This is a genomic window from Sphingopyxis sp. 550A (assembly GCF_053569535.1).
On the sequence record NZ_CM131615.1, the window covers coordinates 3,193,505 to 3,634,090 of the forward strand.

Consider the following 440,586-nt stretch of genomic DNA (forward strand, 5'->3'; position numbering starts at 1 on the left):
CGCAGGCCTCGGTTCGACCGCGGCTTCGCCTTCGGCGGCGGCCGCGGACGCGAGCGGAAGAGCCAGAGCGGCGAGAGCGGCCAGATAACGCATCGATGATTTTCCCCTGTTGCCGAAGACGAGCGGCAAGCGATACCCGCTCGGCTATCCGATGCAAAGGTTGCGGACGGAAACCGCTTCACCCTCAACCGGCCAGGGCCGTTCATCGCGAATTGGTCACAAAACACGGCGAATAGCGCCGATATGGCAGCGATTGAGGCACTCCAACCCGGATTCGTGGCGAATCCGCGACGAAGCGAATGCAAAAATTAACGAATCACTGGCAGAGTGTCTTGACTTGGGAATTTTTGGGGCAAAACGTGGCGTTTCTGGGAATCGCCAGCCGGAGGGGCTGAAAACATGGCATCGACGTTCGGACCGCGCCTCTGGCGCCGATCGACTGCAAGCGTACCGCCGGCACGCAGCCTGGGTCGCCGCATGACCGTCCACGCCGCCGCCGCCCTCATCGCCTTTGCCGCCTTGCAGATATGGCTCGTAACCAGCGCAGTCGCCGCCGGAGCGCCGTCGGCGCTGATCGCGGTGGCTCTCGTCATGCTCCTCGCGCTCGCCGTCCCGATCGCGCGGATGACCGAACGCCATTGGTATCATCTCAGTCGCCAGGCGCTGGCGAGCTGGGGATTGCACGCGCGTTTCCGCCGCGACGTCCGCCGCCTGTGGGCCGCGGCGCTGACGCTGCCCTTTCTGTGGGTCAGCGGCGCGATGGCCGCCACCGACGCCATCGCTGCAATCGCGCGCTAATCCTTTCCTTTCTCGTCATCCCGGCGAAGGCCGGGATTTCACCCTATCGCTATAACTCACCGGCGAGATCCCGGCCTTCGCCGGGATGACGGAGGTATTGAATCCGACATAGATTTTGACGCTGGCCCGCGCGCCGTATAGGGCGCGGACATGCTGACCGTTTCCGAAGCCCTGGATCGCGCGCAGATGCTCTGCGACGCCGCGACGAAAGCCGGCGCCGACGCCGCCGACGCGCTCTATTACTGCAACGCCGCCACCTCGGTCTCGATGCGCCTCGGTGCGCTCGAGGATGTCGAGCGGTCCGAAGGACAGGACATTTCGCTCCGCGTCTTCGTCGGCCAGCGCAGCGCCAGCGTGTCGACCGCCGACATGGATGCAGGCGAACTCGCCAAACTGGTCGAACGCTGCGTCGCGATGGCGCGCGAGGCGCCGGAAGATCCCTATGCCGGCCTCGCGCCCGAGGACCGGCTGTTCAAGGGGCCGGTGCCCGATTTCGATCTCGACGACGGCAGCGAAGCCGATCCGCAGGCGCTGCGCGAAGCAGCCCTCGCGGTCGAGGAAGCGGCGCGCGCGGTTGCAGGCGTCACCAACAGCGAGGGCGGCAGCGCCAGCCACAGCCGCACCCGCTTCGCGCTCGCGACCAGCCACGGCTTCACCGGCGGCTATGGATCGAGCGGGCACAGCCTGTCGGCCAGCGTCATCGCGGGCGAAGGCGCGGGCATGCAGCGCGACTATGGCTGGCACAGCGCGCACCACCTGTCCGACCTCGAAAGCGTCGAAGCGATCGGCACGCGTGCGGGCACCCGCGCGGTCGCGCGGCTCAATCCCGGCAAGGCGCCGGTCGGCAAGGTGCCGGTGCTGCTCGATCCGCGCGTCAGCGGCGGCATCGTCGGCCATCTTCTCTCCGCGATTGCCGGGCCTGCGGTCGCGCGCGGCACCAGCTTCCTGCTCGGCAAGGAAGACCAGCCGCTTTTCGACAGCGCCATCGTCATCCGCGACGATCCGCACCGGCCGCGCGGCCTGCGCAGTCGCGCCTTCGACGGCGAGGGCCTGCCGACCGCGCCGCGCGACATCGTGACCGGGGGCAAGATCACCGGTTGGCTGCTCGACACGGCGTCGGCGAAACAGCTCGGCCTCCAGCCCACCGGCCATGCCAGCCGCGGCGGCGGCGCGGCGGGCGTGACGGCAAGCAACCTCCACCTCGCGGCGGGACCGCAGAGCCCCGAAGCGCTGATGGCCGACATCAAGGAGGGCGTCTATCTGACCGAGCTGATCGGCCAGGGTGTCAATCCCGTTACCGGCGACTATAGTCGCGGCGCGTCGGGCTTCCTGATCCGTGACGGCCGGATCGCCGGGCCGATCGCCGAGTTCACCGTCGCGGGCAATCTGGTCGACATGTTCGCCGCACTCATTCCCGCCAACGACCTCGAATTTCGCCACGCGGTCAACGCGCCGACGCTCCGTATCGACGGCATGACCGTCGCGAGCGCCTAGGCCTTCCGCCATGCCCGGCCATAACCTCGAAGCCGTGATCGCCGCGACCCGCGAGGTCGGCGACATGGCGATGGCGCGCTGGCGCGGCGAGGGCAAGGCGGTCAGCGTCTGGAACAAGTCGCACGACAATCCGGTCAGCGACGTCGACCTGGCGGTCGATGCGCGGCTGAAGGCGGTGCTCGGCGCGATCGAGCCGCGCGCCGGCTGGCTGTCCGAAGAGACCGCCGACAATGAAGACCGCCTGGCGTGCCGCGCGATGTGGTGCGTCGATCCGATCGACGGCACGCGCGATTTCATCCGCGGCCGCCCCGGCTGGTGCGTGTCGGTCGCGCTCGTCGTCGACGGTGCGCCCGAACTCGGCGTTCTCTATGCCCCCGCGCTCGACGAATTATGGGTCGCGCAAAAGGGGCACGGCGCGACACTCAACGGCGAGACGTTGCGCGCGAGCCGCCGGATGCTCTTCGACGGATCGCGCGTCCCCGCCGACAGCCTGCCCAAGATCGACCGCGACCTGATCATGGTCACCAAGCCGAACAGCATCGCGTTGCGCATGGCGCTCGTCGCCGACGACCGCGCCGACCTCGTCGCGACGCTGCGCTGGGGGTTCGAATGGGACGTCGCCGCCGCGGCGCTGATCGCGACCGAAGCGGGCGCGGTCGTCACCGATGCCTTTGGCGAACCGCTGGCGTTCAACACCCCGCGCGCGCAGGCCTTCGGCGTCATCGCCTGCGCCCCCGGAATCCACCGCGCCGTCGTCGGCCGCCTGCACGACCGCGCGGTGGCGTTGACGTCGTAATCGGCGCTTTCCTACTTTGTCCATCAATGCCAGTATCGATTCAACGCCGCGTCAAAGAGCGCTTAAGGCAACAAAGGATACAGTTTCGAACGCCCCGTCCGTATCCTTTGTAGCTTTAGGGGCGAGCCATCGCCCTTCGGCCCACCGCAAAGCCGGGCACATTGCTTGACTTTCGGCCCGACTCACCTTAGTTGCGCATGCATTCCGACAGCCTGACCGGACGGCGAAACGCGGCTAGCGTATTCGTGGTCCGTTTTTTGCGTTGGAAATCAGACGCTTTGAGATAGGACTCGGCTGCCAGCGAGTCCTGTGGAGCAGGAGAAAGAACAGCATGGCACGTATCGCGGGCGTCAACCTGCCCACCAACAAGCGCGTTATCATCGCGCTCACCTATATCCACGGCATCGGCCGCAAGACCGCCGTCGACATCGCCGACAAGCTGGGCATCGACCACAGCCGTCGCATCCAGGATCTTTCGGACGCCGAAATCCTCCAGATCCGCGAAACGCTCGACGCCGACCATACGGTCGAGGGTGACCTTCGCCGCAACACGGCGATGAACATCAAGCGCCTGATGGACCTCGCCTGCTATCGCGGCCTGCGTCATCGCAAGGGCCTTCCCGTCCGCGGCCAGCGCACGCACACCAATGCGCGCACCCGCAAGGGCAAGGCGAAGCCGATCGCTGGCAAGAAGAAGTAAGCCGGTTTTTCCGCGCCGGTGGCCGCCCTTCGACGGCTGCGCCCCGGCCCGCTTCAGGATTTAGGACAGGATTTCAACATGGCTCGTGAACCGCAGCGCCTTCGTCGGCGCGAACGCAAGAATATCTCGTCGGGTGTGGCCCACGTCAACGCGACCTTCAACAACACGATGATCACCATCACCGACGCGCAGGGCAACGCGATTGCATGGTCGAGCGCCGGCATGATGGGTTTCAAGGGCAGCCGCAAGTCGACTCCCTATGCGGCGCAGGTCTGCGCCGAAGATGCGGGCAAGAAGGCCGCCGAGCACGGCGTCCGCACCCTCGAAGTCGAGGTCAAGGGCCCCGGTGCCGGTCGTGAATCGGCACTCCGCGCCCTTCAGGCGGTCGGCTTCCACATCACGTCGATCCGCGACGTGACGCCGATCCCGCACAATGGTGTCCGCCCGGCCAAGCGCCGCCGCGTCTGACGCCTTTTCGGGCGCGCCCCGCCGGGGCCCGCCCGCACCAAATCTCTCGCTGGATGGGTAGCCGACCCCTGCCCGTCCCGCCCAAAGCAAAGGGAAGTCCATGACTGTCAATATCCGGAACTGGCAGGAATTGAAGAAGCCCAGCAACCTGGAAATCAAGGCCGGCGGCGACGGCAAGCGCAAGGCGACCTTCGTCGCCGAACCGCTTGAGCGTGGTTTCGGCCTGACGCTCGGCAACGCGCTGCGCCGCGTTCTGCTCTCGTCGCTCCAGGGTGCGGCCATCACGTCGATCAAGATCGAGAACGTCCTGCACGAATTCTCGAGCCTCGCCGGCGTGCGCGAGGATGTCACCGACATCGTCCTCAACGTCAAGCAGATCGCGCTCAAGATGGAAGGCGAAGGCCCGAAGCGGCTGCAGCTTTCGGCCACTGGTCCCGCGACCGTCAAGGCCGGCGACATCATGGTGTCGGGCGACATCAAGGTGATGAACCCGAACCATGTCATCTGCCACCTCGACGACGGCGCGACGCTGAACATGGAACTCGTCGCCGACACCGGCAAGGGCTATGTCCCCGCGACCGCCAACCGCCCGGCCGACGCGCCGATCGGCCTGATCCCGGTCGACTCGCTCTTCTCGCCCGTCCGTCAGGTCGCCTACAAGGTCGACAATGCGCGCATCGGCCAGGAACTTGACTTCGACAAGCTGAGCCTGACCGTCGAAACCGACGGCACGGTGACCCCGGAAGACGCCGTCGCTTACGCCGCGCGCATCCTCCAGGACCAGCTGCAGGTCTTCGTCCACTTCGAGGAAGCGATGAACGACAGCGGCATGATCGGCATGGCGGCGCCGTCGACCACCGCCGACGAGTCCGACGTCAACCAGCTCAACCGCTTCCTTCTCAAAAAGGTCGACGAGCTCGAACTGTCGGTCCGCAGCGCCAACTGCCTCAAGAACGACAACATCATCTACATCGGCGATCTGGTCCAGAAGACCGAAGCCGAAATGCTCCGCACCCCGAACTTCGGCCGCAAGTCCCTGAACGAAATCAAGGAAGTGCTGTCGTCGATGGGTCTGCGCCTCGGCATGGACATCCCCGGCTGGCCGCCGGAGAATATCGAGGAAATGGCCAAGAAGCTGGAGCAGGAACTGCTTGGGTAACAGCACGTCGCCCCCGCGAAAGCGGGGGCCGCTTGCTACCTTGCGCTATGCTTCCAGCGGCCCCCCGCCTTTGCGGGGGCGACGGGGCGGGGAAAGGGTTGCCCCTTGATCGACCTGGCTTGGGGTACCTTGAACGGCCCCTCTGACAAACGAAGGACTATATCATGCGTCATAAATCGGGTGGCCGGAAGCTTCAGCGCACGAGCGCGCATCGCACGGCCCTGTTCCGCAACATGTCGGCCTCGCTCATCAAGCATGAGCAGATCACGACGACCGTCGCCAAGGCGAAGGAACTGCGCCCCTATATCGAAAAGCTGGTCACGCTCGCGAAGCGCGGCGGTCTGGCCAATCGCCGTCTGGCGATGAGCCGCCTGATGGACGATACGCAGCTCGTGAAGCTGTTCGACGTCCTCGCCGAGCGCTACAAGGACCGCAACGGCGGCTACACCCGCATCATCAAGGCCGGCATCCGCGCCTCGGACGCGGCGCCGATCGCGATCATCGAATTCGTCGACCGCGACGTCGATGCCAAGGGCCAGGATTCGGGCCCGGTGTTCAGCGACGAGGAACTGGAAGACGCGTAAGACGCGGCTTTCCAGCGACACAAGATCAAGGGCGGCGTCCGAAAGGATGGCCGCCCTTTTCTTTTGGGTCGAAGGCAAGGCTGCATTGGGTTGGGGAGCGGACGTTTCGCCTTTAATCCGCAGGCGCGGGTTTTGGCGTGCCGTCCGGGAAACGCCACCCGTCACCAATCTCCCGCTGAACATACTCGACGGACGGCTGCCATCCTTCGTCAGCCTCGATCTTGCCAATGCATCCCCAGCAATCGCCTCCGCAGTCCCCCGACATGGGGTCGTCCACAATATCGAGCGGTCGCACACAAAGCGTGCATTTTCCCAATGTTCGCTCCTCTATTCTCGATCCTGACGATTCCGCCTGCAAGCAAATAGCATTTACCAAACGTCCGCAACCGGTCGAGACCGGCCATTCCCGAAAAAAGCCGCCGCTTGACATTACATCCCTTTCATCAGATATTTCTGTTATGACAGAAATTATCGAATACGAGTCGAAACTATCTCCCGCCGCGACCGAGTTCATTCTCCATTGGGGCAATCTCGGCAGCCAATGGGGCGTCAACCGGTCGGTGGCGCAGATTCATGCACTGCTCTTCGTCAGCGACCGCGCGCTGCATGCCGAGGAGATCGCCGATCTGCTCGGGCTCGCGCGCTCGAACGTCTCCAATTCGATCAAGGAGTTGCTTGGTTGGCGATTGATCGAGCGCGTGCCGTTGCTCGGCGATCGGCGCGACCATTTCGCCGCCGAAAAGGACATATGGGAAATGGTCACCCGCATCGCAGCGGGCCGCAAGGCGCGCGAGGTCGACCCCGCCGAGGCCGCGCTGAAAGCCTGCGTCGCGCGCGCCGCGACCGACCCCGACCTTAGCATCGACGCGAAAGCCCGGCTTGGCGAGATGCTCGATTTCGTGACGGTGATGAGCCGCTGGCACGATGAGATGCTGCAGGTACCCAAACCCGCGCTGATGCGGCTGATCAAGCTCGGTGCCGGGGTGACGAAGCTGATCAACTGGCGGCCCGGCAAGAGCAGAAACGCCGGCTAGGAGGCGGAAGATGGGCAGGTTCGAAAGAAAGCCGGAGACGGGTGTCCTCGTTCATGTGACACCGCGGGATCCCGATGACGCGCTCACCGATTATCGCTTCCGCCGCCTCGTTCCACCGCGCGATTGGGACGCACTCCCCACAGACGTCCGCCGCCGTTTCTCCAAGCGCCTCGCGGGCCAGCGCGTCGCGACTTACAGCGGCGAGATCGTCTGGACGCGGCTCTCCCGCATCGGATGGACCTTCGCGCAGCTTTGCCGCCTGATCGGAGCACCGCTGCCGGTGAATGCGAGCGGTCCGGCGCCCGCCGCGGTGATGGTGAGCGAAGACAAGGCCAGCGGCGGACAAATCTGGACGCGCATCTATGGCCGCGCACGCCGCTATCCGCAGGTCATTCACAGCGCCAAGCGCTTCGCGGGCGTGACCGGGCTCGAGGAGCATATCGGCGGCGGCTTCGGCATGGCGCTGACCGTCCGCGCCGAGGCGGAGGCGCTGGTCTTCGTGTCCGATCATTATTTCTGGCAAGCCAAAGGCTTGCGCTTCCACCTGCCGCGCTGGCTGGCGCCGGGCGAAACGGTTGCGACGCACCGGCACCTCGCGCCCGGACGCTTCGCTTTCGACCTTCGGGTCACGCACTCTCTGTTCGGCGAACTGCTGAGCCAGCACGCGCTGTTCCGCGATGGCTGACGGTCCGATCATCCTCTTCGACGCCGAATGCTTCCTCTGCTCGGCCAATGCCCGGTTCGTGCTGCGCCACGACAGCAGGAAGCTCTTCACGCTCGCGTCGATCCAGGGTGCGGCCGGCGCCGCGATCGCCGGGACGCACGGGCTCGATCCGCGCGACCCGACCAGCCTGCTCGTGGTCGATGGTACGGCGGTGCGCCGCGACAGCGAAGCCATCCTCTTCATCTACGAAAATCTCGACTGGCCTTGGCGGATGGCGGCAATCTTCCGCCTCGTCCCGTCCTCGCTGCGCGACCCGCTCTATCGCTGGGTCGCGCGCAACCGCTACCGCCTGTTCGGCAAGCACGCGACCTGCTGGGTCGCGCCGCCCGAATATCGCAGCCGCATCCTGCCATGAACGGACGTGCCATGAAAATATTAATCCTAGGCGGCTATGGCGTGTTCGGCGGCCGCCTTGCCGAGCTTCTTGGCGACCGCCCCGACCTCGACCTCCTGATCTGCGGCCGCGACCGCCAGCGCGCCGAGGCCTTCTGCACCGGCTATCGCGGACAGGCGCGCGCGTTCCCTGTCACGCTCGATCGGCGCGCGATCGGCGCAGCGCTCGCGGCACACACACCCGACCTCGTCGTCGATGCTTCGGGGCCGTTTCAGGATTATGGTGCCGATCGCTATCGGGTCGTCGAGGCGTGTATCGCGGCGGGCGTCGACTATCTCGATTTCGCCGACGCCGCCGATTTCGTGTTCGGCATCGCCCGCTTCGACGCGGCAGCGAAAGCCGCGGGCATCTTCGCCATCTCGGGCGTCAGCAGCTTCCCCGCGCTGACCGCCGCCGTCCTGCGCGAGATGGCGAAGACGATGGACATTCGCACGCTTGAGGGCGGCATCGCCCCCTCGCCCTTCGCGGGCATCGGCCTCAACGTCATGCGCGCGGTGGTCGGCTATGCCGGTGCGCCGGTGAAGCTGCGCCGCGGCGGCAAGGACGGCTTCGGCACCGGCCTGGCCGAGAGCCTGCGCTTCACCGTTGCGGTGCCGGGGCGACTGCCGCTCCGCAACATCCATTTCTCGCTCGTCGACGTTCCCGATTTGCAGGTGCTGCCGCCCGCCCATCCCGGATTGACCGACATCTGGATGGGGGCGGGGCCGGTGCCCGAAATCCTGCACCGCATCCTCAACCTGCTCGCGAAGGCGCGCGCAACCTTCCGCCTGCCATCGCTCGCACCCTTTTCGCGGCTCTTCTACGCGGTCCTCAACCGGATGAAGTTCGGCGAGCACCGCGGCGGCATGTTCCTGCGCGCGCGCGGCCTGGCCGACGGCCGCGCAGTCGAGCGAAGCTGGCACCTGCTCGCCGAGGGCGACGACGGCCCCTATATTCCGTCGATGGCAGTCGAAGCGATCGTCCGCAAGCTGCTCACGGGCGAACGCCCCCACGCCGGCGCGCGCTCGGCGATCGAGGCGCTGACCCTCACCGATTATGACGCGCTGTTCGCCAGTCGCTCGATCCACACGGGCTTCCGCGAAGAGCAGCCCGGCGCGCCGATCTACCGGCGGATATTGGGAACCGCCTTCGACCAGCTTCCGCCGCGCGTTCGCGCGTTGCACGACAGCACAGCGCTGCGCGCATGGAGCGGCGAGGCAAGCGTCGAGCGCGGGCGCGGGCTGCTCGCGCGGATCGCCGCCGCGATTATGGGCTTTCCAAAGGCCGCCGACGTGGTGCCGGTCACTGTCACCTTCACCCCCGAGGGCAGCAGCGAACGCTGGACGCGCGATTTCGGCGGCAAGAGTTTTTCATCGCTGCAATCGGCGGGCACGGGGCGGAACGACTATCTGCTCGTCGAGCGCTTCGGCCCCGCGGCCTTTGCGATGGCGCTGGTGATCGATGGCGACCGGCTGCGCCTCGTCCCGCGGCGCTGGACGCTCTTCGGTCTGCCGATGCCGCGCGCGCTGACGCCCGGCGGGCCGAGCTTCGAGACGGAGATCGACGGCAAATTCCATTTCAACGTCGAGATCAGGTTGCCGCTCGCTGGCCGGGTCGTCGCCTATCGCGGGGTGCTGGAGCCGGTGCCGGTCCCGTGACAACAAATCCATTTGCATCGCCCGCGAGCCTCATTCATCGCCGGGCTCGTCCAGAAAAGCGCGGGGGTGGACTTTCAATATGGCCGCGATCTTTCCCATCGATTCGATGGTCGGGTTTCCCTCGCCCCTTTCGATCCGCCCCAGATGCCGCATGGCGATCCCGGCCTCGCCGGCAAGTTGCTCCTGAGACAGACCGCGGGCGACCCTCAAGCGCTTGATATTGCTACCGACTAGACGAGACCACCCCATGCCGCAAAGAGGAGGCATTGCCATCGGATCGTCTAGGACATATATGTCCTATCAATAGAAACTGGCTGCAACGCCTTTTTCGGACCAACGGGCTTGATCGGCGCAAACATGGATCATTTCGTCAACGGCCCCAAGGAAAGCTTCGGCGCCCGTTTGCGGCGGCTGCGCATCGCCAAGGGAATCAGCCAGCACGACATCGCCGTCGCGCTCGACGTGTCGGCACCGGCGGTCTGCGGCTGGGAGCTCGGCCGCGCGCGACCCCGGATGCGCCGTATGCATAAGCTGGCCGACTTGCTGGGGGTATCGACCGGCGAGTTGCTGGGCATCGAACCGCGCGGGCTCCATGAAGAACTCGAACGGAGCCGCCGCGAAATCGCCCACATGGTTGGCACGACTCCCAACAAGGTCCGGATTCTCATCGAGCTTTGATCCTCAATGCCGCGCACCAAATCCGCTTGCCCCGCCCTTTTCCATCCTTACAGTGCGGCGCACGAATATTACTCCGACGATGAGGATCGCCTTGCCATGCCCCGTACCCCTTTTCGCGCGCCGCTGGCGCTGGCCCTGCTGATGACCGCCCCCGGAGCCGCCCACGCAGCCGATGCCGCGTCCGCCGCCGCACCCGCACCAGCGCTGGTCTATCCGGCGACCGTGCGCGGCGACACGGTCGATCCGCAGTTCGGCGTCGATGTCGCCGACCCCTATCGCTGGCTGGAGGATGATGTCCGTGTCGACCCCAAGGTCGCCGCGTGGGTCGCGGCCGAAAACAAGGTCACCGATGCCTATCTGGCAACGCTGCCGGGGCGCGAGAGCTTCAAGGAGCGGATGACCGAGCTCTATAATTACGAACGCTTCGGCCTGCCGCGCAAGGCGGGAACGCGCTATTTCTACAGCCGCAACGACGGGCTGCAACCGCAGTCGGTGCTGTTCGTCCGCGACGGGCTGAAAGGCGAGGGCCGGGTGCTGATCGATCCCAACGGCTGGGCGAAGGACGGCGCCACCGCGCTCGCCGAATGGGAGCCGTCGGAGGACGGCACGCACCTGCTCTATTCGGTGCAGGACGGCGGCACCGACTGGCGCATCGTCCGCGTCAAGGACGTCGCGACCGGCGAGGATACCGGCGATGAGATTCGCTGGGTGAAATTCTCGGGACTCGCCTGGGCGAAGGACGGCAGCGGCTTTTATTATTCGCGCTTCCCCGAACCGAAGGAGGGCGAGGCCTTTCAATCGCTCAACGAAAATCATGCGGTCTATTTCCACCGACTCGGCACCACGCAGAGCGCCGACACGCTGATCCACGCAACCCCCGACAAGCCGAAGCTGAACAACAGCGCTCAAGTGACCGACGACGGCAAATATCTGCTCGTCACCGGGTCCGAGGGCACCGACGAACGCTATGCGCTGACTCTCTATCCGATCGGCAAGAAAGGGGCGGGCAAGCCGATCACCCTCGTCGACGACTATGCGAACAATTGGGAATATGTCGCCAACGAAGGAACGCGCTTCACCTTCCTGACCAACAAGGACGCGCCGCGTCAGCGGCTCGTGTCGCTCGATATCCGCAAACCCGGCGAACTGACCGAGTTGGTCGCGCAGAATGAGGCGACGTTGGTCGGCGCCTCGCGCGTCGGCGATCGCATCATCCTGTCCTATCTCGGCGATGCGAAGTCGGAGGCCGAGATGGTCGGACTCGACGGCAGGCCGATCTCGGCCATCCACCTCGCCGATATCGGGTCGGCGGCGGGCTTTGGCGGCAATCCGAAGGACCCCGAAACCTTCTATGCCTTTTCGAGCTTTGCGACCCCGACGACGATCTATCGCCTCGATACCGTCACCGGGAAGAGCGAAATATTCGCGGCGCCCAAGCTGACCTTCGACCCCAAGGAATTCTCGGTCGAGCAGCGCTTCTACAAGTCGAAAGACGGCACCGAGGTGCCGATGTTCGTCGTCATGAAAAAGGGCCTCGACCGATCGAAGGGATCACCGACCCTGCTCTATGGCTATGGCGGCTTCAACGTATCGATGACCCCCGGTTTCTCCCCCACCAAGCTCGCGTGGATGGACGCGGGCGGAGTCTATGTCGTCGCGAATCTGCGCGGCGGCGGCGAATATGGCAAGGCGTGGCACGACGCCGGCCGCCTCGACAAGAAGCAGAATGTCTTCGACGATTTCATCGCCGCGGGCGAATATCTGATCAGCGAAGGGATCACCGGCAAAGGCCAGCTCGCGATCGAGGGCGGGTCGAACGGCGGCCTGCTGATCGGTGCGGTCACCAACCAGCGCCCCGACCTGTTCGCCGCGGCGCTGCCCGCCGTCGGGGTGATGGACATGCTGCGCTTCGACCGCTTCACCGCGGGGCGCTACTGGGTCGACGATTATGGCTATCCGTCGAAGGAAGCCGATTTCCGCAACCTCCTGGCCTATTCGCCCTATCACAATATCAAGGGCGGCACGGCCTATCCGGCGATCCTCGTCACCACCGCCGACACCGACGACCGCGTCGTGCCGGGCCACAGCTTCAAATATACCGCCGCGTTGCAGCACGCGGACATCGGTCCCAAACCGCACCTGATCCGCATCGAGACGCGCGCGGGGCACGGATCGGGCAAGCCGACCGACAAGATCATCGCCGAAGCGGCCGACAAATACGCCTTTGCCGCGAAATGGACCGGATTGGCGGTCGAATGAACCGGGGCGGCGGCTGGTCAGCCGCCGCCGCCAAGCTCGCTTATTTGGGAGGCAGGCGGTCGCGGATCTCGCCCAGCCGGTCGTTGATGCTGAAGATCACCATGTAGATCTCGATGACGATGCGCCAGACCAGCGCACCGAAGGCGAGCGCGATGATCGACAGGATCAGCGTGCCGAGACCGGTGGCCGCCGAATAGGACATCATCGAGATGGCGCCGATAATCGACATGAGGCAGGCCAGCGCGATACCGATCAGCCCCAGCCAATAGACGATCTTCAGCACCGTCGGTGCGACCATCTTGTCGAACTTGAAAAGATCACCGATTTCAAAACCGTTCATTATCTTCTCCCCTACTCCGACACCGGCATCGCGGCCCCTGCCCCGATGCCCCAATCCAAGCTTGCATGTTTTCCGCCGAATAGGAAGCCCGGGGCGACATCGGGGAATGTCGTTGCAAAACGCCCCTCGCACCCCGACATAGGCGGCATCATGTCCTATGCCCTGTCGTTCACCGCCACCGATCCCGCCGCACTCTGGGCCGAGGCCGCCGACGCCGCCGCCGCTCTCGTCGCCGGCGAGCCCGACGGCATCGCGAACATGGCGAATGTCGCGGCGCTGGTCTGGCAGGCGATTCCCGATCTCAACTGGGCGGGTTTCTATCGCTTCGACGGCACCGAGCTCGTTCTCGGCCCCTTTCAGGGCAAGGCCGCATGCATCCGCATCGCGCTCGACAAGGGCGTCTGCGGCGCCGCCGCGCGGCTTCGCGAGACCCAACGCGTCGAGGATGTCTTCGCCTTTCCCGGCCATATCGCCTGCGACGCCGACAGCCGCAGCGAGCTCGTCGTGCCGATCGTCGCGGACGGCCGGCTGATCGGCGTGCTCGACCTCGACAGTCCGCACCCGTCGCGCTTCACCGCCGAGGATCAGGTGGGGGCCGAGGCGCTGGTCGCACGGATCGCGCCCGCGCTCGCTCCCTGACCCAAATTGGGACGCCAAACTCAGGGTTAACGGATTCGCGAAAATCGGCCCGGTTTGCTAACAGGCTGTTAACCAATCGCTTGTCGCCGCCGTTGCGGATCGACGGCCGGGGTAGCAGGGAGTTTGGCATGCGGACGATTTTGCTTCTGGGCATTGCGGCGGGAACGCTGCTGCTTGCAGGTCACGCGAACAGCGCCGAACCCGCCGCCAACGATACCAGGCTCGACTACGGCAGCCCGGCAGCGCCCGACGCGCGCGTCTATACCGGCTATCCCGATCGCGTCCCGAGCGAGGTCGACTATCGCCAGGTGAGCGGCACTTATGATGCCGAGGGTCGCTGGACCGGCACGTGGAACGGTACCTATGAAGCGCCCGATGGCCGCCGCTACGACGGCAGCTATGAAGGGACGGTCGAAGGCCGTCCGGGCGCGGGCTATCCGCCGCCGCCCGAATATGATCCCTATTATGACGGTCCTTACGCGGGCGGTTACGATCCGCAGGATGCGGAGATGGCAAGGCGCTGCGGCCGGGGCGGCACGGTGACCGGGGCGGTCGTCGGCGGCGTCGTGGGGGGCGTCGTCGGCAACCGCGTCGCCGGGCGCGGCGACCGCACTGCGGGAACGCTGATCGGCGGCGGGCTCGGCGCGCTGGCCGGTGCCGCGGTCGGGGGCGAAGCCGACAGGAAGAAATGCGACGAATGGTGGGCGGGCCGTGGCCGGCACCATCACGGCTATCCGGGCGGTTATTATCCCGGCGGCCCTTATCAGGGCGGTTATGCCCAGAGCTATGGCTATGGCGGCTATGGTTATTACACTCCGGGCGTCGTCGTCACGACGATCATCCCCGGCGCGCCGGTCGTGACCGAGCGGGTCGAGACCAGCACCCGCACCTATTATGAGACCGTGCCGGTGCGCAAACGCACGGTCGCCAAGCGCAAGTGGAAGCCGCGGCCCAAGCCGCGCTGCGCCTGCTGATTGCCCGGACAGGTCTGGTCGACTCATCTGGTCCCGGAAGGCCCGTCGTCCCTCGGGACGGCGGGCCTTTCGATTCGTCGTACGCCGAAACCGGTTCAGCGCCGCGAAAGCATGAGGCGCCTAAAGCGACCTGATTGCGGGCCGGATCGTCCTGACCCCGCACGTGGGAGTGTCCCTCGATGCGTAAGTTCACCAGCTTCGCCACCGCGACGGCGATCGTTCTGACTTCGGTGGCCGCGGTTCCCGCCGAAGCACGCGGCCGCTATGGTCACGGTGGCTGGGGCTATCGCGACCGCGATCATATCAGCACGGGCGAAGTGATCGGCGGCCTGCTGGTCCTCGGTACCATCGCCGCCGTGATTGGCGCCGCGAGCAAGGACAAGACCCAGCCGCGCGACCGCGACTATCCCTATGAGCCGCCCTATCGCGAGCCGCGCCAGGATGCGCCGAACTACGAATCGCAGGGCAATGACGACGGCGGCGCCTATGGCAGCGGCACCACCGAGGTTCGCCCCTATGGCGACGGCGAAGCCGAAGCGCGGGCGTCCGATGCGTGCAGCTGGGCGGTCGAGGGCGAGATGGGCGACGACGCCCGCGTCGACAGCATCACCGGCACCGAGCCGAACAATGGCGGCTGGTATGTCACCGGCACCGCCTCACGGCTGGGCGGCGAAGTGAAGAGCTTCGGCTGCAGCTATAGGAACGGGCGGGTCGTCGACGTCAGCTTCGGCTGAGGAACCGCTTGTTATCGCAAAAAGGCCCTTCGCGTCCGCGAGGGGCCTTTCCTTTATGAACCCCGGTAAAACCAAGGCTGAACCGCAGATAAGCGAGAGGTTCAGGGCCGTGTCACCGCCGACTCGCTACAATGGCTCCAACAGGCTGCACGGGTGCCGCCTGCGCTCATTGGAGACCGAACCATGGCTATGAAAACTTCCTTCACCAGGGCCGCGATGGGTGCGGCCACCGCCGGCGCGATGCTGGTCAGCGCCGCGCCCGCCGCGGCACGCGACCGCTATGATCGCGACGGGATCGGCGCGGGCGAGATCATCGCGGGCGCCGTCGTGCTCGGCGGTCTCGCCGCAATCCTGTCGGCGTCCGACAATGACCGTTACGATCGCTATGACGATCGCTATCGCGGCCGCTACGACGATCCGCGCTACGGCTATGGCTATGACTATAACCGCTATGGCAACAGCCGCAGCGCGGTCAGCCAGTGCGTGCGCGCGGTCGAGCGCGGCACCAGCCGCTACGGCCGCACCGACGTCACCCAGGTGACGAGCATCGACCGCAAGCGCGACGGCTACAAGGTCAAGGGCCGCGTCGTCGTCCGCGACGGCTATGGCGGCCGCTGGGGCCGCGGCGGTTCTTACGACAAGGGCAAGTTCAGCTGCGACATCCGCTATGGCCGCGTCGTCGATATCGATTATTCTGGCCTGCGGTAAGAACCGGTCAAAGCCCCTCCTCCAAAGAGGAGGGGCTTTTCTTTGACGGCGTGGCGGCGCATTAAACCCCATGCTTCGCCACTCCCTCGCAGCCGCGCTGCTTCTCGCCACCCCAACCATCGCCGTCGCCAGCGACGAAATCCCCGCCGCCGATCCGGCGCGGCTGAAGATGCTGGTCGAAAAGCTCGTCTCGTTCGGCACGCGCCATACGCTGTCGTCGACAACCGATCCAAAACGCGGCATCGGCGCGGCGCGCAACTGGGGCGCCGCCGAATTCGCGCGGCTGTCGAAAGCGTGCGGCGGCTGCCTCACTGTCGACCGCATCAGCGATCGGATCGAGGGACCGCGCGCGCCCGACGGCGTCATCGTCGAGGATGTGCTGGCGATTCAAAAGGGCAGCGACCCCGATCGCGTCATCATGATCGCCGGTCATATCGACAGCCGCGTGACCGACGTCATGAACATCACCGCCGATGCGCCCGGCGCCAACGACGACGGGTCGGGCACCGCGCTGGTGCTGGAGGTCGCGCGCCTGCTGTCGCAGCACAAGCATCGCGCGACGATCGTCTATGCGCTGCTGTCGGGCGAGGAGCAGGGCCTGTGGGGCGGCAAGCTCCTCGCGCGCCATGCCAGGGAAAAGGGGTGGCAGGTCGTCGCGATGCTCAACAACGACATCGTCGGCAACACCCGCGGCACCGACGGCACGGTCGTCGACAACCGCGTCCGCGTGTTCAGCGAAGGCATTCGCGCATCGGAGGATCTGGCGGCGCAGCTCGCGCGGCGCGGGATCGGCGGCGAGGACGACGGTGCGTCGCGCGCGCTTGCCAAGGCGGCGGTGCGCGCTGCCGAACGTCATCCCGCGATCGGGCTCGAGGTGCTCGCGGTGCGGCGCCCCGACCGCTTCCGCCGCGGCGGTGATCACTTGCCGTCGCTCGAACTCGGCTATCCGGCGATCCGCTTCACCGTCGGGATCGAGAATTACGACCGGCAGCATCAGGATCTGCGGACCGAGAACGGCCGCACCTACGGCGACACTGTCGACGCGATGGACTTTCCCTATCTTGCCCGCGTCACCGCGCTCAACGCCGCGCTTGTCACCGAGCTGGCCGATGCCCCGCCCGCGCCGACGCAGGTCGGGATCGACGGCGCGCTCAGTTCCGACACGATGGTGCGCTGGACGCCGGTCGACGGCGCCGCCGCCTATCGCGTCTATTGGCGCCGCGCCGACCGCCGCGACTGGTCCGATTCCCGGCTCGTTCCGGCGACGTCGGGAACCGAGCTCAATCTGCCCGGAGTCGTCGTCGACGATAATTTCTTTGGGGTTTCCGCGCTTTCGGAGGACGGCAGCGAAAGCATCGTAACCTTCGGCGGGCTTCCGCTCGTCCCATAAGGATCAAACACGCTATACGAAAATTTACCTTCCTGCGCTAAGAAGCGGCAGGGACCAAAAGAACCGGCTCGCGTGGGGGTAGCCGGAGATGATGGGTCGCACCATGCCAAGTCCTGAGGCCACCGCCTCACCCACTCCGACCGAAAAGCGCCAGCCGCGCCAATCGCGGCTGGTAAAGGCGACGCTCAGCTGCAAGCGGCTCGGCGCCTTCGACGTCACGATCCGCAACGTCTCCGAAACCGGGCTCGGCGGCCAGGGTCCGCATGTCCTGCAGATCGGCGAGCGCATGACGGTGCTGCTGTCGGGCCATGAAGCGATGGCGGGCACGGTCCGCTGGGTCGCGGGCAAGCGCTTCGGCATCGAAACTGATCGGCCGATCGAAACCGCCAGCCTGCGCGCGGCGCACGGCGACGAGTTGCGCACCGCGGACAGCACCGCCGATTTCCAGATCGTCCCCGCGCCCAAGCTCGATACCTGGCGCCCGGGACTGACGCAGGTGAGCCGGCTGCCCGGACATTATGGGCGGAAGCGATAGGACATCGACGACCGCCGTGGAGTGGCGAGCGGACGTTGGCTAACTATCCTCGTCATCCCGGCGAAGGCCGGGATCTCACCCTATCGCCATGACGCACCGGCTAGATCCCGGCCTTCGCCGGGATGACAGGGAGAGGCCGATAACCGCCGCCACTACGCCAAACGAAAAACCGGCGCGGATCGCTCCGCGCCGGCTCTCGGGTATAACTCGCGTCGGAGCTATGACTGGTGCGTCAGGCGACCCGGCGCACTTCGTTGCCGTCGTCGTCGATGTCGCGCAGCACATAACCGCGGCCCCAGACCGTCTCGATGTAATTTTCGCCGCCGCAGGCCAACGCAAGCTTCTTGCGCAGCTTGCAGATGAAGACGTCGATGATCTTGAGTTCGGGCTCGTCCATGCCGCCGTAAAGGTGGTTCAGGAACATTTCCTTGGTCAGCGTCGTGCCCTTGCGGAGCGAAAGCAGCTCCAGCATCTGATATTCCTTGCCGGTCAGATGGACGCGGACGCTGTCGACCTCGACTGTCTTGGTATCGAGGTTGACCGCCAGCTTGCCGGTCTTGATGACGCTCTGGCTGTGGCCCTTCGAGCGGCGGACGACCGCGTGGATGCGGGCAACCAGCTCGTCGCGATGAAAGGGCTTGGTGACATAATCGTCGGCGCCGAAGCCGAACGAGCGCACCTTCGAATCCATTTCCGAAATGCCCGACAGGATCAGCACCGGCGTCTGCACCTTCGCCGTGCGGAGCTTCTTGAGCACGTCATAGCCGTGCATGTCGGGCAGGTTCAGGTCGAGCAGAATGATGTCGTAATCATAGAGCTTGCCCAGATCGAGGCCTTCCTCGCCCAGATCGGTCGTATAGACGTTGAAGCCTTCGGTGGTGAGCATCGTGTCGATCGCCTTGGCGGTCGTCGGCTCGTCCTCGATCAGCAGTACGCGCATTGGGCACCCCTTGATTCTGTTCCCACGATGATCCCGCGACCCGTCCGCGCAACCCTCGCTGGATGTCGCCGACGCGCCCCTGTTGCAGGACTGCCGGAACATTAACCATGAAACCAATGAAGGGAAAAGGTTAATTTTGATTTAACCCGCGGAAATCCACGAGTCGCGATGGGTGCCATACCGCCGCTCCGGCTCTTTCATCCCTCGCGCTGCGCCAGAAATCGCTCGTGCGCGCCGGTGCAGGACGGCTTCAGCGTCTCGACGAGATAGTCCGAAAGCGCGCGCACGCGCGCCGGCCGCAAGCGCGACGGCGGCGACAGCAGGTGGAGATGCGCCTGCGGCAGCGACCAGTCGGTGAGGATCGGCACCACCGCCCCCGACGCCAGTTCCTCGGCCGCGATGAAGTCGGGCAGCACCGCGATCCCGCCGCCCGCGACGACGAGCGGCACCGCGATGTCGCCGTTGTTCGCGAACAAAGGACCGGTCGGCAGCACCGTCGCCTCCTCGCCCTTGCGGTGGAAATGGAGCGGCGTCGCGCGCTGGCGATGGCCGTAACCGATCAGTCGGTGCCCAGCGAGGTCGAGCGGGTGCTTCGGCACCCCATGTTTTTCGAGATAGGCGGGGCTCGCGATCACCGAGGCCGCGACCGGTGCGATCGTGCGCGCGAGCAGGCTTGAGTCCGCAAGCGGCGAAATCCGCAAGGTCAGGTCGATCCCCTCGGCGACCGGATCGTTGCGCGCATCGCTGAGCAGCACCTCGATCTCGACCGCCGGATGCCGGTCGAGGAAGGCGGCGAGCGGCGGGCCAAGCACCTTGATCCCGAAGCTCATCGGCGCCGCAAGGCGGATCGGACCCGCAAGGTCGAGCCGGTCGCCGCGCGCCGCCTCGGTCGCCGCGGTCGCCGCCGCGACCATCGCGCGCGCCTCGTCGATCAGTCCCGTTCCCGCGGTCGACAGCGTCACGACGCGCGAACTGCGGTGGAGCAAGGTGATGCCCAGTGACGCCTCGAGCCGCGTCACCGCTTTCGACACGCTTGCTTTCGACAGGCCGAGCGCGGCCGCGGCGGCGGTGAAGCTGCCGCCGTCGGCGACCGCGACGAAACAGGCCCAGCCTTCATAATCGGGAAGCGCCATATATTTCCCCTATCCAACATCGTCATTATGGAAACAATGGTTTTCCATCTACGCTATTTTAGAAACGATCCAAGCGCCTATCTTGTCCTCAACAGATGAGCGCCGCCGGGCACGCAGCTCCGGGGCGCCAAGAGAAAGGACAAGCCCGATGATCGACATTCGCAAATTCGACACGCTGGGGCACGCCGACCATGGTTGGCTCGACGCCCGTCATCATTTTTCGTTCGCCAACTATTATGACGAAAGCCGTATGGGCTGGGGCGCGCTGCGCGTCTGGAACGACGACGCCATCGCGGCACAGGCGGGTTTTCCCCCGCATCCGCACCGCGACATGGAAATCATCACCTATGTTCGCAGCGGCGCGATCACCCACCGCGACTCCATGGGCAACACCGGCCGCACCGCGGCGGGCGACGTCCAGGTGATGAGCGCCGGCACCGGCGTGACGCACAGCGAGTTCAACCTCGAGGATGAGGAAACGACGCTGTTCCAGATCTGGATCATGCCCGACCGGAACGGCGGCAATCCCGGCTGGGGCGCGCGCCAGTTTCCCAAGGCCGACCGTTCGGGTCAGTTCGTGACGCTGGCGAGCGGAATCGAGGGCGATGAAGCGCTGCCGATCCGTGCCAATGCCCGCGTGGCGGCGGCAACGGTCAATGCCGGCGAGCGTGTGTCCTACGACCTCGAAGACGGGCGTCACGCCTATCTGGTCGCCGCCAAGGGCCGCATCCGCGTCAATGGTACTGACGCCGATCCCCGCGACGGCATCGCGCTTCGCGATGTCGGAAAGATCGAGGTCGAGGCGCTCGACGACGCCGAACTGGTGCTGGTCGACAGCCTCTGAGCCTCTCCCCAGGGCCGCCGCCGTCCCCCTCCCTCCCCGGCGGCGGCCCACCCCTTCTTCCTCCGCATCCAAGGAGCCCGACATGAGCCACATTCTTCGCATCGACGCCAGCGCCCGCAACGCCGGGTCGACCACTCGCGCGCTTGCCGACCAGCTCGAACGCCGTCTGGTCGAACAAAGCTATGGCGCCACCGTCACCCGCCGCGACCTCAACGTCGCGCCGCCCGCCTTCCTGAACGAGAACTGGGTCGGCGCCAATTTCACCGACGAGGCCGAGCGCAGCGACGAGCAGCGGGCCCTGCTCGCCGCCTCGGAAGAGATGATCGCCGAGATCGAGGCCGCCGACACGATCGTCATCACCGCGCCGATCTATAATTTCTCCATTCCCGCCGCGCTCAAGGCCTGGATCGATCAGGTGACGCGGGCGCGCCGCACCTTCCGCTATACCGATGCCGGTCCCGAAGGTCTGCTCACCGGCAAGCGCGCTTATATCGTCTTCGCCTCGGGCGGCGTTCCGCTCGGCAGCCAGGTCGATTTCGCGAGCGGCTACCTCAAGCATATCCTCGGCTTCATCGGCATCACCGACGTGACGATCGTCGCTGCCGACGGCCACCAGCGCGACGGCGAGGCGATCGCCCGCGCCGCCCAGGCGATCGACGGGTTGCAGCAGGCGGCCTGATCGCTCTCCCCCGGGCCGCCGCCCTTCCCCCTTCCCCCGGCGGCGGCCCACCCCCTTCCCCATTCACCAACGAAAGGACGACATGATGGCAAAGGTTCTGGTGCTCTATTATTCGAGCTATGGTCATATCGAGCAGATGGCCGACGCGGTGGCCGAGGGCGCGCGCGCCGCGGGCGCCGAAGTCGATATCCGCCGCGTCGCCGAAACCGCGCCGGCGGCCGTGGTGCAGGCGGCGGGCTTCAAGACCGACACCGCGCACCCGCTGCTGAGCGATCCGAACGAGCTGGCGAATTACGACGCGATCGTCGTCGGCACCCCGACGCGCTTCGGCCGCATGGCGAGCCAGATGGCGAGCTTCTGGGACACCGCCGGCGGCGTCTGGGCGCAGGGCAAGCTCAATGGCAAGGTCGGCGCCGCCTTCACCTCGACCGCCTCGCAACACGGCGGACAGGAAACGACGCTTTTTTCGGTTCTGACCAACCTGCTTCACTTCGGGCTGACGATCGTCGGGCTCGACTATGGCTATGCGGGCCAGATGGGCGTCGATGAGGTGAAGGGCGGCGCCCCCTATGGCGCGACGACGATCGCGGACGGCGACGGATCGCGCCAGCCGAGCGAGGCCGACCTCGGCGGCGCGCGCTATCTGGGCGAGCGCGTCGCGCGGACCGCGGCGAAGCTGATCGCCTGATCCGATGCGCCGTCTCCCGAGCCTTTTCGTTTCGCACGGCTCGCCGATGATGGCGCTCGAGCCCAGCCCGGCGCGGACCTTCCTCGCCGGGCTGGGTGCCGACCTGCCGCGGCCGCGCGCGATCCTCGTCGTGTCGGCACATCACGACGCGGCGTTCGAGGGCGGCCGCGCGACCGTCACCGCTTCGCCCGCGCCGCCGACCATCCACGATTTCAGGGGCTTTCCCGACGAACTGTTCGCGATGCGCTATCCCGCGCCGGGCGATCCGGCGCTGGCCGAACGCGTCATCGCGCTCGTCGCCGGACATGGCCTGACCGTCACCGGCGATCCCGAACGCGGGCTCGACCATGGCGCCTGGGTGCCGCTGTCGCTGATCTACCCCGCCGCCGACGTTCCGGTCGTCCAGCTTTCGATCGCCTCATACGCCTCGCCCGAATGGCATTATGCGCTCGGACAGGCGCTCGCGCCCTTGCGCGACGAGGGCGTGCTGATCGTCGGTTCGGGGAGCATCACGCACAATCTGCGCGCCTATTTCACCACCCGCCCGCCGATCGACGCCGCCGCGCCGGCGTGGGTGAGCGATTTTACCGACTGGATCGCGGATCGTCTGGCCGCGGGCGCGATCGACGATGTGCTTCACGCGATCGAACGCGCGCCGCACGGCCGTGACAATCATCCGACGCCCGATCATATCCTGCCGCTGTTCGTCGCGATGGGCGCGGGCGCCGAAGCGGACGGCCTCGCGGCGAAGCGTCTCCACGACAGCGTGACCTATGCCGTGCTCGCTATGGACTCCTACGCCTTCGGCAGCAGCAAGCTCGCATCGCCATAGCTGTAGAAGCGATAGCCGCTCGCGATCGCGTGGGCATAGGCGGCCTGCATCGTCTCCAGCCCCATCAACGCGCTGACCAGCATGAAGAGGGTCGAGCGCGGCAGGTGGAAATTGGTCATCAACCCGTCGATCGCCTTGAAGCGGTAGCCGGGGGTGATGAAGATCGCGGTGTCGCCTTCGAACGGGGCGATGCAGTCCGCGTCCTGCGCCGCGCTTTCGAGCAAGCGGAGGCTGGTGGTGCCGACCGCGATCACCCGGCCGCCCCCGGCGCGCACCGCGTTAAGCCGGTCGGCGGTCGTGGTGTCGATCCGGCCCCATTCGGCGTGCATGACATGATCGTCGGTATCGTCGGCCTTCACCGGCAGGAAGGTTCCGGCGCCGACGTGCAGGGTCAGCGTCTCGGTCGCGATCCCCGCCGCATCCAGTGCGGCCAGAAGTTCGGGGGTGAAATGCAGCGCCGCCGTGGGGGCCGCAACGGCGCCGTCCTTCTCGGCGAACATCGTCTGATAATCGCTGCGGTCGGCGTCGTCGGTCGCGCGCTTGCCCGCGATATAGGGCGGCAGCGGCATCGTGCCCGCGCGTTCGAGCAGCAGCTCGACCGGCTCGTCGCCGGCGAAAGCGAGGATGAAGCTGCCGTCGGCGAGACGCTGCTCGGCGACCGCCTCGACCCCTGAACCGAAATCGACCGTCTCGCCGGGGCGCAGCCGCTTCGCGTTGCGGATGAAAGCCTGCCACCGGCGGAGATCGATGCGCTTGTGGAGCGTCGCGCCGATCCTGGCGTCGCCGCGTCTCCCTTCGAGTTGCGCGGGGATGACGCGAGTATCGTTGAACACGAGGCAGTCGCCCGCGCGCAGAAGGGAAGGCAGGTCGCGAACGCCCCTGTCGCTTATCGAGTCCCCTTGGACGACGAGCATCCGTGCCGCGTCGCGCGGGCGCGCGGGGCGGAGCGCGATGCGCTCGGGCGGCAGATCGAAATCAAAGGCGTCGACGCGCATGGCTGTTCGCGCGTCCCTTGGCGTTTACTGCTTGATCGGGGCGTTGAGCTCGTCGACCGAGACCGCGGGCGGCGCCACCGGCTGATCCTCGACCAGCGCCGAGGCGGGCGGCATCGGCTTGTTGTCGGCGGCGACCGACATCTGGACGATGCGCGACATCACCGCGGGCGGCTCGCCCTTATGCACCGCATCGACATATTGCATTCCCGACACGACGCGACCGAAGGCGGTGTAGCGATGGTCGAGGCTGAAGCGCGGCTGGAGCATGATGAAGAACTGGCTGTTCGCGCTGTCGGGATTTTCGGCGCGCGCCATCGACAGCGTACCGCGCAGGTGCGGCGTATCGTTGAACTCGGCCTTGAGGTCGGGAAGCTGCGAGCCGCCCTGCCCGGTCGCGGTCGGGTCGCCCGTCTGCGCCATGAAGCCGTCGATCACGCGGTGGAACTTGATCCCGTTGTAGAAACCGGCGCGCGTCAGTTGCTTCAACCGCTCGACATGGTTCGGCGCAACATTGGGATAGAGCTGGACGACGACACGCCCGCCCGTCGAAAGGTCGAGGTCGAGCATATATTCGGGGTTGCCGATATATTGGTCGGGGGTCATCGCCGGGACTGCGGGCGCGGCCTCAGCCGCAGGCGCCGCTTCGTCCGCCGCGGGAGCAGGCGCCGGAGTCTCGACCGGCGGCGCGGGCTCGGCCGGTGCGGGCGCGGGCGGCGGGGCTTCGCTGCCCTGTGGCGCGGGGGCCGGAGGCACCTCCTGTGCGGCGGCCGACGCCGCCAGGCCGATCGCCATCGCCGTCAGGATCAGGGGGCGGAAGGAAAGTTTCATGCTGGATCGGCCTCTTGTCGAATCTGAATATGCGCCCCGCTGGCCGCGACCTAGCGGGAAAAAGCTGAACGCTCAATGATTGGGATGACGCGCCGGATCAGGCTTCGCCCTGGCGAAGGCCGCGTTCGTCGATCCGCGATACCACCGCATCGCGCACCGCGGGGGTCACGAACTTGCGGATATCGCCGCCGAAGATCGCGATTTCCTTGACGAGGCGCGAGGCGATCGGCTGCAAGCCGACGTCGGCCATCAGGAACACCGTCTCGATGCGGTCGTTGAGTTGCTGGTTCATCCCCGCCATCTGATATTCATATTCGAAATCGGCGACCGCGCGCAGCCCGCGCACGATGACGCTCGCGCCCTCGCGCTGGGCGAAATCCATCAGTAGCGCGTTGAAGCCCACAACGCGGATGTCGCCGTCGATCGACGCGACCTCGGCCCTCACCATGGCGATGCGCTCGTCGTCGTCGAACAAAGGCGATTTGGTGATGTTCGTCGTCACCCCGATCACCAGCCGGTCGACGAGCTTCGCCCCGCGCCGGATGATGTCCATATGGCCGAGCGTGATCGGATCGAACGTCCCCGGATAAACCCCCACCCGCATCAATGATCCCTTTCCACCACATAGCGCGCGATCGCGCGCAGCAGCGCCGCCTCTTCGCCGAAACCGGCGAGATGCGCAATCGCCTGATCGACGAGCAGCCGCGCCTGCTCGCGCGCGCGGTCAAGCCCCATCAGCGTGACGAAGGTCGCCTTGCCCGCTGCGTCATCCTTGTGCAGCGCCTTGCCCGCCAGCGCCTCGTCGCCCTCGACGTCCAATATGTCGTCGGCGATCTGGAAGGCGAGCCCGATGTCGCGGGCATAGCCGCGCAGCGGCCGGCGCCCCTCGGCCGGAACGCGCGCGAGGATCGCCCCCGCCTCGACCGAAAAGCCGATCAACGCGCCGGTCTTGAGCTGCTGGAGCCGGGTGACGGTCGGCAGGTCGAAATCGGCGGTCTCGGCGACCAGATCCATCATCTGCCCGCCCGCCATGCCCGACGGCCCCGCGGCGCGCGCGAGTTCGCAGCAGAGCTCGGCGCGCACGAACGGGTCTCCGTGCGTCGCGGGGTCGCACAGCCATTCGAAGGCGAGCGCGTGGAGCGAATCGCCCGCGAGCACCGCGGTCGCCTCGTCATAGGCGCGGTGAACCGTCGGCTTGCCGCGGCGCATGTCGTCATCGTCCATGCACGGCAGATCGTCGTGGATCAGCGAATAGACGTGCATCGCCTCGACCGCCGCGCCGACACGCAGGCCAAGCGCGCGATCGACGTGGAACAGGTCGCCCGCCGCGCGGACGAGCAAGGGGCGGAGCCGCTTGCCGCCCGCGATCGCGGCGTGGCGCATCGCTTCGTACAGGCGCGCGCGCGGATCGGCGGGGATGGCGAGCAGCCGGTCGAACAACGCATCGATCCCGGCGGCGACCTCCTCCTGCGCGGCGGGCAGCAGATGCGCCACCTGGGTCGTATCGCCGTCGGCGAGAGCCACCCGGCTCAGCTTTCGCCGAAGGGCGTGGTTCCCGCCGGCTGGCCGTCGGCGCCCAGGCTGACCTGTTCGATCCGCGCCTGCGCCGCGGCGAGCCGCGCCTCGCAATGCTGGCGCAGCGCATGGCCGCGTTCATAGAGCGCGACCGATTCCTCGAGGCTGACGTCGCCGCTTTCGAGCCGGCGGACGATGGTTTCGAGCTCGCCCATCGCGGCCTCGAACGACAGGGCGGAAATCTGCGGTGCGGGGGTGTCCGTCATGCGTCTGCTTTGGCCCCTTCGGCCCCCCGCGGTCAAGTGCGGTGACGCTTGACGCCGCCGTCTGCTACGATAGCATCGCCTGCATGTTCATCGGCCATTTCGCCCCTGCCCTCATCGCCGCCACGCGGCCGAAGGCGGCCGGGCTCGGCACCCTGTTCGTCGCCGCACAGCTCGTCGACATCGGTTTCGCCGCGCTGCTGATCCCGGGGGTCGAGGCGATGCGGATCGTTCCCGGCATCACCGCGATGAACCCGATGGACCTTCATCACATGCCCTATACGCACAGCCTGCTCGGTACCGCGCTCTGGGCCGCGGCGTTCGGTCTGCTCGTCTGGTTCGGCACCAGGCGGCGCGAGGCCGCGATCGGCGCGGCGATCATCGTCCTCTCGCACTGGTTTCTCGACCTGATCGTCCATATCCCCGACCTCACCCTGTTCGGCGCGCCGCCGAAGCTCGGGCTCGGCCTCTGGAACCATCCGCTAGCCGAAATGCCGCTGGAAATCCTGCTGACCTTCGGCGCGCTGCTTTATTATGCGCGGCGCACCGCGGCGCCCTCGGCTTCTATCCGGCTCTGGGTGCTCGCCGGACTGCTCGCGCTGGTGCAGGCGATCGACTGGTTCGGATCGAAGGAGCCGGTCTATTCGATCTCGATCCCGGCCACGATGCTCGCCGCCTATGCCGTGCTGGCAGGCGTGGCATGGTGGGCGGGCGCGAACCGGCGGCCTATCATCGCCCCATCCCGGGCATAAAAGCCATCAAGGGTCTGTTCCTATCGCGCGCGCGCGGCTAAAGGCGCGCCATGACTCAGACAGCAGCCGCGCCCGCCTCCGTCATCACCCCCGAGATCGTCGCCGACCACGGCCTTTCTCCGCAAGAATATGAGCGCGTCCTCGCCGCGCTCGGGCGCGAGCCGAACCTCGTCGAACTCGGCATCTTCTCGGTCATGTGGTCCGAGCATTGCAGCTATAAAAGCTCGCGCATCCACCTGAAGAAACTGCCGACCGAGGCGCCGTGGGTGATCTGCGGCCCCGGCGAGAATGCCGGCGTCATCGACATCGGCACCGGCCCGGACGGCGAGAAACTCGCGGCGATCTTCAAGATGGAGAGCCACAATCACCCGTCGTACATCGAACCCTATCAGGGCGCGGCGACCGGGGTCGGCGGCATCCTCCGCGACGTGTTCACGATGGGCGCGCGGCCGGTCGCGAACCTCAACGCGCTGCGCTTCGGCCGTCCCGACCATCCGAAGATGAAGCACCTCATCTCGGGCGTCGTCCACGGCATCGGCGGCTACGGCAATTGCGTCGGCGTGCCGACGGTCGGCGGCGAGGTCAATTTCCACACGGCCTATGACGGCAATATCCTCGTCAACGCGATGACCGTCGGCGTCGCCGAGCAGGACAGGATCTTCTATTCGGCCGCGAGCGGCGTCGGCAATCCGATCGTCTATGTCGGATCGAAAACCGGCCGCGACGGCATTCACGGCGCGACGATGGCGTCGGCCGACTTCGGCGAGGATGCCGAGGAAAAGCGCCCGACGGTGCAGGTCGGCGATCCCTTCACCGAAAAATTGCTGATCGAGGCGTGCCTCGAACTGATGGCGTCGGACGCGATCGTCGCGATTCAGGACATGGGCGCCGCAGGGCTCACCTCCTCCTCGGTCGAGATGGCGTCGAAGGGCGGCGTCGGCCTCCACCTCAAGATGGACGACGTGCCGCAGCGCGAAACGGGGATGACGGCTTATGAGATGATGCTGTCGGAATCGCAGGAACGCATGTTGATGGTCCTGAAGCCCGGCCGCGAGGATTTCGCCGCCGCGATCTTCCACAAATGGGAACTCGACTTCGCGGTCATCGGCACGGTCACCGACACCGGCCGCATGGTACTGGAGCATAAGGGCGAGATCGTCTGCGACATCCCGCTCGCCCCGCTCGCCGACGACGCGCCGCTCTACGACCGCCCGCACGCCCCGACGCCGAAGGCCGCGCCGCTGGCGAACGTGCCCGAAACCAAGGACGTCGCCGCCGACCTCAAGACGCTGATGGGCACCCCCGACATCGCCAGCCGCCGCTGGATCTGGGAGCAGTATGACAGCCAGGTCGGCGCCGACACGGTGCAGACCGGCGGCGACGCGGCGCTCGTCCGCATCCATGGCACGGGCCGCGCGCTCGCGATGAGCACCGACTGCACCCCGCGCTATTGCTATGCCGACCCGGTCGAGGGCGGCAAACAGGCGGTCGCCGAGACGTGGCGCAACATCACCGCGGTCGGCGCGACCCCGCTCGCGATCACCAACTGCCTCAATTTCGCCAATCCGCAGCGGCCCGAGATCATGGGGCAGATCGTGGGCTGCCTCAACGGCATGGGCCAGGCGTGCCGCGCGCTCGACTATCCGATCGTGTCGGGCAACGTCAGCCTCTACAATGAGTCCAAGGCGACCGGCGGCGGCAGCGCAATTCTGCCCACCCCCGCGATCGGCGGCGTCGGCGTCATCGACGACCTGTCGAAGGCGGTAGGCATCGGCTTCAAGCGCACCGGCGACATCGTGCTCGCGGTCGGCGAGCGCATGGGCCATCTCGGCCAGTCGGTGTGGCTGCGCGAGATCCTCGGCCGCGAGGAAGGCCCGCCGCCGCCCGTCGACCTGAAGGCCGAGAAGCGCACCGGCGACTTCATCCGCCACGCGATCAATGCGGGCTGGATCACCGCCTGTCACGACGTATCCGACGGCGGCGTCGCGGTGACGCTGGCCGAAATGGCGCTGAAGTCGGACATCGGCGTGCTGGTCAGCGAGGAACAGCCGTTCGGCATCGCCGAGAGCTTCTTCGGCGAGGATCAGGGGCTGTATCTGGTGACCGTGTGCGACACCTGCCTGGCCGATTTCCTCGACGCCGCGAACCGCGCCGACGTGCCGGTCGACCCGCTCGGCCGCACGATCAAGGACCGTATCGTCTTCGAGCTGCCCGACAGCGACTTTTCGGTGACGCTCGCCGAGCTCCGCGAAGCGCATGAGGGGTTTTTCCCGGCGCTCATGGGGGACGACGCCGCGCTGGCGTGAGCGCCGCGGCATTTGCTCCGTTCGTCATTGCGAGCGTAGCGAAGCAATCCAGAGTGGCGTATGCATGCTCCGGATTGCTTCGCTACCCTCGCAGTGACGATAGGTGATTTGGTCGGAGGTCAGTGGTCCATGAGCATCCATGTCGGAGTCGGCGGCTGGACCTACGAGCCGTGGCGCGGAACCTTCTACCCGCCGAAGCATCCGCAAAAGCGCGAGCTCGAATATGCCGGCCAGCATCTGACAGGCATCGAGATCAACGGCACTTATTATGGCAGCCAGAAACCCGAAAGTTTCGCAAGCTGGGCGGCCGCGGTGCCCGACGGTTTCAAATTCAGCGTCAAGGCGTCGCGCTTCACGACCAACCGGCGGGTGCTCGCTGACGGCGCCCCCTCGATCGAGAAATTCCTGACGCAAGGGCTGACGCGGCTCGGCGACCGGCTGGGGCCGATCCACTGGCAGTTCATGGCGACGAAAAAATTCGATCGCGACGATTTCGCGGGCTTCCTCGATCTGCTGCCCGACACGCAGGACGGCCTGCCGCTGCGTCACGCGATCGAGGTGCGCCACGAGAGCTTCCGCGATCCGGCCTTCGTCGATCTGCTGCGCGACCGGAACATGGCGCTGGTCTATGCCGACAGCGACGAATTTCCGTGCATCGACGAGCAGACGGCGAACTTCAGCTATGCGCGGCTGCAGCGGTCGCACGAGGATGTCGACACCGGCTATGACAGCACCGCGCTCGACCATTGGGCGAGCCGTGCCCGCGACTGGGCGGAGGGCGGTCGCGACGTCTATATCTTCTTCATCGCGGGAGCGAAATTAAGAAACCCAGCCGCAGCGATGGCGCTAATAGATCGGTTGAAAGCGAGTACGGAATGACAGCCGAAGGAAAGCCAGAAGCGAAAAGGCCGTCGCGGAAACGCGCCGATGATATCAAGCAGTTTCGCTGCAAGAACCTAATCGCCGTTATCGAGGATCCGCAGAACCCGCGGAATATCGGAACGGTCATTCGAAACGTGAATGCCTTGGGCGTTGAGAAGGTCTATGTCGTCGATCCTCGAGGCGTCTTGTCCGACGACTGGCATGAACTGCGTGAGGAGCCGAAGCTCGCTAAGCTATCGGTGTCTGCGGTGAAATGGACTTTCGTAAAGCGGTTTAACAGCACCGAAGACTGTCTCGCTCACCTCGAAAAGAACCGATTCGTTTCGATCGTCACATCCCCTCACGTGAAAGGTAAGACCAACATATTCCTTCACGAAGGCGATTTTGCTGAACATGCAAAACTCGCCGTCTGGTTTGGCAATGAGACGAGAGGAATTAGCGATCTTGCTATCGAGCGTAGCGAGATGTGCGTGAGCATTCCGATGTTCGGAATGATTGAGAGCCTCAACCTCGGAACCAGCTCGGGAATCGTGTTGTACGAGATCGCGAAGCAAAGGCGCGAGTATCAAAGCAAATACAGGTTGAGGGATCGAAGAGGAAAACGGCAGACCGTCCTCCCGACGGTGATGACGCCCTCCCCTTAATGTGGGTGTAACTCTGCATAGACTTACCGCGGGGGCGAAGGCGCGCAATCCGGCTGCCGCACAGACGCTGATCGCAAAGCTGTAAGCCATTCCCTCCCCATGGCTCCGCCAAGGGGAGGATCTGGATCAGGCCGCGGCGGGCTGTGCCGCGAGGAAGTTGTACGGGTCGATGCCGCGGTTGCGATAGGCGCGGTGCGCTTCGTGATAGAGCGTCGGCTCGCCGATCCCCAACCGCGCACGCGCGGCGTCGAGCGGTTCGGCGAGCAGCGAGCGGATGTCCTGCTCGATGATCGCCTTGGCGACCTTGCCGTTGCGCTGGCCCTGGCGGATCGCGCCCATCACCGGCGCGTCGCTCTTGATGCTCCGCTTCACTTCATAACCGCCGGCATAGGCGATGAAGAAATTGCCGTAATTACCCGTCTGGCCATAGGTGAAACCGAGGACGCACTGTTCGCCGAGCGCGTCGCGGCCATAGCCGGTCAGGATGTGGAACAGGTCGTGCGTGTCGCGCAGGCGGTTGGCATACCATTGGAGCTGGTCGTCGAACTGCGGCCGGCCCATCTTCTCGCTCTCGGCGACGAGCCCCGCGGCCGACAGGCCTTCGCGGCGCATGAAGGTGACATAGGCGTGCCCCACGCTTCCCTCGGGCAACTCGTCGATCCAGCCATGGTCGTCGAGCAGGTCGGGGAGATAGGGTTCGCTTTCCATCAAACGCTTGCCGAGGTCGCTTGTCACAAAGGCGCGAGCGTCGTCGACGAAGCCCTTGCGCGGCAGATTCTCGAAGATGTGAAAGACCTGTTCGGTGTCTTCCTTGTCCTTGATCAGCTTGCGGAAGTGCGACAGCGCCTTCAGCGGGCGAAACTTCGCGGGGACACGGTCGGGATGGGAGAAGATGGTCGGGGTCATGGGGCTCTCTCGCGAATCATCTGATAGGACGCAGATAGCATTACTGACATATATGTCAATAGTAGCTTAACGGGCTGGACGCCCCTGCCCTCGCACCGTAACAGGCGCATAATACAGCGAGGCCCCCTCATGAGCGAAGACGGCAGAACGGAAACCGCACGGCTGGTCACGCTCGACGCCGTGCGCGGCTTTGCCGTGATGGGCATATTGGCGATGAACATCGTCGCCTTCGCCATGCCTGAAATGGCCTATGTCTCGCCGCGCGCCTATGGCGGCGACACGGCAGCGGACGTTGCGGCGTGGGGGCTGTCCTTCCTGTTCATCGACGGCAAGATGCGCGGGCTCTTTTCGATCCTGTTCGGAGCGAGCATGCTCCTCGTCGTCGACCGCGCCGAAAAGTTCGGGCAAAACGCCGCATCGGTGCACTATCGCCGCATGATCTGGCTCGCGATCTTCGGTCTCTGCCATTTCTTCTTCATCTGGTGGGGCGACATATTGTTCCTCTATGCCGCGGTCGGCAGCATCGCCTTCCTGTTTCGCAACTGGGAACCGCGGCGTCTGATACGATGGGCAGTGGGGCTGTTCACGCTGGGCATCCTGCTGATGACTCTGCTGTTCGGCGGCCAGCTCTTCGCGGCATCGTCGATCGACGATCCCGCCGCGCCGCCGTCGCTGGTCGAAGCAGAGCAGACCGTCCGCGACGAATATGCGAAGATCGACGGCGAAGTGCAGCGCGAACTGATATTGTATCGCAGCGGCTATCTCCCGATTCTCGGACACCGGCTGGACGATGCCGCCGATCCGTTTTCGATGGTCCTGATCAACCTGCTCGAAACGCTGCCGCTGATGATGATCGGCATGGCGCTGTTCCGCAACGGCTTCCTGACCGGGGCGTGGGAAGCGCACGCTTATCGCCGCGTCGCGTGGCGATGGCTGCCGCCGGGATTGCTGCTGACCATGCTCGTCTGCTGGCTGATGGAACGGGCGGAATTCGACTATCTCTTCTCGCTCACTGCGTTCCTTACCTGGGCGCAGCCGGGGCGCCTCATGATGACGATCGGCTATGTGGCGATGCTCGTCCTGCTGATCCGGCGTCACGCCGACGCCCCCTGGATCGGGCGCGTCGCGGCGGCGGGACAGGCTGCCTTTTCCAACTACATAGGCACCAGCATCGTGATGACGACGATCTTCTACGGCTATGGGCTGGGGCTGTTCGGATGGGTCGAGCGTGCGCCGCTCTATCTGTTCGTGATCGCCGCATGGGCGGTCATGCTGCTGTGGTCGAAGCCGTGGCTCGAGCGCTTTCGCTACGGCCCGCTCGAATGGCTATGGCGCAGCCTTGCGCGCGGCGCGATGCAGCCGATGCGACGGCGCTCCGCGGGTTAGGAAAGCCGTGTTCCCCGCGAAGGCGGGAGTCCATCTCCTGCCGGTTCAAGATGGCGCAGTCCGGTGATGGGCCCCCGCCTTCGCGGGGGAACAAGGGCTTACTCGGATGGGAATCAATAGCCGACGGCGCGGCCGAAACCCGCGGGCTTGCGCTGGACGAGCGGATTCGCCTCACGCTCGAGCGCCGCAAGCGTTTCCTCGAACAGCGCGCGCAAATTGACGACGCGCGGCAGATATTCCTCGGGGCTGACCTGCGCTTCGACGCAGTGGCGCGCGAACATCTCGATATCCTCGGTGAGCGCGCCGAGCCGCTCGGCGCCGAACTGACGCGCCTCGCTCTTCAGCGTGTGCGCGGGCATCACGAGGCCGCGCGCGTCGCGGGCACGCATCGCCTCTTCGATCGCGGCGACCGACTTGGTGCCGTCCTCGCGAAAATAGCCCAGAATGCGCACGAAGGCCGCGCCCAACTGGGTGCGGGTCGCGCGGAATTCATCCCAATCGACCAGGATCTCGTCCAATGCCCTGTCCCTCGGTGTTCAAATCGGTCCTTGGTCCCGATTGCCGCCATGCCCGAAGTCGGTAAAAAAGCCGTTACGATGGCTCGGAGGTGCGACGAAAGCCGCCCCATATCGGGTCAGTCGCGGCGGACGCGCCAGCCCCCTTCGGCTCCATCCGCCAGCGTCCAGCCCTGCTCGCCCGCCAGTGCGGCGACTTCGCGCCCCGCCTGTGGATCGTCGGCGAGCAACAGCACGTCCGCCGCCTCGCGCATCGCGCGCGCGAGCCGCAGCGCCGGCCACGGGCAGCGCATGCCGCGCGCGTCGACGACAAGTGCCGTCGGCGCTGCACCGGCCTCACTCGTCATAGGGGTTGCGCGTGTTGCGGAAATTGAGGCGGATCGGCACGCCCTGAAACCCCAGCTCCTTGCGCATCCCGTTCATCAGATAGCGCTGGTAGCTCGCGGGAAGCGCGTCGGTGCGGCTGCCGAAGACGACGAAGGTCGGCGGCCGCGTCCGCGCCTGCGTCATATAGCGCAGCTTGATCCGCTTGCCGCCGGGCGCCGGAGGCGGATTGGCCTCGACCGCGCGCTCGAACCAGCGGTTGAGCTTCGCCGTCGAGACGCGGTTGGTCCAGATCGCGCGCTGTTCGAAAGCGACGCGCACCAGCGTGTCGATTCCCTTGCCCGTCGCGCCCGAAATGCTGAGCACCGGCACGCCCTTGATCTGTGACAGCCCGTCGTCGAGCGCCGCGCGTACGCCGTTGAACAGCGACGAGGGATCTTCGGCGACGTCCCATTTATTGAGCGCGACGATCAGCGCGCGGCCTTCGTCGAGCACCCGGTCGGCGATGCGCAGATCCTGCGCCTCGAGCCCCTTGGTGGCGTCGAGCAGCAGCACGACGACTTCGGCGAAATCGACCGCGTGCATCGCGTCGGCGACCGACAATTTTTCGAGCTTGTCCTGCACCTTCGCGCGCTTGCGCATCCCGGCGGTGTCGAAAAGCTGGATCGGCTGGACCTCGCCGTCCTTTTCCCATTGCCAGTCGACGCGGATCGAATCGCGGGTGATCCCCGCCTCGGGCCCGGTGATCAGCCGGTCCTCGCCGATCATGCGGTTGATCAGCGTCGACTTGCCGGCGTTCGGCCGCCCGACGATCGCGAGCTTGAGCGGGCCGAGCGGTTCCTCGTCGCCCGCTTCGGTGTCGGCTGCTTCCTCCGCGGCCTCCATGAAGGGTTCGACGATCGGGCGCAGCGCGTCGAACAGGTCGACCACGCCCTCGCCATGCTCGGCGCTGAGCGCGATCGGACTGTCGAAGCCGAGCGCATAGGATTCCATCAGGCCGGTTTCGCCCTGCTTCCCCTCGGCCTTGTTGACGACGAGAATGATCGGCGTGTCTTCGCTGCGCAGCCAGCGCGCGATTTCCTCGTCGAGCGGCGTGACCCCGGCGCGGCCGTCGATCATGAACAGCGCCGCGTCGGCCTCGCGCACCGCTTTCTCGGTCTGGACGCGCATCCGGCCGGGCAGCGTCGCGGCGTCCTGATCCTCGAACCCCGCAGTATCGACGATCAGAAATTCGAGGCCGAGCAGCTTCGCATCGCCCTCGCGCCGGTCGCGCGTCACCCCCGGCTGGTCGTCGACGAGCGCGAGGCGCTTGCCGACGAGCCGGTTGAACAGCGTCGATTTGCCGACATTGGGCCGGCCGACAATGGCGATCGTCGCGGATCGCGCCATGGCTTGGTTCCTATCTCATCCGGGCCACCCCGGCCCGGACGCCTCAGCGCCAGGCCGTGATGGTGCCGTCGTCTGCCAGAATATACAAAATATTGTTCGCGACCACCGGCGCCTGCGACAGCGACGTCTTGAACTCCGTCGTCGCGAGGGTCGAGCCGTCGGTCGGTGAAAATTCGACGAGATGGCCTTCGCTGTTCACTGCGATCAACCGCCCGCCCGCCAGGATCGGCCCGGTCCAGCGAATCGGATCCTTCTTCTTCTTTTCGGTCTCGACCCGGAAGCGCGCGAGTTGCTGGAGCCAGCGCACCTTTCCGCTGCCGCGCGCGACGCAGAGCAGCTTGGCGTCGTCGGTCATCGCATAGACCCACTCGCCGACCACATAGGGCGTCGAGATGCCCGCGATCGAGATTTCCCAGGTGCGCTGGCCGGTGAGGAGCTCGTAGCTCGCCATGCGGCCGCCTTGGCCGAGCGCGAAGACGCGGCCGCGGTCAATCACCGGATCGGCGTCGACATCGGACAGCGTCGAGACCGACAGCGCCATCGAGGTGCGCGCAAGCGCATCTTCCCAGAGGTCGCGGCCGTTCTCGTAACGATAGGCCTGAACCTCGCCCGACGAAAAGCCCGCGACGATCGTGCCCTGTCCCGCCGCCGGCGAAGCGGCGCCGAAGACGCTGCCCGGTTCGAGCGACGCGGTCGCCTGCCACTCCACCGCGCCATTGGCCTGGTTCAGCGCGAAAATCTGATTGTCCTGACTGATCACATAGACGCCGCCGAAGGCGATCGTCGGTGCGCCGCGCAGCGGCCCGGCGGGCTTCGCCTTCCAGAGCACGTTGCCGTCGGCGACGTTGAGCGCCGCGACATCGCCCGATCCACTGGTCGCATAGACGACATCGCCGTCGACCCCTGCACCGCCGCCGAACAGCGAATCGCGATAATCCTTCGACGTGCTGCCGATCGACGTGCTCCACAGCTTGGCGCCCGTATCGGCCGCATAGGCGGTGACGACCGCGTCGGTATCGACGACGAACAAACGGTTGTCGGCAATTACCGGCGAGGAAGCGAGTCGCTGCTTCTTGGTGCTGCCTGCGATATGCGCTTCCCACAATTTGGCGCGCGCGGCGGCGAGCGCGGGGTGGCCCATCGATTTCGACGCATTGCCGCCCGACTGCGCCCAATTCGCGTTGACCGCCGGTTCGGGCAGCACGACCGCGACCGCCTCGATCGCCGGATCGACCTTGATGCTGTTGTCGTTCGACAGAATCGACACGCGCTGGCCGACCGTCGGCGTCTTTGGCCCACCGTTGCCCTTGAATGCGCCGCAGCCGGCAAGCGGCAAGGCGAGCAGCGCCGCGCCCATCACAAAATAGCGTTTCCGCATGTTACTTGGCTTCCTCATTTTTCGCGGCCGCCGCTGCGCCCGGCGTGCCTTTCTGGTCCCCGGCGGCCGGAGCCGCATTGGCTGCGCTTGCGGCGGCGCGCGCGCCCTCCACTTCCGCCTTCAGGCTTTCCGCTGCACGGTCGGCGACGGCATCGACGCCCAGCATTCCCGCCATCTGGACGCTGCGCGATTGCAGCGTCTTGGCGACATCGGGCAGCTTCGCAATCCGGCCGTATAGCTGGCCGGCCTGATCATATTTTCCCTGGCTGTAATAAGCCGCGGCGCTGAGCTCGGCAGCGCTCGCGAACCAGCTCGACGCCGGATCCTTGGCATCGACGATCGGTTTCAGTCGCGCGATGATCGCCTCGGGCTTCAGCGTGTCATATTCGAGCGCGGTCTGGCGAATCAGCGCCATATCGCGCAGCGACCGGTCGAGCTTGGTGTCGGCCGCGACCTTGGCGATCAGCGCGGCCGCCGCCTTGAGGTCGCCGCTCTTCGCCTTCAGGTTCGACTGTTCGATCAGCGCCGCGGCGCGATAGGCGGGATTGCCTTCGCCTTCGAGCGCCTTGAGTTCGGCGGTCGCCGCGGTCGGCTGCCCTGCATTGACCTTGTCGAACGCGGCGATCAGCGCCTCGGCCTTTTCGCCGCGCGCGATTTCCTGCCGGTGCCCCCAATAGAGATAGCCGCCGAACGCGAGCAGCGCGGCGACCGCCCCGCCGAGAATCCAGCGCCCATAGCGCTGCATGATAGTGTCGAACTGATCCTTGCGGACGGCCTCATCGACTTCCTGCAAAAACGCGTCGTTGCTGTTCGTCGGGCTCAGCGCCAATCAAACCTCCATCACATCTCATTGGCCCCGGACCATATCAGCCGGCCGGCCGCTTCCTTAGCGACGGCACCGGAAAAGGCCAAGCGATTCACTTGCGCGCGTTGCCGGCCTTCACCCTGCGTAGATCTGATCGGCTGTCGGAAATGAACGCGCCCTGACTTCCTCGGCATAATCCTGAACCGCACCGCTGACGACGCCCGCCATATCCTGGTAGCGCTTGACGAATTTGGGCACGCGTTCGAACATGCCGAGCATGTCGTCGGTCACCAGCACCTGGCCGTCGCATTGTGCCGAAGCACCGATGCCGATCGTCGGGCAATCGACCTTGTTCGTGATCTCGATTGCGATCGATTCGAGCACGCCCTCGATCACGATGGAAAAGGCGCCCGCCTGCGCGACCGCGACCGCATCCTCGACGATCGAGCGCGCTTCCGCATCGCTCTTGCCGCGCACGCCATAGCCGCCGAGAATGTTCACCGCCTGCGGCGTCAGCCCGACATGACCCATCACCGGAATGCCGCGCTGGGTGAGAAATTCGATCGTCGGCGCGAGCACCTTGCCGCCCTCGACCTTCACCGCCGCGGCGCCGGTTTCCTTGAGCAGGCGCGCGGCGTTGTTGAACGCCTGTTCGGGGCTGCCTTCATAGCTGCCGAAGGGCATGTCGACGATCACCGCGGCATGATAGCTGCCGCGCACCACCGCAGCGCCGTGGAGCGCCATCATGTCCATCGTCACCCCGACGGTGTGGGGCAAGCCATAGATCACCTGCGCGAGCGAATCGCCGACGAGCAGCATGTCGCAGTGCGGATCGAGAAGCTGGGCCATGCGGACGGTGTAGGCCGTCAGCATCACGATCGGCTCGCCGCCCTTGCGCTGGCGGATGCGCGGTACCGTCAGGCGTTTCATCGGCTGCGGCGTCGGGTTGGCGCGGCTGGTGGAAGTGTCGAGGGTGAGGGTTTTGGGGAGCGTGGACATGGCGCGGGGGTCTAGCCCGTCCCATCGCCGAGCGAAAGATCGAACTCGGCCTGCATCGCCTGATTGTAAAATTACCTTGACTCAATGTTCGATATTTTTAACTTTACGTCATTAATAGCGAACATATGGAGAGTCGTTCGATGACATTTCGCGAGAAAATCGACTGGCTGACGATCGGCGCGATCGTCCTCGCCTTCGGGGGCTATGCCATCGCCTTTCCCTGGGGCCTCAGCGGCGTTCCCGCGCTGGCGGCACAGGGCGGTCTGCTGATCCTGGTCGCGATCGCGATGACGCTCGTGCTGACCCTTGCCGCCGTCGTGTTGGCGATCCGCCGCCCGCGCGACGCCAATGCCCCCGCCGACGAACGCGACCGGAGCATCACCCGCCGCGCCGCAACGCGCGCCTATTACGTGCTGATCGTCGGCGCGGCCTGCTGCTTTGCGCTTGGATATTGGACCGCCGATCTGGCGACGGTCCTCAACGGCCTGCTCGCCGCGATCGTCGCCGCCGAACTGGTCCGGCTGGCAAGCCAGGTCAGTGCCTATCGGAGCGGCGAATGACGCCCGCCCGCCCCGCACCGTCCGGAACCCGGCGACGCGAAACGCAGGAAACGACAATGACCTATAATGAAAAAAAGGCCTGGCTGACGCTAGTCGCGATGCTGCTGGCCTATGGCCTTTACTTCGGGCTGATCCTGGCGGGCCATCCCGCGGGGCGCGAGCGTTTCGCGATGCTGTGGCTGTTCGGGTCGATCGCCGCGACACAGGCGGCGATCGTGATCATCGGCCATGTCTGGCTGGCAATCGAGGCACGCAAGCTGCCCCACTCGCGTGTCGACGAGCGCGACCGCGCGATCGCCGCGCGCGGCACGCGGGTCGGCTATTATGTCCTGTTGACCGGAACGATCATCGTCGGGGTCGTCATGCCCTTCACCGATCCGCCGATGCACATCGTCAACAGCGCGCTGTTCGCGATCGTGGTCGCCGAAACGGTCGGATTGCTGGTGGTGGTGACGAGCTATCGGAGGGGCTGGCATGGCTAAGCCTCCCTTCAGCAACGACATCCGCACCCTGCGCTTCCTGGCGGGCGAGATGACCCAGGGCGAACTGGGCGACCATGTCGGGGTAACCCGGCAGACGATCGCGGCGATCGAACAGGGCAAATATTCGCCGTCGCTCGAAGTCGCCTTCCGCATCGCGCACGTCTTCGACAAGCCGCTCGAGGCCGTGTTTCGGTGGGAGGGGGATTGACCCGGGAGCCCGCTGTGGGGTGGTGAGCGGACGCTCCCCATCTTCGTCATTCCCGCGAAAGCGGGAACCCAGAGTGGGGTCAGCCGACGCACGCTCTGGGTTCCCGCTTTCGCGGGAATGACGAAGATAAGAAATGCTACGCGCGACTTTCAGACTCTCGTCATCCCGGACTTGATCCGGGATCCATTCTCTCACCGCCGGGTGAATGTATCCCGGATCAAGTCCGGGATGACGATGTAAGATAGGTCGGCTTCCGGTCGAAACCCACCCTGACGAGGCTCACCCCCGTCCGGCGTCGTTCAACGCCGCAATCTGCTCGCTGGTCAGCACCAGCGCCTCACTTCCCAATATCTCGTCGAGCTGGCCGACACTCGTCGCGCTCGCGATTGGCGCGGTGACGCCGGGCTGCGCCGCGACCCAGGCGAGCGCGATCTGCGACAGCGTCGCGCCGGTCTCGCCCGCGATGCGATCCATCACCGCCAGCATCGCCGGCCCCTTGCCCTCCAGATAGGCCTTGGCGCGCGCGCCGCGCGGGCTTTTGCCGAGGTCGTCGGCGCTGCGGTATTTTCCCGACAAATAGCCCGACGCGAGGCTGAAATAGGTGATGACCCCCATATCCTCGTCGACGCAGAGCGTCTGGAGCGACCCTTCATATTGCGCGCGGTCGAGCAGGTTGAGCTCGGGCTGCACGACGGTGAACCGCGGCAGACCCAGTTCGTCGGCCGTGCGCAGCGCTTCGCCCAGCCGCTCGGCGCTATAGTTGGACGCGCCGATCGCGCGCACCGTCCCCGCGTCGACCAGTTCGGCAAACGCGCCGAGTACCTCGCCCAGCGGCACGTCGGGGTCGTCCTTGTGCGCGAAATAGAGGTCGATGGTGTCGACGCCGAGCCGGTCGAGCGAACCCTGCACGGCCTCGCGGATGAGGTCGGGTTTCAGGCCGCCGGGCATCATCCCGACCTTGGTCGCGACCAGCACCTTGTCGCGCGCGCCGCGCGCCTTCAGCCACTGGCCCATCATGGTTTCGGACTCGCCGCCCTTGTGCGCCGGCACCCACGCCGAATAGACGTCGGCGGTGTCGATCATCCCGCCGCCGCGTTCGACGAAGCGGTCGAGGATCGCGAAACTCGCGGCGCGGTCGGCGGTCATGCCGAAAACATTGCCGCCGAGCACGAAAGGCCGGATCGACAGGCCGCTTTTGCCGAGCGCGCGTTCGGTCATTGGGGAACTCCTTCCTTCACTGCCGGCACCGCTTCGCGCGGATTGTCGCTGAACAGCCCGTCGATGCCGGTCCTCAGATAGGTCTTGATCTCGGCCGCCAGATCGCCATGCCCCGCCGGATTGAGCCCGCCCTTGTCGGCGAGCGGCAGGAAATAATTCTCGCGGCGAAAGGTCCAGGGATGGACCTTGAGCCCCGCGGCATGGGCGTCGCGTACCAGCACGGTCGGATCGCCGAGCGTTCCAATCGCCCCGCGCGGGATAACCATGTCCTTGTTCGGCCCGATGCCGTCGGCATAGGCCGCAACCGCTTTCAGCCCCGCCGGGGTCGCCATCATCGCATAGGTCGCTTTCGGATCGTCGGCGGGGCCGCCCTCACCGTCCATGAGCTGGATCAGCGGCAGGTCGCTCTTCGCCCGGATCGCCTTGAGATTACCGACCTCGAAGCTCTGGATGAAGACCGGCGCGGTGCGGCCGCGATAGCCGTATTTTTCGAGGATCGCGAGCAGGGGCGCCTCGTGCGGCAGGCCGATCGACGCGAAATAGCTCGGATGTTTGGTCTCGGGATAGACGCCCACCGGATGATCGCGGCCCTTGTTTGCCGCGACCAGCAGGTCGAGGATTTCGGCGAAGGTCGGGATCTCATACTGGCCGTCATGCGCGGTGCCGCGCAGCCGAGGAATGCGTTCCTTCGCGCGCAGCGTCTTCAATTCGGCAAGGGTGAAATCCTCGGTGAACCAGCCCGTGACCTCCTTGCCGTCGATCCGCTTGGTCGCCCTGCGGCCCGCAAACTCGGGATGGCCGGCGACGTCGGTGGTCTCCGAAATCTCATTCTCGTGCCGCGCGACGAGCACGCCGTCCTTGGTCAGCACCAGGTCGGGTTCGATGAAATCGGCGCCCTGCTCGATCGCGAGGCGGTAGCTTGCCAGCGTATGCTCGGGCCGCTCGCCCGAGGCGCCGCGATGGGCGATGACAATCGGCGGCTTGCCGTCGAGGGTGGGCTGGGCGGCCATCGGCTCAGCGCCGCAGCCCGAGAGCGCCAGCAGCATCAGCGCGGCGCGCCACCCCTTCATGCCGCAAAGCGCTGCTGCCAGTCATCGGCCGAAAACCCTATGCTGAACGCGCCGTCGGCATCGACCAGCGGGCGCCGGATCATCGCCGGCTGCTCGAGCATCAGCGCCTTGGCCTTCACGGCGTCGAGTCCCTCTTTCTCCGCATCGGGCAATTTGCGAAAGGTCGTGCCGCTTTTGTTGAGCAGCTTTTCCCAGCCGAGCGTATCGATCCAGCCCTGAAGCTGCGCGGCATCGAGGCCGTCCTTGCGATAGTCGTGAAAGCGATGGGCGACGCCATGCTCGTCGAGCCAGCGCCGCGCCTTTTTCACCGTGTCGCAGTTACTGATTCCGAATATGGTCAACGTCATTTTCTTTTCCTTCGAAACCACAGCCTAACTGAGCGCGGCAGGAAATAGGCGCAGCCCAACATGCTGGCACCGGCTATCACCAATACGCAATTCGTCGCGAAGGAGCTCTCAGAAATGAGCGCGTGCAAGTTGGAGCCAGCTAACAACACGCAAACGAAGGCAGCAAGTGAAACTGCTGATCCCATGTGGATCGTCTGACGCGTCACGCTTGGCGCTCCGAAGCGGCCCACGTTTCTACGTGCCTTCCATATAACTCGCAGTTGGGAATGCCGTAGAGGGTCAGGGTCATGAATCTTGGTCGCTCTGCCGATTGGGAGGAAAGGCGGCGACCCTAGGGCAGGGGCGGCCGGTCGGCAATGCGGGCGTTGGCGCTTGCCAATTTTCCGCGCAGCGCGCGCGCGAAGCCTTCATGGAGCGCGGCGGCGACGTCGGGCTGGGCGGCGAGATAGGCGCGCAATCCCGCCGCTGGGATGAACCACAGCCGCGAATTGCAGGTCAGCACGACCGTGCCGGTCGCGTGGGCGCCGTCGAGCACCGTCGCCTCGCCGATCAGCGCGCCGTCGGCGACCGCGCCGACGTCCTGACCGTCGCGGCGGACCGCCGCCGCACCCTCAGCGAGATAGAAGAGGCAGGGCGCCGCCTCATTTTCGCGGATCAGCACCTCACCGCGCCGCGCCGAAATCCAGTGACCATGGTCGATCAGCGCGCGCGCCGCCGCGGGGCCCAGTCCGTCGAAATGGCGCTCGCGCAACAATTGCTCCTCGGCCGAGAAGCGGACCTTGCTCGCGCGCAGCCACAGCCGCGCGATCAGGCCGAGATTGACGAGCAATATGGCAAGGATGAGCAAGGTATAGCCCGTTCCGTGCCAGCCAAGGATGGCGACGGGCAGCGCGAGCAGCGCCGCGATCGCCAGCCCGAGCCGGACATGATCGACCCGCGCGACGAGGCTTGCCGCCAGCAGCACGACAAGCGCCCCATATCCAAACCAGGCCGGATCGAAACCGGTCATAGGCAGCCTTTTCGCATCGAGGCCCTAACCGGGCCACCAGCAGCATGGCGTTATCGCCAACCCCATAACGTTACCGATTACCCAACACCTTGACCGCGACGACCCACGCAGCCCGGTTGTTGCAATAATTTATCAGTTTTTATCGATCGAGAAAAGCATAGGTGCGTAAAAGCCACCAAAATGCTAATTTTCTCTTCCCAAGGGTATGCGCGCATTGCGTCGGCGGCGCATTCACGCCATGGCGGCCCGCGATTCGACGCAGAATGAAGACAAGAGATATGACGCAATCATGGCAACCGCAGAGCTGGCGCACGCACGAAGCGCGGCAGCTTCCCACCTATCAGGACGCCGCCGCGCTGGCGGCTGCCGAAAAGGAGCTGTCGAGCTATCCGCCGCTGGTCTTTGCCGGCGAGGCGCGTGACCTGACCGCCGAACTCGGCCGCGTGGCGGAAGGCAAGGCCTTCCTGCTCCAGGGCGGCGACTGCGCCGAAAGCTTTGCCGAATTCCATCCGAACAACATTCGCGACACCTTCCGCGTCCTGCTCCAGATGGCCGTCGTGCTGACCTTCGCATCGAAAATGCCGGTGGTGAAGCTCGGCCGCATGGCGGGCCAGTTCGCCAAGCCGCGCTCGGCCGACATGGAAGATGTGGATGGCGTCGAACTGCCCAGCTATCGCGGCGACATCATCAACGACATCGGTTTCGAGGCGGCGGGCCGCGAGCCCGACCCGGCGCGGATGATCAAGGCGTATAACCAGTCAGCGGCGACGCTCAATCTGCTGCGCGCCTTCGCGAACGGCGGCTACGCGAATCTGCATCAGGTCAACGCTTGGACGCATGACTTCATGGACCGCAGCCCGTGGGCGAAGAAATATCAGGAAACCGCGGGGCGGATTTCCGAAGCCCTCGCCTTCATGGAAGCGTGTGGGGTCACGCCCGAGACGGTGCCGCAGATCAAGGGCACCAGCTTCTACACCAGCCACGAGGCGCTGCTGCTCCCCTATGAGCAGGCGCTGACACGGCAGGACAGCCTGACCGGCGGCTGGTACGACACCTCGGGCCATTTCCTGTGGGTCGGCGACCGCACCCGCTTCGAGGGGTCGGCGCATATTGAATATCTGCGCGGCATCGGCAATCCGGTCGGCATGAAATGCGGGCCAAGCCTCGAGCCCGACGTGCTGCTGCGCCTGCTCGACACGCTGAACCCCAATCATGTGCCGGGGCGGATGACGCTGATCACCCGCTACGGCCACGACAAGATCGAGGCGCATCTGCCGAAGCTGGTGCGCGCGGTGAAGGAATCGGGGCATCCGGTCGTCTGGTCGTGCGACCCGATGCACGGCAACGTCATCAAGACCTCGACCGGCTACAAGACGCGGCCCTTCGAGCGCATCCTCGCCGAGGTGCGCGGCTTCTTCGCCGTGCACCGCGCCGAGGGCACGCATGGCGGCGGCATCCATATCGAGATGACCGGCCAGAACGTCACCGAATGCACCGGCGGCGCGATGGACGTGACCCAGATGGACCTCGCCGACCGCTATCACACGCACTGCGACCCGCGGCTCAATGCGGGGCAGTCGCTGGAACTGGCGTTCCTGCTGGCGGAAATGCTCAATCAGGAAATGTCGGACCGGGCGAAGCAGGCGGCGTAAGCCGCCTCTCCCATCGTCATTGCGAGCGCAGCGAAGCAATCCAGAGCCTGCGTAAACCGCTCTGGATTGCTTCGCTGCGCTCGCAATGACGAAAGAATTATTTCCCCGGCCAGCGCTGCGTATCAGCGAAGGCGCGGCCCAGTGCGACGTGCAGGTCGGCGTCCTCGGCCGCGCCGCCAAGCGGCACCTTGTCCGAAAATTCGTCGGCCGGCTCGTGATAGTCGCTGCCGAGGAATTTTTCGAGCAGCGCCATGTCCGAAAAGCTGCCGCCGACCATCAGCGAGGTCACGCCCCTGGCGCCGAGCGCCCAGCCGTCCTGCCGCTGGATGAAGGGATCGGCCTCGCCGTCGTCGTCGATCCTGCGGCCGAGTTTCTCCGCGACCGCGCGCACCACCGCGTCATAGGCGGGCTTGCCGCGGCCGATCGTCGCGACCGGGGTGCCGCGCGGCGAGATGGCTATGGTGTCGATGTTGAGCGCGACGGTGATGTCGGAAAGCGGCACGACCGGATGGTCGGCGAACCAGTGCGCGCCGAGCAGCCCCTTCTCCTCCGAGGTCGTCGCCATGAAATAGATGTCGCGGTCGGGCCGCGCCCCGCCGGCGAGCCGCTTCGCCACCGCGATCAGCACCGCGATCCCGCTCGCATTGTCGACCGCGCCGTTGCAGATGCGGTCTTTCGGATCGTCGGGGGCGCAGATGCCGAGATGGTCCCAGTGGCCGAGGAACAGCACCGCCTTGCCGTCGGGCTTCGCGCCGGGCAGCTTGGCGATGATATTGTTGCTCTCATAAGCGCGCACGGTCGCGGTCGCGGCGATCGTCGCGGTCGCGGACAGCACGGCGCCCTTGTAGTCCGCCGCCTTCGCCGCCGCGCCGAGCGCGGCGCCGTCCCGCCCCGCCCGCTTGAACAGGGCGTCGGCGGCTTCGGGCGACAGGAAGCCGGTGACCGGCGCGCCCGGCTTCGCCGACGCCAGCCGCGTCGTCTTGCCGCCCACCGCCTCGCGAAGCTGTCCCCAGGGCACGGCGTCGGTCGCGATGACGAGTACCCCCGCCGCGCCCGCATCGGCGAGCATCTGCCGCCGTTCGCGATAGCGCGGCAAATCCTTGCCGAAGGGCGCAGCGTCGAACAGCATGATCGCGAGCTTGCCTTTGACGTCCGCGTTCACCTTGCCCGCGCCATCGATGCCATAGCCGACGAAGACGACCGGCACGTCCGCCAGCGACAGCGATGCGTCGCGACCGGTCAGGACGATGCCGTTATCACCGAACGCAAGATCGCTGCCGCCGACCTTGAACGTCGCGGCTGCGCCGGTCGCCTGCGTCTCGATCAGCGGCACCCCCTGGAGCCAGGGCGTCGCGCTGCCCGGAACGGGTTCGAGCCCCGCCTTCGCCCATTCGCCGACGATATAGGCGATGGTGCGATCCTCCCCCTCGGTGCCGGGCCCGCGCCCCTCGAAGGCATCGCTGGAAAGAATGCGGATATGGTCCGCGAGTTCGGCCTCGGTGACCGGCGCATCGGCCTCCTTCGCGTAACTTGCGGGCGCGACGGCGATCAGGGCGGCGGCCGCGATAGCGGCGCGGAATGGGAGGATTTTCATGGGCTCGCCGCATGGCATGGCCGGATTGAGCAGGCAAGGCGCGTTCGTCGAACGACGGACGGCGGGCGCAACAGTGCTGGATTGGATTCGGACAGAGGCGCAGAGAACGCAGAGGATCGAAACTTTTTGTTCACGCGGAGACGCGGAGGCGCGGAGAAATGGCGATTGCCGCAAAGCGGCCTTTTCCTGAGGTCTAGCGTTACAAACGAAAGTTCGAGAAAGGGAGGGGCCTGTCGGCCCAATCATCTCCGCGCCTCCGCGTCTCCGCGTGAACAAAAATCTTTACGCTCTCTGCACTTCCGCGCGAATTGATTTACTGGCGTTCCAGCAGCGCGCGGGCGGCGGCGACGTGCATGTCCTCGATCATCCGTCCCTCGTGCCGCTGCGCGCCGCCGGTCGCAGCCGCGACCAGCGCCTCGGCCGCAGCGATCTCGCGCGGCGAGGGGGCGAAGGCAGTATTGCACGGGTCGACCTGCGACGGGTGGATCAGTGTCTTGCCGTCGAAGCCGAGCCGTCGCCCCTCGGCCGCTTCCGCTGCGAAGCCCGCCGCATCGTCGATGGCGTTATAGACGCCGTCGAAGCACCAGACGCCGCCCGCGCGTGCCGCGAGCACGATCGCCTGAATCGCATGGCTCATCGCGCCGCGGTCCATGCCATCAGGCAGCTTCAGTTCGTGCGCAAGGTCGTTGAGCCCCGCGATCAGCCCGTGCGTCGCGGGATCGGCGGCGATAGCGCGCGCCGCATAGATGGCGGCCGGGGTCTCGATCATCGCCAGCAGCGGCACGCCGAGCGGGCGCGCCGGGTCGAGATCCGACGGCGCGTCGACCTTCGGCAGCACCACGGCATCGAGCGCCAGCCCGGCGACAGCGGCGAGGTCGTCGGCCTGATGCTCGCTGCCCGTTCCGTTGATCCGCACCGCGACGCGCTTGCCGGGAAAGCCCGCCGCGACCGCCGCGCGCATCGCGTCGCGTGCCTCGGCCTTGCGGTCGGCCGGGACCGCATCCTCGAGGTCGATGATCAGCATGTCGGCGGCGAGCCCGCGCGCCTTTTCAAGCGCGCGGGCGTTCGAGCCGGGAACATAGAGAAGCGAGCGGGGGGCGAAGTCGGTCATGCGCTTTTCTGTGGCGCAGCCGCCGCATTGCCGCAATAAGGAGATGATGCTTTTGTGAGAGAGGGGACGATCGATGGAATTCGCGCTTGCGCTGGTGGTGCTGGCCCTGGTGTTCCTGGTCTGGGCGCTGACACCGGTCCGGCAGGGCTATGCCTATACGATCGAACGCTTCGGCCGCTACACCCATACCGCTCAGCCGGGGCTCAACTTCATCATGCCGATCTTCGACCGCGTCGGGCGCAAGGTGAACATGATGGAGCAAGTGCTCGACATTCCGGGGCAGGAGATCATCACCAAGGACAACGCGATGGTCGCGGTCGACGGCGTCGTCTTCTTCCAGGTCCTCGACGCCGCCAAGGCGGCCTATGAGGTCAGCGACCTCTATCTCGCGATCATGAACCTGACGACGACGAACCTGCGCACGGTGATGGGGTCGATGGACCTCGACGAGACGCTGTCGAAGCGCGACGAGATCAACACCCGGCTGCTGCATGTCGTCGACGATGCGACGACGCCGTGGGGGGTCAAGATCACCCGCGTCGAGATCAAGGACATCCGACCGCCCGCCGACATTTCGAACGCGATGGCGCGGCAGATGAAGGCCGAGCGCGAAAAGCGCGCCAACATCCTCGAGGCCGAAGGGATGCGCGCCTCGGAAATCCTGCGCGCCGAGGGCGAGAAGCAGGGCCAGATCCTGCAGGCCGAGGGCCGCCGTGAAGCCGCTTTCCGCGACGCCGAGGCACGCGAGCGCGAAGCCGAGGCCGAAGCCAAGGCGACGCAGATGGTGTCCGACGCGATCGCCGGCGGCAATGCGCAGGCGATCAACTACTTCATCGCGCAGAAATATGTCGAGGCGGTGAGCCAGTTCGCGACGAGCCCGAACGCCAAGACGATCCTCTTCCCGGTCGAGGCGACGCAGCTCATCGGCACGCTCGGCGGGATCGGCGAGCTCGCCAAGGACGCGCTCGAACGCAAGGGGGCTTGAGATGGCGGACTGGCTGGCGAACATGGAACCGCACTGGGCGTGGCTCTCGCTCGGCGTGCTGCTCGCCGCGGCCGAGATCGTCGCGCCCGGCTTCTTCCTGATCTGGCTCGGCGCCGCAGCGATCGTCACCGGCGTCTTTGCCTGGATCGTTCCCGGCGTCGCCGACAGCGTTCCGGCGCAGCTCGGCATCTTCGCGGTACTGTCGTTCATTGCCCTCTATAGCGCGCGGCGCTGGCTGAAGGCGAACCCGATCACCACCGCCGACCCCAACCTCAACCAGCGCGCGGTGCGGCTGGTTGGCGAGGTGCTGACGGTAACCAAGGCGATCGAGGACGGCCGCGGCCGCGCCAAGGTCGGCGACGGCGAATGGCCGGTGCACGGCCCCGACGCCGCAGAAGGCAGCAAGGTCCGCGTCGTCAGCGCCGACGGCGGCGTGCTGGTGGTCGAAGCAGCCTGATCATCAATCGTCATCCCGGCGAAGGCCGGGATGACGGCGTCTCATCCCCCCTTGGGCCGCGAATAGATCGCCACCGCATGGCCCAGCGCATCGCTCTCGCCGATGCGACGAAAGCCCAGCTTCGCCGCCACCCGCTCCGATGCGACATGGCCGGGGTCGATGATGCAGCGCACTTCCTTCGCATCGAGGTTCGCGTCGGCCCAGCCGAGCGCCGCGGTCATCGCCTCGGTCGCATAGCCCGCCCCCCAATGATCGGCGTCGAACGCCCAGCCCGCCTCAGGACAATCCTCAAGTTCTGCGATGCCACGGCAGAAGTAACTGAGCCCACCCATGCCGACCAGCGCGTCGCTCGCCTTGTCGGCGAACACCCAATAGCCGAAGCCCATCACCGGCCACAGCCCCGCCGAGCTCAGAAACTTGCCCCAGCTCACGTCGGGCGCGCGCGGCTCGCCGCCAATGAAGCGGGTCACCCGTGCGTCGGCCCACATCGCGATATGGACGTCCTTGTCGGCGAAGCGCGTCGGGCGGAGGCGGAGGCGGTCGGTCTCGATGAGCGGCGGCGATGTGATCATCGCGCCGACATGCCGGGCACGCCGACGCGGGTCAATCGGCGGCGTCAATCGGGAACGAGGAAATGGTCGAACAGATCGTGCAGCACCGCGGTGCCGTCGACCTGCCGCTTCGCGCGCAGTACCGCGAGCGTATCGACCCGCGCGAGCATGTCGGCGTGCTTCAGCACGACCTGATAATCCGGCCGGTCGGTGAAGCCGTGGAACAGCAGCAGGGAATCGGGCTTGCCATGGATGATCGCCTGCAACAGGCAGGCGACGCGAAAGCGCCCGTCGATCAGCACCGCGTCGGGGCTGGCCGAAAGCTGGCGCCACACACTGACATGGTAGCGCGGCCAATCCCGCATCCGGCCGCGCTCGGCGGGATAGCCCCGATCGCCGATCGCCCCGATATCGGCATGGAAAGGCGTAAAATCGACCGCCGCGCGGGCGAGGTTCGCGCCGACCTCGGCCAGCCAGCCGGCATCGCCGTCGACGCAGACGATCTTCTGCGCTTGCCGCGCCGCGACGAGCGTGCTGTTGCCGCAGCCGAACTGGAGCAGCGAGGCGCGGCCCGCAAGCTGCAGCTCAAGTTGCACGGCCTCCGCCGCCGTCATCGGTTGCATGACACCCCCTTCCCCACCAGCCAAGGGATATGGGAGAGCGGCGGGCGCGTCCAGTTCCGGGCTGCACTCTCCCTTCCCCTTCCCCTCTTTTCGTCATTCCCGCGCAGGCGGGAATGACGAAGGAATTTGACGCGACCGATGCGCCCCGCAAAGGCAGGCCCGGAGGGGACAGAAAAGCCGCTCTGGGATCCCCGCCTTCGCGGGGATTCAACTAGGCCGCCGCCAATTCGGGCGTCGACGAATGCGCGGCCATCAGCGCGTCGGCATAATCGCCTTCATATTTCCTGATCAGCGCTCGGTCGTCATGGTTCCACGGGTGGAAGCCCGGCATGAAATAGGAAAGCCACGGCAGGAAGCTGCGGCGGAGGATGCCGGGCGAACCGAGCAAATACCACCAGATGCGCGCCGTCACGCGCCAGCCGGTGAGCCCGTCCTGCTTCAGCAGCGCCTTCATCCCCTTGACGCGGCGCGGCCAGAAGCGGCTGGTGACAAGCAGCATCATCAGCGACTTCGCTTTCCACCGCTTCCAGCGGCTCCAGTCCTTCGTCGCGTGGAGCCAGGTGTCGTAGGCGACGCCCTTATGCTCGATCTCCTCGATCGCGTGCCATTTCCACAGGGCGCCCCATTCGGGCTCGGCACCCGCATACATTTTCGGGTCCTTCAGCATCACCGCCGCCATCATCGCGGTATAATGCTCGAGCGCGATCGTCGCCATCAGGTTAACGATCGGCGGGCGCGTCTTGATGAGGTCGAGGACGTGGCTGACGTCGGCGTCGAGCTCGCTGAGGTCGTAGCCCGCTTCGGCCGCCTTCCGGTTGAAGACGACATGCTCGCGGCTGTGGATCACCTCCTGCTGGGTGAAGGCGCGGATCTCGCGCGCGAGCTTGTCGGGAACGCCGTCGCGGTGCGCTTTCACCGCCTCGATGAACATCGCCTCGCCGCGCGGGAAGGTGACCGACAGCGCGGTATGAAAGGCCGAGGCGATCGGATCGCCGTTCAGCCACCAGCGCCCCTGCCGGTCGTCGCGGCCGAAGCGCATGTCGCGCGGAGTAATCGACAGATCGTCAGGGGTCGGAGAGCGGGAAAGGCTGGACATATGGTCTTCACCGTCGAAAAGAGGTTGCGGGACGTGGGGACGTCCCATGGGGCATGGTTTTAAAGGTTACTTACAGTGGTGTCAATATCAAGAAAGCGGCTGAGCCCGGAGGAGAGCCGGTCGGCCGCGCTGGAAGCGGCCCGCGAAATCCTGATCGAAAGCGGTCCGCAGGCGGTGACGCTGAAAGCCGTCGCGGCGCGCGTCGACCGCACCCATGCGAACCTGCTCCACCATTTCGGCAGCGCCGCGGGGCTGCAACAGGCGCTGATCGAGAAGATGGCGGCCTTCATCACCACGACGATCCGCGAGGCGGTGTTCCGCCAGCGCGCGAGCGAACAGAACCCGCGCGAGGTTGTCGACCTTGCCTTCGACGCGTTCGACACCGGCGGCGCGGGGGCGCTCGCGAGCTGGATGATCCTGTCGGGCAATGAAAATGCGCTCGACCCGATATTGAAGGCGATCCACGACCTGGTCGAGGAACTGCGCGAGGATCATAGCGAGGAGGAAGCGCCGATCGAGGACGAGACGATGCAGCTCGTGCTGATGGCGCTCGGCGACGCGCTGTTCGGCGGTCCACTGTCGCGCGCCCTCGGCGTCCCGCGCAGCCGCGCGCGCGAGATCGCGCTCGAATCGATGCTGTCGCACGGGATCGGGCGGCGGGGGTGATACTCTAATTCCGTTCGCATCGAGCGAAGTCGAGATGCCATAAGCTTGGCGCTATCCCGATGGGTGTCTCGACTTCGCTCGACACGAACGGGAATATTCCTGCGGGAATGAGGTGCATTTTGCACTCTTTCCCCCTAAAGGCGCCCGATGCATTTCCTCGACCAGGCCAAGATTTTCATCAAATCGGGCGACGGCGGCCCCGGCGCCGTGTCGTTCCGGCGCGAGAAATATATCGAATATGGCGGCCCCGACGGCGGCAACGGCGGCAAGGGCGGCGACGTCGTATTCGAGGCGGTCGCGGGCCTCAACACGCTGATCGATTTCCGCTATACCCAGCATTTCAAGGCGAAGCGCGGCACCCCCGGCGCCGGGCGCGACCGCACCGGCGCGGGCGGCCCCGACCTCGTCATCCAGGTGCCGGTCGGCACCCAGATCCTGGCCGACGACGACGAGCGCAGCCTGCTCGCCGATTTGACCAAAGAGGGCGAGCGCCTCCATTTCCTGCGCGGCGGCGACGGCGGGCGCGGCAATGCGAGCTACAAGACCTCGACCAACCGCGCACCGCGCCAGCACGGCCCCGGCTGGCCGGGCGAGGAAATGTGGGTGTGGCTGCGGCTGAAACTGCTCGCCGACGCGGGGCTCGTCGGCCTGCCCAACGCCGGCAAGTCGACCTTCATCAACGCGGTGACCAACGCGCAGGCGAAGGTCGGCGCCTATGCCTTCACGACGCTGCGCCCGCAGCTCGGCGTCGTCAGTCACAAAGGGCAGGAGTTCGTCATTGCCGACATCCCCGGCCTGATCGAGGGCGCCGCCGAGGGCGCCGGGGTTGGCGACCGCTTCCTGGGACATATCGAGCGCTGCCGCGTGCTGCTGCATCTGGTCGACGCAAACGACGCGGATGTCGCGACCAGCTATCGCATCGTCCGCGACGAGCTGGAGGCCTATGGTGCCGACCTGATCGACAAGCCGGTGATCGTCGCGCTCAACAAGGTCGACACGCTCGACGACGAACTGATCGCCGCTCTTTCGGCCGAACTTGCGGAAGCAAGCGGCCATCCGGTGATGGCACTGTCGGGCGCCAGCGGCGCGGGCATCGGCGCAGTGCTCGACAAATTGCTGGAGGCCATCGGCCATCCCGAACCCGGCGAGGATGAGAGCGAAGACGCTGGCGGCGACTGGTCGCCGATCTGAGTTCGGGAACGGTCGAAAGCCGAAGTTCCATATCTCATAATGTCGTCATTCCCGCGAAAGCGGGAACCCGGAGCGCGCGTCGGCTGACCCAGCACTGGGTTCCCGCTTTCGCGGGAATGACGAAGGTGAAGGGGAAGACAACTTCCCACCCCTGAATCGCCATTGCGTCTGACAGGACATTCGCATTGGCGTGAGGCCGTCTCCGCGCTATCGGCAGCGCCATGACCCTGTTCCCTCCCGCCTCCTGCCCGCGCCTGATCGTCAAGATCGGATCGGCGCTGCTCGTCGACCCGGACGGCGCGGTGCGGCGCGCGTGGCTGGCGGGGATTGCCGCCGACATCGCCGAGCGGACGAAGGCGGGCCAGCAGATCGCGGTCGTTTCGTCGGGCGCGATCGCGCTCGGCGCGCGGCGGCTCGGGCTCGCCAAGGGCGGGCGCGCCAGTCTGGAGGATGCGCAGGCGGCGGCGGCGACCGGACAGATCGCGCTGAGCCAGGTCTGGGCCGAGGTGCTCGGCGCCGAGGGGCTGACCGCGGCGCAGATGCTCGTGACGCTCGACGACCTCGAACATCGCCGCCGTTATCTCAACGCCGCGGCGACGCTCGACCGGCTGCTCGGGCTCGGCGTGGTACCGATCATCAACGAGAATGACAGCGTCGCGACCGAGGAAATCCGCTTCGGCGACAACGACCGGCTCGCCTCGAGGGTCGCGCAGGCGGCGAGCGCGGGCGGCGTGATTCTGCTGTCCGACATCGACGGGCTCTATGACCGCAACCCCGCCCTCCCCGGCGCCAATCACGTCGCGCGCGTCGAGCGGATCGACGGCGCGATCGAAGCGATGGCCGACACCGGATCGGCATCGGGCATGGGATCGGGCGGCATGGTGTCGAAGATCGCGGCGGCGCGCATCGCCAATGCGGCGGGCGCGCACCTCGCCATCGCGTCGGGGCGGATCGAACGGCCGCTTTCGACCGACGCGCGCCACACGATCTTCGTCGCCGAAAAGGGTGCGAGCGCGCGCAAGGCCTGGCTCGCGGGCGGGCTTACCGCCAAGGGCCGCCTGACGATCGACGCCGGGGCGGTGAAGGCGCTGCGCGGCGGCGCAAGCTTGCTCGCCGCGGGGGTTACCGCCGCGACCGGCGCTTTCGTGCGCGGCGATATCCTCGACATCGCCGGGCCCGACGGACGCATCGTCGCGCGCGGGCTGTCCGAATATCCGGTCGCCGACGCGACCGCGATCCTCGGCCTCGGCCGCGACGCGCAGGAGGCGACGCTCGGTTATGCCCCGCGCGCCGCGATGGTGCACCGCGACCATATGGTGCTGCTGTGACGGCGCCGGTGCTGGCGATGACCGGAGCGACCGGTTTCGTCGGCAAGGCGGCGCTGCGGCAGGCGGTCGCCGCGGGCTGGCACGTCCGCGCCCTCACCCGCCGCCCGCAGGAAGCGCGGGACGGCGTCACCTGGATCGCGGGCGCGCTCGACCGACCCGAAGCGCTCGCCGACATGGCGGCGGGCAGCGATGCCGTGATGCATATCGCCGGCGTCGTGAACGTGCCGACGCGTGCCGATTTCGAAACGGGGAATGCGACCGCGACCGCGAATGTCGTCGCGGCGGCGCGCGGTGCGGGGGTGCGGCGCTTCGTCCATGTTTCGTCGCTCGCAGCGCGCGAGCCCGGCCTCTCCAACTATGGCTGGTCGAAGGAACGCGCTGAAAAGGTCGTCGAAGACAGCGGGCTCGACTGGACGATCGTGCGCCCGCCTGCGGTGTTCGGCCCCGGCGACACCGAGATGCTCGACCTGTTCCGCATGGCGCGGCGCGGCATCGCACTTGTCCCGCCGGGGCGGATGTCGGCAATTTATGTCGAGGAGCTGGCGCGCCTGCTCGTCGCGCTCGTCGCCGACCGCGCGATGAGTGTCGGGCAGGTTTATGAACCCGACGACGGCCGGGCAGGCGGCTGGACCCACGGCGACTTCGCGCGCGCGGTCGGCGAGGCCGTGGGGCGGACGCACGTTCGGGCGCTGCCGGTTCCGGGCACGCTGCTCAAGACCGCCGGACGGCTCGACCCGCTGGTGCGCCGCAAGGCCGCGAAGCTGACGCTCGACCGCGCGCGCTATATCGCGCATCCCGACTGGGTGGCGGCCGAGGGTGCGCGACCGCCTGCGATGCTGTGGAAACCGGCGCTCGATACCAAGGATGCGCTGGCGGAAACGGTGCGCTGGTATCGCAGCGAGGGGTGGTTATAGAGTTCGTCATTGCGAGAAGCGAAGCGACGAAGCAATCTCCAGCTATCGTCGAGGCTGGAGATTGCTTCGCTTCGCTCGCAATGACGACCTTGACGTGAAGTCGTTCGCCCCCTCCCCGTCTCCCGCCCGTCGAAGCGTGCATTGCCAAGGGCGAGGCGTATCCCTAGGTTTGCGGACATGACCGACACCACCGCCACGCCTCCCACCGACCCCGCCGGCCCCTGGGCCATCCCCGTTCGCCGGCCGCTTCCGGGCGACGGCAAGCCTGGCACCAGCTTTCCGCGCAAGGTCTGGCACCTGCTCGTGGCGATCAAGGACGGGCTGGCGCTGATCTTCCTGCTGCTGTTCTTCGTGGCGCTCTTCGCGCTGCTCGCGGGGCGCCCCAATGCGTCGCTGCCGGTCAGCGAGGGCGCGCTCGTCGTCGATTTCGACGGCGTCGTCACCGAACAGCCCTCCGACGTCGATCCGCTGGCGGCGCTGTCGGGCGGCGCGCAGCTCAAGGAATTGCGCACCCGCGACATCGTCCACGCGCTCGAAACCGCGGCCACCGACAAGCGCGTCACGTCGGTGGTGCTCGACCTCGACCGCTTCCTCGGCGGCGGGCAGGTGTCGCTCGCCGAGATCGGCACGGCGGTCGACAAGGTGCGCGCGGCGAAGAAGCCGGTGCTCGCCTTCGCCACCGCCTATACCACCGACAGCTATCAGGTCGCGGCCCATGCGAGCGAAATCTGGTCGGATGCGATCGGCGGCGTGGCGATCGCCGGACCGGGCGGATCGCGCCTGTATTACAAGGGGTTGATGGACAAGCTCGGCATCACCGCGCACATCTATCGCGTCGGCACCTTCAAGAGCGCGGTCGAACCCTATCTGCGCAGCGACCAGTCGCCCGAGGCGAAGGAGGCCGACCGCGCCTATGCCGGCGTCCTGTGGGAAAACTGGCTGACCGACGTCAGGAAAGCGCGGCCGAAGGCCAGGATCGACGCCTTCATCGCCGACACCGCGGGCGCGGTGAAGGCGGCGGGCAACGATCTGTCGAAGGCAGGAGTCGAGGCCGGGCTGATCGACAAGGTCGGCAGCCGCATGGCATTCAGCGAACGCGTCGCCGAGATCAGCGGCGTCTATGACGACAGCCGCCCGTGGGAATATAACGCGATCCCGCTCGAGAATTGGGTCGCGGCCAATCCGCCGGAAGAGAAAGGCGTGGCGATCGCCGTCGTCCCCGTCGTCGGCGAGATCGTCGACGGCGAGACGGGCGGCGGCTCGGCGGGCGGCGACACGATCGCCGAGCATATTCTCGACGCCGTCGCCGACAGCGGCACCAGGGCGATCGTGCTGCGCGTCGATTCGCCCGGCGGGTCGGTGCTCGCGTCGGAACAGATCCGCCAGGCGCTGCTCCAGGCCAAGGCGAAGAAGCTGCCCGTCATCGTCTCGATGGCGAATGTCGCGGCATCGGGCGGCTATTGGGTGTCGACCCCCGCCGACCGCATCTTCGCCGAACCCGAGACGATCACCGGCTCGATCGGCGTGTTCGGCATCATCCCCAGCTTCGATCAGGCGCTAGCCAAGATCGGGGTCAATGCCGACGGCATCGCGACGACGCCGTTGTCGGGCCAGCCCGACGTGTTCGGCGGCGTCAACGACGAGTTCAACGCGCTGGCGCAAGCGAGCGTCGAGGATATCTACGCGCGCTTCACCGGACTCGTCGCCAAGAGCCGCAAGCAGCCGATCGAGAAGATTCGCGAGATCGCCGAAGGCCGCGTCTGGGCCGGCGGCACCGCGCGCCAGATCGGCCTTGTCGACCAGTTCGGCGGCCTGCCCGATGCGCTCGCCGCGGCGGCGAAGATGGCGAAGATCGACGGTGCCTATCACGCCAAATATTATGAGGAAGAGCCGAGCGAATTTTCCAAGATGCTCGCCAGCCTGACCGGCGCAGAACAGGATCAGCAGGCGATGGCGCCCCGCGGTTGGTTCGGCATCGCGGCGATGAACCGCCAACTCACCGAGCGGCGGCTGGCGCAGGATCTGACATTGCTCACCCAGTCGGGGTCGGTGCAGGCAAGCTGCCTCGACTGCCGCGCCTTCCTGCCCGCGGTGCCGCGCGCGCCGGAAGCGAAAGGGTGGCTGGCGGCGCTGGCATTGCTGCTGAAGTAGTCTCTCCCCTCCCGCAGGCGGGAGGGGTTAGGGATGGGCAGCGACGTTGCAATGACCCACCCCGCTGCGACTAGCGAGCAAGCTCGCAAGTCTCGCTGCCCCTCCCGCTTGCGGGAGGGGAGGAATCAAGCCGCGACCGCCACGCCCCGCGCATGGTCGGCAATCGCCCCCGTCAGCGTATCGACGAGCGCGAGCGGCAGGTCGTGGCCCATGCCGGGGATCGTCAGCAGCCGTGCGCCCGCGATATGCGCGGCGGTGTCGCGCCCGCCCTCGATCGGCACGAGCGGATCGGCCTCGCCATGGATCACCAACGTCGGCGCCGTGACCGCCTTCAGCATCGCGCGGCGGTCGCCGTCGGCGACGATCGCCGCCATCTGGCGCGCGACGCCCTGCGGATACCAGCCGCGCTCGTAATCGCCGCGAACACGGCGCTGGAGCCGCTCTTCCTCGGCGGGATAGCCGGGACTGCCGATCACGCGCGCAGCGTTCACCGAATAGGCGATCATCGCTTCGGCATCGCCGCTCATCGGCCGGCCCGCAAGGACGCGCATCGCCTCCTTCTGCGCGCGCGGCAGGCGCGGATTGCCCGTGGTCGACATGATCGAGGTCAGCGACAGCACCCGCCCGGGATAGCGCGCCGCCATATGCTGAACGATCATCCCACCCATCGACGCGCCGACGATATGCGCGCGCTCGATGCCGAGATGGTCAAGCAGCGCCATGCCGTCGGCCGCCATGTCGGCGAGCGTATAGGCGCTGCGCACCGGCAGCCGCAGCGCCGCCTTGACGAACATCCATTTGAGGTTGGGAACGCCCGCGGCGTCGAAGCGCGTCGACAGGCCGACGTCGCGATTGTCGTAGCGGATGACGCGAAAGCCGTGCGCGACGAGCGCGTCGACGAACTCGTCGGGCCAGAGGGTGAGTTGTCCCCCGAGCCCCATCACGAGCAGGATCGGCGGCGCATCCTTCGGCCCCTTGTCCTCATAGGTGATGTCGATGCCGTTCGCCGTCGCTTGTGCCGTGGTCATGCCGTCTCCCATATCTTTCCCTCCACCATGCAGCGAAGCGCGGTGGGGTCAAGCCGGGACGGAAAGTCAGGCGAGACGGCGGAGCAAGCGGCGCGCGCGCCCGACGCTATGGCGGCGCCTCAAAAGGCGCGCCACGGTCCATGCGATCAGCGGCAACAGGAAGATGATCAGCGACAGCCCGACGATCCAGCGGCCGGTCGCCGCCGGATCGCCGCACGCGGTCGCGCAATCGGGCGCCTCGACTCCGGCGCCGAACGAGATCAGCAATGTCATCAAGATGGAAATGGTCCCCACGGCGCGCCTCTCCGCGCGCCCGCATCCTTAGCGGATCGATGTTAAGCCGGCGTTGCGGCTCGCTTAGGCCGCTGTTTACCGCGATTCGCGGGGGCCCTTATAGGCCGGGAGCGCCAATGACCAGCGAATTGCCGCGCCGCGCAGCATGAAGCCGGCGCCCGCGCCCGCGATCGCCGCCACCGCCGTCCCGAGGCCAAGCCACAGCAGGACGAGATAGAGGCCCGATGCGAGCGCCGCCGCGGTGACATAGATTTCGGGCCGCATGATGATCGACGGCACCCCCGCCAATATGTCGCGGATCGTGCCGCCGACGCAGCCGGTGATCACCCCCATCATCAGCGCCGGCACCGGCGGCACGCCCCAGGCAAGCGCTTTCGCGGTGCCGAACACCGCATAGGCGGCGAGCCCCACCGCGTCGGCCCATTCGAGCAGATGGCCCTGCCACCAGCGTTCGGGCGTCGCCCAGACGGTGAGCGCGATCGCGATGCACACCGCAGCGATCGCGCCATCCTGCACCCAAAAGACCGGCGCGCCGATCAGCAGATCGCGCACGCTGCCGCCGCCGACGCCCGTCACCAACGCAAAGAAGCAGGCGGTGACCAAGGTCTGACGCAACCGCACCGCCATCAGCGCGCCCGACAGCGCGAACACGCCGATCCCCGCGAGATCGAGCAGACGGATGAGGGTCTGGGTGTCCATGATGCGAGGCGCTATCATTGCGGGCGGGGCGGCACAATGGGAAGGCGGGTGGCGCGCCGACGACCGCACAACCCCGTTCCCCCGCGAAGGCGGGGGTCCATCTCCGGTCGGCGCCATTCCGAACCGGCAGAAGATGGGCCCCCGCCTTCGCGGGGGAACAGGGCTGCTTTACGCCTCGCCGCGATCAAATATGGATCGGTTTACCCGTCACCGCCATCGCCGCTTCCTTGATCGCCTCACTGTGCGTCGGGTGGGCGTGGCAGGTGTAGGCGATGTCTTCGGACGTCGCGCCGAATTCCATCGCCTGCGCGGCCTGCGCGATCATCGTGCCCGCGACGCTGGCGATGATCCAGACGCCGAGCACGCGATCGGTCTTGGCATCGGCGATCACCTTCACAAAGCCGTCGGGCTCGTGGTTGGTCTTGGCGCGGCTGTTCGCGAGCATCGGGAATTTGCCGACCTTGACCTCACCGCGCTCCTTCGCGGCTTCCTCGGTCAGGCCGACGCCGGCGATCTCGGGCCAGGTGTAGACGACCGATGGGATGACATCGTGGTTCACGATGCCGGTCTGCCCCGCGATATTCTCGGCGCAGGCGATGCCTTCGTCCTCGGCCTTGTGCGCGAGCATCGGGCCGGGGATGACGTCGCCGATCGCCCAGATGCCGGGAACGTTCGTGCGGAAATCATGGTCGGTCTCGATCTGGCCGCGCTTGTTGACCGCGAGCCCCGCCTTGTCGAGTGCGAGCCCATCGGTGTTGGGCTTGCGGCCGATCGACACCAGCACGACGTCGGCTTCGAGCGTCTCGGCCGCGCCGCCCGCCGCGGGTTCGAGCGTCAGCACCGCCTTCTTGTTCTTCACCTCGGCCCCCGTGACCTTGGTCTTGAGCTTGAACTCGATGCCCTGCTTCTTGAAGATCCTGTTCGCTTCCTTGCGGACATCGCCGTCCATGCCGGGCAGGATCTGGTCGAGAAACTCGACGCAGGTGACCTTCGCGCCAAGGCGGCGCCACACGCTGCCGAGTTCGAGCCCGATCACGCCGCCACCGATCACGACCATATGGCCCGGCACCTTGGCGAGTTCGAGCGCACCGGTCGAATCGACGATCACGCCCTTGGCATTGTCGACCTCGACACCCGGAAGCGGGGTCACCGACGAGCCGGTGGCGATGATGATATTCTTCGCGCGCACGCTCTTGCCCGCCACGTCGACGGTGTCGGCCGACGTGAACTTGGCATAGCCCTTCAACCAGTCGATCTTGTTCTTCTTGAACAGGAACTCGATACCGCCGGTCAGGCCCTTGACCGCATCCTTGCGCTGGCCGTGCATCGTGCCGAGGTCGAGTTCGGGCTTCACCTTGATGCCCATCGCCGCCATCGCGCCGCCGGCCGCGGCCTCATAATATTCCGACGCATGGAGCATCGCCTTCGACGGGATGCAGCCGACGTTGAGGCAGGTGCCGCCGAGCGTCTCGCGCCCTTCGGCGCAGGCGGTCTTCAGGCCCAGCTGCGCCGCGCGGATAGCCGCGACATAACCGCCGGGGCCGGCACCGATGACAAGAACGTCGTAGTCGTAATCAGCCATGATTCACTCCATTCGTCATCCCAGCGAAAGCTGGGATCGCTGGCGTCGATAGCGGCGCCAGGGGGATAGCGGCCCCAGCTTTCGCTAGGGCGACGGAACCTACAGATCGATCAGCAGCCGCGTCGGATCCTCGATCGCTTCCTTGATCGTCTTGAGGAAGGTCACCGCCTCGCGGCCGTCGACCAGCCGGTGATCATAGCTGAGCGCGAGATACATCATCGGACGGATCACGATCTCGCCATTGCGGACGACCGGGCGGTCCTCGATGCGATGGAGGCCGAGCACCGCCGACTGCGGCGGGTTGATGATCGGGGTCGACATCAGGCCGCCGAACACGCCGCCGTTCGAGATGGTGAAGGTGCCGCCGGTCATGTCGTCCATCGTCAGCGTGCCGTCCTTGGCACGCTTGCCGAGGTCGGCGATCGCTTTCTCGATGTCGGCGAAGGACAGGCTGTCCGCGTTGCGGACGATCGGCACGACGAGCCCGTTCGGCGCGCTGACCGCGACCGAGACGTCGAGATAGTCGTGGTAGACGATCTCGTCGCCGTCGATCCGCGCGTTGACCGCCGGAATATCGTGCGCCGCGAGCGCGACCGCCTTGGTGAAGAAGCTCATGAAGCCCAGGCGGACGCCATGCTTCTTCTCGAAGCTCTCGCGATATCTGTCGCGCGTCGCGATCACCGCCGACATGTCGCAGTCGTTGAAGGTGGTGAGCATCGCCGCGGTATCCTGCGCCGACTTCAGCCGCTTGGCGATCGTCTGGCGCATCCGCGTCATCTTGACGCGCTCTTCGCGGCGGCCCGGCGTTCCGCTCGCGGCGGGGGCTGGGGCGGGCGCCGCGGGTGCCGGCGAAGCTTCGGGCGCGGCGTTGGCGGCGGCGAGCACATCTTCCTTGGTCAGGCGGCCGTCCTTGCCGCTGCCCTTGATCTTCGTCGGGTCGACGCCATGCTCGAGCACGAGACGGCGCACCGCGGGCGACAGCGTTGGGACGCCGTCGCCGCTTTCCTCGGCCGGCGCCGGGGCAGTCGCCGCGGCGGGCGGCGGGGCGGCGGCTTCCTTGGCGGCGGGCGCGGGTGCCGCACCCTTGGCATTCCCTGCCTCGATCGTCGCGATCACCGCGCCGACATTGACCGTTTCGCCGACCGCGACGACCTGCTGGCCCATCACCCCGGCAACCGGCGACGGCACTTCGACCGCTACCTTGTCGGTTTCGAGGCTGGCGATCGGCTCGTCGACCGCGACGGGATCGCCCGGCTGCTTCAGCCATTCGCCGATCGTCGCTTCGGTGACGCTTTCGCCCAGCGTGGGAACTTTGACTTCGGTGCTCATCGCTTTTTCTCTTTCCGTGCCCCTGCGAAGGCAGGGGCCCATCATCAAACGGTGGGAGATGGGCCCCTGCCTTCGCAGGGGCACACCCTTATAATCCTAAGCCTTATTCTTCGTCCGGCGGATTTCGGCGCGGACCGACAGGCCGAGCGCATCGGCGACGAGCGCCGCCTGCTCGGTCTGGTGGCGGCTCATCAGCCCGGTCGCGGGCGAGGCGGCGGCGGCACGGCCGGCATAGCGCGCGCGCATCCCCTTGTGCCCCGCCTCCTTGAGCGATTCCTCGATCAGCGGCTCGACGAAGAACCAGGCGCCGTTGTTGCGCGGTTCCTCCTGCGCCCAGACGACCTCTTCGAGATTCTTCATCCGCTTCAGGCGGACGGCGAGCGCCTCGCCGGGGAAGGGATAGATCTGCTCGATGCGGACCACGGTCGTGTCGGTCAGTCCCGCCGCGTCGCGCGCTTCCATCAGATCATAGCCGACCTTGCCCGAACAGAGCACGACGCGCTTGACCTTCGCGTCCTCGGGCGGGGTGCGGTCCGACATGATGCGGCGGAAATGCGCGTCGCCGATGAAATCGCTGCGCTGTGATACCGCCAGTTTGTGGCGGAGCAGCGACTTGGGCGTCATGATGATCAGCGGCTTGCGGAACGAGCGCAGCATCTGGCGGCGCAGGACGTGGAAATAGTTCGACGGGGTCGAAATATTGCACACCTGGATATTGTCGCCCGCGCAAAGCTGCAGGAAGCGTTCGAGGCGTGCCGAGCTATGCTCGGGGCCCTGTCCTTCATAGCCGTGCGGGAGGAGCAGCACGAGGCCGTTGGCGCGCAGCCACTTCGCTTCGCCCGCGGCGATGAACTGGTCGATCATGATCTGCGCGCCGTTGGCGAAGTCGCCGAACTGCGCTTCCCACAGCACGAGGCTCTTCGGATCGGCCATGGCATAGCCATATTCGAAGCCGAGCACGCCATATTCGGACAGCGGGCTGTCGAGCACCTCGAAGCGGCCGTGCGGGACGGTCGTCAGCGGAACATATTTATGCTCGTCCTTCTGGTCGACCCAGACGGCATGACGCTGGCTGAAGGTGCCGCGCCCCGAATCCTGGCCCGACAGGCGCACCTGATAGCCTTCGCTGAGCAGCGTCCCGAACGCGAGTTGTTCGGCAGTCGCCCAGTCGAATACTTCGCTATCGCTCTTGTCGGCAAACATCGCGGCGCGCGCGTCGATGACGCGGCGCAGCGTCTTGTGAACCTCCAGGTCGGCGGGGATCGTCGTCAGCGTGCGGCCGATCGCGTCGAACAGCTTTTCCGAAACGCCGGTCGCAATGTTGCGGCGCGCTCCTTCCGGATCGGTCGGCGCATAAAGGCCCGACCAGCGGCCGGCGAACCAGTCGGCCTTGTTCGGCTTGTAGCTTTTCGCACCCTCGAACTCCTCTTCGAGATGCGCGACAAACTCGGCGCGGTGCTTGTCGGCCCAGCCGGCGTCGATCACGCCCTCACCCTCCAGCTTCGTGGCGCAAAGCTGCGACACCGGCGGATGCTGGCGGATGCGCGCGTACATCAGCGGCTGGGTGAACGAGGGCTCGTCGCCTTCGTTGTGGCCGAAGCGGCGATAGCACCACATGTCGATCACGACGTCACGCTTGAAGCGCTGGCGGAAATCGATCGCCAGCTTGCAGGCAAAGGTCACCGCCTCGGGATCGTCGCCGTTGACGTGCAGGATCGGCGCCATCACGCCCTTGGCAACGTCCGACGGATAGGGCGACGAGCGCGCGAATTGCGGGCTGGTCGTAAAGCCGATCTGGTTGTTGACGATGAAGTGAATGCAGCCGCCGGTATTATAGCCGCGGATACCCGAGAAGCCGAGGCATTCCCAGACGATTCCCTGCCCCGCAAAGGCCGCGTCGCCGTGGATCAGCACGGGCAGCACCTGCTCATGCTTGCCGAGGTCATCGCGCACGACCTGCTGCGCGCGCGTCTTGCCGAGCACGACCGGATCGACCGCCTCGAGGTGCGAGGGGTTGGGGACGAGCGACATATGGACCGAGATGCCGTCGAATTCGCGGTCGGTCGAGGTGCCGAGGTGATATTTGACGTCGCCCGAACCGCCGACATCGTCGGGGTTGGCGCTGCCGCCCGAAAATTCGTGGAAGATCACCTTGTACGGCTTCGCCATGACGTTCGCGAGCATGTTGAGGCGCCCGCGATGCGCCATGCCGTAGATGATTTCCTTCACCCCGTACTGGCCGCCATATTTGATGATCGATTCCATCGCCGGGATCATCGATTCGCCGCCGTCGAGACCGAAGCGCTTGGTGCCGACATATTTGCGCGCGAGGAATTTTTCCCATTCCTCGGCCTCGATCACCTTGTTCAGGATGGCGCGTTTGCCCTCGACCGAAAATTCGATGATCTTGTCGGCGCCTTCCATCCGCTCCTGCAGGAACTGGCGCTCGACGATGTCGGCGATGTGCATATATTCGAGGCCGACCGCGCCGCAATAATTGGCCTGAAGGATCGCCACGATCTCCCGCACCGTCGCCTTTTCGAGGCCGAGCGTGCCGCCGAGCCAGACCAGCCGGTCGAGCGCCGCGCCGGTAAAGCCATGATATTCGGGGGTGAGGTCGCCGGGGAGTTCGCGCGTGCTGAGGCCGAGCGGGTCGAGCTTCGCGGCAAGGTGGCCGCGGACGCGATAGGTACGGATCAGCATCATCGCGCGGATCGAATCGTCGGCCGCGCGCTCAACTTCGGCATTCGACAGCGGCGCGCCGGCCTTGGCCGCGGCCGCCTTCACCGCGACCTGCATCTGCTGCGGGTCGAGCGCGGCGGTCAGGTCGTCGCTGTCGATCGGCGGCCAGTTCTTCGGCGCCCAGCTCGGGCCGGCCTGCGGTTCGTCGATGTCGAAGCTTTGTCGTTCGAGGTTCATCTGCTTTTCCACGGGGAGGAAGGAATGGGTATTCTTCATATAGGAACGAAAGCCCGCCGGCGAAGGATGCCGGCGGGCCGTTCGATCAGACGCGTTCCTTGAGCACCTCGGCGAGCGTGGTGCCCAGCTCCGACGGGCTTGCCGACACGGCGATGCCCGCTGCCTCCATCGCCGCGATCTTGCTTTCGGCGTCGCCCTTGCCGCCCGACACGATCGCGCCGGCGTGGCCCATGCGGCGGCCCGGAGGCGCGGTGCGGCCCGCGATGAAGCCGGCCATCGGCTTTTTGCGGCCGCGCTTCGCTTCGTCGATCAGGAACTGCGCCGCCTGTTCCTCGGCGTCGCCGCCGATCTCGCCGATCATGATGATCGACTTGGTCGCTTCGTCCGCGAGGAAGAGTTCGAGAACGTCGATGAAGTTGGTGCCGTTGACGGGGTCGCCGCCGATGCCGACCGCGGTCGTCTGGCCAAGGCCAACGTTCGAGGTCTGGAACACCGCCTCATAGGTCAGCGTGCCCGAGCGCGAGACGACGCCGACGCTGCCCTTCTTGAAGATCGAACCCGGCATGATGCCGATCTTGCATTCGTCGGGGGTCAGCACGCCGGGGCAGTTCGGGCCGATCAGGCGCGACTTCGAGCCCGAGAGCGCGCGCTTCACCTTGACCATGTCGAGCACCGGAATGCCTTCGGTGATGCAGACGATCAGTTCCATCTCGGCATCGATCGCCTCGAGGATCGAGTCGGCGGCGAACGGCGGCGGAACATAGATGCAGCTCGCGGTCGCGCCGGTCGCGGCCTTGGCTTCCTCGACCGTGTTGAAGTTCGGCAGGCCGATATGCGTCGTGCCGCCCTTGCCCGGCGTCACGCCGCCGACCATCTTGGTGCCGTAGGCGAGCGCCTGCTCGGTGTGGAAGGTGCCGGTGGCACCGGTCATCCCCTGGGTGATGACTTTCGTATTCTTGTCGATCAGGATGGACATATTTCAATAAACTCCATGACGGCCCACGAATTGGTTGGGCACTCTCAATCTTCGATCAGAACTATATGAACGGGATAGTCGAAGCCGCATGACGGCGCACGCGGCATCCGACTCAAGGCTTTTCCTCCACTTTTAGCGATCGGGCCTGCGGCTTCGCCGTCAATTGCTTGGCAGTCGAAGCATCGAACGTCACGATTTCCGCCATTCCCATCGAAGCCACGTCTTCAATTCTGATTTCAAAGCCGTCCGAATAGAAGGGCATGCTCGCCGCGACGAAAGCTCCAGGCGGTGGCGATACCGAACCGCCATTGGCGTGCGCAGAAACACCACGAAACGCGGTCGACGCATTCCAGCGGTGCGAAAAAACGCCGCACCGCCGAACCACACCGCCCACAGGCTGCGCATATTCGGCGAAGACAAGATAGGATCGCTCGCCGGACGCCGGGGCATAGGCCTTCAGGTCCGAAGAATAGTCGTATCGATCCTTCACTTGCCGAGGCATTTCCTGGGGATCAACGGCCTTCCAATCGGAAGGCAGACTCACCTGCCCCTCCGTACAGGCCTGCCAGAAAAAATCGGCAAGACCTGACGGTTGATCGAGCTGCGTCGCCGCCAAAAAGAGAAAGGCCGCCGACAACATCACGCCAGCGAGGAATCCAGCGCCTTGCACGCGTCGAGCAGTTCCTTGACCGCATCGACCGAGACCTGCAGGCCCGCCTTGTCGGCGCCATCGAGTTCGATCTCGACGATCTTCTCGACGCCGCCCGCGCCGATCTGCACCGGCACGCCGACGTACAGGCCGTCGACGCCATATTCGCCATCGACATAGGCGGCGCAGGGCAGGATGCGCTTCTGGTCGCCGAGATAGGCTTCGGCCATCGCGATGCCACTCGCGGCCGGGGCGTAGAAGGCCGATCCGGTACCGAGGAGCGCGACGATTTCGCCGCCGCCGCCGCGGGTGCGCTTGACGATCGCGTCGATCTTTTCCTGCGTCGACAGGCCCATCTTGACGAGGTCGGGAACGGGGATGCCGTTGATCGTCGAATAGCGGACGACGGGAACCATCGTGTCGCCGTGGCCGCCGAGCACGAAGGTGTTCACGTCCTTCACCGACACCGCGAACTCGTCGGCGATGAAGTGGCTGAAGCGCGCCGAATCGAGCACACCGGCCATGCCGACGACCTTGTTGTGCGGGAGGCCCGAGAACTCACGGAGAGCCCAGACCATCGCGTCGAGCGGGTTGGTGATGCAGATGACGAAGGCGTCGGGGGCGTTCGCCTTGATGCCTTCACCCACGGCCTTCATCACCTTGAGGTTGATGCCGAGCAGGTCGTCGCGGCTCATCCCCGGCTTGCGGGCGACACCGGCGGTGACGATGATGACGTCGGCGCCGGCGATGTCCTTATAGTCGTTGGTGCCGGTGATCTTCGCGTCGAAACCCGCGATCGGGCCGACCTGCGACAGATCGAGCGCCTTGCCCTGCGGCACGCCTTCGACGACGTCGAACAGGACGACGTCGCCGAGTTCCTTCTGCGCGGCGAGCAGCGCCAGCGTTCCGCCGATATTTCCGGCTCCGATCAATGCGATCTTCTTGCGTCCCATGGCGCGCGGCACTCCCTTCCTGGCAAGCCCGGCAAAGGTTCACGAACCGGCGGGGGCACGGGCTCTACACCCCGGTCCGGTTCCAAGACTGGCGACGCCCCTACGCCGATTCCCCTAAGGAAACAACCGCCAAAAGGACGAAATTCCTCCTTTTTTTGCAAATGGTTCGCAATAACAATAAAGCGGGAGCGGGGGGCTCCGCCCCTCTATATGCAAGTCTATTGTGACGCGAAGATCATGCGTCGGCATCGTCCTGGCCGTGGCCGAGCGCCAGATAATCGTCGGACTGCATTTCAGAGAGGCGGCTCGCGGTGCGCTCGAACTCGAAGGCGCCGTCGCCCGCCACATAAAGCGCGTCGGGCTCGGCGGCCGCGCTCGCGAGCAGCTTGACCTTATATTCGTAGAGCGCGTCGATCAGCGTCACGAAGCGCGCCGCCTCGTTGCGATTCTCAGGCCCCATGCGCGGGATGCCGACGAGGATAACGGCGTGGAAATGACGCGCGACCGCCAGATAGTCCGCCGCCCCGCGCGCTTCGCCGCACAGGCGCTTGAACGAAAAGACCGCAACGCCCTTGAGCGCCTTGGGAACATGCAGGAGGCGCCCGCCGCCGACGTCGAGATCGAGCGTCGGGACATGCGCGCGGTCCTCGGGCGGATAATCGGTGAGGCGGAAGAAGGCGGCCGACAGCGCTGCGCTCGCCGCATCGTCGGCGGGGACGAACCAGCGCTTGCCGTCGCCGAGCCGATGGCGGCGGTAATCGGTCGGGCCGTTGAGGCTCATCACATCGAGCTTCGCCTCGACGAGCGCGATGAAGGGCAGGAAATGCTCGCGGTTGAGCCCGTCCTTGTAGAGGTCGGACGGCGGCCGGTTCGAGGTCGCGACGACGGTGACGCCGCGGTCGATCAGCGCGGTGAACAGGCGCGAGAGGATCATCGCGTCGGCGCTGTTGTTGACGACCATCTCGTCGAAGGCGAGGCAGCGGATATTCTCGACCAGCGCCGCGGCGACCTGCGGGATCGGGTCGCCGCTCTCGGTCTTGCGCACCTCGCGCATCCGCGCGTGAACCTCCTGCATGAAGGCGTGGAAATGGACGCGCCGCTTCCGCTGAATGCGGAGCTGGTCGTAGAAAAGGTCCATCAGCATCGACTTGCCACGCCCGACCGCACCCCAGAGGTAGACGCCGCGCGGCGCCTCCGGCTTGCGGCCCGCGATGCGCCAGAGCAGGCTGCCGCGCGGCGGCGACGCCTCAAGTTCCTCCTGCAAACGGTTCAGCCGCTGGGCGGCGGCGCGCTGTTCGGGGTCGGGCCTGAGTTCGTCGGCCGCGACGAGCGCGTCATAAGCGGCGAGGACGTTATCCATAAATAGGGACAGTCCCTATTTTTCTCTCCAACTGGAGAAGCATGGACCGCTTGCCCGAAAAATAGGGACTGTCCCTATTTATGAGTCCGCCCATCGTCATTTCCGGCTCGCCTTGCGGATCGTCCCGGCGAAGGTCAGCACGATATGCTCGTCTCCCTCGCCCTGCACGACCAGTCCGCGCAGGAAGATCAAACGCCCGGTCTCGCGCACCAGCTCGACGATAGCGTCGAGCGGCTCGCCGACGCGCCCCGCGCCGACGAACTGGGTCGAGAGGTCGAGCGTCACCGAATGCCCGGCCTCGAGCGATCCGAACTGGTGCGACGCCGCGAACAGCGCGACGTCGACGAGCGCCAGGCTGACCGCGCCATGGACATTGTCGCCGAGATTGCTGTGCCGGCGTTCGGGGTGCATCCGCACCCGGGCGCAAGGGCGGCCGTCCCCGGTCGGGTTTTCGCTGCGCACCGACAGCGGCTCGATGAACGCGTTGAAGCGGTCCTTGTCCTTGAGATTCCAGCTTATCCAGCCGTCCGTCAGTTCCTCGGCGCTGAAATTCTCGCGCCGCTTCGGCTCCTCGATCCCGTCATTCATGCCGTGCAATATCCGTCCAGTTTCCCCGAGCGTACCAGCTCGCCATAATAATCGGCCATCGCCTTCGCGCGCGCCGTGTCGCCCGCGATCCACTTCGCGGCACCCGTCAGCCAGCCGGTCGAACAGCCCTCAAGCGCGCTCGTGCCCCGCGCGCAAGCGATAAAGTCGGAAAAGGCGCGATGCCAGATAGCGAAATCGGCGATCGGCATGATCGGACCGTGGCCCGGAACGACCTGCTCGGCACCCGAAGCCGCGACGCCGTCGAGCGCCTTCAGCCAGCCTTCGGGGCAGGCGGTATCGAGAAACGGAACCGGCACCGTCACGAGGTCGCCGACGATCGCGCGCTTTTCCGCCGCGTCATAGATCCAGAGGTCGCGTTCGGTCACGGCGTTGCGCGCGACCCGCAGCGACAGCGGCCGCCCTGCGATGGTCATATCGCGGGATTCATCGACGATGATATCGGGCCGCAGTTGGGCGCCGCGCCCGATCGTGGCGAGATCGCCCTCGACATCGGCGAGCGCGCTCGCAGGGACCGCGCCGTCGGCGAGCGCCTTGCGCGAGGATTCGGCGCTTTTGGCGAGGAAGCCGGTCAGCGCGCCGTCGATCGCCGATGTGCCATAGACCTTGATATCCGGAAACGCGGCCTTGAGCGCCGGATTGCCACTGACATGGTCGAGATGCCAGTGCGTGTTGACGATCGCGACAGGCGACATGCCGATCCCGCTCAGTCCCTGCCTGATCGCCGCCAGATGCTCGGAGTGCCGCCCCGTGTCGATCACGAAGGCGCCCTCGGGCCCGTAGAGGATCAGGCTGTTACCATCAGGCGAGCGGCCGGGCGGGAAAGCTCCGCCGATCAGGAAGGTCGCACCGCCGATGCCATGCGCGTAGGTGCGCGGCGGCGGAACGGTTTCGACAGCGGGTTTTGCGGCGCAGCCGGCCAGCCCCAGCGCGACCAGCGCTGGCAGCCAGCGCGGCATCAGACCTGACGCTCGGCCTCGAGCTTCTTGATCTCGGCAATCGCGCGCGCCGGGCTGAGGCCCTTGGGGCAGGCGTTGGCGCAGTTCATGATCGTGTGGCAGCGATAGAGGCGGAAGGGGTCTTCCAGTTCGTCGAGGCGTTCGCCGGTATATTCGTCGCGGCTGTCGGCGAGCCAGCGATAGGCCTGGAGCAGGATCGCCGGGCCGAGGAACTTGTCGCTGTTCCACCAATAGCTGGGGCAGCTCGTCGAGCAGCAGGCGCAGAGGATGCACTCGTAGAGGCCGTCGAGCTTTTCTCGCTCTTCGGGCGACTGGAGACGCTCCTTGCCGCTCGGCGTTGTCGTCTTGGTTTTCAGCCACGGCTCGATCGACGCATATTGGGCATAGAAATGCGTGAAGTCGGGGACGAGGTCCTTGATGACTTCCATATGCGGCAGCGGGGTGATCTGGATATCGCCCTTCAGATCCTCGATCGCGGTGGTGCAGGCGAGGCCGTTCTTGCCGTTCATGTTCATCGAGCAACTGCCGCAGATGCCCTCGCGGCACGAGCGGCGGAAGGTCAGCGTGCTGTCCTGCTCGCCCTTCATCTTGATCAGCGCGTCGAGCACCATCGGGCCGCATGTGTCGAGATCGATCTCGAACGTGTCGAAATGCGGGTTCTGGCCGCTGTCGGGGCTATAGCGATAGACCTTGAACGTCTTGACGTTCGTCGCCCCCTCGGCCTTGTGGACCGTGCCGCCCTTTTGGATACGGCTGTTCTTGGGCAGGCGGAATTCGGCCATGTCGCAGGTTCCCCTATATGCAATCGGGGCCCGACTAGACCCGATTGGCGGAGTCGGCAAGAGGGTGAGACGCGAAAGCCGCTGGCGGGGCGGCGCGCTTGCCGCTAGGGGCGCGAGCGATGAGCGAAGAGACCGCCCAACCCGCCGTCACCAGCCGCAGCGTCGCGAAGGGGCTCGGCACGACCGTGCTCGCGCGGCTCGGCGCGGTGGTCGAGATCGTCGCGCAGCCGCTTTACGTCCTGATGTTCGGGCTCGCGGGGTACGGCCTCTATGCGGTGCTGTGGGCGACGGTGAATCTGCTCGAGAACATCTTCGACATGGGGATGACGAGCGCGATGCAGCGCACCGTGCCGCAGTCGGCGAGCGACGCCGAGGCCGCCGGCGCGCTGCGCACCGCGATGCTGTTCGGGGTTGGACCCTGCCTGATCGTCGCCGCGCTGATCGCGATTTTCGCCGCCGAACTCGCGCCGTTCCTCAACGTCGCCGATCACGACCGGCCGCTCGTCGTGCCCGCGATCCGCCTGTTCGTCTGGGCGCTGCCGCTCTGGGCCTTCGTCGAGATTTCGACCTCGGCGATGCGCGCGCGGATGGTGTTCGGCGCCGAAATTCGCCTGCGGATCGTCTGGGAGCAGATCATGCGGCTGGTGTTCGCGGGGCTGTTCTTCGCGGGCGGGCTCGGGCTCAAGGGGCTGTTCATCGCGCATCTCTGCTCGCTCGGCATCACCGCCATCCTCTGCGTCCGCCTGCTCGCCCGCTATTATAATTTCGCCGATCTGCTGCGCGGCGGGCGCGGCGGCGCGGTCGAGCGCAATACCTTCTGGGCCGGATTGTCGATCCTGCCGTCGAACATCATCGCGCGGCTGTTCGGCGACGCGCCGGCGCTGATCCTCAACCTGCTGCTGCCCGGCGCGGCGGGCGCGGCGGCGGCGGGACTGTTCACGATCGCGCGCAAGCTGTCGAGCGTCGTCCAGCTCGTCCGCATCGCCTTCGTCTATGTGATGGCGCCGCTCGCGGCGAGCGCCGAGCGCGAGGACCGCGCGCAGGTCGCCGACATCTACGCCTATGCGACGCGGCTGATCTCCGCCATCGCCCTCCCCCTTGCGGCGGTGCTCGCAGCGGGGAGTTCGTCGCTGCTCGGGCTGTTCGGCCATCAGGCGCATGTCGCGCAGGGCGCGGTGATCATCCTGCTCTTCGCGCGCGCGCTCGAGGCGGTGCTTGGCATCTCGCAGCCGGTGCTTCAGGTCGTCGCGGCCTTCCGTCACCAGCTCACCGCCGCGATCCTGGGCGTCGTCGTCGCGCTCGCGTCGGGCTGGCTGATCCTCGGCCATCTCGACGCGCTGACCGGAGTCACGCTGGCGATGTCGATCGGGCTGGTCGTGATGGCGGGCATTCCGATGGTGCAACTGGCGATGGGCGAGCGGCTGCATCCCTTCGACCAGCGCTTCCCGAAGGTCGCGCTTCGCGGCCTGCTGGTCACGCTCGCGGCGGGAGCGCTCGCACTGCTCGTCAGCCGCCTGCCCGACGCGGCGGCGCTGCCGCTGATCACCGTCATCGCGGCGGGCGCGATCTGGTCGTCGCTGCGCTTCGCGCTGCCCCACGCCGACCGGGCATCGCTCGGCAAGACAGCGCGGAAGCTGCGGCTGGTTTAGCCTCCTCCTTTCGTTATGCCGGACTTGATCCGGCATCCATAATCACGATCGTTGCATGGACTCCGGATCAAGTCCGGGGTGACGAAGAAGGAACTGGTCTTATTTTGGCCGCAAAATTTGCTAGAGGGGGCGACTGATTTTTCGCCGCGAAGGGTTTGACCTCCCGCGGCCAACAGGCGGAACTCGATGTACCAGCAAGAACTCGCCCGCAGCGGCAAGCGCCTCTTCTTCATTCGCGGCACCTATATCTACATCACCATCGCGATCTCGGTGCTGATCGCCTGGTGCAGCAAGGATTGGGGTCCGTTCAACAGCGCGGCCGGCGACTGCGCCTGGTTCTGGCTGTCGCTCGGCGTCGCCAGCGCGGGCGCGATCGTCCGCGTCTTCACCAGCGGCTGGGCCGCGCTCGGCACCTCGGGCCGCGCCAAGGTCGCCGCCGAAGCGAGCGAACTCAACACCACCGGCCCCTACAGCCTGGTCCGCAACCCGCTTTATGTCGGGCGCATCCTCAATTTCACCGGCCTCGCGATGCTGTCGGGAAGCTGGGTGTTCGGGGCGATCGTCTTTCTGCTTGGCGTCCTGATCTACGAGCGCATCTCGATCTATGAGGAAGAATTCCTCCGCGAGAAGTTCGGCGCGGCGCATGCCGAATGGGCGAAGGACGTCCCCGCCCTCCTCCCGCGCCTTCACGGCTGGGTGAAGCCCAAATATCCCTTCTGGTGGAAGCGGATGATCTGGCGCGAGCAGAACAAGCTGTTCCTGCTCGCGACAACCGTCTTCCTGACCTGGTTCGCGCGAATGGACTTCAACTTCGACGCGCTGACCCCGGCCCAGTGGAACTGGGTCTATGCCTTCGGCGCGCTCGTCGTCGTCCGCTTCTTCATCGGCGGGCTGAAGATGATCGGCTTCTTCAAGGAACTGAGCTGATCCGATGGGGGAGCGGAAAGCTCCCCCCGGCGAGCGGGCGGAGCGGCTCGCTCCCCTGATCGCAGTCGTCGGCAGCGACGGGTCGGGCAAGTCGACCCTGTCGGCCGACCTGCTCACGCATGTGCAAAAGACGCGCACGGCCGAGAGCGGCTATCTCGGCCTCGGCTCGGGCGAGCAGGGTCGGCGCATCGGGCGCTGGCCGATCGTCGGCCCACCGCTCCACCGCTTCCTCGACGGCATCGCCGACAAGCTGCGCGAGCCGGGTGAGCCGATCCCCGGCAGGCTCGCGGCGCGCTACGCGCTGAACAAGTCGAAGAAACGCCGCGCGAAGTTCGAGCAGCTTCTGGAGCGCCGCCGCGCTGGCGTGACGATCGTCACCGACCGTTATCCGCAGATCGAGGTGCCGGGCCTCCACGACGGCCCGATCCTCGCCGGGCGCGCGACCGGCCCGCGCCTTGCCGCGATGCAGGCCGAGGAGCGCGCGCTCTATGCCGAGATGGCGGCCTATGTCCCGACGCTCGTCATCCGGCTCCACGTCGATGTCGATACGGTAATGGCGCGCAAACCCGACCATGACCGCGCGCTGATCACGCGCAAGGTCGAGACGGTGCCGCTGCTGGCGTTCCACGGCGCGCCGATCGTCGATATCGACGCGACGATTCCCTATGAGGAAGAGCTGGCGCTGGCGATCGCGGCGGTGGACAGGGCGTTGGCGGCTACGTCCTAGTTTTTTTCCGTGTGTCCCCGCGAAGGCGGGGACCCATCTCCCGCCGGTTCGAAATAGCGCCGATCGGTGATGGGCACCCGCCTGCGCGGGTGCACGCAGCTTTGGTTATTGACGGTGGACCGCCATGATTTTCTCGATCAGCAGGATGTCGGCGGGCTTGTCGGCGTCGATGCAGGCCTCACCCTCGGACATCGGCACGACCTTTGCCTTGAGCCCGAAGCGCAGCCCGGCGCGTGCGATGCCCTGCTGGATCGTGAACAACCGCAGCAACGCACCCGCCAGCAACCATGGCCCGAACGCCGCGATGATCTTCAGCCCCTTCTTGCGGTCGCGCTCGATACGGCCCCAGAAATCGAGCAGCGGCAACACCCGCCGTCCGCGCAGGCGGAACAGGTTCGCGCCCGACCACCAGCCGCCGCGAAACTTAAGCCAGGTTCGTTGCGATTCGGGATAGCGCGCGAGCAGCACCCGCCGCTCGACCATCGCGACCGCGACATCGCTGTCCTCGGCGCCCGCCAGAAATTCGGCGATCATCGCCGGAGTGAGCAGGACATTGTCGGCGGTCGTCACCAGCACCGGCGCGTCGCCCTCCGGGAGCGCGGCGGCGAGCGATGCGCTGATCCCCTGCCCCGAGTTCGCGAAACAAAGGTCGGCGAGGCCTGCCAGCCCTGGCTCGGCGGCCAGTTCGGCGCTGTTCTGCGCCAGCACGGTGATCGGCCCGACACCCGGCGCGGCGCGGAGCGCGCGCACGACATGGACGAGCATCGGCGTGCCGGCGATCGGGAGCAGCGCCTTGGTCGAAACCCCGGTGCCCGAAAGCAGCGGGTCTGGTCCGGGGCGGCTCCCGGCCATGACGATGGCGGGGATGGGCGCGGGAATACGCGCATTCATCGCCCCGCCTCCCCGGCTGCGGCAACCCGCCGGCCGGTCACGCCGCGCAGGAAGTCGCTCGCCTCGTCGAGCACCGGCCCGCGCGAACGGAAGGGCGCCGACAGCGCCATGACGATGCCGGTGTGCCCGATGCCGGGATAGAGGCGCAGCGTCGCCGAACCGCCCGCCTTCTCGATCGCGGCGGCGAGGTACTGGCTGTTGCGCGGGCGCACCGTCGCATCTTCGTCGCCGCTCGCCAGCCACAGGGGCGGGGCATCGCCGCGCGCATAGGCGATGGGCTGCGTCTTCTCCGCCGGCTTCACCTTGCCCATCGCCTTTTCGGCAAGTCCGCCCTTTTCCATCGGCAGGAAATCATAGGGACCGGCCAGCCCCGCGACGCCGCGCAGGATCGCCGGATCGCTCTTCGCCGCGCGCAGCCAGGTCGGATCGAGCGCGAGCATCACCGCGTTATAGGCGCCCGCCGAATGGCCCATCAGCGCGATGCGGTCGGGATCGCCCGCAAGGCCATCGATATAGCGATGCGTCCAGGCGACCGCCGCGGCGCTGTCTTCCAGGAAATCGGGCCAATGCGCCTTGGGCGTCAGGCGATAGTCGGGAATGACGACGACGAAACCCTTCTGCGCGAGCGCGCGGCCGACGAAGCCATAGCTCGCGCGCTCGCCGCTGTTCCAGCCGCCGCCATAGAAGAAGACGATCACCGGCAGCCGGTCGCCCTGCTGCGCATGGTCGGGCGCCCAGATGTCGAGCGTCTGCCGCGGACCGTTGCCATAGGGTTGCCCCGCGAGCAGCAGCCGCGCGCCGCCGCCCGAGCCGAGCAGCTTGTCGGCCATGTCGAGCGATTTCGCGCCGCCCGCGACCACCGCCTTCGCGCCGCCACCGAAGAAAAGCAGCAGGAGCACCGCCACGATGAGGAATTTGATCAAACGCCGTCCCTTGACTTCGCGCCCCGCAGGCCCGCGCCCTACAGGGGTGGAGGGCGGGGAACAAGCGGCTGCGGCATAATCCGCAACAAAGCCGCCGTGTCCCCGCCCTTCGACTGCCCGCAGGGCGGGCGCTCAGGATAAACTTCCGCCGAAGGCGGAAGGCGGGGACCCATCTCCGTCCGGTTCAAAGCGGCGCCGACGGAAGATGGACTCCCGCCTTCGCGGGAGAACGCCGGTTTTGGACTGGGTGCGGCACCTTTACCCATCTGGCGCGTAGAAAGGCCCATGACCAGCGCCTTCTCCCGCCCCGCCCTGATCTGCAACAGCCAGAGCGGTAGCCACGATCCCACGATCCGCGAGGCCATCGAAGAGGCCTGCCGGGCGGCGGGCAAACCAATCGCCGCGACCTTCGCCTTGCCCGACGAGGAGATTCCCGACGCCGCGGCTCTCCGCGCAAAGGACATCGACCTGCTGCTCGTGTGGACCGGCGACGGCACGATCAACGCCGCCGCGACGAAGGCCGCGGGCTGGGACGGCGCGATCCTGCCGCTGCCCGGCGGGACGCTGAACCTGCTCTCCAAGGCGCTGCACGGCGACCGGCCCGCGCCCGAAATCCTGGCCGACGCGCTCGGCGGCAGGGTGCGGCGGCGGCCGGTCCCGATCGTCCGGTCGGAGAGCGGCACCGCCTTCATCACCATCGTCGCGGGGCCCGCGACGCGCTGGGCCGAGGTGCGCGAGACGATGCGGCAGGACGGGATCGTCGAGGCGAGCCGCGCCGCGCCCGACGCGCTGGAGACGATGCTGAATGCGCCGGGGGTCCGCGTCGCGGGGCAGGACAAGACCTATCCCGCGATCATTCTGACCCCCACCGAGACCGGCCTTCGCGCCGACGGCATATTGACCGAAGGCAGCATGGACGTGCTCCGCCACGGCCTCGCCTGGCTCGGCGGCGATTTCCGCGACGGCCCGAGCGAGGAGATCGGGGCCGGCGAGACGATCATCCTCGAAAGTGACGCGCCGATCAGCCTCGAATATGACGGCGAACTCGCCGAGATGCCGTCGCCCGCGCGCTTCGCGCTGGGGATGAGCGCGGTCGATTTCGCCGCGACGGCATGACCCGGCTGTTCCACGCCAGCGACCTGCATTTCGGGCTGGAGGATCCCGCTGCGCTCGGCTGGTTCGCCGATTGCGTGCGGCGCGAGGCGCCGGCGGCGGTGCTGATCACCGGCGACCTGACGATGCGCGCGCGGTCGCATGAATTCGCTGCTGCCTGCGACTGGATCGGCGCGCTCGACGTGCCGGTGACGGTCGAGGTCGGCAATCACGACCTGCCCTATTTCAACCCGTTCGCGCGCTTCTTTCGTCCCTATGCACGGATTCGCCGGATCGAACGGCTCGTCGAGCGCGAGCTCGACCTGACCGAGGTCGCGGTCGTGCCGCTCAAGACCACCGCGCGCGCGCAGGCACGGCTCGACTGGTCGAAAGGCTGGGTGACCCGTGCGGCGCTGGCGAGGACGCTCGCCGCGATCGACGCCTTGCCCAGGGCGACCGCCACCCTCGTCACCGCGCATCATCCGCTCGTCGAAGCGGGAACGAAAGGCCGCGCCCTGACCCGCGGCGGCGAGGCGGCGCTGACCGCGCTCGCCAGTCGCGGGGTCGCCGCGGTGCTCACCGGCCATGTCCATGACGCCTTCGACCTCATGAAGCAGACTCCCGAGGGCCCGATCCGCATGATCGGCGCGGGCACGCTGTCGAAGCGCATCCGGTCGACCCCGCCGAGCTTCAACGAGCTCACGCTTGCGGACGGCCGGATCGACGTCCGCGTCCGCAACCTCGCGCATGTCCCGACCCCCGCGATGCAGATCGACGATGTCCCGCCCGACGCGCTGCCGCCGCGCGAGCCCGGCGAGCCGGTCGCCCCCGTCGGCGCGGTGCCACCGGTCGATCCACCGGTGCATTGACGCAGCGCCGCTTCCCGTTAGGTTGCAAGAAAAAACGGGATGAGGAACGATGCTGACAAAAGGCGATGATTTTCCGGTGCATCAGACCAGCGAGCCGATCGCGTTCGCGGGCACCGACCGCAACTTCTACGACCGCTATTTTTTCAACGGCTATAGCCCGGATGGCGCGATTTTCTTCGCCGCGGCGATGGGATTCTATCCGCAGCTCGGCATCGTCGACGCAAGTTTCTGCGTCATCGTCGATGGCGTGCAGCACAATCTGCGCGCCAGCCGCCGCTCGGGCGGCGAGCGGCTCGACCTGTCGGTCGGCCCGATTGCGATCAGCATCGACGCGCCGCTGGAGGCGATGACGCTGCGCATCGCGCCGAACGAGGGGCCGCTGGCCGCCGAACTCACCTTCACCGGCCGCCATTTCCCGATCGAGGAGCCGCGCTTCATCCGCCGCAACGGCACCCGCCTGTTCATGGACTATACGCGGCTGACCCAGAACGGGCGCTGGTCGGGCTGGCTGGCGGTCGAGGGCCGACGAATCGCGGTCGATAGTGCATGGACCGGCACCCGCGACCGGAGCTGGGGTGTCCGTCCGGTCGGTGCCAGCGAGCCGCAGCCGCCCCCGGAAGGCAATTTCAACCAGTTCTTCTGGCTCTGGACGCCGTGCAACTTCGGCGATCGCTCGCTCTTTTTCCACAGCAACGACGACGGCGCGGGCAATCCGTGGAACCGCCACGCGGTGATCGTCGGCGATGCCTCGAGCAAGGGGGGCACCGAACAGCATTTCGACGCCGCGACCTTCGCCGCCGACTGGCAACCGGGATCGCGGCGAATCGCCCGCATGACCGCCGACCTCGGCAGCGGCCGATCGCTGACGCTGACCCCGACCGGCCCGGTCTTCGCGATGAGCGGGCTCGGCTACACCCACCCCGTCTGGGGCCATGGCCTCGACCATGGCGCAGAACTTGCCGTCGCGCACGACAGTCTGTCCGAAGCCGAACGCGGCTGGGGCAATCCGCTCGCGATGCATATCCAGGCGCTCGTCACCGCCGAACTCACGGGCGGCGGCGGCACGCATCGCGGCGCCGGGGTGCTCGAACAATTGTTCGTCGGCCCGCACGCGCCCACCGGCCTCACCGGCCTGATGGACCCCGCCGCATGAGCTTTCCGACGACGCCGGAGGCGATGAGCCCGGGCTGGCTGGCGGAAAGACTGGGACAGAGCGCCGACGCGCTCCGCGGCTTCAGCGTCGCCAAGGTCGGCACCGGCCAGATGTGCGACAGCTTCCGCCTGACGCTCGATTGGGCGGACGGCATCGACGCTCCCGCCACCGTCGTCGCCAAATGCCCGAGCCATGACGAGGCGAGCCGCAACATCGCCAAACTCACCGGCACTTACGTCAAGGAAGTGAGCTGGTATCGCGAGCTCGCGGCGGGGAGCGGGGTCGCGGCGCCGCACTGTTACCACGCCGAGATCGCCGACGACGACGTCGATTTCGTGCTGATCCTCTCCGACCTCGCCCCTGCGCGGCAGGGCGATCAGCTCGCCGGGCTCGGGATCGACGGCCTCGCGCCGTGCATCGACGCCGCCGCCGGGCTGCACGCGCTGCTCTGGAACGATCCGCGACTCGATACGCTGCCGTGGCTCGCGCGCGACAACAGCGAAGTCGTGCGCGCGCTTTTCCCGCAATTCTACGCCGGGTTTCGCGAACGCTACGCCGAGCGCCTCGCGCCCGAAGTGCTCGATCTCGGCGCGGGGATCGTCGAACGGATCGATGCCTATCTCGCACGCCAGAGCGCGGCGCGGACGATCGTTCACGGCGACCTCCGGATCGACAATATCCTGTTCGCGCCGGACGGCGCGCGCTGCTGGCTCGTCGACTGGCAGACACTGGGGCGCGGCAGCGGCGCGAGCGATCTCGCCTATCTGATCGGCACCAGCATCGCCGACCCCGCCGAGCGCGCCGCCGCCGACCGCCCCGCCTTCGACCAATGGCTCGCGGCGCTGCGCCGGCATGGCATCGCCCCCGACGAGGCGGGGCTGTGGGACGATTATCGCGTTGGCGCTCTCAGCGGCTATTTCATGGCGGTCTTCGCGTCGATGAGCGTCGAGCGCACTGCGCGCGGAGACGAAATGTTCGCGGTGATGGCCGAACGCCCCGCGCGACAGGCGCTGATGCTGGGGAGTCTGGACCTGATATGAGCCGGACCTGCGGCCTCACGGTCCATGTCGACGACAAGATGCAGTCGAACTACAGCTATCACCTGACCGCGCCGGCGGGCGAGGATTTCGATCCCGCTTTCGAACCCCGGTTCACCCCGCGCGAAATGCTCGAAATGGGGGTTTTCGAAGGCAAATATTGCAACGATTGCATCGGCGAACTGCCCGCGCGCTGGTTCGAGAATGCGAAAATCGCCGATATCGCCGACGAGCAGCTCAACTATTTCGGGATAAGGAGCCGCCAGCCGTTATCGGTCTGGCGCGAAAAAGGCTGGATATATGGGCCCGACCCGCGCGGCTGGTTCCAATGGTATTGCCGCTATTTCCTCGGCCGGCGGCTGCCCGAGATCGACCCGATCCAGATCGGGCGCTGGCGCGGCTTTGCACGCCATGCCGGGCAGATTCGCGCCAATTGCGAGCCCGGCGATATTTTCTGCCGCCCGCGCCAGCGCCAGGCGCTGCTGCAATGGGCTTATGATCCGTTCGTCTGACGCGAAAAAGGGCGGCCCGTCGCCGGACCGCCCCCTTCTTCCTTCCCCTTTCGATCAGAAGTGGAAGGTCACCGTGCCGCGATAGCTCTGGTACGAGACATCCTTGCGCGCGATGGTCGTCTCGGCACCGACCGACAGGTCGATATTGCCGGTCGAGACCGTCAGCCCGCCGCCAAGCTCGAACCAGTCCTTGTCGCCGCCGGCCAGTCCGAAAATCGCGTTCGGCCCGGGGCCGCCTACGAAGGTCGCGCCGAACGACGCCGGCGCATCCATGAATTCATGGACATAGTCGGCGCGCAGGTGCGGCTTGAAGCTCGCGCCGGGCTTGCCCGACAGCGCGAGGCCGGCGCGGGCCTGAACGCTATTGAACGAACTGCGGTCGATGTGCAGCGCCGGACCGCCGCCATTCTCCTTGATGTCGGAGAAGCCGATATGGCTTGCGCGCAGACCCGCGCGCGGGCCGAACTCGACCGCGCCGAGATCGAAATCCTTGCCCAGCGTGACCTCGCCGGTGAAGACAAGCGAGCTGTCGGCTCCGGTCAGGGTGAAGGGCGTGCCGACCAGGTCGGCGATCCGCTTCGTCTTCGAATCGAAGGCGCCCGCGCTGAGCTGCGTCGCGAGCTCGACCCCGCCGCCAAGCTGGGTCTTGCCATAAAGCGTGCCCTGAATCAGCGTGCCGCTCGCGGTCTGTCCCGCCACCGCGGCATTGCCGTCGATGTCGGTGTAACTCAGCGACAGGCCGATCACGCTGCTGTCGTTGAGCGCGGTTTCCAGGCCGCCGGCAATATAAAAGCCGTCGAACTGGTCGCGGCCACCCAAGGGCATCGCGGTCGCCATCGGACGACTGTCGCCGTCGAGATAGCCGCCGGCCAGAAAGCCGCTGACCGTCTCGGGCAGACGGCCTTCCTGCACCGTCACTTCGCCTCCGGCGTCGGTGCGGACCTGATCGGCGCCCATCGCGTTCATGTTGAGCGCCGCGAGTTGCACCGGCCGGCCGATCATCGCCAACCGGCCGCCCATGTCGCCGGCATCGATGCTGGCGAGGCGATCACGGTAGAAGCGCGACATATTGTCGGCCGCCACCGTCGCGAGCGAGCTGCGCAGCGTTTCGGTGCGCGGCGCCCAGCTGTCGAGCGTCGCCTGGATCGTCGCCGCACCCTGCAGGTCGAGCGCGCCATAGACGCCCGCCAGAGCGGCGTTGCCGCGCGACTGGTCGAGCAGCTGGGCATAGGCGCCCTGCACCGGCGAGTTCGCGGTCACGACATCGGCATAGAGACCGGCCTCGATCTCCACCTCGACCGAATTGGCGGTGTAAGTGAAGACTGGCGACAGGATCGCGCTAATCGACTGCGAGGCCGAGAAGGTGCCGTCGATGCCGCCCTCGGCGGTCAGGATCGTATAGGTGTCGCCGTCGCGGACCACATATCCGTCCGCCGGGCTGAACAGCACCGCGCCATCGAGCGCGGCGATGCCGTCGGTGCTCTCGGTCGCGTTGACGACGATCCGGTCGGACGCGCCATTGGCGCCGAGGTTGACGAAATAGCCGTTCCCCGCACCCAGGATGACGTTCCCGTTGAAGGTCAGCGTTCCCGTCGTGCTGCCGCTGCCGGGCGCTATGGCCCCCGCCGCGCTGGTAAAGAAGGGCGTGTTGATCGTCCCATTGCCCGTCAGGCCACCCGTCACGATGATATAGTCGCCCAGCGTCGACAGGGTGCCATTGACGGTCATGAAGCCGCCGAACTGGCTGACGTTGATCAGGCTGGTCAGCGAGGCGCCCGAATTGATCACCAGGCTCGCATCCTGGTTCTGCAGCGTGAAACGGTCGATCGTCGCGTCGCTGCTCAGCGTCGTTGTGCCCGCTGCCGACAGCGTCACGTCGAAATAGCGCGGAGCAACCGAATTGGGTGCGTCGCCGTCATCATTGTCCGGCACGAAATCGCTCGCGCCGGGAAGACCGCTGAGCAGCGTTGGGGTCGGCAAAGCCTCTGCCGCCACCGCAGCACTATTGTCGGCCGAACCGCCATTCGCGCCACCGGCGGCCGCCGGGCTGCTGCCGCCATCGACGCCGTCGAGCGAGAATTTCACGACCGCCTTGCCGTTGGTCGCGCCGCCCGGCGATGCCGCGACATTGGTCAGCGTCACCGGATCATTATCCTCGCCGCCGATCGGTCGCTGGTCGACATATTCCTCGCCGGTCGACACGTCATAGCAGTCGGAGAAGCCGCCCGATTCGAAGCAGGCCTGGCCAAAGCCCGGCTGGTCGCTATTGCCCGCGCCGGGTTCGGTGGGGATGCCGTTGGTCGGCTGCCCCCCGGTCAGGACATAATAGTTGGGATCAAGGTTCGTGACCCAGTGCGTCGAATCTTCCCACGCGCCATCGCCTGCCTTGGCCGACACATAATGATAGGGGTTGTTCGCCGCGATCCAGTCCCAATAGAGATAGAGCGGCTGATAGAAGCTGGCGGTGCCATAGCCGTTCGGCGGCTGGCCGTCGAAGAAGGCGGTATAGCCGCCCGACAGCACGCCGATCACCAGCGGATTGGAAAATTCCTGATCGAGGATCAGCGGGCCGCCCGAATCGCCGCTCGCGGTTATACCTTCATTTTCGACCGCATTGTCGCGCCATGCATTGAAATCGAATGGACCTTCGGCCGGGGTGCCGCGCGCCGGATCGTCGAAATCGATCCAATAGAGATTTTGCGGCAGGCCTTCGGTATAACCGTCCGACGTCTTCAGGCCATAGAATTGAAAGAGTTCAAAATCGTCGAGCGACGCGAGCGCGCCGACGATATTGTTGGCGATGCGGCGGCGATAGTCGATGCCGCCGGTCGACCCCGTCGCCGCCGACCCGTTGTTGCCATAGCCCTGAATCTGGACATGATAGCCCGTTCCATCGGCACCGATCGTGCCGGGGTCGGGCAGCGGCGAAAACAGCAGCGCCCAGGTCGGGATCGCCCCCGCCGGCGTATCGAGCGACGCCGTCGCGACGTCGCCATACAGATATCCGCCGGAATCGGGCTCGGTCGACAGGGGATTATAGGCGACATAATTGACGTTATAGAGCGCGTCGTCGGTATTGGTCTGATAACCGTTCAGCCAATGGCCGAACGCGCTGTTGCCGGGCGCATTGTTGTTGCTGGAAAAACCGAAGGCGATCGGCTTGCCGCCATTCGCCGCGCCATAAGCGTTCGCCGGATCATCGTTGACGCAGTGCGCGGCGAACAGCACGGTCCGCGGATTGATCAGCGTGCCGGTGCACAGGCCGATAAAGCCGTTCTGCTGGTCGATGATCATCTGCCCGATGCCGGTGACGTCGTCGGGATCGAGCGCGGTGCCCGGCGTGCCCGGATTGGAAATGACGATCTGGGGATCGGGCGCGACGTCGGGCAGGAAGTTCGCGATCGGCACATCACCCTGCGCGGCGCGTTCGACGGCGGACGGATCGATCGGCCCATAACCGTCGGCGGCCAGCGCCGGCACGACTTGCATCAGGCCCGCCGCGCAAACCGATGCGAGCAGGGTTCCGCGGCGCACGCGCCGCGAGAAATCAAATTTATTCATATACTACCCCCGTAGTGTGACGGCGCCTCGTCCGGGTCGGGGAGTCGGCGACAGGGGGTCAGCTTAACCGCGCGAAAAAATTACACAATGTCCGGCGAAGCTCCGCTCACCCTTTTGCGACGGACCGTTTTTCGAGCGACGCCCGCGAAAAAGGGCGGCCCGCACGCGGACCGCCCCTTTCTTTCCACCGAAGCGGAGGAAGTTTTAGCGCTTCGATAACTTAAACTATGAATTAGTCCATTGAATTATCTAGATTAAATAAAATTAACGCCGATCTGCTGCATATCTGTTGCGGTCGATTCATAGCTAAGTCATTCAAATTGCTATTAAATTGAGCAAGCATAAATACGATATGAGATTCTACGAATTTGCCACCACCAAACCCAAGAAACCGAGCAAACCACTGACACCTGAGCAATCGGTTGTCGCCGCCCGCAAGCGCGATGTGGATCAGGCCAAGCAGGCTTTGGATCGAACGAAAGATCAGCAGAAGCGGCGCAGGGAATTCGAGAAGGCGATCAAGGCGTCCTATATCTTCAAACTGCAAAACCGCTGATCGCAGATCATTCCATAAACACCATCCTCAAGCCATTTACTATGTAGATAATTCCTGACGCCTTGGCTTGGCCTGTAACACGGCAGACAAGCGCCAAGGGCCGCACCAATCTTGTCACGCGGCGTTGCCGCTCGTCGTCTGAGATCGGAAATTCAATCCCGAAGGGCTGAGCAATGGACGCGGAAGGAAGCATCGCCAGATGCGCGCCTTCGCGGCTAATTGCTATCTCGCGCCAAGGGCCGAAAGGCCATTGGGGAGAGATATTGATGTCTGCATCTACTGGCCTTGCTCAGACCGCGCTCCTCGCAAGTCCAGAAAACGCCGACGCCGCTACCCCATCCAGTTCGCTTCGCTCCGCTCACGACTGGATGGATTGCTCTGCGTCGGTTTTCGGCTTTTCGTTCATCTGGCAGGCGTAACGAAAATCATCTTATAATATAATATTATCGTTACATTACATCAGCCTGCCGCGTTACTCCGTACCCAGAACGCCCCATTTTCAGACGCAACGCATAAATAGAAATGGGCGGCGAGCTTTTCCGTGCTTTTGTCAGATAATGTTCTGTTCGCCGCCCCAACCGGAACATCGGATCGGGTAGAGCGCGGAAAAACAAGGCCCAGACAAAGGGCAGTCAGACACGGAAAACGAAGGAGAACATTTATCGGATGAAAACACGAATATACTATGTTTCTGCGCCCGCAGGATCGGGCAAAACACATCGGCTGGAACAATATGCGGCCACGATGGCGAGCAGCGGAAAACGCAAAATCCTCATCGCGCAGCCGACCAAGGAATTGATCCAGCAGACAGCGAATCGGATCAGCAATCTTTATCCCGGCGTTGCCGTCCACACCATCTATTCCAACTCATCGGGCGATAGCGTGCTGCCACGTATCGAACGCCACATGGCCCATGCGGAGCGAGCTAAAGGGCAAGTGCTGCTCATCACGCATGAAGCGATCAAACGCCTGCCGCCCGCGCACCGCATTCATTGGGACTTGATCGTCGACGAAATCCCCGCCGTGTTCGGCTGTATTCCGCTCAAGATCGTGGATACCCACTGCTACCTCACCGATCATCTGGCGCTGGAAGACCTCGCCGCCGGGATCAGCGCGGTAAAAATTGCGGACGGGCATGAGGCCGATGTCGAAGCCCTCAAACGCAATGACAGCGACGATGAACTGCTGGAACATTTCCAGCGCATCGCCACTCATCTTCTCGATGACAATCGCACCGTCATGGTCGAAACCGCAGCCTATCTGGATTTGATCGAGGGCCGAAAGACCATCGGGGAGGTCAATTTCTTCTCCCTGCTGCGTTCGGAGTTCGTGGCAGATTTTGAGTCCGTCACCTTCATGGGCGCCAATGCGCTCGAAACCGAATTGTTCGTTCTATGGGGTGCGCTGGACGATGTGGAATTTCGGCAGCATCCCATCTTGTCCAAGGGGCTTCGCTATGACCGGCATCAGAATGGCAATCGCCTGACCATCCACTATCTGTTCGAGCAACAATGGTCGATCAGCCGCTCACTAAAAGTGGGGAACGAGGCAGGGCTAACGCTGCTGGAAAATGTCGGCCATTATATCGGGAGATTTTTCAGCGGTCAGCGCTTCCTATGGGTTGCCAACAAGTCGGCCGACATGCGGATGTTCGACCAGAATGATCGCTTGCCGCCTGTCAGCCACGGACTGAACAAGCCGCATTTTATGAACTGCCATGCCGTCGCCAGCACCATCGCGCTTGTCCATGACAACGCCAGTGCAAAATTCCTGGGGATGCTGGGACTGACCAAGCAGCAAATCCGCACCATCATTTGCTACCAAAGCGAATATCAGGCCTGTCCGCCGTCAGCACCAATGGCGCATATTTGAGGTTGTGATTTAAGGAGGATTTGGGCTTCGTCGTAGTGACGAAGGAACGAAGATGAAGCCCAAATCCTCCTTGAAAAAATCGGCGCCGAAGGCCCCAGCTGAGCGGGTGGTGAAGGACATACGGCGTGCGACGCGCCGGCACTTCTCTGCAGAGGACAAAATCAGGATCGTGCTGGAGGGGCTGCGCGGCGAAGACAGCATCGCCGAGCTGTGCCGCAAGGAAGGCATCGCCCAGAGCCTGTATTACACCTGGTCGAAGGAGTTCATGGAAGCGGGCAAGCGTCGTCTGGCCGGCGATACCGCCCGAGCTGCGACCACCGGCGAGGTGCACGACCTGCGCCGCGAAGCCCGTGCCCTGAAGGAATGCGTGGCCGACCTGACGCTGGAAAACCGTCTGCTCAAAAAAAGCATGATCGCGGATGGGGGCGACGAAGAATGAGGTATCCCGCATCTGAGAAGCTCGAGATCATCAGGATCGTCGAGCAGTCGCATCTGCCCGCCAAGCGGACGCTGGACCAGCTCGGCATCCCCCGCCGGACCTTCTATCGATGGTATGACCGCTACCTCGAAGGCGGGCCGGAGGCGCTGGAGGATCGGCCATCGGCGCCGAGCCGGGTGTGGAATCGCATCGGCAACGATATCCGGGACCAGATCGTCGAGATGGCGCTGGAGACGACCGAGCTATCCCCTCGCGAACTGGCGGTGCGGTTCACCGACGAGAGGCGCTACTTCGTGTCGGAAGCCACGGTTTACCGCCTGCTCAAGGCCCATGATCTGATCACCAGTCCGGCCTATGTCGTGGTCAAGGCCGCCGATGCGTTCCACACCAAGACCACCCGACCGAACGAGATGTGGCAGACCGATTTTACCTACTTCAAGATCATCGGGTGGGGCTGGCTGTACCTGTCAACCGTGCTCGACGACTTCTCACGCTACATCATTGCCTGGAAGCTGTGCACCACCATGCGGGCCGAGGACGTCACCGACACGCTGGACCTCGCCCTGGCGGCTTCCGGATGTGACAGCGCCACGGTGCTGCACAAACCCCGACTGCTCAGCGACAACGGCCCGAGCTACATCGCTGGGGAACTGGCCGAATATATCGAGGCCAACAAGATGACCCATGTCCGCGGTGCCCCGATGCATCCGCAGACCCAGGGCAAGATCGAGCGCTGGCACCAGACCCTCAAAAACCGCATCCTGCTCGAAAACTACTTCCTGCCTGGCGAACTTGAAGCCCAGATCGAGGCCTTCATCGACCATTATAATCACCGCCGATACCACGAGAGCCTCGGCAACGTGACGCCTGCTGACGCCTACTTCGGCAGGGCACCCGCCATCATCAAACAGCGCGAAAGGATCAAACGACAGACTATCGAATATCGGCGCTTGCAGCACCGAAAGCTCGCCGCCTAATATCAATCCCAAGACGAGGCCCGCTCTCCGCTAATTTACGCCACGAGTTGCGCCAAATGTTCTGACGACGGACACGAGCCAGAAAGAGCGGGTTTTGCCCGCTCTTTTTTTTCTGACTGTTCCAACCAACCACCCGCGATAATGCGACTGCCCGAGATGGACTATTCCCACTAGTAGTGGGGCGCGCGATCAGAGCTTCTGAGCGCAGGAGCGTGGAGGCTGCTGTCAGACAGCTACGCAGGGGCAAATTGCCTTCGTCGGGCAGGAGAGCGCAATTCAGGCAGCGTCCTTGGTAGCTTGAGCATCGAGCACCTGCTGGACAAGCGTATCCCAATCCAGTCCCCCACCCTGGGCCTTCTGACGCAGCCAGGTCATTGCCCGCACAAGCTCGGCTGCGGAATGTCCATCCAGCTTCGTAATCGCATCCGCGCGCTCCTGCGGGATGACGTGGCTGTAATGCTTGCGGATTTGCTCGTAGGACGTGCCCATATTCAGGGCCAAATCCTCATAGCTGACACCAGCCTTCAACCGTTCCGTCGCGTAGGTATGGCGGAAGCTGTATATCGTGCGATTATGACCGTCCGGCCCCTTGAGCAGTCCCGCGTCGCTCAGCAGCTTTTTCAAGCTGACGTGCGGTTCCCAGCCTTCCGGCCAGACCAAATCCTCGTCGGCCCCACGTTCCGGCAGATAGATGAATATATCGGGCTGGCTGATCGCTGTGCGCGTGCCGGTCTTGGTATCGGCGGGGACGGTTATTTCCGCCTTCCCGTCCCTTAACCGCTTGACGCCTTTCCATGTCAGCGTTTCCATCTCGCGGCGACGAAGACCCGTCAGGTAATAGCACCAGATTAAACGGCGCAGCAGAGCGCGCTGGGTGTTATGCAGACGGTGGCGTCCGCCATGCTGCCAACTCTCCATGTAGCCGCCCAGCTCATACCATTCATCTGAGGTGAACCCGTATCGCCGCTGTCGATCTGGATCACTTTTGATGACATGGGCTTTCATCGCCCCCAAAGGCCGGATGAGCTTTTCACGTTCCGCCCAATTCAGGGCTTGCTTGAACAGGCCAAATTCAATCTGCAACGTCTTCTTCGACGGCCGCACCGCGCAATTTTTGGGGCGATCACCCCGCTCGACCCAGTAATCCCGCCGCCATTCCACATAACCTTCCGCGATCTGCGCGGTGATCTGGTCGAGATTGCGGTTGCCGACATAGGACTTGAGATACAGGCGTCCCGTGCCTTCATGCAGGCGATAACGTTCCGGCGATAATCGCCGCTTCGCGTAGGGCAGCCATTTATTGTCCCAGAAATCCGAGAACTTCAGTGTCTTCAACGGAAGGTCTTGGTCAACGCGGACGAGCAGCTTGCGGTAAATCTCCTTCGCCTTGTGCTCTGCCACTGCGCGGTCTTCCGTCTCCAATGACCGCATTGCGCGCTGGCGATGGCCGAATTGAAAATTCGCATACCAGAGGCCGCTTTTCACGTCATCGCGCTGGAACACGGTGACTTTGCCGCCCTCTATCTTGAAAGCATTGATTCTCTTCACTTTTCTCGTTCCAAACCTGTTGCACATGGGGCGCGATCTGTTGCACGACCTGTTGCACGCAGGGATTGAAGTCGAGTTAAAGAAGGGCAGAAAACCGTGCTCTCAGACGGCCTGCTGCAAATCTGTTGCACATGAAAAAAGCGGGGACAAGCCCCGCTTTTTCCTTGATATAGTTGGGCTTTTTCAAGCCCAGCAGTAAGGCTCGCCTTAGCGCTTCGAGAACTGGAAGCTGCGGCGGGCCTTCGCCTTGCCGTACTTCTTGCGCTCGACCGCGCGGCTGTCGCGGGTCAGGAAGCCGGCCGCCTTGACCGGGCTGCGCAGCGCCGGTTCGAAGCGGGTCAGCGCCTGCGCGATACCGTGCAGCACGGCACCCGCCTGGCCCGACAGGCCGCCACCCTTGACGGTCGCGACGACGTCATACTGACCGACGCGCTCGGTCAGGCCGAACGGCTGGTTGATGACGAGGCGCAGCGTCGGACGCGCGAAATAGACTTCCTGGTCGCGGCCGTTGACGGTGATCTTGCCCGTGCCGGGCTTGACCCACACGCGGGCGACGGCGTCCTTGCGGCGGCCGGTCGCATAGGCGCGGCCCTGCTTGTCGACGATCTTTTCGCGCAGCGGCGCGGTCGGCGTTGCGGGGGCGACGGTGGCGCCTTCAACCGCGCCGGCGAGATCCTTGAGATCGGTCATGGTCTGTTCGTCGGCCATTATGCACCCACCTTGTTCTTGCGGTTCATCGACGCGATGTCGATCACTTCGGGGCTCTGCCCTTCATGCGGATGCTCGGCGCCGGCGAAGATGCGCAGGTTGCGCATCTGCTGGCGGCCGAGCGGGCCGCGCGGGATCATCCGCTCGACGGCCTTTTCGAGCACGCGCTCGGGGAAGCGGCCTTCGAGCACCTTCTGCGGGCTGGTTTCCTTGATGCCGCCGGCATAGCCGGTGTGCTTGTAATAGCGCTTGTCGGCCATCTTGTTGCCGGTGAACGCCACCTTCTCCGCATTGATGACGATGACATTGTCACCGCAATCGACGTGCGGGGTGAAGCTCGGCTTGTGCTTGCCGCGCAGGATATTGGCGATGATCGACGCAACGCGGCCCACGACGAGACCGTCGGCGTCGATCAGCACCCATTTCTTCTCGACCGTCCCGGCGTTCGCCGACTGGGTCGTCTTGGTCAGCGCCTTCATGGCACGCTCCTTGACAGATATGGACCGGAGCGCGAGCCGCCCCGAAATAATGACGCCGCCTGTCCCGAAGGAACGAAGCGGCGCTTCGGAGCGGGCCAATGCCGCCGAAAGCACGAAAAGTCAACTCTGCAGCGGCTTTGCTGACGGGTATCAAGATACCCTATCGCCGATCGTCCGTATCGAGCGCCCGGATGCGCTCCTCGACCAGCCTGCGTTCGCCGGGCTCCGCGGCGGCGATCCAGGTGCGGCGGCGTTCGCTCGTGACGAGCCCGGTCGCGGTGTCGATCGTCCACGCCACGTCGGTTTCGATCGGCCGCTTCGCGCCCGCTCCTACCTCGATCACGGCCTTTTCGAATTTCGTCGCCGTGCGCACGTTGCCCTGCTGCGTGACGGCCGCGCCCTCCTCGATCGCCGGATTCGCCGCTGCGACGAGGGCGCGAATATCCGCCGTCGCGAGCTTTTCGCGCTCGGCCGGCGGCAACGCCGCCAGCAGGCCCGCCATCTGATTCGCTTCGCTCCGCGTGGCGGCCGCGCCCATGTCCTGCACCCGGCCGAGCACCCGCTGCCAGAGCGCATCGGGATCAACGAGGGTGATACGGTTGCCATCGGGCGCGATCAGATAGGTGATCGGCTGATCGACGAGCGGGCGCAGCATCCCGGTCACCGCCCGCGCGACGTCAGGCGCCGCGTCGGATTCGATCGCGCGCAGCGTCGCCACCAGTTGCACGCCGCGCCCTACCCGGCTCCATTGGAGGTCATAGACGAGCGTATAGCTTGCCATCGAACCGTCGCGCGCCAGCCGCCGCGTGGTGACGCGATAGACCATCGGCCGATCGATCGGCGGAGCGAACAACGCGGGCGCGGCCACAGGGGTCGCCGCCGGCGACGGCGCGGGAGGCAGAGGCTGCGCCGCCAGCAGCAGCAGCGCCGGGCCGATCATGCCGCCGGACGGCCCAGCCGGTGCAGCGATGCCGCCGTCACCGCGACGAGGATCGCGCCCGTCACCTGGTGTAGCGCCGCGATCTCCATCGACACGCCGGTCACCACCGTCAGGATACCGAGCGTCATCTGCGCCGCGACGACGAGGAGCAGGAGCTTCGGCTCGATCCGCGCGCCGCGCCGCGCAAGCGTCCACGCCAGCCACAGCAGCGCGGCGGCCGCGACCCACGACCACCAGCGATGGAGGAAATGGATCAGGAAGGGATCGTTGGTGAAGGCGAACCAGGCGCCGCGCGACCAGTCGATCCCGTCGGGCACGAAGCGGCCGTTCATCGACGGCCAGGTGCTCGCGACATAGCCGGCGTTAAGCCCCGCGACCCACGCGCCAAGCAGCAACTGGAAGAAAAGGATCGCGAACAGCAGGATCGCTGTCCCGGTCAGCCGCGCCCGGGGCGCCGCCGGATCGCGCGCCATCAGCGCGAAGTCGCGCGCCGTCCAGACGAGCGCGACGAGCAGGAACAGCGCGGTAAGCAGATGAGTCGCGAGCCGGAAATGGCTGACGTCGGTGCGGTCGACGAGGCCCGAGGCGACCATCCACCAGCCGATCGCGCCCTGCAGCCCGACGAGCGCCACCAGCCCGGCGAGCCGCCAGCCATAGCCCGCGGGGATAGCGCGCCGCCAGCCATAATAGGCCAGCGGCACGAGCAGCGCGAAACCGACGAGCCGACCGAGGATGCGGTGCAGCCATTCCCAGAAGAAGATGCCCTTGAACGCCGCGAGCGACATGCCGAGATTGATCTCCTGATATTCCGGGATCTGCTTGTATTTCTCGAACTCGGCCTGCCATGCGGCATCGCTGAGCGGCGGCAGCACTCCCGACACCGGCTTCCATTCGGTGATCGACAGGCCCGATTCGGTGAGGCGGGTGATGCCGCCGACCGCGACGATCGCGATCACGAGCAAGGCCACGATCCAGAGCCAGCGAGCGAGTGTTGCGGGGCGGGGATGGGGGTGCGACATGGCCGCCCTATCGGCGCTTGCCGGGCGATAGGCAAGAGGGGCGAAGGCGGCGGTGACGCTGTTTGAAAAGCGCGACGGAATTTTCCTTCCTCGTCACCCCGGACTTGATCCGGGGTCCCGCTCGATGACGGTGACAAGCGGGACCCCGGATCAAGTCCGGGGTGACGAGGAGGATAATCGAGACTTCCAACGCCGAGCGCGCAGCGAAATTCATGGCCGCGACAGGCGGCGCTTGATAAGCGGCGGCGATGCGGTCGCTGTCTCTCGTCGTCCCGATCCTGCTCGGCTTCCTGCTGGCGACGCCGCTGCGCGCGGCGGTCGCCCAGCCGTCACCTTACACCGAGCTTGCAACGCTCGAAGCGCGCGTCGCGGCCATCGGCTTTCGCCTGACCACCGCGAATGCCGCCTGGTGTCCCGCGGTGCAGCCGCAGTTCGGATGGATCTGGGGCGACCCGCGCCTCTACGACGAAGCACACCGCGCCGAAGCGCTCGCCGCCTATCGTGCGGCCGATGTCGACGCGCCCTATATCGCGGCGATCGCGCCGGGATCGCCCGGCGATCGCGCCGGACTGCACGTTGGCGCGCCGGTGCTGACAATCAACGGCATCGCCGTTCCGGCGGGCGAAAGCGCCGACCCCTTCGCGCGCATCGCCGCAGTCGAGACGCTGCTTGCAGCGCTGCCGCCGCGCGGCATGGTGGAGATTTCGGGCGCGGCGGGCACGAAGACCGCAGTCGCCCCCGTCACCGGCTGCGCAAGCGATTTCCGCGTCGATGCGCGCGACCGGCCCGAGGGTGCCGCCGATGGCCGACTGGTCGTGATCAGCGGTGGCCTGGTCCAATTCGCGACCAATGACGATGAACTCGCCGCCGCGGTCGCGCACGAGCTCGCGCACAATATCCTCCGTCACCGCGCGCGCCTCGATGCCGCGGGGGTCGATCGCGGGCTCGGCAAACAGTTCGGGCGCAGCGCCCGGCTGTTCAAGCAGACCGAGGTCGAGGCCGATCGGCTGTCGGCGTGGCTGCTCGCGGGCGCGGGTTATGATCCGCACGCCGCGATCCGTTTCTGGACCCGCTTCGGCCAGCGCGCGGGACGCCCTTTGTTCCAGGCCGGCACCCATCCCCGCTGGCGCGATCGGGTCGCGTCGATCGAGGCCGAAGTGCAAGCGATCGAGGCCGCGCGTGCCGCCGGGCGGCCGCTCGAGCCGCCGTTGATCGCCGACCCGCCTCCCTTGGAATAGGGCTGTCGCCACCCTATTTAAACGGCATTCCTCTTCCCCGACTAAGGAGCATGCCATGACGAGTGACACCGCAATTCTGGCCGGCGGCTGCTTCTGGTGCACCGAAGCCGTGTTCCAGTCGCTCGACGGCGTCGCGGGCGTCGAAAGCGGCTATATCGGCGGCACGCTCGCCAACCCGACCTACAAGCAGGTGTGCGGCGGCGACACCGGCCATGCCGAGGCGATCCGCATCCGCTACGACCCGGCAGTGATTTCCTATGGCGACCTGCTCGACGTCTTCTTCGCGACGCACGACCCGACGCAGCTCAATCGCCAGGGCAACGACATCGGCACCCAGTATCGCAGCGCTATCTTCCCGCTGAACGAAGCACAGGAAGCCGCGGCGCGCGACGGTATCGCGCGCGCTGCCGCCGATCGGCCCGCTCCTGTCGTCACGACGATCGAGCCCGCGTTGACCTGGTATCCTGCCGAGGATTATCATCAGGCCTATTGGGAAGGCGAAGGCCAGCGCAATCCCTATTGTATCGCGTCGATTCCCCCCAAGCTCGCCAAATTGCGCAAAGGCTTTGCCGAGCGCGTGCGCGCGGACGGATAGTCGGGCAGCGCGTGGCAACACACCGACTGTTGCATTATGGCCGCATGACGTCACTTTTCCTTGACTTTGCGGCACTTTAAACTAGCGGACACCCCCGCGCCGGGGCAGGATGCCTGCGCGCGCTTGGGGGTCGCTTCACGGTGCTGGTTTCGCTTCTTCTGATCGGATCGTCGCTCACGACACCGCAGATGGCGGTTCAGGCCGCCAGCCAGACGATCGTCGAAAACAGCGCCGAAGGCATCACCAACGGTGTCAACCGCATTCTCGGCGGCATCATCAGCTATGCGCGCTGGCCGGCGGCTGCGTCCCCCGCACCGCGTGACCTGTGCCTCGTCGGTGCGCCGCGCCTCACAGGCCGCATCGCGCCTATCGTTCCGGGCGGGCAGGCGGTCACGGTGCGCCGCACCACGGCAGCAGGGGCGACCAGCGGCGGCTGCGACATCATCTTTCTCGGTCATATGCCTATTGCCGATCGCCAGCGCCTGATCGGCTGGGTGCGCGGCCGTCCGGTGCTGACGATCACCGACGACGACCCGGATTGCAGCTTCGGCGCCATGTTCTGCCTGAGCGGCCGCACGTCGAAGATCAGCTTTTCGGTCAATCTCGACGCCATCGGCCGCGGTCCGCTGCGCATCGATCCGCGCGTGCTGAAAATCGGCAGCGACGACGGAACGGCCCGATGACCGCCCGCCCGCCCGACCGCGAAGGCGCGCGAACGACGCTGCAAAAGCTGCTGTCGCGCTTTCATTTCGGCATCACCCTCTTCGCCGTCGCCTTGTCGGGAATCACGATCCTGCTGGCCGGGATCACGACGCTGCGCAGCTATGCCGACCATAATATCGAACTCGCGGCGCGGCTCGGCGCCTATGGCGCCGAACCCGCACTGGTGTTCAACGATCCGCAGGCGGCGCGCGAGGGGCTCGAACCGCTGATGCGGCTTCCCGGCATCGCGCGGCTCCGGCTTCTCGACGATCGCGGGCGCCCGCTCTACCAATGGACGTCCCCGCTGGGCGACCCGGCGCCGCTCCTGACCCGTCTTTTTTTTCCGCGCCCCTTCGCGGCCACGGTCCAGCGCAACGGATCGGTGATCGGACACATCGAGGTCTGGGGCGACAGCTCGACACTGATCGACTATGTCCGCATCGGCGCCCTCGCCGGCCTCGGCTGCCTGCTCGTCACCGCATTGGGCACGATCATCCTCGCGCGCCGTTTCGAATATGAACTGGTGAAGCCGCTGGGCGAGATCGCCACCGTGGCCCACGACGTCCGCCTCCACCGCCGCTTCGACAAACGCGTCCAGTCGCTGGGGATCGTCGAGCTCGACCGGCTGGGCGGCGACATCAACGCGCTGCTCGACGAATTGCAGGGCTGGCAGGGCACGATGGAAAGCGAGAAGGCGCTGCTCGCGCACCGCGCCTCGCACGACATGCTGACCGCGATGCCCAATCGCGCCGCCTTCGACGAGCAGTTGCGACAGCGGATTCAGACCGCCCAAGCAAAGAACCGACGCTTCGCCCTGCTGTTCATCGATGCCGACAATTTCAAGGCGGCGAACGACAATCACGGCCATGCGGCGGGCGACGCGGTGCTGGTCGCGCTGTCGGAGCGGATCAAGGACACGCTGCGCAAGGAGGATTTCGCGGCGCGGATCGGCGGCGACGAGTTCATCGTCATCATCGACCCGCTCGACGACGCGATCGATCCCGGCGAACTCGCCGATCGCATCCGCACCGGCGCGTCGCAGCCGATCGCGCTGCCCGGCGACCAGCACTACCGGCTGAGCATCAGCATCGGCGCGGCCGTCTATCCCGACGACGGCACCGATGCGCGAACCCTGCTGACCGCTGCCGACGCCGCCATGTACGCCGACAAACTCGTCAAGCGCCCCACTTGAAGCGGAGAGATATCGTGACCCACCCCCTGCCCCTTTCGCTCCGGCAGCTTTTCCTGATCCCGCTTCTGGCGCTGCTCGCGGCGTGCCAGAGCGTGCCACCGCCAGCCAAGGGGTTCAGTCCCGAACAGGTCGCCGCGCTCCAGGCCGAAGGCTTTGTCGAAACCGGCGACGACTGGATGCTCACCATCAACGAACGGCTGCTTTTCGGCGTCAACGAGAGCGCCCTGAAGTCCGAGCAGGTCGAGCGGCTGGGCGAACTCGCGCGCCACCTCGTCGCGGTCGGCATCCCGACGGCGCGCATCGAAGGCCACACCGATTCGACCGGCGCCGCCGCCTACAACCAGGCCCTGTCGGAAGCGCGCGCGCAAAGCGTCGCGGCGCCGCTGCAGGCGAACGGCATGCGCTTCACCGCCGATCAGATCATCGGCCGCGGCGAGACGATCCCGCTTTCGTCCAACGCCACGCCCGAGGGCCGGCAGGACAATCGCCGCGTCGTGCTGATCGTCTCGCCCGCCGAATGACCGGCGGCGCTTCTTTTCCTGTTCATAAAAGCCGGCTAAGCCCGCGCGCATGAAACCGATCCGCAAAGCCGTCTTTCCCGTCGCCGGCCTCGGCACCCGCTTCCTTCCCGCCACCAAGGCGATCCCGAAGGAGATGCTGCCGGTGGTCGACCGGCCGCTGATCCAATATGCCGTCGACGAAGCGCGCGAGGCGGGGATCGAGCAGATGATCTTCGTCACCGGGCGCGGCAAGAGCGCGATCGAGGATCATTTCGACATCGCCTTCGAGCTCGAAAAGACGATGTCGGAGCGCGGCAAGGATCTGTCGGTGCTCGCCCCGACGCGGCTCGGCCCCGGCAATTGCGCCTATGTCCGCCAGCAGGAGCCGATGGGGCTCGGCCATGCCATATGGTGCGCGCGCGACATCGTCGGCGACGAGCCTTTCGCCATCTTCCTCCCCGACGAATTCATGCACGGTTCGCCGGGCTGCATGAAACAGATGGTCGATGCCTATGCCCGCGTCGGCGGCAATCTGATTTCGGTGCTCGAGGTGCCGCGCGAGCAAGTCTCCAGCTATGGCGTTATTGCGCCGGGCAAGGCCGACGGCGCGCTGACCGAGGTCACCGGCCTCGTCGAAAAGCCTCCCGTCGACAAGGCACCGTCGAATCTGATCATCTCGGGCCGCTACATCCTCCAGCCGGAGGTGATGCGCGTGCTCGAACATCAGGAAAAGGGTGCGGGCGGCGAGATCCAGCTCACCGATGCGATGGCGGCGATGATCAACCAGCAGCCGTTCCACGCGGTAACCTTCGACGGCGCGCGCTACGACTGCGGATCCAAAGCCGGCTATATTCAGGCCAATCTGGCGGTTGCACTCGAACGGTCCGACATGGCGGACGAGGTCCGCGCCTTCGCAATCGACCTTCTGAAATAGAACCGGCGGAGCGACGCTCCGCCGGTCCGCCCCCTTATTCGCCCTCGATATTGGGCTTGGGAAAGCTGTCGGCGCCCAGCGTCTTGTAGAGCCAGCCACCGACGGCCCCGCCGATCAGCGGCGCCACCCAGAAGAGCCAGAGCTGCTGGAACGCGAGACCGCCGACGACGAGCGCCGGACCGGTGCTGCGCGCCGGGTTGACCGAGGTGTTGGTGACCGGGATCGAGATGAGGTGGATCAGCGTCAGCGCGAGGCCGATCGCGATCGGCGCAAAGCCCGCGGGCGCGCGCCCGTCGGTCGACCCCATGATGATCCACACGAAGAAGGCGGTCAGCACCATCTCGATGATCAGCGCCGACCAGACATCATAATGGCCGGGCGACCCGTCACCGAAGCCGTTCGCCGCCAGCCCCTTCGCGATGTCGTAGCTCGGGCTGCCCTGCGCGACATAATAGAGCAGGAAGGCCGCGACGATCGCGCCGAGCACCTGCGCGACGACATAGAGCGGGATATCGCGCGCCGCGAAACGCCCGCCTGCCCACAGGCCGACCGTCACCGCCGGATTGAGGTGGCAGCCCGAAATATGGCCGATCGCATAGGCCATGGTGAGCACCGTCAAGCCGAAGGCCAGCGCGACGCCGAGAAAGCCGATACCAAGGTCGGGAAAACCGGCCGCGAGAACCGCGCTGCCGCAACCGCCGAAGACGAGCCAGAATGTGCCGATGAACTCGGCCAGACCCTTTTGCATGTTCGTCATAGGACCCTCCTGCCGCCCGGCGGGCATGACGCCGCCGGCGCGCACGGACCCTAGCACAGCCGAAAGGGTCGGCAAGTCTTTGTAAACCATATGTCCCGTGGCGGGATTCATCGGATAGCAGCCATGCGATCAGCCGTCCCGACCGCCGCCTCCTTCCATCGCAATATTCTGTTCAGCCGGGCGCGCCTATGCGACAAGACGGTACCGGTGAGGAGAAGAATATGCGGGCCCTGATCATCGCGGCGCTGGCCGCTCCTGCGCTCGCGGGTTGCGTGAGCACCGTCAAGTCGGTCGTCACCGCGCCGGTCAAGGCCGTCGGGCAAGTCGCCGACTGGTCGACGACGAGCCAGGACGAAGCCGACCGCAACCGCGGCCGCGCGATGCGCGCGCGCGAGGAAAGGCTGGGCAAGCTGACGCGCCAGCGCGACAAGGCGGCGGAGAAGTGCCGCAGCGGTCAGGAAAATCAATGCCAGCGCGCCGAGGTGCTCGACCACGAGATCGAAGCGGTGATGGCCGAACAGATTTAATGCCCATTCGTCATTGCGAGCGAAGCGAAGCAATCCAGGGCGGTTTACGCCACTCTGGATTGCTTCGCTTCGCTCGCAATGACGACTCTCTCATGTGTGCCCTGATCAGCGCACCCGCCGCCCCGTCCACACGACCCGGCCGACCAGCCGCACCGCCGTCATCGGCAGATCGTCCCAGCTCCGATATTGCGGGTTGTCGCTGATCACCGAAATCCGTCCCGGCCCCGGCGCACGCGCGACGCGCTTCACCATCAGCACATCGTCCATACGCAGGACATAGATGCCGTCACGCAGCCGCGCCGCGGCATCGCCGCCGTCGACCAATATATCGTCGCCATCGTTCAGCGTCGGCGCCATCGAATCGCCCTCGACCCGAATGATGCTGAGCGCGCGCGGATCGGCGCCGAGATCGCGCAGCCATTTGGGATCGAAGGCGACCTGCCCCTCGACGGGTTCGCCGTCGATGCTGGCGCCCGGCCCCGCCGATGCGCCGATCGCGAGCTTGGGCACCAGCACCATGTCGCCCCCGCGCGGCCGGGCGGGCGTGGCGACGCGCCGCTCGGGCCCGCCGAGCAGGGCTTCGGACACGCCGAGATAGGCGGCGATGCGCGCGCGATCCTCCTCGGCCAGCCGCCGCGGCGTGCCACGCTTGATATATTGCTGGATATAGGCGGGATTGCGCCCGATGCGCGCCGATAGCTGGGCATAGTCGATGCCTCTCTCGGTCAGGAGCCGGTCGAGTGCCGCGCGGGGATCGAGGTCGAATATGGTCAAGCGAGTGATCCTTCCTATTTCATCCATAGCGATAGGAATTTTCCTAGACAAGTAGGAAATCACCTATCAAATAGGAAATATCCTATTGATCGAGTCGTCCGATCTTGGGGACAAAGGAGGATGGAATGGAGCGCAGCCTGCTGCAACGGATCGAGCGTTTTCTCAGCGAATCGCGCATGCCGCCGAGCGTTTTCGGCCGGGCCGCGGCCCATGATCCGCGGCTGGTCAGCGATTTGCGCGGCGGCCGCGAACCGGGCCGCCGGCTGATCTGTCGAGTGGAACATTTCATGAACAAATGGCGCGCCGATCGTCACGCGGGTCAGGTCGCGCCGTGCGGCGACCGCCGCCGCGCGGGAGAGCGCCGATGATGCGCTGGTCGCCCTCCGCCCCGGCCCGGCCCGGTTGCCCGCACCGCCGCCTGGCCCGGCTGCTCGCCATCGAACTGGGCAGCGGCGTCACGATCGGCGCATCGACGCTGCGTCCCTGGGCCAGCGCCAATTTCATCGGCGCGCGCCACCTCTTTCCCTGCACGGGAGACCGGCCGACGAAAGCGCTTCAGGACAGGCTGACGACGGCCGAATGGCGGCTACCCGGCCATATCGTCGCCGACGTCGCAGTTGATCCCGGCGAAGGCACGGCCTTCACCATCGAGATATTGACCGTCGAGGATTAGGGTCAGCCCGCCTGACGGTTCATCCGCTGAAGCGTGCTGAGCGCCGCCTCGAGCGCAAAGTCGATTTCGCCTTCGCTGTCGGCATCGGGTACCGCTCCCGGCACTGGAATGGCCGGCACCGCGACCGCTTCGGGGCGGCGGCGCGCGAGCCCCGCCTCGAAGCGCGCGACCATCGCGCCGAGCGAATTATCGGCAGGGTCGGGCAGGACGGGGCCGGCGCGGTCGACCGGTTGCAGCCATGGTTCGGCGCCGGGTTCATCGATCTCGATCGGTGCGAGATCGGCGAGAATCAGTTCGTCCTCTTGGACTTCATCGAGAACCCCGGGGACCGGTTCAGGGACGGCGTCTTCACCGGGCGCACCAATCGGCCCCAGCCCCTGCGCCGGAAGGTCGCGGCCGGCGCGGATCGGCGGACGCGGCGGGTCGTCGGGGTGCAGGTCGGCGCGGCGGCGGCGAACCGGCGCCTCGCCGTCGGCATCGTCATCCACGACCTCGTTCCGCCGCAACCGCCGTCCGAGTGCGGCGAGCCCCGATTGCTCGGGCTCGGCGATGAGCAGCGCGATGAAGGCCGCGATCAAGGCGGCGACGGCCGCCATGCCGAACGCCAGCATGAGCCGCGCGGCATTGCCGACGGGCGGCACGAAGAAATCGGACAGACGATCGAGGTAGAGGTTCCAGCTGATTCCCGCGACCCAGGCCATCGGCATCACCGCGGCGAACAAAAAGGTCAGCGCGGCGGCGCCAATCACTGCGGGTACGGCCGGGCCCAGCGCGCGCAGCACCGCAAGGGTCCGGCTGGTTTTCGGCGCTTCGTTCTCGTCGTCCATATCGTTCCCGAATCTCGTCACGCGGCGGCGCTGAGCAGGCGGTGGTAAACCGGCTCGTAACGCAAAATGTTTGACGACCAGTTACGATGCGTCTCGACGAAGATACGCGCCGTCCGCCGTCTTTCGTCCCACAGGTCGCGCCGTTCGAGCAGGTCCGACAGCGCCACGGCGATCGCCGCCGGATCGTCGGGCGCGAACAGCGTCCCCGTCACCCCATCCTCGATCAGTTCGCGGTGCCCGCCGACGTCGGACGCGGCGACGAGCTTGCCCTGCGCCATCGCCTCGAGCGGTTTCAGCGGCGTGACGAGATCGGTGAGCCGCATCTTCTTGCGCGGATAGGCGAGGATGTCGATCAGCGAATAGTAAAGCTCGACCGCTTCGTGCGGAACGCGGCCGACGAAATGGATCCGGTCGGCTACCGGCGACGCGGCCGCCTGCACCTTCAGCGCCGCCTCCATCGGCCCCCCGCCGACAAGCAGCAGCCGCGCACCCGGCTGCGCGGCGACGAGCGCGGGCATCGCGGCGATCAGATCGTCGATCCCCTCATAGTCATAGAAGCTGCCGATGAAGCCGATCACCGCGTCGCTCGCGGCGATACCGAGCGTCGCCGCCAGCCCCTGCTCGCGCGGCAGCGGGCTGCCGAACAGGTCGAGGTCGACGCCGTTGGGCGACACGATGATCTTTTCCGGGTCGACGCCCCGAGCGATCAGGTCGCCGCGCAGCCCTTCGCAGATCACCGCGACCGCATCCGCCGACTTGACCGCATGGCTTTCAAGCATCCGCGTCAGCCGATAGCGCGCGCTTCCCTCGCGCCCGGTGCCGTTGCCGACCGCCGCATCCTCCCAGAAAGCGCGGATTTCATAGAGGACCGGAATGCCGAGCCGCTTGCCCGCGCGCAGCGCCGCGAGACCGTCGAGCACCGGCGAATGCGCGTGGAGCAGGTCCGGCTTCCAGTCCCGCGCCAGCGCTTCGGTGCGCGCCGCCAGCGCCGCGATCTCGCGCCATTCGCGGATCGGCGAGCGGACGGGCGCGATCGGCGGCGTGCGATAAAAGGTCAGCCCGTCGACGGTCTCGACATCCGCGCCGGGGTTCGGATGCCGCACCCCGGTGACCCCCGCGACCTCCCAGCCCTTCGCGATCTGCGCCTTCATCAGCGCGCGCGTGCGAAAGGTGTAGCCGCTGTGCGCGGGCAGGCTATGATCGAGGACGTGAAGAATGCGGGGCATATGGGTCATGGGGTCAGTGCTTTGACATATAAGCCTTAACGCGGCGTCAACCCCAATAGCATAGGGCCCATACCGATATGGTCGATAATTTCTCCATTGGCTTGACGCACGTCCTGATCGCGATCGCGCTGTGGCGCCTGCTGCATCGCGACGACCTCGATCACGAGGTGAGTCCGCGCCGGCTGTGGCAACAGCGCCGCGATGCAGAGACCGAGGCCGAAGCCGCGGCGATGGAGACGCGCGGCGATGCGTGACATTGCCTTCGTCGCCTTTCTCTTTGCCTTCATCGGGCTCGGCTTTCGCAAGCCGTTCCTGTTCGTCCTCTGCTTCTGCTACATCGACATCGTCGCGCCGCAGCGGCTGAGCTATTTCCTCATCAACTCCATCCCGATCTCGCTGATCGTCTTCGGGCTCGCGATGGCGGGCTGGCTCGTCGTCGACGACAAGCGCGACACACGGTGGTCGGGACGGCAATTCCTGCTGATCGTGCTACTTTTCTATTGCTGGATGACGACGATCAGTGCCGACTTCCCGGTCGAGGCGGCGGAGAAGTGGAGCTGGGTCTGGAAAGCCCTCGTCTGGGCGATCTTCCTGCCCTTGACGCTGCGCACCAAGCTTCGCATCGAGGCCCTGATCCTGATCATGCTGCTGTCGGCCGCCGCCATCGCGATCGCGGGCGGGATCAAGACGCTCGCGGGCGGCGGCGGCTATGGTCAGCTTCAGTTGCTGCTCCCCGAGAATTTCGGCCTTTACGAAGGGTCGATCATGTCGGCGGTCGGCATCGCGATCATCCCGCTGATCCTCTGGTATCGCCGGCATGGCACGATCTTCCCGCCCGACTGGCGCGTCTCGGCCTTCTGCTTCGCGCTCGTCTTTGCGTGCGCGCTGCTGCCGATCGGCACGCAGGCGCGCACCGGACTCGTTTGCCTCGTCATTCTCGCGATTCTGTCGCTGCGCGCGGTTCAGCACCGCTTTCTCTATATCGCGGGCGCCGCCTTGCTGACCGTCACCGCCGTCCCCTTCCTGCCGCAAAGCTTCACCGCGCGGATGGAAACGATCCGCGATCACCAGGCGGACGAATCGGCATCGACACGCGTCGCGGTATGGGCGTGGACATGGGAATATGCGAAGGACCACCCCTTCGGCGGCGGCTTCGCGGCCTATATCCAGAATCATATCCGCGTCAAAAAGGCGCCGGGCACCTATGACCCGAACAGGCCGCTGGCCGACGAACCGTCGGTCTATGAGGATCAGTCGCGCGCCTATCATTCCAGCTATTTCGAGATGCTGGGCGAACAGGGTTATCCGGGGCTCGCGCTCTGGCTTCTGATCCACGGCATCAGCATCGTGCAGCTCGAACGGCTGCGGCGGCGCTATGGCAAGACGCGCCGCGCCGAGGAGCAGTGGATTGCCCCGCTCGCGACCGCGCTCCAGCACGGCCATATCACCTATATGATCGCTTCGCTGTTCGTCGGCATCGCCTTCCAGCCCTTCATCTACATGATGCTCGCGCTCGAAATGGGTCTGTCGACCTATGTCCGGCGGCGCGAGAAGGAAGCGGGATGGCGCCCGCTGATCGCGCGTCCGGCCCGGGTTCCCGCACGGCCCAGCCTTCCCGGGACGCCCTGATACGGGAACCATCGGCGGCCCCGGCGCGCTATTACCGCATGTCCGCCGCGCGCCTGATCCATGTCGACGATAGTCTGCCGGGACAGCATCTCTTTCAATATGAGGATGACGGCACGCTCTGCGCGGTCGCGCGCAAGGCCTATGTCCATCCCGCCATGCTCGCGGCGCAGGAACGCGGCGATTTTGTCGCGGCCGCGGGTCCGCTGCCGCGCGCGACCAGATATCTTTCGCGTTACGAACGCGGCTTTCTATCCTATCTCGAACGCGCGCCCGGCGCGGCAGCGTTGCTTCGTTCCGCCTGATCCGCCAAGAGGATGATGTGACCCTTACGCTTCTCGCCGCCGCCCAGACCGCTGCCACGCAACCCGCTGCCGCAGGGCCGGCCGCCACAGCGGCCGATCCGCTGGGCGACCTGCGCCACTATTGGGACGCCAGCGTTGCCTGGGTGAACAGCCACTGGCTGCAGATCGGCATCGCAATCGGCGTCGGGCTGGTCATCTACGCGCTGCTGACGATGGCCCGGCGCTTCGCGCTCAAGCTTGCGCAGTCGGCCGATGCCGACATGAGCTTCACGCACATCGCCGGGCGCGTCCTGCACAAGACCAAGTCGACGGTGCTCGCGATCGTCGCGATCCGCCTCGTTGCGGGCTATGCGCAGCCGCCGGCGGTGATCCTGCAGCTCATCCAGTTCGTCTTCACGATCGCGGTCGTGATGCAGGTCGCGATCTGGGCGCGCGAGATCGTGCTCGGCCTGATCCAGCGTCGCGCCGCCGACGGACATAATGAAACGCTCAGCAACGCGATGGGGATCATCCGGCTGCTGATCAGCGTCGCGCTGTTCGCGATCGCTGCGATCGTCATCCTCGACAATATGGGGGTCAACGTCACCGGGCTGGTCGCGGGCCTCGGCATCGGCGGCATCGCGATCGGCCTCGCCGCGCAAGGCATCTTCTCCGACCTCTTCGCTTCGCTGTCGATCATCTTCGACCGGCCGTTCCGGGTCGGCGAGACGATCAAATATGATACGAGCACCGCGACGGTCGAGCGCATCGGCCTCAAGAGCACCCGGCTGCGCTCGGTGAACGGCGAGCTTCTGGTCATCTCCAACACCAATCTGCTCAGCAAGGAGATCACCAATTTCGCGCATCTCCACCGGCGGCGGGTGAGCTTCGTCCTCAACATCATCTATCAGACGAGCCCCGACATGCTTCGCGCGCTTCCCGCATTGCTGGAAGAACAGGTGAAGGCGGCAGGGCATGAGTTCATCCGATCGAGCTTCGTGACCTTCAGCGCGTCGAGCCTCGACTTCGAACTTTTGTTCGACGTGTTCAGCGATCAATATGACGAGGTGGCGGCGGCGCGCACCGATGTCGCGATCCGCCTGTTCGAAGCGCTCTCGGCCGCCGGATACGACTTCGCCTATCCGACCCAGACGACCTTCACCGCCGCGCCCGACGGCACGATGATCATGCCCTATCCCGAGTCCCCGAAGCCCCGGGCAAGCGCCGCGAAGCCCGCCAAGCCGGACTGACGTTACGGCACCGTAGCGCAAAGTCCTTCGCTCTTGTGCAATGCGGCAAGACGGGCCTAGAACGCGCCCCGAACCAACAATCGAGGGGAATGCGAATGGCTACCATCACGCCGCAGGAACTGCAGACCAAGGTCGGCGAACATCTCGGCACGTCCGACTGGGTGCTCGTCGATCAGGAGATGATCAACAAGTTCGCCGATGCGACGGGCGACCACCAGTTCATCCATGTCGATGCGGAAAAGGCAAAGCTGACCCCGTTCGGCGGCACGATCGCCCACGGCTTCCTGACGCTGTCGCTGATCCCGATGCTCGGCGCGAGCACTGACGGGCCGAAGGTCGGCGGCGTCAAGATGGGCGTCAACTACGGCGGCAACAAGGTCCGCTTCCTCGCCCCCGTCCGTTCGGGCAAGCGCGTGCGCAGCCATGTCAAGCTGCTCGAGCTCGACGAGAAGCGCCCCGGTCAGTGGCAGCAGACCAACGAGATCAGCATCGAGATCGAGGGCGAGGACAAGCCCGCGCTGATCGCCGAATGGATTACGCAATTCTTCGTCTGAACGGAAATATCCGGCTGACCTCCCCCGAAAAGATAATCGGAACCAAGCAGAAGGACTCCTATCATGCGTGACGCCGTCATCGTTTCTACCGCCCGCACCCCGCTGACCAAAGCGGCGCGCGGCTCGTTCAACAACACCACTTCGCCGACGCTCGGCGCCTACTCGGTCGCCGCCGCGGTCGAGCGCGCCGGGGTCGAGGGGGGCCAGATCGACGACGTCATCTTCGGCGCCGCGATGCAGCAGGGGTCGCAGACCTCGAACGTCGCGCGGCTGATCGGCCTGCGCGCCGGCCTGCCCGTCACCGTCCCCGGCATGTCGATCGACCGCCAATGCTCGTCGGGTCTGATGACGATCGCGACCGCCGCGAAGCAGATCATCGTCGACCGCCAGGACATCGTCGTCGCGGGCGGCGTCGAAAGCATTTCGAAGGTCAGCGGCAGCGGCAAGGTCTTCTTCGAGGCCGACCAGGAACTTCTGGCGATGCACAAGGACATCTACATGCCGATGATCGGCACCGCGGAGGTCGTCGCGAAGCGCTACAACATCAGCCGCGAGGCGCAGGACGAATATTCGCTCCAGTCGCAGCAGCGCACCGCCGCCGCGCAGGCCGCGGGCAAGTTCGCCGACGAGATCGTCCCCTGCAAGGCGACGATGGCGGTCGTCGACAAGGAGACCAAGGAAGTCTCCTACAAGGAGGTCGTCGCCGACAAGGATGAGTGCAATCGCCCCGACACGACGCTCGAAGGGCTCGCCAGCCTCAAGCCGGTGATGGGCGAAGGCCACACGATCACCGCGGGCAACGCCAGCCAGCTCTCGGACGGCTCGTCGGCGTGCGTCGTAATGGAAGCCAAGCTCGCCGAGAAGCGCGGCCTGACCCCGCTCGGCCGCTATGTCGGCATGGCGGTCGCGGGCACCGAGCCCGACGAGATGGGCATCGGCCCGGTCTTCGCGATCCCGAAGCTGCTCGAACGCTTCGAGCTCAAGATGGACGACATCGGCCTCTGGGAACTCAATGAGGCGTTCGCGGTGCAGGTGCTCTATTGCCGCGACAAGCTCGGCATTCCGAACGAGCTGCTCAACGTCAACGGCGGCTCGATCTCGATCGGCCACCCCTTCGGCATGACCGGCGCGCGCTGCGTCGGCCACGCGCTGATCGAGGGCAAGCGCCGCGGCGTCAAATATGCCGTCGTCACCATGTGCATCGGCGGCGGCCAGGGCGCAGCGGGCCTGTTCGAGGTCTTCTGATTTGCGCCTGAACGCTCCGCGTATCGAGCCGGTCGACTTGGGCCGGCTCGATGCCGATCAGCGAGCCGCGCTCGAACCCTTCCTTGCCACCAATGGCGGCAAGGTGGGGGGCGGTCGGGTGCTCAACATCTTCCGCACCCTCGCGCACGCGCCCAAGGCGCTCACCGCTTTCCTGGGTTGGGGCGGTTATATATTGTCGCGGCGCAACGCGCTGTCGGAGCGCGACCGCGAACTCGTCATCCTGCGCACCGGCTACAACTGCCGCTCGGGCTACGAATGGACGCAGCACAAGCGCATCGGTCTGGGCTGCGACCTGTCCGAGGCCGAGATCGAGCGGATCAAGGTCGGCCCCGATGCGGAGGGCTGGAGCGACCTCGACCGCGCGATGCTGCGCGCGACCGACGAACTGACCGGGCAGCATTTCGTGACCGACGCGACCTGGGCCGCGCTCGCGCCGCTCGGTGACAAGGGCCGCATGGACCTCGTCTTCACTGTCGGCCAATACACCCAGGTTTCGATGATTTTGAACAGCTTCGGCATCCAGGTCGAAGAAGGCTGGGAGGTCGACCCCGACCTCAAGGCCTGAAAAGGGAGAATGGATATGAGTGCCATCGGCGTGATCGCGACGCTGCGCGTGCAGCCCGGCAAGGAAGCCGATTTCGAGGCGGCCTTCGCCGAACTCGCCGCCGCGGTGAATGCCGACGAACCCGGCAACAGCTTCTACCGCCTGTTCCGCACCGACGAGACCGGAACCTACAAGGTTCTCGAATGCTATGACGACGCCGCGGCGGTCGAGGCGCACCGCGCATCGACCCATTTCCGCGAGATCGGCGCCCGCTTCGGTCCCTGGCTCGCCGGTGCGCCCGATATCGAGCGCCTTGCCGCAGCCTGACCGTTCGCGCCTATTTCACCCGGTTGAACAGGTTCGTGCGCATTCCGGGCGTGCCGTCCTTGGTGAAAAAGACGACCGTTTCGGTCATCGTCTTTCCATCGGGCGACACCGTATAGGTGCGCATCGATCCCGGCACCCCGCCGAGCGCGAGCGCGGTGACCATCACATTCGGCTCGGGCATTCGCGTCGCGACGGTGTCGGCCTCCAGATTGCCCTCGACATGGACGGGTTTGCCGTCGGGCGCCCAGGTCGACTTCGCCCGGACCATCTTCCCGTCGGGCAGCGTCACGTCGACCAGCGTCCGCCATTGGCCCGCGCCCGCGTCGCTATAGGTGATCGTGACGCTCTTCGGCCGCGCCTCGGGCGGGATCGGCAGCTTCGCGACATCGACCGCCCAGGTGCCGATCAGCGGCGAAACCGCGGCATCCTCGGCCAGCGCAGGAACGACCTGCATCGCGCCGGCGATGAACAGGATGGGAAAGAGCGCTTTCATCGAACCTCTCCAAGTCATTTCATACCGTTGCCTTTTATCCGGCACTGTCCATCCGTCAATCGACGTCGGCAATCTCCCCCGCCCGGTCGCCGAGCAGATAGCGCGGCCCCGCGCCGCGTTGCGCCGCCTTGTCGCCGCGGTTGTAGAGACCGCATTTCTTGAGCGACAGGCAGCCGCAGCCGATGCACTGGTCGAGCAGTTCGCGCGTCCGCATCAGGCCCTCGATCCGCGCGTCTATGCGCGCGCGCAGCCCGGTGCTGATCCGCGTCCAGTCGGCGGCATTGGGCGTGCGCCCGGCCGGCAGCCCCGCGAGTTCGGCCGCGATCTCCTCGAGGCTGAGCCCCATCTGCTGCGCGATCAGGATGAAGGAGACGCGGCGGATGTCGGCGCGCAGGAACCGCCGCTGCCCGCCGCCCGAGCGCAGCGCCGCGAGCAGCCCCTTCGCTTCGTAAAAGCGGATCGCCGACACCGCGACCCCGGTGCGCGCCGCGAGTTCGCCGATCGCGATCAGGTCGGTGCGATGCATTGCCTTTCTCCTGTTCCGTCATTGTGAGCGAAACGAAGCAATGACGATTGCCTCTTGATCTAAACCTGACTTGAGCTTTCATAACGGCCGCGTCAATCCGAATCAGGAGCCTTTTCGTGACGCATCCCTTCATCGAGCATGTGAATCTCACCGTCAGCGATCCCGATCGCACCGCGGGCATCCTGTCGGCGATCTTCGGCTGGCACGAGCGCTGGCGCGGCCCGGCGCGCGATGGCGGCCGCACGATCCACCTCGGCAGCGATGCCGCCTATGTCGCGCTCTATACCGGCCCCGACGGCGAACATGCCGGCACGCGCTACCCGAAGGGCGAACCGCTCAACCATGTCGGGGTGCAGGTCGACGATCTCGACACGATCGAGATGCGCGTGAAGGCGGTTGGCCTCGTCCCGTTCAGCCACGGCGATTACGAGCCCGGCCGGCGCTTCTATTTCCTCGATCCCGACGGCATCGAATATGAAGTCGTCAGCTATTCGGAGCCGCGCCGGCGCTGAGCGGAGCAACATCCAGGCTGCCCGAGCGTTGATCGGGTATCGGGGGGACGACAAGGAGTCTCGACCGATGAGCGACGATATCAGGAAAGCCTTCTGGAAGCCGCTCGACGCCAGCCCCTATGTGATGGTCGGCATGACCGGCGAACGCGAGCACCATATCCCGATGAACGCGCAGCTCGACAAGGATGCGAACAGCGCCTGGTGGTTCTTCACCGCCACCGACAACCGGCTCGCCGCGGGCGGCCCGGCGATGGCGCAATTCGCGTCAAAGGGACATGACCTCTTCGCCTGCATTTCGGGCACGCTGCGCCGCGAGGAGGATCGCGCGGTGCTCGACCGGCTGTGGAACAACGGCATCGCCGCCTGGTATCCGGGCGGCAAAGGCAATCCCAAGCTCGTCCTGCTGCGCTTCGACCTCGAAGATGCCGAAATCTGGACCGCCGATCCGGGGATCAAGGGGCTGTTCAAGCTCGCCACCGGCATGACGATGAAAGGCGGCGACCTCGGCAAGCACGCCGAGGTGACGCTTTAGGACGCGTTCGCCGCCCGCTCGCGCGCCTCGATCGCGATGTCGATCAGCGCCGACAGCACGCGCCGCGCCGCGGCGATGTCGTCGGCGCTGACGCGCATCGCGAGCTTCGCGTCGACCGCATCGCGCGCCTTGCCTTGCACCGCCGCCGCATGCGCGCCGCGCTCGGTCAGCCGCAGCACGAACCGTCGCCGGTCCGCAGGATCGACCTGCCGCTCCAGATAGCCGCGCATCACCAGCGTATCGACAAGCTGTCCCGCCGCCTGCTTCGAGATGCGCAGATCCTGGATCAGCGCGCTCAGCGGCACATCCTCGGCCCCGAGCGCGAGGCCGCCGATCACATAGAGCCCATTGGCGGGAATATCGTCGAACCCCGCGCGGTCGAGCGCCCGGCGCATGGCGCCGCCATAGGTGGTGCGGGCGTGGCGCAGCAGCGCGGGCATGACGATGTCGTGGTGGCGGGGGGTGTTGGCGTCGATCATGGCACGCCTATATAGTCTATATTCAGGATAGTCAACATGTTTTACTATCCTGAATATAGACTATATAGGCGTGTTTTACCTTCCTTCCTGTTCCCCCGCGAAGGCGGGAGTCCATCTCCTGCCCCCTCGGGATTCAACCTGCGCTGCGGGAAAACGACGGCATGGGAGATGGACCCCCGCCTTCGCGGGGGAACAGCTATGAATTGGGGGCAGGACAATAGCCATTCGCGACTACACCGGCGGCGCGACCCGTCCTTCGCGAAACTCGAACCCGCCCTCGCGATCGCGCGCGAGCAGCGCGGGGCCGTCGAGATCGACCCAGCGCGCGCGCTGCGCGAGGACGAAGGCGGGCGCGATCGCCAGGCTGGTGCAGAGCATGCAACCGACCATGATCGACAGCCCCGCCGCGTCGGCGGCATCCGCAAGTCGCAACGCCTCGGTGAGCCCGCCGGCCTTGTCGAGCTTGATGTTCACCCCGTCGTAAAAAGGCCCGATGCGCGCGACATCGGCGGCGGTGTGGCAGCTTTCGTCGGCAACGAAGGGAAGCGGCGCATAGACCCCGTCGAGCAGCGCGTCGGACCCGACCGGCACCGGCTGTTCGATCATCTCGACCCCCATGTCGGCGAGCGCCTCGACCTCGCCGAGCAGATCGACCTGCCCCCAGCTTTCATTGGCGTCGACGATCAGCCGCGCGTTCGGCGCCCCCTTGCGCACTCCCGCGACGCGAAGCCGGTCGTCCTCGCCGGTCAGCTTGATCTTGAGCAGACGATAGCCGTCGGCTTCGGCGGTCGCGGCGGCTTCGGCCATCGCACCCGGCGTGCCGAGCGAAATGGTGAAAGCGGTGACGCGCGCGGTCGGCGCGCCATCGCACCCGGCAAGCTGCCAGAGCCGGAGGCCGCGCTGCTTCGCCTCCAGATCCCACAGCGCGCAGTCGAGCGCGTTGCGCGCCGCCCCCGGCGCCATGATCTCCTGAATCGCGCCGCGTGCCTCGGCGGCGCCCAATCCCGCGACAAGCGATGCCGCCTGCAGGATTTGGTCGCGACACCCCGCCGCATCCTCGCCCAGATAATAGACCGGCGTTCCCTCGCCGCGCCCGACAACGCCGCCCTCCTCGACTTCCGCGACGACGACATCGACATGCGTCTTCGCGCCGCGGCTGATCACGAACGCCCCCGCCACCGGCCAACGCTCGACGCGCACGCTTTTCAGGTGGATAGCCATGCGGGGAGGCTAGGCCAGATCGTCAGGACCGGCAAATCCCTTTCGGCCAAAGCGCTGCCCCTCCGGCATGGACCGGAACGATACGGCCGGTTTGGGGTGGGGAGCGGCCGTTTTAGGGCAACGCATGTTTCCCCTCCCGCAAGCGGGAGGGGCAGCGAGACTTACGAACTTTGTTCGTTAGTCGCAGCGGGGTGGGCAGATGCAACGTCGCTGCCCACCCCCAGCCCCTCCCGCCTGCGGGAGGGGAGAGGAGCGGCCGCAATCGGTCGAAAACCGCCGCCGCCTTACCCGCCGTGCGCGCGAATCCATGTCTCGACCACCGGTGCAATCTCGTCGCGCCATTTGCGGCCGTTGAAGATCCCGTAATGGCCGACCCCCTTCGCCATCAGATATTTCTTCTTGTCCGCGGGCAGCGCCTTGGCGAGCGTCAGCGCCGCCTTGGTCTGGCCGATCCCCGAAATGTCGTCGCGCTCGCCCTCGATCGCCAGAATCGCGATATCCTCGATCTTCGTCAGGTCGACCGGCTTGCCGCGATGGAGCATCTCGCCCTTGGGCAGCAGGTGGCGCTGGAACACGACATCGACCGTCTGGAGATAGAATTCGGCGGTCATGTCGCACACCGCGCGATATTCGTCATAGAATTCCTTGGTCTTGTCGGCGCTCTCGCCGTCGCCGTCGACCAGATGCTTGAACATCTCCCAATGGCTCATCATGTGATTGCCGAGGTTCATCGACATGAAACCGGCAAGCTGGAGGAATCCCGGATAGACGCGGCGCCCGGCGCCCGGATACCAGGCCGGGACGGTCGCGATGACATTCTCCTGAAACCAGGCATAGGGCCGCGTCGTCGCATGCTGGTTCACTGCGGTCGGCGCCTTGCGCGTATCGATCGGCCCGCCCATCATCGTCAGCGTCTTCGGCCGGCACTTGTGCTTCCCGGCCGCCATCACCGCGGCCGCGGCGAGGCTGGGCACCGACGGCTGGCACACCGCGAGCATATGCGCGTCCGGCCCGATATGCTCGAGCCACGCGATCAGATAGTCGACATAGTCGTCGAGGTCGAATTTGCCCGCCTCCAGCGGCACGTTGCGCGCGTCGCGCCAGTCGGTGATCCACACGTCATGGTCGGGCAGCATCCGCTCGACGGTGCCGCGCAGCAAGGTGGCATAATGGCCCGACATCGGCGCGACGATCAGCAGCTTCGGCTTCCCCGCGCTGCCGCGATGCTTGAAATGCTTGAGCTGGCCAAAGGGTTTGCGCGCCTCGATCGCTTCGGCGACGCGCACCGTCTCGCCGTCGACGACGGTCTCGTACAACTCGAACCCGGGCTTCCCGCGCGGCGCGGCGGCGTGCGCAAACACCTCGAGCGCCGAGGCGAACATCGGACTGCCGCCGAAATAGCCGAGCGGATTGGCGGGATGCTGAATCGCCTGCGCTCCGGCGGTCGCCAGCGCGCTGGCTCCCGCGAGCCAGCTCTTCTGCATGTCAAAGGCGTGATACAGCATGTTCGATGGGCCCCTTGCGTGTCGTCGGGCGCTCGTCCGGCACCCCGATTGCTGAGCAGTCTAGGCAATCATCGCCATTGTGCAATGCATCAAAAGCGTTGCAGTCTCGGTTCATCGATAATATTCTGGGACAGCAGGGCGCCGCTACGCCCTTTCGGAGTGCATATGTCTGAGATTGCGGGCAACCGCTAACATCCCGGCGAAAGGGATGATGCAAACGCCGCTGGCCGATGGGCCGGCGCGCCTTTTGTTGCTCGAAAATTCCGGACACTCCCATGAACATTTCGAAATCGGAACAGCGCATGCTGCACGTGCTGGCGCAGGGCGGCACGATTCGCCACCGGCGCGACGAAGACGGCCGGCTGATCGAGGCGCTCTGTTTCACGCGCGACGGCCATATCCTCGAAAGCGGCGGTCTCGCGCTCTTCCAGCGCCTCCGCCGCCGCGGCTTCATCGCCTCGCACGGCGGAGCGCCGTATCGGATCACGCAGGCGGGCCTGCGTGCGGTGCGAGCGCAGCTCGACAACCGCTAGCGATAGCCGGGGAGCGCGGGCCGGCACCCGCGCTCCCCCCTTTGCCTGTCTCCGCTTCAAAGCGCTTGAAGCAGGACATCATTTTGCGGCGTTGAGCGGCGTCGACGCGGCTGCTAGGGCGATCCGCGATGGCGACCAAATCAGACCAACCCGCCCCGGCCCGTCGCAAGCTGTCCAGCCTGCGCATGGTCTGGCACCATGCCAGCCGCTATCCGCTGCAATTGCTGATCGCGGCGGTGGCACTCGGCGTCGCCGCGCTCGCGACGCTCGCCATTCCCTATCAGTTCAAGGCGATGATCGATTCGGGCTTCGTCGCCGGCGGCGGCGATGTCGCCCCGCATTTCCGCGTCTTCTACGGCATCGTGCTGCTTCTCGCCGCCGCGACCGCGGTGCGTTTCTATTGCGTGAGCTGGCTCGGCGAGCGAACCGTCGCCGATATTCGCGAAGGGGTGCAGCGCAACCTGCTGCGCCTCGCGCCCGGCTTCTTCGAAGAAAATCGTCCGTCCGAAATCGCTTCGCGAATGACCGCCGACACCGCGATCATCGAACAGACCGTCGGCACCACCGTTTCGGTCGCGCTGCGCAACACGGTGATGGGGATCGGCGGGATCGTCTATCTCTTCTCGCTTTCGCCCCGGCTGACCGCGGGGATGCTGATCGGCATCCCGGTGATCATCATGCCGATCGTCATTCTCGGCCGCCGCCTCCAGAATGTCTCGCGGTCGAGCCAGGATCGCGTCGCCGACATCGGCGCAACCACCGCCGAGCAATTGGGCGCGATGAAGATCGTCCAGGCCTTCGGACAGGAAGGACGCGAAGCCGATCGCTTCACGGCCGCGGTCGAGGCCAATTTCGCGACCGCCAAACGCCGCATCCGCCTCCGCGCGATCATGACCGCGATCGTCATCGGGCTGCTTTTCGGCGCGATCACGACTTTGCTCTGGTATGGCGCCGCGGGAGTCGCGGCAGGCACGATCACCGGCGGCACGATCGCCGCCTTCGTCCTCACCGGCGGGCTCGTCGCGGGCGCGTTCGGCGCGCTCACCGAAGTCTATGGCGACCTGCTGCGCGCCGCGGGCGCGGCCGAGCGGCTCCACGAATTGCTCGTTGCCGAACCGACCATCGCCGCGCCGGCGAATCCGCGCGCCCTGCCGGAACCGGCGACCGGGACGCTCGAATTCGACCATGTCGAATTCCGCTACCCGACGCGCCCCGACGCACCCGCGCTGCACGATTTCTCGCTCGCGGTCCGCCCGCGCGAAACCGTCGCGATCGTCGGCCCCTCGGGCGCCGGCAAGTCGACGCTCTTCCAGCTTGCCGAGCGCTTCTATGATCCGCAGGCAGGGCAGATCCGGCTCGACGGCGTGCCGCTGACCGAGGCCGATCCCGCCGCCATCCGCGCCCGGATCGCGATGGTGCCGCAGGAAACGGTGATCTTCGCCGCCTCCGCGCGCGACAATCTGCGCTATGGCAATTGGGCCGCGAGCGACGACGAATTGTGGGACGCCGCGCGCGCCGCCAATGCCGAGGAATTCCTCCGCAAACTGCCCGATGGTCTCGACACCTTCATGGGTGAAGGCGGCGCCCGGCTATCGGGTGGCCAGCGCCAGCGCGTCGCCATCGCCCGCGCGCTGCTGCGCCGCGCGCCTTTGCTGCTGCTCGACGAAGCAACCTCGGCGCTCGACGCCGAATCCGAACGGCTGGTGCAGGACGCACTCGAGGCGCTGATGCACGACCGCACGACGATCGTCATCGCGCACCGCCTCGCGACCGTCCGCGCCGCCGACCGCATCGTCGTGATGGACGAAGGTCGCATCGTCGAGGAGGGGCGCCACGACGACCTCGTCGCCGCCGACGGCCTCTATGCCCGCCTCGCGCGCCTTCAGTTCCAGGACAATCTCGCCGCCGCCTGACCGCCATCCTTCAAAGGAAGCCCCCGATGCCCACGCTCCACGACCTCACCATCCCCGCCTATACCAACGGGTTGCGCGCGCTTTCGGGACAGCTCGTCAAGGCGCTCGACTGGGGCGAACAGAATGGCGTCGGCGAATTGCAGTTCATCGCCGCGCGCCTCGCGCCCGACATGTTTCCGCTCGCGGCGCAGGTCCGTTTCACCTGCGCGCAGGCGATCCAGACCGCAGTGCGTCTCGGCGCGGACAAGGCACCGGACTTAGGTGAAGACGCTGCCGATTTTCCGGGCCTTCAGGCGCAAATCGCCACGACGCTGGCGTGGCTCGATGCGATCGACCCCGCGACCCTCGACGGCGACGACGACCGCACTATCGGCTTCGATCTTCCGAACGGCATGGCGTTCGACATGACCGCCGCCACTTACGTACGCGATTGGGCGCAGCCGCAATTCTACTTCCACCTCGTCGCCGCCTATGCGGTGATGCGCCACATGGGCGTGCCGCTCGGCAAGGCCGACTATGTCAGCTACATGATGCAATATCTGCGCCCGGGAACCGCGCCGGCGGCGTAGAGCGCACCCGGGCAAGCATCTGATGGCAAAGATCGCAGAGCGATAACACAGCACAATGGGACGCCGTCGGCTCGCGATATTCTGCATCCTCGTCACCGCCTGTCATCAGCAGTCCCCCGAGAATGTGATAGCGGTCGTCGAAGAACCACAGGTGACGACGTCAAAGCCTTACGAGTGGCAGGCCTGCACGCCATCGGACATCGACCGTTTCGGTAACAAATGGTGGGGCAGCTTCAGCATCTGCCAGGGCGACGTTCGCGTCATCGTCGATGGATATTCGGCGCATAACAGTGCCGCCGGGCTGCACTACGAAATCTCGACGAAGAAATGCCCGACGGGCGCGAGCTTCGCCAATGTCGAAGACGACGCATTTTTCGAAAAATCCCTGGCGGACCAGACAAGGGATATCAAAGCGCGGATCACCCGTCTTCTGCGCGAACTGGACCCGCGATGCGGCGTTGCCCCCGACGTGCGCGGCCTTTTGGACGACGGGTTCGACCGCGAGTATCGCGACTTGGCCGATCACTATTGGCTCGGCGTCCCGAAGGCAAAGATACACGCCGACCGCGTCCGGAACCGCGGCGACAGATAGACACCACGGAACTGCCCCAGGAGCAGCCGAGCCCAACAGTTTAGATCAGGTCGCGGTAGCGGCTGATGCCCGGAAAGCTGATCTTGCTGCCGCCGTTGCGGCGGATCGCACCGATCGCCTCATCGACCCGCAGATAGCGCGCCCGCGCCTCTGGCTCGAACGTCAGCGTGGCCTTCGCGGGGCGGTCGGCCGCCGTCTTCACCAATTGGCCGAGCTGGGCAAGATCGACCGCCTCGCCGTTCCAGCGGATGATGTCGCTCGTGTCGATGGTGATGCGGTTTTCGTCGCGCACCTCGGCATGTCCTCCCTCGGGCAGCATCACGTCGACGCTGTGCGTCGGCGGCGGGATGGTGATGATGAACATCACCAGCATGACGAGCATCACGTCGATCAGCGGCGTCGTGTTGATATCGGGATCGCCATTGGGGTCGGCCCGGAAAATGCTGCGGTGGAACTGACTGCGTCTGCGCATCCTGTCGCTCCCTGTCGGGCGAAACGCGCGCACCTCCCGCGCTTGTTCCGCGCTGCCGATCGAGCCGACACCTCCAATCGCGCCACCCCGGTCGATAAAGTTATGATATAACGTTTTTCAAATATCGCAAATGGAAAGCGCGGCCGCAGCCTTCGCGACAGGAGTCGGGAGGCGGTGATGACGATTGGGCCATCGACCAAAAAAAGGGGCAAGGGGGCGACGACACGCCGCTCCGATAGCCGCCGACCAGCTATGCCGCGCGAGCAGGCTCTGCAGCCAGAAACGGCGTGACCACCGACAACGCCCGATCGATATAAAAGTCTTTCTCACCGACCGGCGCCACATAGTGCATCGCGTCCGTGGCATCCTCGACAGACGCACCTCGCGCAATCATCCACATGGCGAGATATTGAGAAGCGAGGCATCCGCCAGCGGTCGCCACATTGTCGTGCGCCACGAACGGAGCATCGATCACATTGACACCCGCCTCGATCACCCAAGGTTTGGTCGTCAGATCGGTGCAGGCCGGCAGTTCGCCGACCAGGCCGAGCCTGGCCAGGATCAAGGTGCCCGAGCACTGCGCCCCGATAAGTTGGCGAGACGGATCGAGATCGATCTGCGCGAGCAGTTCGGCATCCGCCGCGATATCCCGCGTCTTCACGCCGCTGCCGATCAGCACCGCATCCGCCTCGTTCGCAAATTCGAGGGGCTTTTGCCGCTGAACGATGACGCCGTTCATCGACGTGACTTCCCGGGTCGGCGAGGTGATGTGGGCGGTCCAGCCCTTGGCCTTCATCCGGTTCAGGATCGCGGCGGCAACGAAGCTGTCAAGCTCGTTGAAACCGTCGAACGTCAGAACCGCGATCTGCACTATACCCTCCTATGTCGGACAATCGGGAACGCGCCGTTACCGCAATTCACGATGCGATGCACGCTTTCGACTGCGAAACGGCCACCTATCCGTTCTCCACTCACAGCCGCCATCCCCAGGACTACGCGGATATCTCATTGCCCAAAAAGAAAGGGCGGCGCCTTGCGGCACCGCCCTCCTTTTTTTCGAACCCGAACCGGGTTGGAAATCTTAGTTGCCCGAACCCGGACCGTACTTGATTTCCACGCGGCGGTTCTGGTCGTTGCGGACGCCATCGGCGGTCGCCACGGCCGGGCGGCTTTCGCCGAACGCTTCCGCGGTGATCGAGCCGTCCGAGATGCCCCGTGCGGTCAGGTAGCTGCGGACCGCATCGTTGCGGCGCTGCGACAGACCGACGTTGTACTTGGCCGAACCCGAACGGTCGGCGTGACCGGCGAGCCAGACCTGCGTACCCGAGCAACCGCGGTTGTAGGCGCTGATCGCATTGTCGAGCGTCGCAGCCGCTTCCGGCGTGATCGCCGACTGATCCCAGTCGAAGTACACGATGTACGGCCCAGGCTCGCACACAGCCGGCGGAGGCGGCGGCGGCGGCGGGGGAGGCGGCGGAGGGGGCGGGGGCGGCGGCGGAGCCGGCGGCGGCGGCGGCTCGGCGCCCCCGAAGTTGTAGGTCAGCGTGCCGAGGATCGAGTGCGACCGGAAGCGCGTCGAAACGTCGCGGCCAGCCTGATCGACAAGGTCGAGGTTGCTGGCGTTGAAGAAACGATACTTCAGGCCGACGTCCCAATTCTTGGACAGCGGAGCGCGAACGCCCGCGATCGCCTGCCAGGCGAAGCCGGTGTCCGAATCGTCCAGGAACGGACCCGCGAAGACGGGTTCGACCGAAACGCGCGCAACGCCGACACCGCCGCCGACGAAGCCCTGCAGGCCATCGTCGTCACCGAAGTCGAGCATGCCGTTGACCATGAAGCTCAGCGCATTCGAATCGCCGTTCAGGCGGGTCGAACCCGTGAAGGCTCCAGTGCCGTTGGCGTGGTCCGGAATACCGGGAGCAGTGAACGTGCCACCCTTGATATCGGCTTCGCGATAGCCGACTTCGACTTCGGCGCGGAAACCGCCGAAATCGTAACCAACGGTGCCTTCGACATCATAACCCGTACGATGATCGAGCGTACCAGCGTTATTGACGGTGCCGATGTCCAGATCGAGATCCTCGACCAGCATCACACCACCACCGACACCAACATACCACGAGTTGTCGCGCGCAAGGGCCGGCGACGCAAGGGCAGTGGAGGCCAACGCCACAGCGACGGCAAGCTTCCTCATAGTAGATTCCCCTTTCAATTGAGATATACGTCTCGACAGACGTCCTACGCGTGCCTTTGGTTCCGCGCAAGCCAACAAATCGTTAATCTGTTGCCAAAAAGTCGCACTTGCGATGAGAATAGAACCGAAATCATCCTGAAATCAGAAGGCCCTGCGCCTCGAAAAGAAGAATCAGGGCAGCGATCGCCGCACGCGCTTCAGCATCGACCGTGGCGCCGCCTTCCGGATTCGCAACCGCCGCCGGCGCGGTCCAGACACCCGCCGCGTAACGCAGCCACGCGCCATCGCTCAGCCGCGCGATCCGCATCCCCGGACGCGGCGGCGCAAAGCGCCAGCCGCCGTCGCACCAGATGGCGATCGCATCCGCCTGCCCGGTCCAGTCGCCGCCGGCGCCGGCACCGACCAGCCAGCATTGCCCCGCGACCGGCGACGACGGCGGCACCGTCAGCGGGCCATCCTCGATGGCGGCGTGGACGAGCGCGTCGAGCAGCACGAGCGCTTCATTATGCGTCACTTCCTTTTGCGCCTGCGCCATCGCCAGCAGCGGAAGGGCCAGGCGCGCGGTCCGGGTCGTTTCGGTCATCGAATCATCCTCATATTGTCAGGGGCAGAAGCAGCGGCTCGGACAGCGCGAAATCGCCAACCTGCCGGATCGAAAACACGCTATCGGGCGCGAGCGCGGTCCAGGTCGCGGCGTCGAGGACGAGCGACGGCGACGCGGTCTCCCACGGCCCGATGCCCATTAGCGCGGGCTCGACCGCGATCCGCCATGCCTCGCGCCCTTCACCCAGCGGAGCATCGACATGATCGCGCCAGCCGGCATCGGTGCGGGTGCGGCGAACCCAGCGAAGCTCGGCGCCACCCGCGCCGTTCCGCCGGATAGCGCCATGAACGGGAGCCAGCGGGCGCAGCGCCTGCCCCGCGGTGGGCACCGCAATATCGGCGACGTCGACCCCCGAACGGGGCGCCCATTGCAGGATAGCGGCGCCCGCTTCGGCGAACCGCGCGAGATCGTCGGGGATCCACAGCAGCGCCGGGTCGTCGAGCAGCACGAAAGGAGTCCCTGCCGCCTGCGCCGCCATGGTCCCGTTCCGGCCGCGCAGCAGGTGCGAAAGCCGCCAGGTCGCGGGAGCGATCATCTCGGCATCGGTGAATTGCAGCAGTTCGTCGCCGACCATCGCGCGGTTCGCGCCGCCGAGCAGCGTCCGCTCGTCGACCGATTCGAGCGTCATCGACGGGTTGGCCAGCGTTACGATCACGACGCTCGACCGATCGAAAAGCAGCGTTCCGCCCGCCGGCAAGGCCGCGCCCAGCACGCCCAGCGCCGCCGCCGGACGCGCGGTGCCGAGCGCGATCGGCTCGGCGCCCGCCTCGGGCTGGAACCACAGGTCGGCGCCGCGCCAGCCGTCGTTGCTGCCCGCCGCCGCGACGACCAGCCTAGGCGCTGACGCCGCCGTCGCCCCGATATTCGGCAGATCGAACAGGCGCACGCTCGCTTCGGCGTCGGGCCAGTCGGGACTGCCGACCGGAAGCCCCGGGTCGGCCGCCATGACCTCGGTCGATGCCGGCTGAAACCGCCGCAACTCGATCGAGACACCGTTTCCCCGCACCGCTCGTGCCGCAATGCGCCAGGTTCCGCCGTCCGTCCACGCGATCAGCCCGCCGACGGGCAGCGCCAGCGCGGCGAGATCGCCCACCCACACCAGCGTCTCGCGCCCATCGGCAGCGGCCGCCGCCAGCGTTTGCGCCAGCGCGCGCGCCGACCCGGCGGGAAGCACCGCGGGCAGGTCGATCCGTTCCTCGCGCGCTCCCCCGCCCGCGACCGCCGCCGTCTGCTGGCCGAGCTGATAATCGCGTTCGGGCTCATAATGGCGCAGACGGATCGTTCCGGGGAGCGAGGCCAGCGGCGCGCGCCGCCGCTCGCGGCAATCGGCCGGTGTCAACACGCGCGCCGCTTCGCAAAATGCGCTGAACGCCGATGGGTCCGGCGAAATTTCAGCCGGAGCAAGCCGCCAGCCGGCAGGATCGCTGACCAGCCTCGTGCCGTCAATCTCGAACAGCGGGGCCAGCGCGTCACGCACCCGCTCGCCCGATGCCGCATAGCCCGCGATCGGCCAGCGTCCGCCGCAACGCCCGCCCTCGCCGAGCAGCGCGTCGCCGACAACGCCCGCATCGACCACGCCCGCATCGGCCTCGACCTCGAAGGTCAGCGACGGAATGCGGTTGCCGAATGCGCCCAGTTCGAGTTCCTCGAACACGGCGTAGGACAGCCCGCGAAAGGCGCTCGCCGACGCGGCGCCGACCGCCGAGGCGATCAGCGGATCGACCGGCTGGTCCTCGCCCCCGTCATACCAGCGAAAGATGCAGCGTTCCTGGAACGAGCCGCTCGACCCGCGCAGCAGATTGCCGTCGGCCCAGATCCGCCGGATCGCCCCGACCCGCCGCGACGACAGCGCGACCGCCAGCGACACCGCATAACTATATTCGGTCGTCGACGGCCGCCCCTTGCCGCCGCCGCGCTTGTTCCGGCGTTCGATCAGGTCGGTCGCCCAGATCACGCTCCCCGCGACGCGCATCGTCCCGAACAGCCTGGGGATCTGCTGGCCATAGGTCGAGGCCTGCACCTTCAGGTCGGCCAGCCGCGGCCCCTCGCGCCCCTTGGGCTTGAAGATCGCGGCATCGACCTGCTGCCCGATCATCGCGCCCACCGCCGCCCCGACCGGCCCGCCCACGATCCCGCCGACCACCGTCAGCACCAGAGTTGCCATAGTCACGCTCCTGATTGCACAATTCTCCCCTCCCGCAAGCGGGAGGGGCAGCGAGACTTGCGAACTTGCTCGCTAGTCGCAGCGGGGAGGGCGCAATCTCCAGCGCTCTGTCACCGCAGACGTCATCCCATCCACCGGCGTCTCCACCACCCGCCGCAGCCCCGCATGGGCGTGAACGAAGCTCGCCGTCCCCATCACCCCGAGATGAAACTGCCCCGCCGCGAGCGCGATCAGCGCGACATCGCCGTCGCGCCGATCCTCGACCCGCCCGAACCCGGCCGCCGCCAAGGCTGCCTCGATCCGCTCGCGCCCCCATCCCCGCAGCGGATATCCGACGGGCAAGGGCAGCATCCGTCCGGCGGCGGCATAAGCCGCCCACACCAGCCCGACGCAGTCGAGCCCCGTCGCCGGATCGCGCCCCTGCGGCCGGAACCGCGCGCCGATCATCCCCCGCGCCGCCGCAAGGACGCGCGCGCCCATTTTCCCCTCCCGCAGGCGGGAGGGGCAGCGAGCGTTGCGAGCTTGCTCGCTACGCGCAGCGGGGTGGGCAACCTCCCTCACCTCACCCACCCGGATAGCGCGTCAGCAGATCGTTGCCCGGCAGATGCGCCTCGCCGCGAAAATTGATCGCATTGGCAAAGCGCGTCCGGCACGTCGCAAGCTGCTTGTCGCACCCCTCGACCAGCCGCACCCTGAGCGGCAGCGCGGGCAGCACCGGCGGCATCTCCGCCAGCGTCAGCACCGCCCTCGCCGCATCGATCACCGGACTCGACAACCCGCACACCGCGCCTTCCATCCAGGTCAGTTCGCCGAACGCCATCGCGCCCGCCACCACCGCCGCGTCGAGCGTTACCGCGCGGCCCTCGACCGCAACCACCCGCCGCCTGTGCGTGCGCGGCGCCAGATCGACCCGGCACGCGGGGTCGCCCAGCATCGCGCGGCACGACGGCGAGGTCGCCGGGCACGCCGGTCCATCGAGGACGCGCGTCACGCCTTGCAGCTCGGCAGTGAACGCCGCGCCGCGCCGCTCGACCGCGCCAAGCGACCCGCGCGCCACGACGACCGGCGCCGCATCGGGCGCGCTCCAGTCGGTGACGAACAGCTCCACCGCCGCCCCGTCCCAGCGGCCCGCATCGAGGTCGTCGGCCGCGATCGCATCGCTTGCGATCGCCCCCTCCAGGTCCATCGTCGCGGCGTCGATCTCGTCGCGGGTCTCGATCGCCGACGGCTTCATCCCCGGCGCGGCGCGATAGGGTATTCCGCCGACGATCAGGTCGCGGTCGTGCGAGGTCAGTCCGATCACCACCCCGTCGCGCCGCGCCAGCCGCCAGCACCAGGCAAGCGTCACCAGCTCCTCGCGCAGCCAATCAGGCGCCGCTTCCGTCCCCACGAAGCTCACCATGGCGCGCGCACTTCGACCAGCGGCACGCTCGCCATCTCGCCCGCGAGAAAGGTTGCGCGACTGACCTCCAGCCGATCCTCGGCAAAGCGCACCGGCACGTCGAACAGAAAGCCCGCGCGCACCATCGCTCCGACAGCCGGCGCCGCATCGAGCAGCACCTCGCCGTCCGCCGTCAGCGTGAACGCCGCCGTCTCCACCCCATCGACCGACACGCGCAAGCTGTCGGCGACCGGCAGGCGGATTCTCCGTTCCTGTACCGCATCCCCGGCGCCATAATATTTGACCAGCGCGAATTGCCGTCGGCTCCCGTCGCCGGTCCCCAGCAACTGATCCGCCGCGCCCGGCAAGCCGCCATCGATCGCCGATCCATGATCGAACGGGTCACGAAAGCGAAAGCCCCGCGCCGCGCCCCTTCGCGCGCGAAAGAAATCGGCAAGCGTCCGCACATCGGCCTCAGACCGGATTCCCGGCCCCGCATCATATCGCATCCGCGCCTCGGCCCATTCGCTCGCGCGCTGTTCATGGCCCGAAGGCGAACTCACGATCTGGGTCGAAAATTCGGTCTGGACCATCGCCTCGCGCCCGATCGCGATCGGAAAGTCCACCGCATCGAAAGCCTGCACCGCATCCTCCCCGTCAAAAGCCACGAATCCGTCGCGCGCGACCTGCGGCAGCGCCCACAGGACCGCCCGCGCCACCCCCGCGCGCCGCGCCGCATCGGCCGCCGCGGCGATCGCCTCCCATTGCCCCCGATCCTCAGGCGCCAGCACGAAGCCCGCAAAATAATGCTGATCGCCGACCGGATAGCCGAGCCGCGCCGCCATCGCCGCTCGCGCTCCCGCCGTGGCCGCCCCGCGCCCGCCGGTCACCCAGACATAATCCTCGAGCTGCAACACATCGAAGGCCGGCGCCGTCCAGCCCATCGGCACATTGGCGCGCCGCAGTTCGGGCGCCTCCGGATCGAGCACCGTAGGCAGATAGACGAGCAGATGGCTCGTCAGCCCCGCCGCCCCTGCCTCGTCGCGCGCCGCCGCGACCAGCGCCGCGGTCGATGTCGCCAGCAGCACCCCCAGCGCATCGAGCATCGTCCGCTGCGCCGCCGTCAGGCTCCCGCGCACATCGGGAATCGCGACGCTCGCTCCGCCCAGTACCGCGCTCGTCGCCGCGTCATAAGCGAACAGTCGCCCGCCCGCGCCGACCCACCACCAGGGCTCGCCGACCTGGAATTTGACCGCCAGCCCCGCCTCGACCGCGAAACCGGTGAAATCCCGCGCGACGAGTTGCAGATAGCCCATTGCCTCGGCATTCGCGGGCGAGAGCAGGGTCGACGGCGGCACCCACCCGGTCAGCGCGGGCGCACCCTCGGTATCGCGCTGCTTCCAGTCCTCGGGGCAATAGGCGTCGAACAGTTCGTAGGAGAGCGACCAGATCAGCCCCAACCCCGCGCCCACGCATTCGGCCGCCAGCGCCCGGTGCCACGCCGCCGCGGGCGCGCTCACCGCCCCGCCGACGACGCTTGCCCGAAACGCAGCGCCGTCTGCCGCGAGCCGCATATAATGGCTCATCCCGACATAATGGACGACGTCGCCGCGATAGCCGAGCTGGACGATCTGGCGCACCAGCCGCGCCGGGGTCAGATGGTAACTGTCGTCATAGCCGTTCGCGAGTCCCAGACCGTGCTCGGGCAGCACCGCGTCGCCGATCGCCAGCACCGATCCCGACCCCGAACAGGCGATGCCGCTCATCTCTGCCCACCCCTCGGCGGGCGCCGCGAGCACGCCCTCGCCGCCGTCATATCCCGGTGGCACCAACGAGACGAACATCCGGTCGATGTCGCCCGCCCACACCGGATCGGCCTCGCCCGGCAGCAGGAACCCGCCGACGAGCGCATCGAAATCGAGCGTCACGACCGCATCCTCGGGCGTCCCCGCCGCATAATTCCACAGCCGGACATACCAGGCGCGCGGAGTCCCGGCGGCATCGCGCCCTTCGATCGTCAGCGTCGGCCCGTGCAGCGCGTCGAGCGGCTTGACCCCGCCCGACCGCCAGCGAAAGCGAAGCTGGCTATGCCGGAAATCGCGCTTCGTCTCATAGGCAAGCAAAGGATGATCCCAACGATCCGCCGCTTCCCAGATCAGCCCCGCCAGATCCTGCTTGCGGTAGAACACCGCTTCAAGGCGCAGCGCATCGGGCGCGGTCGTCGTGACCGCCGCCATCATCGGCCGCGCGAAATCGACCGTCCAGAAGCGCGGATCGAACCGCTTGACCCAGCCTTTCCGGTGATGCGGCTCGGCCGCGACCAGCGCCCAGCCCATCACGCGTCCTCCGCGGCCACCGCGCGCCGCACCGCGCGCGCGAGCTGCCGCCCGGTCTGCGCCAGCCGTTGCGGCTCGCTCGCCCCGTCGCCGCGGACATTGACCGTGATCGCGATATTGCGCACCGCGCCGCCGGCCGCCTCGACCCGCCCGCTTGCGGTCGGCACGAACCATTCGGGGCCGCGCTCACCGACGCGATAGGCGCGCCCCGCGCTCACCGGCCCGCCGGTCGCGCGCCCCGGCGCCCCGAACAGCGCCGAGACCACCGATGCGCCGAGCGACAGCAACCCGCCGCTGCCCGACCCCCCACCGCCCAGCGAGCTGAGTCCGTTCGAAATCGCCGCCCGCGCGATGTCGGCCATCACCGACAGCGCGATCCGCTTCAGATCCTCGAAGCCCAGCTTGCCGCTGACGATCGCGCGCGACAGCGCCCGCTCGATCGCCTGCCCCGCCCGCTCGGCCTCGCTTACCAGCGGCCCGCCGATCTCGGCGCGCAGCGCCGCGATCTCGCGGCGATAGCCCGCGGCGTCGCCGCGCAGCGCACCGAACATCTCGTCGATCTCATCCATCGGGACATTGCTCCATCATCATCGCGAGGCCGGCGCGGTCGACCCCACCCGCCTCTTCCTCCGCGCGCCAGCCCGCCAGCACCGCCGCCACATCGGCCGGCGTCGCCGCCCAGAAATCGTCGGGCCGCCAGCCCAGGACGCGCGCCGTCACCCCCGCAAGCGCCAGTGCGGCGGGGCCGAACCGCTCGTCCATCATCTCACCGCCCCTGCAATATCTGCCCCAGCAGCACGCGCAGCGCCGGGGTCGCCGCCGCCAGCCCGCCGGCGACCACCGCCTCGCCGACCGCCTCGCGCGTCAGCATCTCGGGCCGGTCCCGCACGCAATGCCAGAACAGCGTCGCGAGTTCGCCGAGCCCCAACCGCCCATCCGCCGCGCGCTCGACCAGCGCGAACAGCGGCCCCAGTTCGCTCTCGGCCGCGACCAGCGCCGCAAAGCTCGGGCGCAGCACATGAAGCACACCACCGACGCGCAGCTCGGCCTCGCCGCGCAAGGCATTGGCCACGCTCACAGGCTCACCACCGCGCCGCTCGATTCCAGGCTCAGCGTATAATTACGCTCGCCATTATAATCGCCGGCATAGTCGAGCCGCACGACCAGAAAGCGTCCGCGCAGCCGCTCGCCGCTTTCGAAGCTCAGCTCATAATCGTCGATCGCGCCCGCCAGAGCATGGCCGCGCAGCCGGACCTCGGCAGCCGACCCCGTAAAAATCCCCGCCGCGCTCACCGAAACCGAGCGCACCCCGGCACCCGACAATAGTTCACGCCAGCCGCCCGAATCCTTGGTCGTGACGTTCACCGCCTCGCCGTTCACCGACAATTGGGTGGTGCGCAGCCCAGCCACCGTCGCATAGGCCGGCGGCGCCGCGCCATCGCCGATTTTCAGCAGAAAAGCGCTCCCATTTTCGATTGCCATGGTTTAAACCTCCTTTGAAAAATCACTGCAAACGGGGAGTCGCAGGATGCTCATCACCAGCTTGCTCTTGGCCACCATGGCGCCGGCGGGGACCGGCACCGTCGACACGACGCGCGCCGCCTTCACCAAATGCCTGCGCGGCCATTTGAAGAAATCGCTCGAGGCCAAGATGGGCGAGGCCGAATATGAAGTATCGCTCAAGGGCGCCTGCGACACCGAGCGCGAAGCGTTCCGCGCCGCCGTGACGGCGGCCAACGCCGCCAGCGGTTATTCCGCCGCGGATGCCGCCGACAATGCCGAAATGCAGATCGAGGATTATCACGCGAGCTTCACCGACAAATTCGCCGATTATTCCGCAAGCAAGACGATGCCCGTCGACGAATAGCCGGATCGGGATGGTGAGCGGACTCTACTAACTGCTCCCGTCATCCCGGCGAAGGCCGGGATCTCCCCCTATCGCCATGACGCACCGGCGGGATTCCGGCCTTCGCCGGGATGACGGAGTTCGGTCAAAACCGGACATCTCCCATCTTCGTCATTCCCGCCGCAAACGCGGCAATCACCCCTGATCCACCGCCAGGCACCGGCACCGCACGACCAGCTCCCGGCGCCATCCGCCTTCGCGGACCAGGGCGAATCGCGTCCGCACGATCCGCGCACTGACGACAGTCCAGCCTTCGGCGGCGCCGCGCAGTCCCGCCGCGACCGCCTCGACCCGCGCCGCCGCGCGGTCGTCCAGGCTGTCGCCGACGCCGTGAAGCATCACCGTCAGCCGGATTTCGCGCCCCGCACGATCCTTGGTTCCCCAGTCGCCGCCATCGGCCGCGCCGACCGATACGCAGGGCGCGCTCGCACGCGGCGGCATCCCGTCGAACACGCCATGGACCAGGCTCGCCAGCTCGGCATCGGCGGCGAGCAGCGCGACCGCCTTCGCGCGCAGCGCCTGCTCGGCCGTTCTCACTGCCTTCCCCCCAAGGTCAGCCGCCGCCAGGGCTGCCACAGCGCCGCGATCGCCGCGGGCGGCGCGGCGCCGTTTCCGTCGCGCGCCTCGTGCAGATGCTGCGTCATGCGGACGATGCCTTGCCGGATCGCCTCGGGAATCCCGTTCGCTTCGGCCGCCATCCCCGCACGAAAGGCGATCCGCACGCGATCGGCGGCGGCGCCGTCGTGAATCGCGATCGACGCGGCGCCGTCGCGGGCGATGCGCACGCGATAGGCCGCCGCATCCAGTACCGTTTCATCGCCGCCCGGCGTCAGCAGTGCGACCGTGTCGATCGCGACGACGGGCCGCACGCCCGGCCCCACCGCACCGCCGTCCAGCGGCACCGTCTCCTCGCCCGCGCGAACGATCAGCCAGCGGCCGATGAAGACCTCGCAGATATTGGTCGCGGCGCGGATCAGCCCCGCGACGACGGCATCGTCGATCGTCGCTCCCAGCCGTAACCAGCCCCGCGCTTCGTTCAGGCTGACCGGGCTTGCCCCCGGCAATGGACTTTCGCTCATCATCGTTCCTCCACCCGCACCGCCGCCGATCTTTCGTCGATCTGCCCGTCGCTCAGCGTCACCCGATTGGTGACGCGATAGACGCGCCCCGCGATGCCGCCCGCCAGCGTCGCGGTGGTCCGCGTCAGGTCGTGCGCCGCCGCCGCGACCGTGACGCCGCCATCGTCGGTCGGCGCGACCTCCCAGTCGCTCGCGAGCACCGCTTGTCCGTCGGGATAGGCGGCCGCCCAGTCGAATTCGAAATCGATCCGCGTCCCCGGATCCTTCGCTACCATCGTCATCTCTCGTCCTTCTTTCTGCTCGTCGCCGATCACGGCTTGCGCACGGCCAGGCGGCGTCCGGTCTCGCGGACGAGCGGCAGCGCCACCTGCGTCGCCGCCGGGCCGGGGCCGCTCCATTCGCTCGCGAGCTCGCGCCGCGCGGCGTCGGACAGCGCGCGCGACGACAGCGCCGAACCGTCCATCATGCGGACATCTCCAAGGCGGCGAGCCGCGCCTCCTGCGCCGCGATCAGGAACAGCGCGAGCTGGTCGGGCCGGATGCCGAAGCGATTGCCGGCGGCGACGACCGATTGCCCGGCCGCGTCGCGATCTTCCGCCCATTCGTCATAGCAGAGGAAGGCATAGCGGCTGTCGGGCCGCGCCCCCTCGACGATCGGGTCGATCAGCCCTTCATCGGCCATGATCGCCCACACCGCCTGCGCTCGCGCCCCGAAGTGCAACCGCGCCCCGTCCACGCCCTTTTCGGCGATGGCGTCCTGCCATTGATAGAAGCCGAGGTCGCCGGCGATCCGCCGCGCCGCCGCCAGTTCGGCGCTCGACAAGGCGCCGCGCCACGCCTTGTCGCGGGCATCCGACGTATTGATCGCGCCGGTGCCGGCATAGACCACCGACCAGCGCAGCGCCGATGCGCCGAGCGTCTGCCCATTGTCGGCGCCGGGCGTGACCGCGCCGCTGGAATTGACGACAAAGCCGTTGGTCAGGGTGACGGGGTCGCCGGCCGCGGTCGTCTGCGACGGCCCAAAGGCGACGATCATCTGCGTCCCGCTGACCGTCACGCCCGCGCGGGGCCAGCTGGCCCCGCCGACCGACGACACCCACCCGCCGCTGACCGTCGGCGAAGGTTTGACCGAAAAGCCCAGCGCCATCGCCGCCGAGCCGCGCAGCGTCCCAAAGGTCGCGATGCTGCTCCCGCTATTATACCGCACCGCCAACGCCGTGATCCCCGACGTCGCGGCCGAGGAGCCCGTCGTCACCGTGCCGACGACATCGAGTTCGGAAACAGGTGCCGTCGTTCCGATGCCGACGCGGCCCGCGGTATCGACGCGCAGCCGCTCGCTGCCGCCCGTCGCAAACGCCAGGCTGTCGCTCGCGGGCCGGAACAGCCCGGTGTCGCCGTCGGCGGCAAAGCCGATCGCGGGCGCCGCAGCGGTGCCGCCCGCCGCCGCGATCGGACCGTCGATCTGATAGCGTCCCCCCGCATCGCGCCAGGCGAGCGCCGCCAGCGGCAGGTTCACCCAGCCGGTGCCGCGCCGCACCGTCACCCGGTCATCGACCACGCCGCTTTCGGCGTTGGCATGCGTCGTCGACAGCGGCTGCTTAACCGCCAGCGTTCCCGCGACCGCCGCCGCGGCCGCGTCGCTCGACGCGAACCAGCCGGCGCCCACCGTCAGCGCGACCGTCTTCAGTCCCGGCGCGAAATCGACCGGCAGGCCGCCGTTCGACGACGCCGCGACCGTATCGCGCTGCAAGCGGCCGCTCGCGTCGAGGCGGCCCAGCCCGGCCTCCCACTGACCGGGCTGGCCGACCCCCGCGACGGCATAATGAAACGGGGTATCGGGCGGCACCGTCCCGGCAAAGCAGCGGTGACCGGGTACCGCGCCGGTCGGCGTCAGCGGCCCGGTCCCGCCGTCCTGCGCGAACTCGCGCACCAGATCGGCGAAAAAGGGATTCGGCATGGCAGGGCCATCCTTTCCAAATAACATCCCTCCCCCTCCAAGGGGGAGGGTTGCGAAGACTTGCGAACTTGTTCGCTAGTCGAAGCTGGGTGGGGGTGAAGGCCGCGCAGCGACCGCCCTGGGCGGAAGATCGATACAGGCGGTAGCGCCCGGCCCTTCCCCGAAAGGGTTGGGAAGGAACCGGACGCCCCTCGCGCACCAGCCTTAGCTGGCGGCGAATTTCATCAGCTTGATGGCCTGCGAATCGATGATCGCGCCACCGACCCTCTTGGTCGCATAGAAATGCACGAACGGCTTGTTGCTGAACGGATCGCGCAGGATGCGCGTCTCGCCCCGGTCGGCGATCAGATAGCCAGCGGCGAAATTGCCGAACGCGACCGACAGGCTGTTCGCGCCGACATCGGGCATATCCTCGGCCTCGACCACCGGGTATCCCAGCAGCGTCGCCGCCTGCCCCTCGACCATCCCCGGCTGCCAGATAAAGGCGCCGTCGGTCGTCTTGAACTTGCGGATGCGCGCCAGCGTGTCCGAATTCATCACCCAGCACGCCCCCTGCCGATACGGCGCCTTCAGCGAATGGACCAGCTCGACCAGCTTGTCCTGCGGGTTCGACGCCGGAAAGGCGCCCGCGGTCCCGGTCGCCAGATATTGCAGCGATCCGAAGGCGCGCACGCTGTCGATCTCGTTCGTCGCCGTATAGGTCAGGAACCCCTTGGGCCGGTTGGTGCCGTTGCCGTTCACGAACGCCGCGCCCTCGGCGACCGCAAACTCGCGCCCCAGTTCCTCGGCCAGCCAGTCCTCGACGTTGAACATCGCGTCGTCGAGCATCGCCTGGCTCGCCGCCGGATTGGCGTAAAGCTCGCCCGAGGGCGGCGCGATCTCGGCAAAGCTGCGCGTGGCGGTCAGCGGCCGCGCGTCGGTCTCACCGACCCAGCCCGCGCCCATCGCTCCGGTCGCGATCAGCTTGCGATATCCGCTCGTCCCCGTCTGCACCACGGTCGCGATCGACCGGATCGGCGACAGCCCCTTCAGCGTCGCGGCGATCGCGCCGTCGATCTCGCGCGGCACGGCATAGCCGCCCTCGCCGCCCGACGCGCCCGACAGGCTCTTCATCTCGACACCCGCATCGATCCCGCGCCGGATATAGCGCTCGACAAAGGCACCCAGCGCCGGATCGGCCGCCGCCTTCGCCCCGTCGAGCGGCAGCCGCGATGTCGCGACCGCTTGGCGCTCCACCTGCGCCTTCAGCGCCGCGACCGAGGCTTTGAGCTCATCGACCGCTTCCGCCGCCAGCACCGCATCGAACGCCCCCTCGAGCGCGTCCGCCTTTACATCCATATCGTCCATATTCGTCACTCCTTCACCACCTTGATCACCCGCGCCGCCGGCTGCATCGGCGCCGCCACCAGACTCACTTCGGCCAGGTCGAGCATCAGCAGCTCGCGCGGACGATCCCCGCGCGAAGCCCGCACCCGATAGCCAAAGCTCAATCCCGTCAGCGCGCCCCGTTCGACCAGCCCCGCCGCCGTCGGATGCGTCACCCGCGCCACGACGCGCAGCCCGCGCGCATCCTCCGCCAATGTCTCGATCACCCCGACAACGGCCCCCGGCCGGTGCTGCCACAGCAGCGGCACCGCGCGCCCTTCCGTCAGGCTCGCCGCAAACGCCCCCGCGCGCACCACATCGCCGCCCCGGTCCACCCGGTCGAACACCGACGCATAGCCTGCGAACCGAACCTCCCCCTCCCGCAGGCGGGAGGGGGCCGGGGGGTGGGCCCGTTCGGCCAACACCCTCACTTCAAGAGCCCCGCAAACCCCAGCTTCATCGCCAGCCCGACGACGAGCAGCGCCAGCATCCCGCGCACCGCCCAGTCGATCACCGCCGCCCACACGCTCTTCTTGGCATCGCGCCACGCGCCGAGCAGTTGCCGCAAATCGCTGACATCGTCGCGCGCCGCCGCGTCGGCGAGCCCCAGCCGCGCCAGCGCCCGCCGCGCCCCCAGCTCGCTCGCTTCCTCGACCAGCGCCCGCAGCACCGCCGCGTCGCCCGCACTCGTCCCCGCCAGCGCGATCAACCGCGCCAGCGCTTCATCCTCATCCATATCGGTATCTCCGTTCAGGCGACGCCCAGCAGCGCCTTCTTCTCCTCGGCCGTCAGCCAGTCCGCCGCCGACACCTCGCGCCACAGCGTCATACGGTCCTCGACCAGCGCCGGCACCCGATCCAGATCGACGCGCAGCTCGGCCCCGTCGAACCACCCGCTGAGCCCCTGCGAAATCGCCCCCAAAATCTTCGCGCAGAGCGGCAGCACCGTCAGCCGCCACAGCGCGCGATTGGCCTCGCGATAATTGGCATAGGTCGCGTCCCCCGGCAGCCCGAGCAGCATCGGCGGCACCCCGAAAGCCATCGCGATCTCGCGCGCGCTCGAATCCTTGAGCGCCAGGAAATCCATCTCGGCAGGCGACAGCGACAGCGCCTGCCACTTGAGCCCGCCCTCGAGCAGCAAGGGCCGCCCCGCATTCGCGCCGCCCGCGAAGCTCTCGGCCAGCTCCTCGCGCAGCCGGTCGACCTGCTCCGCCGACAGCGGCATGCCTTTATCGCCCGGATCGTGGACCAGCGCCCCCGACGGCCGCGCCGCATTGTCGAGCAAGGCCGCGTTCCACTTCGCCGCCGCGTTATGCGCCGCAACCGCCCCCGCCGCGGCGCCCAGGCACCCCGCGCCATAATGATCGTCGAGCGGATGCAGCGCCTTCACATGCACCACCGCGACGCGCCCCGCACCATCCTCGGCCGGCAGAACCGCCGTCGATCCGCCCGCCTTGTAGCGATAGGCGACCGGCCACCCCCGCGCGTCGGCCTCGACCGTCACCCGCTCGGGCCTGAGCGCGAACAGTTCCGCCGGCGCCCCCGCGCCATCGGTCAAGATCTGCACATAGCCATTGCCATGCAGCAGCAGTTGCGCCGCCAGCGTCTCGACCAGCCCCTGCCCGCCCGACGTCGCCGCGACGAGCGCCCCCAGCCCCGGATCGCTCACCGCCACCGGCGCCGACCCCGCCGCCTCGGCGACCAGCCGCACCGCCCGCTGGACGATCGCATTGCCCAGATAGCCCTCGCGCACCTGCGCCTCCCACGACAGCGGCGCGGGCGCACTCCAATTCCCGTATACACGCGACAAGGCGGGCCGCGCAGCCCCCTGCGCGGCCTTGCGGCCAAACCAGTTCATGATGATCTCCTATGCTCCCGCTCTCTCCCCTTCAGGGGAGAGATACGAAGGCTTGCGAGCTTGCTCGCTAGCCGAAGTTGAGAGGGGTTTCCCGGCACAGCCTCCTTCCCCTCTCCCAACCCTCTCCCCCAAAGGGGAGAGGGCTTTACAGGATCCTTCTCCGCGCCTCCGCGTAAACCAAAATCAAACCCGCCTGACCCCCGGCGCCCTCCCCTTCTTCAGCCCCTCCAGCAACGCCGCCAGCGCCCACACACAGGCATCGGCCCGATCGGGCGAGCGCCCCGGCCCGGCATAGCCGCCGCCGACCTGCAACCCGCAAAGCTGATCCTCCAGGCCTGCGAACGCCCCCGCATGCACCACCTGCCCGCGCTCATAGGCGAGCGCGATCGGCTCGGCGCGCCGCGCCTTGCCGACGCTCGCATGCACAGGCACCACCGGCAGCGTGCAGTCGGCCTGCCGCAACGTATTTTCGACCATCTCGCCGCCCATATTGCTTTCCGCGACGATCCGGTCGGCACCCCAGCGCGCCGCCGCCGCCGCGACCGCCTGCGCCCAGACGGCGGGCGGCGGCGTCTCGACGCTCGCATCCTCGACCACCGCCAGCCGGCCGTCGCGCAGCAGCGCCGCGACGACGATCCCGCACGCATCGCCGTTCGCCGTCGCCGGCGGATCGACGCCGATGACGACCCGCACTGGCTTGGCCGTTTCCTCCGCGCCGACCCGGCACCGCTCGACCAGCGCGCGCGTCCACAGCGCACCCTCGACATCCTCGAGCAATTCGCCGTCGAGTTCCTGCCGCCCTAGCCGCGTCCCGCCATAGCTTTCGAGCATCGCGCAGACGAAATCGTCCGGCAGCCACGGATTCTCCCGCGTCCTGCCGAGCGTTTCGGCCTTTCCGGGCGCCGCCATCACCTTGCGCATCACCGCATTGACGCGCGGAGTCGTCGTCACCACCGCGCGCGGCCGTTCGCCGAGCCGCAGCCCCATCATCAGATTGTCCCACGCTGCCTCGCCGCGCCGCCATTTCGCCAGCTCGTCGCACCAGGCGAAATGATGCTCGGGCCCGCGAAGCTCTTCGCCCGCTTCCGCCGAATAGAGCGTCGCCACCGCCCCGCTCGAAAAGACCAGCTCGCGCCGCCCGGTCGCCCAGCGCGGATCTTCCCCGTGCCGCGCGACCGCGAGCAATCCGCTCGGCCCTTCGATCATCACGCGCACGCCGTCGGCGTGGGTCGCCGCGACGAGGGCGATCCGCGTGCCGGGCCGGTCGCGCGCGATCTGGCTCACCCATTCCGACCCGGCGCGCGTCTTGCCGAACCCGCGTCCCGCCCGGATCAGCCAGATGCGCCAGTCGCCCGGCGGCTCGCGCTGCCCGTCATGTTCGAACCCGTACCAGCGCGTCGTCAGCTCGGCCTTCTGCGCGTCGGTCAGTTCGCGCAGCACGCGCCGCAACTCTCCGGATGTCAGGCCGCGCAGCCACGCCAGCACGCCGTCCGATCGCCACTGTCTTGTCGCCGGATCGGTGGCGGCCAGTTCGGCGTCGCTTATGCGCATCGGGGTTCGGACGCGTCCGGGGCCGCCTCGCCGCCGCGCGGCGGCGCATTGGCCGCACGCTGCCGTTCGACCATGCGGATGCGCTTGATCAGGGCGGCATCGGTTTCCTCCTGCGTCGCGACATGCCGCGCCTGCGCCTTGCGGGTGCGCGCCTGTCCCTGCCGGATGCTCTCGCGATGAAAGGTCAGGATGCGGATCGCCTGATCGACGGTCATCTTTTCGACCGGCTCGCTTCGCTCGTCGAGCGCCTCGACCGGAAACTCGCCGACCGTCTCCCCCACCGCCTCCAACGCGCGGCGCACCAGTGCGGTTTCCAGCCGTTCGTAACCGATCTCCAGCGCCGCCTGCCATTGCGCCGCAAAATCCGGTTCGCGCTTGCGCAGGCGATAGGCGCCGCTCTGCCCCATCCCTACCAGCGCCGCCGCGCGCACGATGTTGCAGCTCGCCGCCAGTTCGACCAGAAATGCCTCGCGCTTCGCTTTGGTCCAACCGCCCGGCTTACCGGTCTTGGCCTGCACCGGCCGATTGTGCTGCGGTACAATCTCGTCCTCGCGTTCGTCGCCCATATCCGCCTCGCCCCAAAAGCCAAACGGGCCGCAACACCCTCCCGCATCGGAAGGGCGCCGGCCCGAATCGCAATTCTTCATGATGGAATACTTGTGCCATAACAGCGTGACGATGTCAATAGAAAATAACCTATATGGTTATTAGTCACCTCTTTCCTCTGCTCCCGGACTTGATCCGGGGTTCCGCCTTTCGGTGCTGCTGAGCGAGGCCGGGGGCGAAAGCGACAGGCTCCCCGTCCCCGCCCGATTGACGCTCCCCGCCAGATGGTTACACCTTCAACCAATCACCGCAAAAAGGGGCACCCACTCGATGCGCAAAATCGCCTTGCTCGGCGCGAGCCTTCTCATCCTCGCCGCCCGGCCCCTCCTCGCTCAGGAAAGCCCCGCCTCCGAACCGGCCGCCGCGGCCGAAGCGGGACCGGCCTCGGCCATCGGCAGCGCGCGCAAGGGGCCCGAACGCCGCTTCACCGGCGAGGATCTGTTCGACCTCACCGCCGCCGCCGATCCGCAGATCAGCCCCGACGGGCGCCGCATCGCCTACGTCCGCCGCGCCAACGACATCATGGCCGACCGCGCGGTCAGCAGCATCTGGCTGCTCGACACCCAGACCGGCGCCGAAACCCCGGTCGCGGGCCGCACCGGCGACGCCTTTTCGCCGCGCTGGTCGCCCGACGGCCGGCGCCTCGCCTATGTCTCGACCGAAGGCGGCGGCGCCCAGCTCTGGGTGCGCTGGATGGACGGCGGCGAGGCGGCGAAGCTGACCGGCCTGCCGACCAGCCCGTCGAGCATCGCCTGGTCGCCCGACGGCCGCTCGATCGCTTACACGATGCTCGTCAAGGACGAAGCGCCGAGCTTCGGCAAGCCCCCCGCGAACAAGCCCGAGGGCGCGAAATGGGCGGACCCTCTCGAGGTGCACGACCTCCTCACCTTCCGCGCCGACGGCCAGGGCCTGATCGAGCCGGGGTTCGAGAAGATCTTTCTCATCGCCGCGACCGGCGGCGCGCCGCGCCAGCTCACCTTCGGCCCCTATCACGACGGCGGCCCGCTGAGCTGGTCGCGCGACGGGACGACGCTTTATTTCAGCGCCGACCGCCGCCCCGACTGGCAGAGCGATCCGCTCGAAAGCAATATCTATGCGCTCGACGTCGCCGGCGGCGCCGTCACCCAGCTCACGACGCGCAAGGGCCCCGACGCGAACCCGCTCGTCTCGCCCGACGGCCGGATGATCGCCTATCTCGGCTTCGACGACCGGCTACGCGCCTATGAGAATGTCGGCCTTTACGTCATGAACCGCGACGGATCGGGCAGCCGCCGCCTCGCCGCCGCCTGGGATTACAGCGTCGACGGCGCCGCATGGGACGCCGACGGGCGCGGCCTCTATGTCCAGTATGACGAGCGCGGCGAGAGCAAGGTCGCGCGCATCGGCCTCGACGGATCGGTGCGGACCGTCGCCACCGGCCTTGCGAACAGCGAATTCGACCGCCCCTATTCGGGCGGCAGCTTCTCGGTCGCCGCCAACGACGCGATCGCCTTCACCGCGGGCACGCCCATGCGCCCGGCCGAGGTCGCGCTTGCGGCGGGCGGCAAGACGCGCACCCTCACCGATTTGAGCCGCACCCTCGCCGCGACCAAGGCGCTGGGCGAGGTGCGCAAGATCAGCGCGGCGTCGAGCTTCGACGGCCTCGCGATCGACGGCTGGCTGACCTTGCCGCCCGGCTATCGCGAAGGGCAGCGCGTGCCGCTGATCCTCGAAATCCACGGCGGCCCCTTCGCCGCCTATGGCCCGCATTTCGCCGCCGACAACCAGCTTTACGCCGCTGCGGGCTATGCCGTGCTCTCGGCCAACCCCCGCGGCTCGACCAGCTATGGGGAGGCGTTCGCGAACGCGATCGACAAAAACTACCCCGGCAACGACTATTTCGACCTGATGAGCATCGTCGACCGCGCGGTCGAGCTCGGCATCGCCGATCCCGACGCGCTGTTCGTCACCGGCGGTTCGGGCGGCGGGGTGTTGACGAGCTGGATCGTCGGCAAGACCGACCGCTTCAAGGCCGCCGTCGCCCAGAAACCGGTGATCAACTGGACGACGCAGGCGCTCACCGCCGACGGCCCCGCCTTCTTCGGCCGCTACTGGCTGGGCGCGATGCCGTGGGAAAATCAGGCCACTTACTGGAGCCACTCGCCGCTGTCGCTGGTCGGCAACGTCAAGACGCCGACGATGGTCGTCGTCGGCAGCGAGGATTATCGCACCCCGGTCAGCGAGGCCGAGCAATATTACACGGCGCTGCGCCTGCGCGGGGTGCCGACCGCGCTGGTCAAGGTGCCCGGCGCCAGCCACGGCGGCATCGCCGCGCGCCCGTCGCAGGCGGCGGCCAAGGCCTCGGCGATCCTCGCCTGGTTCGAAAAATACCGGAAAGGCTGGACCCCGGCGGCGGGGTCGCCCACGGAAACACCTGCCGCCGCCGCATCCACGCCTTCCTCCCCCGCTTCGGAAACCCCTCAGCCATGATCCTCCGCCCCGCTCTCCTCGCCGCCGCTTTCCCCACCGCTTTCTTCGCCGCCGCGCCCGCCGCCGCGCAGGACATCAGCGCCGCCAACCTCACCGACACCGTCCGCACCCTCGCCTCGGACCAGTTCCAGGGCCGCGCGCCGGGGACGGTCGGCGAGGAGCGGACGATCGGCTATCTGATCGGCCGGCTTCAGGCGCTCGGTCTCGAACCCGCCGGGCCGGACGGCGGCTGGACGCAGCCGGTACCCTTGCTTCACACCCGCCTCGGCACGCCGACCACGCTCGCCTTCGACCGCGGGGGCACGGTGACGCCGCTTCGCCTCGGCACCGACATCTATGTGTCGAGCCAGCAGTCGAAGGACGTCGCCGCGATCGCCGGCGCGCCGATGATCTTCGTCGGCTATGGCGTCCACGCTCCCGAACGCGGCTGGGACGATTTCAAGGGCGTCGATCTCAAGGGCAAGGTCGCGGTCTTTCTCGTCAACGACCCCGATTTCGTCGCGACGAAGGGCGACGACAGCTTCGGCAAGTTCGGCGCCCGCACGATGACCTATTACGGCCGCTGGACCTACAAGTTCGAAGAGGCGGCACGCCGCGGCGCGATTGGCGCGCTGATCGTCCATGACACCGACGGCGCCGGATACGGCTGGAACGTCGTGAAAAGCCCCGGCGGCGAAAACTACAGCCTCGTCGTTCCGCCCGAAAAGATGACCAGCCTCGCATTGCAGGGCTGGATTTCGGGCGACACCGCGACGAAGCTGTTCGCGGATGCCGGGCAGGATCTGGCAAAGCTCCGCCTCACCGCGCGCCGCGCCACCTTCCGCCCGTTCGACCTCGGCACGACCTTCGACGCGGCGATTCCGGTGACGCACGACGTGGTGCAAAGCCAGAATGTCCTCGCCAAAATCCCCGGCGCGAAGCGCCCCGACGAGGTGGTGATGTACGGCGCCCACTGGGACGCCTATGGCGAGGGCAAGCCCGACGAGCAGGGCCGCATCTATCGCGCCGGTGCCAATGACGACGCGCTCGGCGTCGCCGCCCTGTTCGAGATCGCGCGCGGCTTCAAGGCCGCCCCGCCGCCCGACCGCACCCTCCTCTTCGCCTTCTGGACCGCCGAGGAGCGCGGCCTGCTCGGCTCCGAGGCCTATGCCCAGGCGCCCGTCTATCCGGTCGAAAAGACCGTCGCCAATCTCGGCATCGACATCCTCCAGACCGCGGGCCGCGCAAAGGACGTCATCCTCGTCGGCAAGGGCCAGGGCAGCCTCGAGGACGACCTCGCGCGCGTCGCCGCCACCCAAGGCCGCACCGTGTCGGTCGAAAGCCTCCCCGAACGCGGCCTCTTCTTCCGTGCCGACCATTTCAGCATGGCGAAGCGCGGCGTTCCCGTCTTGCTGATGATGGGCATCGCGGGCGCCTCCGACCTCGTGAACGGCGGCAAGACGGCGGGCCAGAAGTGGGTCGATGACTATACCGGCAAATGCTACCATCAGGCCTGCGACGCTTGGGACGCGAGCTGGAATCTCGATGGCTCGGTTCAGGATATCCGGATTTTTTACCGGATCGGTGATGAGCTCGCACGCTCGGCCAAATGGCCACAATGGAGGCCCGGCAGCGAATTCAAGGCGATCCGCGACCAAAGCGCCGCAGCACGGGAATAGGCCGCCGCTTCCGACCGAACTCCGTCATCCCGGCGAAGGCCGGGATCTCATCGGTGCTTTATGTCGATAGGGTGAGATCCCGGCCTTCGCCGGGATGACGAGAATGGTTGGGCATCGTCCGCTTCCCATCCCAAAGCCGACTTCGCTTTGCATTACACCGCCTGAACCGCCGCCAGTTCGCGCGCCAGCACCGCCAGCCCGCGCCACAATCCCGCGCGGTCGATCGCACCGCCCAGCGACACGCGCAGCGCCGGAGCCTTTACCGCGCCCACAGCAAAATCATCCGCCGCGATCGCCATCATCCCGGTCGCGCGCAGCGCGCCCGCGATCCGCGCCGGATCGGCTCCGCCCGGCAACGGCACCCACAGATGATAACCACACGGATGTGCGGCGTAGCTCCCCGCAGGCAACAGCTCTGCGGCGATCGCCTGCCGCGCCACCGCTTCGGCGCGCGTCTCGGCAATCAGCCGGTCGTGGCTCCCGTCCTCCAGCCAGCGCGTCATCAGCGCGGCGTTCAGCGGCGGCGGCATGACGTTGCTTTCGTGCCCCACCGCCGCGATCGCCAGCGCATCCCGCACCGACGGCGCGCGGACATGCGCGATGCGGAGCGCGGGTGAGATGATCTTCGACGCGCTGGCGACATACCAGCCGAGTTCGGGCGCAAAGCTCGACAGCGGCGCGATCGCCCGCTCGGCAAGCTGTCCATAGGCGTCGTCCTCGATCAGCCGCACCCCGTGCCGCCGCGCCACCGCACCGATGGCCGCACGTTCGTCGGCATCGAGCGTGACGGTGGTCGGATTGTCGTTGGTCGGCACGATATAAAGCGCGGCGACCGTCGCACGCCGGCAGAGCGTTTCCAGCGCATCCGCATCGACCCGCGCCAGCGGCGCCAGTCGTAACCCCGCCTGCTTCGCGATCCCCAGGAAACCCGGATAGATATACGCCCCGCACGCCACGACATCGCCTTTTGCCAGCGTCGCGCCGACAATCGCGTGCAGCGCATTCTGCGCCCCTGCGGTCACCACAACCTGATCGGCTTCGCCCGCCAGCCCCAATCGTCCGAAAAGCGCCGCGCCCGCCGCGCGGTCGGCCTCGCGCCCGCCCGCGGGCGTATAGTGCAGCCGCCCGCCCGCGCCCGGTGCGCGGAGCAACGCGCTCGACGTCCGCTCCCACGCCGCGAGCAGCGACCCGCCCATAACCTCGGGCGGCATGTTCATTCCCGTGTCGCGCGGCGGCGGTCCGGCGGCAATCGCATCCTGCGGCAGCACGAAACTCCCGGCGCGGCCGCGCGCACCGATCAACCCGCGCGCGCGCGCCTGCTCATAGGCCCTGGTGACGGTGGTCAGGTCGATCCCGAGCCGTGCGGCGAGATCGCGCTGCGTCGGCAGCCGGTCGCCCGCGCAGAGCGCGCCGGTCTCGATCGCATTCGCGATCGCCTCGGCGATCGCGACATATTTGGCGCCGCTGCTGCGGTCGAGATCGGGAATCCAGCCGTCAGCCATCGCCCTCTACGCTCTCCCCCTTGGCGCGCGCGTGGAGTTGCGCCCACAGCGCGTCGGTGCCCGCCTCCTGTGCGCGGTTTACATATTGCGACGCGACCAGCCAGCCCTTGATCGGCTGAAGCGCCGCAAGGCAAGGGAGAACCATCAACGGCACCGAGACGATCAGGTGCATCCACCACGGCGGATTCAGCGCGACCTCGAACCAGACGACGACGAACAGCAGCGGAAAGGCGATGAAACAGAGCGAAAAAAAGGCCGGCCCGTCGTCAGGCGCGGCGAAATCATAATCGAGCCCGCATTGCGGGCAACGCTCCTGCACCTTCAGCCAGCGCCGGAACATCCGGCCCCCGCCGCAATGCGGACACAGGCCGTGCAGCCCCGTCCTGTATATCCACAACCATTTGTCGCGGCCTTCGAGTTCGGTCATCACCACCATCCATATCCATACACAACTCCATACATAATACCGAGCATGACAAATGTCGAGGGGCAGATTATTTCCCGCGCATGAGCGACGATAAAATCTACATCAGCGCGAACGAGCTTCTCGCCGACTCGCTGCGGCTCGGCATGAAGGTCATCGACAGCGGGTTCGAACCGACGCATCTCGTCGGCATCTGGCGCGGCGGCGCGCCGGTAGGGATCGCGGTGCAGGAACTGCTCGACTATCACGGTCACCACTGTGACCATATCGCGATCCGCACCTCGTCCTACAAAGGCATCGACGATCAGGACCCTCAGGTGCGCGTCTTCGCGCTCGGCTATCTCATCGACACGCTGAACCCAGAGGACCGGCTGCTGATCATCGACGACGTCTTCGATTCGGGGCGCAGCATCCGCGCCTTCATCGCCGAGCTTCGCGCGCGCTGCCGCCACAATATGCCGCGCGACATCCGCATCGCGACCGTCTGGTTCAAACCTGGCCGCAACGTCACCGATCTCCGACCCGATTTCTTCGTCCACGAAACCGATCGCTGGCTGATCTTCCCGCACGAGATCGACGGGCTGACAGTCGAGGAAATCCGCCGCCACAAACCCGAAGCGGCGATCATTTTGCGCGAGGAGGAATTGCCCCATGACTGACAGTTTCGCTTCCGCGGACGAGCGCGCCGCCTTCATCGCCGGCCTGCCCAAGGCCGAGCTTCATCTCCACATCGAAGGCTCGCTCGAACCCGAACTAATGTTCGAGCTCGCGCAACGCAACGGCGTCGCCATCCCCTTCGCGTCGGTTGAGGAGGTGCGCGCCGCTTATGCTTTCTCGAACCTCCAGGATTTCCTCGACATTTATTATCAGGGGATGGGCGTTCTCCGGACCGAGCAGGATTTCCACGACCTCACCGCCGCCTATCTCGCGCGCGCCCGCGCCGACGGCGTCCGCCACGTCGAAATCTTCTTCGACCCGCAGGGTCATACGATGCGCGGCATCGCCTTCGAGACCATCGTCACCGGCATCACCCGCGCGCTCGACGAAGCACACGCGAAGCATGGCATGACCTCGAAGCTCATTCTCAGTTTCCTCCGTCACCTCAGCGAGGCCGAGGCCGAGGCGACGCTCGACGAGGCGCTGCCTTTTCTGGACCGCATCGCGGGCGTCGGCCTCGACTCCTCCGAGGTCGGCCATCCGCCGTCGAAGTTCGAACGTGTCTTCGCCCGCGCCCGCGACCTCGGGCTGAAGCTCGTCGCCCACGCCGGCGAGGAAGGCCCACCCACCTATGTCCACGAGGCGCTCGACCTTCTCAAGGTCGACCGCATCGACCATGGCAACCGCAGCCTCGAAGATCCCGCTCTCATCGCGCGCCTCGCGAGCGAAGGCATGACCCTCACCGTCTGCCCGCTCTCGAACCTCAAGCTCTGCGTCGTGGGCGACCTCGCCGACCATCCGCTCAAGACGATGCTCGACGCCGGACTGGCGGCAACGGTGAACAGCGATGATCCCAGCTATTTCGGCGGCTATGTGAACGCGAATTATCGGGCCGTCGCCGACGCGCTCGACCTGTCGAAAGCCGACCTCGTGACGCTGGCGCGGAACAGCTTCACCGGCTCCTTCCTCAGCGAGATCGACAAGGCGAAGCATCTCGCGGCGATCGACGCCTACGCCTGATCCTTCGCTATCGCGGATGCAGCTTCGCCAGCGCGATTCCTGCCAGATTCTGCGCGCGGCCGATATGCCGAATGCGCGGCGTCGCCCCCTCCCCCGCCAGCGCGCGAAACGCCGCGAGATGTCCCGCGACCCGGCCATGTGCCCGAACCTTGCCCGTCGCCTGCGCGATCACCGCCGCGGCATCGCCCAGCAGCACGAAATCCTGAAAGCCCCTCTCCCGCGCCAGTCGCAGCGCCGCGATCAGCGACAGCCATTCGGCATCAAGGCTGCTTCCGACCCCGATATCACGCTCGACCATCGCGACACCGCCCGTCACCACCGCGACCTCCATCGGTCCGGGATTCGGACGGCAGCCGCCGTCGAAATATATTTTGGTCCGCCGCGCGATCATCCGCCCCGTCCTAGCCGATCTCAGAATTTCCCGCGCACCGAAAAGGCGAAGATCGGGCCGATCAGTCGATCGCGCTCCTCGACAAAAGCGATCTCGCTCGCGCCGCGCAGTCCCTCATAGACCGTCCGGTCGCGCTTCGAGCGGGCGTTGGTGATATTGTTGATCGAGGCGCGGACGGTCAGCCCCATGACATTCTTGTGCTCGACGAACACAGACGCCCACACCGGACCTTCCCACACCTTGTCGGTCTGGTTGCGGCGATAATTGGGCTGAACGTGCGAATATTCGACATGCCCGCCCCACGCCCAGTCGCTGCCGGGGATGTCATGGCGCAGGTCGGCACTCAGCACCGTGTCGGTAAATCCGCTCCACTGCCGTTTTTCTCCGGTAAAGGGATCGCGCAGCGAGGATTTCTGGAACAGCAGGCTGGTGTCGATCTTGAACCCTTTCAGTCCCGCCGGGTCGAGGTTGATCGTCGAGGTCCATTCGACCGCGCCGGCTTTGGCCTTGGCGATATTGCCGACCGCCTCGCCTTCCGGACCGATCGGGATCACGTCGACCCGGTCCTCGACGTCGCGATAGACGAAATAGAGCTTGGTCGATCCCCAGGCGCCCAGCTTACGGTTGATCTCGAGCTCGTAGCTCCAGTCCTGCTGTGGCCTCAGGTCATTGTTGCTCTGGTTCTCGTTGCCGTCGTTGAGGAAGGCACGCGCGAGGAAATCATAGAAGCTGAGCTGAAGCACCCGCCGCCGGATCTTGAGCGATGCGTCGAAATCGGCCGATGGCGCCCAGGCGAGCGTCAGCGACCCTTTCGGGCGGAAGAAGCTGCGCGTCAGGCCGTTCGGCCCGGTCTGGGTGATCGTCGAATGCTCGGCCCCGGCGGTCAACTGAAAGCTGAAGCTGTCGGTGAGCTTGCGCCCGAAGCTCAGCAGCCCTTCGTAGCGATCCTCGCTGACCCCGCCGGTCCCGCCGTCGAACGGCTGATCGACCCAGGCGCCCGTCGGATCGAGCGTGGCGATCGACGCGATATTGTCAAGCGTGTTGAACGCCGCCTCGCCCGAAAGCTGCCAATCGCCGCCGAGCATCGGCCACTGATATTCGCCGCGCGCGATCGTCTCGCCAATGTCGCCGACCTGTGCGAACCGGTCGCCGGTCGCGGGCGTGCCGTCGTCGGCGATCGTGACGATCTCCTGCGAATAGGGCTCGTGGCTGAACCGGCGCAGCCCGATCAGCTTGAGCTTGCCGGGGCCGACGCCGAACTGATAGTCGCCGCTGACCTCGTAATTCCAGCTATCGGCATTTTCATAGACGGTGCGGAGGCGGTCGGGCTGGCCGGGGCCGGTGCGTACGCCATCCTCGTAATAGCGGTCATATTTGCGCTGAACATGGCCGCCGAGATTGGCGACGGTATCGCCCGGCGGATCCCAGGTGATGCGACCCGACAGCTTCGGCGTGTCATAATGGGTGTTCCAGACATCCTTGCGCCGCTCGACGATGCTGCCCGCGCCGTCATAGATGAGCGTCGGGCCACCAGCGCCGCTGCGTGCCGAATCGTCGTTGCTCAGCGCCGCCTCATATTCAATCTGCCCCGTCCGCCCGCGCACCGACACGTCGGCGCGGGTCAGCAGCGGGTCGGTGTAATGCGCCCGAAATTCGGGCTTCCACGAAAACTGGCCCGAGAAACTGTCGGCGCGATAGACGATGTTCGCGACCTGCCCCGACAATCCAGGGATATCGAGCGTCGCGCCGTCGACGATCTCGATCCGTTCGACATTGCCCGCAGGAATGCGCGAAAGCTGGGTATACATGTCGTCGGCCTTGTTTGACGGCCGCTCGCCGTTGAACAGGACGTTTCCCGTCGCCTGGCCCAGCCCGCGCCGGTCCTCGCTGTCGCGGATCGAAAAACCCGGAACCTGCGCCAGCATGTCATAGGCGTTCTTCGGCGCGTAGCGCGCGAAATCGGCGGGGGTGAAGACCTGCCGCGCCGCGCTGCTCGCACCAGCGGCGATGCCGGTCGATGCGGGCGGCGGCGTGTCACCGGACGGCGCCGCCTCCTGCGCCAGAGCGGGCATGGCGGAGAGGGCGGCGGCAACCGCCGCAAGGCTGGCGGCAAGTTTCACTGGCCGCTCCCGCGCGCCCGGTTCATCGCTCGCGCATAGTCGGGCGACACGTCCATTGCCTTCATCGCGACGACATCGTCGGCGGTCAGATTGCGATAACCCGCCGCGGCGAGGCCGCGCACATAAGGTCCGTCGACATCAAGCGCCTTGCACGCGATCGCATCGCCGACATCGGTCAGGACCATCGCATCCGACTTCAATTCGTGGACATAGGCGGGGGTGACGTCGAGCGCCGCGGCGGCGATCAGGTCGCCGCTATCCTTGGGCTTCACGCCTTCGCGGGTCAGCCCGTCGGCCAGGTCGAGCGTCGCATCGACGAGCAGCATCGCGATCAGCTCGCCGCGGTCATCGGGCCTCAGTCCGCGCGCCGCCAATCCAGCCTCGAACCGCGGATCGGCGGAGAAGCGACAGCTCCCTTCACCCGCGAAAGCGCCTGTCAGCCGGCCCGAGCAAGCGAGCGTCCCCGCATCGTGCGACACGGTGAACGACACCGGCCCCGCGCCGCCCTGCAACGCAGCGCGCGCGGCGCCGAACTCGGCGCGATCGGTCAACGACACATCGCTACTCGACGATGCATGGCTGATGCGCAGATGCTGTTCGGCGGCAGTCGAAGGCACCGCCTTCCAGTCGATAGGATCGACGACCAGCGCATCGGTTGCACCGTTCGGCGCGGCCTGGGCAAGGACCGACAAAAAGGCGGTGCCAGCGGCAAGAATCAGGATCTTCATGGCGTGTTCCTCCCTCCACGCGCCAGGCGAGCGTCAGCGCTCGCCGCGGCGGCGGCGTTTCAAAAGCAAGGTTCGATCAACGGAAGCTGCGGTTGGACGAATGTCCGAGCGTCAGTTTTCGGGCGGCGCCGGCGGTTCGGGCGGCCGGGGAAATTCGATGCGCGCAACGCGGCCGTCGGCGCCTCGCGCCTCGATCACGCCGCGGCCGATATCGACCGTCGCCCGCTCTTCGCTGCGGGTCACGGTCCTTCCCGGCGCGCCGCGCGTCATTCCGGTCGCGCGCAGTTCGATCGCCTCGTCGGGGCTCTTCAGCGCGTAACCGGCGCCGCGCATCTTCCGGATATAGTCGCCGGTGACCCCCATCGCGCGCAGTGCGGTCAAATCGTCGATCGACAGGTTGCGAAACTCGCTCTTCATTTCGCGAGCATAGCGGGGCTCGATATGCAGCGCCGAGGCACCGATCAGATCGTCCATGGAAGCGCCCGGAAAGACGCCGCGCATCGCGCGGATATAGGCGGGGTCGGCCCCCACCGCCTTCGCCGCGATAATGTCGTCAGGGTCCATCGAGCCGCCATGCTCGCGCATCTGCGCCACATATTCGGGGGTCACGCCGACCGCGCGCATACCGACGAGCTGGTCGGCTGTGAGCGGCTTCTGCGCGGCTGCGGCGGGCGCGGTCTCTCCGCCCACGGCCGCGACGGACGGAGGCGTCGCGGCCGGGGCGGCGGCGGCGAAAGGAACCGGGGAGTCCTTTGCCGCCCTATCGAAATCGGCGCCCGTTTCCGCCGTCGCCGAAAAGGCGGCGAGCGGCGCGGTGACGCCCGCGAGCAGCACCAGGCTCATCAGCATCCAGCTCACGCTCGCGGGGCCGCGCTTCAGGCTGCCGTCGAGCACGCGGGTGATCCGGCGCTTGAGGCTGCCCTTGCCCGGCGCGACGCCGTGCGCGGCGAGCAGCGCGCCCTGATTGTCGTGGCGCGCGGCGCCGACAAGCAGGCTCGCATAATCGGGGCCGTCGATATCGGCCATCAGCACCGCATCGTCGGCGGCTTCTTCACGCAACTGATGGCTTTCGCGCGCCAGCATCCACACCAGCGGATTGAACCAGAAGAGCGCGCAGACGGCGCGCGCGCCGAGCAGCTTCGCCCAGTCAAGCCGCGCGACATGCGCCAGTTCGTGCGCGATGATCGCCTCGGCCTCATCGACCGCGTCGACCGTGACCGGGCTCAGCACGATCGTCGGGCGCAGCACGCCCCAACTGATCGGCGAGCGCAATTCACGGCTGACGAGCAGCGCGGTGCCGTGCTTGAACCCCATACGCCGCTGCGCCTCGGCGAGCGCCGACAGCCACGACCCCTCGGTCAGCACTTCGGCCCGGTCGCGCATCGCGAACAGCCGCACCACCGCAAGCAGCATCATTCCGCACAGCAACGCCAATGGGATCGCATAGAGAAAGGGCGCGAGATCGCCGACCTCCGGCAGCGCAAAACCCGCCGTATCGGCCGCGCTCGAAGCGGCGGGCGCGGTCACCGGCAACGCCTGCGCCGTCGAAGCGGTCGCTGCCGGCGCCGCAACGACCGGCGCGGCTTCAGCCGCGACGGTCCAGCTTGCGGGAAGCGGCGCCCACGTCGGCAGCAACAGCATCGCGGCGGGAAGCGCGAGCAGCGCAACGATCCCGGCGTGCGCGATCAGCGACCGCTCGCCCGCAGAGCGCGACCGCGCAAGCCGGAGCAGGATCAGGGTCAGCCCCGCGACCGCGGCGGATTTCCAGGCAAGGCCCAGCAGCATGGCGGTGGTGATCATCACTGGTCTCTCCCTTCGCGTGCTTTCGCGATCATTTTTTCCAGCTCGTCGAGTTCCGAAGCCTTCATCCCGTCCTGCATCCCGAGCAATGCCGCGGCGGCGCTCGTCGCCGATCCGTTGAAGAAGACGCGCACGACCTGGCTCAGCGCCGACTTGCGCGCGGTTTTGTCCGACACGCTCGGCGTATAGACGAAACCGCGCTCGGACGCCTCGCGCGCCACGAAGCCTTTGGCCTCGAGCCGCTTCAGCATCGCGCGGATCGCCGATCCCGACAGCGCGTCGCTCAGCGCCTCGCCGATTTCGGTCACCGTGGAGGCGCCGCGTTCATAGAGAATATCGACGATCTCGCGTTCTCGCGGGGGCAGGCTCGACAGCATTTCCGAATCACCTCATGCGCTACATTTGTAGCGTGCTACATTTGTAGCGCACGGTTGGCAAGAGATTTATTCGGATAATACACGAGGGCGCCAGCGTCGGCTATGGGGTGGAGAACAGCCGTGGCCGATCCTCCCTGTCGCGCAGCGATGGGGAGGTGGCAGCGCGAAGCGCTGACGGAGGGGCCTTTGGCGCAACCGTCGCAGCCCCTCCACCACCGCTTCGCGGCGGTCCCCCTCCCCACGGCTGCGCCGCAGGGAGGATCAAGGTCGGCTTTCGGTCGGAACCCGCCATTCCACAGATTCGCGCAGAGGCGCAGAGGTGTAAGCTCTTCATCTCTGCGCCTCTGCGCGAATCCCGTTCAAAGCCGCCTTGACGGTCGCGCCGTCCATCGCCGAAGCCCCCCTCTCAGGCCGCCAGCACCTTCGCCATCATCCGTTCTTCCTTCGCAACCCACGGCGCCAAGGTGGGGCGCGACAGGATCGCCTCGCTCCACGCCGCGATCCGCGGATGCGTCGCCGCGTCGATGCACGACCCGCAATGCCGCAGATTCACGAGCGGCGAGACAGCCGCCAGGTCGGCGAGGGTGAAGCGGTCGCCGACGAGATAACCCGAGGCCGGAATCGCCCTCTCCAGATAGTCGAGCAGTTTCGGTAACTCTTCCGTCTCGGCCTCTGCAGCGGCGGCGAGGTCGCCCTCGCGACCGAGGAATTTCGGCGAGACGATGCGGTTGAAGAACATCTTGCCGCCGCACGCCGCGAACACCGTATCGCCGAACTCGTCCCACCAGACCACGCGCCCGCGCTCCCGCGGGTCGGCGGGGATCAGCGGCGGTTCGGGATGCCTGGCTTCCAGATAATGGATGATAGCGCTCGAATCGGCGAGGAGAAAGCCGTCGTCGTCCATCGCGGGCATCTTGCCGAGCGGCGACGCCGCGCGAAATCCCGGATCGGGGTCGCCGATCCCCACGCCCTGCAGTTCGAAATCGATCCCTTTCTCGCCGAGATAGCCCAGCAGTTTGCGGACGAATGGCGATACGATCGAACCATAGATGATCATGCAATTCCCTCTCTTTCGCGCTCCGGTCGCAGCATATGCGAATGCCGGCCCGGCGCAACGGCCGCCATCGCCGGAATGGCCACGAAATCATCTTGCCATCATTTCCCCTCCGTATAAGGTCGCGGCCGGAGGGGGGATGCTGCTGCGGCAGCCATCAGGCAGGATAAGCAAAAATGCGCCCTTCGTCCTGGGCAGATCGGCTTGTGGCGCTGCTCGTCCGATTTGTCGGTCTCGTCATCCTGCTCGCGACGCTCGTCGCCGCGGCCGCCAGCTTTCTCTACAATCAGGCCGAGGATGCCGACCTTGCCGATCGCGTCGCGATGCAGGTCAACATGCGGCTGCGCGATCATGTCGCGGTGCTGCAAGGGGTGCGTGCGCTCTATCAGTCGGCACCCGCCACCCACGGGCCGAGCATCCGCGCCTATATCGCCGCGCTGCGGCCCGAGGAGCGCGCGCCCGGCATGGAGGGGATCGGCATCGCGGTGGCGATCCGGCAAGGCACCCCCGCGGCCGCCGAGGCGATGTTGCGCGAAAATTACGGACGCGACATCAAGGTCTGGCCCGCGACCAGTCAGCCGGTCGGCTTTCCCATCGTCCTCATCGAACCCTATAATCCGCGCCGCAAGAACGCGCTCGGATATGACATGTACAGCGAGCCGGTCCGGCGCGAGGCGATGCGCCGGGCGTGGCAGACCGGCGCCCCCGCCGCGAGCGGCCTTGTGCGGCTACAGCAGGAAAACGGGGCGGCGCAAAAACAGTCCGGCTTCCTCGTCTATCTTCCGATCTATGCCGCCGAGGCGGCGCCGGTGGCGGGGTCGACCGAACGGCCGATCGAGGCCTTCGTCTACGCCCCGTTTCGCACCACCGACCTGTTCACCGCGGTGCTCGGATCGCAGCTCGCCACGATCCGTGGCGTGGAAATCTACGCGGGCGATGGCCCCTCGGCGCCGCTCGCCTTCCGCCACGGAACGATGGGATGGGACACGCACACCGAAAAGCTGCGCGTCGCCGACCGGGTGTGGACGATGCGCATCTCCTACGGCCGCCAGTTCGAGCGACTCGGCCGGCCCCTCGCCATCTTCCTGTTCGGTCTCGCGCTGGCGCTGCTCGCGACCCAGCTCCACCGCGTCCAGCAGCGCCGCGTCGGCGCGGCGCAGGCGCTCGCCGAGCAGCAGGCGCGCCATGCCGAGGATCGCGAGCTGATGATCGGCGAGATGGCGCACCGGATGAAGAACGCCCTTGCGCGCATCAGCGCGCTGGCGCGGATCACGCTGCGCGAATCAACGAGCCTCGAGGATTTCGAGACGCGCTTCGACGGCCGGATGCGCGCGCTGTCGGAAACCAAGCAGATGATCGTCACCGGCGCGGTGAGCAGCGTCGAACTCGGCCGCATCATCCGCCGCGAGCTCGAGGTCGCGGGCTGGCCCGCCGAGCGCATCGCCGCCCTCGACGGCCCCGACGTGCGGCTCGACGACGAAAGCGCGCAAGCCATCTCGCTCGCCATCCACGAATTCGTCACCAACAGCGTCAAATATGGCGCGCTGTCGGGCACCGGCGACCTCGCCGTCGACTGGCGGCAGGACGGCGACGCGATCGAACTGAACTGGGTCGAAACCGGGCTCGCCGAAACCCCGCATATCGAAAGCGAGAGCTTCGGCACCCGGTTCATCCGCACCCTGATCGAACGCCAGCTCAAGGGAAGCTGGACCCGCGCCGCCGTCGACCACGGTCTTTCCATCACGCTGCGTTGGCCGGTTCATGTCGCCTGACGTGCGCTGGCACATCTGGATCGATCGCGGCGGCACCTTCACCGACGTCGTTGCCCGACGCCCCGACGGCACGATCGTCACCGCCAAATATCTCTCCGAAGACCCCGCGCGCGCCGGCGACGCCGCCGTGAATGCCATCCGCGACCTCACCGGCGCAGACAGCGGACCACTGCCGCCGCTCGCGATCCGCATGGGATCGACCGTCGCGACCAACGCGCTCCTCGAACGCAAGGGCGAACCGACCCTGCTCGCGATCACGCGGGGTTTCGGCGATGCGCTGACGATCGGCTATCAGGATCGCCCCGACCTCTTCGCGCGCGCGCTCCACCGCATTCCGCCGCCGCACGCGATGGTCGCCGAAATCGCCGAACGCGTGAGCCCCGAAGGCGACATCCTCACGCCGCTCGACGAGGATACCGCGCGCCGGTCACTGCAAGCCGCACGCGACCGCGGCCTGTCCAGCATCGCGATCGTCCTCATGCACGGCTATCGCTACCCCGCGCACGAGGTTCGCCTTGCCGCCATCGCGCGCGAACTCGGCTTCGCGCAAATCTCGACGAGCCACGAGGTCAGCGCGCTGATCAAGCTCGTCGGCCGCGGCGACACCACGCTCGCCGATGCCTATCTCTCGCCCGTCCTGCGCCACTATGTCGATCAATTCTGCGCCCAGCTCGGCGGCGATACCGACCCCCAATTCATGAAAAGCTCGGGCGGCCTCGCCTCCGCCGCCGCCTTCCATGGCCGCGACGCGATCCTTTCGGGCCCCGCGGGCGGCATCGTCGGCATGGTCGGTAGCGCCGCGCCGCTGGGCAAAACCCGCCTGATCGGCTTCGACATGGGCGGCACCTCGACCGACGTCAGCCATTATGCCGGCCGCTTGGAGCGCGACAATGAAACGATCGTCGCGGGCACCCGCATCCGTGCCCCGATGCTGCGCATCCATACGGTGGCCGCGGGCGGCGGGTCGATCTGCCGCTGGGACGGCGCGCGCCTCACCGTCGGCCCCGAAAGCGCGGGCGCCAACCCCGGGCCCGCCGCCTATGGCCGTGGCGGGCCGCTGACCGTCACTGACTGCAACGTCCTGCTCGGCAAGATCCAGCCCGGTCATTTTCCGAAGCTCTTCGGCCCGAACGGCGACCGGCCGCTCGACGGCGCGGTGGTCGCGGAGCAATTCGCCGCCATGGCCGCCGAGGTCGGGGGCATCACCCGCGAAGCTCTCGCCGAAGGCCTGCTCGCGATCGCGGTCCAGCAGATGGCGAACGCGATCAAGCGCATCACCATCGCGCGCGGCCACGATGTGACGCAGGGCTACAGCCTCGTCGGCTTCGGCGGCGCCGCGGGCCAGCATGCCTGCCTCGTCGCCGACGCGCTCGGCATCGACGAAATCTTGCTCCACCCGCTCGCCGGGGTGCTGTCCGCCTATGGCATGGGGCTCGCGAGGCCGTCGGCGATCCGCGAGCGCACGCTGGCGCTGCCGCTCGACGAAAAGTGCGCTGCAACGCTCGCCGCCGCCGAAGCCGACCTTTCCGCCCAGGCCCGCACCGACCTCGCGCCCGGTGCCGAAACGACCCGTGAAACCCTGCTTTTCGTCCGCCTCGCCGACAGCGACAATGCCATCGAGCTCCCGCTCGCGTCGCCGCAGGAGGTCGCGCGGGCCTTCGCCGCCGCCTTCCGCCAGCGCTTCGGCTACGCCCCGCACGTCGATCTGGTGATCGACCGCATCCGCGTCGAGCTGACCGAAACGGGCGGCACTCCCGCCGCCTTGCCGCCTCCCGCCGCGGCGACCGAAGCCGCCCCCGAAATCGCCACCGCCTGGCTCGCGGGCGCCCCCTGCGAAGTCCCGCTGCACCAGCGCAGCGCCCTCGCTCCCGGCCGCACCATTGCGGGACCGGCGATCATCGTCGACCCACTCTCGACCACGGTGATCGAACCGGGCTGGACCGCGACGGTGAAACAGGAAGGAACGCTGCGGCTCGCCAAGACAATCCTCCCCGTCGCGCAGCGATGGGGAGGTAGCAGCCCCGCAGGGGCTGACGGAAGGGCCGAGCGCGCAGCCCCTCCACCGTCCTTCGGACGGTCCCCCTCCGCATCGCTACGCGACAGCGAGGATCAAAAGGCATCCCCCGACCCCATCCGCCTCGAAATCTTCAACAGCCTGTTCATGGCGATCGCCGAGGAAATGGGCGGCGCGCTTCAGCACAGCGCCTCGTCGATCAATATCCGCGAGCGGCTCGATTTCTCCTGCGCGATCTTCGACGGCGAAGGCCGCCTCGTCGCCAACGCCCCGCACATGCCCGTCCACCTCGGCTCGATGGGCGAAAGCGTCCGCACCATCCTCCGCCAGCGGTCCAGCGATGCTCGCGGCATAAGGCGCGGCGATGCCTATGCCCTCAACGCCCCCTATGACGGCGGCACCCACCTCCCTGACATCACCGTCATCATGCCGGTGTTCGTGGAGGGCGAAGAACCGAACTTCTTCGTTGCCGCGCGCGGCCACCACGCCGACCTCGGCGGCATCGCCCCCGGTTCGATGCCGCCGGGCAGCACCAGCATCGATCAGGAAGGCATTCTCTTCGACAACCGGCTGATCGTGGACGACGGACACTTCCTCGACGCCGACGTTCACGCGCATCTGACCGCCGGCGACTGGCCCGCCCGCAACCCCGCGCTCAACATCGCCGACCTCAAGGCGCAGGTCGCCGCCTGCCAGCGCGGCGCCAGCGCGCTCGCCGACCTCAGCGCCGCGCACGGCGCCGTCACCGTCGCCGCCTATATGGCGCACGGCCAGGCACAGGCCGAGACCGCGGTCCGCCAGCTCATCGCCCGTTTGAGCGACGGCCGGTTCCGCTACGCGATGGACAATGGCGCCGAGGTCGCGGTGGCGGTCCGCGTCGATCGCGAGGCGCGCCACGTCACCATCGACTTCACCGGCTCGTCGCCGACGCTCCCCGACAATTTCAACGCCCCGCTCCCGGTCGTCCGCGCCGCCGTCCTCTATGTGCTGAGGACCATGCTCGACGATCCGATCCCGATGAACGAGGGTTGCCTTGCCCCGGTCACCCTGATCGTTCCGCAGGATTCGATGTTGTCCCCCAGCTATCCCGCCGCCGTCGTTGCGGGCAATGTCGAGACCAGTCAGGTCATCACCGACGCGCTGTTCGCGGCCTTCGGCGCAATGGCTCCGGCACAGGGGACGATGAACAATTTCACCTTCGGCGACGAAACGCGCCAATATTATGAGACGATCGCGGGCGGCTCGGGCGCCGGGCCGGGCTTCGACGGCACCGCCGTGATCCAGACCCACATGACCAACAGCCGCATGACCGACCCCGAAGTGATGGAAACGCGCTTCCCGGTGATCGTCGAGGAATTTTCGATCCGCCATGGCTCGGGCGGCCGGGGCCGCTGGCACGGCGGCGACGGCGCGACCCGCCGCATCCGCTTCCGCGAACCGATGGCGGCGAACATCCTCGCGAACCGCCGAAAGATCGCGCCAAAGGGCCTCGCGGGTGGCGAAGACGGCGTCCCCGGCCGCAACTGGATCGAACGCGCCGACGGCCGGATCGAGATGCTCGCCGCCACCGGTAGCGCCGACCTTGCCGCTGGCGACGCCTTCGTGATCGAAACCCCGGGCGGCGGCGGCTATCGGGAAGCGGAGGGGGAATAGTTTGATCCAGCCATCGTCCCACTTTTCGTCATTCCCGCGAAGGCGGGAATCCAGCTTTCCGACGCGGGTTGATAGCTCGACGGTTGCCAAGCTGGATCCCCGCCTTCGCGGGGATGACGAACAAAGGAGTCGATGATGCTCGTCCTGATCGGGATCGTCATCATCATCGCGGGCTTCGTGCTCCGCTTCAATCCGCTGCTCGTGATCATGGCCTCGGCGCTCGCGACGGGCTTCGCCGCCGGGCTCGACGTCACCGCGATCATCGCCGCCTTCGGCAAGGCGTTCAACGACACGCGCTACGTCTCGATCGTCTGGATCGTCCTCCCCGTCATCGGCCTGCTCGAAGCCTATGGGCTTCAGCAGCACGCGCGTAGCCTGATCGACCGCATGAAGGGCGCGACGCTCGGCCGCCTGCTCACCTCCTACCTCCTGCTGCGCCAACTGATGGCCGCGGTCGGCCTGACCTCGGTCGCAGGCCACCCGCAGACCGTGCGCCCGCTCGTCGCGCCGATGGCCGAAGCGGCGGCGGAAGCAAGGAACGACGCCCTCACCGACGACCAGCGCGAAGAGGTCAAGGCTTTCGCCGCCGCCACCGACAATGTCGGCCTCTTCTTCGGCGAGGACATCTTCCTCGCGATCGGTTCGATCCTGCTGATGAAGGGCCTGCTCGAAACCTATGGCTACAGCATCGAGCCATTGCATCTCTCGCTCTGGGCGATCCCGACCGCGATCGCGGCCTTCCTGATCCACGGCTTCCGCCTCCGCCGCCTCGAACAGCGGATGCAACCGCGGGGGGCGGGCGCATGATCACGCTCGACTTCGTCTATATTTTCGCGGGCTGGACCTTTGCGCTCTTCGCGCTGCTCGGCCTTTACGACCGGACCAGCCCGAAACGCTTCGGCAACGCCGCCTTCTGGGGTCTGCTCGCGCTGTCGATGCTCGGCGGCGACTATCTGACCGATTTCCAGAACGGCCTGCTCGTCCTCGCGCTCGTCGCGATCGCGGGAACCGGCCAGATCGGCCGCGCCCCCGGCGGCGAAGTCGCGGCCGAGGTGCAGACCGAACGCGCCGCGCGCCACGGCAATTTCCTGCTCCTCGTCGCGCTGATCATCCCCGCGGTCGCGCTCGCGGGCACCTTTCTTTTCAAATATGTGCCGGGCCTCGCCGATCCCAAGCAGGCGACCCTGATCTCGCTCGCGATCGGCGTGCTGATCGCGCTTGGCGTCGGCATGGCGCGCTTCAAACCCCCGCTCCTCCTCCCCGCACAGCAGGGACGCCGCCTGCTCGACGCGGTCGGCTGGGCGGCGATCCTGCCGCAGATGCTCGCCAGTCTCGGAGCGGTCTTCGCGCTCGCCGGGGTCGGCGAGGTCGTCGGCGGACTGATCGGCGGCGCGATCCCGCAGGGCAGCCTGTTCGGCGCCGTGCTCGCCTTCGGGCTCGGCATGGCCTTCTTCACCATGGTGATGGGCAATGCCTTTGCCGCCTTCCCGGTGATGATGGCGGCGGTCGGCCTGCCCCTGCTGATCAAGCAGTATCACGGCGACCCCGCGGTCGTCGCGGCGATCGGCATGCTCGCGGGCTTCTGCGGCACGCTGATGACCCCGATGGCGGCGAACTTCAACCTCGTCCCCGCCGCCTTGCTCGAACTCAAAAATCCCTACGGCGTGATCAAGGCGCAGATCGGCACCGCGGTGCCGCTGCTCGCCGCGAACATCGCGTTTATCTGGCTGCTCGCTTTCTAAATCCTCCCTGTGGCGAAGCCATGGGGAGGGGAACCATCCGAAGGATGGTGGAGGGGCAGCGACATTGCACCAGTGCCCCTCCGTCAGCGCTTCGCGCTGCCACCTCCCCATCGCTACGCGACAGGGAGGATCATCCTGGTTAGGACACCCCCATGACCCTCACCCCCGACCACGCCACCCGCTTCGCGACCGCGACCCTGTCGCATCTCGGCCGCGAATATCCCTACAAGATGGATCTCGTCCTGAACGGCCCCGTCGACGCCAAGCCGCCGCGCGCGCATCACCCGATCTTCCACGGCAGTTTCGACTGGCATAGCTGCGTCCACGGCTGGTGGCAGGTCCTCCGCCTTGCGCGGCGCTTCCCCGACCTTCCCGCCGCCGCCGAGATTCGCGCCCGCGCCGCCGCGATGCTCGTCCCAGAAAAGGTCGCGGGCGAACTCGCGTTCCTCTCGCGCCCCATGTCCGCGGGCTTCGAGCGCCCCTATGGCTGGGCGTGGCTGCTCGCGCTCCATGCCGAGGCCGAGCGCCACGACGCCCCCTGGGCCGCCGCGCTCGCCCCCCTCGCCGCCGCCTTCGCCGCGCGTTTCCACGCCTTCCTGCCCAAGCTCACCTATCCGCTGCGCGTCGGCACCCATTTCAACATCGCCTTCGCGCTCCTCCTCGCGCGCCACTGGGCCGAATCGCGCGATCCCGCGCTTGTTACCCTGATCGGCGCCCGCGCCCGCGACTGGTTCGCCAGCGACCGCGACTGCCAGGCGTGGGAGCCGGGCGGCGACGAATTTCTATCCTCCGCCCTTACCGAAGCGCATCTGATGGCCTCCGTCCTCGGCGAGGATTTCCCGCGCTGGTTCGACGCCTTCCTCCCTCATGCCGCGGAGGAGCAGCCCGAAACACTCTTCACCCCCGCCACCGTCTCCGACCGCAGCGACGGCAAGATCGCGCATCTCGATGGCCTGGGTCTCAGCCGCGCCTGGTGCTGGCGCGCGATCGCCGCCGCGCTCGGTCCGGCGCATCCCGTCAGCCCCGTCGCCGAAGCCGCGGCGGAGCGCCACCTCGCCGCCGCACTCCCGCACGTCACCGGCCACTATATGGGCGAGCACTGGCTCGCGAGCTTCGCGCTGCTGGCACTCGACGGGCTCGCCGATTGACAAGCTCTCCCCTCACAGCGAGAGACAGCGGAAAGGGGAGACGACTGCCGATGAAAACGCTGCGCCCGACATCGTTCGACGTCGCCGAGCGCGCGGGCGTGTCGCAATCGACCGTGTCGCGCGCGCTCAGGAACAGCCCCGGCGTCAATGCCGAAACCCGCGCCCGCGTTTCCGCCGCCGCGCGCGAACTCGGCTATGTCGTCGATCGCCACGCCTCGTCGCTACGCCTGAAAAGCAGCGAGACGCTCGCGCTCGTCACCGTCTGCCGCCCCGGCGAGGATCGCAGCGCGATCAACCCCTTCTATTTCGCGCTGCTCGGCAGCATCGCCGCTGCGACCTCGGCGCGCGGGTTCAACCTGCTCGTCTCCTTTCAGGAGAGCGAAGCCAATTTCCGCGCCGACTTCGTGGCGTCGGGGCTCGCCGACGCGATGATCGTCATCGGCACCACCAGCAACCGCGCCGCATGGGACTATTTCGCCGAGGCGCAGGCCGCCGGGTTCGACTTCGTCTGCTGGGGCAGCCCCGGCGATCCGTTCCACTGGATGCGCAGCGACAACGGCACCGGCGGCCGCCTCGCCGCCGAGCATCTCGTCGCGAGCGGGCGCAGGCACATTGCCTTCATCGGCCCGCAGCGATCGCCGCAGCGTCAGTTCGACGAGCGCCGCGACGGCTTCGTCGAGGCGCTTGGCCGCCACGGCATCACGCCGATCCTCACCGAGCCGCCCACCGCCGCCGACCGCCACGCGCAGGGCGTCGCGGCCGCGCACGCACTGCTCGCCGAGCATCCGCAAGTCGACGCCGTTTTCGCGGCGAGCGACATGCTCGCGCTCGGCGTGCTTCAGGGCCTCAAGGAAGCGGGCCGCCGCGTGCCACAGGATATCGCACTGATCGGCTTCGACGGCATCCGCGCCGGCAACATGGCCGACCCCGCGCTCACCACGATCGAGCCCGACCTCGACGCCGCGGGCGAAGCGCTCGTCGCGATGGCGCTCGAGGACGAGGATTTCGCGCACAGCGGCACCCGCATCCCCGTCCGCCTCGCGGTTCGCGGCACCGCCTGACCGTTCCGCCTCACCGTTACACACTGTCGGCGGGCCATGACCCATCGTAACCACTTGTTATCTATACCCTGCCTAGGATTGTGCGGGGCCCCGAGGCAGGATACCGCTTTGACGGGACAGCTCTTCATTTCGCTTCTCAATCCGGGCATCGGCCTGGCCTTCGCGGCTGCCTTTTTCCTGATGTGGCTTCAGCGGCGCGAGCGCTACATCGCCTATGCCGCGGGCGCCTATCTCGCCACCGCCATCGCCTTCCTGTTCCAGGATGTCGTCCCGGCGATGCCGATGGAATTGCAGCGGCTTCCCGCCAATATCGGCTTTCTCGCCACCGGCGCGCTGTTCGCCGCCGCGATCATCGGGCGGTACGGCCTGCCCATACCGTGGCGCGCGATGGCGATCGTCGCGGCGCTGTCGACCGCGGTCTTCACCTGGTTCCTGCTCGCCCAGCCGAGCATTCCGGCGCGCATCTATGCGATCAGCGTCGGCGCGGGCGCGATCGCGCTGATGGTGGTGCGCGCCCTATGGCCCATCGAGCGGCCGCACGTGATCGACCGCGTCCTGTTCTGGATCGCGGCGCTCTCGGCCGCCAATCTGCTCATCCGCCCCGTCGTCATCCTGAGCTTCAGCGGCGGCTTCGACGACTATGTCGGCTTTCAGCAGTCGCTCTACTGGTCCACGGTGCAGTTCAGCCAGGCGATGGTGTCGATCCTCGCCGCGATCAGCCTGATGGTCGCGGTCGCGATCGACATGTTCGCCGAACTTCGCGCGGAAGCCGACGGCGATCCGTTGTCGAGCCTGCTCAACCGCCGCGGCTTCGAAACAAAGGCCGGCGCCGCGCTCCGCCGCTGCGCCGACGCCGGCCAGCCCGCCGCGCTGCTGATCGCCGATCTCGATCGCTTCAAGTCGATCAACGACACCCACGGCCATGCGGTCGGCGACGCGATCATCGCCGCCTTCGGCGCCCACGTCCGCGCCGTCGGCCCGGCGGAGATGGTCGCGGGCCGTATCGGCGGCGAGGAATTCGCGCTGCTCCTGCCCGGCCTCACGGTCGACAGCGCACGCCAGCTCGCCGAGCGGGTCCGCACCGGACTCCACGCCGCCTGCGCCGACCGCATTCCCGCGACTCTGCGCCCGACCGCCAGCATCGGCCTGGCTGCGGGCACGCCCGGCATCACGCTGTCGGCGCTGCTGCGCGACGCCGACCAGGCCCTTTACGAAGCGAAGCGCGCGGGCCGCGATCGCGTCCGCGCATTCCACCCCGCTCCGGTCCGGCTCGAAGCCACCGCCTGAACGCGGAGGAACGATGCCGCGTTCAGTCAGCGGGCGGCAGGAGCTCCGCCAGCCTGCCCTCCGCCTCCGCCCGATCGAGTTCGGCGAGTTCCTCCTCGGTCAGCGGCACCATCTGCCCGCAGGTCACGCACGGCGGATGATGGAGTCGCCGGTAGCGGTGGTAATGTTGGAGCATTTCGATCCGTTCGATCAACGCCGCATCGGTTTCTTCCTGCGTTGCACGCTGCACCTTGCCCTTGTCGGACCTGTTGTCGAACATGATCCCGTCGAAAAATTCCTCGCGCGACAGAAAGCGGTGCCGCACCGCCTCGGGCAACACATAGGCTTCGGCCTCCTCGGGCGTCAGATGCACGTCGCGCCCGTTTTTCAGGTCGCCGCGTTTCAACAGCAATCCCAGCAACGCATCCGACGGCACGATCCGCCGCTCGACCTCCTTTCCGCCGCGCAGAATCACCATCTCGCGCCCCTCGACCGCACGCTCGTAAGCGACCGCCTCCAGCCCGCGCAGCGCCTTGGCGAGCGCGTCGCGGCACGCCGCGTCGAACGGCGCGAATAATTTGCGCGATCGGTTCACCGAAGTCCTACTGACCCCCGCCACCCGCGCCGCATCGGCGACACACCCGGTCCGCCCAAGCACAGCCAGAAACACCCGCGTCCGCGCCACCGTAAACCCGTCCTCGCGAATGCGCAGGCCCGGCATCAGGGGATTCTCTTGATTCCCCTCTCGCAAGCGGGAGGGGAAGCGAGACTTGCGGGCTTGCCCGCTAGTCGCAGCGGGGAGGGCATCACCACCGTCACACCCCTCAGAAACCCCCGATTTCCTCCGCGAACCCCGCGCCACCTTCCGCCCCATAGCTGCATCTCCCGAATCACTTGGAATGAATCGGAGTGATTTTGAACCTATTTGGATAATTTAGGAAAGAAGAATATTTCAGTGGCGTCAGCTACCATCACCCCGGACTTGATCCGCGATTCCGCTCGCTACCGTTGTTCAGTTGGATCTGTTGGAAATTACTCCACCTGTCACCATCAGTCCGTTCCCCCTCTAGATCCTGCCTTTTTCGGCTGAGGCGTAAACTTCTTGATTATGAGGTCAGGCGTCATCGGAATAATGATTGTTCCACCTTTTCGGAAGGCAATGATTTTGTCGTCGGCTTGGAAAATTGGGTATGCAACGATGCTTTCCCGTGAGGTAACATAGATGGAACAGCCCTCGCATTCTCCTGCAACCGCTGTTCGGATGAGCCAAGCATCAAGTTTGCCGGTCATGACTCCTGATGCCATGACAAGACTCAGAGTGACCGAAGCCAGAACCACTCTGAATACCTTCCCAAATTTCAGCGCGTATCTGGACGCCTTCCTGAGCTTGGAGTTTCGGGAAACTCGCGAGACCAATGCGGAGAGGTCGCGCTCCAACTCAGCAAGTTCGTCGTCCGTAATTTCGTCCCGCTGCCTTAAGGCGGCCGCCTTCTCTTGCTGGGCGTTGACACCTTCAATGAGCGCGTCCTGTCCTTTTGACGCGTACTCGTGAACCCAAATCACGAGCTTCAAAACCAGCACGAGAAGCACAGCGGCGGCGAAAAGAATTAGAAGCACCGGGAGCTGAAACACATCAACCCCCGCAACCATAACCTCTTGCAGGCCCATTGAGCGCGGTGGCCCAGCTAGGCCGAACTCTGCGGCGAGCTTGTCTAACCGCTTACTTCCGAAGAAATACAGTGCGGAAGTTGCGCCAGCAATCAAAAGGACAGTAGCCGATGACGGATGCTCCTTCCACCACGGACCCGTGGTTTCCTTCACCGCATTCTCATCGCTCGTGGGTACCTCTGGAACCGGATCGGTCTTTCGTTCACGGTTCATCGCATAGCTACCCCCCTTACGAAGTTTCATAGCGCCTTGAACTTCCAATCGCGATGTTTGGCGTCCTATCACGGTGACTTCTATTTAAACAGCACCCCCATAATCGCGCGCCATCAAAACCCAAGTCGAAGGCCGACGACGTATAGAGGGGCGACGCTTCTCCGAGACCGTATCCCAAAGCTTCGTCGCCGAGAATTTTGACCCGGAAGCGTATCGTATCGCCCACGTTCTTGCTGAGAAGATAATCCTCCCAGTCGGGTGAAAACTCGACAAAGACGTCTGCGTTTTGCCCAGCGCGAAACTGTCCCCTCAATACCTTGCCGCGCCGCTCAAGCGAGGCCAGCTCCAATGAGACATCCATATGTTTGCCCGCATAAGCCTTCAAGAATCGCTATTCTTGTAGGCTGGTATGGGCCCGAGACATCAGTGCAACATATTCGCTCGCAATGTTGCCCGGCAGGACGTTCGGGTCAGGCGTTGCAACGTTTTGCACTTTCGCCGGATCAGCCTGAACGACCGCAGGTTCGACCGGGCGCTCATGGTCATAGCTGACCAACACCATCACCACCGACATGAAGAAGAAGCCCGCACCTAAAGCTTGAAGCTGCCATACCTTGAAGCGCGTCGTTATCGCTTGCGCCTGTTCCGCAATGCCTAGGCCATAGGAGACCATGCCAAACGTCCCGACGATGGAAGCGAAGACGTGATTCCCAATAAAATCGATGAGTTCCTTCATGCCGCTTTCATATCAGCGACACACGTATTTGCACGACAAACAATCGCCCCAAAATAATGCCGGGTATTCCTTTATAATCATCGCACAATTTCACGGTGACGGGCGCTACAACGATTAATTTGGTCCACCCTCAAACCAAATCATCCACCCTAACCCCCAGCGCATCCGCCAACTTCCGCACCGTCTCCACCGACCCCTTGCCGCGCCCGGCCTCGATATCGGCAATCTGCACCCGGTTGACCCCCGACGCCGCGCCCAGCTTCACCTGCGAAAGCCCGCGCAACTCGCGCCAGACGCGCAGCGGGCTTTCGCCAGCGATCAACCGCTTGGCGAAATCGGCGGGCACCAGTTCCTCGTCGCCCGCCGCCAGCGCCGCCTTGGCGCGATCATAGGCGCGCAGGTCGGCCAGATCCTCGGCCGCTTCGCGCAGGCGGTCATATTCTTCGGCGGGGATCGTCACCATCTTGTTCATGCGATCATTCCTTCATTCATAGACGCTGCCGCGCGGGCCGATTTCCAGCACCGCCAGCACGACGCCATCCTCCATGATCACGCGCCAGTCGCCGACGCGCAGGCGGATCGCGTCGCGGCCTTTCAACGCCTTTACATTGTTCGCCTGCGACGCCGGATCGGCGGCATAGGCCTCGATCTTGCCGACGATCCGCGCCGATATGTTGGCGGGCATGCGCTGCAGCGCCTTGATCGCGGATCGCGTGTAGCTGATCGGCTTCATTGCGGGGCAAGTAGTCCATAACTACACTGTAGTCAATAACTACATTCATTCGTCACCCTCGAACGAAACAAGCGGCTAGTGAGACTTGATCCTGGGTCCCGCTCAGCAACGGTGAAAAGCTGGACCCCGGATCAAGTCCGGGGTGACGAGGGAGGCGAAGCCCAACATCTTTGTGTCTTTGTGTGAGAACGATGCAGAAGCACCGATGCTCTCCCCACCCCCTTGCATTTCCCCCGCCCCGGCGTAAGGCGGCGCCAACATAAACCTGCGCGTGCGACTCCCGCTGGCCCCGCTCTCCCGCTCCGCCATCGGGCCGTCATTCCCCGCCGCGCCAACATGGGGACTGCAATCCTATGACGACCACGGGCCACGACACGCTGGGCACCCGTTCGACGCTGAGCGTCGGCGGCAAGACTTACGCTTATTATTCGCTCGACAAGGCCGCGGCGAAGCTCGGCGACGTGTCGCGGCTGCCCTTCTCGATGAAGGTGCTGCTCGAAAACCTCCTCCGCTTCGAGGATGGCGGCTTCACCGTGTCGAAGGATGACGCGCAGGCGCTGGTCGACTGGCAGAAGGATCCGCATTCGAACCGCGAGATCCAGTATCGCCCGGCGCGCGTGCTGCTGCAGGATTTCACCGGCGTGCCGTGCGTCGTCGATCTGGCCGCGATGCGCGATGCGATCGCCACCCTCGGCGGCGACACCACCCGGATCAACCCGCTCGTCCCCGTCCATCTCGTTATCGACCATTCGGTGATGGTCGACGAATTCGGCACGCCGAAAGCGTTCGAACAGAATGTCGAGATCGAATATTATCGCAACGGCGAGCGCTACGACTTCCTGAAATGGGGATCGAAGAGCCTGTCGAACTTCAAGGCGGTGCCCCCGGGCACCGGCATCTGTCATCAGGTCAACCTCGAACATATCGCGCAGGCGGTGTGGTCGAGCGAGGATGGTTCGGGCGAAGCCGTCGCCTATCCCGACACCTGCGTCGGCACCGACAGCCACACGACGATGATCAACGGCCTCGGCGTGCTCGGCTGGGGCGTCGGCGGGATCGAGGCCGAAGCCGCGATGCTCGGCCAGCCCGTGTCGATGCTGATCCCCGAGGTCGTCGGCTTCAAATTCACTGGCCGCCTCAAGGAAGGCGTCACCGCGACCGACCTTGTCCTCACCGCGACGCAGATGCTGCGCGCCAAGGGCGTCGTCGGCCGCTTCGTCGAATATTTCGGTCCCGGCCTCGCTTCGCTGAGCCTCGCCGACCGCGCGACGCTCGCCAATATGGCGCCCGAATATGGTGCGACCTGCGGCTTCTTCGGCATCGACGACAAGACGATCGATTATATGCGCCTGACCGGCCGCAGCGAGGAAAATATCGCGCTGGTCGAAGCTTATGCCAAGGCGCAGGGCCTCTGGATCGTCGACGGCGCCGCCGACCCCGTGTTCACCGATACGCTCGAACTCGACCTCGGCACCGTCGTCCCCAGCCTCGCCGGGCCGAAGCGCCCGCAGGACCGCGTCTCGCTCCCCGAAGTCGACGATGTGTTCAACGCCGACATGGCGAACACCTATAAACGGGCGGGGACGCGCGTTCCGGTCGAGGGCAAGGATTTCGACATTGGCGACGGCGACGTCACCATCGCCGCGATCACGAGCTGCACCAACACCTCGAACCCCGGCGTGCTCGTCGCCGCGGGGCTGGTCGCGAAGAAGGCCGATGCGTTCGGTCTCAAGCCCAAGCCGTGGGTCAAGACCAGCCTCGCGCCGGGGTCACAGGTCGTCACCGACTATCTGGAAAAGGCCGGGCTGCAAACGCATCTCGACAATATCGGCTTCAACCTCGTCGGCTATGGCTGCACGACCTGCATCGGCAACTCGGGGCCGCTCGCCGAGCCGATTTCGAAGGCGATCAACGAGAATGGCCTCGTCGCCGCCGCCGTCATCTCGGGCAATCGCAATTTCGAGGGCCGCGTGTCGCCCGACGTGCGCGCCAACTTCCTCGCCTCGCCGCCGCTCGTCGTCGCCTATGCGCTGAAGGGCACGGTGATCGAGGACTTCACCACCACCCCGATCGGCCAGGCCGAGGACGGCAGCGACGTGTTCCTGAAGGACATCTGGCCGACCAACGAAGAGGTCGCGACCGTCGTCGCGGGCGCGGTGAGCCGCGACATGTTCGAGGCGCGCTACGCCCATGTCTACACCGGCGACCAGCATTGGCAGAAGATCGAGGTCGAGGGCAGCGACACCTATCAGTGGCGCGCGGGTTCGACCTATGTCGCCAACCCGCCCTATTTCGAGGGGATGACGATGACCCCGGCGCCGGTCAGCGACATCGTCGGCGCCAAGCCGCTCGCGATCCTCGGCGACAGCATCACCACCGACCACATCAGCCCCGCCGGCAGCATCAAGGCCGACAGCCCCGCCGGCCAGTGGCTTATGGAGCATCAGGTCGCGAAGGCCGACTTCAACAGCTACGGCTCGCGCCGCGGCCACCACGAAGTGATGATGCGCGGCACCTTCGCCAACATCCGCATCAAGAACGAAATGGTCCCCGGCATCGAGGGCGGCATGTCGCGCTACGGGCAGGAGGTCATGCCGATCTACGACGCCGCGATGCGCCACAAGGCCGACGGCACGCCGCTGGTGGTCGTCGCGGGCAAGGAATATGGCACCGGCTCGTCGCGCGACTGGGCAGCGAAGGGCACCAACCTGCTCGGCGTCCGCGCTGTGATCGTCGAAAGCTTCGAGCGCATCCACCGCTCGAACCTCGTCGGCATGGGCGTGCTGCCGCTGCAGTTCCTCGAAGGCCAGACCCGCGAAACGCTGGGTCTGACCGGCGACGACAGCTTCACGATCAAGGGGGTGGCCGACATCAAGCCCCGCCAGACCGTGACGGTCGAGGTCACGCGCCCCGACGGTTCGACCTTCAGCTTCGACACGCTCTGCCGCATCGATACGGCAAACGAGGTCGAATATTATATGAACGGCGGCATCCTGCACTACGTGCTGCGCAAGCTCGCCGCCTGACGCCGAAACGCAATCGACTCTGCATGAAACACCGGTGTGTCCCCGCGAAGGCGGGGACCCATCTCCGGTCGGTTCCACCTTGCGCTCACCAGAGATAGGCTCCCGCCTTCGCGGGAGCACGCGGCTTTCAATCAAGGGACCTTGCTTCAATGCGGGCAAGGCATAGTTTTGCCCCTCCTCGCCTTCGCCTTGCCAAGGCCGACCCCTTATCGATAATTCAGGGCGCTCGATGCTTTGAGCGCCGGGAATGAAGGGGAAAGCCATGGACGCGCTGGAAATCGCGATCGAGGTCATCGGCTGGGCGGCGGCCGTGCTGATCCTCGCCGCCTATGCCCTGCTGTCGTTCGGCAAGCTCGAAGCGCGCAGCCGCGTCTATCAGGGGATGAACGTCCTCGGCGCCGCGGGTTTCATCGTCAATTCGGGCTATCACGGCGCGCTGCCCAATGCCGCGCTCAATGTCGTCTGGGTCGCCGTCGGCCTCGTCACCCTGTGGAACGTCCGGCATGGACGGGAGGCGAATATCGCCGGGTAGGATGGTGGGCGCTGACGGGCTCGAACCGCCGACCCTCTCGGTGTAAACGAGATGCTCTACCAACTGAGCTAAGCGCCCCAAAAGGGAAGCGCGCCCCTGCCATAAGCCGCTCGCGCTGGCAAGCGCCGCCTATTCCTCCAGCGCCTCGCAATAGCGCGCCATCGCATCGGCGGCGCCTTCCGACATCGCGATGAAGATGCGGCGCCCGTCGAGCGGATCGGCCTCGCGCAGAAACAGCCCGGCGTCGGTCATCGTCTTGATCCAGCGGAGCGCGGTCGTCGCAGGAACCGCGGCGGCGATGCACAGACTCGACACCGACACCGGCTGCCGTTCCAGCCGCGCCGCATAGAGGTCGAGCAGCATGTCCCATGCCGGATCGGCGAAGAGGTCGGCCGGAAAATATTGCTCGCGCATCCGCCGCTGGCGCAACATCCGCCGCACCGCTTTCGCGCGCTGGCGATCGATCGTGCGCTCCTCGGGAACGAAGCTGCGCGGCATCGCCGAGAAATCGCGTCCCGGCGCGCGAACCTGCCCCGCATAATCCCCGAACCCCTCGTTCGCGGGCACATAGGGCGCCGGCGTACCGTGCAGGCCGCCGCGCGGCTGCCCCGCAAGCTCGCCGAGCAGGCGCGAGATGCGCGCCACTTCTTCCTGCAACTGGTCGATCCGCTCCATCGCCGGATCGCGCGTCACTTCGTGCATCGCCCGATGCCATTCGCGCCGCGCAGCGGCCAGCGCGACGCAGCGATCGGGCGCGTCGGCATCGACGAGCCATTCGACGCGAAGCGCGCCGGGCACCGCCGCCGTCAGCCGATCGAGCGCGCCAAGGGGCGTCTCGCACACCAGACGACAGGATTTCGCGACCGCCACGCCGCAAAGGGCGGTGAAGGTTTCGGGTTCGATAGCCTCCTTCGACGCCAGCCAGAGAATGTCGGTGATCGGCATCGCGCGCAGATGATCGGCCGCCTCAGCGGCATCGACGCGCGCGACGCGCACGCGATCCATCGCCGCGAGTTCATCGGCGCGCATCCGCGATCCCACCAGCACCAGCGACGAGACCGCGCCCGGCGTCGGTTCCGTATCGGCCCCGGCACCGAATGCCGGCGGCGGAAAATCCGCCAATCCGGGTCGAATCTGAATTGCCTGTTCCATGCCGCATCCCCTCTTTTCTTCGCTCCGCCCTGGTGTCCTTATGTCGTCATTCCGGCCATATTCACCTTTTGTTCGTTCCTATTTGCCGCCAATTCGGACCCAGCGAAACGATGGCCATGGGTCGGCACAAGGGCGGCTGGTAGGGATTAGTCCATTTTGGACACTGTTTGTTCTCTTCGTCAATCCCTTATTTACGCTTGCCAAGCGCGTCGCCGCGGATCAGGCGGCAGCGCATGCCGCTGTCGATCGTCACCAGCATGCGCTGGCGCCGCCGCTTGCGTTCGCTCGCCGCACTGCTTCTGCTCACGGGTCTCGCGGTCGCCGTCTGGACGAGCCAGCCGCCCGCCGTGACCATCGCCCCGCTGGTGCACATCATCGACGGCGACAGCCTGACCGTGCAGCAGGGCGACGGCGCGCTGACGATCCGCCTGACCGGGATCGACGCGGTCGAATATCGGCAGGACTGCGCGCGCGCCGACGGCAGCCGCTGGCCATGCGGCCATGACGCCCGCAGCGCGCTCGAACGGCTCGCCGGGCGTGGCCCGCTCCATTGCGACTATGCGGCAAAGGACCGCTATGGCCGCACCCTGGCATCATGCCGGACGCAGCGGGGCCCCGACGGGGTCGATCTTGGCGCCGAAATGGTGCGGCAGGGCTGGGCCGTCGCGACCGGCGACGCCTATGCATTCGAGGCCGCCGAGGCGGAGGCAAAGCGGCGCGGCATCTGGCAAGGCCGCTTCGACCCGCCCGCCGACTGGCGCGCGGCGCACGAGCGGCCCACGGGCGCAATCGCCCCGCCCGACGCCTAGATATGCATCCGCTTTTCGTCGCGGGCTTTTGCGGCTAGGGCGAGCGCATGAACGGACTTTTCCCAGTCATGGTCGGCGGCGCGATCGGCGCCGGGGCGCGGCATCTGGTCGGCCAGGTCATGCTCGCGCGGCTCGGCCCCGGTTTTCCCTGGTGGACGCTGTCGATCAACATCGCCGGCAGCCTGCTGATGGGCCTGCTCGTCGGCTGGCTCGCGCGCGGCGGCGGCAGCGACACAACGCGGCTGTTCCTCGGTGTCGGCATCCTCGGCGGTTTCACGACCTTTTCGTCGTTCAGCCTCGAATATTGGACCCTGTTCGAGCGCGGGCAGACGGCGCAGGCGCTGGCCTATGTTCTCGCCTCGGTGCTGATCGGCATCGCGGCGTGCGGCGCCGGGATGCTAACGATGCGGCAATTGTCCGCATGAGTATCGACAGCGCCATCATCGCCGAGGAAGACGACGGCATCCGCCTCGACCGCTGGTTCAAACGCCACCGGCCGGGAACGCCGCACGCGCTGCTCGCTCGCTGGGCGCGGTCGGGCCAGTTGACGCTGGACGGCCGGAAGGCCGACGTGTCGGACCGCATCGAAACGGGGCAAAAGCTCGTCATGCCGACGCCGCCGGTCGAGACCGCCGCGCGTCCCGCGCGCAAGGGCCGGCCGTTGACCGACGCCGATGTCGAGCTCGCCGAATCGATGGTGATCCACCGCGATACGAGCGCGCTGGTGTTGAACAAGCTGCCCGGCCTCGCCACGCAGGGCGGCACCAAGACCGAGAGCCATGTCGACGGGCTGCTCGATGCGCTGAAATATGACGGGCCGGTGCGGCCGAAACTGGTTCACCGGCTCGACAAGGACACGTCGGGAGCGCTGCTGATCGCGCGAACGCCACGCGCCGCCGCCTATTTCGCCAAGAGCTTTTCGAATCGCAGCGCGCGCAAGACCTATTGGGCGATCGTCGTCGGCGTCCCCGACATCGCGCAGGGCGAGATCGACCTGCCGCTCGCCAAGCAGCCCGGATCGGGCGGCGAGAAGATGCACGTCGACGACAAGGGCCTGCCGTCGAAGACGCGCTACCGCATCGTCGAGCGCGCCGGGAACAGCGCCGCCTGGGTCGAATTGCAGCCGCTGACCGGCCGCACGCATCAGCTTCGCGTCCATATGGCAGCGATCGGCCATCCGATCGTCGGCGACGGCAAATATGGCGGCAAGGGCGCCTTCCTGACCGGGGCGATCAGCCGCAAGCTGCACCTGCACAGCCGCCGCTTGCGCATCGACCATCCCGACGGCGGCGCGATCGATATCACGGCCCCGGTTCCCGAGCATTTCGCCGCCAGCCTCGACGCGCTCGGCTTCGACCCGCTGCTCGGCGAGGTCGGACTCGACGATGCTCCCAAGGGGCCGCCGCCGAAAGCCGCGGCGAAGGCAGCCGCCAAGGCGCACAGCAAGCAGATCCGCAAGGCACGGCGCGGCGAACGGCGCGGCCGCACCGCCGCGAGCAAGCCGACCGATCATGTCGGCAAGCCCAAGCCAAAAGCGAAGACCGGAACCGGCAAGCCCGCCGCCAAGCGTCCGGCAATGAAGCGCCCACCCCCCAAGGGGCCGCGCCCGCCCAAGGCGCGTTGATGCATCCCAATCCCCAATATCGTCCGCGGCAGGAGGATGTGCCCGCACTGTTCGTGCGCGAGATCGCCTTCGCAGGGATTTTCGCGGGAACGCCCGACGGTCCGCGCGTCGCGCACGCGCCGGTGGTGCTGAGCGAGGATGCGGCGACGCTGCAATTCCATCTGTCACGCGGCAACGGGCTGACGAAGCATCTGGACGGGATGACCGCGCTGGCGGTGGTGCAGGGCCCCGACGCCTATGTCAGCGCGAGCTGGTATACGGCCGCCGATCAGGTTCCGACGTGGAATTATGTCGCGATCGAGATGGAAGGTCCGGTTCGCAAGCTCGACGATGCCGAACTGATCGCGCAGCTCGACACGCTGTCGGCTGAGCACGAAGCGCGCATCGGTGCCGATCCGCCGTGGACGCGGGCCAAGATGACCCCCGCGCGCTTCAGCCAGATGACGGGTGCGATCACCGGCTTCGAGCTGCGGATCACCGCGTGGCGCTCGACGCTCAAGCTGTCGCAGGACAAGGCGCCGGGCGAACGCGAACGCGTCGCCGCGGGGATCGAGGCGAGCGGGCACGGCGCGCTCGCGCATCTGATGCGCCAGCTTGGCGAGGAAGGGAAAAGCGCATGAACCAGCCGGACGACGCCCTTGCCAAAAAGCGTTTCTTCGCGCTGTCCGCGATGCGCCTGATGGGGGCGCTCTTCATCATTGCCGGCTTCCTGCTGATCCGCGGCGTCTGGGCGGTCGCGGGGCCGCCCGCCGACCGCTGGATCGGCGTCGCGGTCGTGCTGGCGGGCGTGTTCGACTTCGCGGTGATGCCGCGCATCCTCGCGCGCCGCTGGCGGTCGCCGAAAGAGCTATGAAACGCTTCTGGAAGCAAGCCGAGGTCATCGCCGAAGCGGACGGCTGGGGCATTGCGCTCGACGGGCGCCCGGTGCGTACGCCCGAGCGCGCGCCGCTGGCGGTTCCGACCAGGGCGCTAGCCGAGGCGATCGCCGCCGAATGGGACGCGCAGGGCGAGGATATCGACCCCGCGTCGATGCCGCTGACCGGCCTCGCCAATGCCGCGATCGACCTCGCCAGCCCCGATCCCGCCGCCTTCGCCGAGCCGATCGCCGCTTATGCGGAAAGCGACCTCTTCTGCTACCGCGACGACCGCGACGCGGCGTTGCAGGCCGAGCAGGCGGCGGCGTGGAACCCGCTGCTCGCCTGGGCCGAAGCGCGTCACGGCGTCGAGTTCGCGCTGACCCAAGGCGTGTTGCCGGTCGATCAGCCACCAGCGACGGTCGCGGCGCTCCGCGCGGCGCTCCTCGCGCACGATCCGTTCCGCCTCGCCGCGCTGACGCCGCTGGTGACGATCGGCGGGTCGCTCGTCGCCGGGCTCGCGCTCGCCGAGAAAGCCTTCGCCGCCGACGCGCTATGGGATGCGGTCAGCCTCGACGAGCTTTATCAGGAACGCCGCTGGGGCGCCGATAGCGAAGCGCAGAAAGCGCGCGCGCGGCGCGAGGCCGACTGGCACCATGCCGCGCGGTTTTTGAGTTTGCTGGGCGATTAGTCCGCGAAGTTCGGTTTCCGTTTCTCCATATGCGCCATCACCGCCTCCATCTGGTTGGGGGTGCGGATGACCTTGACCTGTTCGTCGCTTTCGGCCTGCAGGATTTCGGCGTCGCTGGCATCGGCGAGCATGTTGCACAGCCGTTTCGCGCCACGGATCGCGTGCGGATTCTTGTTCGCGATCACCCGCGCAAGCTCCATCGCCTTCGCGAGCGGATCGTCGGAGACGTGCGTCGCGAAGCCGAGCAGCTTCGCCTCCGACCCCGAAAATTCGCGGTTGGTATAGATCATCTCGCGCAGCACGTCGTCGGCGACCTGCGTCCGCCACAGCGCCATGCCTGCAACGTCGGGGACGAGGCCCCAGCGCATTTCCATGATCGCGAGGCGCGTGTCGGGATGGACGATGCGGATGTCGGCGGCGGCCATGATCTGGCTGCCTGCGCCGAACGCGACACCGTGCACCGCGGCGATCACCGGCACCGGCAATTCGCGCCAGCCCCACGCCGCATATTGGGCGTTGTTGACGATGCCCCTCGTGCGATCGGCCAGCGTTCCGCCCGCGCTGCTCGCGCCCGGATCACGCTCGGCGCTGAGGCTCGTAAGGTCGAGCCCGGCGCAAAAGGCGCGGCCCTCGCCCGACAGGACAACGACGCGCAGGCCCTGTTTGGCCTTGAGTTCGTCGATCGCCTCGGCAAGCGCCGACCACATTGCGGTGTCGAGCGCATTCATCTTGTCGGCACGGATCAGCCGGACGTCGGCGATGCCGTCCTCCAGCATGGTGATCGAAATGCGATCTTTCATTCTGCTGTCCTTTTGAGCGCGGCCTCGACGAGCGGGAGCTGGTCGTTGCCGAAATACATGTCGGTGTCCTCGACGAAGATCGTCGGCGAGCCATAGCCGCCACGCGCGATCACCTCTTCGGTATTGGTGCGCAGCCGCGCCTTCACCGCATCGCTGGTCGATGCGGCGCGGATCGCGGCGCCGTCGAGCCCGACGGCGTTCGCGACCGCTTCGAGAACGCCCGGATCGTCGAGATTTTCCTGCCGGTCGAAATAGCTGGCGAACGCCGCCCCGGCAAAGCGGACGAGCGCGTCCTGATCCTCCTCGAGCACGCAGCAGAAGCGCATGGCGTGGATGCTCTTCGCCGGGTGCCATTGCGACGGAAAGTTCATCGGCACGCCGGCAAGGCGCGCCCAGTCCTTGAGCACCTTCCAGCTATGCTCCATGCGACGGTTGTCGGTCTGCTCGCGTGCGGCATAGACGGCCGGGTTGACCGCGTTGAAGACGCCGCCGACGAGGATCGGGCGCCAGGTAGCGCTCGCCCCGGTGCGTTCGAGCACGCCGGGCAGATTGTGGAAGGCCAGACAGGTCCACGGGCTCGACAGGTCGAAGAAAAATTCGACGCGCGCGGTCATGCCCCCGCCTTCGTCTTCTCCCAATATTGGTCGCGCAGCAGCCTTTTGTAGAGCTTGCCGGTGTCGTGGCGCGGCAGCGCCTCCATGAAATCGATCCGGCGCGGGATCTTCACCCCCGACAATTTCTCGCGTGCATAGGCCATGAGTTCGTCGCGGAAGGCGTCGGTCGCGTCGGCCATGTCGGCGGGCTGGACGACCGCGATCACCTCCTCGCCCATCTCCTCGTGCGGGCCGCCGACGATCGCGACGTCGGCGACCTTCGGGTGGGTGACGAGATGATTCTCGATCTCCTGCGGATAGATGTTCACCCCGCCCGAGATGATCATGAAGCTCTTGCGATCGGTGAGATAGAGGAAGCCGTCTTCGTCGAGCTTGCCGACATCGCCCAGTGTCGACCAGCCCCGCGAATTGCGGCTGGAGGCGGTCTTTTCGGGGTCGTCGTGATATTCGAACAGGCTGTCGCTTTCGAAGAAGACCGCGCCTTCCTCGCCCACGGGCACTTCGGTTTCATTGTCCTCGCCGACGATATGAACGACGCCGTTGATCGCGCGGCCGACGGTGCCCTTGTGCGCGAGCCAGTCCTGGCTGCTCGCGAAGGTCATGCCATTGCCTTCGGATCCCGCATAATATTCGAGCAGCACCGGCCCCCACCAGTCGATCATCGCCTGCTTGACCGGCACCGGGCACGGCGCCGCGGCGTGGATCGCGCTCTTCATCGAGGTCACGTCATATTGCGCACGAATGTCGTCGGGCAATTTCAGCATCCGCACGAAATGCGTCGGCACGAACTGCGCCGCATTGCAGCGATAATGCTGGATCGCCGCAAGCGCGCCCTCGGGATCGAATTTCTTCATCAGGATGACGGTGCCGCCGAGCCGCTGGATCGTCATCGACCAGCGCAGCGGCGCGGCGTGATAGAGCGGCGCGGGCGACAGATAGACGCTGTCGGCGTTGATTCCGAACGCCGCCGAGGCGAGCATGACGAGGCTGTTCGCCGCGTCGATCGCCTGCTCCTCGGGCAACGGAACCTTGACGCCCTTCGGCCGGCCCGTCGTCCCCGACGAATAGAGCATGTCGACCCCGGCGCGCTCGTCGGCGATGCGCTCCGCGGGCATCGTCGCCAGCTCGTCCTCGATCTTCGGCCAGCCCGCTATGTCGCCGCCCATTGCATAGCGGGTGATCTTCGTCGTGAGCTGCTGCGCCGCGGCCGCGAGACTCGCCGAGACGACGAGCATCTTCGCGCCCGAATTTTCGAGAATATAGTCGGTCTCGTCCTGCGTCAGCCGCGACGAGATGCAGACATAGCGCAGCCCCGCACGCTGCGCGCCCCACGTCAGCCCGTAATAATGCGGCGTATTGTCGAGCATGAAGGCGACGACATCCTCATGCCCGAGCCCATGCGCGCGAAACATCTGCGCGGCGCGATTCGAGGCCGCATCGAGTTCGGCATAGCTGATCGCCTCGCCGGTTTCGGCGACGATGACCGCGGGCTTGTCGGGATGGGTGGCGGCGTGAACTGAGGGGTGCATCGGGCGATCTCTCCAAGGGCTCGTTGGTATGTTATGTCCAAGACCCGTAGCAAACTGAAACTTTCGGTCAAGCGAGCGGGGGCCAACGGGAGCCCGCGCGGTCAAGATGCGTCAAATCATGGCGCAAGATCGGGGCGTCCCCGCCCCCACCCCCGGCCTTCGCGTGCAAGCGGGAGCCCGACGAAGCGAACGACCAGCGCGGCCGCGTTGCATCCCGAGGGCGCAGGCCGCGCACTCCTTCCTCTTCGCGCCTTTGCGCCTTTGCGTGAGATTTCCCGGTTTCACGCGAAGGCGCGAAGAAGCTGGACCCCCGCCTTCGCGGGGGTGACGGGGAGAGGCGGGAGCGAGGAAAAAAGATCAGGCGCCGGCTGCCTTGCGCGGGTCCGCCCTTTCCGGCGCGGGATCGTTGGCGGGGTCGGGGAGGCCGAAGAAGGCGCGTCGGGCGGCTTCGCCGGCGCGGCGCAAGGGGGCATGGGCCTCGGCGACGGCGGCTTCCCAGGCGTCCTCCTCGTCGGGGTCGAGCGAGCGCTCATAATCCTCGTCGCCGAACCGGCCTTCCTCGATGCCGAGATAGTCGTCGGGGGGCGGGAAATTGGTGCGCAGGTCGCCGGTGACATCGTCGTGCCAGACGGTCATTGCCGCGGCCTCCTCCTCGGGGGTCGGCCCCTCTTCGCCGGCGCCTGCGGGCTCCTCGCCGGGATCGGCGGAAAACTGCGCAACTTCATTCGCGATTGCGGTGCCCTGCCACAGGGCGGCGAGCGGGTTGGCGCGATTGTCGCGGCCCGCGAGCCAGAGCGCGAGCGCGGCGGCCATACCCTCGGTCGGGCCAGCCGCGGGTGCGGCTTCGGCGCCGGCGTCGGGTTCGCTGTCGGGCGCCGCTTCGGCCGAGGCGGCGGCGGTGCGCGCGGCCGCGGCGGCGTCGAAGAGCGAGAGGAAGCCCGGCCAGTCGCCGGCGATGACCTGCGCCAGCATCTCCTCGCCCGCGCGGGCGCGGGTTTCGACCATCTTGTCGAGCCGCGCGAGCATCGCGAGGCCGAGGCGGCTGTCGATGCGACGGCGCTTGTAAAGGCTGCGGTCCTCCTCGCGCATCACGGTGGTGATCTCGTCATGCCCCCAGATCGCGCGGTCGAGCAGTTCGTCGACGAGCCGCCCGCGCGCGATCAGCAGCGCCGCCGCGCAGCCGAGCCGGAACGCCGCGCCCTCGGGCCGCTGCTTGAGCTGATAGACGGCGGCGGGCGACATGCCGACCTTTGCCGCAGAGATCTTCACCGAGCCGTTGGTGGCGAAGGCCTCCAGAAACTCGCGCTGGAGCGAGGGCGTCCAGTGATAGCTGGCGGGGACGGGAATATGCGCGGGGTTGCGGGATGTGTCGTCCATCGGTTCGTCCTTTTGGTTGGGTGAAGCCGACAGAATGAACCATATAGGTACAATGTAGGAAAGGGGGTGGCGGTCCTATTTCGACCGATTGCAGACTTACCTTACATCGTCATCCCGGACTTGATCCGGGATTCATTCATCCGGCGCTGAGAGAATGGATCCCGGATCAAGTCCGGGATGACGATGCTATTTCGGACGGGGAGCGGCCGAAGGCTGTCATGGCCGCGCAGGCGGCTTCGATATGGATTCGCGCAGAGGCGCAGAGATCGCCGAGGTGAGGCGCCTGCCCTTCTGCGATCTCTGCGTCTCTGCGCGAATTTGATGGAATGCCGGATTTCGAGCGGACGCCGATCTACCTTATGTTGTCATTCCCGCGAAAGCGGGAACCCAGGGTGGCATCGGCCGATGCACGCTCTGGGTTCCCGCTTTCGCGGGAATGACGAAAATTGGGAAGGGGCCGCTCTCCGCCCCAAAGCCGACATCCAGCATTCTCTAATTACGCCAGCCCCGCTGCCTGCACCGCCGCGAGCGCGCTTTCCAGTCGCGCGTTGCCGTCGCCCTCGACCCACGCCCATGGCAGCTTCCGCCGGTCGAGCTCGGCGAGAGCGACGTCCATGAACTGGCGGCGTGCGAGGTCGCTGCCGAAGAGGCGGGTGCCGTCCTCCTGCCACGGCAGGTCCATCGCCGGGACGAGATAAAGGTCGGCGGTGTCGGTCCACGCGTCGATTTCGGGCAGGCGGCGGCCGAGCAGCATGATCGCCCACGCCTGCGTCATCAGCGGGTCGGTGTCCGAGACCAGCCATTCGGGCTTTTGCGCCAGCGCGTCCTGCGTCGCCGCGACATGGCCGTGGAAGATCGCGAGCAACGCGGCCTCGTCGAATTCGGTGCCGTTCGCCTCGGCATAGGCGCGGCCATATTCGGGGACGACCAGCGCGCCGAGGCGCGCGGCGAGGCGCGGCGCGAGCGTCGACTTGCCGGTGCTTTCGGCGCCGTGGAGACAGAGGTGGCGGGTCACGCGGGCGCCGCCCCCGTCGCGGCGGCGCGGCGCCACTGGATCAGCCCGTCGATCGACAGGCCGAGCAGCACGACATAGACCGCGCTGGTCGCATAGAGGCCGCGCCACGCGAACAACGGCACCGCGATCAGATCGACGAAGATCCAGAGGAACCAGCTTTCGACGCGGCGGCGCGCGAGCAGCCATTGCGCGGTGATGCTGGCCATCGCGATCGCGCCGTCGATCCACGGCGCCGCCGCGTCGGTGTAGCGGTGCATCGCGGCGCTCCAGCCGATCCACGCTGCGACGGTCGCGCCGCCCCATACCCAGCGTGCACGCGTGCCCATCCAGCCGACGGGAATGCCGCTGTCCTGCCGCGCGCGAACCCAGGCGAACAGGCCGTAGAGGTTGAGCACAAGGAAAAAGCCCTGGAGCAGCATGTCGCTGTAGAGCTTCGCTTCATAGAAGACGAAGGCGTAGAGCGTCACCGCGACGAGCGCGAAGGGATAGTTCCAGACGCTGCGCAGCGCGACGAGCGCGACGTTGATCAGCACCAGCGCCGCCGCGATCCATTCGAGTTGGCTCACGCCGCCGCCCCGTCATGGCGCGGGCGCGTCCACAGGCCGTCGCGGCTGATCCGGCGCTGCGGCGGACGGCGAAGCACCGACCAGCCGGCGCGCAGGGTCCAGCCGAGCTTGGCGGGAAGCGAGGTCGCGGCGCGGTGATCCCACGCATGGTCGCCGCGCGCCCTGACCTCGCGCGCGATGTCGCCATAGATGCCCGCCGCCGCGAGCACCGCCCAGCGGCTGCGCGGGCCGAGCTTGCGCGCGCCCCAGCGCGCCGACGCCTCGTAATCCGCCGCCATTTCCGACAGCCATTTCGCCATCACCGAAAGGCGCGGACGAAAGGCGGGGTGCATGTGCTGACCCGGCGGAATGTCGAGCTCGACCATCCATTCGACCGGCAGGTAGCAGCGGTCGGCGGCCGCATCCTCGGCAATGTCGCGCGCGATATTGGCGAGCTGGAAGGACATGCCGAGGTCCGACGCGCGATCGAGCGTCGTCTCGTCGCTGGGGTCGATTCCCATGACGAGCGCCATCGCAACCCCGACCGCGCCCGCGACATGATAGCAATAGCGCAGCAGATCGGCCTCGCTGCGCGGCCGCCAATCGTCGGCGTCGAGTTCGAAGCCCGCGATGATGTCGTCGATGATCGCGCGCGGTATGGCGACGTCGGTCAGCAGCAGGCCGAGCGCGTCGAAGGCGGGATCGCCGGTGACCTCTTTGGCATAGGCGCGGTCGGTCAGCGCGCGGATCCTGCCGATCGCCGCCGCAGCATCGTGCCCCGGCACCATCGCGCCGCCATGATCCTGCCCGTCGGTCAGATCGTCGGCGGCGCGGCACCAGGCATAGAGCAACCAGACGCGCTCGCGCGTGATGCGGTCGAACAGCCGGCTGGCGAGCGCGAAACTCTTCGAGCCCTTCGCGATGCTGTCGTGCGCAAAGCCGTGGAGGGCGGGAGCGTCGTAGCGAGAGTCCCCCTCCCACTTGTGGGAGGGGTCAGGGGAGGGCATGTGGAGAACAGTCTTGCCGGAAACAGGCCCTCCCCCGACCCCTCCCGCAAGCGGGAGGGGAGAAGACTATCCCCCGGCCTCGTGTCACAGATCGTCGGCCTTCATCGCGAAGATCGGTTCGTGCGGCTGATAGGCCGCCATCTTGTCGAGCAGTTCGTCGATGCCGGCGTCGACGATCATGATTCCGGCGTGCGCGGGGCGGATGAAGCCGACCTCGATCATGCGGCGATTGAAAGCAATCAGGTCGTTGTAGAAGCCCGCCGCGTTGAGCAGGCCCACGGGCTTCGCATGATAGCCGAGCTGCGCCCAGCTGATCGCTTCCCAGAGTTCGTCCATCGTCCCGACGCCGCCGGGGATGGTGAGAAAGCCGTCCGACAGGTCGGTGAACATCCGCTTGCGCTCGTGCATCCCCGAAACGACATGGAGTTCGGTGACGCCGCGATGCGCGACCTCGGTCCCGACGAGCGCGTCGGGGATCACCCCGATCACCTCGCCGCCCGCCTCCAGCGCACTGTCGGCGACCGCGCCCATCAGCCCGAGCCGGCCGCCGCCATAGACGACGCCGATGCCGCGCGTCGCCAGCGTGCGGCCGACGTGGCGCGCGGTTTCGATATAGATCGGATCGTCGGGAGTCGCGGACCCGCAATAGACGGCTAGGCGTTTCATCTCGTCACTCTGTTCCTGTTCGTCACCCCCGCGAAGGCGGGGGTCCAGCTGGATTCCCGCCTTCGCGGGAATGACGGGAAAGTAAAGGGCTAGCCGCTTTCCAGCATCAAAGCGGCGGTCGCCTTCGCACTGCCGACCACCCCCGGAATCCCCGCACCGGGATGCGTCCCCGCGCCGACGAAGTAAAGGTTCGAAATCCGGTCGTCGCGATTATGGGCGCGGAAATACGCGCTCTGCCGCAACAAAGGCTCGAGGCTGAACGCGCTGCCGAGATGCGCCGACAGGTCGCGGCCGAAATCGACGGGGGTGTAATGAAAGCGCGTGACGAGGCGGGCACGGAGGCCCGGCAGGACGCGGCGCTCGACCTCTGCCAATATCGCATCGGCGAAGCGCGCGCCGAACGCGCCGTCCCAGTCGGCCTGCGCCTTGCCGAGATGCGCGACGGGGGCGAGCGCGTAAAAGGTCGCGTGGCCTTCGGGCGCCATGCCGCGATCGGTCGCGCTCGGATGATGCAGATAGAGCGAAAAATCTTCGGGCACGACGCCGCCGTAGATGTCGCGCAGCAGCCCCTTGTAGCGGGGGCCGAACAATATGCTGTGATGCGCGATGCCGGGATAGTCGCCCTTGACCCCGAAATGGACGACGAACAGCGACGGCGACCAACGCCTCCGCGCCAGACCGCGCGCGACCTTGCCCCCGCGCGGATGCCCGGCGAGCAGGTCGCGGTAGCTGTGCATCAGGTCGCCGTTGCAGGCCACCATGTCGGCGTCGCCGTGCCAGCCGCCGCGCGTCCGGACACCGGTCGCGCGGTCGCCCGCCGTCTCGATCGCGGCGACCGGATCGCCGAGGCGCAAGCTGCCGCCGAGCCGCTCGAACAAGCGCACCATCCCCGACACCAGCGCATTGGTCCCGCCGCGCGCCCACCAGACGCCGCCCTGCTTCTCGATCGTGTGGATCAGCGCATAGATGGCGCTGGTCGTCATCGGATTGCCGCCCACCAGCAACGTATGGAACGACAGCGCCTGCCGCAGCCGTTCGTCCTTCACAAAGGAGGAAACGACCGCATAGACGCTGCGCCATGCCCGATATTTCATCAGCGCGGGCGCGGCGCGGACCATCGAGGCGAAGTCGAGGAAGGCGACCGCGCCGAGCCGGACATAGCCCTGCTCATAGACGCCCTTCGAATAGGCGAGGAAGCGATCGTAGCCCGCGATATCTTCGGGGTTCAGCTTCGCGATTTCGGCGCGGAGCGCGGCCTCGTCGTTCGCATAGTCGAAACGCGAACCGTCCGGCCAGTCGAGCCGGTAGAAGGGTGCGACTGGCATCAGATCGACGTCGCACGCCATGTCCTGCCCGCTCAGCGCCCAAAGCTCGCTGAGGCACGGCGGATCGGTGATCACGGTCGGCCCGGCGTCGAAGGTGAAGCCGTCCCGCACCCAATGCCAGGCGCGCCCGCCGGGCTTGTCGCGCGCCTCGACGATCGTCGTTGCGACCCCTGCCGACTGGAGCCGGATCGCGAGCGCCAGCCCGCCGAAGCCCGCACCGATGACGATCGCGCGCTTCATCGCCAATCCAGTTTCGCCAACGCGGCAAGCGCTTTTCCGACCGGCACCGGCGGCTTGCCCGAAAGAATGCGCAGCTTGTCCCTTGCGGTCGACGCCCCGGCATAGAAACGCGCGATGAGGCCGGGGGAGAGACGGTAGAAGCGCTCGAAGACACGATAGCGCTCCTCGGGCGCCGCGGCGCGGAACAGCATCGCGCCGAGCATCCGGTAGAAGCGCTGGCGTCGCCACGCCGCGGCCGCCTCGCGGCGCAGCACCGCCGCGAGATCGGGCCGGTCGATCAGCGCCGGAAGCGTCGCCGCGCTCCGCACTGCCTGCGCGAAGGAATAGCCGGTGGTCGCGTGAAAACGCCCTGCCCGCACGCCGATCCGCGCAACGCCATCCTCTTCGGGCCAGAGCCTATCGAAATCGCCCGCCATCACCACGGGGAGGCATCCCGTCTCCTCGCGCTCGACTGCGGTGACGGCCCAGCCGCGCGCCGCCGCATAAGCCGCGATCCGATCGCGCACCGCCGCGACGTCGAGCGCCGCATCGTCGCTGTAATAGGTGTCCTCGACGAAGACGGTCTCCGCATCGAACGGCAGACAATAGACGAAGCGATAGCCGCCGATCTGTTCGACCGTCGCGTCCATCACGACCGGCCGCGCGAGGCCGTGGCCGCCCTCGATCCTGAGCGCCTGTCCGACGAATTTTTGCCAGCCGCAATCGAGGCCGCCGAGATCGCCGACCCCGCGCGCGTCGATGACATGGCGCGCGCCGAGCCGGGTGCCGTCGTCGAAACCGACCGCCTGCGGCGCGAGCAGGATCGCCGACTTCGCGATCAGCCGGCCGGCGGGCAGCACCGCCGCGACCGCTTCGGCGAGCGCTTCGCCGGTGATGCTGTTGTAGGCCATCGCAAGCTCGCGCCGATAGGCGGGGAAAGCGACGGCATAGCCGTCCCATCGGTGGCCGATCAGCGGCTCGACCAGCCAGCGGTCGCGGGCCGCGACGTCGGCGTCGAAGAAAGACCAGACATGATTGCCGCCGACCGCGCCGGGCTCGATCAGCCGGATATCGAGGTCGGGGCGCCGCCGCGCGAGCGCCAGCGCCGCGAGTCCGCCCGCAAGCCCGCCGCCGACGATGGCGATATCGCAGGAAACGGGTTCGGGCACGGCCATGCAGCAGACCTAGCGAGCAAGACGCGCAGCGGCTATCGCTTTCCTATGCACATCGCCCCCCTCATCACTCCCGCGACGCCTGACGATGCGAAGCCGGTCGCCGCGATCTATGCCCATCATGTCGCGCACGGCACCGCAACCTATGACATCGAGCCGCGCAGCGCGCTCGCCACCGCGGGGCTGATTTCCGAGCATCGGGCGAAGGGCTGGCCCTTTCTGATCGCGCGCGGCGCAGACGGCACGGTCGCGGGCTATGCCTATGCGAGCCAGTTCCGCGACCGCCCGGCCTATGCCTGGACGTGCGAGGACAGCATCTATATCGATCCCGCGCATCAGGGGCGCGGGATCGGCCGGGCGCTGCTCGAAGCCTTGCTGGTCGCGGCGGAGGCAGCCGGCTTTCGCACGATGATCGCGGTGATCGGCGGCGCCGAGCCCGCGTCGGTCGCGCTCCACGCGCGCTGCGGCTTCGCCCATGCCGGACGGCTCGACGCGAGCGGGTGGAAGCAGGGCCGCTGGCTCGATACGGTTTTCATGCAGCGCGCCCTCGGCGCAGGCGCCGCGAGCCCGCCGCCAGAATGAGCGCCGCCGCCGCCATCGCGCTGTCGGCGCTTGCGATGACGGCGATCGTCGGGGTTCGCTATCTCGTCAGCAGCGGCGGCTTCGCGCTGGCGACGCGGCTGAAGCATCCCGGCCTCTATCGCGGACTCGAAGCGCAGATGCGGCGCGAGATCGGCTGGAGTCTGGCGAGCGCCGCGATCTACGGCGCGCCCGCGGGCATCGTCGCCTGGGGTTGGCAGGCGCGCGGCTGGACGCGCATCTACAGCGATATCCACGCCTTTCCGCTCTGGTATCTGCCCGCCAGCCTCTTCGCCTATCTGCTGATCCACGACACCTGGTTCTATTGGACGCATCGCTGGATGCACCGCCCCCGGCTGTTCCGCATCGCGCACGCCGTCCATCACCGGAGCCGCCCGCCGACCGCCTGGGCGGCGATGAGCTTTCACCCCGTCGAGGCGATCACCGGCGCGATCGTCATTCCGGCGCTGGTATTCCTCATCCCGATCCATGTCGCGGTGCTGGGGCTTGTGCTGGCCATCATGACAGTGATGGGCGTCGGCAACCATATGGGGTGGGAGATGTTCCCGCGCGCGCTGGTCCATGGACCGGCGGGGCGATGGCTGATAACCGCGACGCATCACGAAGCGCATCACGCGGCCTATCGGGGGAATTATGGCCTTTACTTCCGTTTCTGGGACAAGGCGTGCGGCACGGATATCGGGTTGGGCCGCTTTGGCGCTGCTGCTGGTCGCGGCGAGCGCACCGCCGACGCCCGCTCCATCGGTTGAGGTCAGCATCACCGGGCTGCGGAACACGAAGGGGCAGATCCTCGTCTGCCTGACGACCAATCCGAAAGCCTTTCCCGATTGCAGCAAGGACAAGGCGTCGGTGCGGATGGTGGTGAAGCCCGCCGACGCGGGCGATTTCCTGATCCACGCGCCAGCGGCCGGCACCTATGCGATCGCGGTCGTCCACGACGAGAACAGCAACAACAAGATGGACGTCGCGATCTTCCTGCCCAAGGAAGGCTTCGGCTTCTCGCGCAACCCGGCGATCCGCATGGGACCGCCGAAGTTCAAGGCGGCGAGTTTTGCGGTCGCGGGCGAGGTGCGGCAGACGATCCGGATGAAATATATGCTGTGAAGGCGGCTTTGGGGTGAGAAGCGGGCGTCGCCGCTCCTCCCCGGCACGGGGAGGGGGACCATCGAAGCATGGTGGAGGGGCACCCTCGGTTTACGCATCGATCCAGAAAAGGCGCGCCATGACCCACCTGCCCCTCCACCACCTTCGGTGGCCCCCCTCCCCGTGCCGAGGAGGATCTTAAGTCCGCAATCGGTCGAAAGCTGTCGATTATCGCGAAAAAAAGGGCGCCCGCGGGCGCCCTTTCCGTTTTCAGCGAAGCGTGCCGCTCATTCCGGCTGCAGGTTCACCGCGGCGAACTTGCCGCGATCGTCGACCTCGATGTCGAAGGCGACGCGGTCGCCCTCGTTGAGGCCGGCCATGCCGGCGCGCTGCACCGCGCTGATGTGGACGAAGGCGTCGGCCTGTCCGTCGTCGCGCGCGATGAAGCCGAAGCCCTTCGTCGTGTTGAAGAATTTCACCGTGCCCGAGGTGCGCTCGCCGGTAAGCTGGCGCCGGCCGCGGGCGCCGCCCGGACGGTCGCCACCGGGGCCGCGGTCGTCGCGACGCGGTGCGAATTCCTCGATCGGCATCGGTTCGCCCTCGATCTTGAGATCGATCGCCGACACCTTGCCGTTGCGTTCGACGAGCGTGAAGCCGAGCGGCTGGCCCGAGGCGAGGCCCTGGAGGCCCGCCTGCTCGACCGCGCTGATGTGAACGAAGACATCCTCGCCGCCGTCGTCGCGCGCGACGAAGCCGAAACCCTTCGACGGGTTGAAGAACTTCACCGTGCCCTGGCCCTCGCCGACGACCTGCGCCGGCATCCCGCCGCCGCGTCCGCCGCCGAAGCCGCCGCGATCGCCGCCACCGAAGCCGCCACGATCACCGCCGCCGAAACCGCCGCGGTCGCCGAAGCCGCCGCCACGATTGCCGCCGCCATAGCTGTCGCCGCCATAGGGTGCGGGTTCAAAGCTGTCGAAATTGCCGAAATCATCGCGCTTGCCGCGTCCCCGCTGGCCGCGGCGATCCTTGTTGAAACTCATAGTCTGTTAGTCGCTTTCGGTCGTCCACACCCCATTGAACCGGCTCCTTGCGCCGGACGGGGACGCAGTTCACCATGGGCACAGACTCGCCCCGTGCCGCCAAGAACGCAATATATAACCTAATTATCCACAGTCTGCGAACAGAAAATTCATGGCAGCAATAGGCAATTTTGCTCGCTTTGCGAGGAGTGGAGCCACTTGCGGCCTTCCCCGCGAAACCAGTCATTGAGCGGCGCGGCGCCTTCGCCTAAGGCAGGGCCATGACCGTATATTTTCACGAAGAAGACCTGCCCGAGGGCGCGCTGGGCCCCGGCGCGGTCGCGGTGGACACCGAGACCATGGGCCTGAACCCGCTGCGCGACCGGCTGTGCGTCGTCCAGATCAGCGACGGATCGGGCGACGAGCATCTCGTCCGCTTCAAGCCCGGCAGCAGCTATGACGCGCCGGTGCTGAAGGCGATCTTCACCGACCCCAATCGGTTGAAAATCTTTCATTTCGGCCGCTTCGACATCGCCGCGATCCAGCACGCGCTGGGGGTGGTGACGGCGCCCGTCTATTGCACCAAGATCGCCTCGAAACTGATCCGCACCTATACCGACCGCCACGGCCTCAAGGAACTGGTGCGCGAACTGCTCGGCCAGGACGTATCGAAACAGCAGCAGTCGAGCGACTGGGGCGCGGCGGAACTTTCGGACGCGCAGCGCGATTATGCGGCGAGCGACGTGCGCTTCCTTCACGCGATGAAGGACGTGCTCGACGCCCGGCTGGCACGCGAAGGGCGCACCGGATTGGCGCAGGCGTGTTTCGATTTCCTGCCGACCCGGGCGGCGCTCGACCTCGCGGGCTGGCCCGAAGTCGATATTTTCGCGCACACCTGAGAAGCGATTCGCTGAAAGATCATGTCCGAACGCGCCGACCATGACCGCACGATGCGCCGCCTGTGGGCTGCGAAGGGGTCGAGCCACGACCGCGTCGTGCGCCTCCTGCGCTATGGCCTGCCGCTCGTCATCGGGGTGATCGCCGCGGTGCTCGTCTTCTCGCCCTTCACCCAGCGCACCGAAATCAGCTTCCTCCTCGCCAAGGACAAGGTCGATATGGCGAGCGAGCGGATGAAGGTGACGCGCGCCGAATATCGCGGCCAGGATTCGAAGGGTCAGCCCTTTGCCCTGCTCGCGGGGAGCGCGGTGCAGAAGAGCTCGGCCGAGCCGATCGTGCGGATGCAGCAGCTTTCGGGTGCGATTCGTCTGAAGGACGGCCCGGCGACGATCGCCGCCGCCGAAGGGCAATATGACATGGATAGCGAAAAAGTGTCGGTGCCCGGCACGGTGAAGGTGCGCAGCGCCGACGGCTATGCGATCGACGCGAGCAATGTCGCGATCGACCTGAAAGGCCGCAGCCTCGCGGGCACCGGCGGCGTCGACGGCACGTTGAACATCGGCCATTTTTCGGCCAACCAGCTTGTCGCCGACCTCGACAGCCGCGTCGTGCGCCTGTCGGGCAATGCCAAGCTGAGGATCAATCAGGGAGCGCTGAAGAAATGAAGGGGCTTTGGACGATGAAGAGCGCCATGCTCGCGGGCGCGGGCTTCGCGCTCACCAGCCTGGGCATCCTCGCGACCGGCGGCGGCGCCCCGGCGCAGGCGCAGGCACTCGCCAACCACAACAGCAACGCCCCGGTCGATTTCGACGCGGGCAGCATCGAGGTGCAGGACCGCGCCGACCGCGTCGTGCTGGCAGGCGGGGTGACGGTGACGCAGGCGGGTCTCACGGTAAAGGCGCCGCGGATGACCGTCGCCTACACGCGCTCGGGTGGCACCGACGTCAACCGCCTCGACGCGACCGGCGGAGTGACGGTGAACAAGGGCGACGAGACCGCGAAGGGCAATGTCGCCATCTATGACCTCGACAAGCGACTGATCACGATGGTCGGCAACGTCCAGCTCAACCAGGGCGGCAATCACCTGACCGGCGGGCGGCTGGTGATCGACCTGAACAGCGGCCGCGCGACGGTCGACGGGCGCGGCGCGGCGCGCGGCCCCGACGGCAATCCGATCACCGGCGGCACCAACGGGCGCGTCACCGGCACCTTTTCGGTTCCGCAAAGGAAGCAGTAACCTTACGCCTTAATCCTTGGGCAAGCTCCCGCGCGCGAGGGTCGGCGCCGGGGGGCTTTGCGGCGCGGGGGGCGGCCGCGTGGTCAAGGCGTGCTCCGATGCGATATTCCCCCCTGCTTCCCGTCCGTCGCCCGATGTTCGGCCGCCGCAAGCCCGCTGAGGTCACCGCCGAACCCGCCGAACCGACGAGCGAGGAACGGCGGCTGATCGACCGGATCATCCGCCATGCGGGGCCATCGAAAGCGCGCTGAGCATCCGTCATGCGCAGAGGATCGGTTTGAGGTCCGCTTTGGGCTGGGGAGCGGCCGTCGCCGCTCCTCCCCGGCACGGGGAGGGGGACCACCGAAGGTGGTGGAGGGGCAGGTGCGTCATGGCGCGCCTTTTCTGGATAGAAGCGTAAACCGAGGGTGCCCCTCCACCACCTTCCATGGTCCCCCTCCCCGTGCCGGGGAGGATCGCTTGTCCGCTCCCGGTCGCAAGCACTCGGCACATCTGTTCATCGTCCGCCGTCCCGAAACGCGCAAGCGTCATTGTCGCGGGACCGCCGCGCGGCTAAAGCAGCGCGCGTGACCGCGACCTCTTCCCGCATCATCGCTTTCGCCGATCGCTGGCCGAAGCTCCTCGCGCTGGCTCTCGGTGCCGTGTCGGCGACCGGCTTCGCGCCGCTGAACCTCTGGCCGATGACCCTGCTCACCTTCGCGGGCTGGATGGCGCTCGTCGCGCGGAGTTCCAAGGGGCGGCGCGCGCTCGGCGTGGGTTGGGCGTTCGGGGTCGGGCATTTCACGATCGGACTGAACTGGATCGCGACCGCCTTTACCTATCAGGCGGCGATGCCCGCGTGGCTGGGGTGGGTCGCTGTGGTGTTATTGTCGCTGTATCTGGCGGTCTATCCAGCGCTTGCGGCGTGGGGGGCGTGGATGGTGCGGCGGTGCGCCGCTGCGCCGCCGCACCGCGCCTATGGCGCGCCACGGGCACTGCCCTTCGCCAGGATCACATGGTCCTATCTGCTGAGCTTCGCCGCATTGTGGATCGTCACCGAATGGCTGCGGGCATGGGTCTTTACCGGCTTTGCATGGAATCCGCTCGCCGCGGTTTCGCTGGCGGGCAATCTCGCCGGGATATTGGGTGAAAACCATCTCGAAACCCTCGGCACCTATGGCGTCAGCGGACTCGTCATCATCTGGTGCGGGGTGATCGCGGCCTCCATCGAAGAATATGTCATCCTCCGTGATTTCAAGAGACGCGGCATTCCCGATCCCCGCAGCCAGAGCGATCTGGCTGGCGCGCCGCTCAAAGAATTCGATACGCGGCGCTTTGCCAAGTTTTTGGCCTTTGGCGCCGGACTCTTCGTGCTGATGATGATCGCCGGTCTGTGGCCTTCGCGGCATGACAATATTCCTTCCGCGCCACCCAAGAACGAGACGCTGGAAGAAATGGCCGCCCGTATACGGACCGAACGGGGCACCCTCATCACCGTCGTCCAGCCCAACGTCGGCCAGCAGGACAAATGGGAGGGCGGCAAGGCCGACGCCAATTTCGCCAAGCTCGCGCGACTGACCGCGCCGAAGGACGACACGCCGCGCCTGATCCTGTGGCCCGAGGCGGCGATTCCCGATTATCTGGAGACCGGCTATCCCGCCGTCTATTACGACCGCTCGCCCGCCGAGGCGCGCGGGCGGCTGACCGACCTGATGAACCCGAACGACGTGATGCTGCTCGGCGCGCTGAAACTCGAACTCGGACGCGACGGCAGCGTCGTCGGCGCGCGCAACGCGGTGATGACGGTCCACGCCGACGGCACGCTCGGCGCGCGCTATGACAAGGCGCACCTCGTCCCCTACGGCGAATATCTGCCGATGCGGCCGATCCTGTCGGCGATCGGTCTGTCGCGCCTTGCGCCGGGCGACGTGGATTTCTGGCCCGGCCCCGGCCCGCACACGCTCGATCTCGGCCGTTTCGGCCAGGTCGGGCTGCAGATCTGTTACGAGATCATTTTTTCGGGGCAGGTCGTCGACCGCACCCACCGCCCCGATTTCCTCTTCAATCCCTCGAACGACGCCTGGTTCGGAGGCTGGGGTCCGCCGCAGCATCTGGCGCAGGCGCGGCTCCGCGCGATCGAGGAGGGGCTGCCCGTGATCCGCGCGACCCCGACGGGGATCAGCGCGGTGATCGACGCCGACGGCCGCGTCCTCGATTCGCTGCCGATGCACGCGGCCGGACGTATCGACAGCTTCGTTCCCAGGGCCCACGCGCCGACGCTCTTCGCACGCCATGGCAATGTGCTGCCGGTCGGATTTGCGCTGCTGCTGCTCGCGGCCGCCATTGCCTTTCGGCGGCGCGGACGCTAACAGCGGCGCGACATAAAGCATCCTTTATATTGGATAACCCAAAAGGCCTCTTCCATGCGCAATAGCTTCCTCTTCACCTCCGAAAGCGTCTCCGAAGGCCATCCCGACAAGGTCGCCGACCAGATTTCGGATTCGATCGTCGATCTGTTCCTGTCGAAGGATCCCGAAGCGCGCGTCGCGTGCGAGACGCTGACCACGACGCAGCTCGTCGTGCTGGCGGGCGAAATCCGCTGCAAGGGCGTGTTCGAGGATGGCGAATGGGCGCCCGGCGCGCTCGACGAGATCGAGGCCACCGTCCGCCAGACGGTCAAGGAAATCGGGTACGAACAGGCGGGCTTCCACTGGAACCAGTTCCGTTTCGAGAACAACCTCCACGGCCAGTCGGCGCATATCGCGCAGGGCGTCGACGAGAGCGCCGACAAGGACGAAGGCGCGGGCGACCAGGGCATCATGTTCGGCTATGCCTCCGACGAGACGCCCGACCTGATGCCCGCGACGCTCGATTACAGCCACAAGATCCTCGAGCGCATGGCCGCGGACCGCAAGGCGGGCATCGCGCCCTTCCTCGAACCCGATGCGAAGAGCCAGGTCACGCTGCGCTACGCCAATGAGCGCCCGGTCGAGGCGACCGCGATCGTCGTGTCGACCCAGCACGCGCCGGGCTATTTCTTCCACAGCGGCGAAGGCGACGAGGCGAAATATCAGGAACTTCGCAAATATGTGCTCGGCGTGATCGCCGACGTGCTGCCCGCCGAGCTGCTGACCGCGAACACCGTCTATCACATCAACCCGACCGGGCGGTTCGAGATCGGCGGCCCCGACGGCGACGCCGGGCTGACCGGCCGCAAGATCATCGTCGACACCTATGGCGGCGCCAGCCCGCACGGCGGCGGCGCGTTCAGCGGCAAGGACCCGACCAAGGTCGACCGCTCGGCCGCCTATGTCACGCGCTACCTCGCCAAGAATATCGTCGCTGCGGGCCTCGCGCGCCGCTGCACGATCCAATTGAGCTACGCGATCGGCGTCGCCGAGCCGCTGTCGGTCTATGTCGACCTGCACGGCACCGGCGCCGAGGGGGTGAGCGAAGCCGCGCTCGAACAGGCGCTGCCGCAGCTCGTCCGGCTGACGCCCAAGGGCATCCGCACCCACCTCGGCCTCAACAAGCCGATCTACAAGCAGACCGCCGCTTACGGCCATTTCGGCCGCACCGCGGACGGCGACGCCTTCCCGTGGGAGCGCACCGATCTGGTGGATGCGCTGCAGTTTCTGAAATAGGGAATCGCCCGACAAGAAGCGCGGCTCCCGCCTTCGCGGGGGCGACGATATGATATAGGGCGCGCGCCATGACAGCTTATAAATCGGGCGATCCGACCACCCTCAACCGCCTCTATGGCCGCGCCAAGGGCAAGCCCCTGCGCGCGGGCCAGCAGGATCTGGTCGACAATCTGTTGCCGCAGATCGCGGTTCCGGCCGAGGGGCCGGTCACCGCCGAATTGCTGTTCGGCTATGACCGCCCCCTGCACTTCGAGATCGGTTTCGGCGGCGGCGAGCATATGGCGGCGCGCGCCGACATGCTGCCCGACCATGGCTTCATCGGCGCCGAACCCTTCGTCAACGGCGTCGCGCAGGCGCTCGTCCATGTTTCGGGCGACCCGCATCTCGCCGAAAAGGGCGGCGCGCGCCTGCCGCTCGCCAATGTCCGTATCCACCATGGCGACGCGCTCGAGGTGCTGCGCCGCATAGACGATGGCGCGCTGAGCTTCGCCTATCTGCTGCACCCCGACCCCTGGCCCAAAGTCCGCCACGCGAAGCGGCGGATGATGAACGACGGGCCGCTCGACCTGATCGCCGCGAAGCTGAAGCCCGGCGGCGAGTTCCGCTTCGGCACCGACCATCCCGTCTATCTCGCGCACGCGCTGATGGTGATGCGGCGCCATCGTCACCAGTTCGAATGGCTGGCGCAGGAATCGAAGGACTTCCTCGTCCGCCCCGGCGGCTGGCCCGAAACCCGCTATGAAGCCAAGGCGCGCGCACAGGGGCATGAGGTCTGGTACTTCCGCTGGAGGCGTAAATAAGAGAGCTATAGAGTTGAAAAGGCTAGTTTTTTCTAGGCCTTCCCTGTGCTATCTTTTCCCCAATTACGCGGCAATTTCCGTCACGGTGATTGCCCGGTGATTGCTGGAAACGCCGTATTGGGAGACCCATTTATGGCACGCGGAAAGATCACGAAACGCTCTATCGATGCTCTCATCGCAAGCAGCGAAAATGACATCCTCTGGGATGATAGCATAAGGGGCTTCGGCGCCAAGCGAACAAAATCGGGGGCCGTTTCATACGTCCTGCAATTTCGAATGGGCGGACGAGAATCCAAGACCCGCCGATATACGATCGGCAGTCACGGCTCGCCTTGGAGCCCAACCACGGCGAGAGCCGAAGCGGAACGGCTGTTCATTCTCGTCGCTCAAGGCACGGATCCCGGAGAGACGGAGCGGCAGCGCCGGCGTGAGGCGGTCGATCTCGCGTTCGACAATTATGCCGATCGATTTGTCGACTCTTGCGTTGGCAAAGGTTGGAAGCGGCTTGCCGGGCAAGCCCTGAGACTCCACGTGAAGCCGGTGTTGGGCTCCAAGCCCCTGCCCCGGCTTGTCCGCTCCGATATTGTTGCGGTGATGGACAGGATGCCGAGGGAACAGATCGGCAATATCCGAAACGTCTTTGCGGTGATGCGCCGGCTCTTTCGCTGGGCGGTGAGCCGTGGGGATATCGACCGCAGCCCGATGGAGGGGATGGAGACACCGCGCGCCGTTACGCCGCGCGACCGCTGGCTGTCCGACCAAGAGGTCGCCCGCATCTGGCTCGCGGCGCCGCACACGCACCATTGCTTCGGCCCTATCATTCGGCTGCTGATCGTCACTGGACAGCGACGAGAGGAAGTTTCGTCGCTTCGCTGGGAGGAGGTCGACCAAGCCGAACGTATGTGGACCTTGCCAAAGGAACGGGCAAAGAATGGCAAATCGAACCAGATACCACTGAACGATCTCGCCGTTGCCGTTCTGGATCAGGTGGCCGGCACAGCAAAATGGCCGCGTGCCGGGAAGCTGTTCGCGACGGCGCGCGGAGGCGCTTTCACGGGCTACAGCAAGGGCAAAGACAAACTGGTTCTGCTCTTATCGCATGACGGCGGCGAGCCCGTGCCCGACTGGCGTCTGCATGACCTGAGGCGCACGCTCGCAACAGGATTTCAGCGGCTCGGGATCCGCTTCGAAGTCACTGAGGCTGTGCTGAACCATGTGGGCGGTTCGCGTGCGGGTGTGGCCGGAATATATCAGCGCCACGACTGGAAGGAAGAAAAGCAAGAGGCGTTAAAACTGTGGAATGATCATGTTTCCTCGGCGATCCAGGCAGCAACGACTGCCATGCGTGCTTTTCCGCAGCCTGCTCCAGCTTCGGACCCGACCGTCCGTCAATGATGCTCCCGCCAACGACGCATGGCGCAATGGCGAGATACAAACGCCGAATGGTCCAGAACACCAGGAAGGTTGAAAAAGTGCCCGCCCGACGAGAACGCGGGCGGGCGCAGGAATGAAGATCTGGCCCTTGCAAGAAAGGCGAGCTCTTCTGGGTCGCCCGGCGCCCTTAGGGGCTGCCCGCGCGGGCCGATTGTACCAAAACGCCAAAAGCGACGGGGGCGCCCCTTCCGTAGCGTAAACCACCATCTTGGGCCGCATTTCGAAACCTTTTGTTAACCTTGCGGCGGCAGATTTCGATCGGGGGGCACGAAGCGGATGGAGATGTCGCAGTGCCGGAACCGAAGCGCATCCAAAGGTCCGTCATGGGGCCGACCGGGCCAATATCGCTCGGCGACCTGCCGCCATCGTGCACGGCCTATTGGGTGAGTCGCCGCAAGGCGGAAGTGCTCGCGGCGATCGATGGCGGGCTGATACCCGCGAGCGAAGCGCGCGCGCGTTACCGTCTGAGTCCCGAAGAACTTGCGGCGTGGCGGCGCGCGGTCGACCGCGCCGGGGTGCCGGGACTGCGCGTCACGAAGCCGCAAGCCGCGAGGGGCGCCGCAAAGAGATAGATTAGGTTGCCGCGCGCGCCCCCACCGCGCGCGGCAGCTTTCGGGGCGGCGCGGCAGACTGGTCCCTCCGCGCCGCCCCTTCCCACAAAGGGAGAAGTTCTCTCAGATTGAATCGTGCCTGGCGGCATCACACCGGACGCCTCGGGACTGGATCGCCCGCGCAAACTGTCGTCAATCTTCGTCGGATGCGGCCTGCTGCCCTCAGCGCTGCCGCCGCGCAGTCGCGAACCCGCGGTCGGCCGAAATGAAGCGCTCGATCATAGGGACCGCAATCTTCTCGGGCGCCAGCGGCTCAGCGAGGCCCGTGGCTTTCGCGTGGATCTCGGCATAGACGAGCAGATCGCGGTGAAGCCGTCCCGGAACCTCGATCGTCAATTTGACCGGCTTGTCATCGGCGATCGGTCCAAGCCGAAGGCGGCTCATCCTTTGCTCCCCTGTTCGAACACAAGGTCGCGCGTCACGATGACGCGTAGTGGATGGCCTGGGCGGATGGTGAGCGTTGGCGGCACCTTCATCTCGCGCTCCACGATCCGCTGACCCGCCTGGTTCACGCTGTCCTGCGCCCCGTCCCGGAGCGCCCGAAGGAGGGCGTCATCGCCGCCCGATCCCGTTTCGACACCGATGCCGAGCAGGGTCGATATCAGCGCGGCGCGCAACACCCGACCCCAATGATGGTCGGTGCGATCGGCGAGGCCTGCCCGGCCCGACGCGTCGGCGCCTGGCTGGCGATCGAGCGCGAGCGAACGGCCGCCCGGAAGGATGAGCCTCTCCCAGACGAGCAGCACCCGGTTCTGCCCGTCAGCGATCTCGCTGTCATATTCGCCGATTAGCCGCGCGCCCTGCGGAATCAGCAGAATGCGGCCGGTGGGGCTGTCATAGACATTCTGGGTCACCTGCGCCGTGACCTGCCCCGGGAGGTCGGAGCGGATGCCAGTGATGAGCGCGGCCGGAATCACACTGCCCGCCTGAACCACATAAGGCGACGAGGGCGCGACGATCCGCGCCGCGCTTTCCGTCGGCCGCGCATTGCCGCCGCCGAGGAAATCCCTCCGCTTTCCGGCCAAAGTTTGAACGGCTTGCGGATTGCCGGGCGAGAGCGGCAGTGCCGTATCGCCCAAGACCGGCGCAGGAGATGGAAGAGATGCCCCGCCACCAAGAAATATCTGGCTGGCCCGAGCACTGTCGCGCTCCTGTGCTACCCGCGCGCGTGCCTGTTCGGCGGCAGTTGCCCGGGAGTCGGCAGGCGGCGCGCCAATCGGGGGAATAGGTGCCGCCTGGCCCTTTTCGCGCGCCGCGAGAATCGGCCGCCCGAGGTCGCCGGGGAGCGGGTCACCGAGCTTTGGAATCTTGTCATAATCACCCGGCGCACCGGTCACGAGCTCGGACCGGTTTGCCCGATCACTGTTATGGAGGTTTTCCGCCACCTTCGGCTTCTCCGACTGGAGTGCGTAGAGCAGCGCGCCGCCGATCGCGATGCCCGAGGCACCGCCCATGATGGCAATCGACTTGCGCGAGAGGCGCATGACTTTCGGCGGTTCGGCGCCGAGCCGGAAAGCTTCGGCACCGGCGGCGGGGGCTGCTGCGGGCTCAGCCACAATCGCATCGTCCCGTTCCGGCGCGCTCATGAGCGGTCCCCGCCGCGTGCGACGCGTTCGATGATCACCTTGCGCGCCGCGCGGCCGGCGCCCATCCGCAGTTCGCCGCGCTCGAACAGCCGGTCGACGATCATGTAGCGCCCCTGCACACGGTAGTTGAGAAGCTCCGCCTCCCCTTTCGCACCGGTGGCGAACAGCGGCGGCATCTCGCCCGTCGCGATATCGTCGCCGAACTCCACGAAGGTCTGCCGCCCGTCGTCGAAGACCCTTACCGGGCGCCACCCGGGCTTGTCGCCAGAGAGCCGATAGCGAAAGTTGAGCGCGCCAAGATCGAGTCCTGCCGCAATCGGAGCGGCCCGCTCGCGCTCCGCTTCGGCCGTGCGCAGCGCGATGAGCTCGGCTTCCGGATAGGACCAGGACACCGATGCCATGTAAGTCGCGGGCGTTGCGCGCAGCTCGATATGATAGGTCCGTCTGCTCGTGTTGATGACGATATTCGTCATGATGTCGGGTCGCGTCGGCTTCACCAAGATATGTACCCGGCGACTGGCTCCGCTGCCGCTCACCGTGTCGCCGATGATCCACCGGACCGTATCGCCGGCGGCAACGGGCCCCGGCCCGACGAGCTCCTCACCCTCCTGCAGAACGATATCGGTGACCTGCCCCGGCGATGCGTAAACCTGGTAGAGTGCCCCTTCGGCCCAGGCGTATTTCTGGATAGCATTGAGGAAGGTGGCCCGCTCGGGCTGGACACGGGCGGCATCATTCGCGCGCCCGACATTCTGGCGCGGATCGCGGCTTTCAGCGGCAATCGAAGGCGACGCCAGGCCGAGCAAGGCGGCGCCGGCGAGAAGAAATTCGGGGGAAACGGGCTTCATTGATTGAGCTCCTTGGACCATGAAATAGCGGACACAAAAACGCCGAGCGGATTGCGGCGCAGAGCGTCGGGGGTGCGCGGCGGTACATGGGTGACGGTGAGGATCGCGGACCAGCGCGACGTCTCGACAAGGCTGCCGTCCTGATAGCGGCGCTCGGTCCAGGCGATGCGGAAGCTGTCCTTCGAAGCGCGGATCACGCTCGACACATCGACCGCGACCTGGACCTTGCCGACCTCGGCGAAGGGGTCGTTATTGCGTGCATGGTCATTGAGCGCCTGTGCGCCCGCCGCGGTGGTGAAATCATAGGCCGCGAGCCAGTCCTTGCGCAGCACGACCGGATCGGCCGGGATCGAGCGGATATGCTCGATGAAACGCGCGAGGTGGAACGCGGTTTGCGGATCGGTCGGCTGATAGTCCTCGTCCGCGGGCGCGACCGCGCGGGCCTCGCCGAGCTTGTCGACTTCGACCACCCAGGGCGTGATCGTACCGCGCGCCGAATGCCAGATGAGGCCGCCGGCGAGCCCGCCCGAGAGGAGGAGGGAACCGAAAAAGGCGAGGCGCCAGTTCTTCGCCTGAACACGCGCCGACCCGATGCGATCGTCCCAGACCTGCGCCGCGCGCTGGTAGGGCGTCACCGGCTCGGGCGTTTGGCCATAATGGTTGGTAGGTCGCTTGAACATGATCAGTCCTTTTCGCTGATGTCGGGAGCCGAGCCGCCGCCATGGCTATCGCCGCCCTTGAGAGTGTGGGCGCCAATGGTCGCGCCCTGCGTCACCATCTGCCGGCGGCGCATCGCCGCCGCCCATGCGGGCGGACCGTCGGCAGACCGGGAAGGCGCAGCGCCCTCGGCGGACCCGCTGCGCCCGGCCTCGAAGTCGGCTCGCAGCTTCTCCGCAGCGCGGCGAAGCGGCGATGCGGCGCCGCTGGCCGCACTGCGCGCGACGTTGGCCAGGCCGGAACCGACGGCCCCTGCCCCGCTCTTCCCGGCCGCTCCCGCGGAATAGGCCGCCGAGGCGCTGCCGGCCCCGCGCGCTCCCGCTGCGGCGGTGCCGCGCGCCGCGGTGGCTGCCGCACCGCCGGCGAGCGTCGCGCCGGCCGCACCGGCAGCGAGCGTCGCGCCAGCCGCGACGGCGGTTCCTGCAGCCGCACCGGCTCCGAGCTGCGGCCCGCCCGCGACGATGCCGTTGGCGACGCTGGGGCCGAAGATGCCGAGTCCGAGAAGCGTCAGCGCGCCGAGCGCGATCGCCATTGCCTGCTCGATATCAGGCTCGGGGCCGACGCCGGCATCGAGGAAGCGGTCGAACAAGGTCGTCCCAATGCCGGTGATGACCGCGAGCACGAGAAGCTTGATGCCCGAGGAAATGATATGGCCGAGCACACGCTCGGCCATGAAGGCCGTACGCCCGAAGAAAGCGAAGGGGATGAGGACGAAGCCCGCGAGCGTCACGAGTTTGAATTCGAGGATCGTCACGAAGACCTGCACCGCGAGAATGAAGAAGGCGAGCACGACGATCACCCAAGCGACGAGCAGGATCATGATCTGGACGAAATTGGTGAAAAGCCCGACCGGCCCGAGCAGATCGGCCGATGCATCGAGCAGGGGCTCGGCGGCATCGAGGCCGGTCGCCGCGACGAAACCCGGGCGCATGAAGTCGCCGATCGCCATAGCGCCGCCGCTCGCCTTGAGGCCGAGCCCAGCGAAGCTTTCGAGCATGATGGTGGCGAGGCTCTGGAAATTGCCGATGATGAAGGCGAACACGCCAATATAGAGCGTCTTCTTGACCAGACGCTGGAGGACATCCTCATCGGCGCCCCACGCCCAGAAGAGCGCCGCGATCGTCACGTCGATGACGATCAGCGTCGACGACAGAAAGCCGACCTCGCCGCCGAGCAGCCCGAAGCCGCTATCGATATAGGTCGAGAAGACCGACAGGAACTGGTCGATCACGGCGGTATCGTTCATCGCTCTTGCCTTTCCTGGCCGAAGAAGTGGCGGCGCTTCGTCTCCCAGGCCGCCTCGCATTCCGCATCGGCAACGGTGACGGTTCGGCAGCGGCGCAGCGTCTCAGCAAGGTCGCGCCCTGCGTCCGCTCCGGATATGTGATCAAAAACGGACGCCTGCGGCGCAGGCGGGTCGACCGCTGCCAGAAGCGCGAGCGTCAGCGCCATGCCGCCGACGATCGCTCCGACGACGAGCTTCCCCGCCCGGCCCATTTCAATTGCCCTTGCGGAAGCGGCGGAAGCGTTCGCGCCCTTCGGCCTCGGCCGCCGCGGCCCGCGCGGCACCCAGCATTTCGGCGCGGCCCTGCGCCGCGATCGCGGCGGCGAGGTCGCCGAGCTGCTGCGACTGGAGCGCCAGCAGCTGGTTGCCCGCCTGTGCCGCCTGCAGCGCGCCGCTCGCCGACTGGCTGGCGGTTACCAGCGTCGAGATCGATTGGCGCGCCGCGCCCATGTTGGTGACGACGCCGGCCTGCACCTTCATCGCGTCCTGGAAGGCGCCGACGCTGTCGTTCCAGCGCGCCTCAGCATTGGCGACGAGCGCCGCCTGCGGACCCGACAGCGCCGCGCCCTTGTAGCGGGCATCGAACGCCTTCTGGATATCGCCGACGTCGAAGGCGACGCGCTGCGCCTCGCTCAAAAGCTCTCGCGTGCGGTCGACCTGGCCCTGCAGCTCCTGCAGCGTCGAGGTCGGCAGACTCTGCAGATTGCGCGCCTCGTTGACGAGCGAGGTCGCCTGGTTCTGGAGCTGCTTGATCTGGTTGTTGATCTGCTCGAGCGTGCGCGCGGCGGTCAGGATATTCTGGGCATAGTTGCGCGGGTCGTGGACGATCCCGCCGATCTGCGCCGCAGCGGGCGCGATCATCGAACCGGCGGGCAACATAGCGATCGCGATCAGACCGGCCAGCGCCGCACGGCGACAGAGATTCTTCTTCATCAACTTCACTCCTTCAGGGTGCTGCGATTTCGAGATTGCCGAGCAGGTCGGCGGCCCAGGTCAGGCCGCGGTGGCGAAGCCAGGCGGCGGCGAACTGCTGTTGGCCATGCGCGGCGATCAGCTCGCCGATGCGGATCTGGTCGGATTTCGAGGAGGAGGCGGCGAAAGCGAGCGCGATGTCGCCGAGACCAAGGTCGAACAGGCGGTTGCCCCGCCGCGACTGGCAATAATAGTCGCGCTTCGGCGTCGCCCGGCTCAAGATTTCGATCTGCCGGTGGTTGAGTCCAAAGCGCTCGTAGACCCGCGCGATCTGCGGCTCGGCCGCGCGCTCGTTCGGCAGGAATATCCGGGTCGGGCAGCTCTCGATGATCGCCGGCGCGATCGCGGAGCTTTCGATATCGGCAAGGCTCTGCGTCGCGAAGATCACGCTCGCATTCTTCTTGCGCAGTGTCTTCAGCCATTCGCGCAGCTGCGCCGCGAAGGCCGGGCTGTCGAGAACGAGCCAGCCTTCGTCGATGATGATCAGCGTCGGCGAGCCGTCGAGGCGGCCTTCGATCCGGTGGAACAGATAGGACAGCACCGTCGCGGCCGACGCGGCGCCGACGAGGCCTTCGGTTTCGAGCGCCTGCACACGCGCGGAGCCGAGATGCTCGGCCTCGGCGTCGAGCAGGCGGCCCCAGGGACCGCCAACCAGATAGGGTGCGAGCGCGAGCTTCAGCTCCTGGGACTGGAGCAGGACAGCGAGGCCGGTGAGCGTCCTCTCGGCGACCGGCGCAGTCGCGAGCGAGGTCAGCGCCGACCAGATATGCTCCTTCGCCGCCGGATCGACGGCGATACCCTCGCCTGCGAGAAGCGCCGCGAGCCATTCGGCGGCCCAGGCACGCTCGGCGGCCTCGTCGATCCGCGCTAGAGGCTGCAGCGCGACCGACCCGTGGCTGCCGGCATCATGAAGCGCGCCGCCGAGATCCTGCCAGTCGCCGCCCATGCCGAGCGCCGCGGCGCGGATCGAACCGCCATAGTCGAAGGCGAAGATCTGATTGCCCTCGTAGCGCCGGAACTGCATCGCCATCAGCGCGAGGAGTACGGACTTGCCGGCGCCGGTCGGCCCGACGACGAGGCAATGGCCGACGTCGCCGACATGCAGCGAAAGGCGGAACGGGGTCGAGCCTTCGGTCTTGCCGTAAAGCAAGGGGGCATCACCGAAATGCTCGTCCCGTTCCGCCCCCGCCCACACCGCCGAGAGGGGGACGAGGTGGGCGAGATTAAGGGTCGAGACCGGGGGCTGGCGGACATTGGCATAGACATGGCCGGGGAGGCTCCCGAACCAGGCTTCGAGCGCGTTCACCCCCTCGACGGTGCAGGTGAAGTCGCGGCTCTGGATGATCTTCTCGACCAGCCGCAGCTTTTCGGCCGCGAGGGCAGGATCGCGATCCCACACGGTAATCGTCGCCGTCACATAGGCGATGCCCGCCTCGTCGGCGCCGAGTTCCTGCAGCGCCATGTCGGCATCGGCCGCCTTGTTCGAGGCGTCGCTGTCCATCAGGACCGATGCCTCGTTGGTCATCACCTCCTTCAAGATCGCGGCGATCGACTTGCGCTTAGCGAACCACTGCCGCCGGATTTTCGTCAGCAACTTCGTCGCGTCGGTCTTGTCGAGCATGATCGCGCGCGACGACCAGCGATAGGCGAAGGCCTGGCGATTGAGCTCGTCGAGCAGGCCGGGGAAGGTGACGCTCGGAAAACCGGTGATGGTAAGCGTGCGCAGATGATGGTCGCCGAGCCGCGGCTCGAGCCCGCCGACGAGCGCCTCGTCGGCGAGGAGGGCATCGAGATAGACGGGCGTCTCGGGCACGCGGACGCGCTGCGCCTTGGTCGAGATACAGCTGTGGAGATAGGTCAGCGTCTCGCCGTCATCCAGCCATTCGGCCTCCGGCATGAAGCCCTCGACGAGATGCAGCACGCGCGAGCTGCGGTCGATAAAGCCCGCGAGCAGTTCCTTCGGATCGACTCCGGTCTTCGAGCGCCCCTCGTACAGCCATGCCTCGGCGCGCGCGGCTTCTTCGGCGGGCGGCATCCAGAGCAGGGTCAGATAATAGAAGCTTTCGAAATGCGCGCCTTCCTCGCGGAATTGCTCGCGGCGCTCGACGTCGACGAGTTCCGATACGACATCGGGAAATTCCGAGACGGGATAGGAGATGGCAGGCACGCGCTGTGCCTCGACGAACACCGCCCATCCCGATCCCAGGCGCCGGAGCGTGCTGTTGAGCCGCGCTGTGACCGCGACGAGTTCGGCGGGCGTGGCGCTGTCGAGGTCGGGCCCGCGAAAGCGCGCCGTGCGCTGGAAGGAGCCGTCCTTGTTCAGCACCACGCCCGCCGCCACCAGGCAGACCCAAGGGAGAAAATCGGCGAGGCGGGCGGATTTCGATCGATATTCGGAGAAGTTCATCATGGGCGCATCCAGACAGGATATTTGAGGTGACGCCGGGCGACGTCGACGAAGGCGGGGTCGCGGCGGGCGGCCCAGACCGAGAGGGCGTGGCCGACCGCCCAGAGGACGAGGCCCACGAGCCAGAGGCGAAGACCGAGACCGACCGCGCCGGCGAGCGTGCCGTTGACGATCGCGAGCGACCGCGGCGCACCGCCCAGCAGGATGGGCTCGGCCAGCGCCCGGTGCACCGGCGCGAAATATCCCGACACCTCCTCTTCCCGGCCCATCAGACGAGCGCTCCGCCGCCGAACGAGAAGAAGGAGAGGAAGAAGCTCGAGGCGGCGAAGGCGATCGACAGGCCGAACACGATCTGGACCAGTCGGCGGAAGCCGCCCGAGGTGTCGCCGAACGCAAGGCTGAGCCCGGTCACGATGATGATGATCACCGCGACGATCTTCGCGACCGGCCCCTCGATGCTCTCGAGGATCGATTGCAGCGGCGCTTCCCAAGGCATCGACGAGCCGCCGGCCTGTGCCGGGGCCGCAACGGCCAGTGCGAAGAACAGCGCGGTCGAACAAAGCATGGCGCGTCGCGCGCCATGCCGGACGGCATGGATCATCGATTGTCTCCTTCGGGGGTGATGAGGTGCGTGAGCCGATATTCGAGGTTGAGCCGGTCGAATCCGTCGACGCGCGAGAGTTCGGCGAGACGCCGCCCGGTTCCGTCGCGGACAAGCACAGCGACGAGATTGATCGTCTCGGCCAACAACGCGCGCGGCACGGTGACCACGGCTTCCTGGATCAGCTGCTCCATCCGGCGGAGCGCGCCGAGAGCGCTCCCGGCGTGGATCGTGCCGACTCCGCCGGGATGGCCGGTACCCCAGGCTTTCAGAAGATCTAGCGCCTCGGCGCCGCGCACCTCGCCGATCGGGATGCGATCGGGCCGAAGGCGCAGCGACGAACGGACGAGGTCCGAGAGCGAGGCGACGCCATCCTTGGTGCGCATCGCGACGAGATTGGGCGCAGCGCACTGCAACTCGCGTGTATCCTCGATCAGCACGATCCGGTCGCTGCCGCCTGCAATTTCGGCGAGGAGGGCGTTGGTCAGCGTCGTCTTTCCGGTGCCGGTACCGCCGGCGACCAGGATGTTCAGCCGGTCGCGCACCCCGGCGCGCAGCACGTCGGCCGCACCGGCAGACATGATCCCCGAGGCGACATAGTCACCGAGCGTGAAGACCGCGATCGCGGGTTTGCGGATGGCGAAGGTCGGGGCGGCGACGACCGGCGGCAGCAGGCCCTCGAAGCGCTCACCCCCGTCGGGAAGCTCGGCGGAGACGCGCGGCGCCGCGCCATGCACTTCGGCTCCGACGTGATGCGCGACGAGACGGATGATGCGCTCGCCGTCGGCCGCGGACAGCGTTGCACCGCTATCCTCGATGCCCCGTCCTAGCCGGTCTACCCAGAGCCGCCCATCGGGATTGAGCATGATTTCGATGACGTCGCGATCGGCAAGCCAGTCCGCGATCGCGCCGCCCATCGCCGTGCGAAGCATACGCGCGCTGCGATGACGTGCCTCCAGCCGGATCGGTTCTGCGCCCATCGGGATCCCCATTTCATGAGGCCGGGCAACGGCGCCCGGCGCGACGGGGACGAGTAAGAGACGCACGAGCCGCGCAAATTCAACAGCGATCTTTTCAGATCGAAGGATGGCGAAGAAAGACAGGCCGTAGCGTAGGCTCCGCGCACGTAACATGCGGCAAGCAAGCGTGAATTTCGGTCGGCGACTTGTGCGAATCGCGAATTTGACGACAGTGCCCGGATGACTGATTCGGGGTCGCAGCCGTCAGAGGACGCAGTGCGCTGGGCGAGGCTCACGGACAAGCAGCGTGCGTGCCTCGATCTCGTGCTCGAGCATCAGACATCGAAGCAGATCGCCCGGCGGCTCGATATCTCGAAGCAGGCCGTCGATCTCAGGCTCACGACCGCGCGAGACATATTGGGCGCAGCCAACCGGGCCGAGGCGGCCCTTCGTTATGCGCGCCTCAAACAGACCTATGACCGGATACCATGTGACGCGATCATACTACCGGAAGAACCCCGGCTGGTGCCATCCGACCTCCCGAACGGGGAGTTGGCTGCGATGGCGCTTCAACACAGCGCGTCACATACCGAACAACCGGTAGCGGTCGGTTCGCCGTTCAAGGGTCTCCGGAGGCACGATCATCCCGGTCGGAACAGAGTGTGGATCATGGCGACGATGCTGGTCGTGCTGATCCTCCTCATTCTGACGGGGCTGGCGATCGGCGAAACGCTGACGCGGCTGATCTCCGGCTGATCCTTTCATCTGTCCACGATCAACGGCCGGAGCGCCCGCTTCCGGCAGAGGAGAAGTCATGTCCAAGGAAATTACGATCACGGCAGCGCGTCTGATCCGCGACGTTCCCGCCGCGGAAGTCCGGGTCGACGACGCGCTCATCGCCGTGTCGACGCTGATGACGAGCGTGGTGACCGCGCGGCGCGACACCGGCGGAGTGCCGGCTACGAAGGGCCAGGCGACGATCCGCCGGCTCATGAAGGCGCAGATGGCGCTGGTCGATGTCAGCGGCGACATCCTCCGCGTCCATGGCGAACTCGCCGACATCGGGCGCGAGACCGCGGGCTACGATCTTCATGAATGCCCTTCGGTTGCCGGCATCGGCGGCGGCGCACAATCTGCGGGATGACGGCTGTTGACCGGGAGCAACGGCCATGAAAGTTTCGGAGCATGCGCATCGTTTTGTTTCTCGCTTTCCTGGCCATTGCCGTCGGCTATGCCGCGTGGAAGGGCGGCGGACCCGAACGGGTGATGGCGGCGATCGCGGTGGCGATGGTGGGCTCGGACCAGATCCTTCATATCTTCGTGCCGGCGAACTTCGCCGCGGTCGACACCGGTCATCTCGCGATCGACCTTTTTGGCGCCGGGTCCACCGTCGCGCTCGCGATGTTTGCGCATCGCTTCTGGCCCATGTGCATCGCCGTTTTGCATCTGGTCCCGCTCCTCGCGCACATGAGCCGAACATTCGACATGGCGCTGCATCCGGCGGCGTATCTCACGATGCAGGTGGCGACGTCGTGGCCGGTCCCGGCGATCCTCATCCTCGCAACCTGGCGTCACCAGCATCGGCTGGCGCGCGGCGTCAGCGAGCCATCCTGGCTCAATTCGTTGCCACCCTCGATCCGGACAACAGCGAAGCCATAGCCGGGACGCTACTGGCAGAACACCGGACCCTCGGCCGTCTTCTCGCCCAGTCTCCCGAAGCGCTAGCCCGCACGCTGGGACAATTTAGCCCGGTCGCAGCGATGATCGTTGCCGCACGCGCCGTCACGTCGGAGGCGCTGCGCGCCGAGCTTGCGGGCCGAGGGATCGACCCCGGCAATCCGCGTCTGCTCGAATATCTCAGAGCCTCGATGGGGGCGCTGCCTCACGAGACGCTGCGCATTCTCTTTCTCGACGCCTCCCGCCGGCTGATCGCGGACGAGCAACTGCAACATGGGACGGTCGGACAGGTCGCCTTCTATCCGCGCACCATATTTAGACGGGCGATCGAACTCGACGCCGCCGCGATCATCCTCGTCCACAATCATCCGAGCGGCGATCCCACGCCCAGCCGATCCGATATCACGGCAACCGAGCGGCTGGCCGCGATCGGTCGATCGCTCGATGTGGAGGTGCTGGAACATATCGTCGTGACGCTCCGCGGCCATCGCACGATCCTCCACGGCGGGACGGCGGCCTGCAGCGAGGCGTCATCGGCGGCCGTGCTGCGCGACACGGCACGCGAGTGGCGAAAGGCGCGCGGCGCAAAGCTTGCGCTTGCCAATGCGCAAAGGGCTTCGCGGCGACGATTGCTGCGCCGCCAGCTCGTCGGAGCCGCCGACCTCTTCGGCGAGCCGGCCTGGGACATGCTTATCGATCTCTTCATTCATGAAGGAGAAGCGAAGGCGGTGTCGACGAGCTCGCTCTGCATCGCCTCGGGCTTGCCGATGACGAGCGCCTTGCGGCTGCTCCAGCGGCTCTGCGACGCCGGGCTTGTGACCCGCGAGGCCGACAGGCTCGACGGGCGGCGCAATTTCATCCGGCTGGCGCCGCCACTCGCGCACCGGCTGATGGCTTATTTCACTGAAGGCGACGAATGATCGCCATCCTTGTCGCGCGAGAGTTCGTCCCCGAGCTTCGGCCCGGCCTCCATCCGGCGGCTGAGCGAATCGACAAAGGCCTCCCATCGCTTCTTGCCGGTTGCCTGCGCAGCGCGGAGAGCGGCGTCGGGCAGTGGCGGGCTGTTGACGAGCCAGGAGCGGACGAACAGTGCGAACGCCTCATTCGACAGTTCGACATGCCATTCGAGCCGGTCGAGCTGGCGCGAAATCCTGTCGAGGCGCCGCGTCAGCACTGCCTCGATGCGTTCCTCATGGTCGGGGGTCAGCAAGGAAGCCAGCGCCGCTTCGACGATGTCGGTGCGGGTGATCCGCCGGCTGCTCGCCCGTTCGTCGAGCTGCCGCGCCAGGATCGCGTCGATCCGGAAGGTCCGCTTGACCGACGGCTTTCTCACAGGTCGATCCCGTCATCGGGATCTTGCGACGCGAGACGGGCGCCGCGGCGCATGGCGCCATCGATGGCCTTGCGCTTGCGAGCCGCGTCATCGTCGCGATCCGGGTCGTCGAAGTCGAATTCGCCGATCGGGTTGCCGGGCACGGGGGCAATATCTTCATGGTCGGGTATCGCCGGTTCCTGCCGGATACCGCTATTCGCCTCGCTTTCCTCCTGCTTCTCATCCGCCTGATCACTCGAGACGCCCTGATCTGCCTGCGCGGCCGCGACGCCGGGTAGGATTGCCGGAGGCGCAAGCGCGCTCCAGTCGTCGGGCCGCGGAGCATCCGCTTCGGAGGGAGGCGGGGGCGGCAAGATGCGCGCCTGCAACCGGGGGTCGGTAAAATATCGCGCCTTGCTTGCGCGGATCGGCGCCACGCCTGCGACCATCACGATTTCCTGGTCGGGCGGTAGCTGCATCACCTCGCCCGGCGTCAGCAATGCGCGCGCGGTCTCGGTACGCGACACCATGAGATGACCGAGCCATGGCGAGAGCCGGTGCCCCGCATAATTCTTCATGGCGCGCATCTCCGTCGCGGTCCCTAGCGCATCGGAAATCCGCTTGGCGGTGCGCTCGTCATTCGTCGCGAAACTTACCCGGACGTGGCAATTATCGAGAATGGCATTGTTCGGCCCATAGGCCTTTTCGATCTGGTTCAGCGACTGGGCGATCAGGAAGGCCTTGATCCCGTAGCCCGCCATGAAGGCCAGCGCGCTCTCGAAGAAATCGAGTCGCCCGAGCGCCGGAAACTCGTCGAGCAGGAAGAGGAGGCGCTGCGGCCGAGCGGCGGGATTGAGTTCCTCGGTGAGCCGCCGCCCGATCTGGTTGAGGATGAGGCGGATGAGCGGCTTGGTGCGGCTGATGTCGCCGGGCGGGACGACGAGATAGAGCGAGGTTGGGGTATCGCCGGTGACGAGATCGGCGATGCGCCAGTCGGACCGCCCCGTCACCGCCGCGATCACCGGATCGCGGTAGAGCCCTAGGAAGGACATGGCCGTCGACAGCACCCCCGACCGTTCGTTGGCCGACTTGTTGAGCAGGTCCTGCGCGGCGCGTGCGACCACCGGATGCACGCCCGCCTCGCCGAGATGCGCGGTCGTCTGCATGATCCGCAGCGTCGAGGCGATGCCGCGGCGGGGATCGGACAGAAAGGCCGCCACCCCGGCGAGCGATTTATCCTCTTCGGCATAGAGGACATGGAGGATCGCCCCGACGAGCAGCGAATGGCTCGTCTTTTCCCAATGGTTGCGCTTCTCGAGGCTGCCTTCGGGGTCGACGAGCACGTCGGCGACATTCTGCGCGTCGCGCACCTCCCACTGACCGCGCCGGATTTCGAGCAAAGGGTTGTAGGCGGATGACGCGATGTTGGTGGGATCGAAGAGGAGCACGCGGCCGTGCTGCGCCCGGAAACCCGAGGTGAGCTGCCAATTCTCGCCCTTGATGTCGTGCACGATACAGCTGCCGGGCCAGGTGAGCAGCGTCGGGACGACAAGACCGACACCCTTGCCCGAACGCGTCGGCGCGAAGCAGAGGATATGCTCTGCGCCATCGTGACGCAGATAGTGCCGGCGAAAGCGTCCAAGGATCACCCCGGCATCGCCGAGCATGCCCGCTCCCCGGATATCGCCCGCATCTGCCCAGCGCGCCGAGCCATAGGTTTCGGCGCGCCGCCGCTCGCGGGCGCGCCATACCGACATGGCGATCGCGACGATGATCGAGACGAAGCCGCCCGAGGCGGCGATCATGGCGCCGCGGTAGAAGATCGGCGGCGCATAAGCGTCATAGACGAACCACCACCAGAAGAAGGCCGGCGGCGGATAGACCGGATAATCGCCGATGCGGAACCATGGCGCACCCAGCGCCGGCTGATATCCGAGCGCAGCGGCAGTCCATTGCGTCGCCGCCCAGACCGCGAGGATCACGATCGCGCCGACGGCGGCGATCTGGCCCCAGAGTATCTTGTCGTTCATGCGATTTGTCCTTCTAGATGCCGATGCCTCGGCCCAGCGCCCAGTCGACCGTGCCGCCGGGCGACATGGTGCCGGTGATATGTTGGCCGAGGTGGCGGTCGAGCGCGGGGCGCCAGGGAACGAGCTGGAAGCCGAGCCCGTCGTCGATCATCGCGAAGCGCCCCGATGCGAGGGTGACGCGTTCGCGGTAGATGCCGCTCACATACTCCCCGGCAGCCGAGGGTTTCGCGGCAAGTCCGGTCCGCTCGGCGATCGCGGCGGTCGCGGCCGCGAGCTCGCGCGAGGCGAGCTTGTCGATCAGTCCCGGTGACAGGCTCAGCCGATCGCCGGCGCGCGAAGCCAGTCCTTCGCTCACAAGATGGCGCGCGCGTTCGTCCATCGCCTGGCGAATTTCGAGGCCGAAGCCGCTCCCGCTTGCGACGGGCTCGCGGGCGACGAGCTGGCGGTCGAGCCAGGTCGCGCCGGGCGCGACCACCTGCGAAGCAAGCGGCAGGTCGGAGCGGGTCGCCAACGATATCTGATCACGCCCCTTGCCGTCCTGCCACTTGCGCAGTTCGACGATCGCGCCGGGCCGCGCGTCGCCAGTCATCTCCATTTCGTCAAAGCGAATGTGATGCGTGCGCCCGTCGGCGCCGTCGACGATCGCATAGGCACTGCCCGCGAGCTCGTCGTGGAGGCCGCGCTCGACTAGTCGGCCGATGATCGCGCCATCGGGTGCTCCGTCGTGGAGCGCGAGCGCAGCGGGATCGAAGCGCCCGCCGGCGCGGGTGAGCGCCTGGTGCATCGTCTTGATGATATCGCCGCGCACGGCGACCGCGCGCAGCGCCGGTTCGGCATCCGCGTCCATCGTCCAGAGGCCGGCGCCGCATCGCTCGGCAAGCCCCATCGCCTCGAGCTTCGCGGCGCGGCCCACCAGCAGGCCGTGCATGCGCCGATCGTCGCCAGCAGCAGGACGCAGGTCGATCACCCCGCCCGTCTCGTCGGCGATGCGCTGCAGCCGGGCGTCGAGGCTCGTCCAGCGTTCGGCATCGACCTCGCGCGCGAGCGAAGCTTGCATTTCGATCTCGCTGCGCGGACCGAGCTCGAGCGTCGCCAAGGCTTCGGCGCGGCCGCGGATGCCAGCGCCGATATAGCCGCGGTCGATGACGAGATCGGCGCCATCGTCGGCGACACCGCGCACGAGAATATGGACATGCGGATTGTCGGTATTCCAATGGTCGACCGCCACCCAGTCGAGCCGGGTATCGAGATCCTTCTGCATGTCGGCCAAGAGATCGCGGGTGAAGGCACGAAGGTCGCCGAGATCGGCGGCGTCCTCGGGACTGACGATCAACCGGAAATGATGCCGGTCCTCCTCGCACCGCGCGGCGAACGCGTCGCGGTCGACCGCATCGCCATCGGCATCGAACATGTTGGCGTCGCGTCCGTCGCGGGTCACGCCCTCGCGCTCGAGGTAGGAAATATGGCGCGCTAGCGGCGCCGCCCGAAACCGTGCGCCGCGATGCCGGACCACGCGCGCCATGACGGTGACGCGCCGGCTGCCCGGCTGGCTGCGCATAGCGGCCAAGGCGCGCCGGCCCCGTCCCTGCGTCCCGGTGCCGCCGCCGCGGCTTCGCCCGGGCCGCGAGCGGGTGTAGCCCGAGCGGGCGGCGGCCTTGCGGACCTGGGCCGCGAGACGCTTGCCCCTGCCCGCGGAACCCGAGCCGCGATCGCGGCTCCGTCCCGGCCTGATCCGGAAATCGCCGTCGTCACGCCGCATCGGGCGCCCTGCCATACGAAAAGGGCGCGCATTTGGCCGACTTTCTGCCATCAGTATGGCTGATTCTGGCGGTGCCATACGCGCAAAGCCGCTGAAAACCGACCATCCCGGGCGCGCAGCTGGCACGGCTTTTATCTTGCCCTCTTATTTGGCTCCCTGATTTTCGAAGTTTTCGCCATCTCCATCTCTCCTTCATAGCAAGTAATTGGCCCCTATTCGACGACAGGCTTGCAAGATCTGCGATGTGACGAGGGTCTGATACGCCGTGCACTCTTCCGGGCTCATCGACGGGATGTTGGAACCGCACGTTCGCGGTGTTGGCGCCGTCGCGGCACATGTCGCTATCGGATTTACGGGGCAGCATCACAGGCACTCCGGCGTGGTCCGCGCGGGGCGGCCACAGGCAAGATATCGTGCTTCCCGTTTTCCAGGTCTGTATCATTCCTCTGCCGCTTGCGCGGACCTCCTAAGCTCGTTGCGCCGTCAACCGGCAGTCGATGGGGCGGTGGTTGTTCATGAGTTCGCGAGGCTGAGCCGTTGCAGTTTCGCTGCGTTCGATGCGTCGATGTCCTGCGCAGACGCGTCTGGATCGCCGACGTAAAAGGTACCGTCGCGCCACATTGCGTGCATCACGATGGCAAGTTTGCGTGCGACGGCGACGCGGGCTTTCGCGTGGCACTTGGTCTTCGTGAGCTTCAGCCCCCATGTCTTGATCAGGTCGCGGCCCTTGAACCGGGTGAGCATCGCCGACGCAGCCTCGTATAGCGCGCGGCGCACGTCGGGATCGCCCGCCTTGCTGATGCGACCGTGGACATCGATCGAGGTGCCCGACTGCCATCGCTTCGACGTCAGCCCGAAGTAGGCCGCGACATTGCGCGAACGACGGAACCGCTGCGGATCGTCGATCGCGCTGCTGAAGCTGAGCGCGGTGACGGGACCAACACCGGGGATTGCCATGAATCGCCGACATAGCTCGTCGCGCATGGCGATCTGCACGACCAGCTTGTGCAGCGTCAGATACTCAGCCCACAGCGCCGCGCGCGCCCGAAGCATGCAGTCCATGAGTCCAGCGGTCATCGCATCGCCGGCGACAGACTCTCGAACGGCCTTTTCCATGGCGCCGCGGCCGACTTTGCCGAGCCGGATTCCGAACACTTTCAGCGAGTGACGGATGGCATTTTCGAGGTCGAGGAACTTGCGTTTGAGATTGCGGCGCTGAACGAGCAGCAGCCTGATCCGATAGCAGGCATCCGTCTTGACGTGCGCCTGGCGGAACCAGCCGGTCCGCATGATATGCGCGATGCCGAGTGCATCATTCGCGTCGGTCTTGTTGCGCTGCGCCGACAGCGCCGCGCGCACATGACGCGTTTCAAGGCAGACCGCTGGAACGCCTTCCGCCAGCAGCTCGGTGTGCAGCCACGGCGACAGCGACCCGGCCTCGTGGCCGACGCGGCGCATGCGATCCGCATACGGTCGCAGTGCCTCGGCGATCGCAGCCGGATCGGTTTCCACAGCGGTTTCGAACGCGACTTTCCCGTCGTCGCCAACGACGCAGATTGCGGTTTCGTCGACCGAGACATCAAGGCCGGTAAAGTATTCCATCACACGACTCCTTCGCTTCCGTTTGACCGGAGCGAGGGTCGCGCCGCTGGCGTCCGCAGCGCAAGGTTTCTCATCGGGCGCAGCTGCCGTGCTGGTCGGAAGCAACGCCAAGTCCTCGCCAAATGCGGCGGCACTCCCGAATTACCCTTCCAGCAAGACCCTGCCGCTCCCAAACCACAGCATCCAGAACGGTCGACCCACCGGCGGACCATCAGCGATCACGCGCGGCGGAGAGCGAAATGAAGAGCGACGCCGCCGGCGCGGAAGACGGCGCGGCGGCTTCGTCCGCCGATGCGGAATGCGCGCGCTCGAGGTCGTCGCGGCGCCCGGCGAAGATCGCCGCGTCCCGCCAGCCAGGCGACGTCGTCGGCGCCGCGGCGGCAGTGCGAGCGCCCGCGATGCTGTCGGCGCCATGCAGTTCGGGGGCGATCTTAGCGACATAGGCGACGGTTTCGGCGGGCAGGCCGCGGCGGCCCGATGCATAGGCATCGGCGCGCCCGGGTCCCGCATTATAGGCGGCGAGCATCAGCGCGATGTCGCCATAGCGGTCCCACATCGCGCGCAGATAGGCCGCACCCGCAAGGATGTTCGCGCGGGGATCGAAAGGATCCGAACCGAGCCGGTGGCGGGCGGTCAGCGACGCCCAGGTTCCGGGCATGATCTGCATCAGCCCCATCGCGCCCGCATGCGAAACGGCGCCCGCCCTGCCCCGGCTTTCGGCGTTCATCACCCGCCATATCCAGAGTTCGGGAATGGCGAAACGCTGCGCCGCTTCGGCGACCGGCGCGGCATAGGGATGTCCGCCCGGCTGCACCGCGGCGACAGCCGGCGTGCAGACGAACGGCAGGACGAAGGACGCGAGCAGCGCGCCGAAGGGCGCGGAGACGCGCAGCGCGAAACGTCCGGCGAAGTGCTGCCGCCGCGCCATGGGTTAGTTTCCGCCCTGCACTTCGGGGCGCGACCAGAGGATCGAATATTCGTCCGCGTCGCCGCTCAAGCGGACCATGTTCGCGCGCAGCGGCGCGGCAAGGCTCGGGTCGTCGATCTGCAGGGCGATGTAGAGGCCGCGCGGGCCCGAACGATCCCAGCCGGCGCCGATCTCGGCGCCGAGCGCGGCATCGCCGATCAGCAAGCGCCAGGCGGGCGCATTCTCCTTTTCGGAATAGGCCGCGCCGACGAGCGTGATCGGCGCGTCGAATGTGAGCGACCTGAGCGAACCCGTAAAACCGCCCGTCCCTTCGCGGCGCATCGTTCCGATAATCATATCATGTCTCCTTATTGCGGGGCGAGGGTCGAAGACCGCCGCCGCCAGCGCGCCAGCGAAGCTGCGCCGACGCATGCGAGCGGGTGAGAAGCGGATGTGCAGTGCCGATCAGCCCGGCGGAGGGCAGCGGCCCGAAGTACCGGCCGTCGAGGCTGCCCGGCGCCGCGTTGAGGAGAAAGATTTCGCCGCGCCCGACGGTCCGGCAGCCGGTCCAGACCGGCAGCGGGCGGTTCGCCCGGTCGCGCGCCAGCGCGCGGGCGGCGCCCGTTCCGTCGACGGTGACGAAGATGCCGGAACGGCAGACGAGCGCGCCGGGAAGTGCGGCGACACGCTTCAGGAGCGGCAAGCCGCGCGGCAGATAGCCGCGCGCGGCGAGGAAGCCGGCGAGCGCTGGCGGCGGCTCGATGGCGACGAGATCGCCGACCCGCGGCGCCGCACCCGCGTCGATCCGGTAGAGGCCGATCAGCGCGCTGGCGCTCGCATTCCAGAGCAGGCGCGGCGCCGGCTTCGCCCAGGCGACCGCGACGAAGAGCGTGCTGACCAGAGTCGCGGTCGCCGCCGTGAAGGACAGGATTCGCCGGTTCATGATTCGACCGCCCGGCGGCGAAGCCACGCCGTGTGGCGTTCGAGCGAATAAGGCCGGAACGGCAGGCCGGCTACAATCCGGTTGCCGATGTGGCGCCAATGGTCGGGCGCCGCATCGCAGGCGTCGATGCCGACGGCCTCGACCGCATCGATCGCCTCGAGCGCCTTCTGGACCTTCGGCCAGCCGTCGATCCGCGCCAGTATCTCGGCGCCGGGTCGGACGAACGGCAGCGTCGAAAAAGGCTCGCCAGGCGCGACGGCGAGGGCAATGGCGATGTTCGAATGGATGGTGCCGAAGTCGTTCGACGTCCAGCGGACGAAAGCGAAGACCGCGCCGGGACGGAAGGCCGCGACGCGCGTTCGGCGGCTCAGGATGCGCTCGTCGGCAACGCGGCCGAAGCGGATCCATTGTTCGTGCCGGCCTTCGATCCAGGTCAGTTCGACCTCGGTGAGCGCATCGCGAGGCGGCGCCGCGAGCGCGCGGCCGCTGCGCGGCGAAAGCCCCGACGCCCCCGGCACCGATGCGAGATCAGCGCGGCGCATCAACGCGGCTCCCGCCGCGCGGGCCGTACGATGCCGCTGCCGGGATCGGACGTCGAGGTGCGGCGGCCGAGCTCGACCCAGGCGTCGAGTTCGTCGATCGCATAGACGACGCGCCCGCCGAGCTTGCGATAGACCGGCCCCGTTCCGTAGACGCGATGCTTCTCGAGCGTCCGATGCGAGAGGCCGACGCGCCTTGCCGCCTCGGGGGTGGTGAGAAAGCGTGGCGGGTGACCGGTCGTCATGGGTGGCTCCTTCCAGCCGCCGGGTCCTGGAGAGCGGGTCGGCGGGCGATGTCGCGTCATGGCGCGGCGCAGGACGCACAGGGGAGCGGCTCAATTCCGACGTTGCTTTTGTCGCCCCGGCGTGCCCGCGAGCAGCGCGCGGTAGCCGCCGGCGGCCAGCGCCTCGGCTTCGCGGATCAGGCGCTGGGTCCGGCGCCGTTCGGGCGAGGCTTTCCAGGCGGCGCCGCGGCCGATGGTCATGTGCGGATAAACGAGGCGGCAGGCGACCTCATGGCTCGTGACGCGGATACCATCGCGCAGGTCGAGGATCGCGAGCAGCAGGTCGAGCCGCTGCGCCTGGTAGAAGGTCGGCCACGCCGTAGAGGGTGAAGCAGCCGCCCCGCGCAGCCAGCGATCGAGATCCTGAACCGCCTGGAGCCGCGTCCCGGTCATGCCATCGAGGGGGACGACCGCGGCGAAAGACGCGCGTTCCGGATGGCCGCGCAGCCAGATCCGGTGAAGCGCGCCCTCATGCTCCAGGATATAATGATGCCCGTCCGCCGCGACCCGGTGCGCGACACACCGCTCGGCGAGGCGAACGCCAAGTCCGCAGCCAAAGACCGGCCCGTCCGGAACGACAATATCCGCGGCATCGACCATGACGACATAAGGACAGGCGGCCACGTCCCAGAAGGCCGACGCCTCGCGCGCCGGAAGCCGCGGGTCGGCCGGGAAAGCAGAGGCCCCATCGCCGGGCCATCACCTCCTGCAACGCCGGACCCGCGTCAGGGTCCGCCATCACGCTCTCATAGTCGCGGCGATAGTCCGGGCTGCGGCGCAGAAATTCCTGCGCGTAGCCGGGGAAGTCGAGACGCGGCTGCCGGTCATCGTCCTGGTTCCCTTTCCGCGCCATGGCTGCCTCCGTTCGAGGCAGCAGAATTGGCCGGCGAAACACGACCGCCAATTCCAAGAGGCGGGAATCCCCATCCCCAGAAATGGGTATCCCGCCCGGCGGCGCCGGGCGGGTCCTGCGGCTCAGTCGCCGCGCCGGCTCTGGCGGCTCCAGACGAGATCGTGCTCGCCTTCTTCGCCTGCGAACAGCTGCGCGAAGATCGGCGCGGTGAAGCTCGGATCGTCGAGCTTGACCGAAAGATAGGGGCGCTGGTCCTGCGTCTGTTTCTCCCAGGCCGCGCCGACCTCGACGTCGCCGATGAAGACACGGTGGCTCGGAGCATTGCCGCTGGGGTCTTTCTCGGGCGTGATGCGAACCGATTTCGCCTGCACCGCAAGGGTGGTGATCTGACCCCGATATTCGCCGGAGACTTTCTTGAACGTGCCGATCCTGGCCATGATGCATTCCTTCCTTGGCTCGGGCCGCACCATCGCGGCCTCGATGCGCATCGACCGTCGGCGGGGAGCCGGGTGGGCAGCCGCAGGCCCGCAGCGAAGCGGAGGACCGCGCCGGCGCGTCTTTCTTGTTTCGCGAGGAACGGCGGCACGCCGGGGGAAGAAAGTCGCGACCGGCGCGGTTGCGCGAGGCCGGATCAGCGAAGCGGCCCGCCGACAGATGGCGCATTTCGAGAGGCCGTGATGGTGCGGCTGGGCGGAGGGATCCGTGGTCGGGTGGGCAAGCAAGCCGGCGATAGCGGAGACAGCAAAGACCTAGGCGTGCAGCTCGCCTCGTGCGATGCGATTACCCGGCGGCACCAGATCGCGCCAACTGGCGGCCCCGGTGAGGATGGCGACAAGGACGGAAATGCCGCGATCAGCCCATGGCTCGAGGTCGGCCAGTCCCGCAAGCGCGCCCCCGGCCTGATAGCCGGCAGCCGCGGCCGTCCCGGCAAACAGCAGGATGACGCAGACACGAATAGCGAAGGGCGCGCTGCTGCCAGCGAGGTACCGACCGAACGCGTGGACCGAAAACCCCGCCAGAAATCCCGCGGCCAATATCGTCAGCCAGCCAGAACCATGATCGCGCAGATAGAAGGCAAGCGCGAGGCCGGCAAAGAGCGGCAGCGCGTATTTCGCACAGCGAAAGAGCAGGAGCAGGGCGTAGACCATGGCTACGCCGCCCAGGATCAACATCAAGGTCATGACCGTCCTCCATCCGGACGCGCCCGCCACCACCTCCTCAGCGCAACCTGCGATGCGAACATAGCAAGGACCGGCCCGGGCGAGAACCCGAACCGGAACGATGCTGGACCCAATGTCCGGCGCTTAGCGGTTGAACGGGTCATATTCGCAGACGATCGTTTCGGGGTCGCCGTCGAACTCGTCGAGCGGCATGACCGAATAGCCGGCACTGGTCTCGACGAGGATGATCACGGTCATCATCGTCCGGGCGAGGTTCCAGCCGAGCGATTGGGCGGTGGTAAGCGGCATGGGATCAACTCCTGTCCTTGGGAGCGGGCCATTCCCGCTCGACAGGCGCCCCGCCGGACGGGGACAGGCCGCAATCACCGCGAGCGCAGCCGCGGCCCGAGCGAAGCGTGGGGACCCCGAAGCGGGTTGATTGAGGGAGGCCTGGCCTCGGCCAAGGGATCAGCGGCAATCGAGAGCGGGAATGGCCCGGGCCCATGCGGCAGAGCCCCACGCCTCCCCCGCCTCCCAGCCGCACGGCCCCGTCCCGGCCCCATCGCTGACCCATTCCGTCCCGGCCCCCACCGACCTTCCAATGGCGCCAGAGCGCGGCGCACCGTCCGTCCTGTTCCAACCGACCGGAACGAAAAGCGCAGGAACGAAGACACGGGAAGGAAGCCCGGTACCCCCCGCGCCACGGCAGCACGAAAAAGGGCGGCCCGCCGGACCGCCCTTCCATGGACTTGAAGCGATCGGCTCCGCCCGAAGGCGGAGCTTGGGAACCCGTCAGGCCGGCGGGTTCCAGATGATAACCTTCTTCATCGGGTCGTCGCCGGGTGCGTTGGCGACATTGCCGTAGATCGTCCCGAATTCGGGGGCCGACATCGTCACCGACACATATTCGGCGCCATTGCTCTGCGAGAAACGCTTCCAGCCGGCACCCAGTTCGAATCCGTTCTTGCGGCTCAGGATGCGATAATCGGGCTCGTTCTCCTTGGTCTTGCGGCCATTGGGTACGATCGCGATCGGCGCGGTGACGTTGAGGGTGGCCAGCGTGCCTTCGAAGCTGCCGTCGGCCTTGACGTTGAGATTGGCGATGGTGGGCATGAACTTTCTCCTTCGGTTGCTCGGGGACTGTCCCGATGGCGCCGGAAGAAGGGACCGCGAGCCGCCGTCACCGAGCGGCACGCGAGGGCGAACCCCGCATGGGGTTGACGGCCAGAGGCGAGCCGGACCCGCAGAAGGGCGACAGGAAGGGAAAGGCCATCAGCGACCGGGGCAAAGCCCAAATCACCGTCGTCCAACGACCCGGCCGACCGCGATCACGGGCCTTCCCAACTACCGCGCCTGACCGCCCGCTAGTCGCAGCGGTGCGAGCCCCAATATTTGTCCCATCGTGCCGCGAAGCCGCTGCGGACCATGCCGCAGGAGATATCGCCCGAGCGGGGCGAGGTGCAGAAGGCGGCGGTGCGGGTGCCGCCGGCGCCGCCGCGCGACACGCAGCGCATGGCAGGCCCGCGGACAAGGATGTGGCCGGTTCGGTTCCGCCCCTGCGGCCCGCCGAGCAGGCGAGCAAGATGATCGCGCGCCGCGACAGGATCGGCGTCGGGACAGGGATGCCCCGGACTGCAGCTGCCATCCATCTCGCGCGCGGCAACGCCCGAGAGGCGGACATGCGGCCCTTCGGCGCACTAGATCGGCCCGTCGCCGTCCCAGACCGCGACCGGCGTGCAGGTGAAGGTCTGGCCAGCCGGAACGACCGAAGCGAGAAGGAACAGACTGATCATCATCCGGCCCTAACGCCGCAGACCGACCGATTCAAACACCCGGACAATCCTGAGCGACAAGTCGCGGCGCGAAGTGCCCACAGGAAACGCGCTCTTGGCGAGCCCGCCGCCGGGCGGCGTGCGCGCGGGCCTGGGGGCCAGCCGCCGCCCGGCAAGGACAGCGAGCCAAGTGCGCCGCGCGGCCCGAACAACGCGCGGCCCCTGGCGCCGCCTGTCGGCGCCAGAGCACGCTCAATCGAGCCGCGCTCGATCCGGCAGCGGCAACTGCCCGGCGTTCAGCCCTGGTAGCGAATGACGTGCCGCGGCTCGCCGCACAGGCCGCAAGATGCTTTCAACAGTTCGAAGCCGCGAACGCCGCCGGCAGCCTGCGTCGCGGCGCCGGCCTGCGCGACGGACGAGAGATCGAGCCGGTCGGCGATGCATTCGTCGCAGAGCGGCGCCCCGTCCATGCGCCGGACAAGGGCCTCAACCCGTTCTGCAGTAGATGATCTCGTAGCCATGGGCCTGCCCTAGACATGTATCCGGATTCGCGAAAGTCACGAGCGTGCCACCGCTGGCCTTGGCCGTTTTGAGACTGTCCGTTTCCAGCGCCGAAATCAATAAAGCGGACGTTAGGAAAGCCCGCAGCAGCCATTGCCGTTAGCCCATAATCCGAAAGCTTAGTAACAGGCTACTTTGCCTGCTCCCACCAGAGCGCTGACCAAACCAGCTATGCTCGATTACATTTTTAAAATTGAAATCTGCTCTGATTTATGATTTAATTTTGCGATGCCAAAGGTAAAGGACGCCCTCAACGGTTTCAGCGTCGCCGAGGTCCACTCAATCAGTGGGCTGTCGATGCCGATGATTGATTATCTGAAACGCCACGGCTTCCTGCAGCCCGCCTATTGCAGCGCCGACAATCCCCGCGGCCGCGTTCGCTATTATTCCTATCGGGATCTTCTCGTCGCGAAGATGATCCAGCGCTTTCGCGACACGGGAATTCAGCTCTCCCGACTCAAGAACGCGGCACAGCGTCTTTCGGACGACGGCTTCTGGCCCGACGGAGAATCCCCGGTTGGCGGTCTAAACTGGGTGGTCAGCGACGGCCGCGGCGTCGGCTTTCGCGATCGCGAACAGCTTCAGGAAGAAATTCTGGGCAGCGGGCAGCAGGTTTTTGCGTTCGTGCTGAACGTGGGCGAACTGCTTCGAGATATTCGCTCGAACATTCCCGACGAAAAGCAGGCGCTCTTCTCGATGGCCGTCCGAGACCTACAGTTTGCATCACCCGGCGGGGCTAGAGCCACATGACGTTGCCCTCGCCCCAACGCCCCTTCAAGGGCGTCGGCAGCCGGACCCGGAGCGGATGCGGTCTGCCTCGACACCCTTCCCTTGTTGAAGTGAGCGCTCTAGCGGCGACCAACTTTCGGAGAGACTCATGAATTTTCATTCGCGGGCGATAGCACCAGCAGCCCTTCCTACCCATGTCGATGCGGGCGATACTCTTGTCTGCTGGTCGCGGATGCAGGCTGAGGCTGGACAGTCACTCGACGCGATCATTCGCCGCAAGGACCTCGAACGCGAAGCGAACGGAGGGCTTTTCCTTTGGGGCGTGGGTAATGCGCCGTCACGGCTGGCCCATATATTTGCGATGATGCGGCAGCCCGTCAGCGCGATTTTCTCAGTAATGAAGTCAAAGCCGAAGCCGATCGATGCGGAGGCTAAGGATCTCCTTCTCTGGCGCGCCTATTATGACGCCGCCGGTACGCCCCGCCGATTGCCGACCGCGTCGGTCGTCACCAGCCGGTCGTGCACGTCGGCGGGCCGAAAGCGTGCCCATTATGCGCTCATGTGCCGCAGCGACAATCCGCTAAGGATCGACCGCGGCGGCGCGCGCTTCGACCCCCTAGCATTTCGCAACGTCGGCGAGCGCGGAGGACCGGTCGGCGCATCGCAGGTCACCGCCCTCCTCCGTCAGGTCGAAGCCCAACGGGACGACGCCTCCTACGAAGTCAGCATGACCGCGAACCTCGTCGAGGGATATTGGGTCCGTCTCTGCGATCCGGTCCTGATTGGGCCAGCGGAGAAGGCCGAACTCGACAACCTGTCGTCGTCTTCATCAGCGGACTGGTCACTGCTGGCGGCCCGGCTCAAGGATCGACCGGCGCTCTACCACGAAAACGAACTGCTAGCCTAACGTCAAAGGTTCCCTTTTCGTTCTCATGGTGCTAAACATGCCCCCACCAAAGGATCGGCAGGGCGATTGGACGCGGAACGCAAGAAACTGACAGACGAGCTTCGCCGCGCCGGCATCAGCAAGGCCGCGATCGAAGCGGCGTGGCCGAGCTGGTGGGACGAGACGCTCGCGGCGTCGCCGTCTGGCCGTGCCGAACTCAGGTTTGCACTCGCGCGCCGGCTCGGTTTGCGTTCACAACCTCTGCTTGGTGAACGCGTCGAATTTGTCTGGAACGACGAGGCACGTTTCAAGCATCTGACCGCCGAGGACGAGGCTGCACGGGCGGCCATGACCTCATTCGGAATGGCGATCGGCAAGTCTTTGCTTCAGTCGGTGGCGGAGGGCCCCACGATGGGCGCTATCGACGCCGAGCGGCTGCGCGTAGCATTGCTCGCCAGACGGCCATATGCAGACCTGCGCGGGCTGGTCTCGACTTGCTGGGCACTCGGCATTCCGGTCATCCATTTGCGAGTCTTCCCGCTCGACGCCAAGCGAATGCATGCAATGGTCGTCCACTCGAGCGGACGCTTCGCAATCCTTCTCGGGCATGATGCGCGTTTTCCCGCGCAGCTTGCCTTCACCCTCGCACACGAACTCGCGCATATCATGCTCGGCCATCTTGCGGGCGCGCCTGCGCTGGTCGATCTTGAAGATCCGGCGACGGCCGTTGAACGCGACGGGCAGGAGCGCGAAGCTGACGAATATGCGCTGACCGTCCTAACTGGCAGCCCTGATCCAACCATCGAGACGAACATCGATGATTTCAATGCGCCGACGTTGGCGCAGGCGGTGCGCGTCGCGGCGCCGGTTTACCGGATTGAGCCTGGCACACTCGCGCTGTGCCTTGCGTACCGCCGGCAAACCTGGCCCGTCGCAATGGCCGCGCTCAACAGGCTCTACCCGGACGTCGGCCCGCTTTGGCAAGAGGTGAACGGCGTCGCGTCGCAGCAGATTGGCTGGGACGTCCTCACCGACGACGCGTCCGACTATCTCCGCAGCGTTATGGGGCTGCCGGATGCGTGAGAGAGTGTTGCTCGACAATGACGTCCTCATCAAGATGTCGGCGTGGCAGCTCGGCGGCCCGCTGACGGACTGCCTGACCACCGCATCTGGGCCGCCTGCCATGCTGGGCGTCGCGGTCTTCGTCATCAGGCGCAAGCTCGGCAAGATTGGCCTTCAGAACCCCGCGGCCGCCGAGGCCGCCTTCGCCAGGCTGTGCGACGCCCTCTCGCTGGTTGAGCCGACCGAGGAAGAGCTTCATACGGCTGCGGCGCTCGAAGAGGCTGCCAATCGAGCAAATCTCCAGTTCGACACGGGCGAGAGCCAGCTCGCCGCCATCCTGTTGCACCGCGGCGGCGCGCTGCTCGCCACGGGCGACAAGCGCGCCATTGCCGCGCTCGCGGTGCTTGCGCCCGACGAGTTGGCAGGCCGCGTCGCACCACTTGAGGCGTTGCTACGGCAAATAGCGGCGCGGATCGGCATTGAGCAGCTGCGTGCGCACATCTGCAGCGAACCCGGGGCGGACCGATCTGCCGCGATCTGCTTCGCTTGCCACCGCCAAGGGGCTATTCTGGCCGCAGAAGTGGAAGCCTGCCTAGCGAGCCATCTTGGCGATCTCAGCAAGGCCGCAGAACCGATCCTGATCAGCGATGCCGCACTCTCAGCGCTGGCCGCGTAGGAAGACCGCATAGGGTTTGCGCAATGTCGCGACGAGGCTGATCGGAATATCGCGAAGCGGGGCATCGTTCGGGATCTGGGGGCCGTCGAGCATCTCAAGGCAGGCCTTGTCGACGCGCCCCTTGATATAGCGCCCGCCATTTCGCCCCATGCTGTTCCCGATAGGCACCTGCGTCTGGTTCAGCGGCAGCTGGAACTCCGCTTTGCGCAGATTGTCGATCCAGAGGGCGTAGCGCGAACCGCGAACACTGATCGCTTCGGGAATCTCGTGCCAGTCGGTGCCGTTGACCGAATACTCAGCCGCGCTGATCGGGTCGGCGAAATGCTTGGAATTGATCTCTTCCATGCACAGCTCGATGACACGGCCGCGCGCACCAATCGCCTCGCCGAAGGGCTGAACCATCGTGCTCGGATGGCAGGTGCTCCCGCCATAGCCCCACAGTGCATAGCCTGCCTGCCGGATCTCTTCGTCCTTTCGCGCGATGATATCTTCAAGGCTCTCGCGCGCATGCACGCCGACCTTCATGAACAAGATGCCGTCGCCGGGCTTATAGGGTGCGTTCATCGGCTATCTCCGAACAGTTTGAGCTCATATTCATCATCATGTGCCTTGCCGTAATTGACCCTATGGCGCTCCAGTACGTAGTGGACCCGCGCCTCCTTTGAGCGACCGTAGAAATTCTCGAGGCGGACTGGATCATTAATGGCACTGCTCAGGAGAGCTGGCGGTTGATTGCCCGGGAGCGCCGAAATGTAGAGATTGCAGGATCGTAGATCGGGCGCATCATCCAGGTGATATTCGTGCAGCTTGCGCTGCATTTTGGAGACATAGTAGCCCTTCTCGGCCGCACGGCGCTGGACGCTCGCGAGGACCTGCTTCGGCCAGTCGAGTTCGTCGTCATCGGCAATGACGATCATCCCCTCGCCACTGTGGCGGCAAGCCTCAATACCGCGTTCCACGAATATGTTGACGCTCTCGCCATTGTTCGAGGCGCCCCAAGGCGGGTTGGTGTAGAAGCAATCAAACGGCTCGATATCGGGCAACGCGTCGAGGACGTTATAGAGCTGAGCGTCGAGATTGGTGATCCCGGCGGCTTCCGCAAAGCGAGTTACGGCGTTGACGGTGCGTTCGTCGAAATCGAACACGGTAATGTGCGAGGGCCCGAATGGCAGGACATCGCTCGCTTGCAGATATGCGACGCAAACGCTGATCGCGTCGCCGTCACCAATGAACGCGAGCCGCTTGCCATCGGCCCAGTCGGCGACGATTTCGCTCTGGAAGACCATGTCGCCGGACTTCATATGAATCTGGTCGAACTCGCGCAGCGGCCGCGGACGGTTTTGCACGACATCTGATATTGCGTTAATAGCGCGCCGCAGATCCACTTGGTGCGGCGGCCGTGGAAGCGCAGGTTTGGCTGCAGCGGGCGGCGAGCGTTTCCGTCTCAACCAAGAAAAGAGCGGAATCATATGATTTCCGTCCTGAACTGCTGGCGAGCGTCCGCCTGAGGGTTGCTGTCGATCGTTGCCGGGAGCCTCCTAGTCCGATCGTTTGACCTTATCGGCCCAAGCGCTATCGCGCAAGATGTTCCGTTTTAGTTCCTCCCCACCCTTGAGTTCGCGCTCCGGCGTCGCCATAACATCTGCATCATGTCTGCTGTCTACCGATCTGTTTCACATCCTCGCGGCTGGTCTGGCCTCCCGGAATACGATCTCCGGAATGGGAAGCTTTATCGTTCAGTGAGCCATCCATCTGGATGGTCAGGTCTCCCGGATTATGAGCTCCGCGGCCGCGCCTTCTACCGCACAGTGAGCCATCCATTGGGATGGTCGGGCCTGCCAGACTATGAACTTCGCAACGATGGACGGATATATCGCGCCGTCAGCCACCCCGAAGGATGGGGAGGCTTGGCAGACTTCGAGTTTCGTTAAACCAAGGCCAAACCCCGTAACTGTTGCAACGCTCGATGTGCCTAGGCAACTTTGATGCTGAGGATGCAAAAATCGGAATGCAGTGCGTCATGCGATAGAGCGCAAGGCAGGTCTGCTGAGGTGATGTAAGTGACGTGCGCCAGCTGCTCGCGGCCGGTAAAATCGGATTTCTCGGGGTCGAACTCACATAATAGGAGGTGATCCCCCACTCGGAAGTCACGGTCGCTTGCTCGACGTAAATCGTGCCGCTTACGACCTACCCTGATCGCCTCATAAAATTTTGGCCAGCATTTCAGTCGGTGCGTGATTGGCGCACGCGCCAAGCTGCGCGCCGTGGCGCCTGCTGTGTCAATTAGGGCAGTGGCATCGCTCATCTCAGCCTCACATAAGAATGGGTTGCCCTAATGTCTATCATGAGAGGGGTGTCAAATCAGAGTGGTCGAAATTGAGAATGAACGCGTTTCTCGTGCGCGGCGGAACGATGGCCGGAGCGATAAGGTCCAATGCAACGCTGCTCGGTATGCGGGAAGCAGCGCTCGCCTTCGTCGCCCGGGTCCGCAACGGGATGTTCTCTATGCGGTCAAGCGGGAGCCCACCGCGGCGAGCCACTGCATCAATCACATTCTCAACCACAGCAGCAATTTCAGCCAGTTCAGCAGTCTCCAAGTCGAAGTTAGGATCCCGGCTATCGAAATAGATGATACCGCACACGGGACTTGGCGGGAAAAAATCTTTGTCGGGCTGAAGTACGGGGACCGCTGCAACGAAGCCGACTTCGTCCGCCATTTTCCGTGACGCCTCGTTCAGATGGAGCTTCGCCATTGCGGCCGAAAGCTCCGCAGGGTCGATACCCGGCCGAGAGCGAATAATTTGCCGTGTCCGGTATGCCAAACCGATTGTGGCGTTGCCAGCCGGGAAAGTCCGCCCTGCGGTTGGAGCACTCTCCTCGAAACCCCGACCTACATAACCGCAAAGCTGCTGCAGCAAATCCTCACCGTGGATCGATAGCACGCGGTGCATCGTGATCCGGAAGTGCTTGGCATGAGGCCTGAGTCTTCCGATTTCCGCTTCCAAAGCGCCAACCAATGTATGACCGATAAGCGACGTTGGGCCGGGGAGATATTCCTTTCGCCAGATTTTGCGCTCACGATCACCCACCTTCCCCGCGTCTTCGAGCCGGCCCGGTGAGCCGAAATAACCGCCGCGCCACAATATTTCTGCGGACTGCTGCAGGCGCTGACACCTGTTATCTTCCCATGATTCAGCCAATGCTTTGCAGATATTAGCGGGTAGTAGCCGTCGTAACTGACCAATACGGTCAACGCCATGCCGCCAAACAACGTTGTCCTTTGGAATATCGAACCGAGAGACAAGTTGGCTCTCTTCCTCGTTTGAGGGAGCGAAGCCGCCGGCACGATAAAGAAGATAAACAAGCACGGCGTTTTGGAAAGATATGCGACTGGTTCCAGACTGCAGCAACTCCGAAAAGTTCCGGACCTTCAAATGTAGTACAATCTCGGTATCCCTACGAAGACGCTTGCCTAGTTCGCCGATGACCCGCTTCATTAGCGATCGTACGACTGGCTCCTCACACAACGAATCAAGCTTCGCAAACAACGGGAAGTCAGGTCCGCCATCTAGGAACTCGCGCCTTATAGCCCGTAACCGCGTGATGAGCTTCGGCTTGTCATCAAATAGCTCCGTGAGAATTCTGTCTTGGCGAAACTGTGAGACCTTGAGCCTGAGCAAATCAATCATTGCCCCGTCCCCTTGGCCCGAAATCAGATAGGACCGCCTAGGCTGGGTGAGGCTAGGTTGCCCATAAACTTCGTTTCGCCAATACGACGACTGACCGACTTCAAGCCCGAAGCCGACAGCCAGGATGACTAGGTCGAATCGTTGGGATTGTCCCTTTGCGCTGCGATCTTCTCCAAGGACGTTTCCATCCCATGCAGCGCGCTGATCGCCTACCCACTCCACTAAGACTTTGTTGGCGGCTGGGGCCTGCACCTGAAGGTGACGGGTATTACAATACAGTTTGAGAGCAGAGCCGTGATCTTTTACGATAGACTTCCAGCCGCTTAGTACTTGAACGACAACGTCAGAGGCGCGTGCGGCAGTCCAATTCAGGACGGGCAGCATTGCCGCCGCAGCCTCGCTTCCCTCCTCCGGCCAGTCGTAGATATGCGGATGTAACCAACGAGTATCGCTCCCTTGCTGGAGCGGAAGGAGTGTGTCGCGCTCTTCGAATATTGTTATGTCACAGCGACAATTCTTCTGCAGCAGCGCGGAAGCGAAAGTAAGCCCGGCAAACCCGGCGCCGACGATAGCGACGGATATCGTATCTTCTTCGGGTCTAGTTGGTATTTTTCGCGACTCTATGAGGGCCCACGCGAGGTTCAGCGCGCGCTTCTGCTGACTAAGCACGGTGACGCCATCGTCAAAGGTGCCAATTGCAAATAGCCGCTGCGATGACTCAAGACTGAAGGTAGCTGCAACTTCGTCCGGACCCCGCCCTGATTCCAGCTTAGAAGACCGTCTCGCCATCCAGACCATTTGCCCTTCGCAACCGGCTTCGCAAAGCCCCAATCAGCATATACTTGAAAAAGGATCGCGGCCAGCAACGACCACAACTGCCTTGATTATCGCCGAGCTAACCGACGCGGCTTTCAACGAGATCCGATAACCAAGGAGAAACATCCTTAATACTCACGGCATCAAAATTATCAGCGTAATAATCACCAACAGTTCGGTATTTATCGCCAAATCTCTCTATAAACATACTCTGCAATTTTTCATTCCGGCTAAGTACACTACTCATCGCGCGGCCACCACGTAGAAACTTCAAGGCGTGACCAGTTCCAAGCAGATAGAGATCTTTTTGCTTTTTGCTCGGGCTCAGCGCTAACATTAGGTAATCTTTGAAGACACCGTTTTGCCTAATCGTTTCCGAACCACCTCGCCAATTTATGAACTTAAATTCGGCTACCCTCATATTGGTTTCAAGGTCAAAAGCTCGACCCGTGTTGCCGGCACCGAGGGAAACATATTCGACCTGTTCGCCCGGTCTGAGCAAATGCGGAAGGCACAGCAAAATACCGAGAGCATGGATGGTAACGTTAATTTGACCTGCCTGACGTTTCAGTTCGGCAGCAGCGCTCAAGACATCGCGGTCGGCATCGACACCATTGAGAAAGCCAGCGCAGTCAGCGGCGGTGACGCCTCGTATCGAAGATTCTAAGCGAGTCAGCGTTGCCGTCAGGTTTGGACCGGTAAATCGGGCAAGCGCAGTAACGTTGTCCGTCGACATATTTCCCCCAGCGGCAAACTGAGTTAGCACCGACTGATTGACGAAGGCACATCTCCGCGGCGTCGCCACGAAATAATTCTGCCGCAAAGCCTTGATGTTCGTTATCCGCCTTCCAACATAGTTGGTATCTACTCACTCGGGGGGTAGAGTCACGTGTTATGACTGTAAAGGATGAATGCGAACCGAAGCATGAAGCGGATGGCCATTTGAGCAACTCCGTTGAAAGCCGAAGAACGTATCGCCTGCCAACCGACCATCGCGAAAAGCGCGATAGCCGCGACGGCGACAGCATACTCGACTTTGTCGAAGTGAATTCCAGATAGAGCTGGGGCGACCCTGCTCGTTGCCAACGGTGCGGGGCGGTAGTGATAACCGGATGGAACCGGTTGCTACCGCCCCCTCTCGTTTCCGGGGGGAGGCAACATGAGCGAATGGCAAATTAAGCCGGGTGACTATAAGCGTTACCCACATTTCGATCAGGTCCTAAGACCGGACGAAATCATTGCGCTCGTGAGCGATCCCGTTCGGGTTGCGCAAAACACGTTCTTTCCGTTGCTTCGATACACGAAGAAGTGGCAGCCCTTTCGACCCGACAAAGCAAGTGGAAAGCCTCGTCCGAAGCCTAAGGATCGGCCAATTCGATATGCGTCCCGAAGGGATGCATACATATTCGCGTATTACCGACATCTGTTGAGCGGCCCCTACGAGGTCGAGCTAGCGCGGCTGGGCATTAGTCACTGTCCCGTCGCTTACAGGCGCATCCCCATCAGCACAGAGAATCGGAAAGGTAAGTGCAACATCCAGTTTGCGCGCGATGCATTCGATGCGATCAAGGAATTGGGAGATTGCTGCGCTATTGCCGTCGACATTAGCAGCTACTTTGAATCTCTCGATCACGAAAAGTTGAAAGCGCTTTGGTGTCGCCTGCTTGGCACTGATCGGCTCCCGGCCGATCATTTCGCTGTGTTCAAAAACATCACGAAATACCGAGTGGTGGATCGCATAGATGCATACACCCGTTTGGGCTTCTACGGCGTCAAAGGCCACACTAGCGGCGGCCATCCAATCAACGGCTACCTCGTGCCCTACAAGGATGTGCCGACTCAACTCTGTTCCCCGCATGATTTCCGACAGAAAATCCTTGGGGAAAATGGCCAGTATAAATCGCTCGTCGATCCCAACGATAAGCCTCACGGTATCCCGCAGGGCGCGCCAATTTCGGATCTGCTGGCCAACCTCTACCTGATAGATTTCGATGTCGAGATGAACACGCTCGCGGAGAGTTTGGGAGGAACCTACGTCCGTTACTCGGACGACATCCTCCTCATCCTGCCAGTGCCTGTCGATCAGGCTCGCGCCATCATGGACAGCTTGCCCGCGCGGATCGGCAAATATGGTGACGAGCTCGTCATCAAGCCGTCGAAATCATCTCTGGTCCAATATGCACGAGATGGATCCAGGCAGCGCTGCACCTTGATCGCCGGGAAAGGCAGAAATGGCCTCGAATATCTCGGCTTCCGATATGATGGCCAAAACATCCTGCTTCGCGATTCAACAATGTCGAACCTTTATCGTAAGGTAGCATCAGTTGCTCGCGGCCATGCGATGGCCACGGTGAAGCGCTATCCGGGCAAGACATCCTCCGAACTCCGCCGGATGTTCAATTTCGAGCAGTTCACTAAGCGTTTCGGCCGGGTAGAAGGTTTTGAACCCAGCTCATCAACCAAGACATGGACCTTCTGGACATATGTCGTGCGTTCTGTGGAGGAGTTTGGCCCGGCAGGCCTGAAAATTCGCGGTCAGGTCAGCCGCCTTCGCCGCAGGGCTCGGCATAGGGTGGATGAAGAGATCGATCGTGCGCTGGTAAAGAGGGCAAAACAGAATCCGTAAGATGGGAGCTCAGGGTCGCGGGCGCGACTGCACGAACAACTGATGGACATGCATCACCAACTGACCCGAGGGCCCTCCTTCCCATCTCTGCAACTGACTGCCGTTCGGTAGAACGGCGAGCTGGAATCGCAACGCAACCTAGGTCCGCTTTCAGGCTGGTTTCCCAAGGGCCGAGAAAGGCTGAAGTCGGGCGCGAAGCGGCCATGTCGCCAAGCAGCCGCAAGATCGAGACTATGGGGATGTCGGCTTGGCCGCTCGGTCCTTGTTCCGCTTGTCTGCGACAAAGCTGTGGCTGCCTTCACCCTTGACGATCTCGAACAGCCCAGTCGCCTCGAACAGTGCCGGAAAGTTCTTGGCCCCATAGTTCCTTGGGTCGATCGGCGCCTGCCGCTTAACTGCGCTACCGGCCGCGGACATCGACGCCCATCCGTCGTCGCGCGCCGACGCCTCGACCGCTCCGCGGAGAATCGTCACCAGTTTGGTGTCCTGCGCGAGCTTCTTGTTGGTCGCCTTAGCGGGCGGCGTACCAGCCTTGGCCGGCTCTTTCGTTTTTGGCGCCTTCGCTACGGCTGGCTCGGCTGGTGCGGCCGGCGCGTCGACGCCTTCGAGGTTGTCGAGATAGAGGAAGGTCGTGCAGGCGTTGACAAAAGGGCTTGGGGTTTTGCGTTCGCCGAAACCGTAGACTTCATGGCCGTTGGCCCGGAGCTGCATGACGAGAGGTGTGAAGTCGGCATCGCTTGACGCGAGGCAAAAGGCGTCGAGCTTTTGCGTGTACAGAAGTTCCATCGCGTCTATCACCAAGGCGATGTCGGTGGCATTCTTTCCGGTGGAATAGTTGAACTGCTGGATCGGCCGGATCGCGAAATCGTGGAGCTTGTCCTTCCAGCCCCTGAGGCTGTCACTGGCCCAGTTGCCGTAAGCGCGGCGGATATTGGCCGTTCCGTATTTAGAAAGCTCGGCCAGTATTGCGGCAATCTTGCTGTGCGAGACATTGTCGGCGTCGATCAGCAACGCGATCTTGCGGTCCGCGATCACCCGCGTGCGATCATGGGCGTCGGGTGTATCGGTCATCGGCGCAACGCCTCTTCCAAAGTCGCGATCCGCTCAGAGCAGATGGCATGCACAGCCCGACCGAGTTCCTCGACACGTCCCGCCAGCCAGAGCAAATCGGCCTCAGCGATCCGGTAATGCTTCGAATAGCGCGCCTTCACATATGCTTCTTTCAGCTTCTCGAAGCGAGATCGATCCGCTTTCAGCTCCCGAGGCCAGGCGTCGACCAGACGCATATCGATCCGCTCAGCCTGCGTCCGCAGAAAACCCAGATTATGCACGTGCGGCGTGTAGAAGGTGCAGACCAGCAAGGCGCAGTGATAAAGAAATTCCGCAGCTTGGTGGGTATCGAAGGCAGATTCGCGATACCGGCCTTGGCTGCGGGTGTAGTTCGCAGTGTCTAATCGACCAGCCGCTGCTGGATACCACTCCTCAAAATACTCCCGCGCCATCGCCAGGGCCTGCTCGGGCGTCTTCGGCTTCGGCTGGTGCAATTCCTTGTCGTCATATTCGTAGAGCGCGATCCCGTCGCGCGCGACGTCGATGAAGAAATAGCGCCCATGCGCGAGCCCGTCGTTCACCTCCTGCAAGGTGTGGACGATGAAGTTCACCGGCGTGTGCAGCGTCTTGTCGATCGCGAGTTCGCGGGTCAGCCGGTCGTCGAGCTTGGCCCAGAAGTCGACCTTGTCGGTGAGGCGCTTGTCGTTCACGATGATGAGGAGATCGAAGTCCGAGCGATAGCCCTTGGCGGTGTGCGGCTCGTCGACCCAGCCGCCGCGCGCATAGCTGCCGTAAAGGATGATCTTGTCGATCCGGCCCTTCTTCTTCCAGCTCATCGTGCCGAGCGCGAGCGCATCCTCAAATTCTTCGAAGACAATCGCCTTCACGCGTTCGAGCTCGCGCTGTTTGGCTGCCGGGAGATGATCGAGATCGGTACGCATCGCTTGTCCTTCTGTGGTCACATGCTCGCCCGATGGCAAGCGCGGTCGGATCCGGATCGGCACCTCATGGCGCTTCCCTGATGCGAAAATCCCAGACAGGGATGCCGAACGCCCGCGCCTTGTCGACGAGATTGTCTTGGATGCCGGTGCCCGAGAAGACGATGAGCCCGGCGGGCATCGCATCGATCATCCGCTCGTTGCGCTTGAAGGGGGCCGCCTTCCGGTCGCGGGTCCAGTCGGGACGGAACGCCACCTGCGGCACCTTGCGGGCGTCGGCCCAGCAGGCGGCGGCGCGTTCGGCGCCGGTCGGGGTCGCGCCATGGAGGAGGACCATGTCGGTGTGCCGGGCATGCACCCGGTCGAGCGCCGACCAGATATGCTGATGATCGTTGCACGAGGGTCCGCCCGAGAAAGCGATGCGCGTGCCCTCGGGGATCAGCGCCTTCGCCTTCTCCCGCAAACGGCGATCCAGGAAGTCGCGGCTGTCGATCATCGCCGCGGTCATCGTCTGATGCCGCACGCGCGACCCGGTGCGCGGGACCCAGGCTTTGCGGGCATAGATGCGATACTGTTCGGCGGCGCATTCGCGGAAAAATTCCATCGCGTCGCGGCGCTCGATCATCGAGATGCCTTCGGCGATGGCGCGCTCGAGTTCGACCGAGTGGATTTCGCTGCCGTCCTGACTGCGCTGAAGCTCGCGCTGCGCCGCCTCGTTCCGGTCGAGTTCGCGCTCGATCCGGTTGCCCGCGCTATGGAAGAGATTGACGACGCCCCAGAGCAGATCCTCGAGATCGGGTTCGATCCGCGTATCGACGAGGCACCCCGCGAGCGCATCGAAGATGTCGGCGACGGCGCCGCTCGCGAGCCGGTCGTCGGGAAGCGGGCGGCCGTCGGGTTCGTCCTCGAAGGGCCGATAGCCGTAGAGCTGGATTTCTTCGAGAAGATGCGCGCTCGCGCAGGATTCGAAGCATGCGTCGGAGTCGGGATGGTCGGCATCGTCGGTCATGGCGCTAATCTCCGGTTGCGGCCGCGCCTTTCGCGGCCTTCGCGGCGACGCCTCGCGGCACGCGGGGTGGGCCCGCACCGCGAGGGGGCGAGCCCCCGCGCGGCCGAAGCGCCAGCGGAGGATGGCGATGCCAAGGCTATTTTGTTTCGCGATGCAAAGGGGCGCGAGCCCCGGCGGAAAATAGCCGCACGGGAAGCCATTGCGGCGCCTGCCCCCGCCTGCCGCAGTCGCCCTCCAGCGAAGGCCGAAGGCGCGGCCCCCGGACAGGGGGAAGGCCAGATGACCGATGCCCTGCCCGAACGCCCCGCCCGCGCCCTTCCCTTCCGGCCGCTCAGCGGACGAGAAAGCGCTCGGCGTCATCGCCGCGAAGCAGAAGCCTCAGACGCCCGGCAAGTCGCGCCCGTCCGAGCGCACGGAGATCGTCGTTGAAGTCCTCGCGCTCGGGCGGCAGCGGAACGAGTTCGATCCCGGCATCGAGGGCCCGCTCGGCAAGGGTCGCCAACGCGCCCGTCCCCGCGGGATCCTTGTCGAAGGCGACATAGAGTCGGCGCAGCGCGCGCGGAAAGATGATGGCGGCGAGATGCGCTGCCGACAGCCCGGCGAGCATCGGAAGTTCCGGCAGCGCTTCGCGCAGCGACAGGATGGTCTCGATGCCCTCGCCGGCCGCCATGACCTCGCCCGCAGCGCCGAACCGAACGCCGTGTCTGAGAAGATGGCCCATGGCGCGGCGAGGGTCGGCGACCGGCACCTTGCCGCCGGTCGGCGCCAACCAGGTGCGATGGACACCGACGAAAGCGCCCCGATCGTCGGTCACCGCCGCGATCATCGCCGGCCAGGCCAATGGCAAATCGGGGGTATCGCCCGGCGAGGCGCGATAATAGCAGCGCGGATGATAGCGCAGCGATCCCGCCGCGCCCGCGACGCCAAGGCCGCGCGAAGCCAGATAGTCGGAGACCGGCGTGCCTTCGATCGGTTTCGATGCCGCCCAGAGCCGCCGCGCCGCCGCGGGTGTCCCCTGCGAAACCTTGCGAGCGCGTGGTGACGCCGTATTCCGCAGCGGCATGGGCAGGCTCAAGAAGCGCCGCGCCTCGGCCAGCGTGTCGCGCATCGAGGCGTGACCGCAGCTCGCGGCAATGATGTCGAGAAGGTCGCCATGTTCGCCGCTCGCGGCATCGGTCCATTTGCCGGCCCGCCCGCGTGCGCCGCTCTCGCCGGACAGAAGCACATAGAGGCTGCGACCCGGGGTGCCGTGGATATCGCCGACAAGCCAGTAGCGGCCTTCGCGGCGACCTTTGTGGAGATAGCGGCGGCAGACGGCCTCCGCATTGTCGGCGAGGCGGGCGACGATATCGGAAATGCTATCCATGGGGCTCTCCGGCGACGGCGCGGAACAGACGATCTTAAGCGACTGACTGTCCCATGCGAACGGCGCCGACAGCCCCTGCCGGCAAGACCGGAGAATGGCACAGCGCGCCCGCGAATTTCAAGAAAATGCCGCAGCGACGGGACCGATGCCCGCCGCTGCGGCGAGCGAGACGGGGCGGCCGAACCCGCCCCGTCCGTCGTCATTCGGCGGCCACGGGCATTTCGTCCCAGTCGCCATCGTCGCCATCGCGGTCGCCATCGACACCGGCTTCCTCGGCGGCCGCTTCCGCCGCATCCGTATCCACGACCGGCGTGCGCATCGGCTCGGGCAGCCAGCCCGACTCCTCAAGCAGCTTTTCGGCTTCGCGCGCCATGTCGGGCTTTTTCAAATGGTCGATCATGCCGGCGAATTCCGGCCCGCGGGCCTCGGCGACATCGGCGAGCAGCCGCGCCTTGGTCACGCCGCGGAAATAGCCGTCGGCGGTCGGCCGCCACCCCGCCGCCACGACGTCGAGATCGACCGCGCGCGCAAGGATATGGCTGTGCGCGATCCGCCGCACGACGCTCGTCTGCGAGACGCGCCCGGTGCCATATTTGGGGACGATCTCGGCCTGCGCATTAACCCCGAGCGAAGCGCAGTGCGCGAAGAGGCCCGCCTGCTCGGCGGCATCCATCGCGAGGAGCGCCTCCCAGAGATCGACATCCTCCTTGGGCAGCCGCTCGCGCCACGCCTCGTGCCGCGCCTCGATCGACCGTGCCGGCGCGCATTCCCGAAGCCCGTCCGGCTCGTTGGTGAAATGGACGGGCGACACCGAGAGCTGGAGACAGGTCTCGTGGCTGGTCCGGTAGAAGACCGACAGCACAAGCGCATGAAGCACTGCGCCGAACGCCGCCTCGGGATTTTGCGCGAAGGCATCCTGCAACGCGAGCGTCCGCCAAGCGGTGAGATCGGACACAAGCCGCTCGGGGAGCGGTTTCAATCCCTCCTCCTCGGGCTCATCGGCATCGGTGCCCGCGCCGCCCGCGCTGCCATCGGGATCGCGATCGGCCGCGGCTTCGCCTTCGCCTTCGCCCTGCACGGCGGCCGCATCGGCCTCGCCGCCTTCCGCGGCTTCGACGACGGGCTCGTCCTCGGGCCGCACGAAGCCGCGGTCGACGCGGATCGTGCCGTCATAGTCGATCGATACGAAGGTGCCCGCGATCCCGATCTCCGCCGCGTCGAAGATCCGGGGCCGGTCGGTGAGCGCCCCAATATCGGCCTCGATCGCCTCGAGGCGCCCATGCACCTCCTTGGGCACGTCGGGCGCGTCGGACCATTCGTCCGACAGCGCGTCGGCTTCGGTCTCGAGCGCGGCGAGCCTGGCCTCTTCCTCTTCGGTCATCGCGACCTCGGTGCTTTCGAGCATGCGAAGGCCGCGTGTCGCCTGATAAGGCATGTCGATCGCGGTTTGCACCCACTTCCAGCCCTCGGCGCCGATACGCTCGCCGATCGCGGACAGCTTCTCGTCGACGAGCCGGTCGAGCAGCGGCGGGTCGGTGAGCCAGCCGCCGTCGTCGGCCTCGAACAGGTCGCGCACGATCGACCCGCCCGCCGCGAGATAGGCATCGACGCTCACGAAGCGCACGCGCTTGTCTGCGGCGCGAACGCTGTTCTCGGTAAGCTTGCTGCGGATGAAGGCGGGGGACCTGTTGAAGCTGTGCGCCAGCAGTTCCCAGACCTGGACCTGCCGCTCATGATCGTCCGACACCGTGAAGGCCATGAGCTGGTCGAGCGTCATTTCGTCCTCGGCGTAGAGATCGTGGAGCGCCGGCGACACCGACGCGAGCTTGAGGCGCTGGCGCACGACGGCGGGCGTCGTCATGAAATGGGCCGCGATCGCCTCGACTTCGCTGCCCTTGTCGACCATCGCCTGCATCGCGCGGAACTGGTCGAGCGGGTGCAACGCCTCACGCACGGCGTTTTCGGCATAGCTGTCCTCTTCGGCGAGGATGCCGCAGGCTGACTGGACGATGCACGGCACCGGCGCATCCTTCGCAAGCCGCTTCTGCTTCACCAGCAGTTCGAGGGCGCGGTAGCGCCGCCCGCCCGCCGGGATTTCGAAGAGGCCGGTCTCCTCGCCGTCATCACCGAGCTGAGGGCGCACATTGAGGCTCTGCAGCAGGGTGCGGCGCGCGATGTCGGCGGCAAGCTCGCCGATCGACACGCCCGCCTTCACCCGGCGGACATTCGCCTGGGAGAGGACCAGCCGGTCGAACGGAATGTCGCGCGACGGGCTAAGGGTGATCTTTCGTTTTGCACTGGCCATGGCCATTCTCCATGACGGGCCGCCCGGAGACACTCTCCCGGCTCAAAAGCCCGTCACGAAGCCCCGGCTTTCCTCTTCCTCGCCGGGTCCGCTACCAGCGGACCCGAACCAGGACGGGCCTCAAGCGCGCCCCGAGAGGCGGCGCGCGGCGGTGAGAAGCCGCTGTTCCCCAATGACGATAGCGCCCGCGGCGCGGACGGCCTCGGCATGGACCAAGAGGGATGGCCGGACTCCACCAGCAGGTCAGGCGGGATACCGCGACCGAAAGGCGGGAACGTTCCTAAGTTCGACGAGCGAGCAGCTGCTCAGCCGGGAGATGGGCCGAGCATTGGAGGCCGATGCAGACCAATTCATCTATCGGCGTGCGGGCGGAATCTGGCGCATCAGGTCGCCATGAGGGGACGATAGCCCCGGTCTTCGTCCATATCCTCGGCCCACAGTGCCATCTGGAAATCATCGTACGTGACGCCGCATTGTTCGAGCATCCAGGCCGCAATCGCCGGGTGGTCGGCGACCGCTTCGATGAAATCGTCGCTATGCCCGCGTCCGCGATCGAACCACCGGCCGCCATCCTCCCGGGTCGCGGGATCGCGCTCGATCACCAGCTGCGACGCATCGAGTTCGAGCATGGCGGCGAGCAGTTGCTCGCAGTGGACGACGTCGAGCGTCTCGCGGGGCCCGTGCTGGCGCTCGTAGCCGACCGAGAGGTTGGTGCATTCGGGGACGATAGCGGCATATTCATTGGTATCGGTGTATACGCCCGTGTCGTCGGGCGCGTAACGGAAGCCCGAATTCTGGCGGTTGAGAGCCGCCGCCAGACTCGCCGCGAAAGCATCCGAGCATGTCCGCCCGAAGCTCTGGTGGGTTATGACATCGCCCAGGCCGGCGCGGTCGAAGGCGATCGCTGCATCGATTTCCGCCAGCAGTTCGGGGGTATGGCGCTCGATCCAGCGCGACCCGAGGCAGCCCTGTTCCTCGCCGCGATGGAAGAGGTAGAGGCCGGGGCGCCCCGCTTCGATCATGCCGAGCATGATCCACATTCCCGCGCCGTCGTCGGCGCCGAGCGACATGCCCGCCTTACCGCCCTGCAGATGTGCGATGCCATATTCGTCGACGCCCACAGCCTGGTGGCCGCCGGCCGCCGCGACCGTGTCGACATGGCAGCTCCACAAGGTTCGCGGCTGATCGCCGATCGCGACTATCCGGTTGCCGAAGCCGTCGGCGCGCATGCCCGGGATCGGATCGAGATATTCTCGGCAGAAAGCGCGTTCGGTCGCACTGTCGTGCGGCCGCGCCCAGGACAGGATTTCGAGGAGGCCGGCGCGGCCCGTCAGTTCATAGGTCATGGGTCAGGCTCCAGTCTGGCAAGGGGCGGCGGTCACCGCCAAGGCTGCGGCGGCAGCAGGAACGACACTCTCGATCAGACGCGGCGTGTCGGGGGAATGATGGTCGGCGCATGTGCAGCTGCACGGCTGGGGAGGCGGTATGTGCAAGGCGTGGATGCGAAGGCGGTCGGCCGCTTCCTGTTCGCGCCTCAGACGATCGCCCCGCGCCCGCTCGCCGGCGGCCTGCCATTTGGCGACCTCGATTTCGATCGTGTCCATTTCGTACCGGAACCAGTCGCGGGCGAGGACATGAGCGTTGGAGAGCGACGGGTCGTCGTCGTTGAACGGCTCGGGCAGATAATCGGCGCAGAGCCATTCGCCGTGATATTCGGTGAGATCGGCGGCATGGAACCATTCGCCCGACGCATCGCATTGCCGGCAGCTGCTCGAGAGCCACCATTCGCCGCGATCTTCGAGATAGACGGCGCCGAAGGATTCGACATCCTCTTCGAGCACGTCATGCTCGTCGCCATCGGCAAGCACGGTGATGAAAGTCTCGGAATCGCTATAGCTGCGCTCATTATGGGCGCAGAACACCGAGTGATCGGTGAAGCAATTGTAACACCATTCTTCGGACGAACCGTCCCGGTAAAAGACGATGTCGTGCGAACTCGTGTCGTGGTCGCACCGGGGACAATACCAGCAGCGATCGCCGAGGCCGTTCGTATTTTCGGACGGAATGCTGCCATGGCCGATGACGAGATGTTCGCCGTCGTCGGCAAGGTCATCGCCCGCATCGATATAGGGAACGACGTAGCTGTCCCCGTCGAGGAGACGCCGGATGCGCGCGCCGTTGAGGCTGCCCTTCGCATAGCCCGCATTTTCGAGCAGCAGCTTGAGGCGCGATACATCGCCATAGATGCTGGTATAGATTTTGAGCTCGGGCCACACGACGCTGCGCGCCCGGGCATCGTCGCGGGCGCCGATATAGGCGAGCGCGGTATCAGGCCCGGCGTAGACCCGCACCGGGTGGCAGAAACTGTCGAAGTCGCTCGCGTCGTGCGACATGCAGCTGCCGGGACCGCCGACAAAGACCTCTTCGATTTCGTCGGCATCCTGAGTGATCTTGAGCGCATCTTCCGCGAGTTGCACCGAGAGCCGGGCGCACCAGCCTTCGATCGCCTCATTGTCGAGATGCTCCGAGAAGTAGCGACGCAGGTAGCGACCCGGCGACATGACCAGTTGCCGGTCGAGCTGTCCCTTGGCGGAATTTTCGGTGAAGGCGATCTTGCCCGCCTGCTCGGTCGAGATATGACAAAAGTGCTCGGCATGCTTGGCTTGATACCAAGGCTCGCCATGCCAGGGCGTGGGTTCATAGCTGCCGTCCGCAAAGCGAAGCTTCTCGCGGACCTCCCATTCGACATCGCCGATATCCGAGCCCGCGAGCGCGACGCGGAGCCGGGCATCGGGGGCGCGCAGGAGCAGCTGTTGCCGGGCCGCCTCGGCTTCCTCGAAGGATGACCAGAGATATTGCTGGTCGTCCGCAGGCGCGAACCGGAATTCGGCAGTGATCGGCCGCCACTCGCTATCCGAGTGCGGACACAGGATCTGGAACTGTGCCATGGCTTTCCCCATGACAGGCCGCCGCGAGACACTCTCCCGGCTTCTGAACCCGTCACGGGGCGCCAGCCCTCCTCTTCCTCCCGGGGCCGCTTCGCGGCGGCCCCGGCGTCCGTCGGAGCGCATCAGCCGCGTCCTGAAAGCCGGCTGGCGGCGCGGCGCAGCCTGTGCTCGCCCATTATGATCGATCCGGCCTGGCGCGCCGCCTCGGCATAGGCCGAGAGCGGATGGCTTGCGGTGAAATGGAGGTCGCGTTCGATGGAAAGGCCGAACGGCAACCGCGCAGCCTCGAGTTCGGCAAGCGCGAAGCTGCCGAGCTCGGGGCAGCCGAAGCCGAGGTCGGCCAGACCGAAGAAAATGCCGTCGGCGTCCTCTCGGTCGCCAGCCAGGTCGCTGCGCCGACGGGGCTGAACAGGCGAACGACTGGCGGCGGATCGGGTTCGCACCGCCCCTCAGCGGCCGCCTCGATCCGGGCGGCGAGATTGGCGCGTAGCTGCGTCTCGAGCGCGGGGGTCAAAAGTTTCATGACTTGGGTCTCCGCGGACCGGCGGCAAGCCTTTCTCGCCGCGCCCGATCCGTCCCGGTTTCCGGGCGCTCCTCGGCCTCGCGTGCGGCGGCCGCGCCGCCGCACGGCTGACGCGCGCTGGCGCTGCCCTGACCTCATCGCCTGCAGCTTGTCAAAATGTTCATCATATGTTCTCATAAGGGCATGGACAGAATCGATACCGCCCGAGTCGCCGAGACCATCCTTTCCGCTCCGGGCTGGGCGCGCGTCGGCATCACCGCACCGACGAGCCACATCCGGGTCGAGGCCGCGTTCGAGCTCGCGCGCGCGATCGTCGAGAGCGTCCGCGCGGGGGCAGAGCCGGCGAGCCCCGACCAGCTCGGGCTTTCGCTGTGACGTGGGCGGATGGACAAAGGACGGGCAGCCCCGCGCGACCCATATTTTCGAGGCGGCCGCATGGTTCCGGGCGATCAAGCCCGTTTGCCGCTGCGGGCACAGCGCGACCTTCAACCCCTATGGAATCTGGTGGCGCTTCCAATGCCGGATGTGGGACGATGATCTTGGCAAGGCGCGGGAGAAATTCTGGTGCGTCCGCTGCGGCGCCCGGACCGGCAAGCGTGTCCGCCCGGTGCGGATCGAGCTGGTCGATCCCGGTCCCGACGATATCGCGTTGCCCATGCCCGACGAACGCGAATGGAAGCGCGCGCTTAGCCGCTTCCGTGCATGAGGATTGACGACCATGGAAATCGAAACGGACGACGCGCTCGTCGGCATCGGCAAGATCCATCGCGTGATGGTGTGGGACGGCCAGCGCGAGCGCGAGAAGGAAATGCTCTGGGGCCTGCCTTCGCGCGACGCCGATATCTTCCAGATTCCGCTGCTCAAATCCGAGACCGCGATCATCGACAGGCCGTGCCTGCTGCTCGCGAATGAGTTCGGCCTCGTGAAGCGCGGCAAGACCGTCTATGCCGCGAGCCTGATCACCGACGAGCCCTTCTTCTGCATCGCCGCCGTCTGGCGCCCGGCGCATCGGCTGTGGCCCGAGAGTTTCGCCGCGCTCACCGTGCCGGCCTATGACGATCTTGCCCCGCACAAGGATCGCCATATTGGCGTGGTCCGTCCCGAAGACTGGTTCGACTGGTTGATGGGGACGCGGCCGGCGCTGGACATATTGCGGCCATTCCCCAAGAACAGCTTCAACATCATGCCGCCGATCCAGCAGAATTTCGACGAGCTATTGGGAGCGGCCTGACCGGAAAAACCGGAAGGAGGCGCCGTTATGTGCAATCTCGTCACGCTCAAGGCATCGGTCGCCGAGGTCGCATCAGCCTTCGGCGGGCGCCGACCGCTCACCAACGCGCAGCCCGGCGACGTCTATCCGGGTGGCCAAGGGTTCGTCGTTCGCGACGATGGCGGTGCGCGCGCACTCGAGGCCATGACCTGGGGATTTCCGGTGCGGCTCAAGCATATGAAACCGACGAGCAAGCCCAAGCCCGTCAACAATGCGCGCGACGACAAGCTGATGAGCTTCTGGCGCACCTGGTTCACCAATCCGGCGCAGCGCTGCCTCATTCCTTTCACGGCCTTCGCCGAGGCCGAAGGCGAGAAGGGCAAGATGACCCGGACATGGCTGAGCGTGACCGATCAGCCGCTCGCCGCCTGCGCCGGCCTCTGGCGCCGGAGCGACGAATGGGGCGACTGCTATACGATGGTGATGGTCGATGCGACCGACGAGCTTTTCCATATCCACGACCGCATGCCGGTCATCCTGCACGCGGCGGATCATGACCGATGGCTCCGCGCGGGAGCCGCAGAGGCGATGAAGCTGGTCGCGAAATATCCCGCCAACCTGATTGCCGTCGAACGCACCGACATTCCCTGGTTCAGCCGCAAAGCACCGCCGGCCGAAGCGCCCGGCCTTTTCCCGTGATGCCCCGATGACCGATGAACCCAAATGGAGGCGCCGCGCGCTTGCGATCGAGTTCTGGCTCGCGGCAGCGCTGGTGGCGGGCTCCTTCATCGCCGGGATCATCGGCGCGGTCCGGTCGCTCACCGGGAACTGACGGCATCGCCAGGCAGCTTGGGAAGTCACAGCGCACGCCCGTCAGGCGAATGACGTGTCAAAGTGGTTCCATCTCCCGCCCCCGCAGGCTTTACGCGACTTATCCGGATGTTAGACCGTCAGAACCGATAGATTGCCGCGCCGAGGCAGCGACGACAGCAGTCCGCCGCGCGATATCAGGACCCGTCGGAGACTTGTCCAACCCTCGCGCGTCCCGGAGAGGAACCGGCGGCGTTCGACCCGAAGGAGCGGACCGCGGGCAGCGGGTCGGGAACGCGTCAGCGGCCGATGATCGACGTGAAGCATTTTCATTTGACGGAGGAACTTGCCGAAGAAATTTCCGGCGCAGCACAGGAAGACCAGCTGTTCGCAGCGCTTGCGAAGGCGGCGGGCCGCATGGGGTTCGACCATTTCGCCTTGGCCTTCGACCGGCGCGGCGGCGAGGCCGCGTCGCTGCTCGTCCATAACTACCCGGACGCTTGGGCGAAGCTCTATGTCGGCCTCGACCTCAGCACGACCGACCCGATCCGGCGTGCCGGCGAAAGATCGATCACCGGTTTCGAATGGCGCGACGTCGGGCGCTACATTCCCTTGTCGCGCGGCGACCGGCAATTGCTCAGCGTCGCGCGCGAGAGCGGGGTCGGGGACGGCTTCACCGTGCCGCGCCATCTTCCCGGCGAAGCGATGGGCTCCTGCTCCTTCGCGGTCGGCCCGCATGCCGACATGCCTTGCCATATGCTCAACGTCGCCGAAATCGTCGGGGCGATCGCGATTGCAAGGGCGCGCGAACTGATGGGCACGGCCGCACCGCGGCCGCGATCGGTGCTTACCGAGCGGCAGCGCGAATGTGTGCTCTGGTCGGCGCGCGGCAAGACGGCGGGCGAAATCGCCGACATTCTCGGCATCAGCCAGGAGACGGTGGTGCGTCACCTCAAGATGGCGCGCGACCGCTATTCGGTCCACTGCCGCTCAATGCTGATCCTCTGCGCCTTGTTCGATGGCCTGATCGGCTTCTCCGACGTCTATGACTGGTGGCGTCCCGACTGAGCCGGCGCGCAAAACGCGAAAGGCTTGCCCAGAAATGGGCATAGCCGCCCCGCGGGATTGATGGTCTGAATCGGGCTTCCAGCAACCAAGGACGACTCATGATCAATCAATCCACGCGGGCGCAGACTGCGCCCGGCGATGCGGCGCTGCGCGCCATGTTCACGGCCCGAAAACAGGTCTTCATCGACCTCTTGAAATGGGATCTACCCGCCCTCGACGGGCGCTTCGAGCTCGACCAGTTCGATAATCCGCACGCCCGATATCTGATCCTCCTCGACCCCGACGATCTGCGGCACCGGGCGTCGGCCCGCCTGCTGCCGACCACCGCGCCGCATCTTCTCGGCGATATCTATCCGCATCTCTGCCCCGATGGCGCGCCATCCGGCGAGAGCATATGGGAGATCAGCCGCTTCTGCCTCGACCCGGCGCAAACGGCGGCCGAGCGCCTCGATGCGCGCAACCAGCTCGTCAGCGCTCTCACGGACTATGCGCTTCACCATGGGATCCGCGAATATGTCGGGATCGCCGAGGCGCGATGGTTCGCGAAGATCAGCGGTTTCGGCTGGTCCTGCCGCGCGCTCGGCCCCGCCCGTCCCGACGCGGCATGCCCGATCCTCGCGTTCGGCATCCGGATCGACGCGGACACGCTGCCCGGTCTGCAGCGAACGGGTACATGGGCGCCACTCGGACTGAGGCTCGAAAGCGGGGAGCTCGCGCCATGAGCAAGGCTATCGACAATACCGCTCTTGCACGCCGCCTCGTCGGCGAGCTCCAGCGCGACGGCTATTGCATCCTGCATGGGGCGGCGACGGCGCCTGTGCATACCCTCGCCAAGGATCTCGATCCGGTCTTTGCCGAGACGCCCTTTTGTGAGGGTGATTTCTACGGGCGGCGAACGAAACGGTTCGGCAGCTTGCTGCGGCGGTCACGGCACATGGCCGATCTGGTGCTCGATCCCGTCATCCTTCGCGCCGTGGAGGCGATCCTCGGGGCGGGATGCGAGCGCATCCAGCTCAACCTCACGCAAGCCATCGAGATCCACCCCGGCGAAGTGCGGCAGTTCCCGCACCGCGACCAAGACATGTGGCGCGGGGCGGACGGCAGCCAGGAATATCTGGTGAATGTCCTCTGGCCCCTCACGCCCTTCACCAGCGACAATGGCGCGACAGAAATCTATCCGGGAAGCCATGGCATCATCGGCATGGCCAAAGAGGATCCCGGCCCTCCGATATATGCCGAATGCGAACCCGGCGCGGCGATCTGCTTTCTGGGATCGACCGCCCATGGCGCCGGCGCGAACCGCAGCGAGACTGTCCGGCGCGCCGTGCTCGTGAGCTACAGCCTGGGATGGCTGAAGCCCTACGAGAATCTGTGGCTGGCCTACCCGCCGCACGTCGCGAGAGATTTCCCGCCTGAACTCGCGGCGCTCGCGGGCTATGCGCAGCACAGGCCCAACCTCGGCAATTATGAAGGCCAGTGTCCATCGATCCTCCTTCAGGGCGATCTTCCCAGCCCCGTCAGCGCGGTCGATGCGCTGCGCCCCGACCAGGCAGACGCCGTTGCCACGTTCGCTGCCGCGGAAAGGAACGGACAATGAGCCCCGCGCATGTGTTCGAGCCGACCTATGAGGCGCTCAAGCGTCGAGTGATGACCGGGGAATGGGCAGCCGGCACCAGGATCGAGGCCGCCCGTCTCGCCGACGATCTCGGCGTCAGCGTGACCCCGGTACGCGACAGCCTTTACCGGCTCAATGGCGAGCGAATGGTCGATTTCATGCCGGGCGAAGGCTTTCATGTGCATCGGCTAAGCGAGACCGAGTTTCGCGACCTGCTCGAGTTGCACCTGATTCTGCTGCTCGCGGCGCTCGCAACGGCGCCAAAGGCGTCGGCGGCGTCGCTTCCCACTGACCAGCCCTATCCCGATCGCGTTGCGGACCTGTTCCTCGCGATCGCCGAACGCTCGTCAAACTGCGAGATTGTCGCCAGCATTGCGGCGATTGGAGACCGGCTTCAGCTTTCACGGCATTTCGATGCGGCGATCCTCGCCGATGTTGACGAGGAGTATGATGCGATCGCCAACGCTGTCGCCGATGCCGAGCCGCAGGCGCAAGTTCGCAACCTGCTCCTCGGCTATCATGAGCGGCGAGCGCATGAAGCGGCCAGCTACGCGCGGACGCTCGAAGGTCATCCGGGTCGACAGCCATGATGGCTGACCGAAAAGGGAGTGACGTTTTACTTGTCAGAGCCGCCCGTAATTGACATGTTTCCAGGGCACGGGAGCATCTCTGGCAGCTTCCGCGTGGAATATTTCGCCAGTCATCAAACACGCCAGTCCCTGACCGGACCGGCGGCCCAACCGGACCATGGACCCGCGCGAGCGGCCAGACGGCGGCAAAGCACTGGAGGAGCGAGCCCGGCCGCGGCCGGACGCTTTCGCTCGTGCCGTCCGGGACTGCCGCCTTGTCTTCCTGTACCTGCCGCGACCGCTCGCCGCCGCGTCACCCTTTTTCACCGTCCTCGGCCTGCCATGTGCATCCGGCCGACCGGCCCCCGCAGTGCAGGCGGCGGCCAGAGGCGGACCGGGATCTCGAGGCGGCGTATCGCGCGCACCGCACGTCGCTCTTTCATTTTCTGCGCCGCAAGGCTGGCGCCGAAGAAGCGCCCGATCTTGTCCAGGAAGTCTTTGCCCGCGCGGCGGGCAGCGAGCAGCGGCACCAGCTCGCCAATCCCGGCGGCTTCCTGAGGCGTATCGCCCAGAACCTGCTTATCGACCGCGCCAGGCGCCAGAAATCGTCGCGCGCAACCTTCTATCCGCTCCGCGACGAGGGTGAAGGCGCGACACCCGCCGCGCAGGAATGGGACCTCGAAGCTGCGGACCTGTTGCGGCTCTACGAGGCGGCCGTCGACGCCCTGCCGCCGAAGACGCGCCGTGTCTTTCTCATGCACCGGGTGGACGAGCTCTCCTATCGCGAGATACATGAGGCGCTCGGCATCAGCATCGCAACGGTGGAATATCATATGATGAGGGCGCTCGCTCAGATCTCGAAGGTGGTGGACGGCGGTCGATGACCAGCACAGGTGACGGCGACTATTCGCCCGACGAGATCGCGCGGGCATGGCTGATCAAGGCGCGCGGCGAAGATGCCGGGTCGCTCCACGGCGAGCTCGATGCCTGGCTGAAAGAGTCTGCAGACAACCGCGAGGCCTATCGGCGTGCCGAGCAGCGTATGGCCGCGCTCGCCATCCTCAAGACATCCGAGCGCCATGGAACGGCGCACGCCGAGACGCGGCGGGGCCGGATCAGGAAATGGCTGCCCTGGGGCGCGGCAGCTACGGCGCTCGCGCTTCTGATCGTCGCGATCGGCGCCGGGGGCGCTCCGCTTCCCGGTCAGCCGGGCGGCAGCTCGGCCGCCTTTGCCGCCGAACCGCTGGAAACGCAGCGCGGCGAGATCCGGACCTTCCGGCTTGCCGATGGGTCGAGCGCGACGCTCGACACCGACAGCCGGCTCGACGTTGCCTTCGGGACGGACGCGCGCAGCGTGCGCCTGGTAAAGGGCCGCGTCCGCCTGTCGATCATCAGACAGGATGCTCCCTTGCGCATCGAAGCGGGGTCCGGCGCCGCGACCGCGAATGATGCCGAGATCGACCTCAGCCTCGACGAGGCCGGAACGGTCACCGCCTCGCTGCGGCGCGGCGCGGCCGAGGTGCGCACCGATGCGGGGGCCGGCCAGGTCAAGCGGCTGCGCGAGGGCACGGTCCTGGCCTATCGGTCCGACGGCAGCCTGGCACAGCAAGCCACGCCGATTCAGGTCATTCCGGCAAGCTGGCCCGACGGGTGGGCCGAATATCGCTCGATCCGGCTCGACCGCCTCGTGGCCGAGGCCAATCGCTACGCCGCGGTGCCGATCGTGATCGACGACAGCGCCGTTGCGGCGCGCGAGGTGACGGGGCGCTTCGAGATCAGCAAGACCGGGCCATTCGCGGAGCGCATCGCGACCCTCTTCGATCTTCGGGTCGAGCGCAGAGCGAACGCCATTCACCTCAGCCTCCGATAATTTTTTCCCCGGCCGGCTAAGGGCACCCCCTTCGCCCCGTCAATCCACCCCCAACTGACCGCCTTGCCTGATGCACGGCGGAAATTTTGGGGGAGTGAAGATGTCAATCAAGTTCCGTTCGCTGGCCATGCTGCTTGCCGGCGTTGCAGCCTGTAGTTCACCAGCCGCCGCACTGGCGGCAGAGCAACAGCGCCAGTCCTATGATATCCCGGCGCAGGATCTGGGCGACGCCTTGCGCAGGGCCGCCGATCTCGCCGATATCGAGCTCTATGCCTCCTCGCGTGACCTTGACGGGAAGACCGCTCCCGCCTTGAAGGGCCAGCTGACGCCGCGCGAAGCCATCGAGACCCTTTTGGCGGGAAGCGGGCTCATCGCCCGCTTCGACGGCCGCTCCGTCATCATCCTGAACGCCGCTTCGGCTGAACTTCGGTCTTCGGAGGAGCCGGAAGCCATTATCGTCACCGGCTCGCGCATCGCCGGCGCGCCCGCGGCGGCGCCGGTTATCGAAGTGACGGCAGAGGATATCCGCAATGCGGGCCAGGCCGATCTTGGCGAGGTAGCGCGCAGTCTCCCGCAGAATTTCGGAGGCGGCCAGAACCCGGGGATCGGATCGGGGCAAGGGGTCCAGAACCAGAATGTCAACGTCAACGGCGCGTCGACCTTCAACCTTCGGGGTATCGGTCCCAACGCCACGCTGACTTTGCTGAATGGCAACCGTTTTGCCTATAGCGGCTCACAGAGCGTGATCGACATCAGCGCGATTCCGACGGCGGCGGTCGAGCGGATCGAGGTCGTCACCGACGGCGCGTCCGCCATTTATGGCGCCGACGCGGTCGCGGGCGTCGTCAACATCCTCCTCCGCAGGGATCATGAGGGCATCACCACGAGCGCGCGGATCGGCGGCTCGACCGACGGCGGTAATTTCCAGCAGCAATATAATATCGTCGGCGGGGCCAAATGGTCGGGCGGGGGCTTTCTCGCCACCTATGATTTTTTCGACAACAGCGCGATCCTGGCGCGCGACCGCAGCTATGCCGCGACAAGCAATCCGCTCTCCACTTTCTATCCCGAACTGCGGCGCCACAGCGCCTTGCTCAGCGGTCATCAGGAGCTCACGCCGGGTCTCGGCATCAAGGCCGACCTGATCTACAAGCGCGGTGACATGACTTCGGTGCGCGGGCTGTTCGCCGACCGGCCGATCACGACGCGCGGGATCGTGGTGCATAATGAGTTCGAGACCTTCGGCGTAGCGCCGACGCTGGAAGCCGATCTTGGCGGCGGCTGGAGCACGCGCGTGTCGGGCTTCTACGGCACGGACAAGACCTATGGGGTCACCCAGAATTTCACCAACGGCGTCGCGCCGCCTTCGATCCGTATTTTCAACAACCGCAGCCTGAGTATCGAGGCGGGGGTCGAGGGTCCGCTCTTCGCGCTGCCGGCGGGCGATGTCCGCCTCGCGGCGGGCGGCGGCTGGCGCAGCAACCATCTCAACGCCCTGATCGCGGGCCGGGCCTTCGCACCGACGCGCGAGAACCGCTATGCCTATGGCGAGCTCTTCCTCCCGCTAGCCAGTCCAGATCAGAAGCTGTCCTTGGCGCATCGCGCCTCGATTACGGCAGCAATGCGCTTTGAGGATTATTCTGATTCGGGCAGCATCGTCGTGCCCAAGCTCGGCTTCGTCTATGCGCCCGTCCCGGAGCTCAGTCTCGGCATTTCATGGGGCAAATCGTTCAAGATGCCGACGCTAAACCAGCAGTATAGCGGATATACGCCGGTCCTCCTGCCCGTCACCGGATATGGATCGATGTTCCCGGCGGGATCGACCTATGTTTATCTCGGCGGCCCCAACCCCGACGTCGGCCCAGAGCGCTCCGAGAATGTCACGCTCAGCGCGACCTTTCGGCCGTCGAGCCGGTTGCAGATCGTGGCGAGCCTTTTCCGCATCGACTACCGCGACCGGGTCGCACCGCCGTTCGGGTCGCCGCTCGGCATTCTCACCAATCCGCTGTTCGCCAATCTCGTCACCTTCATTCCGTCGCCGACCTTGCTGGCCGCCGCGATCGCAGGGGCCTCGGACCCGCTCGGCAATGCCACCACCGGGCCCTACAATCCCGCCAATGTCATCGCGCTGATCGACGGGCGCGACCTCAATATCGCCTCGCAGCGCTATCAGGGCGCGGACCTGTCGCTGCGTTACCGCGCACCGATCGGCGCGCAGATGCTGACACTGACCGCGAGCGGCACCTGGCTCGACAGCCGGCAGCAATTGCTGCCGGGCCTTCCGGTCACCGATCTGGCCGGCACCATCTTCAATTCGCCGCACTTTCGCGCGCGGGGTGGCGCGACCTTCGGAAATGAGGACTTCACTCTCGCCTCCTTCGTCAGCTTCACCGGCGGCGTCACCGACCGTCGCCGCACAATTCCCGTCAAGGTGGCGTCGGTCGCGACCCTCGACCTTTCGGCGCGTGTCAAAATCGGCGCATTGGGCGAGATCAGCGTCAACGCCCTTAATATCTTCAATGCAAAGCCCGAGATGACGGCAGTGGCATCGCCGAGCGACACACCTTTCGATTCGACAAATTATTCGGCGGTCGGGCGTTTCCTCGGCGTCACGGTCAGCCGCGACTGGTGAGGAGGATGTCCATGCGGAAGAGCCTCCAAACCGGCCTCCCGGCCGCGGCGCTCCTTGCCGTCGCGGCGCTCTCCCCTGTCGCCCTGGCAGGGGAGAGCAAGGGCAGGCCCTGGACTCTCGACGACATCCTCACCGTTCCGGAGGTGAAGGACGTCGCCCTGTCGGAAGATGGCAAGCTTGCCATCTACGCTGTCGAGATTGCCGACCTCGCCGCTGACAAGCCGCAATCCCATATCCGCATCCTCGACATCGCTGCCGCCCGGCAACGAACCATAGTGACCGTCGACAACGCCAAGTCGCTGCGGCGTATCCCCCGCACGGCGGACTGGAGCGCCCTCCTCGACCTCGGGGCGGGCCTGCAGCTCTATCGGATCACGTCCGGCGGCATGGCGCAGCCGCTGATCGTGAACCCGGCGACCGTTCCAGTCGGGAAAGCGGACATGTCTTTTCCGATCGGCGGCGGTGTGCGTCCGTCATCGGTGGGCGTTCTCGACTATGACTGGTCCCCCGACGGCGCCTGGCTCTGGTATTCGCAGCTAAGAGCCTTGCCGAACGCACCCCGCGTTCGTTTCGACGCGGAGGTCAGCGCATTGCAAAGCCAGCGCCGATCGACGATCGACGTCGAGATCGACTATTTCCTGCGCGGACCCGACGGTAAGACCGACCTGATGCTGAGCAGGCCATCGAAGGACCGGATGGCGACCCGCGGCGGGGGCCAGATTCTCTGGCGCGGCGACGAGGTTCAATTCCGGGTGGAAACACCCGATGGCTCGGAAGGCGGACGGTTCGAGATGCGCGCGTGGAATCGGCTGAGCGGAACGATGCGCACGCTCGGCGTCGAGCATAATCTGGAGACGGTCGCGCTCCTCAGGGGCCCGCGCGGCGGTGACCTTGCGACCAGCGGCCTGGCGAAAAGACTGGACCTCGTCGAAACGGGCCCGGACGGGAAACGGAACAGCTACGGCGCGGTCGCATTCACCATCGGCGATCCCCGCGCGCCTGCGTACGAGGCGAGCCGGGACGGAAAAAAGCTGGTTATCGGAACCCGCGATCTCGAGGCGGCCCGCTACGGGCTGGCGATCGTCACCCGCGATGGCGTGCGCAGGGTTGAGAGCGAACACAGCCTCACCCGCTGCGCCTATGATGACGCGCTTCTTTTCGCGGTCTGCGTCGAAGAGGGAATCGCCACCCCGCCGAGGCTTGTGAAAATCGACCTGGGGGATGGCCGCATCTCCCGGCTCCTTCCGATCTCGGCGGAGCATGAGGCGATCGCTCCCCTCACCATTCTCCCCCGGGTCTGGACCAACCGCGACGGGTATGAAGCCCGCGGCTTTGTCGTCCTCCCCCGCGGCTACCAAAAGGGAAAGCGCTACCCGGCCGTCATCATTACCCATGGATCCGATGCCGACGACCGGTTCGCCGCTCCCGGCTTCCAGTGGAACTACCCGCTCCAGCTGCTCGCCGAGCGGGGCTATATGGTGCTGCTGATCAACGACCCATCGCCCCTGCAATCGGAGGAGATGATGGCGGCCAGCAAGGCATGGATCCGCGGCAGCGGGCCGCCGGATCCAGAGACCCTGCAGCGGTTGCTGTGGATCGAAGGCGTCCACATCTTCGAGGACGCCGTCGACGAAATGGCCATCGAGGATCTCGTCGATCGCGATCGGGTGGGCATCGCCGGCTACAGCCGCGGCTCGCAGATGGTCAATGTTGCGGTGACCCAATCGACCCTGTTTCGCGCCGCATCGAGCGGCGATGGCGGCTATCTCGAACCGGCGGGATATGCGACCGCCGGTTCGAGCTATGATGCGGTCTATGGCGGCGCGCCGCTGAGCGATGCTGTCGACAGCTACCGCCGTTTCGCTCCGTCGCTGAACGCCAGCAGAGTTTGCGCAGCCGTTCTGCAGCAGGTTGCCTCGGCATCGCCGTCGCAGATCGAATTGTTTGAAGCGCTGCGCGCGGCGAAGGCGCCGACGCAGATCAGTCATTATCCCGGCGCTACGGCGGCGTCTGACGAAACCCATGTCTTCTACCGGCCGTCGAACCGGTCGCTCGCGATGCAGGAGAATATCGCCTGGTTCGACTATTGGCTTCTCGGCAGAGACGATGTCGACGCGCCCTTTCCAAAGCAAACCGAGGGGTGGCCGAAGCTGAAGCGAGAGCGGCCCGATCGGTGCCGCGCGGCGAATGGGCCCGGTCAGGAGCCGCTCCACCAGCGCACCCAATTTTCGGCGGCGGCGAACTCGAGGATACGCTGAATTCGCTCGACGCCGCGCCAGGTCGGATCCTCGGCGTGATCGAGAAGCGCGGAATCGAAAATACCCTCGGAAGCCAATAGGCCGTTGCGGAGGCGGTCGTGAAGACGGTCCCTGTTGCGGCGGTATATCAGCAGGTCAAAGCCGCCGGGACCGCCCTTGCCGGAGCGGGCCGTGACAAGCGATGGAAGCGCGCTGTCGAAGGCACGGCGCGCGACCGCCCGATTCCGTCCACCGGATACCCACATCCAGGTCGGAATCGACAGACAGAGTTCCATCAAGGGCTGCGATATGAGCGGCGCGACATGGGGCGGCGACACCGCGCGAGGATAGAGCTCGATGCTCTTTTGAGTTCGCATCAGATAGGCTGCATGAACGGTCTTTCCGGGCAGAATGTCACGCGGCGGCCGGAGCCAGGGGTGCGCGGCCCCGGCGGCCCGTGCCATCCTCGCGGCGTCCGGCTTCAGCCCGACTGCGTTGAAACGGATCTGATGCCGTCCCCCGTGGCGGCGATAGCGATCCCAGGCATGGCGCAGGACCGTGCGTCGGTCGGCGCCGGTCAGCAGGCATATGTCGAGCAGCGTGGTGCCGAGCCGTGCGGACGGCCCCTCCGCCAGGACGCGATCGAGGAGGGGAATGGCGCTGCGCAGACTGCACAGAACAGCGTCGCCGCCATTGCCGGTAAAATGAGCATCCACCGGCATGTCTCTGGCAAGCCGTTCGTGGATCGCCTCGTTCGTCTGGCGACCGATCGGCACGATCGGCCAGGGATGGTTGGGCGCGGAGGCGCGGCCGACGTCGATATCGCCGATTTCGCGCTGCACTTCGCGAATATCGAGCCCGAGATGCGTCGCCATGGCCAGCGCATATCGTCGTTCGTCGCCATCGGCATCGGGCCCGAACAGCGTCAGGCACGTCAGCCGGCGCGCGGCAGGTGCGGCGCCTGCAGCAACGATCGATGAGTCGAGGCCTCCCGACACGCCCAGCAATATCGAAGAAAAGCAGCGCGACCATGTCCCGGCGACGCCGCAAACGATGTTGCGCAGGTCACCGGCCAAAGTCTCGAAATCCTTGGTCGCGCTCGGGGTCACATGGTCCCATGGGGTCCACCAGCTCTCGAGTGTCACCTTGCCGTCGGCAACGGTAAGGCATTCGCCGGCTATCAGTTCCTCGATCCCCTCGATGCATGTGCGACGGCCGCGCGCGTCGCCGCTTGAAAGCACGCGCGCGACTTCCCCCAAATCGACGGCGCCGGAGCCAGGCGAAGCGAGTTCGGTGATATCGCCGGCAATGCTTATCCCGTCGGCCTCGCGTTTTACATAGCAAGGCAGCGCGCCGGACGGATCCCGGAATATCTTCACCAACTCATCCCGGCCGATATGAACAAGGACATAGCCGCCCCAAAAATCCGTCAGCAGCTTTCGTCCTTTTGCGGCCGTGAGGACTTCGCCGGGGCACTTCACGGCGGGGGGCTCCGCACTGAATTTTTCGAACAAGCGACCAATGATCAGGCTTCGCGCGTCGAGCCGCTGCAGCGGCTCGCGCGACCAGACCGCGACATTTCCCTGGCTGAAATCAGCCGGACCTCGGGCCTGCGAGCGACGACGCAAGCCATCGTCTGCGAAAGCGATCTCGATGCGAAATCCACCGGTCATCAGACAGCCAAGATAGGCTTGTAGCGAAGGACGACATCCAGCGGGTCGGTCAGCACCGCTTTGCCGGTCTGAACCCAGCAATGGGCGGCAAATGGCAATGTTACGCCAAAGACAAGACGGGCATCGCACCCCGCGCGCGCAAGGATCCGGCGCATCGCTATGCCACGCTCGAGGCATCGATCCGTCGCAGGCGCGTAACGCCGGGCGCGCTGAAATGCGGCTGCGACGCGAACATAGGTCTCTTGCCGACCTTCAGGAGAATATTTTCCGAGGCGCTCTCCGATCCGCTGCGTGATCTCGAAAACCGGATGACGGCGAATGTCGAAGCGCGCTCGCCTTTGAGCCGCAATCGCCCTGAGTGTATCGAGCCAAGGCGCATCGGGGAGAGGCTGGTCGATGAGGCTTGCTGCGACTGCCTGCGGCAGCGGCAGGTTCGCGTTTGCTAATCCGCTAGCGGGACAGATGAGTTGCTGATCAAGCAGAACGGCCTGTTCGTCGTCGCTGGCGCGCTGTTCGAGGAAATGCGCAAAAGCTTGCGACGTCCGCCCCTCGATCAGGAAGTAGCGGCCCGCAGGCAGGTCCAGAAACACATGTTCGCCTTCGAAGCGGCAAAAGTGCAGCCCTGGCCGGACGTGGTAAGACGGGTTCATACGGTGGTCGTGCGAGACGTACGGCGCGCCGCGACGCGGCGCGCCGTTCCGATCGTCAGTCTTCAGCGGTGATGCCGCCGACGAGCAGGAAGTGCTCGTTGGTATCTTCATCGCGGGGACCGACCGGTTCGATGCCTCGGGTCTCGACGCCGACGGCACCGAGGTCGATCAGGTCACTGCTGTGCTGCTTTTTCATCACATCTTCCTTCCGAAATCGCGACCAATGAGTCGCACTTGGGAAGTTATGCCTCGGCATTTCTGGCTGCCATTTAATAATCCAAAAATAATCGGACATGCTTTTCACGAAAAGAGTGACCGCGCAAAGGAAACGCACATCGGGGCACGAACCGCTACCTTTAGCTTGCGCCTGGACATACGTAGCGGAACCCGGTCACACGCCTGCAAATGTGGCGTGACCGCGATCATGCGTTTGATCGGGAGATGCGCAACTCAAACTGGCACCGGAACTGGATGTATCGCTACCGCGTAGGATTGCGTACAAACGCCGAGGCGCGCATCGAGGCGCATGCTGCGCGGACCGGGCGGCATACGATGCGCGGCAGTCCTTAGGGTTTGGAACCGCTGATCTAAATAGCGGTTGGGATTCGCCAAGGCTTGAACTCGAGTGATTCATCTTGGCTGACGGATGAACGGATTGCAGGGCTCGTGCAGCTTCGATGCTGTCGAAGAGGACCGCTTCTAAGCCTTGGTCAATAGATCACGCATTCTAACTGCACATTTATTGACAAATGTTCCTATAAGGAACATATTGTCATCATTGGAGGCACTATGGCAACCGCCGCGAAAGCTAACGACCGCAAGGAGCTAACAGGTCCCGCGCTCCGCACCTTCTTTAACATTGCCGAGGCATGGGACCTTAGCGAGGCGGAACAGATGCGCATCCTCGGCCTCGACAGCCGCTCCACCTTCCACAACTGGAAGCGCGGCGACATCGCAGCACTCAGCAAGGATGCGCTGGAACGCATTTCCTATGTGATGGGCATCTACAAGGGCCTGCAGATCCTGGTGCCACAGACGGCCGATCAGTGGGTACGAAAGCCGAACAAGGCTCCACTTTTCGGGGGTCGGCCCGCGATCGACCGCATGGCGTCGGGCAACGTCGCCGATCTCTATGTGGTCCGCCAATATGTCGACGGCCAGCGCGGTTGAAACCTTGGATATTCCCGTTACCGCCACGCACTGGGCGCCCTGCTATCGCATCATCCCGAGCCGCTTCCCGCCCGTTGGCCTCTTCGACAAGGTGGCCGACCCGGCCGATCTGGAAGCCGTCTTCCTCGTCGAGGCGATGACCAACGATCGGCTTCGCGACGAGGCCGGCGACCTCTCACTCGTGCCGCCCGAGGACCGTGTCGCCGGTCCCGGCACGACCCCGATCATGGCCGCCTTCACGCATCTCAGTCCGCAGGGAAGCCGCTTCTCGGACGGCAGCTTCGGCGTCTTCTACGCCGGGCTGACGATCGACACGGCGATCGCCGAGACCAAGCATCACCGCGTCAAATTCCTCGCGGCGACCGACGAGCCCGCGCAGGAGATCGACATGCGCGTCTACGCCGTCGATCTGACGGCCGGCCTCCACGACATCCGCGGCCACACCGATACGCACGCGCATCTCTACGACCCCGACAGCTATTCCCATAGCCAAGGCCTCGCGGCCGAGCTGCGCGAAACAGGGTCCGACGGCATCCGCTACCGGAGCGTCCGCGATCCCGGCGGCGAATGTGCCGCCGCCTTCCGGCCCCGTCTTCTTGCGAACTGCCGGCAGGAACGCCATCTTTGCTATGTCTGGGACGGCGAAACGATCGGCACCGTCTACGAAAAAAAGAACTTCGAGGGCTGAGCCAGAGCGGGAACTGCCGAAGGGGCCCGGACGAGGACCGGTCCAGACGAAACGAACGGCAGAATTTGACGGCAGCTTCGGATGCGATGCCGCCGGCCCGAAGGGCCCCAACGAACGCGCTCTTGGCGAGCCCGCAAGGGGGGCGGCGTGCGATGCGCGCCCTTTTCTAGCCGCCGCCCCGCAAGGACCGCGAGCAAAGTGCGCGCGGCCCAAGATTGGCGCGCCCCCTGCCGAGCCCGCGAGGCCAGAGTGCGCTCGTCAGATCGCCGCGCTCGACCCGGCACTCCGGCCACGCATGAAGGCCTCCCTGTCAGGGAAGACATTGCCCCTTCCCTACACCTTTCAGAAGCTACGCAGCTGTATTCAAGGTCGAGACTGGTTTCGAAGCGTTCGCACATTTTCGGCCGAAACGTCCGGCGCGACCTCTCCTGAAAGCGCGCCAAGGAGGCGGGTTTGGCAGCGTAAGACCTCGGAGACGAGGGGCACTAGTTCGTCCGCACCGCAGCGCCGTCCAAGCGCCGCATCAAGCTCTTCAGCGGCCGTGTGAAACGAGGCCATGTGATGATCGATGGCCGGATCGCGGACAGCGCGCTTTCCGGCCTGGGCGAAGAATTGAAAAATGCTTTTCATGTCGCCAAGAGCGCATGGCCGCCGCGCCAATTCAATAGGCTGAAACATAACGATACGGCGGGACAGTGATTTCTCGTCCCACGGCGCCTCGCCGAGCCTTTCTTCGCGGCTGGGGAGCAACTCTGGCCAATAATAGCGTGCCAGCTTTGGTCCCATATCCGCGAAAGCCGACATTGCGCACGACCCATCCCTGATGACTATTGCGGCGCGGACTTCATGACCAGCCTATCGAGCCGATCGGAGCCCGCGCTTTCCGAGCCAGCCGGTCGCCCTCGGGCCCCTTGCAATAGATGAGCCGCCAGCCCGCCGACTTGCCTTCGGTGATCGGATTGCTGTTCGCCGCTATCGGTGCCGCCTGCCGTTCCTTTTCGGAGGTGACCGTGACGACGCGATTGGCACGCACCGCCCCAATACTTTTCCCGCGCGCCGAGCGGCGAAGAGCCATGTGACGAACGGGCAGCAACGGCTCCCAACGAGCGGACGAACGGCAGATAACCGAGCTCGTCACGCACGATCACAGGTGGAGCTGCTTCAGCTGCGCCGCGGGGGTCCCGCCTTTGCCGAATCCGGTCTCCTCTTTGGGGCTTGTCACCGCCATCGCGGGGCAGAATCCGAAAAGCTCAGGCCTCTGCGAGCGACAGCGCCGCCATCGCAACCTCCATGTCGTGCGTGTAGTGTCCGCCACTGACACCGATACCGCCGATAAGCTCGCCTTCCACCTTGATGGGATATCCGCCTCCGAAAACAATAAGCCGCTGAGTATGCACGATGCCGTGAAGCAAGGGCAGATCGTCCTTAATGAATTCATGCCATTCATGCGTGGCCATTCCGAACGAGACCGCGGTAAACGCCTTGTCCTGAGCAATCTGCACGCTGAGCATTGCCGCCCGGTCCATGCGCCGAAACTGGACCAACACGCCTGACGGATCGCAAATTGCAATGCACATCGGGACTCCGATGGCCTCTGATTTCGCGACTGCCGCCTGCATCATGGCGTCGGCAAGCTCATTCGCGATAGTCTTGGCAGCAAGTGTCTTATTCAAGGCTTCACTCCTTCTTTGGGGCACCTGATGCGCGCCGGTCTTCGCCATTCACATGGCAAGGATAGGATTCTAATATCTGCGATTTTTTTGTAAATGTCATTGACAATTTTTATGATAAAAATATCCTGCTGATTCAGAAAGAGGGGGAGCACCCGGAGCAGCCCCCTCCTGCCAATGGGAGGATTTTCGATGGAATATCGCCATATAAAAATAGAGCGTGCGGACGCGGTCCTGACCTGCCGAATGAGCAACCCTCCCGACCAAGTTCTCAATCGCAGAATGCTCGGCGAACTGCACCACCTTCTTGGCCACGTTGAGAGTGAGGCGGATTTGCGGGTCTTCATCCTTACAGGCGAGAACGACATGTTTCTTCGCTGGATGGATCTCAACGAGATGCAAAGGATGGCGGAAGGCCAACAGGAAGAAGTCGCGGCCTCAAGGGCCGCAGAATTGTTCGAGGTCCAACGGCAAATCCCGCAGGTGATCACCTCCATCCATCAACTCGGCCTTCGCATTCAGAATTTGTCCGCCGTCACCGTCGCGGCAATTAATGGGGTGGTAGGTGGCGGCGGCTGCGAACTCTCCCTAGCATTCGATTTTCGGCTGATGATGGATCACCCCGACGCGACCTTCGCGCTGCCCCAGACGAGCTTCGGCCTCGTTCCCGGGAGCGGCGGAGTTTGGCACAGTTTGCACTTGCTCGGTCGTGCAAAGGCGTTGGACCTGCTGTTGCATGGGGAATTCATCCCGCCCGCTCAGGCGCTCGAACTGGGCTTAATTTCCCGACTATATCCGGCCGAGACGTACCAAGACGATGTCGCTGCTTTTGTGGCCAACATCGCGGCACGAGCGCCACTTGCTCTGAAGGGCGTAAAGGCACTGGTTCGTGCGTGGTCGAGCCAAGGCCAACTTGACTTTTACGCGAAAGAGAATGCGGAACTCGCCAAGGTTATTCATTCCGAAGATGTCAAACACGCACTCGGACTTTGGCTCTCCAATCCTGACCCTGCCGCCTATTTTCCGGAATTTCACGGGAGATGATCCATTGACCTTGCTCACCCCTTACGCCGGCAAGGATGTGCCATGGCTGCTGCGCTCGCATGCCGAAGCTCGTCCCGATTCCGTTTTTCTGGTTTGGGAGCCATTCGAAGCAGAGCCAAGAGAGTGGACTTATAGCCAGTTTTATTCCGACGTTCGCGATCTGGCCGCCGGCCTCAATGCTAGGGGTCTCGAACGAGGCGATCGCCTGCTTCTGCATGCGAACAACTGCCCGGAATTTCTGATCATCTGGCATGCGTGCGCGATGCTTGGCGCCGTCGTCGTAACGACCAACCCCCGATGCGCGGCTCCCGAAATCGCTTATTTCATAGAACACTCAAACGCGAAAGCGGCGATTGTCGAGCAGACGTATCTGGACATGTTCGAAAGCGGCCGTTCGAAGCTCGACTGGATAGCGTTTCTGCCATCGGAGCTCGGGAGCGCTTCGTGCCCGTCACCTGGCATCATTCCTTTCGACGATCTGCCAGCCGATGGCTTGCGTCTTTCGACGGAATGCCTCGATCCTATGACGCCCTTGTCCGTTCAATATACGTCGGGCACGACTTCGCGTCCGAAAGGCGTTGTGTGGACGCACGCAAATGCGTTGTGGGCAGGCCAAATAGGTGCTGCGCACAACCAACTGAGATCCGAGGACAGCGGGTTGGTCTTCACCCCGCTCTGCCACACCAATGCGATGAGTTGGGGTCACCTCCCCACTCTTTGGGCGGGAGGCAGAATCGTCCTGCAGCCCAAATTTTCTTCGAGCCGATTCTGGCCTGTTGCGGTCAAACACCGATGCACATGGGCCAATGTCATTCCTTTTGGCCTAAACGCTTTGAAAGAGATGGAGCCGCCGCCGCATAATTTCCGCCACTGGGTCGTGGGCGCGGCCAATTTCGGAGGACTGGAAACGCATTTCGGCCTTTCGATACTTGGGGCATGGGGCATGACCGAGACGGTCGTGCATGGTACTTTCACTCCCCCGCAACTGCCCTCGCCAGCCCGTTCAATGGGAATGCCGGCGCCCGAATATGAGCTTAAAATTGTCGGTCCCGACGATGCCGAGGTTCAGAAGGGCGAAACCGGGCAATTGAAGATCCGGGGAAAAAGAGGACAGTCGCTCTTCCTTGAATATCTCAACGATCCGGCAGCGACCGCTGCGTGTTTCGATGCCGAGGGGTGGTTCGATACCGGCGATCGGGTCTATGAAATCGATTACGGGCACCTCCGTTTCGCAGACCGAGCTAAAGACATGCTCCGGGTCGGCGGAGAAAATGTTGCCGCATCTCAGGTCGAAGGAGTGATCCTGGGTGTTCCGGGCGTCCGCGAGGCTGCTGTGGTTGGGCGCCCGCACGCCATGCTCGATGAAGAGCCAGTCGCGTTTGTCATCGCCACGGAAGCCTCCGAAGCACTCAGCCAGGCCATCATTAACGCCTGCCGAGCCGAGTTGGCTAGCTTCAAGGTGCCGGCGGAGGTTCGCTTCATGAGCGAGTTTCCTCGGGCTGAACTTAATAAGGTCGCCAAGAAAAAATTGCGCGAGATGCTCGAGCAAGCTTGACCTATGAACATTCGGAGAAACGAAATGAACAGCCTCGCCGCGCAGCACCCCAATGGCGTCCATCACATCGCTTTCATGGCCGGTGACATGAAGAAGCAACTCGAGTTTTTTACGCAAGTGCTCGGTTTTCCTCTCGTTGCGATCTTCGATATGCACGGGGTAGAGGGCGCCGTTCACGCATTCTTGCGCATGTCCGATCACCGCTACTTTTCGCTCGTCTACATCCCCGGTGGAGATAAGATTCCCAGCGAGATCGGCGTGACGCATTGCGGCCGCGGCGACGTCCCTTGTGCGCCTGGAGTAATGCAGCACGTCGCATTCAATGTGCCGGACGAGGCGGCCCTTTATGAAATGCGTGACCGGATACGCAGCTATAACGTCCCTGTGTTCGGACCCATCGATCATGGCTTTTGCAAATCGCTATATTTCGCGGGCCCCGAACAAATGACCTTGGAAATTGCCACCTCCTATAAACCGCTTGATCCAGAACATTGGATAGACGACGCAGCTCTTGAGAAGATGGGCATTCCGGCTGAATTGGCAGACCGCATGCAGAACCCGGCACCTTACTCTGGCCACAGTCCGGTAGCGCAGCCGTCATTCGAGTCAGGCGTCCTCCATCTTGTTTACCCGGCCGATCGGTACCGAGAAATGCTGGCGACACCTGACAGCGTCTACGAGAGCCGCGCGCCCTTTGCTCCCCCAAAAGCCCCAAAGTGATTCATCCGAGACGAACCCAACGCAGGTGTCTCGGCGAGTGGGCCACGTGCCGTGCAACGGTACGTGGCCCTTCGGAACTGTCCTGATGACTTTCCGCAGATGGCACCGACTGCGGTGACACCGCGTCCTCTTCGCTCGCTGCCGGCATCCGACATCGCCTCTGGCCGCACGGGCGCGCATTATCGACAGAAATTGGCATCGGCCGGAGCGCGGTCGTTCAAATCGTCATCATTCGCGGTAGCGATCATGTCGCTTCGCATCCCGCTGACCAATTGGTGATGAATTGTTGTCGCTCGGCAAGGTGTACATCAACAGGTTTGATCGGAGCATCTGGCATTCGTCCCGTCGCGTGGTTCAGATGATCCCCGCGGCCTCAATCCTCGCGACCTCGGCAGCGGCCATGCCTAGTCGTTCCGCATAAACTTCAACGTTATGCTCTCCTGGACGAACTGGTGCGCGGCGCCTCACTGCGCTCGGAGTATCCGATAATTTAGGCATGGGTGCCTGCATCTTGATGCGCCCGTGGACGGGGTGCTCGACAGCCACCAGTGCCTCACGGGCGGCAAAGTGCGGATCAGCCAGCATTTCCTTTCCGGTGTAGATACGACCGGACGGAATGGAATGACTGATCATGAGCGCCTCGAGTTCAGAGACACTGAGGCCCCTGGTCCATTCAGCGATGAGATCGTCGAGTTCCTTCTGGTGGCGGCCTCGAGCAACGTGCGTTGCATAGCGGTCGTCGTCGGATAGTTCGGGACGCCCCATCGCCTTGGCAAGCCGCGCAAAGATCGCATCGCCATTACCACCGATCAAATAGTCTCCATCCCTGCAAGGGTAGACGTTGCTGGGCGCGATCCCGGGCAGGATGGACCCCGAACGCCCTCGGACCAAGCCCATGACGTCATATTCGGGGACGAGGCTCTCCATGACCTGCAGAACCGCTTCGTAAAGCGCCGAATCCACCACCTGTCCCTTGCCGGTGCGCTCGCGCGCATGCAGCGCTGCGAGAACGCCCAGGCACCCGTATGTCGCCGCAAGCGTGTCGCCGATCGACACGCCCATACGGCTTGGCGCGCGATCGGAATCTCCGACGATAGCTCGCCATCCGCCCATGGCTTCGCCAATGAGACCGAAGCCAGCTCGGGTTGAGTAAGGACCAGTTTGACCATAGCCCGACATCCGGACAATTATGAGACGCGGGTTGATTGCGTGGAGAGCATCAGGACCGAGCCCCCACTTCTCCATCGTTCCCGGCTTGAAATTCTCTATCATGATATCGGCGTCGGCCAAGAGACGCCGCGCGATGTCCTGTCCTTCCGGTACACGGAGATTTGCCGTAACGGAGCGCTTGTTTCGCGCAATAACATCCCACCAGAGCTTATGTTCACCATTGCCCCATTGTCGCATGGGATCTCCGGTAACTGGGGGCTCCACCTTGACTACGTCAGCGCCCATATCTCCGAGAAGCTGGCCGCAAAATGGCCCCGCGATAAGTTGCCCGAATTCGATCACCCTCAGTCCATCGAGGGCTCCGCAATCAGTCCCGGTCAAACAAGTTCTCCTGCAGGAAATTTTGCCGCACGCGACAACATTGAAGGCATCTCCTTTTCCATCACGCGTCCCAGCCAGCGGGCGGCGTCGACGAGAGCATCGAGATCAAGGCCGGTTTCTACGCCCGATTGCGAAAGCAAGTAGACGACATCCTCGGTTGCGACATTGCCGGCAGCGCCTGGCGCAAAAGGACATCCGCCGAGACCTCCGATCGACGCATCAACCACAGTCGCTCCCGCGCTCACGGCTGCCCAGACGTTGGCGATTCCTGTATTGCGTGTGTCATGAAAGTGTACACGCACGGGTAAGGGGTTGATCGCCGCTTTCACGGCGGTGACGAGATTGGCGACATCGCGCGGAACTGCCACGCCGATGGTGTCCGCCAACGCAACTTCGGTCACCCCACGTCTCGCCAGACGTTCCGCGATCGCTATAATGCTTGCCGGATCGACTTTACCTTCGAAGGGGCAACCAAATGCGACCGCAATTGTGGCCTGCGTCGTGCGCCCTGCCTCATGCGCCATCGCGGCGATCGCCTTCGCAGTCTCAACCGAACCTTGGCAGGTCTGGCCTTGGTTGTTGATACCGAAGCGATCGGTCGCGGCGACAACCGCCCCCAATTGATCAATCCCGCACGCAATGGCGCGCTCTGCGCCACGGCGGTTGAGAACGAGGCCCACACGCACAATGTCGACATAGTCAGCCAGCGCGGCAACCATGTGTTCGGCGTCAGCCATTTGCGGGACGCGTCTCGGGTTCACGAAACTAGCAACCTCGATGCGGCGAGCACCCGCCGAGATGGCGCGATGTATCAACTCGACCTTGTAGGCCGTCGGCACAAGTCTGGATTCGTTCTGCAAGCCGTCTCGGGGGCCCACCTCGACCAGCTCGATCGCTACGGCAGTTGTTGTCATCGGGCTTTTCGGTTTTGTTCTACAAACCATAGCTATCCTTGAAAGCGCCCGCTTCGTTGAACATTACGAGATAGGGGATTCTTTGATATTCCATCAAATCGCTGCCGGCGCGCCGCCCGGAACGCGTGGATGTCTCGTACCGGATTGACGGTTATGAACCAATTGGCCTGCGCCTCGTCGCCGCGCAAAATTTGTCGACGGCTGCACCGCAGCTTCCCCTTTGTTGCGACCCACCGGGGCCGCGCTCCGTCTAGAAGCGCTAGCTTGCCAGGGCACAATACCCTCCCGCATGATAAATTAGAGGCTGCGCGTTGGCCTCGACCGCGACATGGTTCACATTGCCGACAACGATGAGGTGACTTCCGTGCGGAATGACATTCGCCGCAACGAGTTCGATTGCGGCGCAGGCACCGGTGATGATGGGAATGTCACGATCCAGCTGCCAAGAATCGAACGCGAACCTCTCGATTGCAGTGGCCTTCCCGCCGCAGGCTTGGGACAGGGCCTGCTGCGGCGATGCAAGAAGATTGACAGCAAAGCCGTCGCCCGTCGCGATGGCGCGGCCTACACAGCTTTCACGATTAAGACAGACAAGCATGGAGGCTGGCGCAAGGCTAACCTCAGTAACTGCTGTGGCCGTCATCGCGAGATTCTCTCCATCCTTCCTCATCGAGATGATGGATACCGACCGTGCGAGGGATCGCAGTGCGGCCCGCATCGCGTCGGCAATTAATTCAGTAGAGGCGGTCATGGAATTTCCGTTATCGCGAACAAGAGCGCCAACGGCGGCGCTTTGCGGGACATGAGCCTGCGAGCGCCGCCGTTGTTTCCCTAAAAGCGCACTGTTGCCTGGGCGGAAATAGTGCGCCCTTCATCGATGAAGGCCCCGGCAACGCGCTGCCCGCCGGGGCCGGTTTCCAGCGGCCAAAGATAAGTCTGCCCCGCGGTCAGCTTGTTCGTGAGGTTCGTGCCAACGAGCGCGATGCTCCAACGGTCATCCTCGCCGTTAAGGGCAATCCGGGCATCAAACTTGGTATGAGCAGGCTCAATCCCGTAGACCGGGCTATAGGCAGTATCGATCCAAACGCGTCCCCTGTGCTTGGCGACCCCCGTAAAGCTCAATGCCAGTCCGCTGGATAGAGGGATCGTAATGTCGGTCTGAAACTCGCCAGACCATTTCGGCGTAAAGTTGAGCGGAATTCCCTTGGCATTGTTATTGGCTTGGTTATTGGGAGCGCCGACAGGCGCGGTCGTTGAGCAAACACTTGCAGGCTGGGTCGCCCTGCATGGCGCGCCTGGGAAGTCGTCATATTTTGCATCGATATAGGCGCCGGCTGCAGAAAAGCGGATTTCAGGTATAGGCCGCCAGGAGAGCGAAGCTTCCACACCCGTTGACGTTGCCGACGCTGCATTGCTGGTCTGCAGTCCGGTGGGTGCAACGTAGGAAGACACTTGCAGATCATGGAAGCGCATGCGGAAAGCGGAGATGTTCAGCGTGACCCGCCGGTCGAAGAACTCGGACTTCGTCCCGATTTCAATATTCTCAGACCGCTCCGGCCGGAAAGTGAACCTCCCAGGATCGACGGTGGCATTTGTCGATGCGAACCCGCCTGCTTTGGAGCCCCGTGCGTAAGTCGCATAGACCATGACATCCCGATTGATATCAAATTGCAGCGTGACCGAAGGATCGAAGTGGTCCTCCTTGATCTTCACCGGGGCGATAACGCCATACTCCCCGCTCAACGAATTACCGAAATCGAGGTTTCGCTCGGATTGACCGGTCTTCGCAATATGCGTGTAGCGAAGACTGCCAAGCAGCCGGAGGTCGTCTGCAAGATGCAAAGTCCCCTGCGCAAACGTGGATAGCGACGACGTCCGCTGCCGGAAGTCGATGGAATACTGCCCGTTTATTGCGCCGCCAAAGAGATTATACCGAGCCTGCTGGTAAATTCGATCTTTTACTTTGTCATAGTAGACGCCGACGATGTAATCGAAAGCGCCGCCGGTCGGTGACACCAGTCGCAGTTCCTGTGACCATTGGTCGAAATTTTCACGCCACGCTACATATAGATTTTGCGGATTGAGCGCGGCCGCACCCGAAAGGGTAGCCGATTTAAAGTGAGAATATCCGGTCACAGACGTGAGCGTGTGTTCACCAAGAGGTATATTAATCGTTGTCCCGAAATTCAAACCGTTCTGATTGTCTCCTTCCGGCTCGCCAAATGGGAGCGGCGCATTCTTGACGCGCCTCAAGCGATACGGTCCGAGAGCCGGCACGTAGTTTGCGGCCGTGCCGTCAACCCGGCTGCGCGCAGCCTCCAGCTTTGAAATGACCTCCACACCTCCGGCCGGCGCATAACGAAGCGTCAAGCGGCCGGAAAGCTGATTGACCGATGGATCCTTCGTCCCGGTCGCGATATTGTCTAGGTACCCGTCGACATTTTTGTACCTTACCGCGAGACGCACGCCGAGATCTTCCGATATCGGTCCCGATACATAGCCGCTCGTCTCAACGCCATCACGGGAAAAATTGTAGCTCCCGGTGAGCGAGCCTTCAAACGTGGACGTGGGATTTGCCGTGACGATGCTGATCGCACCAGCGGCGGTGTTCTTACCCAGTAGCGCACCTTGAGGGCCTCTCAGCACTTCGATTCGCTCGATGTCGAAAAAGGGTGCCATGAACTGCCGCGCGCGCCCGAAATACAAGCCATCCTGAAACAGGCTGACCGACTGATCAAAGGCAGGGTTGGCGGGTGCCGATCCAAACCCCCTGAGGTACAAACCCTGATTAGTAGTTGATGTCTGAATAAACAGGCCAGGAACGGAGCCTTGGAGAGCCTGAAAATCGCTTTGATTGAAATTGCCGAGCTGTTCGCCGTCGAGAACAGTCATCGAAATCGGCACGTCCTGAATATTCTGACTGCGCTTAAGCGCTGTAACGACGATTTCGTCGTCAGAGACGCTCGGAGCAGCCGAGCTGTCGGCAGTGGTCTCCTGGCCCCACGCTGGCGAGGCAGAAGCCACGCAGATTGCCGTGACGGACGTACAGCGAATCAAAAGCTGAACAAATTTCATTTCCCACCTCTCCAACGTTTATATTTTCGTGGAATCTTGTCCTAATTCCTGACGACAGAGTAGGCATGTAACTTGACAATTTCAAGATAGAAATTCGCTCGCATTTTTTGACGCATAAGTGCCAAGACCCGCAAGAATCCTGCGCCCAGAGAGCCGCTCGATCATCGCCAAGTTCACCATTTATCTGATACAGATAGGCCAACTAGGCAGCCGGCGCTGAAATCGAGCTCAGCGCTCCTTACCAACTGCTATGATGGTCCGGGCAAATTCAGGTCGGACAGAACGTCGGCTGTTGAAACGGTCGACTTCATGGCGCCCCATTGACCGTCACGTAGCTTCAAAACCCAGTCCGGATCGGTCAGCAATGCCCGCCCAATCGCCACAAGATCAAATTCACCACGTGAAAAATGATCGATCAACCTGCCCAAGTTTTCCGGCTTGCCGCCTTCCGCAATATCGCCAGCAAAGGTTTCCACGATGTCCTTGCTCAGTCCCACACTGCCAACTGCGATTACCGGCTGGCGTGAGAGGCGTTTTACCCAACCTGCCAGGCCGGATGGCCCACCGAATTCCGGCGTCCAAAAGCGGCGCGTAGAAGCGTGGAAATAATCGACGCCGCTGGCTGTTAACTGGTCCAGCAGAGACGCTAGATCTTCAGGCCGCGCGAAAGCGTGCGCATCATAATTACGCGTTTTCCATTGGGACAGCCTCAGCCCGATTGGAAAGTCAGGGCCAACCGCAGCCCTCACCGCGCGAATGATCTCGACCGCGAATCTCGCCCTGTTTTCGGGGGGGCCACCATAGTCGTCGGACCGCCTGTTAGTGACATCCCACAGAAATTGGTCGACGAGATAGCCATGAGCCGCATGGATTTCGACCCCGGAAAAGCCCATGCCCTTTGCCGCGATAGCCGCTGCGGCATGCGCTTCGACCAACTCGGATATCTGGGCCCGGGTCAGTGTGTAGCCGATCGCCTCGCCCCAACTAGAAATGCCGGAAGGACCGTAACCGCCCACCCGGTTTGCTCCCTCGTGCCACAGCTGAAGGAAGAGGTGACCTCCCTCATTGCGCACGCCCTGGACGCAACGCCGCCAACCATCATACGCAGGCGGAATGAACGCCGCATAGGGCGCTTGCGAGGTAAAGTGATCAACTGCGGTTCCTTGAGTGAGCAAAAGGGCAACCCCGCCCTTCGCCCTTGCCGCATAATAACTTGCCATCTCTCTCGTGGGAATCCGGTCGGGGGGCTCATGCTTCTGCATCGGAGGCATGACGAAGCGGTTACGCAGGCACAGACCCTTAAGTTCGAAGGGCTCGAATAGCATGTCGACGTTCATCGCTCATCTCCTAACGGTCCGCCAAGGCCAGCGATGCCGATGCCCCGCCCGACCCGACATCGCTCCCGTCCGATAGGGCCGCCTAGACCGGAGCGACTGTAAGCTTCGTCGTTTTTATGTCAACGTACCTTACTATATTCCAGCACCTTGGTCGAAGCAAGTTGGGTCAAGAAAGAGATAGTGTTGCGACATGATCCAAAAATTTGTTAACGGAGCTGAGGACAAGTTTCAAAAGGGGCGCTCTAGGGCAAATCGAATGAGAAAAGACTTTTTACTGACGCGCCTGATGATGCGCGTTTACTGGTTCGACGACGCTCTACAGGCGGCGCTTAAAAGCGCCGGATGGCCGAAGATCAGTCGTGCGCAATCGATGCTCTTTGTCAATATCGGCGCCGGTGAGCGTCGGCCGACCCGGCTCGCCGAAAATCTAGGGGTAAGCCGGCAATCGATCGGACAAATGATTGGCGAGTTGGAAGATCGCGGAATCTTAAGGATCGAGCCCGATCCCGATGATCGACGCGCCCGTCTGGTATTCATTTCACCTCAGGCCGAACCGCTTGTTGCCGCAGCTTCCGCGGTTCTTGAGGATCTCGAAAACGAGTTAGGCCGACGACTTGGGAAATCCAAGATGCGAGGAATGAAGTCAGCCCTGGAAGCTGATTGGGGGAGCGCGCCAATGATTCGGCTGATCAACCAGCTCCCCCCCTCTTGGATGAGCGACGTCGGTAGCGAGGATTGAACAATATTCCGATGATACGTCGGTCCACCAGTCCAGAGGGCAAGTCCGCAGCGACACTCACGCGCCGGCCCGAACGGCAAACTCCCAGGCGCGATCCGCCAGGACGGGGACGCGTTCAGACATTGTCTTGGCGTGCGCCGACGAAGCCGTCCCGTCTTCATAGCGCCGCCTGATGCCTTGCATGATCGCCGCGAGCCGGAAGAAGTTGAATGCAAAATACCAGGTGAGATCTGGGATGCTAGGGTAGTTCGTTGCGGCGCAGTAGCGCTCGGAAATCTCTTCCAACTCGGGTATGCCAAGTTGTTTGCGGTCGAGATCTTCGACACCCGAACGTTGGTTGTTGGCGTTGACCCACGCCATCGCGAAATAGGAAAAATCCGCCAGAGGGTCGCCGATTGTCGAAAGCTCCCAGTCGAGAATGGCGCGAATTTCCGGCGCGTTCCTAGCAAAAATCATGTTGTCGATCCGATAATCCCCGTGGACCACGGTGTTGCGAGTTTGGGGTGGGCAGCTGTCGGCAAGGAAGCGGATGAGGCGCTCCATCGCTGGCATCGGTTCCGTCTCGGCAAGCCGATATTGCTTGGTCCACCGCTCGATCTGGCGAACGAAATAATTGCCTTCTCGCCCGAACCCCGCGAGGCCGGCGCGATCCACGTTCACATTGTGCAGTGCTGCGAGAGTATCCGTCATCGCAAAATAGGAAGCGCGGCGCTGGGGCACTGTCGCATCCGGCATCGCGCCATCCCATAGAGTGCGGCCTTGCACGAGCGCCATGACGTAAAACCAGCTTCCAATGACGCCCTCGTCGACGCAAAGGCCATATTGATGCGCGACCGGGAGTCCAGCCGACCTCAACGCCCTTTGAACACGAAATTCCCGGTCGACGGCGTGGGCCGACGGTAGCAGGTTGCCGAACGGCTGCCTCCGCAGGACATAATCTCCGGACGGCGCAGATAATTTGTACGTCGGATTCGATTGGCCTCCTGCAAATTTGCTGAGCGCCAAAGGACCTTCAAAGCCTGCAACATTGCCCCTCATCCAATCGGCCAGCTTCGTTTCGTCAAGCGCGTCGGCGCCCGTTACGGCGATCGTCCCGGAGAAAATTTTCTGAGCATCCAAGATGCGCGTCATCAACCATCTCCCATGCTGGTTGTCCGACCATCTGTTTGGCCATATCCCACAAGCACGGGCTGCTACGTCATCTGGATGCGCTAATATAATATCGGTTTTGATCCAATTGATATAGGGAAGCTATCATGAATCTGAGACAGCTTCGATTCTTTGTAGCGGTTGCCGAAACCCGCAATTTCCATCGTGCGGCTGAGCGACTGAATATTTCACAGCCTCCTCTTACAGTTGCCATCCGCAAGCTGGAGGAGGAACTGGGCGTTCGCCTTTTCGATCGGAGTCGCCGGGGCGTGGAGTTGACGGCGGGCGGCGCTGCGGCAGTAGGAGCTGCACGTGAGACATTGGCAAAGGCCGCAGAGGTCGCAGAAGCTGCTCGTCTCGGGGCGTCCGGTCAGCGTGGGCGCCTCCGCGTGGGTTTTGTCGGTTCCGCGGTGAGCGAGATTCTTCCGCGTTCCATACCGGAATTCAGAGAGAGATTCCCTCACGCCGAGTTGGAGCTGGTAGAGATGACCAGCACCGATATCGCCGAGGCGATCATGGCCAAGGATCTCGACGTTGGCCTGTTGCGCCTCCCAGTCCTCCAACAAGGGTTGGAACTGCGCGTGATCGAGGAGGATGTGCTCGTTGCGGCCCTGCCCGTGGGCCTGTTGCCGCCTCCCCTTCGCGCCATTCCGCTCGCAACGCTTGCGAGCCATCCTTTCATTATCCACTCTTCCGTCAGCATCCTGCATTCTATCAGCTTGCTAGCATGCCAGTCTGCGGGTTTTGCCCCAAAAATCGCCCAGCAAGCCGTGGAGGTCCAGACTATACTCAGCCTCGTACGCTCGGGCTTGGGCGTGGCTCTGGTTCCGGCACGTATGGCTCGCGTCCTGCCAGCGGGGGTGGAATTGCGAGCGCTCCAGGCTCCGGTTCCGATCGCCACAGGGGTCGCGTGGCGGGAGGACGCCACTCCGCTAGCGCACAATTTTGTTAGCATTGCGGATCATCATTGATAGCGTATTGATATCGAAATATCCGAACTTAATATTTTTCATCTTCGCAAACGACCTCCACACGATGCCCGAAATGGTCGGAGGCAGGGTTTGCATGTTTGATAATCTGACAGTCGGCAGACTACCGCCCGACGATGAAGCCTTGCGCCCCGTTGTCCGATCTCTTGTAGCAAAAATCGCCAAAGTGCCGGCCGATCGTAGAGCCCGGTCTTGGCAGGCCTTCGATGCTGATTTGACGAAACGGCTGGGAGCCGCCGGCCTAATCGGATTGACCCTCCCAAAGAAATATGGCGGCCGGGGTCTGGGCCCTTATGCTCGATATGTTGTCGTAGAAGAGCTGTTAGCCGTCGGCGCGCCCGTCGCGGCGCACTGGATCGCCGATCGCCAGAGCGCTCCCCTCATTTTACGCTACGGCACGGAAGCACAGCGAGAGGAACTGCTACCGCGCATATGCCGCGGCGATATATATTTCTGCATCGGAATGAGCGAGCCCGGAGCCGGCTCAGACCTCGCTAGCGTGCAGACGCGCGCCGTTCCGACCTCGTCGGGCTGGACTCTCAACGGCCAAAAAATCTGGACTACGAACGGGACGCAAGCCAACTATATGATCGCGCTTGTGCGAACCTCTGGCACGCCAACCGACCGGCACAAGGGACTCTCCCAAATACTGATAGACCTCACGCTCCCGGGGGTGACAGTACGCCCTATCAAGGATCTGGCAGGCGACGAGCATTTTGCCGAAGTTTTTTTCGAAGATGTCGAGCTCTCCGCAGATGCCTTGATTGGTACCGAAGGCAACGGCTGGGAGCAGGTTACGGCGGAACTGGGTTTCGAGCGCAGCGGCCCGGAGAGAATTTACTCCAGCATCGTTCTGCTCGATATCTGGATCGAACATCTGAAGAATTCTTCGCGGCCTGATTCCACATCGCTGCGGTTGGCGGGTTCCTTCACGTCCCGTCTCGTCACGCTGCGCGCGATGTCCATTGCTTGCGCAGCAGAATTGGCGGCGGGCCGTAATCCCGTCGCAGAAGCCGCTCTTGTAAAGGACTTGGGAACGAGCCTCGAACAGGAGATACCCGTTGCGATCGCGGACGATCTTTCGCGTGTCCCGGTTGAACAGGTCAACCCGGAGCTGGCGCGAGCGCTGACCTATCTTCTGCTGATGTCACCAAGTTTTTCGCTGCGGGGCGGAACTCGCGAGATACTTCGAGGCATAATAGCGCGCGAATTGGGGATCAGATGATGCAGGGCAGAAACGACGAGTTAGCCGTCCATTTCGAACGGATGCTGGGCATGCTGCTTTCGCCAGGAGGCGCACGGACCTTCGATATAGCCCGTGATTTCGACACTCTGTGGGCCAAGCTTGAGGAATCCGGCTATCTAGACATTGTGACGCCCGAAGAGAACGGCGGGGTCGGACTTGCCATGCGCGACTTGGAACCGTTGGCTTATGCCACGGGAAAGCGCGCCTTGGCTTTACCGATTTGCGATACCATGGTCGCGCGTCTGCTCATTTCCCGTGCCCGCAAAACGATCCCGAAGGGCCCGATACATCTTGTATCACAAGGACTGTTTCGAAACGATTCATTCGCCGGGACGTCAGGCGAGCATTGCCTCATTGAACGGGATGGCGAACTCCTTCTAATGCCCGGCACCCTGACGACAGGTACCGGAGCTCCCGAGGCAGGCGAAAACTCCTTGGGACCAGCGCCCGCCGATGGTCTTCGCCCTTTTGCCGCCCTAATCCGCTCCGCCATGATCGCTGGCGCTTCGAACTCGCTTCTCGATCTGACGATATTATACGCCAATCAGCGGTCGCAATTCGGGCGGCCGATTGCAAAGCAACAGGTGATTCAGCAGCAACTTGCTATCATGGCCGAACATTGCGTGTCCGCTCGAATAGCGGCAGAAATCGGTTTTCGGGCCTCAGCCTTCGGCCGGCTTGAGGCCATTGCCACGGCAAAAGCCGTCACGTCGTCGGCCGCGGCCAAGATCGCAGCCATCGCGCATGCCATATTCGGAGCAATAGGCATTAGCGAAGAGTGCGATGTACAGCTGTATACCCGGTGCTTGCACGAATGGCGAGTAGCGGCAGGATCGGAAGCCTATTGGGAAGAAAAACTCGGAGCGATGCGCCTCTCGGGACCGGCTAATAGCGTTTACTGGATGTGCGAAACCCTGCCCCCGGCATAGGATGCGCTCGGCATTGCTGACAGAGGACCCGCGCCCATCGCATTGATTGCATCTGTCCCAAGACGTCGACCCGCGAAGCGCTCTGGCAGAGCCCACCGCAATGAAGCCCCAAGCATCTGAACTTAATAGCTAAATCTGCGGCGTCCTTGTCGCGATACCATGAAATGCACCATGACCCGGCAGAAGTTTTTCGCCGTAAATCAATATCTTAAGATATCATTGCGACGGAGGGCCTCGCTATCGAACCCACAGTATGTCGTTTATCTGACACGGAACGATTTGCTCCATCTTGGACCCACCACCCGCGTTACCGGGCCTGTCACCCTCGGCACCGCCGGAATCCTGAATCGGAATCACGCCGAAAAGAAGGCTACCGATGGAGCGGCGGACCGGCAGAAGCTTCAGGATATCGGATATCGATCGAGTTTCTCAATATTTCGATAGCTCGTGGCGACCGACAACCATGTGATGAACTTCGTCGGGGCCATCGGCAAGGCGGACATGACGAACGTCCGTGTACAGCTCCGCAAGCGGGGTCCATTGAGAGATGCCAGTAGCGCCGTGGAGCTGGATTGCCTCGTCGATAATCCGTGACGCTCTCTCGGGTATCGTCGCTTTCGCCATGCTGACCCAGATACGGGCTTCGCGATTCCCTAAAACATCCATCGCTTTCGCTGCTTTAAGCACGAGCAATCGCATCGCTTCGATATCACAACGTGCGCGGGAAATAAGTTCGAGGTTCTTTCCAAGCCGCGACAGGGGCTTGCCAAAGGCGTTGCGTGAATTGCCGCGCCTTACCATCAACTCGAGGGCAAGCTCGGCCTTTCCTATTGTCCGCATACAATGATGGATGCGGCCCGGCCCGAGGCGCATTTGCGAGATTTCAAAACCACGCCCCTCCCCGAGCAGGATATTCGCTGCGGGAACCCGAACCGCGTTGAAGCGGATATGCATATGCCCCTTGGGAGCATGATCAGCCCCGAAAACAAGCATGGGTCCCAGAATCTCCAAACCTGGTGAATCCATTGGCACCAAAATTTGCGAATATTGCTGCTTCGGATTTGCATCGACGTTGGTCTTGAGCAGGCAGATCAGGAGCCGACAGCGCGGATCTCCAGCTCCGGTGACAAAATATTTCTCGCCCCTGATGACCCACTCATCGCCCTCAAGCTCCGCCATAGCCGCGATATTTAACGCGTCCGAGGATGCGACGGCGGGCTCGGACATCGCGTAGGCGGACCGAATTTCTCCCTTCAGCAACGGAGCCAGCCAACGTGCCTTTTGATCTGCGCTGCCGACCATCTCCAATATTTCCATGTTGCCGGTATCGGGAGCGGAGCAATTGATGGTTTCCGCCGCAAGTGGCGACTTTCCAAGCTCGGCGGCGATATAGGCATAGTCGAGGTTGCTGATTGCAGCGTGCGCGCCGCGAGAAAGGAAAAGATTCCAAAGACCTGTAGTTCTGGCCTTTTCTTTAGCCGCCTCAAGCAGGTCAAGCTGGCCCGGTGCCCAACTCCAGCGCTCGCTTCTTCCTTCTCCAAGGCGAAAGAATTGTTCGGAGATCGGAGCGACATTTTCCTCAATATGGCACCTTAAGTCGCGCAACAGGGCAGCCCCCGCCGGCGACATCCGTAGATCATTGAGGTCCCGATCGTCATCGGCACTGCCCAAGATATCGGCGACGGGCATCTTTTCCCGTTGATCAGCACTGGCGGCTCCCATCAGTTCTCACTCCTGCCGTCCAGCGTGGGATAATCCATGTAGCCCCGAAGCCCAGGCGTATCCAAAGTGGTATCATCCAGAATGTTCTCCGGTGCGTCGAGCCGGACGCGCTCCACGAAATCAGGGTTGGCGATGAACCGCCGGCCGAACGATGCCGCATCATATAGGCCGGCTGCTATTCCTTCTGCTGCCAGGTGGCGGTTGAGATTTCCACTCCGCACGAGGATGCCCTTGTGCAACCCCCTCACAAAGCCTGTGGGATCGAAGTCAAGCTCATGATATTTCCCAAATACCGTTAGCGGCGTACCTATATGGACATAGGCCAGACCCAGCGCCTGTATTTTCTCGATCAAGCACGCATGCGTTTCTTGCGGATCCGCGTCGTGATTGTCATGCATCTGAAACCCGGGAGAGATTTTTATTCCAACCCGATCTCCTCCAATCGCGTCAGCCAATGCGTTCATGACTTCAGTCGAAAAACGGCACCGGTTCTCGACAGAGCCCCCATATTGATCGGTCCGGCGATTGGACCCGCTAGCCAGAAACTGCGATCCGAGATAGCCATTCGCCGAGTGAAATTCGACGCCATCGAAGCCCGCTTCAATGGCCCGGCGCCCGGCCGCAGCAAAATCGGCAACCAGCGCCTGTACTTCTCCAGTTTCCAGCGCGCGCGGAACGACCATATCCAGAGACGATTGGCTGCACGCCTTGATTGCCGAAGGCGCCACCGGGGCGCCTCCCCCCGGCTGCAAAGACGGGGTGGATATCCGGCCAGAATGAATCAACGATAGAAATATCAGTCCGCCCTTTGCGTGAACGGCGGCCGCGACCTGTGCCCAGGCTTCGCATTGGACTTTTGTACATAACCCTCCGAGATAAGGAGACATTCTCCCCCGCGGATCAACATAGACGCTATCCGCGATAACCAGCCCCGCCGACGCTCTTTGCTCGAAGTGTTTTTTCACATACTCGGCGGGCACGCCATTCTCGTCGCACCGCAGGCGCGCCATTGGCGCCATGATAATCCGGTTGGGTAGATCGTAACGGCCGATCCTGAGCGGTTCGAACAGTGCCGAAAAAGCTGAATTGATCGGGGACTTCATGGAGAATATCCTCATATTTGTCGCAAAAAGCGCACCCGAAGTCGCTCGGGCAGAAATTCCACGGCAGCCGTCCAAGGCGTGGCAAAACGCCAATCCGCGTCCGAACCTAGGTGGATTGAGCAGCTCGCGCGGCAGCGTTTCTTCCTGCTATGCGGCCGTAGACCAGCGCATTGCCTATCGACGTTCCGCCCCCTGCATATTGATAACTTAGAACATTGCCGGTGGCGTCTCCTGCAGCGAACAGTCCGGGAACCGGACGTTCACTCTCAGCAATAACGCGTGCATCGCGATCGATTCTCAGCCCGGAGAATGTCAGCGCCACGACTGACGCGACATATTCCACGGAATAAAATGGCGGATTCGCAATTGTTCTGAGCGCCTCCACTGGCTTGAAGAATCGGCTGTCGCGGCCGTTTGCAACGTCTTCGTTAAATGCCGCAATGGAGTTTTCGAAAGCCTCCACATTATATATCCCACAGGCTTCCGCCAAATCGGCGAGCGTGTCTCTACGGAGGATCCTGCCTTGGTCCGCAAGTAGAGCGATGCGCTCCGTCGTCATGCTTTCGTTCCGCAGTTCTGCCGCAAAAGTTTCTCCTGCAAAGGGCGCCGCGGCAAGACGGGTCGTTTCGTCGAAAATCCCGAAGGCACTACCGCCCGTTTGCATTCGCACTGCGTTAAACCCCATATAAGTCTTCGTTTCGTCAATGAACCGACGACCTTCGCGGTTCACCAGCACTATCCATGGGGGCCGGGTAAACTCGACATCATTGGCATATATGGGATTTGTGCATACGAGCCCGCGATCGCTGTTACGGATCGAGGCGCCTACCTGTTGCCCCAGTCGAATGCCGTCACCATGGCTATTCAGGCCCGACAGGGGCACGGCCCGGCTGGCCTGAGCGGCTGCCGACGGGTAATAGCGCTGCAGCATCGCTCTGTCGCGCGCGAGGCTTCCTGACGTAATGATCGTCGCACCAGCCGTTACGGGCGTGCCTTCCACCTCGATTCCGCGCACTACTTTGGCATCGCATTGAAGAAGAGAGCGAACTCTCGTACGCGTGACCAGCTCAATATCTCCAAGCTGGGCCTCGAGCCGGGCCGCAATCTCAGCCCCGAAACCTTCAGCCTGATGGCCGCGGAGGACACCGGATTCGCAAGATGCGTAAAGTTTCTCAGCGGGGAATTGAACGCCGAGCTTAATCAGCCATTCCAGCGTCGCGAGAGAACCATCGCAGAGCGTCCGCACCAAGTCCGGTTCCGCCAACCAATGGTTCACGGCCATGATGTAGTGAAACATTGCGTCGGCCGTGTCGCCATGGATGCCGCGCGCAGCCTGGGCATCGGTGCCAGCTGCGTAAAATATTCCGCCGGAAAGTGCCGTAGACCCCCCAACCCGCTCGCCGGCTTCGACAAGGAGCACTCTCGCGCCGGCGTCGCGCGCTTCAATCGCTGCGGACATGCCGGCACCTCCCGCTCCTACAACGATGACATCATAATCCAGCGCCATAGCCCATCTTCTCCCTACCCTAGCGCCCGCACACACCATGAGGTTGCGCTTGGTCACCGGGCTTTTGTTGATCTCATGAGACGTGGTAATCGGCCCCATGATTTAATCAAGAGACTTGCCTATATTTTTTTAATCTCCGATAGGGTTCGGAGAGAATTTATCTCTGAATCCGCGATTTTGTGGCCAAAATTCTGGATTCCGGTAAAGCTATCCAAGATACAACCTTACAAATTTTGATCGCAAGGAGCCCGGAATGTCGGAGAGTTTGGCACAATGGGATATCGTAATTGTCGGGACAGGCGCGGCAGGACTAACAGCCGCGATTACAGCCCGGCGCGCCGGCTGCTCCGTGCTCCTCGTTGAGAAAGCAAGCGAATGGGGAGGAACAAGCGCGCTTGCTGGAGGCGGAATCTGGGCCCCGTGCACGGTCCGCCAGGAAGCGCTGGGCCTAAAGGACAGTCTGCATGAGGCCGAAGCGTTCCTAGCGGACACCGTGCCGGACGCAGGCATTGCAACATCATCCCATCGCAGAAGCTCTTTCATTCAAAATGCCCCCCGGATGGTAAAGGTTCTGACAGAGGAAGGGATGAAATGGGGCGTCGACACGCATCACCCCGACTATATATCCGAAAGCAAATTCGCCGCGCGAGGCAGGTCTCTGGACCCAGAAATCGTCAATGCAAAGATTGCAGGCCCTTGGCTCGCCTCGATGCGACGAAACGCGCTGCCTATAGCAGTTAGAGTGCGCGACCTCCCGTTGCTGGGCAGGGGCACGAGCTCTCTCCGAAGCTTCGTTGCGATGGGCACGGCCTGGCTCCGCGACAAAGTCCGGCGCCTCGTTGGCCAGGTGCCGGTCGGAGGCGGGCAAAGTCTGGTGGTCCAATTGATGGCGATCGCCGACCGGCTGGGTGTCGAAATTCGGCTGAATACCGAACTGGTGGACGTGGTCATCGAGCGGGGCATCGCAACCGCCATTCGGGTCTGCGCGGACGGCTCAATGGAAGAGATAGCAGCGGGGCGGGCGATTATTCTGGCCAGCGGTGGGACTGGCCACATGGCCGGTCGCGCAGGCGCTGCCACTTCGATGACGCCCGCGGAAGACCGTGGAGATACGATCGGCGTTATCGAACGAGCAGGCGGTCGCATCGAACAACTCGATGAGGCATTGTGGGTGCCGGTGGCGATGTATCCGGGTAGCGATGGCCGCCTCACCCGGCCCAGCCTCATCCAGCGTGAACGCGCCCTGCCTCACGCTCTCGTGGTCGATGACAGCGCCCATAGATTCGCCAACGAGGCGCTGGACTATTATTCCTTTGCCGCTGCGATGCGGCGATATTCACCATCGGCATGGCTGATCCTCGATAACAGCCATCGCAGCCGTTACCTCTTCGGAATCATGCTTCCCGGCCGCATCCCGAAAGCTCTTCGTGAAGCGGGCTTCTTCGTCGAAGCTGATGACCTCCGGTCACTCGCCCAGCGCTGCGGACTGGACGGCAGCGCTCTGGCCGGCACGGTCCAGCGCTTCAATGAAGGGGCGTCGCGCGGACAGGACGACGAGTTCGGCCGCGGCAGCCGCGTTTACGATCGCTTTTGGGGAGACCCCACTCGAAGAAATCCTAATCTTGGCCCAGTAGAGAAGCCGCCTTATCGGGCGGTTAGGCTCCACATAGGAGATGCCGGCACGAAAGGGGGCGCCGCGACCGATGCCCACGGCCGCGCTCTCGCTAATGCAACGGGGGCGCCTATTCTTGGCCTATACGCCGTCGGCACTGCGGCCGCATCACTCACCGGAAAATCATATCCAGGACCAGGTCTGACGCTCGGACCAGCCATGACCTTCGCCTATATTGCTGCCGAGCATGCCTCTCTGTCCAACCGCCCGGAGCCTCGAGAATCTAGCTCGGAGACGAACGACAGCTAGCCTCGCAATACAACGCCGGATGCGAAAGGATTCGCAACCGATCTTGGCCATATTTCTAGCACTACTTTGGCAGAAGTTTGGTTGGCGGGGCAGCGATGCGATGTCCACATTGGGGGCAACAAGCAGGTGGCGGCCTGGATAGGTGATCAAGGATGGCCTGCCGGACTGCCGGGAGGCTCGGCTGTGGCGGCGGACCTGCGATTCTTTTTTTCCCGTCCCGCCTGAGCGAGGCGGCGGGATTGCAGGAAGGCATATGCGATCATTGTCATGAGCGCATGGCGATGGAGGCCTGTCCATGATCGGCCCTCAAAATGGTCGAGGCCAAGCTCTTCCTTGAGTTGCTGATGGGCCTGTTCGCAGATCCAGCGTGCCTTTATGGCGCCGGCGAGATCCCTGATCGGGGTATCTGCGGGCAGGTTCGAGAGATAATATTTGCGCTCGCCGCTGGAGCGATGCTCACCGACCAGCCAGACCTCCTCCCCGGGCATGTGCTGCGCGCCCGATGCACCGATGCGCTGCGGCGGCCCGTCAGCGATGCGCACGCGCATGGCGGCAAAGCGCGCGCTCAGACGCCCCTTCGTTCCCCGGCGCCAACTGACCTGTCGCCATTTTGCGTCGTCGAGCATGGCATGGGCAGGGCGCGATGGGATGTCCGGCACATGATGCTGCCGAGGACGTCCGCGGCTTGCTACTGGGAAGACGAGTTGCACATTGGCCGGATAAACCTTCTGGTGCCGGGGGATTCCGACAGCCCAGTGCAGGCCTCTTGCGCTGAGCGCCTGACGGAAAGGGGCCGACAAGCCGTATCCGGCATCCGCGAGTACGCAGCCGAAGCGCACCCCGGCGGCGATCGCCCGGTCGATCTCTTCGATCGCGATCACAGGCTTGGTTCGATACTCGCGGAATGGCTCGGGCACACCAGCCTTGACCATGCGGGCCTCGTCGCTCGTCCAACTTTCCGGCAGGAACAGCCGCAAGCCCAGCATGATCGGGACCTCTCGCGAGGCCAGCGTCATCGATACGAGCGTCTGGCAGTTGGCATTCTTGCCCAACGCCGACGCATATTGCGGCGCAACTCCGACCGACGCCGTTCCTTTCTTGGGCAACGCGGTATCGTCGATGATCAGCCACGCCTCATCACCGCCGACCAGCGTATCGGCCTGGCTCCACAATGTCGCCTCCAGCGGTGAGCTGTCCCACAGACCAGCACCGATGAAGTGATGCAGGCGATCATAGCCAACTTCGTCCGTTCGCGCCGCCATAGGCTGGATGCTCTTGCGATCCCCTGGACCGATCAGGCCCGCAACATAGGCCGGGCACATCCGTTGCCGGGCCTTGTGACCGAGATCCTTCAGATAGGGCTCAAGCCAACGCTCCAGGTCAACCCGCCAATCACCATCCATCGCCGACATCCTTCCAACGCCGGCTCCCTATGAATCACCCATCAACCCAGATGGGAATCCCTAAAATCAACTTCTGCCAAAGTAGTGCTAGGCCGTGTTGACAAAAGGGATTCCCAAACCCGCCTTGTTCTGATTCAAGACTGCTTTTTGAGGGGCAGTCATGGGTCGCGGGGATTTGTCGGACGCGGAGTGGGAGCTGATCGGGCCGCTACTGCCGCCTGAGCGCGGTCGCTGGGCGCGGCCGGCGGGCGATAACCGGCGCTTTCTCAATGGAATGCTTCACGTGCTGCGGGTCGGCTGCCCCTGGCGCGACATGCACGAGCGCTATGGCAAATGGAACTCGGTCTATGTGCGCTTCCGTCGCTGGGCCGAACAGGGTGTCTGGGATGCTCTCCTGCAAACGCTGGTCGATCTGGGTCTGACCGACGACTGGCAACACATGATCGACAGCACCAGCGTTCGCGGCCATGTCTCGGCAGCGGGCGGAAAAGGGGGGCTTGTGCGAACGCTCTTGGTCGATCACGCGGCGGCTTTACGAGCAAAATCCACGCCCGCTGCGACAATCAAGGACTGCCTGTCGGCTTCATCCTCACCGGCGGCGAGGCTTCCGATTACACCGCTGCCGAACCGCTGATGGCGATCCCCGTCGCCACACCCAAGGCGCTGCTCGCGGACAAGGGCTATGATGGTGATCACTTCCGGGAAAGCCTGCTGACCCGGGGCATCCTGCCGATCATCCCGCCTCGCTCGAACCGCAAGGTGCCAGAGCATCCCGACTATCGCCGCTACAAGGACCGAAACCGCGTCGAGCGCATGTTCGGCAAACTCAAACAGCAACGACGCATCGCCACCCGCTATGACAAGACCATCCTCTCGTTCGAAAGCTTCCTCAACCTCGCCGCCTCGCGCCTATGGTTGAAGTCTTTTGCCAACACGGCCTAGCACAAGCCAAAGCCACAGTCGGCCGCCCTTGTCGGCTGCCGGCACCGATTTGACGTTTTTCAAGAACTCGAATTTTCATATATCTATCAAACATATACTGCGACCATTGATTGATCGTCTGATATGTTAACCGCCGGCGGCCGCCTGCCAGGCGGCGCGCATTTCGAGGTCATAACAAGCCGCTTAAAATGTAAATCGCCTTGACTATTTTTTACCCTGCTCTCAATGTTCCTGTGTAGACGGATTTTCCGAGAGGGACATTTATGAGCGATGGAGTACTGCTGACCAGAACCGGTGAAACATGGCCCGACTGGGCAACCCGGTTTGCAGCGGATCTGGCCGAGCGCGCGCGCGATGCTGAGCAGATGCGCTCGCTTCAGCCCGAAACCATTCAAGCCGCACTTGATGCTGGCTTCTTTGGGATGGTGGCACCGGCTGGAACCGGCGGCCAAGGGGCGAACTTCAGTGAATTTATGGATGTGGTGCGGCGTCTTGGCAAAGGCTGCGCATCGGCGGCCTGGACCTTGTCATTTCTCTCGCTTCACGCATGGATGTTGGCCAAATTCCGCGCCGAGGCGCAGGATCAATTCTTCAAGAATGGCCACATGCCACTTGCGCCTGCTCCGCTTGCCCCGACCGGCAAAGCCGAGCCCATCGAGCAGGGCTATCTTGTCTCGGGCCGTTGGGAATGGGCGACCGGCGTCAACCATGCTGATTGGCTGGTTGTGAATGCAATCGACAGCCAGACGGGCGAGCCCCGCTTTTGCGTCCTGCCGATCGCCGAAGCGACGGTTGAGGACGTATGGCACGTCTCGGGAATGTGCGCGACGGGAAGTAATGCGGTTGCCCTTCGGGATGTCTTCGTTCCCGAATATATGACTCTGCCCGCCCGCGAAATCGCCGCAGGCTGCTCACCAGGCGAAACACTCCATCCCGGATCGACCCTCGATTATCCGTTCCGGGCCGGCTTGGCGATCGTGGCCGCAACGCCAGCGCTTGGCGCTGCCGAAGCAGCCTTGGAATGGTATACGGAACGCATGAAAACCAAGCTGCAAGCTTTTGGAGCAGGCGCAAGGCAAGGCGAGCAGCCGACGACCCATCTTCGACTGGCCGAGGCACTCGCCGACGTGCGCGCCGCCCGCCTCGTCTGGGAAGAGGCCGGACAGATGATCGAGCGCACGCGCGGTGCGCACGACGATGAGGCGTCAATTCACGCGCAAGTCGCTCTCCGCCTTGCTGCCGCCCAGATCGTTCGCCTTGCCAATCGGGCAATCGACACATTGGCTGCTGCCGCCGGTGCAAGCGCTTGCCTGCTGTCCTCTCCACTTCAACGCCATCTGAGAGATGTGCAGGTGATCCGGGGTCACGTCATGTTCGACTGGGATCGCACCTGCGCTCTCGCGGGGAAAGTCGAACTCGGTCTCCCGACCACACCAACGGACCTCATCTGATCCAGTTAACCGAACCGGCGACGCTTCTGCGCCAGCTCGCGCAGCTTCTCCCGAACCTCGGCATCGTCACCCCGCTGCGACTGGTAGCGCATGCTCTTCCGATCGTAAGCGTCCGGGCTCCGGCGTGTTGCGCGGATGGCCTGCCGTCGCGATGAGCATTTCTTCAGGAGTGTCCTTTGGCACTGCCGAAGGAGAGTGGTTTGGAGCGGATCGAGATCATCACGTGTCAAACGGTCCTTTAATTGCGGGTTTCTGTCAAGCCTGTAGTTGATCCATACCGGGGTCATGGTCCTTTTCGAGGTCATGGCCTCATGATGATGTCCGGGTCGGGTGCCTCAACGTGTGCAACGCGGTCCTGAAGTCCGCAGCCGTTTGAACGAGGTCACCGCAACCACCGTCCCGGTGGATCATCACAGGGCTGGCTTCAGCCCTGCGATCTCAGGGTAGTTATGACGATCAAGCAGGCTGTTTTCCCCACTCGAACTCGGTTCCATCCACCCAGATGCAGTGGAGGATGATGGCGAGCTTTCGTGCGACTGCGACCTGCGCTTTCTTCATGCCACTGCGCTTTGCAATCCGTAGCCCCCAGGCCTTGAGCGCGCACCACCGCTTGGTTCGATGGAGCAAGACGCTGGCGGCCTCGAACAGATATATGCGCAACAGCCTGTCGCCCCATCGCGAGACCTTTCCCGTCACGTCCATTTTACCCGATTGCTTTCGGCGGGGTGTGAGCCCGAGATAAGCTCCAACCTTCGTGGCGTTCTGAAAGCGGGTGGGATCATCGATCGTATGGCGGAATGTTAGGGCTGTAACGACACCGATGCCCGGAACCGTCATCAACCGCCGGGTCGTCTCGTCCTCTCGGGCGAGGTGACGGATGGTTCTATCGATCTTTTCCAACTCGCCGCATGTCTGTTCATGCACGGACAGAAGGGGAAGAAGAATGGGGCCGAGAGCATGGCCATCGGCGATAAGATCGCTGACCCGCCGCTGGAACTGCCCGCCGACAGCCCGTGGAAAGAGCATGCCACACTCCTTCAGCATGGAACGCATCTGGTTTTCGAGATCGCGCCGGATCCGTACCAACCGGGATCGACAGACAAGGATGGACCGTGCGGCCTGGCTTTCCTCGCTTTTGACGGCGACCTCCCGATACCATCCGACCCGGACGAGTTCCGCCAGGCGCCGAGCATCATTCTCGTCGCTCTTGTTCATGCGGACGGACAGTGCCGCATGGGCGTGGCGAGCATCGATGCAGACCACTGGCAGGCCGGTTCGCTTGAGCTCATGCCAGAGCCAGCTCGACATAGCACCTGTCTCGAGACCTACGCGTTCGGCATTGGGAGCCTTCTTGGCGACGACGGCGGCCAGGACGCCCGGATCTGATTTCACCCGGCCTTGGTATAATGGCCGCCCGGCTTCATCAACAATGCAAATCGACGTCTCTTTTTGTGACACGTCCAGCCCGACATATTGCTTCATGGCGATATCCCTTCGTTACGATGACCTCACTCATTCTGAAGCCGTCGCATCCCAATGGGAACAACGGCAGCAATTACGTCATCGTGTTCAAAAGGGGCCCCCCGATGGAGTGGGCCCCTTTTGAACGCCGTTTAACATCCTCGATTTTTGGCGAGACATTCGGAATGAGTTTCTCCGGAACAATTTCGTTTCCGGCCGCTCGCGCGACTGTGGGACTATTTGCCGCTGAATCAACTTCCCGCAGATCCGACAGCCACTCAAAACTGCCGCTTTGCTTTTGCGACTACCGCTCGCAATGGCCGGGTACAGCCTGACGGCTTTCCCAAAAAAGATCAAACAAGCGGACCTTCTTAGGGTCTATTGGTTAGGTCATGATTGCAGTCCTGCTCTGTCACCTCAATCTCATGATATCGGACCTCGATCGCCGATTGGGCCCGGCACTTTCTAAGGCTTCACGGATCAATGATTTTGGCATCCTGAAACCGCAATCAGCGCGGCGAGGCGCCTGGCGCTCGGGTGTCCACGTCAAACAGGGCGCTGCGATCGCGCGTCCATTTTTCGAGCCAGGCGGGGATGCGGTCGGCGCTGATCGCCCTGCTGAAATAATAGCCCTGCGCAATGTCGCAACCGAGATCACGCAGCTGCGCCAGTTGGTTGGCCGTCTCGACCCCCTCAGCAACCGTCGCGATCTTCATCCGGTGAGCAATGTCAATCACGCCGTGAACGATCGCACAGTCCGCGCTGTCGGCGCTATCTAGCCGCGTGATAAAGGAGCGGTCGATCTTGAGAACATCGACCGGGAATTGCTGAAGATGGGTTAGCGACGCGTAACCGGTGCCGAAATCGTCGAGTGCGATCGATACGCCCTCCGCCACGAGCGTGCGCAACGCGCGCTCGACGCCTGCCGCGAGGTGATCGACGAAGACGCTTTCGGTCACTTCGAGTTCGAGCAAGGACGGCGGCAGGTCGGCGCGGGCAAATTTTTCGAGCAGTCGCTCGGCAAAATCCTCGCGGCGAAAATCGGCGGGCGAACCGTTGACGGCGATCCGCCCGACCGGATGACCGCTATCGCGTAGGGATATGATGTCCGCGATGACGCGGTCGACCATGCGCTCGGTGAGTTCGGTAGCAACGACGCTGTCTTCGAAGGCTGCGGCGAGACGCTCGGGCGGCTGCAGTCCGCGGCGATGGTGATGCCAGCGCAGCAGCGCTTCGAAGCCAACGACATCGCCCGTCCGCAGGTCGATCTTCGCTTGGTAGAAAGGAATGATCCGGTCGTCGCGCAGCGCATCGCGGGCTTCGCGCAGCATGAGCTTGCGCGCCTCGGCTACCTCCCGCATTTCGGTGTGAAACACGCGCACCTCGCCAGCCCCCTGGGCCTTGGCGGCATAGAGCGCAAGATCCGCGCTGCGCAATACGTCCTCGCCATCAGCCCCGTCGGCGGGCCACTGCGCGACACCTGCGCTTATGCTGACCTCGACGACGCCTTCGTCGATCGCCACCGGCTTCCCGAAGCCGCGCAGAATCGACTTCGCCATCAAGCCGTCGCGACGGTAATCCGGAAGTATCACAGCAAATTCATCGCCGCCGAGCCGTGCAATCGTGACCTCGGGGGCGAGCCTCTCGCGCAGACCATTGGCCACGCTGACAAGAAGCCGGTCGCCCGCGGCATGCCCGAAACTGTCGTTGAGCAGTTTAAACCCGTCAACATCGAGGACCATCACGCCAACGCACGTACCATTTACGGCAGCAGTGGTAAGCTCGCGCTCGAGCACCTCACCGAACAGCTTCCGGTTCGGAAGACCCGTCAGCGGATCATGATTGGCGGCCCAGCGCAATTCGCCCTCGGCGCGCCGCGCCGCGGTCACATCGAGCAGAGCGCCGATCGAGCGGATCGCAACGCCTCCGGCGCCGCGCACCACGAAACCGCGCGAGAAGATGTTGATGTAACCGCCGGACGCGACCCGGAACCGGTATTCGTGGCTCCAGCTGTCCTGCGCGCCCGAGCGAACGCGTTCGAAGGTTGCCTCAACAGCGGGACGATCCTCGGGTTCGATCCGCTCGCGCCACCAGTCTGCCGACGTTGCGCCGGATACTTCGGGATAGCCGAGTATCTGCTCGGCGCCATTGCCCCATTCGATCCGGTCGCTCTCGTGCGACCAGTCCCATATGATATCGTTGGTCGCGCGCGAGGCGAGCCGGTACCGTTCCTCGCTTTCCTGCAGCGCGCGTTCGGCAGCCACCTGCTCGTCTATGTCCTCGAGCGTTCCGAACCAGGCAACGATCCGGCCATCCTCGTCGCGGCGGGGGTTGGCGCGCGCGCGACACCAGCGAAATCCACCGGAGCGGTGGCGTACGCGATATCGCGCATCGGGTACGGACTTGTCCGCTGACGTCCGCGCTAGTGCCCAATGATCGAGAAGGCCGGGCAGATCGTCGGGATGGATGGCCTCAGTCCAGCCCGTCCCGAGCGCCTCGCGCTCCGACATGCCCGTAAGGTCGCGCCAGCGCGGGCCCACCTCCGAAATTTGGCCTTGCGGGTCGCTCACCCAGGGTATTTGCGGATTGAGTTCGACCGAAAATCGATAATGCTCCTCGCTCTTGCGCAGCGCCGCGACCACCGCCGCCATGTCCGCGCGCGAGCGGATCGCTTCGAAGACCGCCGAGCGCGTGGTCGCGATCGTGCGCAGGATGACCGCGGCGCCGAGCAGGAAGGTGAGCCCCACTCCGGTGAAGTACCAGCTCTGCGACAGAAGGAGGCCGATCGTGACCGGCATCGCGCCAAACAACAGCACGAGATGCGCCGCTCGCGGTTGCGCCTGGAGGCAGTAGCAGCAGCTGATCGAGCCCACGAAAATAAAAAGGGCGATCGCGGTCGTGTGAAATGGATCGGCGGTAAGAAAGAGGTAGAGGCCCCACCCTCCGAAAAGGAGGCTGAAGACACCCGCCCGAACCAGTGTCCCGCGCAGATAGGCCTGGACCTGCTCGATCGACCGCGGCCCTCCGCGTCTGATATGCCAGGCAACGCCCCGCACGACGATGATGATCGCCAGCACCGCCGGTGCAAGAAGGCTGGAAACCGCAGATCCGGCATCGGCGGTCACGAGCGCGATAAACAGGACATTGAGGAACATCAGCGCGTACATGAGCGGCACCTGCCGCGCGAGACTGGCATATTGTTCGCGAAGCACCGCCTCGGACCGGATCGAGGATTCTTCATCAGCGCTCGGCGACATGGCCTTTATCTTCTCCCTTGATTTCCGGTACCGCGACTATCGAACGGGCCATTTAATGAATCGTTGCGGCGGCGCTCGCTGGCGAATCCGCAGGAGCGAGCGCCCGCTCGGCCGAAACGATTTATTGACCTTCACGCCGCAATTTTCTCCGGGGGGCACAAGGCGAATGGAGAATTCGCGGTGCTTGAAACAAAACGCGCGAGGGCGTCTGTCATGGGACCCGCCGGCCCTTTGTCGCTCGGCGACTTGCCGGCATCCAGTAACGCTTACTGGACATGCCGCCGCAAGGCTGAAGTGCTCGCGGCCATCGATGGCGGCCTGCTAGACCTCGACGATGCCTGTAGCAGATATCGGCTGAGCCGCGAGGAGATTGCGGCTTGGCGCCGTTCGGTCGACCGCGCTGGCATACCGGGTCTTCGTGTCACTACGCATCCCAGACGTCGGCGCTCGAAGGGCGAATAATCGAACAAGGTACTGCGCGCGCCCACCCCCATAGCGGGCGCGCCACCGGGTGGCGCAGAAGACTGGTCCTTAGGCGCCGTCCAACTTTCTAAAGGTGGAAGCCGCGTAATCGCACAAGGAGAAGCTGCTGTAACGTAAACCAATGTCATCACCGTCGCTGGATCGTACATGCCTTGCCACTTGTGGGAGCCGGCAGGACCCAACCCCGAGGAGTCAGGTAGGCCCGTGCAACTCGCCTGCCGGCCTGCCTCGCGACAGGAGGGCAGAATGGAAAGCCCCGACAGAAATTATATGCCCGCGTCCCGGAAGGCTGCAGCCGCTGACCGTGCACCGGACGCATCGCAGGCCTTGCCCGGCCGGCGCGGATCCGAGCGCCATCTCGCGGTGTGCAGGACGGCCCGGATCGATCAGGCGGACGACACGGGTCTTTGGAGGGTCCGCAATATATCCGATACCGGAATGATGCTTGCCGCCGATATAGCTGTCAGCGTCGGAGAACGTCTCGACATCTCCCTGTCCGAGACGATTTGCCTTAGCGCGTCCGTCCAGTGGACGCGGAGCGGCCGCTGCGGCGTGTCCTTCGATGTGCCTGTCGACGCGCCGGCTCTCTTGCAGCGGCTCGCGGACGAGCAGCAGGTTGAGGGTTATCGGGCGCTACGAGTCCCGGTCGAACAGGAAGCCATGCTAGTGCTACGCTGTGGCGCTATTCTGATCGATCTCGTCGATCTTTCCCAGCATGGTGCCGGCTTTCGCTGCGATGCGACGCTCGAACCGGGCAGCCACGTCGAGCTCGTCCTTCCCGCTGAGGCGGCCAGGCGGCCGGCCTTGGTACGCTGGTCCCACGGCAAGCGCGGAGGCATCTGGTTTGCTCAGCCACTCGAACGCCTTGCCCTCGAAAGCATTGCGAAGCTGCGCGGGCAAATGTCCTCTCATGCGCAAAAGGCCTCCACGCGCCACCGCTTGTGACGAGACCGGAGCAGGGCGCATATCCCCCAGAAACAGTTTGGTTCGCCCGCCGCGGCCCAATTGCGGAGGGCTCGCTTTGGGCGAAGACCCGCCAGAACCAGATCTTCGCGATGCGGAGGGGGCAATGAATTGCGCGACCGTTTTAGGAACATCATCCGGGTCGAAAAGGACTGAGGGCCGTTCGTCCCCTAAGACCAGGCACGCTGGCCCGAGGCGGCGCGCAATCCGCGCACAACATCATAGAGGCCGCGACATCTTCATATCCCAAGGCTCGGACCAGTTCCACTTCGACCGCCCGGTGGCCGTGGCGTTCATAGGCGTCGACGTGGGTCGGATCGAAGTGAGCAGCTGTGGCAAGGAACGGCCGGCAGCGACCGGCTCGACCGAAGAAGCCTATGCGCAGAACCGGCGCGCCGTGACCGTTGTCATCCGTCGGTGACGAAACGGCGGCAGAGCATCAGGCTTAAGGCCACCCGCGCCCTGGATGAAATGCGTCTTTAGAACAGCCCGTACGCGATGCGCGCTATCAGCCCCAGGCAAAGCAGGGTTAGAAGCGGTCCCACGATCAGCCAGATTGGACCACTCATGCTAGGAGGGTTTACAAAAGCGCTGCCTCCGGAGGTTGAATCGGCGAGGATATTTGGATGAGAGCACGAGGTTTTTTCAGCTCTGAGATCGGTGATTGCTGGGTGATTGTTCACTCAATTTTTATCGCCATTTTGTCGCATTAAAACACGCAATTTCAATATGATGATTGCCTGTGGACATAAAATCTGGTATTTTCGCTGGCGGCGCCGCTAGGGTCAGGACCCTAAGCGCACGGCCATATATATTTTTATATTCCTTGCGGTGCTCCAGTCCTGGCCGATCGCGATCCGGGCGCGTCGGCTTCAGGCGGAGGCGGCATCGTCCGGTGCCGCTCCAAACGGGACAAAGGCTATCGTTGCGCCTGCCGTCCCATCGAAATCCGCCACTGGCGCGGCGAGAGGCCGAACATCTGGCCGTGCCAGCGCGTATAGGCCCCGATCGAGCCATAGCCGAGCATTTCGGCGACGTCGGTGATCCGGGTGCGCGGATTGGCGAGATATTGAGTCGAAAGCTGCATTCGCGCGCGGTTGAGCAGTTCGCTGAAACTTGTCCCGTCGGCGTCCAGCATCCGCTGCAGGGTGCGCACCGTGGTCCCCATCGATTCGGCGCAATATTGGATCGTCGCCCGGCCGGAGGGCAACAGCAGCATGATCATCTGTTCGACCTCCTGCGACGCCGTGCGCATTGCGGGACTCATCACCGACGAGATCAGGTCGCGCGCATGGCTCGCGAGCGCCGAATCGGCGCGCGCCGCCGGCCGGTCGAGATCGGCCTCGGCAATGACGAGGCCGTTGAACTCGCAATCGAACTCGATCGCGCAGCGAAACAGTCGCCGATAGACCGCCATGGCGGCAGCCGGCGGTCTTTCGTGCGCGAAACAGACCGATAGCGGTGCCCATGTATCGCCGAGAACGGTCGCGCAAACGCGCGTGAGGACACCGAGCGCCAGGTCGGACGACTGGCGATGCGGCTCGGGGCTGCTGAGCGCGAAATGCTCGCGCAGCACGACCTCTTCGCCGAAGGCTTCGATCTGCAGGGCCAGCGTCGAATTGATCCGATTGCGAAATTCGGCGAGCGCCTGAAGCGCGAGGCGGAGCGTCGGCTGATGCGCGATCAGCAGGCTGGCGACGCCCAGATTGGCAAGCGCACGCTCCTCGGCCATGCGCAGCCCCAGCGTCGCGCAGCCGGTCACCTCGGCGCTGCGCTCCAGCAGCCGCATCGTCGCGCGTGCCGAGATCAGTTGTTCGGGGTTCGCAAGCAATTCGGGCGACAGGCCGCACTCGCGCAGCAGCGGCCGCGGATCGGCGCCCAGCCCCCGCATCGTCGGAAAATAGCCGGTCAGCGCCGCGACGCGGACGAGTTCGGCCACGCTATTTCCTCCTGATCGCGCCGCTTGGCGCATAATGCCAAAATTATGTCACGAAATGTGAAAAGCGCAAGCGCACTTTGTCCTAGTCCAGCCGAAACGGGAGAGTGAGAGATGGCAAAAGCCGTTCGCTTTTATGAGGTTGGTGGCCCCGAAGTGCTTCGGGTCGAAGACGTCACGGTCGGCGAACCCGGCCCGGGCGAAGTCCGCCTCCGCCATGCCGCGGTCGGCTGCAACTTCGCCGACACCTATTTCCGTTCGGGCTATTATCCCGCGCCGCTCCCCGCCGGGATCGGCGTCGAGGGCGCCGGGACGATCGAGGCGGTCGGCGAAGGCGTCATCGGTTTCGCGCCGGGCGACCGCGTCGCCTATAACGGCAGCCCGCTCGGCGCCTATAGCGAGGCGCGGATCATGCCTGCCGCGCCCTTGTTCAAGCTGCCTGAGGGCATCGCGATCGAGGATGCGGCGGCGTCGACGATGCGCGGCCTGTCGGCGACCTATTGGCTTGCCCGGACCAACCCGGCGATGAAGGCGGGCGACACGATCCTGCTCCACGCCGCGGCCGGGGGCGTCGGCCTGCTCGCGGTGCAGCTTGCGAAGCTGATGGGGCTGCGCGTCATCGGCACCGTGTCGAGCGAGGCGAAAGCCGAAAAAGCGCTCGCGCTCGGCTGCGACGAAATCATCTTCTATCGCCGCGAGGATGTCGCGGCGCGGGTCGGGGAGCTGACCGACGGCGAAGGCGTGACGACGGTGTTCGACAGCGTCGGCAAGGACACGTTCGAGGGGTCGCTGAAATCGCTCAAGCGGCGCGGCGTCCTCGTGGCCTGCGGTACGGCGTCGGGGCCCTTTCCGCCGATGGATGTCTTTCAGCTTCTGATGCAGGGGTCGGTCTATGTCACCCGCCCCGGCTTCGCCGACTATTATGCCGACCCCGCCGAACGCGCCGAGCTGTCGAGCCTGTGGTTCGGCCATCTCGCCGCGGGCCGCGTCAAGGTCGAGATCGGCCAGCGCTATGCGCTCGACGACTGTGTCGCGGCGCACCGCGAGCTCGAGGCCGGGCAGACGATAGGGTCATCCATCTTCGTGCTCTGAGGAGAGAGGCGATGAAGATCGAGAAGCTTACCTGCCACATCGGCGCCGAAATCAGCGGCGTCGACCTGGCCGAAGCGGCGCAGAGCGACGATCTGTTCGGCGAAATCCGCGCCGCGCTGATCGAGCACAAGGTGCTGTTCCTGCGCGATCAGGATATCGCGCGCGCCGACCATGTCGCCTTCGCCAGCCGCTTCGGCGCGCTGGAGGATCATCCGGTGATCGGCAGCGATCCCGAGAATCCGGGACTCGTCCAGATCTACAAGGACGAAAACTCGCCGCCCGACTATTATGAGAATAGCTGGCATTGCGACGCGACGTGGCGCGATGCGCCGCCGCTCGGCGCGGTGCTGCGCTGCGTGACCTGCCCGCCGGTCGGCGGCGACACGATGTGGGCGAATATGGCGAAAGCCTATGCCGACCTCTCCGATCATGTGAAGGCGATCATCGCGCCCCTGAAGGCGCGCCATTCGATCGAAGCCAGCTTCGGCGCGCGGATGAGCGAGGAGCAGCGCCACGCGCTGAAGGCGCGCTTTCCCGATGCCGAACATCCGGTCGTCCGCACCCACCCCGAAACGGGCGAGAAGATATTGTTCGTCAACGGCTTCACCACCCATTTCACCAATTTCCACATCGCCGACAATGTCCGCTACGGCCAGGACTATGCGCCGGGGGCGAGCCAGCTCCTGAGCTTTCTGATCGGACGCGCCGCGATCCCCGAATATCAGGTGCGCTGGCGCTGGCAGCCGAACAGCGTGGCGATCTGGGATAACCGGTCGACCCAGCATTATGCCGTGATGGATTACCCGCCCACGATCCGCCGCATGGAACGCGCCGGCATCGTCGGCGACCGCCCTTACTGAGATCGTTCAAGGAGAGAGAAGATGCAGTTTCTCGACGACAGCCTGCTTCCCGAAACGCAGGACAAATTGGTCATTACCGTCGCGCCCTATGGCCCCGAATGGCACCCCGACGACTTCCCCGAGGATATTCCGCTCACCATGGAAGAGCATATCCAGAAGGCGGTCGACTGTTACAACGCCGGCGCGACGGTGCTCCACCTCCATGTCCGCGAAGAGGATGGTTCGGGGTGCAAGCGCCTGTCGAAGTTCAACGAGCTGATCGCCGGGGTGCGCGAGCGGGTGCCCGACATGATCATCCAGGTCGGCGGCTCGATCTCCTTCGCGCCCGAAAGCGAGGAGGAAGGCGCCGAGGCGAAATGGCTGTCGGACGAGGTGCGCCACATGCTCGCCGACTTGAAGCCCGCGCCCGACCAGGTGACGATCGCGGTCAACACGACCCAGATGAACATCATGGATCTGATGACCGACGAGGAATATGGCCAGACCTCGCTCGCCAATCCCGCGCTGTATCAGGCCTATCGCGAGATGGTCGTGCCTGCCGGGCCGCACTGGGTCGAGGAGCATCTTCGCCGGCTGACCGCGGCCGGCATCCAGCCGCATTTCCAGCTCACCTGCATGCCCGACATGGAAACGGTCGAGCGGCTCGTGCGCCGCGGGCTCTATAAGGGGCCGCTCAACCTGACCTGGGTCGGCATCGGCGGCGGCTTCGACGGGCCGAATCCCAATAATTTCATGGAATTCATCCGCCGCGCGCCCGACGGATCGACGGTGACGCTCGAATCGCTGATGCGCCATGTCTTGCCGGTCAACGTCATGGCGATGTGCCTTGGCCAGCATGTCCGCTGCGGCATCGAGGACACGCTCTATGACCAGCACGGCAACAAGATGACCTCGGTCCAGGGAATCGAACAGATCGTGCGGATCGCCAGGGAACTCGGCCGCGAGGTCGCGACCGCGAAGGAAGCGCGCGAAATCTACAAGATCGGCGTGCAATATAATTCGGTCGAGGAAACGCTCGCCAAGCTGGGCATGGCGCCCAACCGCCAGCCCGGCCAGCGCGCGCTGCCGCTGCGCTACGCGGCCTGAGGCGGGAGCGCGGCAATGGCTTTCGGCGGCGAGACGACGATCCTCTTCGTTCCCGGCCTTCGGGACCATGTCGAGGATCATTGGCAGACCCATGCGGCGCGGGCGATCCCCGGCGCGGTGACGGTCGCGCCGCTCGCCGCCGACCGCCTCAGCCGCGCGGGGCAAGTGGCGGGGCTCGACGCCGCGCTCCGCGCCATCGATGGCGAGGTCGTGATCGTCGCGCATAGCGCCGGGTGCCTGACGACGGTGCATTGGGCACTCGCGCCGACGCGCACGATCCGCGCGGCGCTGCTCGTCACGCCCGCCGATATCGAGACCCCGTTGCCTGCGGGCTATCCCGAGCCGGCGGCGTTGAAGGCTGGCGGCTGGCTGCCGATCCCCAAGAAGCCCCTGCCCTTTCCGGCGATGGTCGTCGCGAGCCGCAACGATCCGCTCGCCGCCTTCGATCGCGTCGCGGGCTTCGCTGATGCGTGGGGCGCGGCGCTGCACGACGCGGGCGATGTCGGCCACCTCAATCCGGCGGCGGGCTATGGCCCGTGGCCCGCATTGACCGGGATGCTGGGTCGCCTCGCCGATCACGCCCGGAGCGCGGCGCTGTGAGCGCGACTCCGGTCAGCGACGCGATGCGCGCGGGCGGCCAGTGGAACGCCGCGTGGGACGAGATGGCGGCGCTCGACCCCGAGTGGCTCGAAACCTTTCTCGCCGCGGGCACCTTGCCGCTGCGGCGCGGGGTGCTCGATCCCAAGATTTACGAGTTTCTGGCGATCGCGGTCGATGCTTCCTGCACCCACATGTATGCACCGGGCACAAGGCGCCACATCGCCGCCGCGCTCGACAAGGGCGCGACGCCCGAGGAAGTGATGGCGGTGCTGGAGGCGGTCGCGGTGCTCGGCCTCCATTCGGTGGCACTCGGCGCGCCGTTGCTGGTCGAGGAAATGCAAGCGCGCGGCCTGACGGTCGGCGGCGGAGCGGACTGACATGCGCCCGCCCGCCCATCCTCGACGCAAGCAAGGGAGGCGGCAATGGCGGTAATGGCACCGGCGACGAGCCCCGGCATCGCTGCGAACGGCCCGCGCGACACGACCTTCTATGGCTGGATCGTCTTTGCGCTGAGCTTCGGACTCCTCATTTCCGATTATATGGCGCGGCAGGTGCTGAACGCGGTCTTCCCGTTGCTCAAGGCCGAATGGGCGCTGAGCGACGCGAAGCTTGGGCTCTTGTCGGGGGTCGTCGCGCTGATGGTCGGCTGCCTGACCTTTCCGCTGTCGCTCGCCGCCGATCGCTGGGGCCGGGTCCGCAGCCTTGCGCTGATGGCGGCGCTGTGGAGCTTCGCCACGCTGTTCTGCGCGATCGCCGCCAGCTATTCGCAGATGCTGATCGGCCGGGTGATGGTCGGGGTCGGCGAGGCCGCCTATGGCAGCGTCGGCATCGCGGTGGTGATCAGCGTCTTTCCGCAGCGGCTGCGCGCGACGCTGTCGGCCGCCTTCATGGCGGGCGGGCTGTTCGGCCAGGTGTTGGGTGTCGCAATCGGCGGAGAGATTGCCGCGAGCTTCGGCTGGCGCACCGCCTTTGCCGTCATCGGCATCGGAGGGCTGGCGCTCGCGATCCTCTATCCGATCGTCGTGCGCGAAAAGCGGATCGCCGCCATTGCCGGGCCCATGGAAACGCGGTCGCAATCGAACGCGCCGCTCCGCGCATTGTTCGCGAACCGCAGCGTACGGCTCGCCTACTTCGCGAGCGGGGTCCAGCTCTTCGCCGCGGGCGCCCTGCCCGCCTGGCTGCCGAGCTATTTCAACCGTTACTATGCGATGCCGGTCGATGCGGCGGGGCGGATGGCGGCGATCTTCCTGCTGATCTGCGGCTGCGGCATGGTGCTGTGCGGAATGGCGAGCGATCGCGCGGCGCAGGGTCGACCCGATCGCAAGATATTGCTCGCGTCGGGCTATGGCTTCGGCAGCGCCGTCGCGCTCAGCCTCGCGCTGCTGTTGCCGCCGGGGCTGCCGCAACTCGTCCTGCTCGGCATCGCGATGTTCCTCGTCGCCGGGACGACCGGACCGGCGGGCGCGATGGTCGCCAACCTCACCCCCGCCGCGCTCCATGGCTCGGCCTTTGCGACGCTGACCCTCGCGCACAATCTGCTCGGGCTCGCGCCGGGGCCGATCGCGACCGGGCGCATCGCCGATGCGGTCGGGCTGCTCGACGCGCTGCGCGTCCTGCCCGCCGCCGCCGTCATCGCCGCGCTGCTCTTTCTCGCGGCGCGGCGAAGCTATCTCGCCGACCTCGCAGCCGTCGCGCGGCAATCCTAGGACACTCCGTCACGACGTCTACCGCCGCGCGCCGCTGCTCCCGGCGGCGCGCCTCGCCATCGCGCGCGCCGTCGCGCCAGCGTGGCGTGCATTGCAAAAATCCTGTCGTGAAATGTGAAATATCGCCCCGAGCGCCTCGATAGCCTCCGGCCAAACACAATGACGAATCACCTTGGGAGGGACGTATGAAGACGATTGCCTACACCAGCCTTGCCGCGTTCGCCGCCGCGCTCGCGGCCACGCCCGCCGCCGCGCAGGACGCCAAATCCGCCGATGCCGCCGGCACCGACATGGGCGACGCGATCGTCGTCACGGCGCAGAAGCGCGCCGAGAATATCCAGGACGTGCCGATCTCGATCGCCGCGGTCAGCGGCGAGGCGATGGAAAGCGCCAACATCCTGACCGTCATGGACCTTGGCCGCGTCGCGACCAATTTCCAGACGGTGCGCTCGTCGAACACCGGCTCGACGCGCATCGGCATCCGCGGTGTCGGCAGCCTTGCCAACACGCTGATCGAGCCGAGCGTCGCGGTGTTCGTCGACGGCGTCTATGTCCCGCGCTCGGGTTCGATCCTCGGCGCCTTCCTCGACATCGACGGGGTCGAGGTGCTGCGCGGACCGCAGGGCACCCTGTTCGGTCGCAACGCCAGCGTCGGCGCGCTGTCGATCCGCAGCGCGCTGCCCGAGGACGAATTTTCGGGCGAGGTGTCGGCCGAGGCCGGCTCGTTCGACCGCTATAAATTGTCGGGTCACGTCAATGTGCCGCTGGGCGAAAATGTCTCGGCGCGCATCGCGGCGATGGGGCAATGGTATGACGGGCCGTGGAAGAATCGCTATGACGGCAAGACCTATGGCGGCTCCGACGACGTTGCGGTGCGTGGCACGGTGAAGGCCGAGTTCGGCAATCTCGAATGGATCGTGCGCGGCGATTATACGCGGCTCGACGGCGACGGCGTCGTCAATTTCGATTTCGACCCCGCCTCGATCGCGCCGGCCCGTCTCGCTTTCCTGCAAGCGGCGTTCAGCGGCGGCCCCGACACCAATCTGAACGACCGGGTGATGAACCAGTCGGTCGCCTCGGGCCTGCTCGACAAGAATTGGGGGGTGTCGAGCACCGCCTCGCTCGAGATCGGCGACGGATCGACGCTGCGCCTGATCAACAGCTATCGCAAATGGACGAACGACCAACTCGACGGCGACATCATCTTCCTGCCCGTTCCGCTCGCGACGCGACGCAGCCTGTTCGATTCGGGAAGCTGGAATCACGAACTGCAATTCATCTCGCCCGAACGCGAATGGCTGAACGGCCATTTCGACATGGTCGCGGGCGTCTATTATTTTCAGGAGAAGTTCGCGCTCGGCGAGCAGCTCAACATGGACTCGCAATTCTGCAACGTCCTCGTCCCCGCGGGACCGGGACGCACCGCCTGCACCGCTTATTACGCGAGCACCGGCGGCGTTGCGGCGACCGACCAGGATGTGTTTCAGAAGGTCCGCAGCATCGCCGCCTATGCGCAGGGCAATATCTATCTGTCCGACGCGCTGACGCTGACGCTCGGCGGGCGCTGGACCAACGACCGCAAGCGGGGGAGCTATTCGCAGCTATCGAGCCCCTTCACCCAGACGATCCGCGCACCCGAGGTGCTGACCTATCCGGGTCTGTCGGAGAGCCGCTTCACCTATCGGATCAGCCTCAACTACAAGCCCGCCGACGATGTGATGCTGTTTGCGACCCATTCGACCGGTTACAAGTCGGGCGGCTATAATTCGGGCGGCGGGGTGCCGGCGCTCTCGACCTTCGACCCGCAGGGCAATCTGATCTCGACCAAGCGGGTCTTCGATCGCGAGACGGTCAAGAATTACGAGTTCGGGGCCAAGACGAGCTGGCTCGATCGCGCACTGACCGCGAACATCACTTTCTTCCGCATGGACATCGCGGGCTTTCAGGACCGCGCCTTCGACGGCGTCAGCTTCGTCGTCCGCAACGCTGGCAACCTCCGCCAGCAGGGCTTCGAACTCGACCTGAGGCTCGCACCGACGAACCGCTTCTCGCTTTCGGGCTCGCTTGCCTATCTCGATTCGGAATTCACCGATTTCGCCAACGCATCGGGCCTGCCGGGGCTGGGCGGGACGCAGGATCTGACCGGCAAGCCGAACAGCTTCTCGCCCGCCTGGTCGGGCAATGTCGGGGTCGACTGGAACGGGGATGTCGGATCGAGCGGATGGACGTGGGCGGCGAACGCCAATGTCTCCTTCGTATCCGATCAATATGTCGGCACGGTCAACGACGCCAACCCGCAGTCGATCGCCGACGGCTATGCGCTGCTCGGCGCGCGGCTGACGCTGAGCGGCGCCGACGACCGCTGGTCGCTCGCGATCTTCGGCAGCAACCTTACCAACACCCATTATCGGCCGCTTGCGGTCTATCAGCCGCTGGGAGCGGCTCTGGGCCTCAACAACGGGGCTTTTCCGGGAAGCACCGCCAACCGCATTCTCGCCAACGAGCCGCGCACCTATGGCGTGTCGGCCAGCGTTCGGTTTTAGGGTCGAAACCCTAATCTACGCCGCCTGCCCCCGCAAAGGCGGGGGCAGGCGGCGCGCTAGAAATTCACGCGAAAGCGCAGGCCATAGCTGCGGGCATCGTTCAGGAACCGGATGTTCAGCGACGAGCCCACCAGCGCCTTTTGCGAAACTTCCTCGTTCAGGAAATTGCTCGCCCAGGCCTCGAGCCGGAAGTTGTCGATCGTATAGCCGATGCCGAGATTGAGCGTCGCATAGCCCTTCTGCCGGTCCGGGAAGCCCGCCGCGAAAGCGCTTTGGCGCGTCCCGTCGAGGAAGACGATATCGGCCTCATTGAACTGGCTGAGATAATAGGACGAGCGATAGTTGAGCAGCGCCTGCCAGTCGAGGCGGCCGGGGCCGGCATCGAACCATTGCGAGAGCCGCGCGGTGATGTTCATCTTCGATGCGAGCGGCAGCCGGTTGCCGACGAGGCTGATCAGCGGCGAATTGCCGCCGGCGCCGAAATCCTGCGCGCGCGCGTCGGCCACGGTGCCGCGGGTGATCTTCGTATCGAGATAGGCGGCGTTGATATCGAGTCCGAAATGGCCCGGCAGCTTGAGGCGCATCTCGGCTTCGGCACCATAGATGCGCGAGGCGCCGATGTTGCGGTTGACGAGCGAATAGCCGTTGCAGACCGGCGGGTTCTGCGTGCTGTCGAGGTTGATGCAGGTCAGATCCTGAAAGACCTGGTTGGTGTAGTCGTAATAGAATCCGGTCAGGTTGAACACCGCGCGGCGGCCGAAGAAATCGAAGCTGTTGCGGCTGCCGATTTCATAGACGAGCAGCTTTTCCGGGCTGAAGGTCTCGGGGATCGTCGAACCATTGAAGCTGTCGTTGAAGCCCCCCGACTTGTGGCCGGTCGAGACCTTCGCATAGAGCATGTGGTCATCGCTCAGGTCATATTCGACCCCGACGCGCCAGTCGACGAAGTCGAACTTCGAGCTGCCGATCTGCTGGCCGGGGATCGTCAGATTGGCGTAGCTGAAGCCGCCGTTGGTGTTCGACGGGTTGAGCGCCGGGCAGTTGACGAACCCGTTGTCGATATCGGGCCGGTCGGTGCAGGTGCCGTTGGGATTGGTGCCGTTGGCGATCGCCCCGATCTGATCGATCAGCGTGTCGCGCAGGCCCGGCGTCTTGATCCCTTCGATCAGGAATTGGGCCATGCCCTGCGGCGTCGTGATGTTGCTGACGTCGAAATTGGGCCGGTCGAGCAAGGCGGGACGGAAACCTTCGGTGCCGACGCGCGTCGCGAAGCAGCAGGCATAATCCTCGCCGCCGAGGGTCAGCGCCCAGTTGCCGCCGATCCCGTAGCGCGACTTCTTTTCCTTGGTATAGCGAATACCGGCGAGGAAGCGCAGCCGGTCGGCCACGTCATAGGTCCCGTCGGCATAGAAGGCATAGCTTTCGCCATTGACGTCGGGCATCGTGAATTCGGTCGCGGAATAGCAGCAATAGCCGCGGTCCGCGAGCGCGAGATAGCCGACGGCCTGATCCTCCTTGAAATAGAAGGCGCCGAGATTCCAGCGGAGGCGCTGGTCGTCATTGGCGAACAGGCGCGCTTCATAGACCTGGCTCTTCGACTTGGTCTGCCAGAAATTGCCCGAATAATTGTCGTACTGGACCGCCGACAGATCGCGCCCGGGATAGTCGATCCCGTCGCTCGAGGCATTGACCTGATAGAAGTCGACCGAGCGATAGCTGCCGGTCAGTTCGGCGCCGAAACTGCCGAAATCATAGTTGATCTTGCCCTGGATGCCCCAGAGTTCATTCTCCATGTCGCCTTGCAGCCCGCGATAGACGACATGTTTCAGATCGAGCTTGTCGGGCCGAAGGCCGCTTGCCACGACGGCGCTGAAAATATTCGCGCCGGGATAGCCGGTGCCGGTTTCCTTGCCGTAGTCGCCGACGATCGAGATGCTGAGCCGGTCGCTCGGTTCCCAGAGCAGCGACAGGCGGCCCGCATAATTTTCTTCGAGCCCCGCGGGCTTCAGCCCGCTTGCCGGCGCGCCGGTCGAGACGTTTTTGAAGCCATAGTCGCGGTTGATGTAATAACCCGCCGCGCGGATCGCGAAGGTGTCGCCCAGGGGAATATTGATCGCGCCCTCTGCGCCGTAGGAGGAGCGGTTGGCGATCTCGGCCTGCGCATAGCCGCTGAATTCGCCGAGGCGAGGCTTTGCCGTGATGATATTGAGCGTCCCGGCGAGCGCGTTGCGCCCGTAGAGCGTGCCCTGCGGCCCCTTGTTCACCTCGACGCGGTCGAGGTCGTAGAACATGAGCCCGAGCCCGCGCGGACGAGGGATATAGGTGCCGTTGAGATGCGGCGCCGCGCCCGGGTCGCCGAGTTCGGTGTTGTTGGCCGAACCGACGCCGCGGATGAAGATTTCGACATTGCCTTCCTGATTGGCGATGCTGAGCCCCGGAACGGCGACCTGCAACTGGCGAAGCTCGGCGATGCCGTCCTGGCGCAGCTGATCGGCGTTCAGCGCCTGGACGACGCCCGAGACATCCTGTGAATTTTCCGCGCGGCGGTTCGCCGTCACGATGATCTGGTCGCGATCCTCGCTTGCGCCCTCGCCCGTTCCGGCATCCTGCGCATAGGCCGGAACCGCCGCAGCCGTCGAAAGCAGCACCAGAAGCGCAGTGCGCGTGAATTTACCCCTGTTCATGTCATCCTCCCTGTTCCGACTCTTATTTGCATGCAAGCTGCGGCCCCGACGGCGAGACGATGCGCGCCGCGGACAAGATGAGATCGAGCGTTCCCGACGTGGCGAGGCTCAGCGGCGTTTCGACGCGCGTCATGTCGACCCCCGCTTTCTCGAAACAGCGGAGCGGGACGGCGATCCGCGTCCACTTGCCCGTCTTCGCCGCTTCGGCGAGCACGGGGCGGATCGGAAAACCGCCGGCGCAGCGCGCGCCGCATCCCATTAAAAGGCTCACGTCGGCCGAAGGCGGCGCATCGACTTTCAGTTCGAGTTCCAGCGCGAGGTCGCCATTCGCCTGGCGCGAGAGATCGACGGGCGTATCCTGGACGATCGCCGCGACCGCCGGCCCCGCTCCCGTCCAGCGAAGGCGCACCGAATCCTCCTGCGCGGCGCGATCGGCGGCGCGGGCTTCGATGAGGTCGGGGCCGGGATTGGTCGACAGCGCGCCGGGCGCGCCGAGCAACAGACTCCGCCCTTTTCCCGGCTTGCCGGCCGCGAAGAGCAGGCCGGGATCGGCAGCCGCCGCATTCGCCCGCTCCTCGGGCACCGGAGCAAGGTCGCCCTTGTCGGCGAAGGTCAGCCCGAACCCATAGGGGAAAAGCGGATCATAATCGGCATCGCCGACATTGACGTTGGTCTGGTCGCTCGACCGCGGCCAGCTGTACGGCAGCTTCCCGCGAAAATCGGCTTTTCCGAACAGGACGTCGGCGACGCCGCCGCCCTCGGACCCCGGCAGCCAGGCGGCCACGAAGGCATCCGACGCGTTCAGGAACGGATTGACCCACATCGCCCGGCCCGAAAGGAACACCGCGACCGTCGGCACGCCCGCCGCCTTCAGCGACCGGAGAAGCGCCAGATTCTTCGCGTCGTCATATCCGACATCGGGGCGGTCGCCCTGAAATTCGGCGTAGGGGTCCTCGCCAAAGACGACGATCGCGACGTCGGGTTTGCGCACATAACGGCCGTCGACCGCCAATGTCGCGGACCCGCCCGCCGCCCGCACGTCCGCGTCGATCCCTTCCCAGATCGATTGCGCGTTCGGAAAGTCGCTGCGTTTGGTGCCGGTGCCCTGCCAGCTCAGCGTCCAGCCGCCGGTCTGCTTGGTCAGATTGTCGGCGCCGTCGCCCGCCACCAGGACATTCGCGCCCGGCTTCAAGGGCAGGAGTCCGCCCGCGTTCTTGAGAAGGACGAGCGATTCGCGCACCGCTTCGCGCGCCAGCGCCCGATGCTCGCGGCTGCCGAGCAGGTCGAATTGCCCGCCGTAGGGCCGCGACGAAGGTTTTCCCGCCTCGAACAGCCCGGCGCGGACCTTCACGCGCAGGATGCGCCGCACCGCATCGTCGAGCCGCGCCACCGGCAGCGTCCCGTCGCGCGCGTGCGCGAGCGTCGTCCGATAGAGCTCCTTCCAGCTGTCGGGCGCCATATACATGTCGAGCCCCGCGATCGCCGATTGCGGGCAATCGGTCGTGGTACAGCCCGCGACCTGCCCATGGCCGTTCCAGTCGCCGACGAGGAAGCCGTCGAAGTTCCAGCGCTCCTTCATCACGCCGGTCAGCAGCGAGCCGTTGCCGTGCATCTTGGCGCCGTTCCAGCTCGAAAAGCTGACCATCACCGACTGGACGCCAGCGTCGAGCGCGGGAAGATAGGGCGGGCTGAACAGGTCGCGCAATTGCGCCTCGGGCATCCGGGCGTCGCCCTGATCCTTGCCGCCCGCCGTTCCGCCGTCGCCGAGGAAATGCTTGGCCGTCGCGACGATATGCGGGCCGCGCAGCCAGTCCTTGTCGCCGATCCGGCCCTGAAGCCCCTCGATCAGCGGTGCGGCATAGCTCGCCGCGATCTCGGGCGTTTCGCCGAAGCCTTCGTAGGTGCGCCCCCAGCGGTCGTCGCGCACCACGGCCAGCGTCGGGGCGAAAGTCCAGTCGAGCCCGGTCACCCGCATCTCGATCGCGGTCGCCGCGCCGATCCGGCGGACGAGGTCGGGATTCCGCGCCGCGCCGAGCCCGATATTGTGCGGGAACAGCGTCGCGCCGACGACATTGTTGTGACCATGCACCGCGTCGCTGCCCCACATCACCGGAATCCGGGGGAGCTTGCCGTCGGGCTTCATCGAGGCGGCATAAAAGGCGTCGGCGGCGGCAAGCCAGTCCTTCGCCGGCGCATTGTAGCGCCCGCCGGGGTCGGAATTGCCGCCGTTGAGCACCGAACCCAGATGGTAGCGATAGACATCGTCGGGGGTGACGCTGGCGATGTCGGCCTGGATGATCTGGCCGACCTTCTGTTCGAGCGACATCGCCGCGATCAGGGCGTCGACCCGCCGCTCGACCGCGGGGTCGCGGGCGACCGTGGCCGTGCGCGCCGGCCACATGTCCGGATGGGCCGCACCGGCGCCCGCTTCGGCGACCGCAGCCCGCGCCGCCGGGATTTCAGCGAGGAACGGCGAAGCGAACGCCGTCAGCGACGTCGCTCCAAGCGCCATGGCAATGCCGCGCGGCAGATGCATTTCCCCTCCCATCCCGATAATTGTCAACGTTTACCGATTCTCGGTCAACGTTTACCGAAGCTGATCGACAGAAGTCAAGCGACGCGCTATGAGAAGCGCGCGCCGGGGGCGTTGAAAAGGTATTCAAGGCATTTATCCCACTGATCGGAGGGAGAAATTTCAAAAAGATCGACGATCATCGATGTCGCGCGGATCGCGGGGGTGACTCCCAAGACCGTCTCACGCGCGCTCAACGATGCCCCGCATGTCAGCGAAGCGGTGCGCCGCAAGGTCAAGGAGGCCGCGGCCGCGCTCGACTATCACCCCAATATCGCCGCGCAGAGCCTCATCGCGCGCCGTTCCTTCCTGATCGGCCTGACGTACGAGCGCCCGAGCCCGAGCTATGTGGTCGAACTGCAGAACGGCGCGCTGAGCCGGCTCGAGAACGGGCGCTATCGCCTCGTCGTGCTTCCCTTCAATCATGTCGCGAGCCGGCCCGACGAGCTAGGCAAGCTTCTCCTGCGCGCCGGGCTCGACGGCGCCCTCCTCGCGCCGCCGGCCTGCGATCAGCCCGAGCTGCTCGACATTCTCGACCGGCAGAATTTCCCCTATGCCCGCATCACGCCGCACCACGATCTCGATCGCGGCATCATCGTCGCGATGGACGAGGTCGCGGCCGGGCAAGAAGTCGCGGCGCACCTGCTGGCGCTCGGCCACCGGCGCATCGGCATCATTCTCGGCGACCCGTCGCATGCCGCGAGCAAGGGCCGCATGGAAGGCTATCGGCAAGCCTTCGGCGAAGCCGGCGTCGCGATCGATGACGCCTTGGTCGTTACGGGCGACTTCACCTATGACGTCGGCTATCGCGTCGCGCTCGATCTTCTCGGCCAGGTTCCCCGCCCCACCGCGATTCTGGCGCAGAACGACGACATGGCCGTGGCGGCCATAGCCGCGGCGCGCGATCTCGGCCTGACGGTTCCCGGCGATCTGTCGATCGCAGGCTTCGATAATTCCGAAGTATCGCGCACCGCCTGGCCCCAGCTCACGACCGTCAATCAACCGGTGCGCCAGATGGCGTGGGATGCCGCCGATCGCCTGATCGCCGCGCTCGACGGCGCGACGGAGCCGGCACCGCCGGTCCGCCGTGACCATCCCCATGAACTGCTCGTTCGCGCGTCGACGGCAGCGCCGCCCGATTAGCGAAGCCGCACGCGCCGCTCATTCCGGCGGAAGCGGCGGATTCGCGAATTCGATGAGTTCGCGCACCTGTTCGGGAAACCAGGCTCCGGCGCGCGGTGCCGTCATGCCGCGCTCGGGATCCGCCGGACCCGCCGTGCCGCGCAGACATTCGCCGTCGGATTCGCCGGGGATCTTGATCCAGAGGAAAGCATCGACATAGGGGTTGCCGCTGTCGAGCGTCGGTCGGCGTCCGAGCCCGCGCCCCGGCGGATTGCACCAGACTTCGGCATCCCGATATCGGCCCGCGGGCGGTTGCCACGATCCTCGCCCGTTGCGGCTCGTATCGATCACCGCATGTTTCTGGCGGGCCGGGTCGCGCTTCAGTCCCGCGCGTTCGAACAGCCGGTCATAAGCCGCGTCGGTTTTTCCCCATGTCGAAGGATCGTCGAACGCGGCGGGATGATATTGGCTCGGACAGGCGCGGGGATCGAGCCCTCCCTCGGTCACGAGCGCGAGGCAGTCGCTGACCCAGCGGGCATAAGGAACGACGCGTTCGTCGCTTTCGAAATTGGAGACGTTGAGGAAAAACCCCTCCGCCTTCGCGACGTCGGCCTTTATCAGCCGGCTCGCAATCTCCCCCGGCGCAAGCCAGCTGCTGCCGGTGCCGTCGAGATACAGGCGCACGCCCGGCAGCGCGGAGAGAATATCGACCGCGCCCCGCAATTGATCGTAGCGCCGTCCGGCCGCCGATTCATCCTGCCCTTCCGGCCGGCAGGCCTCCTCCTCGCCCGCCAGCGTCCGATGCCATGGAATGACGCCGAGCCCGTCGGGTTCGAGGACCACGATCGCCGCGCGATCGCCGATGCCGGCGGCGAAGCCGCGAATCCAGGCAAGATAGGCGCGGCCATCCGCGGCACCGCCCGCCGAATAGAGAGCACAGTCGCGATAGGGAATATTATAGGCAACGAGCACGGGGAGCCGCCTGTCGGCGGCCGCCCGGTCGACGATGTCGCGCACCCGCGCCTCGACAATCTCCGGCGTGCCATAGGCGAACCAGGCCGCCGAGGGGATTCGGGCAAGCCGGGAGGCGTCGCGTTTTGCGAGACCCTCCAGGCTTTCGGCAGCGGCGGCCGTGGTGCTTCCGCGATCGACGAACAGGTCGCTGTCCGACGCCATGGCCACTGGAATCACGAGGAGGAAAGACGCGGCGAACGAGGCCATGAGCAAGAAATGTCTCATCTTGACTCCTCACGGGGCCCGGGCGGACGCGATAGGCTCTTTGACGGCGGATGCACGGAACCGACGCGCTGCGGAGGATTAGTCCGCGCGGGCGCCGCAAACAAGCGCCCCGTCTGCCGGGGTTCTCCACGCCCGCGCAGACGCCAAAGCCACGAAGACAGGCGCCCGAACACCCCCTCGTGCAAAATCGCGCGGGAAGAAGCGGTCCGGCATTTTCGTTCCGCACGGCGGCAAAGGCCTGCGATCAACGGCGCTTCGCTAAGAATTATTAGCATTTGGGGCGTAAGCGCCGGGCCGGGGGTGTGGCTTGTATCACGCGCGACGCGATTCCGGCGCTGCTATCGACGCGCCATCGGCGCCGATCCTGCCCGCGCGCGCCGCCGACCTCGCCGCGACCGGCGATGCGGATTGGCTGGCGGCGGAATGGGAGCGTCTCGAGGCCGGCGGTCGCTGGCCGACCCAGACGCGCGCCTTCGCCACTGCGCTCGAACCGCTTTTGACCGGCCAGCGCCGCCGGCTGCTCTGCGTCCTGCGCGATTCGGCCATAGCGGCGCTGCTGCCGATCTGCCGCGAACCGGGCTGGCGCGCGCGCTGGCGGATAGCGGGGTCGCGCGAGCTGTTCGAGCCCGGCGACCTGCTCTGCGAAGGAGCGGCCGACGCGACCGCGCTGACGGCGGCGTTTCGCACGCTCGACCGACCTCTCTCGCTCGACCGGGTTCCCGCCGACTCCCCGCTGCTCCCTGTCCTTCGCGCGGCGATGAAGGGCAGCGGCTGGCTTTCGATCCGGCCCGCGACACCCTGCCCGATGATCCGGCTCGACGATAGCTGGCGCGATCCCGAAAGCCGATTCAATGCCGGCCGCCGGTCCGATTTCCGACGCGCGGCGCGGCGCGCCGAAGCGCTGGGACAGGTGAGCTATGAGACGCTGGCGCCCTCGCTCGCCGAATTCGACGCGCTTTTCGACGAAGCCATCGGCGTCGAGGCGCGAAGCTGGAAGCGCGAGGCGGGGAGCGCGATCGCGGTCGATCGCCTGCGCGAAACCTTTTTCCGCCGCTTTTTCCGCGCAGCGGCGGCGGACGGCCGGTTCCGTCTCTCCTTCCTGCGGGTCGACGGCGAAGCAGTCGCGATGCAACTCGCGCTGGTCTGGTCAGGACGCTATTGGCTGTTCAAGATCGGTCACGACGACCGCTTCGGCAAATGCTCACCGGGCACGCTGCTGATGCTCCATGCGCTCCGCTGGGCCAGTGGACAGGAGCTCGAAAGCTTCGAGCTGCTCGGCGAAACCGAGGCCTGGATCACGCGTTTCTGGACGCAGGATCATCACGCGTGCGTGCGCGTGCGCACCTACCCCTTTACCGTGGCGGGGATGATCGCCCTCGTTTCCGACGGCATCGCCTGGGCCTGGCAGCGCCTGCATCCCCGCGACCGATGACATCCTCGTCATTCCGGAACTGGATGCGCGCGCGCCGCTATGCGCTTCCCGAGGCGCTGGGCGGCCGCCTGCCCGCCCCCGGACCGGACGACGCGGCCGTGCTCTGCAACCGACTGCGCCGGCGCGGAGTCGCCGCGACCGCCGGTTATTTTCAGAGCGATCGCGACACGCCGGATACGATCGTCCGATCCTATCGCGCGCTGCTCGCCACAGGGGCCTGTTCCGGCGTCTCGGTCAAGGCGCCGCCGCTCGGCTTCGATCCCGGCCACCTGCGCGCGATCGCCGAAGCCGTCGCCAGCGCCGGGGCGATGCTGATGCTCGACGCCCATGGGCCGGGCGATGCCGAAGCGACGATCGCGGCGACCGAAGCCCTGCTCGCCGATTTTCCGCAGACCGGCTGCGTTCTGCCCGCACGCTGGCGGCGCAGCCTCGCCGATGCGGCGCGGCTGCGCGATACGCCGGCGAGGCTGCGCATCGTCAAGGGCGAATGGGCCGACCCCGTCGGCGATCCGGACGATGGGGGAGCCGCCTATCTGGCGCTGATCGAGCGGCTCGCGGGGCGCGCCGCGCCCGTGGCGGTCGCAACGCACGACCCGGCGCTCGCCGCGCGCGCGCTCGACCGGCTGATCGCCGCGGGGACGCCGTGCGAGCTCGAACAATTGCGCGGCCTGCCGCGACGGCGCACGATGGCGGCGGCGCGGGCGCGCGGGGTGCCGGTGCGCCTCTATATCCCCTTCGGCCCCGGCTGGTGGCCCTATGCGATCGACAAGGCGCTCGCGCGCCCGCACCTGCCCCTGTGGTGGCTGCGCGATCGCCTCGGCCTGTCCGATCGCTAAAAAAAGGCGAGGCCCAAATAAAATGGGGCGGCCTCGCTGTGAGTGCCGCCCCAGTTTGAGGGTCCGCCGGGGAGAGGGAGAGGGCGGACCGGAGATGGTGTCAGGTGTCTTAGCGCGAAGCCATCCTGGCGTCGGTTTCGACTTCGGCGACGCCGGCGAGCTTCAGCGCGGCGCGGAACTGCTTGGCGGCGGCGCGTTCGTTACCGGCTTCGCAGAGTTTCTTGCCGGTGGCGACGAAGCGCTTCGCATTGGCCTGCTTGGTGCCTTCGACGCCGTTCGAGGCGACATAGGCCTGTTCGGCGAGGCCCGAGCAGCGATAGTCGTTGCTGCCCGTCTGGGCATAAGCCGGCGAGGTCGAGGCGATCAGGCCGGTGAAGGCGAGCGCCGAAGCCGCGACGATCGCGAAGGCGGAGGGGAAGCGGCGGAAAGAGGAGAGCTGATTGGACATGGGAGAGGTTCCTTTCGTTTCGTTGTGCAACCTTTTTAGGAGCGGTTGCGCCCATAGATAATCCTCTATAATCTGCAAGTGCCTTGAAGCAGGATTTAACAATCCCCCATGGGGCGCTCGACGGGATCGAAGCTTTCCTCCGCGTTGCGGAAAGGCGGAGCTTTTCCGCCGCCGCCGCTGATCTCGGCGTCTCGCCGTCGGCGATCAGCCAGACGGTGAAGGCGCTGGAGGCGCGCGTCGGCGCACCTTTGTTCATGCGCACCACGCGCAGCGTCGGGCTGACCCAGGCGGGCGAGATGTTCCTCGAACGCGCCGCCCCCGCCTATGCCGGGCTCGCCGACGCCTATGAAGCGGCGCGCAACCTCGGTAACCGGCCCGCGGGGCGGCTGCGCATCAACCTGATGCGCGGCGCGGTGCAGCCGATGTTCGAACCGATCATCGCGGGCTTCGTCGACGCCTATCCCGAGATCGAGCTCGAAATCTATGCCGACGACGCGCTCGCCGACCTCAGCGCCGGGGGGTTCGACGCGGGGGTGCGGATGGGCGAATCGCTCGACGCCGATGTCATCGCGATCCGCCTGACCGGCCCGTTCCGCTTCGTCGCCGCGGCGTCGCCCGCCTATCTCGACCGCTTCGGGCGTCCCGAGACCCCCGAAGACCTGAAGGATCATCGCTGCATCCGCTTTCGCCTCGCGACCGGCGCGCTGATGCCCTGGACCTTCGCGCGCGGCAATCGCGAGATCGAGGTCGCGGTTTCGGGGCCGGTCATCGTCAACGACTGGATCGCCGCGCTGGTCGCGATGCGCACCGGGGTCGCGATGGGAATGATGGCCGAACCGATGGCGAAGAAGATGGTCGAGACGGGCGAGCTCGAACTGGTGCTGACCGACCATGCCGACGCGACGAGCGGCCTTTTCCTCTATTATCCCAGCCGCAAGCAGGTGATGCCCAAGCTGCGCGCCTTCATCGACTATGTGCGCGAATATCTGCCCGAGAACATCACCGACGCGGTCGGGTGACACCTTGGCCCCGCCACAGAAACAAATCCCTTCGTCGTCAGCAGAAAAATTGCGCTGGCGAATCCCCGAAAAAATCGGCAGCCCGTTCTCAATTAAAACAGTTGGGATGAAGACATGACCGAAATCGCGTCCTTCGACATTGCGGCCCTGCTGCCCTTCATCCTGATCGGCTTCGCCGCGCAGCTCGTCGACGGCGCGCTCGGCATGGCGTTCGGGGTGATCTGCAACACGCTGCTGGTCGCGGTGCTCGGGGTGCCGCCCGCGGTCGCCTCGGCGCGCATCCACGTCGTCGAGGTGTTCACGACCGGGGTTTCCGGGATCAGCCACCTGCTCCACCGCAATATCGAATGGCCGCTCTTCTTTCGCCTGTTGATCCCGGGAGTGATCGGCGGCGTGCTCGGCGCCTATGTGCTGACCTCGCTTCACGCCGACATGGTGAAGCCTTTCGTGCTCGCCTATCTGGTCGCGATCGGCATCTGGCTGCTCGTGCGCGGCCTCCTCTATCCCCCCAAGATCCAGAAACCGACGGTCATCGCCCCGCTCGGCCTGATCGGCGGCTTCCTCGACGCCGCGGGCGGCGGCGGCTGGGGGCCGGTCGTGACCTCGAACCTGCTCGTCCAGGGCGCCGAGCCGCGCAAGGTCGTCGGCACGGTGAACAGCGTCGAATTCTTCCTGACCCTCGCGGTTTCGGCGACCTTTATCTGGAACATCGGCTTCGCCGACGTCGCCGGGGCGACGCTGGGCCTGCTGATCGGCGGCGTGCTCGCGGCCCCGCTCGGCGCCTTCATGGCGAAGCGCTTCTCGCCCAAGCTGATGCTGGTACTCGTCGGCGTGGTGCTGACCGCGACGAGTGCGTTCGGGCTGTATCGGGCGGTGATGTAAAGCTTGCTTCTCCCCTCCCGCCTGCGGGAGGGGCCGGGGGTGGGCAGCGACGATGCAAGGGCCCACCCCGCTGCGGCTAGCGAACAAGTTCGCAAGCCTCGCTGCCCCTCCCGCCTGCGGGAGGGGGTGAGCTGGTTTTTCAATTTGCCGGCTTGGTCTCGTCGATCTTGTCGACCCATTCGGGAAAGAAGCTGGGCTCGCGCGCCGACCAGCCCGGTGCGGTCGCGGCGGCTTCGCTGATCGATTGCAGCAAGACCTTGCGCTTGTCGGGGTGGAGGTGCGGCAGCGAGGCCGCGGCGCAGAAGGCGCCGGGCAGCCACGGCCGCGCATGCGCGCCGAGCAGCCGCTCGTAGAGGAAGCGATAGGAGGCGAAACCCGGCAGCCGGTCCTGTCCGAGGTCGAACGCCGACACCGCGACCAGCGGCGCCATGAAACCTTCGAGCGCATCCAGACCGCTGTCGTCGGGAATATGCGCGCGAACGTCGACCAGGCGCTGATAGACCCTGGCCTGGACGCGGATCGCGGTTTCCTCGACCATGTCGCGCGACCAGCGGGCGATCGCGTCGTCGCGTTCGAGCCCGATGTCGAGCGAGCGGCGGATATAACGCTGCGTCGCCGCCGGAAAGCCGGCAAATTCCTTGATTTCCGAGATAGACAAGTCGCCAGCGGCCGGTCCTGAACGCGTAACCATGGTCATGCTCCCGCACGGGCGCCCAGGGAGCCATCCCCCCGGAGGCCTGCGTCAGATACTTTGCCACCAAAATGGTTAGTGGCGGGTTAACCATGGTGCCGGGACATGTTCAGGGTGATTGCAGGCCGTTGCGCCGTTTCGCGACCGGGCCTAATCAGCATGCCTCGAAACCAGAATATGCAGGACTGCCATGTCGCACGCACCGCAGCCGGTTATTTCCGCAACCGGCCTCTTCACCCCCGCCGAACGCATCTCCAACGAAGAACTTGTCGATAGTTTTAACCGCTATGTTGCGCTGCACAATAGCGAAAATGCCGCGGCGATCGCGGCCGGAGAGATGGCCGAACTCACCGAATCGAGCGTCGAGTTCATCGAGAAAGCGAGCGGAATCGGATCGCGCCATGTCGTCGACAAGGCGGGCATCCTCGACCCCGCGCACATGGCGCCGCGCCTGCCCGAACGCGGCAACGACGAACTGTCGATCCTCGCCGAGATCGGTGTCGCGGCAGCGAAGGATGCGCTCGCGCGCGCCGGGCGCGATGCGGCCGACGTCGACGCGGTGCTGTGCGCCGCGTCGAACATGCAGCGGCCTTATCCGGCGATGGCGGTCGAGATTCAGGACGCGCTCGGCATCGACGGCTTCGGCTTCGACATGAACGTCGCCTGCTCGTCGGCGACCTTCGGCATCCAGACTGCGGCCGACTATATCCGCGCGGGGCACGCGAAGAGCGTGCTCGTGGTGAACCCCGAAATCTGTTCGGGGCATTTGAACTGGCGCGACCGCGACAGCCATTTCATCTTCGGCGACGTCGCGACCGCGATCCTCGTCGAGGACAAGGCCATCGCGCCCGAGGGGCATTGGGACATTCTCGGTACGAAGCTGAAGACCGTCTTCTCGAACAATATCCGCAACAATTTCGGTTTCCTCAATCGCGCCCACGGCGGCATCGACCAGACCGGGCCGAAGACCGACAAGCTGTTCGTCCAGGAAGGCCGCAAGGTGTTCAAGGAAGTCGTGCCGATGGTCGCGGCGATGATCGTCGAGCAGATGGAGGCGCTGGGCCTCGAGGGCGCCGACATGCGCCGGCTGTGGCTGCACCAGGCGAACACCAACATGAACCGGCTGATCGCGCAGCGCGTGCTCGGCCACGAAGCGAGCGCCGACGAGAGCCCGACCGTGCTCGACACCTATGGCAACACGTCGAGCGCGGGCTCGATCATCGCCTTCCACCTGAACCATGCGGATATGGTCGCGGGCGACACCGGGCTGATCTGCTCGTTCGGTGCGGGCTATAGCGCGGGGACGGTGTTCGTCCGGAAGACCTGACGCCCGTCAGGGCACGAAGGTCGTGAAGAGGTAGACCGCGAACAGCATCAGATGGATCGCGCCCTGCAGCACCGTGGTGCGGCCGTTCGCCAGCGTCTGCGACGCGACGATCAGCGACAGGAACAGCAGCACCGCCGACTTGGCATCGAGGCCGAGGCTGATCGGCAGGTCGGTGACGATCGACAGGATCGCGACCGCCGGAATGGTGAGCCCGATCGTCGCCAGCGCCGAGCCCAACGCGAGGTTGAGACTCGTCTGCAACCGGTCAGCCTTCGCCGCGCGCACTGCGGCGAGCCCTTCGGGCGCGAGGATCAGCGCCGCGATCAGCACGCCGAGCACCGCGGGCGGCGCCCCCCAATCGGCGAGCAGCGCGCCGATGACGGGGGACAGATTCTTCGCGAGCAGGACGACCGCGAACAGGCTGGCGAGCAGCAGCGCGCCCGAAACCGCGGTGCGCTGAGCGCTCGGCGGGGCGGCGTGGGCATCGGGCTCCCCGTCGCCGTCGGCATCGCCGTCGGGCAGAAAATAGTCGCGGTGGCGCACAGTCTGGACGAGCGCGAAGGTCGCATAGAGGATCAGCGACACCGCGGCGACGAAGCCGAGTTGCTTCGCCGAATAGAAGGGTCCCGGCACGCTCGAGGTGAAATTGGGCAGCACGAGGGTCACGACGGTCAGCACGGTCAGCGTCGCGAGCGCAGCGCCGATGCCGGTGCGCTGAAACCGCTGTTCGTGATGGCGGATCGCGCCGCTGAGCAGGCAGAGGCCCATCAACAGGTTGAGGATCACCATCACCGCCGCGAACACCGTGTCGCGCGCCAGCGTCTGCGCCTTTTCGGGCTCGGCCTGCATCAGCGTCAGGATCAGCCCGACCTCGATCACCGTCACCGCGAGCGCGAGGATCAGCGTCCCGAACGGCTCGCCAACGCGGTGCGCGATCACCTCGGCATGGTGAACCGCCGCGACGACCGAGCCCGCGAGGATGATCGCGACCAGCCAGGGATTGAGCGGCATGGCGAAGCTCGCCATCGCGGCGGCGAAGCCCAGGATCGGAAAGATGTCGTTGGTGCGGTCGGCGATGCGGAGTTTCGTCGTCATGGGTTTTTATGGCAGGCGCCCCGCCCGAGCGCCACCCCCAACCTTGTCATCCCGGCGAAGGCCGGGATCTCGCCGGTGCGTATAACCGCGAGGTCGAGATCCCGGCCTTCGCCGGGATGACGCTCTGGATCAATGCGACCGAACCGGCAGCCCCGCCGCCGCCAGCCGCGCATGCGCTTCGGCGATCGTCGCTTCGCCGAAATGGAAGATGCTCGCGGCCAGCACCGCGCTCGCGCCGCCCTCGATCACCCCGGCGACGAGATGGTCGAGGTTGCCGACCCCGCCGCTCGCGATCACCGGCACCGACACCGCATCGGCGATGGCGCGCGTAAGCGCGAGATCATAGCCGTCCTTCGTGCCGTCGCGGTCCATGCTGGTCACCAGCAACTCACCCGCGCCGAGCGCGGCGAGCCGCACCGCATGGGCAACCGCATCGACCCCGGTCGCGGTGCGGCCACCGTGGGTGAAGATTTCCCAGCGGCCGTCTTCGACGCGGCGCGCGTCGATGCTGCCGACCGCGCATTGGCTGCCGAAGCGGTCGGCGATGTCCGCGACGAGTTCGGGGCGCGCCACCGCGGCGCTGTTCACCGCGACCTTGTCCGCGCCCGCGAGCAGCAGCGCGCGGGCATCCTCGGCGCTACGCACCCCGCCGCCGACGGTCAGCGGCATGAAACAGACTTCGGCGGTGCGGCTCACCATGTCGAGCAAGGTGCCACGTCCCTGATGGCTCGCCGAAATATCGAGGAAGCAAAGCTCGTCGGCGCCCGCGGCGTCATAGGCGCGCGCCGCCTCGACCGGATCGCCCGCATCGCGCAGGTCGACGAAATTGACCCCTTTGACGACGTGCCCGTCGGCGACGTCGAGGCAGGGAATGACGCGGACGCGGACGGTCATCTGCTCCGCTCCCATTTATGGGAGGGGTTGGGGGAGGGCCTGTTCCGGAAGGGCGGCATTATGGACATGCCCTCCCCTAACCCCTCCCGCCAGCGGGAGGGGAACCGGCGGCCGCAATCGCTTCGGCCAGATCGAGGCGGCCGTCGTAGAGCGCGCGGCCGGTGATCACACCTTCGATGCCGTTGGCGACATGCGGGAGCAGCGCGTGGATGTCCTCGATCCCGGCAACCCCGCCCGACGCGATCACCGGGATATCGACCGCCTGCGCCAGCGCCACCGTCGCCTCGACATTGCAGCCCTTGAGCAGCCCGTCACGCCCGACGTCGGTGAACAGCAGCGCCGCGACGCCCGCATCCTCGAAACGGCGGGCCAGATCCTCGACGCGCACGTCGGAAACATCGGCCCAACCTTCGGTCGCGACGAGGCCGTTGCGCGCATCGACCCCGACAACGATCCGGCCGGGCAGATCGCGCGCCGCCGATTTGACGAATTCGGGATCCTTGAGCGCCGCGGTGCCGATGATCACCCGCTCGACGCCCAAAGCCAGCCAGCGATCGACCCCGGCGCGATCACGAATGCCGCCGCCGACCTGCACCTTGCCCGGAAAGGCGGCGATGATGGACTCGACCGCCGCGCCGTTGACGCTCGCGCCCGCGAAGGCGCCGTCGAGATCGACGACATGCAGGTGCGTTGCGCCCGCCTCGGCGAACAGCCGCGCCTGCGCCGCCGGATCGTCGCCATAGACGGTCGCGCGCGCCATATCGCCTTCGGCGAGCCGCACCACCTGCCCCCCCTTCAGGTCGATTGCGGGGAAGATGGTCAGGGCCGCCAAGACAAAAACCTTTCGAGCGTCGCGAGGCCATAGGCCTGGCTTTTTTCGGGGTGGAACTGCACGCCGACGATATTGTCCTTCGCCACCGCCGCCGTGAACGGCCCGCCGTGGCTGCTCGTCGCCGCGACATGCGCGGCATCGGCGAAATGATAGCCGTGGAGATAATAGGCTTCGCCCGCCGCGATCACCGGATGCGCGACCATCGGGACCACATCGTTCCAGCCCATGTGCGGAATGCGCAGCCCCGGTGCCGGATCGAAGGCGCGTACCGTGCCGCCGATCCAGCCGAGCCCAGCATGCCGCCCATGCTCCTCGCCCGCGTCGGCGAGAAGCTGCATCCCGACGCAGATACCGAGAAAGGGCGCACCGTCGCCGCGCACGCGCCGCTCCATCGCTTCGATCAGGCCGGGAATCGCCGAAAGGCCGTTCATGCAGGCCGCGAAGGCGCCGACCCCGGGAAGCACGACGCGGTCGGCCTTGGCCACGACATCGGGATCGGCGGTAACCGCTACGTTCTCGGCGCCCGCCGCGGCGAGCGCGTTGTGAACCGAGCGAAGATTGCCCGCGCCATAATCGATCAGGGCGATGGTCACATTCCCCTCCCGCCTTCGGGAGGAGCCAAGGGTGGGCGCGAGCGTAGCGCGCATCCGACGTTGCAGAGGCCCACCCCGCTGCGACTAGCGAACAAGTTCGCAAGTCTCGCCGCCCCTCCCGCTTGCGGGAGGGGGGCTATCATAGCACGCCCTTCGTGCTGGGAATCGCATCGCCCTTGCGCGGGTCGATCTCGACCGCCTGGCGCAGCGCGCGGGCGAGCGCCTTGTAGCTGCTCTCGGCGATATGATGGTTGTTCTCGCCATAGAGGGTTTCGAGGTGCAGCGTGATCCCGGCGGTCTGCGCGAAACTCGCGAACCAGTGCGGGAATAGCTCGGTATCCATCTCGCCAAGCCGCGGCTGCGAGAAACCCGATTTGTAAACGCAGTAGGGCCGCCCCGAAATGTCGAGCGCGCAGCGCGTCAGCGTCTCGTCCATCGGCGCGTGCGCTTCGCCATAGCGGGCAATGCCGCGCTTGTCGCCGAGCGCCTTGGCGATCGCTTCGCCGAGCGCGAGCGCGCTATCCTCGACCGTGTGATGCTGGTCGATATGCAGGTCGCCCTTCACCGTCATGGAAATGTCGATCAGCGAATGGCGCGACAATTGCTCGACCATATGGTCGAGAAAACCGATGCCGGTGGACACCGAATAATCGCCCGTGCCGTCGAGGTTGACGGCGATCGCGATATCCGTTTCCTTGGTCGTGCGCTGGACGGTGGCGGTTCGCATGCGCGACGCCTTAGAGCCTCTGTTTCACGTTGCAAGGCGATTCTCCCCCCTTGACCCCCGCGCCGCGCCCGTTCATCCCCCGCGCATGAGTGACGATGTCCGCGACAGCCTGATTCCCTATGATGAAATCGTGCAGGATGCGCTGCGCGCCGTGGTCGGCCGCGTGCTGAGCCAGCTCGAAGGGCATGACAGCCTGCCCGGCGAACATCATTTCTATATCACTTTCAAGACACAGGCGCCGGGGGTCGATATTCCCGCGCATCTGATCGCCAAATTCCCCGACGAGATGACGATCGTGCTCCAGAACCGCTTCTGGGATTTGACGGTCGAGGAAGATTTTTTCAGCGTCGGCCTGTCCTTCAACCAGACGCCCTCGACCCTGGTCATTCCCTATGCGGCGATCACCGCTTTCGTCGACCCCTCGGTCGATTTCGGGCTGCAGTTCCAGGTCAGCGACGACGAACTCGCCGAGCCCGAGCCGCACGACGAGGCCGACAATGATCGCCCCGATGTTTCGAGCGAGGACGGGTCCAACGTCGTGACGGTGGATTTCGGCAAGAAGCGCTGACGCGGTGGGCGGCCCCGACTGGCCCCCGAGCCGATTTTGGCAATTTTGGGCGCTCGCCGGGATGCTCGTCCTCACCGCCGCTTTCTGGTGGGGTGTCGAGGGCTATGCCTATTATGAAGGTGGCTATGCCGAGGGGCAGATCGCCGATGGGCTGCTGCGCTTCAGCCTGCTGATCCTGACCCCGGCGCTCGCGCTCGTCTGGCTCGCCGCCGCCTGGCTGCGCCGCCGGATCGGCGAAAGCGGATATTGGCAACTGCTCGGCCTGGTCGCGGCGATCTGGGCGGGCACGGTTCTGGTGACAAGGATGCTATTGGCATGACCACGCGCGTTGAAAGCGACAGCATCGGCGACATAGAGGTTCCGGCGGACGCCTATTGGGGCGCGCAGACCGAACGCAGCCGGCACAATTTCGCTTTCCCGCCACACGAGCGGATGCCGCTGCCGATCGTCCACGCGCTCGCGCGGATCAAGGCGGCGGCGGCCGAGGTGAACCGCGCCCACGGGCTCGACCCCGCGCTGGCGGACGCGATTGCCGAGGCGGCGGCCGACGTTACCGAGGGGCGGTACGACGACCAGTTTCCACTCGCCATCTGGCAGACCGGCAGCGGTACCCAGTCGAACATGAACGCCAATGAGGTGATCGCGGGAATCGCCAACGAGCGGCTGGCGGGCCGGCGCGGCGGCAAGGCGCCGGTGCATCCGAACGACCATGTCAACAAGGGCCAGTCGTCGAACGACAGCTTTCCGACCGCGCTCCACGTCGCGACGGCGGTCGAGACGACGGCGCGGCTGCTCCCCGCGCTCGCCGAGCTCACCGACGCGCTCGCCGCCAAGGCCGCGGCGTGGGACGACATCGTCAAGATCGGCCGCACCCATTTGCAGGACGCGACCCCGCTGACGCTCGGCCAGGAATTTTCGGGCTATGTCGCGCAGCTCGTCGCGTGCCGCGCGCGGATCGAGGGCGCGCTCGCGCATAATATCTGCAAGCTCGCACAAGGCGGCACTGCGGTCGGCACCGGGCTCAATGCTCCCGCAGGCTTCGACACCGCTATGGCCGCCGAGCTGTCGAAAAGCACCGGCATCGCCTTTGAACCCGCGCGCAACAAGTTCGAGGCGCTGGGCTCGAACGACGGGCTCGTCTTCTTTTCGGGGGCGCTCAATACGCTGGCGGTCGCGCTGACAAAGATCGCGAACGACATCCGCCTGCTCGGCTCGGGCCCACGCGCGGGACTGGGCGAGCTCGACCTGCCCGCGAACGAGCCCGGCAGCTCGATCATGCCGGGCAAGGTCAACCCGACCCAGTGCGAGATGCTGACGATGGTCGCGGCGCAGGTCATCGGCAATCATCAGGCGGTGACGATCGGCGGGTTGCAGGGGCATCTCGAGCTCAACGTCTTCAAGCCGCTGATCGGGGCGAACGTGCTGCGCTCGATCGATCTGCTCGCGATCGGCATGGCGGGGTTCACCGAGCATTGCGTCGTCGGGATCGCGCCCAATCGCGCGCGGATCGACGAATTGATGAACCGATCGCTGATGCTGGTGACCGCGCTCGCGCCCGAAATCGGCTATGACAAGGCGGCGAAGATCGCGAAGCACGCACATGAAACGGGATCGACGCTGCGCGAGGCGGCGCTGGACCTCGGCACTGTCGACGCCGCGACCTTCGACCGCGTCGTCGATCCGCGCACGATGCTGGGGCCGGACCGCTGAGCGGAACTCTTCGCAGAGTCCGGGGATTGATGGGGGGAGGAAGGAAGATGAAGATGATGGGACGGATCATCGGCGGCGTCATCGGCAGCGCCATCGGCCGCCAGAAGAACAATCACCCCGTCGCGGGCGCGGTGATCGGCGCGGGAACGCTGTTTGCGGCGCGGCGCCTGTTCCCGCAGCGCTACGCCGTGCTCGCCGCGACCGCCGCGGCCGCCTATCTCACCAAGAGATGGGCCGACCGCGCCGAGGCGCGCAAGGCGGCCGAGGACGCGCATCGCACCGACCCCGAGCTGGTGAAGGCGGGGGTGGTCGATCCCTATGCCGGCATCGCGCCCGACGGAACGCAGTTGGGTGACGCGCTGCCGCCCGCGCTTCCGGTCGAGAGCAACGGGCGCGGCGCGGCGATTCATTGAGTTCTCATCCCGGTCAAAAATCCGTGTTCCCCCGCGAAGGCGGGGGTCCATCACCGGTCGGCGCCATCTTGCACCAGCAGAAGATGGGTCCCCGCCTTCGCGGGGACACGATAGTGTTTAACCGCCCGCCTGCCACTCCTTCACTGCCTCCACTGGCGAGACCAGCATCAGGACGTTGAGCGTCAGATTGTCGCGGATCGCCCACAGGGTGAACAGCTCGAAGAAAAGCGCGATCCCGACGGTCGTCCACCAGCGCATCCGGTTCGCGGCGAGAAAGCCGAGCATCATGAAGAGGGCGTCGCTCACCGAATTGAGGACCGAATCGCCGCTATAACCATAGGCCATCGTCACTTCGCGATAGCGGTCGATAATGATCGGCGAATTCTCCAGGATTTCCCACCCGCCCTCGATCCCGATCGCGACGGCGAGCGCGGCCCACAGGGGCGCGCGCGGCATCAGCAGCCGCGACAGGCCGAAGAAGATGAAGCCGTGGATGACGTGACTGAAGCTGTACCAGTCCGCAATCTGCTGGCTGTTCTGGTTCGACTGGACGGTGCCGTGCCACAGGCTGACGGTGCCGCACGGGCAGATCGGCGGGCGGCCCATCAGGATCAATATCGCCGCGAGCAACACCAGCAACCCGGCCGCGACCAGCCACCCCTTTCGCGTCATCGCCGCCCCTTCCTGCTTGACCGCCGCGCCTCCCCGCGCGAATAGCGCGCATGACCGAAAGCGTCCACCTGAACCGCCGCGGCGTCCTCTTCGTGCTGTCCTCACCCTCGGGCGCCGGCAAGACCACCATCTCGCGCATGATGCTCGACGCCGACAGCGACATCGCGCTGTCGATCTCGGCGACGACGCGCCCGCCGCGTCCGGGCGAGGTCGACGGGGTCCATTATCATTTCGTCGATACCGAGCGCTTCAAGAAGATGGCCGCCGACGGCGAATTCCTCGAATGGGCGCATGTTTTCGGTCACCGCTACGGCACCCCGCGCGCGCCGGTCGAGGAATTGCTCGCGGCGGGCAAGGATGTGCTGTTCGACATCGACTGGCAGGGCGCGCAGCAGCTCTATCAGGAGGCCGGGCCCGACGTCGTGCGCGTTTTCGTGCTGCCGCCGACGATGGAGGAGCTTGAACGCCGCCTGCGCTCGCGCGGCACCGACAGCGACGCGGTGATCGCGGCGCGGATGGAGCGCGCCGCGAACGAAATCAGCCACTGGGACGGCTATGACTATGTGCTGATCAACGACGATGTCGACGGCTGTTTCGACGAGGTCCGCGCGATCCTGCGCGCCGAGCGGCTGAAACGCCGCCGCCAGATCGGCCTGATAGGCTTCGCGCGCGACCTGATCCGCGCGGTGCCCGATGCGGACAAGAAATTATAACGTCGATGTATTAGAGCCGCGTGTCCCCGCGAAGGCGGGGACCCATCTCCGGTCGGCTCCAACTGGCACCGGCAGGTGATGGACCCCCGCCTTCGCGGGGGAACACCGCATTTTAAGCCGCCCGCGCCAGCTTCGCTTCCAACTCCGCGACCATCTCGGCGCGTAGCGGCTTCGCCTCGCCGTCGGTGCGGCATACCACCACCGTATCGCAGGTCGCGATGCAGCGATCGTTCTGGAACATCGCCTGGACGATCGTCCAGCTCGAGGTGCCGAGGCGGCCGATGCCGGTCGCAATCCGTACCGGATCGGGGAAATTGCCTTCGGCCAGATAATTGATCTCGACCGCCGCAACCATCGTGCGTTCGTTCGCGGGGCGGTCGCCGAGCGGGCGCACCTCGCGGTTCAGGAGAACGCGGCCGCTCTCGAACAGCGCGGCGAAGGCCACATTGTTGAGGTGGCCGTTGATATCCATGTCCTGAAAGCGCGTCTGCAGTTCGATGCAGACGGGGTAGCTGGCGGCGTCGAGCCGCCAGCGTTCCGGTTTCGCCATATCAGCGCGGCGCCATGCGGATGCCGCCGTCGAGGCGCACGTCCTCGCCGTTGAAATAGCCGTTCTCGATCATGCACATGGCGAGATTGGCATATTCGACGGGGTTGCCGAGGCGCTTCGGATTGAGCACCGAGGCGCCGAGCGCATCGCGGACATTCTGCGGCGCGCCCGCGAGCAGCGGGGTGTCGAAGATGCCGGGCAGGATGGTGTTGACGCGGATATTCTCGTTGCCGAGGTCGCGCGCGATAGGAAGGGTCATGCCGACGACGCCGCCCTTCGACGCCGAATAGGCGGCCTGGCCGATCTGGCCGTCCTCGGCCGCGACGCTCGCGGTGTTGACGATCGCGCCGCGCTCGCCGTCCTCCATCGGGTCGAGCGTCAGCATCCCCGCCGCCGACTTGGCGATGCAGCGGAAAGTGCCGACGAGGTTGATCTGGATGATCCAGTTGAACGCATCGAGCGGGAAATGCTTGATGCTGCCGTCTTCCTTGCTGCGGCTCGCGGTCTTGATCGCGTTGCCGGTGCCCGCGCAGTTGACGAGGATGCGCTCCTGGCCGTGCGCTTCGCGCGCCTTGGCGAAGGCGGCGTCGACCGACGCGTCGTCGGTGACGTTGCATTCGCAGAAGACGCCGCCGAGTTCGGCGGCGATCGCCTTGCCCTTTTCTTCCTGCAGGTCGAAGATCGCGACCTTGACGCCCTTGGCGGCGAGCGCGCGCGCGGTGGCGGCGCCGAGGCCCGAGGCGCCCCCGGTGACGACGGCGGATACGGTGGAATCGAGTTTCATTTTTCTCTCCATTTAAGCCCTCCCCTTTAGGGGAGGGTTTGGGTGGGGCATGTCGGGGAACCAGGCCAACAGGCCCTCCCCCAACCCCTCCCGCAAGCGGGAGGGGGGATAGAGTTTACAGCCGCTCGACGATGGTGACGTTGGCCTGACCGCCGCCTTCGCACATCGTCTGCAGGCCGTATTTGCCACCGGTCGCGTCGAGCACGCCGAGCAGCGTCGCCATCAGCTTGGCGCCCGAAGCGCCGAGCGGGTGGCCGAGCGCGATCGCGCCGCCGTGAACGTTGAGCCGCGCCGGATCGGCGCCGAGATATTTGAGCCAGGCGAGCGGCACGGGCGCGAACGCTTCGTTGACTTCATAGGCGTCGATGTCGCCGATCTTCAGCCCCGCCTTCTTCAGCGCCCTTTCGGTCGCGAACAGCGGCTCCTCGAGCATGATGACGGGATCGCCCGCGGTCACCGACACATGATGGATACGCGCGCGCGGGGTCAAGCCATGGTCCTTGAGCGCCTGCTCCGACACGATCAGCGCCGCCGAGGCGCCGTCGCAGATCTGGCTGGAGGTCGCGGCGGTGATCGAGCCGCCTTCCTGGAGCAGCTTGACGCCCGCGATGCTGTCGAGCGTCGCGTCGAAGCGGATGCCCTCGTCGACCTTGTGCTGGTCCTTGCCCTCGGGGGTCTCGATCTCGACCGCGACGATCTCGCGGTCGAACTTGCCCGCCTCGGTCGCCGCCTTCGCGCGGCGGTGGCTTTCGAGCGCGAAGGCATCGAGATCGGCCTTGGTGAAGCCGTGCTTCTTGACGATCATCTCGGCGCCCGCGAACTGGCTGAACATGATGCCGGGATATTTCTCCTCGAGCCGCGGCGACTTATAATTGCCGAGCCCTTCCTTCATGAACAGGGTCGCGACGCTGCCCATCGGCACGCGGGTCATGCTTTCGATGCCGCTGGCGAGGACGATGTCCTGCGTGCCCGACAGCACCGCCTGCGCCGCGAACATGATCGCCTGCTGCGACGAACCGCACTGGCGGTCGATCGTCACCGCGGGGATCGAGTCGGGCAGCTTCGAGGCGAGCACGGCGTTGCGGCCGAGGTCCATCGTCTGCTGACCGCCCTGCGACACGCAGCCCGTGATGACGTCGTCGATCTTCGAGGTGTCGAAATCGTTGCGGTCGGCGATCGCGTCGAACACCGCGGCGCCGAGGTCGACGGGGTGAACGCCGGCCAGCCGGCCGCCGCGGCGGCCGCCGGCGGTGCGAACGGCGTCTACGATATATGCTGTAGCCATGGGGAGTTCCTTTCACCTTCTTCCCTCTCCCCTTGCGGGAGAGGGATGTGGAGACTTGGCGGCTTCGCCGCCTAGTCGGAGCCGGGAGAGGGGGAGCGGCAACACGCCACCGTCAAGCCCCCTCTCAAGACTTGCTAGGCGGCAAGCCGCCAAGCCAAGCCTATCTCTCCCGCAAGGGGAGAGAGATTTTTCGTCAGAGTTTCCGCCCGATCAGTTCCTTCATGATCTCGTTCGTACCGCCGAAGATGCGCGTCACGCGCGCCGCGCGCCAGGCACGGGCGATCGGATATTCGTTCATATAACCCGCGCCGCCAAAGAGCTGGAGGCACTTGTCCATCACTTCCCACTGAAGTTCGGTATGCCACAGCTTCGCCGCGGCGCCCTCCTCCGGCGTCAATTCCTTTTTGAGGTGCCGCGACAGCGCCCAGTCGAGGTGTGCCCAGCCGACCTGCAATTTCGCCTTCAGATCGGCGAGCACGAAGCGGCTGTTCTGGAAATCGAGGATCGGCTTGCCGAACGCCTTGCGGTCGCGGGTATATTCGACGGTGTCGTCGAAAGCACGCTGCGCCGACGCCTGCGCCGACACCGCGATCGACAGGCGCTCCTGCGGCAGCTCGCTCATCAGATAGATGAAGCCCTGCCCCTCTTCGCCGAGGCAGTTGGTGATCGGCACGCGGACATCGTTGAAGAAAAGCTCCGACGTGTCGGCCTCGTCCTGCCCGATCTTGTCGAGGTTGCGGCCACGCTGGAAGCCTTCGCGGTCGGCCTCGACGAGCACGATCGACACGCCCTTCCACGCCGGCTGCACCTCGGTATCGGTCTTGACGCAGACGAGGATCAGGTCGGCGTTCTGGCCGTTGGTGATATAGGTCTTCGAGCCGTTGATGACGTAGTGATTGCCGTCCTTCTTCGCGGTCGTGCGCATCCCCTGAAGGTCGGAGCCGGTGCCCGGCTCGGTCATCGCGATCGCGGTGATGACCTCGCCCGCGACCATCTTGGGCAGCCAGTGCTTCTTCTGCTCCTCGCTGCCGTAGCGCGTGATATAGTTGGTGACGATGTCCGACTGGAGCGAAAAGCCCGTGGTCACGCGGCCATAATAAGCGCTCTCCTCGTCGACGATCGCATTATAGCCGAAGTCGAGGCCGAGGCCGCCATATTCCTCGGGCACCGTCGGGCAGAGGAGGCCGAGCTCGCCGGCCTTGGGCCAGATGCTCTTCGGCACGATGCCGTCCTCGGCCCATTGCGCCTGATGAGGGGCGACTTCCTTTTCGAGGAACTGGCGCACCGTGGCGCGAAACGCTTCATGATCGTCGGTGTAGGCCGAGCGCGAGAGATTATCGAGCGACATCATCTTCCTTTCGTGACGGCGGCCGGACGCAGTCGGGGAGCCGGACGCGCGAGCGGACGCGCGAGCGGACGCGCGAGCGGACGCGCGAGCGGACGCGCGAGCGGACGCGCCTCGCGGCACGACCTTCATCCGACACTGGACCTTACGTTTACGTCCACGTCAAGTGGAAAGACGTTACGGCAGGAAGTTCCCTGCCCCTTTCATCACCCCCCCCCGGGCGCGCGCGGACCGACGATGCCGCATGGTTGACCTTGCGCCATCAGCCGTCCTCCCGAATCCCCTTGCATATGCGAATGTGTCGCACTAGCGGCACCTCTGAAAGAGGAGTTGAGAATGAATCGCAAATGGATCGTCGCGGCGCTGCTTTCGAGCGCATTTTCCGCCCCCGCCTTCGCGCAGGACGCCGCGCCCGCCGATGAGGCGGCGCGCGATGACAGCATCGTCGTCACCGCCGCGCGCACGATCCTGCCGCCGAACGCGCTGCCGCTGACGATCGACCTGATCGGCAAGGACACGCTCGACCAGCAACTCGCGATTTCGGGATCGGTGACCGATGCGGTGTCGAACCTTACCCCCAGCTTTTCGCCGACACGGCAGAAATTGTCGGGTTCAGGCGAATCGCTGCGCGGGCGCTCGCCGCTCTACGCGATCAACGGCATTCCGCAATCGACCCCGATGCGCGACGGCAGCCGCGACGGCTTCACCATCGACGGCTTTTTCGTCGACCGCGTCGAGCTGATCTATGGCTCGAACGCCCTGCAGGGGATCGGCGGCACCGGCGGCATCGTCAATCAGGTCACCGTCGGCGCGCCAAAGGAAGAGGGGCTCGGCGGTCGTTTCCTGCTGCAGGGCACCGCGGACGACGGCTTTTCGGGCGATGGCCTCGGCGGCAAGGTCGCGGGGCTCGTCCAGTATAAGGCCGGCCGCTTCGACGCGACCTTCGGCGCGGCGTGGGAAAAGCGCGGCGCCTTCTACGACGGCGAAGGGCGCCGCGTCGGGCTCAACCTGACGCAGGGCGAGACGCAGGATTCGCGAACGCTGTCGCTCTTCGCGCGCCTCGGCTATGAAGTGTCGCCGACCGCGCGGCTCGACCTGATCGCCAGCCGCTACGAGCTCAAGGGCGACGGCGATTATGTCGCGGTCGCGGGCAACCGCGCGCTCGGCATCCCGACGAGCGCGGTGCGCGGCGATCCGCCGGGCGAACCGGCGCGGAACCGCACCGAAAGCGTCGCGCTGTCGCTGACCGACACCGACCTTGGCGGCGGCAATTTCGTCAGCCAGATCTTCTTCAACCGCAGCCGCGACACCTTCGGCGGCGAGATCGACCCGATCGCGACCTTCCAGGACCCGGCGATCGCGCCGCAAGGCACCTTGTTCGACCAGTCGCAGAATCGCAGCCGCAAGCTCGGCGCCAAATTCAGCTATGAGCGCGCGGTCCCCGGCTTCGAGGCGCTGACCGTCACCCTCGGCTTCGACGCGCTCGTCGACAAGACTGAGCAGGCGTTGATCGCAACCGATCGCGTCTGGGTGCCGCCGAGCGATTTCCGCAGCCTCGCCCCCTTCGGACAGGCAAACCTCAAGCTGTTCGATGGGCTCGTCCGCCTCGCGGGCGGGGTGCGCTGGGAAAATGTGAAGATCAAAATCGCCGATTATCACACCCTCGCCTCGACCACCTATGTCGCCTGCACCGCGACCGTCACCACCAATTGCGGCCTTTCGACCTATGGCGGCGTCGACGTCGCAGGCGGCAAGCCCAAGTTCGACGACCTCCTGATCAACGGCGGCGTCATCATCGAGCCGTGGCAGGGCATCCGCGCCTATGCGAGCTATGCCGAGGGCTTCACCGTCCCCGACATCGGCCGCATCACCCGCGCGGTGAAGACCGCCGGGATCGATATCGACAATTATCTCGACATCTCGCCGATCGTCTCGAACAACCGCGAGATCGGCGTCGAGCTGAAGCGCGGCCCACTCGACGCGAGCGCGACCTATTTCTGGTCGTCGAGCGACAAGGGCCAGCTCCTCATCGCCCGCCCCGACCGCATCTTCGACGTCCAGCGCCAGCGCGTCGAGATTCAGGGCCTCGAGCTCAACCTGCGGGTGGCGCTGCCGGTCGACGGCCTCAGGGTCGGCGTCGGCTACGCCCACCTCAAGGGCCGCTACGACAGTGACAGCGTCAATCCCGACGGGATCGTCGACACCGACCTCGACGGCAGCAACATCTCGCCCGACCGCCTGAACCTCAACGCGAGCTACAACAAGGGGCCCGTCTCGGCGCTCGTGCAGACGCAATTCTTCCTGAAGCGGGACTTCCACGGCAAGGCGAACCCCAGCCCGCTCAATAATTTCGGCGGCTATGCGATCACCGACGCGAGCCTGCGTTATCAGACCGGCTTCGGCGGGCTCAGCCTGTCGGTGCAGAATCTGTTCGACAAATTCTATATCGACTATTCGAGCGATACGCGCGAAGCGACCGACGCACCGGTCGCGGCCTATTTCGCGGGCCGCGGGCGGACCTTCACGCTGGGGTGGGATTACCGGTTCTGATGATGCAGTTGCTCGACACGCTCCACCGCTGGACCGGCGGCCTGATCGGCCTCGTGCTCGCGCTCATGGGCCTGTCGGGCACGATCCTGCTTCACGAGACGAGCTGGATCGCCCTGCCGCACAGCAACGACGCGCTGCGCGGCGACCTGCCGACCGTTGTCGCCGCGACCGAGCGACTGATGGCGATGCCGGGCGCGCAGGGCATCATTTTCGCCGACGAGCGCTTCGGGCTCCACCAGCTCCGCTTGGGCAAGGAAGCGGGCGCCTATGCCAGCCAGTCGGGCGAGATCGTCACCCGCTGGGCGAGCCAATGGGAGCGGCCCGAGCTCTGGATTTTCGACTTCCACCATCATCTCTTCGCGGGCGACAGCGGCGAATGGGTGATCGGCATCGCGGGGCTGTGCGGGATCTTCTTCGTGATCAGCGGCGCGATCCTGTGGTGGCGGACGCGGAAGACCTTCCGGTTCCGGCTGTGGCCCAAACGGATGAGCCGCCCGGCGATCGTCATGCATCACCGCGATCTTGGTATCGTCGTTGCGCCGCTGCTGCTGCTGTCGGTGGTCACCGGGACGATGATGATCTTTCAGCCCTTCGCGATGGCGATGATCGCCCCCTTCGGCTCGCCCGCAGAGGCCGCCAGGGCGATGAAGCCGCCGAAATACGAGAGCGGGCCGCTTGCAACGCAGCCCGATTATGCCGCGATGCTGACCGAGGCGCGCCGCCGCTTCCCCGATGCCGAATTCCGTATCCTCAGCCTGCCGCGCAAGGCCGGCGATCCGATCATGCTGAGGATGCGCCAGCAGGCCGAGTGGCTGCCCAACGGCCGCTCGACCTTGTGGTTCGATGCCGCAACCGGCAAATTGCTCGGCGCGCGCGACGCGCTCGCGATGCCGAGCGGCGCGCAGGCGTTCAACAAGGCCTTCCCGATCCACGCCGCCAAGGTCGGCGGCCTGCCGTGGCGCCTGGTGATGACGATTTCGGGCCTGTCGCTGACGATGCTCGGCAGCTTGGCGGTGTGGACCTTCTGGTTCCGCCGCCCGAAGCCCGCGAAGCGGGTGATGAAGACAGCGGCGCTGGCGGCTTCCTGATATTCGCGCAAAGACGCGGAATTAGGGGAGTTTTTGGTTCACGCGGAGACGCGGAGAACATCGCTCGGGCCGGCAGGCACCTTCGTTCCTGCTGCATGGCGTTCATTGCCACGTTGCGGGAATAAGCCGCTTCGCGGCCAACACTGTCTCTCCGCGCCTCCGCGTCTCCGCGTGAACCCCATCCTTCCTCTCTGCACCTTTGCGCGCATTCTCCCTTGCTCGCTTTCCTATTTCCTGCGGCGCCCTATATCCTCCCCAGCCCATGACCCGCGCCCGCGTCCTCCTTTTGACCGCTGCTCTCGGCCCGCTCGACTATCGCGTGCCCTATAGCACCGACGCGCCGCTCGGCAGCGTCGTTGTCGCGCCGCTGGGGCCGCGGCGGATGGGCGGCGTCGTGTGGGAGGATGAAAGCTTCGGCGCCCCCGAAGCGGTCGGCGACAATCGCCTGCGTAACCTGTTCGAGGTCGTGCCGGTGCCCCCCGTCCCCGCGCCGCTCCGCCGTCTCGTCGAATGGACGAGCAACTATTATCTGGCGCCCCCCGGCGCGGTGCTGCGGATGGTGCTGCCCGGCGCCGCCTTCGCCGACGCGCGCCGCCCGATCGTCGAATATCGCGCCACCGGCGAAGTCCCCAAGCGCATGACTCCGCAGCGCACCGTTGCGCTCGAAAAGATCGGCGACCGGCAGGGCATCGTCCGCGAACTCGCGGGACTCGCCGAAGTCAGCGAAGCGGTGATCCGCGGCCTCGTCCAGACGGGCGCGCTCGAGGCGGTGAGCGTCTCGGCCGACCAGCCCTATCCGCAGCCCGATCCCGCCTTTGCCCCGCCCGACCTGTCCGCCGAACAATCCGCCGCCGCCGGCCTTCTTCGCGATGCGGTCGACGCCGCGACGTTCGAGACGCTGCTGCTCGACGGCGTCACCGGATCGGGCAAGACCGAAGTCTATATGGAAGCGATCGCCGCTGCGATCGATGCGGGCAAGCAGGCGCTCGTCCTGCTCCCCGAGATCGCGCTGACCGAGCCGATGCTGACGCGCTTCGCCGCGCGCTTCGGCTGCGAGCCCGTGGCGTGGCATTCGGGCCTCCGCTCGACCGAACGCCGCCGCGCGTGGCACAGCATCGCGGCCGGCGAGGCGAAGATCGTCGTTGGCGCGCGCTCGGCCCTCTTCCTGCCTTACGGGAATCTCGGCGTCATCGTCGTCGACGAGGCGCATGAGACGAGCTTCAAGCAAGAGGACGGCGTCCATTATCACGCGCGCGACGTCGCGGTGATGCGCGGGCATTTCGAGGGATTGCCGGTGATCCTCGCGAGCGCGACCCCCGCGCTCGAAAGCCTCGCGCAGGTTGAGGCCGGGCGCTATCGCCACATCGTCCTCCCCGCACGCTACGGCGGCGCGACGCTGCCCGACCTCGCCGCGATCGATATGCGGAGCGATCCGCCCGATCGCGGCCGCTGGCTCGCGCCGCCGCTCGTCGACGCCCTCGCCGACCGGCTGCACAAGGGCGAGCAGAGCCTGCTCTTTCTGAACCGCCGCGGCTTCGCGCCGCTGACCCTCTGCCGCACCTGCGGGCACCGCATCCAATGCCCGAACTGCACCGCGTGGATGGTCGAGCATCGGCTCGTCCACCGTCTCGCCTGCCACCATTGCGGCCATGTCATGCCGCCGCCGCGGCTCTGCCCCGAGTGCGAGGACGAGGACAGCCTCGTCGCCTGCGGCCCCGGCGTCGAGCGCGTCGCCGACGAGGTCGCGCTGCGCTTCCCCGAGGCGCGCACCGCGATCGTCACCAGCGACACCCTCTGGTCGCCCGCCAAGGCCGCCGAGTTCGTCGAGGCGGTCGAGGGCGGGCTGGTCGACATCATCATCGGCACGCAGCTCGTCACCAAGGGCTATCATTTCCCCAACCTGACTCTCGTCGGCGTCGTCGATGCCGATCTCGGCCTCGACGGCGGCGACCTGCGCGCGTCCGAGCGCACCTTCCAGCAGATCGCGCAGGTCGCGGGCCGCGCCGGGCGCGGGGTCAAGCCCGGCGAAGTGCTGATCCAGACGCGCGTTCCGGACGCCCCCGTCATGACGGCGCTGGTCGCGAACGACCGCGAAGGCTTCTACGCCGCCGAGGCCGCCGCGCGGCGCCACGCGGGGGCGCCGCCCTATGGCCGCTTCGCCGCGCTCGTCATCTCGTCCGAGGATATCGAGGTCGCGCGCGGGGTGGCGCAGCGGCTGGGGCAAAAGGCGCCGGCCGCCGACGGCCTAGCCATCTACGGCCCCGCCCCCGCGCCGCTGGCGATGCTGCGCGGCCGCCACCGCTTCCGCCTCCTCCTCCACGCCCCGCGCAGCTTCGACCTGCAAGGCACGATCCGCGACTGGGTGAACCGCATCGACTGGCCTGCGAAGGCGCGCCTCGCGATCGACATCGACCCCTATAGTTTCGTATAAAGCTCCGGGAACTTTACAGCGGCAGGCCGCGCTGGCAGCATTGCCGCTCGAAAAGGGGGCGGGCATGACAAGAAAGATGGTTTCGATCCTGGTTGCCGGGATCGCGATGTTCGGCGCGGTATCGCCGGCCGATGCGAAATGGCTTCGCGCCGACACCGGCAATTTCATCATCTATAGCGAAGGCAATGAAAAATCGCTTCGCGATTTCGCCGTCACGCTCGAGCGCTTCGACATGACGCTTCGCCTTCGTTTCAAACAGTCCGGCGAAAGGGATCCCAATCGCCTCACCATCTATCTCGTCAAACATGCCGACGATGCCGGGGCGCTGATGACCGGCAAGTCCGGCTCGATGATCGCAGGATTCTACACCCCCCATCCGGAGGGCAGCTACGCCGTCTCGAACCGCGACAGCAACTTCATCCAGGGAACGTCGGAAGCGCAGCAGACGCTGTTTCACGAATATAGCCATCATTTCATGATGCGGTATCTGCCGGCCGCCTTTCCGGCGTGGTTCGTCGAGGGCTTCGCCGAATATCTGTCGACCGTCGACTTCACCGCGGACGGCAAGGCGAAGATCGGCAACCCGCCCCAGCAGCGCGCCTACAGCCTGCTCAGGACGCCGGAGATTCCAGCGGAAACCCTGCTCTTTCAGCGCCCCGGCGAACTGCGCGACGCAGCCAAGATCGACGGCTATTACGGTCGCTCCTGGCTGCTCACCCATATGCTCTTCAGCGATCCCGCGCGCGACGGTCAGCTCAGCGCCTATATCGATGCGATCAACAGCGGGGTCGATCCCAAGGAAGCGGCGACCAAGGCGTTCAGCGACCTGAAGCAGCTCGACCGCGATCTCAACCGCTATATGAGCCGACGCCTGTCGGTTCGCCTTACCAACGACCCCGTCCCGGTCGCGGGAGAGGTCGCCATAACCCCGCTGTCGGCCGCCGCCGATGCGATGCTGCCGCTGCAACTGGAACGAAAAAGTGCGAAGGACGACCCCGAACGGCTCGCCCCGGTGCGCGACGCGCTTGCGAAGCTGACCGTGCAATACCCCAGCGATGCCGGCATATGGTATGAATTCGCGATGGCGGAATGGGGCATGGGGAAGGAAAAGCGCGACGCCGCCGCGGCGCGCGACGCCGTCGACAAGGCGCTGGCGATCGCGCCGCAGCATGTCGGGGCCAACCTTCTGCTCGGCCGCATGATGCTCGCGGACCTCGCGGAGAAAGACGATGTCTCGGCGGCGGACTGGAACGCCGCGCGCAAACCGATCATCCGCGCGAATCGGGCCGACCCCGACGATCCGGCCCCGCTCTTCGCTTATTACCGGAGTTTTGCCGACGAAGGGGTCGCGCCGCCGCCGGTCGCCGTCGACGGCCTCGCGCACGCGTTCGAACTCGCGCCCGAAAATATGCAGACGCGCATCAGCTACGCCTATGCGCTGGCCGCGCAGGGGCAGGTCGACACCGCGATCCGGCTCGCGAAAGTCGTCGCTTTCGATCCGCATGATCGCGGCGACGGCCTCGGCCTTCTCGAACAGCTCGAAGCCATGCGGAGGGGTGGACGGAAGGACGCGCCGGCGTCGGCCGAGCCGGCCGACGATGGTCAATAATCGGGTTCGGCACCACCGAGAACCTGCTCGGCCTGCCCGGTCAGCCACGCCATCGCCGCCGCCCAGGGCTGGTGCCCGTGGCTGATCCGCGCGACGCCGAGCGCCGCGAGTTCCTTGTGCGTCGGCCCTGCTTTCGAGCGCAATATATTGACCGGCAGCGGCGAGGCTTCGCAGATCGCGCCGATGCAGCGCGCATCGCCGAGGAAGGGCACGAACAGCGATCCCGCCCCCGCATCGGCATAGGCCCGTGCGCGTTCGAGCGTCGCGGCGATCAGCGCATCGCCGTCCTTCGCGGCATCCCGTCCGCGAAACACGTCACAGCGCGCGTTGACGAAAATGCCGGTGTCGGCGGCGGCGCGGTAGCGTGCCTGCGCCTCGGTGATCGCGAGCAGTTCGCTCCGGCCGGGCAGCCGGTCCTCCATGTTGATCCCCGCCGCACCCGCCGCTTTCGCGCGGCCGACCGAGACGCCGACCGCCGCCGGATCGGCGCCATAGCCCGATTCCATGTCGATCGTCACCGGCAGGTCGGTGACCGACAGGATGCGAGCCAGATTCTCGAACACATCCTCGATCGGGAAATCCTCGCCGTCGGCGCGCCCCTGCGCGCCCGCGACGCCGAAGCTGCCGGTCGCGATCGCCTTGGCGCCGGCCGCCGCGACCGCCTTCGCGCTTCCCGCGTCCCAGATATTGACGAGAATCAGCGGATCGCCGGGAAGGTGAAGCGCGCGGAAGGCTGCAATCTTGTCGGTCATTGGATTTCCCTTTTCAGAAGTTCACGCTTGATCGGCAGGCCATAGGCATAGCCGCCGAGCGAGCCGTCGCTGCGCACGACGCGGTGGCACGGGATGAGCACCGCGACATTGTTCGCGCCATTGGCGCTGCCCGCCGCGCGCACGGCCCTGGGCTTGCCGACCGCGGCAGCGATGTCGGCATAGCTGCGCGTCTCGCCCGCCGGAATCTTGCGAAGCTCGCGCCACACGGCTTCCTGAAAGGCGGTCCCTTTCACATCGATCGGTATATGGTCGAAACCCTTCACCGGCGCTTCGACCGCGTCGACCACCTCTTTCAGCAGCGCCGCGAAATCCGCGCCGCCCTCGACCAGTTCGGCGGCCGGGAAGCGATCCTCGAGCGCTTCGCGCCCTTCGTCGAAGCTCAGGCGGCACACACCCTTCGCGGTCGCCGCGACGAGCATGTCGCCAAGGCTGGTCGGCACCACCGCCCAATGGATCGTCGCGCCCTTGCCGCCGTTCACCCAGGCCGAAGCCGTCATGCCCATGCGTCCCTCCATATGCCCATAGAAACGCGACGGCCCCGAAAAGCCCGCGTCATAGATCGCGTCGGTCACCCGCGTGCCGTCGCTCAGCGCCTGCCGCGCCCGCTCCTCGCGCAGCGCGCGGGCATAGGCGGCAGGCGACAGCCCGGTGTGACGGGTGAAGACGCGCTGGAAATGCGTCGGCGAATAGCCGGTGCGCGCGGCGAGGTCGGCGAGCGCGAGCGGCTCCTCGCTCGCCTTGATCGCCGCGATCGCCGCGAGCACCGCGCCCTCGTCGCGCGCGACATCGTCGGGCAGGCAGCGCTTGCAGGGCCTGAGGCCCGCGTCGCGCGCCGCCGCGCCGTCGGCGAAGAAGCGGACATTGCCGCGCGCCGGATGGCGCGCCGCGCAACTCGGCCGGCAATAGATGCCGGTCGTCAGCACGCCGGTCACGAAGCGCCCGTCGAGCGCGCGGTCGCGGCGCAGCACCGCGGCCCAGCGATCGTCGTCGGTCATGGTTTCCGGGGTCATGGTTTCGGCATTCATGGTCTTTCCTTTCCTAAGGATCTTGCCCTCCCATTGCCATGGCTTCGATGCATGCGCGTCCCGATGCTTGCGCTCAAAGCGGCATCAAACCGTATTACTGTATTATATCATTGACTCACCTAAGGAGATGGGCCAGTTTCCGGCCTCCTTGGGGAGCAGGCCATGGCGACCATCGACGCATCCTTCACGCCCGCGCGCCCGGCGCGCCGGATCGACTGGCTCGGGCGGTCGGCAACCTTCTGCTATCTGTCGATCGCGGCGGGACAGCTTCTGTTCACCGCCTTCATCCTGCTCTTCTATTACCCCTCGTCACTCTCGGGCCATTTCGAACGCTGGAACAGCAAGCCGCTGATCACCGGCTTCGTCGCCGGCGACACGATGGGCAATCTTTTCTTCGCGGGCCATGTGCTGATGGCGGCGGTGATCAGCTTCGGCGGACTGGTGCAACTCGTTCCCGCGATCCGCGGCCGCTGGCCAGCAGTCCACCGCTGGAACGGGCGGCTCTATCTGGTCTGCGCGCTCGCGCTGTCGCTCGGCGGGTTATGGCTCGTCTGGGGGCGCGGATCGTGGATGAACCTGACCGGCGCCTTCGGCATCTCGCTCGATGCGCTGCTGATCCTCGCTTTCGCAGCGCTCGCCTGGCGCAGCGCCCGCGCGCGCCGCTTTGCCGAGCATCGCCGCTGGGCGATCCGGCTGTTCGCGGTCGCAAGCGCGGTCTGGTTCATGCGCGTCGGCTATATGGCGTGGGGCATCGCGACCGGCGGCGCCGGGATCGGCGACGCGATGGACGGCCCTTTCGATCTCTTTCTCGCCTTCGCCAATTCGCTGCTGCCGCTGGGTGTCGCCGAGCTTTACCTCCGCGCCGGCGCGCGCGGAACGCCTACGGCGAAAAAGGGCGTCGCGGCGCTGCTCGCGGTGGGCGGGATCATCATCCTCACCGGCAGCACGGGGGCGTGGATGATGATGTGGAGCCCGTACCTCTAGCTTGCCTTCCGATCATCAGCGGTTAGGGTCCGCGCCATGACCCGCTTCCTCGCGCTCCTTCTCGCCCTGCTCACCGTCACTCTCGCGCTCCCGGCCCGCGCCGCCGACGATATCAGCGCCGCGTCGCGCAGCGTCGTGCGCGTTGTCACCGTCGCGATGGTCGATGGCGAGGTCGTCGGCTTCGGCCATGGCAGCGGCATCGCCATTTCGCCGACGCGTATCGTCACCAACGCGCATGTCGTCGAATCGGCGGTCAAATATCCAAACAATGTCGCGCTCGGCGTCGTCCCGTCGGAAGGGCAGAAAAGCTATGCCGGCAAGCTGATCGCGATCGACACCGAACGCGACCTCGCGCTGATCGAGATCAGCGGAACGCGGCTGCCCGCCGCCGCGGTCTATTCGGGGCCGCTCGATTCGGGCGCCGACGTCGTCGCGCTCGGCTATCCGGGCAATGTCGACCTTGCGACCGCGCGCAGCGCCGCCGATTACATCACCCCGCGTACGCCGGTGCGCAGCGAGGGCAATCTGTCGAACACGCAGGCTGTCGACGGGGTCGCGATGCTCGTCCACACCGCAAAGATCTCACGCGGCAATTCGGGCGGCCCGCTCGTCGATCAGTGCGGGCGCATCGTCGGCATCAACACCGCGATCACCCGCGCCGACGACGGCGATTCGCCCTTCGCCTTCGCCATCTCGACGCGCGAACTCGCGCGCTTCCTCGGCGACGCCGGGCAGTCCTATGGCGCGATCGGTTCGCCCTGCCTGTCGATGGCGGAGGCCGACGCACGCGACCGCGCGGCGCTCGACGCCGATGCGCGCAAGACCGCCGAGGCGAATGCCGCGAAGGACGCCGCCGCGGCGCTCGACCGCCAACTCAAGCAGGCACGCGCCGAAGAAGCTGCGCTCGACGCGCGCGAGAACCGCATCGCGCTTGCGGGCGTGCTGTTCGTGATCGGCGCGCTGTCGGCGGGGGCGGCGATGCTCTTCTATAGCCAGCAGAAGATGCGCAACGCGAAGATCGCTGGCGGGGCCGGCGCCGCGCTCATCCTCGGCGCCGCGGTGCTGTTCGTCACCCGCCCCGACGCACATGCGGAGGTCAAGGACGAGGCGGCCGCGCCCGCGACGCCCGACGCGCCGAAGATCGCCGAGGGCAATTATCTCTGCACGATCCGCCCCGACCGCAGCCGCATCACCGTCTCGTCGACCACCGACGTGCCGGTGAAGATCGCGGCGAACGGCTGCGTCAACGACCGCACCCAATATGCCATGGGGGCGGACGGCCATTGGCAGCGCATTCTCGTCCCCAATGAGGAAGCGACGGTGACGGTCGCCTCGATCGACCCGACGGGCAAGGAATATCGCGTCGACCGCTATCTGCTCGACGCCGACACGATGGCAAAGGCGCGCGAGATTCGCGCCAGCGTGACGCTGAAGAGCTGCACCGCCGATGCCGATGCACTCGCGGGGCTGGCGACGCAGCAGGAAGCGATCCGCGCCGTGCTGCCCCCGACGCCCAACGAGCGGCTGGTCTATCAGTGCCAGAAGGCGGCGGCGGCGCCTTGACGTGACCCGTTAAAAGCATGGACGTGTCCCCGCAAAGGCGGGAACCCATCTCCCGTCGGTTCAGAACGGCGCCGAGTTTTTTCTTCACGAGCTGATCGCGCTTCAGTTCCCGCGCGCCCTGAACCGCACCACCCGGCGCTCGCTTCAGGAACGCGCCCACAGCGGAAAGGTCGCGATCAGGAACGCCAGCAGCAGGCCCGCCATGCCGAGGTCGGAGATCATCGCGACATTCTCCGAAAAGCCGCGGTCCTTGCCGGTGACGTGCAGCGCGCCCGCCATCGCATAAAAGAGCATCCCCGCGATCGCCATCGGCGCCACCCATTCGGGGCGCTTGATCGACGCGATCGAGATCAGCCCGATGGTGAGGTTCCAGAAGCCGAGCTCCTGCGCGAGCGGGAAGGCCGCCTTGTCGGTGACGCCGAAAATCCCGGTCGCGGTCAGTTCGGGCTTCACGATCTGCCGCGCGCCCGCGATGAACAGGCGGACGCCGACGCCCCAGAAGACGAACCATTTGCCGATCAGCACCCACAGGCCCGCGCTCCCGCCGCCGGTCCAGCGTTCGATCAGCACCGATGCCGCCGGCAGCACCAGCATGGTCAGCAGAACAACGGTCAGATGCATCGTCCCCTCCCCCCAGTCCTTGTTTATCCCCCGCACGCCTTGAACAGCATCAGCGTCCGCTCGCGCGCCGCTTCGCTGCTCGGTTCGTGATAATCCTTGCGCCGGTCGCTGTTGAAACCGTGCCCCGCCTCATAGACGAAAATCTGCGCGGTCGGATGCGCTTTCGCGATCAGCGCCTCGACGCCCTCCATCGGAATGCCGCCGTCGAAGCGGCCGAAATGGGCGATCGCCGCGCAGGCGGGCGGCTGATCGGCGAACTGGGTCGGGACGAGGCTGCCGTAATAGGCCGACGCCGCCGCAAGGTCGGGGCTGATCTGCGCCATCCGCCACGCCACCGAGCCGCCATAGCAATAGCCGGTGATGAAGACCGGCCCCTTCCCCTTGAGCGCGTCGATGCAGGTTTGCGCGTCCTTCAGGCTCTGCTCGAACGGGTGGAGCTTTCGCGCCAGTTCCACCGCGCGCTCGAACTGCGGCCCCGAATAGTCGCTCTCGAACCCCGGATGCTCGCGGTCGAAGAGGGCCGGCGACAGCACCTCATAGCCGTCGGCGGCATATTCGTCGCAAAGCTCGCGGATATGGTCGGTGACCCCGAAGATTTCCTGGATCAGGACGAGGCCGCCGCGCCGTTCGCCCTCGGGCTGGACATGATAGACCGCAATCTCCGCGCCATCGTCCATCGTCATGCGAATCATTTCGCCCATACACTTCCCTCTCTTCCATTCGTGCTGAGCTTGTCGAAGCACCGTTCTTGCCTAGCCGGTGTTTGAAGAAAGAACGGCACTTCGACAAGCTCAGTGCGAACGGACGCGGGAGGGTGCTCGATTCCACCCACCCTCGCCTTGCATTGCAGCAAAATCGTTGCTACGCGCGCCGCGACTTTGCAGCGGGGGCATCTTCGGAGGCCGTGAAAAATCCGCGCAGCCATCCCCCTCGGGATCGTAGAGAAGGACTTTCGCGCGTGGAGAATTCCGGCGGCATTCAGGGCAACATCACGGCGGGCCTCGCGGGCCGCTATGCCAGCGCGCTGTTCGATCTGGCGCGCGAATCGAACGCGATCGACGCGGTTGCGGGGAGCCTCGGCACCCTCAGCGTCGGCCTGACCGATTCGGCCGACCTTTCGGCGCTGATCGCGAGCCCCGTCGTCAGCCGCACCGACGCCGCCAAAGCGATCGAAGCGGTCGCCAAGGCACTGAAGCTCGATTCGCTGACCGCGAAGTTCCTCGGCGTGCTTGCCGAGAATCGCCGCCTCGCCGATCTCCCCGGCATGATCGCCGCCTTCAACGCGATCGTCGCCGACCATCGCGGCGAAGTGACCGCGAAAGTCACCAGCGCGCATCCGCTCACCGCCGAGCAGGTCAAGGCGCTGACCGCGAACCTCAAATCCCGTGTCGGCCGCGACGTCACCGTCGCGACGACCGTCGATCCCGCCATTCTCGGCGGCCTCGTCGTCCAGCTGGGCAGCCAGTTGATCGACGGCAGTATCCGTACCCGTCTCAATAGTTTCGCGCAGGCGATGAAGGGCTGAAAGCCCATACGCCCCAATGCCCCGATGAAAGGCTGAATAATGGAAATCCGCGCCGCTGAAATCAGCAAGGTCATCAAGGACCAGATCGCCAATTTCGGCACCGACGCCACGGTCAGCGAGATCGGCTCGGTGCTGTCGGTCGGTGACGGCATCGCCCGCGTCCACGGCCTCGACAATGTCCAGGCCGGCGAGATGGTCGAATTCGCCAATGGCGTGAAGGGCATGGCGCTCAACCTCGAAGCCGACAATGTCGGCATCGTGATCTTCGGCTCGGACTCGGAGATCAAGGAAGGCGACACCGTCAAGCGCACCGGCACGATCGTCGACGTTCCCGTCGGCAAGGGCCTGCTCGGCCGCGTCGTCGATGGCCTCGGCAATCCGATCGACGGCAAGGGCCCGATCAAGGCCGACAAGCGGATGCGCGTCGAGGTTAAGGCGCCGGGCATCATCCCGCGCACCTCGGTCCACGAACCCGTGCAGACCGGCCTCAAGGCGCTCGACGCGCTCGTCCCCGTCGGCCGCGGCCAGCGCGAGCTGATCATCGGCGACCGTCAGACCGGCAAGACCGCCGTCGCGATCGACACCTTCATCAACCAGAAGGAAGCCAACAAGGGCGACGACGAATCGAAGAAGCTCTATTGCATCTACGTCGCCGTCGGCCAGAAGCGCTCGACCGTCGCGCAGATCGTCCGCCAGCTCGAAGAAAATGGCGCGATGGAATATTCGATCGTCGTCGCCGCGACCGCGTCGGAACCCGCGCCGCTTCAGTATCTCGCGCCTTACACCGGCGTGACGATGGGCGAGTTTTTCCGCGACAACGGCATGCACGCCGTGATCGTCTATGACGATCTTTCCAAGCAGGCCGTCGCCTATCGTCAGATGTCGCTGCTGCTCCGCCGCCCGCCGGGCCGCGAAGCCTATCCCGGCGACGTCTTCTATCTCCACAGCCGCCTGCTCGAACGCGCCGCGAAGATGAACGCGGACAATGGCTCGGGTTCGCTCACCGCGCTGCCGATCATCGAAACGCAGGCGGGCGACGTGTCGGCCTATATTCCGACCAACGTGATTTCGATCACCGACGGCCAGATCTTCCTCGAAACCAACCTGTTCAACGCGGGTATCCGCCCGGCGATCAACGTCGGCCTGTCGGTGAGCCGCGTCGGCTCGGCCGCGCAGACCAAGGCGATGAAGAAGGTGTCGGGCTCGATCAAGCTCGAACTCGCGCAGTATCGCGAGATGGAAGCCTTCGCGCAGTTCGGTTCGGACCTCGACGCCTCGACGCAGAAGCTGCTCAATCGCGGCGCGCGCCTGACCCAGCTTCTCAAGCAGCCGCAGTTCCAGCCGATGCCGTTCGAGGAGCAGACCGCGTCGATCTTCGCCGGCACCAACGGCTATCTCGACAATGTCGGCACCGCCGACGTCTCGCGCTACGAACAGGCGATGCTTGCCTATCTGCGCAGCGATCATGCCGAGGTGCTGAAGACGATCCGCGACACCAAGGACCTGGGCGACGACGCCAAGAAGGGTCTGGTCGCGGCGCTCGACGCCTTCGCCAAGATTTTCGCGTAATCCACCCACCTCGTCACCCCGGCGAAGGCCGGGGTCTCGACGGTGAGATCCCGGCCTTCGCCGGGATGACAGATTAGAGAGTGTAGACGGGACTTATGGCCAGTCTGAAGGAACTCAAAGGGCGGATCGTCTCGGTCAAATCGACCCAGAAGATCACCAAGGCCAAGAAGATGGTCGCCGCCGCCAAGCTGCGCAAGGCGCAGGCCGCGGCCGAGGCCGCGCGCCCCTATGCCGAGCGGCTCGAAGGCGTCGTCGCCAGCCTGGCGTCGAAGGTCGGCGCGTCGGATTCGGCGCCGAAGCTGCTCGCCGGCACGGGCAAGAGCGACACGCACCTGCTCGTCGTGCTCAACAGCGACCGCGGCCTTGCCGGCGCGTTCAACTCGAACATCGTCAAGGCGGCGCGCGACAAGGCGCTGGAGCTGCAGGCCGAGGGCAAGAAGGTTCTCTTCTACCTCATCGGCCGCAAGGGCCGCCCGGTGATCGCGCGCCTGTTCGCCGGCCAGATCATCGAGCAATATGACACGACCGGCATTCGCGACATCGGCTTCGAGCAGGCGCACGACATTTCGGCGAAGGTGATGGAGCTTTACGAAGCCGGCGCCTTCGATGTCGCGCATCTCTTCTATTCCAAATTCCGCTCGGCGCTGCTTCAGGAAGCGACCGGCCAGCAGATGATCCCGGTCCCGCCGCCCGGGGACGTTCCGGCATCGAGCGGCGCGGCTGTCGAGTACGAGCCCGACGAGGAAGCGATCCTCGCCGACCTGCTCCCGCGCAACATCACGATCCAGATTTTCAAGGGCCTGCTTGAAAACGCCGCGTCCGAACAGGGTGCGTCGATGACCGCGATGGACAATGCGACGCGCAACGCGGGCGAGCTGATCAACAAGCTGACCATCATTTACAACCGCACGCGTCAGGCGGCGATCACCACCGAACTTATCGAGATTATCGCGGGTGCGGAGGCGCTCTAGGAATCATGCTTGCACGCATCTTTTTGGTCGGACTGACGATCGTATCGAGTGCAGCAAGCGCACAGGACATCAAACAACCAACTGCGAAGGAGTTAGAAGAAGCAATCAGGCGGGAACAATCAGGATTTGCTCTATTCCTTGAGGAAGGCGCATTTCCAGATACGACCAGCTACATTGAAAGGGTTCGCACCCATAAATGTCGCAAGGTCGAAGCAACTCGGCGATTTATATGTAGGGTAACCTACCGAACGCGAGGTGGCCGCACGAAAACGCTTCGGAATTTGGTTGTTGAAAGAATGGACACGGGGTGGGCAACGGTCGTCCCCGATACGAACAAGTAGAGACATCGAAGGCAAGGATACGAACATGGCTACCGCTCCCGCTGAAAAGAAGGCTCCCGCCAAAAAGGCCGCCGCGCCCAAGGCTGCTGCGCCGAAGAAGGCCGCCGCCCCCAAGAAGGCAGCGCCCGCCGGCGCCGCCACGGGCCGCATCGCCCAGGTCATCGGCGCCGTCGTCGACGTCCAGTTCACCGGCGAACTGCCGGCGATTCTGAACGCGCTCGAAACCGACAACAACGGCAACCGCCTCGTCCTCGAAGTCGCGCAGCACCTCGGCGAGAACACGGTTCGCACGATCGCGATGGACGCGACCGACGGCCTGACCCGCGGCCAGCCCGTGACCGACACCGGCGCCCAGATCTCGGTTCCCGTCGGTCCGCAGACGCTCGGCCGCATCCTCAACGTCATCGGCGACCCGATCGACGAACGCGGCCCGATCAACGCCACCGCGACGGCCCCGATCCACGCCAAGGCCCCCGAATTCGTCGACCAGTCGACCGAAACGAGCATTCTCGTCACCGGCATCAAGGTCATCGACCTGATCGCGCCTTATGCGAAGGGCGGCAAGATCGGCCTGTTCGGCGGCGCGGGCGTCGGCAAGACCGTGCTGATCCAGGAACTGATCAACAACATCGCCAAGGGCCACGGCGGCACCTCGGTGTTCGCGGGCGTCGGCGAACGCACCCGCGAAGGCAACGACCTCTATCACGAATTCCTCGACGCCGGCGTCATCGCCAAGGACAAGGACGGCAACCCGACCCCCGAGGGATCGAAGGTTGCGCTGGTGTTCGGCCAGATGAACGAGCCGCCGGGCGCCCGCGCCCGCGTCGCGCTGTCGGGTCTGACGATCGCCGAATATTTCCGCGATCAGGAGGGCCAGGACGTGCTCTTCTTCGTCGACAACATCTTCCGCTTCACCCAGGCGGGTTCGGAAGTGTCGGCGCTGCTCGGCCGTATTCCTTCGGCCGTGGGCTATCAGCCGACGCTGTCGACCGACATGGGCGCGCTGCAGGAACGCATCACCTCGACCAACAAGGGGTCGATCACCTCGGTTCAGGCGATCTACGTTCCCGCGGATGACTTGACCGACCCGGCGCCGGCAACTTCGTTCGCCCACCTCGACGCGACGACGACGCTCAACCGCGCGATTTCGGAACTCGGCATCTATCCGGCGGTCGACCCGCTCGATTCGACGAGCCGCGTGCTGACCGCCGCGATCGTCGGCCAGGAGCATTATGAGACCGCCCGCCGCGTTCAGGAAACGCTGCAGAAGTACAAGTCGCTGCAGGACATCATCGCGATTCTCGGCATGGACGAGCTCAGCGAAGAAGATAAGCTGGTCGTCGCCCGCGCGCGCAAGATCCAGCGCTTCCTGTCGCAGCCGTTCCACGTCGCCGAAGTCTTCACCAACATCCCCGGCAAGTTCGTGGCGATCGAAGACACGGTGAAGTCGTTCAAGGCGGTGGTCGACGGCGAATATGACCACCTTCCCGAAGCAGCCTTCTACATGGTCGGCGGCATCGAGGAAGCAGTCGCCAAGGCCGCCAAGCTGGCCGCCGACGCGGCGTAAATCGAATTCCCCTCCCGCTTGCGGGAGGGGTTAGGGGAGGGCCTGTCGGGGAACAGGCCTTTCACCGAACCGGAACACACCCTCCCCCGACCCCTCCCGCAAGCGGGAGGGGGGAGATTGAAGAATGGCCCTGAAGTTCGAACTCGTCACCCCCGCCCGCCTCGAGCGGTCGAGCGACGTCTATATGGTCACCGTACCGGGCAGCGAGGGCGATTTCTCGGTGCTCGAAGGCCACGCGCCCTTCATGGCGACGCTGCGCAACGGCCCGCTGACCATCTATGCCACCAGCGGCGCGGCGCCCGAGACGATCGAGGTCGAAGGCGGCTTCGCCGAAGTCAACGAAGCCGGCCTCACCGTCCTCGCCGAGCATATCGCGGGCTGATCGGGCGGATCGCATCGAATCAAAAAGGGGGCTTCGGCCCCCTTTTTTCATACACCGGCGTCAACCGCCCGGCGGGCCATAATCCCAATCATGCGCCTTGCTGCCGTCCATCAGCGAAATCCGGGCCTTCAGCCGGTCGCCTTCGCGCCAGTAACGGATGCGCTGCGGATAATCATGCGCCGGGTTGGCGAACTCGATCATCCGCTCCCCCGCCGCGACCATCGGGAATTCGGCGGCGGGGCGTCCGAACGGCTGCGCGAAGAAGGCGAGCGTCCCGTCCGCCTTTCGCATGATCCGCGTGTGCTCGAAAATGCCGAGACCATCGCCCTTCCCGATCCGCGCAGCGCCGATCATGATGCCGCCGCGCGGTGGGGTCCAATATTCGTCGGCCCAGCGATTTTCGGATGCCGTCTGTTCCCACGCCCCCGCCATCCAGCCCGGAAGCGGCGCCGAGACGTCCGACGCCGCGGCGGCGCCCGCCGTAGCCAAGGCTACCAACACCATGATCGCCTGTCGCATCGATACTCTCCTTCGCATTGCACCGTAAAATATCGCCCCGCGCGAGCAGCAAGGACAGGTTAAAGCTAATTTTACCATATTTCGTCTAGGCCGAATGCTGGCCCATGACCTATTTCGCACAGGATATCGCCGGACTGGCTCTCGGCACGCTCGTCGCGGCGCTGGTCTTTATCCTTCCCGCTTTTGCCGGCGTCCTGCTGTTCGAACGGATCGGCCGCACACGTGGCTTTCGGGGGATCGACAGCGGATGGCAGCGGGTCGGCTGGGCACTGATCCTTGCGCTGGCGATTCTCCCGGCATTCGATGCACTGTTCATTCGCGCGATCGGCATCGCCGGGACGTTGACCGTGCACGCCGCGCTGGTTCTGGCCGCAGCACCGCTCTATCGACGCCCCGCGCTTCGGATCGGCTGGCCCTTCGCCGCGCTGGCACTACTCTGGTGGCTTCTCCTCGCCGTGGCGGTCGTCGACGTCGATATCGGCGACCGGCTCCATCAGAGCCTCGTCACCTTCGACATGGTCAAACATGCCGCGACGATCGAAAGCATCGCGCAATATGGCCTGCCGCTCCACGACCCCTTCTACGCACGCGCCGAACCGGCGGGCTATTATTATTACTATTATATCTGGGGGGCGCTGGTTCGCTGGATCGCGGGCGGGCTGGTCGACGGCCGCATGGCCTTTGCCGCCACCGCCTTCTGGTCGGGCCTGGCCTTCGTCGCGCTGCTGTGGCGCGTCGCGAAGGATGCGGACCTGATCCGCATCGGCCGCGATCGCCGCTTCCTGCTGATCGCCGCGCTGCTGTGCTTCGCGACCGGGCTCGATCTGGTGCCGACGCTGCTCGACTATCTCGCGACCGGCGCCGCAGCCCGGCAGGTCGATTATTGGAACGAAGAAATTCGTTTCGCGCTCACGTCGATGATGTGGGTTCCCCACCATCTGGGCGGCTTCATCGCGGCCTGGTGCGGCGTCCTGCTGCTGCAGCGCGCCGCGACGCCGCCATCACCGCGCTTCGTTCTGGCAGGGCTCGCCGGGATCAGCTTTGCAACCGCGTTCGGCATGTCGGCGTGGATCGCGCTCGGCGCGGCCCCCGCGCTTCTGCTCTGGGTGCTTCTCGAAGGACGCCGGGGACGACCGCAACTGCTGCTGCTCGCGGCCGTCTCGGCCCTCGTCGCGCTGCTCTTTGCCGTACCCCAGTTTATGGACCTGCTGCACGGGCGGGTGAGCGACGGGATGCCGGTCAAATTCTGGATTCGCCGCGTCAGCGGTTTTCAGTACGACGGCGCGGGCACGCCGCAGGCCCTGCTCGTCCTCGCGCTGCTGCCGATCGGCTATGCTCTCGAGTTCGGCCTTTTCGCGCTGGGCGGCAACCTCTATCTCCGCCTCTACGGGCGATCGAAGCCGGCAGGGTCCGCGACGCGGAGGCCGATCCGAAGCTTTCTGCTGATCGGCTTTCTGACCTCGCTGCTGATCGTCAGCTTCGTCCGGTCGAGCATCATCAACAATGATCTTGGCTGGCGCATCATCTGGTTCGCGCAGTTCGCCGCGATGATCTGGACCGCGGCGGTGGTCCAGAGCATGGCGCCGCAATCGCCTTTCGGCACGGCCGGTCGGGGCATTCTGCGGCCCGGGGCGATAGGGTGGATCTTCCTGTTCATCGGGGTCGCGGGCAATGGCTGGGACATGGCCGGCCTGCGCGTGAAGTTCCCCGATCCCGGCGCGACCTTCCCCGGTCCGGTCAACCGGCAGCCGCTGGACGATATGGCGCAGCGCCGGGCCTACGATTGGGCCAACGATCATCTGCCGCACCGGGCGATCCTCCAGCATAATCCGGCGCAGCTTTATCGCATTTTCGATTTCGGCCTTTATGGCCGCAACCGCGTCGCGCTGGCCGATGGCGCAGCGAATCTGTTCGGGGTCAGCGCTGCCATGGCGCAACATCGCCGCGATGCGATCCGTCCGATTTTCGAGCAGCGGCTGAAGCCAGCCCGAATTGCCGGCGTCGCGCGCGCGAATCGCATCGACTATCTGCTCTTCGTCACCGTCGATCCGGTGTGGAAAGCCACCGGCGGCCCGCCCTCGGGGCTTCGCTGCCTCTACAGAAACGAGCGCGCGTGCATCGTCGACGTCGCGTCCATCGCCAAAGGGGCCTCCGATTAAACAGCTTGCTTCCCTCCTGCTGACGCTGACACTGGCGGTCGCGGCCGGATTCATCCTCTATGTCGGCCTCACCCGCTCGCCCCTGTTCGCCGGAATTTCGATCCTCTTCTATCGCGGCCTGATCCTGTGCGCGCTGTCCGCCATGCTGGTGATGGCCGCCATGGCGTTGCTGCGCCGGCAGCGGTTCGACCTCGCCACGATCGTTGCGGCGGGGGCGTTGTCGCTCAGCTTCAACATCTGTTTCCTGATCGTCCTGCCGGTGACGCTCGACCGTTCGATCAGCGTCTTCATGCTCGCCCAGATCGAACAGCATCAGGACGAAGCGCTGGATAGCCGGCGGATCACCGATATCTTCGTCCGGAAATATGTCGGCGACATGCGGCAGATGGACCGGCGGATCGCCGAACAGACGGCGTCGGGCAATATCGTGACGGTCGATGGCCATGTCCGCCTGACCGATCAGGGCCATCGCTTCCTGGCGCTTTCGCGCACGCTGGCGCGATTGTTCGGAACCGACCCGCGCTTCGTGGGCCTCGCCCCTGCCGCGCCACCCGACGCCCCCGCCGCGTCCCCGCATTAGGAGATTATCAAAGTTTCCCTTTTATTCACCTTGGCCGTTGGGGGTTCGTCCGCGCGGCGCGCGGCAATGTCCAAAATGTTGATTTGAAGCAGGACAAAGCGAATGAGTGCATTCGGACGCCGACCCGGAACCGCTGGCCGCCCCGCCTTTGGCGTGGCGAAGCCGATGCAGACGGGCCCCGGAATGGGCGGCTCGCAATTCCCTGCGATCGACACACCCGCGGCCGAAGCGCCGCCGACTATTCCGGCGAACCTGACCCCCGAACAGGAAGCGATGGAGCGGCTGAACCAGCGCTCGACCGCCGAAATGGCCGAGCCCGAAAAGGCGCAGGGCTTCGAGGCGTCGGTCCACAAGATCAAGGAACAGGTGCTGCCGCGCCTGCTCGAGCGCGTCGACCCCGAAGCCGCAGCGACGCTGAGCAAGGACGAGCTGACCGAGGAATTCCGCCCGATCATCCTCGAAGTGCTCGCCGAGCTGCGCATCACCTTGAACCGCCGCGAACAGTTCGCGCTCGAAAAGGTGCTCGTCGACGAGTTGCTCGGCTTCGGCCCGCTCGAAGAGCTGCTCTCCGACCCCGACATCAGCGACATCATGGTAAACGGGCCGTATCAGACCTATATCGAACGCAAGGGTCAGCTCGTCATCGCGCCGATCCAGTTCCGCGACGAACAGCATCTCTTCCAGATCGCGCAGCGCATCTGCAACATGGTCGGCCGCCGCGTCGACCAGACGACGCCGCTCGCCGACGCCCGTTTGAAGGACGGCAGCCGCGTCAACGTGATCGTGCCGCCGCTCAGCCTTCGCGGCACCGCGATCTCGATTCGTAAATTCTCGGCCAAGCCGATCACGCTCGACATGCTCTGCCAATGGGGCGCGATGAGCCAGAAGATGTGCACCGCGCTGAAGATCGCGGGCGCCAGCCGCTTCAACATCGTCATCTCGGGCGGCACCGGCTCAGGCAAGACCACTATGCTCAACGCCCTGTCCAAGATGATCGACCCCGGCGAGCGCGTGCTGACGATCGAGGACGCCGCCGAGCTGCGGCTCCAGCAGCCGCACTGGCTGCCGCTCGAAACGCGCCCCGCGAACCTCGAGGGCAATGGCGCGATCCACATGGGCGACCTCGTCAAGAACGCGTTGCGTATGCGTCCCGACCGTATCATCATGGGCGAGGTTCGCGGCGCGGAGTGTTTCGACCTGCTCGCCGCGATGAACACCGGCCACGACGGATCGATGTGCACGCTCCACGCGAACAGCCCGCGCGAATGCCTCGGCCGTATGGAGAATATGGTGCTGATGGGCGACATCAAGATTCCGAAGGAAGCGATCTCGAAACAGATCGCCGATTCGGTCGACCTGATCGTCCAGATCAAGCGCCTGCGCGACGGCTCGCGCCGCGTCACCAACGTCACCGAGGTGATCGGCATGGAAGGCGACGTCATCGTCACCCAGGAACTGTTCAAGTTCGAATATCAGGACGAGGACAAGGACGGCAAGATCATCGGCGAATATCGCGCGATGGGCCTGCGCCCCTATACGCTGGAAAAGGCGCGCCAGTTCGGGTTCGATCAGCCCTATCTGGAGGCTTGCCTCTAATTCCGTCGTCATTGCGAGCGAAGCGAAGCAATCCAGAGCCCGCGTAAACCGCTCTGGATTGGCAATGACGCGAGAATCAGCCCTTCAGCGCAAACGCCGCCGCGAACAGCGCCACCGTGACGCTGACCAGCGCGATGCCGCGCCACGGCATGAAACCGACCGCATCGACGTCGCGCCGGTGACGGCGGCGGTAATCGGCGACCTCGGCGACCACCGCGAGCACGGCACTGACTGCGCTCACCGTCAGCATCGACCCTTGCATTGATGCGCATCCCTTCGCAAACAGGGGGCTTCTTCTCCCCCGGAAAGAAGGTGCCCATATGCGTCCGCTGATCCTCGTTGCAAGTGCTCTCGTCGCCCTCGCGGCGCCCGCCCTCGCCGAAAGCCCGAACGGCGGCCCGATCGCTCCCGCTATCGCGGACGCGGTGGGCGCCTCGACACGCACCCCCGCCAATGTCGCGCGCGACCGTTATCGCCACCCCGCCGAAACCCTCGCCTTCTTCGGCGTGAAGCCCGGCGACACGGTCGTCGAGCTGTGGCCGGGCGGCGGCTGGTACACCGAAATCCTCGCGCCGCTGTCGAAGGCGGGCGGCGGCACGCTCTACGCCGCGGCGCCCTGGGAAAAGGGCCTCAATCGCATCCGCGAATGGCAGGGCGCGAAGCCCGATCTTTATGGCGCGGTCAAACTCGCCGAATTTCCCGCGACCGGCGCCGGGCCGAAAGTGCCCGATGGCAGCGCCGACGTCGTGCTGACCTTTCGTAATGTCCACAACTGGCGATTCGGCGGCACCGACAAGACCGGCGAAGCCTTCCGGCAGATCTATGCGATGCTGAAGCCCGGCGGCGTGCTGGGCGTCGTCGATCACCGCCTGCCCGAGGAGATGGATTCGACGCTTGAGGAAAAGAGCGGATACATGAAGCGCTCGTCGGTCGTCGCCTTCGCCGAAGCCGCGGGCTTCAAGCTTGCCGGCGAAAGCGACGTCAATGCCAACCCCAAGGATACGCACGATTATCCGGGCGGCGTGTGGACGCTGCCGCCATCGCTGGCGCAGAAGGACGCCGACCGGGATAAATATCTGGCGATCGGCGAATCGGACCGCATGACGCTCAAATTCGTGAAGCCCGCGCCCTGAAACATCTCGAGTCCATCGACCCCGCGCTGCTGCTCAGCGCCTATGCGCAGGGGCTGTTCCCGATGGCCGACGGGGCGGACGACCCGTCGGTCCACTGGGTCGAGCCACGGCTGCGCGCGATCCTGCCGCTGGACGGCTTCCACCTGTCGAAGAGCCTGAAAAAGGTCATCGTCTCCGACCGCTTTCGCGTCACCACCGATACCGCCTTTCGCGACATGATGGCGCTCTGCGCCGAGCCCGCCGACGATCGGCCGACGACCTGGATCAACCCGGTCATCAAGACGAGCTACGAGCGGCTGTTCCAGCTCGGCCACGCGCACAGCGTCGAATGCTGGCTGGACGGCGAACTCGTCGGCGGTCTCTATGGCGTGTCGCTCGGCCGCGCCTTCTTCGGCGAATCGATGGTCAGCCGGGCGCGCGACGCATCGAAGGTCGCGCTCGCGCATCTCGTCGCGCGGCTGAAGGCGGGCGGCTGGCGGCTGCTCGACTGCCAGTTCATCACCCCGCACCTCGCCAGCCTCGGCGCGATCGAAATCCCGCAGGCCGATTATCTGGTGCGGCTCTATTCGGTGCTGTCGGACGGCGCGGCCTTGGGCGCCGGGGCCGCCTTCGGTGCAGGCGTGGGAGCGGGCGCAGCGGCGCCCTCGCCGCCATTCGTCGCCGGCGATTGGGGCGCGCTCGACGGCTTGGGCGCGGGCGCGGCCGATTTGGCGACCGCATGCTCGACGGGCTCGCCGCCGGGATATGTCATTGCGCAGCTTTTGACATAGACGTCGAAAATCGGGTGCTGGATCACGTTGCGCTCGGGGCGCTCCTTGAACAGCCAGCCCGAAAACACGCGATACCATTTATCGTCGCGCTGATCCTGCACGGTGAGTTGGACGAAGGCGCCGGTTTCGGGCGGATCCTCCCACGGCGCGGTCTGTTCGCACGCACGCAGCCGCACGATCGCACGGCCGACGCGCGCGGTCTCGCCCGGCTTCATCTCGAGCTCGCGGACGAGGCCGTTGCGCTTGTTGAGCAGGCCGAGCACCGCGACGCGCTGATCCATCGGGGTCGCGCCCTCGATCCCGCCGACTTCCTGCGGGACGCGTTCGGACTTGGCGAGTTGCGCCGTGGTTTCGCCGGGCCGCTTGCCGCCGTTCCGATCGCACGCGGTCAGCGCGGTCGCCGCGACAAGCGCCAGTAGCGCGATGCGGGAGAGGGAGGCGCTCACGAAGCTCAGTCGGCGCCCGGACGCCACGCTTCGTAGTCGCCGGTCGCCGCGGCGCGGTGGCCGCCGCGTTCGAGCGCGCCCGCGGGGCGATAGGCGCCAAGACTGCCGGTCAGGTTCGCGCTCGGCTCCTTCTCCCACGCGCGCGGCGCGGGCAGCGCCTCACCGGGCAGTTCGTCGAGCGTGCCGTGCAGCCAGCCGTGCCATTCGGGCGGAACCCGGCTCGCATCGTTCGATCCGTTATAGATCACCCAGCGGCGTGTCCCCTTCTTCGCGCGATAGTAGCGATTGCCGAGGCTGTCCTCGCCGACCTTTTCGCCGCTGCTCCAGCTGTTCAGCAACGTGCCGACGGTCGCGCCGTCCCACCAGGTGAAAATCTTGCCGAGAATGCTCATGGCGCTGGCGTTTACAGGGAAGGACGCGCGGTTCGCAAGCGTCAAACGGTGCGGCGCACCGCTATTTCCCATCTTTCCATGTCACTTTGGCGCTCTCGTCGAGCCCGAGCCGCGCCGCAGTGCCGCCCGCGAGTTCGAGCACCGCGGCGACATCACCGCCGCTGACCACGGGTTCGAGCGATTCGGGGATCGTGTTTTCGGCGATGCGGTCGATGCTGCCGTCGGCGCGCACGAAGATCATGTCGAGCGGGATCAGCGTGTTCTTCATCCAGAAGCTCGCGATCTTCGGCTTCGCAAAAGGGAAGAGCATTCCGCCGTCGGCGGGCAGGCTGGTACGGAACATCAGCCCCTGCGCCTGCTCGTCGGCGCTGCGCGCGACCTCGACGCGAAAGGCGTGCGCCGTGCCCGCCATGTCGATCGTCAGCGGAATGGTCGCGGCGCTCTGCGCCTCACTCCCTGCGCTGCCGCACGCCGCCAGCGGCAGCGCGAGCGACAGGGCCAGAGCGATGATCAGCGTGCGCATCGACAAATCCTTATCCCGAAAGCGATGCCGGGACCTAATCCAGCATCGCCGTATCGTCCAGCGCCGCCAGTGCGTCGGCGTCCCCCGGCGGGACGGCGAGGATGCGGCGGGCAAGGGCGAGCGAATGCCCCGCCCGCGCGAAGGCCGCGACCTGCCGCTCACGATCCTTCGGATCATCGCTCGCGCGCACTGCGAACGGGCCGAACCGCCGCCGCCGGGCAAAGCCGATCGCCGCCGCGACTGCGCGCTCCTCCGCTTCGGCGATCGCTTCGCCGCTGTCCGCGTCGGCGATGCCGTCGACGAAGAGTTGCGCCTTCACGCGCCGCAGCCCCAGCCCGCGCCGCGTCATCGCCCCGGCGCGCATCGCGGCATATTGGCGGTCGTCAAGGAAGCGCAGCCGCTCCATCCGGTCGGCCACGGCCTCGCACGCCGTCCTGGCGTCGCTCTCGTCAACCCATTCGGATTCGCGGATTTTCCGGGCCAGATAGCGCGTCAATTTCGCCCGACTCGTCGCGAATCGCGCGACATAGGCGAGCGCCAGTTCGTCGAGCTTCGCTGCGTCCAGCGGTTTACGGGAACGGTCGGACGGAGCGCGGCGGGAAACCATGCCATGTTTATGCCACAGTCGGGCCTGATTGAGAACGACCAGAGCCGCCATATCGGGCATCAAAGCCCGGAAATGGGCCAATTTGTTTAACCTGACCGGGATCGCGCAGCGCAGACATGGCTCAAAAGGATGACATGATCGTTGCAGCGCGTTCCGATAGCCGGGATTCGCGAAGCCTTATGACCGAAAATTCCGCCCCCGCGGTGGAGGATCTCGCCCCCACCCCGACCCACTGCGCCCAGCCGCGCCGTTTTTCGGACTTCGCCACCGTCGGCGAAGCGCTCGACTATGCCGCCGCCGGCACCCGCGGGCTCAATTTCCACGATCCGCGCGGAAAGCTGATCCGCCCCTATCCCTATCGCGAGCTCAAGGCCGACGCGCTCACCGCCGCCTATCGCCTCGTCGCCGCGGGCGTCCGGCCCGGCGACCGCATCGCGCTGATCGCCGAGACCGGCCCCGAATTCGCCGCGCTTTTCTTCGGCACCATCTATGCGGGCGCCTGGCCGGTGCCGCTGCCGCTGCCGACCAGCTTCGGCGGCCGCGAATCCTATGTCGGCCAGCTCGTCGTCCAGCTCACGAGCTGCGACCCGAAAATGCTGTTCTTCCCGCCCGAAATCGCCGCGATGGCGACCGAGGCCGCCGAACAGCGCGGCGTCGCGCCGATGGACTGGAGCGCGTTCGCGACGCGCCCCGCCCCGGTCGCCGCGCTTCCCGAGCAAAAGACCGACGAAACCTGCTACCTCCAGTACAGCAGCGGCTCGACGCGCTTCCCGCACGGCGTCGCGGTGACGCATGGCGCGCTGCTCAACAATCTCGCCGCGCATTCGCACGGCATGCATGTGCAGGACAGCGACCGCTGCGTGTCGTGGCTGCCCTGGTATCACGACATGGGCCTCGTCGGCTGCCTGCTCTCGCCCGTCGCCAACCAGGTGTCGGTCGATTATCTCAAGACCGAGGATTTCGCCCGCCGCCCGCTCGCGTGGCTCGACCTGATCAGCCGCAACCAGGGCACGACGCTCAGCTACTCGCCGACCTTCGGCTACGACATCTGCGCGCGCCGCGTATCGAGCCAGACGCATGTCGCCGACCGCTTCGACCTGTCGCGCTGGCGCGTCGCGGGCAATGGCGCCGACATGATCCGCCCCGACGTGATGCAGAGCTTCGTCGACGCCTTCGCCGATGCGGGTTTCAAGGCGAGCGCCTTCCTGCCGAGCTACGGCCTCGCCGAGGCGACGCTCGCGGTCAGCATCATGCCGCCGGGCGAAGGCATCGTCGTCGAACTGGTCGAGGAGACCGAGCTGTCGGGCGCCTCGACCGACGCCGGCCGCCCGACCCGTTATCGCGCGATCGTCAACTGCGGCCGCGCCGCGCGCGACATGGTGATCGAGGTGCGCGACGAGGCAGGCAACATCCTCCCCGACCAGACGGTCGGCAAGGTCTGGTGCAGCGGTCCGTCGCTGATGACCGGCTATTACCGCGACCCCGAGGCTACCGCCGCCTGTATGGCCGACGGCTGGCTCGATACCGGCGATATGGGTTATTTGTCGGACGGTTACATCTATATCGTCGGCCGCGCCAAGGACATGATCATCATCAACGGCAAGAATCACTGGCCGCAGGATATCGAATGGGCGGTCGAGCAGCTTCCCGGCTTCAAGTCGGGCGACATCGCCGCCTTTGCGATCACCACGCCGGGGGGCGAGGAAACCCCCGCGGTGCTCGTCCAGTGCCGCACCAGCGACGACGCCGAACGCATCGCGCTGCGCGAGACGATCCGCGACCGCGTCCGCGCGATCACCGGCATGAACTGCCTGATCGAACTGATCCCGCCGCGCACCCTGCCGCGCACCAGCTCGGGCAAGCTCAGCCGCTCGAAGGCGCGCGCGCAATATCTGGCGGGCGAAATCCAGCCGCTGGCGATCGCCGCCTGAGGGTTCGTCGGAGGGCTGGCGGGTTTCGACCGGAAGCGACCGAACCCCGTCATCCCGGCGAAGGCCGGGATCTCGCCGGTGCGACATGGCGATAGGGTGAGATCCCGGCCTTCGCCGGGATGACGGGAGCCGTTAGTAGATGTCCGCTCACCACCCCAAAGCCGACCTCCGCCCTCCACCTCCATCTTGTCCCGCCGCGGCACAATATTATCGCTCGCGAACAGGCGGATAGTTACGTTCGAGTAACCCCGGGGCGTTAAACGGGCTCCCGTGAAGAGCCTGTTGACCGACCATATCGATGCCGACGATGCGTCCGTGCGAACCCTCTTGGGGCTGGGGCCGCGGCGCCAGGACATCGGAAACCTCCGCCAGCTTCAGCTCGCGCCGCTTCACGGCAAGGGCAAGATGCGCCTGTGGGTCGGGATCGTCATGGTACTGCTTGCGGCCTTCAGCATGGTGCCGCAGGTCCGCTGGGGAATCGCGGCGGGCTGGCTGACCTGCGCGCTGATCTTCTGCCTCTGGTCCTATCGCGTCTTCGTCACGCGGCCGCTGGGCGAGGCGCGCGCGACGAGCGCCGGCGAATTCGCGCTGTGCAACCGCCATGCCTTCTATGCCGCGCTGCTCTGGATCGTGCCCTTCTGGCTGCAGGGACCGGCGCCCGACGCCGGCCACGCGCTCGCCATGTGGGCGATCACGCTGCTGATGATGCTGACGCTGGCGATGATCGCGCACAGCCTGCCGTCGGTGTGCATCCTCTATATCGCGCCGGTCAGCCTGTCGGCGGCGCTTGCGCTTGCGCTGGCCGGGGCGCCGCAGCTCGCGGCGGTGGCGATCGCCGCCGGGCTGCTGCTCTCCGGCTTCTGCGTGCGCTTCGCGCAGAATCACGTTCGCTTCCGCCGCGCCGAGGAAACGCTGCACGAAAAGACCGAAACGGTCAGCCTGCTGCTGCGCGAGTTCGAGGAAACCTCGGCCGACTGGCTGTGGCAGACCGACAATGCCCGCCGCCTGATCCACGTTTCGCCGCGCCTCGCCTTTGCGCTCGGCGGAACCGCCGAGGCGCTCGAGGGCGTGCCGCTGCTCCAGGCGCTGTCGGGCGATGCGTGGGAGAGCGGCCAGTTCCCCAAGAACCTTCACACCATGGCCGAGCGGATGAAGCGACGCGAGAGCTTCTCGAACCTGATCGTTCCGGTGACGATCGGCGGCAAGCCGCGCTGGTGGGAATTGTCGGCGTCGCCGCGCCTCGACGAAACCGGCAAGTTCCTCGGCTTTCGCGGCGTCGGGTCGGACGTCACCGAACAGCATGCGACCGCCGAGCAGATCGCGCGGATGGCGCGTTTCGACAATCTGACCGGCCTTCCCAACCGCCTCAGCCTGCACGAGGATCTGGCGCGCGCGCTGAATCAGGCGATGGAAGCGAAATCGCGCTGCGCGATGCTGATGATCGATCTCGACCGCTTCAAGGCGGTCAACGATACGCTCGGCCATCCGACCGGCGACAAATTGCTCGCGCAGGTCGCCGCGCGCCTGAAAGGGCTGATGGAACGCGGCATGACCTGCGGCCGCCTCGGCGGCGACGAATTCGCGGTCGTCCTCCACAACGTCCCCTCGGCGAACGATGCCGAAGACCTCGCGAAGCGCATCATCGCCGCGATCAGCCGGCCCTATGTGGTCGACAATCACCAGCTCTTCGTCGGCGCCAGCATCGGCTACGCGATCGGCCCGCAGGACGGTTCGACGGTCGAGACGCTGACCCGCAACGCCGACCTCGCGCTCTACAAGTCGAAGGACAAGGGCGGCAACATCGTCGCCGCCTATGTCGCTTCGCTCCACGCGCAGGCCGAGGAACGGCGCGTGATGGAGCAGGAACTGCGCGGCGCACTCGATCGCGGCGAGTTCGAACTTTACTATCAGCCGGTGGTCACCGCCGTCGACGGCACGCTCAACGGCTTCGAGGCGCTGATCCGCTGGAACAACCAGAAGCTCGGCAACGTCTCGCCCGGCCGCTTCATCCCGCTCGCCGAAGACAGCCGTCTGATTTCGCCGATCGGCGAATGGGTGCTGCGCACCGCGTGCCACGAGGCGATGAAATGGCCGTCGAACCTCAAGGTCGCGATCAACGTCTCGGCCGAACAGCTCACTGATCCGTCCTTCGCCTCGGTCGTCGTCTCGGCGCTCGCACAGAGCGGGCTGCCGCCGCAGCGGCTCGAGATCGAGGTCACCGAAAGCGTCTTCCTGCGCGACGGCGGCGGCGCGGCGCAATTGCTCGACCAGCTTATCGGTCTCGGCATCCGCCTGTCGCTCGACGATTTCGGCACCGGCTATTCGTCGCTCGGCTATCTGCGCAAGACGCAGTTCTCGACGATCAAGGTCGACCGCAGCTTCGTCGTCGGCGCGGCGAAGGGCAGCATCGAATCGATCGCGATCATCCGCGCGGTCGTCGCGCTCGCCGACAGCCTCGGCATGTCGACGACGGCGGAAGGGGCCGAGACCGAGATCGAAGTCGATACGATCCGCACCCTCGGTTGCAGCAATATCCAGGGCTATTATTACGGCCGCCCGATGCCCGCGACCGACGTGCTGATGCTCTTCCGCCGCCCCGAAACGGCGACGGCGGCGGCGTGACCAGCCTTCCATCCGTCATCCCGGCGAAGGCCGGGATTTCATCCTGTCGGTAATGCTGCACCGGCGAGATCCCGGCCTTCGCCGGGATGACGGTTCCTGGCGGAAATCAACGCAGGGCGATCCGTCAAACGACGACCCGAACCTTCCGCGCGACGAATGGAACGTCTTAACAAAAGGTTCCCCCGCTCATCGCATGGAGGGCGCGATTCACCGCTTGATTGTTGGTGACGCGCAGCGGCTGCGGCAAAGACCCTGCAACGCTTGAAGACAAGCCAAAGGGGTCGCTTTTCATGCTCAACCGCCGCTTTCTGGGTGCCTTCGCCCTGTGCGCCTCGCTGCTCGCCAGCGTCCCGGCCAGCGCGCTCCAGTGCGTTCCCTTTGCCCGCGCCGAATCGGGCGTCGAAATCCGCGGCAATGCCAAGACCTGGTGGTCGCAGGCGGCGGGCGAATATGACCGCGGCCAGGAACCCCGCAAGGGTGCCGTCATGGCGTTCGCGGGCACCCGCGGCATGCCGCTCGGCCATGTCGCGGTGGTCAAGAAGATCGTCAGCGACCGCGAAATCCTGATCGACCACGCGAACTGGTCGCCGATCAACGGCCGCCGCGGCCAGATCGAGCGCAACGTCCGCGTCGTCGACGTCAGCGACAAGGGCGACTGGAGCCTGGTCCGCGTCTGGTACGCGCCGATCGGCGATCTTGGTCTGCGCGCCAATCCGGTGCAAGGTTTCATCTACGCCGACGGCGACGCCAAGGCCGGCGGCAGCCACAAGGCGTTCGAGGAACCCGTGTGGGCGCAGAACGACTGGAAGCCCGGCAACGGCCTCGACCTCGTCGCCGCCTCGCTGCGCTGATCCAGACCCAAGATTGATAAAGCTGATCCCCTCCCGCAGGCGGGAAGGGCAGCGAGACTTGGGCGCTTGCACCTTAGAATGTGATCGGCCTTGAATAAAACACAAGCGTGTCCCCGCGAAGGCGGGGACCCATCTCCGGACGGTTCGGGATAGCACCGACCGGATATGGGCTCCCGCCTTCGCGGGAGCACACAGCCTTTTCAATCAAAGATGATCACGCCCTGGTTGCAGCGGGTAGCCATGGCAGCGTCGCCGTCCACTCGGCATCGGGTCAGTCTTCCGACGCCTCGTCGCCCTCGGCCGCATCCTCGAACCAGGCCTCGACCTCGCCCGACAGCTTGATCGTCATCGGCTGGCCGAAGCGGTCCTTCGACTTGCCCGCGGCGACGCGGATCCAGCCTTCCGAGATCGAATATTCCTCGACGTCGGTGCGCTCCTTGCCCTTGAAGCGGATGCCGATGCCGCGCTGCAGCACCTCCATGTCGAAATGGGGCGAGCGCGGGTTCGTCGACAAATGGTCGGGCGGCGTATCGGTCATCTTATATCTCCGGTTCTGGCCGTCGCCGCTAGGCGAGACGCCGCGCCAAATCAAGCGCCGGCGAACCCTGTGTCCGCCGACTCGACGGGCGCGCGCGGCCAGGCGGGCCTGCGCGCTCGGCCCGCAAAGCTCGACTCCGCCGCCGCGAGCCGCTCGGCGGCCGGATAGAGGTCCCGATCCTCGCGTTCGATCCGCATCGCCAGTGCGCTCAGCATGTCGGTCGTTTCGGCGCAAAAATCGGACCATCGGGCTTCGATGCCCTCCGCCGTCCAGCGCGCGTCATAGGCCGCGAAGTCGGCCGCAAGATGCCCCATCTCGTGCACGAACGTCTCCGCCAGCGCAATCAGGTCGGGATCGCCCTTGGCCTGCAGACGCGGATAGAGCGCCCAATCCTCGCATTTGAGATGACGGATCAGCGTATCGCGCAACATGCCACGCACCGCCGCGAGTTCGGTGGCGCGCGGCGGATGCGGCGCTGCGACAAGCTTCGTCAGGAAACGCGACAGCGTGACGAGCGCGGCATGTTCGGCGCGCAACCGCGCGATCTCGCTCGTCCTGGACATGGCAACCCCCGAAAACACCAGAGGCCCCTGTTCTCCCCACCTAGGCGAGCCGCGTGAAAAGAGCGTTAACCACCACGTCCCAAGCCGGCATCGCCCGCGCGATGCGGCGCGTTCGGACGAGCCCGCTGGCGGCTCCCGCCAAATTCGCCTAATCCCTCGATCGATGGAAACGAAGCGCCGCGGCACGATCCGGACCAATGATCCCGAGGGGATGCGCGCGCGCATCCTCGACGCCGCCGCGGACCTGTTTCAGGCGCGCGGCTATCACGACACGTCGGTACAGGACGTAAAGCGGCGTGCGGGGGTGTCGAGCGGCGCCTTCCACCATCATTTCGAATCGAAGAAGGCGCTGGGCCTGGCGGTCGTGCGCGAACGGGTCGCGGATGCGCTGCAGGCCGCCTGGCTCGCCCCGCTGATCGCCGCGCCGACCGTGGCCGAGGGGGTGCGCGCCGCGATGGCGGCGATCGGCAGCGAACTCGGCGATCAGGGCTTCGTGCGCGGCTGCCCGGTCAACAATCTCGCGGTCGAGCTTGCCTTTTCGGATTCGGATTTCCGCGCCGCACTCCAGCATATCTTCGCCGACTGGCAGGCACGCATCGCCGAACGCATCGCCGCCGAACCCACGCCGCCGGCCTTTGCCGGGGTCTCCGCCACCGACCTCGCGGGCTTTATCGTCGCCGCCTATTCGGGCGCTATGACGATGGCGAAGGCCGAACAATCCCCCGCCCCGCTCGATTCGGCGGTCGCGATCCTGATGCGCTTGCTGGCCCGGCCCTAAACATACAATCCGGGACGCTCAGGCGCGGGAGAACTCCATGATCCAGTTAACTTCCCAGGTAGCGCCGTTGTCGGCCGAAAAGGCCTGTTCCCAGCGTGCCCCGGAATCGGTGATCTCCGACCAGATGAAGCGAATGCCGATCGGCCTCCCAGCATGTTCGTCCTTGCCGAAGAAGGTGCCGACGCCGCTCACGAAGCGCCCCTGAAGCGGCGGCGCGAGCCCCGGAAAGCGCGAATCGAGCCACCAGATCGACCAGAGGCCGGTCACGGGATCGGTGCGCCGCACCGTCGCGGCGGCATAGGCGCCGTTCGGGTCTTCCAGCCAATGATCGTCGACATTGCCCGCGCCGCCGATCAACTCCCAGCCGCGGCAGGTGCCATCGAATTCGAACCAGTCGGTGTTCCCCGCCAGCCGCTCGCGCAGCTTGCGGTGCCGCACGCGCCAGTCGCCGGTCTGGAAAGCGAAGTCATGGCGTCCGTCGTGCATCATCCTCTCCTTTCTCAGCGCAGCGCCGATCGCGGCGTCGGGTCGAGCCGCAGCGTCTGCGGCGGGCGCTCCTCGGCATCGTGCAGAGTGGCCGCGACCCTGCTTTGCCAGCGCGCGCTCCGGCGCGCCCCTGCCAGCGCCGCGGCGATCGCGTCGTGGCTGTCGCCGCGCACGAACCAGACAAGCAGCTTGCGGTCGTCGCGAACGGGAAGCTGCGGGAAATTATTGGGCTCGCCGAGCGGCACATAGGCGGCGATGACGTCCACTCCCGCCGCTTCGAGCGCCGGCTTCATCTCGTCTGCAAAGAAAGCCGCGAAACCCGTATCCGGGGTCTTCCACAGATATTCGATCACCACCTGCACCGCTCCGCCCGCCGCATTGTTTTCGCGCGCCTTTGCCGCGGCGAAACCCAGGCCCGGCGCCGCGGGTGTCAGCAGGAGCACATTGTCATTGTCGTCGAGCATCGGATTGGCGGCGGCGCGGTTCGCCTGCCACACGGGTCCGAAGTAAAAGGCCTTCAGCCCCCGCTCGCGCGCCGCCATGTCGCGAAAACCCCGAATCCAGGTGAAGCGCGCCGCGTCGTCGTGATCGCGATACTGGCCGACGATCCGCATCCCGAGCGCTTCCTGGCTCTCGACGAACTTCGCGTCGAACAGCGCCACGAAATCATCGCGCACGCCCGGAACCAGCTTATATTGGCGAAGTTCGACGATCTGCGTATCGGCCGCGTCCGCCGTCTGCCCGCGCGCAGTCCCCGCCGCCGCGCCGATCGTCACCCCAATCACCGCCCCGGCTATCACCACCGCGCCTGCCCATTTCCCCATCATTGCGTACCTCCACCTACAATACAGACGGGTCGACCTGTTTTGTCAAGTGCAGCAAAACGATGCGCCGCGCGCGCGGAAACCTGATGGTCTAATGGGATGAATCTGCCCCGGAAACGGCCGTTCGCGGTTTCGGATCAGCGGTGGCGGGCCTTCCACGCGCGAACCGCCGCCATCGTCTTTTCGATATGGGTCTGCGGATTGCGATCGGTATAGGCGAGCAGGATGGTGCCGTCTGGCGCGATGACGAACGAGGTTCGGCTGGAGATCATCGTCTGCCCCGGCCCCGGCATGGCGGTGTCATATTTCGCCGCGATCTTGGCGCCCGGATCGGCCGCGACGGCGAATTTGTCGCGGCATTCCGACCGGGAAAACTCCGCGACGCGATCGATGTTGCCGGCGGTGACGCCGACGACGCGCGCGCCGAGCCGGTTGAAGTCGTCGCTCGCTTCGGCGAACAGATGGGCCTCCACCGTGCAGCCGGGCGTGAAAGCAGCGGGGAAGAAATAGAGCACGACCGGCCCTTTCCGCAGCGCCTGCTTCAAGGACAGGCTGAAAGGCTTGCCGCCCAAGGCGGCGTTCAGCGTGAAATCGGGCGCCTTCGCGCCTTGCTGAAGGGCCGCGATGCCCTGTGCCGGAAGGACGGCCAGCGCCAGACCAAGGCCGAGCGACGCCACCATCCCGATTTGAGCGATCTTCTTCCGGATTTTCATCGGCGGTTCTCCAACGCGAACGGGGCCAGCGCATCCGGTCCGGTTCACACGCGATTACCACGCTGTCGAGACGCATGCAAAAGTGATGCGATCGGCGGCGGCCCCTTGCCGCCTTCGGGTCGGCGATGCATCATCGCGGCATGACCAAATATCTCATCTCCTTCCCGAGCGAAGCCATGGTCTTGACGGATGAGGAGCTTCCGGTCGTGTCCGCCGCCGCGCGCGCGGTGATCGAGGAAGCGAAGGCCGCCGGCGTCTATGTGTTCGGCGGAGGCATCGACGAGCAGGTCGCGCCGGTGCGGATCTTTGCCGACGGGTCGGTGTCCCCCGAAACCTATCCGGACAGCCGGCTGAACGGCGGCTTCACGGTGCTGGAACTGCCGACTCATGAAGACGCGGTCGCATGGGCGGGCAGGATCGCCGCGGCCTGCCGGTGCGCGCAGGAACTTCGCGCGTTCCTGTACGACCCGGCGAGCTAGGGCCGATAGCAATCCGATCGAACGCGATGAAAATAGGGACAGTCCCTATTTTCCTCCTCGGCCGACGCAGCACCACATCCCCGGCGCCAGATCGCCGAGCTCCCACGATCCGACCCGCCAGCGCACGAGCCGCAGCGTCGGATGGCCGACCGCGGCGGTCATGCGGCGGACCTGGCGGTTGCGGCCTTCGGTGATCGTCAGTTCCAGCCAGGAATCGGGGACGCTCTTGCGGTATCGCACCGGCGGGTCGCGCGGCCACAAGTCGGGCGGATCGATCCGGCGGGCGGCGGCGGGACGGGTCGGGCCGTCGTTGAGCACAACGCCGCATCTCAGCCGGTCGAGGCTCGCCGCGTCGGGCTCACCCTCGACCTGCACCAGATAGGTTTTGGGCATTTTGTGCCGCGGCGACGCTATGCGCGCCTGTAGCGCCCCATCGTCGGTCAGGAGCAGCAGGCCCTCGCTGTCGCGGTCGAGCCGGCCCGCGGGATAGACACCCGGCACATCGATATAATCCGACAGCGTCGCGCGCGCGGTTTCGGTGCCGCGGTCGGTAAATTGCGACAGAACGCCGTATGGTTTGTTGAACAGGATCAGCCGGCTCAAGGCGCGGTCCTCTTGAGATTGGAAAGCCGACCTATCTAACCGTTCGTGTCGAGCGAAGTCGAGACACCCCGCGGCTTGGCACAGCCCCGATGGGTGTCTCGACTTCGCTCGACACGAACGGGAATAGGGGGAGCCAAAGAAAAACCGGCGACCCGATGGAGCCGCCGGTCTGTTTCTTAAGCCGCTTCCTTCTTGCGCGACGCCTTCTTGCGTTCGTGCGGGTCGAGGATCGCCTTGCGGATGCGGATGTTCTTCGGCGTCACCTCGACCATCTCGTCGTCGTCGATATAGGCGATCGCCTGTTCGAGCGTCATGCGGCGCGGCGGCGTGAGGCGGATCGCGTCGTCCTTGCCCGTCGAGCGGAAGTTGGTGAGCTGCTTCGACTTCATCGGATTGACCTCGAGGTCGTCGGGCTTGGCATTCTCGCCGATGATCATCCCTTCATAGAGCGCCTCGCCGGGCGAGACGAAAAGGATGCCGCGCTCTTCCAAGGGGCCGAGCGCATAGGCAACCGCCTCGCCCGCGCCGTTCGAGATCAGGACGCCGTTCTTGCGGCCCTCGATCACGCCCTTGTAGGGGCCGTATTTCTCGAACAGGCGGTTCATGATGCCCGTGCCGCGCGTGTCCGACAGGAATTCGCCGTGATAGCCGATCAGGCCGCGCGAGGGGCCGCTGAAAGTGATGCGTGTCTTGCCGCCACCCGACGGGCGCATGTCGGTCAGGTCGGCCTTGCGGATCTGCATCTTCTCGACGACCGTGCCGCTATGCTCGTCATCGACGTCGATGACGACGGTTTCATAGGGCTCGGTGCGCTTGCCAGCCTCGTCTTCGCCATAAAGGACGCGCGGGCGGCTGATGCCGAGCTCGAAGCCTTCGCGGCGCATCGTCTCGATCAGCACGCCGAGCTGAAGCTCGCCGCGGCCCGCGACCTCGAAGCTGTCCTTGTCGGCGCTTTCGGTGATGCGGATCGCGACATTGGTCTCAGCCTCGCGCATCAGGCGATCGCGGATCATGCGGCTCGTCACCTTGCTGCCCTCGCGGCCCGCCATCGGGCTGTCGTTGACCGCGAAACGCATCGACAGCGTCGGCGGATCGATCGGCTGCGCGGCGATCGGCTCGCTGACGCTCGGGTCGGCGACGGTGTTGGCGACGGTGGCGTTGGTCAGCCCCGCAATCGCGACGATGTCGCCCGCGCGCGCTTCCTCGACGGGCACGCGGTCGAGCCCGCGGAAAGCGAGCAGCTTCGAGGCGCGGCCGGTCTCGATCACCTTGCCCTCGGCGTCGAGCGCGTGGATCGGCTGGTTGACCTTGACCGTGCCCGACTGGACGCGGCCGGTCAGGATGCGGCCGATGAAATTGTCGCGGTCGAGCAGGGTCGCGAGGAAGGTGAAGGGGCCGTTCTCGTCGAGGCCCGGCGCCGGCACATGACCGACGATCGTCTTGAACAGCGGCTCCAGCGTCCCTTCGCGCGCGTCGGGGCTGTCGGAGGCGAAGCCGCCGCGGCCCGAGGCGTAAAGGATCGGGAAGTCGAGCTGCTCGTCATTGGCGTCGAGCGACAGGAAGAGCTCGAACACCTCGTCGAGCACTTCGGCGGCGCGCGCGTCGCTGCGGTCGATCTTGTTGACGACGACGATCGGACGCAGGCCGAGCGCGAGCGCCTTGCCGGTCACGAACTTGGTCTGCGGCATCGGGCCTTCGGCCGCGTCGACGAGCAGGATGACGCCATCGACCATCGACAGGATGCGCTCGACCTCGCCGCCGAAATCGGCGTGGCCCGGGGTATCGACGATGTTGATCCGCGTCGCGTCGGCGCCCTCACCCCATTCGACCGAGGTGCACTTCGCGAGGATGGTGATCCCGCGCTCCTTTTCGAGGTCGTTCGAATCCATCGCGCGTTCCTCAACGCGCTGATTGTCACGGAACGTCCCCGACTGGCGGAAAAGCTGGTCGACGAGAGTGGTCTTGCCATGATCGACGTGCGCGATGATGGCGATATTGCGCAGGGACATCAAAAATACCTTATGGGAGCAGCGCGGCGCCGTGCCGCGATTTGGCCGCGCGCGTAGCGAATTTCCTACCGCAGCGCAACAAAATTGCCGAGGCGTTTATAACGCAATCCGCGCGACGAGTCGCTCGATTTCGGCGGCCGCACTGCGCGCCGCAGGAACCAGGTTGGCGTGGAAATCGCGGCGGCTGCCTTCGTCGGCGGTGTCGGTGACCGCCTTGATCGCCGCCCACGGCCTGCCGAGCCGCAGCGCTGCCTGCGCGACCGCCCCGACCTCCATATCGACGAGCGCTGCGCCGAGGCCGCGCGCGATGCCGGCGCCGACGTCGGGGCAGGCTAGGAAGCTGTCGCCGCTCGCGATCCGCGCGTGCGGCAGGCCGAGGCCGGGGTCGGGCATGGCGGCGAAATGCACCTCGCCCGCCTCACCGGCCGGCCAGTCGCCGGCGCGATAGCGGTCGAAGCTGCCGGGGCGCACCGTGCCATAATCATGCTGCACCGCCTCGGCGAGCCAATAGGCGCGGCCCGCCTCGGCATCGAGCGCGCCGCAGGTGCCGCTCATCAGCAGCAGGTCGGCGTCGGCGCCGAACAGCCCGGCGGCAAGCGCCGCATGGACCTTGCCGAGGCCGGTGGTGACGACGGCGAGATCATGGCCGTGCGCGGCGAGCCGGCGGACGGCGAAACGGCCGACGTCGCGGACGCCTTCGCCGGGGAACAGCGCGTCGGCCTCTTCGGGAAGCGCGGCGAGGATCAGGATGCGGGCCATGACGCCCTTTAGCGCCGCTCCCGCGCGTGTCGAGCAATAGGATTTTGGAATATCGGCGGCCGATCCTTGGGCTTGCCAAGCGCCGCGCGCCCCGCCATCGCACCGCCCCATGCTGTCCCGTATCTTCCCCGACCGCTTCGTCCCCGTCCTGTTCGCGACGATCCTGCTCGCCAGTCTGCTGCCGGTCCAGGGCGCCGCGGTGCCGGTCGCACAGGGTGTGTCAACCGCGGCGATCGTCCTGCTGTTCTTCCTGAACGGCGTGCGCCTGCCGCGCGACGAGGTGCTGCACGGCATCCGCAACTGGCGCCTGCAGGGCGGCAATCTTCTCTACAGCTTCGGGGCCATGGCGCTGATCGGGCTGGCGGCGCAGGCGGCGACCGCGCCGCTGCTGCCCGCCGTTCCCACGCTGGCGCTCGGCTTCCTCTTCCTCGGCATCCTGCCGTCGACCGTCATGTCGGCGACCGCGGCTAGCAGCATGGCGGGCGGCAATGTCGCGGCCAGCGTCGTCGCGGCGGCGCTGCTGAACCTGACGGGCGTCATCGTCTCGCCGCTGCTGTTCGCCGCGATCGCGGGCAGCGCGGGCGACATCAGCGGCGACGCCGCGCTGCGCATCGTCGCCACCTTGCTGCTGCCCTTCATCGCCGGGCAAGCGGCGCAGCGCTGGCTGCGCCCGTGGGTACTCGCGCATCGCGGCGCCGCGACCTTCATGGACCGCACCTCGATCGCCATCGCCGTCTATGTCGCCTTTTCCGCCGCCGTCGTCGGCGGCATCTGGCACCAGCTCGACATGCGCGAGATCGGCATCGTCTTTGCCGCGGTCGCCGCGATGCTGGCGCTGGCCTTCACCGGCGCCTGGCTGCTCGGCGGCCTGCTGCGTCTCGCCCGGCCCGACCGCATCACCATGCTGTTCGCAGGCGCGCAAAAGAGCATCGCGGTCGGCGCGCCGCTCGCCGCGACGCTATTTCCGCCCGCGGTCGCGGGCATGGTGCTGGTGCCGATCCTCATCTATCATATGGCGCAGCTCATCGTCTCCGCCTGGATCGCGCCGGGACTGGCGCGGCGCGGCGACGGCATCGCCTGAATTTTCTCACACAAAGGCACAAAGAGGGCGGGGCACGCTATGAGCGCTGCAAAGAACCGCGCGAAGCGCATTCGATATAGTCGCCTGCGGCGACGGGCCGATGCCTCTGGCCGGGCGCGCCCTCTTTGTGTCTTTGTGTGAGATTTCTCTTCTTTGCGCCTTCGCGTGAAATCAAAATCGCGCCGCCCGCGCCTCTCTTCCAAGGTGTGATACTTGAACAATACAGACCGGCATGTCATATAGAAAACGGGCACGGAGCTGGAAGGATAGTTATGAGCGAAGACACCGCGACGGCGACCGCAACCGAGGCATTGACGCTGACGCCGCCCGAACCCGTCCCCGCCGTCGCGCCCGAAAAGGCCGCCGGGCTCGTCCCGCTGTCGGGCGAGCAGAAATCAAAGCTCGAGGAGCGCGTCGACGGCTTCATCAACGACCTCGTTGCGCAGGACGAGAACAGCCCCGAATTCGGCAAGCGCGTCGACCAGATCACCAACATGGGCCGCAAGGAGATGCTGGAGGCGGCGAGCCACAGCAACCGCTTCCTCGACCGCCCGATCCGCGCGATGGACCGCGACACCGACATCGGCCAGAGCCTCATCGAACTTCGAACCACGGTCGAGCGGCTCGACCCGTCGGCGAACGGCAAATTGCTGTCGAAGCGCGGCTTTCTCGACAAGATTTTCGGCAGCAAGATCAACAATTATTTCGCGCAATACCGCAGCGCCCAGACGCACATCGGCGGCATCCTGACCGCGCTCTCCAACGGCAAGGACGAGCTCTTGATGGACAATGCCGCCATCGATGTCGAACGCCGCAAAATGTGGGAATCGATGGGCAAGCTCGAGCAGATGATCCACATCGCCAAAACGCTCGACGAGCGGCTGGAGGCGAAGGCGACCGAACTCGACGGCACCAACCCCGCCAAGGCGAAGATCCTGCGCGAAAACGCCCTTTTCTATGCGCGCCAGCGCACGCAGGACCTGCTGACCCAGATGGCGGTGACGGTGCAGGGCTATCTCGCGCTCGATCTGGTCAAGAAGAATAATGTCGAGCTGGTGAAGGGCGTCGACCGCGCGAGCACCACCACCGTCGGCGCGCTCAAGACCGCGATCACCGTCGCGCAAGCGATGACCAACCAGAAACTGGTACTCGAACAGATCACCGCCTTGAACACCACGACCGCGAACATCATCGACGGCACGTCGAAGATGCTGAAGGACAATACGGCGCGCATCCACGAGCAGGCGGCGTCGAGCACGATCCCGATGGAGACGCTGAGCCGCGCCTTCCAGAACATCTACGACACGATGGACGCGATCGACACCTTCAAGCTCAAGGCGCTCGACACGATGAAGACGACGGTGGGCACGCTCGAAAGCGAGGTCGCCAAGTCGAAGGGCTATATCGCGCGCGCCGAGGGCGCGAGCCAGGCGCAGGCGAGCGTCGGTGGCGAGGGCAGTCCGCTCGCCGCGCTCGAAGGCTAAGGCGAAATGACCATGAGCGAGGTCGACAAGGTCCGCCTCTCCGCCGCGTCGGCGATCGAACGATCGCGCGAGCGGCGGCGCCCGATCGGCACCAAGAGCATGGCGCTACGCCGCCAGCATCTCGCCCGCAAGATCGGCCGCATCTTTCTGGCCGGCGGCGCGGTGCTGATCGCCGCAGCGATTTTCGGCATGGTGATCCAGCCGCTCGGCTTCGCCGGGGTGATGGCGGTCACGCTGCTGCTGGTCGCGGTCGCCTTCCTGTTCGGCAAATGGCCGCCCTTCCCCGAGCCGCGCCAGGCTGATCTGCCCAAGGCGGATTTGAAACAGCTCGCGGGGCGCACCGAAATCTGGCTTGAGGCGCAGCGCCCGGCGCTTCCCGCGCCCGCGCGCCAGCTCGTCGACGGCATCGGGGTGCAGCTCGACCTGCTCGCGCCGCAGCTCCAGACGCTCGATACATCAAGCCCCGCCGCCGCGAACATCCGCAAGCTCGTCGGCGAGGACCTGCCCGAGCTCGTCGCGGGCTATCAACGCATCCCGGCGGGGCTGCGCAAGGAAGCCCATGCCGGCCGCACCCCCGACGAAACACTCGTCGGCGGGCTCACCATGCTCGAACGCGAGATCGGCGAAGCGGCGCGCAACCTCGCGGCGGGCGAACTCGATAAGCTCGCGACGCGCGAACGCTATCTCCAGCTCAAATATCAGGGGCTGGAGGGCGAGGATATGCCGGGAACGGACTGAACGAAGTCACAGCCCCTCGCCGCCCGTCCAGTGCGCATTGACGAGGCGGCGCGCGAGCGCGCTCACCTGAATACGGATATCGGGCACCGCGACGACTTCCCACAAATCGCCGCGCGTCATCGGGCCGATCGCGAGAATATGATCCGACGAGTGGCCACGCGCATCGATCACGTGACCGTCGCGATCGATGTCGAGCCCGAGGCGCAGCGCGTCGGGGCGGATGCGCTTCGCCGCCAGCATCCGCTTCACCAGCGGGTCGGCCGAGCGCAGCAGGTCGCCCTGCGGCCCGGTGCAGTTGATCATCCGCGCCGCGCGGGTCACGACCGGATCCGCCGCGCCGCGCGGCCGCCAGGCGATGGCGAGCGCGTCGCGCTCGGCGCTCACGCCGACGATCTTGCCCGCGCGGAAGCAGAGCTGGCCCGACGCGACCAGCTCGTCGATGCGATCGGCAACCGCGGGCGCGAGCCGGTGGCGATGCACGTCCCAGAAAGGGCGGAGGTGGCGGAGGAAGCGCGTGCGCTTTTCGGCGTCGGCCGAGGCCCACATCATCTGGGTGATCGGGCGGATCGAATCGACGACCAGTCGCCAGTCGCGGCGGCGCGCTTCGCCGCGCGCCCAGCGCACGAGTTCGGACAGTTCGGGCGCCGGCTTCGCGAGCACCGGCTTGGGACGCAGCCCGTCGATATGGCGATGCGGACGCAGGCCGCGCCGCGACAGCGCGGTGATCGGCCCCTCATGACCATGCGACACCAGCCGCAATATCACGTCGACCGCGGTCAGGCCGGTACCGATGACGAGCACTGCCGCCTGCTTGTCCAGCCCCTCCTCGAACGCGCTCGCCCAAGGGTCGCCGATGTAGCGGTGCGCGGGCAGATGGGCGCCGACGATAGCAGGCGGATCGTGCGGTGGCAGATTGCCGATCGCGAGCACCGCGCGGTCGGCCTCGATCAGCCCGCCGTTGACGAGGCCGAGCGTCACCTGTCCGCCGCGCTCCTCGATATCGAGCACTTCGTCGTCGACCAGCTTCAATCGCCGGCCATGGCGCTCCATCGCCCCGGCGAGCGTCTCGCGCAGATAGCGGCCGTATGTTGCGCGCGTCACAAACGCCGCATCGCAGCCGAGCCCGCGCGCCGCGAGCCAGTCGCAGAAATGGTCGGGACGATCCGCGAACGCGCTCATATTGCCCGCGCGCACGTTGAGCAGATGCGCGCTTTCGCTGCTGCTATAAGCAACCCCCGCGCCCATGCGGTGGCGGTCGCGCTCGATCAGAAGAACCTCGACATCGGCCTGTTCGAGCAGATTGAGCGCAAGCATCGTCCCCGAAAAGCCCGCACCGACGATCGCGACGCGGGTCGCGGTACGAAAGCGCGGGCGCGGCGAATGAAGCTCGCTGCTAATCAGGTTCACCGGCGCACCACGTCGCCCGCGACGGTCACGCGTTCGAGCAGGCGCTCGGCGGGCCAATAGTCGCCGACCGCATAATGCTGGGTCGAGCGATTGTCCCAGATACCGATCGCGTTCGGGGTCCAGCGAAAGCGCACCTGATATTCGGGCACCTTGATCCGGTCGAACAGCAGGCGAAGCAGGCCGTCGCTCTCTTCCTCGCTTACACCGAGGATGCGCGTCGTGAAGGTGTAGTTGACGTAGAGAATCTTTTCGCCCGTCTCGGGATGGGTGCGGACGACGGGATGGCGCACCGGCGGAAAGTCGCGCGCCAGCTCGGCGCACTTTTCCTCGGTCACGCGGCCGCCGAAGCTGCGGACGATGTCGTGCTCGGCATCGAGCCCCTCGATCCGGTCCTTCACCGCCTGCGGCAACCCGGCATAGGCGGCCGCGGCATCGGCCCACATCGTGTCGCCGCCGAGCGGCGGGAGGATGCGCGCGCGCAGGATCGAGGCGATCGACGGCCGCTCGCGAAAGGTCACGTCGGTGTGCCATTTGTTATAGGCCTGAAAAGGCCCGAGCGTTTCAGCAGTCAGGCGCACGCCCTCGACGCCCTCGATCCGCAATATTTCGGGATAGCCGGGGATATGCGGGATCACCGGATGGCCTTCGAGCTCGCCGAAGAAGCGGCCGAGCCGGACATGGCTTTCGTGGCCGATGTCCTGGTCGCGGAAGAAGATCACCTTGAAGCGCAGCCATGCCGCGCGCAACAGGTCGCCCTCGATCGACGACAGCGGCCGGTCGAGGTCGAGCCCGCTGATCTCGGCGCCGATCGTCGGGGTCGATGGCGAAATGGCGATGCCCAGCGAGCGCGCGGCATCGAAGATATCGGGAATCTGGGCAAGGCTGGCCATCGGCATTCTCCTCTCGCCGGTCGGTGATGGATCGGTCGACTCGGATTACGTCCCGCGCCAGGATTATTAACTCAACTAAAATAATTGACAAGATGGCGCGCGGCAGATCGCCCGAAAGGCGCGGCGGGTGGCGCGCGTTCGGGTCAGCAGCGAATCCGCACCCGCGTTCCGGGCCGGGCATCCTCGATATCCAGATGCCATTTGTGCAGCCCGACGATCGCCGACACCAGCGCCAGGCCAAGGCCGGTTCCGGGCTGCCCCACCGTATCGGGGCCGCGAAAGAAACGCTCGGTCACCCGGTCGCGCCAGGCATCGGCGATGCCGGGACCGCTGTCGCTGATCGCGATTTCGGTCCCGCGCTCGGTCCGCTGCGCCGACACCGCTATGACAGCGCCCGCGCCGCCATATTTGACCGCATTGTCGAGCAGGTTCGAGATCGCCTGGAACAGGAGGTTCGGATCGGCATCCAGTTCCAGCCCCGGCGCGATCCGGCTTTCGATCCTCTGCCCATGCGCCTCGGCATCGGGGGTGTGGAGTTCGACCGCATCGGCGAGCAAGGTCGTCAGGTCGATACGGCGCATTCCGGTCAGGTGCCGCCCGCTTTCGATGCGCGCGATGCGGAGCAAAGCGTCGAAGATCGCCTGCAGCCGTTTGGCTTCGGTCGCCGCCTGCTCGGCAAGCTGCTGGCGCTCCTCTTCGCTTTCCGCCGCGCGCAGTTCGTCGAGATCGGCGTGGAGCCGCGCCAGCGGGGTGCGGAGCTCGTGCGCGACATTGTCGGATACGCGGCGCACCGATTCGACGGCCTCCTCGATCCGGCCGAGCATCAGGTTGAGCGTCGCCGAAAGCTCGTCGAAATCGTCGCCGGTGCCGCGCAAGGGAATACGCTCGGTCAGATTGCCCGCCATCACCCGCCGCGCCGTCCGCGTCACCGCATCGATCCGCCGGCCGACCGCGCGGCTCATCGCGACGCTGCCGCCGAGCGCGAGCAGCGCCGCAAAGAGGATCAGCCACAGCGATCCGATGGTGTAGAGTTCGTCGCGATCGTCGATCGCCTCGACATCGCGCCCGACGATCAGCCGCGCGCCGTCGCTCAGCCGCCGCTCGACGACGAGCGCTTCATAATCCTGTTCCTGCCCCGCCTGATAGACGTCGGCCTCCAGCGTGGCCCAGCCGCCGACCGGCGTTTCGGGCCAGCTCGGCAGATTGGCGGTCACCGTCTTGCCGTCCGGAGCGATCAGCGCGTGAAAGGGGCGCTTGGGGCCGGTCTTCTCGCGCACCAGCAGCGCACGCACCAGCGCGTCGCGCCCGCCGCCGCGGTCGATCGCCACCAGTTCGGCCGCTTCGTCGCTCACCCCTGCCGCGGCTTCGAGCAGCGGCTGATAGACCCCGATCCAATAGGCGGCGCCGAACAGCGCCACGGTCGAGGTCAGGAAGAGAGCGACATAGATCAGCCCCAGACGCAGCGTCAGGCTGTGCCGGAGGCCGCCGCGCATGGTGTCGCGCCCAACACCCCGCGCCCTCATCCTTCCGCCCGCATAACATAGCCGGTGCCGCGCACCGTGTGGATGAGCGTCCGGCCGAACCCCTTGTCGACCTTTTGCCGCAGGCGGCTGACATGCTGGTCGATGATGTTGGTCTGCGGATCGAAATGATAATCCCACACATGCTCGAGCAGCATCGAGCGGGTGACGACCCGGCCCTGGTTGCGGGCCAGATAGGTCAGGATGCGATATTCGCGCGCGGTGAGGTCGATCACCGCCCCCTGCCGCCGCACCTGCTGGCCGAGCAGATCGATGTCGAGATCGCCGACGCAAAGTTTCGTCTCGGCGGACAGTGCCGGGCCGCGGCGACTCAGCACGTCGATGCGCGCGAGCAGTTCGGACATGGCGAAGGGCTTGGTCAGATAATCGTCGCCGCCCGCGCGCAGCCCCGCCACACGCTCGTCGACCTCGCCGAGCGCGCTCAGGAACAGCACCGGCGTCGTATCGCCGGTCGCGCGGATCGTCTGGACGATCGTCAGCCCGTCGACGTGCGGCAACATGCGATCGACGACGATCAGGTCATAGCTTTCGGACGCCGCGCGGAGCAGCCCCGACCGGCCGTCGCCCTCGACATCGACGAGATGCCCGGCGGCGGTCAGCCCCTTGCCGATATGCTCCGCGACGCGGGCATCGTCCTCGATCACCAATATATGCATAGGCCCTCTCGATACCGGCTCGACGGCCGGGCCGCCACCCGGCCACCGAACATGTCGAAAATCAAATCTTCGCCCCATCCGGGCGTCAGGCTGCGCTGCCATTTCCTTGGGGGAAGGAGCAGACGATGGCAAAGGCGAAGCGCCAGGCTGAATATGCGGCGGCACCTCCGGTGCCGGCGAAGGCGATGCTGTCGATCTTCGACCTCGACCGCACGCTGACCATTCTGCCCACCTACACCCCCTTCCTGCTCTTCGCGATCCGCACCCGCGCGCCGTGGCGCATCCTGCTGCTCCCGCTGCTGCTGCCGGTCGCTATTCTCTACGCGTTGAGGCTCGTCCCGCGCCGGACGATGAAACAGGCGATGCACCGCGCCGCGCTCGGGCAAAGGCTTGCCGAGCGCGACGCCGCGCGACTGGCCGACCGCTTCGCGCGCCGCCTCGTCGCCCGCGGTCTCTATGCAGAGGGTCTCGCGCTGATCGACGCCGAGCGCGCGGCGGGGCGCCGCGTCGTCATCGCGACCGCCGCACCGCATTTCTATACCGCAGCGCTCGCCCGCAGGCTGGGGATCGCCGACGTGATCGCGACCGACTCGACGTGGCGGGACGGCTGCCTGACCCCCGCGATCGGTTCGGCAAACTGCTATGGCGGCGACAAGCGGCACCGGGTCGCGGCCTTTCTGGACCGCGCCGGGATTGCCCGCGAGCGAGCGCATATCCGTTTCTATTCGGACCATATTTCCGACCTGCCGATGTTCGGCTTCGCCGACGAAGCGATCGCGGTCAATCCGTCGGCGAAACTGCGCGGCGTGGCCGAAGCGCGCGGCTGGCCGATCCTCGACTGGCGGCGGTGACGCGGTGCATATCGGCTTTCTCTTCAACCATCACGGCGCGCACCAGGTTGCGCACGCGCTGCCGGTGGCGCTGGCGCTGCTCGGTCGCGGCACCAATGCGCGCGTCAGCATCCTCGTCTCCGAAGGCTGCGAGGGCGAGGTCCGCCGGCTCGCGGCCGCCGCGCCGGGCGCGTCGCCCGACATCATCCGGCTGCGGCCGCCGTCGACGCTCGCCCGCGCCGCCAACCGCGCCAGCGGCCGCGCGCTTCCCACCGACATCGTCTCGACGCTCCGCCGCAATCTCGACCGCTTCCGCACCCTCGACGCGCTCGTCGTCCCCGAAAAAACCTCGCTCCTCCTGAAGTCGCTGTTCGGCCTCAAATCGCTGAAGCTCGTCCACACCCGCCACGGCGCGGGCGACCGCGCGATCGGTTTCGACAAGGCGAGCGGGAAATTCGACCTCGTCCTGCTGTCGGGCGAAAAGATCCGCGACCGGCTGGCCGAGGCCGACCTGCTGAAGGCAAACGGCCATGCGATCGTCGGCTACCCCAAATTCGACCTCGCGCCGCCCAGCCATCCGCGCCTCTTCCCCAAGGACCGGCCGACGGTGCTCTACAACCCGCACCCCTCGCCCGCGCTGTCGTCCTGGTATCGCATGGGACCGGCGATCCTCGACTGGTTCGCGAAAAGCGACCGCTACAACCTCATCTTCGCGCCGCATGTGATGCTGTTCAAGAAGCGCATCACCGCGTCGCTTTCCCCCTTCGCGCTCGGCTGGAACCTCGGCCCACGCGCCGAACATTATGAGCACGACCATATGCTGATCGACACCGGCAGCGCTGCCAGCCTCGACATGACCTATACCGACGCCGCCGACATCTACCTCGGCGATGCGAGCAGCCAGGTCTATGAATTCATACGTCGGCCGCGCCCTTGTTTCTTCCTCAACCCGCGCGAGCTCGCGTGGCAGGGCGATCCCGACTTCGCGCACTGGCGCGCCGGCACCGTGCTCGGCAGAATGAGCGAGCTCGACGCGGCGTTCGCCGAAACGCCGTGCCTGACCCCGGCGATGCGCGCGCGGCAGGAGGCTATCTTCCGCTACAGCTTCGACCTTCAGGACCGCCCCTCGTCCGAGCGGGCGGCCGAGGCGATCCTCGATTTCATGGCGCGCGCATGACCGCCGCCGCCCCTTCGCGCCTCGCCGCCTTCCTCGATTACGGCGTCGCAAAGACGCTGGCGAAGCTGCGCGCGAATCTGTTTGCCCGGCTGTCGCGCCGCCCCGAGGGCGGCGTCGTGACCTCGCGCTACGGTGTGCGGATGCGCGCCAATTGGGAGGACCGCACCTTCCGCTATTGCCATTATGCGACCTATGGCCGCGCCCTGTCGGATTATCTCGCGGCACAGGATCATGCCTTCTCCTTCATCGATATCGGCGCCAACCAGGGTCTCTACAGCCTGCTCGCCGCGCAGAATCCGCATTGCAAGGCGGTGGTCGCGTTCGAGCCCGTCGCCGCGACCCTTGCCCTGCTGCGCGACAATATCGCGCTCAACGCGCTGGGCGCGACGATCAAGCCGGTCCATGCCGCGGTTTCGCTCCAGTCGGGCATCGCGCGCATCGCCACCGACCGCGCGCACAGCGGCACCGCCAGCCTGCGCGACACGGGCACAGCGGAAGGCGAGGAGATTCGCATCCTCGGCATCGCGGGGGTCGACGCGCTGATCGACGGCGCCCTGATCGGTGGCAAAGGGCCGCTGATCGTCAAGATCGACGTCGAGGGGCATGAGGAAACGGTGATCGAGGCGCTGATGGCGTCGACGCATCTCGGCCGGATCGCCGCGATCTTCTATGAGGTCGACGAACGCTGGACCGACGGGGCCGCGATCGCGCGCCGCCTCGGCGGCGCCGGCTTCGACCGCCTCACCCGCTTCGGGATCGGCCGCCACTACGACGTTCTGGCCGAACGCAGCGAAGCGGGTCCGGCCCCCGAATAGGGCCGGACCCGCGGTTCGCGGCCGCGCTTACCAGGTCAGGCCGACCCGCGCGTAGAGATAGCGGCCGTTGAAGCCGAACGGCGAATAATAGGGGAAACCGACGACCCCGGTCGAGTTGAGCGCGGCGGGCGTCGCGTCGGGATAGACGTCGAACAGATTGTTCGCACCGATCGCGACCTGCGCCCCCTTGACGGGCTGGTAGCGCAACTCGAGGTCGGTGATCACATGCTTTCCGGTCAAGATATCCGCCGACCCGTCGGCTGCCGTACCGGGCTGGTTGACCTGACCATAATAGGTCGTACGCAGCGTGGCGCCGAGCAGGTCGCCCGACCAGTCGATCGCCCCGGTGATCTTCGTGCGCGGCGTCCCTTCCTCCAGCGTGAAGATGCGATTGCGGCCGAGCAGCGGCGGCGCCGGATCGAGCGTCGAGGTCGAAGTCGGCACCCGCGTCACATCGACGTCGTTGAAGTTCGCCGCCAGCGTGAAGTCGAACGTGCCGAGATTCTCGCTCCGCGCCTTGTAATTGGCGACGACGTCGATGCCCTTCGTCTTCGAACGCACCCCATTGATGAAGAAGCGCGCCGCCTGAACGCCAAGCGGATCGAGGATGTCCGCGACCTGCTGGCTGAACGCCGCCTGGATATTTTCCGACAGTGCGATCTGGTTGCGGATCTTGATCTGATAGGCGTCGACGGTCAGGCTGAACGGACCGCTGTGGATCACCCCGCCGAGCGAGAAGTTGGTCGACTTCTCGGGCTCGAGCGGCAGGCCGCCCAGCTTTTCGGCGACGATGTTCGTCGGCGGATAATGACCGGTCAGCAGTACGTCGCCATCGACCACCACCGAGGTGATCGAAGTATAATATTGCTGCTGCAGCGACGGCGCGCGGAAGCCGGTCGAGGCGGTGCCGCGCAGCGCGAACCAGTCGGTCGCATCGAAGCGCGCCGATATCTTGCCGTTGGCGGTCGAGCCGAAGTCCGAATAATCCTCGACCCGGCCCGCAACCGCGACGAGGAAGCGCGACGTCAGCTCGGCCTCGATATCGATATAGCCGCTGATGTTGCGGCGGTGCGCATCGACCGCGTTGATCGGCGCAAAGCCCGGAAAGCCCTGGGCGCCGCTGCCGGTATAGGAATTGAGCTCACCCGCCGCGATCTTGTAGCCCTCGCGCCGCCACTCGGCGCCGAAGGCCAGGTTCAGCGAGTGGAAGATGTCGAACTTGCGCGACACGTCGAGGCCGCCGATCCACTGGTCATAGGTAACCGCGCCGTCATAGAATTCGGTCGGCGAGGCGGCGCCGAGGCTGTAGTTCGCCGAATCGAGCGTGCGGAAAGCGATGCGGTTGCGGCCGTAGCTGAGGTTGAGATCGACATTCCATTCGCCGACGTCTCCGCGCAGGCCCACCGCGCTCGTCAGGTTGCGCGACTTGGTGTTGATCAGCGGCAGGAAACCGTCGGGCCAGATGCTACCGACGCCGTTCGCCGCGGCCGTGGTGGCGAGACGCGGAAAGGCCGCGCTCTTGCTGTCGCGGTCCTGATAGCCGACCCAGCCGTAGAGCTGCAGAGCCTCGGTGACGTTGACCCCGGCGTTGGCGAAGACCGTCGCCTGTTCGACCTCGGGATCGCCGAAGCGGCTGGTTACGCGGTTCGGCGTCACGCGCGGGTCGAAATCGCCGCGGCTCGTCGGCTTGCGGTCGACATATTCGCCCGAAATGGTGAGATAGCCGTCGTTACCGAAGCCGATGCCCTGCCAGCCCGATACGGTCAGAACGGGTTCGCCGGTCACGCTGCGATGGCCGCGCGCGGTGTCGATGTCGGTGGCATAGATGCCATAGGTCGCCGACACGCCGCCGCCTTCGCGCGCTTCGCGCAGGCGCAGGTTGATGACGCCCGCGATCGCGTCCGACCCATATTGCGCCGAAGCGCCGTCGCGCAGCACCTCGATGCGGTCGAGCGCCACGGTGGGGATGGTGTTGAGGTCGACCGCCGCCGAGCCGCGCCCGACGCTGCCGTTGACGTTGAGCAGGGCCGACGTGTGGGCGCGGGTGCCGTTGATCAGCACCAGCGTCTGGTCGGGCGACAGCCCGCGCAGCGTCGCGGGGCGGATCGCGTCGGTGCCGTCGACCGCCGAGGAGCGCTTGAAGTCGATCGACGGCGCGACGGTCGCCAGCGCCTGCCCGACTTCGGTCGATCCCTGACGGCGTAGCGTCTCGCCGTTCAGCACGTCGACCGGCGCCGGCGAGTCGAGGCGCGACCGCCCGGCCGCGCGCGTGCCGGTGACGATGATCTCGTCGCCGTTGCTCGCGGCATCGGCCGCGTCAGGCGCATCCTGCGCCTGCACCGGAAAGGCGGCGATGGCCGCGAGAGCGATGGCGCTGGTCGCCATGGTACGGAAAGGGATCATGATCAGTCCTCCTGGTCTTGCTATTATAATCAACCCGGCGGCCTGCCCGGTCGCCTGGGATGCACGCGGCAAAGCGTTTCGTTTCACCTGTAACAGAGCAAAGCCGCCCTGTGCGAAGAAGATTTCTTATTGAAACGGAAAAAATTCTTTCATTTTCGATAAAGTCGCGAGTTTTCGGGTGGGCGCGGCGCCGGGCCGCTGCGCGCGGTCGCCAGCCCGCCTCCCCACAGCGCGCGGGCGGCGCTGCGCAGGGACGCGGGATAGCGGGCGAGATCCGACAGATCGGATGGAGTCAGTAAAGGCATGGATTCACCTGTCGCCGGCGCGCGCATTTGGCTAGCGGCGCCGGACCAAAGCCGCGCTTCCGCCAGGGCGGGGCACGACGCAAAGAAGGACGGGCCGGCGAAAAGCACCGGACCCGATCGGCATCGGTTCAAGACCTGCTGCTACACATGCGCATCGCAATACCCCTGCTGGGGGAACGCAATGCCTGGCGCCGTCGCCCGAGCATCACGCGCTTTAGCCGTTGGTAACGCGGAGCAAGCTGCTTCCCGGTCAAAAGCCGCGGGTCGAGGAGAGAAGGCGGGAGAGCCCGTCGCCCGTCCCGACCAGCTTCGAGCGACAAATTCAACTTAAAAGATTGATTTAGGAATCGTCAAGCGAAGAAATTCTTTCGGGCGGTGCGTTTCGGCTTGAATCGTTCCTCCCGCAATCCGCTCGCTCATATCCCGAAGGGCGCGCGATACGCCTCGTAGCGGGCCTGCAACACCGCCTTGATATGGCCGAGCAGCAGGCCGATCTCGCCCGCATCCTCCCACGAATAGACCGAGACCGCCATCGCCGCCGCCTCGCCGAACCCGGCATAGGGCCGTATCCCGCACCCTTCGGCCGCGGCGCGGGGGAGAAGCGACAGGCCGAGCCCGGCCGCGACCGCGGTGCGGACGCTGGCGAGGCTGGTCGCAGTGAAGGCGACATACCAATGGCGGCGGGCGCGGTCGACGCGCTCGAACATCGCCTCGCGATAGAGGCCACCCGGCGGAAAGGTCACGAGCGGGACTGGATCGGTCCACGGCCGCGCGCGCTCCGCGCTCTCGAACCAGGCCATCGCCTCGGGAAAGGTCGCGCGATGGTCGGGGCTCGCGGCGGCTTCCTTGACGACGACGATGTCGAACTCGCCCGCGCGAAAACGGCGGTCGAGATCGCGGCTGAGTCCGGTGGTGACGTCGAGGCGCACTTCGCGATGCCGTTCGGCGAAGCGCGCGAAAATCTCGCTCATCGGCAGGGTGACGATATCCTCGGGAACGCCGATGCGGATCGCCGCGGTGCCGGCGCGATCGGCGAGCAGCGTCTCCGCCTCCTGCTGCAGCGCCAGGATGCGGCGCGCATAACCGAGCAACCGTTCGCCCGGCGCGGTGACGCGAACCGGCCGCGCCGCGCGGTCGATCAGCCCCTGCCCGACCGCCTGTTCGAGCCGTGCGAGCTGCTGGCTGATCGTCGACTGGGTGCTGTGGAGCCGCTCGGCCGCCTGCGTGAAGCTGCCGGTGTCGGCGATCGCGACGAAGGCGCAGAGGAGGCGCGGATCGAACATGGCATCATCTTAAATCTGAATGATATGCATTTAAACATCTCATTGGAGAATGATGCGCCGAAGCCTTATCTGGGCTGCATCGTTCAACAACCGGGAATCGACGTCATGAAGAAGCTGGTATCCGTCCTTCTCGCGGGTCTCGCCCTGCTGCCCCTGTCCACCGCCGCCGCCGCGAAGGAGCGCGCCGACCTCATCATCCGCCACGCGACGATCGTCGACGTCGCGGGGGCGCGGCTGATCGCCGACCAGGCGGTCGCGACCAAAGGCGACGTGATCGTCGCGGTCGGCGGCGACGCCCAGGTCGCGAAGGCGTGGACTGCCGGACGGACGATCGATGGCGGGGGCCGCTTCCTGATCCCCGGCCTGTGGGACATGCACGTCCATTTCGGCGGCGGCCCGGCGCTGGTCGAGGAGAATAAGGCGCTACTACCGCTCTATGTCGCGCACGGCATCACGACGGTGCGCGACGCCTCGGGCGACCTGCCGGACGACGTGCTGGCATGGCGCGGCGAGATTGCGAGCGGCAAGCTGTTCGGCCCGACCCTGCTGAGCTCGGGCCCCAAGATCGAGGGTATCAAGCCGATCTGGAAGGGCACGATCGAAACCGGGTCGGAGGCCGATGTCGATGCGGCGGTCACCAAGCTGACCGGCCTTGGCGTCGATTTCGTCAAGATCACCGACAGCACGATGAAGCCCGACCTTTTCCTCTACGCGATCCGCAAGGTGCGCGCGGCGGGGCTGCGCGTGTCGGGCCATATCCCGCTCGCGCTCACCGTCGATCAGGCAGTCGACGCCGGGATCAGCTCGATCGAGCATATCGGCTATGCCTATAAGGCCGGGGTGAAGGACGAGGCGACGATCGCCGCCGATTTCGCCGCCGGACGCATAGACCGGGCCGAGGCCTATCGCCGCATCGACGCGGGCTTCGACCCCGACACCGCGATGGCGGCCTATCGCAAGCTCGCGGCGAAGGGCGTGTTCGTCACCCCGACGCTGAACGGCAGCCGCGTCATCGCTTATCTCGACCGGGACGATCACAAGAACGACGATTATCTCGGCCTGATCGGGCCCGGCCTCCGCGCAACCTATCAGTGGCGCATCGATCGCGCCGCAAAGGCCGACGCCGCCGCCATCGCCGCGCGCCACGCCGAATATGAGCATGAGGCATCGGTGCTGCCGATGCTGCAAAAGGCGGGCGTGACGATCATGGCGGGAACCGACGCGGGTTTCCTCAATTCGTTCAACTATCCCGGCATCGCGCTGCATCAGGAGCTCGGCATCTTCGTCGACAAGGGGCTGACGCCCGCGCAGGCGCTCGCCTCCGCGACGCGCGCCGGCCCCGCCTGGTTCGGCAAGCTCGACCATTATGGCGCGGTCGAGGCGGGCAAGGCCGCCGACCTCGTGCTGCTCGACCGCAACCCGCTCGACGATATCAGTGCGACGCGCGCGATCCGCACGGTAGTGCTGCGCGGCGCCGCCTATGACCGCGCGGCGCTCGACAAGATGCTCGCCGACACGCGCGCCAGGGTCGCGGCGTGGAACGCCGCGGCGGCAAAATAGGCAGAAAGGCCCGATGATGGACGATACCGAACGTTTCCTCGCCGAAGCGATCACCCTCGCGCGCGCCAACGCCGACCGCGGCGGCCGCCCCTTCGGCGCCGTGGTGGTCAGGGACGGCGCGGTGATCGCAACCGGAGTCAACGAGATTCTCGCGACCGGCGATCCGACCGCGCACGCCGAACTCGGCGCGCTCCGCGCCGCGAGCCGCGCGATCGGCTCGCCCGACCTTCGCGGCTGCGCGGTCTTCGCGAGCGGGCATCCCTGCCCGATGTGCCTGGCGGCGATGCGCTTGTCGGGCATCGGCGCGGTCACCTATGCCTATTCGAACGAGGACGGCGCACCCTATGGCCTGTCGACCGCCACAATTTATGCGGACCTCGCCAAGCCCTTCGCCGAACAGACGATGACGATCCGCCACGTCCCGCAGGGCGAACCCGCCCTTTACGCCAACTGGGCGCGAAACCAGCAGGCGAAGGCGGGATGAAATCCGCCCGCCTGCTCCCGCTCGCGGCAATCGCGCTGATCGGCCTCAACCTCCGACCCTTCCTGACCGGGATCGGGCCGCTTACGGGGGCAATCGGCGCGGCGACCGGACTGGGGTTGCAGGATATGGCGCTGCTGACCCTGCTGCCGATGCTGCTGATGGGGATCGGTGCCTTCGCCGGACCGCTGCTCCAGCGCAGGATCGCGCCGCGACGGCTGGTCGTGCTGGCGCTGGCGCTGCTCGCGCTCGGCTCTTTCCTCCGCCTGTTCGCAGCGAGCGGCACGCTGCTGCTCGGCACCGCGATCCTCTGCGGGCTCGGCGTCGCGGTCGTTCAGGCGGTGCTGCCTGGCGTCATCAAGCGCGACTTTCCGCGGCGCGTGGCGATCGTCATGGGCCTCTATTCGGCGATGCTGATGGGCGGCGGCGCGCTCGGCGCGCAGGCGGCCCCGCTCCTCGCGGAGGCGACCGGAAGCTGGCGCGCCGGCCTTGCCCTGTTCGCCGCACCGGCGGTAGCGGCGCTCGCGCTGGCGGCGCGCCTGCCGCGCGACGAAGCGCTGCCAGCGGCGCGCGCGAGCATGGGCGTGCTGCTCCGCCGCCCGCGCACCTGGCTGCTGATGGCCTGCTTCGGGCTGGTCAACGGCGGCTATGCCTCGTCGGTCGCCTGGCTCGCCCCCTATTATCAGGATCAGGGGCGCGGCGTCGCCGCCAGCGGCGGCCTGCTCGCGGTGCTGGCGATCGCGCAGGCGGCGGCGGCGCTGCTGCTGCCGATCGCGGCGCGCGGACGGACCGACCGGCGCGGCTGGCTGGCGCTGACGCTCGCAATGCAGGCCGCGGGTTTCGCCGGGCTGGCCTTCGCGCCGCAGGCCGCGCCGCTCGTCATCGCGATCCTGCTCGGCGCCGGGCTCGGCGGGTGCTTCGCGCTGATGATGATCGTCGCGCTCGATCATCTGGCGGACGCGGCCGAAGCCGGCGCGCTGTCGGCGCTGATGCAGGGCGGCGGCTTCCTGCTCGCCGCGCTGCCGCCGTGGATCGTCGCCGCGTTGCACGACCGCACCGGCGGCTTCGTCGCCGGCTGGCTGCTCCACCTCGGCTGCGTGGCAGTCGCCGCGATGCTGATCGCCCGGCTCGCGCCCGGCGGCTATGCCCGCGCCATGACGACAGCCCCAAGGCCGCGACCGGCAACTCTCTAGGAGGCGGTGCTCAATCGGACCAGCCGCGGTCGCGCGCGGCGCGTTCGGCGGCGGCATCGAAGGGATCGCCCGCCAGCATCGCCGCCACATCGGCCGCCAGCGCGCCCGAGGAGGCCTGACGATAGTCTCGCCTGCCTTCCCCGCGCAGCGCGCGCTCGAGCGTCCAGCGCCCGTCCTCGCGGCATCCGATGCCCGAAAGCGCGGCCCCCTCGAAACTGCGGCAGGTGCGGCCCTGCTTGTCCCGGAAACTCAGGCCGATCCGCACCTCGGCATCGGCGGGCTGGTTCGAGGCGAGTTGCGTGTCGAGCGCCCGGGCCAGCGGTCCCGCGGCGACCAGCGTGCCGTTCGCGCTGATCGCGTCGGGGGCGGGCAGCCACGGCCTCAGGCCCAGCGTCAGGCCCAGCACCAGCGAGGCCGCGATTGCCCCCCAATGGATCGGCGAAAAGCGCGCGCGCTTCGCTTCGCGGCGACCGGCAAGGCTGGTGTCGACCTTGGCGTCCATCAACAGCGCGCGAAGCCGTTCGGGCACCGCCTCTTCGGCAACCGGCGCGAAATGCGCCGTCAGCTTCGCCTTCAGCACGCGGTGGCGCGCAATCTCGGCCGCCAGCGCGGGATCGCTTTCGGCCTCGCGCGCGATCCGGCGTGCCGTCAGGTCGTCGAGTTCGCCGTCGACGAAGGCGGCGACGGTGGCGGGATCGAAGCTCATGCCGCCTCTCCCAGCAAATGCATCAATGTCTCGCGGCCGCGCGCGAGGCGCGAGGTGACGGTCCCGATCGGCACTTCCAATATCTCGGCCGCCTCGCGATAGGCATAGCCTTCGACGAGGACGAGCATCACCACCTCGCGCTGTTCGTCGGGGAGCCGCGCCATCGCGCCGTCGACATCGCCGCGCAGCGCGCCGGCCTCGACCTCGGCGGCGCCGTCGCCCGCGACCTGCGTCGCGGCCTCGTCGATGGGACTATGAACGCCGCGCCGGCCGGCCGCGCGGCGCTCGTCGATCCAGAGATTGCGGGTGATACGATACATCCAGCTGTCCAGTCTCGTTCCATCCTGCCACTGTTCGCGCGATTTCAGCGCGCGCTCGATCGCCGCCTGGCACAGATCGTCGGCGTCGCTGGCGCTCCGCGCCAGTCCGCGCGCGAAACGGCGCAGACGCGGCAGCAGCTCGACCAGTTCCTCTTCAAAGCGCATGATCGCCTTTTCGATTGTCCGAGGAAGAAACGACGGCCTTCTATCGTTTCTTCCGCGACATGCTAAATTTTTCCGGGAAAGCGCCCCCCATTCCGTCCGGGGGCGATTTTTGCGAGAGGTGAGATGAAACTCCGGGTCGCCCTGCCGATAATGCTTTCCCTGCTGATCGCAGCGATCGGGCCACGCGCGGACGCGCAGCTTGCCTTGCCGCAGGTCCAGATCCCCGACCCGGCGCACACCCTGCCGCCCTTGCCCGAACTGAACGCCGAGCCTTTGCTTTCGGCGCCCGACAGGCTGACCGGGCTCCGGCTCGACCGGATCACCGCGCTGCTGCGCAGCCATCGCGAGAGTATCGAACTCGACGACCGTGGCGAGCCCGCGGTGCGCGGCGTCCTCGTCGCGAGCGGGATCGACGCGGCGATGATCGTGCGCGCGAGCCAGCAAGGCTTCGCGCTGCTCGACCGCGACCATATCGCGGGCCTCGACCTCGACATCGCGCGCTTTCGCGTGCCGGAAGGACGCAGCCTCGCCCGCGCGCGCAAGCAATTGGCAAAGCTGCTCCCCGCGGCCGAGATCGATGTCGACAACCTCTATTTCGCCAGCGGGCCGGGCGGCGCGTTGCCGCGCGCCGCGCTCGCGGCAGCGACGAGCGCGGGTGCAGGTCCGGCGGCGCTCGGCCTGATCGACGGCGGCGTCGCCGCGCATCCGTCGATCGCGGGACGCGTCGAACAGCGCGGCTTTGCGACGGGCGCGCCGTCGGCGAGCCGCCACGGGACCGCGGTCGCTTCGCTGCTCGTCGGGACCGGGCCGGTGCGGGGGGCCGCGCCGGGGCGACGGCTGCTCGCGGCCGATGTCTATGGCACCGACCCCGCGGGCGGCAATGCGAGCGCGATCGCCCGCGCGCTGGGCTGGCTGGTCGAAAGGGGCGTGGCGGTGACGACGATCAGCCTCGTCGGACCCGACAACAAGCTGCTGGCGGCGGCAGTCCTCCGCGCGCGGCAGCGCGGGATGCTGATCGTCGCGGCGGTCGGCAACGACGGGCCCGCCGCGCCGCCTGCCTATCCGGCATCCTATCCCGGCGTCTTCGCGGTGACGGGGGTCGATGCGAAAGGCCGCGCGCTTCCCGAGGCAGGGCGCGCGCTGCACGTCGATTTCGCGGCGCCCGGCGATGCGGTGCTGGCGGCGACCGGCGCGCAAGGCACCGATCGGCTGCGCGGCACCTCCTTCGCGGCGCCGCTCGTCGCGGGCCGACTCGCGCTCCGCTATCCCGCGCCGTCGATCGATGCCATCGGTCCGGCCGTCGCCGCCCTCGTCATGGAGGCGCGCGATCTCGGCAAAAGGGGCCGCGACAAAATCTATGGTCACGGCCTGATCTGCGGCACCTGCGGCGGCCGCTGACCCACCGCCGGAATTTATTCGGAAGAAAATCGACTCCCGCATCGTTCTCTCCACAGGCCCGCCCCCTCCGGGCCGCAGACTCAGGAGCAGGACAATGACCCATCGCATTTTCATTTCGGCCCTCGCGCTCGCGGCGTCGGCCATGGCCTTTTCGGCGCCCGCCGCGGCGCAGTTGCTTGGCGGCAGCGGCGGCCTCACCGGCGGCCTCGGCGGCACGCTGGGCGGGACGCTTGGCAACCCGACCGGCCCGATCGGCGGCACGATCGGCAGCGCCGGCGATCTGACCGGCTCGGGCCGCGGCGAAGCGAATGTCGATCGCCGCTCGGGCCGCGTGCATGGCAAGGGCAGCGCCGACGCGAACGGCAAGGGATCGGCGAGCGGCAACGGCGATCTGCTCGGCCATGCCGTCGGCGGAAGCGCCAACGGCTCGGGCGGCGCCTCGGGAAGCGGCAGCCTCGACGCGCAGGCGGTCGGCACCGATTTCGTCGGCCAGACCGCGCAGGGCGCCACCGGCACGCTTCAGGGCACGGCCCAGAGCACCACATCGACCGTCACCGGCACGACCCGCGGTGCGGTCGGGACTGTCCGCGACCGGGCAGGCGGCACGCTGTCGAACGTCTCGGGCAGCACCAGCGCCGCCGGTTCGGCCGCGGGCAGCTTCCAGGGCGCGCTGGGTCAGCTCGCTGCCGCCGGTAGCGGCGCGGCCAGCAGCAGCGGCATGTTCGCGGTCGAGCCCGGCATGGCGGTGACCGATGCGCGCGGCAAGGTGATCGGCTATGTGCAGGAACTGCGCCAGACCGGGCGCGGCGTCGTCGAGGCGGTCACGGTCGAGGTCGGCAACCGCACCGCGACGCTTCCCGCCGCCAGCTTCGCGGGGTCGGGCGACGTGCTCGTCACCGGCATGACCAAGGGCCAGCTCAAGGACACCGCCCAGCAGCAGGACCAGACCGCGGGCCAGACCGCCGCCCAATCCGCTCCCCGGCAAGGCGGTCGCGAAGAGCGTAACGATAACCGCAACCGCTGATTGACGGGCCGCGCCCGTCGTCGCGGGCGACGCCAAGCAATCCGGAGGGGCTTATGCCCGCTCCGGATTGCCGCGCGATCTTTTCAGCTCGCCTTGGCGGAACAGGTTCCGGCGACGGGTTTCCCCGCCATCACCTGCTGCGCGAACAGGCGCGAATCGGTGAAGGAGCGGTTGACCGTCCCCGAATGGTCGAGCCCCGGATAGACGTGCCATTCGATCGTCGAACCCGCGGCGCAGGCGCCATCGACGACCGTTTTCTGCATCGCCGCGGGCGTGTCGACATCCTCGGCGCCGGTGCCGATGAACACCGGCGTCGCGATATGGAGCGTCGGATAGCCGGCATAGGTCAGCATCGGCGCATAATGGTGCCAGAAGTCGGTCCTGAAGCTGTTGGCGCGGGTCAGTCCGGCCTCGACCACCGCATTGAACATATCGACGACACAGGTGTCGGCGGCTTGCCGGTAGAGCGGCATCGCGCGCTCGGTGATCACGGCGGCGGGATCATATCTGGGGTCGATCTGCTGCGCCGCCGAAGCGATGTAGAGCAGATAGGCGATCAGCCGGTCGGGCTTGTCGCCGTCGCTGCGGCTCGTTTCCCCCGCCACGGCAAGGTTGGGCAGGCCGGTGGCGATCGTCCCGCGCAGGTTGACGTCGGGCGCATAGTCCGCCGCATAACCCGCGGTGGCGAAGGCCGCGCCGGCGCCCTGCGACTGGCCGACGAGCAGCACCTTGTTCGCGAGGCCGAAGTCACCGCCGAGCACGGCGCGCACCGAATCGAGCACCGAATATGCCTCGACGCGGGTGTTGAGATAGGCGTGCGGTCCGGGCCCGCCCAGCCCCTGATAGTCGGTCGCGACGACGGCATAGCCCTCGCCCAGCCAATGATCGAGATAGGTGCGGTCGCGCGCCGAGCGCGGGTTGCGCGACGGCGCGCAATCGTCGCCGATGCCGACGGTGCCATGCGCCCAGGCGATCAGCGGCCAGCCCCCCGCGGGCGGCGTGCCCTTGGGGATGAACAGCGCGCCGGTCACCGGCACCGCGCCGCTGCCGGTGACGCCGTCGGTCGAGCCGTAGCGGATCGCAAAGGCCTGCGCCGCACCGTCGAGGCCAAACTCGGGCGCGAGCGGCGCGCTTTCGATCAGCGTTCCCGCCACGGGAGCGGGCGCCGCCTGCGCAGCAGGTGCCTCTGCCGCCAGCGCGGAAGTTCCCGCCGCGAGGCCGAAGGCGGCGAGGACCGCCGCCGATCGCATCCATTTGGGCATCGCTTTTCTCCCTTTCCTGACCGTCAGAAGCGCGCCGTGGCGGCGAGATAATAGGTGCGGCCGAGCACGTCATAAGTGCTCGCGTCGGTCTGGCCGAGGACGCCGCTGACCACCGGCGGCGTCTTGTCGAACAGGTTGTTCACCCCGAAGCGCAGGCTGAAGCGCTCGGCCGGGTCGACGCGCAGCGAGAGGTCGAAATAATCATACGCCTTGACCCCCGGCGTCGTGCTCGCCGCGTTCGTGACCTTCGACGCATCCGTCATCGCACCGATATGCCGCCAGCGCAGCAGCGCGCTCATGCTGTCGGTGCCGAAAGTGAAGGAGGTCGTCGAGCGCCAGCGCGGCAGCGTGGTTCCCGATCCGATCGTGCGGCCGAAATCCTGGAACGGCCCGCCGGGGAGGTTCTGGATCTCGAACTTGTCGAGATAGTTGATCACCGACGAAATGCCGAAGCGCCCCGACCCGTCGCCGAGCCCGACGTCAGCGAGGCGCACCGACCAGTCGAGCTGCACATCGACCCCCGCGGTCTTGTAGCCGCCAAGGTTCAGATAGGGCTGTAGCGCGTTGGTGATGCCCCCCGAATTGACGTCGCGGCCGATCAGCGCGCAGAAGAAATTATTCGCGTCGTAACTCGGGTTGCTGCCGTCGGCGTTGAAGCATTTGTTGAGCGACACCGACACCGGGATCGTCGCGATCGCGTCGTCGATCGCGATATTATAATAGTCGACCGACGCGCGCAGGTTCGACAGCCACGGCGACGCCGCGCGCGGCGACAGCACCGCGCCGACCGTCCAGGTGTCGGCCTTTTCGGGCTTCAGATTGGCGTTGCCCGACAGGAAGGCCGCCACCTGCGTGACATTGTTGATATAGGAGTCGGCGAGCACCTCGGGCATCCCCTGCGCGATGCAGATCGCCCGCACCTGCGCCGCGTTGGCGCCGTTCCGGAACGCGCTGCGCGTGTCGCACGGATCGCCGGCACCGTTGGCGACCGAGCCGATGGTCGGGAAAAGGCCGGTGGTCGCGGTATAAAGCTCGCCGACGTTCGGCGCGCGGATCGCGCGCTGATAGCCGCCGCGCAGCCGCACGCCGCTCACCACGGTCCAGTCGACATCAACCTTGTAGGTCGAAACCCCGCCGCTCTGCTTATAGTCCGAATAGCGATAGGCCGCATCGATGGTGAGGTCCTGAATCAGCGGAATGTCGTGGAGCAGCGGGATCAGCAGCTCGGCATAGGCCTCCTTCGCGCTCGTCGAACCCGCGGTCGGCGAGGTGCGCGCAATCGCGACGATGTTGCCGGTCACCTGCTCAGGATCGGGGGTGAAGGCAAATTCGTTGCGGCGATAGCCGACGCCCGCCGCGAAGCGGAGCTCGCCCGCGGGAAGCTGCGCGATGCCGCCCTGCAGATTGAGTTCGACGACGTCCTGCTTCGTCTCGGTGCGGTTGCGTGTCACGCCGCTGATGAAGGCGACGCATTCGGGCGAGTTGGTGACCGCGAACGGATTATAGCCGCCCGAACAGATCGACGCGCCGCCATCGGCGGCCGACGCGAGCTGCTGCACCTTGCTGGTGAAGACCGAACCGTAGGAGATGTCGTCAACGATGCTCTTCCCCGTCGAGCCATAAAGCTCCCAGGTGATGCCGCTGGCGCCGAACTTGCCCGAGGCGCCGCCGAGGACCTGCCGCGTCGTCGCCTTGTGATCGACGCTGCGCGGACCGGCCTCGCTGTAGCGCTTGGTCACGACGACCGGTGCGGTCGGATTGGCGCGCGATGCGAGGATCGGCTGGAGCGCATCGGGAACGAAGGGATTGGTGACCGGCACGCGGATCGTCCACAGCCCGGCGTTCGGCGCGGGGTCCTGGATCGTCGTCGAGGTATAGTCGGTATAGAGTCCCTGGACGAACAGCTTGATATTGTCGCTCGCCTCGAAGGTCGCGCGGCCGAAGGTCGAAATGCGCTCGAGCGGAATCTGCGTATAGGTCGTCGACGGCACCTGCAGCAGCGCCTGCCCGTTGTTGTAGAGATAGGGCTCGTTGTCGCGATAATTATAGACGCCGCGTCCGTTGGCGAAGAGCGTGCCGTCCGCATTGACGCCGATCCCCGCCGCGGGGATCACCGATCCCGGCGCGACGCCATAAGCCGCGAAGGCGTCGTCGAGCGCCTGCTGGCTGGCGGGGTTCGCGCCCGGGGTGAAGATGCCGAACGGAATCGTCCCCGACACGCCCTGATTCTGGCGGAAGAAGGCGCGGCTGTTGATGTTGACGGCGTCGCGGTCGGTGTAGGCGGCGCCGACGATGATCCGGCCGCGGCCGTCGGCGAAGCGCGTGCCCGCGCCGATCGAAATCTCGCGAATGCCGCCGTCGCCGCGCTCGGTCAGCGTGTTCTGGCCCGAAATCTCGACCCCTTCGAGGTCGCGCACCTTGAAGTTGACGACTCCGGAGATGGCGTCGGAGCCATAGACCGCCGAAGCGCCGCCGCTGATGATCTCCGTCCCGCCGACGAGGATCGAGGGGATGGTGTTGATGTCGATGACCTGGCTGCTGTTCGACGGCTGAAGGCGGCGGCCGTCGAGCAGCACGAGGTTGCGCTGCGCGCCGAGGCCGCGCAGGTTGAGCGTCGCCTGCCCCGTCGCGTTGAGGTCATTCGAGAAGGCGGTCGAACCAGCCGAGAATTGCGGAAGCTGGTTGAGCGCGCCCTCCAGCGTCGCCTGCCCGGTCGCGGCGACGGCGTCGGCGCCCAAGGTGACGATCGGGCTCGCGGCCTCGAAATCGCGGCGCGCGATGCGCGAGCCGGTGACGACGATCTCGTTCGCGCCCGCATCGGCCGCCGTCTCGGCGGCGGCAGGCTCGTCCTGCGCGAAGGCGGGGGTGCCGGCGAGCGCGAAAGCCGACGCCGAAATCACGAGCAACAATTTGCGATTATCCAACATATCGAGAGCCCTTCCCTGTTTGCCTGCCGCGGCGATGCGAGGGCTTGATCGCCCCTTCGTCATTATCTGTCGCTACCGCGAACTATTTCGATACAAATATGCATCGAAATCGAGCTTTGGCGCAAAATCGATACGTATGTCAATCCCCGGGCAAGGGCGGAAACGAAGGGGGCGGCGGCGCGGACCGAGCGAAACCCTTGACCTTGCATAAAATATCGATACAATTATGTATCGATATTATTCATTCGCCTGGGGCGGCGCGATCGGGCATTGCGGGTGCGGGACAGATGGAAGTCACGGCAGTGGGCGACAGGGACACGACGGCGGGGCGACCGCGGCAGGCCGATCTCGACGACCGGATCAAACACAGTGCGGTCGTCCTCTTGGGCGAGCATGGCTTCGCCGGCCTGTCGATCAATCGCATCTGCCAGCATGCCGGTATTCCCCGTCCGACCTTCTATCGCCGCTGGCCCTCGGCGATCGCGGCGCTCGTCGACGCCTTCAACGACCGCTTCGACGACGCGCTGCTCGTCGATGGGGGCGACGCGGCGGCCGACCTGCTTGCTTTCGCGATCGCCGTCCGCAACCGCTATGACGACCCGGTCGTGGGCACCTGCCTGCCCGCCATCTATGAGGCGCGGCGCGCGGCGCCCGACCTCATCGCCCCGATCATGGACGCGCAGCGCCGACGGCGCAAAGCCAATGTCGCGACGCTGACCCGCGCGCTCGGCGAACAGGGCATCGCCCCCATCCTGTCGCCCTTCGAAATCCTCTTCGCGATCACCGCCGCGATCGACCAGGGCTATCTCGCTCGCCGTCCGGTCGCCGACGATTTCCTGCACCGCCTGGTCGCCGCGCTCCTGCGCTGACCCGGCGCATCCCTTTCCGTTCCAACAGTGGAGATTGCCCGATGCGCAAGATATTGCTGACCCTGACTGCCGGCCTCGCCGCGCTTCCCGTCCATGCCCAGACGGCCCCGGCCGCGCCCGGCTTCGACGTCGCCGCCGCGCTGGCGCGGATCGACGCGACGATCGACAAGCAATATCCGCACCTCGACGCGCTCTACAAGGATCTCCACACGCATCCCGAGGTCGGCTTTCAGGAAGTGCGCACCGCCGCGATCCTTGCCGCCGAGATGCGCAAGCTCGGTTTCACCGTCACCGAAAAGGTCGGCAAGACCGGCATTGTCGCGATCCTCAAGAACGGCGAGGGTCCGACCCTGCTCGTCCGTGCCGAGATGGACGCGCTGCCGATGGAGGAAAAGACCGGCCTCCCCTATGCCAGCCGCGCGCAGCAGACCGTCGATGGCAAGCTGAGCTTCGTCGACCATAGCTGCGGCCACGACAGCCACATGGCGTGGTGGGTCGGCGCCGCCGCGGCGCTCGCGGCGATGAAGGACCAGTGGCACGGCACGCTGATGTTCATCGGCCAGCCGTCCGAGGAGAATGTCAGCGGCGCGAAGGCGATGATCGCCGACGGGCTGTTCACCCGCTGGCCCAAGCCCGATTTCGGTTTCGCCGCGCACGTCGCGCCGCTCCCGGTCGGCACGGTGATGGTGAAGGACGGCGTCGTCAGCTCGGCATCGGACGCGATCGACATCACCTTCAACGGCGTCGGCGCGCACGGGTCGATGCCGAATATGAGCATCGATCCGGTGATGATGGGCAGCCGCTTCGTCACCGACGTCCAGACCATCATCAGCCGCGAAAAGGACCCCAAGGCGTTCGGCGTCGTGACCGTCGGCGCCTTCACCGCGGGCACGGTCAACAACATCATTCCCGACCACGCCGATCTCAAGCTCACGCTGCGCTCGCACGACGATGCGACGCGCAAACTGCTCGTCGAGGGCGTCGAGCGCACTGCGCGCTCGGTCGCGGCGATGGCGCGCGCGCCCGAGCCGACGATCACCCAGCCGACGGGCACCAACGCGGTCCACAACGACGCGGCGCTGTCGGCGCGGTCGGCGGCGATGCTGAAGACGGTCTTCGGCAAGGATGTGCAATTCGTCCCCGCCAGCGAGTCGGGCGGCACCGCGAGCGAGGATTATTCGGTCTTCATCGACGAAGGCGTGCCGTCGGTCTTCTTCGCGATCGGCGGCTACGACCCGGCAACGATCGCACGCTACAAGGCCGAGGGGAAGCCGCTGCCGGTCAATCATTCGCCCTATTTCGCGCCGGTCCCCGAACCGACGATCAAGCGCGGCGCGCAGACGCTGGCGCTGTCGGCGATGATGGTCCTCGGCAACGCGGGTCAGGCGAAATAGACGGGGTCAGCCCTCATCGAAATGACGCGACAGGAAGCGGCACGCGCGCGTAAGCGCGGCCGCTCCTTCGGGAATCGCGGGAAAGAACCAGGGCCAGACGTGCACCATGCCGGCGCGAAGCTCGAGGTCGACGTCGACGTCGGCATCGGCGAGCGATTTGGCGAGGTTGAGCGCATCGTCCATCAGGACTTCGGCGGTGCCCGCCTGAATGAAGACCGGCGGCGCCCCCCGAAAGTCGGCGAAGGCCGGTGAAATACGGGGATCGCTGACCGCGATGCCCCCGGCGTAAAGATCGGCCATCTTGGCAAGCTGGTCGATCTTCGCCAGCGGGTCGCCGGCGCATTTGAGCGTCCGCGACGTGGCCGTATTGGCAAGATCGGCCCAGGGCGACATGCAATAGATGCTGGCCGGGAGCCCTTGCTTCTCGCGCAGCAATTCGGCGAGAAGCGCCATCACGAGCCCGGCCCCGGCGCTGTCGCCGACCAGAGCGATTTTTTCGGTGCCCGCCTGCTCCAGAAGCTCGGCATAGGCCCGCTTGCAGTCGTCGAGTCCCGCCGGATAGGGGTGCTCGGGCGCCAAGCGATAATCGATCACGGCGACCCGGCCGCCGGTTTGCCGCGCGATCTCGCCGCCGAGATGCCGGTGCGAATCGAGACCGCCGATGCAATATCCGCCGCCGTGCATGAGCAGGATGGCGTGCCGCGGCGCCGCGGCGACCGCGAGCCATTCGCAGGGGCGGCCGCCGAGCGTGGTTTTTGCCACTCTGACGTCATCGGGCAGCGGAAAGGCGTCGCCCATCGCGCGATAGGCCTCGCGCATCTCCTTTATGTCGGTCGGCATCGGCGATGCGAACAGATCGGCGACCAGAGCTTCATAGGCTGCGCTGGGCATGGGACTCTCCTTGGGAAAAGGGCTCAGGCGGCCGTCCGCTCGCGCGCCATGTCGAAGCCGCGATAGTCCTGCTCGACGACGTCGCGGCAGACCTTCAGGAAATATTGCTGACCGAGCGTATAGAGCAGCATCTTGCGCTTTCCCCGCCCTTCGATGTTGTGGTTGATCCCGGTGAACCAGCTGTTGGTCTTGCCCGCGAGCAACTGGTCCGCCTGGTCGAGCACCTGGTTCGTCCAGTCTTCCTCGGCGGCCGCGGTGGCTTCGCACCGCGTCAGCCCCTTGCCTTCCATGTGCCCGATCAGCCCGGCGATGAACTCGACATTCTGTTCGGCGCAGCGCGGCACGTTGCAGAAGGTGGCGCCGCTGTGCGGCCCGACGATCATGAAGAAATTGGGGAAGCCGTGGCTTTGGAGACCCAGGAAAGTGACCGGCCCGTCGTCCCATTTCTCCTTCAGCGTCAACCCGCCCTTGCCCACGATGTCGATGCGGTCGAAGGCGCCGCGTACCGCGTCGAAGCCCGTGGCATAGATGATCACGTCGACGGGCACGAAGCCGCTTTCGAACCGCATGCCTTCGGGCGTGATCTCGATCAGCGGGTCGGCGTTGACGTCGATCAGGTCGACGTTGGGCTGGTTGAATACCTCATAATAATTCGTCTCCATCGGCACCCGGCGCGTGCCGAACAGATGGTCCTTGGGGATGAGCTTTTCCGCCGTGGCCGGATCGGCAACGCGCGCGCGGATCTTGCGCGCGAGAAAATCGCTCGCGAGGCCGGCCGCGCGTGCATCGACCGAGAGATCGGCAAAATTGCTCAGCCAGAAGGCAAAGCCGCGTTCGCCATATTTCTGTTCGTAAAAGGCTTCACGTTCCTCGTCGCTGACGTCGAACGTGCCGCGCGGATCCCAATTGTGGACGAACCCCGCGTCGCTGCCGCGGCAGGTCGCGAAGATTTCGGCATAGCGCGCCTTGATGTCGGCCATTTCCTCAGGCGAAATCGGGCCGTTGCAGAGCGGCTTGCACCAGTTCGGCTCTTTCTGGACCACGGTAAGCTGCCCCGCGACCTTCGCCATTTCCTGAATGACCTGGACCCCGGTGGCCCCTGTGCCGACGACCGCGACGCGCTTGCCCGCAAGCTCGATTCCGTCGCGCGGCCAGTCGGAGGTGTGGAACTGCCGGCCCGCGAAGCGGTCCCGCCCCGGAAAATTCGGGATGACGGGGATCGACAATATGCCGATCGCCGTCACCAGATAGCGGGCGCGGGCTTCGTAACCATCCTCGCACCGCACCAGCCAGCGTCCGGTTTCATCCTGCCAGTGCGCCGACACGACCCGCGTGCCGAAACGGATGTCCTTGCGCAGATCGAGCTTGTCGGCGACGCGGCGGAGGTAGGCGAAGGTTTCGGGCTGCGGCGCGAAATGCTCGCTCCAGTTCCATTCCTGGAGCATGTCCTCGTCGAAGGAAAAGCAATAGCTGTAGCTTTCGGAATCGAAACGGCAGCCCGGATAGCGGTTCCAGTACCAGGTGCCGCCGACTTCGCCGCCCGCCTCCAGAACCTGCACCGACAGGCCGAGCCGTCGCAGCAGGTGAAGCTGATACATGCCCGACATGCCGGCGCCGATGACGATCGCGTCCATTTCAATCATATGGCCCACTCCAGTGAGGGAAAAGCGCCCGGACCGGCGAGCGGCCGGGGCGGAGGAGGGTCTCTAAAAGCGGAAGCTCAAATCGACGCCGTAGGTGCGCGGTTCGCCGGGAACCGCGAGGTTGTAGCCACCGGCAGTGCCGAGCCCGATGCCGCCGACGAAATATTCCTTGTCGAAGATATTCTTGGCGAAGAAGGCGGCGGAGATGCCGGTGCCGCCGATGTCGTCGACGCCGATCCGGGCGTTGACGAGCTCATAGGAAGGCAGCCGGGTGCCGGGCGCGCCGCTCTGGCCATAGTTGGAGAAATAGAGGCCCGACTGCGCATAGATGTCGACGCGCGCGCGCAATTCGCCCGCGTCGTTGCCGAGCGGCGCCGCGACGTCGATATAGCCGCTTCCCGAATATCGGGTCACGTCGGCAAAGGTCGTGAAGTCGATGAAGGTGCCGAACAGCGTCTGCTGCGTATCGCCGCGATATTTGGGATCGGTGTGATTGAAGGAACCGCCGATCCGCACCCCCGGCGCCACGGTGACCTCTGCATCGAACTCGACGCCCCGGAAGGTCGCGCCGTCCGCGTTGACGGTCGCCCCGCCCGGCCCGACATCGGGAAAGGTCAGATAGGCGACCCGCTGGATGGCCTTCACCCAGCTTTTATAGACGGCCAGATTGGCGCGAACCGGAACCGTGCCGACCTCGCCGAGGAATTTGGCGCCCAGTTCGACATCCTCGATCCGTTCGGGGTCGAAGCTGTTGCCGCCATTCTCGGCCGACGCGTTGACCGGCGGCGCATTATAGTTGAAGCCGCCGCCGCGCCAGCTTCCGCGATAGGTCGCATAGAGGAAGAAGGTCGGCGTCGCCTGATATTCGACTCCCAGCGTCCAGCTCGGCTTGCTGTCCTTGCGCTTCTCGACGATTCCCGACGGATAGAAAGGGGCGAAGCCCGACACTTCGGTGAAGGCGTTCTTCTCCTTCGTATAGCGGATGCCGCCCGTCGCGCTGAGCTGGTCGGTCAGCTTGAACGAGAGCTGCGCAAAGGCGCCGATGCTCTGGATGTCGAAATCGCCCTCGAGACGGTTGGCGAGCGGCAGCGACGGCGCGCCGAAAACGGGCGCGAGGATCGGATTGGCGACCGGGCCAAGATCGAAATAGCGGAAATCCTGTCCGCTCGTCCGCTTTTCCTTCGAATAATAGAGGCCGGCGATATAGCTCAGCCGGCCGTCGATCGCGCTTCCCGAAAGCTGCAATTCCTCCGAGAAGGTCTTCACCCGGTTGAAGGTCTGGACATAGCCATAGAAGGGAAAGGGGCTGCCGTCCTGGTCGAACAGCGACACGTTGCGGTTGCTCGAATAGCCGATGATATTCTTGATCTGGGCGCTGTCCGAAACATCGATGCTGGTGGTGTTGATGATGTAGCCGCTCCTGGCGTCGAGGCCGGTATCGGCGTCGAGATAGGTCGCCCGAGTGCCGAGCCCCCGCTGGACGTTCACATAATCGCCATAGCCCCCCGCCGGCGTGCCCGGATAGGCGGCCATCAGGGCTGCATAGGCGCCGGCGCCGGCGATCGTGTCGAGGATGGGGCTGTAGAAAGTCGGCACGTCGGCGGCGAGCGCCTGCCCGTTCGGGCCGACCGATCCCGGCGCGTTGGCCGAATAGGCCAGAAGCGGATCGCCATGGCCCTTGGTCCGCCCATATTCGCCGACGAACCTGCTCTCGATGACATCGCCGATCTGAAAGCGCAGCGATCCGCGGATCGACCAGCGATCGACATTGGCGAGCCGCTCGCCATTGACGAGATTGCGCACGAAACCGTCGCGCTGGTCGACGAGCCCCGCAAGACGAAGCGCCACGCCATCGCCGAGCGGCGCGTTGACCATGCCCTCGAGCTGCCACGCGCCGAGATTGCCCGCGCGCCCGCGCGCCATGCCCGCGAAGGCGTCGAACTCGGGCTCCGCGGTCGAGAAGAGAACCGCGCCGCCGGTGGTGTTGCGGCCGAACAATGTCCCCTGCGGCCCTTTGAGCACCTGCACCGAACCGAGATCGTAGAGCGAACCCGCCGTCAGCGCGTTGGTCTGGAACTCGTTGACATAGGTCAGCACCCCCGGCTGTGAGACGCTGAAGGCATCGATCGACTGGCCGCGGATCGCATAGTTGAACTGGCTGCTCCCCTGGGTCGAGCGGACGATCAGCCCCGGCGTCGCGGTCTGGAGGTCGGCCTCGGAATTGATGCTGCGCGACTGGAGCGCATCGCCGGTCAGCACCGAAACCGCGACCGGCGTGCGGCTCAGCCCTTCCTCGCGGCGGCGCGCCGTCACGACGATATCGGTTTCGCCATGGGCCGCACTCGCAGCTTCGCGGGCCTGCGCTGCGGCGTCGTCTGCCGTTTCCTCGGCGGCGCTCGCCGTCGCGGGCAGCGCCCCCGCGATCGCCAGGCAGCTGGCGGCCGCCAGCCAGCGGACAGAATGCCTCAGTCTGATTCCCATAGCCTTTTCCTCTCCCTGCGCCCGGCCCTCGCGGTGCCGGTTCGCCGCTCCCACGCGGCGCTTGCCCATTTTTGGACTTTCTGTATGTCGCGATGATTATCGATGAATGCGAACCTGTCAAGGCAAAATCGGAACGCATAATTCTGCATTATATATCTTCATCAAATGAGATGGATTTTTCGCTTGAGTCATGCAAATTCCCGGCCCATTCCCGGCGGCGCGCACCGAAAACGGGCCGGACGCAATGGGGACATCGAGCGGATGACGGGGACCAGAAAGATTGACGCGCTCGATCGTCAGATCATCGCGGTCCTGTCGCGCCGCCCCCAGATTTCGAACAAGGACATCGCCGGCGAACTCGGAGTCGCCGAAAGCACCATCTCGGTCCGGGTCGACGCGCTCATCCGCGCCAAGGTGATCAAGCCGTCGGTCCAGCAGAATATCGCGCGGGCCGGCTATGCGACGGTCGGCTGGATCGAGGTGAGCTGCGAACATGCCGACATCGAACGCATCGCGGCCGAGATCGCCGAAATCGAAACGGTCTTCTCGATCTCCCGCTTCTTCGACAATCCCTTCCTGCAGGTGATGATCTTCGCGCAGGAGGTATCCGACTTTCGCGAGATCGTCGAAACCCGGATCGGCCGGATCCCCGGCGTCGTCGCGCTTGCGACCGACGTTTCGATCGGCGAGGCGTGCATCAAATCGGGAATCGCCTCACTATGACCATTCGCTTCGACCCCGATCCGATCGACCGCCAGATCATCGAGATATTGCACGGGGACGGCCGCACCAGCAATCGGGCGCTCGGCCGCCAGCTCGGCCTTTCCGAAGCCGCCATCCGCAAGCGGCTGCGGCGGCTGACCGAAACCGGCACCATCACCTATGGCCTGCTCATCGACGTCAGCGCGACGAACATGCGCGTTTTCGGATGGGCCTATGTCGAGGTTCACCCGAGCGAACTCAGCGCCACCTATCGCGCGCTCGCGGGCATGGATCGCTGCTCGGGCTGCGCGATGAAGACGGGGTCGTTCAACCTCCTCGCCCATATTTACGCAAAGGACCAGAATGCGCTCACCGCAACCATCGACGAGATCTACGGAATGCCCGGCGTCCGGCGGGTCCAGTTCCGCCAGGTCAGCTCCTACCCCATCCACCGCCATCAATATGTGATCGATACCGGCGAGGACGAATATCGAAGCTGGCACGGCGGCGTCGTCAAGGCCGACGCCGGCTGATCGAACCCCGCGCGCCGAGAGGAAGGCGTGCAATAAGAACAGGGCAATCGCCCGCAACCGAGGAAAAAGACCATGGCTTTCAAGACGCGTATCACCGAGATGTTCGGCATCGAAACCCCGATCGTCATGGGCGGGATGACCGGCGTCGGCTATGGCGAACTCGTCGCCGCGGTCGCCAATGCGGGTGCGCTGGGCTTCATCACCGCGCACATGTATCCGACCGGCCAGGCGCTGTTCGACGAGATCGAGGCGACGCGGAAGCGCACCGACAAGCCCTTCGGCGTCAACCTGACCCTGCTGCCGTCGATCAACCCCATCCCCTATGACGATTATCGCGAGGCGATCATCGCGAGCGGGATCAAGATCGTCGAGACCGCGGGCCGCGCGCCGACCGACCATCTGCCGCGCTTCAAGGAAGAGGGGGTCAGGGTCATCCACAAATGCACCTCGGTCCGTCATTCGGTGTCGGCGGTGCGAAAGGGCGTCGACGTGATCAGCATCGACGGCTTCGAATGCGCCGGACATCCGGGCGAGGACGATGTCGGGCTCGTCGTGCTGCTTCCCGCGACGGTCGACGCGCTTCCCGACACTCCGATCATCGCTTCGGGCGGCATGGCCGACGGGCGCAGCCTGGTCGCCGCGCTCGCGCTCGGCGCCGACGCGGTCAACATGGGCACGCGCTTCTGCGCGACGGTCGAGGCAAAGATTCACCCGAATGTGAAGCAGCGCATCGTCGATGCGAACGAAACCGACACCGTGCTGGTCGGGCGCACGCTGCGCAACACCGCCCGCGTGGCGAAGAACGCGGTGTCGATCGAGGTCGCCGAAATCCAGCGCGATCCGACCAAGACCTTCGACGACGTCAAGCATCTGATGGCGGGCGTGCGCGGGCGCGAGAATGTCCTGCGCGATGGCGATGTCGATGGCGGCATCTGGACCAGCGGCCAGAGCCAGGCGCTGATCCACGACATCCCCACCTGCGCCGATCTGGTCACGACCATCATGCGCCAGGCCGAGTCCGCGCGCGAACGCCTCGTCGCCTGCGGCCGCTAAACGATTCTCGGGCCTGGGCCGGAGCCGGAACGCCATGCGGAGGACGCGCAGCGATAAGGGTCGCGCCCTGGACGCCTCGTCCCGGCCCTTGCATTCGCGCCGAAATACCGAAGGATTGGATGCCCCGTGAGGATTCGAACCTCAATAGACGGAATCAGAATCCGTAGTCTTACCATTAGACGACGGGGCAGGAGCGGGCGCCAATAAACGGCTGTTTTCCGGGGGTCAAGAGGAATCCTGTGACGATTGTGTGACGTCACATAAAGTCACAGTGTGACAATTGCCCTGCGACTCGTGCGACCGTTCGTCTCATTGCGGCTGCTGCGCCCCACGCAACAGCCCGCTTGCTCTGGCGCATTTCGCCGCTAGCATCATCTCCAAGAAAAAGGGGCCGCGTCCCGGCGCAGGCGCCCGATCATGGAGGTGGACTGATGCGTCATGTCGCGATCGTCGGGTCGGGTCCGGCGGGATATTATACCGCCGAAGCCTTGCAAAAGGCCGAGGATATCGCGATCGACGTCATCGACCGGCTGCCCGTCCCCTATGGGCTGATCCGCACCGGGGTTGCCCCCGACCATCAATCGATCAAGGCGGTGTCGCGCCGCTACGAAGGCGTCGCCCTCACCGACAATGTCCGCTTCGTCGGCCATGTCTCGGTCGGCGGCGACGTCGGCATCGACGAACTCACCGAGCTGTACGACGCGGTCGTGCTCGCGACCGGCGCGCCGCACGACCGGCCGCTCGCCATCCCCGGCGCCGACCGGCCGGGGGTGATCGGCAGCGCCGCCTTCGTCGGCTGGTACAACGGCCATCCCGATTTCGCCGCGCTCGATCCGCCGCTCGACGCGCCGGGCGTGGTGGTGATCGGCAACGGCAATGTCGCACTCGACGTCGCGCGCATTCTTGCCAAGACTCCGGCCGAATTCGCGGGCAGCGACATCGTCGCCCATGCGCGCGATGCGCTGTCGGCAAGCGCGGTGCGCGAGATCCACATCCTCGGCCGCCGCGGTCCGCACCAGATCGCGATGACCCCCAAGGAGCTCGGCGAGCTCGGCCATCTCGAACGCGCCGCCCCGCGCGTCGACCCCGCCGACCTGCCGCCCGAGGGCGACGACGCGATGCTCGAACCCGGCATGCGCAAGTCGGTGACGCATCTGCGCAGCTTCGCCGCCAATCCGGTCGCCAAGCCGGTGACGATCGATTTCGACTTCTTCGCCATGCCGGTCGCGATCGAGGGCACCGAAAGCGGAAACGGCCGCGTCCAGCGCGTCATCGTCGAAAAGACCGAGCTCGATGCCGAGCTGCGCAGCCACGGCACCGGCGAAACCTATGCGATCGAGGCGGGACTGGTCGTGAGCTGCATCGGCTATCAGACCCCGCCGATCCCCGGCGTCCCCTATGAGCATGGCCGCGGCCGCTTCGCGAGCGACGAGGGGCGCATCCTGCCCGGCCTCTACGCGGTCGGCTGGGCGCGGCGCGGGCCGTCGGGGACGATCGGCACCAACAAGCCCGACGGCGCGCGGATCGCCGAGCTGGTGCTGGAGGATATCGGCCACGGCGCCGGCAAGGCGGGACGCGCGGGGCTCGACGCGCTGCTCGCGAGCCGCGGCGTCGCGCCGGTCACCTTCCGCGACTGGCGCCGGATCGAGGCGGCCGAAGTCGCTGCCGCGATCGACGGCAACCCGCGCGAGAAATTCACCAGCGTCGAGGCGATGCTCGCCGCGATCGGGCGGTGACGCCGCGCGCCGCCGGCTTTTGGCGCGCCGCGCTGCGCTGGCTGCTCACGCTTGCCTACGCCTATGCGGGCTATCGCCACCTGACCACCCCCGCGCCTTTCGTGGCGATCACCCCGCCCTGGGTGCCCGAGCCTGCACTCGTCGTCGCCGCGACCGGGGTCGCCGAACTGGCGGGCGCGCTGGGGCTGACGATCCCGCGGACGCGCAAGGCGGCGGGCTGGGGCCTCGCGCTCTACGCGCTCTGCGTCTGGCCCGCGAATTTCCACCACGCCTTCGCGCATGTCGCGATCGGCGGCACCACACTCGGCTGGGGATATCACGCCCCGCGCCTCGCCGCGCAGCCGCTGATCATCTGGTGGGCGTTATGGGCGAGCGGCGCGGTGGATTGGCCGTTCGGAATGAAAGAACGGGATTAGATCGCGATCAGGTTAGGCGGAAACGCCGCCTTACTTATCGCGTCATCCCGGCGAAGGCCGGGATCTCGCCGGTGCGTCATTACGATAGGGTGAGATCCCGGCCTTCGCCGGGATGACGATTCAGTCTGAAATAATCCTGTCCGCGATACGATCGTCGCGGCGTCCTATTCCGCCACCGGCGTCTCGATCGGCGGCTGCCCCTTCTGGCTCGCGGCATAGGCCTCGACCGCCTTCAGCACGCGCAGCATATTGCCGCTGGCGATCTTTTCGAGATCGGCCTGGCTGTATCCGCGCCGCGCGAGTTCAACGAACAGCGCGGGATAGCCCGACACGTCCTCCATCCCCACGGGCGCCGATTCCATCCCGTCATAATCGCCGCCGAGCCCGATATGATCGACACCGATCGTCTTCCTGATATGGTCGATATGATCGGCGACCTTCGCGACGTTGGTGGTGAGCGCCGGATGGCCTGCGTCCCAGGCCTTGAGCCCGGCCGCCGCCGCGGCGGGATCGCCCGGATACATTGCGTTCAGCCGCGCCTGCTCGGCGGTGCGCGCGAGTCCCTGCGCGCGGACATCGGCGTCGAGAAAGCCCGGCAGCAGCACGACCATGATGATCCCGCCGTTCGCCTTGACCAGTGGCAGCACGCTGTCGGGGACGTTGCGCGGGTGCGGGTTGATCGCGCGCACGCCCGAATGGCTGAACATCACCGGCGCCTTCGACGCGGCGATCGCGTCCTTCATCGTCGCCTCGCTCGTGTGGCTCAAATCGACGATCATCCCGATGCGGTTCATCTCGCGCACCACCTGCACCCCGAAATCGGTGAGCCCGTCGTGCGCGGGTGCGTCGGTCGCGCTGTCGGCCCAGGCGATGTTCCGCGAATGGGTCAGCGTCATGTAGCGCGCACCGAGGTCGTACATCTGCCGCAGCACCGCCAGCGATCCGCCGATCGAATGCCCGCCCTCCATGCCGATCATTCCAGCGACCTTCCCTGCCTTCATCGCCTTTTCCAGCTCGGCGCTGTTCGTCGCGAGCATCATGTCGTTCGGATAGCGTGCCACCAGCCGCTTGGTCACGTCGATCTGCTCGAGCGTCTGCTGAATCGCCTGCGGCTCGTCGGGGTTGGCGGGCACATAGACCGACCAGAATTGCGCCCCGACATGGCCCTTGCGCAGTCGCTGAAGATCAGTGTGCATCGCGATCTCGGGCGGGTCGGCGTCGGGCCGGGCGGTATCGGTCGTGTCGCGGAAATCGAAGGTATTGATCATGTTATGCACACGCTCGCGCAGCGCCCACGGCACGTCATTGTGCCCGTCGAACACCGGCGCCTTCTTGAGCGCGGCTTCGGCGACCGCTTCGGGCGATTGCTGCGCCAGCGCAGGAACGGAAACAAGAGCGAAAGCGGCGAGGCCAGCGAGCAGGATCGATTTTATCATGGGTGCGACCTTAAGGAACAAGGCGCAGAAATCGAGCCGAAATTTGTCGTCTGCACGCGACCGCAAGGTCGCGCTTATGATACTCACACAAAGACGCAAAGAGTGCGGTGCAGACGCGCGCCGCCCTCTTTGTGTCTTTGTGTGAGAATATTTTAAAGGCGCCTTCGGCGCGGTCCAACTTGACGTTTACGTCAACCCGGCGCAGCATCCCCGCATGACAGCTTTCGACGACTGGCGCGCCCGCTCGCCCTATTATGACGAAACCCACGAGGCGCTCGCGCAAAGCGTCCGCCGCTTCGTTGAGCGCGAGATCGCGCCGCATATCGACCGCTGGGAGGCCGAGGGCGAGCTGCCGCGCGAGCTTCACAGGAAAGCCGCCGAGGCCGGCATCCTCGGCCTCCGCTATCCCGAGCAATATGGCGGGCATTCGGAAGGCTTCGACAATTTCCACAGCCTCGTCGTCACCGAGGAACTCGCCGCGGTCGGTGCCGGCGGCCTCGGCGCGTCGCTGATGACCCACGGCATCGGCCTGCCGCCGATCCTTGCGCTCGGCTCCGAGGAACTCAAACAGCGCATCGCGCCGCCGGTTCTCGCGGGCGAAAAGATCATCGCGCTCGGCATCACCGAGGCGGGCGGCGGCAGCGACGTCGCCAATCTCAAGACGACCGCGGTCAGGGACGGCGACGATTATGTCGTCAACGGCGGCAAGATGTTCATCACGTCGGGGATGCGCGCCGACTGGCTGACCTGCGCGGTGCGGACCGGCGGTCCCGGCGCCGTGGGCATCTCGCTGCTGCTGATCGACATGGCAGCGCCCGGCGTCGAGCGCACGCGGCTCGACAAGATGGGCTGGCGGTGCAGCGACACCGCGGCGATTCACTTCAGCGACGTCCGCGTCCCCGCCGAGAATCTGATCGGTCCCGAAAATGGCGGCTTCATCGGCATCATGCGCAATTTCAACAGCGAACGGCTCGGCATGGCGATGGGCTGCTGCGCCTACGCCCGCGTCGCGCTCGCCGAGGCGGCCGAATGGGCCCAGAGCCGCGAAACCTTCGGCAAGCCGCTCGTCGGCCACCAGTCGATCCGCATCAAGCTCGCCGATATGGAGCGCCAGATCGAGGCGACGCAGGCGTGGGTCGATCTCGCCGCGTGGCAGGTCCGCGAAAACAAGGCGCGCCCCGCCGATTTCGCGATGCTGAAAGTGCAAGCGACCCGGATGCTCGAATCGGTGGCGCGCGAGGCGGCGCAAATCCTCGGCGGCGCCTCCTATATCACCGGCAGCAAGGTCGAGCGCATCTACCGCGAGGTCCGCGTCAACGCGATCGGCGGCGGCAGCGAGGAAATCATGCTCGACCTCGCGGGCCGGCAGCTCTTCGGAGGAGGAAAGAAATGAACGAGATTGCCCGAAGCTGGCCCGCCGAGGCCGAAACCCTCCTCGGCGATCTCGTCGATCTTCGCCGCGCCATCCACCGCGAGCCCGAGCTCGGGCTCCAGAATCCCAAGACGCTCGCGAAGATCAAGGACGCGCTCGCCGGGCTGCCGCTCGAATTTCGCGAGGGGCCGTCGACCACCGGCCTGATCGCGATCCTGCGTGGTCCCGCCAACGGGCGCACCGTGCTGCTGCGCGGCGACATGGACGCGCTGCCGCTCGTGGAGGATACGGGGCTCGACTTCACCTCCGAAACCAGCGGCGCGATGCACGCCTGCGGGCATGACACCCATGTCGCGATGCTCGTCGGCGCCGCGAAGCTGCTCTGCGCGGCGCGCGAGCGGCTCGCGGGCACGGTGATGTTCATGTTCCAGCCGGGCGAGGAGGGGCATCACGGCGCGCGCTTCATGCTCGACGACGGGCTGATCGACCCGCTCCCCGACGCCGCCTTCGCGCTCCACATCATGCCCAATGCGCCGCACGGCGTCTTTGCGGGGCGCGCCGGGCCGCTGCTCGCCTCGTCCGACGTGCTGTCGATCATAGTCAAGGGTGCGGGCGGCCACGCCTCGATGCCGCAAGACAGCATCGACCCGATTCCGGTCGCCTGCGAGATCGTCTCGGCGATCCAGACGATGGTGACGCGGCGCGTCTCGGTCTTCGATCCCGCGGTGATCACCATCGCGAAGATCGCGGCGGGGACGACGAACAACATCATCCCCGAAACCGCCGAGATGCTCGGCACGATCCGCACCCTGTCGCCGCACCGCCGCGCGATGGTCGCGGAGGAGTTGAAACGCCTCGCCCCCGCGATCGCCGAGGCGCACCGCTGCACCGCCGAGGTGCATATCGAGGAAGGCTTCCCCGTCACCATCTGCGACAGCCGCGCCGTCGCCTTCGGCCAGTCGGTGGTCGAGGAGACTTTCGGCGAGGCCGCCTGGCTGACGATGGACAATCCGGTGATGGGCGCGGAAGATTTCTCCTACGTCCTCGAAAAAGTCCCCGGCGCGATGTTCTGGCTCGGCGCCAGCGAGCAGGGCAGCGACTGGCGCCAATGCTGCGGCTTGCACAGCAATCGCATGGTCCTCGACGAAAAAGTCATGGCCCGCGGCGCCGCGCTACACGCAGCGCTGGCGGAGCGGTTTTTGAACGAGGGGTTCGGTTAAGGGAAAATCTCACACAAAGACACAAAGAGGGCGCCTCTATCGTGCAAGGTCGCCATTTGCGATCCGACGAACGCCTTCCTTGAACGTGGCTCCCCCAAAATTGATCAATAAGCCGAGCGGCAGGTCGAGCAGGCGCAAATAGGTCAGAACCTGTTTGCTGTGGAGCGGCGATAGCCGCTCCACCGATTTCAATTCGATCAGCAGCCTGCCTTCGAGCATCAGATCGGCCCGAAAACCTTCGGCCAGTTCGAGGCCGTCGTATCGAATGGGAATGGGCTTCTGCCGCTCGACGTGGACACCGCGACGCATCAATTGATCTGCCAAAATTGCTTCATAGGCCGATTCCAGCAACCCCGGCCCCAGATTTTGATGAAGGCGATATCCGCAGTCGACCACGATGCGGGCTATCTCCTCGACATTCGATCGCATGAGCAGCCCTCTTTGTGTCTTTGTGTGAGATTATTACGGCACCAGCACCGTATCGACCGCCTCCGCCGCGAGGTCGGGATAGTCGAGCGTATAGTGCAGCCCGCGGCTTTCCTTGCGGTGGAGCGCGCTCTTGACGATCAGTTCGGCGCACTGGAGCAGGTTGCGCAGCTCGATCAGGTCGGTCGTGACGCGGAAATGGCCGTAATATTCGCCGACCTCGCCCGACAGCATGTTGATGCGGTGCTGCGCGCGTTCGAGCCGCTTTGTCGTGCGGACGATGCCGACATAGTTCCACATGAAGCGGCGAATCTCGGTCCAGTTCTGCTTGATGACGACCTCTTCGTCCGAATCGGTGACGCGGCTTTCGTCCCACGGCCGAATCGCGGGCGGCGCGCCCAGTTCGTCCCAGTGCGCGACGATATGCTTCGCCGCCGCCTCGCCGAAGACGAAGCACTCAAGCAGGCTGTTCGACGCGAGGCGGTTCGCACCGTGCAGCCCGCTCTCGGTGCATTCGCCCGCCGCATAGAGGCCGGGCAGGTCGGTGCGCCCGTCGAGGTCGATCAGCACCCCGCCGCAGGTATAATGCTGCGCGGGCACCACCGGGATCGGCTGTTTCGTCATATCGATGCCGAGCGTGAGCAGTTTCTCGTAGATGTTGGGGAAATGCCCGGCGACGAAATCGGGATCCTTGTCGCTGATGTCGAGGTGAACGTAATCGAGCCCGAAGCGCTTGATCTGGTCGTCGTTCGCGCGCGCGACGATATCGCGCGGCGCAAGTTCGGCGCGCGGGTCGTAATCGGGCATGTAGCGATGCCCGGTAACCGGATGCTTGAGGATACCGCCCTCGCCGCGCACCGCCTCGGTGATCAGGAAATTCTTGACCTCCAGATTATAGAGGCAGGTCGGGTGGAACTGCATCATCTCCATGTTGGAGACGCGGCAGCCCGCGCGCCACGCCATCGCGATGCCGTCGCCGGTCGCGCCCCTGGGAGCGGTCGAGAATTGATAGACGCGCCCCGCCCCGCCGCTCGCGAGGATCGTCGCGCGCCCGACATGCGCGTGGACCTCGCCGCTCTTTTCGTCGAGCGCATAGACGCCCCAGACGCGGCCCGACCCCGAATAGCGTTCCTCGTGCCGCCCGGTGATCAGGTCGATGCACGCCTGCCCCGGCAGCAGGGTGATGTTGGGATGCGCCTCTGCGGTCTGGAGGAGCGCCGCCTGCACCGCCCAGCCGGTCGCGTCGTCGACATGGACGATGCGGCGGTGCGAATGCCCGCCCTCGCGCGTCAGGTGGAGCGCACCTTCCTCCTTGTTGAAGGCGACCCCCATCTCGATCAGCCGCTCGATCGCGTGCGGGGCGTTCTCGACCACGAACTCGACGGTCTCGCGCCGGTTGAGCCCCGCGCCCGCGACCATCGTGTCCTCGATATGATTCTCGAACGTGTCGCCCGCGTCGAGCACCGCCGCGATCCCGCCCTGCGCCCACGCGGTCGACCCGCCGGTCAGTTCGCCCTTCGCGAGCACGAGCACCCGGCAATGATCGGCGAGCGCGATGGCGGCGGTCAGGCCGGCCGCGCCGGAACCGACGATGATGACGTCGTGGGTCGGCGTGTCGGTCATGCTTCTCCCCTCCCGCAGGCGGGAGGGGCTGGGGGTGGGCCAGAATTCAGGGCCGACAGGATCGTCATCAACACGCCTTCCAGATTGGTAAAAACATCCGCATTCGCAAAACGGGCCGTTTGATAGCCTTGTCGGCGCATATAGCCATCTCTGCGACGATCCTCTTCCTGCCGCGCATCGTGCGAAATGCCGTCGAGTTCGACGACGAGCCTGGCCTCGCGACACAGAAAGTCCGCCACATAGGGGCCGATCGGCATTTGGCGGCTGAATTTCCATCCTTCGAGCTGGCGCCTCGAAATGGCGCGCCAGAGAATCCGCTCGGCGGGCGTCGTCTCGCGGCGCAGCCTTTGCGCCTTCAGCGTCTCGCGCGGCCGGAACCGACGGACAGGCCCACCCCCAGCCCCTCCCGCCTGCGGGAGGGGAGAAGAAGCGTCGCCCTCACCCATTCGCCGCCCGTGTCAAATTCAGGAACACATCCTCCAGATCGGCCTCGCGGGTCGAGACGTCGACGATACCGTGGCCCATCGCGTTCACCGCCGCGAGCACCTCGCCCGCGTTCACCCGGTCCTTGTTGTAGCTGATCGCAAGGCCGCGCTCGCCCTCGCGCTCGACCTTGTCGAAGGCGGGGTGCGACGGCAGCACCGTCACATCGGCGTCGAGCGTCACCAGCACCACCTTCTCGCGCGCCATGTCGACCAGCTCGCGGGTCGGCTTGTTCGCGATCAGCCGACCGTGGTTGATGATCGCGATGCGGTCGCACAGCTCCTCGGCCTCTTCCAGATAATGCGTCGTCAGCACCACGGTCACGCCGCGATCGTTGAGCGACTGCACATATTCCCAAAGCTGCTGGCGAAGCTCGATGTCCACCCCCGCGGTCGGCTCGTCAAGGACGATGATCGGCGGCGAATGCACCATCGCCTTGGCGACGAGCAGGCGGCGCTTCATCCCCCCCGACAGCGTGCGGGCATAGGCGTCGCGCTTGTCGGCAAGATGCACCGCGGCGAGCAGTTCATCCGAAATGCGCCGGTCCTTGGGCACGCCATAAAGCCCGGCCTGATTCTCCAGCGTCTCGAACGGCGTGAAAAAGGGATCGAAGACGATTTCCTGCGGCACGATGCCGATCGAATATTTGGCGTTGCGCGGGTCGGCGTCGATGTCGAAGCCCCAGATGCTCGCCGAGCCGCTCGTCTTGTTGACCAGTCCCGCAAGGATGTTGATCAGCGTCGACTTGCCCGCGCCGTTCGGCCCGAGCAGGCCGAAAATCTGCCCGCGTGGCACCTCGAAACTGACCTTGTCGAGCGCCTGCTTGCCCCCAGCATAAAGTTTGGAAACGGCGTCGATGCGGATGGCGGCTTCACTCATGGCCGCCTCCATAGCCGCGCGGCTCGACGGGCGAAAGGCGCGATTGATGGGTGAGCGCCGCGTTAACGCTAAATTGGAAAGTCGCCGCTAACAGCAAGGGCGTGAGGACCAGCCACATCTTTTGCCCGCTGCCCGTGCAGCGCGGCTTCGCCGCTTTTGCGCTTCTGCTCGCGCCCGCCGCCGCATCGCCGGCGCTGGCGCAGACCGGCGCGCAGGGCCAGGCCGACGCCATCGTGCTGCGGCCGCTTTCCTTCTTCCGGGTGGGCGACCTCGATTTCGGCAGCATCATCGCCTCGGGAAGCGCGGGCACGGTGCGGCTCGCCCCCGACGGGACGCGCACGCGCACCGGCGGCGCGACGCTCGTCGGCAATGACGGCGAACCCGCGCGCTTCGCCGGGCTCGGCACCCCGAATCGCCAAGTCAATATCTCGCTGGGATCGAACAGCATCTGGATCACCGGCCCCGGACAGCGGATGCGCGTGCGCGATTTCGAGATCGGCTCGACCCCGACCGCGATCCTCTCGACCTCCCCGACGCGCTTCGTCATCGCGAGCGCGCTCGGCAATTATAATTTTCCGGTCGGTGCGACGCTCGAAGTCGGGGCGAATCAGGCGCCCGGCGATTACACGGGCACCTTCACGATCACGCTGAACTATCTCTGACAGGCGATTGCGGGCGGGCATCGTGCTTGCTAAAGGCGCGTCGATGACCCAGCCAGCCCCCGCACCCGAGACGATCCGCACGCCCAAGACCCGCATCGCCTGCGACGGCACCGGCGACGGCCTCGCCAATGCGGCGCTCGGCCACCCGCGCGTGTGGCTCGAGATCGATCCCGACGAAGGCTATGTCGATTGCGGCTATTGCGACCGGCGCTTCATCCTGACCGGAGGCGTAGCCGACCACGGTTAAGCGCGGCCGACCGCCGCCAAAGGTTAAACCCGGCTTCACCATCCCCGCGCATCATCGATTCATGCCCTGATTGTATAAGTCTGTTCCAGACAGGAGCAGAATCGTGGGGATTCGAGGGACCAGCCTATCGCGAGCGGCGCTCCGCCGCCTCGCTTTCGCCGCAGCGGCGACCGGCACGCTCGCGGGCCATACGGCCTATGCCGCCAACCAGACGGGCACCGCCACCAGTGTCGTCGTGCGCCCGAATACGCTCGTCAAAAGCAACGACCTCGATTTCGGCACGCTGATCAGCGGTCCCACCGCGGGCACCGCGACGATAAGCCCCACCACCGGCGCACGCACCACCACCGGCGGCGTGACCGCGGTTGGGGCGGCGGCGGAGCGCGCGGTGTTTCAGGGCACCGGCGGCTTCCTGCTGATCACCGTTACCGGCGACGACAACGTCACCCTGACCCGTGCCGGCGGCGGCACCATGACCGCCAGCCTGGCGCGCGCGATCACGACGAGCGGCGGCGGTGTCACGCTTCTCGGTTCCTCGACGACGCTGCTGCCGAGCGGGGTGCAGACCTATTATGTCGGCGGCACGCTGACTGTCCCGGCGAACCAGACGCCGGGCGACTACAGCGGCACCTTCACGCTCACCGTCAATTATTTCTGAGCAGCCGCGCTATAATTTTCACGCGAAGCCGCGAAGCCGCGAAGAAATTGCCTCGGGCCGACAGGCCCCTTCTTCCTGAAACGCCGCAGCGCCTTCCGGCATGGCGGAACGAAGGCCGCTTCGCGGCTGACACGGCCTCTTCGCGGCTTCGCGGCTTCGCGTGAAACCCGAGAAACACGGCGTTCGCCCATAAGCACGGTTTGCGTGACAGCCGGACGCCCCTATATCGGGACCATGACAAGCCCGACCGACCCCCGCCGCTTCCTCTACCGCACCGACGCGCTCGACCCCGATCTCGCACAGAAACTGGCACGCGAGGCGCTCGCCAAGGCCGACGACGGCGAACTCTACCTGCAATATCGCGCGACCGAGAGCTTCGGATTCGACGACGGGCGGCTCAAGACCGCCGATTATTCGACCGACGCCGGGTTCGGCCTGCGCGCCGTTTCGGGCGAGATGACGGGCTTTGCCCACGCCAGCGACGTCAGCGCCGGCGCGATCCGCCGCGCCGCCGAGACGCTCGCGCTGCTCGATCCCGCGAAACAGGCCCCCGCCGGCCCGCCGCCGCGCACCAACCGCCACCTTTATGACGAGGCGAATCCGCTCGACCTCGTCCCCTTCGCGAAGAAGGTCGAGCTGTGCCAGAAAGTCGACGCCGCCGCCCGCGCGCGCGATCCGCGCGTCGTGCAGGTGTCGGTCGCGCTCGCGGGAAGCTGGTCGGTCGTGGAGATCGTCCGCGCCGACGGTTTCCTCGCCACCGACATCCGCCCGCTCGTCCGCCTCAACGTCTCGATCGTCGTCGAGGAGAATGGGCGGCGCGAGAGCGGCTATTTCGGCCTCGGCGGGCGCTATATGTACGACCATCTGTTCGAGGAGGCGCAGTGGAACCGCGCGATCGACGGGGCGCTGGACCAGGCGCTCGTCAATCTCCGCGCAGTCGATGCCCCCGCGGGCGAATTTACCGTGCTGCTCGGCCCCGGCTGGCCCGGCGTGCTGCTGCATGAAGCCGTCGGCCACGGGCTCGAGGGCGATTTCAACCGCAAGGGCACCAGCGCCTTTTCGGGCCGCATCGGCGAACGCGTCGCAGCGCCCGGCGTCACCGTCGTCGACGACGGCGCGATGGAAAGCCCGGTCGGCGGCGGTCGCCGCGGCTCGCTCAGCATCGACGACGAGGGCACACCCACCGGCGAGACGGTGCTGATCGAGGATGGCATTTTGAAGGGCTATATGCAGGACCGCCTCAACGCGCGGCTGATGGGGACCCAACCCACCGGCAACGGCCGGCGCGAGAGTTTCGCGCACGCGCCGATGCCCCGGATGACCAACACCTTCATGCGCGGCGGCAACGACGATCCGGCCGAGTTGCTGTCGCGCGTCAAGACCGGAATCTTCGCCAAGAGCTTCGGCGGCGGGCAGGTCGATATCGTGTCGGGCAAGTTCGTCTTCTCCTGCACCGAGGCGTACAAGATCGAAAACGGCAAGCTCGGCGACTCGATCAAGGGCGCGACGCTGATCGGCGACGGCCCGAGCGTGCTGACCAAGGTTACCGGCATCGGCAATGACATGGCGCTCGACGAAGGCATCGGCATCTGCGGCAAGGGCGGCCAGAGCGTGCCCGCCGGCGTCGGTCAGCCGACCCTGCTGGTCAGCGGGCTGACGGTGGGCGGCACGACCTGATATTTGCCGTCATCCCGGCGTAGGCCGGGGTCTCGACATCGCCACGGATCGCGCCGATGAGATCCCGGCCTTTGCCGGGATGACAATGGAACAAGGATGTGACTCCGCTCACTTGGCGGACGCCCTTCTCGCGCCTATAAGCGCTTCAAACATAAAAAGTCTTGGGCCGCATCGTTATCCGCGGGAGAGTTGCTCTCCCGGCACAGGGAGGATTTCATGCGTTCGAGTCTGCGTTTCATCTCCGTCGCCGCGATCACGGCGATGCTCGCCGCCGTCCCGGGGTCGGCGCAAAAGACCAGCGGTCCAAAGGAACGCTATGAAATGGACGTCGCGACGATGTCGGGCTTCGCCGCGATGGCGGGCGGGCGCGGCGGCATCGGTGGCGCGATGGGGATGATGTTCGGCGGCGATCCGTCGACCAAAGTCGCCTATCTGCTCGACCTGCGCCTCGGTTCGAATCAGGACGCGAGCGCGCCGCCGCCGAAGGGCGACCATTTCTTCCTGCCGCAGGCGAAGGTCGGAAAATCGCTGCCGCTGATCGCGCCCGAACGCGGCAAGGAAGAGGTGCCGCAGACGTTCGAGCGGCCGAAGGGGCGTTTGCTCCTCTATTGGGGCTGCGGTGCGAAGGCGGGGCCGGGGCAGCCGGTGATCATCGACTTCGCGAAGGTCGCCGCGGGCCAGATGCCGCCGGGCCTGATGTCGAGCGCGGTGCCGATCATCCGCGAGGTGTCGGCGGCGAACAGCCGCTCCTATGCCCATTGGCCCAACGGCAAGGGCGGCAAGCAGCCCCCGTCGGGCTCGTCGCTGCTCGGCGCGCACAAGGTGACGAGCAATTTCGGGCCCGAGATCAACTTCACCCTCGCGCAGGATTATATGCCGGGGCTCCAGGCCTCGACCGCGATCCAGCCCGACGGGTCGGTGATGATCCGCTGGAGTCCGCTGCAGCCCGCAACCGGCTATGCCGCCTGGGCGTTCGGGGGAATGGACCGCGGGGGGAGCGGCGGCGACGTCGTCTGGTGGACGAGCAGCGCAACGAAGGAATTCGGCGGCGGCCTGTGGGACTGGCTGCCGCCGTCGGTGGTCGCGAACCTGATCACCAAGAAGATCGTCATGCCGCCGTCGCAGACGAGCTGCCAGATTCCCGCCGAGGTCAAGAAGGCGTCGGGCGAGATGATGGTCGGCAACCTCAACGCCTTTGGCCCCGAGGCCAACTTCTCCTATCCACCCAAACCCGCGGGCAATGCGGTGTGGAACATCGACTGGACCGCGAAGGTGCGTTTCCGCTCGCACACGATGCTGCTCGTCGGCGCCGATTTCGGCGGCATGGGCGGGATGAGCGGCGGCGGCGGCGAGAGCACGCCCGCCGAGCCAGCGAAAAAGAAGAAATGCAAGGGGCCGCTCGGCATTCCGCTGCCGACCTGCTGATCGGGCCCTGCTGATCGGGCAAAGCGTGCCGGATATGCGGCGAGTCATCCCCGGTTAACGCGCGGCGGCGTAGGATGTCCAATGGGTAGGGTATGTTGAAGACAGGAGTCATATCATGCGTACGCTGATCCCCGCCATCCTCGCCGCCGCTGCGATCGTCGCCGCGCCTGCCGCCTTCGCCAAGGACAAGCGCACGCCCGAACAGCAGCTCGAAAAGCTGCTCGAAGGCCGTGTCGCCGGCAAGCCGCAGGATTGCATCAACCTCGCTACGGCCGGCAGCAGCCAGGTGATCGACAAGACCGCGATCGTCTATCGCGCCGGCGACACCCTGTGGGTCAACCGTCCGCGCGGCGGCGCCGACCAGCTCAATGACGACGACATCCTCGTCACCAAGACGAGCTCGTCGCAGCTCTGCAGCATCGACGTCGTCCAGTTGCACGACCGGATGAGCCACATGTACAGCGGCTTCGTCTCGCTCGGCGAGTTCGTTCCCTATCGCCGCGTCAAGGCCCGGTAACCGCCGCGCGTGACGATGGACGACGACAGGGAGCCCGCCGCGCCGCCGGCCGACTGGGCGGCGCAGCTGCTCGCCTTCTGGTTCGACGGCCATGGCATGGACGACTGGTACGGCGGCGGGCCCGACTTCGACGCGGAGGTGCGCGCGCTGGCGGGCGACTGGCGCGAGGTGCTGCGCGCGCAGCCGGCCGAGGCTTTTCTGACCGACCCCGACACTGCGCTCGCCGCGGTGATCCTGTTCGACCAGGTGCCGCGCAACATCCACCGCCACCAGGCCGAGGCCTTTGCTACCGACGACCTTGCCCGCGCGGTCGCGCGCGGCATCGTGGCAAAGGGCTGGGACCGGGACTGGCCCGACGAGCGGCGCCAATTCGCCTATCTGCCCTTCGAGCATAGCGAGGACATCGCCGACCAGCGCGAATCGCTGCGCCTGATGAACGAGCTCGCCGATCCGGTCTTCCACGATTATGCGAAGAAGCATTTCGACATGATCGACCGCTTCGGGCGTTTTCCGCACCGCAACGCCGCGCTTGGCCGCGCCAGCCGACCCGGCGAGGAGGCGGCGATAGAAGAGGGCGGCAATTGGTGATAGGGCGCAGGCCTTCGCCGCGCGGACAGGACCCATGGCCGAATTCACCGACACGCTGACCGACAAGCATATCGCCTTCATCGAACGGCAACCGCTTTTCTTCACCGCTACCGCGGCGGCGGAAGGCCGCATCAACCTGTCGCCCAAGGGCTATGACTGTTTCCGGGTGCTTTCGGAAAGCCGGGTCGCGTGGCTCGATCTCGGCGGCTCGGGGAACGAGACGCACGCGCATTTGACAGCGGACGGCCGGATCACGCTGATGTTCTGCGCCTTCGACCGCACCGCGCTGATCCTGCGCATCTATGGCCGCGGCCGCGCGGTGCTGCCGCAGGATGCCGATTGGGACACGCTCGCCGCGCATTTCACGCTGCTCCCCGGCACGCGCCAGATTTTCGTGATCGACATCGAAAGCGTACAGACGAGCTGCGGCTGGGGCGTGCCGATGATGGAATTGAGTCAGGAGCGCGAGACGCTGCGCAAATATCACCGTCAGGCCGATCCCACGCTCTGGGTCGAAAAATATCAGGGGCGCACCAAGAGCATCGACGGCCTGCCGACGCGCCCCACCGACCGCTATATCGCGGGCGACGCCTGATGGCGCTCGTCGAGCTGATCCGTCTCCCGAACGGCGTCGAGGCCGAATTACTGCGCGGCCGGCTGGAAAACGCCGGCGTCCATGCCGTCTGCTTCGACGCGGGCATGAACATCACCGAAAGCGTCGGGCTGCTGATTCCGGTGCGCGTGATGGTGCTGGACGAGGATCTGGAGGAAGCCCGAACGCTGATGGAAGAGTTCGGGGTCGGGTAGCCACGCAACCCAACCCCGCCTCCGTTCGTCCTGAGCTTGTCGAAGGACCGTTTTTCCCTTTGAAGAAGAGAAGGACCGTGCTTCGACAAGCGCAGCACAAACAGAACGGGACTCAGCCGCAAAGCCTCCCATGATCAAGGTCGCCAGTTACAATATGCGCAAGGGCATCGGGCTCGACCGGCGCCGCGATCCGGGCCGGGTGCTGTCGGTGCTGCGCGAGCTCGACGCCGATGTCGTCGCGCTTCAGGAGGCCGACCGCCGCTTCGGCACCCGCGCCAGCGCCATCCCGCCGCATATGTTCGAGGAACATAGCGATTATGTGCCGGTCGACCTGCTGGGTGGCCGCCCCTATGCGATCGGCTGGCACGGCAATGCGCTGCTCGTCCGCAAGGGGATCGCGGTCGAGGAAAGCCATGCGCTCCACCTGCCGACGCTCGAACCGCGCGGCGCAGTCGCCGCGACCTTGCGCATCGGCGACGACCGGCTGCGCGTCGTCGGCATGCATCTCGACATTTCGGGGCTGCGCCGTCGCCAGCAGGCGCGCGCGATCCTCCACCATGTCGCGGGGGGCGAGGCGCTGCCCACGATCCTGATGGGCGACTGCAACGAATGGCGCGCGGCGGGCGGCTGCCTCGCCGATTTCGGCGAGCATCACCGGCTCGTCGACACCGGCCACAGCTTCCACAGCCGGCGCCCGGTCGCGAAGCTCGACCGCATCTTCGCCTCGCCCGACCTCGAACCCGTCGATGCCGGCGTCCACCGCAGCCCCCTCGCCGCGCGCGCGTCGGATCATCTGCCGATCTGGGCGCGGTTCAAAACGGTGGAAGACTGAGCGGATTCCCCTCCCGCAAGCGGGAGGGGCAGCGAGACTTACGAACTTTGTTCGTTAGTCGCAGCGGGGTGGGACATGGCAACGTCGCTGCCCACCCCTAACCCCTCCCGCCTGCGGAAGGGGGATGATATGCCCAAAATTTAGGCAAATCCCTGCCTCGCCTGCCTGCCGCGTGAACGATCCGGCACGTCAGCGACGCCAAACCCGCCACAAAATGTCGCCTTCTACCGCGTTCGCGCAATCTGGCACGGCTGTTGCACCGCAACATGATGCCACAAGCAGAAGGGGGCATCATGAAGCTGATCCTGGCTATCATCAAACCGTTCAAGCTCGACGAGGTGCGCGAAGCGCTCACCGCGCTCGGCATCGCCGGCATGACCGTGACCGAGGTCAAGGGTTTCGGCCGCCAGAAGGGGCAGACCGAAATCTACCGCGGCGCCGAATATGCCACCAACATGGTCCCGAAGGTGAAGATCGAGCTCGTCTGCGACGACGCGCTCGCACCGCGGGTCGTCGAGACGCTCCAGCAAAGCGCCGGCACCGGCTCGATCGGCGACGGCAAGATTTTCGTCCTCGACGTGGGTCAGGCGGTGCGCATCCGCACCGGCGAGACCGGCGAGGCGGCGCTCTAATGAAGGGGGAACCTATGAATTTCGCAAAGAAATTGGCGGCGGGCGCCGGGGCCGCGGGCCTCGCGCTGTTCGCGGCGCTGCCCGCCTGGGCGCAGGACGCCGCCGCGGCGGCGCCCGCACCGGTGGTCGATGCCGTGGTCGATAAGGGCGACACCGCCTGGATGATGACCTCGACCGTGCTCGTGCTCGCGATGATCCTGCCGGGCCTCGCGCTCTTCTACGGCGGCCTCACCCGCACGAAGAACATGCTGTCGACGATGACGCAGATCGGCGCGCTCGCCTGCCTCGCGATGATCGTCTGGGTCTGCTACGGCTATGGCCTCGCCTTCGGGCCCGAAGGCAACGCCTTCATCTCCTGGGGCAAGTTCTTCCTCGCCGGGGTGACCCCCGACAGCCTCGCCGACACCTTCTCGGACGGCTTCAAGCTGCCCGAATATGTGTTCATCAGCTTCCAGATGACCTTCGCCGCGATCACGCTGGCGCTGGTTCTCGGCGCGACGGTCGAGCGCATGAAATTCTCGGCCGCGCTCGTCTTCGGCATCATCTGGCTGACGATCGTCTATTTCCCGATCGCGCACATGGTGTGGGCGGCGGGCGGCTTCCTGTTCGAGGGCGGCATGTTTGGCACCTCGCTCCCCGCCGCGCTCGACTTCGCGGGCGGCACCGTGGTGCACATCAATGCCGGCGTCTCGGCGCTCGTCGCTTCGCTGATCCTCGGCAAGCGGATCGGCTATCAGAAGGAAATCATGGCGCCGCACTCGCTGACCCTGACCATGGTCGGCACCGGCCTGCTCTGGGTGGGCTGGTTCGGCTTCAACGCCGGCTCGGCGCTCGAGGCCAATGGCTCGGCCGCGCTCGCGATGGTCAACACCTTCGTCGCCACCGCCTCCGCCGCGCTGTTCTGGATGCTCGCCGAAAAGGTCGCGGGCCACAAGCCTTCGGCACTCGGCTTCTGCTCGGGCGTCATCGCCGGGCTTGTCGCGGTGACCCCGGCGGCGGGCAATTCGGGACCGTTCGGCGCGATCGTGCTTGGCGCCGTCGCCTCGGTGATCTGCTTCTACGCGGTGACCGTCCTCAAGCCGAAGCTCGGCTATGACGACGCGCTCGACGCCTTCGGCATCCACGGCATCGGCGGCATCGTCGGCGCGATCGGCACCGGCATCGTCTATGCGCCGAGCCTCGGCGGCCCCGGCGGCGAGGATTTCGCTATCGGCCCGCAGGTCGCGACGCAGGTCGTCGCGGTGCTCGTCGCGATCGTCTGGGCCGTCATCGGCACCGCCATCGCCACCACCATCGCCAAGGCGCTCACCGGGCTGCGCGTCAGCGAAGAGGTCGAACGCGAGGGCCTCGACCTCGGCGAGCATGGGGAGCGCGCCTACAATAATTGACGAGACAGGATACCCGCCGCCGCACTCTCTCCTCTTTCAAAGGGCGGCGGGGTCCTACCCAGGTTCCTCCTGCGAACCACTGGCCGGGTGCCTTGGCTCCCGGCCATTTTTTGTGCGCAGCATCGGCGCGATCCCGCACTTTGCCGGGCCTTTCCAAGTCCCGCGAATGACTGCACAAAATTTCACCTTGGGTGCCGCAAATTTAGTCTTTGCAACATGACATTAATATGGCATTCAGTCTGCGATGAGTTTCAGGAGGGGAGAGCCTGAAAGGCTGGGCCGGGACGAAAGTTCCGGCCCTCTTTTTTTGCCTTGAGCACCAAGCCTTGGAAATCCGCGATTTTTGAGCCGGTCGGCAGGGCCCCGCATTCGAATCCCCGGCTCTTCCTTACAAGCTCGCGGGCGAATCCCCGGCTATCCCTCATCGTCATGCTGAACTTGTTTCAGCATCCATGACCTCAGCTCTCGCCCGGCGCTACGCTCTGATGAAAAGGCCGGGCCATGGACCCTGAAGCAAGTTCAGGGTGACGAGGCGGGACAAAGCAAACGGGTTCGCAAACGACAGGATCATCCGCGAAGAGGCGCGCGCCGAATCACCCCAGCGCCACCTTGACGAAATCGGCGGCGCGTTCGCCGATCATGATGCTCGGCGCATTGGTGTTGCCGCTGACGAGACGCGGCATCACGCTCGCGTCGGCGACCCACAGCCCCTCGATCCCGTTCAGCTTCAGCGTCGGATCGACCACCGCATCGGCGTCGCTCCCCATCCGGCAGGTGCCCACGGGATGATAGACGGTGTCGGCGCGGCTGCGGATCAACGCGTCGAGCGCCGCATCGTCGTCGAGATCGACCGGGTGCCGGTCGACGCCGGCATAATCGGACAGCGGCGGCGCGGCGACGATGCGGTGCATCATCCGTACTCCCGCGCGCAGGGTCGCCATGTCGCGCTCGTCGGTCAGGAAGCCGGGATCGATCAGCGGCGCGGCGGCCGCATCGCCCGACGCCAGCGTCACGCTGCCCCGGCTCTCGGGCCTCAGCACGCAGGCGTGGCACGAAAAGCCATGCCCCTTCACCTTGGCGCGCCCATGATCCTCGAGCATCGCGGGGACGAAATGATATTGCACGTCGGGCGCGGGCAGGTCGGGCCGCGATTTCCAGAAGCCCCCCGCCTCGGCAAAGCAGGTCGTCATGATCCCGGTGCGCCGCGCGCGATGCTCGAGCACCGCCTTCACCATCCGCCACGTGCCGCCCAGGCTGTCGCCGAACGGATCGGCCGATCGCGTCTCCCAGCTCGACACATAATCGATATGATCCTGCAGATTCGCGCCGACGCCCGCGCGGTCGGCGACGACATCGATCCCCTTGTCCTTCAGGTGCGCCGCGGGGCCGATACCCGACAGCATCAGGATTTGGGGGCTGCCGAACGCCCCCGCCGACAGGACCACCCCGCCCCGCGCGCGCAATGTCTCGCGTTTCGACCCGCGCCGAATCACGACGCCGGTCGCCCGGCCATCCTCGACGACGATCTTCTCGACCAGCGCGCCGGTGCGCACCGTGAAATTGCCCCGTTCGCGCAGCGGCTCGACATAGGCACGCGCTGCCGACCAGCGCTCGCCCGCCTTCTGCGTCACCTGATAGAGGCCGAAACCCTCCTGCTGCGCGCCGTTGAAATCGGCCGTGCGCGGCAGTTGCAGCGCGGCCGCGCTCTCGACGAAGCGCCGGCTCGTCACATTGGGCCAGCGCTGGTCCATGACGTTCAGCGGCCCGTCGCCGCCGTGGAAGTCGTCCGCGCCGCGCTCATTGCCCTCGCTGCGCTTGAAGTAAGGCAGCACGTCGGCATAGCTCCACCCCGTCGCGCCGAGCGCCGCCCATTGGTCGTAGTCGAAGGCGTGGCCGCGGATATACACCATCGCATTGATCGCGCTCGACCCGCCGAGCCCGCGCCCGCGCGGCTGGTAGCCGGTGCAGCCGTTCAACCCCTTTTGCGGCACCGTCTCATATTGATAGTTCGAGGCCTTGGGGATGAAGGGCATGAAGCCCGGCGTCTTCACGCGAACCGTATCGTTGCGCCCGCCCGCCTCGACCAGGCAAACGCGGCGCGTCCCATCCTCGGCGAGCCGCCCCGCCGCCGCGCTTCCCGCGCTGCCGCCGCCGATGACGATAATGTCGAACTGATCCATGAAGCGCCTCCCTCTCGCGACTTACATGAATGTCATTAGGGAGCGAGGCAAGGAAAACACATCGCCCCCTGAAGGCGGGGTGATGAGAAGGGGTTCACGCGGAGACGCGGAGGCGCGGAGAAAAGAAGAAACCGTTCGCCCTGAGCTTGTCGAAGGGCCGTTCTTTTCTTCAAGGGAGAAGGAAGAATGGTGCTTCGACAAGCTCAGCACAAACGGGGCTGGGATATTCTCCGCGCCTCCGCGTGAACAAAAATTCTGCCTTCTCTGCGCAGATCTTTTCCACCCCAGCGGAAAGGCTACTCCGCCGCTTCCTCCGCCGTTCGCCCCGCCGCCCAGCGCTCCTTGATCGTCGCGCTCGTAGCGCGGCTGCCGTCGTGGCTCCAGCCGGGCTCGCGCCACATATAGGAAAGCTTGTGCCGCCACGGCGCGTGCCACACATCCTTCGCGATCCCGACCCATTCGTGAAACGCCGCCCAGAGGATGTTGAAGCTGCCGAGCTGCTTGACGATGCCGTATCGCACCGGCTCGTCGTCGCGCTCGGCGACGAAGCTGCCGAACATCCGGTCCCAGATGATGAACACCCCCGCATAGTTCGCGTCGAGATAGCGCGGGTTGACGCCGTGGTGGACGCGGTGGTGCGACGGCGTGTTCATCACCGCCTCGAACCATTTCGGCATCCGCCCGATCGCCTCGGTATGGATCCAGAATTGATAGATGAGGTTCAGCCCGGCGCAGAAGAAGACCATCGCGGGCGGAAAGCCGATCAGGAACAAGGGCAGGCGGAACAGGAAGGTCAGGCTGAAGAAGCCGGTCCATGTCTGCCGCAGCGCGGTCGACAGATTATAATGCTGGCTCGAATGGTGGATGACGTGGCTCGCCCAGAACCAGCGCACGCGGTGGGCGCTCCGGTGAAAGACATAATAGGCCAGGTCGTCGAGGAAGAAGCAGAGGATCCACGCCCACCACCAGCTGCGAAACTCGATCCCGATGTCGAACAGGCGGAACTGATAGACCCACACCGCCATGCCGATCACCACCGCGCCGACCGCCGCGCCCGCGACCTGGCTGATCGTACCGAGCATCAGCGACGTGAGCGTATCGCGCGCTTCGTAGCGGCTCCGGTCGCGGCGGAGCGCGATCAACATCTCGATGATCAGCAGCAGGATGAAGCCGGGAACGGCATAGACGACCGGGTCGGGCAGCTTATCCACAGTTGAGATCCCGCATCCGGCTCGCCCACATCCCCGCTTCCTTCCCCAATTGCAGCGTCACCGCGCCGAAGGTCTTTTCCGGCATCGTCAGCGTCAGGAAATCCTTGTCGAGCCGCCCCACCGTCGCCGCATCGACCGGCCGCGCCGCGAAATGATTGCCGTGCGCGCGCACCAGCATCATCCGCCCCTCGGCATTGCGGACGATCGCCGCAAAGCCCGCGCGGTCGCGCGCGACCTCGACCCCCTTGAACCCCGCCTCGGCCTCCTCGGCCAGCCGAATCGCATGATCGGCGTCGGCAATCCGCGGGTCGGCGCCGAGCCCGATCCGCCTGACCAGCCAGGCGACGAACAGCACCGCGATCAGCGATACGCCGAGCTGGATCAGCGCCGCCTGATTCATTTTTCCCCCGCGAGCGCATCCAGCATCGGCCGGAGGCCGGTCAGGTCATAACCTGCCTTCGCCGCCGCCGCGACGATGCCCTCGACATCGTCGCCCGCCCGCGCGCGGGCCAGGGCCCAAAGATGCGTCGAGCGCGTTCCCGAGCGGCAATAGGCGAGGATCGGCCCCGTCGCCGCGGCGAGCAATTTGTCGAGCGCGTCGATCTGCGCGTGGCTGAACCCCGCATGGCCGATCGGAATCGCCGCATAGGCCAGCCCCTCGGCCGCGCAGGCGGTCGAGATATGCTCGCCCTGCGGCGCCGCGGGCTCCTCGCCGTCAGGACGGTTGTTGATCACCATCGCAAAGCCCTGCGCCTTGGCCTCGGCGACATCCTCGATGCCGATCTGCGGCGCGACACTGAACTGGGCGGACAAGGCTCGAAAATCGCTCATGCCAGCGATCTACTCCCGCCGCCCGCGTGCTGACAAGCGTGAAAGCCGCCAATACCATGATGGTGCGGTTTTCGATTTGTCTCACGCAAAGGCGCGAAGAAGAAAGAATATCTCACACAAAGACACAAAGAGGGCGCGCCCGGCCTGCGGCGTCGGCTCGTCGCCGCAGGCGACTATATCGAATGCGCTTCGCGCGGTACTTCACGGCGCCCATCGCGCGCGCCGCCCTCTTTGTGTCTTTGTGTGAGGTTCTCTTTTTCTTCCTTCTTCGCGCCTTCGCGCCTTTGCGTGAGATTTCTTTCCCTAAAACTGCCGGATCACGTCCAGAAACGCATCGCCCCACGCCTCCAGCTTCTTCGCGCCGACGCCGGGGATCGTCGCAAGGTCGGCGCGCGTCGCGGGCCGTTCGCTCGCCATCGCGCGCAGCGCCGCGTCGTGGAAGATCACATAGGGCGGCACCTGCGCCTCGGCGGCAAGCTCGCGCCGCATCGCGCGCAGCGCGTCGAACAACGGATCGCCGACCGGATTCGCTGCGGCACTATCGCCCCGCCGCCCCGCTCGCTGCGTCCGCTTCACCGGCGGCTCCGCCATCAGCACCGGTGTCTCACCCTTCATCATCGCGCGCCCGGCGGGACCGAACATCAGCCCGCCATGCTCGGTCGTCTGCAACGCCTCGCGCGCGACGAGGGTCCGGACGAGCGGCTTGATCAGCCGCGCCTCCTCGCCCCCGACGATCCCGAACACCGACAATTTGTCGTGCCCGCGCCCCACGATACGCTCGTCGCTTTTCCCCGTCAGCACCGCCTCGACATGCCCGGCGCCGAAACTCTGCCCGGTGCGATAGACCGCGCTCAGCAATTTCTGCGCGAGCACCGTCGCGTCGATCTGGCGCGGCGGGTCGAGGCAGGTGTCGCAATTGCCGCAGCGCTCGGGCGGGGTCTCGCCGAAATGGCGCAGCAGCAGCGCGCGGCGACATTCGACCGTCTCGACCAGTGCCGCCAGCGCATTGAGCCGTGCCCGCTCGCCCGCCATGCGCGCCTCCGGCAGTTCGCCCAGCCGCATCCGCGCGCGCGCGAAATCGTCGGCGCCCCACAGCATCAGCGCCTCGGCGGGGTCGCCGTCGCGTCCCGCGCGCCCCGTCTCCTGATAATAGCTCTCGATCGACTTCGGCAGCCCTGCGTGCGCGACGAAGCGCACGTCGGGCTTGTCGATCCCCATGCCGAAGGCGACCGTCGCGGTGACGATCCCGTCCTCCGACGCGACGAAATCATGCTGCACCCGCGCGCGCCGTTCGGGGTCGAGCCCGGCGTGATAGGCGGCGACCGGCCGTCCCGTCGCCGCCGCGAGCTTCTCCGCCATCCGCTCGGTCCCGTCGCGCGTCGGGCAATAGACGATCCCCGGTCCCGGATTGGCGGTAATGAAATCGGTGAGCTGCTTCGCCGGGCTGACGCGCGGGCTCACGCGATAGCGGATGTTCGGCCGGTCGAACCCCGCGAGCACCAGCCCCTCGGCCGGAATGCCGAGCTGGACCAATATGTCTTCGCGCGTGTGCTTGTCGGCGGTCGCGGTCAGCGCGAGGCGCGGCACCTCTGGAAAAGCGTCGAGCAGCGGCCGGAGCAGGCGGTAATCGGGGCGGAAATCATGCCCCCATTCGCTGACGCAATGCGCCTCGTCGATCGCGAACAGCGCGGGGCTACGTGCCTCCATCAGCGACCGGAACCCCTCGCCCGTCGCGCGCTCGGGCGCGATGTAGAGAAGGTCGAGTTCGCCGTCGCGATAGGCCTGCCGCGTGTCGGCGAAATCGGCGTCGACGCTGGTCAGCGACGCCGCGCGAATCCCCGCCGCGCGGGCGCCGCGAAGCTGGTCGTGCATCAGCGCGATCAGCGGCGACACGACGACGACGCAGCCGTCGAGCGCCACCGCGGGAAGCTGATAGGTCAGCGACTTGCCCGCCCCCGTCGGCATCACCGCCAGCGTCCGCTCGCCCGCCATCACCCGCGCGACGACCTCGGCCTGGCGGCCGCGGAAGGCGTCGAAGCCGAAAGTGGACTTGAGAAGCGGAAGGAGCGCGTCGGCGGACATTGTGCGGTGGCGATAGGGCGGTTGGCCGAGAGAGGGAAGCCCCGACCTCGTCAATATCGGCAGCAAATACCCAATCTTGTCATCCCCGCGAAAGCGGGGACCCAGGGCGGGGGTCAGCCGACGGGGGCAAGTTACGCCCCCGCCAGCATCGCCCGTTCCGCCATCCGCGCCGCGGTCTCGCGTTCGGCCATCACGACATGGTCGGCGCCGCGCCGCACCAGATCGTCGACTTCCTCGTCCGAATGCGCGCGCGCGACGATGACGAGCTTCGGGTTGATCGCCCGCGCGCGGCGCACGATCGCGCCCGCCTCGGCGCCCTCGGGAATCGCGACGAGCAAGGTTCGCGCCGTGTCGAGCCCCGCCTTGCGCAGCACGCTTTCCTTCGTCGCGTCGCCGACGATCACCGTCGCCCCCGCCGCCTCGGCGGCCGCGGCCATGTCCTTCTGATCCTCGATTACCGTCAGCCCCGCGCCGCGCCCGCAGATCAGGCTGCCGATATGACTGCCGACGCGCCCATAGCCGATCAGCACCATCCCGGCGCCCGCCGGCGCTTCGCTCACCGGCTCAGCTTCGGCCTCGGGCGCTTCTTCGGCGCGGATGCGCCGGACCATCAGCGTGAAGAGGATCGGGTTGAACAGGATCGACAGGATCGATCCCGCCAGGATCAGGTCGCGCGCCTCGGGCGGCATCACTTTCAACCCGACGCCGAGCCCCGCGAGAATGAATGAGAATTCGCCGATCTGCGCCAGGCTGACTGCAATCGTCATCGCGGTCTGGTTCGGATGGCCGAAGGCGCGGACGATTGCATAAGCGGCGAAGGATTTGCCGAAGACGATGATCGCCACCGTCGCGATCAGCGGCAGCGGTTGCTCGACCAGCACTTTCGGATCGAAGAGCATCCCCACCGAGACGAAGAACAGCACCGCGAAGGCGTCGCGCAGCGGCAGCGTCTCCTCCGCCGCGCGGCGGCTGAGCTGCGTCTCACCCAGGATCATCCCGGCAAAGAAGGCGCCGAGCGCGAAGCTGACGTCGAACACCACCGCGGCGCCGAACGCGACCCCCAGCGCGATCGCCAGCACCGCGAGGCGGAACAGCTCGCGCGATCCCGAATGCGCGACCCAGTGCAGCACCGCGGGCAGGATGCGCCGCGCGACGACGAGCATGAAGGCGACGAAGCCGACGACCTTGACCAGCACGATCCCCGCCGACTGGAGTAGCCCCGCGCCGCCGCTTTCGTCGCCGCGCGCCCCGAACATCGCGGGCAGCAGCACGAGCGCGAGCACCATCGCCAGATCCTCGACGATCAGCCAGCCGACCGCGATGCGCCCCTTCTCGGTCTCGACCATGTCGCGCGCCTGCAGCGCGCGCAGCAGCACCACCGTGCTCGCGACCGACAGCGCGAGCCCGAAGATCAGGCTGCCCGCGAAGGACCAGCCGAGCCAAAGCCCCAGCATGACGCCGAGCGCGGTCGCCACCGCGATCTGCACGATCGCCCCCGGCACCGCGATCCGCCGCACCGACAACAGGTCCTTCAAGGAAAAATGCAGCCCGACCCCGAACATCAGCAGGATCACGCCGATCTCGGCGAGCTGGAGCGCGAGCCCGGTATCGGCGACGATCCCCGGCGTGAACGGCCCGACCATCACCCCCGCGAGCAGATAGCCCGCGATCGGCGAAATGCGCAATCGATGCGCGAGCGCGCCCATCAGAAAGGCGACGCCAAGGCCGGCAACCACGGTGCCGATCAGGGTGGTGTCGTGTGGCATAGGGCAGCGTAAAGGGCGTCGCGCCGCGGGGTCAAGTTGTGCGGCGCAAAAAAACGCGGATGCACCGCTTTAGCCGCTGCCCGGTGTAACCGCGGACGCCAGCCGCCCGAATGCCCGTGGACCGATCCCCTCGTCGATCAGGACAGATCAGCCATGCCTTCCTCTCGCCCGTCCCTATCCACGCTTGCGGCGATCGCCGCAGTCCCCGCCCTGCTTCTCTCGGGCTTCGCCTGGGCGGGCGGCTGGATCGGTCCCTCGCGCATCGGCGGCGGGACGATCGTGGACGCGATCGAACATAATGCCGGCAAGCATGACGGCTATCGCCGCGCCCATGCGAAGGGGATTTGCGTCACCGGATACTTCGATGCGAGCGGCGGCGCGGCAGGCCTTTCGCGGGCGCATTTGCTCGCTCCCGGCCGCTATCCGGTGCTCGGCCGCTTTTCGACCGGCGGCGGCAATCCCTTTGCGACCGACGGACGCAATGTCTTTCACGCGCTAGCATTGCAACTGACCGGACCCGACGGCCAGCTCTGGCGGATGGCGATGGATCACACTCCGATATTTCCCGTCGCGACGCCGGACGCCTTCGTCGCGCTCCAGCTCGCTTCGCGCCCCGACCCCGCTACCGGAAAGCCCGATCCGACCGCGATGAAGGCCTATCTCGCTCGACACCCCGAGACCAAGGCCTATCAGGATTATATCGCCGCCGCTCCGTTGCCCGACAGCTTCGCGGGCGGCACCTATTACAGCATCAACGCCTTTCGTTTCGTCGATCGCGCGGGGGCGGCGCACGCGGTTCGCTGGGCGTTCGAGCCCGACGCGGCCTTCGGCGCGCTCGACAAGGCGAAGCTCGCCAGCCTCCCCACCGACTATCTCTTCACCGAACTGCGCGCGCGCCTCGCGAAGGGGCCGCTGCGCTGGCGCATGACCGTGACCGTCGCGGCGCCAGGCGACGTTACCGGGGATGCGACCCGGATGTGGCCCACAAACCGGCAGAAGGTCGAGGCCGGAACGCTAACCCTGACCGCCGCCGAGCCCGAGGAAACGGGCGCCTGCCGCGACATCACCTTTGATCCTACCCTGTTGCCCGACGGAGTGACGCTCTCGGACGATCCGCTGCTGCCCGCCCGCTCGGCCGCCTATTCGTCGTCCTTCCAGCGCCGCGCGCTCGAGACGCCCGGCCCCAGCGCCGCCGGCAAGGCTCTCGCGGGCAAGGGGCGCTGACATGCCCGGCCGCTTCCATGCCGCGATCCGCGCTCTTCACTGGACAATGGCGCCGCTGATCCTCGCGATGCTGTTCATCGGGGTCGCGATGGTTTCGACCGCCGGACCCGCCTACTCGTCGCTCGTCGCGCTTCATCGTCCGATCGGGATCGCAATCCTGTTTCTCGCTCTCATCCGCCTCGCGATTCGACTCTACACCGGCGCGCCGCCGTTCCCCGCCGATCTGCCGCGCCTGCAGCAGCGAACCGCGCGCGGCGCGCATATCCTCCTCTATCTCGCGATGATCGGAATGCCGCTGATCGGCTGGGCGATGCTGTCGGCGGGCGGCTATCCGGTGCGCCTTTCGGCGAACCTTGTCCTGCCGCCGATCGTGCCGCAGGAGCTGTTTGCTTATGGCCTGCTTCGCCGCGCACACACGCTCGTCGCCTTCGCCTTCCTCGCCCTGATCCTCGGCCATCTGACCATAGCGCTCGTTCACGGCTTCATCCGCCGCGACGGGGTGTTGGAGACGATGCTCTTCGCGCGGACACCCGCAGCGCTCCCGGATGCAGAGGAAGAAGCCGGACGGGCTCTCCCCGCCGATCCCGGCGAGGAACCGGCCGAAGCACCCGCGCCCTAGACCGTCCCCTCTTCCTTCTCCGCCTGCTGCCGCGCCCACATGTCGGCGTAGAGCCCGCGCATCGCCAGAAGCTGGTCGTGCGTCCCCGTCTCGGCCACGCGTCCGCGATCGAGCACGATGATGCGGTCGGCACCCGTCACCGTCGACAGGCGGTGCGCGATGACCAGCGTCGTGCGGCGGCGCGCGATGCCGTCGAGCGTATCCTGGATCGCCGCTTCGGTTCGGCTGTCGAGCGCGCTCGTCGCTTCGTCGAGGATCAGGATCGGCGGATCCTTGAGCAAAGTGCGCGCGATCGCCACCCGCTGCTTCTCGCCGCCCGACAGCTTCAGCCCGCGCTCGCCGACCTCGGTCTCGTATCCCTGCGGCAGCATCGCGATGAAGCCGTCGATCGCCGCGCCCTCCGCTGCCGCCGCAATCTCCTCCGCGCTCGCATCGGCGCGGCCATAAGCGATGTTGTAGCCGATCGAATCGTTGAACAGCACCGTGTCCTGCGGAACGATGCCGATCTCGGCGCGCAGGCTCGCCTGCTGGACCGCCTTGATGTCCTGCCCGTCGATCGTCACGCGCCCGCCCTGCGGGTCGTAGAAGCGATAGAGCAAGCGCGCGATCGTCGACTTGCCCGCGCCCGACGGCCCGACGATCGCCAGCGTCTCGCCCGCGCCGGCCGCGAAGCTGACGCCGTTCAATATCGTCCGGTCGGGTTCGTAACCGAAGACGACATTCTCGAACGTCACCGCGCCGCCGTTCACGACCAGCGGCCGGGCATCGGGCGCATCCCGGATCTCGGGCGGCGTGTCGATCAGGCGGAACATCGCCTCCATGTCGATCAGCCCCTGACGGATCGTGCGATAGACCATGCCGAGCAGGTCGAGCGGGCGGAAAAGCTGCGCAAGCAGCGTGTTCACCAGCACCACGTCGCCGACCGCGAACTGCCCCTTCGACCAGCCCCACACCGTATAGGCCATCGCCCCCGCCATCGCGCTGTTGGTGATCAGGCTCTGCCCGATGTTGAGCCAGGCGAGGCTGTTCTCGCTCGTCACCGCGGCGCGCGCATATTGGTCGGCGACGTCGCGGTAACGCGCCGTCTCGCGCTCCTCGGCGCCGAAATATTTGACCGTCTCGTAATTGAGCAGACTGTCGACGCTGCGCCCGACGGTCAGCGTGTCGAGGTCGTTCATCCGGGTGCGCAGCGCGGTACGCCAGTCGGTCACCCTCCGCGTGAAACCGATATAGACGACGACCATCAGCGCGGTCGCCCCCGCGAGCCCGAAGCTGAACTTGGTCCAGAAGATCGCGAGCACCGCGACGAGCTCGATCAGCGTCGGTGCGATGTTGAACAGCAGGAAATAGAGCATCGTGTCGATGCTCTTGGTCCCGCGTTCGATCACCTTGGTGACCTCGCCGGTCCGCCGCGCTAGGTGGAAACGCAGGCTCAGCGCATGGAGGTGCGCGAAGGTCGCGATCGCGAGTTCGCGCGTCGCATCCTGCCCGACCCGCTCGAACACCACGTTGCGCAAATTGTCGAACAGCACCCCGGCAAAGCGCGCGCCGGCATAAGCGACGACCAGCCCGATCGCGAGCGCGACGCCCGCCTCCATCCCCGGCGCCATCCGATCGATCGCGGCGCCATAGAGAAAGCCCATCGATATCTGCACGCCCTTCGACGCGAGCACGATCAGCGCGGCAAGGACGATCCGCGCCTTGTGCCCCGTCTGTCCCGCGGGCCACAGATAGGGCAGGAAACGCTTGAGCGTCGCCAGGATCGGCGGTTCGCTGCGCTTGTCGGTGGAGAGTGCGGTATCGGGCGGCATGAGGGGCCCATGTAGGGTGCGAGCGAGCAGAGGCCAAGCTTTTCGCGGAAGAAGGCGCGCCTGCGCTCTTCGTCGTCTGAAAGCGACCGATTGCGGACCTAATCCTCCCTGCGGCGCAGCCGTGGGGAGGGGGACCGCCGCGAAGCGGTGGTGGAGGGGCCGCGACGGTTGCGCCAATGCCCCTCCGTCAGCGCTTCGCGCTGCCACCTCCCCATCGCTGCGCGACAGGGAGGATCATCAGCAATCCGACCGAACTCCGTCATCCCGGCGAAGGCCGGGATCTCACCCTATCGCAATGACGCACCGGCGAGATCCCGGCCTTCGCCGGGATGACGAAAGTGGCTGGGGAATATCCGCTCACCACCCCAAGGCGGACTCAATACCCCAAGGTCGCCTCGAGGAACCAGATCCGCTGCTGCGTCTCGTCGGCCCAGCCGTCGACCAGCCCGCTCGTCGCGATGTCGCCGTCCGATTCGGCCGCCGCCTTGGTGTCCTTGAGCTGGCCGAGCAAGGTCCGGTTGTCGGCGGCCAGCGCCTTGATCATCGCATCGGGTTCGACCGAGGCCGCATCGTCGTCCGCGATCGACTGGCGCCGCGAGACGTCGCCGATCGAGCGCAGCGTCGGCGCGCCATTCTTGCGCACGCGCTCGGCGATCAGGTCGGTCGTCGCGAGAATCTGCGCTGCCTGCTCGTCGAACAGCAGGTGCATCTCGCGAAAGCGCGGCCCCTGCACATGCCAGTGATAATTCTTCGTCTTGAGATAGAGCGCGAAACTGTCGGCGAGCAGCGCGTTCAGCGCATCGGCGACGGCGGGCTGGTTCTTCTTGTCGGACATGGGAGAATCCTTTCTGTTGTGGGCCTCAGATAGGATCAACGCGCCGAAAAGGCCCATGGAAGCATTTGGTCGCTATCATCGACAAAAACGATGAAACCCGCCACGCGGATGGCTGTTACAGCCCAAAAGCCCCCATCGCGGTCCGCACGCCCCACAAGGCCAGAATCGCGGCGCTCCCCCAGCGGACGAGGCGCGCGCCGCGCCGCTCGGCGATCGCCGGGCCAAAGGCGAGGAAGGGCAGCATCGCCAGCACCCAGCCTGTCATGCCCCCCGCCGCGGCCCACAGCCCCGCGCCGCTCGTCGCCGCAAGCGCGCCGATCAGGAAATGGCTGCGGTCGCCGAATTGGAGCGCCAGCATCCGCCCTGCCAGCATCACCGGCGACGCCTGTTCGGCCCCCGCATCGGCCAGCGGAGCCGCGCGCCATAGCAGCGCGACCGCAGCCGACAGCATCGCCGCCGCGACGAGCAACTGGGCGACGCCCTGCCCGATCATCCGGTTTGCAACCGATCCCGCGAACGCCGCGACGAGTGCGTGAATCAGGAAAGCGCCGAACACCACGATCACCGTGGCGCGGCGATCCGGCCGCACGCTCAGCAGTTGAGCGAGGAAAAGCCCCGTGCGCCCGTCGGCATTGGCGAGGCCCACCGCGACAAGGGCGAGCATGATTGCGTCCATGGGAGCGGCCTGCGGCCTCGGCGCCGCCGCGTCAATGCCCCAGTCGCATCGCGACCGAGGCCAGCCACGCTTCCTGCGCACCGCTGGGCAGCGGTCCGCGCGGCGCCGCGACTGCGTCGCTCATCGCGTCGAGATAGGTCAGGATCGCGGCGCGATAGCCGCCGCCGGCAACCGCCGATTCGAGCCGGCTCGCCAGCGTCTCGACCGCGCCGAAGCCGTGGTCGCGCGCCAGGCAGCGAATGTCGTCGATGCCCTGCACGATCTGCGCCAGCGCGCAATGCGGCAGCGCTTCGGCAAGCGCCCCGATCTGCCCGCTGATGCGGTTCTGGATGTCCTGAAATGGATCGGTCTGGATCGCCATATTCGCCCCCTGTCCACAGGAGACGATGCGCGCATATGGTTAAAAAGCGGTTAGCGGTGCCGCACCGGCGAATCGGCGGCCTGCGCCTGCTTGCAGCGATACATGTCGCGGTCGGCGGCCGCCAATATCTCCGACTCGGTCGCTCCGGCGCGCAGCATCGCGACCCCGAAGCAGGCCGAGAGCGCGATGTCGTGTCCGTCATAGAGCGCTGGGGTCGCGCTCAGCACATGGCGCAGCCGGTTGACCTGGACGCGCGCGCCCTCTTCGCTCGACTGATCGAGGATCAGCCCGAACTCGTCGCCGCCGATCCGCGCCGCGACGTCGGTCGCGCGAATCGATTCGTCGAGACGCTTGGCGATTTCCATCAGCGCGAAATCGCCCGCGGCATGACCGAAACTGTCGTTGATATATTTGAGCTGATTGACGTCGACAAAGACGACCGCGGCACTTTCGGCATGACGCTCGAAGCGCGCAAGCCGCTGGTGGATCGCGGTCAGGAAATAGCGGCGGTTGAACAGCGGGGTCAGCGTATCGCGCTCGGACACGCGCTCGAGCTCGGCGACGGCGATCTTCAATATCCGGTTTTCGCGGCGCAGCCCGTCGCGTTCCCGGCGCAGTTCGCGCAACTGGTCCTCGATGGAGTCGACGGATATGAAGCCGGTCCGATCGACCGCTATCCGTGCCCCCCCTGCGATATCCATTCCCAGTCCCCGGTGCGGCCCATTTCTCCGCCGGCCGGATTGCCGACAGCTCTATCCATCTGCATCTGTTAGCTGCGACTGGATACCAATCGGTAAACGCGCGGCCCGAAATGCGGCGCCCATAAGCCCTGCGTTGCGCGGGCGTTGCCCCGCTGCGGGACAGCCGCTAGGGGGAGTGCGGCGGCGATTCATCGGCGGCGCGGCCGGGACAGGAGGGTGACGGATGGGCGATGCAGCCCCAGAGGTGGGCGTGATCATGGGCAGCCAGTCGGACTGGCCGACCATGGCCCATGCGGTCCATATCCTCGAGGAGTTCGGCATCGCGCACGAGGTACGGATCGTCTCGGCGCATCGTACTCCCGACCGCCTCGTCGACTATGCGAAAAGCGCGGCCGGCCGCGGTTTGAAGGCGATCATCGCAGGTGCCGGCGGCGCCGCGCATCTGCCCGGCATGGTCGCTTCGATGACGCGGGTGCCGGTGCTCGGCGTCCCCGTCCAGTCGGCGGCATTGAGCGGCGTCGACAGCCTCTATTCGATCGTCCAGATGCCCGGCGGCATTCCGGTGGCGACCTTTGCGATCGGCAAGGCGGGGGCGACCAACGCCGGTCTGTTCGCCGCCGCTTTGCTCGCCACCGAAAGCTCCGATCTGGCGCAAAAACTCGACGCATGGCGCGCCGCGCAGAGTGAAAGCGTCGCCCCCACCCCCGTTCGCGAGGGCTGAGTCCTTGCTGCCACCGGGCTCCACCATCGGCATCCTCGGCGGCGGCCAGCTCGGCCGGATGCTCGCTGTCGCGGCGGCGCAATTGGGCTACAAGGTCCACATCTTTGCCCCCGACGCCGAAAGCGTCGCCGCCGAAGTCACCGCGCACCACAGCCAGGCCGCGTGGGACGACGAGCCGCGCCTCGCCGCCTTCGCCGCCGCCTGCGACATCGTCACCTTCGAGTTCGAGAATGTCCCTGTCGACACCGTCCGCTTCCTGTCGGGCCATGTCGCGGTGCATCCCGGCGCGCAGGCGCTGGAGGTCGCGCAGGACCGCCTTGCCGAAAAAAGCTTCGTCGCCGGCCTCGGCGGCCGTACCGCGCCCTTCGCCGCCGTCCCCGACCGCGCCGCGCTCGATGCGGCGCTGGCGGAGATCGGCGCGCCCGCGATCCTCAAGACCGTGCGCATGGGCTATGACGGCAAGGGGCAGGCGCGCCTCGCCGACGCCGCCGACGCCGATGCGGCGTGGGAGACGATCGGCCGCCACGCCGCGATCCTCGAAGGCTTCGTCGCCTTCGCGCATGAATTTTCAGTGATCCTCGTCCGCGGCATCGACGGCGAAATCCGCTTCTGGGATTCGCCCGTCAACGTCCACGAAGACGGCATTCTCAGCACCGCCAGCCTGCCGCCTCCGCCGATCGTCCTGGATCAGCAGGACGCGGCGCGCGCGATGATGGCGAAGGTCGCCGACGCGCTCGACTATGTCGGCGTCCTCACCGGCGAATTCTTCGCCACCGAGGCGGGGCCGGTGTTCAACGAAATGGCGCCGCGCGTCCACAACAGCGGCCACTGGACGATCGAGGGCGCGGTGACGAGCCAGTTCGAAAACCATGTCCGCGCGATCGCCGGCCTGCCGCTCGGCAGCACCGCGACCCGCGCGCTGCCGGTCGTGATGCGCAATCTGATCGGCGACGGAATCGCGCAAATCCGCACGCTGCTCGCCGACGAAAATTGCCGCGTCCACCATTATAGCAAGACCGAAGTGCGCGAAGGCCGCAAGCTCGGCCATGCCACATGGTGCGGAGCCACCCCGGCATGAGCCGCCCCGAGATCACGCTGATCCTCGCGCGCGCCGCCAACGGCGTGATCGGCGCCGACGGCAAGATGCCGTGGCACCTCCCCGCCGACCTCCGCCGTTTCAAGCAGCTCACCATGGGCCGGCCGATGATCATGGGGCGCAAGACCTTCGACAGCCTGCCCGCGATTCTCGAAGGCCGCCGCCACATCGTCCTCACCCGCGATCCCGATTGGCAGGACGAGGGCGCCGAACCCGCACCAAGCATCGAGGAGGCGCTGAAGCTCGCCAACGCGCCACAGGTGATGGTGATCGGCGGCGCCGAAATCTATCGTCTGTTCCTGACCATGGCGACGCGGATCGAACTGACCGAAGTCGCGCTGGAACCCGCGGGCGATGCGACGATCGCCTATCCCGATGCGGCCGACTGGCAGGAAATCGCGCGCGAGGATCATGCCGCAAGCGACGGCCGCCCGGCCTACAGCTTCGTCACCTTCACGCGCCGGACGAAATAGGGGGAGAAAAACATGCGTCGCTGGCTGATCGGCATATTCGCGCTGCTGCTCGTCGCGGCCGCCGCTTTCTTCCTCCTCGCGCCGGGCATGATCGAGCGCGGCACGAACAAGATCGACGGCAAGCCGCTGCTGCACGTCAGCGACCACGCCAAAGCGCTGCACAAGACGCTGACGATCGTCGACCTGCACAGCGACAGCCTGCTGTGGAGCCGCAATTTCCTGAACCGCGCCGACCGCGGCCATATGGACCTGCCGCGCCTCGAAGAGGGCAATGTCGCGCTGCAAGTGCTGTCGAGCACGACCAAAGCGCCCAAGGGCCAGAATTACGACGCGAACAGCGGCGACACCGACATCGTCACCGCGCTCGCGATCGCGCAGCTCCAGCCGGTGCGGACGTGGAACTCGCTGCTCGAACGCTCGCTCTGGCACGCCGAGAAGCTCCACCGCGCCGCCGCCGCCTCGGCGGGCAGGCTCGTCGCAGTCGCGACGCAGGACCAGCTCGACGCGCTGCTCGCCGCGCGGCGGACGAAAGTTCCGCCGCCGGTCGGCGCGATGATGAGCGTCGAGGGATTGCACAATCTCGAAGGCCATATCGACAATCTGGACAAGCTCTACGCCGCGGGCGTCCGCATGGCGGGGATCACCCACTTTTTCGACAATGAGTTCGCGGGATCGATGCACGGCATGAAAAAGGGCGGCCTTACCCCGCTCGGCCGCGAGGTCGTCGCGCGGATGGAGACGATGGGGATGATCGTCGATGTCGCCCATTGCAGCCACGCCTGCGTCGCCGACATCCTCAAGGTCGCGCGCCGCCCGGTCGTATCGAGCCACGGCGGGGTGCAGGCGACGTGCAAGGTCAACCGCAACCTCACCGACGACGAAATCCGCGGGGTCGCCGCGACCGGCGGGGTGGTCGGCATCGGCTATTGGGACGCCGCGGTCTGCGACACCTCGCCCGCCAGCGTCGCCAGGGCGATGAAGCATGTCCGCGACCTCGTCGGCATCGAGCATGTCGCGCTCGG

Annotated in this window: 442 protein-coding genes, 2 tRNA genes and 4 pseudogenes (2 of these 448 only partly in view); 219 read left to right on the forward strand and 229 right to left on the reverse strand. The window is 65.9% G+C overall.

Annotated elements, in window-relative coordinates:
• Nucleotides 1-93: the 5' end (the start) of a prolyl oligopeptidase family serine peptidase gene (locus ACVENA_RS15350; RefSeq protein ID WP_449326060.1), read on the reverse strand. Its footprint begins 1,842 nt before the window's first position; only the first 93 of its 1,935 coding nucleotides appear in the window; its start codon is at nt 91-93; the stop codon falls past the left edge of the window.
• Nucleotides 94-399: 306 nt separating this feature from the next.
• Between ACVENA_RS15350 and ACVENA_RS15355 the strand changes: the two genes are divergently transcribed.
• The 11 genes from ACVENA_RS15355 to ACVENA_RS15405 all read left to right on the forward strand — a co-directional run bounded on the left by ACVENA_RS15355 (nt 400) and on the right by ACVENA_RS15405 (nt 9,788).
• A complete protein-coding gene (locus ACVENA_RS15355; protein ID WP_257544540.1) occupies nt 400-798 on the forward strand; it encodes a hypothetical protein in 399 nt (132 codons plus the stop codon).
• A gap of 150 nt (nt 799-948) precedes the next feature.
• Nucleotides 949-2,292: a TldD/PmbA family protein gene (locus ACVENA_RS15360; protein ID WP_449326061.1), complete on the forward strand. Its 1,344-nt coding sequence runs from the start codon at nt 949-951 to the stop codon at nt 2,290-2,292.
• Between the two features lie 10 nt (nt 2,293-2,302).
• On the forward strand, nt 2,303-3,088 hold the full coding sequence (locus ACVENA_RS15365; protein WP_449326062.1) for an inositol monophosphatase family protein: 786 nt from the start codon (nt 2,303-2,305) through the stop codon (nt 3,086-3,088).
• Between the two features lie 331 nt (nt 3,089-3,419).
• Nucleotides 3,420-3,788 (forward strand): 30S ribosomal protein S13, encoded by a 369-nt coding sequence (gene rpsM, locus ACVENA_RS15370; RefSeq protein WP_184098428.1) that lies wholly within the window; start codon nt 3,420-3,422, stop codon nt 3,786-3,788.
• A gap of 78 nt (nt 3,789-3,866) precedes the next feature.
• On the forward strand, nt 3,867-4,256 hold the full coding sequence (gene rpsK / locus ACVENA_RS15375) for a 30S ribosomal protein S11 (RefSeq protein WP_003040416.1): 390 nt from the start codon (nt 3,867-3,869) through the stop codon (nt 4,254-4,256).
• Between the two features lie 100 nt (nt 4,257-4,356).
• Complete coding sequence (locus ACVENA_RS15380; protein WP_257544575.1) at nt 4,357-5,415, forward strand: DNA-directed RNA polymerase subunit alpha; 1,059 nt, start codon at nt 4,357-4,359, stop codon at nt 5,413-5,415.
• 164 nt (nt 5,416-5,579) lie between these two features.
• Nucleotides 5,580-5,999 (forward strand): 50S ribosomal protein L17, encoded by a 420-nt coding sequence (gene rplQ, locus ACVENA_RS15385; RefSeq protein ID WP_297661357.1) that lies wholly within the window; start codon nt 5,580-5,582, stop codon nt 5,997-5,999.
• 458 nt (nt 6,000-6,457) lie between these two features.
• A complete protein-coding gene (locus ACVENA_RS15390) occupies nt 6,458-7,033 on the forward strand; it encodes a GbsR/MarR family transcriptional regulator (protein ID WP_449326063.1) in 576 nt (191 codons plus the stop codon).
• Between the two features lie 55 nt (nt 7,034-7,088).
• Nucleotides 7,089-7,718, forward strand: a complete 630-nt coding sequence (locus ACVENA_RS15395) for a DUF4166 domain-containing protein (RefSeq protein WP_449326064.1) — start codon at nt 7,089-7,091, stop codon at nt 7,716-7,718.
• Nucleotides 7,711-8,112 carry a thiol-disulfide oxidoreductase DCC family protein gene (locus ACVENA_RS15400; protein ID WP_449326065.1) on the forward strand — a complete coding sequence of 134 codons (402 nt, stop codon included), beginning with the start codon at nt 7,711-7,713 and terminating at the stop codon, nt 8,110-8,112. The genes ACVENA_RS15395 and ACVENA_RS15400 overlap by 8 nt, the downstream gene beginning before the upstream one ends.
• Before the next feature lie 11 nt (nt 8,113-8,123).
• The gene (locus ACVENA_RS15405; protein WP_449326066.1) at nt 8,124-9,788 is read left to right on the forward strand and encodes a DUF4166 domain-containing protein; all 1,665 of its coding nucleotides are present in this window, start codon (nt 8,124-8,126) and stop codon (nt 9,786-9,788) included.
• A 30-nt stretch (nt 9,789-9,818) separates the two neighbouring features.
• Here the strand turns inward: ACVENA_RS15405 and ACVENA_RS15410 are convergent, their stop codons facing one another.
• Nucleotides 9,819-10,061 carry a helix-turn-helix domain-containing protein gene (locus ACVENA_RS15410; RefSeq protein ID WP_449326067.1) on the reverse strand — a complete coding sequence of 81 codons (243 nt, stop codon included), beginning with the start codon at nt 10,059-10,061 and terminating at the stop codon, nt 9,819-9,821.
• An 84-nt stretch (nt 10,062-10,145) separates the two neighbouring features.
• On the opposite strand from ACVENA_RS15410, the gene ACVENA_RS15415 reads away from it, so the two are divergent.
• Nucleotides 10,146-10,466 (forward strand): helix-turn-helix domain-containing protein, encoded by a 321-nt coding sequence (locus ACVENA_RS15415; RefSeq protein WP_449326068.1) that lies wholly within the window; start codon nt 10,146-10,148, stop codon nt 10,464-10,466.
• Nucleotides 10,467-10,562: 96 nt separating this feature from the next.
• Nucleotides 10,563-12,725 carry a prolyl oligopeptidase family serine peptidase gene (locus ACVENA_RS15420; RefSeq protein WP_449326069.1) on the forward strand — a complete coding sequence of 721 codons (2,163 nt, stop codon included), beginning with the start codon at nt 10,563-10,565 and terminating at the stop codon, nt 12,723-12,725.
• Between the two features lie 40 nt (nt 12,726-12,765).
• Here the strand turns inward: ACVENA_RS15420 and ACVENA_RS15425 are convergent, their stop codons facing one another.
• Nucleotides 12,766-13,065, reverse strand: coding sequence for a DUF4282 domain-containing protein (locus ACVENA_RS15425; protein ID WP_257544587.1), 300 nt, complete (start codon nt 13,063-13,065; stop codon nt 12,766-12,768).
• Nucleotides 13,066-13,215: 150 nt separating this feature from the next.
• On the opposite strand from ACVENA_RS15425, the gene ACVENA_RS15430 reads away from it, so the two are divergent.
• The 6 genes from ACVENA_RS15430 to ACVENA_RS15455 all read left to right on the forward strand — a co-directional run bounded on the left by ACVENA_RS15430 (nt 13,216) and on the right by ACVENA_RS15455 (nt 18,045).
• A complete protein-coding gene (locus ACVENA_RS15430; RefSeq protein ID WP_449326070.1) occupies nt 13,216-13,704 on the forward strand; it encodes a GAF domain-containing protein in 489 nt (162 codons plus the stop codon).
• Between the two features lie 128 nt (nt 13,705-13,832).
• The gene (locus ACVENA_RS15435; protein ID WP_449326071.1) at nt 13,833-14,678 is read left to right on the forward strand and encodes a glycine zipper 2TM domain-containing protein; all 846 of its coding nucleotides are present in this window, start codon (nt 13,833-13,835) and stop codon (nt 14,676-14,678) included.
• Nucleotides 14,679-14,857: 179 nt separating this feature from the next.
• Nucleotides 14,858-15,412, forward strand: a complete 555-nt coding sequence (locus tag ACVENA_RS15440; protein ID WP_449326072.1) for a hypothetical protein — start codon at nt 14,858-14,860, stop codon at nt 15,410-15,412.
• A gap of 183 nt (nt 15,413-15,595) precedes the next feature.
• Complete coding sequence (locus ACVENA_RS15445) at nt 15,596-16,120, forward strand: hypothetical protein (RefSeq protein ID WP_449326073.1); 525 nt, start codon at nt 15,596-15,598, stop codon at nt 16,118-16,120.
• Between the two features lie 70 nt (nt 16,121-16,190).
• Nucleotides 16,191-17,510, forward strand: a complete 1,320-nt coding sequence (locus ACVENA_RS15450; protein WP_449326074.1) for a M28 family peptidase — start codon at nt 16,191-16,193, stop codon at nt 17,508-17,510.
• A gap of 103 nt (nt 17,511-17,613) precedes the next feature.
• Nucleotides 17,614-18,045: a PilZ domain-containing protein gene (locus ACVENA_RS15455; RefSeq protein ID WP_449326075.1), complete on the forward strand. Its 432-nt coding sequence runs from the start codon at nt 17,614-17,616 to the stop codon at nt 18,043-18,045.
• A 232-nt stretch (nt 18,046-18,277) separates the two neighbouring features.
• On the opposite strand, the gene ctrA is transcribed toward ACVENA_RS15455, so the two are convergent.
• The gene (gene ctrA / locus ACVENA_RS15460; protein ID WP_257544603.1) at nt 18,278-18,985 is read right to left on the reverse strand and encodes a response regulator transcription factor CtrA; all 708 of its coding nucleotides are present in this window, start codon (nt 18,983-18,985) and stop codon (nt 18,278-18,280) included.
• A gap of 197 nt (nt 18,986-19,182) precedes the next feature.
• Entirely contained in the window at nt 19,183-20,118 is a 936-nt protein-coding gene (locus ACVENA_RS15465; RefSeq protein ID WP_257544605.1) for a LysR family transcriptional regulator, read from the reverse strand.
• A gap of 148 nt (nt 20,119-20,266) precedes the next feature.
• Between ACVENA_RS15465 and ACVENA_RS15470 the strand changes: the two genes are divergently transcribed.
• The 4 genes from ACVENA_RS15470 (at nt 20,267) to ACVENA_RS15485 (ending at nt 23,161) form a co-directional block, all read left to right on the forward strand.
• Complete coding sequence (locus ACVENA_RS15470; RefSeq protein ID WP_449326076.1) at nt 20,267-20,962, forward strand: pirin family protein; 696 nt, start codon at nt 20,267-20,269, stop codon at nt 20,960-20,962.
• An 82-nt stretch (nt 20,963-21,044) separates the two neighbouring features.
• A complete protein-coding gene (locus ACVENA_RS15475) occupies nt 21,045-21,641 on the forward strand; it encodes an FMN-dependent NADH-azoreductase (protein ID WP_449326077.1) in 597 nt (198 codons plus the stop codon).
• An 85-nt stretch (nt 21,642-21,726) separates the two neighbouring features.
• Nucleotides 21,727-22,329 (forward strand): NAD(P)H:quinone oxidoreductase, encoded by a 603-nt coding sequence (gene wrbA, locus ACVENA_RS15480; RefSeq protein ID WP_449328952.1) that lies wholly within the window; start codon nt 21,727-21,729, stop codon nt 22,327-22,329.
• 4 nt (nt 22,330-22,333) lie between these two features.
• On the forward strand, nt 22,334-23,161 hold the full coding sequence (locus ACVENA_RS15485) for a DODA-type extradiol aromatic ring-opening family dioxygenase (RefSeq protein WP_449326078.1): 828 nt from the start codon (nt 22,334-22,336) through the stop codon (nt 23,159-23,161).
• Here ACVENA_RS15485 and queA read toward each other — a convergent pair.
• The 5 genes from queA to ACVENA_RS15510 form a co-directional block, all read right to left on the reverse strand.
• Nucleotides 23,125-24,156, reverse strand: a complete 1,032-nt coding sequence (queA, locus tag ACVENA_RS15490; RefSeq protein ID WP_449326079.1) for a tRNA preQ1(34) S-adenosylmethionine ribosyltransferase-isomerase QueA — start codon at nt 24,154-24,156, stop codon at nt 23,125-23,127. The genes ACVENA_RS15485 and queA overlap by 37 nt on opposite strands.
• A 24-nt stretch (nt 24,157-24,180) precedes the next feature.
• Entirely contained in the window at nt 24,181-24,984 is an 804-nt protein-coding gene (locus ACVENA_RS15495) for a peptidylprolyl isomerase (protein WP_449326080.1), read from the reverse strand.
• Nucleotides 24,985-25,081: 97 nt separating this feature from the next.
• Nucleotides 25,082-25,588 carry a pantetheine-phosphate adenylyltransferase gene (coaD, locus tag ACVENA_RS15500; RefSeq protein WP_449326081.1) on the reverse strand — a complete coding sequence of 169 codons (507 nt, stop codon included), beginning with the start codon at nt 25,586-25,588 and terminating at the stop codon, nt 25,082-25,084.
• Nucleotides 25,588-26,478 carry a polyprenyl synthetase family protein gene (locus ACVENA_RS15505; RefSeq protein WP_449328953.1) on the reverse strand — a complete coding sequence of 297 codons (891 nt, stop codon included), beginning with the start codon at nt 26,476-26,478 and terminating at the stop codon, nt 25,588-25,590. Before ACVENA_RS15505 ends, coaD begins: the two co-directional genes overlap by 1 nt.
• A gap of 35 nt (nt 26,479-26,513) precedes the next feature.
• Nucleotides 26,514-26,765: an exodeoxyribonuclease VII small subunit gene (locus tag ACVENA_RS15510; protein WP_297661414.1), complete on the reverse strand. Its 252-nt coding sequence runs from the start codon at nt 26,763-26,765 to the stop codon at nt 26,514-26,516.
• Nucleotides 26,766-26,848: 83 nt separating this feature from the next.
• Here ACVENA_RS15510 and ACVENA_RS15515 point away from each other — a divergent pair, with 83 nt between their 5' ends.
• The 4 genes from ACVENA_RS15515 to ACVENA_RS15530 all read left to right on the forward strand — a co-directional run bounded on the left by ACVENA_RS15515 (nt 26,849) and on the right by ACVENA_RS15530 (nt 31,346).
• Entirely contained in the window at nt 26,849-27,514 is a 666-nt protein-coding gene (locus ACVENA_RS15515) for a hypothetical protein (RefSeq protein ID WP_449326082.1), read from the forward strand.
• 50 nt (nt 27,515-27,564) lie between these two features.
• Nucleotides 27,565-29,820, forward strand: a complete 2,256-nt coding sequence (purL, locus tag ACVENA_RS15520; RefSeq protein ID WP_449326083.1) for a phosphoribosylformylglycinamidine synthase subunit PurL — start codon at nt 27,565-27,567, stop codon at nt 29,818-29,820.
• 129 nt (nt 29,821-29,949) lie between these two features.
• Nucleotides 29,950-30,699, forward strand: a complete 750-nt coding sequence (locus tag ACVENA_RS15525; RefSeq protein ID WP_449326084.1) for a DUF72 domain-containing protein — start codon at nt 29,950-29,952, stop codon at nt 30,697-30,699.
• Nucleotides 30,696-31,346, forward strand: coding sequence for a TrmH family RNA methyltransferase (locus ACVENA_RS15530; protein WP_449326085.1), 651 nt, complete (start codon nt 30,696-30,698; stop codon nt 31,344-31,346). Before ACVENA_RS15525 ends, ACVENA_RS15530 begins: the two co-directional genes overlap by 4 nt.
• 126 nt (nt 31,347-31,472) lie before the next feature.
• Here the strand turns inward: ACVENA_RS15530 and ACVENA_RS15535 are convergent, their stop codons facing one another.
• Nucleotides 31,473-32,252, reverse strand: a complete 780-nt coding sequence (locus ACVENA_RS15535; protein WP_449326086.1) for a Coq4 family protein — start codon at nt 32,250-32,252, stop codon at nt 31,473-31,475.
• Between the two features lie 129 nt (nt 32,253-32,381).
• On the opposite strand from ACVENA_RS15535, the gene ACVENA_RS15540 reads away from it, so the two are divergent.
• Entirely contained in the window at nt 32,382-33,638 is a 1,257-nt protein-coding gene (locus ACVENA_RS15540) for a DUF418 domain-containing protein (protein WP_449326087.1), read from the forward strand.
• A 113-nt stretch (nt 33,639-33,751) separates the two neighbouring features.
• On the opposite strand, the gene ACVENA_RS15545 is transcribed toward ACVENA_RS15540, so the two are convergent.
• The 6 genes from ACVENA_RS15545 to panB all read right to left on the reverse strand — a co-directional run bounded on the left by ACVENA_RS15545 (nt 33,752) and on the right by panB (nt 39,048).
• Entirely contained in the window at nt 33,752-34,156 is a 405-nt protein-coding gene (locus ACVENA_RS15545; protein WP_297662411.1) for an Hpt domain-containing protein, read from the reverse strand.
• A 116-nt stretch (nt 34,157-34,272) separates the two neighbouring features.
• Complete coding sequence (locus ACVENA_RS15550; RefSeq protein WP_449326088.1) at nt 34,273-34,500, reverse strand: sulfurtransferase TusA family protein; 228 nt, start codon at nt 34,498-34,500, stop codon at nt 34,273-34,275.
• Complete coding sequence (gene der, locus ACVENA_RS15555) at nt 34,490-35,866, reverse strand: ribosome biogenesis GTPase Der (RefSeq protein WP_449326089.1); 1,377 nt, start codon at nt 35,864-35,866, stop codon at nt 34,490-34,492. Before der ends, ACVENA_RS15550 begins: the two co-directional genes overlap by 11 nt.
• Nucleotides 35,867-35,909: 43 nt before the next feature.
• Nucleotides 35,910-37,244: an outer membrane protein assembly factor BamB family protein gene (locus ACVENA_RS15560; protein WP_449326090.1), complete on the reverse strand. Its 1,335-nt coding sequence runs from the start codon at nt 37,242-37,244 to the stop codon at nt 35,910-35,912.
• A 1-nt stretch (nt 37,245) separates the two neighbouring features.
• The gene (locus tag ACVENA_RS15565; RefSeq protein ID WP_449326091.1) at nt 37,246-38,073 is read right to left on the reverse strand and encodes a tetratricopeptide repeat protein; all 828 of its coding nucleotides are present in this window, start codon (nt 38,071-38,073) and stop codon (nt 37,246-37,248) included.
• Between the two features lie 111 nt (nt 38,074-38,184).
• A complete protein-coding gene (gene panB / locus ACVENA_RS15570; RefSeq protein ID WP_257544648.1) occupies nt 38,185-39,048 on the reverse strand; it encodes a 3-methyl-2-oxobutanoate hydroxymethyltransferase in 864 nt (287 codons plus the stop codon).
• 140 nt (nt 39,049-39,188) lie between these two features.
• Between panB and ACVENA_RS15575 the strand changes: the two genes are divergently transcribed.
• From ACVENA_RS15575 to ACVENA_RS15585, 3 genes are read left to right on the forward strand one after another with little or no spacing between them, the layout of a single operon-like run.
• On the forward strand, nt 39,189-39,608 hold the full coding sequence (locus ACVENA_RS15575; protein ID WP_449326092.1) for a hypothetical protein: 420 nt from the start codon (nt 39,189-39,191) through the stop codon (nt 39,606-39,608).
• 56 nt (nt 39,609-39,664) lie between these two features.
• Complete coding sequence (locus ACVENA_RS15580) at nt 39,665-40,090, forward strand: hypothetical protein (RefSeq protein ID WP_449326093.1); 426 nt, start codon at nt 39,665-39,667, stop codon at nt 40,088-40,090.
• Nucleotides 40,083-40,298 carry a helix-turn-helix transcriptional regulator gene (locus ACVENA_RS15585; RefSeq protein ID WP_449326094.1) on the forward strand — a complete coding sequence of 72 codons (216 nt, stop codon included), beginning with the start codon at nt 40,083-40,085 and terminating at the stop codon, nt 40,296-40,298. Before ACVENA_RS15580 ends, ACVENA_RS15585 begins: the two co-directional genes overlap by 8 nt.
• 279 nt (nt 40,299-40,577) lie before the next feature.
• Here ACVENA_RS15585 and ACVENA_RS15590 read toward each other — a convergent pair whose 3' ends face one another.
• The 4 genes from ACVENA_RS15590 to ACVENA_RS15605 form a co-directional block, all read right to left on the reverse strand.
• Nucleotides 40,578-41,516 carry an aldo/keto reductase gene (locus ACVENA_RS15590; protein WP_449326095.1) on the reverse strand — a complete coding sequence of 313 codons (939 nt, stop codon included), beginning with the start codon at nt 41,514-41,516 and terminating at the stop codon, nt 40,578-40,580.
• Nucleotides 41,513-42,586, reverse strand: a complete 1,074-nt coding sequence (locus ACVENA_RS15595) for a glycerophosphodiester phosphodiesterase (RefSeq protein ID WP_449326096.1) — start codon at nt 42,584-42,586, stop codon at nt 41,513-41,515. Before ACVENA_RS15595 ends, ACVENA_RS15590 begins: the two co-directional genes overlap by 4 nt.
• Nucleotides 42,583-42,933 carry an ArsC family reductase gene (locus tag ACVENA_RS15600; RefSeq protein WP_257544659.1) on the reverse strand — a complete coding sequence of 117 codons (351 nt, stop codon included), beginning with the start codon at nt 42,931-42,933 and terminating at the stop codon, nt 42,583-42,585. Before ACVENA_RS15600 ends, ACVENA_RS15595 begins: the two co-directional genes overlap by 4 nt.
• Before the next feature lie 331 nt (nt 42,934-43,264).
• Nucleotides 43,265-43,942 (reverse strand): cyclic nucleotide-binding domain-containing protein, encoded by a 678-nt coding sequence (locus ACVENA_RS15605; protein ID WP_257544661.1) that lies wholly within the window; start codon nt 43,940-43,942, stop codon nt 43,265-43,267.
• Nucleotides 43,943-44,220: 278 nt separating this feature from the next.
• On the opposite strand from ACVENA_RS15605, the gene ACVENA_RS15610 reads away from it, so the two are divergent.
• A complete protein-coding gene (locus ACVENA_RS15610; protein ID WP_257544663.1) occupies nt 44,221-45,594 on the forward strand; it encodes a class II 3-deoxy-7-phosphoheptulonate synthase in 1,374 nt (457 codons plus the stop codon).
• A 97-nt stretch (nt 45,595-45,691) separates the two neighbouring features.
• On the opposite strand, the gene ACVENA_RS15615 is transcribed toward ACVENA_RS15610, so the two are convergent.
• Together ACVENA_RS15615 and ACVENA_RS15620 are read right to left on the reverse strand one after the other, a co-directional pair.
• Complete coding sequence (locus ACVENA_RS15615) at nt 45,692-47,188, reverse strand: M28 family peptidase (protein ID WP_449326097.1); 1,497 nt, start codon at nt 47,186-47,188, stop codon at nt 45,692-45,694.
• Nucleotides 47,189-47,501: 313 nt separating this feature from the next.
• Nucleotides 47,502-48,299 carry an HpcH/HpaI aldolase/citrate lyase family protein gene (locus ACVENA_RS15620; protein ID WP_449326098.1) on the reverse strand — a complete coding sequence of 266 codons (798 nt, stop codon included), beginning with the start codon at nt 48,297-48,299 and terminating at the stop codon, nt 47,502-47,504.
• 73 nt (nt 48,300-48,372) lie between these two features.
• Between ACVENA_RS15620 and ACVENA_RS15625 the strand changes: the two genes are divergently transcribed.
• Complete coding sequence (locus ACVENA_RS15625) at nt 48,373-49,284, forward strand: SPFH domain-containing protein (protein WP_257544669.1); 912 nt, start codon at nt 48,373-48,375, stop codon at nt 49,282-49,284.
• Between the two features lies 1 nt (nt 49,285).
• Nucleotides 49,286-49,741, forward strand: a complete 456-nt coding sequence (locus ACVENA_RS15630; protein WP_449326099.1) for an NfeD family protein — start codon at nt 49,286-49,288, stop codon at nt 49,739-49,741.
• Between the two features lie 41 nt (nt 49,742-49,782).
• On the opposite strand, the gene ACVENA_RS15635 is transcribed toward ACVENA_RS15630, so the two are convergent.
• From ACVENA_RS15635 to ACVENA_RS15645, 3 genes are all read right to left on the reverse strand, one after another.
• Nucleotides 49,783-50,313: a GNAT family N-acetyltransferase gene (locus tag ACVENA_RS15635; RefSeq protein ID WP_449326100.1), complete on the reverse strand. Its 531-nt coding sequence runs from the start codon at nt 50,311-50,313 to the stop codon at nt 49,783-49,785.
• Nucleotides 50,314-50,357: 44 nt separating this feature from the next.
• Nucleotides 50,358-50,915 (reverse strand): hypothetical protein, encoded by a 558-nt coding sequence (locus tag ACVENA_RS15640; RefSeq protein ID WP_449326101.1) that lies wholly within the window; start codon nt 50,913-50,915, stop codon nt 50,358-50,360.
• A gap of 211 nt (nt 50,916-51,126) precedes the next feature.
• On the reverse strand, nt 51,127-52,011 hold the full coding sequence (locus ACVENA_RS15645; protein WP_449326102.1) for a metal-dependent hydrolase: 885 nt from the start codon (nt 52,009-52,011) through the stop codon (nt 51,127-51,129).
• 78 nt (nt 52,012-52,089) lie between these two features.
• Between ACVENA_RS15645 and ACVENA_RS15650 the strand changes: the two genes are divergently transcribed.
• From ACVENA_RS15650 to sppA, 5 genes are all read left to right on the forward strand, one after another.
• Entirely contained in the window at nt 52,090-52,677 is a 588-nt protein-coding gene (locus ACVENA_RS15650) for a TetR/AcrR family transcriptional regulator (protein WP_257544741.1), read from the forward strand.
• Nucleotides 52,678-52,824: 147 nt separating this feature from the next.
• Nucleotides 52,825-53,868 carry a GTPase ObgE gene (gene obgE, locus ACVENA_RS15655; RefSeq protein WP_449326103.1) on the forward strand — a complete coding sequence of 348 codons (1,044 nt, stop codon included), beginning with the start codon at nt 52,825-52,827 and terminating at the stop codon, nt 53,866-53,868.
• Between the two features lie 221 nt (nt 53,869-54,089).
• The gene (gene proB / locus ACVENA_RS15660; protein ID WP_449326104.1) at nt 54,090-55,196 is read left to right on the forward strand and encodes a glutamate 5-kinase; all 1,107 of its coding nucleotides are present in this window, start codon (nt 54,090-54,092) and stop codon (nt 55,194-55,196) included.
• A gap of 17 nt (nt 55,197-55,213) precedes the next feature.
• Nucleotides 55,214-56,110 (forward strand): NAD-dependent epimerase/dehydratase family protein, encoded by an 897-nt coding sequence (locus tag ACVENA_RS15665; RefSeq protein WP_449328954.1) that lies wholly within the window; start codon nt 55,214-55,216, stop codon nt 56,108-56,110.
• Between the two features lie 177 nt (nt 56,111-56,287).
• A complete protein-coding gene (gene sppA, locus ACVENA_RS15670) occupies nt 56,288-58,261 on the forward strand; it encodes a signal peptide peptidase SppA (protein WP_449326105.1) in 1,974 nt (657 codons plus the stop codon).
• Between the two features lie 125 nt (nt 58,262-58,386).
• Here the strand turns inward: sppA and ACVENA_RS15675 are convergent, their stop codons facing one another.
• From ACVENA_RS15675 to ACVENA_RS15735, 13 genes are all read right to left on the reverse strand, one after another.
• Nucleotides 58,387-59,289: an alpha/beta fold hydrolase gene (locus tag ACVENA_RS15675; protein ID WP_449326106.1), complete on the reverse strand. Its 903-nt coding sequence runs from the start codon at nt 59,287-59,289 to the stop codon at nt 58,387-58,389.
• 66 nt (nt 59,290-59,355) lie between these two features.
• On the reverse strand, nt 59,356-59,562 hold the full coding sequence (locus tag ACVENA_RS15680; protein ID WP_449326107.1) for a hypothetical protein: 207 nt from the start codon (nt 59,560-59,562) through the stop codon (nt 59,356-59,358).
• Nucleotides 59,563-59,658: 96 nt separating this feature from the next.
• Nucleotides 59,659-60,282 (reverse strand): trimeric intracellular cation channel family protein, encoded by a 624-nt coding sequence (locus ACVENA_RS15685; protein WP_257544753.1) that lies wholly within the window; start codon nt 60,280-60,282, stop codon nt 59,659-59,661.
• Nucleotides 60,283-60,466: 184 nt separating this feature from the next.
• The gene (gene lpdA, locus ACVENA_RS15690) at nt 60,467-61,864 is read right to left on the reverse strand and encodes a dihydrolipoyl dehydrogenase (RefSeq protein ID WP_449326108.1); all 1,398 of its coding nucleotides are present in this window, start codon (nt 61,862-61,864) and stop codon (nt 60,467-60,469) included.
• 99 nt (nt 61,865-61,963) lie between these two features.
• The gene (odhB, locus tag ACVENA_RS15695) at nt 61,964-63,193 is read right to left on the reverse strand and encodes a 2-oxoglutarate dehydrogenase complex dihydrolipoyllysine-residue succinyltransferase (protein WP_449326109.1); all 1,230 of its coding nucleotides are present in this window, start codon (nt 63,191-63,193) and stop codon (nt 61,964-61,966) included.
• Between the two features lie 96 nt (nt 63,194-63,289).
• A complete protein-coding gene (locus ACVENA_RS15700) occupies nt 63,290-66,112 on the reverse strand; it encodes a 2-oxoglutarate dehydrogenase E1 component (protein ID WP_449328955.1) in 2,823 nt (940 codons plus the stop codon).
• An 85-nt stretch (nt 66,113-66,197) separates the two neighbouring features.
• Nucleotides 66,198-67,088 (reverse strand): succinate--CoA ligase subunit alpha, encoded by an 891-nt coding sequence (sucD, locus tag ACVENA_RS15705; RefSeq protein ID WP_257544760.1) that lies wholly within the window; start codon nt 67,086-67,088, stop codon nt 66,198-66,200.
• A gap of 112 nt (nt 67,089-67,200) precedes the next feature.
• On the reverse strand, nt 67,201-67,728 hold the full coding sequence (locus ACVENA_RS15710; RefSeq protein WP_449326110.1) for a hypothetical protein: 528 nt from the start codon (nt 67,726-67,728) through the stop codon (nt 67,201-67,203).
• Nucleotides 67,728-68,690: a malate dehydrogenase gene (gene mdh, locus ACVENA_RS15715; protein ID WP_449326111.1), complete on the reverse strand. Its 963-nt coding sequence runs from the start codon at nt 68,688-68,690 to the stop codon at nt 67,728-67,730. Before mdh ends, ACVENA_RS15710 begins: the two co-directional genes overlap by 1 nt.
• A 235-nt stretch (nt 68,691-68,925) precedes the next feature.
• On the reverse strand, nt 68,926-70,050 hold the full coding sequence (gene zapE / locus ACVENA_RS15720) for a cell division protein ZapE (protein ID WP_449326112.1): 1,125 nt from the start codon (nt 70,048-70,050) through the stop codon (nt 68,926-68,928).
• 96 nt (nt 70,051-70,146) lie between these two features.
• The gene (locus tag ACVENA_RS15725; protein ID WP_449326113.1) at nt 70,147-70,638 is read right to left on the reverse strand and encodes a PaaI family thioesterase; all 492 of its coding nucleotides are present in this window, start codon (nt 70,636-70,638) and stop codon (nt 70,147-70,149) included.
• Nucleotides 70,635-71,615, reverse strand: a complete 981-nt coding sequence (locus ACVENA_RS15730) for an MBL fold metallo-hydrolase (protein WP_449326114.1) — start codon at nt 71,613-71,615, stop codon at nt 70,635-70,637. The genes ACVENA_RS15725 and ACVENA_RS15730 overlap by 4 nt, the downstream gene beginning before the upstream one ends.
• Nucleotides 71,615-72,397, reverse strand: coding sequence for a succinate dehydrogenase iron-sulfur subunit (locus ACVENA_RS15735; RefSeq protein WP_257544772.1), 783 nt, complete (start codon nt 72,395-72,397; stop codon nt 71,615-71,617). Before ACVENA_RS15735 ends, ACVENA_RS15730 begins: the two co-directional genes overlap by 1 nt.
• 119 nt (nt 72,398-72,516) lie before the next feature.
• Between ACVENA_RS15735 and ACVENA_RS15740 the strand changes: the two genes are divergently transcribed.
• From ACVENA_RS15740 to ACVENA_RS15750, 3 genes are all read left to right on the forward strand, one after another.
• On the forward strand, nt 72,517-74,046 hold the full coding sequence (locus ACVENA_RS15740; RefSeq protein ID WP_449326115.1) for a lipopolysaccharide biosynthesis protein: 1,530 nt from the start codon (nt 72,517-72,519) through the stop codon (nt 74,044-74,046).
• 186 nt (nt 74,047-74,232) lie between these two features.
• Nucleotides 74,233-74,973, forward strand: a complete 741-nt coding sequence (locus ACVENA_RS15745) for a methyltransferase family protein (protein WP_449326116.1) — start codon at nt 74,233-74,235, stop codon at nt 74,971-74,973.
• Between the two features lie 4 nt (nt 74,974-74,977).
• Nucleotides 74,978-75,700, forward strand: coding sequence for a nucleoside triphosphate hydrolase (locus tag ACVENA_RS15750; RefSeq protein WP_449326117.1), 723 nt, complete (start codon nt 74,978-74,980; stop codon nt 75,698-75,700).
• 105 nt (nt 75,701-75,805) lie between these two features.
• Here ACVENA_RS15750 and ACVENA_RS15755 read toward each other — a convergent pair whose 3' ends face one another.
• Together ACVENA_RS15755 and ACVENA_RS15760 are read right to left on the reverse strand one after the other, a co-directional pair.
• Complete coding sequence (locus ACVENA_RS15755; RefSeq protein WP_449326118.1) at nt 75,806-76,591, reverse strand: nucleotidyltransferase family protein; 786 nt, start codon at nt 76,589-76,591, stop codon at nt 75,806-75,808.
• Nucleotides 76,588-77,514: an alpha/beta hydrolase gene (locus tag ACVENA_RS15760; protein ID WP_449326119.1), complete on the reverse strand. Its 927-nt coding sequence runs from the start codon at nt 77,512-77,514 to the stop codon at nt 76,588-76,590. The genes ACVENA_RS15755 and ACVENA_RS15760 overlap by 4 nt, the downstream gene beginning before the upstream one ends.
• Before the next feature lie 285 nt (nt 77,515-77,799).
• Between ACVENA_RS15760 and ACVENA_RS15765 the strand changes: the two genes are divergently transcribed.
• The 5 genes from ACVENA_RS15765 to ACVENA_RS15785 are packed head-to-tail and all read left to right on the forward strand — an operon-like array spanning nt 77,800 to nt 82,177.
• Nucleotides 77,800-78,630: a diacylglycerol/lipid kinase family protein gene (locus ACVENA_RS15765; protein ID WP_449326120.1), complete on the forward strand. Its 831-nt coding sequence runs from the start codon at nt 77,800-77,802 to the stop codon at nt 78,628-78,630.
• Nucleotides 78,627-79,475, forward strand: a complete 849-nt coding sequence (locus tag ACVENA_RS15770; protein ID WP_449326121.1) for a metallophosphoesterase family protein — start codon at nt 78,627-78,629, stop codon at nt 79,473-79,475. The genes ACVENA_RS15765 and ACVENA_RS15770 overlap by 4 nt, the downstream gene beginning before the upstream one ends.
• A gap of 49 nt (nt 79,476-79,524) precedes the next feature.
• Nucleotides 79,525-80,628: a hypothetical protein gene (locus tag ACVENA_RS15775; RefSeq protein WP_449326122.1), complete on the forward strand. Its 1,104-nt coding sequence runs from the start codon at nt 79,525-79,527 to the stop codon at nt 80,626-80,628.
• A complete protein-coding gene (locus tag ACVENA_RS15780; RefSeq protein ID WP_449326123.1) occupies nt 80,625-81,668 on the forward strand; it encodes a phosphotransferase family protein in 1,044 nt (347 codons plus the stop codon). Before ACVENA_RS15775 ends, ACVENA_RS15780 begins: the two co-directional genes overlap by 4 nt.
• Nucleotides 81,665-82,177, forward strand: coding sequence for a hypothetical protein (locus tag ACVENA_RS15785; protein WP_449326124.1), 513 nt, complete (start codon nt 81,665-81,667; stop codon nt 82,175-82,177). The genes ACVENA_RS15780 and ACVENA_RS15785 overlap by 4 nt, the downstream gene beginning before the upstream one ends.
• Before the next feature lie 54 nt (nt 82,178-82,231).
• Here the strand turns inward: ACVENA_RS15785 and ACVENA_RS15790 are convergent, their stop codons facing one another.
• On the reverse strand, nt 82,232-85,738 hold the full coding sequence (locus ACVENA_RS15790) for an autotransporter domain-containing protein (RefSeq protein ID WP_449326125.1): 3,507 nt from the start codon (nt 85,736-85,738) through the stop codon (nt 82,232-82,234).
• A 352-nt stretch (nt 85,739-86,090) separates the two neighbouring features.
• On the opposite strand from ACVENA_RS15790, the gene ACVENA_RS15795 reads away from it, so the two are divergent.
• The 3 genes from ACVENA_RS15795 to ACVENA_RS15805 all read left to right on the forward strand — a co-directional run bounded on the left by ACVENA_RS15795 (nt 86,091) and on the right by ACVENA_RS15805 (nt 89,582).
• On the forward strand, nt 86,091-86,294 hold the full coding sequence (locus ACVENA_RS15795) for a hypothetical protein (RefSeq protein ID WP_449326126.1): 204 nt from the start codon (nt 86,091-86,093) through the stop codon (nt 86,292-86,294).
• Between the two features lie 585 nt (nt 86,295-86,879).
• Complete coding sequence (locus ACVENA_RS15800; RefSeq protein ID WP_449328956.1) at nt 86,880-88,166, forward strand: DEAD/DEAH box helicase family protein; 1,287 nt, start codon at nt 86,880-86,882, stop codon at nt 88,164-88,166.
• Between the two features lie 52 nt (nt 88,167-88,218).
• A protein-coding gene (locus ACVENA_RS15805; RefSeq protein WP_257546647.1) for an IS3 family transposase occupies nt 88,219-89,582 on the forward strand; the annotation gives its coding sequence in 2 pieces (ribosomal slippage) (nt 88,219-88,566 and nt 88,569-89,582; 1,362 coding nt in all).
• Between the two features lie 276 nt (nt 89,583-89,858).
• On the opposite strand, the gene ACVENA_RS15810 is transcribed toward ACVENA_RS15805, so the two are convergent.
• The 5 genes from ACVENA_RS15810 to ACVENA_RS15830 form a co-directional block, all read right to left on the reverse strand.
• On the reverse strand, nt 89,859-91,130 hold the full coding sequence (locus ACVENA_RS15810) for a tyrosine-type recombinase/integrase (RefSeq protein ID WP_449326127.1): 1,272 nt from the start codon (nt 91,128-91,130) through the stop codon (nt 89,859-89,861).
• A 207-nt stretch (nt 91,131-91,337) separates the two neighbouring features.
• Nucleotides 91,338-91,838 carry a 30S ribosomal protein S9 gene (rpsI, locus tag ACVENA_RS15815; RefSeq protein WP_257544796.1) on the reverse strand — a complete coding sequence of 167 codons (501 nt, stop codon included), beginning with the start codon at nt 91,836-91,838 and terminating at the stop codon, nt 91,338-91,340.
• A complete protein-coding gene (rplM, locus tag ACVENA_RS15820) occupies nt 91,838-92,317 on the reverse strand; it encodes a 50S ribosomal protein L13 (protein WP_449326128.1) in 480 nt (159 codons plus the stop codon). The genes rpsI and rplM overlap by 1 nt, the downstream gene beginning before the upstream one ends.
• 160 nt (nt 92,318-92,477) lie before the next feature.
• Nucleotides 92,478-93,257 (reverse strand): hypothetical protein, encoded by a 780-nt coding sequence (locus tag ACVENA_RS15825; protein WP_449326129.1) that lies wholly within the window; start codon nt 93,255-93,257, stop codon nt 92,478-92,480.
• Nucleotides 93,254-94,276 (reverse strand): COX15/CtaA family protein, encoded by a 1,023-nt coding sequence (locus ACVENA_RS15830; RefSeq protein WP_449326130.1) that lies wholly within the window; start codon nt 94,274-94,276, stop codon nt 93,254-93,256. The genes ACVENA_RS15825 and ACVENA_RS15830 overlap by 4 nt, the downstream gene beginning before the upstream one ends.
• Before the next feature lie 248 nt (nt 94,277-94,524).
• Here ACVENA_RS15830 and ACVENA_RS15835 point away from each other — a divergent pair, with 248 nt between their 5' ends.
• From ACVENA_RS15835 to galU, 6 genes are all read left to right on the forward strand, one after another.
• Complete coding sequence (locus ACVENA_RS15835; RefSeq protein WP_449326131.1) at nt 94,525-95,514, forward strand: M48 family metalloprotease; 990 nt, start codon at nt 94,525-94,527, stop codon at nt 95,512-95,514.
• Between the two features lie 55 nt (nt 95,515-95,569).
• On the forward strand, nt 95,570-96,109 hold the full coding sequence (gene msrA / locus ACVENA_RS15840; protein ID WP_449326132.1) for a peptide-methionine (S)-S-oxide reductase MsrA: 540 nt from the start codon (nt 95,570-95,572) through the stop codon (nt 96,107-96,109).
• Between the two features lie 140 nt (nt 96,110-96,249).
• Nucleotides 96,250-96,792, forward strand: a complete 543-nt coding sequence (locus ACVENA_RS15845; protein WP_257544808.1) for a YfiR family protein — start codon at nt 96,250-96,252, stop codon at nt 96,790-96,792.
• Nucleotides 96,789-98,003, forward strand: a complete 1,215-nt coding sequence (locus ACVENA_RS15850) for a diguanylate cyclase domain-containing protein (RefSeq protein ID WP_449326133.1) — start codon at nt 96,789-96,791, stop codon at nt 98,001-98,003. Before ACVENA_RS15845 ends, ACVENA_RS15850 begins: the two co-directional genes overlap by 4 nt.
• Before the next feature lie 14 nt (nt 98,004-98,017).
• A complete protein-coding gene (locus tag ACVENA_RS15855; protein WP_449326134.1) occupies nt 98,018-98,524 on the forward strand; it encodes an OmpA family protein in 507 nt (168 codons plus the stop codon).
• Nucleotides 98,525-98,573: 49 nt separating this feature from the next.
• Nucleotides 98,574-99,437: a UTP--glucose-1-phosphate uridylyltransferase GalU gene (galU, locus tag ACVENA_RS15860; RefSeq protein ID WP_449326135.1), complete on the forward strand. Its 864-nt coding sequence runs from the start codon at nt 98,574-98,576 to the stop codon at nt 99,435-99,437.
• Between the two features lie 34 nt (nt 99,438-99,471).
• Here galU and aqpZ read toward each other — a convergent pair whose 3' ends face one another.
• On the reverse strand, nt 99,472-100,194 hold the full coding sequence (aqpZ, locus tag ACVENA_RS15865) for an aquaporin Z (protein ID WP_449326136.1): 723 nt from the start codon (nt 100,192-100,194) through the stop codon (nt 99,472-99,474).
• 221 nt (nt 100,195-100,415) lie between these two features.
• Here aqpZ and ACVENA_RS15870 point away from each other — a divergent pair, with 221 nt between their 5' ends.
• Nucleotides 100,416-100,721, forward strand: coding sequence for a hypothetical protein (locus ACVENA_RS15870; RefSeq protein WP_257544818.1), 306 nt, complete (start codon nt 100,416-100,418; stop codon nt 100,719-100,721).
• A 105-nt stretch (nt 100,722-100,826) separates the two neighbouring features.
• Here ACVENA_RS15870 and ACVENA_RS15875 read toward each other — a convergent pair whose 3' ends face one another.
• Nucleotides 100,827-101,495: a S24 family peptidase gene (locus ACVENA_RS15875; RefSeq protein ID WP_257544820.1), complete on the reverse strand. Its 669-nt coding sequence runs from the start codon at nt 101,493-101,495 to the stop codon at nt 100,827-100,829.
• Nucleotides 101,496-101,620: 125 nt separating this feature from the next.
• On the opposite strand from ACVENA_RS15875, the gene ACVENA_RS15880 reads away from it, so the two are divergent.
• Both ACVENA_RS15880 and ACVENA_RS15885 read left to right on the forward strand, forming a co-directional pair.
• Nucleotides 101,621-101,863: a hypothetical protein gene (locus tag ACVENA_RS15880; RefSeq protein WP_449326137.1), complete on the forward strand. Its 243-nt coding sequence runs from the start codon at nt 101,621-101,623 to the stop codon at nt 101,861-101,863.
• The gene (locus ACVENA_RS15885; RefSeq protein ID WP_257544824.1) at nt 101,860-102,168 is read left to right on the forward strand and encodes a hypothetical protein; all 309 of its coding nucleotides are present in this window, start codon (nt 101,860-101,862) and stop codon (nt 102,166-102,168) included. The genes ACVENA_RS15880 and ACVENA_RS15885 overlap by 4 nt, the downstream gene beginning before the upstream one ends.
• Before the next feature lie 2 nt (nt 102,169-102,170).
• Here the strand turns inward: ACVENA_RS15885 and ACVENA_RS15890 are convergent, their stop codons facing one another.
• Both ACVENA_RS15890 and ACVENA_RS15895 read right to left on the reverse strand, forming a co-directional pair.
• Nucleotides 102,171-102,995 carry a hypothetical protein gene (locus tag ACVENA_RS15890; RefSeq protein WP_449326138.1) on the reverse strand — a complete coding sequence of 275 codons (825 nt, stop codon included), beginning with the start codon at nt 102,993-102,995 and terminating at the stop codon, nt 102,171-102,173.
• A gap of 17 nt (nt 102,996-103,012) precedes the next feature.
• A complete protein-coding gene (locus tag ACVENA_RS15895; protein ID WP_449328957.1) occupies nt 103,013-104,221 on the reverse strand; it encodes a TIGR04063 family PEP-CTERM/XrtA system glycosyltransferase in 1,209 nt (402 codons plus the stop codon).
• 101 nt (nt 104,222-104,322) lie between these two features.
• Between ACVENA_RS15895 and ACVENA_RS15900 the strand changes: the two genes are divergently transcribed.
• From ACVENA_RS15900 to ACVENA_RS15935, 8 genes are all read left to right on the forward strand, one after another.
• The gene (locus ACVENA_RS15900; RefSeq protein WP_449326139.1) at nt 104,323-104,475 is read left to right on the forward strand and encodes a hypothetical protein; all 153 of its coding nucleotides are present in this window, start codon (nt 104,323-104,325) and stop codon (nt 104,473-104,475) included.
• Complete coding sequence (locus ACVENA_RS15905; RefSeq protein WP_449326140.1) at nt 104,468-105,850, forward strand: putative O-glycosylation ligase, exosortase A system-associated; 1,383 nt, start codon at nt 104,468-104,470, stop codon at nt 105,848-105,850. The genes ACVENA_RS15900 and ACVENA_RS15905 overlap by 8 nt, the downstream gene beginning before the upstream one ends.
• Nucleotides 105,851-105,888: 38 nt before the next feature.
• Nucleotides 105,889-106,152 carry a hypothetical protein gene (locus tag ACVENA_RS15910; RefSeq protein WP_449326141.1) on the forward strand — a complete coding sequence of 88 codons (264 nt, stop codon included), beginning with the start codon at nt 105,889-105,891 and terminating at the stop codon, nt 106,150-106,152.
• A gap of 17 nt (nt 106,153-106,169) precedes the next feature.
• Nucleotides 106,170-107,381 carry a mechanosensitive ion channel family protein gene (locus tag ACVENA_RS15915; RefSeq protein WP_449326142.1) on the forward strand — a complete coding sequence of 404 codons (1,212 nt, stop codon included), beginning with the start codon at nt 106,170-106,172 and terminating at the stop codon, nt 107,379-107,381.
• A 95-nt stretch (nt 107,382-107,476) separates the two neighbouring features.
• Nucleotides 107,477-107,935: a MaoC family dehydratase gene (locus tag ACVENA_RS15920; protein WP_257544839.1), complete on the forward strand. Its 459-nt coding sequence runs from the start codon at nt 107,477-107,479 to the stop codon at nt 107,933-107,935.
• A 63-nt stretch (nt 107,936-107,998) separates the two neighbouring features.
• Complete coding sequence (locus tag ACVENA_RS15925; RefSeq protein ID WP_257544841.1) at nt 107,999-109,180, forward strand: acetyl-CoA C-acyltransferase; 1,182 nt, start codon at nt 107,999-108,001, stop codon at nt 109,178-109,180.
• Between the two features lies 1 nt (nt 109,181).
• Entirely contained in the window at nt 109,182-109,766 is a 585-nt protein-coding gene (locus tag ACVENA_RS15930) for a carboxymuconolactone decarboxylase family protein (RefSeq protein WP_449326143.1), read from the forward strand.
• Nucleotides 109,767-109,781: 15 nt separating this feature from the next.
• Nucleotides 109,782-110,072: a putative quinol monooxygenase gene (locus tag ACVENA_RS15935; protein ID WP_449326144.1), complete on the forward strand. Its 291-nt coding sequence runs from the start codon at nt 109,782-109,784 to the stop codon at nt 110,070-110,072.
• 10 nt (nt 110,073-110,082) lie between these two features.
• On the opposite strand, the gene ACVENA_RS15940 is transcribed toward ACVENA_RS15935, so the two are convergent.
• Nucleotides 110,083-110,565: a hypothetical protein gene (locus ACVENA_RS15940; RefSeq protein ID WP_449326145.1), complete on the reverse strand. Its 483-nt coding sequence runs from the start codon at nt 110,563-110,565 to the stop codon at nt 110,083-110,085.
• Nucleotides 110,566-110,620: 55 nt separating this feature from the next.
• Nucleotides 110,621-111,091, reverse strand: a complete 471-nt coding sequence (gene soxR, locus ACVENA_RS15945; RefSeq protein WP_449326146.1) for a redox-sensitive transcriptional activator SoxR — start codon at nt 111,089-111,091, stop codon at nt 110,621-110,623.
• 116 nt (nt 111,092-111,207) lie between these two features.
• Between soxR and ACVENA_RS15950 the strand changes: the two genes are divergently transcribed.
• Both ACVENA_RS15950 and ACVENA_RS15955 read left to right on the forward strand, forming a co-directional pair.
• Nucleotides 111,208-111,603: a VOC family protein gene (locus ACVENA_RS15950; protein ID WP_449326147.1), complete on the forward strand. Its 396-nt coding sequence runs from the start codon at nt 111,208-111,210 to the stop codon at nt 111,601-111,603.
• 67 nt (nt 111,604-111,670) lie between these two features.
• Nucleotides 111,671-112,135: a pyridoxamine 5'-phosphate oxidase family protein gene (locus ACVENA_RS15955; RefSeq protein WP_449326148.1), complete on the forward strand. Its 465-nt coding sequence runs from the start codon at nt 111,671-111,673 to the stop codon at nt 112,133-112,135.
• Here the strand turns inward: ACVENA_RS15955 and ACVENA_RS15960 are convergent.
• The 3 genes from ACVENA_RS15960 to ACVENA_RS15970 form a co-directional block, all read right to left on the reverse strand.
• Nucleotides 112,132-112,614 carry a MarR family winged helix-turn-helix transcriptional regulator gene (locus ACVENA_RS15960; RefSeq protein ID WP_449326149.1) on the reverse strand — a complete coding sequence of 161 codons (483 nt, stop codon included), beginning with the start codon at nt 112,612-112,614 and terminating at the stop codon, nt 112,132-112,134. The genes ACVENA_RS15955 and ACVENA_RS15960 overlap by 4 nt on opposite strands.
• 231 nt (nt 112,615-112,845) lie before the next feature.
• Nucleotides 112,846-113,835 (reverse strand): dipeptide epimerase, encoded by a 990-nt coding sequence (locus ACVENA_RS15965; RefSeq protein ID WP_449326150.1) that lies wholly within the window; start codon nt 113,833-113,835, stop codon nt 112,846-112,848.
• A 284-nt stretch (nt 113,836-114,119) separates the two neighbouring features.
• Entirely contained in the window at nt 114,120-115,340 is a 1,221-nt protein-coding gene (locus ACVENA_RS15970) for a polyhydroxyalkanoate depolymerase (RefSeq protein WP_449326151.1), read from the reverse strand.
• Nucleotides 115,341-115,615: 275 nt separating this feature from the next.
• Here ACVENA_RS15970 and ACVENA_RS15975 point away from each other — a divergent pair, with 275 nt between their 5' ends.
• From ACVENA_RS15975 to ACVENA_RS15990, 4 genes are all read left to right on the forward strand, one after another.
• On the forward strand, nt 115,616-115,873 hold the full coding sequence (locus ACVENA_RS15975; protein ID WP_449326152.1) for a YjhX family toxin: 258 nt from the start codon (nt 115,616-115,618) through the stop codon (nt 115,871-115,873).
• A gap of 128 nt (nt 115,874-116,001) precedes the next feature.
• On the forward strand, nt 116,002-117,786 hold the full coding sequence (locus ACVENA_RS15980; RefSeq protein ID WP_449326153.1) for an ABC transporter transmembrane domain-containing protein: 1,785 nt from the start codon (nt 116,002-116,004) through the stop codon (nt 117,784-117,786).
• A gap of 26 nt (nt 117,787-117,812) precedes the next feature.
• On the forward strand, nt 117,813-118,355 hold the full coding sequence (locus ACVENA_RS15985) for a DUF1993 domain-containing protein (protein WP_449326154.1): 543 nt from the start codon (nt 117,813-117,815) through the stop codon (nt 118,353-118,355).
• A 55-nt stretch (nt 118,356-118,410) separates the two neighbouring features.
• Complete coding sequence (locus ACVENA_RS15990) at nt 118,411-118,947, forward strand: hypothetical protein (protein WP_449326155.1); 537 nt, start codon at nt 118,411-118,413, stop codon at nt 118,945-118,947.
• A 40-nt stretch (nt 118,948-118,987) separates the two neighbouring features.
• On the opposite strand, the gene ACVENA_RS15995 is transcribed toward ACVENA_RS15990, so the two are convergent.
• From ACVENA_RS15995 to ACVENA_RS16050, 12 genes are all read right to left on the reverse strand, one after another.
• Nucleotides 118,988-119,419, reverse strand: a complete 432-nt coding sequence (locus ACVENA_RS15995; RefSeq protein ID WP_449326156.1) for an ExbD/TolR family protein — start codon at nt 119,417-119,419, stop codon at nt 118,988-118,990.
• Between the two features lie 250 nt (nt 119,420-119,669).
• Nucleotides 119,670-120,290 carry a DJ-1/PfpI family protein gene (locus ACVENA_RS16000; protein ID WP_449326157.1) on the reverse strand — a complete coding sequence of 207 codons (621 nt, stop codon included), beginning with the start codon at nt 120,288-120,290 and terminating at the stop codon, nt 119,670-119,672.
• Nucleotides 120,291-120,500: 210 nt separating this feature from the next.
• Nucleotides 120,501-121,613, reverse strand: coding sequence for an OmpA family protein (locus ACVENA_RS16005; RefSeq protein ID WP_449326158.1), 1,113 nt, complete (start codon nt 121,611-121,613; stop codon nt 120,501-120,503).
• Between the two features lie 130 nt (nt 121,614-121,743).
• A complete protein-coding gene (locus ACVENA_RS16010) occupies nt 121,744-122,196 on the reverse strand; it encodes a DUF2793 domain-containing protein (protein ID WP_449326159.1) in 453 nt (150 codons plus the stop codon).
• A 10-nt stretch (nt 122,197-122,206) separates the two neighbouring features.
• Entirely contained in the window at nt 122,207-124,381 is a 2,175-nt protein-coding gene (locus tag ACVENA_RS16015; RefSeq protein WP_449326160.1) for a phage tail protein, read from the reverse strand.
• 72 nt (nt 124,382-124,453) lie between these two features.
• Nucleotides 124,454-124,861 (reverse strand): peptidoglycan endopeptidase, encoded by a 408-nt coding sequence (locus ACVENA_RS16020; protein WP_449326161.1) that lies wholly within the window; start codon nt 124,859-124,861, stop codon nt 124,454-124,456.
• A gap of 82 nt (nt 124,862-124,943) precedes the next feature.
• Nucleotides 124,944-125,783 (reverse strand): DUF2163 domain-containing protein, encoded by an 840-nt coding sequence (locus tag ACVENA_RS16025; RefSeq protein ID WP_449326162.1) that lies wholly within the window; start codon nt 125,781-125,783, stop codon nt 124,944-124,946.
• Complete coding sequence (locus ACVENA_RS16030; RefSeq protein ID WP_449326163.1) at nt 125,777-128,098, reverse strand: phage distal tail protein, Rcc01695 family; 2,322 nt, start codon at nt 128,096-128,098, stop codon at nt 125,777-125,779. Before ACVENA_RS16030 ends, ACVENA_RS16025 begins: the two co-directional genes overlap by 7 nt.
• Nucleotides 128,098-128,667 carry a tail tape measure protein gene (locus ACVENA_RS16035; RefSeq protein ID WP_449326164.1) on the reverse strand — a complete coding sequence of 190 codons (570 nt, stop codon included), beginning with the start codon at nt 128,665-128,667 and terminating at the stop codon, nt 128,098-128,100. Before ACVENA_RS16035 ends, ACVENA_RS16030 begins: the two co-directional genes overlap by 1 nt.
• A complete protein-coding gene (locus tag ACVENA_RS16040; protein WP_449326165.1) occupies nt 128,660-128,863 on the reverse strand; it encodes a phage tail assembly chaperone in 204 nt (67 codons plus the stop codon). The genes ACVENA_RS16035 and ACVENA_RS16040 overlap by 8 nt, the downstream gene beginning before the upstream one ends.
• 1 nt (nt 128,864) lies before the next feature.
• Entirely contained in the window at nt 128,865-129,176 is a 312-nt protein-coding gene (locus tag ACVENA_RS16045) for a gene transfer agent family protein (RefSeq protein ID WP_449326166.1), read from the reverse strand.
• Nucleotides 129,173-129,580, reverse strand: coding sequence for a phage major tail protein, TP901-1 family (locus ACVENA_RS16050; protein WP_449326167.1), 408 nt, complete (start codon nt 129,578-129,580; stop codon nt 129,173-129,175). Before ACVENA_RS16050 ends, ACVENA_RS16045 begins: the two co-directional genes overlap by 4 nt.
• 46 nt (nt 129,581-129,626) lie before the next feature.
• Between ACVENA_RS16050 and ACVENA_RS16055 the strand changes: the two genes are divergently transcribed.
• Nucleotides 129,627-129,965: a hypothetical protein gene (locus tag ACVENA_RS16055; protein ID WP_449326168.1), complete on the forward strand. Its 339-nt coding sequence runs from the start codon at nt 129,627-129,629 to the stop codon at nt 129,963-129,965.
• A 174-nt stretch (nt 129,966-130,139) separates the two neighbouring features.
• Here the strand turns inward: ACVENA_RS16055 and gp17 are convergent, their stop codons facing one another.
• The 11 genes from gp17 to ACVENA_RS16110 form a co-directional block, all read right to left on the reverse strand.
• A complete protein-coding gene (gene gp17, locus ACVENA_RS16060; RefSeq protein ID WP_449326169.1) occupies nt 130,140-130,541 on the reverse strand; it encodes a tail completion protein gp17 in 402 nt (133 codons plus the stop codon).
• Nucleotides 130,538-131,086, reverse strand: coding sequence for a head-tail connector protein (locus tag ACVENA_RS16065; protein WP_449326170.1), 549 nt, complete (start codon nt 131,084-131,086; stop codon nt 130,538-130,540). Before ACVENA_RS16065 ends, gp17 begins: the two co-directional genes overlap by 4 nt.
• Nucleotides 131,083-131,364 (reverse strand): phage fiber-tail adaptor protein, encoded by a 282-nt coding sequence (locus tag ACVENA_RS16070; RefSeq protein WP_329626773.1) that lies wholly within the window; start codon nt 131,362-131,364, stop codon nt 131,083-131,085. The genes ACVENA_RS16065 and ACVENA_RS16070 overlap by 4 nt, the downstream gene beginning before the upstream one ends.
• Before the next feature lie 29 nt (nt 131,365-131,393).
• On the reverse strand, nt 131,394-131,549 hold the full coding sequence (locus tag ACVENA_RS16075) for a hypothetical protein (RefSeq protein ID WP_449326171.1): 156 nt from the start codon (nt 131,547-131,549) through the stop codon (nt 131,394-131,396).
• Nucleotides 131,546-133,039, reverse strand: a complete 1,494-nt coding sequence (locus ACVENA_RS16080; RefSeq protein WP_449326172.1) for a tail fiber domain-containing protein — start codon at nt 133,037-133,039, stop codon at nt 131,546-131,548. The genes ACVENA_RS16075 and ACVENA_RS16080 overlap by 4 nt, the downstream gene beginning before the upstream one ends.
• A gap of 204 nt (nt 133,040-133,243) precedes the next feature.
• A complete protein-coding gene (locus ACVENA_RS16085) occupies nt 133,244-134,386 on the reverse strand; it encodes a phage major capsid protein (protein WP_449326173.1) in 1,143 nt (380 codons plus the stop codon).
• Between the two features lie 5 nt (nt 134,387-134,391).
• Nucleotides 134,392-134,826, reverse strand: a complete 435-nt coding sequence (locus tag ACVENA_RS16090; protein ID WP_449326174.1) for an HK97 family phage prohead protease — start codon at nt 134,824-134,826, stop codon at nt 134,392-134,394.
• A gap of 5 nt (nt 134,827-134,831) precedes the next feature.
• Entirely contained in the window at nt 134,832-135,140 is a 309-nt protein-coding gene (locus tag ACVENA_RS16095) for a DUF6127 family protein (protein WP_449326175.1), read from the reverse strand.
• Between the two features lie 14 nt (nt 135,141-135,154).
• Nucleotides 135,155-136,261, reverse strand: a complete 1,107-nt coding sequence (locus tag ACVENA_RS16100) for a phage portal protein (RefSeq protein WP_449326176.1) — start codon at nt 136,259-136,261, stop codon at nt 135,155-135,157.
• Nucleotides 136,262-136,444: 183 nt separating this feature from the next.
• Entirely contained in the window at nt 136,445-137,812 is a 1,368-nt protein-coding gene (locus ACVENA_RS16105; RefSeq protein WP_449326177.1) for a DNA-packaging protein, read from the reverse strand.
• Nucleotides 137,803-138,378, reverse strand: a complete 576-nt coding sequence (locus tag ACVENA_RS16110; RefSeq protein WP_449326178.1) for a hypothetical protein — start codon at nt 138,376-138,378, stop codon at nt 137,803-137,805. The genes ACVENA_RS16105 and ACVENA_RS16110 overlap by 10 nt, the downstream gene beginning before the upstream one ends.
• 310 nt (nt 138,379-138,688) lie before the next feature.
• On the opposite strand from ACVENA_RS16110, the gene ACVENA_RS16115 reads away from it, so the two are divergent.
• Nucleotides 138,689-140,887 carry a prolyl oligopeptidase family serine peptidase gene (locus ACVENA_RS16115; RefSeq protein WP_449326179.1) on the forward strand — a complete coding sequence of 733 codons (2,199 nt, stop codon included), beginning with the start codon at nt 138,689-138,691 and terminating at the stop codon, nt 140,885-140,887.
• Entirely contained in the window at nt 140,884-142,545 is a 1,662-nt protein-coding gene (locus ACVENA_RS16120; RefSeq protein WP_449326180.1) for a M20/M25/M40 family metallo-hydrolase, read from the forward strand. The genes ACVENA_RS16115 and ACVENA_RS16120 overlap by 4 nt, the downstream gene beginning before the upstream one ends.
• 152 nt (nt 142,546-142,697) lie before the next feature.
• On the opposite strand, the gene ACVENA_RS16125 is transcribed toward ACVENA_RS16120, so the two are convergent.
• Both ACVENA_RS16125 and ACVENA_RS16130 read right to left on the reverse strand, forming a co-directional pair.
• Nucleotides 142,698-144,047, reverse strand: coding sequence for an aminotransferase-like domain-containing protein (locus ACVENA_RS16125; protein ID WP_449326181.1), 1,350 nt, complete (start codon nt 144,045-144,047; stop codon nt 142,698-142,700).
• Complete coding sequence (locus tag ACVENA_RS16130) at nt 144,040-144,474, reverse strand: DUF983 domain-containing protein (RefSeq protein ID WP_449326182.1); 435 nt, start codon at nt 144,472-144,474, stop codon at nt 144,040-144,042. The genes ACVENA_RS16125 and ACVENA_RS16130 overlap by 8 nt, the downstream gene beginning before the upstream one ends.
• Nucleotides 144,475-144,554: 80 nt before the next feature.
• On the opposite strand from ACVENA_RS16130, the gene ACVENA_RS16135 reads away from it, so the two are divergent.
• Nucleotides 144,555-145,130, forward strand: a complete 576-nt coding sequence (locus ACVENA_RS16135; protein ID WP_449326183.1) for a phosphoribosyltransferase — start codon at nt 144,555-144,557, stop codon at nt 145,128-145,130.
• Nucleotides 145,123-146,148 carry an adenosine deaminase gene (locus ACVENA_RS16140; RefSeq protein WP_449326184.1) on the forward strand — a complete coding sequence of 342 codons (1,026 nt, stop codon included), beginning with the start codon at nt 145,123-145,125 and terminating at the stop codon, nt 146,146-146,148. The genes ACVENA_RS16135 and ACVENA_RS16140 overlap by 8 nt, the downstream gene beginning before the upstream one ends.
• Before the next feature lie 7 nt (nt 146,149-146,155).
• Here the strand turns inward: ACVENA_RS16140 and ACVENA_RS16145 are convergent, their stop codons facing one another.
• The 6 genes from ACVENA_RS16145 to ACVENA_RS16170 all read right to left on the reverse strand — a co-directional run bounded on the left by ACVENA_RS16145 (nt 146,156) and on the right by ACVENA_RS16170 (nt 152,621).
• Complete coding sequence (locus ACVENA_RS16145; protein ID WP_449326185.1) at nt 146,156-146,539, reverse strand: reverse transcriptase-like protein; 384 nt, start codon at nt 146,537-146,539, stop codon at nt 146,156-146,158.
• Between the two features lie 20 nt (nt 146,540-146,559).
• On the reverse strand, nt 146,560-148,659 hold the full coding sequence (locus tag ACVENA_RS16150; RefSeq protein ID WP_449326186.1) for a TonB-dependent receptor plug domain-containing protein: 2,100 nt from the start codon (nt 148,657-148,659) through the stop codon (nt 146,560-146,562).
• The gene (locus ACVENA_RS16155; RefSeq protein WP_449326187.1) at nt 148,656-149,387 is read right to left on the reverse strand and encodes a hypothetical protein; all 732 of its coding nucleotides are present in this window, start codon (nt 149,385-149,387) and stop codon (nt 148,656-148,658) included. Before ACVENA_RS16155 ends, ACVENA_RS16150 begins: the two co-directional genes overlap by 4 nt.
• A 111-nt stretch (nt 149,388-149,498) precedes the next feature.
• On the reverse strand, nt 149,499-151,187 hold the full coding sequence (locus ACVENA_RS16160) for a M56 family metallopeptidase (RefSeq protein ID WP_449326188.1): 1,689 nt from the start codon (nt 151,185-151,187) through the stop codon (nt 149,499-149,501).
• Entirely contained in the window at nt 151,187-151,564 is a 378-nt protein-coding gene (locus ACVENA_RS16165) for a BlaI/MecI/CopY family transcriptional regulator (RefSeq protein ID WP_449326189.1), read from the reverse strand. The genes ACVENA_RS16160 and ACVENA_RS16165 overlap by 1 nt, the downstream gene beginning before the upstream one ends.
• Before the next feature lie 406 nt (nt 151,565-151,970).
• The gene (locus ACVENA_RS16170; RefSeq protein WP_449326190.1) at nt 151,971-152,621 is read right to left on the reverse strand and encodes a glutathione S-transferase family protein; all 651 of its coding nucleotides are present in this window, start codon (nt 152,619-152,621) and stop codon (nt 151,971-151,973) included.
• Nucleotides 152,622-152,794: 173 nt separating this feature from the next.
• On the opposite strand from ACVENA_RS16170, the gene ACVENA_RS16175 reads away from it, so the two are divergent.
• From ACVENA_RS16175 to ACVENA_RS16205, 7 genes are all read left to right on the forward strand, one after another.
• Nucleotides 152,795-154,390: a CHASE domain-containing protein gene (locus ACVENA_RS16175; protein WP_449326191.1), complete on the forward strand. Its 1,596-nt coding sequence runs from the start codon at nt 152,795-152,797 to the stop codon at nt 154,388-154,390.
• A complete protein-coding gene (locus ACVENA_RS16180; protein ID WP_449326192.1) occupies nt 154,380-158,057 on the forward strand; it encodes a hydantoinase B/oxoprolinase family protein in 3,678 nt (1,225 codons plus the stop codon). The genes ACVENA_RS16175 and ACVENA_RS16180 overlap by 11 nt, the downstream gene beginning before the upstream one ends.
• A 135-nt stretch (nt 158,058-158,192) precedes the next feature.
• Nucleotides 158,193-158,864, forward strand: coding sequence for a DUF969 domain-containing protein (locus ACVENA_RS16185; protein ID WP_449328958.1), 672 nt, complete (start codon nt 158,193-158,195; stop codon nt 158,862-158,864).
• Nucleotides 158,861-159,799, forward strand: a complete 939-nt coding sequence (locus ACVENA_RS16190) for a DUF979 domain-containing protein (RefSeq protein WP_449326193.1) — start codon at nt 158,861-158,863, stop codon at nt 159,797-159,799. The genes ACVENA_RS16185 and ACVENA_RS16190 overlap by 4 nt, the downstream gene beginning before the upstream one ends.
• Before the next feature lie 152 nt (nt 159,800-159,951).
• Complete coding sequence (locus ACVENA_RS16195; RefSeq protein WP_449326194.1) at nt 159,952-160,947, forward strand: DUF2891 domain-containing protein; 996 nt, start codon at nt 159,952-159,954, stop codon at nt 160,945-160,947.
• Nucleotides 160,948-160,997: 50 nt separating this feature from the next.
• Nucleotides 160,998-162,008 (forward strand): LacI family DNA-binding transcriptional regulator, encoded by a 1,011-nt coding sequence (locus ACVENA_RS16200; RefSeq protein WP_449326195.1) that lies wholly within the window; start codon nt 160,998-161,000, stop codon nt 162,006-162,008.
• A gap of 108 nt (nt 162,009-162,116) precedes the next feature.
• Nucleotides 162,117-163,295 (forward strand): GGDEF domain-containing protein, encoded by a 1,179-nt coding sequence (locus tag ACVENA_RS16205; protein ID WP_449326196.1) that lies wholly within the window; start codon nt 162,117-162,119, stop codon nt 163,293-163,295.
• A 22-nt stretch (nt 163,296-163,317) separates the two neighbouring features.
• On the opposite strand, the gene ACVENA_RS16210 is transcribed toward ACVENA_RS16205, so the two are convergent.
• The 6 genes from ACVENA_RS16210 to ACVENA_RS16235 all read right to left on the reverse strand — a co-directional run bounded on the left by ACVENA_RS16210 (nt 163,318) and on the right by ACVENA_RS16235 (nt 166,624).
• Complete coding sequence (locus ACVENA_RS16210) at nt 163,318-163,995, reverse strand: hypothetical protein (RefSeq protein WP_449326197.1); 678 nt, start codon at nt 163,993-163,995, stop codon at nt 163,318-163,320.
• 329 nt (nt 163,996-164,324) lie between these two features.
• On the reverse strand, nt 164,325-165,185 hold the full coding sequence (locus ACVENA_RS16215) for a hypothetical protein (RefSeq protein ID WP_449326198.1): 861 nt from the start codon (nt 165,183-165,185) through the stop codon (nt 164,325-164,327).
• On the reverse strand, nt 165,172-165,540 hold the full coding sequence (locus ACVENA_RS16220; RefSeq protein ID WP_449326199.1) for a hypothetical protein: 369 nt from the start codon (nt 165,538-165,540) through the stop codon (nt 165,172-165,174). The genes ACVENA_RS16215 and ACVENA_RS16220 overlap by 14 nt, the downstream gene beginning before the upstream one ends.
• Before the next feature lie 6 nt (nt 165,541-165,546).
• Nucleotides 165,547-165,891: a hypothetical protein gene (locus ACVENA_RS16225; protein ID WP_449326200.1), complete on the reverse strand. Its 345-nt coding sequence runs from the start codon at nt 165,889-165,891 to the stop codon at nt 165,547-165,549.
• A gap of 130 nt (nt 165,892-166,021) precedes the next feature.
• Nucleotides 166,022-166,363, reverse strand: coding sequence for a helix-turn-helix transcriptional regulator (locus tag ACVENA_RS16230; RefSeq protein WP_449326201.1), 342 nt, complete (start codon nt 166,361-166,363; stop codon nt 166,022-166,024).
• 12 nt (nt 166,364-166,375) lie between these two features.
• Nucleotides 166,376-166,624, reverse strand: coding sequence for a type II toxin-antitoxin system RelE family toxin (locus tag ACVENA_RS16235; RefSeq protein ID WP_449326202.1), 249 nt, complete (start codon nt 166,622-166,624; stop codon nt 166,376-166,378).
• A gap of 353 nt (nt 166,625-166,977) precedes the next feature.
• Here ACVENA_RS16235 and acnA point away from each other — a divergent pair, with 353 nt between their 5' ends.
• Both acnA and ACVENA_RS16245 read left to right on the forward strand, forming a co-directional pair.
• Nucleotides 166,978-169,650: an aconitate hydratase AcnA gene (acnA, locus tag ACVENA_RS16240; RefSeq protein WP_449326203.1), complete on the forward strand. Its 2,673-nt coding sequence runs from the start codon at nt 166,978-166,980 to the stop codon at nt 169,648-169,650.
• A gap of 262 nt (nt 169,651-169,912) precedes the next feature.
• Complete coding sequence (locus tag ACVENA_RS16245) at nt 169,913-170,182, forward strand: CBU_0592 family membrane protein (RefSeq protein WP_449326204.1); 270 nt, start codon at nt 169,913-169,915, stop codon at nt 170,180-170,182.
• Between the two features lie 2 nt (nt 170,183-170,184).
• Here ACVENA_RS16245 and ACVENA_RS16250 read toward each other — a convergent pair.
• Together ACVENA_RS16250 and ACVENA_RS16255 are read right to left on the reverse strand one after the other, a co-directional pair.
• Nucleotides 170,185-170,260: transfer RNA gene (locus ACVENA_RS16250), tRNA-Val, on the reverse strand.
• A 51-nt stretch (nt 170,261-170,311) separates the two neighbouring features.
• Nucleotides 170,312-171,334 (reverse strand): MarR family transcriptional regulator, encoded by a 1,023-nt coding sequence (locus tag ACVENA_RS16255; protein WP_449326205.1) that lies wholly within the window; start codon nt 171,332-171,334, stop codon nt 170,312-170,314.
• Nucleotides 171,335-171,567: 233 nt separating this feature from the next.
• Between ACVENA_RS16255 and ACVENA_RS16260 the strand changes: the two genes are divergently transcribed.
• The 6 genes from ACVENA_RS16260 to ACVENA_RS16285 are packed head-to-tail and all read left to right on the forward strand — an operon-like array spanning nt 171,568 to nt 175,312.
• Nucleotides 171,568-172,143, forward strand: coding sequence for a thermonuclease family protein (locus ACVENA_RS16260; protein WP_449326206.1), 576 nt, complete (start codon nt 171,568-171,570; stop codon nt 172,141-172,143).
• Between the two features lie 47 nt (nt 172,144-172,190).
• The gene (crcB, locus tag ACVENA_RS16265) at nt 172,191-172,568 is read left to right on the forward strand and encodes a fluoride efflux transporter CrcB (RefSeq protein ID WP_449326207.1); all 378 of its coding nucleotides are present in this window, start codon (nt 172,191-172,193) and stop codon (nt 172,566-172,568) included.
• Nucleotides 172,565-173,767: an RluA family pseudouridine synthase gene (locus ACVENA_RS16270; RefSeq protein WP_449326208.1), complete on the forward strand. Its 1,203-nt coding sequence runs from the start codon at nt 172,565-172,567 to the stop codon at nt 173,765-173,767. Before crcB ends, ACVENA_RS16270 begins: the two co-directional genes overlap by 4 nt.
• Nucleotides 173,767-174,387, forward strand: coding sequence for an FMN-binding negative transcriptional regulator (locus ACVENA_RS16275; RefSeq protein WP_449326209.1), 621 nt, complete (start codon nt 173,767-173,769; stop codon nt 174,385-174,387). The genes ACVENA_RS16270 and ACVENA_RS16275 overlap by 1 nt, the downstream gene beginning before the upstream one ends.
• Complete coding sequence (locus ACVENA_RS16280) at nt 174,384-174,620, forward strand: hypothetical protein (protein WP_449326210.1); 237 nt, start codon at nt 174,384-174,386, stop codon at nt 174,618-174,620. The genes ACVENA_RS16275 and ACVENA_RS16280 overlap by 4 nt, the downstream gene beginning before the upstream one ends.
• On the forward strand, nt 174,617-175,312 hold the full coding sequence (locus ACVENA_RS16285) for an ATP12 family chaperone protein (RefSeq protein WP_449326211.1): 696 nt from the start codon (nt 174,617-174,619) through the stop codon (nt 175,310-175,312). The genes ACVENA_RS16280 and ACVENA_RS16285 overlap by 4 nt, the downstream gene beginning before the upstream one ends.
• Here the strand turns inward: ACVENA_RS16285 and ACVENA_RS16290 are convergent.
• From ACVENA_RS16290 to crtY, 10 genes are all read right to left on the reverse strand, one after another.
• Nucleotides 175,309-176,112, reverse strand: coding sequence for a crotonase/enoyl-CoA hydratase family protein (locus tag ACVENA_RS16290; RefSeq protein WP_449326212.1), 804 nt, complete (start codon nt 176,110-176,112; stop codon nt 175,309-175,311). The two genes, ACVENA_RS16285 and ACVENA_RS16290, sit on opposite strands and share 4 nt — an antisense overlap.
• Nucleotides 176,109-176,726 (reverse strand): DsbA family protein, encoded by a 618-nt coding sequence (locus tag ACVENA_RS16295; RefSeq protein WP_449326213.1) that lies wholly within the window; start codon nt 176,724-176,726, stop codon nt 176,109-176,111. The genes ACVENA_RS16290 and ACVENA_RS16295 overlap by 4 nt, the downstream gene beginning before the upstream one ends.
• Nucleotides 176,723-178,255, reverse strand: coding sequence for an acyl-CoA synthetase (locus tag ACVENA_RS16300; RefSeq protein ID WP_449326214.1), 1,533 nt, complete (start codon nt 178,253-178,255; stop codon nt 176,723-176,725). Before ACVENA_RS16300 ends, ACVENA_RS16295 begins: the two co-directional genes overlap by 4 nt.
• Nucleotides 178,256-178,612: 357 nt before the next feature.
• Nucleotides 178,613-179,632 carry a hypothetical protein gene (locus tag ACVENA_RS16305; RefSeq protein ID WP_449325617.1) on the reverse strand — a complete coding sequence of 340 codons (1,020 nt, stop codon included), beginning with the start codon at nt 179,630-179,632 and terminating at the stop codon, nt 178,613-178,615.
• 496 nt (nt 179,633-180,128) lie between these two features.
• Nucleotides 180,129-180,647 carry an AAA family ATPase gene (locus ACVENA_RS16310; protein ID WP_449326215.1) on the reverse strand — a complete coding sequence of 173 codons (519 nt, stop codon included), beginning with the start codon at nt 180,645-180,647 and terminating at the stop codon, nt 180,129-180,131.
• Nucleotides 180,644-181,213: a nicotinamide riboside transporter PnuC gene (gene pnuC, locus ACVENA_RS16315; RefSeq protein WP_449326216.1), complete on the reverse strand. Its 570-nt coding sequence runs from the start codon at nt 181,211-181,213 to the stop codon at nt 180,644-180,646. The genes ACVENA_RS16310 and pnuC overlap by 4 nt, the downstream gene beginning before the upstream one ends.
• Entirely contained in the window at nt 181,210-182,199 is a 990-nt protein-coding gene (locus ACVENA_RS16320; protein WP_449326217.1) for a phytoene/squalene synthase family protein, read from the reverse strand. Before ACVENA_RS16320 ends, pnuC begins: the two co-directional genes overlap by 4 nt.
• 84 nt (nt 182,200-182,283) lie before the next feature.
• Nucleotides 182,284-182,865 carry an LOG family protein gene (locus ACVENA_RS16325; RefSeq protein WP_449326218.1) on the reverse strand — a complete coding sequence of 194 codons (582 nt, stop codon included), beginning with the start codon at nt 182,863-182,865 and terminating at the stop codon, nt 182,284-182,286.
• Nucleotides 182,866-182,954: 89 nt separating this feature from the next.
• On the reverse strand, nt 182,955-184,430 hold the full coding sequence (locus tag ACVENA_RS16330) for a phytoene desaturase (RefSeq protein WP_449326219.1): 1,476 nt from the start codon (nt 184,428-184,430) through the stop codon (nt 182,955-182,957).
• Complete coding sequence (crtY, locus tag ACVENA_RS16335; RefSeq protein WP_449326220.1) at nt 184,427-185,584, reverse strand: lycopene beta-cyclase CrtY; 1,158 nt, start codon at nt 185,582-185,584, stop codon at nt 184,427-184,429. Before crtY ends, ACVENA_RS16330 begins: the two co-directional genes overlap by 4 nt.
• 45 nt (nt 185,585-185,629) lie before the next feature.
• Here crtY and ACVENA_RS16340 point away from each other — a divergent pair, with 45 nt between their 5' ends.
• Genes ACVENA_RS16340 through ACVENA_RS16350 form a run of 3 tightly spaced genes read left to right on the forward strand, consistent with a single transcriptional unit; the run spans nt 185,630 to nt 187,285 of the window.
• A complete protein-coding gene (locus tag ACVENA_RS16340) occupies nt 185,630-186,163 on the forward strand; it encodes an N-acetyltransferase family protein (RefSeq protein ID WP_449326221.1) in 534 nt (177 codons plus the stop codon).
• Nucleotides 186,160-186,930 carry a sterol desaturase family protein gene (locus ACVENA_RS16345; RefSeq protein ID WP_449326222.1) on the forward strand — a complete coding sequence of 257 codons (771 nt, stop codon included), beginning with the start codon at nt 186,160-186,162 and terminating at the stop codon, nt 186,928-186,930. The genes ACVENA_RS16340 and ACVENA_RS16345 overlap by 4 nt, the downstream gene beginning before the upstream one ends.
• A complete protein-coding gene (locus ACVENA_RS16350; RefSeq protein ID WP_449326223.1) occupies nt 186,875-187,285 on the forward strand; it encodes a DUF2141 domain-containing protein in 411 nt (136 codons plus the stop codon). The genes ACVENA_RS16345 and ACVENA_RS16350 overlap by 56 nt, the downstream gene beginning before the upstream one ends.
• Nucleotides 187,286-187,551: 266 nt before the next feature.
• Here the strand turns inward: ACVENA_RS16350 and ACVENA_RS16355 are convergent, their stop codons facing one another.
• Complete coding sequence (locus tag ACVENA_RS16355) at nt 187,552-188,304, reverse strand: cold-shock protein (RefSeq protein WP_306997110.1); 753 nt, start codon at nt 188,302-188,304, stop codon at nt 187,552-187,554.
• 260 nt (nt 188,305-188,564) lie between these two features.
• Between ACVENA_RS16355 and ACVENA_RS16360 the strand changes: the two genes are divergently transcribed.
• The 9 genes from ACVENA_RS16360 (at nt 188,565) to ACVENA_RS16400 (ending at nt 196,846) form a co-directional block, all read left to right on the forward strand.
• Nucleotides 188,565-189,182, forward strand: coding sequence for a ribonuclease D (locus ACVENA_RS16360; protein ID WP_257545031.1), 618 nt, complete (start codon nt 188,565-188,567; stop codon nt 189,180-189,182).
• 21 nt (nt 189,183-189,203) lie between these two features.
• Nucleotides 189,204-189,845 carry an LPS export ABC transporter periplasmic protein LptC gene (gene lptC, locus ACVENA_RS16365; protein WP_449326224.1) on the forward strand — a complete coding sequence of 214 codons (642 nt, stop codon included), beginning with the start codon at nt 189,204-189,206 and terminating at the stop codon, nt 189,843-189,845.
• The gene (locus tag ACVENA_RS16370) at nt 189,842-190,417 is read left to right on the forward strand and encodes an LptA/OstA family protein (RefSeq protein WP_449326225.1); all 576 of its coding nucleotides are present in this window, start codon (nt 189,842-189,844) and stop codon (nt 190,415-190,417) included. The genes lptC and ACVENA_RS16370 overlap by 4 nt, the downstream gene beginning before the upstream one ends.
• A gap of 98 nt (nt 190,418-190,515) precedes the next feature.
• Nucleotides 190,516-190,668 carry a hypothetical protein gene (locus ACVENA_RS16375; RefSeq protein WP_257545038.1) on the forward strand — a complete coding sequence of 51 codons (153 nt, stop codon included), beginning with the start codon at nt 190,516-190,518 and terminating at the stop codon, nt 190,666-190,668.
• Between the two features lie 315 nt (nt 190,669-190,983).
• The gene (gene lnt / locus ACVENA_RS16380) at nt 190,984-192,765 is read left to right on the forward strand and encodes an apolipoprotein N-acyltransferase (protein ID WP_449326226.1); all 1,782 of its coding nucleotides are present in this window, start codon (nt 190,984-190,986) and stop codon (nt 192,763-192,765) included.
• 54 nt (nt 192,766-192,819) lie between these two features.
• On the forward strand, nt 192,820-194,040 hold the full coding sequence (gene metK / locus ACVENA_RS16385) for a methionine adenosyltransferase (RefSeq protein ID WP_257545042.1): 1,221 nt from the start codon (nt 192,820-192,822) through the stop codon (nt 194,038-194,040).
• A 68-nt stretch (nt 194,041-194,108) separates the two neighbouring features.
• Nucleotides 194,109-194,840, forward strand: coding sequence for a tRNA (guanine(46)-N(7))-methyltransferase TrmB (gene trmB / locus ACVENA_RS16390; RefSeq protein WP_449326227.1), 732 nt, complete (start codon nt 194,109-194,111; stop codon nt 194,838-194,840).
• A gap of 132 nt (nt 194,841-194,972) precedes the next feature.
• The gene (locus tag ACVENA_RS16395; RefSeq protein WP_449326228.1) at nt 194,973-196,235 is read left to right on the forward strand and encodes a tyrosine-type recombinase/integrase; all 1,263 of its coding nucleotides are present in this window, start codon (nt 194,973-194,975) and stop codon (nt 196,233-196,235) included.
• 362 nt (nt 196,236-196,597) lie between these two features.
• Nucleotides 196,598-196,846 carry a DUF1153 domain-containing protein gene (locus ACVENA_RS16400; protein WP_449328959.1) on the forward strand — a complete coding sequence of 83 codons (249 nt, stop codon included), beginning with the start codon at nt 196,598-196,600 and terminating at the stop codon, nt 196,844-196,846.
• 201 nt (nt 196,847-197,047) lie between these two features.
• Here the strand turns inward: ACVENA_RS16400 and ACVENA_RS16405 are convergent, their stop codons facing one another.
• Genes ACVENA_RS16405 through trbB form a run of 11 tightly spaced genes read right to left on the reverse strand, consistent with a single transcriptional unit; the run spans nt 197,048 to nt 206,281 of the window.
• Nucleotides 197,048-197,269 (reverse strand): DUF2274 domain-containing protein, encoded by a 222-nt coding sequence (locus tag ACVENA_RS16405; protein WP_449326229.1) that lies wholly within the window; start codon nt 197,267-197,269, stop codon nt 197,048-197,050.
• Nucleotides 197,266-198,441: a TrbI/VirB10 family protein gene (locus tag ACVENA_RS16410; protein WP_449326230.1), complete on the reverse strand. Its 1,176-nt coding sequence runs from the start codon at nt 198,439-198,441 to the stop codon at nt 197,266-197,268. The genes ACVENA_RS16405 and ACVENA_RS16410 overlap by 4 nt, the downstream gene beginning before the upstream one ends.
• Nucleotides 198,442-198,467: 26 nt before the next feature.
• Complete coding sequence (gene trbG / locus ACVENA_RS16415; protein WP_449326231.1) at nt 198,468-199,319, reverse strand: P-type conjugative transfer protein TrbG; 852 nt, start codon at nt 199,317-199,319, stop codon at nt 198,468-198,470.
• Nucleotides 199,316-199,999: a conjugal transfer protein TrbF gene (trbF, locus tag ACVENA_RS16420; RefSeq protein WP_449326232.1), complete on the reverse strand. Its 684-nt coding sequence runs from the start codon at nt 199,997-199,999 to the stop codon at nt 199,316-199,318. Before trbF ends, trbG begins: the two co-directional genes overlap by 4 nt.
• Before the next feature lie 2 nt (nt 200,000-200,001).
• On the reverse strand, nt 200,002-201,282 hold the full coding sequence (gene trbL, locus ACVENA_RS16425; RefSeq protein WP_449326233.1) for a P-type conjugative transfer protein TrbL: 1,281 nt from the start codon (nt 201,280-201,282) through the stop codon (nt 200,002-200,004).
• A complete protein-coding gene (gene trbK-alt, locus ACVENA_RS16430) occupies nt 201,279-201,533 on the reverse strand; it encodes a putative entry exclusion protein TrbK-alt (protein ID WP_449326234.1) in 255 nt (84 codons plus the stop codon). The genes trbL and trbK-alt overlap by 4 nt, the downstream gene beginning before the upstream one ends.
• 1 nt (nt 201,534) lies before the next feature.
• Entirely contained in the window at nt 201,535-202,254 is a 720-nt protein-coding gene (gene trbJ, locus ACVENA_RS16435) for a P-type conjugative transfer protein TrbJ (RefSeq protein WP_449326235.1), read from the reverse strand.
• A 13-nt stretch (nt 202,255-202,267) separates the two neighbouring features.
• On the reverse strand, nt 202,268-204,703 hold the full coding sequence (trbE, locus tag ACVENA_RS16440; protein WP_449326236.1) for a conjugal transfer protein TrbE: 2,436 nt from the start codon (nt 204,701-204,703) through the stop codon (nt 202,268-202,270).
• Complete coding sequence (locus ACVENA_RS16445) at nt 204,700-204,969, reverse strand: VirB3 family type IV secretion system protein (protein ID WP_449326237.1); 270 nt, start codon at nt 204,967-204,969, stop codon at nt 204,700-204,702. Before ACVENA_RS16445 ends, trbE begins: the two co-directional genes overlap by 4 nt.
• Nucleotides 204,969-205,301, reverse strand: a complete 333-nt coding sequence (locus tag ACVENA_RS16450) for a TrbC/VirB2 family protein (protein ID WP_449326238.1) — start codon at nt 205,299-205,301, stop codon at nt 204,969-204,971. The genes ACVENA_RS16445 and ACVENA_RS16450 overlap by 1 nt, the downstream gene beginning before the upstream one ends.
• Nucleotides 205,298-206,281 (reverse strand): P-type conjugative transfer ATPase TrbB, encoded by a 984-nt coding sequence (gene trbB, locus ACVENA_RS16455; RefSeq protein WP_449326239.1) that lies wholly within the window; start codon nt 206,279-206,281, stop codon nt 205,298-205,300. Before trbB ends, ACVENA_RS16450 begins: the two co-directional genes overlap by 4 nt.
• Before the next feature lie 219 nt (nt 206,282-206,500).
• Here trbB and ACVENA_RS16460 point away from each other — a divergent pair, with 219 nt between their 5' ends.
• The 4 genes from ACVENA_RS16460 (at nt 206,501) to ACVENA_RS16475 (ending at nt 208,857) form a co-directional block, all read left to right on the forward strand.
• Complete coding sequence (locus ACVENA_RS16460; protein WP_449326240.1) at nt 206,501-207,016, forward strand: LuxR C-terminal-related transcriptional regulator; 516 nt, start codon at nt 206,501-206,503, stop codon at nt 207,014-207,016.
• 58 nt (nt 207,017-207,074) lie between these two features.
• Complete coding sequence (locus ACVENA_RS16465) at nt 207,075-207,404, forward strand: hypothetical protein (RefSeq protein ID WP_449326241.1); 330 nt, start codon at nt 207,075-207,077, stop codon at nt 207,402-207,404.
• 41 nt (nt 207,405-207,445) lie between these two features.
• Nucleotides 207,446-207,919 carry a hypothetical protein gene (locus tag ACVENA_RS16470; protein WP_449326242.1) on the forward strand — a complete coding sequence of 158 codons (474 nt, stop codon included), beginning with the start codon at nt 207,446-207,448 and terminating at the stop codon, nt 207,917-207,919.
• 101 nt (nt 207,920-208,020) lie between these two features.
• Nucleotides 208,021-208,857 (forward strand): JAB domain-containing protein, encoded by an 837-nt coding sequence (locus tag ACVENA_RS16475; protein WP_449326243.1) that lies wholly within the window; start codon nt 208,021-208,023, stop codon nt 208,855-208,857.
• Here ACVENA_RS16475 and ACVENA_RS16480 read toward each other — a convergent pair.
• The 17 genes from ACVENA_RS16480 to ACVENA_RS16560 form a co-directional block, all read right to left on the reverse strand.
• A complete protein-coding gene (locus ACVENA_RS16480; RefSeq protein WP_215352384.1) occupies nt 208,833-209,270 on the reverse strand; it encodes a CopG family transcriptional regulator in 438 nt (145 codons plus the stop codon). The two genes, ACVENA_RS16475 and ACVENA_RS16480, sit on opposite strands and share 25 nt — an antisense overlap.
• Nucleotides 209,267-211,279 carry a conjugal transfer protein TraG gene (locus ACVENA_RS16485; protein ID WP_449326244.1) on the reverse strand — a complete coding sequence of 671 codons (2,013 nt, stop codon included), beginning with the start codon at nt 211,277-211,279 and terminating at the stop codon, nt 209,267-209,269. Before ACVENA_RS16485 ends, ACVENA_RS16480 begins: the two co-directional genes overlap by 4 nt.
• 13 nt (nt 211,280-211,292) lie before the next feature.
• Nucleotides 211,293-213,038 carry a relaxase/mobilization nuclease domain-containing protein gene (locus ACVENA_RS16490; protein ID WP_449328960.1) on the reverse strand — a complete coding sequence of 582 codons (1,746 nt, stop codon included), beginning with the start codon at nt 213,036-213,038 and terminating at the stop codon, nt 211,293-211,295.
• 513 nt (nt 213,039-213,551) lie between these two features.
• Complete coding sequence (locus tag ACVENA_RS16495) at nt 213,552-214,640, reverse strand: IS110 family transposase (protein WP_449328961.1); 1,089 nt, start codon at nt 214,638-214,640, stop codon at nt 213,552-213,554.
• Between the two features lie 211 nt (nt 214,641-214,851).
• On the reverse strand, nt 214,852-215,568 hold the full coding sequence (locus tag ACVENA_RS16500) for a lytic transglycosylase domain-containing protein (RefSeq protein WP_449326245.1): 717 nt from the start codon (nt 215,566-215,568) through the stop codon (nt 214,852-214,854).
• 3 nt (nt 215,569-215,571) lie between these two features.
• Complete coding sequence (locus tag ACVENA_RS16505; protein WP_449326246.1) at nt 215,572-215,904, reverse strand: DUF736 domain-containing protein; 333 nt, start codon at nt 215,902-215,904, stop codon at nt 215,572-215,574.
• A gap of 1 nt (nt 215,905) precedes the next feature.
• Nucleotides 215,906-216,490: a S26 family signal peptidase gene (locus ACVENA_RS16510; protein ID WP_449326247.1), complete on the reverse strand. Its 585-nt coding sequence runs from the start codon at nt 216,488-216,490 to the stop codon at nt 215,906-215,908.
• The gene (locus ACVENA_RS16515; RefSeq protein ID WP_449326248.1) at nt 216,487-217,032 is read right to left on the reverse strand and encodes a DUF2840 domain-containing protein; all 546 of its coding nucleotides are present in this window, start codon (nt 217,030-217,032) and stop codon (nt 216,487-216,489) included. The genes ACVENA_RS16510 and ACVENA_RS16515 overlap by 4 nt, the downstream gene beginning before the upstream one ends.
• Nucleotides 217,032-217,274, reverse strand: a complete 243-nt coding sequence (locus ACVENA_RS16520) for a helix-turn-helix transcriptional regulator (RefSeq protein WP_054586770.1) — start codon at nt 217,272-217,274, stop codon at nt 217,032-217,034. The genes ACVENA_RS16515 and ACVENA_RS16520 overlap by 1 nt, the downstream gene beginning before the upstream one ends.
• A 90-nt stretch (nt 217,275-217,364) precedes the next feature.
• Nucleotides 217,365-217,895 carry a DNA -binding domain-containing protein gene (locus ACVENA_RS16525; protein ID WP_449328962.1) on the reverse strand — a complete coding sequence of 177 codons (531 nt, stop codon included), beginning with the start codon at nt 217,893-217,895 and terminating at the stop codon, nt 217,365-217,367.
• Nucleotides 217,783-218,166, reverse strand: coding sequence for a transcriptional regulator domain-containing protein (locus ACVENA_RS16530; protein WP_449326249.1), 384 nt, complete (start codon nt 218,164-218,166; stop codon nt 217,783-217,785). The genes ACVENA_RS16525 and ACVENA_RS16530 overlap by 113 nt, the downstream gene beginning before the upstream one ends.
• A 122-nt stretch (nt 218,167-218,288) precedes the next feature.
• On the reverse strand, nt 218,289-218,603 hold the full coding sequence (locus ACVENA_RS16535) for a DUF736 domain-containing protein (RefSeq protein WP_449326250.1): 315 nt from the start codon (nt 218,601-218,603) through the stop codon (nt 218,289-218,291).
• Between the two features lie 312 nt (nt 218,604-218,915).
• Nucleotides 218,916-219,347: a hypothetical protein gene (locus tag ACVENA_RS16540; protein WP_449326251.1), complete on the reverse strand. Its 432-nt coding sequence runs from the start codon at nt 219,345-219,347 to the stop codon at nt 218,916-218,918.
• Between the two features lie 123 nt (nt 219,348-219,470).
• The gene (locus ACVENA_RS16545) at nt 219,471-219,635 is read right to left on the reverse strand and encodes a hypothetical protein (RefSeq protein WP_317154146.1); all 165 of its coding nucleotides are present in this window, start codon (nt 219,633-219,635) and stop codon (nt 219,471-219,473) included.
• A 483-nt stretch (nt 219,636-220,118) separates the two neighbouring features.
• Complete coding sequence (locus ACVENA_RS16550; protein WP_058456001.1) at nt 220,119-220,439, reverse strand: DUF736 domain-containing protein; 321 nt, start codon at nt 220,437-220,439, stop codon at nt 220,119-220,121.
• A gap of 251 nt (nt 220,440-220,690) precedes the next feature.
• On the reverse strand, nt 220,691-220,975 hold the full coding sequence (locus ACVENA_RS16555; protein WP_449326252.1) for a hypothetical protein: 285 nt from the start codon (nt 220,973-220,975) through the stop codon (nt 220,691-220,693).
• 419 nt (nt 220,976-221,394) lie between these two features.
• Nucleotides 221,395-221,619: a hypothetical protein gene (locus tag ACVENA_RS16560; protein ID WP_449326253.1), complete on the reverse strand. Its 225-nt coding sequence runs from the start codon at nt 221,617-221,619 to the stop codon at nt 221,395-221,397.
• Nucleotides 221,620-221,887: 268 nt separating this feature from the next.
• On the opposite strand from ACVENA_RS16560, the gene ACVENA_RS16565 reads away from it, so the two are divergent.
• The 4 genes from ACVENA_RS16565 to ACVENA_RS16580 all read left to right on the forward strand — a co-directional run bounded on the left by ACVENA_RS16565 (nt 221,888) and on the right by ACVENA_RS16580 (nt 225,012).
• Nucleotides 221,888-222,409 (forward strand): MerR family transcriptional regulator, encoded by a 522-nt coding sequence (locus ACVENA_RS16565; RefSeq protein ID WP_449326254.1) that lies wholly within the window; start codon nt 221,888-221,890, stop codon nt 222,407-222,409.
• 127 nt (nt 222,410-222,536) lie between these two features.
• Nucleotides 222,537-223,295 (forward strand): hypothetical protein, encoded by a 759-nt coding sequence (locus ACVENA_RS16570; protein WP_449326255.1) that lies wholly within the window; start codon nt 222,537-222,539, stop codon nt 223,293-223,295.
• 66 nt (nt 223,296-223,361) lie between these two features.
• Complete coding sequence (locus ACVENA_RS16575) at nt 223,362-224,357, forward strand: hypothetical protein (RefSeq protein ID WP_449326256.1); 996 nt, start codon at nt 223,362-223,364, stop codon at nt 224,355-224,357.
• 7 nt (nt 224,358-224,364) lie between these two features.
• Nucleotides 224,365-225,012, forward strand: coding sequence for a hypothetical protein (locus ACVENA_RS16580; protein WP_449326257.1), 648 nt, complete (start codon nt 224,365-224,367; stop codon nt 225,010-225,012).
• On the opposite strand, the gene ACVENA_RS16585 is transcribed toward ACVENA_RS16580, so the two are convergent.
• The 5 genes from ACVENA_RS16585 to ACVENA_RS16605 form a co-directional block, all read right to left on the reverse strand.
• On the reverse strand, nt 224,995-225,576 hold the full coding sequence (locus ACVENA_RS16585) for a hypothetical protein (protein WP_449326258.1): 582 nt from the start codon (nt 225,574-225,576) through the stop codon (nt 224,995-224,997). The two genes, ACVENA_RS16580 and ACVENA_RS16585, sit on opposite strands and share 18 nt — an antisense overlap.
• Nucleotides 225,573-226,481 carry a bis-aminopropyl spermidine synthase family protein gene (locus ACVENA_RS16590; protein ID WP_449326259.1) on the reverse strand — a complete coding sequence of 303 codons (909 nt, stop codon included), beginning with the start codon at nt 226,479-226,481 and terminating at the stop codon, nt 225,573-225,575. The genes ACVENA_RS16585 and ACVENA_RS16590 overlap by 4 nt, the downstream gene beginning before the upstream one ends.
• 503 nt (nt 226,482-226,984) lie before the next feature.
• Nucleotides 226,985-227,317, reverse strand: coding sequence for a DUF3850 domain-containing protein (locus ACVENA_RS16595; protein WP_449326260.1), 333 nt, complete (start codon nt 227,315-227,317; stop codon nt 226,985-226,987).
• A gap of 37 nt (nt 227,318-227,354) precedes the next feature.
• Nucleotides 227,355-229,499 (reverse strand): NAD(P)-binding protein, encoded by a 2,145-nt coding sequence (locus ACVENA_RS16600; RefSeq protein WP_449326261.1) that lies wholly within the window; start codon nt 229,497-229,499, stop codon nt 227,355-227,357.
• A gap of 97 nt (nt 229,500-229,596) precedes the next feature.
• Nucleotides 229,597-230,253 carry a hypothetical protein gene (locus ACVENA_RS16605; protein ID WP_449326262.1) on the reverse strand — a complete coding sequence of 219 codons (657 nt, stop codon included), beginning with the start codon at nt 230,251-230,253 and terminating at the stop codon, nt 229,597-229,599.
• 423 nt (nt 230,254-230,676) lie between these two features.
• Here ACVENA_RS16605 and ACVENA_RS16610 point away from each other — a divergent pair, with 423 nt between their 5' ends.
• On the forward strand, nt 230,677-232,143 hold the full coding sequence (locus ACVENA_RS16610) for a reverse transcriptase domain-containing protein (protein WP_449326263.1): 1,467 nt from the start codon (nt 230,677-230,679) through the stop codon (nt 232,141-232,143).
• 231 nt (nt 232,144-232,374) lie between these two features.
• On the opposite strand, the gene ACVENA_RS16615 is transcribed toward ACVENA_RS16610, so the two are convergent.
• The 8 genes and pseudogenes from ACVENA_RS16615 to ACVENA_RS16650 all read right to left on the reverse strand — a co-directional run bounded on the left by ACVENA_RS16615 (nt 232,375) and on the right by ACVENA_RS16650 (nt 242,282).
• Nucleotides 232,375-233,214 (reverse strand): NYN domain-containing protein, encoded by an 840-nt coding sequence (locus ACVENA_RS16615; protein WP_449326264.1) that lies wholly within the window; start codon nt 233,212-233,214, stop codon nt 232,375-232,377.
• Nucleotides 233,211-234,134: a HEPN domain-containing protein gene (locus ACVENA_RS16620; RefSeq protein WP_449326265.1), complete on the reverse strand. Its 924-nt coding sequence runs from the start codon at nt 234,132-234,134 to the stop codon at nt 233,211-233,213. Before ACVENA_RS16620 ends, ACVENA_RS16615 begins: the two co-directional genes overlap by 4 nt.
• Nucleotides 234,135-234,198: 64 nt before the next feature.
• The gene (locus ACVENA_RS16625; protein WP_449326266.1) at nt 234,199-235,140 is read right to left on the reverse strand and encodes an SLOG family protein; all 942 of its coding nucleotides are present in this window, start codon (nt 235,138-235,140) and stop codon (nt 234,199-234,201) included.
• 331 nt (nt 235,141-235,471) lie between these two features.
• Nucleotides 235,472-236,506, reverse strand: a complete 1,035-nt coding sequence (locus ACVENA_RS16630) for a DUF7146 domain-containing protein (protein WP_449326267.1) — start codon at nt 236,504-236,506, stop codon at nt 235,472-235,474.
• 199 nt (nt 236,507-236,705) lie between these two features.
• On the reverse strand, nt 236,706-238,811 hold the full coding sequence (locus ACVENA_RS16635; protein ID WP_449326268.1) for a ParB/RepB/Spo0J family partition protein: 2,106 nt from the start codon (nt 238,809-238,811) through the stop codon (nt 236,706-236,708).
• A gap of 383 nt (nt 238,812-239,194) precedes the next feature.
• Nucleotides 239,195-240,157: a M28 family peptidase gene (locus tag ACVENA_RS16640; RefSeq protein WP_449326269.1), complete on the reverse strand. Its 963-nt coding sequence runs from the start codon at nt 240,155-240,157 to the stop codon at nt 239,195-239,197.
• Between the two features lie 3 nt (nt 240,158-240,160).
• Entirely contained in the window at nt 240,161-241,759 is a 1,599-nt protein-coding gene (locus ACVENA_RS16645; RefSeq protein WP_449326270.1) for a hypothetical protein, read from the reverse strand.
• 122 nt (nt 241,760-241,881) lie between these two features.
• Nucleotides 241,882-242,282: pseudogene (locus ACVENA_RS16650) on the reverse strand (DUF2958 domain-containing protein).
• A gap of 183 nt (nt 242,283-242,465) precedes the next feature.
• Here ACVENA_RS16650 and ACVENA_RS16655 point away from each other — a divergent pair.
• The 13 genes from ACVENA_RS16655 to ACVENA_RS16715 all read left to right on the forward strand — a co-directional run bounded on the left by ACVENA_RS16655 (nt 242,466) and on the right by ACVENA_RS16715 (nt 254,314).
• Nucleotides 242,466-242,657, forward strand: a complete 192-nt coding sequence (locus tag ACVENA_RS16655; protein WP_424543595.1) for a DUF6771 family protein — start codon at nt 242,466-242,468, stop codon at nt 242,655-242,657.
• A 1-nt stretch (nt 242,658) separates the two neighbouring features.
• On the forward strand, nt 242,659-242,988 hold the full coding sequence (locus tag ACVENA_RS16660) for a hypothetical protein (protein ID WP_449326271.1): 330 nt from the start codon (nt 242,659-242,661) through the stop codon (nt 242,986-242,988).
• A 12-nt stretch (nt 242,989-243,000) separates the two neighbouring features.
• A complete protein-coding gene (locus ACVENA_RS16665) occupies nt 243,001-243,513 on the forward strand; it encodes a hypothetical protein (RefSeq protein WP_449326272.1) in 513 nt (170 codons plus the stop codon).
• A 27-nt stretch (nt 243,514-243,540) separates the two neighbouring features.
• Nucleotides 243,541-244,191, forward strand: coding sequence for an SOS response-associated peptidase (locus ACVENA_RS16670; RefSeq protein ID WP_449326273.1), 651 nt, complete (start codon nt 243,541-243,543; stop codon nt 244,189-244,191).
• Between the two features lie 7 nt (nt 244,192-244,198).
• Nucleotides 244,199-244,324, forward strand: coding sequence for a hypothetical protein (locus ACVENA_RS16675; protein WP_449326274.1), 126 nt, complete (start codon nt 244,199-244,201; stop codon nt 244,322-244,324).
• 287 nt (nt 244,325-244,611) lie between these two features.
• On the forward strand, nt 244,612-245,370 hold the full coding sequence (locus ACVENA_RS16680; protein WP_449326275.1) for a LuxR family transcriptional regulator: 759 nt from the start codon (nt 244,612-244,614) through the stop codon (nt 245,368-245,370).
• Nucleotides 245,371-245,468: 98 nt separating this feature from the next.
• Entirely contained in the window at nt 245,469-246,092 is a 624-nt protein-coding gene (locus ACVENA_RS16685; RefSeq protein WP_449326276.1) for an acyl-homoserine-lactone synthase, read from the forward strand.
• Nucleotides 246,089-246,967, forward strand: coding sequence for a phytanoyl-CoA dioxygenase family protein (locus ACVENA_RS16690; RefSeq protein ID WP_449326277.1), 879 nt, complete (start codon nt 246,089-246,091; stop codon nt 246,965-246,967). Before ACVENA_RS16685 ends, ACVENA_RS16690 begins: the two co-directional genes overlap by 4 nt.
• On the forward strand, nt 246,964-247,575 hold the full coding sequence (locus ACVENA_RS16695) for a GntR family transcriptional regulator (RefSeq protein ID WP_449326278.1): 612 nt from the start codon (nt 246,964-246,966) through the stop codon (nt 247,573-247,575). The genes ACVENA_RS16690 and ACVENA_RS16695 overlap by 4 nt, the downstream gene beginning before the upstream one ends.
• Nucleotides 247,576-247,898: 323 nt before the next feature.
• Complete coding sequence (locus ACVENA_RS16700) at nt 247,899-248,438, forward strand: RNA polymerase sigma factor (protein WP_449326279.1); 540 nt, start codon at nt 247,899-247,901, stop codon at nt 248,436-248,438.
• Nucleotides 248,435-249,424, forward strand: coding sequence for a FecR family protein (locus tag ACVENA_RS16705; protein WP_449326280.1), 990 nt, complete (start codon nt 248,435-248,437; stop codon nt 249,422-249,424). Before ACVENA_RS16700 ends, ACVENA_RS16705 begins: the two co-directional genes overlap by 4 nt.
• Nucleotides 249,425-249,524: 100 nt before the next feature.
• Nucleotides 249,525-252,056: a TonB-dependent receptor domain-containing protein gene (locus tag ACVENA_RS16710; RefSeq protein WP_449326281.1), complete on the forward strand. Its 2,532-nt coding sequence runs from the start codon at nt 249,525-249,527 to the stop codon at nt 252,054-252,056.
• Nucleotides 252,057-252,067: 11 nt separating this feature from the next.
• On the forward strand, nt 252,068-254,314 hold the full coding sequence (locus ACVENA_RS16715; protein WP_449326282.1) for a prolyl oligopeptidase family serine peptidase: 2,247 nt from the start codon (nt 252,068-252,070) through the stop codon (nt 254,312-254,314).
• Here the strand turns inward: ACVENA_RS16715 and ACVENA_RS16720 are convergent.
• From ACVENA_RS16720 to ACVENA_RS16730, 3 genes are read right to left on the reverse strand one after another with little or no spacing between them, the layout of a single operon-like run.
• On the reverse strand, nt 254,254-255,966 hold the full coding sequence (locus ACVENA_RS16720; protein ID WP_449326283.1) for an asparagine synthase-related protein: 1,713 nt from the start codon (nt 255,964-255,966) through the stop codon (nt 254,254-254,256). The two genes, ACVENA_RS16715 and ACVENA_RS16720, sit on opposite strands and share 61 nt — an antisense overlap.
• Nucleotides 255,966-256,616, reverse strand: a complete 651-nt coding sequence (locus ACVENA_RS16725) for a lasso peptide biosynthesis B2 protein (RefSeq protein WP_449326284.1) — start codon at nt 256,614-256,616, stop codon at nt 255,966-255,968. Before ACVENA_RS16725 ends, ACVENA_RS16720 begins: the two co-directional genes overlap by 1 nt.
• A 55-nt stretch (nt 256,617-256,671) precedes the next feature.
• Nucleotides 256,672-256,812 carry a hypothetical protein gene (locus ACVENA_RS16730; RefSeq protein ID WP_449326285.1) on the reverse strand — a complete coding sequence of 47 codons (141 nt, stop codon included), beginning with the start codon at nt 256,810-256,812 and terminating at the stop codon, nt 256,672-256,674.
• A gap of 593 nt (nt 256,813-257,405) precedes the next feature.
• Between ACVENA_RS16730 and ACVENA_RS16735 the strand changes: the two genes are divergently transcribed.
• Together ACVENA_RS16735 and ACVENA_RS16740 are read left to right on the forward strand one after the other, a co-directional pair.
• Nucleotides 257,406-257,786 carry an antitoxin Xre-like helix-turn-helix domain-containing protein gene (locus tag ACVENA_RS16735; RefSeq protein WP_449326286.1) on the forward strand — a complete coding sequence of 127 codons (381 nt, stop codon included), beginning with the start codon at nt 257,406-257,408 and terminating at the stop codon, nt 257,784-257,786.
• Nucleotides 257,764-258,474, forward strand: a complete 711-nt coding sequence (locus ACVENA_RS16740; protein ID WP_449326287.1) for an RES family NAD+ phosphorylase — start codon at nt 257,764-257,766, stop codon at nt 258,472-258,474. Before ACVENA_RS16735 ends, ACVENA_RS16740 begins: the two co-directional genes overlap by 23 nt.
• Before the next feature lie 363 nt (nt 258,475-258,837).
• On the opposite strand, the gene ACVENA_RS16745 is transcribed toward ACVENA_RS16740, so the two are convergent.
• The 3 genes from ACVENA_RS16745 to ACVENA_RS16755 form a co-directional block, all read right to left on the reverse strand.
• Complete coding sequence (locus ACVENA_RS16745) at nt 258,838-259,278, reverse strand: hypothetical protein (RefSeq protein ID WP_449326288.1); 441 nt, start codon at nt 259,276-259,278, stop codon at nt 258,838-258,840.
• A gap of 40 nt (nt 259,279-259,318) precedes the next feature.
• A complete protein-coding gene (locus ACVENA_RS16750) occupies nt 259,319-259,507 on the reverse strand; it encodes a hypothetical protein (RefSeq protein ID WP_449326289.1) in 189 nt (62 codons plus the stop codon).
• A 217-nt stretch (nt 259,508-259,724) separates the two neighbouring features.
• On the reverse strand, nt 259,725-260,195 hold the full coding sequence (locus tag ACVENA_RS16755; RefSeq protein WP_449326290.1) for a GlcG/HbpS family heme-binding protein: 471 nt from the start codon (nt 260,193-260,195) through the stop codon (nt 259,725-259,727).
• 141 nt (nt 260,196-260,336) lie between these two features.
• Here ACVENA_RS16755 and ACVENA_RS16760 point away from each other — a divergent pair, with 141 nt between their 5' ends.
• From ACVENA_RS16760 to ACVENA_RS16770, 3 genes are read left to right on the forward strand one after another with little or no spacing between them, the layout of a single operon-like run.
• Nucleotides 260,337-261,188 carry an enoyl-CoA hydratase/isomerase family protein gene (locus ACVENA_RS16760; RefSeq protein ID WP_449326291.1) on the forward strand — a complete coding sequence of 284 codons (852 nt, stop codon included), beginning with the start codon at nt 260,337-260,339 and terminating at the stop codon, nt 261,186-261,188.
• 4 nt (nt 261,189-261,192) lie between these two features.
• Entirely contained in the window at nt 261,193-262,743 is a 1,551-nt protein-coding gene (locus ACVENA_RS16765; protein WP_449326292.1) for an AMP-binding protein, read from the forward strand.
• Between the two features lie 24 nt (nt 262,744-262,767).
• A complete protein-coding gene (locus ACVENA_RS16770) occupies nt 262,768-263,463 on the forward strand; it encodes a VOC family protein (RefSeq protein ID WP_449326293.1) in 696 nt (231 codons plus the stop codon).
• 354 nt (nt 263,464-263,817) lie between these two features.
• On the opposite strand, the gene ACVENA_RS16775 is transcribed toward ACVENA_RS16770, so the two are convergent.
• The 5 genes from ACVENA_RS16775 to ACVENA_RS16795 all read right to left on the reverse strand — a co-directional run bounded on the left by ACVENA_RS16775 (nt 263,818) and on the right by ACVENA_RS16795 (nt 270,340).
• The gene (locus ACVENA_RS16775) at nt 263,818-265,014 is read right to left on the reverse strand and encodes a CaiB/BaiF CoA transferase family protein (protein WP_449326294.1); all 1,197 of its coding nucleotides are present in this window, start codon (nt 265,012-265,014) and stop codon (nt 263,818-263,820) included.
• On the reverse strand, nt 265,011-265,958 hold the full coding sequence (locus ACVENA_RS16780; protein WP_449326295.1) for a hydroxymethylglutaryl-CoA lyase: 948 nt from the start codon (nt 265,956-265,958) through the stop codon (nt 265,011-265,013). Before ACVENA_RS16780 ends, ACVENA_RS16775 begins: the two co-directional genes overlap by 4 nt.
• A gap of 229 nt (nt 265,959-266,187) precedes the next feature.
• Entirely contained in the window at nt 266,188-266,679 is a 492-nt protein-coding gene (locus ACVENA_RS16785; RefSeq protein ID WP_449326296.1) for a flavin reductase family protein, read from the reverse strand.
• Nucleotides 266,680-266,759: 80 nt separating this feature from the next.
• Nucleotides 266,760-269,003, reverse strand: coding sequence for a TonB-dependent receptor (locus ACVENA_RS16790; RefSeq protein ID WP_449326297.1), 2,244 nt, complete (start codon nt 269,001-269,003; stop codon nt 266,760-266,762).
• 248 nt (nt 269,004-269,251) lie between these two features.
• Nucleotides 269,252-270,340 carry an oxidoreductase gene (locus tag ACVENA_RS16795; protein WP_449326298.1) on the reverse strand — a complete coding sequence of 363 codons (1,089 nt, stop codon included), beginning with the start codon at nt 270,338-270,340 and terminating at the stop codon, nt 269,252-269,254.
• A 190-nt stretch (nt 270,341-270,530) separates the two neighbouring features.
• Between ACVENA_RS16795 and ACVENA_RS16800 the strand changes: the two genes are divergently transcribed.
• Nucleotides 270,531-271,079 carry a MarR family winged helix-turn-helix transcriptional regulator gene (locus ACVENA_RS16800; protein ID WP_449326299.1) on the forward strand — a complete coding sequence of 183 codons (549 nt, stop codon included), beginning with the start codon at nt 270,531-270,533 and terminating at the stop codon, nt 271,077-271,079.
• Between the two features lie 57 nt (nt 271,080-271,136).
• On the opposite strand, the gene ACVENA_RS16805 is transcribed toward ACVENA_RS16800, so the two are convergent.
• Nucleotides 271,137-272,210, reverse strand: a complete 1,074-nt coding sequence (locus ACVENA_RS16805; protein ID WP_449326300.1) for a phosphotransferase family protein — start codon at nt 272,208-272,210, stop codon at nt 271,137-271,139.
• 125 nt (nt 272,211-272,335) lie between these two features.
• On the opposite strand from ACVENA_RS16805, the gene ACVENA_RS16810 reads away from it, so the two are divergent.
• Genes ACVENA_RS16810 through ACVENA_RS16820 form a run of 3 tightly spaced genes read left to right on the forward strand, consistent with a single transcriptional unit; the run spans nt 272,336 to nt 275,392 of the window.
• Entirely contained in the window at nt 272,336-273,199 is an 864-nt protein-coding gene (locus ACVENA_RS16810; RefSeq protein ID WP_449326301.1) for a LysR family transcriptional regulator, read from the forward strand.
• Nucleotides 273,183-274,442 (forward strand): acyl-CoA dehydrogenase family protein, encoded by a 1,260-nt coding sequence (locus tag ACVENA_RS16815; protein ID WP_449326302.1) that lies wholly within the window; start codon nt 273,183-273,185, stop codon nt 274,440-274,442. Before ACVENA_RS16810 ends, ACVENA_RS16815 begins: the two co-directional genes overlap by 17 nt.
• Nucleotides 274,439-275,392: an acyl-CoA dehydrogenase family protein gene (locus tag ACVENA_RS16820; protein ID WP_449326303.1), complete on the forward strand. Its 954-nt coding sequence runs from the start codon at nt 274,439-274,441 to the stop codon at nt 275,390-275,392. Before ACVENA_RS16815 ends, ACVENA_RS16820 begins: the two co-directional genes overlap by 4 nt.
• 429 nt (nt 275,393-275,821) lie before the next feature.
• Here the strand turns inward: ACVENA_RS16820 and ACVENA_RS16825 are convergent, their stop codons facing one another.
• The 3 genes from ACVENA_RS16825 to ACVENA_RS16835 form a co-directional block, all read right to left on the reverse strand.
• Entirely contained in the window at nt 275,822-277,114 is a 1,293-nt protein-coding gene (locus ACVENA_RS16825; protein WP_449326304.1) for an acyl-CoA dehydrogenase family protein, read from the reverse strand.
• Entirely contained in the window at nt 277,114-278,217 is a 1,104-nt protein-coding gene (locus ACVENA_RS16830; RefSeq protein ID WP_449326305.1) for an alkene reductase, read from the reverse strand. The genes ACVENA_RS16825 and ACVENA_RS16830 overlap by 1 nt, the downstream gene beginning before the upstream one ends.
• 106 nt (nt 278,218-278,323) lie before the next feature.
• On the reverse strand, nt 278,324-279,724 hold the full coding sequence (locus tag ACVENA_RS16835; RefSeq protein WP_449326306.1) for an FAD-dependent oxidoreductase: 1,401 nt from the start codon (nt 279,722-279,724) through the stop codon (nt 278,324-278,326).
• A gap of 253 nt (nt 279,725-279,977) precedes the next feature.
• Between ACVENA_RS16835 and ACVENA_RS16840 the strand changes: the two genes are divergently transcribed.
• Entirely contained in the window at nt 279,978-281,645 is a 1,668-nt protein-coding gene (locus ACVENA_RS16840; RefSeq protein WP_449326307.1) for an FAD-dependent oxidoreductase, read from the forward strand.
• A 146-nt stretch (nt 281,646-281,791) separates the two neighbouring features.
• Here ACVENA_RS16840 and ACVENA_RS16845 read toward each other — a convergent pair whose 3' ends face one another.
• A complete protein-coding gene (locus tag ACVENA_RS16845; RefSeq protein WP_449326308.1) occupies nt 281,792-283,048 on the reverse strand; it encodes an IS701 family transposase in 1,257 nt (418 codons plus the stop codon).
• 160 nt (nt 283,049-283,208) lie between these two features.
• On the opposite strand from ACVENA_RS16845, the pseudogene ACVENA_RS16850 reads away from it, so the two are divergent.
• Together ACVENA_RS16850 and ACVENA_RS16855 are read left to right on the forward strand one after the other, a co-directional pair.
• Nucleotides 283,209-283,990 (forward strand): annotated as a pseudogene (locus tag ACVENA_RS16850) (IS5 family transposase).
• Nucleotides 283,991-284,253: 263 nt separating this feature from the next.
• Nucleotides 284,254-285,441 (forward strand): acyl-CoA dehydrogenase family protein, encoded by a 1,188-nt coding sequence (locus tag ACVENA_RS16855; RefSeq protein ID WP_449326309.1) that lies wholly within the window; start codon nt 284,254-284,256, stop codon nt 285,439-285,441.
• A 456-nt stretch (nt 285,442-285,897) separates the two neighbouring features.
• Here the strand turns inward: ACVENA_RS16855 and ACVENA_RS16860 are convergent, their stop codons facing one another.
• Complete coding sequence (locus ACVENA_RS16860; protein WP_449326310.1) at nt 285,898-286,923, reverse strand: IS110 family transposase; 1,026 nt, start codon at nt 286,921-286,923, stop codon at nt 285,898-285,900.
• A 488-nt stretch (nt 286,924-287,411) separates the two neighbouring features.
• A complete protein-coding gene (locus tag ACVENA_RS16865) occupies nt 287,412-290,159 on the reverse strand; it encodes an EAL domain-containing protein (protein ID WP_449326311.1) in 2,748 nt (915 codons plus the stop codon).
• A gap of 180 nt (nt 290,160-290,339) precedes the next feature.
• Here ACVENA_RS16865 and ACVENA_RS16870 point away from each other — a divergent pair, with 180 nt between their 5' ends.
• From ACVENA_RS16870 to ACVENA_RS16880, 3 genes and pseudogenes are all read left to right on the forward strand, one after another.
• On the forward strand, nt 290,340-290,621 hold the full coding sequence (locus ACVENA_RS16870) for a DUF1153 domain-containing protein (RefSeq protein WP_449328963.1): 282 nt from the start codon (nt 290,340-290,342) through the stop codon (nt 290,619-290,621).
• A gap of 267 nt (nt 290,622-290,888) precedes the next feature.
• Entirely contained in the window at nt 290,889-291,587 is a 699-nt protein-coding gene (locus ACVENA_RS16875; protein WP_449326312.1) for a PilZ domain-containing protein, read from the forward strand.
• A 304-nt stretch (nt 291,588-291,891) separates the two neighbouring features.
• Nucleotides 291,892-292,026, forward strand: a pseudogene (locus tag ACVENA_RS16880) (peptidoglycan-associated lipoprotein Pal); the annotation flags it as partial.
• Between the two features lie 498 nt (nt 292,027-292,524).
• Here the strand turns inward: ACVENA_RS16880 and ACVENA_RS16885 are convergent.
• Entirely contained in the window at nt 292,525-293,544 is a 1,020-nt protein-coding gene (locus tag ACVENA_RS16885; protein ID WP_449326313.1) for an AraC family transcriptional regulator, read from the reverse strand.
• Nucleotides 293,545-293,655: 111 nt separating this feature from the next.
• Between ACVENA_RS16885 and ACVENA_RS16890 the strand changes: the two genes are divergently transcribed.
• From ACVENA_RS16890 to ACVENA_RS16920, 7 genes are all read left to right on the forward strand, one after another.
• Nucleotides 293,656-294,633, forward strand: coding sequence for a quinone oxidoreductase family protein (locus ACVENA_RS16890; protein WP_449326314.1), 978 nt, complete (start codon nt 293,656-293,658; stop codon nt 294,631-294,633).
• 11 nt (nt 294,634-294,644) lie between these two features.
• Nucleotides 294,645-295,493 (forward strand): TauD/TfdA dioxygenase family protein, encoded by an 849-nt coding sequence (locus tag ACVENA_RS16895; protein WP_449326315.1) that lies wholly within the window; start codon nt 294,645-294,647, stop codon nt 295,491-295,493.
• 21 nt (nt 295,494-295,514) lie between these two features.
• Nucleotides 295,515-296,579, forward strand: coding sequence for a 3-keto-5-aminohexanoate cleavage protein (locus tag ACVENA_RS16900; protein ID WP_449326316.1), 1,065 nt, complete (start codon nt 295,515-295,517; stop codon nt 296,577-296,579).
• Between the two features lie 15 nt (nt 296,580-296,594).
• Complete coding sequence (locus ACVENA_RS16905; protein WP_449326317.1) at nt 296,595-297,179, forward strand: RBBP9/YdeN family alpha/beta hydrolase; 585 nt, start codon at nt 296,595-296,597, stop codon at nt 297,177-297,179.
• Nucleotides 297,176-297,556: a carboxymuconolactone decarboxylase family protein gene (locus tag ACVENA_RS16910; protein ID WP_449326318.1), complete on the forward strand. Its 381-nt coding sequence runs from the start codon at nt 297,176-297,178 to the stop codon at nt 297,554-297,556. The genes ACVENA_RS16905 and ACVENA_RS16910 overlap by 4 nt, the downstream gene beginning before the upstream one ends.
• A 45-nt stretch (nt 297,557-297,601) precedes the next feature.
• A complete protein-coding gene (locus ACVENA_RS16915) occupies nt 297,602-298,885 on the forward strand; it encodes an MFS transporter (protein ID WP_449326319.1) in 1,284 nt (427 codons plus the stop codon).
• A gap of 185 nt (nt 298,886-299,070) precedes the next feature.
• Complete coding sequence (locus tag ACVENA_RS16920; protein WP_449326320.1) at nt 299,071-301,428, forward strand: TonB-dependent receptor; 2,358 nt, start codon at nt 299,071-299,073, stop codon at nt 301,426-301,428.
• 56 nt (nt 301,429-301,484) lie between these two features.
• Here ACVENA_RS16920 and ACVENA_RS16925 read toward each other — a convergent pair whose 3' ends face one another.
• Nucleotides 301,485-304,112 (reverse strand): TonB-dependent receptor, encoded by a 2,628-nt coding sequence (locus ACVENA_RS16925; protein WP_449326321.1) that lies wholly within the window; start codon nt 304,110-304,112, stop codon nt 301,485-301,487.
• 22 nt (nt 304,113-304,134) lie between these two features.
• Nucleotides 304,135-306,648 (reverse strand): glycoside hydrolase family 3 N-terminal domain-containing protein, encoded by a 2,514-nt coding sequence (locus ACVENA_RS16930; RefSeq protein ID WP_449326322.1) that lies wholly within the window; start codon nt 306,646-306,648, stop codon nt 304,135-304,137.
• Nucleotides 306,649-306,849: 201 nt separating this feature from the next.
• On the opposite strand from ACVENA_RS16930, the gene ACVENA_RS16935 reads away from it, so the two are divergent.
• Nucleotides 306,850-307,827, forward strand: coding sequence for a LacI family DNA-binding transcriptional regulator (locus ACVENA_RS16935; protein WP_449326323.1), 978 nt, complete (start codon nt 306,850-306,852; stop codon nt 307,825-307,827).
• An 18-nt stretch (nt 307,828-307,845) separates the two neighbouring features.
• On the opposite strand, the gene ACVENA_RS16940 is transcribed toward ACVENA_RS16935, so the two are convergent.
• Nucleotides 307,846-309,045: a glycoside hydrolase family 6 protein gene (locus ACVENA_RS16940; RefSeq protein WP_449326324.1), complete on the reverse strand. Its 1,200-nt coding sequence runs from the start codon at nt 309,043-309,045 to the stop codon at nt 307,846-307,848.
• 307 nt (nt 309,046-309,352) lie between these two features.
• Here ACVENA_RS16940 and ACVENA_RS16945 point away from each other — a divergent pair, with 307 nt between their 5' ends.
• Both ACVENA_RS16945 and ACVENA_RS16950 read left to right on the forward strand, forming a co-directional pair.
• Entirely contained in the window at nt 309,353-310,477 is a 1,125-nt protein-coding gene (locus ACVENA_RS16945; protein WP_449326325.1) for a GNAT family N-acetyltransferase, read from the forward strand.
• 23 nt (nt 310,478-310,500) lie between these two features.
• Nucleotides 310,501-311,313 carry a proline dehydrogenase gene (locus tag ACVENA_RS16950; protein WP_449326326.1) on the forward strand — a complete coding sequence of 271 codons (813 nt, stop codon included), beginning with the start codon at nt 310,501-310,503 and terminating at the stop codon, nt 311,311-311,313.
• Nucleotides 311,314-311,422: 109 nt separating this feature from the next.
• Here the strand turns inward: ACVENA_RS16950 and ACVENA_RS16955 are convergent, their stop codons facing one another.
• Nucleotides 311,423-311,761 carry a hypothetical protein gene (locus ACVENA_RS16955; protein ID WP_449326327.1) on the reverse strand — a complete coding sequence of 113 codons (339 nt, stop codon included), beginning with the start codon at nt 311,759-311,761 and terminating at the stop codon, nt 311,423-311,425.
• A gap of 83 nt (nt 311,762-311,844) precedes the next feature.
• Here ACVENA_RS16955 and ACVENA_RS16960 point away from each other — a divergent pair, with 83 nt between their 5' ends.
• Together ACVENA_RS16960 and ACVENA_RS16965 are read left to right on the forward strand one after the other, a co-directional pair.
• Entirely contained in the window at nt 311,845-312,780 is a 936-nt protein-coding gene (locus tag ACVENA_RS16960; protein WP_257545288.1) for a LysR family transcriptional regulator, read from the forward strand.
• Nucleotides 312,781-312,894: 114 nt separating this feature from the next.
• On the forward strand, nt 312,895-313,662 hold the full coding sequence (locus ACVENA_RS16965) for a sulfite exporter TauE/SafE family protein (RefSeq protein ID WP_257545290.1): 768 nt from the start codon (nt 312,895-312,897) through the stop codon (nt 313,660-313,662).
• Nucleotides 313,663-313,801: 139 nt separating this feature from the next.
• On the opposite strand, the gene ACVENA_RS16970 is transcribed toward ACVENA_RS16965, so the two are convergent.
• Nucleotides 313,802-314,353, reverse strand: coding sequence for a hypothetical protein (locus tag ACVENA_RS16970; protein ID WP_257545292.1), 552 nt, complete (start codon nt 314,351-314,353; stop codon nt 313,802-313,804).
• Between the two features lie 190 nt (nt 314,354-314,543).
• Here ACVENA_RS16970 and ACVENA_RS16975 point away from each other — a divergent pair, with 190 nt between their 5' ends.
• Nucleotides 314,544-315,680, forward strand: coding sequence for a beta-ketoacyl-ACP synthase III (locus tag ACVENA_RS16975; RefSeq protein WP_449326328.1), 1,137 nt, complete (start codon nt 314,544-314,546; stop codon nt 315,678-315,680).
• Between the two features lie 6 nt (nt 315,681-315,686).
• On the opposite strand, the gene ACVENA_RS16980 is transcribed toward ACVENA_RS16975, so the two are convergent.
• From ACVENA_RS16980 to hisB, 5 genes are all read right to left on the reverse strand, one after another.
• Nucleotides 315,687-316,775, reverse strand: coding sequence for a calcium:proton antiporter (locus ACVENA_RS16980; protein WP_449326329.1), 1,089 nt, complete (start codon nt 316,773-316,775; stop codon nt 315,687-315,689).
• A gap of 129 nt (nt 316,776-316,904) precedes the next feature.
• A complete protein-coding gene (gene hisF, locus ACVENA_RS16985; protein ID WP_449326330.1) occupies nt 316,905-317,669 on the reverse strand; it encodes an imidazole glycerol phosphate synthase subunit HisF in 765 nt (254 codons plus the stop codon).
• A gap of 76 nt (nt 317,670-317,745) precedes the next feature.
• On the reverse strand, nt 317,746-318,501 hold the full coding sequence (gene hisA, locus ACVENA_RS16990; protein ID WP_449326331.1) for a 1-(5-phosphoribosyl)-5-[(5-phosphoribosylamino)methylideneamino]imidazole-4-carboxamide isomerase: 756 nt from the start codon (nt 318,499-318,501) through the stop codon (nt 317,746-317,748).
• Nucleotides 318,489-319,094 (reverse strand): imidazole glycerol phosphate synthase subunit HisH, encoded by a 606-nt coding sequence (gene hisH / locus ACVENA_RS16995; RefSeq protein ID WP_449326332.1) that lies wholly within the window; start codon nt 319,092-319,094, stop codon nt 318,489-318,491. Before hisH ends, hisA begins: the two co-directional genes overlap by 13 nt.
• Nucleotides 319,095-319,233: 139 nt before the next feature.
• Nucleotides 319,234-319,821 carry an imidazoleglycerol-phosphate dehydratase HisB gene (gene hisB, locus ACVENA_RS17000; RefSeq protein WP_449326333.1) on the reverse strand — a complete coding sequence of 196 codons (588 nt, stop codon included), beginning with the start codon at nt 319,819-319,821 and terminating at the stop codon, nt 319,234-319,236.
• 85 nt (nt 319,822-319,906) lie between these two features.
• Between hisB and ACVENA_RS17005 the strand changes: the two genes are divergently transcribed.
• From ACVENA_RS17005 to ACVENA_RS17020, 4 genes are all read left to right on the forward strand, one after another.
• Nucleotides 319,907-320,389: an SspB family protein gene (locus tag ACVENA_RS17005; RefSeq protein WP_449326334.1), complete on the forward strand. Its 483-nt coding sequence runs from the start codon at nt 319,907-319,909 to the stop codon at nt 320,387-320,389.
• Nucleotides 320,390-320,450: 61 nt separating this feature from the next.
• Nucleotides 320,451-320,708 (forward strand): hypothetical protein, encoded by a 258-nt coding sequence (locus tag ACVENA_RS17010; RefSeq protein ID WP_449326335.1) that lies wholly within the window; start codon nt 320,451-320,453, stop codon nt 320,706-320,708.
• Nucleotides 320,705-322,099, forward strand: coding sequence for a class II fumarate hydratase (gene fumC / locus ACVENA_RS17015; protein ID WP_449326336.1), 1,395 nt, complete (start codon nt 320,705-320,707; stop codon nt 322,097-322,099). Before ACVENA_RS17010 ends, fumC begins: the two co-directional genes overlap by 4 nt.
• Before the next feature lie 53 nt (nt 322,100-322,152).
• Entirely contained in the window at nt 322,153-322,512 is a 360-nt protein-coding gene (locus ACVENA_RS17020) for a hypothetical protein (protein ID WP_449326337.1), read from the forward strand.
• A gap of 117 nt (nt 322,513-322,629) precedes the next feature.
• Here ACVENA_RS17020 and ACVENA_RS17025 read toward each other — a convergent pair whose 3' ends face one another.
• Nucleotides 322,630-323,184: a DUF2585 domain-containing protein gene (locus ACVENA_RS17025; protein ID WP_449326338.1), complete on the reverse strand. Its 555-nt coding sequence runs from the start codon at nt 323,182-323,184 to the stop codon at nt 322,630-322,632.
• Nucleotides 323,185-323,234: 50 nt separating this feature from the next.
• On the opposite strand from ACVENA_RS17025, the gene gmk reads away from it, so the two are divergent.
• Nucleotides 323,235-323,897, forward strand: a complete 663-nt coding sequence (gene gmk / locus ACVENA_RS17030; protein WP_449326339.1) for a guanylate kinase — start codon at nt 323,235-323,237, stop codon at nt 323,895-323,897.
• Nucleotides 323,898-324,009: 112 nt separating this feature from the next.
• Here gmk and ACVENA_RS17035 read toward each other — a convergent pair whose 3' ends face one another.
• From ACVENA_RS17035 to ACVENA_RS17050, 4 genes are all read right to left on the reverse strand, one after another.
• Nucleotides 324,010-324,447 (reverse strand): acyl-CoA thioesterase, encoded by a 438-nt coding sequence (locus tag ACVENA_RS17035; RefSeq protein WP_257545322.1) that lies wholly within the window; start codon nt 324,445-324,447, stop codon nt 324,010-324,012.
• A 1-nt stretch (nt 324,448) separates the two neighbouring features.
• Nucleotides 324,449-325,231, reverse strand: a complete 783-nt coding sequence (locus tag ACVENA_RS17040) for an SDR family NAD(P)-dependent oxidoreductase (RefSeq protein WP_257545325.1) — start codon at nt 325,229-325,231, stop codon at nt 324,449-324,451.
• A gap of 115 nt (nt 325,232-325,346) precedes the next feature.
• The gene (locus ACVENA_RS17045) at nt 325,347-326,516 is read right to left on the reverse strand and encodes an acetyl-CoA C-acetyltransferase (RefSeq protein ID WP_257545327.1); all 1,170 of its coding nucleotides are present in this window, start codon (nt 326,514-326,516) and stop codon (nt 325,347-325,349) included.
• A 193-nt stretch (nt 326,517-326,709) separates the two neighbouring features.
• Nucleotides 326,710-327,864 carry an acyl-CoA dehydrogenase family protein gene (locus ACVENA_RS17050; protein WP_329628841.1) on the reverse strand — a complete coding sequence of 385 codons (1,155 nt, stop codon included), beginning with the start codon at nt 327,862-327,864 and terminating at the stop codon, nt 326,710-326,712.
• Nucleotides 327,865-328,197: 333 nt separating this feature from the next.
• On the opposite strand from ACVENA_RS17050, the gene ACVENA_RS17055 reads away from it, so the two are divergent.
• The 4 genes from ACVENA_RS17055 (at nt 328,198) to ACVENA_RS17070 (ending at nt 335,539) form a co-directional block, all read left to right on the forward strand.
• Nucleotides 328,198-330,411 carry a TonB-dependent receptor gene (locus ACVENA_RS17055; RefSeq protein WP_449326340.1) on the forward strand — a complete coding sequence of 738 codons (2,214 nt, stop codon included), beginning with the start codon at nt 328,198-328,200 and terminating at the stop codon, nt 330,409-330,411.
• Between the two features lie 2 nt (nt 330,412-330,413).
• A complete protein-coding gene (locus tag ACVENA_RS17060; RefSeq protein ID WP_257551497.1) occupies nt 330,414-331,499 on the forward strand; it encodes a PepSY-associated TM helix domain-containing protein in 1,086 nt (361 codons plus the stop codon).
• A gap of 262 nt (nt 331,500-331,761) precedes the next feature.
• Complete coding sequence (locus tag ACVENA_RS17065; RefSeq protein WP_449326341.1) at nt 331,762-333,930, forward strand: primosomal protein N'; 2,169 nt, start codon at nt 331,762-331,764, stop codon at nt 333,928-333,930.
• Between the two features lie 64 nt (nt 333,931-333,994).
• Complete coding sequence (locus ACVENA_RS17070; protein ID WP_449326342.1) at nt 333,995-335,539, forward strand: hypothetical protein; 1,545 nt, start codon at nt 333,995-333,997, stop codon at nt 335,537-335,539.
• On the opposite strand, the gene ACVENA_RS17075 is transcribed toward ACVENA_RS17070, so the two are convergent.
• Together ACVENA_RS17075 and ada are read right to left on the reverse strand one after the other, a co-directional pair.
• Nucleotides 335,533-336,291, reverse strand: a complete 759-nt coding sequence (locus ACVENA_RS17075; RefSeq protein WP_449326343.1) for an isocitrate lyase/PEP mutase family protein — start codon at nt 336,289-336,291, stop codon at nt 335,533-335,535. The genes ACVENA_RS17070 and ACVENA_RS17075 overlap by 7 nt on opposite strands.
• Complete coding sequence (gene ada, locus ACVENA_RS17080) at nt 336,288-337,337, reverse strand: bifunctional DNA-binding transcriptional regulator/O6-methylguanine-DNA methyltransferase Ada (protein ID WP_449326344.1); 1,050 nt, start codon at nt 337,335-337,337, stop codon at nt 336,288-336,290. The genes ACVENA_RS17075 and ada overlap by 4 nt, the downstream gene beginning before the upstream one ends.
• Nucleotides 337,338-337,499: 162 nt before the next feature.
• Here ada and ACVENA_RS17085 point away from each other — a divergent pair, with 162 nt between their 5' ends.
• Complete coding sequence (locus ACVENA_RS17085) at nt 337,500-338,321, forward strand: DUF2306 domain-containing protein (protein WP_449326345.1); 822 nt, start codon at nt 337,500-337,502, stop codon at nt 338,319-338,321.
• Between the two features lie 36 nt (nt 338,322-338,357).
• Entirely contained in the window at nt 338,358-339,884 is a 1,527-nt protein-coding gene (locus ACVENA_RS17090; protein ID WP_449326346.1) for a S1C family serine protease, read from the forward strand.
• Nucleotides 339,885-340,028: 144 nt separating this feature from the next.
• On the opposite strand, the gene ACVENA_RS17095 is transcribed toward ACVENA_RS17090, so the two are convergent.
• Nucleotides 340,029-340,505, reverse strand: coding sequence for a hypothetical protein (locus ACVENA_RS17095; RefSeq protein ID WP_449326347.1), 477 nt, complete (start codon nt 340,503-340,505; stop codon nt 340,029-340,031).
• A 23-nt stretch (nt 340,506-340,528) separates the two neighbouring features.
• Entirely contained in the window at nt 340,529-341,206 is a 678-nt protein-coding gene (locus ACVENA_RS17100; RefSeq protein WP_449326348.1) for a dienelactone hydrolase family protein, read from the reverse strand.
• Between the two features lie 257 nt (nt 341,207-341,463).
• Between ACVENA_RS17100 and ACVENA_RS17105 the strand changes: the two genes are divergently transcribed.
• The 5 genes from ACVENA_RS17105 (at nt 341,464) to ACVENA_RS17125 (ending at nt 346,860) form a co-directional block, all read left to right on the forward strand.
• A complete protein-coding gene (locus ACVENA_RS17105; RefSeq protein ID WP_449326349.1) occupies nt 341,464-342,030 on the forward strand; it encodes a F0F1 ATP synthase subunit delta in 567 nt (188 codons plus the stop codon).
• A gap of 39 nt (nt 342,031-342,069) precedes the next feature.
• Nucleotides 342,070-343,599: a F0F1 ATP synthase subunit alpha gene (gene atpA, locus ACVENA_RS17110; RefSeq protein WP_449326350.1), complete on the forward strand. Its 1,530-nt coding sequence runs from the start codon at nt 342,070-342,072 to the stop codon at nt 343,597-343,599.
• Between the two features lie 95 nt (nt 343,600-343,694).
• Nucleotides 343,695-344,570: a F0F1 ATP synthase subunit gamma gene (locus ACVENA_RS17115; protein WP_449326351.1), complete on the forward strand. Its 876-nt coding sequence runs from the start codon at nt 343,695-343,697 to the stop codon at nt 344,568-344,570.
• 366 nt (nt 344,571-344,936) lie between these two features.
• Nucleotides 344,937-346,478, forward strand: coding sequence for a F0F1 ATP synthase subunit beta (atpD, locus tag ACVENA_RS17120; RefSeq protein WP_329629631.1), 1,542 nt, complete (start codon nt 344,937-344,939; stop codon nt 346,476-346,478).
• A 124-nt stretch (nt 346,479-346,602) separates the two neighbouring features.
• Entirely contained in the window at nt 346,603-346,860 is a 258-nt protein-coding gene (locus ACVENA_RS17125; protein WP_257545358.1) for an ATP synthase F1 subunit epsilon, read from the forward strand.
• A gap of 60 nt (nt 346,861-346,920) precedes the next feature.
• Here ACVENA_RS17125 and ACVENA_RS17130 read toward each other — a convergent pair whose 3' ends face one another.
• On the reverse strand, nt 346,921-347,379 hold the full coding sequence (locus ACVENA_RS17130) for a DUF6265 family protein (RefSeq protein ID WP_449326352.1): 459 nt from the start codon (nt 347,377-347,379) through the stop codon (nt 346,921-346,923).
• Between the two features lie 104 nt (nt 347,380-347,483).
• Between ACVENA_RS17130 and ACVENA_RS17135 the strand changes: the two genes are divergently transcribed.
• From ACVENA_RS17135 to ACVENA_RS17145, 3 genes are all read left to right on the forward strand, one after another.
• Nucleotides 347,484-349,538 (forward strand): hypothetical protein, encoded by a 2,055-nt coding sequence (locus ACVENA_RS17135; RefSeq protein WP_449326353.1) that lies wholly within the window; start codon nt 347,484-347,486, stop codon nt 349,536-349,538.
• 142 nt (nt 349,539-349,680) lie between these two features.
• Nucleotides 349,681-350,118, forward strand: coding sequence for a hypothetical protein (locus ACVENA_RS17140; RefSeq protein ID WP_449326354.1), 438 nt, complete (start codon nt 349,681-349,683; stop codon nt 350,116-350,118).
• 102 nt (nt 350,119-350,220) lie between these two features.
• Nucleotides 350,221-351,714, forward strand: a complete 1,494-nt coding sequence (locus ACVENA_RS17145; protein ID WP_449326355.1) for a CpaF family protein — start codon at nt 350,221-350,223, stop codon at nt 351,712-351,714.
• A gap of 76 nt (nt 351,715-351,790) precedes the next feature.
• Here the strand turns inward: ACVENA_RS17145 and ACVENA_RS17150 are convergent, their stop codons facing one another.
• Complete coding sequence (locus ACVENA_RS17150) at nt 351,791-351,964, reverse strand: hypothetical protein (RefSeq protein WP_449326356.1); 174 nt, start codon at nt 351,962-351,964, stop codon at nt 351,791-351,793.
• A 70-nt stretch (nt 351,965-352,034) separates the two neighbouring features.
• On the opposite strand from ACVENA_RS17150, the gene ACVENA_RS17155 reads away from it, so the two are divergent.
• Both ACVENA_RS17155 and aat read left to right on the forward strand, forming a co-directional pair.
• Nucleotides 352,035-352,847 carry a class I SAM-dependent methyltransferase gene (locus ACVENA_RS17155; RefSeq protein WP_449326357.1) on the forward strand — a complete coding sequence of 271 codons (813 nt, stop codon included), beginning with the start codon at nt 352,035-352,037 and terminating at the stop codon, nt 352,845-352,847.
• Between the two features lie 62 nt (nt 352,848-352,909).
• Nucleotides 352,910-353,617, forward strand: a complete 708-nt coding sequence (aat, locus tag ACVENA_RS17160) for a leucyl/phenylalanyl-tRNA--protein transferase (RefSeq protein ID WP_449326358.1) — start codon at nt 352,910-352,912, stop codon at nt 353,615-353,617.
• Between the two features lie 44 nt (nt 353,618-353,661).
• Here aat and ACVENA_RS17165 read toward each other — a convergent pair.
• From ACVENA_RS17165 to ACVENA_RS17180, 4 genes and pseudogenes are all read right to left on the reverse strand, one after another.
• A pseudogene (locus tag ACVENA_RS17165) lies at nt 353,662-353,898 on the reverse strand (DUF2155 domain-containing protein); the annotation flags it as partial.
• A 170-nt stretch (nt 353,899-354,068) separates the two neighbouring features.
• Entirely contained in the window at nt 354,069-354,455 is a 387-nt protein-coding gene (locus ACVENA_RS17170) for an NADH:ubiquinone oxidoreductase subunit NDUFA12 (protein ID WP_257545372.1), read from the reverse strand.
• Nucleotides 354,456-354,516: 61 nt separating this feature from the next.
• Nucleotides 354,517-354,978, reverse strand: a complete 462-nt coding sequence (locus ACVENA_RS17175) for a DUF192 domain-containing protein (RefSeq protein ID WP_449326359.1) — start codon at nt 354,976-354,978, stop codon at nt 354,517-354,519.
• Between the two features lie 34 nt (nt 354,979-355,012).
• Nucleotides 355,013-355,636 carry a hypothetical protein gene (locus ACVENA_RS17180; protein ID WP_449326360.1) on the reverse strand — a complete coding sequence of 208 codons (624 nt, stop codon included), beginning with the start codon at nt 355,634-355,636 and terminating at the stop codon, nt 355,013-355,015.
• 128 nt (nt 355,637-355,764) lie between these two features.
• Between ACVENA_RS17180 and ACVENA_RS17185 the strand changes: the two genes are divergently transcribed.
• From ACVENA_RS17185 to ACVENA_RS17195, 3 genes are all read left to right on the forward strand, one after another.
• Nucleotides 355,765-357,516 (forward strand): fatty acyl-AMP ligase, encoded by a 1,752-nt coding sequence (locus ACVENA_RS17185; RefSeq protein ID WP_449326361.1) that lies wholly within the window; start codon nt 355,765-355,767, stop codon nt 357,514-357,516.
• A gap of 270 nt (nt 357,517-357,786) precedes the next feature.
• Entirely contained in the window at nt 357,787-360,138 is a 2,352-nt protein-coding gene (locus ACVENA_RS17190; RefSeq protein ID WP_449326362.1) for a putative bifunctional diguanylate cyclase/phosphodiesterase, read from the forward strand.
• 290 nt (nt 360,139-360,428) lie between these two features.
• Nucleotides 360,429-360,989 carry a CHAP domain-containing protein gene (locus tag ACVENA_RS17195; RefSeq protein WP_257545381.1) on the forward strand — a complete coding sequence of 187 codons (561 nt, stop codon included), beginning with the start codon at nt 360,429-360,431 and terminating at the stop codon, nt 360,987-360,989.
• 271 nt (nt 360,990-361,260) lie between these two features.
• On the opposite strand, the gene ACVENA_RS17200 is transcribed toward ACVENA_RS17195, so the two are convergent.
• Together ACVENA_RS17200 and ACVENA_RS17205 are read right to left on the reverse strand one after the other, a co-directional pair.
• A complete protein-coding gene (locus tag ACVENA_RS17200) occupies nt 361,261-361,527 on the reverse strand; it encodes a DUF3297 family protein (protein WP_257545383.1) in 267 nt (88 codons plus the stop codon).
• A gap of 50 nt (nt 361,528-361,577) precedes the next feature.
• Nucleotides 361,578-362,090, reverse strand: coding sequence for a hemerythrin domain-containing protein (locus tag ACVENA_RS17205; protein ID WP_257545385.1), 513 nt, complete (start codon nt 362,088-362,090; stop codon nt 361,578-361,580).
• Nucleotides 362,091-362,253: 163 nt separating this feature from the next.
• Between ACVENA_RS17205 and ACVENA_RS17210 the strand changes: the two genes are divergently transcribed.
• Nucleotides 362,254-362,868 (forward strand): TetR/AcrR family transcriptional regulator, encoded by a 615-nt coding sequence (locus tag ACVENA_RS17210; RefSeq protein WP_257545387.1) that lies wholly within the window; start codon nt 362,254-362,256, stop codon nt 362,866-362,868.
• A gap of 18 nt (nt 362,869-362,886) precedes the next feature.
• Here ACVENA_RS17210 and ACVENA_RS17215 read toward each other — a convergent pair whose 3' ends face one another.
• From ACVENA_RS17215 to ACVENA_RS17225, 3 genes are all read right to left on the reverse strand, one after another.
• Entirely contained in the window at nt 362,887-363,357 is a 471-nt protein-coding gene (locus ACVENA_RS17215; RefSeq protein WP_449326363.1) for a DUF1579 domain-containing protein, read from the reverse strand.
• Nucleotides 363,358-363,368: 11 nt separating this feature from the next.
• Nucleotides 363,369-364,181 carry an NIPSNAP family protein gene (locus ACVENA_RS17220; protein WP_449326364.1) on the reverse strand — a complete coding sequence of 271 codons (813 nt, stop codon included), beginning with the start codon at nt 364,179-364,181 and terminating at the stop codon, nt 363,369-363,371.
• 134 nt (nt 364,182-364,315) lie between these two features.
• Nucleotides 364,316-364,891, reverse strand: a complete 576-nt coding sequence (locus ACVENA_RS17225; RefSeq protein WP_449326365.1) for a peroxiredoxin — start codon at nt 364,889-364,891, stop codon at nt 364,316-364,318.
• Between the two features lie 140 nt (nt 364,892-365,031).
• Here ACVENA_RS17225 and ACVENA_RS17230 point away from each other — a divergent pair, with 140 nt between their 5' ends.
• Nucleotides 365,032-365,370: a YciI family protein gene (locus ACVENA_RS17230; RefSeq protein WP_449326366.1), complete on the forward strand. Its 339-nt coding sequence runs from the start codon at nt 365,032-365,034 to the stop codon at nt 365,368-365,370.
• 45 nt (nt 365,371-365,415) lie between these two features.
• Here the strand turns inward: ACVENA_RS17230 and ACVENA_RS17235 are convergent, their stop codons facing one another.
• From ACVENA_RS17235 to ACVENA_RS17245, 3 genes are all read right to left on the reverse strand, one after another.
• On the reverse strand, nt 365,416-365,973 hold the full coding sequence (locus ACVENA_RS17235) for a pseudouridine synthase (protein ID WP_449326367.1): 558 nt from the start codon (nt 365,971-365,973) through the stop codon (nt 365,416-365,418).
• A 176-nt stretch (nt 365,974-366,149) separates the two neighbouring features.
• Entirely contained in the window at nt 366,150-367,982 is a 1,833-nt protein-coding gene (typA, locus tag ACVENA_RS17240) for a translational GTPase TypA (protein WP_449326368.1), read from the reverse strand.
• Between the two features lie 96 nt (nt 367,983-368,078).
• Complete coding sequence (locus ACVENA_RS17245) at nt 368,079-368,741, reverse strand: 5'-methylthioadenosine/S-adenosylhomocysteine nucleosidase family protein (protein WP_449326369.1); 663 nt, start codon at nt 368,739-368,741, stop codon at nt 368,079-368,081.
• Nucleotides 368,742-368,850: 109 nt separating this feature from the next.
• On the opposite strand from ACVENA_RS17245, the gene ACVENA_RS17250 reads away from it, so the two are divergent.
• The 3 genes from ACVENA_RS17250 to ACVENA_RS17260 all read left to right on the forward strand — a co-directional run bounded on the left by ACVENA_RS17250 (nt 368,851) and on the right by ACVENA_RS17260 (nt 372,044).
• A complete protein-coding gene (locus ACVENA_RS17250) occupies nt 368,851-369,822 on the forward strand; it encodes a bile acid:sodium symporter family protein (protein WP_449326370.1) in 972 nt (323 codons plus the stop codon).
• A 272-nt stretch (nt 369,823-370,094) separates the two neighbouring features.
• Nucleotides 370,095-371,306, forward strand: a complete 1,212-nt coding sequence (locus ACVENA_RS17255) for a toxic anion resistance protein (RefSeq protein ID WP_449326371.1) — start codon at nt 370,095-370,097, stop codon at nt 371,304-371,306.
• 12 nt (nt 371,307-371,318) lie between these two features.
• Nucleotides 371,319-372,044: a hypothetical protein gene (locus ACVENA_RS17260; RefSeq protein WP_449326372.1), complete on the forward strand. Its 726-nt coding sequence runs from the start codon at nt 371,319-371,321 to the stop codon at nt 372,042-372,044.
• A gap of 6 nt (nt 372,045-372,050) precedes the next feature.
• Here ACVENA_RS17260 and ACVENA_RS17265 read toward each other — a convergent pair whose 3' ends face one another.
• From ACVENA_RS17265 to ACVENA_RS17280, 4 genes are all read right to left on the reverse strand, one after another.
• A complete protein-coding gene (locus ACVENA_RS17265) occupies nt 372,051-373,451 on the reverse strand; it encodes an FAD/NAD(P)-binding protein (RefSeq protein WP_449326373.1) in 1,401 nt (466 codons plus the stop codon).
• Complete coding sequence (locus ACVENA_RS17270; protein WP_449326374.1) at nt 373,448-374,341, reverse strand: TauD/TfdA dioxygenase family protein; 894 nt, start codon at nt 374,339-374,341, stop codon at nt 373,448-373,450. Before ACVENA_RS17270 ends, ACVENA_RS17265 begins: the two co-directional genes overlap by 4 nt.
• Before the next feature lie 143 nt (nt 374,342-374,484).
• Nucleotides 374,485-375,834, reverse strand: coding sequence for an ATP-binding protein (locus ACVENA_RS17275; RefSeq protein WP_449326375.1), 1,350 nt, complete (start codon nt 375,832-375,834; stop codon nt 374,485-374,487).
• 26 nt (nt 375,835-375,860) lie between these two features.
• The gene (locus ACVENA_RS17280; RefSeq protein WP_257545417.1) at nt 375,861-376,538 is read right to left on the reverse strand and encodes a response regulator transcription factor; all 678 of its coding nucleotides are present in this window, start codon (nt 376,536-376,538) and stop codon (nt 375,861-375,863) included.
• 125 nt (nt 376,539-376,663) lie between these two features.
• Here ACVENA_RS17280 and ACVENA_RS17285 point away from each other — a divergent pair, with 125 nt between their 5' ends.
• The 3 genes from ACVENA_RS17285 to ACVENA_RS17295 are packed head-to-tail and all read left to right on the forward strand — an operon-like array spanning nt 376,664 to nt 379,360.
• Nucleotides 376,664-377,389: an HAD family hydrolase gene (locus tag ACVENA_RS17285; RefSeq protein WP_449326376.1), complete on the forward strand. Its 726-nt coding sequence runs from the start codon at nt 376,664-376,666 to the stop codon at nt 377,387-377,389.
• Between the two features lie 4 nt (nt 377,390-377,393).
• Nucleotides 377,394-378,545 (forward strand): hypothetical protein, encoded by a 1,152-nt coding sequence (locus tag ACVENA_RS17290; RefSeq protein WP_449326377.1) that lies wholly within the window; start codon nt 377,394-377,396, stop codon nt 378,543-378,545.
• On the forward strand, nt 378,542-379,360 hold the full coding sequence (locus tag ACVENA_RS17295) for an FkbM family methyltransferase (RefSeq protein WP_449326378.1): 819 nt from the start codon (nt 378,542-378,544) through the stop codon (nt 379,358-379,360). Before ACVENA_RS17290 ends, ACVENA_RS17295 begins: the two co-directional genes overlap by 4 nt.
• A gap of 27 nt (nt 379,361-379,387) precedes the next feature.
• Here the strand turns inward: ACVENA_RS17295 and ACVENA_RS17300 are convergent, their stop codons facing one another.
• Nucleotides 379,388-381,763, reverse strand: a complete 2,376-nt coding sequence (locus tag ACVENA_RS17300) for a TonB-dependent receptor plug domain-containing protein (RefSeq protein ID WP_449326379.1) — start codon at nt 381,761-381,763, stop codon at nt 379,388-379,390.
• 721 nt (nt 381,764-382,484) lie between these two features.
• Complete coding sequence (locus ACVENA_RS17305; RefSeq protein ID WP_449326380.1) at nt 382,485-383,351, reverse strand: LysR family transcriptional regulator; 867 nt, start codon at nt 383,349-383,351, stop codon at nt 382,485-382,487.
• A 105-nt stretch (nt 383,352-383,456) separates the two neighbouring features.
• On the opposite strand from ACVENA_RS17305, the gene ACVENA_RS17310 reads away from it, so the two are divergent.
• From ACVENA_RS17310 to ACVENA_RS17320, 3 genes are read left to right on the forward strand one after another with little or no spacing between them, the layout of a single operon-like run.
• Nucleotides 383,457-384,911 (forward strand): amidohydrolase family protein, encoded by a 1,455-nt coding sequence (locus ACVENA_RS17310; RefSeq protein ID WP_449326381.1) that lies wholly within the window; start codon nt 383,457-383,459, stop codon nt 384,909-384,911.
• A 13-nt stretch (nt 384,912-384,924) separates the two neighbouring features.
• Complete coding sequence (locus tag ACVENA_RS17315) at nt 384,925-385,395, forward strand: nucleoside deaminase (RefSeq protein WP_449326382.1); 471 nt, start codon at nt 384,925-384,927, stop codon at nt 385,393-385,395.
• Complete coding sequence (locus tag ACVENA_RS17320) at nt 385,392-386,585, forward strand: cyanate transporter (protein ID WP_449326383.1); 1,194 nt, start codon at nt 385,392-385,394, stop codon at nt 386,583-386,585. Before ACVENA_RS17315 ends, ACVENA_RS17320 begins: the two co-directional genes overlap by 4 nt.
• Nucleotides 386,586-386,595: 10 nt before the next feature.
• Here the strand turns inward: ACVENA_RS17320 and ACVENA_RS17325 are convergent, their stop codons facing one another.
• Together ACVENA_RS17325 and ACVENA_RS17330 are read right to left on the reverse strand one after the other, a co-directional pair.
• The gene (locus ACVENA_RS17325) at nt 386,596-387,291 is read right to left on the reverse strand and encodes an anti-sigma factor family protein (protein WP_449326384.1); all 696 of its coding nucleotides are present in this window, start codon (nt 387,289-387,291) and stop codon (nt 386,596-386,598) included.
• Nucleotides 387,288-387,776, reverse strand: a complete 489-nt coding sequence (locus ACVENA_RS17330) for an RNA polymerase sigma factor (RefSeq protein WP_449326385.1) — start codon at nt 387,774-387,776, stop codon at nt 387,288-387,290. Before ACVENA_RS17330 ends, ACVENA_RS17325 begins: the two co-directional genes overlap by 4 nt.
• Before the next feature lie 123 nt (nt 387,777-387,899).
• On the opposite strand from ACVENA_RS17330, the gene ACVENA_RS17335 reads away from it, so the two are divergent.
• Nucleotides 387,900-389,174, forward strand: a complete 1,275-nt coding sequence (locus ACVENA_RS17335; protein WP_449326386.1) for a S8 family serine peptidase — start codon at nt 387,900-387,902, stop codon at nt 389,172-389,174.
• A 94-nt stretch (nt 389,175-389,268) separates the two neighbouring features.
• Complete coding sequence (locus ACVENA_RS17340) at nt 389,269-390,198, forward strand: hypothetical protein (RefSeq protein ID WP_449326387.1); 930 nt, start codon at nt 389,269-389,271, stop codon at nt 390,196-390,198.
• 83 nt (nt 390,199-390,281) lie between these two features.
• Here the strand turns inward: ACVENA_RS17340 and ACVENA_RS17345 are convergent, their stop codons facing one another.
• Both ACVENA_RS17345 and ACVENA_RS17350 read right to left on the reverse strand, forming a co-directional pair.
• Nucleotides 390,282-391,460 (reverse strand): lipase family protein, encoded by a 1,179-nt coding sequence (locus ACVENA_RS17345; RefSeq protein ID WP_449326388.1) that lies wholly within the window; start codon nt 391,458-391,460, stop codon nt 390,282-390,284.
• 23 nt (nt 391,461-391,483) lie between these two features.
• The gene (locus ACVENA_RS17350) at nt 391,484-394,387 is read right to left on the reverse strand and encodes a TonB-dependent receptor domain-containing protein (protein ID WP_449326389.1); all 2,904 of its coding nucleotides are present in this window, start codon (nt 394,385-394,387) and stop codon (nt 391,484-391,486) included.
• Nucleotides 394,388-394,674: 287 nt separating this feature from the next.
• On the opposite strand from ACVENA_RS17350, the gene ACVENA_RS17355 reads away from it, so the two are divergent.
• Together ACVENA_RS17355 and ACVENA_RS17360 are read left to right on the forward strand one after the other, a co-directional pair.
• Nucleotides 394,675-395,256 (forward strand): TetR/AcrR family transcriptional regulator, encoded by a 582-nt coding sequence (locus ACVENA_RS17355; RefSeq protein ID WP_449326390.1) that lies wholly within the window; start codon nt 394,675-394,677, stop codon nt 395,254-395,256.
• A 41-nt stretch (nt 395,257-395,297) separates the two neighbouring features.
• Nucleotides 395,298-396,650: an amidohydrolase gene (locus tag ACVENA_RS17360; protein WP_449326391.1), complete on the forward strand. Its 1,353-nt coding sequence runs from the start codon at nt 395,298-395,300 to the stop codon at nt 396,648-396,650.
• Between the two features lie 6 nt (nt 396,651-396,656).
• Here the strand turns inward: ACVENA_RS17360 and ACVENA_RS17365 are convergent, their stop codons facing one another.
• The 3 genes from ACVENA_RS17365 to ACVENA_RS17375 all read right to left on the reverse strand — a co-directional run bounded on the left by ACVENA_RS17365 (nt 396,657) and on the right by ACVENA_RS17375 (nt 401,665).
• The gene (locus ACVENA_RS17365) at nt 396,657-397,541 is read right to left on the reverse strand and encodes an alpha/beta hydrolase (protein ID WP_449326392.1); all 885 of its coding nucleotides are present in this window, start codon (nt 397,539-397,541) and stop codon (nt 396,657-396,659) included.
• 23 nt (nt 397,542-397,564) lie between these two features.
• On the reverse strand, nt 397,565-399,184 hold the full coding sequence (locus ACVENA_RS17370) for a flavin-containing monooxygenase (RefSeq protein WP_449326393.1): 1,620 nt from the start codon (nt 399,182-399,184) through the stop codon (nt 397,565-397,567).
• A 63-nt stretch (nt 399,185-399,247) separates the two neighbouring features.
• Entirely contained in the window at nt 399,248-401,665 is a 2,418-nt protein-coding gene (locus ACVENA_RS17375) for a TonB-dependent receptor (RefSeq protein ID WP_449326394.1), read from the reverse strand.
• A gap of 261 nt (nt 401,666-401,926) precedes the next feature.
• Here ACVENA_RS17375 and ACVENA_RS17380 point away from each other — a divergent pair, with 261 nt between their 5' ends.
• The 3 genes from ACVENA_RS17380 to ACVENA_RS17390 all read left to right on the forward strand — a co-directional run bounded on the left by ACVENA_RS17380 (nt 401,927) and on the right by ACVENA_RS17390 (nt 403,953).
• On the forward strand, nt 401,927-402,388 hold the full coding sequence (locus ACVENA_RS17380; protein WP_449326395.1) for an Lrp/AsnC family transcriptional regulator: 462 nt from the start codon (nt 401,927-401,929) through the stop codon (nt 402,386-402,388).
• Nucleotides 402,385-402,900 carry an Lrp/AsnC family transcriptional regulator gene (locus tag ACVENA_RS17385; protein WP_329627832.1) on the forward strand — a complete coding sequence of 172 codons (516 nt, stop codon included), beginning with the start codon at nt 402,385-402,387 and terminating at the stop codon, nt 402,898-402,900. Before ACVENA_RS17380 ends, ACVENA_RS17385 begins: the two co-directional genes overlap by 4 nt.
• Nucleotides 402,901-402,972: 72 nt before the next feature.
• Nucleotides 402,973-403,953 carry an NAD(P)H-dependent flavin oxidoreductase gene (locus ACVENA_RS17390; protein WP_449326396.1) on the forward strand — a complete coding sequence of 327 codons (981 nt, stop codon included), beginning with the start codon at nt 402,973-402,975 and terminating at the stop codon, nt 403,951-403,953.
• 116 nt (nt 403,954-404,069) lie between these two features.
• Here the strand turns inward: ACVENA_RS17390 and ACVENA_RS17395 are convergent.
• Nucleotides 404,070-404,143, reverse strand: a tRNA-Gln gene (locus ACVENA_RS17395).
• Nucleotides 404,144-404,384: 241 nt separating this feature from the next.
• Here ACVENA_RS17395 and ACVENA_RS17400 point away from each other — a divergent pair.
• A complete protein-coding gene (locus tag ACVENA_RS17400; protein WP_449326397.1) occupies nt 404,385-405,689 on the forward strand; it encodes an FAD-dependent oxidoreductase in 1,305 nt (434 codons plus the stop codon).
• Complete coding sequence (locus tag ACVENA_RS17405) at nt 405,686-406,105, forward strand: DoxX family protein (RefSeq protein WP_449326398.1); 420 nt, start codon at nt 405,686-405,688, stop codon at nt 406,103-406,105. Before ACVENA_RS17400 ends, ACVENA_RS17405 begins: the two co-directional genes overlap by 4 nt.
• Nucleotides 406,106-406,269: 164 nt before the next feature.
• On the opposite strand, the gene ACVENA_RS17410 is transcribed toward ACVENA_RS17405, so the two are convergent.
• Complete coding sequence (locus tag ACVENA_RS17410; RefSeq protein ID WP_449326399.1) at nt 406,270-407,541, reverse strand: dipeptidase; 1,272 nt, start codon at nt 407,539-407,541, stop codon at nt 406,270-406,272.
• Nucleotides 407,542-407,755: 214 nt separating this feature from the next.
• Here ACVENA_RS17410 and ACVENA_RS17415 point away from each other — a divergent pair, with 214 nt between their 5' ends.
• Nucleotides 407,756-408,934, forward strand: coding sequence for an acyl-CoA dehydrogenase family protein (locus ACVENA_RS17415; RefSeq protein WP_449326400.1), 1,179 nt, complete (start codon nt 407,756-407,758; stop codon nt 408,932-408,934).
• Nucleotides 408,931-410,133 carry a M20 metallopeptidase family protein gene (locus ACVENA_RS17420; RefSeq protein ID WP_449326401.1) on the forward strand — a complete coding sequence of 401 codons (1,203 nt, stop codon included), beginning with the start codon at nt 408,931-408,933 and terminating at the stop codon, nt 410,131-410,133. Before ACVENA_RS17415 ends, ACVENA_RS17420 begins: the two co-directional genes overlap by 4 nt.
• Before the next feature lie 36 nt (nt 410,134-410,169).
• Here the strand turns inward: ACVENA_RS17420 and ACVENA_RS17425 are convergent, their stop codons facing one another.
• The 4 genes from ACVENA_RS17425 to ACVENA_RS17440 are packed head-to-tail and all read right to left on the reverse strand — an operon-like array spanning nt 410,170 to nt 413,544.
• Complete coding sequence (locus ACVENA_RS17425; protein WP_449326402.1) at nt 410,170-410,562, reverse strand: GxxExxY protein; 393 nt, start codon at nt 410,560-410,562, stop codon at nt 410,170-410,172.
• Between the two features lie 33 nt (nt 410,563-410,595).
• Complete coding sequence (nadB, locus tag ACVENA_RS17430) at nt 410,596-412,182, reverse strand: L-aspartate oxidase (RefSeq protein ID WP_449326403.1); 1,587 nt, start codon at nt 412,180-412,182, stop codon at nt 410,596-410,598.
• Nucleotides 412,179-412,628, reverse strand: a complete 450-nt coding sequence (locus ACVENA_RS17435; protein WP_449326404.1) for an endonuclease domain-containing protein — start codon at nt 412,626-412,628, stop codon at nt 412,179-412,181. The genes nadB and ACVENA_RS17435 overlap by 4 nt, the downstream gene beginning before the upstream one ends.
• Nucleotides 412,621-413,544 (reverse strand): ABC transporter ATP-binding protein, encoded by a 924-nt coding sequence (locus ACVENA_RS17440; protein WP_449326405.1) that lies wholly within the window; start codon nt 413,542-413,544, stop codon nt 412,621-412,623. The genes ACVENA_RS17435 and ACVENA_RS17440 overlap by 8 nt, the downstream gene beginning before the upstream one ends.
• 101 nt (nt 413,545-413,645) lie before the next feature.
• Here ACVENA_RS17440 and ACVENA_RS17445 point away from each other — a divergent pair, with 101 nt between their 5' ends.
• From ACVENA_RS17445 to ACVENA_RS17500, 12 genes are all read left to right on the forward strand, one after another.
• Entirely contained in the window at nt 413,646-414,206 is a 561-nt protein-coding gene (locus tag ACVENA_RS17445) for a DUF4402 domain-containing protein (RefSeq protein WP_449326406.1), read from the forward strand.
• Between the two features lie 43 nt (nt 414,207-414,249).
• Nucleotides 414,250-414,453 carry a zinc-finger domain-containing protein gene (locus ACVENA_RS17450; protein ID WP_449326407.1) on the forward strand — a complete coding sequence of 68 codons (204 nt, stop codon included), beginning with the start codon at nt 414,250-414,252 and terminating at the stop codon, nt 414,451-414,453.
• A 103-nt stretch (nt 414,454-414,556) separates the two neighbouring features.
• Nucleotides 414,557-415,111 (forward strand): DUF4402 domain-containing protein, encoded by a 555-nt coding sequence (locus ACVENA_RS17455; RefSeq protein WP_449326408.1) that lies wholly within the window; start codon nt 414,557-414,559, stop codon nt 415,109-415,111.
• Between the two features lie 234 nt (nt 415,112-415,345).
• Nucleotides 415,346-416,788, forward strand: coding sequence for a metalloprotease TldD (tldD, locus tag ACVENA_RS17460; protein ID WP_449326409.1), 1,443 nt, complete (start codon nt 415,346-415,348; stop codon nt 416,786-416,788).
• A gap of 216 nt (nt 416,789-417,004) precedes the next feature.
• Nucleotides 417,005-418,213 (forward strand): hypothetical protein, encoded by a 1,209-nt coding sequence (locus tag ACVENA_RS17465; protein ID WP_449326410.1) that lies wholly within the window; start codon nt 417,005-417,007, stop codon nt 418,211-418,213.
• A 115-nt stretch (nt 418,214-418,328) separates the two neighbouring features.
• Complete coding sequence (locus ACVENA_RS17470) at nt 418,329-418,730, forward strand: hypothetical protein (RefSeq protein WP_449326411.1); 402 nt, start codon at nt 418,329-418,331, stop codon at nt 418,728-418,730.
• 15 nt (nt 418,731-418,745) lie between these two features.
• Entirely contained in the window at nt 418,746-419,318 is a 573-nt protein-coding gene (locus tag ACVENA_RS17475; RefSeq protein ID WP_449326412.1) for a DUF924 family protein, read from the forward strand.
• 34 nt (nt 419,319-419,352) lie between these two features.
• Nucleotides 419,353-419,913, forward strand: a complete 561-nt coding sequence (locus ACVENA_RS17480; RefSeq protein ID WP_449326413.1) for a pyridoxamine 5'-phosphate oxidase family protein — start codon at nt 419,353-419,355, stop codon at nt 419,911-419,913.
• A complete protein-coding gene (locus tag ACVENA_RS17485; protein WP_449326414.1) occupies nt 419,913-420,125 on the forward strand; it encodes a putative signal transducing protein in 213 nt (70 codons plus the stop codon). Before ACVENA_RS17480 ends, ACVENA_RS17485 begins: the two co-directional genes overlap by 1 nt.
• 130 nt (nt 420,126-420,255) lie before the next feature.
• On the forward strand, nt 420,256-420,957 hold the full coding sequence (locus tag ACVENA_RS17490; RefSeq protein WP_449326415.1) for an endonuclease/exonuclease/phosphatase family protein: 702 nt from the start codon (nt 420,256-420,258) through the stop codon (nt 420,955-420,957).
• A gap of 293 nt (nt 420,958-421,250) precedes the next feature.
• Nucleotides 421,251-421,589, forward strand: coding sequence for a P-II family nitrogen regulator (locus ACVENA_RS17495; RefSeq protein ID WP_257545498.1), 339 nt, complete (start codon nt 421,251-421,253; stop codon nt 421,587-421,589).
• A gap of 14 nt (nt 421,590-421,603) precedes the next feature.
• A complete protein-coding gene (locus ACVENA_RS17500; protein WP_449326416.1) occupies nt 421,604-422,977 on the forward strand; it encodes an ammonium transporter in 1,374 nt (457 codons plus the stop codon).
• 593 nt (nt 422,978-423,570) lie between these two features.
• On the opposite strand, the gene ACVENA_RS17505 is transcribed toward ACVENA_RS17500, so the two are convergent.
• The 6 genes from ACVENA_RS17505 to ybaL all read right to left on the reverse strand — a co-directional run bounded on the left by ACVENA_RS17505 (nt 423,571) and on the right by ybaL (nt 431,047).
• Complete coding sequence (locus ACVENA_RS17505; RefSeq protein WP_449326417.1) at nt 423,571-425,157, reverse strand: GMC family oxidoreductase; 1,587 nt, start codon at nt 425,155-425,157, stop codon at nt 423,571-423,573.
• A gap of 296 nt (nt 425,158-425,453) precedes the next feature.
• A complete protein-coding gene (locus tag ACVENA_RS17510) occupies nt 425,454-426,368 on the reverse strand; it encodes a sterol desaturase family protein (protein WP_449326418.1) in 915 nt (304 codons plus the stop codon).
• Nucleotides 426,361-426,768: a hypothetical protein gene (locus ACVENA_RS17515; RefSeq protein WP_449326419.1), complete on the reverse strand. Its 408-nt coding sequence runs from the start codon at nt 426,766-426,768 to the stop codon at nt 426,361-426,363. Before ACVENA_RS17515 ends, ACVENA_RS17510 begins: the two co-directional genes overlap by 8 nt.
• Nucleotides 426,765-427,199: a TIGR01244 family sulfur transferase gene (locus ACVENA_RS17520; RefSeq protein ID WP_449326420.1), complete on the reverse strand. Its 435-nt coding sequence runs from the start codon at nt 427,197-427,199 to the stop codon at nt 426,765-426,767. Before ACVENA_RS17520 ends, ACVENA_RS17515 begins: the two co-directional genes overlap by 4 nt.
• A 303-nt stretch (nt 427,200-427,502) precedes the next feature.
• The gene (gene recQ, locus ACVENA_RS17525; RefSeq protein WP_449326421.1) at nt 427,503-429,281 is read right to left on the reverse strand and encodes a DNA helicase RecQ; all 1,779 of its coding nucleotides are present in this window, start codon (nt 429,279-429,281) and stop codon (nt 427,503-427,505) included.
• 131 nt (nt 429,282-429,412) lie between these two features.
• Nucleotides 429,413-431,047, reverse strand: coding sequence for a YbaL family putative K(+) efflux transporter (gene ybaL, locus ACVENA_RS17530; RefSeq protein ID WP_449326422.1), 1,635 nt, complete (start codon nt 431,045-431,047; stop codon nt 429,413-429,415).
• A gap of 153 nt (nt 431,048-431,200) precedes the next feature.
• Here ybaL and ACVENA_RS17535 point away from each other — a divergent pair, with 153 nt between their 5' ends.
• Both ACVENA_RS17535 and ACVENA_RS17540 read left to right on the forward strand, forming a co-directional pair.
• On the forward strand, nt 431,201-432,271 hold the full coding sequence (locus tag ACVENA_RS17535) for a catalase family peroxidase (RefSeq protein WP_449326423.1): 1,071 nt from the start codon (nt 431,201-431,203) through the stop codon (nt 432,269-432,271).
• A 1-nt stretch (nt 432,272) separates the two neighbouring features.
• Nucleotides 432,273-432,890 (forward strand): cytochrome b, encoded by a 618-nt coding sequence (locus ACVENA_RS17540; protein ID WP_449326424.1) that lies wholly within the window; start codon nt 432,273-432,275, stop codon nt 432,888-432,890.
• On the opposite strand, the gene ACVENA_RS17545 is transcribed toward ACVENA_RS17540, so the two are convergent.
• The 5 genes from ACVENA_RS17545 to ACVENA_RS17565 form a co-directional block, all read right to left on the reverse strand.
• Nucleotides 432,887-434,701 (reverse strand): ABCB family ABC transporter ATP-binding protein/permease, encoded by a 1,815-nt coding sequence (locus ACVENA_RS17545; RefSeq protein WP_449326425.1) that lies wholly within the window; start codon nt 434,699-434,701, stop codon nt 432,887-432,889. The genes ACVENA_RS17540 and ACVENA_RS17545 overlap by 4 nt on opposite strands.
• A gap of 376 nt (nt 434,702-435,077) precedes the next feature.
• Complete coding sequence (locus ACVENA_RS17550; protein WP_449326426.1) at nt 435,078-435,536, reverse strand: Dps family protein; 459 nt, start codon at nt 435,534-435,536, stop codon at nt 435,078-435,080.
• A 115-nt stretch (nt 435,537-435,651) separates the two neighbouring features.
• On the reverse strand, nt 435,652-436,212 hold the full coding sequence (locus ACVENA_RS17555) for a hypothetical protein (protein ID WP_449326427.1): 561 nt from the start codon (nt 436,210-436,212) through the stop codon (nt 435,652-435,654).
• Between the two features lie 31 nt (nt 436,213-436,243).
• A complete protein-coding gene (locus ACVENA_RS17560; protein WP_257545524.1) occupies nt 436,244-436,573 on the reverse strand; it encodes a hypothetical protein in 330 nt (109 codons plus the stop codon).
• Between the two features lie 50 nt (nt 436,574-436,623).
• Complete coding sequence (locus tag ACVENA_RS17565; protein ID WP_449326428.1) at nt 436,624-437,274, reverse strand: GGDEF domain-containing protein; 651 nt, start codon at nt 437,272-437,274, stop codon at nt 436,624-436,626.
• A gap of 223 nt (nt 437,275-437,497) precedes the next feature.
• Between ACVENA_RS17565 and purE the strand changes: the two genes are divergently transcribed.
• The 4 genes in view from purE to ACVENA_RS17585 are tightly spaced (at most 12 nt apart) and all read left to right on the forward strand, a layout consistent with a single transcriptional unit that may run on beyond the window.
• Nucleotides 437,498-437,995: a 5-(carboxyamino)imidazole ribonucleotide mutase gene (gene purE, locus ACVENA_RS17570; RefSeq protein WP_257545529.1), complete on the forward strand. Its 498-nt coding sequence runs from the start codon at nt 437,498-437,500 to the stop codon at nt 437,993-437,995.
• Nucleotides 437,996-437,999: 4 nt separating this feature from the next.
• Nucleotides 438,000-439,073, forward strand: coding sequence for a 5-(carboxyamino)imidazole ribonucleotide synthase (locus tag ACVENA_RS17575; RefSeq protein WP_449326429.1), 1,074 nt, complete (start codon nt 438,000-438,002; stop codon nt 439,071-439,073).
• Nucleotides 439,070-439,564, forward strand: a complete 495-nt coding sequence (locus tag ACVENA_RS17580; RefSeq protein WP_449326430.1) for a dihydrofolate reductase — start codon at nt 439,070-439,072, stop codon at nt 439,562-439,564. The genes ACVENA_RS17575 and ACVENA_RS17580 overlap by 4 nt, the downstream gene beginning before the upstream one ends.
• Nucleotides 439,565-439,576: 12 nt before the next feature.
• Nucleotides 439,577-440,586, forward strand: partial view of a dipeptidase gene (locus ACVENA_RS17585; protein WP_449326431.1) — the 5' portion only. 175 nt of this gene lie beyond the right edge of the window; the window shows 1,010 of its 1,185 coding nt (coding positions 1-1,010); its start codon is at nt 439,577-439,579; its stop codon lies off the right edge, out of view.

What these genes read in the sequence shown, in the direction of transcription:
- ACVENA_RS16950 (WP_449326326.1), top strand. Translation starts at nt 310,501, where the DNA reads ATGCGCGCGCGCCGCTATGCGCTTCCCGAGGCGCTGGGCGGCCGCCTG.
- ACVENA_RS16645 (WP_449326270.1), bottom strand. Translation starts at nt 241,759, where the DNA reads ATGGCACAGTTCCAGATCCTGTGTCCGCACTCGGATAGCGAGTGGCGG.
- ACVENA_RS16520 (WP_054586770.1), bottom strand. Translation starts at nt 217,274, where the DNA reads ATGACGACCGGTCACCCGCCACGCTTTCTCACCACCCCCGAGGCGGCA.
- ACVENA_RS16200 (WP_449326195.1), top strand. Translation starts at nt 160,998, where the DNA reads ATGAAAACGCTGCGCCCGACATCGTTCGACGTCGCCGAGCGCGCGGGC.
- ACVENA_RS16545 (WP_317154146.1), bottom strand. Translation starts at nt 219,635, where the DNA reads ATGCCGCTTACCACCGCCCAATCGCTCGGCTGGAACCTCGCCCGGACG.
- ACVENA_RS16505 (WP_449326246.1), bottom strand. Translation starts at nt 215,904, where the DNA reads ATGATTATCGGAACGATGCGCCGCGAAGGGACGGGCGGTTTTACGGGT.
- ACVENA_RS17010 (WP_449326335.1), top strand. Translation starts at nt 320,451, where the DNA reads ATGCTCGTCCTCACCGCCGCTTTCTGGTGGGGTGTCGAGGGCTATGCC.
- ACVENA_RS16900 (WP_449326316.1), top strand. Translation starts at nt 295,515, where the DNA reads ATGCAGTTTCTCGACGACAGCCTGCTTCCCGAAACGCAGGACAAATTG.
- ACVENA_RS17380 (WP_449326395.1), top strand. Translation starts at nt 401,927, where the DNA reads ATGACGGGGACCAGAAAGATTGACGCGCTCGATCGTCAGATCATCGCG.
- ACVENA_RS15535 (WP_449326086.1), bottom strand. Translation starts at nt 32,252, where the DNA reads ATGACCCCGACCATCTTCTCCCATCCCGACCGTGTCCCCGCGAAGTTT.
- ACVENA_RS16530 (WP_449326249.1), bottom strand. Translation starts at nt 218,166, where the DNA reads ATGGCGCGGAAAGGGAACCAGGACGATGACCGGCAGCCGCGTCTCGAC.
- ACVENA_RS17495 (WP_257545498.1), top strand. Translation starts at nt 421,251, where the DNA reads ATGAAGCTGATCCTGGCTATCATCAAACCGTTCAAGCTCGACGAGGTG.
- ACVENA_RS16805 (WP_449326300.1), bottom strand. Translation starts at nt 272,210, where the DNA reads ATGACGCGCATCTTGGATGCTCAGAAAATTTTCTCCGGGACGATCGCC.
- ACVENA_RS16800 (WP_449326299.1), top strand. Translation starts at nt 270,531, where the DNA reads ATGATCCAAAAATTTGTTAACGGAGCTGAGGACAAGTTTCAAAAGGGG.
- ACVENA_RS16840 (WP_449326307.1), top strand. Translation starts at nt 279,978, where the DNA reads ATGTCGGAGAGTTTGGCACAATGGGATATCGTAATTGTCGGGACAGGC.
- ACVENA_RS15635 (WP_449326100.1), bottom strand. Translation starts at nt 50,313, where the DNA reads ATGATCACATCGCCGCCGCTCATCGAGACCGACCGCCTCCGCCTCCGC.
- ACVENA_RS16230 (WP_449326201.1), bottom strand. Translation starts at nt 166,363, where the DNA reads ATGAACAAGATGGTGACGATCCCCGCCGAAGAATATGACCGCCTGCGC.
- ACVENA_RS16270 (WP_449326208.1), top strand. Translation starts at nt 172,565, where the DNA reads ATGAGTATCGACAGCGCCATCATCGCCGAGGAAGACGACGGCATCCGC.
- ACVENA_RS17185 (WP_449326361.1), top strand. Translation starts at nt 355,765, where the DNA reads ATGACCGAAAATTCCGCCCCCGCGGTGGAGGATCTCGCCCCCACCCCG.
- ACVENA_RS16535 (WP_449326250.1), bottom strand. Translation starts at nt 218,603, where the DNA reads ATGGCCAGGATCGGCACGTTCAAGAAAGTCTCCGGCGAATATCGGGGT.
- ACVENA_RS17060 (WP_257551497.1), top strand. Translation starts at nt 330,414, where the DNA reads ATGCAGTTGCTCGACACGCTCCACCGCTGGACCGGCGGCCTGATCGGC.
- ACVENA_RS17145 (WP_449326355.1), top strand. Translation starts at nt 350,221, where the DNA reads ATGAGTGCATTCGGACGCCGACCCGGAACCGCTGGCCGCCCCGCCTTT.
- ACVENA_RS16400 (WP_449328959.1), top strand. Translation starts at nt 196,598, where the DNA reads ATGGGGCCGACCGGGCCAATATCGCTCGGCGACCTGCCGCCATCGTGC.
- ACVENA_RS15445 (WP_449326073.1), top strand. Translation starts at nt 15,596, where the DNA reads ATGGCTATGAAAACTTCCTTCACCAGGGCCGCGATGGGTGCGGCCACC.
- ACVENA_RS16555 (WP_449326252.1), bottom strand. Translation starts at nt 220,975, where the DNA reads ATGGATGGCAGCTGCAGTCCGGGGCATCCCTGTCCCGACGCCGATCCT.
- ACVENA_RS15525 (WP_449326084.1), top strand. Translation starts at nt 29,950, where the DNA reads ATGAGCATCCATGTCGGAGTCGGCGGCTGGACCTACGAGCCGTGGCGC.
- ACVENA_RS17410 (WP_449326399.1), bottom strand. Translation starts at nt 407,541, where the DNA reads ATGATAAAATCGATCCTGCTCGCTGGCCTCGCCGCTTTCGCTCTTGTT.
- ACVENA_RS16140 (WP_449326184.1), top strand. Translation starts at nt 145,123, where the DNA reads ATGACTGACAGTTTCGCTTCCGCGGACGAGCGCGCCGCCTTCATCGCC.
- ACVENA_RS17135 (WP_449326353.1), top strand. Translation starts at nt 347,484, where the DNA reads ATGACCTATTTCGCACAGGATATCGCCGGACTGGCTCTCGGCACGCTC.
- ACVENA_RS16075 (WP_449326171.1), bottom strand. Translation starts at nt 131,549, where the DNA reads ATGATGGACGGTTCGGCGCTGTCGTCGCGCGCGCTGTCCGACGCCGCG.
- acnA (WP_449326203.1), top strand. Translation starts at nt 166,978, where the DNA reads ATGACGACCACGGGCCACGACACGCTGGGCACCCGTTCGACGCTGAGC.
- ACVENA_RS15365 (WP_449326062.1), top strand. Translation starts at nt 2,303, where the DNA reads ATGCCCGGCCATAACCTCGAAGCCGTGATCGCCGCGACCCGCGAGGTC.
- ACVENA_RS16595 (WP_449326260.1), bottom strand. Translation starts at nt 227,317, where the DNA reads ATGAGCGATGCCACTGCCCTAATTGACACAGCAGGCGCCACGGCGCGC.
- ACVENA_RS16925 (WP_449326321.1), bottom strand. Translation starts at nt 304,112, where the DNA reads ATGAACAGGGGTAAATTCACGCGCACTGCGCTTCTGGTGCTGCTTTCG.
- ACVENA_RS16540 (WP_449326251.1), bottom strand. Translation starts at nt 219,347, where the DNA reads ATGACCTTGATGTTGATCCTGGGCGGCGTAGCCATGGTCTACGCCCTG.
- ACVENA_RS17490 (WP_449326415.1), top strand. Translation starts at nt 420,256, where the DNA reads ATGATCAAGGTCGCCAGTTACAATATGCGCAAGGGCATCGGGCTCGAC.
- ACVENA_RS16195 (WP_449326194.1), top strand. Translation starts at nt 159,952, where the DNA reads ATGACCCTCACCCCCGACCACGCCACCCGCTTCGCGACCGCGACCCTG.
- ACVENA_RS15495 (WP_449326080.1), bottom strand. Translation starts at nt 24,984, where the DNA reads ATGAAACTTTCCTTCCGCCCCCTGATCCTGACGGCGATGGCGATCGGC.
- ACVENA_RS16065 (WP_449326170.1), bottom strand. Translation starts at nt 131,086, where the DNA reads ATGATGAGCGAAAGTCCATTGCCGGGGGCAAGCCCGGTCAGCCTGAAC.
- ACVENA_RS16165 (WP_449326189.1), bottom strand. Translation starts at nt 151,564, where the DNA reads ATGCTGTCGAGCCTGCCCCCGCGAGAACGCGAGATCGTCGATATTCTC.
- ACVENA_RS16610 (WP_449326263.1), top strand. Translation starts at nt 230,677, where the DNA reads ATGAGCGAATGGCAAATTAAGCCGGGTGACTATAAGCGTTACCCACAT.
- ACVENA_RS17485 (WP_449326414.1), top strand. Translation starts at nt 419,913, where the DNA reads ATGGCGCTCGTCGAGCTGATCCGTCTCCCGAACGGCGTCGAGGCCGAA.
- ACVENA_RS16445 (WP_449326237.1), bottom strand. Translation starts at nt 204,969, where the DNA reads ATGGGCCGGGAAGAGGAGGTGTCGGGATATTTCGCGCCGGTGCACCGG.
- ACVENA_RS16055 (WP_449326168.1), top strand. Translation starts at nt 129,627, where the DNA reads ATGCTCATCACCAGCTTGCTCTTGGCCACCATGGCGCCGGCGGGGACC.
- ACVENA_RS16940 (WP_449326324.1), bottom strand. Translation starts at nt 309,045, where the DNA reads ATGAGACATTTCTTGCTCATGGCCTCGTTCGCCGCGTCTTTCCTCCTC.
- ACVENA_RS16125 (WP_449326181.1), bottom strand. Translation starts at nt 144,047, where the DNA reads ATGGCTGACGGCTGGATTCCCGATCTCGACCGCAGCAGCGGCGCCAAA.
- ACVENA_RS16600 (WP_449326261.1), bottom strand. Translation starts at nt 229,499, where the DNA reads ATGGTCTGGATGGCGAGACGGTCTTCTAAGCTGGAATCAGGGCGGGGT.
- ACVENA_RS16560 (WP_449326253.1), bottom strand. Translation starts at nt 221,619, where the DNA reads ATGGCTACGAGATCATCTACTGCAGAACGGGTTGAGGCCCTTGTCCGG.
- ACVENA_RS17340 (WP_449326387.1), top strand. Translation starts at nt 389,269, where the DNA reads ATGACCCATCGCATTTTCATTTCGGCCCTCGCGCTCGCGGCGTCGGCC.
- ACVENA_RS16115 (WP_449326179.1), top strand. Translation starts at nt 138,689, where the DNA reads ATGCGCAAAATCGCCTTGCTCGGCGCGAGCCTTCTCATCCTCGCCGCC.
- ACVENA_RS15995 (WP_449326156.1), bottom strand. Translation starts at nt 119,419, where the DNA reads ATGCGCAGACGCAGTCAGTTCCACCGCAGCATTTTCCGGGCCGACCCC.
- ACVENA_RS16695 (WP_449326278.1), top strand. Translation starts at nt 246,964, where the DNA reads ATGAGCCCCGCGCATGTGTTCGAGCCGACCTATGAGGCGCTCAAGCGT.
- ACVENA_RS17425 (WP_449326402.1), bottom strand. Translation starts at nt 410,562, where the DNA reads ATGCGATCGAATGTCGAGGAGATAGCCCGCATCGTGGTCGACTGCGGA.
- ACVENA_RS17545 (WP_449326425.1), bottom strand. Translation starts at nt 434,701, where the DNA reads ATGCCGCCCGATACCGCACTCTCCACCGACAAGCGCAGCGAACCGCCG.
- ACVENA_RS16620 (WP_449326265.1), bottom strand. Translation starts at nt 234,134, where the DNA reads ATGCGTACCGATCTCGATCATCTCCCGGCAGCCAAACAGCGCGAGCTC.
- ACVENA_RS17285 (WP_449326376.1), top strand. Translation starts at nt 376,664, where the DNA reads ATGGCAAAGGCGAAGCGCCAGGCTGAATATGCGGCGGCACCTCCGGTG.
- ACVENA_RS15475 (WP_449326077.1), top strand. Translation starts at nt 21,045, where the DNA reads ATGAGCCACATTCTTCGCATCGACGCCAGCGCCCGCAACGCCGGGTCG.
- ACVENA_RS17450 (WP_449326407.1), top strand. Translation starts at nt 414,250, where the DNA reads ATGACCCAGCCAGCCCCCGCACCCGAGACGATCCGCACGCCCAAGACC.
- ACVENA_RS16135 (WP_449326183.1), top strand. Translation starts at nt 144,555, where the DNA reads ATGAGCGACGATAAAATCTACATCAGCGCGAACGAGCTTCTCGCCGAC.
- ACVENA_RS16405 (WP_449326229.1), bottom strand. Translation starts at nt 197,269, where the DNA reads ATGAGCCGCCTTCGGCTTGGACCGATCGCCGATGACAAGCCGGTCAAA.
- ACVENA_RS17035 (WP_257545322.1), bottom strand. Translation starts at nt 324,447, where the DNA reads ATGGCGAAACCGGAACGCTGGCGGCTCGACGCCGCCAGCTACCCCGTC.
- ACVENA_RS17280 (WP_257545417.1), bottom strand. Translation starts at nt 376,538, where the DNA reads ATGCATATATTGGTGATCGAGGACGATGCCCGCGTCGCGGAGCATATC.
- ACVENA_RS16040 (WP_449326165.1), bottom strand. Translation starts at nt 128,863, where the DNA reads ATGATGGACGAGCGGTTCGGCCCCGCCGCACTGGCGCTTGCGGGGGTG.
- ACVENA_RS15425 (WP_257544587.1), bottom strand. Translation starts at nt 13,065, where the DNA reads ATGAACGGTTTTGAAATCGGTGATCTTTTCAAGTTCGACAAGATGGTC.
- ACVENA_RS15665 (WP_449328954.1), top strand. Translation starts at nt 55,214, where the DNA reads ATGACCGGAGCGACCGGTTTCGTCGGCAAGGCGGCGCTGCGGCAGGCG.
- ACVENA_RS16835 (WP_449326306.1), bottom strand. Translation starts at nt 279,724, where the DNA reads ATGGCGCTGGATTATGATGTCATCGTTGTAGGAGCGGGAGGTGCCGGC.
- ACVENA_RS17300 (WP_449326379.1), bottom strand. Translation starts at nt 381,763, where the DNA reads ATGATCCCTTTCCGTACCATGGCGACCAGCGCCATCGCTCTCGCGGCC.
- tldD (WP_449326409.1), top strand. Translation starts at nt 415,346, where the DNA reads ATGACAAGCCCGACCGACCCCCGCCGCTTCCTCTACCGCACCGACGCG.
- ACVENA_RS15430 (WP_449326070.1), top strand. Translation starts at nt 13,216, where the DNA reads ATGTCCTATGCCCTGTCGTTCACCGCCACCGATCCCGCCGCACTCTGG.
- ACVENA_RS16730 (WP_449326285.1), bottom strand. Translation starts at nt 256,812, where the DNA reads ATGAAAAAGCAGCACAGCAGTGACCTGATCGACCTCGGTGCCGTCGGC.
- gmk (WP_449326339.1), top strand. Translation starts at nt 323,235, where the DNA reads ATGACCGAAAGCGTCCACCTGAACCGCCGCGGCGTCCTCTTCGTGCTG.
- ACVENA_RS16890 (WP_449326314.1), top strand. Translation starts at nt 293,656, where the DNA reads ATGGCAAAAGCCGTTCGCTTTTATGAGGTTGGTGGCCCCGAAGTGCTT.
- ACVENA_RS17245 (WP_449326369.1), bottom strand. Translation starts at nt 368,741, where the DNA reads ATGGCCCGCATCCTGATCCTCGCCGCGCTTCCCGAAGAGGCCGACGCG.
- ada (WP_449326344.1), bottom strand. Translation starts at nt 337,337, where the DNA reads ATGAATGCCGAAACCATGACCCCGGAAACCATGACCGACGACGATCGC.
- ACVENA_RS17505 (WP_449326417.1), bottom strand. Translation starts at nt 425,157, where the DNA reads ATGGATCAGTTCGACATTATCGTCATCGGCGGCGGCAGCGCGGGAAGC.
- zapE (WP_449326112.1), bottom strand. Translation starts at nt 70,050, where the DNA reads ATGGATAACGTCCTCGCCGCTTATGACGCGCTCGTCGCGGCCGACGAA.
- ACVENA_RS17390 (WP_449326396.1), top strand. Translation starts at nt 402,973, where the DNA reads ATGGCTTTCAAGACGCGTATCACCGAGATGTTCGGCATCGAAACCCCG.
- fumC (WP_449326336.1), top strand. Translation starts at nt 320,705, where the DNA reads ATGACCACGCGCGTTGAAAGCGACAGCATCGGCGACATAGAGGTTCCG.
- ACVENA_RS17115 (WP_449326351.1), top strand. Translation starts at nt 343,695, where the DNA reads ATGGCCAGTCTGAAGGAACTCAAAGGGCGGATCGTCTCGGTCAAATCG.
- ACVENA_RS16345 (WP_449326222.1), top strand. Translation starts at nt 186,160, where the DNA reads ATGAGCGCCGCCGCCGCCATCGCGCTGTCGGCGCTTGCGATGACGGCG.
- ACVENA_RS17370 (WP_449326393.1), bottom strand. Translation starts at nt 399,184, where the DNA reads ATGATTGAAATGGACGCGATCGTCATCGGCGCCGGCATGTCGGGCATG.
- ACVENA_RS16630 (WP_449326267.1), bottom strand. Translation starts at nt 236,506, where the DNA reads ATGGATAGCATTTCCGATATCGTCGCCCGCCTCGCCGACAATGCGGAG.
- ACVENA_RS17150 (WP_449326356.1), bottom strand. Translation starts at nt 351,964, where the DNA reads ATGCTGACGGTGAGCGCAGTCAGTGCCGTGCTCGCGGTGGTCGCCGAG.
- ACVENA_RS15615 (WP_449326097.1), bottom strand. Translation starts at nt 47,188, where the DNA reads ATGAAAATCCTCCCATTCCGCGCCGCTATCGCGGCCGCCGCCCTGATC.
- ACVENA_RS15450 (WP_449326074.1), top strand. Translation starts at nt 16,191, where the DNA reads ATGCTTCGCCACTCCCTCGCAGCCGCGCTGCTTCTCGCCACCCCAACC.
- ACVENA_RS16820 (WP_449326303.1), top strand. Translation starts at nt 274,439, where the DNA reads ATGATGCAGGGCAGAAACGACGAGTTAGCCGTCCATTTCGAACGGATG.
- ACVENA_RS16145 (WP_449326185.1), bottom strand. Translation starts at nt 146,539, where the DNA reads ATGATCGCGCGGCGGACCAAAATATATTTCGACGGCGGCTGCCGTCCG.
- ACVENA_RS17375 (WP_449326394.1), bottom strand. Translation starts at nt 401,665, where the DNA reads ATGGGAATCAGACTGAGGCATTCTGTCCGCTGGCTGGCGGCCGCCAGC.
- ACVENA_RS16005 (WP_449326158.1), bottom strand. Translation starts at nt 121,613, where the DNA reads ATGAGGAAGCTTGCCGTCGCTGTGGCGTTGGCCTCCACTGCCCTTGCG.
- ACVENA_RS17205 (WP_257545385.1), bottom strand. Translation starts at nt 362,090, where the DNA reads ATGTCCAGGACGAGCGAGATCGCGCGGTTGCGCGCCGAACATGCCGCG.
- ACVENA_RS15790 (WP_449326125.1), bottom strand. Translation starts at nt 85,738, where the DNA reads ATGAATAAATTTGATTTCTCGCGGCGCGTGCGCCGCGGAACCCTGCTC.
- ACVENA_RS16740 (WP_449326287.1), top strand. Translation starts at nt 257,764, where the DNA reads ATGTCGACGGCCAGCGCGGTTGAAACCTTGGATATTCCCGTTACCGCC.
- ACVENA_RS17540 (WP_449326424.1), top strand. Translation starts at nt 432,273, where the DNA reads ATGCCCGGCCGCTTCCATGCCGCGATCCGCGCTCTTCACTGGACAATG.
- ACVENA_RS17480 (WP_449326413.1), top strand. Translation starts at nt 419,353, where the DNA reads ATGGCCGAATTCACCGACACGCTGACCGACAAGCATATCGCCTTCATC.
- ACVENA_RS15895 (WP_449328957.1), bottom strand. Translation starts at nt 104,221, where the DNA reads ATGCCCCGCATTCTTCACGTCCTCGATCATAGCCTGCCCGCGCACAGC.
- ACVENA_RS16710 (WP_449326281.1), top strand. Translation starts at nt 249,525, where the DNA reads ATGTCAATCAAGTTCCGTTCGCTGGCCATGCTGCTTGCCGGCGTTGCA.
- ACVENA_RS16655 (WP_424543595.1), top strand. Translation starts at nt 242,466, where the DNA reads ATGGACAGAATCGATACCGCCCGAGTCGCCGAGACCATCCTTTCCGCT.
- ACVENA_RS16260 (WP_449326206.1), top strand. Translation starts at nt 171,568, where the DNA reads ATGCCGCTGTCGATCGTCACCAGCATGCGCTGGCGCCGCCGCTTGCGT.
- ACVENA_RS15405 (WP_449326066.1), top strand. Translation starts at nt 8,124, where the DNA reads ATGAAAATATTAATCCTAGGCGGCTATGGCGTGTTCGGCGGCCGCCTT.
- ACVENA_RS15355 (WP_257544540.1), top strand. Translation starts at nt 400, where the DNA reads ATGGCATCGACGTTCGGACCGCGCCTCTGGCGCCGATCGACTGCAAGC.
- ACVENA_RS15780 (WP_449326123.1), top strand. Translation starts at nt 80,625, where the DNA reads ATGAGCTTTCCGACGACGCCGGAGGCGATGAGCCCGGGCTGGCTGGCG.
- ACVENA_RS17270 (WP_449326374.1), bottom strand. Translation starts at nt 374,341, where the DNA reads ATGGCCAGCCTTGCCCAGATTCCCGATATCTTCGATGCCGCGCGCTCG.
- ACVENA_RS15600 (WP_257544659.1), bottom strand. Translation starts at nt 42,933, where the DNA reads ATGACGTTGACCATATTCGGAATCAGTAACTGCGACACGGTGAAAAAG.
- ACVENA_RS16770 (WP_449326293.1), top strand. Translation starts at nt 262,768, where the DNA reads ATGAACAGCCTCGCCGCGCAGCACCCCAATGGCGTCCATCACATCGCT.
- ACVENA_RS15390 (WP_449326063.1), top strand. Translation starts at nt 6,458, where the DNA reads ATGACAGAAATTATCGAATACGAGTCGAAACTATCTCCCGCCGCGACC.
- ACVENA_RS17435 (WP_449326404.1), bottom strand. Translation starts at nt 412,628, where the DNA reads ATGGGTGAGGGCGACGCTTCTTCTCCCCTCCCGCAGGCGGGAGGGGCT.
- sppA (WP_449326105.1), top strand. Translation starts at nt 56,288, where the DNA reads ATGACCGACACCACCGCCACGCCTCCCACCGACCCCGCCGGCCCCTGG.
- ACVENA_RS15435 (WP_449326071.1), top strand. Translation starts at nt 13,833, where the DNA reads ATGCGGACGATTTTGCTTCTGGGCATTGCGGCGGGAACGCTGCTGCTT.
- ACVENA_RS16010 (WP_449326159.1), bottom strand. Translation starts at nt 122,196, where the DNA reads ATGACCGAAACGACCCGGACCGCGCGCCTGGCCCTTCCGCTGCTGGCG.
- ACVENA_RS15585 (WP_449326094.1), top strand. Translation starts at nt 40,083, where the DNA reads ATGGCTAAGCCTCCCTTCAGCAACGACATCCGCACCCTGCGCTTCCTG.
- ACVENA_RS17045 (WP_257545327.1), bottom strand. Translation starts at nt 326,516, where the DNA reads ATGGCTACAGCATATATCGTAGACGCCGTTCGCACCGCCGGCGGCCGC.
- ybaL (WP_449326422.1), bottom strand. Translation starts at nt 431,047, where the DNA reads ATGCCACACGACACCACCCTGATCGGCACCGTGGTTGCCGGCCTTGGC.
- ACVENA_RS15885 (WP_257544824.1), top strand. Translation starts at nt 101,860, where the DNA reads ATGATGCGCTGGTCGCCCTCCGCCCCGGCCCGGCCCGGTTGCCCGCAC.
- trbJ (WP_449326235.1), bottom strand. Translation starts at nt 202,254, where the DNA reads ATGAAGAAGAATCTCTGTCGCCGTGCGGCGCTGGCCGGTCTGATCGCG.
- ACVENA_RS17140 (WP_449326354.1), top strand. Translation starts at nt 349,681, where the DNA reads ATGCTGGTGATGGCCGCCATGGCGTTGCTGCGCCGGCAGCGGTTCGAC.
- metK (WP_257545042.1), top strand. Translation starts at nt 192,820, where the DNA reads ATGCGCAATAGCTTCCTCTTCACCTCCGAAAGCGTCTCCGAAGGCCAT.
- ACVENA_RS15835 (WP_449326131.1), top strand. Translation starts at nt 94,525, where the DNA reads ATGCGGTCGCTGTCTCTCGTCGTCCCGATCCTGCTCGGCTTCCTGCTG.
- ACVENA_RS16170 (WP_449326190.1), bottom strand. Translation starts at nt 152,621, where the DNA reads ATGATCATCTATGGTTCGATCGTATCGCCATTCGTCCGCAAACTGCTG.
- ACVENA_RS17260 (WP_449326372.1), top strand. Translation starts at nt 371,319, where the DNA reads ATGAGCGAGGTCGACAAGGTCCGCCTCTCCGCCGCGTCGGCGATCGAA.
- ACVENA_RS15925 (WP_257544841.1), top strand. Translation starts at nt 107,999, where the DNA reads ATGCGTGACGCCGTCATCGTTTCTACCGCCCGCACCCCGCTGACCAAA.
- typA (WP_449326368.1), bottom strand. Translation starts at nt 367,982, where the DNA reads ATGTCCCTGCGCAATATCGCCATCATCGCGCACGTCGATCATGGCAAG.
- ACVENA_RS16590 (WP_449326259.1), bottom strand. Translation starts at nt 226,481, where the DNA reads ATGATTCCGCTCTTTTCTTGGTTGAGACGGAAACGCTCGCCGCCCGCT.
- ACVENA_RS17365 (WP_449326392.1), bottom strand. Translation starts at nt 397,541, where the DNA reads ATGCCCAGCGCAGCCTATGAAGCTCTGGTCGCCGATCTGTTCGCATCG.
- queA (WP_449326079.1), bottom strand. Translation starts at nt 24,156, where the DNA reads ATGCGCGTCGACGCCTTTGATTTCGATCTGCCGCCCGAGCGCATCGCG.
- ACVENA_RS16035 (WP_449326164.1), bottom strand. Translation starts at nt 128,667, where the DNA reads ATGGATGAGATCGACGAGATGTTCGGTGCGCTGCGCGGCGACGCCGCG.
- ACVENA_RS16300 (WP_449326214.1), bottom strand. Translation starts at nt 178,255, where the DNA reads ATGCACCCCTCAGTTCACGCCGCCACCCATCCCGACAAGCCCGCGGTC.
- ACVENA_RS16670 (WP_449326273.1), top strand. Translation starts at nt 243,541, where the DNA reads ATGTGCAATCTCGTCACGCTCAAGGCATCGGTCGCCGAGGTCGCATCA.
- ACVENA_RS16745 (WP_449326288.1), bottom strand. Translation starts at nt 259,278, where the DNA reads ATGTCGGCTTTCGCGGATATGGGACCAAAGCTGGCACGCTATTATTGG.
- ACVENA_RS16030 (WP_449326163.1), bottom strand. Translation starts at nt 128,098, where the DNA reads ATGGGCTGGGCGCTGGTCGCGGCCGAGCCGCATCACCGGAAAGGCTGG.
- ACVENA_RS17255 (WP_449326371.1), top strand. Translation starts at nt 370,095, where the DNA reads ATGAGCGAAGACACCGCGACGGCGACCGCAACCGAGGCATTGACGCTG.
- ACVENA_RS17320 (WP_449326383.1), top strand. Translation starts at nt 385,392, where the DNA reads ATGAAATCCGCCCGCCTGCTCCCGCTCGCGGCAATCGCGCTGATCGGC.
- sucD (WP_257544760.1), bottom strand. Translation starts at nt 67,088, where the DNA reads ATGTCCATCCTGATCGACAAGAATACGAAAGTCATCACCCAGGGGATG.
- ACVENA_RS15850 (WP_449326133.1), top strand. Translation starts at nt 96,789, where the DNA reads ATGACCGCCCGCCCGCCCGACCGCGAAGGCGCGCGAACGACGCTGCAA.
- ACVENA_RS15645 (WP_449326102.1), bottom strand. Translation starts at nt 52,011, where the DNA reads ATGTCCAGCCTTTCCCGCTCTCCGACCCCTGACGATCTGTCGATTACT.
- ACVENA_RS16875 (WP_449326312.1), top strand. Translation starts at nt 290,889, where the DNA reads ATGGAAAGCCCCGACAGAAATTATATGCCCGCGTCCCGGAAGGCTGCA.
- ACVENA_RS16500 (WP_449326245.1), bottom strand. Translation starts at nt 215,568, where the DNA reads ATGGCGCGGCGGCAGCACTTCGCCGGACGTTTCGCGCTGCGCGTCTCC.
- ACVENA_RS16865 (WP_449326311.1), bottom strand. Translation starts at nt 290,159, where the DNA reads ATGTCGCCGAGCGCTGATGAAGAATCCTCGATCCGGTCCGAGGCGGTG.
- ACVENA_RS16605 (WP_449326262.1), bottom strand. Translation starts at nt 230,253, where the DNA reads ATGTCGACGGACAACGTTACTGCGCTTGCCCGATTTACCGGTCCAAAC.
- ACVENA_RS16210 (WP_449326197.1), bottom strand. Translation starts at nt 163,995, where the DNA reads ATGCCGGGCCTGCGCATTCGCGAGGACGGGTTTACGGTGGCGCGGACG.
- ACVENA_RS15830 (WP_449326130.1), bottom strand. Translation starts at nt 94,276, where the DNA reads ATGTCGCACCCCCATCCCCGCCCCGCAACACTCGCTCGCTGGCTCTGG.
- purE (WP_257545529.1), top strand. Translation starts at nt 437,498, where the DNA reads ATGGGCGATGCAGCCCCAGAGGTGGGCGTGATCATGGGCAGCCAGTCG.
- trbF (WP_449326232.1), bottom strand. Translation starts at nt 199,999, where the DNA reads ATGTTCAAGCGACCTACCAACCATTATGGCCAAACGCCCGAGCCGGTG.
- ACVENA_RS15710 (WP_449326110.1), bottom strand. Translation starts at nt 67,728, where the DNA reads ATGTTGTCGGCGGCCTTTCTCTTTTTGGCGGCGACGCAGCTCGATCAA.
- ACVENA_RS16180 (WP_449326192.1), top strand. Translation starts at nt 154,380, where the DNA reads ATGTCGCCTGACGTGCGCTGGCACATCTGGATCGATCGCGGCGGCACC.
- ACVENA_RS17465 (WP_449326410.1), top strand. Translation starts at nt 417,005, where the DNA reads ATGCGTTCGAGTCTGCGTTTCATCTCCGTCGCCGCGATCACGGCGATG.
- ACVENA_RS15960 (WP_449326149.1), bottom strand. Translation starts at nt 112,614, where the DNA reads ATGATCGACGCCAACACCCCCCGCCACCACGACATCGTCATGCCCGCG.
- atpD (WP_329629631.1), top strand. Translation starts at nt 344,937, where the DNA reads ATGGCTACCGCTCCCGCTGAAAAGAAGGCTCCCGCCAAAAAGGCCGCC.
- ACVENA_RS16845 (WP_449326308.1), bottom strand. Translation starts at nt 283,048, where the DNA reads ATGGATGGTGATTGGCGGGTTGACCTGGAGCGTTGGCTTGAGCCCTAT.
- ACVENA_RS17535 (WP_449326423.1), top strand. Translation starts at nt 431,201, where the DNA reads ATGCCTTCCTCTCGCCCGTCCCTATCCACGCTTGCGGCGATCGCCGCA.
- crtY (WP_449326220.1), bottom strand. Translation starts at nt 185,584, where the DNA reads ATGGCCGTGCCCGAACCCGTTTCCTGCGATATCGCCATCGTCGGCGGC.
- rpsI (WP_257544796.1), bottom strand. Translation starts at nt 91,838, where the DNA reads ATGGCCGACGAACAGACCATGACCGATCTCAAGGATCTCGCCGGCGCG.
- ACVENA_RS16965 (WP_257545290.1), top strand. Translation starts at nt 312,895, where the DNA reads ATGACCGAAATCGCGTCCTTCGACATTGCGGCCCTGCTGCCCTTCATC.
- ACVENA_RS17180 (WP_449326360.1), bottom strand. Translation starts at nt 355,636, where the DNA reads ATGGCGGCTCTGGTCGTTCTCAATCAGGCCCGACTGTGGCATAAACAT.
- proB (WP_449326104.1), top strand. Translation starts at nt 54,090, where the DNA reads ATGACCCTGTTCCCTCCCGCCTCCTGCCCGCGCCTGATCGTCAAGATC.
- ACVENA_RS16330 (WP_449326219.1), bottom strand. Translation starts at nt 184,430, where the DNA reads ATGAAGCGCGCGATCGTCATCGGTGCGGGCTTCGGCGGGCTGGCGCTC.
- ACVENA_RS17415 (WP_449326400.1), top strand. Translation starts at nt 407,756, where the DNA reads ATGACAGCTTTCGACGACTGGCGCGCCCGCTCGCCCTATTATGACGAA.
- ACVENA_RS17360 (WP_449326391.1), top strand. Translation starts at nt 395,298, where the DNA reads ATGCGCAAGATATTGCTGACCCTGACTGCCGGCCTCGCCGCGCTTCCC.
- ACVENA_RS17020 (WP_449326337.1), top strand. Translation starts at nt 322,153, where the DNA reads ATGATGGGACGGATCATCGGCGGCGTCATCGGCAGCGCCATCGGCCGC.
- ACVENA_RS15955 (WP_449326148.1), top strand. Translation starts at nt 111,671, where the DNA reads ATGAGCGACGATATCAGGAAAGCCTTCTGGAAGCCGCTCGACGCCAGC.
- aqpZ (WP_449326136.1), bottom strand. Translation starts at nt 100,194, where the DNA reads ATGACGAACATGCAAAAGGGTCTGGCCGAGTTCATCGGCACATTCTGG.
- ACVENA_RS17350 (WP_449326389.1), bottom strand. Translation starts at nt 394,387, where the DNA reads ATGTTGGATAATCGCAAATTGTTGCTCGTGATTTCGGCGTCGGCTTTC.
- ACVENA_RS16340 (WP_449326221.1), top strand. Translation starts at nt 185,630, where the DNA reads ATGCACATCGCCCCCCTCATCACTCCCGCGACGCCTGACGATGCGAAG.
- ACVENA_RS17100 (WP_449326348.1), bottom strand. Translation starts at nt 341,206, where the DNA reads ATGGGCGAAATGATTCGCATGACGATGGACGATGGCGCGGAGATTGCG.
- ACVENA_RS16235 (WP_449326202.1), bottom strand. Translation starts at nt 166,624, where the DNA reads ATGAAGCCGATCAGCTACACGCGATCCGCGATCAAGGCGCTGCAGCGC.
- ACVENA_RS17170 (WP_257545372.1), bottom strand. Translation starts at nt 354,455, where the DNA reads ATGAGCATTCTCGGCAAGATTTTCACCTGGTGGGACGGCGCGACCGTC.
- ACVENA_RS15685 (WP_257544753.1), bottom strand. Translation starts at nt 60,282, where the DNA reads ATGGACACCCAGACCCTCATCCGTCTGCTCGATCTCGCGGGGATCGGC.
- ACVENA_RS17200 (WP_257545383.1), bottom strand. Translation starts at nt 361,527, where the DNA reads ATGACCGATACGCCGCCCGACCATTTGTCGACGAACCCGCGCTCGCCC.
- ACVENA_RS17315 (WP_449326382.1), top strand. Translation starts at nt 384,925, where the DNA reads ATGATGGACGATACCGAACGTTTCCTCGCCGAAGCGATCACCCTCGCG.
- ACVENA_RS16275 (WP_449326209.1), top strand. Translation starts at nt 173,767, where the DNA reads ATGCATCCCAATCCCCAATATCGTCCGCGGCAGGAGGATGTGCCCGCA.
- trbB (WP_449326239.1), bottom strand. Translation starts at nt 206,281, where the DNA reads ATGGGCGCAGAACCGATCCGGCTGGAGGCACGTCATCGCAGCGCGCGT.
- trmB (WP_449326227.1), top strand. Translation starts at nt 194,109, where the DNA reads ATGACAGCTTATAAATCGGGCGATCCGACCACCCTCAACCGCCTCTAT.
- ACVENA_RS16155 (WP_449326187.1), bottom strand. Translation starts at nt 149,387, where the DNA reads ATGAAGATCCTGATTCTTGCCGCTGGCACCGCCTTTTTGTCGGTCCTT.
- trbK-alt (WP_449326234.1), bottom strand. Translation starts at nt 201,533, where the DNA reads ATGGGCCGGGCGGGGAAGCTCGTCGTCGGAGCGATCGTCGGCGGCATG.
- ACVENA_RS17335 (WP_449326386.1), top strand. Translation starts at nt 387,900, where the DNA reads ATGAAACTCCGGGTCGCCCTGCCGATAATGCTTTCCCTGCTGATCGCA.
- ACVENA_RS16585 (WP_449326258.1), bottom strand. Translation starts at nt 225,576, where the DNA reads ATGAACGCACCCTATAAGCCCGGCGACGGCATCTTGTTCATGAAGGTC.
- ACVENA_RS15485 (WP_449326078.1), top strand. Translation starts at nt 22,334, where the DNA reads ATGCGCCGTCTCCCGAGCCTTTTCGTTTCGCACGGCTCGCCGATGATG.
- ACVENA_RS15980 (WP_449326153.1), top strand. Translation starts at nt 116,002, where the DNA reads ATGGCGACCAAATCAGACCAACCCGCCCCGGCCCGTCGCAAGCTGTCC.
- ACVENA_RS16255 (WP_449326205.1), bottom strand. Translation starts at nt 171,334, where the DNA reads ATGGAACAGGCAATTCAGATTCGACCCGGATTGGCGGATTTTCCGCCG.
- ACVENA_RS17055 (WP_449326340.1), top strand. Translation starts at nt 328,198, where the DNA reads ATGAATCGCAAATGGATCGTCGCGGCGCTGCTTTCGAGCGCATTTTCC.
- ACVENA_RS15455 (WP_449326075.1), top strand. Translation starts at nt 17,614, where the DNA reads ATGCCAAGTCCTGAGGCCACCGCCTCACCCACTCCGACCGAAAAGCGC.
- ACVENA_RS15880 (WP_449326137.1), top strand. Translation starts at nt 101,621, where the DNA reads ATGGAGCGCAGCCTGCTGCAACGGATCGAGCGTTTTCTCAGCGAATCG.
- ACVENA_RS15965 (WP_449326150.1), bottom strand. Translation starts at nt 113,835, where the DNA reads ATGGCTATCCACCTGAAAAGCGTGCGCGTCGAGCGTTGGCCGGTGGCG.
- rpsM (WP_184098428.1), top strand. Translation starts at nt 3,420, where the DNA reads ATGGCACGTATCGCGGGCGTCAACCTGCCCACCAACAAGCGCGTTATC.
- ACVENA_RS15725 (WP_449326113.1), bottom strand. Translation starts at nt 70,638, where the DNA reads ATGAATGACGGGATCGAGGAGCCGAAGCGGCGCGAGAATTTCAGCGCC.
- ACVENA_RS16905 (WP_449326317.1), top strand. Translation starts at nt 296,595, where the DNA reads ATGGCTTTCGGCGGCGAGACGACGATCCTCTTCGTTCCCGGCCTTCGG.
- ACVENA_RS17175 (WP_449326359.1), bottom strand. Translation starts at nt 354,978, where the DNA reads ATGCGCACGCTGATCATCGCTCTGGCCCTGTCGCTCGCGCTGCCGCTG.
- ACVENA_RS15680 (WP_449326107.1), bottom strand. Translation starts at nt 59,562, where the DNA reads ATGACATTGCTGATCTCGTTCGGCGCCGGAGTCGAGGCGCCCGATTGC.
- trbG (WP_449326231.1), bottom strand. Translation starts at nt 199,319, where the DNA reads ATGAAGCCCGTTTCCCCCGAATTTCTTCTCGCCGGCGCCGCCTTGCTC.
- ACVENA_RS16185 (WP_449328958.1), top strand. Translation starts at nt 158,193, where the DNA reads ATGCTCGTCCTGATCGGGATCGTCATCATCATCGCGGGCTTCGTGCTC.
- ACVENA_RS16565 (WP_449326254.1), top strand. Translation starts at nt 221,888, where the DNA reads ATGCCAAAGGTAAAGGACGCCCTCAACGGTTTCAGCGTCGCCGAGGTC.
- ACVENA_RS16825 (WP_449326304.1), bottom strand. Translation starts at nt 277,114, where the DNA reads ATGGGAGCCGCCAGTGCTGATCAACGGGAAAAGATGCCCGTCGCCGAT.
- ACVENA_RS16395 (WP_449326228.1), top strand. Translation starts at nt 194,973, where the DNA reads ATGGCACGCGGAAAGATCACGAAACGCTCTATCGATGCTCTCATCGCA.
- ACVENA_RS15410 (WP_449326067.1), bottom strand. Translation starts at nt 10,061, where the DNA reads ATGGCAATGCCTCCTCTTTGCGGCATGGGGTGGTCTCGTCTAGTCGGT.
- ACVENA_RS15775 (WP_449326122.1), top strand. Translation starts at nt 79,525, where the DNA reads ATGCTGACAAAAGGCGATGATTTTCCGGTGCATCAGACCAGCGAGCCG.
- ACVENA_RS16830 (WP_449326305.1), bottom strand. Translation starts at nt 278,217, where the DNA reads ATGAAGTCCCCGATCAATTCAGCTTTTTCGGCACTGTTCGAACCGCTC.
- ACVENA_RS17310 (WP_449326381.1), top strand. Translation starts at nt 383,457, where the DNA reads ATGAAGAAGCTGGTATCCGTCCTTCTCGCGGGTCTCGCCCTGCTGCCC.
- ACVENA_RS16465 (WP_449326241.1), top strand. Translation starts at nt 207,075, where the DNA reads ATGTCCAAGGAAATTACGATCACGGCAGCGCGTCTGATCCGCGACGTT.
- soxR (WP_449326146.1), bottom strand. Translation starts at nt 111,091, where the DNA reads ATGCATCGCACCGACCTGATCGCGATCGGCGAACTCGCGGCGCGCACC.
- ACVENA_RS16360 (WP_257545031.1), top strand. Translation starts at nt 188,565, where the DNA reads ATGACCGTATATTTTCACGAAGAAGACCTGCCCGAGGGCGCGCTGGGC.
- ACVENA_RS17470 (WP_449326411.1), top strand. Translation starts at nt 418,329, where the DNA reads ATGCGTACGCTGATCCCCGCCATCCTCGCCGCCGCTGCGATCGTCGCC.
- ACVENA_RS16675 (WP_449326274.1), top strand. Translation starts at nt 244,199, where the DNA reads ATGACCGATGAACCCAAATGGAGGCGCCGCGCGCTTGCGATCGAGTTC.
- hisB (WP_449326333.1), bottom strand. Translation starts at nt 319,821, where the DNA reads ATGCGAACCGCCACCGTCCAGCGCACGACCAAGGAAACGGATATCGCG.
- ACVENA_RS15745 (WP_449326116.1), top strand. Translation starts at nt 74,233, where the DNA reads ATGTACCAGCAAGAACTCGCCCGCAGCGGCAAGCGCCTCTTCTTCATT.
- ACVENA_RS16490 (WP_449328960.1), bottom strand. Translation starts at nt 213,038, where the DNA reads ATGCGGCGTGACGACGGCGATTTCCGGATCAGGCCGGGACGGAGCCGC.
- ACVENA_RS17555 (WP_449326427.1), bottom strand. Translation starts at nt 436,212, where the DNA reads ATGGACGCAATCATGCTCGCCCTTGTCGCGGTGGGCCTCGCCAATGCC.
- ACVENA_RS15515 (WP_449326082.1), top strand. Translation starts at nt 26,849, where the DNA reads ATGTTCATCGGCCATTTCGCCCCTGCCCTCATCGCCGCCACGCGGCCG.
- nadB (WP_449326403.1), bottom strand. Translation starts at nt 412,182, where the DNA reads ATGACCGACACGCCGACCCACGACGTCATCATCGTCGGTTCCGGCGCG.
- ACVENA_RS15905 (WP_449326140.1), top strand. Translation starts at nt 104,468, where the DNA reads ATGCGTGACATTGCCTTCGTCGCCTTTCTCTTTGCCTTCATCGGGCTC.
- ACVENA_RS16625 (WP_449326266.1), bottom strand. Translation starts at nt 235,140, where the DNA reads ATGACCGACGATGCCGACCATCCCGACTCCGACGCATGCTTCGAATCC.
- ACVENA_RS17550 (WP_449326426.1), bottom strand. Translation starts at nt 435,536, where the DNA reads ATGTCCGACAAGAAGAACCAGCCCGCCGTCGCCGATGCGCTGAACGCG.
- ACVENA_RS15415 (WP_449326068.1), top strand. Translation starts at nt 10,146, where the DNA reads ATGGATCATTTCGTCAACGGCCCCAAGGAAAGCTTCGGCGCCCGTTTG.
- ACVENA_RS16370 (WP_449326225.1), top strand. Translation starts at nt 189,842, where the DNA reads ATGAAGGGGCTTTGGACGATGAAGAGCGCCATGCTCGCGGGCGCGGGC.
- ACVENA_RS16510 (WP_449326247.1), bottom strand. Translation starts at nt 216,490, where the DNA reads ATGAACCGGCGAATCCTGTCCTTCACGGCGGCGACCGCGACTCTGGTC.
- ACVENA_RS17355 (WP_449326390.1), top strand. Translation starts at nt 394,675, where the DNA reads ATGGAAGTCACGGCAGTGGGCGACAGGGACACGACGGCGGGGCGACCG.
- ACVENA_RS16665 (WP_449326272.1), top strand. Translation starts at nt 243,001, where the DNA reads ATGGAAATCGAAACGGACGACGCGCTCGTCGGCATCGGCAAGATCCAT.
- ACVENA_RS16120 (WP_449326180.1), top strand. Translation starts at nt 140,884, where the DNA reads ATGATCCTCCGCCCCGCTCTCCTCGCCGCCGCTTTCCCCACCGCTTTC.
- ACVENA_RS15675 (WP_449326106.1), bottom strand. Translation starts at nt 59,289, where the DNA reads ATGACCACGGCACAAGCGACGGCGAACGGCATCGACATCACCTATGAG.
- ACVENA_RS15640 (WP_449326101.1), bottom strand. Translation starts at nt 50,915, where the DNA reads ATGCAACCGATGACGGCGGCGGAGGCCGTGCAACTTGAGCTGCAGCTT.
- ACVENA_RS16790 (WP_449326297.1), bottom strand. Translation starts at nt 269,003, where the DNA reads ATGAAATTTGTTCAGCTTTTGATTCGCTGTACGTCCGTCACGGCAATC.
- ACVENA_RS17345 (WP_449326388.1), bottom strand. Translation starts at nt 391,460, where the DNA reads ATGCCCAAATGGATGCGATCGGCGGCGGTCCTCGCCGCCTTCGGCCTC.
- recQ (WP_449326421.1), bottom strand. Translation starts at nt 429,281, where the DNA reads ATGTCCGCCGACGCGCTCCTTCCGCTTCTCAAGTCCACTTTCGGCTTC.
- ACVENA_RS17295 (WP_449326378.1), top strand. Translation starts at nt 378,542, where the DNA reads ATGACCGCCGCCGCCCCTTCGCGCCTCGCCGCCTTCCTCGATTACGGC.
- ACVENA_RS16320 (WP_449326217.1), bottom strand. Translation starts at nt 182,199, where the DNA reads ATGCCCTCCCCTGACCCCTCCCACAAGTGGGAGGGGGACTCTCGCTAC.
- ACVENA_RS16795 (WP_449326298.1), bottom strand. Translation starts at nt 270,340, where the DNA reads ATGAACGTCGACATGCTATTCGAGCCCTTCGAACTTAAGGGTCTGTGC.
- ACVENA_RS16860 (WP_449326310.1), bottom strand. Translation starts at nt 286,923, where the DNA reads ATGAAGCAATATGTCGGGCTGGACGTGTCACAAAAAGAGACGTCGATT.
- ACVENA_RS15735 (WP_257544772.1), bottom strand. Translation starts at nt 72,397, where the DNA reads ATGGCCGAATTCCGCCTGCCCAAGAACAGCCGTATCCAAAAGGGCGGC.
- rplQ (WP_297661357.1), top strand. Translation starts at nt 5,580, where the DNA reads ATGCGTCATAAATCGGGTGGCCGGAAGCTTCAGCGCACGAGCGCGCAT.
- ACVENA_RS16085 (WP_449326173.1), bottom strand. Translation starts at nt 134,386, where the DNA reads ATGGACGATATGGATGTAAAGGCGGACGCGCTCGAGGGGGCGTTCGAT.
- ACVENA_RS16450 (WP_449326238.1), bottom strand. Translation starts at nt 205,301, where the DNA reads ATGATCCATGCCGTCCGGCATGGCGCGCGACGCGCCATGCTTTGTTCG.
- ACVENA_RS17005 (WP_449326334.1), top strand. Translation starts at nt 319,907, where the DNA reads ATGAGTGACGATGTCCGCGACAGCCTGATTCCCTATGATGAAATCGTG.
- ACVENA_RS15785 (WP_449326124.1), top strand. Translation starts at nt 81,665, where the DNA reads ATGAGCCGGACCTGCGGCCTCACGGTCCATGTCGACGACAAGATGCAG.
- ACVENA_RS17075 (WP_449326343.1), bottom strand. Translation starts at nt 336,291, where the DNA reads ATGACCGACAAGATTGCAGCCTTCCGCGCGCTTCACCTTCCCGGCGAT.
- aat (WP_449326358.1), top strand. Translation starts at nt 352,910, where the DNA reads ATGGCCGACGGGGCGGACGACCCGTCGGTCCACTGGGTCGAGCCACGG.
- ACVENA_RS15970 (WP_449326151.1), bottom strand. Translation starts at nt 115,340, where the DNA reads ATGCTGTATCACGCCTTTGACATGCAGAAGAGCTGGCTCGCGGGAGCC.
- ACVENA_RS17210 (WP_257545387.1), top strand. Translation starts at nt 362,254, where the DNA reads ATGGAAACGAAGCGCCGCGGCACGATCCGGACCAATGATCCCGAGGGG.
- odhB (WP_449326109.1), bottom strand. Translation starts at nt 63,193, where the DNA reads ATGAGCACCGAAGTCAAAGTTCCCACGCTGGGCGAAAGCGTCACCGAA.
- ACVENA_RS16515 (WP_449326248.1), bottom strand. Translation starts at nt 217,032, where the DNA reads ATGCGCCGCGCTGATCTCGCATCGGTGCCGGGGGCGTCGGGGCTTTCG.
- ACVENA_RS17250 (WP_449326370.1), top strand. Translation starts at nt 368,851, where the DNA reads ATGCTGTCCCGTATCTTCCCCGACCGCTTCGTCCCCGTCCTGTTCGCG.
- ACVENA_RS17085 (WP_449326345.1), top strand. Translation starts at nt 337,500, where the DNA reads ATGGCGACCATCGACGCATCCTTCACGCCCGCGCGCCCGGCGCGCCGG.
- lpdA (WP_449326108.1), bottom strand. Translation starts at nt 61,864, where the DNA reads ATGGCTGATTACGACTACGACGTTCTTGTCATCGGTGCCGGCCCCGGC.
- ACVENA_RS15750 (WP_449326117.1), top strand. Translation starts at nt 74,978, where the DNA reads ATGGGGGAGCGGAAAGCTCCCCCCGGCGAGCGGGCGGAGCGGCTCGCT.
- ACVENA_RS16930 (WP_449326322.1), bottom strand. Translation starts at nt 306,648, where the DNA reads ATGCATCTGCCGCGCGGCATTGCCATGGCGCTTGGAGCGACGTCGCTG.
- ACVENA_RS17420 (WP_449326401.1), top strand. Translation starts at nt 408,931, where the DNA reads ATGAACGAGATTGCCCGAAGCTGGCCCGCCGAGGCCGAAACCCTCCTC.
- ACVENA_RS16975 (WP_449326328.1), top strand. Translation starts at nt 314,544, where the DNA reads ATGTCGCACGCACCGCAGCCGGTTATTTCCGCAACCGGCCTCTTCACC.
- atpA (WP_449326350.1), top strand. Translation starts at nt 342,070, where the DNA reads ATGGAAATCCGCGCCGCTGAAATCAGCAAGGTCATCAAGGACCAGATC.
- ACVENA_RS15440 (WP_449326072.1), top strand. Translation starts at nt 14,858, where the DNA reads ATGCGTAAGTTCACCAGCTTCGCCACCGCGACGGCGATCGTTCTGACT.
- trbL (WP_449326233.1), bottom strand. Translation starts at nt 201,282, where the DNA reads ATGAACGATACCGCCGTGATCGACCAGTTCCTGTCGGTCTTCTCGACC.
- ACVENA_RS16470 (WP_449326242.1), top strand. Translation starts at nt 207,446, where the DNA reads ATGCGCATCGTTTTGTTTCTCGCTTTCCTGGCCATTGCCGTCGGCTAT.
- der (WP_449326089.1), bottom strand. Translation starts at nt 35,866, where the DNA reads ATGGCGCGATCCGCGACGATCGCCATTGTCGGCCGGCCCAATGTCGGC.
- ACVENA_RS16080 (WP_449326172.1), bottom strand. Translation starts at nt 133,039, where the DNA reads ATGCCGAATCCCTTTTTCGCCGATCTGGTGCGCGAGTTCGCGCAGGAC.
- ACVENA_RS15625 (WP_257544669.1), top strand. Translation starts at nt 48,373, where the DNA reads ATGGAATTCGCGCTTGCGCTGGTGGTGCTGGCCCTGGTGTTCCTGGTC.
- ACVENA_RS15920 (WP_257544839.1), top strand. Translation starts at nt 107,477, where the DNA reads ATGGCTACCATCACGCCGCAGGAACTGCAGACCAAGGTCGGCGAACAT.
- ACVENA_RS16305 (WP_449325617.1), bottom strand. Translation starts at nt 179,632, where the DNA reads ATGGACGACACATCCCGCAACCCCGCGCATATTCCCGTCCCCGCCAGC.
- ACVENA_RS16160 (WP_449326188.1), bottom strand. Translation starts at nt 151,187, where the DNA reads ATGATCACCACCGCCATGCTGCTGGGCCTTGCCTGGAAATCCGCCGCG.
- ACVENA_RS17230 (WP_449326366.1), top strand. Translation starts at nt 365,032, where the DNA reads ATGACCAAATATCTCATCTCCTTCCCGAGCGAAGCCATGGTCTTGACG.
- ACVENA_RS17220 (WP_449326364.1), bottom strand. Translation starts at nt 364,181, where the DNA reads ATGATGGGGAAATGGGCAGGCGCGGTGGTGATAGCCGGGGCGGTGATT.
- ACVENA_RS16685 (WP_449326276.1), top strand. Translation starts at nt 245,469, where the DNA reads ATGATCAATCAATCCACGCGGGCGCAGACTGCGCCCGGCGATGCGGCG.
- ACVENA_RS16755 (WP_449326290.1), bottom strand. Translation starts at nt 260,195, where the DNA reads ATGGCGAAGACCGGCGCGCATCAGGTGCCCCAAAGAAGGAGTGAAGCC.
- ACVENA_RS17225 (WP_449326365.1), bottom strand. Translation starts at nt 364,891, where the DNA reads ATGAAAATCCGGAAGAAGATCGCTCAAATCGGGATGGTGGCGTCGCTC.
- ACVENA_RS16485 (WP_449326244.1), bottom strand. Translation starts at nt 211,279, where the DNA reads ATGAACGACAAGATACTCTGGGGCCAGATCGCCGCCGTCGGCGCGATC.
- crcB (WP_449326207.1), top strand. Translation starts at nt 172,191, where the DNA reads ATGAACGGACTTTTCCCAGTCATGGTCGGCGGCGCGATCGGCGCCGGG.
- ACVENA_RS17090 (WP_449326346.1), top strand. Translation starts at nt 338,358, where the DNA reads ATGACCCGCTTCCTCGCGCTCCTTCTCGCCCTGCTCACCGTCACTCTC.
- trbE (WP_449326236.1), bottom strand. Translation starts at nt 204,703, where the DNA reads ATGATGAACTTCTCCGAATATCGATCGAAATCCGCCCGCCTCGCCGAT.
- ACVENA_RS15870 (WP_257544818.1), top strand. Translation starts at nt 100,416, where the DNA reads ATGCGGGCCCTGATCATCGCGGCGCTGGCCGCTCCTGCGCTCGCGGGT.
- ACVENA_RS16190 (WP_449326193.1), top strand. Translation starts at nt 158,861, where the DNA reads ATGATCACGCTCGACTTCGTCTATATTTTCGCGGGCTGGACCTTTGCG.
- ACVENA_RS15910 (WP_449326141.1), top strand. Translation starts at nt 105,889, where the DNA reads ATGTCCGCCGCGCGCCTGATCCATGTCGACGATAGTCTGCCGGGACAG.
- ACVENA_RS16355 (WP_306997110.1), bottom strand. Translation starts at nt 188,304, where the DNA reads ATGAGTTTCAACAAGGATCGCCGCGGCCAGCGGGGACGCGGCAAGCGC.
- ACVENA_RS16955 (WP_449326327.1), bottom strand. Translation starts at nt 311,761, where the DNA reads ATGTCCAATCAGCTCTCCTCTTTCCGCCGCTTCCCCTCCGCCTTCGCG.
- ACVENA_RS16735 (WP_449326286.1), top strand. Translation starts at nt 257,406, where the DNA reads ATGGCAACCGCCGCGAAAGCTAACGACCGCAAGGAGCTAACAGGTCCC.
- wrbA (WP_449328952.1), top strand. Translation starts at nt 21,727, where the DNA reads ATGGCAAAGGTTCTGGTGCTCTATTATTCGAGCTATGGTCATATCGAG.
- ACVENA_RS15765 (WP_449326120.1), top strand. Translation starts at nt 77,800, where the DNA reads ATGACCAGCGCCTTCTCCCGCCCCGCCCTGATCTGCAACAGCCAGAGC.
- ACVENA_RS16245 (WP_449326204.1), top strand. Translation starts at nt 169,913, where the DNA reads ATGGACGCGCTGGAAATCGCGATCGAGGTCATCGGCTGGGCGGCGGCC.
- ACVENA_RS17385 (WP_329627832.1), top strand. Translation starts at nt 402,385, where the DNA reads ATGACCATTCGCTTCGACCCCGATCCGATCGACCGCCAGATCATCGAG.
- ACVENA_RS15740 (WP_449326115.1), top strand. Translation starts at nt 72,517, where the DNA reads ATGAGCGAAGAGACCGCCCAACCCGCCGTCACCAGCCGCAGCGTCGCG.
- ACVENA_RS16725 (WP_449326284.1), bottom strand. Translation starts at nt 256,616, where the DNA reads ATGAACCCGTCTTACCACGTCCGGCCAGGGCTGCACTTTTGCCGCTTC.
- ACVENA_RS17515 (WP_449326419.1), bottom strand. Translation starts at nt 426,768, where the DNA reads ATGAATCAGGCGGCGCTGATCCAGCTCGGCGTATCGCTGATCGCGGTG.
- ACVENA_RS16495 (WP_449328961.1), bottom strand. Translation starts at nt 214,640, where the DNA reads ATGGAATACTTTACCGGCCTTGATGTCTCGGTCGACGAAACCGCAATC.
- ACVENA_RS17325 (WP_449326384.1), bottom strand. Translation starts at nt 387,291, where the DNA reads ATGAGCTTCGATCCCGCCACCGTCGCCGCCTTCGTCGACGGCGAACTC.
- ACVENA_RS16915 (WP_449326319.1), top strand. Translation starts at nt 297,602, where the DNA reads ATGGCGGTAATGGCACCGGCGACGAGCCCCGGCATCGCTGCGAACGGC.
- ACVENA_RS15770 (WP_449326121.1), top strand. Translation starts at nt 78,627, where the DNA reads ATGACCCGGCTGTTCCACGCCAGCGACCTGCATTTCGGGCTGGAGGAT.
- ACVENA_RS16855 (WP_449326309.1), top strand. Translation starts at nt 284,254, where the DNA reads ATGAGCGATGGAGTACTGCTGACCAGAACCGGTGAAACATGGCCCGAC.
- ACVENA_RS17195 (WP_257545381.1), top strand. Translation starts at nt 360,429, where the DNA reads ATGCTCAACCGCCGCTTTCTGGGTGCCTTCGCCCTGTGCGCCTCGCTG.
- ACVENA_RS15755 (WP_449326118.1), bottom strand. Translation starts at nt 76,591, where the DNA reads ATGAATGCGCGTATTCCCGCGCCCATCCCCGCCATCGTCATGGCCGGG.
- ACVENA_RS16375 (WP_257545038.1), top strand. Translation starts at nt 190,516, where the DNA reads ATGCGATATTCCCCCCTGCTTCCCGTCCGTCGCCCGATGTTCGGCCGC.
- ACVENA_RS17275 (WP_449326375.1), bottom strand. Translation starts at nt 375,834, where the DNA reads ATGCGCGGCGGCCTCCGGCACAGCCTGACGCTGCGTCTGGGGCTGATC.
- ACVENA_RS17520 (WP_449326420.1), bottom strand. Translation starts at nt 427,199, where the DNA reads ATGAGCGATTTTCGAGCCTTGTCCGCCCAGTTCAGTGTCGCGCCGCAG.
- ACVENA_RS15380 (WP_257544575.1), top strand. Translation starts at nt 4,357, where the DNA reads ATGACTGTCAATATCCGGAACTGGCAGGAATTGAAGAAGCCCAGCAAC.
- rpsK (WP_003040416.1), top strand. Translation starts at nt 3,867, where the DNA reads ATGGCTCGTGAACCGCAGCGCCTTCGTCGGCGCGAACGCAAGAATATC.
- ACVENA_RS16020 (WP_449326161.1), bottom strand. Translation starts at nt 124,861, where the DNA reads ATGGGCGCGCGCGTCCTTGCGGCGGCGCGGGGGATGATCGGCGCGCGG.
- ACVENA_RS16715 (WP_449326282.1), top strand. Translation starts at nt 252,068, where the DNA reads ATGCGGAAGAGCCTCCAAACCGGCCTCCCGGCCGCGGCGCTCCTTGCC.
- ACVENA_RS16110 (WP_449326178.1), bottom strand. Translation starts at nt 138,378, where the DNA reads ATGGGCGACGAACGCGAGGACGAGATTGTACCGCAGCACAATCGGCCG.
- ACVENA_RS17025 (WP_449326338.1), bottom strand. Translation starts at nt 323,184, where the DNA reads ATGACGCGAAAGGGGTGGCTGGTCGCGGCCGGGTTGCTGGTGTTGCTC.
- ACVENA_RS16175 (WP_449326191.1), top strand. Translation starts at nt 152,795, where the DNA reads ATGCGCCCTTCGTCCTGGGCAGATCGGCTTGTGGCGCTGCTCGTCCGA.
- ACVENA_RS16810 (WP_449326301.1), top strand. Translation starts at nt 272,336, where the DNA reads ATGAATCTGAGACAGCTTCGATTCTTTGTAGCGGTTGCCGAAACCCGC.
- ACVENA_RS16325 (WP_449326218.1), bottom strand. Translation starts at nt 182,865, where the DNA reads ATGAAACGCCTAGCCGTCTATTGCGGGTCCGCGACTCCCGACGATCCG.
- ACVENA_RS15985 (WP_449326154.1), top strand. Translation starts at nt 117,813, where the DNA reads ATGCCCACGCTCCACGACCTCACCATCCCCGCCTATACCAACGGGTTG.
- ACVENA_RS17040 (WP_257545325.1), bottom strand. Translation starts at nt 325,231, where the DNA reads ATGAAACTCGATTCCACCGTATCCGCCGTCGTCACCGGGGGCGCCTCG.
- ACVENA_RS15940 (WP_449326145.1), bottom strand. Translation starts at nt 110,565, where the DNA reads ATGAAAGCGCTCTTTCCCATCCTGTTCATCGCCGGCGCGATGCAGGTC.
- ACVENA_RS15575 (WP_449326092.1), top strand. Translation starts at nt 39,189, where the DNA reads ATGACATTTCGCGAGAAAATCGACTGGCTGACGATCGGCGCGATCGTC.
- ACVENA_RS16680 (WP_449326275.1), top strand. Translation starts at nt 244,612, where the DNA reads ATGATCGACGTGAAGCATTTTCATTTGACGGAGGAACTTGCCGAAGAA.
- galU (WP_449326135.1), top strand. Translation starts at nt 98,574, where the DNA reads ATGAAACCGATCCGCAAAGCCGTCTTTCCCGTCGCCGGCCTCGGCACC.
- ACVENA_RS17305 (WP_449326380.1), bottom strand. Translation starts at nt 383,351, where the DNA reads ATGTTCGATCCGCGCCTCCTCTGCGCCTTCGTCGCGATCGCCGACACC.
- ACVENA_RS15580 (WP_449326093.1), top strand. Translation starts at nt 39,665, where the DNA reads ATGACCTATAATGAAAAAAAGGCCTGGCTGACGCTAGTCGCGATGCTG.
- ACVENA_RS16295 (WP_449326213.1), bottom strand. Translation starts at nt 176,726, where the DNA reads ATGACCGCGCGCGTCGAATTTTTCTTCGACCTGTCGAGCCCGTGGACC.
- ACVENA_RS15590 (WP_449326095.1), bottom strand. Translation starts at nt 41,516, where the DNA reads ATGACCGAACGCGCGCTCGGCAAAAGCGGCCTGTCGATCCGGCCTTTC.
- ACVENA_RS15825 (WP_449326129.1), bottom strand. Translation starts at nt 93,257, where the DNA reads ATGATCGGCCCGGCGCTGCTGCTGCTGGCGGCGCAGCCTCTGCCTCCC.
- ACVENA_RS16780 (WP_449326295.1), bottom strand. Translation starts at nt 265,958, where the DNA reads ATGGTTTGTAGAACAAAACCGAAAAGCCCGATGACAACAACTGCCGTA.
- ACVENA_RS16640 (WP_449326269.1), bottom strand. Translation starts at nt 240,157, where the DNA reads ATGACCTATGAACTGACGGGCCGCGCCGGCCTCCTCGAAATCCTGTCC.
- ACVENA_RS16025 (WP_449326162.1), bottom strand. Translation starts at nt 125,783, where the DNA reads ATGGTGAGCTTCGTGGGGACGGAAGCGGCGCCTGATTGGCTGCGCGAG.
- ACVENA_RS15560 (WP_449326090.1), bottom strand. Translation starts at nt 37,244, where the DNA reads ATGCGGAAACGCTATTTTGTGATGGGCGCGGCGCTGCTCGCCTTGCCG.
- ACVENA_RS16100 (WP_449326176.1), bottom strand. Translation starts at nt 136,261, where the DNA reads ATGAACTGGTTTGGCCGCAAGGCCGCGCAGGGGGCTGCGCGGCCCGCC.
- ACVENA_RS17560 (WP_257545524.1), bottom strand. Translation starts at nt 436,573, where the DNA reads ATGGCGATCCAGACCGATCCATTTCAGGACATCCAGAACCGCATCAGC.
- rplM (WP_449326128.1), bottom strand. Translation starts at nt 92,317, where the DNA reads ATGAAGGCGCTGACCAAGACGACCCAGTCGGCGAACGCCGGGACGGTC.
- ACVENA_RS17475 (WP_449326412.1), top strand. Translation starts at nt 418,746, where the DNA reads ATGGACGACGACAGGGAGCCCGCCGCGCCGCCGGCCGACTGGGCGGCG.
- ACVENA_RS17065 (WP_449326341.1), top strand. Translation starts at nt 331,762, where the DNA reads ATGACCCGCGCCCGCGTCCTCCTTTTGACCGCTGCTCTCGGCCCGCTC.
- ACVENA_RS15510 (WP_297661414.1), bottom strand. Translation starts at nt 26,765, where the DNA reads ATGACGGACACCCCCGCACCGCAGATTTCCGCCCTGTCGTTCGAGGCC.
- ACVENA_RS16225 (WP_449326200.1), bottom strand. Translation starts at nt 165,891, where the DNA reads ATGAAGGAACTCATCGATTTTATTGGGAATCACGTCTTCGCTTCCATC.
- ACVENA_RS16475 (WP_449326243.1), top strand. Translation starts at nt 208,021, where the DNA reads ATGATCGTTGCCGCACGCGCCGTCACGTCGGAGGCGCTGCGCGCCGAG.
- ctrA (WP_257544603.1), bottom strand. Translation starts at nt 18,985, where the DNA reads ATGCGCGTACTGCTGATCGAGGACGAGCCGACGACCGCCAAGGCGATC.
- ACVENA_RS16015 (WP_449326160.1), bottom strand. Translation starts at nt 124,381, where the DNA reads ATGGCAACTCTGGTGCTGACGGTGGTCGGCGGGATCGTGGGCGGGCCG.
- ACVENA_RS17050 (WP_329628841.1), bottom strand. Translation starts at nt 327,864, where the DNA reads ATGTCGCTCGATAATCTCTCGCGCTCGGCCTACACCGACGATCATGAA.
- coaD (WP_449326081.1), bottom strand. Translation starts at nt 25,588, where the DNA reads ATGCGGGTGGGGGTTTATCCGGGGACGTTCGATCCGATCACGCTCGGC.
- ACVENA_RS16570 (WP_449326255.1), top strand. Translation starts at nt 222,537, where the DNA reads ATGAATTTTCATTCGCGGGCGATAGCACCAGCAGCCCTTCCTACCCAT.
- lptC (WP_449326224.1), top strand. Translation starts at nt 189,204, where the DNA reads ATGTCCGAACGCGCCGACCATGACCGCACGATGCGCCGCCTGTGGGCT.
- ACVENA_RS16095 (WP_449326175.1), bottom strand. Translation starts at nt 135,140, where the DNA reads ATGGATGAGGATGAAGCGCTGGCGCGGTTGATCGCGCTGGCGGGGACG.
- ACVENA_RS16690 (WP_449326277.1), top strand. Translation starts at nt 246,089, where the DNA reads ATGAGCAAGGCTATCGACAATACCGCTCTTGCACGCCGCCTCGTCGGC.
- ACVENA_RS15610 (WP_257544663.1), top strand. Translation starts at nt 44,221, where the DNA reads ATGACGCAATCATGGCAACCGCAGAGCTGGCGCACGCACGAAGCGCGG.
- ACVENA_RS16970 (WP_257545292.1), bottom strand. Translation starts at nt 314,353, where the DNA reads ATGGTTACGCGTTCAGGACCGGCCGCTGGCGACTTGTCTATCTCGGAA.
- ACVENA_RS15795 (WP_449326126.1), top strand. Translation starts at nt 86,091, where the DNA reads ATGAGATTCTACGAATTTGCCACCACCAAACCCAAGAAACCGAGCAAA.
- ACVENA_RS15465 (WP_257544605.1), bottom strand. Translation starts at nt 20,118, where the DNA reads ATGGCGCTTCCCGATTATGAAGGCTGGGCCTGTTTCGTCGCGGTCGCC.
- ACVENA_RS16285 (WP_449326211.1), top strand. Translation starts at nt 174,617, where the DNA reads ATGAAACGCTTCTGGAAGCAAGCCGAGGTCATCGCCGAAGCGGACGGC.
- ACVENA_RS15700 (WP_449328955.1), bottom strand. Translation starts at nt 66,112, where the DNA reads ATGAACCTCGAACGACAAAGCTTCGACATCGACGAACCGCAGGCCGGC.
- ACVENA_RS16280 (WP_449326210.1), top strand. Translation starts at nt 174,384, where the DNA reads ATGAACCAGCCGGACGACGCCCTTGCCAAAAAGCGTTTCTTCGCGCTG.
- ACVENA_RS16760 (WP_449326291.1), top strand. Translation starts at nt 260,337, where the DNA reads ATGGAATATCGCCATATAAAAATAGAGCGTGCGGACGCGGTCCTGACC.
- ACVENA_RS17330 (WP_449326385.1), bottom strand. Translation starts at nt 387,776, where the DNA reads ATGCGCTTTGAAGAGGAACTGGTCGAGCTGCTGCCGCGTCTGCGCCGT.
- panB (WP_257544648.1), bottom strand. Translation starts at nt 39,048, where the DNA reads ATGTCCACGCTCCCCAAAACCCTCACCCTCGACACTTCCACCAGCCGC.
- ACVENA_RS16460 (WP_449326240.1), top strand. Translation starts at nt 206,501, where the DNA reads ATGACTGATTCGGGGTCGCAGCCGTCAGAGGACGCAGTGCGCTGGGCG.
- ACVENA_RS15595 (WP_449326096.1), bottom strand. Translation starts at nt 42,586, where the DNA reads ATGAAGGGGTGGCGCGCCGCGCTGATGCTGCTGGCGCTCTCGGGCTGC.
- ACVENA_RS17070 (WP_449326342.1), top strand. Translation starts at nt 333,995, where the DNA reads ATGACAAGAAAGATGGTTTCGATCCTGGTTGCCGGGATCGCGATGTTC.
- ACVENA_RS15400 (WP_449326065.1), top strand. Translation starts at nt 7,711, where the DNA reads ATGGCTGACGGTCCGATCATCCTCTTCGACGCCGAATGCTTCCTCTGC.
- ACVENA_RS15420 (WP_449326069.1), top strand. Translation starts at nt 10,563, where the DNA reads ATGCCCCGTACCCCTTTTCGCGCGCCGCTGGCGCTGGCCCTGCTGATG.
- ACVENA_RS16050 (WP_449326167.1), bottom strand. Translation starts at nt 129,580, where the DNA reads ATGGCAATCGAAAATGGGAGCGCTTTTCTGCTGAAAATCGGCGATGGC.
- ACVENA_RS15620 (WP_449326098.1), bottom strand. Translation starts at nt 48,299, where the DNA reads ATGACCGACTTCGCCCCCCGCTCGCTTCTCTATGTTCCCGGCTCGAAC.
- ACVENA_RS15530 (WP_449326085.1), top strand. Translation starts at nt 30,696, where the DNA reads ATGACAGCCGAAGGAAAGCCAGAAGCGAAAAGGCCGTCGCGGAAACGC.
- ACVENA_RS15470 (WP_449326076.1), top strand. Translation starts at nt 20,267, where the DNA reads ATGATCGACATTCGCAAATTCGACACGCTGGGGCACGCCGACCATGGT.
- ACVENA_RS17400 (WP_449326397.1), top strand. Translation starts at nt 404,385, where the DNA reads ATGCGTCATGTCGCGATCGTCGGGTCGGGTCCGGCGGGATATTATACC.
- ACVENA_RS15550 (WP_449326088.1), bottom strand. Translation starts at nt 34,500, where the DNA reads ATGACGAGTGAGGCCGGTGCAGCGCCGACGGCACTTGTCGTCGACGCG.
- ACVENA_RS16105 (WP_449326177.1), bottom strand. Translation starts at nt 137,812, where the DNA reads ATGCGCATAAGCGACGCCGAACTGGCCGCCACCGATCCGGCGACAAGA.
- ACVENA_RS15935 (WP_449326144.1), top strand. Translation starts at nt 109,782, where the DNA reads ATGAGTGCCATCGGCGTGATCGCGACGCTGCGCGTGCAGCCCGGCAAG.
- ACVENA_RS16720 (WP_449326283.1), bottom strand. Translation starts at nt 255,966, where the DNA reads ATGACCGGTGGATTTCGCATCGAGATCGCTTTCGCAGACGATGGCTTG.
- hisF (WP_449326330.1), bottom strand. Translation starts at nt 317,669, where the DNA reads ATGACCGTCCGCGTCCGCGTCATTCCCTGCCTCGACGTCGCCGACGGG.
- ACVENA_RS17580 (WP_449326430.1), top strand. Translation starts at nt 439,070, where the DNA reads ATGAGCCGCCCCGAGATCACGCTGATCCTCGCGCGCGCCGCCAACGGC.
- ACVENA_RS15890 (WP_449326138.1), bottom strand. Translation starts at nt 102,995, where the DNA reads ATGGACGACGAGAACGAAGCGCCGAAAACCAGCCGGACCCTTGCGGTG.
- ACVENA_RS15630 (WP_449326099.1), top strand. Translation starts at nt 49,286, where the DNA reads ATGGCGGACTGGCTGGCGAACATGGAACCGCACTGGGCGTGGCTCTCG.
- ACVENA_RS16130 (WP_449326182.1), bottom strand. Translation starts at nt 144,474, where the DNA reads ATGACCGAACTCGAAGGCCGCGACAAATGGTTGTGGATATACAGGACG.
- ACVENA_RS16920 (WP_449326320.1), top strand. Translation starts at nt 299,071, where the DNA reads ATGAAGACGATTGCCTACACCAGCCTTGCCGCGTTCGCCGCCGCGCTC.
- ACVENA_RS16615 (WP_449326264.1), bottom strand. Translation starts at nt 233,214, where the DNA reads ATGACCGATACACCCGACGCCCATGATCGCACGCGGGTGATCGCGGAC.
- ACVENA_RS16290 (WP_449326212.1), bottom strand. Translation starts at nt 176,112, where the DNA reads ATGAAAGATCGCATTTCGATCACCATGCTGGAGGACGGCATCGCCGAC.
- ACVENA_RS16635 (WP_449326268.1), bottom strand. Translation starts at nt 238,811, where the DNA reads ATGGCCAGTGCAAAACGAAAGATCACCCTTAGCCCGTCGCGCGACATT.
- ACVENA_RS17565 (WP_449326428.1), bottom strand. Translation starts at nt 437,274, where the DNA reads ATGGATATCGCAGGGGGGGCACGGATAGCGGTCGATCGGACCGGCTTC.
- ACVENA_RS16070 (WP_329626773.1), bottom strand. Translation starts at nt 131,364, where the DNA reads ATGACGATGGTAGCGAAGGATCCGGGGACGCGGATCGATTTCGAATTC.
- ACVENA_RS15975 (WP_449326152.1), top strand. Translation starts at nt 115,616, where the DNA reads ATGAACATTTCGAAATCGGAACAGCGCATGCTGCACGTGCTGGCGCAG.
- ACVENA_RS16215 (WP_449326198.1), bottom strand. Translation starts at nt 165,185, where the DNA reads ATGAAACTTCGTAAGGGGGGTAGCTATGCGATGAACCGTGAACGAAAG.
- ACVENA_RS17215 (WP_449326363.1), bottom strand. Translation starts at nt 363,357, where the DNA reads ATGATGCACGACGGACGCCATGACTTCGCTTTCCAGACCGGCGACTGG.
- ACVENA_RS17125 (WP_257545358.1), top strand. Translation starts at nt 346,603, where the DNA reads ATGGCCCTGAAGTTCGAACTCGTCACCCCCGCCCGCCTCGAGCGGTCG.
- ACVENA_RS16705 (WP_449326280.1), top strand. Translation starts at nt 248,435, where the DNA reads ATGACCAGCACAGGTGACGGCGACTATTCGCCCGACGAGATCGCGCGG.
- ACVENA_RS17440 (WP_449326405.1), bottom strand. Translation starts at nt 413,544, where the DNA reads ATGAGTGAAGCCGCCATCCGCATCGACGCCGTTTCCAAACTTTATGCT.
- ACVENA_RS15990 (WP_449326155.1), top strand. Translation starts at nt 118,411, where the DNA reads ATGGGACGCCGTCGGCTCGCGATATTCTGCATCCTCGTCACCGCCTGT.
- ACVENA_RS15730 (WP_449326114.1), bottom strand. Translation starts at nt 71,615, where the DNA reads ATGCCGCGCTGGCTGCCAGCGCTGGTCGCGCTGGGGCTGGCCGGCTGC.
- obgE (WP_449326103.1), top strand. Translation starts at nt 52,825, where the DNA reads ATGCATTTCCTCGACCAGGCCAAGATTTTCATCAAATCGGGCGACGGC.
- mdh (WP_449326111.1), bottom strand. Translation starts at nt 68,690, where the DNA reads ATGGGACGCAAGAAGATCGCATTGATCGGAGCCGGAAATATCGGCGGA.
- ACVENA_RS17500 (WP_449326416.1), top strand. Translation starts at nt 421,604, where the DNA reads ATGAATTTCGCAAAGAAATTGGCGGCGGGCGCCGGGGCCGCGGGCCTC.
- purL (WP_449326083.1), top strand. Translation starts at nt 27,565, where the DNA reads ATGACTCAGACAGCAGCCGCGCCCGCCTCCGTCATCACCCCCGAGATC.
- ACVENA_RS15360 (WP_449326061.1), top strand. Translation starts at nt 949, where the DNA reads ATGCTGACCGTTTCCGAAGCCCTGGATCGCGCGCAGATGCTCTGCGAC.
- ACVENA_RS17130 (WP_449326352.1), bottom strand. Translation starts at nt 347,379, where the DNA reads ATGCGACAGGCGATCATGGTGTTGGTAGCCTTGGCTACGGCGGGCGCC.
- msrA (WP_449326132.1), top strand. Translation starts at nt 95,570, where the DNA reads ATGACGAGTGACACCGCAATTCTGGCCGGCGGCTGCTTCTGGTGCACC.
- ACVENA_RS16550 (WP_058456001.1), bottom strand. Translation starts at nt 220,439, where the DNA reads ATGCCCACCATCGCCAATCTCAACGTCAAGGCCGACGGCAGCTTCGAA.
- ACVENA_RS15605 (WP_257544661.1), bottom strand. Translation starts at nt 43,942, where the DNA reads ATGACCGGTTTCGATCCGGCCTGGTTTGGATATGGGGCGCTTGTCGTG.
- ACVENA_RS15540 (WP_449326087.1), top strand. Translation starts at nt 32,382, where the DNA reads ATGAGCGAAGACGGCAGAACGGAAACCGCACGGCTGGTCACGCTCGAC.
- ACVENA_RS17155 (WP_449326357.1), top strand. Translation starts at nt 352,035, where the DNA reads ATGCGTCCGCTGATCCTCGTTGCAAGTGCTCTCGTCGCCCTCGCGGCG.
- ACVENA_RS17095 (WP_449326347.1), bottom strand. Translation starts at nt 340,505, where the DNA reads ATGCATCTGACCGTTGTTCTGCTGACCATGCTGGTGCTGCCGGCGGCA.
- ACVENA_RS16980 (WP_449326329.1), bottom strand. Translation starts at nt 316,775, where the DNA reads ATGACGACGAAACTCCGCATCGCCGACCGCACCAACGACATCTTTCCG.
- ACVENA_RS16785 (WP_449326296.1), bottom strand. Translation starts at nt 266,679, where the DNA reads ATGACCGCCTCTACTGAATTAATTGCCGACGCGATGCGGGCCGCACTG.
- ACVENA_RS16895 (WP_449326315.1), top strand. Translation starts at nt 294,645, where the DNA reads ATGAAGATCGAGAAGCTTACCTGCCACATCGGCGCCGAAATCAGCGGC.